The organism is Sediminicoccus sp. KRV36, from assembly GCF_023243115.1.
Classification (GTDB): Bacteria; Pseudomonadota; Alphaproteobacteria; order Acetobacterales; family Acetobacteraceae; genus Roseococcus.
This window is the reverse complement of sequence record NZ_CP085081.1, coordinates 4004997-4448240: the sequence shown is the minus strand read 5'-3', so window position 1 is coordinate 4448240 and position 443244 is coordinate 4004997. Positions and strand designations below refer to the sequence as shown.

Annotated in this window: 439 protein-coding genes, 2 tRNA genes and 1 riboswitch (2 of these 442 running past the window's edge); of the genes, 243 read left to right on the top strand and 198 right to left on the bottom strand. The window is 68.7% G+C overall.

Going from position 1 to position 443244, the window contains the following annotated elements:
* Positions 1-801, bottom strand: partial view of a glycosyltransferase family 1 protein gene (locus LHU95_RS21165; RefSeq protein WP_248708941.1) — the 5' portion only. 279 nt of this gene lie to the left of the window's left edge; only the first 801 of its 1080 coding nucleotides appear in the window; its start codon is at positions 799-801; its stop codon lies off the left edge, out of view.
* 7 nt (positions 802-808) lie between these two features.
* Positions 809-2170 carry a right-handed parallel beta-helix repeat-containing protein gene (locus tag LHU95_RS21160; RefSeq protein WP_248708940.1) on the bottom strand — a complete coding sequence of 454 codons (1362 nt, stop codon included), beginning with the start codon at positions 2168-2170 and terminating at the stop codon, positions 809-811.
* Between the two features lie 223 nt (positions 2171-2393).
* Between LHU95_RS21160 and LHU95_RS21155 the strand changes: the two genes are divergently transcribed.
* Together LHU95_RS21155 and LHU95_RS21150 are read left to right on the top strand one after the other, a co-directional pair.
* Positions 2394-3173: a class I SAM-dependent methyltransferase gene (locus LHU95_RS21155; RefSeq protein WP_248708939.1), complete on the top strand. Its 780-nt coding sequence runs from the start codon at positions 2394-2396 to the stop codon at positions 3171-3173.
* Positions 3170-4147, top strand: coding sequence for a glycosyltransferase (locus LHU95_RS21150; RefSeq protein WP_248708938.1), 978 nt, complete (start codon positions 3170-3172; stop codon positions 4145-4147). The genes LHU95_RS21155 and LHU95_RS21150 overlap by 4 nt, the downstream gene beginning before the upstream one ends.
* A 17-nt stretch (positions 4148-4164) precedes the next feature.
* Here the strand turns inward: LHU95_RS21150 and LHU95_RS21145 are convergent, their stop codons facing one another.
* The 10 genes from LHU95_RS21145 to LHU95_RS21100 form a co-directional block, all read right to left on the bottom strand.
* A complete protein-coding gene (locus LHU95_RS21145) occupies positions 4165-5268 on the bottom strand; it encodes a sterol desaturase family protein (RefSeq protein WP_248708937.1) in 1104 nt (367 codons plus the stop codon).
* 501 nt (positions 5269-5769) lie between these two features.
* Positions 5770-8859: an efflux RND transporter permease subunit gene (locus LHU95_RS21140; protein WP_349292637.1), complete on the bottom strand. Its 3090-nt coding sequence runs from the start codon at positions 8857-8859 to the stop codon at positions 5770-5772.
* Between the two features lies 1 nt (position 8860).
* On the bottom strand, positions 8861-12040 hold the full coding sequence (locus LHU95_RS21135) for an efflux RND transporter permease subunit (RefSeq protein ID WP_248708936.1): 3180 nt from the start codon (positions 12038-12040) through the stop codon (positions 8861-8863).
* Entirely contained in the window at positions 12037-13374 is a 1338-nt protein-coding gene (locus LHU95_RS21130) for an efflux RND transporter periplasmic adaptor subunit (protein WP_248708935.1), read from the bottom strand. The genes LHU95_RS21135 and LHU95_RS21130 overlap by 4 nt, the downstream gene beginning before the upstream one ends.
* Positions 13375-13392: 18 nt before the next feature.
* Entirely contained in the window at positions 13393-14802 is a 1410-nt protein-coding gene (locus LHU95_RS21125; protein ID WP_248708934.1) for an efflux transporter outer membrane subunit, read from the bottom strand.
* A gap of 499 nt (positions 14803-15301) precedes the next feature.
* Positions 15302-16540 (bottom strand): MFS transporter, encoded by a 1239-nt coding sequence (locus LHU95_RS21120; RefSeq protein WP_248708933.1) that lies wholly within the window; start codon positions 16538-16540, stop codon positions 15302-15304.
* 156 nt (positions 16541-16696) lie between these two features.
* Positions 16697-17104 (bottom strand): alternative ribosome rescue aminoacyl-tRNA hydrolase ArfB, encoded by a 408-nt coding sequence (gene arfB, locus LHU95_RS21115; RefSeq protein ID WP_248708932.1) that lies wholly within the window; start codon positions 17102-17104, stop codon positions 16697-16699.
* Complete coding sequence (locus LHU95_RS21110) at positions 17101-18036, bottom strand: tripartite tricarboxylate transporter substrate binding protein (protein WP_248708931.1); 936 nt, start codon at positions 18034-18036, stop codon at positions 17101-17103. The genes arfB and LHU95_RS21110 overlap by 4 nt, the downstream gene beginning before the upstream one ends.
* A 31-nt stretch (positions 18037-18067) precedes the next feature.
* The gene (gene eutC, locus LHU95_RS21105; RefSeq protein ID WP_248708930.1) at positions 18068-18808 is read right to left on the bottom strand and encodes an ethanolamine ammonia-lyase subunit EutC; all 741 of its coding nucleotides are present in this window, start codon (positions 18806-18808) and stop codon (positions 18068-18070) included.
* On the bottom strand, positions 18805-20166 hold the full coding sequence (locus LHU95_RS21100; RefSeq protein ID WP_248708929.1) for an ethanolamine ammonia-lyase subunit EutB: 1362 nt from the start codon (positions 20164-20166) through the stop codon (positions 18805-18807). Before LHU95_RS21100 ends, eutC begins: the two co-directional genes overlap by 4 nt.
* A 94-nt stretch (positions 20167-20260) precedes the next feature.
* Between LHU95_RS21100 and LHU95_RS21095 the strand changes: the two genes are divergently transcribed.
* The 5 genes from LHU95_RS21095 (at position 20261) to LHU95_RS21075 (ending at position 26019) form a co-directional block, all read left to right on the top strand.
* Positions 20261-20824, top strand: coding sequence for a phosphonopyruvate decarboxylase (locus LHU95_RS21095; RefSeq protein WP_248708928.1), 564 nt, complete (start codon positions 20261-20263; stop codon positions 20822-20824).
* A gap of 5 nt (positions 20825-20829) precedes the next feature.
* Positions 20830-21435, top strand: coding sequence for a thiamine pyrophosphate-dependent enzyme (locus LHU95_RS21090; RefSeq protein WP_248708927.1), 606 nt, complete (start codon positions 20830-20832; stop codon positions 21433-21435).
* Positions 21436-21523: 88 nt separating this feature from the next.
* Positions 21524-22498 (top strand): hydroxyacid dehydrogenase, encoded by a 975-nt coding sequence (locus LHU95_RS21085; protein WP_248708926.1) that lies wholly within the window; start codon positions 21524-21526, stop codon positions 22496-22498.
* Positions 22495-23835: an MmgE/PrpD family protein gene (locus tag LHU95_RS21080; protein ID WP_248708925.1), complete on the top strand. Its 1341-nt coding sequence runs from the start codon at positions 22495-22497 to the stop codon at positions 23833-23835. The genes LHU95_RS21085 and LHU95_RS21080 overlap by 4 nt, the downstream gene beginning before the upstream one ends.
* Before the next feature lie 468 nt (positions 23836-24303).
* Positions 24304-26019 (top strand): DEAD/DEAH box helicase, encoded by a 1716-nt coding sequence (locus LHU95_RS21075; protein ID WP_248708924.1) that lies wholly within the window; start codon positions 24304-24306, stop codon positions 26017-26019.
* 95 nt (positions 26020-26114) lie between these two features.
* Here LHU95_RS21075 and LHU95_RS21070 read toward each other — a convergent pair whose 3' ends face one another.
* Positions 26115-26897 (bottom strand): aldolase, encoded by a 783-nt coding sequence (locus tag LHU95_RS21070; protein WP_248708923.1) that lies wholly within the window; start codon positions 26895-26897, stop codon positions 26115-26117.
* A 48-nt stretch (positions 26898-26945) separates the two neighbouring features.
* Between LHU95_RS21070 and LHU95_RS21065 the strand changes: the two genes are divergently transcribed.
* Together LHU95_RS21065 and LHU95_RS21060 are read left to right on the top strand one after the other, a co-directional pair.
* The gene (locus LHU95_RS21065) at positions 26946-27683 is read left to right on the top strand and encodes a substrate-binding domain-containing protein (protein WP_248708922.1); all 738 of its coding nucleotides are present in this window, start codon (positions 26946-26948) and stop codon (positions 27681-27683) included.
* 4 nt (positions 27684-27687) lie between these two features.
* The gene (locus tag LHU95_RS21060) at positions 27688-28923 is read left to right on the top strand and encodes a Zn-dependent hydrolase (protein WP_248708921.1); all 1236 of its coding nucleotides are present in this window, start codon (positions 27688-27690) and stop codon (positions 28921-28923) included.
* A gap of 144 nt (positions 28924-29067) precedes the next feature.
* On the opposite strand, the gene LHU95_RS21055 is transcribed toward LHU95_RS21060, so the two are convergent.
* The 4 genes from LHU95_RS21055 to fsa all read right to left on the bottom strand — a co-directional run bounded on the left by LHU95_RS21055 (position 29068) and on the right by fsa (position 31804).
* Positions 29068-29580, bottom strand: a complete 513-nt coding sequence (locus LHU95_RS21055; protein WP_248708920.1) for a hypothetical protein — start codon at positions 29578-29580, stop codon at positions 29068-29070.
* A gap of 102 nt (positions 29581-29682) precedes the next feature.
* Positions 29683-30606, bottom strand: coding sequence for a tyrosine recombinase XerC (locus LHU95_RS21050; RefSeq protein ID WP_248708919.1), 924 nt, complete (start codon positions 30604-30606; stop codon positions 29683-29685).
* A complete protein-coding gene (locus tag LHU95_RS21045; RefSeq protein ID WP_248708918.1) occupies positions 30603-31154 on the bottom strand; it encodes a hypothetical protein in 552 nt (183 codons plus the stop codon). Before LHU95_RS21045 ends, LHU95_RS21050 begins: the two co-directional genes overlap by 4 nt.
* Entirely contained in the window at positions 31151-31804 is a 654-nt protein-coding gene (gene fsa / locus LHU95_RS21040; protein WP_248708917.1) for a fructose-6-phosphate aldolase, read from the bottom strand. Before fsa ends, LHU95_RS21045 begins: the two co-directional genes overlap by 4 nt.
* Before the next feature lie 79 nt (positions 31805-31883).
* Between fsa and LHU95_RS21035 the strand changes: the two genes are divergently transcribed.
* The 4 genes from LHU95_RS21035 to LHU95_RS21020 all read left to right on the top strand — a co-directional run bounded on the left by LHU95_RS21035 (position 31884) and on the right by LHU95_RS21020 (position 38493).
* Positions 31884-34115 carry a primosomal protein N' gene (locus LHU95_RS21035; RefSeq protein ID WP_248708916.1) on the top strand — a complete coding sequence of 744 codons (2232 nt, stop codon included), beginning with the start codon at positions 31884-31886 and terminating at the stop codon, positions 34113-34115.
* Between the two features lie 67 nt (positions 34116-34182).
* On the top strand, positions 34183-36213 hold the full coding sequence (tkt, locus tag LHU95_RS21030; RefSeq protein WP_248708915.1) for a transketolase: 2031 nt from the start codon (positions 34183-34185) through the stop codon (positions 36211-36213).
* An 11-nt stretch (positions 36214-36224) separates the two neighbouring features.
* Positions 36225-37247: a type I glyceraldehyde-3-phosphate dehydrogenase gene (gene gap / locus LHU95_RS21025; protein ID WP_248708914.1), complete on the top strand. Its 1023-nt coding sequence runs from the start codon at positions 36225-36227 to the stop codon at positions 37245-37247.
* A gap of 58 nt (positions 37248-37305) precedes the next feature.
* Positions 37306-38493, top strand: coding sequence for a phosphoglycerate kinase (locus LHU95_RS21020; protein WP_248708913.1), 1188 nt, complete (start codon positions 37306-37308; stop codon positions 38491-38493).
* Between the two features lie 55 nt (positions 38494-38548).
* Here the strand turns inward: LHU95_RS21020 and LHU95_RS21015 are convergent, their stop codons facing one another.
* Positions 38549-39463: an SMP-30/gluconolactonase/LRE family protein gene (locus LHU95_RS21015; protein WP_248708912.1), complete on the bottom strand. Its 915-nt coding sequence runs from the start codon at positions 39461-39463 to the stop codon at positions 38549-38551.
* Positions 39464-39536: 73 nt separating this feature from the next.
* On the opposite strand from LHU95_RS21015, the gene LHU95_RS21010 reads away from it, so the two are divergent.
* Together LHU95_RS21010 and LHU95_RS21005 are read left to right on the top strand one after the other, a co-directional pair.
* Entirely contained in the window at positions 39537-41255 is a 1719-nt protein-coding gene (locus LHU95_RS21010; protein ID WP_248708911.1) for a hydantoinase B/oxoprolinase family protein, read from the top strand.
* Entirely contained in the window at positions 41252-43405 is a 2154-nt protein-coding gene (locus LHU95_RS21005) for a hydantoinase/oxoprolinase family protein (protein WP_248708910.1), read from the top strand. The genes LHU95_RS21010 and LHU95_RS21005 overlap by 4 nt, the downstream gene beginning before the upstream one ends.
* A 75-nt stretch (positions 43406-43480) precedes the next feature.
* Here the strand turns inward: LHU95_RS21005 and LHU95_RS21000 are convergent, their stop codons facing one another.
* The 3 genes from LHU95_RS21000 to LHU95_RS20990 all read right to left on the bottom strand — a co-directional run bounded on the left by LHU95_RS21000 (position 43481) and on the right by LHU95_RS20990 (position 45244).
* Positions 43481-44299, bottom strand: coding sequence for a GNAT family N-acyltransferase (locus LHU95_RS21000; protein WP_248708909.1), 819 nt, complete (start codon positions 44297-44299; stop codon positions 43481-43483).
* Positions 44296-44697, bottom strand: a complete 402-nt coding sequence (locus tag LHU95_RS20995; RefSeq protein WP_248708908.1) for a Fur family transcriptional regulator — start codon at positions 44695-44697, stop codon at positions 44296-44298. Before LHU95_RS20995 ends, LHU95_RS21000 begins: the two co-directional genes overlap by 4 nt.
* Positions 44698-44824: 127 nt before the next feature.
* Positions 44825-45244 (bottom strand): MucR family transcriptional regulator, encoded by a 420-nt coding sequence (locus LHU95_RS20990; protein ID WP_248708907.1) that lies wholly within the window; start codon positions 45242-45244, stop codon positions 44825-44827.
* 112 nt (positions 45245-45356) lie between these two features.
* Here LHU95_RS20990 and LHU95_RS20985 point away from each other — a divergent pair, with 112 nt between their 5' ends.
* The gene (locus tag LHU95_RS20985; protein ID WP_283094272.1) at positions 45357-45581 is read left to right on the top strand and encodes a sulfurtransferase TusA family protein; all 225 of its coding nucleotides are present in this window, start codon (positions 45357-45359) and stop codon (positions 45579-45581) included.
* Positions 45582-45781: 200 nt separating this feature from the next.
* Here LHU95_RS20985 and LHU95_RS20980 read toward each other — a convergent pair whose 3' ends face one another.
* Complete coding sequence (locus LHU95_RS20980; RefSeq protein WP_248708905.1) at positions 45782-48562, bottom strand: ATP-dependent DNA helicase; 2781 nt, start codon at positions 48560-48562, stop codon at positions 45782-45784.
* Between the two features lie 76 nt (positions 48563-48638).
* Here LHU95_RS20980 and LHU95_RS20975 point away from each other — a divergent pair.
* The 3 genes from LHU95_RS20975 (at position 48639) to LHU95_RS20965 (ending at position 50487) form a co-directional block, all read left to right on the top strand.
* Positions 48639-48712, top strand: a tRNA-Arg gene (locus LHU95_RS20975).
* Positions 48713-48833: 121 nt separating this feature from the next.
* Entirely contained in the window at positions 48834-49898 is a 1065-nt protein-coding gene (gene hrcA / locus LHU95_RS20970; RefSeq protein ID WP_248708904.1) for a heat-inducible transcriptional repressor HrcA, read from the top strand.
* A gap of 31 nt (positions 49899-49929) precedes the next feature.
* Positions 49930-50487, top strand: a complete 558-nt coding sequence (locus tag LHU95_RS20965; protein WP_248708903.1) for a nucleotide exchange factor GrpE — start codon at positions 49930-49932, stop codon at positions 50485-50487.
* Positions 50488-50617: 130 nt separating this feature from the next.
* Here the strand turns inward: LHU95_RS20965 and LHU95_RS20960 are convergent, their stop codons facing one another.
* A complete protein-coding gene (locus LHU95_RS20960) occupies positions 50618-51307 on the bottom strand; it encodes a tRNA (guanine(46)-N(7))-methyltransferase TrmB (protein WP_248708902.1) in 690 nt (229 codons plus the stop codon).
* Between the two features lie 160 nt (positions 51308-51467).
* Positions 51468-52655 carry a methionine adenosyltransferase gene (gene metK, locus LHU95_RS20955; protein ID WP_248708901.1) on the bottom strand — a complete coding sequence of 396 codons (1188 nt, stop codon included), beginning with the start codon at positions 52653-52655 and terminating at the stop codon, positions 51468-51470.
* 270 nt (positions 52656-52925) lie between these two features.
* Here metK and LHU95_RS20950 point away from each other — a divergent pair, with 270 nt between their 5' ends.
* From LHU95_RS20950 to LHU95_RS20935, 4 genes are all read left to right on the top strand, one after another.
* Positions 52926-53069 (top strand): hypothetical protein, encoded by a 144-nt coding sequence (locus tag LHU95_RS20950; RefSeq protein WP_248708900.1) that lies wholly within the window; start codon positions 52926-52928, stop codon positions 53067-53069.
* 350 nt (positions 53070-53419) lie between these two features.
* Entirely contained in the window at positions 53420-54436 is a 1017-nt protein-coding gene (locus tag LHU95_RS20945) for an NAD(P)/FAD-dependent oxidoreductase (protein WP_248708899.1), read from the top strand.
* A complete protein-coding gene (locus tag LHU95_RS20940) occupies positions 54433-55071 on the top strand; it encodes a DUF938 domain-containing protein (RefSeq protein ID WP_248708898.1) in 639 nt (212 codons plus the stop codon). The genes LHU95_RS20945 and LHU95_RS20940 overlap by 4 nt, the downstream gene beginning before the upstream one ends.
* Before the next feature lie 212 nt (positions 55072-55283).
* Positions 55284-60068, top strand: coding sequence for a Calx-beta domain-containing protein (locus LHU95_RS20935; protein WP_248708897.1), 4785 nt, complete (start codon positions 55284-55286; stop codon positions 60066-60068).
* A gap of 133 nt (positions 60069-60201) precedes the next feature.
* Here LHU95_RS20935 and LHU95_RS20930 read toward each other — a convergent pair whose 3' ends face one another.
* The 8 genes from LHU95_RS20930 to nrdR form a co-directional block, all read right to left on the bottom strand.
* Positions 60202-61410 carry an MFS transporter gene (locus LHU95_RS20930; protein WP_248708896.1) on the bottom strand — a complete coding sequence of 403 codons (1209 nt, stop codon included), beginning with the start codon at positions 61408-61410 and terminating at the stop codon, positions 60202-60204.
* Positions 61407-62348 carry a thiamine-phosphate kinase gene (thiL, locus tag LHU95_RS20925; protein WP_248708895.1) on the bottom strand — a complete coding sequence of 314 codons (942 nt, stop codon included), beginning with the start codon at positions 62346-62348 and terminating at the stop codon, positions 61407-61409. The genes LHU95_RS20930 and thiL overlap by 4 nt, the downstream gene beginning before the upstream one ends.
* A gap of 60 nt (positions 62349-62408) precedes the next feature.
* Entirely contained in the window at positions 62409-62909 is a 501-nt protein-coding gene (gene nusB, locus LHU95_RS20920) for a transcription antitermination factor NusB (protein ID WP_248708894.1), read from the bottom strand.
* Complete coding sequence (gene ribH, locus LHU95_RS20915; RefSeq protein ID WP_248708893.1) at positions 62906-63397, bottom strand: 6,7-dimethyl-8-ribityllumazine synthase; 492 nt, start codon at positions 63395-63397, stop codon at positions 62906-62908. Before ribH ends, nusB begins: the two co-directional genes overlap by 4 nt.
* Positions 63398-63419: 22 nt before the next feature.
* Positions 63420-64544: a 3,4-dihydroxy-2-butanone-4-phosphate synthase gene (ribB, locus tag LHU95_RS20910; RefSeq protein WP_248708892.1), complete on the bottom strand. Its 1125-nt coding sequence runs from the start codon at positions 64542-64544 to the stop codon at positions 63420-63422.
* Complete coding sequence (locus LHU95_RS20905; protein WP_248708891.1) at positions 64541-65143, bottom strand: riboflavin synthase; 603 nt, start codon at positions 65141-65143, stop codon at positions 64541-64543. The genes ribB and LHU95_RS20905 overlap by 4 nt, the downstream gene beginning before the upstream one ends.
* Positions 65144-65148: 5 nt before the next feature.
* Positions 65149-66261 carry a bifunctional diaminohydroxyphosphoribosylaminopyrimidine deaminase/5-amino-6-(5-phosphoribosylamino)uracil reductase RibD gene (gene ribD, locus LHU95_RS20900; RefSeq protein ID WP_248708890.1) on the bottom strand — a complete coding sequence of 371 codons (1113 nt, stop codon included), beginning with the start codon at positions 66259-66261 and terminating at the stop codon, positions 65149-65151.
* Positions 66262-66347: 86 nt separating this feature from the next.
* The gene (gene nrdR, locus LHU95_RS20895) at positions 66348-66800 is read right to left on the bottom strand and encodes a transcriptional regulator NrdR (RefSeq protein ID WP_248708889.1); all 453 of its coding nucleotides are present in this window, start codon (positions 66798-66800) and stop codon (positions 66348-66350) included.
* Between the two features lie 310 nt (positions 66801-67110).
* On the opposite strand from nrdR, the gene LHU95_RS20890 reads away from it, so the two are divergent.
* Positions 67111-69414 (top strand): glycosyltransferase family 61 protein, encoded by a 2304-nt coding sequence (locus tag LHU95_RS20890; protein WP_248708888.1) that lies wholly within the window; start codon positions 67111-67113, stop codon positions 69412-69414.
* 129 nt (positions 69415-69543) lie between these two features.
* Here the strand turns inward: LHU95_RS20890 and LHU95_RS20885 are convergent, their stop codons facing one another.
* Positions 69544-69963, bottom strand: coding sequence for a CBS domain-containing protein (locus tag LHU95_RS20885; RefSeq protein ID WP_248708887.1), 420 nt, complete (start codon positions 69961-69963; stop codon positions 69544-69546).
* A gap of 85 nt (positions 69964-70048) precedes the next feature.
* Complete coding sequence (locus tag LHU95_RS20880; protein WP_248708886.1) at positions 70049-71017, bottom strand: tripartite tricarboxylate transporter substrate binding protein; 969 nt, start codon at positions 71015-71017, stop codon at positions 70049-70051.
* A 145-nt stretch (positions 71018-71162) separates the two neighbouring features.
* On the opposite strand from LHU95_RS20880, the gene LHU95_RS20875 reads away from it, so the two are divergent.
* The gene (locus LHU95_RS20875) at positions 71163-71783 is read left to right on the top strand and encodes a DUF1194 domain-containing protein (RefSeq protein WP_248708885.1); all 621 of its coding nucleotides are present in this window, start codon (positions 71163-71165) and stop codon (positions 71781-71783) included.
* Positions 71784-71844: 61 nt separating this feature from the next.
* Positions 71845-72519 (top strand): RraA family protein, encoded by a 675-nt coding sequence (locus LHU95_RS20870; RefSeq protein ID WP_248708884.1) that lies wholly within the window; start codon positions 71845-71847, stop codon positions 72517-72519.
* A 45-nt stretch (positions 72520-72564) separates the two neighbouring features.
* Here the strand turns inward: LHU95_RS20870 and acnA are convergent, their stop codons facing one another.
* Positions 72565-75255 (bottom strand): aconitate hydratase AcnA, encoded by a 2691-nt coding sequence (gene acnA, locus LHU95_RS20865; RefSeq protein ID WP_248708883.1) that lies wholly within the window; start codon positions 75253-75255, stop codon positions 72565-72567.
* Positions 75256-75300: 45 nt separating this feature from the next.
* On the opposite strand from acnA, the gene ccmA reads away from it, so the two are divergent.
* The 3 genes from ccmA to LHU95_RS20850 all read left to right on the top strand — a co-directional run bounded on the left by ccmA (position 75301) and on the right by LHU95_RS20850 (position 77132).
* A complete protein-coding gene (ccmA, locus tag LHU95_RS20860; protein WP_248708882.1) occupies positions 75301-75915 on the top strand; it encodes a heme ABC exporter ATP-binding protein CcmA in 615 nt (204 codons plus the stop codon).
* Between the two features lie 127 nt (positions 75916-76042).
* Positions 76043-76693 carry a heme exporter protein CcmB gene (gene ccmB, locus LHU95_RS20855; RefSeq protein WP_248708881.1) on the top strand — a complete coding sequence of 217 codons (651 nt, stop codon included), beginning with the start codon at positions 76043-76045 and terminating at the stop codon, positions 76691-76693.
* 79 nt (positions 76694-76772) lie between these two features.
* Positions 76773-77132, top strand: coding sequence for a hypothetical protein (locus tag LHU95_RS20850; RefSeq protein ID WP_248708880.1), 360 nt, complete (start codon positions 76773-76775; stop codon positions 77130-77132).
* A gap of 98 nt (positions 77133-77230) precedes the next feature.
* Here the strand turns inward: LHU95_RS20850 and LHU95_RS20845 are convergent, their stop codons facing one another.
* Positions 77231-77623 carry a hypothetical protein gene (locus LHU95_RS20845; protein ID WP_248708879.1) on the bottom strand — a complete coding sequence of 131 codons (393 nt, stop codon included), beginning with the start codon at positions 77621-77623 and terminating at the stop codon, positions 77231-77233.
* Between the two features lie 172 nt (positions 77624-77795).
* Here LHU95_RS20845 and radA point away from each other — a divergent pair, with 172 nt between their 5' ends.
* The 6 genes from radA (at position 77796) to LHU95_RS20815 (ending at position 84137) form a co-directional block, all read left to right on the top strand.
* Positions 77796-79205, top strand: a complete 1410-nt coding sequence (gene radA / locus LHU95_RS20840; RefSeq protein WP_248708878.1) for a DNA repair protein RadA — start codon at positions 77796-77798, stop codon at positions 79203-79205.
* Between the two features lie 310 nt (positions 79206-79515).
* Complete coding sequence (locus tag LHU95_RS20835; RefSeq protein ID WP_248708877.1) at positions 79516-80076, top strand: CvpA family protein; 561 nt, start codon at positions 79516-79518, stop codon at positions 80074-80076.
* Positions 80077-80087: 11 nt separating this feature from the next.
* On the top strand, positions 80088-81545 hold the full coding sequence (gene purF, locus LHU95_RS20830; RefSeq protein WP_248708876.1) for an amidophosphoribosyltransferase: 1458 nt from the start codon (positions 80088-80090) through the stop codon (positions 81543-81545).
* Positions 81542-82234 carry an SDR family NAD(P)-dependent oxidoreductase gene (locus LHU95_RS20825; protein ID WP_248708875.1) on the top strand — a complete coding sequence of 231 codons (693 nt, stop codon included), beginning with the start codon at positions 81542-81544 and terminating at the stop codon, positions 82232-82234. Before purF ends, LHU95_RS20825 begins: the two co-directional genes overlap by 4 nt.
* 120 nt (positions 82235-82354) lie before the next feature.
* Positions 82355-83170 (top strand): 23S rRNA (adenine(2030)-N(6))-methyltransferase RlmJ, encoded by an 816-nt coding sequence (gene rlmJ / locus LHU95_RS20820; protein ID WP_248708874.1) that lies wholly within the window; start codon positions 82355-82357, stop codon positions 83168-83170.
* The gene (locus tag LHU95_RS20815; protein ID WP_248708873.1) at positions 83163-84137 is read left to right on the top strand and encodes an NAD(P)H-dependent glycerol-3-phosphate dehydrogenase; all 975 of its coding nucleotides are present in this window, start codon (positions 83163-83165) and stop codon (positions 84135-84137) included. Before rlmJ ends, LHU95_RS20815 begins: the two co-directional genes overlap by 8 nt.
* A 134-nt stretch (positions 84138-84271) precedes the next feature.
* Here the strand turns inward: LHU95_RS20815 and LHU95_RS20810 are convergent, their stop codons facing one another.
* Entirely contained in the window at positions 84272-85462 is a 1191-nt protein-coding gene (locus tag LHU95_RS20810; RefSeq protein WP_248708872.1) for a glycosyltransferase family 61 protein, read from the bottom strand.
* Positions 85463-85605: 143 nt separating this feature from the next.
* On the opposite strand from LHU95_RS20810, the gene cysD reads away from it, so the two are divergent.
* The 9 genes from cysD to LHU95_RS20765 all read left to right on the top strand — a co-directional run bounded on the left by cysD (position 85606) and on the right by LHU95_RS20765 (position 93416).
* Positions 85606-86520 carry a sulfate adenylyltransferase subunit CysD gene (gene cysD / locus LHU95_RS20805; protein ID WP_248708871.1) on the top strand — a complete coding sequence of 305 codons (915 nt, stop codon included), beginning with the start codon at positions 85606-85608 and terminating at the stop codon, positions 86518-86520.
* An 82-nt stretch (positions 86521-86602) separates the two neighbouring features.
* Positions 86603-88465 (top strand): sulfate adenylyltransferase subunit CysN, encoded by a 1863-nt coding sequence (gene cysN / locus LHU95_RS20800; RefSeq protein ID WP_248708870.1) that lies wholly within the window; start codon positions 86603-86605, stop codon positions 88463-88465.
* Between the two features lie 48 nt (positions 88466-88513).
* A complete protein-coding gene (locus LHU95_RS20795; protein ID WP_248708869.1) occupies positions 88514-89503 on the top strand; it encodes a tripartite tricarboxylate transporter substrate-binding protein in 990 nt (329 codons plus the stop codon).
* Positions 89503-90000 (top strand): prolyl-tRNA synthetase associated domain-containing protein, encoded by a 498-nt coding sequence (locus LHU95_RS20790; protein ID WP_248708868.1) that lies wholly within the window; start codon positions 89503-89505, stop codon positions 89998-90000. Before LHU95_RS20795 ends, LHU95_RS20790 begins: the two co-directional genes overlap by 1 nt.
* Positions 90001-90086: 86 nt before the next feature.
* Complete coding sequence (locus LHU95_RS20785) at positions 90087-91019, top strand: tetratricopeptide repeat protein (RefSeq protein ID WP_248708867.1); 933 nt, start codon at positions 90087-90089, stop codon at positions 91017-91019.
* 2 nt (positions 91020-91021) lie between these two features.
* The gene (locus LHU95_RS20780) at positions 91022-91687 is read left to right on the top strand and encodes an LON peptidase substrate-binding domain-containing protein (RefSeq protein ID WP_248708866.1); all 666 of its coding nucleotides are present in this window, start codon (positions 91022-91024) and stop codon (positions 91685-91687) included.
* A gap of 8 nt (positions 91688-91695) precedes the next feature.
* The gene (locus LHU95_RS20775; protein WP_248708865.1) at positions 91696-91917 is read left to right on the top strand and encodes a Trm112 family protein; all 222 of its coding nucleotides are present in this window, start codon (positions 91696-91698) and stop codon (positions 91915-91917) included.
* Between the two features lie 149 nt (positions 91918-92066).
* Positions 92067-92465, top strand: a complete 399-nt coding sequence (locus LHU95_RS20770) for a DUF971 domain-containing protein (protein WP_248708864.1) — start codon at positions 92067-92069, stop codon at positions 92463-92465.
* Positions 92466-92615: 150 nt separating this feature from the next.
* Entirely contained in the window at positions 92616-93416 is an 801-nt protein-coding gene (locus LHU95_RS20765; protein ID WP_248708863.1) for an alpha/beta hydrolase, read from the top strand.
* Between the two features lie 66 nt (positions 93417-93482).
* On the opposite strand, the gene ribA is transcribed toward LHU95_RS20765, so the two are convergent.
* Complete coding sequence (ribA, locus tag LHU95_RS20760) at positions 93483-94682, bottom strand: GTP cyclohydrolase II (protein ID WP_248708862.1); 1200 nt, start codon at positions 94680-94682, stop codon at positions 93483-93485.
* Positions 94683-94863: 181 nt separating this feature from the next.
* On the opposite strand from ribA, the gene LHU95_RS20755 reads away from it, so the two are divergent.
* Entirely contained in the window at positions 94864-95541 is a 678-nt protein-coding gene (locus LHU95_RS20755) for a winged helix-turn-helix domain-containing protein (RefSeq protein ID WP_248708861.1), read from the top strand.
* Positions 95542-95555: 14 nt separating this feature from the next.
* Here LHU95_RS20755 and LHU95_RS20750 read toward each other — a convergent pair whose 3' ends face one another.
* From LHU95_RS20750 to LHU95_RS20740, 3 genes are all read right to left on the bottom strand, one after another.
* Positions 95556-96914 (bottom strand): HAMP domain-containing sensor histidine kinase, encoded by a 1359-nt coding sequence (locus tag LHU95_RS20750; RefSeq protein ID WP_248708860.1) that lies wholly within the window; start codon positions 96912-96914, stop codon positions 95556-95558.
* Complete coding sequence (locus LHU95_RS20745; protein WP_248708859.1) at positions 96911-97588, bottom strand: response regulator transcription factor; 678 nt, start codon at positions 97586-97588, stop codon at positions 96911-96913. The genes LHU95_RS20750 and LHU95_RS20745 overlap by 4 nt, the downstream gene beginning before the upstream one ends.
* A gap of 69 nt (positions 97589-97657) precedes the next feature.
* Positions 97658-98020, bottom strand: coding sequence for a PepSY domain-containing protein (locus LHU95_RS20740; RefSeq protein ID WP_248708858.1), 363 nt, complete (start codon positions 98018-98020; stop codon positions 97658-97660).
* A gap of 141 nt (positions 98021-98161) precedes the next feature.
* Here LHU95_RS20740 and LHU95_RS20735 point away from each other — a divergent pair, with 141 nt between their 5' ends.
* Positions 98162-98392: a hypothetical protein gene (locus LHU95_RS20735; protein WP_248708857.1), complete on the top strand. Its 231-nt coding sequence runs from the start codon at positions 98162-98164 to the stop codon at positions 98390-98392.
* A gap of 400 nt (positions 98393-98792) precedes the next feature.
* Here LHU95_RS20735 and LHU95_RS20730 read toward each other — a convergent pair whose 3' ends face one another.
* Positions 98793-99314 (bottom strand): YqgE/AlgH family protein, encoded by a 522-nt coding sequence (locus LHU95_RS20730; protein ID WP_248711595.1) that lies wholly within the window; start codon positions 99312-99314, stop codon positions 98793-98795.
* A 213-nt stretch (positions 99315-99527) separates the two neighbouring features.
* Between LHU95_RS20730 and LHU95_RS20725 the strand changes: the two genes are divergently transcribed.
* The gene (locus tag LHU95_RS20725) at positions 99528-100010 is read left to right on the top strand and encodes a peroxiredoxin (protein WP_248708856.1); all 483 of its coding nucleotides are present in this window, start codon (positions 99528-99530) and stop codon (positions 100008-100010) included.
* A 68-nt stretch (positions 100011-100078) separates the two neighbouring features.
* Positions 100079-100549 (top strand): DUF1003 domain-containing protein, encoded by a 471-nt coding sequence (locus tag LHU95_RS20720; protein ID WP_248708855.1) that lies wholly within the window; start codon positions 100079-100081, stop codon positions 100547-100549.
* A 131-nt stretch (positions 100550-100680) separates the two neighbouring features.
* On the opposite strand, the gene LHU95_RS20715 is transcribed toward LHU95_RS20720, so the two are convergent.
* The 3 genes from LHU95_RS20715 to LHU95_RS20705 form a co-directional block, all read right to left on the bottom strand.
* Positions 100681-101238, bottom strand: coding sequence for a DUF3576 domain-containing protein (locus LHU95_RS20715; protein ID WP_248708854.1), 558 nt, complete (start codon positions 101236-101238; stop codon positions 100681-100683).
* 100 nt (positions 101239-101338) lie between these two features.
* Positions 101339-102766, bottom strand: a complete 1428-nt coding sequence (locus tag LHU95_RS20710) for a porin (RefSeq protein ID WP_248708853.1) — start codon at positions 102764-102766, stop codon at positions 101339-101341.
* 226 nt (positions 102767-102992) lie between these two features.
* Positions 102993-103565 carry a thiamine phosphate synthase gene (locus LHU95_RS20705; RefSeq protein WP_248708852.1) on the bottom strand — a complete coding sequence of 191 codons (573 nt, stop codon included), beginning with the start codon at positions 103563-103565 and terminating at the stop codon, positions 102993-102995.
* On the opposite strand from LHU95_RS20705, the gene LHU95_RS20700 reads away from it, so the two are divergent.
* Positions 103564-104238 carry a YggS family pyridoxal phosphate-dependent enzyme gene (locus tag LHU95_RS20700; RefSeq protein ID WP_248708851.1) on the top strand — a complete coding sequence of 225 codons (675 nt, stop codon included), beginning with the start codon at positions 103564-103566 and terminating at the stop codon, positions 104236-104238. The genes LHU95_RS20705 and LHU95_RS20700 overlap by 2 nt on opposite strands.
* Before the next feature lie 137 nt (positions 104239-104375).
* On the opposite strand, the gene LHU95_RS20695 is transcribed toward LHU95_RS20700, so the two are convergent.
* Positions 104376-104870, bottom strand: coding sequence for a hypothetical protein (locus LHU95_RS20695; protein ID WP_248708850.1), 495 nt, complete (start codon positions 104868-104870; stop codon positions 104376-104378).
* 97 nt (positions 104871-104967) lie between these two features.
* Between LHU95_RS20695 and LHU95_RS20690 the strand changes: the two genes are divergently transcribed.
* Positions 104968-105528: a NifU family protein gene (locus LHU95_RS20690; protein ID WP_248708849.1), complete on the top strand. Its 561-nt coding sequence runs from the start codon at positions 104968-104970 to the stop codon at positions 105526-105528.
* 2 nt (positions 105529-105530) lie between these two features.
* Positions 105531-106136 (top strand): malonic semialdehyde reductase, encoded by a 606-nt coding sequence (locus tag LHU95_RS20685; protein WP_248708848.1) that lies wholly within the window; start codon positions 105531-105533, stop codon positions 106134-106136.
* Between the two features lie 7 nt (positions 106137-106143).
* Here LHU95_RS20685 and LHU95_RS20680 read toward each other — a convergent pair whose 3' ends face one another.
* Positions 106144-107010, bottom strand: coding sequence for a TIGR01459 family HAD-type hydrolase (locus LHU95_RS20680; protein WP_248708847.1), 867 nt, complete (start codon positions 107008-107010; stop codon positions 106144-106146).
* Positions 107007-108053: a quinone-dependent dihydroorotate dehydrogenase gene (locus LHU95_RS20675; protein WP_248708846.1), complete on the bottom strand. Its 1047-nt coding sequence runs from the start codon at positions 108051-108053 to the stop codon at positions 107007-107009. Before LHU95_RS20675 ends, LHU95_RS20680 begins: the two co-directional genes overlap by 4 nt.
* 105 nt (positions 108054-108158) lie before the next feature.
* Here LHU95_RS20675 and LHU95_RS20670 point away from each other — a divergent pair, with 105 nt between their 5' ends.
* The gene (locus LHU95_RS20670; RefSeq protein ID WP_248708845.1) at positions 108159-109034 is read left to right on the top strand and encodes a DMT family transporter; all 876 of its coding nucleotides are present in this window, start codon (positions 108159-108161) and stop codon (positions 109032-109034) included.
* Here the strand turns inward: LHU95_RS20670 and LHU95_RS20665 are convergent.
* Genes LHU95_RS20665 through LHU95_RS20650 form a run of 4 tightly spaced genes read right to left on the bottom strand, consistent with a single transcriptional unit; the run spans position 109007 to position 110818 of the window.
* The gene (locus tag LHU95_RS20665; protein WP_248708844.1) at positions 109007-109363 is read right to left on the bottom strand and encodes a DUF952 domain-containing protein; all 357 of its coding nucleotides are present in this window, start codon (positions 109361-109363) and stop codon (positions 109007-109009) included. The two genes, LHU95_RS20670 and LHU95_RS20665, sit on opposite strands and share 28 nt — an antisense overlap.
* Positions 109364-109366: 3 nt before the next feature.
* Entirely contained in the window at positions 109367-109990 is a 624-nt protein-coding gene (locus LHU95_RS20660) for a glutathione S-transferase (protein ID WP_248708843.1), read from the bottom strand.
* A gap of 40 nt (positions 109991-110030) precedes the next feature.
* The gene (locus LHU95_RS20655; RefSeq protein WP_248708842.1) at positions 110031-110513 is read right to left on the bottom strand and encodes a cell wall hydrolase; all 483 of its coding nucleotides are present in this window, start codon (positions 110511-110513) and stop codon (positions 110031-110033) included.
* A complete protein-coding gene (locus LHU95_RS20650; protein ID WP_248708841.1) occupies positions 110510-110818 on the bottom strand; it encodes a hypothetical protein in 309 nt (102 codons plus the stop codon). Before LHU95_RS20650 ends, LHU95_RS20655 begins: the two co-directional genes overlap by 4 nt.
* Before the next feature lie 63 nt (positions 110819-110881).
* Between LHU95_RS20650 and LHU95_RS20645 the strand changes: the two genes are divergently transcribed.
* Positions 110882-111100: a hypothetical protein gene (locus LHU95_RS20645; protein ID WP_248708840.1), complete on the top strand. Its 219-nt coding sequence runs from the start codon at positions 110882-110884 to the stop codon at positions 111098-111100.
* 54 nt (positions 111101-111154) lie between these two features.
* Here the strand turns inward: LHU95_RS20645 and terL are convergent, their stop codons facing one another.
* From terL to LHU95_RS20585, 12 genes are all read right to left on the bottom strand, one after another.
* Positions 111155-112639 (bottom strand): phage terminase large subunit, encoded by a 1485-nt coding sequence (terL, locus tag LHU95_RS20640; RefSeq protein ID WP_248708839.1) that lies wholly within the window; start codon positions 112637-112639, stop codon positions 111155-111157.
* Positions 112617-112919, bottom strand: a complete 303-nt coding sequence (locus LHU95_RS20635; protein WP_248708838.1) for a hypothetical protein — start codon at positions 112917-112919, stop codon at positions 112617-112619. Before LHU95_RS20635 ends, terL begins: the two co-directional genes overlap by 23 nt.
* The gene (locus tag LHU95_RS20630; protein WP_248708837.1) at positions 112916-115198 is read right to left on the bottom strand and encodes a glycosyl hydrolase family 28-related protein; all 2283 of its coding nucleotides are present in this window, start codon (positions 115196-115198) and stop codon (positions 112916-112918) included. The genes LHU95_RS20635 and LHU95_RS20630 overlap by 4 nt, the downstream gene beginning before the upstream one ends.
* Positions 115199-115347: 149 nt before the next feature.
* Positions 115348-115788 (bottom strand): hypothetical protein, encoded by a 441-nt coding sequence (locus LHU95_RS20625; protein ID WP_248708836.1) that lies wholly within the window; start codon positions 115786-115788, stop codon positions 115348-115350.
* Positions 115788-117668 (bottom strand): hypothetical protein, encoded by a 1881-nt coding sequence (locus tag LHU95_RS20620; protein WP_248708835.1) that lies wholly within the window; start codon positions 117666-117668, stop codon positions 115788-115790. The genes LHU95_RS20625 and LHU95_RS20620 overlap by 1 nt, the downstream gene beginning before the upstream one ends.
* Before the next feature lie 4 nt (positions 117669-117672).
* On the bottom strand, positions 117673-118242 hold the full coding sequence (locus LHU95_RS20615) for a hypothetical protein (RefSeq protein WP_248708834.1): 570 nt from the start codon (positions 118240-118242) through the stop codon (positions 117673-117675).
* Positions 118243-118320: 78 nt separating this feature from the next.
* Entirely contained in the window at positions 118321-119154 is an 834-nt protein-coding gene (locus tag LHU95_RS20610; protein WP_248708833.1) for a phage capsid protein, read from the bottom strand.
* A gap of 386 nt (positions 119155-119540) precedes the next feature.
* Positions 119541-120278: a hypothetical protein gene (locus tag LHU95_RS20605; protein ID WP_248708832.1), complete on the bottom strand. Its 738-nt coding sequence runs from the start codon at positions 120276-120278 to the stop codon at positions 119541-119543.
* Between the two features lie 8 nt (positions 120279-120286).
* Entirely contained in the window at positions 120287-121735 is a 1449-nt protein-coding gene (locus LHU95_RS20600; protein WP_248708831.1) for a portal protein, read from the bottom strand.
* Positions 121736-121740: 5 nt separating this feature from the next.
* Positions 121741-121908: a hypothetical protein gene (locus LHU95_RS20595; protein ID WP_248708830.1), complete on the bottom strand. Its 168-nt coding sequence runs from the start codon at positions 121906-121908 to the stop codon at positions 121741-121743.
* Between the two features lie 226 nt (positions 121909-122134).
* Positions 122135-122578: a hypothetical protein gene (locus LHU95_RS20590; RefSeq protein WP_248708829.1), complete on the bottom strand. Its 444-nt coding sequence runs from the start codon at positions 122576-122578 to the stop codon at positions 122135-122137.
* 8 nt (positions 122579-122586) lie between these two features.
* Positions 122587-123021, bottom strand: coding sequence for a hypothetical protein (locus tag LHU95_RS20585; RefSeq protein ID WP_248708828.1), 435 nt, complete (start codon positions 123019-123021; stop codon positions 122587-122589).
* A gap of 136 nt (positions 123022-123157) precedes the next feature.
* Here LHU95_RS20585 and LHU95_RS20580 point away from each other — a divergent pair, with 136 nt between their 5' ends.
* The gene (locus LHU95_RS20580; RefSeq protein WP_248708827.1) at positions 123158-123808 is read left to right on the top strand and encodes a helix-turn-helix transcriptional regulator; all 651 of its coding nucleotides are present in this window, start codon (positions 123158-123160) and stop codon (positions 123806-123808) included.
* Positions 123809-123834: 26 nt separating this feature from the next.
* Here the strand turns inward: LHU95_RS20580 and LHU95_RS20575 are convergent, their stop codons facing one another.
* Positions 123835-125244, bottom strand: coding sequence for a TRAP transporter large permease subunit (locus tag LHU95_RS20575; protein ID WP_248708826.1), 1410 nt, complete (start codon positions 125242-125244; stop codon positions 123835-123837).
* 10 nt (positions 125245-125254) lie between these two features.
* Positions 125255-125803, bottom strand: coding sequence for a TRAP transporter small permease subunit (locus LHU95_RS20570; RefSeq protein WP_248708825.1), 549 nt, complete (start codon positions 125801-125803; stop codon positions 125255-125257).
* Between the two features lie 164 nt (positions 125804-125967).
* On the opposite strand from LHU95_RS20570, the gene LHU95_RS20565 reads away from it, so the two are divergent.
* The 7 genes from LHU95_RS20565 to nuoB all read left to right on the top strand — a co-directional run bounded on the left by LHU95_RS20565 (position 125968) and on the right by nuoB (position 133541).
* Positions 125968-127950, top strand: a complete 1983-nt coding sequence (locus tag LHU95_RS20565; RefSeq protein ID WP_248708824.1) for a proton-conducting transporter membrane subunit — start codon at positions 125968-125970, stop codon at positions 127948-127950.
* Positions 127950-128909: an NADH-quinone oxidoreductase subunit H gene (locus LHU95_RS20560; RefSeq protein WP_248708823.1), complete on the top strand. Its 960-nt coding sequence runs from the start codon at positions 127950-127952 to the stop codon at positions 128907-128909. The genes LHU95_RS20565 and LHU95_RS20560 overlap by 1 nt, the downstream gene beginning before the upstream one ends.
* Before the next feature lie 172 nt (positions 128910-129081).
* Positions 129082-129750 carry a hydrogenase-4 component E gene (locus LHU95_RS20555; RefSeq protein ID WP_248708822.1) on the top strand — a complete coding sequence of 223 codons (669 nt, stop codon included), beginning with the start codon at positions 129082-129084 and terminating at the stop codon, positions 129748-129750.
* Positions 129747-131162, top strand: coding sequence for a hydrogenase 4 subunit F (locus LHU95_RS20550; RefSeq protein ID WP_248708821.1), 1416 nt, complete (start codon positions 129747-129749; stop codon positions 131160-131162). The genes LHU95_RS20555 and LHU95_RS20550 overlap by 4 nt, the downstream gene beginning before the upstream one ends.
* Positions 131159-132643: an NADH-quinone oxidoreductase subunit C gene (locus LHU95_RS20545; RefSeq protein WP_248708820.1), complete on the top strand. Its 1485-nt coding sequence runs from the start codon at positions 131159-131161 to the stop codon at positions 132641-132643. The genes LHU95_RS20550 and LHU95_RS20545 overlap by 4 nt, the downstream gene beginning before the upstream one ends.
* Positions 132640-133020, top strand: a complete 381-nt coding sequence (locus LHU95_RS20540) for a glyoxalase superfamily protein (protein ID WP_248708819.1) — start codon at positions 132640-132642, stop codon at positions 133018-133020. Before LHU95_RS20545 ends, LHU95_RS20540 begins: the two co-directional genes overlap by 4 nt.
* Positions 133020-133541, top strand: coding sequence for an NADH-quinone oxidoreductase subunit NuoB (gene nuoB / locus LHU95_RS20535; RefSeq protein WP_248708818.1), 522 nt, complete (start codon positions 133020-133022; stop codon positions 133539-133541). The genes LHU95_RS20540 and nuoB overlap by 1 nt, the downstream gene beginning before the upstream one ends.
* 248 nt (positions 133542-133789) lie before the next feature.
* Here the strand turns inward: nuoB and LHU95_RS20530 are convergent, their stop codons facing one another.
* The 4 genes from LHU95_RS20530 to LHU95_RS20515 all read right to left on the bottom strand — a co-directional run bounded on the left by LHU95_RS20530 (position 133790) and on the right by LHU95_RS20515 (position 137879).
* Complete coding sequence (locus LHU95_RS20530; protein ID WP_248708817.1) at positions 133790-134716, bottom strand: peptidoglycan-binding protein; 927 nt, start codon at positions 134714-134716, stop codon at positions 133790-133792.
* Complete coding sequence (locus LHU95_RS20525) at positions 134713-135309, bottom strand: hypothetical protein (RefSeq protein ID WP_248708816.1); 597 nt, start codon at positions 135307-135309, stop codon at positions 134713-134715. Before LHU95_RS20525 ends, LHU95_RS20530 begins: the two co-directional genes overlap by 4 nt.
* Entirely contained in the window at positions 135306-136670 is a 1365-nt protein-coding gene (locus LHU95_RS20520) for a hypothetical protein (protein WP_248708815.1), read from the bottom strand. The genes LHU95_RS20525 and LHU95_RS20520 overlap by 4 nt, the downstream gene beginning before the upstream one ends.
* Positions 136671-136847: 177 nt before the next feature.
* Complete coding sequence (locus LHU95_RS20515; RefSeq protein WP_248708814.1) at positions 136848-137879, bottom strand: aspartate-semialdehyde dehydrogenase; 1032 nt, start codon at positions 137877-137879, stop codon at positions 136848-136850.
* Between the two features lie 362 nt (positions 137880-138241).
* Here LHU95_RS20515 and pqqB point away from each other — a divergent pair, with 362 nt between their 5' ends.
* The 13 genes from pqqB (at position 138242) to sucD (ending at position 151726) form a co-directional block, all read left to right on the top strand.
* Positions 138242-139156, top strand: a complete 915-nt coding sequence (gene pqqB, locus LHU95_RS20510; RefSeq protein WP_248708813.1) for a pyrroloquinoline quinone biosynthesis protein PqqB — start codon at positions 138242-138244, stop codon at positions 139154-139156.
* A gap of 144 nt (positions 139157-139300) precedes the next feature.
* The gene (pqqC, locus tag LHU95_RS20505) at positions 139301-140029 is read left to right on the top strand and encodes a pyrroloquinoline-quinone synthase PqqC (protein WP_248708812.1); all 729 of its coding nucleotides are present in this window, start codon (positions 139301-139303) and stop codon (positions 140027-140029) included.
* 7 nt (positions 140030-140036) lie between these two features.
* Positions 140037-140297 (top strand): pyrroloquinoline quinone biosynthesis peptide chaperone PqqD, encoded by a 261-nt coding sequence (gene pqqD / locus LHU95_RS20500; protein ID WP_248708811.1) that lies wholly within the window; start codon positions 140037-140039, stop codon positions 140295-140297.
* Positions 140290-141375 carry a pyrroloquinoline quinone biosynthesis protein PqqE gene (gene pqqE, locus LHU95_RS20495; protein WP_248708810.1) on the top strand — a complete coding sequence of 362 codons (1086 nt, stop codon included), beginning with the start codon at positions 140290-140292 and terminating at the stop codon, positions 141373-141375. The genes pqqD and pqqE overlap by 8 nt, the downstream gene beginning before the upstream one ends.
* A 70-nt stretch (positions 141376-141445) precedes the next feature.
* Positions 141446-143992: a magnesium-translocating P-type ATPase gene (gene mgtA / locus LHU95_RS20490; RefSeq protein WP_248708809.1), complete on the top strand. Its 2547-nt coding sequence runs from the start codon at positions 141446-141448 to the stop codon at positions 143990-143992.
* A gap of 33 nt (positions 143993-144025) precedes the next feature.
* Positions 144026-145189: a cell division protein ZapE gene (zapE, locus tag LHU95_RS20485; RefSeq protein ID WP_248708808.1), complete on the top strand. Its 1164-nt coding sequence runs from the start codon at positions 144026-144028 to the stop codon at positions 145187-145189.
* 305 nt (positions 145190-145494) lie between these two features.
* Entirely contained in the window at positions 145495-145830 is a 336-nt protein-coding gene (locus LHU95_RS20480; protein ID WP_248708807.1) for a hypothetical protein, read from the top strand.
* Between the two features lie 90 nt (positions 145831-145920).
* A complete protein-coding gene (locus LHU95_RS20475) occupies positions 145921-146877 on the top strand; it encodes a tripartite tricarboxylate transporter substrate-binding protein (RefSeq protein WP_248708806.1) in 957 nt (318 codons plus the stop codon).
* 8 nt (positions 146878-146885) lie between these two features.
* Positions 146886-147617, top strand: a complete 732-nt coding sequence (locus LHU95_RS20470; protein ID WP_248708805.1) for a Sua5/YciO/YrdC/YwlC family protein — start codon at positions 146886-146888, stop codon at positions 147615-147617.
* Between the two features lie 157 nt (positions 147618-147774).
* Positions 147775-148728 (top strand): malate dehydrogenase, encoded by a 954-nt coding sequence (gene mdh, locus LHU95_RS20465; protein WP_248708804.1) that lies wholly within the window; start codon positions 147775-147777, stop codon positions 148726-148728.
* Positions 148729-148843: 115 nt separating this feature from the next.
* The gene (locus LHU95_RS20460) at positions 148844-149581 is read left to right on the top strand and encodes a metallophosphoesterase family protein (RefSeq protein WP_248708803.1); all 738 of its coding nucleotides are present in this window, start codon (positions 148844-148846) and stop codon (positions 149579-149581) included.
* 24 nt (positions 149582-149605) lie between these two features.
* Positions 149606-150826: an ADP-forming succinate--CoA ligase subunit beta gene (gene sucC, locus LHU95_RS20455; RefSeq protein WP_248708802.1), complete on the top strand. Its 1221-nt coding sequence runs from the start codon at positions 149606-149608 to the stop codon at positions 150824-150826.
* Positions 150827-150829: 3 nt separating this feature from the next.
* Positions 150830-151726, top strand: coding sequence for a succinate--CoA ligase subunit alpha (sucD, locus tag LHU95_RS20450; RefSeq protein ID WP_248708801.1), 897 nt, complete (start codon positions 150830-150832; stop codon positions 151724-151726).
* Positions 151727-151856: 130 nt separating this feature from the next.
* Here sucD and LHU95_RS20445 read toward each other — a convergent pair whose 3' ends face one another.
* Complete coding sequence (locus tag LHU95_RS20445; RefSeq protein WP_248708800.1) at positions 151857-152663, bottom strand: hypothetical protein; 807 nt, start codon at positions 152661-152663, stop codon at positions 151857-151859.
* 73 nt (positions 152664-152736) lie between these two features.
* On the opposite strand from LHU95_RS20445, the gene glcF reads away from it, so the two are divergent.
* On the top strand, positions 152737-154047 hold the full coding sequence (gene glcF / locus LHU95_RS20440; protein ID WP_248708799.1) for a glycolate oxidase subunit GlcF: 1311 nt from the start codon (positions 152737-152739) through the stop codon (positions 154045-154047).
* Between the two features lie 149 nt (positions 154048-154196).
* Here the strand turns inward: glcF and LHU95_RS20435 are convergent, their stop codons facing one another.
* Genes LHU95_RS20435 through LHU95_RS20420 form a run of 4 tightly spaced genes read right to left on the bottom strand, consistent with a single transcriptional unit; the run spans position 154197 to position 156357 of the window.
* Positions 154197-154601, bottom strand: a complete 405-nt coding sequence (locus LHU95_RS20435; RefSeq protein ID WP_248708798.1) for a VOC family protein — start codon at positions 154599-154601, stop codon at positions 154197-154199.
* Positions 154598-155548, bottom strand: coding sequence for a DUF1579 family protein (locus LHU95_RS20430; RefSeq protein ID WP_248708797.1), 951 nt, complete (start codon positions 155546-155548; stop codon positions 154598-154600). Before LHU95_RS20430 ends, LHU95_RS20435 begins: the two co-directional genes overlap by 4 nt.
* Before the next feature lie 27 nt (positions 155549-155575).
* Entirely contained in the window at positions 155576-156013 is a 438-nt protein-coding gene (locus LHU95_RS20425) for an SRPBCC domain-containing protein (protein WP_248708796.1), read from the bottom strand.
* A complete protein-coding gene (locus LHU95_RS20420) occupies positions 156010-156357 on the bottom strand; it encodes a metalloregulator ArsR/SmtB family transcription factor (protein WP_248708795.1) in 348 nt (115 codons plus the stop codon). The genes LHU95_RS20425 and LHU95_RS20420 overlap by 4 nt, the downstream gene beginning before the upstream one ends.
* A 113-nt stretch (positions 156358-156470) precedes the next feature.
* On the opposite strand from LHU95_RS20420, the gene LHU95_RS20415 reads away from it, so the two are divergent.
* From LHU95_RS20415 to LHU95_RS20405, 3 genes are all read left to right on the top strand, one after another.
* Complete coding sequence (locus LHU95_RS20415) at positions 156471-157448, top strand: tripartite tricarboxylate transporter substrate binding protein (RefSeq protein ID WP_248708794.1); 978 nt, start codon at positions 156471-156473, stop codon at positions 157446-157448.
* A 147-nt stretch (positions 157449-157595) separates the two neighbouring features.
* Positions 157596-158183, top strand: coding sequence for a hypothetical protein (locus LHU95_RS20410; protein WP_248708793.1), 588 nt, complete (start codon positions 157596-157598; stop codon positions 158181-158183).
* Between the two features lie 13 nt (positions 158184-158196).
* A complete protein-coding gene (locus tag LHU95_RS20405; protein WP_248708792.1) occupies positions 158197-159294 on the top strand; it encodes a methylated-DNA--[protein]-cysteine S-methyltransferase in 1098 nt (365 codons plus the stop codon).
* Here LHU95_RS20405 and LHU95_RS20400 read toward each other — a convergent pair whose 3' ends face one another.
* Positions 159295-159705 carry a cupin domain-containing protein gene (locus LHU95_RS20400; RefSeq protein ID WP_248708791.1) on the bottom strand — a complete coding sequence of 137 codons (411 nt, stop codon included), beginning with the start codon at positions 159703-159705 and terminating at the stop codon, positions 159295-159297.
* Positions 159706-159804: 99 nt separating this feature from the next.
* On the opposite strand from LHU95_RS20400, the gene LHU95_RS20395 reads away from it, so the two are divergent.
* The 5 genes from LHU95_RS20395 (at position 159805) to LHU95_RS20375 (ending at position 165326) form a co-directional block, all read left to right on the top strand.
* Positions 159805-160662 carry a dienelactone hydrolase family protein gene (locus tag LHU95_RS20395; RefSeq protein WP_248708790.1) on the top strand — a complete coding sequence of 286 codons (858 nt, stop codon included), beginning with the start codon at positions 159805-159807 and terminating at the stop codon, positions 160660-160662.
* Positions 160663-160710: 48 nt separating this feature from the next.
* Positions 160711-161148, top strand: coding sequence for a ribose 5-phosphate isomerase B (rpiB, locus tag LHU95_RS20390; protein ID WP_248708789.1), 438 nt, complete (start codon positions 160711-160713; stop codon positions 161146-161148).
* Positions 161149-161286: 138 nt separating this feature from the next.
* Entirely contained in the window at positions 161287-163026 is a 1740-nt protein-coding gene (locus LHU95_RS20385; protein WP_248708788.1) for a methyl-accepting chemotaxis protein, read from the top strand.
* A gap of 105 nt (positions 163027-163131) precedes the next feature.
* Positions 163132-164433: a serine hydroxymethyltransferase gene (glyA, locus tag LHU95_RS20380; RefSeq protein WP_248708787.1), complete on the top strand. Its 1302-nt coding sequence runs from the start codon at positions 163132-163134 to the stop codon at positions 164431-164433.
* A gap of 71 nt (positions 164434-164504) precedes the next feature.
* The gene (locus LHU95_RS20375) at positions 164505-165326 is read left to right on the top strand and encodes a class I SAM-dependent methyltransferase (RefSeq protein ID WP_248708786.1); all 822 of its coding nucleotides are present in this window, start codon (positions 164505-164507) and stop codon (positions 165324-165326) included.
* Between the two features lie 56 nt (positions 165327-165382).
* Here the strand turns inward: LHU95_RS20375 and LHU95_RS20370 are convergent, their stop codons facing one another.
* From LHU95_RS20370 to LHU95_RS20350, 5 genes are all read right to left on the bottom strand, one after another.
* On the bottom strand, positions 165383-165904 hold the full coding sequence (locus LHU95_RS20370; RefSeq protein WP_248708785.1) for a GNAT family N-acetyltransferase: 522 nt from the start codon (positions 165902-165904) through the stop codon (positions 165383-165385).
* Positions 165901-167103 carry an amidase gene (locus LHU95_RS20365; RefSeq protein WP_248708784.1) on the bottom strand — a complete coding sequence of 401 codons (1203 nt, stop codon included), beginning with the start codon at positions 167101-167103 and terminating at the stop codon, positions 165901-165903. Before LHU95_RS20365 ends, LHU95_RS20370 begins: the two co-directional genes overlap by 4 nt.
* Before the next feature lie 86 nt (positions 167104-167189).
* Entirely contained in the window at positions 167190-168569 is a 1380-nt protein-coding gene (locus tag LHU95_RS20360; RefSeq protein WP_248708783.1) for an esterase-like activity of phytase family protein, read from the bottom strand.
* A gap of 77 nt (positions 168570-168646) precedes the next feature.
* Positions 168647-168805 (bottom strand): hypothetical protein, encoded by a 159-nt coding sequence (locus LHU95_RS20355; RefSeq protein WP_248708782.1) that lies wholly within the window; start codon positions 168803-168805, stop codon positions 168647-168649.
* A gap of 62 nt (positions 168806-168867) precedes the next feature.
* A complete protein-coding gene (locus LHU95_RS20350) occupies positions 168868-169578 on the bottom strand; it encodes a GNAT family protein (protein WP_248708781.1) in 711 nt (236 codons plus the stop codon).
* A 51-nt stretch (positions 169579-169629) separates the two neighbouring features.
* On the opposite strand from LHU95_RS20350, the gene LHU95_RS20345 reads away from it, so the two are divergent.
* From LHU95_RS20345 to LHU95_RS20335, 3 genes are all read left to right on the top strand, one after another.
* Positions 169630-170436, top strand: coding sequence for a ferredoxin--NADP reductase (locus tag LHU95_RS20345; RefSeq protein WP_248708780.1), 807 nt, complete (start codon positions 169630-169632; stop codon positions 170434-170436).
* Between the two features lie 159 nt (positions 170437-170595).
* Complete coding sequence (locus LHU95_RS20340; protein ID WP_248708779.1) at positions 170596-170919, top strand: NIPSNAP family protein; 324 nt, start codon at positions 170596-170598, stop codon at positions 170917-170919.
* A 5-nt stretch (positions 170920-170924) separates the two neighbouring features.
* Positions 170925-171443: a dihydrofolate reductase family protein gene (locus LHU95_RS20335; RefSeq protein ID WP_248708778.1), complete on the top strand. Its 519-nt coding sequence runs from the start codon at positions 170925-170927 to the stop codon at positions 171441-171443.
* A gap of 30 nt (positions 171444-171473) precedes the next feature.
* Here the strand turns inward: LHU95_RS20335 and LHU95_RS20330 are convergent, their stop codons facing one another.
* The 7 genes from LHU95_RS20330 to LHU95_RS20300 all read right to left on the bottom strand — a co-directional run bounded on the left by LHU95_RS20330 (position 171474) and on the right by LHU95_RS20300 (position 178551).
* On the bottom strand, positions 171474-172775 hold the full coding sequence (locus LHU95_RS20330) for a TRAP transporter large permease subunit (RefSeq protein ID WP_248708777.1): 1302 nt from the start codon (positions 172773-172775) through the stop codon (positions 171474-171476).
* A gap of 221 nt (positions 172776-172996) precedes the next feature.
* Positions 172997-173545, bottom strand: coding sequence for a TRAP transporter small permease (locus LHU95_RS20325; protein ID WP_248708776.1), 549 nt, complete (start codon positions 173543-173545; stop codon positions 172997-172999).
* A gap of 5 nt (positions 173546-173550) precedes the next feature.
* On the bottom strand, positions 173551-174528 hold the full coding sequence (locus LHU95_RS20320; protein WP_248708775.1) for a TRAP transporter substrate-binding protein: 978 nt from the start codon (positions 174526-174528) through the stop codon (positions 173551-173553).
* 171 nt (positions 174529-174699) lie between these two features.
* A complete protein-coding gene (locus LHU95_RS20315; RefSeq protein ID WP_248708774.1) occupies positions 174700-175689 on the bottom strand; it encodes a TRAP transporter substrate-binding protein in 990 nt (329 codons plus the stop codon).
* A 156-nt stretch (positions 175690-175845) separates the two neighbouring features.
* On the bottom strand, positions 175846-176112 hold the full coding sequence (locus tag LHU95_RS20310) for a hypothetical protein (RefSeq protein WP_248708773.1): 267 nt from the start codon (positions 176110-176112) through the stop codon (positions 175846-175848).
* A gap of 76 nt (positions 176113-176188) precedes the next feature.
* The gene (locus tag LHU95_RS20305) at positions 176189-176626 is read right to left on the bottom strand and encodes a CBS domain-containing protein (protein WP_248708772.1); all 438 of its coding nucleotides are present in this window, start codon (positions 176624-176626) and stop codon (positions 176189-176191) included.
* Positions 176627-176793: 167 nt separating this feature from the next.
* Entirely contained in the window at positions 176794-178551 is a 1758-nt protein-coding gene (locus LHU95_RS20300) for a glucan ABC transporter ATP-binding protein/ permease (RefSeq protein ID WP_248708771.1), read from the bottom strand.
* A 136-nt stretch (positions 178552-178687) separates the two neighbouring features.
* Between LHU95_RS20300 and LHU95_RS20295 the strand changes: the two genes are divergently transcribed.
* Positions 178688-179680, top strand: a complete 993-nt coding sequence (locus LHU95_RS20295) for a tripartite tricarboxylate transporter substrate binding protein (RefSeq protein ID WP_248708770.1) — start codon at positions 178688-178690, stop codon at positions 179678-179680.
* On the top strand, positions 179677-180675 hold the full coding sequence (locus LHU95_RS20290; protein WP_248708769.1) for a tripartite tricarboxylate transporter substrate-binding protein: 999 nt from the start codon (positions 179677-179679) through the stop codon (positions 180673-180675). Before LHU95_RS20295 ends, LHU95_RS20290 begins: the two co-directional genes overlap by 4 nt.
* Positions 180676-180692: 17 nt before the next feature.
* Here the strand turns inward: LHU95_RS20290 and LHU95_RS20285 are convergent, their stop codons facing one another.
* Both LHU95_RS20285 and LHU95_RS20280 read right to left on the bottom strand, forming a co-directional pair.
* A complete protein-coding gene (locus LHU95_RS20285; RefSeq protein ID WP_248708768.1) occupies positions 180693-181202 on the bottom strand; it encodes a hypothetical protein in 510 nt (169 codons plus the stop codon).
* Positions 181203-181333: 131 nt separating this feature from the next.
* Positions 181334-182164: an aldo/keto reductase gene (locus LHU95_RS20280; protein ID WP_248708767.1), complete on the bottom strand. Its 831-nt coding sequence runs from the start codon at positions 182162-182164 to the stop codon at positions 181334-181336.
* A 34-nt stretch (positions 182165-182198) separates the two neighbouring features.
* Here LHU95_RS20280 and LHU95_RS20275 point away from each other — a divergent pair, with 34 nt between their 5' ends.
* From LHU95_RS20275 to LHU95_RS20255, 5 genes are all read left to right on the top strand, one after another.
* On the top strand, positions 182199-182804 hold the full coding sequence (locus tag LHU95_RS20275) for a hypothetical protein (protein WP_248708766.1): 606 nt from the start codon (positions 182199-182201) through the stop codon (positions 182802-182804).
* Positions 182801-183331 (top strand): sigma-70 family RNA polymerase sigma factor, encoded by a 531-nt coding sequence (locus LHU95_RS20270; RefSeq protein WP_248708765.1) that lies wholly within the window; start codon positions 182801-182803, stop codon positions 183329-183331. The genes LHU95_RS20275 and LHU95_RS20270 overlap by 4 nt, the downstream gene beginning before the upstream one ends.
* Positions 183328-183993 (top strand): anti-sigma factor, encoded by a 666-nt coding sequence (locus tag LHU95_RS20265; RefSeq protein WP_248708764.1) that lies wholly within the window; start codon positions 183328-183330, stop codon positions 183991-183993. Before LHU95_RS20270 ends, LHU95_RS20265 begins: the two co-directional genes overlap by 4 nt.
* A gap of 247 nt (positions 183994-184240) precedes the next feature.
* A complete protein-coding gene (locus tag LHU95_RS20260; protein ID WP_248708763.1) occupies positions 184241-185020 on the top strand; it encodes a DUF4394 domain-containing protein in 780 nt (259 codons plus the stop codon).
* 371 nt (positions 185021-185391) lie between these two features.
* On the top strand, positions 185392-185868 hold the full coding sequence (locus LHU95_RS20255; protein WP_248708762.1) for a DUF1203 domain-containing protein: 477 nt from the start codon (positions 185392-185394) through the stop codon (positions 185866-185868).
* Here the strand turns inward: LHU95_RS20255 and LHU95_RS20250 are convergent, their stop codons facing one another.
* The 3 genes from LHU95_RS20250 to LHU95_RS20240 are packed head-to-tail and all read right to left on the bottom strand — an operon-like array spanning position 185869 to position 189523.
* Positions 185869-187182, bottom strand: coding sequence for an ABC transporter permease (locus tag LHU95_RS20250; protein ID WP_248708761.1), 1314 nt, complete (start codon positions 187180-187182; stop codon positions 185869-185871).
* A complete protein-coding gene (locus LHU95_RS20245) occupies positions 187179-187904 on the bottom strand; it encodes an ABC transporter ATP-binding protein (RefSeq protein WP_248708760.1) in 726 nt (241 codons plus the stop codon). Before LHU95_RS20245 ends, LHU95_RS20250 begins: the two co-directional genes overlap by 4 nt.
* Positions 187901-189523 carry an efflux RND transporter periplasmic adaptor subunit gene (locus LHU95_RS20240; RefSeq protein WP_248708759.1) on the bottom strand — a complete coding sequence of 541 codons (1623 nt, stop codon included), beginning with the start codon at positions 189521-189523 and terminating at the stop codon, positions 187901-187903. The genes LHU95_RS20245 and LHU95_RS20240 overlap by 4 nt, the downstream gene beginning before the upstream one ends.
* 62 nt (positions 189524-189585) lie before the next feature.
* On the opposite strand from LHU95_RS20240, the gene LHU95_RS20235 reads away from it, so the two are divergent.
* A complete protein-coding gene (locus LHU95_RS20235) occupies positions 189586-190518 on the top strand; it encodes a ketopantoate reductase family protein (RefSeq protein ID WP_248708758.1) in 933 nt (310 codons plus the stop codon).
* On the opposite strand, the gene LHU95_RS20230 is transcribed toward LHU95_RS20235, so the two are convergent.
* The 4 genes from LHU95_RS20230 to LHU95_RS20215 form a co-directional block, all read right to left on the bottom strand.
* Positions 190502-191836, bottom strand: a complete 1335-nt coding sequence (locus LHU95_RS20230; protein WP_248708757.1) for an AMP-binding protein — start codon at positions 191834-191836, stop codon at positions 190502-190504. The two genes, LHU95_RS20235 and LHU95_RS20230, sit on opposite strands and share 17 nt — an antisense overlap.
* Complete coding sequence (locus tag LHU95_RS20225; RefSeq protein WP_248708756.1) at positions 191836-193098, bottom strand: acyl-CoA dehydrogenase family protein; 1263 nt, start codon at positions 193096-193098, stop codon at positions 191836-191838. The genes LHU95_RS20230 and LHU95_RS20225 overlap by 1 nt, the downstream gene beginning before the upstream one ends.
* 64 nt (positions 193099-193162) lie before the next feature.
* Positions 193163-193906 (bottom strand): alpha/beta hydrolase, encoded by a 744-nt coding sequence (locus tag LHU95_RS20220; protein ID WP_248708755.1) that lies wholly within the window; start codon positions 193904-193906, stop codon positions 193163-193165.
* The gene (locus tag LHU95_RS20215; protein ID WP_248708754.1) at positions 193903-194937 is read right to left on the bottom strand and encodes a 2,5-dihydroxypyridine 5,6-dioxygenase; all 1035 of its coding nucleotides are present in this window, start codon (positions 194935-194937) and stop codon (positions 193903-193905) included. The genes LHU95_RS20220 and LHU95_RS20215 overlap by 4 nt, the downstream gene beginning before the upstream one ends.
* A gap of 128 nt (positions 194938-195065) precedes the next feature.
* On the opposite strand from LHU95_RS20215, the gene LHU95_RS20210 reads away from it, so the two are divergent.
* The 5 genes from LHU95_RS20210 (at position 195066) to LHU95_RS20190 (ending at position 198711) form a co-directional block, all read left to right on the top strand.
* Positions 195066-195542, top strand: a complete 477-nt coding sequence (locus LHU95_RS20210) for a MarR family transcriptional regulator (protein WP_248708753.1) — start codon at positions 195066-195068, stop codon at positions 195540-195542.
* Between the two features lie 206 nt (positions 195543-195748).
* Positions 195749-196696 (top strand): Hsp33 family molecular chaperone HslO, encoded by a 948-nt coding sequence (locus LHU95_RS20205; RefSeq protein WP_248708752.1) that lies wholly within the window; start codon positions 195749-195751, stop codon positions 196694-196696.
* Complete coding sequence (locus LHU95_RS20200) at positions 196693-197325, top strand: hypothetical protein (protein ID WP_248708751.1); 633 nt, start codon at positions 196693-196695, stop codon at positions 197323-197325. The genes LHU95_RS20205 and LHU95_RS20200 overlap by 4 nt, the downstream gene beginning before the upstream one ends.
* Positions 197322-197711 carry a RidA family protein gene (locus tag LHU95_RS20195; RefSeq protein ID WP_248708750.1) on the top strand — a complete coding sequence of 130 codons (390 nt, stop codon included), beginning with the start codon at positions 197322-197324 and terminating at the stop codon, positions 197709-197711. Before LHU95_RS20200 ends, LHU95_RS20195 begins: the two co-directional genes overlap by 4 nt.
* 16 nt (positions 197712-197727) lie before the next feature.
* On the top strand, positions 197728-198711 hold the full coding sequence (locus LHU95_RS20190) for a tripartite tricarboxylate transporter substrate binding protein (protein ID WP_248708749.1): 984 nt from the start codon (positions 197728-197730) through the stop codon (positions 198709-198711).
* A gap of 560 nt (positions 198712-199271) precedes the next feature.
* Here the strand turns inward: LHU95_RS20190 and LHU95_RS20185 are convergent.
* From LHU95_RS20185 to LHU95_RS20165, 5 genes are all read right to left on the bottom strand, one after another.
* On the bottom strand, positions 199272-199817 hold the full coding sequence (locus tag LHU95_RS20185; protein ID WP_248708748.1) for a sigma-70 family RNA polymerase sigma factor: 546 nt from the start codon (positions 199815-199817) through the stop codon (positions 199272-199274).
* Between the two features lie 215 nt (positions 199818-200032).
* Complete coding sequence (locus tag LHU95_RS20180) at positions 200033-200791, bottom strand: PRC-barrel domain-containing protein (RefSeq protein ID WP_248708747.1); 759 nt, start codon at positions 200789-200791, stop codon at positions 200033-200035.
* A 112-nt stretch (positions 200792-200903) separates the two neighbouring features.
* Positions 200904-202142 (bottom strand): MFS transporter, encoded by a 1239-nt coding sequence (locus LHU95_RS20175; RefSeq protein WP_248708746.1) that lies wholly within the window; start codon positions 202140-202142, stop codon positions 200904-200906.
* Positions 202135-202902, bottom strand: a complete 768-nt coding sequence (locus tag LHU95_RS20170) for a hypothetical protein (protein ID WP_248708745.1) — start codon at positions 202900-202902, stop codon at positions 202135-202137. The genes LHU95_RS20175 and LHU95_RS20170 overlap by 8 nt, the downstream gene beginning before the upstream one ends.
* Positions 202899-204578, bottom strand: a complete 1680-nt coding sequence (locus LHU95_RS20165) for an acyl-CoA dehydrogenase family protein (protein WP_248708744.1) — start codon at positions 204576-204578, stop codon at positions 202899-202901. Before LHU95_RS20165 ends, LHU95_RS20170 begins: the two co-directional genes overlap by 4 nt.
* A gap of 94 nt (positions 204579-204672) precedes the next feature.
* Between LHU95_RS20165 and LHU95_RS20160 the strand changes: the two genes are divergently transcribed.
* From LHU95_RS20160 to LHU95_RS20150, 3 genes are all read left to right on the top strand, one after another.
* Positions 204673-205578, top strand: coding sequence for a LysR family transcriptional regulator (locus LHU95_RS20160; protein ID WP_248708743.1), 906 nt, complete (start codon positions 204673-204675; stop codon positions 205576-205578).
* A gap of 114 nt (positions 205579-205692) precedes the next feature.
* Positions 205693-207531 (top strand): DUF3300 domain-containing protein, encoded by a 1839-nt coding sequence (locus LHU95_RS20155; protein WP_248708742.1) that lies wholly within the window; start codon positions 205693-205695, stop codon positions 207529-207531.
* 5 nt (positions 207532-207536) lie between these two features.
* The gene (locus LHU95_RS20150; protein ID WP_248708741.1) at positions 207537-208520 is read left to right on the top strand and encodes a DUF2950 domain-containing protein; all 984 of its coding nucleotides are present in this window, start codon (positions 207537-207539) and stop codon (positions 208518-208520) included.
* 97 nt (positions 208521-208617) lie between these two features.
* On the opposite strand, the gene LHU95_RS20145 is transcribed toward LHU95_RS20150, so the two are convergent.
* The gene (locus LHU95_RS20145; protein WP_248708740.1) at positions 208618-209901 is read right to left on the bottom strand and encodes a HAMP domain-containing methyl-accepting chemotaxis protein; all 1284 of its coding nucleotides are present in this window, start codon (positions 209899-209901) and stop codon (positions 208618-208620) included.
* Between the two features lie 39 nt (positions 209902-209940).
* Positions 209941-210306 (bottom strand): hypothetical protein, encoded by a 366-nt coding sequence (locus tag LHU95_RS20140; protein ID WP_248708739.1) that lies wholly within the window; start codon positions 210304-210306, stop codon positions 209941-209943.
* 168 nt (positions 210307-210474) lie between these two features.
* Between LHU95_RS20140 and LHU95_RS20135 the strand changes: the two genes are divergently transcribed.
* From LHU95_RS20135 to LHU95_RS20100, 8 genes are read left to right on the top strand one after another with little or no spacing between them, the layout of a single operon-like run.
* Positions 210475-211182: a GntR family transcriptional regulator gene (locus tag LHU95_RS20135; protein WP_248708738.1), complete on the top strand. Its 708-nt coding sequence runs from the start codon at positions 210475-210477 to the stop codon at positions 211180-211182.
* Positions 211182-211682, top strand: coding sequence for a cupin domain-containing protein (locus LHU95_RS20130; protein ID WP_248708737.1), 501 nt, complete (start codon positions 211182-211184; stop codon positions 211680-211682). The genes LHU95_RS20135 and LHU95_RS20130 overlap by 1 nt, the downstream gene beginning before the upstream one ends.
* A 4-nt stretch (positions 211683-211686) precedes the next feature.
* Positions 211687-212001, top strand: a complete 315-nt coding sequence (locus tag LHU95_RS20125; protein ID WP_248708736.1) for an NIPSNAP family protein — start codon at positions 211687-211689, stop codon at positions 211999-212001.
* Between the two features lie 8 nt (positions 212002-212009).
* The gene (locus tag LHU95_RS20120) at positions 212010-212936 is read left to right on the top strand and encodes a 3-hydroxyacyl-CoA dehydrogenase NAD-binding domain-containing protein (protein ID WP_248708735.1); all 927 of its coding nucleotides are present in this window, start codon (positions 212010-212012) and stop codon (positions 212934-212936) included.
* Positions 212933-213457, top strand: a complete 525-nt coding sequence (locus LHU95_RS20115; protein WP_248708734.1) for a TRAP transporter small permease — start codon at positions 212933-212935, stop codon at positions 213455-213457. The genes LHU95_RS20120 and LHU95_RS20115 overlap by 4 nt, the downstream gene beginning before the upstream one ends.
* A gap of 3 nt (positions 213458-213460) precedes the next feature.
* Positions 213461-214732: a TRAP transporter large permease gene (locus LHU95_RS20110; RefSeq protein WP_248708733.1), complete on the top strand. Its 1272-nt coding sequence runs from the start codon at positions 213461-213463 to the stop codon at positions 214730-214732.
* A 19-nt stretch (positions 214733-214751) separates the two neighbouring features.
* Complete coding sequence (locus LHU95_RS20105) at positions 214752-215738, top strand: TRAP transporter substrate-binding protein (protein ID WP_248708732.1); 987 nt, start codon at positions 214752-214754, stop codon at positions 215736-215738.
* On the top strand, positions 215735-216520 hold the full coding sequence (locus LHU95_RS20100) for an alpha/beta hydrolase (protein ID WP_248708731.1): 786 nt from the start codon (positions 215735-215737) through the stop codon (positions 216518-216520). Before LHU95_RS20105 ends, LHU95_RS20100 begins: the two co-directional genes overlap by 4 nt.
* A 3-nt stretch (positions 216521-216523) precedes the next feature.
* On the opposite strand, the gene LHU95_RS20095 is transcribed toward LHU95_RS20100, so the two are convergent.
* Positions 216524-217387, bottom strand: coding sequence for an oxygenase MpaB family protein (locus tag LHU95_RS20095; protein ID WP_248708730.1), 864 nt, complete (start codon positions 217385-217387; stop codon positions 216524-216526).
* A gap of 77 nt (positions 217388-217464) precedes the next feature.
* Between LHU95_RS20095 and LHU95_RS20090 the strand changes: the two genes are divergently transcribed.
* The gene (locus LHU95_RS20090) at positions 217465-218151 is read left to right on the top strand and encodes an SDR family NAD(P)-dependent oxidoreductase (RefSeq protein WP_248708729.1); all 687 of its coding nucleotides are present in this window, start codon (positions 217465-217467) and stop codon (positions 218149-218151) included.
* 3 nt (positions 218152-218154) lie between these two features.
* Here the strand turns inward: LHU95_RS20090 and LHU95_RS20085 are convergent, their stop codons facing one another.
* The 3 genes from LHU95_RS20085 to LHU95_RS20075 are packed head-to-tail and all read right to left on the bottom strand — an operon-like array spanning position 218155 to position 220580.
* Positions 218155-218907 carry an SDR family oxidoreductase gene (locus tag LHU95_RS20085; protein WP_248708728.1) on the bottom strand — a complete coding sequence of 251 codons (753 nt, stop codon included), beginning with the start codon at positions 218905-218907 and terminating at the stop codon, positions 218155-218157.
* 37 nt (positions 218908-218944) lie between these two features.
* Positions 218945-219976 carry a hypothetical protein gene (locus tag LHU95_RS20080; protein WP_248708727.1) on the bottom strand — a complete coding sequence of 344 codons (1032 nt, stop codon included), beginning with the start codon at positions 219974-219976 and terminating at the stop codon, positions 218945-218947.
* A gap of 55 nt (positions 219977-220031) precedes the next feature.
* A complete protein-coding gene (locus LHU95_RS20075) occupies positions 220032-220580 on the bottom strand; it encodes a LemA family protein (RefSeq protein WP_248708726.1) in 549 nt (182 codons plus the stop codon).
* Positions 220581-220821: 241 nt separating this feature from the next.
* Here LHU95_RS20075 and rpmE point away from each other — a divergent pair, with 241 nt between their 5' ends.
* The gene (gene rpmE, locus LHU95_RS20070) at positions 220822-221049 is read left to right on the top strand and encodes a 50S ribosomal protein L31 (protein ID WP_248708725.1); all 228 of its coding nucleotides are present in this window, start codon (positions 220822-220824) and stop codon (positions 221047-221049) included.
* A 220-nt stretch (positions 221050-221269) separates the two neighbouring features.
* Positions 221270-221752 (top strand): Hsp20 family protein, encoded by a 483-nt coding sequence (locus tag LHU95_RS20065; protein WP_248708724.1) that lies wholly within the window; start codon positions 221270-221272, stop codon positions 221750-221752.
* A gap of 29 nt (positions 221753-221781) precedes the next feature.
* Here the strand turns inward: LHU95_RS20065 and LHU95_RS20060 are convergent, their stop codons facing one another.
* Entirely contained in the window at positions 221782-221979 is a 198-nt protein-coding gene (locus LHU95_RS20060) for a DUF1192 family protein (RefSeq protein ID WP_248708723.1), read from the bottom strand.
* Positions 221980-222112: 133 nt separating this feature from the next.
* Between LHU95_RS20060 and LHU95_RS20055 the strand changes: the two genes are divergently transcribed.
* A complete protein-coding gene (locus tag LHU95_RS20055) occupies positions 222113-222685 on the top strand; it encodes a cell cycle transcriptional regulator TrcR (RefSeq protein WP_248708722.1) in 573 nt (190 codons plus the stop codon).
* Positions 222686-222757: 72 nt separating this feature from the next.
* Here LHU95_RS20055 and LHU95_RS20050 read toward each other — a convergent pair whose 3' ends face one another.
* Positions 222758-222928 carry a DUF465 domain-containing protein gene (locus LHU95_RS20050; protein ID WP_248708721.1) on the bottom strand — a complete coding sequence of 57 codons (171 nt, stop codon included), beginning with the start codon at positions 222926-222928 and terminating at the stop codon, positions 222758-222760.
* A gap of 248 nt (positions 222929-223176) precedes the next feature.
* Between LHU95_RS20050 and LHU95_RS20045 the strand changes: the two genes are divergently transcribed.
* From LHU95_RS20045 to LHU95_RS20025, 5 genes are all read left to right on the top strand, one after another.
* Positions 223177-223377 carry a DUF465 domain-containing protein gene (locus tag LHU95_RS20045; RefSeq protein WP_213610501.1) on the top strand — a complete coding sequence of 67 codons (201 nt, stop codon included), beginning with the start codon at positions 223177-223179 and terminating at the stop codon, positions 223375-223377.
* Between the two features lie 38 nt (positions 223378-223415).
* Entirely contained in the window at positions 223416-223871 is a 456-nt protein-coding gene (gene purE, locus LHU95_RS20040) for a 5-(carboxyamino)imidazole ribonucleotide mutase (RefSeq protein WP_248708720.1), read from the top strand.
* A complete protein-coding gene (locus tag LHU95_RS20035; protein ID WP_248708719.1) occupies positions 223858-224985 on the top strand; it encodes a 5-(carboxyamino)imidazole ribonucleotide synthase in 1128 nt (375 codons plus the stop codon). The genes purE and LHU95_RS20035 overlap by 14 nt, the downstream gene beginning before the upstream one ends.
* 184 nt (positions 224986-225169) lie before the next feature.
* Positions 225170-226261, top strand: a complete 1092-nt coding sequence (locus LHU95_RS20030; RefSeq protein ID WP_248708718.1) for an OmpA family protein — start codon at positions 225170-225172, stop codon at positions 226259-226261.
* A 220-nt stretch (positions 226262-226481) separates the two neighbouring features.
* Entirely contained in the window at positions 226482-227588 is a 1107-nt protein-coding gene (locus LHU95_RS20025; protein ID WP_248708717.1) for an OmpA family protein, read from the top strand.
* A gap of 135 nt (positions 227589-227723) precedes the next feature.
* Here LHU95_RS20025 and LHU95_RS20020 read toward each other — a convergent pair whose 3' ends face one another.
* Genes LHU95_RS20020 through def form a run of 3 tightly spaced genes read right to left on the bottom strand, consistent with a single transcriptional unit; the run spans position 227724 to position 229433 of the window.
* Positions 227724-228365 carry a hypothetical protein gene (locus tag LHU95_RS20020; protein ID WP_248708716.1) on the bottom strand — a complete coding sequence of 214 codons (642 nt, stop codon included), beginning with the start codon at positions 228363-228365 and terminating at the stop codon, positions 227724-227726.
* A 13-nt stretch (positions 228366-228378) separates the two neighbouring features.
* Complete coding sequence (locus LHU95_RS20015; protein WP_248708715.1) at positions 228379-228936, bottom strand: COQ9 family protein; 558 nt, start codon at positions 228934-228936, stop codon at positions 228379-228381.
* Positions 228933-229433 carry a peptide deformylase gene (gene def / locus LHU95_RS20010; RefSeq protein WP_248708714.1) on the bottom strand — a complete coding sequence of 167 codons (501 nt, stop codon included), beginning with the start codon at positions 229431-229433 and terminating at the stop codon, positions 228933-228935. Before def ends, LHU95_RS20015 begins: the two co-directional genes overlap by 4 nt.
* Before the next feature lie 155 nt (positions 229434-229588).
* Here def and rpsU point away from each other — a divergent pair, with 155 nt between their 5' ends.
* Positions 229589-229792, top strand: coding sequence for a 30S ribosomal protein S21 (gene rpsU / locus LHU95_RS20005; protein ID WP_027286066.1), 204 nt, complete (start codon positions 229589-229591; stop codon positions 229790-229792).
* An 82-nt stretch (positions 229793-229874) separates the two neighbouring features.
* Here rpsU and LHU95_RS20000 read toward each other — a convergent pair whose 3' ends face one another.
* The 6 genes from LHU95_RS20000 to LHU95_RS19975 form a co-directional block, all read right to left on the bottom strand.
* A complete protein-coding gene (locus tag LHU95_RS20000; protein WP_248708713.1) occupies positions 229875-230624 on the bottom strand; it encodes a sulfite exporter TauE/SafE family protein in 750 nt (249 codons plus the stop codon).
* 109 nt (positions 230625-230733) lie between these two features.
* A complete protein-coding gene (locus LHU95_RS19995; protein ID WP_248708712.1) occupies positions 230734-232137 on the bottom strand; it encodes an NAD(P)(+) transhydrogenase (Re/Si-specific) subunit beta in 1404 nt (467 codons plus the stop codon).
* 4 nt (positions 232138-232141) lie between these two features.
* Entirely contained in the window at positions 232142-232540 is a 399-nt protein-coding gene (locus LHU95_RS19990; protein WP_248708711.1) for a proton-translocating transhydrogenase family protein, read from the bottom strand.
* Positions 232541-232552: 12 nt separating this feature from the next.
* Positions 232553-233668 (bottom strand): Re/Si-specific NAD(P)(+) transhydrogenase subunit alpha, encoded by a 1116-nt coding sequence (locus LHU95_RS19985; RefSeq protein ID WP_248708710.1) that lies wholly within the window; start codon positions 233666-233668, stop codon positions 232553-232555.
* Positions 233669-234074: 406 nt separating this feature from the next.
* Positions 234075-235058 (bottom strand): tripartite tricarboxylate transporter substrate binding protein, encoded by a 984-nt coding sequence (locus tag LHU95_RS19980; protein WP_248708709.1) that lies wholly within the window; start codon positions 235056-235058, stop codon positions 234075-234077.
* A 24-nt stretch (positions 235059-235082) separates the two neighbouring features.
* Positions 235083-236012: a tripartite tricarboxylate transporter substrate-binding protein gene (locus LHU95_RS19975; protein WP_248708708.1), complete on the bottom strand. Its 930-nt coding sequence runs from the start codon at positions 236010-236012 to the stop codon at positions 235083-235085.
* 95 nt (positions 236013-236107) lie between these two features.
* Here LHU95_RS19975 and LHU95_RS19970 point away from each other — a divergent pair, with 95 nt between their 5' ends.
* Both LHU95_RS19970 and LHU95_RS19965 read left to right on the top strand, forming a co-directional pair.
* Positions 236108-237436: a replication-associated recombination protein A gene (locus LHU95_RS19970; RefSeq protein ID WP_248708707.1), complete on the top strand. Its 1329-nt coding sequence runs from the start codon at positions 236108-236110 to the stop codon at positions 237434-237436.
* Complete coding sequence (locus tag LHU95_RS19965; protein ID WP_248708706.1) at positions 237433-237786, top strand: CrcB family protein; 354 nt, start codon at positions 237433-237435, stop codon at positions 237784-237786. The genes LHU95_RS19970 and LHU95_RS19965 overlap by 4 nt, the downstream gene beginning before the upstream one ends.
* Positions 237787-237901: 115 nt before the next feature.
* Here LHU95_RS19965 and LHU95_RS19960 read toward each other — a convergent pair whose 3' ends face one another.
* Genes LHU95_RS19960 through LHU95_RS19950 form a run of 3 tightly spaced genes read right to left on the bottom strand, consistent with a single transcriptional unit; the run spans position 237902 to position 239243 of the window.
* Complete coding sequence (locus tag LHU95_RS19960) at positions 237902-238177, bottom strand: hypothetical protein (RefSeq protein ID WP_248708705.1); 276 nt, start codon at positions 238175-238177, stop codon at positions 237902-237904.
* 38 nt (positions 238178-238215) lie between these two features.
* A complete protein-coding gene (locus tag LHU95_RS19955) occupies positions 238216-238782 on the bottom strand; it encodes a pyridoxamine 5'-phosphate oxidase family protein (RefSeq protein WP_248708704.1) in 567 nt (188 codons plus the stop codon).
* On the bottom strand, positions 238779-239243 hold the full coding sequence (locus tag LHU95_RS19950; protein ID WP_248708703.1) for a DUF1348 family protein: 465 nt from the start codon (positions 239241-239243) through the stop codon (positions 238779-238781). Before LHU95_RS19950 ends, LHU95_RS19955 begins: the two co-directional genes overlap by 4 nt.
* A gap of 145 nt (positions 239244-239388) precedes the next feature.
* On the opposite strand from LHU95_RS19950, the gene LHU95_RS19945 reads away from it, so the two are divergent.
* Positions 239389-240282, top strand: coding sequence for a LysR family transcriptional regulator (locus LHU95_RS19945; RefSeq protein WP_248708702.1), 894 nt, complete (start codon positions 239389-239391; stop codon positions 240280-240282).
* Here LHU95_RS19945 and LHU95_RS19940 read toward each other — a convergent pair whose 3' ends face one another.
* From LHU95_RS19940 to LHU95_RS19930, 3 genes are all read right to left on the bottom strand, one after another.
* Positions 240283-241245, bottom strand: a complete 963-nt coding sequence (locus LHU95_RS19940) for a tripartite tricarboxylate transporter substrate binding protein (RefSeq protein WP_248708701.1) — start codon at positions 241243-241245, stop codon at positions 240283-240285.
* Between the two features lie 81 nt (positions 241246-241326).
* Complete coding sequence (locus tag LHU95_RS19935; protein WP_248708700.1) at positions 241327-241518, bottom strand: hypothetical protein; 192 nt, start codon at positions 241516-241518, stop codon at positions 241327-241329.
* Positions 241519-241819: 301 nt separating this feature from the next.
* Positions 241820-242599 (bottom strand): enoyl-CoA hydratase, encoded by a 780-nt coding sequence (locus LHU95_RS19930; protein WP_248708699.1) that lies wholly within the window; start codon positions 242597-242599, stop codon positions 241820-241822.
* Positions 242600-242772: 173 nt separating this feature from the next.
* Between LHU95_RS19930 and LHU95_RS19925 the strand changes: the two genes are divergently transcribed.
* From LHU95_RS19925 to LHU95_RS19895, 7 genes are all read left to right on the top strand, one after another.
* Positions 242773-243945 carry a CaiB/BaiF CoA-transferase family protein gene (locus LHU95_RS19925; protein ID WP_248708698.1) on the top strand — a complete coding sequence of 391 codons (1173 nt, stop codon included), beginning with the start codon at positions 242773-242775 and terminating at the stop codon, positions 243943-243945.
* Between the two features lies 1 nt (position 243946).
* Entirely contained in the window at positions 243947-245122 is a 1176-nt protein-coding gene (locus LHU95_RS19920) for an enolase C-terminal domain-like protein (RefSeq protein ID WP_283094271.1), read from the top strand.
* A gap of 127 nt (positions 245123-245249) precedes the next feature.
* Complete coding sequence (locus LHU95_RS19915; protein WP_248708697.1) at positions 245250-246329, top strand: trypsin-like peptidase domain-containing protein; 1080 nt, start codon at positions 245250-245252, stop codon at positions 246327-246329.
* A 37-nt stretch (positions 246330-246366) separates the two neighbouring features.
* Positions 246367-247047, top strand: a complete 681-nt coding sequence (locus LHU95_RS19910; RefSeq protein ID WP_248711593.1) for a response regulator transcription factor — start codon at positions 246367-246369, stop codon at positions 247045-247047.
* Between the two features lie 11 nt (positions 247048-247058).
* The gene (locus tag LHU95_RS19905) at positions 247059-248444 is read left to right on the top strand and encodes a HAMP domain-containing sensor histidine kinase (protein WP_248708696.1); all 1386 of its coding nucleotides are present in this window, start codon (positions 247059-247061) and stop codon (positions 248442-248444) included.
* An 85-nt stretch (positions 248445-248529) separates the two neighbouring features.
* Positions 248530-248799: a hypothetical protein gene (locus LHU95_RS19900; protein WP_248708695.1), complete on the top strand. Its 270-nt coding sequence runs from the start codon at positions 248530-248532 to the stop codon at positions 248797-248799.
* A 78-nt stretch (positions 248800-248877) separates the two neighbouring features.
* Positions 248878-249993 carry a YbfB/YjiJ family MFS transporter gene (locus LHU95_RS19895; protein ID WP_248708694.1) on the top strand — a complete coding sequence of 372 codons (1116 nt, stop codon included), beginning with the start codon at positions 248878-248880 and terminating at the stop codon, positions 249991-249993.
* 15 nt (positions 249994-250008) lie between these two features.
* Here LHU95_RS19895 and LHU95_RS19890 read toward each other — a convergent pair whose 3' ends face one another.
* The 6 genes from LHU95_RS19890 to LHU95_RS19865 form a co-directional block, all read right to left on the bottom strand.
* Positions 250009-251376 (bottom strand): HlyD family type I secretion periplasmic adaptor subunit, encoded by a 1368-nt coding sequence (locus LHU95_RS19890; RefSeq protein WP_248708693.1) that lies wholly within the window; start codon positions 251374-251376, stop codon positions 250009-250011.
* Positions 251376-253115 (bottom strand): type I secretion system permease/ATPase, encoded by a 1740-nt coding sequence (locus LHU95_RS19885; protein WP_248708692.1) that lies wholly within the window; start codon positions 253113-253115, stop codon positions 251376-251378. Before LHU95_RS19885 ends, LHU95_RS19890 begins: the two co-directional genes overlap by 1 nt.
* Positions 253112-253348, bottom strand: coding sequence for a hypothetical protein (locus tag LHU95_RS19880; RefSeq protein WP_248708691.1), 237 nt, complete (start codon positions 253346-253348; stop codon positions 253112-253114). The genes LHU95_RS19885 and LHU95_RS19880 overlap by 4 nt, the downstream gene beginning before the upstream one ends.
* Before the next feature lie 351 nt (positions 253349-253699).
* Complete coding sequence (locus LHU95_RS19875) at positions 253700-254581, bottom strand: TauD/TfdA family dioxygenase (RefSeq protein ID WP_248708690.1); 882 nt, start codon at positions 254579-254581, stop codon at positions 253700-253702.
* 94 nt (positions 254582-254675) lie between these two features.
* Positions 254676-255413: a dienelactone hydrolase family protein gene (locus tag LHU95_RS19870; RefSeq protein WP_248708689.1), complete on the bottom strand. Its 738-nt coding sequence runs from the start codon at positions 255411-255413 to the stop codon at positions 254676-254678.
* Between the two features lie 27 nt (positions 255414-255440).
* Positions 255441-256679, bottom strand: a complete 1239-nt coding sequence (locus LHU95_RS19865) for an Hsp70 family protein (protein ID WP_248708688.1) — start codon at positions 256677-256679, stop codon at positions 255441-255443.
* 181 nt (positions 256680-256860) lie between these two features.
* Between LHU95_RS19865 and LHU95_RS19860 the strand changes: the two genes are divergently transcribed.
* Positions 256861-257493: a glutathione S-transferase family protein gene (locus tag LHU95_RS19860; RefSeq protein WP_248708687.1), complete on the top strand. Its 633-nt coding sequence runs from the start codon at positions 256861-256863 to the stop codon at positions 257491-257493.
* A gap of 76 nt (positions 257494-257569) precedes the next feature.
* Complete coding sequence (locus LHU95_RS19855) at positions 257570-258787, top strand: MFS transporter (protein WP_248708686.1); 1218 nt, start codon at positions 257570-257572, stop codon at positions 258785-258787.
* 49 nt (positions 258788-258836) lie between these two features.
* On the opposite strand, the gene LHU95_RS19850 is transcribed toward LHU95_RS19855, so the two are convergent.
* Positions 258837-260060, bottom strand: a complete 1224-nt coding sequence (locus tag LHU95_RS19850) for an MFS transporter (protein ID WP_248708685.1) — start codon at positions 260058-260060, stop codon at positions 258837-258839.
* Between the two features lie 633 nt (positions 260061-260693).
* Between LHU95_RS19850 and LHU95_RS19845 the strand changes: the two genes are divergently transcribed.
* Together LHU95_RS19845 and LHU95_RS19840 are read left to right on the top strand one after the other, a co-directional pair.
* Positions 260694-262994, top strand: a complete 2301-nt coding sequence (locus tag LHU95_RS19845) for a serine/threonine protein kinase (protein WP_248708684.1) — start codon at positions 260694-260696, stop codon at positions 262992-262994.
* A 74-nt stretch (positions 262995-263068) separates the two neighbouring features.
* Positions 263069-264043: a tripartite tricarboxylate transporter substrate binding protein gene (locus LHU95_RS19840; RefSeq protein ID WP_248708683.1), complete on the top strand. Its 975-nt coding sequence runs from the start codon at positions 263069-263071 to the stop codon at positions 264041-264043.
* 78 nt (positions 264044-264121) lie between these two features.
* On the opposite strand, the gene LHU95_RS19835 is transcribed toward LHU95_RS19840, so the two are convergent.
* On the bottom strand, positions 264122-264310 hold the full coding sequence (locus LHU95_RS19835) for a hypothetical protein (RefSeq protein WP_248708682.1): 189 nt from the start codon (positions 264308-264310) through the stop codon (positions 264122-264124).
* 135 nt (positions 264311-264445) lie between these two features.
* The gene (locus LHU95_RS19830) at positions 264446-265447 is read right to left on the bottom strand and encodes a TerC family protein (RefSeq protein ID WP_248708681.1); all 1002 of its coding nucleotides are present in this window, start codon (positions 265445-265447) and stop codon (positions 264446-264448) included.
* Positions 265448-265744: 297 nt separating this feature from the next.
* Between LHU95_RS19830 and LHU95_RS19825 the strand changes: the two genes are divergently transcribed.
* From LHU95_RS19825 to LHU95_RS19795, 7 genes are all read left to right on the top strand, one after another.
* Positions 265745-266011, top strand: a complete 267-nt coding sequence (locus tag LHU95_RS19825) for a twin-arginine translocase TatA/TatE family subunit (protein ID WP_248708680.1) — start codon at positions 265745-265747, stop codon at positions 266009-266011.
* 23 nt (positions 266012-266034) lie between these two features.
* Positions 266035-266670, top strand: a complete 636-nt coding sequence (locus tag LHU95_RS19820) for a methylthioribulose 1-phosphate dehydratase (RefSeq protein WP_248708679.1) — start codon at positions 266035-266037, stop codon at positions 266668-266670.
* Positions 266667-267206, top strand: coding sequence for a cupin domain-containing protein (locus tag LHU95_RS19815; protein WP_248708678.1), 540 nt, complete (start codon positions 266667-266669; stop codon positions 267204-267206). Before LHU95_RS19820 ends, LHU95_RS19815 begins: the two co-directional genes overlap by 4 nt.
* A 154-nt stretch (positions 267207-267360) precedes the next feature.
* Entirely contained in the window at positions 267361-268023 is a 663-nt protein-coding gene (gene mtnC / locus LHU95_RS19810) for an acireductone synthase (RefSeq protein WP_248708677.1), read from the top strand.
* A gap of 58 nt (positions 268024-268081) precedes the next feature.
* Positions 268082-269062, top strand: coding sequence for a magnesium transporter CorA family protein (locus LHU95_RS19805; RefSeq protein WP_248708676.1), 981 nt, complete (start codon positions 268082-268084; stop codon positions 269060-269062).
* Positions 269063-269222: 160 nt separating this feature from the next.
* The gene (locus LHU95_RS19800; protein WP_248708675.1) at positions 269223-270176 is read left to right on the top strand and encodes an acetamidase/formamidase family protein; all 954 of its coding nucleotides are present in this window, start codon (positions 269223-269225) and stop codon (positions 270174-270176) included.
* A gap of 80 nt (positions 270177-270256) precedes the next feature.
* Positions 270257-270712, top strand: a complete 456-nt coding sequence (locus tag LHU95_RS19795; protein ID WP_248708674.1) for a hypothetical protein — start codon at positions 270257-270259, stop codon at positions 270710-270712.
* Positions 270713-270908: 196 nt separating this feature from the next.
* On the opposite strand, the gene typA is transcribed toward LHU95_RS19795, so the two are convergent.
* Positions 270909-272753: a translational GTPase TypA gene (typA, locus tag LHU95_RS19790; protein WP_248708673.1), complete on the bottom strand. Its 1845-nt coding sequence runs from the start codon at positions 272751-272753 to the stop codon at positions 270909-270911.
* A gap of 276 nt (positions 272754-273029) precedes the next feature.
* Between typA and LHU95_RS19785 the strand changes: the two genes are divergently transcribed.
* Complete coding sequence (locus LHU95_RS19785) at positions 273030-273371, top strand: hypothetical protein (protein ID WP_248708672.1); 342 nt, start codon at positions 273030-273032, stop codon at positions 273369-273371.
* A 30-nt stretch (positions 273372-273401) separates the two neighbouring features.
* Here the strand turns inward: LHU95_RS19785 and LHU95_RS19780 are convergent, their stop codons facing one another.
* From LHU95_RS19780 to LHU95_RS19770, 3 genes are read right to left on the bottom strand one after another with little or no spacing between them, the layout of a single operon-like run.
* Positions 273402-273869 carry a nuclear transport factor 2 family protein gene (locus tag LHU95_RS19780; RefSeq protein WP_248708671.1) on the bottom strand — a complete coding sequence of 156 codons (468 nt, stop codon included), beginning with the start codon at positions 273867-273869 and terminating at the stop codon, positions 273402-273404.
* Positions 273866-274360, bottom strand: coding sequence for a hypothetical protein (locus tag LHU95_RS19775; RefSeq protein ID WP_248708670.1), 495 nt, complete (start codon positions 274358-274360; stop codon positions 273866-273868). The genes LHU95_RS19780 and LHU95_RS19775 overlap by 4 nt, the downstream gene beginning before the upstream one ends.
* Positions 274361-274372: 12 nt before the next feature.
* Positions 274373-275350, bottom strand: a complete 978-nt coding sequence (locus LHU95_RS19770; protein WP_248708669.1) for an adenosine kinase — start codon at positions 275348-275350, stop codon at positions 274373-274375.
* Between the two features lie 157 nt (positions 275351-275507).
* Here LHU95_RS19770 and LHU95_RS19765 point away from each other — a divergent pair, with 157 nt between their 5' ends.
* The 8 genes from LHU95_RS19765 (at position 275508) to LHU95_RS19730 (ending at position 282566) form a co-directional block, all read left to right on the top strand.
* The gene (locus tag LHU95_RS19765) at positions 275508-276065 is read left to right on the top strand and encodes a polymer-forming cytoskeletal protein (protein WP_248708668.1); all 558 of its coding nucleotides are present in this window, start codon (positions 275508-275510) and stop codon (positions 276063-276065) included.
* A 166-nt stretch (positions 276066-276231) separates the two neighbouring features.
* A complete protein-coding gene (locus LHU95_RS19760; protein ID WP_248708667.1) occupies positions 276232-276732 on the top strand; it encodes a hypothetical protein in 501 nt (166 codons plus the stop codon).
* Positions 276733-276777: 45 nt separating this feature from the next.
* Positions 276778-277704, top strand: coding sequence for an AEC family transporter (locus LHU95_RS19755; RefSeq protein ID WP_248708666.1), 927 nt, complete (start codon positions 276778-276780; stop codon positions 277702-277704).
* A gap of 137 nt (positions 277705-277841) precedes the next feature.
* Positions 277842-278957: a GGDEF domain-containing protein gene (locus tag LHU95_RS19750; RefSeq protein WP_248708665.1), complete on the top strand. Its 1116-nt coding sequence runs from the start codon at positions 277842-277844 to the stop codon at positions 278955-278957.
* Between the two features lie 80 nt (positions 278958-279037).
* Positions 279038-280027: a tripartite tricarboxylate transporter substrate binding protein gene (locus LHU95_RS19745; protein ID WP_248708664.1), complete on the top strand. Its 990-nt coding sequence runs from the start codon at positions 279038-279040 to the stop codon at positions 280025-280027.
* A 19-nt stretch (positions 280028-280046) separates the two neighbouring features.
* Positions 280047-281396: a hydrolase gene (locus LHU95_RS19740; RefSeq protein WP_248708663.1), complete on the top strand. Its 1350-nt coding sequence runs from the start codon at positions 280047-280049 to the stop codon at positions 281394-281396.
* A 148-nt stretch (positions 281397-281544) separates the two neighbouring features.
* Positions 281545-282168, top strand: coding sequence for an HAD family hydrolase (locus LHU95_RS19735; RefSeq protein WP_248708662.1), 624 nt, complete (start codon positions 281545-281547; stop codon positions 282166-282168).
* Positions 282150-282566, top strand: coding sequence for a hypothetical protein (locus tag LHU95_RS19730; protein ID WP_248708661.1), 417 nt, complete (start codon positions 282150-282152; stop codon positions 282564-282566). The genes LHU95_RS19735 and LHU95_RS19730 overlap by 19 nt, the downstream gene beginning before the upstream one ends.
* A 15-nt stretch (positions 282567-282581) precedes the next feature.
* Here the strand turns inward: LHU95_RS19730 and LHU95_RS19725 are convergent, their stop codons facing one another.
* The 3 genes from LHU95_RS19725 to LHU95_RS19715 all read right to left on the bottom strand — a co-directional run bounded on the left by LHU95_RS19725 (position 282582) and on the right by LHU95_RS19715 (position 285731).
* Positions 282582-283283, bottom strand: coding sequence for a response regulator transcription factor (locus tag LHU95_RS19725; protein WP_248708660.1), 702 nt, complete (start codon positions 283281-283283; stop codon positions 282582-282584).
* Between the two features lie 137 nt (positions 283284-283420).
* Complete coding sequence (locus LHU95_RS19720; RefSeq protein ID WP_248708659.1) at positions 283421-284272, bottom strand: AraC family transcriptional regulator; 852 nt, start codon at positions 284270-284272, stop codon at positions 283421-283423.
* Between the two features lie 85 nt (positions 284273-284357).
* Positions 284358-285731, bottom strand: coding sequence for a DUF2252 domain-containing protein (locus LHU95_RS19715; protein WP_248708658.1), 1374 nt, complete (start codon positions 285729-285731; stop codon positions 284358-284360).
* 201 nt (positions 285732-285932) lie between these two features.
* Here LHU95_RS19715 and LHU95_RS19710 point away from each other — a divergent pair, with 201 nt between their 5' ends.
* A complete protein-coding gene (locus LHU95_RS19710; RefSeq protein ID WP_248708657.1) occupies positions 285933-287090 on the top strand; it encodes an MFS transporter in 1158 nt (385 codons plus the stop codon).
* 241 nt (positions 287091-287331) lie between these two features.
* Entirely contained in the window at positions 287332-288375 is a 1044-nt protein-coding gene (locus LHU95_RS19705; protein WP_248708656.1) for a hypothetical protein, read from the top strand.
* Positions 288376-288426: 51 nt separating this feature from the next.
* On the opposite strand, the gene LHU95_RS19700 is transcribed toward LHU95_RS19705, so the two are convergent.
* A complete protein-coding gene (locus LHU95_RS19700; RefSeq protein WP_248708655.1) occupies positions 288427-289338 on the bottom strand; it encodes an ornithine cyclodeaminase family protein in 912 nt (303 codons plus the stop codon).
* 110 nt (positions 289339-289448) lie between these two features.
* Between LHU95_RS19700 and LHU95_RS19695 the strand changes: the two genes are divergently transcribed.
* The 6 genes from LHU95_RS19695 to LHU95_RS19670 all read left to right on the top strand — a co-directional run bounded on the left by LHU95_RS19695 (position 289449) and on the right by LHU95_RS19670 (position 296681).
* Positions 289449-290537 carry an amino acid ABC transporter substrate-binding protein gene (locus tag LHU95_RS19695; RefSeq protein ID WP_248708654.1) on the top strand — a complete coding sequence of 363 codons (1089 nt, stop codon included), beginning with the start codon at positions 289449-289451 and terminating at the stop codon, positions 290535-290537.
* A gap of 229 nt (positions 290538-290766) precedes the next feature.
* Positions 290767-291966: an amino acid ABC transporter permease gene (locus LHU95_RS19690; protein WP_248708653.1), complete on the top strand. Its 1200-nt coding sequence runs from the start codon at positions 290767-290769 to the stop codon at positions 291964-291966.
* Between the two features lie 6 nt (positions 291967-291972).
* Positions 291973-293115, top strand: a complete 1143-nt coding sequence (locus tag LHU95_RS19685; protein ID WP_248708652.1) for an amino acid ABC transporter permease — start codon at positions 291973-291975, stop codon at positions 293113-293115.
* Between the two features lie 96 nt (positions 293116-293211).
* Positions 293212-293994 carry an amino acid ABC transporter ATP-binding protein gene (locus tag LHU95_RS19680; protein WP_248708651.1) on the top strand — a complete coding sequence of 261 codons (783 nt, stop codon included), beginning with the start codon at positions 293212-293214 and terminating at the stop codon, positions 293992-293994.
* A 108-nt stretch (positions 293995-294102) separates the two neighbouring features.
* Positions 294103-295977, top strand: coding sequence for a potassium transporter Kup (locus tag LHU95_RS19675; protein ID WP_248708650.1), 1875 nt, complete (start codon positions 294103-294105; stop codon positions 295975-295977).
* On the top strand, positions 295977-296681 hold the full coding sequence (locus LHU95_RS19670) for a lysophospholipid acyltransferase family protein (RefSeq protein ID WP_248708649.1): 705 nt from the start codon (positions 295977-295979) through the stop codon (positions 296679-296681). The genes LHU95_RS19675 and LHU95_RS19670 overlap by 1 nt, the downstream gene beginning before the upstream one ends.
* 134 nt (positions 296682-296815) lie before the next feature.
* Here LHU95_RS19670 and LHU95_RS19665 read toward each other — a convergent pair whose 3' ends face one another.
* Complete coding sequence (locus LHU95_RS19665; RefSeq protein WP_248708648.1) at positions 296816-297889, bottom strand: tartrate dehydrogenase; 1074 nt, start codon at positions 297887-297889, stop codon at positions 296816-296818.
* A gap of 87 nt (positions 297890-297976) precedes the next feature.
* On the opposite strand from LHU95_RS19665, the gene LHU95_RS19660 reads away from it, so the two are divergent.
* The 4 genes from LHU95_RS19660 to LHU95_RS19645 all read left to right on the top strand — a co-directional run bounded on the left by LHU95_RS19660 (position 297977) and on the right by LHU95_RS19645 (position 302355).
* Positions 297977-299278, top strand: a complete 1302-nt coding sequence (locus LHU95_RS19660) for a glycerate kinase (protein WP_248708647.1) — start codon at positions 297977-297979, stop codon at positions 299276-299278.
* A gap of 59 nt (positions 299279-299337) precedes the next feature.
* Positions 299338-300987, top strand: a complete 1650-nt coding sequence (pyk, locus tag LHU95_RS19655; RefSeq protein WP_248708646.1) for a pyruvate kinase — start codon at positions 299338-299340, stop codon at positions 300985-300987.
* Positions 300988-301012: 25 nt separating this feature from the next.
* The gene (locus LHU95_RS19650; RefSeq protein WP_248708645.1) at positions 301013-301366 is read left to right on the top strand and encodes a hypothetical protein; all 354 of its coding nucleotides are present in this window, start codon (positions 301013-301015) and stop codon (positions 301364-301366) included.
* Positions 301367-301806: 440 nt separating this feature from the next.
* On the top strand, positions 301807-302355 hold the full coding sequence (locus LHU95_RS19645) for a lipid-binding SYLF domain-containing protein (RefSeq protein ID WP_248708644.1): 549 nt from the start codon (positions 301807-301809) through the stop codon (positions 302353-302355).
* Positions 302356-302524: 169 nt separating this feature from the next.
* On the opposite strand, the gene LHU95_RS19640 is transcribed toward LHU95_RS19645, so the two are convergent.
* Together LHU95_RS19640 and LHU95_RS19635 are read right to left on the bottom strand one after the other, a co-directional pair.
* The gene (locus LHU95_RS19640; RefSeq protein ID WP_248708643.1) at positions 302525-303163 is read right to left on the bottom strand and encodes a glutathione S-transferase family protein; all 639 of its coding nucleotides are present in this window, start codon (positions 303161-303163) and stop codon (positions 302525-302527) included.
* 92 nt (positions 303164-303255) lie between these two features.
* Entirely contained in the window at positions 303256-304656 is a 1401-nt protein-coding gene (locus LHU95_RS19635) for a helix-turn-helix transcriptional regulator (RefSeq protein WP_248708642.1), read from the bottom strand.
* Positions 304657-304837: 181 nt separating this feature from the next.
* Between LHU95_RS19635 and aceA the strand changes: the two genes are divergently transcribed.
* Both aceA and LHU95_RS19625 read left to right on the top strand, forming a co-directional pair.
* The gene (aceA, locus tag LHU95_RS19630) at positions 304838-306157 is read left to right on the top strand and encodes an isocitrate lyase (RefSeq protein WP_248708641.1); all 1320 of its coding nucleotides are present in this window, start codon (positions 304838-304840) and stop codon (positions 306155-306157) included.
* An 87-nt stretch (positions 306158-306244) separates the two neighbouring features.
* A complete protein-coding gene (locus LHU95_RS19625; protein WP_248708640.1) occupies positions 306245-306415 on the top strand; it encodes a hypothetical protein in 171 nt (56 codons plus the stop codon).
* Positions 306416-306468: 53 nt separating this feature from the next.
* On the opposite strand, the gene LHU95_RS19620 is transcribed toward LHU95_RS19625, so the two are convergent.
* Genes LHU95_RS19620 through LHU95_RS19605 form a run of 4 tightly spaced genes read right to left on the bottom strand, consistent with a single transcriptional unit; the run spans position 306469 to position 309102 of the window.
* On the bottom strand, positions 306469-306897 hold the full coding sequence (locus LHU95_RS19620; RefSeq protein WP_248708639.1) for a GNAT family N-acetyltransferase: 429 nt from the start codon (positions 306895-306897) through the stop codon (positions 306469-306471).
* The gene (gene tsaB, locus LHU95_RS19615) at positions 306894-307553 is read right to left on the bottom strand and encodes a tRNA (adenosine(37)-N6)-threonylcarbamoyltransferase complex dimerization subunit type 1 TsaB (protein WP_248708638.1); all 660 of its coding nucleotides are present in this window, start codon (positions 307551-307553) and stop codon (positions 306894-306896) included. The genes LHU95_RS19620 and tsaB overlap by 4 nt, the downstream gene beginning before the upstream one ends.
* A 39-nt stretch (positions 307554-307592) precedes the next feature.
* Complete coding sequence (locus LHU95_RS19610) at positions 307593-308444, bottom strand: FtsX-like permease family protein (protein WP_248708637.1); 852 nt, start codon at positions 308442-308444, stop codon at positions 307593-307595.
* Positions 308437-309102 carry an ATP-binding cassette domain-containing protein gene (locus tag LHU95_RS19605; protein ID WP_248708636.1) on the bottom strand — a complete coding sequence of 222 codons (666 nt, stop codon included), beginning with the start codon at positions 309100-309102 and terminating at the stop codon, positions 308437-308439. The genes LHU95_RS19610 and LHU95_RS19605 overlap by 8 nt, the downstream gene beginning before the upstream one ends.
* A gap of 83 nt (positions 309103-309185) precedes the next feature.
* Between LHU95_RS19605 and LHU95_RS19600 the strand changes: the two genes are divergently transcribed.
* Entirely contained in the window at positions 309186-309827 is a 642-nt protein-coding gene (locus LHU95_RS19600) for a zinc-ribbon domain-containing protein (RefSeq protein WP_248708635.1), read from the top strand.
* Positions 309828-309840: 13 nt separating this feature from the next.
* Here LHU95_RS19600 and LHU95_RS19595 read toward each other — a convergent pair whose 3' ends face one another.
* The gene (locus LHU95_RS19595) at positions 309841-310275 is read right to left on the bottom strand and encodes a DoxX family protein (RefSeq protein ID WP_248708634.1); all 435 of its coding nucleotides are present in this window, start codon (positions 310273-310275) and stop codon (positions 309841-309843) included.
* Positions 310276-310392: 117 nt separating this feature from the next.
* Here LHU95_RS19595 and LHU95_RS19590 point away from each other — a divergent pair, with 117 nt between their 5' ends.
* The 3 genes from LHU95_RS19590 to LHU95_RS19580 are packed head-to-tail and all read left to right on the top strand — an operon-like array spanning position 310393 to position 313811.
* Entirely contained in the window at positions 310393-311301 is a 909-nt protein-coding gene (locus LHU95_RS19590) for a LysR family transcriptional regulator (protein ID WP_248708633.1), read from the top strand.
* 7 nt (positions 311302-311308) lie between these two features.
* Positions 311309-312631: an NAD(P)/FAD-dependent oxidoreductase gene (locus tag LHU95_RS19585; RefSeq protein WP_248708632.1), complete on the top strand. Its 1323-nt coding sequence runs from the start codon at positions 311309-311311 to the stop codon at positions 312629-312631.
* Positions 312632-312689: 58 nt separating this feature from the next.
* Positions 312690-313811 carry an FAD-binding oxidoreductase gene (locus LHU95_RS19580; protein WP_248708631.1) on the top strand — a complete coding sequence of 374 codons (1122 nt, stop codon included), beginning with the start codon at positions 312690-312692 and terminating at the stop codon, positions 313809-313811.
* Positions 313812-313821: 10 nt separating this feature from the next.
* Here LHU95_RS19580 and LHU95_RS19575 read toward each other — a convergent pair whose 3' ends face one another.
* Positions 313822-314457 (bottom strand): isochorismatase family protein, encoded by a 636-nt coding sequence (locus tag LHU95_RS19575; RefSeq protein WP_248708630.1) that lies wholly within the window; start codon positions 314455-314457, stop codon positions 313822-313824.
* A gap of 96 nt (positions 314458-314553) precedes the next feature.
* On the opposite strand from LHU95_RS19575, the gene LHU95_RS19570 reads away from it, so the two are divergent.
* From LHU95_RS19570 to LHU95_RS19510, 13 genes are all read left to right on the top strand, one after another.
* Entirely contained in the window at positions 314554-316629 is a 2076-nt protein-coding gene (locus LHU95_RS19570; RefSeq protein ID WP_248708629.1) for a hydantoinase/oxoprolinase family protein, read from the top strand.
* Between the two features lie 10 nt (positions 316630-316639).
* On the top strand, positions 316640-318409 hold the full coding sequence (locus LHU95_RS19565) for a hydantoinase B/oxoprolinase family protein (RefSeq protein ID WP_248708628.1): 1770 nt from the start codon (positions 316640-316642) through the stop codon (positions 318407-318409).
* Positions 318406-319704, top strand: a complete 1299-nt coding sequence (locus LHU95_RS19560; protein WP_248708627.1) for an amidase — start codon at positions 318406-318408, stop codon at positions 319702-319704. The genes LHU95_RS19565 and LHU95_RS19560 overlap by 4 nt, the downstream gene beginning before the upstream one ends.
* A 64-nt stretch (positions 319705-319768) precedes the next feature.
* Positions 319769-320761: a 2-oxoglutarate and iron-dependent oxygenase domain-containing protein gene (locus LHU95_RS19555; RefSeq protein WP_248708626.1), complete on the top strand. Its 993-nt coding sequence runs from the start codon at positions 319769-319771 to the stop codon at positions 320759-320761.
* A 22-nt stretch (positions 320762-320783) separates the two neighbouring features.
* Positions 320784-322037 (top strand): sarcosine oxidase subunit beta family protein, encoded by a 1254-nt coding sequence (locus tag LHU95_RS19550; protein ID WP_248708625.1) that lies wholly within the window; start codon positions 320784-320786, stop codon positions 322035-322037.
* Positions 322038-322236: 199 nt separating this feature from the next.
* Entirely contained in the window at positions 322237-322485 is a 249-nt protein-coding gene (locus LHU95_RS19545) for a sarcosine oxidase subunit delta (protein WP_248708624.1), read from the top strand.
* The gene (locus LHU95_RS19540; protein WP_248708623.1) at positions 322482-325379 is read left to right on the top strand and encodes a sarcosine oxidase subunit alpha family protein; all 2898 of its coding nucleotides are present in this window, start codon (positions 322482-322484) and stop codon (positions 325377-325379) included. Before LHU95_RS19545 ends, LHU95_RS19540 begins: the two co-directional genes overlap by 4 nt.
* Positions 325366-325896, top strand: coding sequence for a sarcosine oxidase subunit gamma family protein (locus tag LHU95_RS19535; protein ID WP_248708622.1), 531 nt, complete (start codon positions 325366-325368; stop codon positions 325894-325896). Before LHU95_RS19540 ends, LHU95_RS19535 begins: the two co-directional genes overlap by 14 nt.
* Before the next feature lie 40 nt (positions 325897-325936).
* Positions 325937-326911: an ABC transporter ATP-binding protein gene (locus LHU95_RS19530; protein WP_248708621.1), complete on the top strand. Its 975-nt coding sequence runs from the start codon at positions 325937-325939 to the stop codon at positions 326909-326911.
* Complete coding sequence (locus LHU95_RS19525; RefSeq protein ID WP_248708620.1) at positions 326904-327881, top strand: oligopeptide/dipeptide ABC transporter ATP-binding protein; 978 nt, start codon at positions 326904-326906, stop codon at positions 327879-327881. Before LHU95_RS19530 ends, LHU95_RS19525 begins: the two co-directional genes overlap by 8 nt.
* Entirely contained in the window at positions 327878-328828 is a 951-nt protein-coding gene (locus tag LHU95_RS19520) for an ABC transporter permease (protein WP_248708619.1), read from the top strand. Before LHU95_RS19525 ends, LHU95_RS19520 begins: the two co-directional genes overlap by 4 nt.
* The gene (locus tag LHU95_RS19515; RefSeq protein ID WP_248708618.1) at positions 328825-329670 is read left to right on the top strand and encodes an ABC transporter permease; all 846 of its coding nucleotides are present in this window, start codon (positions 328825-328827) and stop codon (positions 329668-329670) included. The genes LHU95_RS19520 and LHU95_RS19515 overlap by 4 nt, the downstream gene beginning before the upstream one ends.
* 29 nt (positions 329671-329699) lie before the next feature.
* Positions 329700-331310 (top strand): peptide ABC transporter substrate-binding protein, encoded by a 1611-nt coding sequence (locus LHU95_RS19510; RefSeq protein WP_248708617.1) that lies wholly within the window; start codon positions 329700-329702, stop codon positions 331308-331310.
* Between the two features lie 31 nt (positions 331311-331341).
* Here LHU95_RS19510 and LHU95_RS19505 read toward each other — a convergent pair whose 3' ends face one another.
* Complete coding sequence (locus LHU95_RS19505; protein ID WP_248708616.1) at positions 331342-333726, bottom strand: xanthine dehydrogenase family protein molybdopterin-binding subunit; 2385 nt, start codon at positions 333724-333726, stop codon at positions 331342-331344.
* A 287-nt stretch (positions 333727-334013) separates the two neighbouring features.
* Here LHU95_RS19505 and LHU95_RS19500 point away from each other — a divergent pair, with 287 nt between their 5' ends.
* The 4 genes from LHU95_RS19500 to LHU95_RS19485 are packed head-to-tail and all read left to right on the top strand — an operon-like array spanning position 334014 to position 338682.
* A complete protein-coding gene (locus LHU95_RS19500; RefSeq protein ID WP_248708615.1) occupies positions 334014-335231 on the top strand; it encodes an ABC transporter substrate-binding protein in 1218 nt (405 codons plus the stop codon).
* Positions 335232-335243: 12 nt separating this feature from the next.
* Complete coding sequence (locus LHU95_RS19495; RefSeq protein WP_248708614.1) at positions 335244-336119, top strand: branched-chain amino acid ABC transporter permease; 876 nt, start codon at positions 335244-335246, stop codon at positions 336117-336119.
* A complete protein-coding gene (locus LHU95_RS19490; protein ID WP_248708613.1) occupies positions 336116-337960 on the top strand; it encodes a branched-chain amino acid ABC transporter ATP-binding protein/permease in 1845 nt (614 codons plus the stop codon). Before LHU95_RS19495 ends, LHU95_RS19490 begins: the two co-directional genes overlap by 4 nt.
* Positions 337957-338682: an ABC transporter ATP-binding protein gene (locus LHU95_RS19485; RefSeq protein ID WP_248708612.1), complete on the top strand. Its 726-nt coding sequence runs from the start codon at positions 337957-337959 to the stop codon at positions 338680-338682. Before LHU95_RS19490 ends, LHU95_RS19485 begins: the two co-directional genes overlap by 4 nt.
* 3 nt (positions 338683-338685) lie before the next feature.
* On the opposite strand, the gene LHU95_RS19480 is transcribed toward LHU95_RS19485, so the two are convergent.
* The 5 genes from LHU95_RS19480 to gloB form a co-directional block, all read right to left on the bottom strand.
* Positions 338686-339651 carry a tripartite tricarboxylate transporter substrate binding protein gene (locus LHU95_RS19480; RefSeq protein WP_248708611.1) on the bottom strand — a complete coding sequence of 322 codons (966 nt, stop codon included), beginning with the start codon at positions 339649-339651 and terminating at the stop codon, positions 338686-338688.
* A 56-nt stretch (positions 339652-339707) separates the two neighbouring features.
* Positions 339708-340313 (bottom strand): class I SAM-dependent methyltransferase, encoded by a 606-nt coding sequence (locus tag LHU95_RS19475; RefSeq protein WP_248708610.1) that lies wholly within the window; start codon positions 340311-340313, stop codon positions 339708-339710.
* Positions 340314-340523: 210 nt separating this feature from the next.
* Complete coding sequence (locus LHU95_RS19470) at positions 340524-340988, bottom strand: cupin domain-containing protein (protein WP_248708609.1); 465 nt, start codon at positions 340986-340988, stop codon at positions 340524-340526.
* Positions 340985-341572 (bottom strand): glutathione S-transferase N-terminal domain-containing protein, encoded by a 588-nt coding sequence (locus LHU95_RS19465; protein WP_248708608.1) that lies wholly within the window; start codon positions 341570-341572, stop codon positions 340985-340987. The genes LHU95_RS19470 and LHU95_RS19465 overlap by 4 nt, the downstream gene beginning before the upstream one ends.
* Entirely contained in the window at positions 341569-342297 is a 729-nt protein-coding gene (gene gloB, locus LHU95_RS19460) for a hydroxyacylglutathione hydrolase (protein WP_248708607.1), read from the bottom strand. The genes LHU95_RS19465 and gloB overlap by 4 nt, the downstream gene beginning before the upstream one ends.
* Positions 342298-342339: 42 nt before the next feature.
* Between gloB and LHU95_RS19455 the strand changes: the two genes are divergently transcribed.
* Positions 342340-343068, top strand: coding sequence for a methyltransferase domain-containing protein (locus tag LHU95_RS19455; protein WP_248708606.1), 729 nt, complete (start codon positions 342340-342342; stop codon positions 343066-343068).
* A gap of 50 nt (positions 343069-343118) precedes the next feature.
* Here the strand turns inward: LHU95_RS19455 and LHU95_RS19450 are convergent, their stop codons facing one another.
* Both LHU95_RS19450 and rsmI read right to left on the bottom strand, forming a co-directional pair.
* On the bottom strand, positions 343119-343850 hold the full coding sequence (locus LHU95_RS19450; protein WP_248708605.1) for a hypothetical protein: 732 nt from the start codon (positions 343848-343850) through the stop codon (positions 343119-343121).
* Positions 343851-343981: 131 nt separating this feature from the next.
* Positions 343982-344875, bottom strand: a complete 894-nt coding sequence (gene rsmI, locus LHU95_RS19445; RefSeq protein ID WP_248708604.1) for a 16S rRNA (cytidine(1402)-2'-O)-methyltransferase — start codon at positions 344873-344875, stop codon at positions 343982-343984.
* A 167-nt stretch (positions 344876-345042) separates the two neighbouring features.
* Between rsmI and LHU95_RS19440 the strand changes: the two genes are divergently transcribed.
* From LHU95_RS19440 to LHU95_RS19430, 3 genes are read left to right on the top strand one after another with little or no spacing between them, the layout of a single operon-like run.
* Positions 345043-346032, top strand: a complete 990-nt coding sequence (locus LHU95_RS19440) for a penicillin-binding protein activator (protein ID WP_248708603.1) — start codon at positions 345043-345045, stop codon at positions 346030-346032.
* Between the two features lie 53 nt (positions 346033-346085).
* On the top strand, positions 346086-347390 hold the full coding sequence (locus tag LHU95_RS19435) for an ATP-binding protein (protein WP_248708602.1): 1305 nt from the start codon (positions 346086-346088) through the stop codon (positions 347388-347390).
* Positions 347387-347842 (top strand): GNAT family N-acetyltransferase, encoded by a 456-nt coding sequence (locus LHU95_RS19430; RefSeq protein ID WP_248708601.1) that lies wholly within the window; start codon positions 347387-347389, stop codon positions 347840-347842. The genes LHU95_RS19435 and LHU95_RS19430 overlap by 4 nt, the downstream gene beginning before the upstream one ends.
* A 9-nt stretch (positions 347843-347851) precedes the next feature.
* On the opposite strand, the gene LHU95_RS19425 is transcribed toward LHU95_RS19430, so the two are convergent.
* Genes LHU95_RS19425 through LHU95_RS19415 form a run of 3 tightly spaced genes read right to left on the bottom strand, consistent with a single transcriptional unit; the run spans position 347852 to position 350230 of the window.
* On the bottom strand, positions 347852-348295 hold the full coding sequence (locus tag LHU95_RS19425; RefSeq protein WP_248708600.1) for a PaaI family thioesterase: 444 nt from the start codon (positions 348293-348295) through the stop codon (positions 347852-347854).
* Positions 348296-348317: 22 nt separating this feature from the next.
* The gene (gene motA / locus LHU95_RS19420; RefSeq protein WP_248708599.1) at positions 348318-349184 is read right to left on the bottom strand and encodes a flagellar motor stator protein MotA; all 867 of its coding nucleotides are present in this window, start codon (positions 349182-349184) and stop codon (positions 348318-348320) included.
* Entirely contained in the window at positions 349181-350230 is a 1050-nt protein-coding gene (locus LHU95_RS19415) for a flagellar motor protein MotB (protein ID WP_248708598.1), read from the bottom strand. Before LHU95_RS19415 ends, motA begins: the two co-directional genes overlap by 4 nt.
* Before the next feature lie 316 nt (positions 350231-350546).
* On the opposite strand from LHU95_RS19415, the gene LHU95_RS19410 reads away from it, so the two are divergent.
* The 3 genes from LHU95_RS19410 to mltG all read left to right on the top strand — a co-directional run bounded on the left by LHU95_RS19410 (position 350547) and on the right by mltG (position 353150).
* The gene (locus tag LHU95_RS19410) at positions 350547-350789 is read left to right on the top strand and encodes an acyl carrier protein (protein WP_248708597.1); all 243 of its coding nucleotides are present in this window, start codon (positions 350547-350549) and stop codon (positions 350787-350789) included.
* A 39-nt stretch (positions 350790-350828) separates the two neighbouring features.
* Positions 350829-352112, top strand: a complete 1284-nt coding sequence (gene fabF, locus LHU95_RS19405; protein ID WP_283094270.1) for a beta-ketoacyl-ACP synthase II — start codon at positions 350829-350831, stop codon at positions 352110-352112.
* 78 nt (positions 352113-352190) lie between these two features.
* Complete coding sequence (mltG, locus tag LHU95_RS19400; protein ID WP_248708596.1) at positions 352191-353150, top strand: endolytic transglycosylase MltG; 960 nt, start codon at positions 352191-352193, stop codon at positions 353148-353150.
* A gap of 102 nt (positions 353151-353252) precedes the next feature.
* Here the strand turns inward: mltG and LHU95_RS19395 are convergent, their stop codons facing one another.
* The 3 genes from LHU95_RS19395 to LHU95_RS19385 all read right to left on the bottom strand — a co-directional run bounded on the left by LHU95_RS19395 (position 353253) and on the right by LHU95_RS19385 (position 355112).
* Complete coding sequence (locus tag LHU95_RS19395) at positions 353253-353957, bottom strand: AzlC family ABC transporter permease (protein ID WP_248708595.1); 705 nt, start codon at positions 353955-353957, stop codon at positions 353253-353255.
* The gene (locus LHU95_RS19390; protein ID WP_248708594.1) at positions 353954-354517 is read right to left on the bottom strand and encodes a RecX family transcriptional regulator; all 564 of its coding nucleotides are present in this window, start codon (positions 354515-354517) and stop codon (positions 353954-353956) included. The genes LHU95_RS19395 and LHU95_RS19390 overlap by 4 nt, the downstream gene beginning before the upstream one ends.
* A gap of 148 nt (positions 354518-354665) precedes the next feature.
* Entirely contained in the window at positions 354666-355112 is a 447-nt protein-coding gene (locus LHU95_RS19385; protein ID WP_248708593.1) for an Rrf2 family transcriptional regulator, read from the bottom strand.
* Between the two features lie 102 nt (positions 355113-355214).
* Here LHU95_RS19385 and cysK point away from each other — a divergent pair, with 102 nt between their 5' ends.
* Positions 355215-356177, top strand: coding sequence for a cysteine synthase A (gene cysK / locus LHU95_RS19380; RefSeq protein WP_248708592.1), 963 nt, complete (start codon positions 355215-355217; stop codon positions 356175-356177).
* Positions 356178-356258: 81 nt separating this feature from the next.
* Here cysK and LHU95_RS19375 read toward each other — a convergent pair whose 3' ends face one another.
* On the bottom strand, positions 356259-357032 hold the full coding sequence (locus tag LHU95_RS19375) for a creatininase family protein (protein ID WP_248708591.1): 774 nt from the start codon (positions 357030-357032) through the stop codon (positions 356259-356261).
* A 68-nt stretch (positions 357033-357100) separates the two neighbouring features.
* On the opposite strand from LHU95_RS19375, the gene LHU95_RS19370 reads away from it, so the two are divergent.
* Together LHU95_RS19370 and LHU95_RS19365 are read left to right on the top strand one after the other, a co-directional pair.
* Positions 357101-358633: an FAD-binding domain-containing protein gene (locus tag LHU95_RS19370; RefSeq protein ID WP_248708590.1), complete on the top strand. Its 1533-nt coding sequence runs from the start codon at positions 357101-357103 to the stop codon at positions 358631-358633.
* Between the two features lie 72 nt (positions 358634-358705).
* Positions 358706-359068 carry a hypothetical protein gene (locus tag LHU95_RS19365; RefSeq protein ID WP_248708589.1) on the top strand — a complete coding sequence of 121 codons (363 nt, stop codon included), beginning with the start codon at positions 358706-358708 and terminating at the stop codon, positions 359066-359068.
* Positions 359069-359306: 238 nt separating this feature from the next.
* Here the strand turns inward: LHU95_RS19365 and ykgO are convergent, their stop codons facing one another.
* The 3 genes from ykgO to argH all read right to left on the bottom strand — a co-directional run bounded on the left by ykgO (position 359307) and on the right by argH (position 361052).
* Positions 359307-359432, bottom strand: a complete 126-nt coding sequence (gene ykgO, locus LHU95_RS19360) for a type B 50S ribosomal protein L36 (RefSeq protein ID WP_213610077.1) — start codon at positions 359430-359432, stop codon at positions 359307-359309.
* 97 nt (positions 359433-359529) lie between these two features.
* Positions 359530-359727 carry a hypothetical protein gene (locus tag LHU95_RS19355; RefSeq protein ID WP_248711638.1) on the bottom strand — a complete coding sequence of 66 codons (198 nt, stop codon included), beginning with the start codon at positions 359725-359727 and terminating at the stop codon, positions 359530-359532.
* Complete coding sequence (gene argH / locus LHU95_RS19350; RefSeq protein ID WP_248711591.1) at positions 359724-361052, bottom strand: argininosuccinate lyase; 1329 nt, start codon at positions 361050-361052, stop codon at positions 359724-359726. The genes LHU95_RS19355 and argH overlap by 4 nt, the downstream gene beginning before the upstream one ends.
* Positions 361053-361166: 114 nt before the next feature.
* On the opposite strand from argH, the gene LHU95_RS19345 reads away from it, so the two are divergent.
* From LHU95_RS19345 to LHU95_RS19330, 4 genes are all read left to right on the top strand, one after another.
* Positions 361167-361727: a TlpA disulfide reductase family protein gene (locus LHU95_RS19345; RefSeq protein ID WP_248708588.1), complete on the top strand. Its 561-nt coding sequence runs from the start codon at positions 361167-361169 to the stop codon at positions 361725-361727.
* Between the two features lie 67 nt (positions 361728-361794).
* Positions 361795-362247, top strand: coding sequence for a nuclear transport factor 2 family protein (locus LHU95_RS19340; protein ID WP_248708587.1), 453 nt, complete (start codon positions 361795-361797; stop codon positions 362245-362247).
* Between the two features lie 48 nt (positions 362248-362295).
* Positions 362296-362526 (top strand): DUF433 domain-containing protein, encoded by a 231-nt coding sequence (locus LHU95_RS19335; protein ID WP_248708586.1) that lies wholly within the window; start codon positions 362296-362298, stop codon positions 362524-362526.
* A gap of 10 nt (positions 362527-362536) precedes the next feature.
* Positions 362537-363301 carry a DUF5677 domain-containing protein gene (locus LHU95_RS19330; RefSeq protein ID WP_248708585.1) on the top strand — a complete coding sequence of 255 codons (765 nt, stop codon included), beginning with the start codon at positions 362537-362539 and terminating at the stop codon, positions 363299-363301.
* A gap of 80 nt (positions 363302-363381) precedes the next feature.
* Here the strand turns inward: LHU95_RS19330 and gcvP are convergent, their stop codons facing one another.
* The 4 genes from gcvP to LHU95_RS19310 all read right to left on the bottom strand — a co-directional run bounded on the left by gcvP (position 363382) and on the right by LHU95_RS19310 (position 368745).
* Complete coding sequence (gene gcvP, locus LHU95_RS19325; RefSeq protein WP_248708584.1) at positions 363382-366279, bottom strand: aminomethyl-transferring glycine dehydrogenase; 2898 nt, start codon at positions 366277-366279, stop codon at positions 363382-363384.
* Positions 366276-366650, bottom strand: a complete 375-nt coding sequence (gene gcvH, locus LHU95_RS19320; RefSeq protein ID WP_248708583.1) for a glycine cleavage system protein GcvH — start codon at positions 366648-366650, stop codon at positions 366276-366278. The genes gcvP and gcvH overlap by 4 nt, the downstream gene beginning before the upstream one ends.
* 8 nt (positions 366651-366658) lie before the next feature.
* The gene (gcvT, locus tag LHU95_RS19315) at positions 366659-367744 is read right to left on the bottom strand and encodes a glycine cleavage system aminomethyltransferase GcvT (RefSeq protein WP_248708582.1); all 1086 of its coding nucleotides are present in this window, start codon (positions 367742-367744) and stop codon (positions 366659-366661) included.
* A 287-nt stretch (positions 367745-368031) separates the two neighbouring features.
* A riboswitch (glycine riboswitch) is annotated at positions 368032-368134 on the bottom strand.
* A gap of 128 nt (positions 368135-368262) precedes the next feature.
* On the bottom strand, positions 368263-368745 hold the full coding sequence (locus tag LHU95_RS19310) for a PaaI family thioesterase (protein WP_248708581.1): 483 nt from the start codon (positions 368743-368745) through the stop codon (positions 368263-368265).
* A 98-nt stretch (positions 368746-368843) separates the two neighbouring features.
* Between LHU95_RS19310 and LHU95_RS19305 the strand changes: the two genes are divergently transcribed.
* The gene (locus LHU95_RS19305) at positions 368844-369761 is read left to right on the top strand and encodes an acetamidase/formamidase family protein (protein WP_248708580.1); all 918 of its coding nucleotides are present in this window, start codon (positions 368844-368846) and stop codon (positions 369759-369761) included.
* Positions 369762-369809: 48 nt separating this feature from the next.
* Here the strand turns inward: LHU95_RS19305 and LHU95_RS19300 are convergent, their stop codons facing one another.
* From LHU95_RS19300 to LHU95_RS19290, 3 genes are all read right to left on the bottom strand, one after another.
* Positions 369810-370601 carry a hypothetical protein gene (locus LHU95_RS19300; RefSeq protein ID WP_248708579.1) on the bottom strand — a complete coding sequence of 264 codons (792 nt, stop codon included), beginning with the start codon at positions 370599-370601 and terminating at the stop codon, positions 369810-369812.
* An 80-nt stretch (positions 370602-370681) separates the two neighbouring features.
* Positions 370682-371566, bottom strand: coding sequence for a 50S ribosomal protein L11 methyltransferase (locus tag LHU95_RS19295; protein WP_248708578.1), 885 nt, complete (start codon positions 371564-371566; stop codon positions 370682-370684).
* 72 nt (positions 371567-371638) lie between these two features.
* Positions 371639-373780, bottom strand: coding sequence for a UvrD-helicase domain-containing protein (locus LHU95_RS19290; protein ID WP_248708577.1), 2142 nt, complete (start codon positions 373778-373780; stop codon positions 371639-371641).
* A gap of 127 nt (positions 373781-373907) precedes the next feature.
* Here LHU95_RS19290 and LHU95_RS19285 point away from each other — a divergent pair, with 127 nt between their 5' ends.
* Positions 373908-374843: a hypothetical protein gene (locus LHU95_RS19285; RefSeq protein ID WP_248708576.1), complete on the top strand. Its 936-nt coding sequence runs from the start codon at positions 373908-373910 to the stop codon at positions 374841-374843.
* A 15-nt stretch (positions 374844-374858) separates the two neighbouring features.
* Here LHU95_RS19285 and LHU95_RS19280 read toward each other — a convergent pair whose 3' ends face one another.
* The 3 genes from LHU95_RS19280 to LHU95_RS19270 all read right to left on the bottom strand — a co-directional run bounded on the left by LHU95_RS19280 (position 374859) and on the right by LHU95_RS19270 (position 377234).
* Positions 374859-375443 (bottom strand): hypothetical protein, encoded by a 585-nt coding sequence (locus LHU95_RS19280; RefSeq protein WP_248708575.1) that lies wholly within the window; start codon positions 375441-375443, stop codon positions 374859-374861.
* Positions 375443-376120, bottom strand: a complete 678-nt coding sequence (locus LHU95_RS19275) for a TerC family protein (RefSeq protein ID WP_248708574.1) — start codon at positions 376118-376120, stop codon at positions 375443-375445. Before LHU95_RS19275 ends, LHU95_RS19280 begins: the two co-directional genes overlap by 1 nt.
* A 337-nt stretch (positions 376121-376457) precedes the next feature.
* Positions 376458-377234, bottom strand: a complete 777-nt coding sequence (locus LHU95_RS19270; RefSeq protein WP_349292635.1) for a TerC family protein — start codon at positions 377232-377234, stop codon at positions 376458-376460.
* Between the two features lie 149 nt (positions 377235-377383).
* Between LHU95_RS19270 and purB the strand changes: the two genes are divergently transcribed.
* The 4 genes from purB (at position 377384) to LHU95_RS19250 (ending at position 380108) form a co-directional block, all read left to right on the top strand.
* On the top strand, positions 377384-378724 hold the full coding sequence (gene purB, locus LHU95_RS19265) for an adenylosuccinate lyase (protein WP_248708573.1): 1341 nt from the start codon (positions 377384-377386) through the stop codon (positions 378722-378724).
* A 69-nt stretch (positions 378725-378793) separates the two neighbouring features.
* Positions 378794-379285, top strand: coding sequence for a YaiI/YqxD family protein (locus tag LHU95_RS19260; protein WP_248708572.1), 492 nt, complete (start codon positions 378794-378796; stop codon positions 379283-379285).
* Positions 379286-379482: 197 nt separating this feature from the next.
* Positions 379483-379764 (top strand): neuropeptide-like protein 29, encoded by a 282-nt coding sequence (locus tag LHU95_RS19255; RefSeq protein ID WP_248708571.1) that lies wholly within the window; start codon positions 379483-379485, stop codon positions 379762-379764.
* Positions 379765-379823: 59 nt separating this feature from the next.
* Positions 379824-380108, top strand: coding sequence for a hypothetical protein (locus LHU95_RS19250; protein ID WP_248708570.1), 285 nt, complete (start codon positions 379824-379826; stop codon positions 380106-380108).
* A 128-nt stretch (positions 380109-380236) separates the two neighbouring features.
* Here LHU95_RS19250 and LHU95_RS19245 read toward each other — a convergent pair whose 3' ends face one another.
* The 3 genes from LHU95_RS19245 to LHU95_RS19235 all read right to left on the bottom strand — a co-directional run bounded on the left by LHU95_RS19245 (position 380237) and on the right by LHU95_RS19235 (position 382715).
* Positions 380237-380989, bottom strand: coding sequence for an SDR family oxidoreductase (locus LHU95_RS19245; protein ID WP_248708569.1), 753 nt, complete (start codon positions 380987-380989; stop codon positions 380237-380239).
* Between the two features lie 73 nt (positions 380990-381062).
* Positions 381063-382028 (bottom strand): tripartite tricarboxylate transporter substrate binding protein, encoded by a 966-nt coding sequence (locus LHU95_RS19240; protein ID WP_248708568.1) that lies wholly within the window; start codon positions 382026-382028, stop codon positions 381063-381065.
* Positions 382029-382103: 75 nt separating this feature from the next.
* On the bottom strand, positions 382104-382715 hold the full coding sequence (locus tag LHU95_RS19235; RefSeq protein ID WP_248708567.1) for an MSMEG_1061 family FMN-dependent PPOX-type flavoprotein: 612 nt from the start codon (positions 382713-382715) through the stop codon (positions 382104-382106).
* A gap of 68 nt (positions 382716-382783) precedes the next feature.
* Between LHU95_RS19235 and LHU95_RS19230 the strand changes: the two genes are divergently transcribed.
* From LHU95_RS19230 to LHU95_RS19150, 17 genes are all read left to right on the top strand, one after another.
* On the top strand, positions 382784-383527 hold the full coding sequence (locus LHU95_RS19230) for a YebC/PmpR family DNA-binding transcriptional regulator (protein WP_248708566.1): 744 nt from the start codon (positions 382784-382786) through the stop codon (positions 383525-383527).
* 1 nt (position 383528) lies between these two features.
* A complete protein-coding gene (gene ruvC / locus LHU95_RS19225; RefSeq protein ID WP_248708565.1) occupies positions 383529-384041 on the top strand; it encodes a crossover junction endodeoxyribonuclease RuvC in 513 nt (170 codons plus the stop codon).
* A gap of 55 nt (positions 384042-384096) precedes the next feature.
* Positions 384097-384714: a Holliday junction branch migration protein RuvA gene (gene ruvA, locus LHU95_RS19220; protein WP_248708564.1), complete on the top strand. Its 618-nt coding sequence runs from the start codon at positions 384097-384099 to the stop codon at positions 384712-384714.
* A gap of 84 nt (positions 384715-384798) precedes the next feature.
* Positions 384799-385863 (top strand): Holliday junction branch migration DNA helicase RuvB, encoded by a 1065-nt coding sequence (gene ruvB, locus LHU95_RS19215; RefSeq protein WP_248708563.1) that lies wholly within the window; start codon positions 384799-384801, stop codon positions 385861-385863.
* A gap of 72 nt (positions 385864-385935) precedes the next feature.
* On the top strand, positions 385936-386385 hold the full coding sequence (locus LHU95_RS19210; protein WP_248708562.1) for a YbgC/FadM family acyl-CoA thioesterase: 450 nt from the start codon (positions 385936-385938) through the stop codon (positions 386383-386385).
* Between the two features lie 125 nt (positions 386386-386510).
* A complete protein-coding gene (gene tolQ / locus LHU95_RS19205; protein WP_248711590.1) occupies positions 386511-387209 on the top strand; it encodes a protein TolQ in 699 nt (232 codons plus the stop codon).
* A gap of 3 nt (positions 387210-387212) precedes the next feature.
* Entirely contained in the window at positions 387213-387737 is a 525-nt protein-coding gene (tolR, locus tag LHU95_RS19200) for a protein TolR (protein ID WP_248708561.1), read from the top strand.
* Between the two features lie 40 nt (positions 387738-387777).
* The gene (locus tag LHU95_RS19195; RefSeq protein WP_248708560.1) at positions 387778-387957 is read left to right on the top strand and encodes a hypothetical protein; all 180 of its coding nucleotides are present in this window, start codon (positions 387778-387780) and stop codon (positions 387955-387957) included.
* Between the two features lie 359 nt (positions 387958-388316).
* A complete protein-coding gene (locus LHU95_RS19190) occupies positions 388317-388949 on the top strand; it encodes a hypothetical protein (RefSeq protein WP_248708559.1) in 633 nt (210 codons plus the stop codon).
* Between the two features lie 498 nt (positions 388950-389447).
* Positions 389448-390800, top strand: a complete 1353-nt coding sequence (gene tolB, locus LHU95_RS19185) for a Tol-Pal system beta propeller repeat protein TolB (RefSeq protein WP_248708558.1) — start codon at positions 389448-389450, stop codon at positions 390798-390800.
* Between the two features lie 164 nt (positions 390801-390964).
* Entirely contained in the window at positions 390965-391435 is a 471-nt protein-coding gene (gene pal / locus LHU95_RS19180; protein WP_248708557.1) for a peptidoglycan-associated lipoprotein Pal, read from the top strand.
* 41 nt (positions 391436-391476) lie between these two features.
* Positions 391477-392325: a tetratricopeptide repeat protein gene (locus LHU95_RS19175; protein WP_248708556.1), complete on the top strand. Its 849-nt coding sequence runs from the start codon at positions 391477-391479 to the stop codon at positions 392323-392325.
* Positions 392326-392405: 80 nt separating this feature from the next.
* Positions 392406-393575: a tRNA lysidine(34) synthetase TilS gene (gene tilS / locus LHU95_RS19170; RefSeq protein WP_248708555.1), complete on the top strand. Its 1170-nt coding sequence runs from the start codon at positions 392406-392408 to the stop codon at positions 393573-393575.
* Positions 393576-393665: 90 nt separating this feature from the next.
* Entirely contained in the window at positions 393666-395588 is a 1923-nt protein-coding gene (gene ftsH / locus LHU95_RS19165) for an ATP-dependent zinc metalloprotease FtsH (RefSeq protein ID WP_283094269.1), read from the top strand.
* A gap of 59 nt (positions 395589-395647) precedes the next feature.
* On the top strand, positions 395648-396613 hold the full coding sequence (gene folP / locus LHU95_RS19160; protein WP_248708553.1) for a dihydropteroate synthase: 966 nt from the start codon (positions 395648-395650) through the stop codon (positions 396611-396613).
* Positions 396610-397074: a TspO/MBR family protein gene (locus LHU95_RS19155; protein ID WP_248708552.1), complete on the top strand. Its 465-nt coding sequence runs from the start codon at positions 396610-396612 to the stop codon at positions 397072-397074. Before folP ends, LHU95_RS19155 begins: the two co-directional genes overlap by 4 nt.
* Before the next feature lie 107 nt (positions 397075-397181).
* Positions 397182-397763, top strand: a complete 582-nt coding sequence (locus LHU95_RS19150; RefSeq protein WP_248708551.1) for a peptidoglycan-binding domain-containing protein — start codon at positions 397182-397184, stop codon at positions 397761-397763.
* Between the two features lie 162 nt (positions 397764-397925).
* On the opposite strand, the gene LHU95_RS19145 is transcribed toward LHU95_RS19150, so the two are convergent.
* On the bottom strand, positions 397926-399158 hold the full coding sequence (locus LHU95_RS19145) for a transcription antitermination factor NusB (protein WP_248708550.1): 1233 nt from the start codon (positions 399156-399158) through the stop codon (positions 397926-397928).
* 85 nt (positions 399159-399243) lie between these two features.
* Here LHU95_RS19145 and LHU95_RS19140 point away from each other — a divergent pair, with 85 nt between their 5' ends.
* Together LHU95_RS19140 and LHU95_RS19135 are read left to right on the top strand one after the other, a co-directional pair.
* Positions 399244-400911, top strand: coding sequence for a glycosyltransferase family 39 protein (locus LHU95_RS19140; protein WP_248708549.1), 1668 nt, complete (start codon positions 399244-399246; stop codon positions 400909-400911).
* The gene (locus tag LHU95_RS19135) at positions 400908-401525 is read left to right on the top strand and encodes a DedA family protein (RefSeq protein WP_248708548.1); all 618 of its coding nucleotides are present in this window, start codon (positions 400908-400910) and stop codon (positions 401523-401525) included. Before LHU95_RS19140 ends, LHU95_RS19135 begins: the two co-directional genes overlap by 4 nt.
* Before the next feature lie 122 nt (positions 401526-401647).
* Here LHU95_RS19135 and LHU95_RS19130 read toward each other — a convergent pair whose 3' ends face one another.
* Entirely contained in the window at positions 401648-402445 is a 798-nt protein-coding gene (locus LHU95_RS19130) for a GDSL-type esterase/lipase family protein (protein ID WP_248708547.1), read from the bottom strand.
* Between the two features lie 162 nt (positions 402446-402607).
* On the opposite strand from LHU95_RS19130, the gene LHU95_RS19125 reads away from it, so the two are divergent.
* Genes LHU95_RS19125 through LHU95_RS19115 form a run of 3 tightly spaced genes read left to right on the top strand, consistent with a single transcriptional unit; the run spans position 402608 to position 405578 of the window.
* On the top strand, positions 402608-403828 hold the full coding sequence (locus tag LHU95_RS19125) for a GDSL-type esterase/lipase family protein (RefSeq protein ID WP_248708546.1): 1221 nt from the start codon (positions 402608-402610) through the stop codon (positions 403826-403828).
* A gap of 54 nt (positions 403829-403882) precedes the next feature.
* Positions 403883-405271: an MBOAT family O-acyltransferase gene (locus LHU95_RS19120; protein ID WP_248708545.1), complete on the top strand. Its 1389-nt coding sequence runs from the start codon at positions 403883-403885 to the stop codon at positions 405269-405271.
* 10 nt (positions 405272-405281) lie between these two features.
* On the top strand, positions 405282-405578 hold the full coding sequence (locus LHU95_RS19115) for a hypothetical protein (protein ID WP_248708544.1): 297 nt from the start codon (positions 405282-405284) through the stop codon (positions 405576-405578).
* A 33-nt stretch (positions 405579-405611) separates the two neighbouring features.
* Here LHU95_RS19115 and LHU95_RS19110 read toward each other — a convergent pair whose 3' ends face one another.
* Positions 405612-406220 (bottom strand): SGNH/GDSL hydrolase family protein, encoded by a 609-nt coding sequence (locus tag LHU95_RS19110; protein ID WP_248708543.1) that lies wholly within the window; start codon positions 406218-406220, stop codon positions 405612-405614.
* A 192-nt stretch (positions 406221-406412) separates the two neighbouring features.
* Here LHU95_RS19110 and LHU95_RS19105 point away from each other — a divergent pair, with 192 nt between their 5' ends.
* Positions 406413-406748 carry an integration host factor subunit alpha gene (locus LHU95_RS19105; RefSeq protein ID WP_248708542.1) on the top strand — a complete coding sequence of 112 codons (336 nt, stop codon included), beginning with the start codon at positions 406413-406415 and terminating at the stop codon, positions 406746-406748.
* Positions 406745-407119, top strand: a complete 375-nt coding sequence (locus LHU95_RS19100; protein ID WP_248708541.1) for a MerR family transcriptional regulator — start codon at positions 406745-406747, stop codon at positions 407117-407119. The genes LHU95_RS19105 and LHU95_RS19100 overlap by 4 nt, the downstream gene beginning before the upstream one ends.
* Positions 407120-407131: 12 nt before the next feature.
* On the opposite strand, the gene LHU95_RS19095 is transcribed toward LHU95_RS19100, so the two are convergent.
* The 8 genes from LHU95_RS19095 to LHU95_RS19060 form a co-directional block, all read right to left on the bottom strand.
* Positions 407132-409177, bottom strand: coding sequence for an ATP-binding protein (locus LHU95_RS19095; protein WP_248708540.1), 2046 nt, complete (start codon positions 409175-409177; stop codon positions 407132-407134).
* Positions 409167-409691, bottom strand: coding sequence for an adenine phosphoribosyltransferase (locus tag LHU95_RS19090; RefSeq protein WP_248708539.1), 525 nt, complete (start codon positions 409689-409691; stop codon positions 409167-409169). Before LHU95_RS19090 ends, LHU95_RS19095 begins: the two co-directional genes overlap by 11 nt.
* A 531-nt stretch (positions 409692-410222) precedes the next feature.
* Positions 410223-411203, bottom strand: coding sequence for a tripartite tricarboxylate transporter substrate binding protein (locus tag LHU95_RS19085; RefSeq protein ID WP_248708538.1), 981 nt, complete (start codon positions 411201-411203; stop codon positions 410223-410225).
* Positions 411204-411276: 73 nt separating this feature from the next.
* On the bottom strand, positions 411277-412023 hold the full coding sequence (locus tag LHU95_RS19080; protein ID WP_248708537.1) for a Crp/Fnr family transcriptional regulator: 747 nt from the start codon (positions 412021-412023) through the stop codon (positions 411277-411279).
* A 90-nt stretch (positions 412024-412113) separates the two neighbouring features.
* On the bottom strand, positions 412114-412488 hold the full coding sequence (locus LHU95_RS19075) for a hypothetical protein (RefSeq protein ID WP_248708536.1): 375 nt from the start codon (positions 412486-412488) through the stop codon (positions 412114-412116).
* Positions 412489-412513: 25 nt separating this feature from the next.
* Positions 412514-412813, bottom strand: coding sequence for a hypothetical protein (locus tag LHU95_RS19070; RefSeq protein WP_248708535.1), 300 nt, complete (start codon positions 412811-412813; stop codon positions 412514-412516).
* Positions 412814-412919: 106 nt separating this feature from the next.
* Entirely contained in the window at positions 412920-415448 is a 2529-nt protein-coding gene (locus LHU95_RS19065; RefSeq protein WP_248708534.1) for a glycosyl hydrolase family 28-related protein, read from the bottom strand.
* A 52-nt stretch (positions 415449-415500) separates the two neighbouring features.
* Complete coding sequence (locus LHU95_RS19060) at positions 415501-416157, bottom strand: hypothetical protein (protein WP_248708533.1); 657 nt, start codon at positions 416155-416157, stop codon at positions 415501-415503.
* A gap of 219 nt (positions 416158-416376) precedes the next feature.
* Here LHU95_RS19060 and LHU95_RS19055 point away from each other — a divergent pair, with 219 nt between their 5' ends.
* Genes LHU95_RS19055 through LHU95_RS19040 form a run of 4 tightly spaced genes read left to right on the top strand, consistent with a single transcriptional unit; the run spans position 416377 to position 420060 of the window.
* Entirely contained in the window at positions 416377-417465 is a 1089-nt protein-coding gene (locus LHU95_RS19055; RefSeq protein WP_248708532.1) for an extracellular solute-binding protein, read from the top strand.
* Positions 417462-418451, top strand: a complete 990-nt coding sequence (locus LHU95_RS19050) for an ABC transporter ATP-binding protein (RefSeq protein WP_248708531.1) — start codon at positions 417462-417464, stop codon at positions 418449-418451. Before LHU95_RS19055 ends, LHU95_RS19050 begins: the two co-directional genes overlap by 4 nt.
* On the top strand, positions 418448-419284 hold the full coding sequence (locus LHU95_RS19045; protein ID WP_248708530.1) for an ABC transporter permease: 837 nt from the start codon (positions 418448-418450) through the stop codon (positions 419282-419284). Before LHU95_RS19050 ends, LHU95_RS19045 begins: the two co-directional genes overlap by 4 nt.
* On the top strand, positions 419281-420060 hold the full coding sequence (locus LHU95_RS19040; protein ID WP_248708529.1) for an ABC transporter permease subunit: 780 nt from the start codon (positions 419281-419283) through the stop codon (positions 420058-420060). The genes LHU95_RS19045 and LHU95_RS19040 overlap by 4 nt, the downstream gene beginning before the upstream one ends.
* Here the strand turns inward: LHU95_RS19040 and LHU95_RS19035 are convergent.
* Entirely contained in the window at positions 420050-420661 is a 612-nt protein-coding gene (locus LHU95_RS19035) for a hypothetical protein (RefSeq protein WP_248708528.1), read from the bottom strand. The two genes, LHU95_RS19040 and LHU95_RS19035, sit on opposite strands and share 11 nt — an antisense overlap.
* A gap of 69 nt (positions 420662-420730) precedes the next feature.
* Positions 420731-422260, bottom strand: coding sequence for a 4-hydroxyphenylacetate 3-hydroxylase N-terminal domain-containing protein (locus tag LHU95_RS19030; protein ID WP_248708527.1), 1530 nt, complete (start codon positions 422258-422260; stop codon positions 420731-420733).
* 58 nt (positions 422261-422318) lie between these two features.
* On the opposite strand from LHU95_RS19030, the gene LHU95_RS19025 reads away from it, so the two are divergent.
* The 4 genes from LHU95_RS19025 (at position 422319) to LHU95_RS19010 (ending at position 425243) form a co-directional block, all read left to right on the top strand.
* Positions 422319-422885, top strand: coding sequence for a TetR/AcrR family transcriptional regulator (locus tag LHU95_RS19025; protein WP_248708526.1), 567 nt, complete (start codon positions 422319-422321; stop codon positions 422883-422885).
* Complete coding sequence (locus tag LHU95_RS19020) at positions 422882-423427, top strand: isochorismatase family protein (RefSeq protein ID WP_248708525.1); 546 nt, start codon at positions 422882-422884, stop codon at positions 423425-423427. Before LHU95_RS19025 ends, LHU95_RS19020 begins: the two co-directional genes overlap by 4 nt.
* A 28-nt stretch (positions 423428-423455) precedes the next feature.
* Positions 423456-424202, top strand: a complete 747-nt coding sequence (locus LHU95_RS19015) for a GntR family transcriptional regulator (RefSeq protein ID WP_248708524.1) — start codon at positions 423456-423458, stop codon at positions 424200-424202.
* An 84-nt stretch (positions 424203-424286) separates the two neighbouring features.
* A complete protein-coding gene (locus LHU95_RS19010; RefSeq protein ID WP_248708523.1) occupies positions 424287-425243 on the top strand; it encodes a tripartite tricarboxylate transporter substrate-binding protein in 957 nt (318 codons plus the stop codon).
* Between the two features lie 23 nt (positions 425244-425266).
* Here the strand turns inward: LHU95_RS19010 and LHU95_RS19005 are convergent, their stop codons facing one another.
* Positions 425267-426163, bottom strand: coding sequence for a CoA ester lyase (locus LHU95_RS19005; RefSeq protein ID WP_248708522.1), 897 nt, complete (start codon positions 426161-426163; stop codon positions 425267-425269).
* A gap of 151 nt (positions 426164-426314) precedes the next feature.
* Between LHU95_RS19005 and LHU95_RS19000 the strand changes: the two genes are divergently transcribed.
* The 4 genes from LHU95_RS19000 to LHU95_RS18985 all read left to right on the top strand — a co-directional run bounded on the left by LHU95_RS19000 (position 426315) and on the right by LHU95_RS18985 (position 430197).
* Complete coding sequence (locus LHU95_RS19000) at positions 426315-427721, top strand: MmgE/PrpD family protein (protein WP_248708521.1); 1407 nt, start codon at positions 426315-426317, stop codon at positions 427719-427721.
* Between the two features lie 12 nt (positions 427722-427733).
* Positions 427734-429104: an LLM class flavin-dependent oxidoreductase gene (locus LHU95_RS18995; protein WP_248708520.1), complete on the top strand. Its 1371-nt coding sequence runs from the start codon at positions 427734-427736 to the stop codon at positions 429102-429104.
* Positions 429101-430075 (top strand): tripartite tricarboxylate transporter substrate-binding protein, encoded by a 975-nt coding sequence (locus tag LHU95_RS18990; RefSeq protein WP_248708519.1) that lies wholly within the window; start codon positions 429101-429103, stop codon positions 430073-430075. The genes LHU95_RS18995 and LHU95_RS18990 overlap by 4 nt, the downstream gene beginning before the upstream one ends.
* Before the next feature lie 47 nt (positions 430076-430122).
* Positions 430123-430197: transfer RNA gene (locus LHU95_RS18985), tRNA-Gln, on the top strand.
* A 129-nt stretch (positions 430198-430326) separates the two neighbouring features.
* Here the strand turns inward: LHU95_RS18985 and LHU95_RS18980 are convergent.
* Positions 430327-431031 carry a LytTR family DNA-binding domain-containing protein gene (locus LHU95_RS18980; protein WP_248708518.1) on the bottom strand — a complete coding sequence of 235 codons (705 nt, stop codon included), beginning with the start codon at positions 431029-431031 and terminating at the stop codon, positions 430327-430329.
* On the bottom strand, positions 431016-432092 hold the full coding sequence (locus LHU95_RS18975; RefSeq protein WP_248711589.1) for a histidine kinase: 1077 nt from the start codon (positions 432090-432092) through the stop codon (positions 431016-431018). The genes LHU95_RS18980 and LHU95_RS18975 overlap by 16 nt, the downstream gene beginning before the upstream one ends.
* Before the next feature lie 197 nt (positions 432093-432289).
* Between LHU95_RS18975 and LHU95_RS18970 the strand changes: the two genes are divergently transcribed.
* Together LHU95_RS18970 and LHU95_RS18965 are read left to right on the top strand one after the other, a co-directional pair.
* Positions 432290-437131 carry a Calx-beta domain-containing protein gene (locus tag LHU95_RS18970; protein ID WP_248708517.1) on the top strand — a complete coding sequence of 1614 codons (4842 nt, stop codon included), beginning with the start codon at positions 432290-432292 and terminating at the stop codon, positions 437129-437131.
* 357 nt (positions 437132-437488) lie between these two features.
* A protein-coding gene (locus tag LHU95_RS18965; protein ID WP_248708516.1) for an autotransporter outer membrane beta-barrel domain-containing protein crosses the window boundary here: on the top strand, positions 437489-443244 show its 5' portion. It continues 1231 nt past the right edge of the window; the window shows 5756 of its 6987 coding nt (coding positions 1-5756); its start codon is at positions 437489-437491; its stop codon lies beyond the right edge, outside the window.

Below are 443244 nucleotides of genomic sequence, written 5' to 3'. Positions count from 1 at the left end.
CAGGCTGGGGAAGATCAGCGCCGTGGCGCCGGCATAGAGGCCGCTCAACAGCGCAGGCGAGGCATCGCGCAGATGCACAACCCCCGGTGCTTCGGCAAGCGCCTGCGGCAGATCGCCGACATCGGTGTCTTCCCGACCGACAACGACGAGGCGTATGCTTTCCGCCCTCAATGGCGCGCTGGCGGTCAGGGCCAGGCCGATATTCTTGCGCCGCTCAAGCCGCCCGACACATAGAAAATACGGTTGCAGCGCCTGGATATACGCCAGGTCTTCATCCCCCGGCGGTGCGGGTGGGGCGGCGGCTGCAGGCGCCAGGTGGATACGCCCCTCCGGCACGCGATAGCGCTGGGCGATCTCGGCTTTCGCATGGCGCGTGCAGGTGAGGATGGCCGCCGCGCGCCAGGCGCTCAAACGGCACAGCAGTTTCAACCGCCAGCGCATCAGAGGTGGAAAAAAGCCGGGATTACTCTCGAACAGCAGGTCATGCAGCACGACGATCTGACGCGCGGGACAGAGTGGTGGCGCGACATAATTGGTCACCAGCGCATCCAGCCCGTGCCGCACCGCGGCAAACGGCCAGAACAGGAGCAAGCGCGCAAGGCGCCCTTTTGCGCCGATGCGGCGGTGCTCAAAGCAGGGTGCGGGATATTGCGCGCGAGTCGCCGAAGGGTCGGCGGAATAGATCACCCAGGTGTGGCCGCCGGGCGTCTTTGGCAGATGCAGGAGCACATTCTCGGTCCAGGTGCGGCTCCCCTGGAATTTGCCATCGAGGACATGCGCGTCGATTCCGATCCGCGCCATTCGTGACTCAGGCGGTGGGCTGAAGCGCGCCGATCGGCGGCAAGGTCAGGGCCGCGCCGAGCAGATCGCGCGTCACGGAGACCCCATTGGCATTGGACCCCGTGCGGGTCGCTGGCAGGCGCGGGCGCAGCCCCGCTGGATCGGGTGGATCCGCCATGAGGCGTTGCGGATCCGCGAACATCGGATCGGCCGACAGGTCAGGCCCGCCGGGTTTGGCCGCGTTCCAGGCCGCAAGCCCGCCGAGGCGGGTCGCATTCCAGACAAAAGCTGTTCCATTGCCGGCGTGGTGGTAAAGATTTCCGGCCATCTCGCGTGTCCGGCGCGCGGCGAATGGATCGACATAGACGCAAGCGACGGGCGCCCGCCGCGTCACCACCAGATTGTTGCGCAGCACATTGTCAAAGACGTGATCGACATTCTTGGTGAAGTCGCTCGCCAGGACCAGATCGGCCTTGTAGGCGTGCCGTCCGCCGCTGTCCCGCATATTGTCGTAGAGCGTGTTGTTATCCACGCGGTTCTGCGCGGCATCAAACAGCACGATGCCGGCACCGTCATTGCCGAAACACAGGTTGAAATAGACCTGATTGCGGTCGCACCACTGGTCGAGCTGGATGCCGTTGCCATCCTGACCTGTCGTTTCCTTCTGGCCCCAGATGATGTTGTAGCGAATGATGTTGTCCTTGCCGGCATCCTGCCTGGCATCGCGCGCAAAGGTATGGATGCCCGAGGTTCCGCTCAGCCCGTGGCCATTGTCCCAGACCAGGTTCTTTTCGACGATGTAGCGGTTGCCGTTGATCTCCACCCCATGCATGACATTGCGCGCGATGCGGTTGCCGGAGATCAGCGTCTCCTCGCCCACCGGTGCGTTGATGACATCGATCGCGACGCCATGGGTCTGGTTGTCGTGCAGGAAGTTATCGATGAACCGGTGCCCGCCGCCCGCGCCATCACCAATCCAGAGGCCGAGGCCACATTGCCGCACAGTGCAGCCTTCGACGGTGATGAAGGCCGAGCCGCGGCGGACGATGACACCTGAATGCCGCGCACGCTCAATCACCAGGCCGCTGAGTTTTACATGCCTCGCACCCTCCAGCACGATGGAGGTGCGCACGACAACGCCGGGCCCGCCGCGCACCACGATCGGACGTTCCAGCGTGCCACGGGATGTGATGACCGCCGGCAAGGAATAGGTTCCAGGGCGCAGTACCACCTCATCGCCGGGGCGCAGACTTGCCCAGGGCACGGTGGCGAGTGAGACAAAGGAACCGCCTGTTCCAACATCAACCACCTGCGCCGTTGCCCGGTGGGGGAGGATGAGGGCGGGCGCACCGAAGACCAGGCGATGAAGAGCGCGGCGTGGAATGCTCATCATGCCTTGCCTCATCTACCGTCCTGCCCTGGATGTCGGGCCCACTGCTGATCGGCAGTTTTCCTGGCTGAAGCGGAGCATCCCGTTGACCACCTGTTTGATCCTTGATGCCTGGCCGGCGGATATATACGCTTGAAAAACATCGTATGTATTATGCCCACGGGTCAATGTATTTTCACGTGCCCATTGCCCACCCGCTGGCTGATGGCTAGGTTTTCGTGACATGGCAGATGTTTCCGTTGAGCACCTGATTCACCCCGAAATAGCAGCCGGCGGATACCCGCGCGGCGACCACCGTATGGCTTACATCTTGAGGGTCAACGCCCTTTTGCACCCGGATATGGTGGTGCTGGATTTCGGTGCAGGACGTGGCAAATGGTCGCAGGATCCAGTTCCCTTGCGGCGCTGGCTCGGGGATTTCCGTGGCCGTTGCGCCCGCGTCATCGGCTGCGATGTTGACCCCGATATCGCCGAAAACCCCCAGGTCGATGAAAAACTGCTTCTGGCACCCGGCGCGGCCTTGCCGCTGGCCGATGGCTCGGTCGATCTCATTTCCGCGTTCTCGGTGCTGGAACATGTCGAGGATGAGGTGTTCTGGGCACAGGAACTCGACCGTGTGCTGCGGCCGGGCGGCTGGCTTTGTGCCTGGACGCCGAACAAATGGGGCGCCATTGCGGTGGGCGCGCGCCTGATCCCGTCATCGCTGCATGCCGCTGTGCTGCGCCGCCTGGAGCCGCGGCGGCAGGAGGAGGACAGCTTCCCCCCCGTCTACCACATGAACACCCCGGCCGCGCTTCGCCGGCTTTTCCCGGTCGATCGCTATGAGCATTGCAGCTATCTCTACGTGGGCAGGCCCTTCTATCACCTGGACAAGGTGGCCGTGGCGCGGGCTTGGCAAGCGATCGGTTGGCTGACGCCGACGCCGCTCAAACCCTATATGATGGCCTTCATCCGCAAGCGCGGTGGCACGGTGCGGGAGGGGGCCTGGCCCATAGGCCGATGACGGCCGTGGCGGCCGGGCATTCCCATGGCGCGCCCGCGATTTCGGTCCTGATCCCGACCTTCAACCGGCGCGAGATCGCGTTGCGTTGCATCGCGGCGCTGGACGCACAGCAACTGCCACCCGGCACCATGGAGGTCATCATGGTCGATGATGGCTCAAGCGACGGGACAGCCGCTGCGATCCTGGCAGCGGGGGCACGCATGGCGACGCCGATCACCTGCCTCACACAGAGCAATGCCGGTGCCAATGCCGCGCGGAACCGCGCCATCGCCGCGTCTCGCGCGCCGCTGGCGCTGTTCCTGAACGACGACAGCATCGCGGCGCCTGGCATGGTCGCCGAGCACCTGCGCCAGCACGCCGCTCATCCCGCGGAGACAGATGCCGTGCTGGGCGGTTTGCTCCTTCCGGAGGCGCCGCCGCCTGGTCTGTTTGAAGTGCTGCATCACGATGCAGCCCTGGCCGTGCGGCCGGCGGGAGAGGATCTGGGCTGGCGCGCCTTCTACACCTTCAACCTCTCGGTCAAGACGTCCCTGCTGCGGCGGCATGGGGGCTTCAATCCAGACCTGCGTTGGCATGAGGATATCGAATTCGGCCGGCGGCTCAGTGCGGATGGCCTGCGCGTGCTTCATGCCCCCGCGGCGACTGCTGTTCATCTGCACCCGATGAACGAGGCAGGGTGGCTTGGCATTGCAGACCGTGAGGGCCGTGCGCTCGCCGCCTGGCTGGTGCATGAGCCTGGCCTGCGGGATGAATTGGTGCAGCTTGGGCTACATAGCCTCAAGCTGGGCACTCGGGCGCCACGCCACGCGATGGCGGATCTTGTGCTGAAGCTGCTCACCGAGCCGGCTGCCCTTTGGGTGGCGCGGCGGTTGGCGCGGCGCCAGCCCAAGGCGGCAGCAGCAGTATACCGGAAATTGTTTCAGGCGCGGAAGCGCCGCGCCATCGATGCGGCCTTGCCGGACGGGTTTGTCTGAAGCGACCTTGCCGCCCGTCAGTCCCCGCTGGTCATCTTCGTGCCGCGCCCCGGAGTCGGCAAAAGGCGCCACAAGCCGCGCAGCCATTCGACGAGATCCCGCCAGGCTTCGACATGCAGACGCCCCGTATTTGTGGACGCATCGTTGACGCCCAGGCGTTCCACGCTAACCGCCAGCCGTGGGTCGGCAAAGGTGCCGAACAGACGGTCCCAGATGGCCGGTATGCCCAGGTTGCGTCCGTAGAAATTGGGGTCATCGGAATGGTGCATCCAGTGACCCGCAGGCGGGATCAGGATCCAGCGGCCAAACCAACCCCAATGCCAGCCGATATTCGAATGGATCAGGTGCAGATAGGCCAGAACAAAAAGCCCGATTCCGGTCACCGCGAGGGGGGGCAGATCGAACAGGGCAAAGGGCCAGACCTTGAAGAAAGCCTCGATCGCCGGCGCGACCGGATGGTTTCGCCAAAGGTTCAGCGACGTCATCTCGGTCGCTGAATGGTGCATGCGGTGCAGCGGCCAAAACATGCGCGTGTGAAAAAACCGGTGAGACCAGTAGTCGGTGAAGGTGAACAACACGAAGGCAAGGGCCACGTCCGCGACCACGCTCCCGGTGTGCAGGCGCATGCCGAACAACCCGCACAGGACGATCAACTGGGCCGTCAGCGCAGTGACCAGGATCATCCCGCCCAGGGTGAAGATCTGGGTCACGAACTTCCACAAGCCGCCGAGATGCAGAGTGAACATCAGCAGATCATAATTGGCCGAGGTGGAGCGCCCCGACATCAACCGCGCGAAGGACGAAGTCCGCCAGCCGCACAGGGCGGCCTCAAGCAGCATGACCGGCAGGATTGCGAGGCACAGCAGCGCTGCCTTGTTCAGGGCCAACATCAGGACCGAATCGCCACTCATGCTGATGCCGAGCGGCAGATCACGCAGCAGGGCTTCCATCGCGGAGGCGCCTGAGGCCCGCCACTCCGGCAGGAAAGTGAAGCCCAGAAACAGCGTCAGTCCGAGAAGAAACACACAGAACGCGGCAGTCAGCCATAATGCCACCGCGTGACCGGGCCGGTCTTCCGCACGCGATGTGTGGAACGGATGGCGTGGCTGTGGAGAATGCATCGCCTTTACAATACCAATCTCGGATGGGGCGAAGCAAGCGTGGCATCGCCTTGGGAGGGCGCATGACGCGCCCGCAGGACATGGCTTCCGGGTCCGGCAGCCAGCCCTGCGGAAGCTGCTGATTGTCATGGGGGGCGGGGTCGTCAGACCCTGCCCCTTGGATGCACCCGCCTTGAGCTGGCATGCGGTTGTGATCGCCAGCGACAGTGGCGCCGAGCTGACCTCGCTCGCCATGGTGTGCCGGCGGCAGAAGAATGGCGGTGTCTGGCACGACATTGCGCTGGAACATCTACCCATGGAGCAACGACGACAACGCAGCCCGCCCGCATACGAGCCCCAGCGGGCTTACCCCAGCAGCCATCCGAGTGCAGAACCGGCTCTGTTCACGAATGACGGCACTTTGGGGGCCGGACCAGGTCATGGTGACGTCAACCTGCTTGTGCTGATGGGGCGACCCGGCCGCCCCCGCCGTGTTTCGCAGTTCTGGCCCGCCGGCGTGCCCTATTCCGCCGGCACCGCGGCCAGACTTGCGCGGCGCCCACCCGCGAGCCGCTCCAGTGCCAGATACACGACGGGCGTGGTGTAGAGCGTCAGCAATTGCGAAAGCAGCATGCCGCCGATGATCGCGATGCCGAGGGGTTGGCGCAATTCGCTGCCCGGCCCGGTGGCGAGTGCGAGCGGAATGGCGCCGAACAGCGCGGCCAGCGTCGTCATCAGGATGGGGCGGAAGCGCTCGCGGCAGGCTTCCAGGATGGCCTGCTCGCCTGGCTCGCCACCTTCGCGTTCATGATCCAGCGCGAAATCCACCAGCATGATCGCGTTCTTCTTCACGATGCCCATGAGCAGGATCACGCCGATCAGCGCGATCACGGTGAAGGGCGTGTTGGTCACCATCAGCGCGACCAGCGCGCCAATGCCCGCCGTGGGCAGAGTGGAGATGATGGTCAGCGGGTGGATCAGGCTCTCATAGAGGATGCCCAGCACCAGGTAGATGCTCAGAAGGGCCGCGAGGATCAGCACCGTCTGCCCGGTCTGGAAGGACTGGAACACGCGGGCATTGCCGGCAAACTCACCGCGCACGGAGGGCGGCATGTGGATGGCGCGCTGGGCCTGCTCGATCAGCACGGAGGCCTCGCCGAGTGCCACGCCGGGTTGCAGGTTGAAGGTGATGGTGGCGGCCGGGAACTGTCCCTGATGGGTGATGGAGAGCGGCGCGCTGGCGCGTTCCAGCCGGGCAAGGGCGCCGATGGGAACCTGCACGCCACCCCGGCCGGGCACATAGATCCGCTCCAGCTGGCGCGGATCCTCCGTCAGGCTCGGGTCCACCTCCATGATGACGCGATACTGGTTGCGGGTGCGGTAGATCACGCTCACCTGGCGCTGCGCGAAGGCATTGTTCAGCGCCTGGCCCACGGCCTGGACACTGACGCCCAACCGCGTCGCCGCGTCGCGATCCACCACGAGGCGGGAGACGAGGCCGGCGCGCTCCTGGTTGGAGGAGACATCGGCCAGTTGCGGGAGGGTGCGCAGCTGCCGCACCAGGGTTTCTGTCCAGCTTTGCAGCTCCTCCAGGCTCGGCGAGAGCAGCACATACTGGAATTGCGCATTGCCGGCGCGGCCGCCCACATTGATGTCCTGCACCGCGCGCAGGAAGGTCTGCGCGCCCGGCAGGCGGCCCAGCGGCGCGCGCAGGCGGTTGATCACATCATTGGCGCTCACCCCTGGCCGCTCCTCCAGCGGCTTGAGCGAGACGAACATCCGGGCCGAGCTGCCCGAATTGCCGCCGCCACCGCCGATGGACACGCCGAGCGAGGCAACGGCGGGGTCGCGCAGGATGATCTCGGCGGCGCGCTGCTGGATCAGCATCATGCTCTGGAAGGATGTGTCGGGCGAGGCTTGGACCGTGCCCGCGATCAGCCCGGTATCCTGCTGCGGGAAGAAATCCTTGGGCACGATGATGTAGAGCCAGACAGTTACGCCGACGAGACTGAGGGTAAAGAGCAGCATCAGCGCCCGGAACCGCAGCGCCACTTTGAGGCTGCGGATATAGCCCCCCACCAGCGCATCCATCCCGCGCTCGAACCATCGGCCGAACCAGCCGGGCGGGCGCTCCGTCGCCGGTGCCAGACGGGCCGCGATCATCGGCGTCACGGTCAGCGAGATGATGGCCGAAAAGGCCACGGCGATGGCCAGCGTGACCGAGAATTCGCGAAACATGCGGCCGACGATGCCCTGCATGAAAAGCAGCGGGATGAAGACCGCAATCAGCGAGAGCGTGATGGAAATCACGGTAAAGCCGATGCGCCTGGCACCTTCGATCGCCGCCGGCAGCGCCGCCATGCCCTTGGCCCGCATGCGCGCCATGTTCTCGATCATGACGATCGCATCATCCACCACGAAGCCGACGGAAATGGTCAGCGCCATGAGCGAGAGATTGTCCAGCGAATAGCCGATCAGCCACATCACCGCGAGCGTGCCGAGCAGCGAGAGCGGGACTGTGATGGCCGCGGCGATGACCGCCGCCCGCTGCCGCAGGAACACCGCCACCACCAGCACCACCAGCAGGATGGAGATGACCAGCGTGTGCTGCACCTCCTGCACGCTGGCGCGAATGGTCTCCGAGCGGTCGCGGATGGTGTGGACGTTTACGCCGGCCGGCACCCAGCGCTGCAGGTCGGGCAGCAGGGCCTGGATGCCGTCCACCACCTCGATCACATTGGCATCGGGCTGCTTGAAGATCACCATGATGACCGCGGGCCGGCCATTAAAGGTGCCGCCCTGCCGCCGGTCCCGCACACCCAGCTCGACATGGGCGACGGAGGAAAGCCGCAGGATGGCGCCGTTGGAGGCGCGGAGGATCAGGTTGGCATAGTCCTCCGGCCGCTCGATCCGGTCATTCACCGAGATGGCGCCGGCCTGCTCGGCGCCGTCGAACAGGCCGGTGGGCTGCGTGACATTGGCCGCGGTGATGGTGCGGCGGATATCCTCGAAGCCGATGCCGGCCGCGGCCGCGGCCTCGGGGTTCACCTGCACCCGCACGGCCGGCTGCTCCGCACCCGTGACCAGCACCTGCGCCACCCCTTCCACGCGGGCGATGCGGGGGGAGATGATGCTGTCCACCGCGTCATAGACGGCGCCCGGCGCCAGCGTGTCCGAGGTGACGGCCAGGATGAGGATCGGCGCATCGGCCGGATTTGCCTTGCGGAAGCTGGGCGGGTTGGGCAGGCCGGCTGGCAGGTCGGTGCCGGCCGCGTTGATCGCCGCCATCACGTCCTTTGCCGCATCCGCCACGCGCCGGTTGAGGTCGAACTGCACGACGATGGAGGTGCTGCCGAGTGAGGAGGTGGAGGTCATCTCCGAGACGCCGGCGATGGCGCCCAGCCTTCGCTCAAGGGGGGCCGCGACAGAGGCGGCCATGATGGCGGGGTCGGCGCCTGGCTGGCTCGCGCTCACCACGATGGTCGGCATGTCCATGCGTGGCAGCGGCGCGATGGGCAGCGCGAAGTAAGCCGTGATTCCGGCCAAAGCGAGCCCGACCGCCAGCATCGTGGTGGCGATGGGGCGGCGGATGAAGGGCTCGGAGATGTTCACTCTATTCGGCCGCTGCCGGTGCGGGCTTCTCCGGCCCAGCGATCCGCAGGCGCAGGCGTTCCAGCGCCAGATAGATGACCGGCGTGGTATAGAGCGTGATCACCTGGCTCAGCAGCAACCCGCCAATGACCGAGACGCCGAGCGGCAGGCGCAACTCGCTGCCGGGTCCATGGCCCAGCACCAGCGGCACGGCGCCCAGCAGCGCCGCCATGGTGGTCATCATGATCGGCCGGAAGCGCATCACGCAGGCCTCGTAGATCGCATCCTCCGGGCTGCGGCCGTGCTCGCGCTGCGCGGAGAGCGCGAAGTCGATCATCATGATCGCGTTCTTCTTCACGATCCCCATCAGCAAGACGATGCCGATCAGCCCCACCACCGAAAGATCGAGCCCGAAGGCCCAAAGCGCCAGCAAGGCGCCGATGCCGGCCGAGGGCAGGGTGGAGAGGATGGTGATGGGATGAACCACACTCTCATACAGCATGCCGAGCACAAGATAGATCACCACCACCGCCGCCAGGATCAGCCAGGGCTGGCTGGAGAGCGAGGCGGTGAATTCCGCCGCATCGCCCGAGAATTCACCGGTCACCGTCTCGGGCAGGCCGAGGGCCGCTTCCATGGCGCGGATCTCGGTCACGGCATGGCTGAGCGAAACGCCGGGGGCGAGGTCAAAGCCAATGGTGACGGCCGGGAACTGGTCCTGCCGCGTGATCGTCATCGGCCCAGAGCGGCGGCTGATGGTGGCGATGGCCGAGAGCGGCACCTGGTAATTGCCGCTGCCGCTGGCGGATGTGGCCGCGACGGTGGAGCCCGCCGTCACCTGGGTGGCGCCCGTGCTGCCCCCCTGTCCGCTGGCCGCGCCCGGCACGCGGAGCTGGCCGATCATCATCGGGTCATCACGCATTTCGGGCGAGGCTTCGAGCACGACGCGATACTGGTTGCTCTGCGCATAGATGGTGGAAATCTGCCGTTGACCGAAAGCGTCATAAAGCACGTCATCCACCGCCTGCATCGTCACGCCGAGCTGCGCCGCGCGGTCGCGGTCCACCTCGACATGAATGCGCAGGCCCCCTTCGCGCTGGTCGCTGCTCACCTGGCGCAGGCTGGGTGCCTCGCGCAGGCGTGCTACGAGGCGCGGCGCCCATGCCCGCAGCCGCTCCGCGTCGGAATCGGTCAGCGTGTACTGGAACTGCGTGCTGGTGACGCGCGCGCCGATCTGGATGTCCTGCACCGCCTGGATGCGCGTCTCGATCCCGGCGACGGCTTCCAGCCGTGGCGTCAGCCGGGCCGCGATCTCCTGTGCCGAGGCGCTTCGCTCGGCGCGCGGTCGCAGGATGGCGGTGATGCGGCCGGTATTCTGCGCCGCATTCACCGTGCCCGCCCCCGCGATCGAGGTGACGCCCGTCACATCCGGATCCTGCCGGACCAGGGCGGCGACCTGCTGCTGCAGCACCACGAGCCGCGCGAAGGAGGCATCCTCGGGCCCTTCCGTCGTGATCACCAAAAGCCCGGTATCCTGCGCCGGCAGGAAGCCCTTGGGCATGACGACGTAAAGCGCCACGGTGCCGGCCAGCGTCGCCGCTGTGAGCAGCAGCATCAATCCCTCATGCCGCAGCACCCAGGTGAGGCTGCGCGCGTAGTGCCCCCGCATCCATTCGAAGCCACGTTCGGCCACGCGCGCCACCCAGCCTGGCTGGTCCTGCCCGGCCGGGCGCAGCAGGCGGCCGGTCATCATCGGCGTCAGCGTCAACGAGACGAACATGGAGACGACGACCGCAATGGTCAGCGTGAGCGCGAATTCCTGGAAGAGCCGCCCCACCACGCCGCTCATGAAGAGCAGCGGGATGAATACCGCGATCAGCGAGACGGTGAGCGAGACGATGGTGAAGCCGATCTGCCGCGCACCCTTATAGGCGGCGGCCAGCGGCTTCTCGCCCTCCTCGATGAGGCGGACGATGTTCTCGATCATCACGATGGCGTCATCCACCACGAAGCCGGTTGCGATGGTCAGTGCCATGAGCGAGAGATTGTCCATCGAGAAGCCGCAGAGCCACATCACGCCGAAGGTGCCGATGATCGAGAGCGGCAGCGCCACGCCTGGCACCAGCGTCGCCCGCCCGGTGCGCAGAAACAGGTAGATCACCGCGATCACCAGCAGGACCGAGAGGATCAGCGTGAACTGCACCTCATGCACCGAGGCGCGGATCGTCTCGGTCCGGTCGGAGACAATGGTGAGGACGATGCCGTTGGGCAGCGCGCCCTGCAGATTCTGCAATTGCACCCGCACGCGGTCCACCGTCTCCACGATATTCGCGCCGGGCTGGCGCTGCACATCGATCAGCACGGCGCGCGCGTCATTGAACCAGGCGGCGTTGAGCGTGTTCTCCAGATCCTCGATCGCGCCGCCGAGATCGGAGATGCGCACCGGCGCGCCATTGCGCCAGGCGATGACGAGATCGGCGAAGCCCTGGGCCGAGGTGATCTGGTCATTGGCCATGACCGAGGAGGATTGGCGCGGCCCGTCCAGCGCGCCCTTGGGCCCCGCCTGGTTGCCGCCCACCACGGCGCTGCGGATATCCTCCAGCGAAAGCCCGTAGGCGGCGAGCCGGCGTGGATCGGCCTGGATGCGCACGGCCGGCCGCATATTGCCCTGCACCGTGACGCGGCCCACGCCGCTGACCTGCGAGAGGCGTTGCGCCAGCAGGGTATCGGCCACATCCGAAAGCGTATGGATCGGCCGTGTATCGGAGGTGAGCGCGAGTGTGAGGATCGGCGGATCGGCCGGGTTCACCTTCGCGTAGGTGGGCGGGTAGGGCAGGTTCAGCGGCAGGGTGCCGCGCGCCGCGTTGATCGCCGCCTGCACATCCTGCGCCGCGTCATCAATGTCCCGCCCGAGGTTGAATTGCAGTGTGATGCGCGAGGTTCCGGGGCTGCTGACCGAAATCAGGTCCGCCAGCCCAGCGATCTGCGCGAGCTGCCGTTCGAGCGAGGCGGTGATCTGCACGGCCACCGTCTCGGGCGAGGCGCCGGGGAGCTGCGTCGTCACCTCGATGGTCGGGAAATCCACCTCGGGCAGGGCCGAGACCGGCAGCCGCAGATAACCAAAGAGGCCGATCAGCAGCACCGCCACTGCCAGCAGCGAGGTGGCGACGGGCCGCGCGATGAAGGGCGAGGAGAAGTTCACGGCGCGGCGGCGGCGGGGGGCGTGCCCCGCCGGCCCTGGCCCGCTTCGGCGGGTGGTCCGCCCGGGCGGCGGCGGCGCGGCTCATTCGCCGGCACCACGGGCTCGGTGACCGCCACCTGGCTGCCGGCGCTGAGGCGCAGCCCGCCCGAGGTGACCACGCGCTCGCCCGCTTCCAGCCCGCGCGTCACGACGGCATCGCTCGTGGTCAGCAGGCCGAGGGTGATCGGGCGCTGCTCGACCGTGTCATCCGCCTTCACGACGAAGCCATAGGGCCCGTCCGGGCCGCGCTGCACGGCCACCAGCGGAATCGCCACGACATCGCGCAGGGTGGCGACCAGCATGCGCAGATTGACGAAGGCGCCCGGCCAGAGCTGCCGGTCCGGGTTGGGGAAGGTGGCCTTGAGGCGAATGGTGCCGGTGGTCGAATCCACCGTGTTGTCCGGTGTCAGCAGCACGCCATTGGCGCGCACCGAGCCATCGGCCGCGATCACCTGCACCTCCACCGGCCCGGCATTCATCGCCGCGATGACGCGCGGCAATTCCTGCTGCGGCAGCGTGTAGATCACCGAGATCGGATCCACCTGCGCCACCAGGACGAGGCCATTGGCATCGCCCGCGCGCACGATATTGCCCTGGTCCACCTGGCGCAGGCCGACGCGGCCATCGATCGGAGAGCGGATGGTGGTGAAGTCGAGCTGCACGCGCGCGGCGGCGATGGCCGCCTCATCGGCCTGCACCAGGGCCTCGTTCTGCGCGACCAGGGCGCGCTGCGTGTCGAGCTGCTGGCGGGAGGCGCCATTGCTGCGCACCAACCCGGCGTAGCGTTCGAGGTCGAGCCGCGAATTGGCCAGCACCGCCTCATCCTGGGCCTTCTTCGCCTCGGCCTGGGCAAGGGCGGCGGCGTAGCTGCGCGGGTCAATCCGCGCCAGCACGTCGCCGCGGCGCACCTCCTGGCCTTCGGTAAAGGCGACTTCGACCAGGATGCCATCCACCTGCGAGCGGATGGTGATGGCGTTCAGCGCCTGCACCGTGCCGAGCGCGTCCAGCTGCACGGGGATGTCCCTGCGCTGCGCGGCGCTCGCGGTCACCGGTACGGCGCCGCCCATGCGGCGGCCACCCGGCGCGGTTGCGGCGGGCTGCGTGGTGAAGCGCGCGGAAATTTGCGGCCAGTACCACCAGGCGGCACCCCCAGCTGCCGCCAGCAGCAGCAGCAGCACCAGCCAGCCCTTGCCGCCACGGCGCGCGGGTTCAGGCGCGGGCAGGCTCGGGCGCTCTGCCGACGCGGGCAGCGCCTTCTGCCGTGGTGGCTCGATCGGCATGGGGGTATCGGGCATGGCGTCTTTCCCTCGGCCTCAGCTCCAGCCGCCGCCGAGCGCGCGAAACAGGCCGACAGCGGCCTGCAGCCGCGCCAGGCGCACCTGGGCGAGATTGTTGCGAGCGTTGAACAGCGTCTGCTGGGTGATCAGCAGCGCGAGAAGATCAATCGTGCCGGCGCGCAACTGCGCCTCGGAGATGGCATAGGCGCGCTCGGCGCTGCGGGTCGCGGCGGCTTGCAGGGTTTCCTGCTCGGTGGTTTCGCGCAGCGCCACGATGGCATTCTCCACATCCACCAGCGCGGCGACGATCGCCGCCCGGTAGTTCTCCAGCAGCTCTTCGGCCTGGGCCTGGGTCAGCCGGTATTGGGCGCGAAGCTGGCCCAGCTGGAAGATGGGTTGCGTCAGCCCGCCCACCAGCGAAAACAGCGACGACCCCGGCCGCAGCAGGTTTTCCAGCGCCAGGTTCTGGAAGCCGCCCTGCGCGCTGAGCGTGACGGAGGGGAACATCGCCGTCCGCGCCTGCTCGACGCTGGCCTGGGCCGATGCCAGTGTCGCTTCCGCCAGACCGACATCGGGCCGGCGCTGCAACACCTCCGACGGCAAGCCGGGCTGCACCGGCGGCACGCGCACATCGCCAAGGCTGAGGCGCGGCACCGGCACCGCCTCGGGCACCTGACCGGTCAGCGTGCCGAGCGAATAGGTGTTCTGCTGGACGGATTGCCGCAGCGGCGGGACGGCGGCGCGCTGCTGCTCCACCAGCGTCTGCTGCGTCGCGATGTCGAGGCCCGTGCTGGTGCCGGCGTTTGCGCGCTGCTGCAGGATGGCCAGCACCCGCTCCGCCGCCGTCAAATTCTGCTGCTGGATCGCCAGTTGCTCGCGCGAGGCCAGGATCTGGAAATAGGTATTGGCCACCGAGGCCTCGGTGGTGAGCGTGATGGCGCCGACATCGAAGCGCGTGGCCTGGAGATTCTGCTGGGCGGCCACGAGGGCCGCGCGATTTTTGCCCCAGAAATCGATCTCATAGGCGGCCTGGAGGCCCGTCGCATACAAGGTGCGATGGGTGAAGCGGCCGCGCGCCGCCGCCCCGTTGAGGTTGACGGCTGTCGCGGTGGAAAGCGGCGTCTGGCTGTGCGTGACGGTGCCGGTGAGGTTGCCGCTGGGCAGCAGGGCCTGGCCGGTGATGCGGATTTGCGCATCCGCTTGGCGCACCCGTGCAACCGCGGCGCGGATGTCAAAATTGGCCGTCACAGCCTGTTGCATCAGCGCATCCAGCTCGGGCGAGCCGAAGCCGCTCCACCAGGCGGGATCAGGCCAATTTGCGGCGTCAGCGGAAGCGGCGCTGAACTGCGCCGGCAGGGCAACCCCTGAAGCCGGATCGGGGCGGAACGTCGAACAGCCAGCCAGCGCCAGGAGGGCCGGGAGCAGGAACATGCGTCGGGGGGACAAGGGCGGCGGGTTCATTCAGCCAGACATGGTGTGGAAGCGAAGGGACGACAGCAACTGTTACCTTTCGCAAAGCTCAATGGCTGCACCAAGGGCTCGCGGCGCGGCACGGAGACACCCTCATGGCGAACACCCCCGCTGGCCAGCGGTTGCATGCCAGAAGCGCCTGATCGCGCATTTTTATGCGTCCGCATCTTCGAAAGTGCCGATGGATATGAACGTGGATGGCAGCACCACGGCTGCGCCATCAAGACACGGCAAGGCCGCCGCTTGATGCAGGATGATCCGGCGAGATCGGGAGAGGCACGCGAAGTCACCGGCGCAGATGATGATGCGGGTTCATCCTCCCCTTCCCAGGACGCTCGGGCATGGGCGAGGCGCAGGGGCAGGTCCCGCCATCGCTGCGGATGCGAGCGACGCCGATTTGGCCTTCACGGGGAGAGACTGCGGGCCACTCCAGCGGCAGGGTATCCACCTCCGTCTGCCCGATGGCCTGGGGCCGTCATGGCCCATTCGGCGCTGACGTTGCCATGCGAGACAGCAGCCCGCCCACCAGGGCAAGCTGCGCCAGATTGAACCCGATCCCCACCCACCAGGCGGCTGCGTAGAAGCCGACGGCGTCGTAGATCACGCCCGCCAGCCAGGCGCCGAAGGCCATGCCGGAAAGGCTGCACAGCAGCAATGCCGGCACGCGCCAGGTCACCTCCACTGCGGGAAAAAGCTCCCGCACGGCCAGCACATAGGCCGGGACCAGGCCCGCGAAGCCCAGACCGTAGGCGGCCGCGGCGAAGAACAACCCTGCCTCGTCCTGCGTGGCGAGGAAGCCCAGCATGCCCAGCAACTGCGCCAGGCCGCCGAGCAGAACAGTCCACAAGCCGCCAATCCGGTCCGAGATCCACCCCCAGAACTGGCGTGAGAGGAAGGCCGCAAGCAGCAGAACCGACAGCATCGCCGCCCCGCGCGAGGTCGCGATGCCCAGGTCTCCGCAAAACGCGACCAGATGGGCCGCCGGCATGGCCATGGGCACGCAGCAGAGGAAGCTGCCGGCGGCGATCAGCGCCAGGGCCTTGTTCGGCGTCATGCCGAGAACCTGCGCGCCGGGCACGAGGCGAATGCTGCCAACGCCCACCACCGGTACCGGCGGAGGGCGCAGGAACAGGGCCGCAAGCGCCACAATGATGGCCGACGCCATGACGCCGTAGATCAGCATGGTGCGCTGCCAGCCAATCACCGCCATCACGCGCTCGAAAAGCGTCGGCCAGACGAAGCCCGCGATGTATTGCCCGGATGAGACCAGGGCCAGCGCCGTCCCCCGACGCCGATCGAACCACAGCGAGACGTAGGCCAGCATGGGTGGGAACAGCGCCCCATTGCCGAACAGCCCAACCCCCACGCCGATGCCCAGCAACAGCGACCACGGCTCGGCCAGGGATGCGATCGCGAGGCCGCCCAGGATCGCGACACCCCCCAGGATCGCCACAGCCCGCTGGCCAAAGCGGCCGGCCAGCAAGCCGCACAGCACCCCGCCCACGCCCGTGCCCAGATAGGCAAGCGACGTCGCAAGCGACGGCAGCGACCGGCCGGCCCCCAGCGTCTCCGCGATGGGCACGAGGCCGATGACGACCGTCATGGGCGCGCCGGCGGCCAGGGCGAGCATGGTCAGTGTCGTGAAGGCGATGATCCAGGAATGCCGCGTCTCGATGCTTCCGGAACTGGTCGCGCCCTTGGTCGCGCTTGGCATGTCGTTCTCTCCCGGGCGAAGTTTCCCTGTCACTCGCAGGACGGGCAAGTCTGCCGGGGCCAGAAAACGCCGGCTGCGTGGCGTGTCGCCGGTCGCTGGAACAGGTGAGATCCCTGTGCGGATGCGGCGCGGGGCAGGGCCCCCGACACCTCAGCCTCAATCGCTGATCGGCCCCGAGCGCAGCTTCTTGGTCGTGCCGCGCTTGGTCTTGCTGTCCATCCGGCGGGTTTGCGAGCCCTTGGTGGGCTTGGTCTTGCGCCGCTTGGGGGGCGGCGGCCGCGCTGCCTCATCCAGCAATTCCTGCATGCGGGCCAGCGCATCCTCGCGGTTGCGTTCGCGCATGCGGTGGCTTTGGGCGGCGATGATCACCACGCCGTCCTTCGTCATCCGCCGCCCGGCGAGCGTCTTCAGCCGGGCAAAGACGCGTTCATCCAGGCCGGCTTCGGCCGCGCGCCAACGCAGCTGCACGGCGGTTTCCAGCTTGTTGACGTTCTGCCCGCCCGGGCCCGAGGCGCGAAGAAAATCCTCATCCAGCAGCAGCGGATCGAGCGGGATGGAGCTCACTGGCGCTGGATGCCGAGATCAGCGAGCAGGGCGCGGTTCACCTGGGCCTCGGCAAGGAAGCGTGCGCGGAACTGCGCGCCGGTCTGAAAGCTCGGCACGGCGTTCAGGCGCTCGGCGATGGTGCGGAAGCCTTCGCTCGTCACCGCCGCCTGGCAGGCGCGCTCGATGGTCTCGGCAATCGCGTCGGGCAGGCCGGCGGGGGCCAGCAGCCCGCCATAAGTGGTGCCGGCCATGGGGTAGCCCAGCTCGCCCGTGCTTGGCACTTCGGGCAAGGCCGCCATGCGCTGCGTGCCCAGCACGGCCAGCACGCCCAGGCCGGTGGAGGCGGGAATGGACGCGGCCTCGACGAAGGCCATGATCTGCCCGGCCATCGCCGCCTGGGACATGGGGCCGGCGCCGGTGAAGGGCACGTTCAGCCCATCCACGCCGGCCGCGCGCAGCAATTGCGCCATCAGGATATGCTGCGTGCTGCCCACACCGGGCGAGCCGAAGACCAATGCCTCGCGGCCCGTGCGCGCATGGGCAATCATGCCCGCGAAGTCGCGGAAGGGCGCGTTGCGTCCCAGGATCAGCACCTGCGGATTGTCATAGACCAGGCAGAGATAGCGAAACCCCTCCGGCGTATAGGTGACGCTTTGCAGGAAGGGCTGCGTCGTGATGGCGTTGTTGGGCGAGATGCCGATGGTGTAGCCATCCGGCCGCGCCCGCGCGACCTCGGCATTGCCGATGGAGCCTGCCGCCCCGCCGCGATTCACCGCCACCACCTGCTGGCCCAGCGCCTTGGACAATTCCTGCTGCAGCGCGCGGGCCATGAGATCCGTATTGCCGCCGGGCGGGAAGGGGATGATGAGCTGGATGGCGCGGCTGGGGAAGTCCTGCGCGGCGGCTGGCGAGGCCAGCATCGCGGCGAGCATGAGGGTGATCCAGCGCATTCTTGCCTCCCTTGGATTGGTTGGCACGAACCTACTCCAGAAGCGGCGCGGCCGTCATGTCGTCCTTCAGCGCAACGCCGGTCGCACCCAGCGCGCGGGCGCCGCGCAGCAGCCAATGCAGCTTGGCCGCCGCATCGGCGGTGCTGATGCCGCCCGGGCGGATATTGCTGATGCAGTTGCGCTCGGCGTCGGTCCGCCCGCGCCGGGGCTGCCAAGTGAGGTAGATGCCCATGCTGTCCTGCGCGGAAAGCCCGGGCCGCTCGCCGATCAGGACCACCACGGCCTCGGCCCCCATCGCCTCGCCGATATCATCGCCGATGGCCACGCGCGCCTGCTGCACCATCACCACAGGCCATGCGGCATCGAGCGCGCGCACCATGGCCACGGATTGCGACTGCACGCCGGACGCACAGAGCCCATCGGCGATGATGATCACAGTCCCGCCGGTGCGCGGCAGGCTTTCACGATCCGCGGTGCGCAGGCGGCGGCCGAGATCAGGGCGGAGCAGATAGGTGCGCCGGTCCTCCGCCTCGCTGTGCAGCACCGGCACGGGGCCGAGTTCCGCGCGCAACGCCTCAGCGTCCAGCGCGGACCAGACGGCGTCCCGCGCGGCGGCATGGGCTTCCTGGAAATCGAGATGCGCTGCGGTCGGCACGGCATTGCCGGCGCGGCCGATGCCGACGCGCGCCTGGGTGAAGCGCCGCAGATCGGCCCAGCGGGTGACGGGTTGGCGCGGGACTGGCGCCGCCCCGGCTTCATCCTCAGCACTCATGCGAGGCCGATCAGCGCGGGCGTCAGCCCGGGCGGAATCGCTTCATCACGGCCAATGCCCATCCGCTCCAGCCAGGCGGCAAATTCCGGTGCTGGCGTCTTGCGTAGGGCGGCGCGCGCATACAAGCCGTCATGGAAGGAGGTGGATTGATAGGCCAGCATGACGTCATCGGCACCCGGCACGCCCATGATGTAGGTGACCCCGGCCACGGCCAGGCTGGTCAGCAGCGTGTCCATGTCATCCTGGTCGGCCTCGGCGTGGTTGGTGTAGCAGATATCCACCCCCATCGGCAGGCCGAGCAGCTTGCCGCAGAAGTGATCCTCCAGCCCCGCGCGGATGATCTGCTTGCCGTCGAACAGATATTCGGGGCCGATGAAGCCCACCACGGAATTGACCAGCAGCGGCGCATAGGCGCGCGCCACGCCATAGGCTCGCGCCTCGATGGTCTGCTGGTCCACGCCGTGATGCGCCTCGGCACTGAGGGCGCTGCCCTGGCCGGTTTCGAAATACATGACATCCTGGCCGAGCGTGCCGCGCTTGAGGGAGAGCGCCGCGTCCTCGGCCTCACGCAGCAGGCCGAGTGTCACGCCAAAGCTCTCATTCACGCCCTGCGTGCCGCCGATGGATTGGAACACGAGGTCCACCGGAGCGCCCCGTTCCATCGCCAGCAGCGCGGTCGTCACATGGCACAGCACGCAGCTTTGTGTTGGGATGTCGAAGCGTTGCCGCACGTCATCCAGCATGGTCAGCAGGCCCAGCACCTGCTCGATATTGTCGGTGGCGGGGTTCACGCCGATGACGGCATCGCCGGCCCCCAGCAGCAAGCCATCCAGCGTGCTGGCGGCCACACCCCGAAGATCATCCGTGGGGTGGTTGGGCTGGAGGCGGATGGAGAGCGTGCCGGGCAGGCCGATGGTGTTGCGGAAGCGCGTCACCACGCGGCATTTTTGCGCCACCGCGATCAGGTCGCTGATGCGCATGATCTTGCAGACGGCGGCCACCATTTCGGGTGTCAGGCCGTGGCGGATTGCGGGCAGCGCCTCAGGTTCCGCCGCCAGCAGCCAGTCGCGGAAGCCGCCCACGGTCAGGTGTGTCACGGGCGCGAAGGACGCCGCGTCATGGCTGTCCTGGATCAGTCGCGTCACGTCATCCGCCTCATAGGGGATCACGGATTCGTTCAGGAAATGCCGGAGCGGCAGATCGGCCAGGGCGCGCTGGGCGGCCACGCGCTCGGCGGCGCTGGTGGCAGCCACACCCGCCAGCGCATCGCCCGAGCGGAAGGGCGTGGCGCGGGCCAGCAGCATCCGGAGGTCGTCGAAGACATAGGAGGTGCCGGCGATGGCATGGCGGAAGGGCATGCCTCTCTCAATCACGCCGCGCGGCTGGAAATCAAGCGCCAAGGCTTGTCAGACGGCGTCTCGCGGCGGAAACTTGCGGGAACGGAGGATGACGATGGATCGCCCAATGGATAACAACACGCTGGAGGCCCGCCCCGATGCGGCCGAAGCCTGGCCCGACCAGATTTATGACCTGCTCAAGCAATACAACGTCCGGCAGGTGGCGCTGGTGCCCGATGCCGGCCATTCCCGCCTGATCAAGCGCTGCCTGGCGGACAACTCCCTGCGCGTCATCACCCTCACCACCGAGGAGGAGGGCATCGCCCTCATGCAGGGCGCCTGGCTGGGGGGCGACCGGTCGGTGCTGCTGATGCAGTCCTCCGGCGTCGGCAATTGCATCAACATGCTCTCGCTCTCGGGCATCCACCGCACGCCCATGCCGATGATCATCACGATGCGTGGCGATTATGGCGAGTTCAATCCGGCGCAAATCCCCATGGGCCAGGCGACGCAGGCCGTGCTGGAGGCGATGGGCACCATCGTCCATCGCGCCGATGCGGCCGCGGATGTGGCGCCCACGGTGGAAGCCACGCTGAAGCTCGCCTTCAACACATTCCGGCCGACGGCGACGCTGCTGGGCCAGCGCCTGCTCGGCGCCAAGACCTTCGGGAAGGATTGATCGCCATGGTGGCTTTGGGCGCATCCGGGAAGATTGACCGGCGGGATCTGACGCGCATTCTGCTGGCGGATCGCGGCGGGATGCTGGTGGTGGCGGGGCTTGGCGCGCCGGCCTGGGACATCACGGCAGTGGGCGACGGGCCGCAGAACCTGCCGCTCTGGGGCGGCATGGGGGGGGCTGCGATGATCGGCCTGGGCCTGGCCCTCGCGCAGCCCGAGCGGGATGTGCTGGTGCTGACCGGCGATGGCGAGATGCTGATGGGCATCGGCAGTCTCGCCACCATCGCGCACCAGGCGCCGCGCAACCTCGCCATCGTGGTGCAGGACAATGAGCATTACGGCGAGACTGGGATGCAGGAGACAGCGACGCGCCACGGCACGGACCTGGTGATGATGGCGCAGGGCGCTGGCATCAAGCGCACCATGTTCGTGACCGACCCCGCGGATGTGGCGGCGCTGAAGGCCGCGATCCACGCGAAGGAGGGGCCGTTCTTCGCGGTGGTGAAGATTGACCCCGCCAGCAAGCCCTTGGCCTTGCCGCCGCGTGAGGGCGCCATTCTGCAGGGGCGGATGCGCGAGCACCTGTTGGGGCCAGCCGCCCACCTGGCCTAGCCCCCCACTCATTCATCGGAGATGCAAGAACCTGAGGTTCTTGCCGGGGTTTCAGGGGCAGCGCCCCTGACCTTCAAAGGAAGAGAAAATGCCACACATCGTCCTGCTGCGTTCCCTCCACCCTGATGCCGAAGCCGCACTCAAGGCCGAGCCAGGCTTCACCGTGGAGACAGTGCACGACACCAGCCGCGAAAACCTGGTCAAGGCGATGGAGCGCGCCGAGGCGATCATCGTCCGCGCCACGCCGATCAACGCGGATTTCCTCAGCTTCTCGCCGAAGCTCGCCATCGTGGCGCGGCATGGCGTGGGCTATGATCAGGTGGATGTGCCGGAGCTGACCAAGCGCGGCATTCCCCTCACCGTCACCGCCGATGCGAATGCGCTGAGTGTGGCCGAGCACGCGATGATGATGATGCTCACCATCGCGCGTCAGGTGCAGACCTATGACGCCAATACCCGCGCCTTCAAGTGGAGCAGCGTGGAAGCGCCCACCACCTTCGATCTCTCGGGGATGACGCTGCTGGTGGTGGGCTTTGGTCGCATCGGCGGGCGCGTCGCGCGGCTGGCCACGGCCTTCGGGATGGATGTGCTGGTGCATGATCCGTACGTTGCCATGAACACGGTGAAGGGTGCGGGCTTCCGCTACGCCAAGACGCTGGCGGAGGGCCTCTCCCAGGCCGATTGGGTGACGATGCATTGCCCCTCCAACGCCGAGAATCGCGGCATGGTGAATGCGGAATTCCTGGCCGCCATGAAGCCCGGCGCGCGCCTGGTGAACACCGCGCGCGGCACGCTGGTGCAGGAGGCGGCGCTGGCCGCGGCTCTCCGCACGGGGCATCTCTCCGCCGCCGGGCTGGATGTGTTCTGGGATGAGCCCATGGCGAAGGACAACCCGCTGTTGGCCGCACCCAATGTGGTGATGACGCCGCATACGGCGGCTGCCACCGTGCAGGGCATGCGCCGCATGGGCCTGTCCTGTGCTGATTCCATCATCCGCCATTTCAAGGGCGAGGTTGATGTGGACATGGTGATCAACAACGAAGTGCTGCGGAGCAACCGTTGAACCCGCTGCTGATCCTGGCCGATCACGCGGCTGGCTGGCGTTCAGCGCCCCTGGCGCCCGAGGTGGAGCATGCGGCGCGCCGGGCGCTGATTGACTGGTTCGCGGCATTGCTGCCCGGCTGCCATTTGCCGCCCGCCACGCTCATGGCGCGCGCACTGGCGGCCGAGCACGGGGCGGGCCGTGCCGTCTCCTATGTGGATGGTGCGCGCACCGGCCTCAGGCACGCGGCGCTGATCAACGGGACGGCGAGCCATACGGTCGAGTTCGATGATATCTGGCGCTGGGGCGTCTATCACCCCGGCTGCCCGACAGTAGCGGCGGCCCTTGCCGCCGCGCAGGCGCGCGGGGCCGATATGGCGGCGCTGCTGCGCGCGCTGGTCGCGGGTTATGAGGTCTCCTGCCGCATCGCCCAGGCGGTGCAGCCGACGCATTACAACTTCTGGCACACCACCGGCACGGTCGGCACCTTCGGCGCGGCCGCCGCCGTGGCGGTGCTGCTGGATTGCGACGCGAGCCAGACGGCACACGCCATCGCCACCGCCGCGACCATGGCGGGTGGCTTGCAGCAGGCGTTTCGTGGCGATGGGATGAGCAAGCCGCTGCACCCCGGCCACGCGGCAGAGGCTGGTGCCCTGGCCGCTATGGCCGCGCGCGAGGGCATGACCGGAGCACTGGATGTGCTGCACGGCCCGGCCGGTTTTGCCGCGGCCACCAGCGAGGATACCGGCAAATGGGAAAAGGCCATCGCCGCGATCGGGAAGCCGCTCACCATCACGCAGATGACGGTGAAGAATCACGGCTGCTGCGGCCATATCTTTGCAGCGCTCGACGCCACGCGGGATTTGCAGCGGGAGCACGGCTTCGCCGCCAGTGACGTGGAATCCCTGCATGTCGGCGGCTATGCCGCGACGAAGAATGTCTGCGACCGGCCCGAGATCACGACGGAGCAGGAAGCGCGATTCTCCGCTCAGTTCACCATTGCCAGCATCATGCTGTATGGCGGCGTCCGCCTCGATGCCTTCGCGCCGGAGCGTCTGGTGGACCCTGCGATCCGCGCCATCATGCCGCGCATCACCGTCAGCCTGGATGCGGAATGCGAAGCGGCCTTTCCCGGCGCGCGCAGCGCCAAGGTGAGCATCCGCCTGCGCGATGGCCGGGCATTCCATCGCCACCAGCCCACCCGCAAGGGTGACCCGGATGCGCCGCTCTCTGACCTCGAGCTGGAGGAGAAATTCCTGGAGCTGGTCGGGCCGGTGCTGGGCCCTGCGGAGGCCGCTGGCTTCCTCGCGCAGTTGTGGAACAGCGCCGCACTGCCGGGTGAACTGCGCTTGCGGTAGGGGATTCGCCCAGGTTTCAGGGCGCAGATGCCGCATCAAGCCGTGGGCCCCGCCTGCGGACGGACGCGCGGTGACGCCGGCGCCTGGCTGCTGGCTGGGCGAGCCAGACATTGATCCATGGGTGATGGAAGTGCGTCACGCCTGGCCTGTAGGCCGTTTCCATGCCGTGCCTCGGGGGCGAAGCTGGCGCCGGGCGCCAAGCGAAATCCCCGGGTTTTGGGTCTCGCCGCGGAAATATGCTGCGTTGGCATGCAACAAATATGGCCCGTTATGTCCCGGGCGGACCCCACCCCCTCAACTTCCGCGCTTTCCCTCCGCCGTAAGCCGGCCTATCCACCGGGCTCGGCGCGCGCGCCTTGTCCCTTTTCGCTCCATGCCGGCGAGGCGGGTCCAACCTTTGTTACGATGCATTTTCCGAACTGCCTGGCGGTCCTGCCTGGCTTGAGAATGCTTACCCAGGATTACTCCATGCCCTTCCCCGACCTTGCTGGCCCCTTGGCCACCACCCTTGCCGAACGCGGCTATGCCGAGCCGACCGCCGTCCAGGCCGCCGTCCTCAACCCGGAGACGACCGGACGCGACTTGCTCGTCTCGGCGCAGACCGGATCGGGCAAGACGGTCGCCTATGGGCTCGCCATCTCGGGTGATGTGCTGGCCGGGGCGGAGCGCCTGGGTCACTCCGCCACCCCCCTGGCGCTGATCGTCGCACCCACGCGGGAATTGGCGCTGCAGGTTCAGGTCGAACTCACCTGGCTCTATGCCAAGGCCGGCGGGCGCATCGTTGCCTGCGTCGGCGGCATGGACCCGATAACCGAGCGCCGGCAACTGGCCCATGGCGCCCACATCGTTGTCGGCACGCCCGGGCGCCTGCGGGATCATCTGGAGCGCGGCAACCTCAAGCCGCAGACCATCCGCGCCGTGGTCCTGGATGAGGCGGATGAGATGCTCGACCTCGGCTTCCGCGAGGATCTGGAAGCCATCCTGGAGACCATGCCGGCCGAGCGCCGCACGCTGCTCTTCTCGGCCACCGTGCCGCGCGGCATCGCGCAGCTGGCCAAGGGTTTCCAGAAGGATGCGCTGCGCATCGCCGCCGCCAATGAGGGCACGCAGCACAGCGACATCGAATACCGCGCACTCTCCGTGGCGCCAGGCGAGATGGAGCGCTCTGTCGTCAACACGCTGCGCTTCTTCGACCCGCGCACCGCGCTGGTCTTCTGCACCACGCGTGCCGCCGTGGCGCGGCTGCATGGCAATCTGGTGGAGCGCGGCTTCTCGGCCGTGGCCCTCTCCGGCGAACTCTCCCAGGCCGAGCGCACGCGGGCCATGCAGGGGCTGCGCGATGGCCGCGCGCGGGTCTGCGTGGCGACCGATGTGGCGGCGCGCGGCATTGACGTGCCCGACCTCGCGCTGGTGATCCACGCCGACCTGCCCAATGACCCCGAGACGCTGCTGCACCGCTCGGGCCGCACCGGCCGCGGGGGCAAGAAGGGCATCTCCGCGCTGATTGTCCCGCACAACAAGCGCCGCCTGGCCGAGCGCCTGCTGATGGCGGCCAAGCTCAAGGCCGCCTGGTCCGGCGCGCCCACCGCCGCCGAGATCCACGCCAAGGATGGCGAGCGGATTCTGGCCACCGGGATCGAGATGCTCGATGCCGAGGCCGATGAGACCGACATGTCGCTGGGCCGCCGCCTGCTGGAAGGCCGCTCGCCCGAAGCCGTCGCCGCCGCCTTGGTGAAGCAGCTGCGCGCCCCCCTGCCGGCGCCCGAGGAACTCGCCGCAGCCGAAGCGCGGCCCGCGCCGCAGCCACGCACCATGCCCGCACCGACCGAGGTGGGCGAAGGCGTCTGGTTCCGCATGAATGTGGGCCGCAGCCATGACGCCGATCCGCGCTGGATCCTGCCCTTCCTCTGCCATCGCGGCCATGTGACGCGTGAGGAGATCGGCCGCATCCGCATCCTGGACCGCGAGACGCGCTTCGAAGTGGCGCCCTATGCCGCCAGCCGCTTTGCCCATGCGGCCGCCAAGCCCGGGCGTGACGACGCCCATATCAAGGTGGAGGCCGCCGAGGCGCCTGGCGCGCATGAGAGCGCGCCGCGGCGCAGCGGCCCCTATGTCCCGCCGGCGGGTGGCGCGCCCAAGCGCCCCTATGCCGGCAACAAGCGTGCCGCGCCCCGCCGGCCGTGAGGTGATCCCATCAGGGAACACCTTCCCCGGGTTCGCCTTGCTCGGAGATGCAAGAAGCTGAGGTTCTTGCCGGGGAGTTTGAGGGGCAGCGCCCCTCAATCCGCAAAGTCAGGCTGCTCCTTCATGAGCTGCCGCTTGATGCTCTCCAGATGCAGCCGCGCACTCTCCCGGTCGCCCTCGCGCATCTGCTCATAGGTGGCGCGGGCCACGGCTTCCGGCACGGGCTTCAGCACGCGCCCCGTCGCCATCGCCAGGCGCTGCACCTCGGCCGCGCGCTCCAGGTAGTAAAGGTCATCCCAGGCTTCGGCGATGCTGGGGCCGACGACCATCACGCCGTGATTTTTCATGAAGACGATATCCGCATCGCCCAGGGCCGCGGCGATGCGGTCGCCCTCGCGCTCATCCAGGGCGAGGCCGTTGTAATCCTCATCCACCAGGGTGCGGCCGTAGAATTTCAGCGCCGTCTGCCCTGCCCAGACCAGCGGTGGCCCCTCCAGCATCGAGAGGGCGGTGGCGTTGGGCATATGGGTGTGGAAGGCGGCCTTGGCGCGCGGATGCTTCAGATGCAGGCGCGCATGGATGTAGAAGGCCGTCGCTTCCGGCACGCCGCTGCCAGCCACCACCCGCCCCTCGAAATCGCAGATGACGAGGTTGGAGGCGGTCACTTCGGCAAAGGCATGGCCATAGGGGTTCACCAGCATCAGGTCATCGCGGCCGGGCACCACGAAGGAGAAGTGATTGCAGATCCCCTCCTGCAGGCCGAGCTTCGCCGCCATGCGGAAGCAGGCGGCGAGGTCCACCCGCGCCTGGCGCACCTCGGCGCGGTCGAGTTCGGAATTGCGGAGCAGGGCGGGGGCGGTGTCGAGAGCATGGGCCATTTCCTATCAGTTGCAGTCCCCGGCACTTGGGGCAAGGCTGCGCGGATGATGTTTCGCCGCACCCTCCCCCTCCTCCTCGCCACACCCGCCTTGGCGCAACCCCGGCCGCCGCTCTTCGTGCTGGGCACCGGCGCCACCGAGACGCCGATCGAGCGGATTGCCCATGCGCTGACGGCGCGCACCGGCCGCGCCATCCGCACCGAGACCGGCAATGGCGGCCAGGTGGCGGCGCGGCTGCGCGCGGGGGAAGCGGTGGATGTGGTGCTGAACGCCGCCCCCGCGCTGGATGCGCTGATCCGCGATGGGTTCGCGCTGGCGGATTCGCGGCGGGAGATGGGGCGGATGCGCCTCGCTCTCGCCATCCGGCGAGGGCTGCCGGTGCCGCAGATGCGCGATGAGGCGGAGCTTGCGGCCATCCTGCGTGCGGCATCCAGCATCGGGCTCAGCGACGGCGCGGCGGGGGCGACCAGCGGGCGGCATGTGGCCGCATTGCTGGACCGGCTGGGCAGCACCGCCCCGCGCATTCCCTTCGCGCGTGGCCTCGCCGCCGTGCAGGCGGTGGCGCGCGGCGAGGTGGGGCTGGTCATCACCCAGGCCAGCGAAATCCTGGCCGAGCCCGGGGCCGTGCTGGTGGCCCCCCTGCCGGAGAGCGCGCAACTGATCACCCCCTATGTCGCGGCGGTGGCGGCCCGCGCGGCGGACCCTGAAGGCGCGCGGGCCTTCATCGGCTTCGCCGGCGGCGAAGGGGCGGCCATGTTCAGGGCGGTGGGTTTCCAGGTATTGTGACGCCATGAGCACAAATCAGAAGATCAATGGCCCACGCCTGTGGGACACCCTCATGGCCATGGCCGAAATCGGCGCGACACCCAAGGGCGGCGTGAAGCGCCTGACCCTCACCGAGGTGGACAAGGCCGGCCGCCAGCGCTTCACCCAATGGTGCGACGAGTTGGGCCTGACCATGCGCGTGGACGCCATGGGCAACATGTTCGCTCGCCGCGAAGGGCGGGACGCGAAGCGCCTGCCGGTGCTGTTCGGCAGCCACCTGGACAGCCAGCCCACGGGCGGCAAATTCGACGGTGCCCTGGGCGTGATCGCCGGCCTCGAAGTCATGCGCTCGCTGAACGACCTCAACATCACCACCGAAGCGCCGGTCGAATTGGTGAACTGGACGGATGAGGAAGGCAGCCGCTTCGGCCACTCGCTGATGGGCAGCGGCGTCTGGGCCGGGATTTTCGGGCTGGAGGAGGCCTATGGCTTCACCGACACCGAGGGCGTGGATGTCGGCACCGCGCTGGATTCCATCGGCTACAAGGGCCCGCACCCCGCCGCGCCTTTTCCGGCCGATGCCTATTTCGAGTTGCATATCGAGCAAGGCCCGATCCTGGAGCGCGAGGGCAAGCAGATCGGCATCGTCACCGGTGCCCAGGGCCAGGTCTGGTACGACGCGGTGATCATCGGCCAGGACGCCCATGCCGGCACCACGCCCCCCTCCGCGCGGCGCGATGCGCTGGTGGCGGCGGCGCGCGTGATCGCCCTGGTGGATGATCTGATGCGCGCGCGCGGTGAGGAGGGGCGCGGCACCATCGGCCAGCTTCAGGTGCTGCCGAACAGCCGCAATGTGGTGCCGGGCGAGGTGCGCTTCAGCATCGAATTCCGCCACCCGCTGGATGCTGAGGTCCAGGCGCTGATGGCGAGCTTCCCGGCCGCCGCCGCGGCGCTGGTGGCGCAAAATGGTTGCCGCCTGGAGCTGACGAAGCTGTTCGACATCCCGGCCCAGCCCTTTGATCCGGCCTGCGTGGATCTGGTGCGCCAGGCCGCCGCGCGGCTCGGCTATCCGGCGCGTGAGATCATTTCCGGCGCCGGGCATGACGCCGTCTATGTGGCACGGCGCGTGCCGACGGCGATGATCTTCACCCCCTGCAAGGATGGCCTCAGCCACAACGAGGCGGAGAGCATCCTGCCGGAGGAAGCCGAAGCCGGCTGCCAGGTGCTGTTCGAGGCGGTGGTGGCGCGGGCCAATCGCTAGCGCATTTCCAAGCCGTGCGGCTTCGCACGGCGCACTGGACAATGCGTGAAAGCAAAAGCCAGGCGGCGTTTCACCGTCTTGGCTTTCTGTGAAACGGCTGCGGCCAAAGGCTCCCACCCGCAGCGGACCGCGCCGCCTCAACCCTCACCGCCGCGCGAAAAATATCCGCCAGAGCTCGCCCTTGCCCAACACTTCGCCGATCACGCGCAGCACGAAATAGGGCAGCAGGATCACCCAGAGGAGCAGCGCCGTGGCCAGCATTTCCCGCAGATTGCCGCCGCCCATTTCCTGGATGGAAGCGAGTGCGCCGCGCCCGTGAAACAGGCCGACCACCACCTCCTCGATCATGCTCAGCCCCACCAGCAGCAGCAGGAACAACGAGGTGCGCCACAACACGACGCCGAACAGCAAACGCCCGCGCCGCCGCTCGCCGATGCGGGCGGCCTGGCCCAGCACCATGAACTTCGCCAGCACCAGCGCCTTCACGAAGGCGAAGCCAAAGGAGGCCAGGGCAATGCCCTCGGCGCGCAGCACCGCATCCCGGTAGAAGATCACCACCGCGAAGGAAATGTAGAGGTAGAGGAAGATGCTGCCATATTCCCGCAGCTCATGCAGCAGCCGCGCCTTCAGCCCCTGTGGATGTGCGGCCTCGGTCATGCGTGGCCACGCATGCGGGGTGCCGTGCTGGCAGCCGGAAGGGAATGCATGGCGGGCCCTCGAAGAATGATGCGCTAAAATGGGGCTGTGCGGGCCCGCCGGTCAATCGGCGCGCGGATGCGCCATGCGCCAGGTGGCGAGCAGGCCCTCCGCATCCACGGCGATATAGCGCTGCGTGGTGGACAGGCTGGCATGGCCCAGCAACTCCTGGATGGCGCGCAGATCGGCGCCGCCGGCGAGCAGATGCGTGGCGAAGGAATGCCGCAGGGCGTGGGGGGTGGCGTGTTCCGGCAGCCCGGCGAGGCGGCGGTAATCCCGCAGGGTCCGCTGCGCCACCGCCGGGTCCAGCCGCTTGCCGCGCGCCCCCAAAAAGAGCGGCGCATCAGGCTCGGCGCCGGCGCGATGCACCATCCAGGCGGCAATGGCCTGGCGCACCACCGGCAGCACCGGCACCATCCGCTGCTTGCCGCCCTTGCCGAGGATGCGAAGGGCCGCATCACTGCCCGGCAAGGGCGCGTCTGCGATGGAAAGCCCCAGCGCCTCACTGATGCGCAGCCCGCAGCCATAAAGCAGGGTGAACAGCGCCACATCGCGGGCCGCCTGGAATTCCGGCCGCTCCGGGTGGTGCACATCGCCGATCTCCGTCCCTGCGGCCCGCGCATCGGCGCGGTTCAGCGCGCGTGGCACGGGCTGCACGCGCTTGGGTCCGCGCATGCCGGCGATGGCCAGGGGCGCGATGCCATGCCGCCGGGCGAGGAAGCGCAGAAAGCTGCGGATGGCGGCCAATTGCCGGGCGCGCGTGGCATTGCCCGCACCCGCCTTGGCGCGGGTGGCGAGGAAGCCGCGCAAATCCGCCGGGCGCATGGCGCCGAGTGCGGCGAGGTCGGGCTCGGCACCCAGATGCCGCGTCAGGAAGCCCAGCAGGTCAGCGATATCGCGCCCATAGGCTTCCAGCGTATGCGGGCTGGCGCGCCGCTCCGTGGCGAGCCAGGTGAGGAATTCGGTGCGGGCGGCCTCGCCCGTCATCGCGCCATGGCGGCGGCGAGCGCACGCGCGAGGAAGGCCAGGGATTCCGGCTCATTGGGCAGGTCTGCCGCGTCACGCGCGCCCAGCGCCAGCGTGTACTCCCCCGCGCGCAGCAACGCCTCACGCGTGATGAGGGGCGCCTGCTCGCCATGCAGCGCCGTGCTGGCCACGGCCACATCGCGCACGATCAGGCCCAGGCCGGGTAAGGGGCCCGCCGCGTGGGGCACCAGGCGGCAGGATTCCAGCCCGAGATGGGCGGGCCATTCATGGCGCAGGCAATCTTCGGCGTCCTTGCTGGCGATCAGGGCCAGCACCGCCTCGGCCACTTTGGCGGCGAAGGCGCCGCGGGTGCGCCCCGCTTCGAGCAGCCCGCGCCATTCCTGGCGGCCGGCCTGGATCATGGCGTCCATGTGATCGGCCACCGCCTCGCCATGGATGCGGCGGGGCGGGGTCAGGATGGCGTAGAGCTGCGGCCGCGCCGCGAGGAAATCCGGATGGGCCTGGAGGAATGCCTCCACGGCCGCCGCCTCGGGCGGGGCCGCGCTCACAGGATGCTTTGCCCAGTCTTCGCCCAATCGGCCAGGAAGGCCTCCAGGCCACGATCGGTCAGCGGGTGCTTCAGCAGGCTGCGGATCACCGCCGGCGGCATGGTGCCGACATGGGCCCCCAGCTTGGCCGATTGCAGCACATGGATGGGATGGCGGATCGAGGCGACCAGCACCTCCGTCCTGAAGCTGTAGTTCTTGTAGATCTGCACCACATCGGCGATCAGCCCCATGCCATCCTGGCCGATATCATCCAGCCGGCCGACGAAGGGAGAGATGAAGGCCGCCCCCGCCTTGGCCGCCAGCAAGGCCTGGTTGGCCGAGAAGCAAAGCGTGACATTGACCGGCGTGCCCTCATCGGAGAGCACCTTGCAGGTGCGCAGCCCGGCTTCCGTCAGCGGCACCTTCACCGCCACATTCTTGGCGATGCCACGCAGATAGCGGCCCTCCTTCAGCATCGTCTCGTGATCCGTGGCCGTCACCTCGGCCGAGACGGGACCCTCGGTCAGCGCGCAGATCTCGGCGATGACCTCGCTCATCTTGCGGCCGGACTTGGCGATCAGGCTGGGATTGGTGGTGACGCCATCCATGAAGCCCGTGCCGATAAGGGAACGGATTTCGGCGACATCGGCAGTATCCACAAAGAATTTCATCACGAGTTATCCTTGAGCGAGCGGCGAATCGGAGGTCGGGGATTGACCATCGGCCGCCCCGTCGCGAAGGGAATAGCCCATGGCGACACCTTCCCGAAAGGCCGGGGCCCAAAAGTCCGAGGCCCGAGAGGTCGCGCCGGAACGTGCGGGGCGCCGTCTTCGCGTTCTGCTGCCGCTCCCGCTGGAGGGTGCCTATGACTACCGCCTGCCGCCGGAGCTGGTGGCCGGGCCGGGCAGCTTCGTGGAAGTGCCACTGGGCGGACGGACCTCGCTCGGCGTGGTGTGGGATGATGCGCCGGACCAGGAACATGTGGCCGAGGGCCGCCTGCGCGCCGTGATCGCCATCAAGCCCGCACCCCCGATGGGCGCGCCCCTGCGCCGGCTGGTGGATTGGGTTGCGGCCTATACGCTCTCTCCCCCTGGCGCGGTGCTGCGCATGGCGATGAGCGCGCCCGCCGCGCTGGAGGAGCCGGCCGCCGCCACGGGCTGGCAGCGCGTGGCAGGGGCCGAGGGGCGCATCACGCCGGATCGCGCCAGGGCGCTGGAGGCGTTGGGTGGCCTCACCTTGCCCGGGGTGGAAATCGCCCGGCTGGCGGGGGTTTCGATGGGCGTGGTGCGGGGCCTCGCCTCGGCCGGGCTGATCGCGCCCCGCCTGATGCCGCGCGCAGCCGCCTTTCCGCGCCCCCTGCCGGATTTCGCCCCGCCCGATCTGCGGCCGGAGCAATCCAGCGCCGCCGCGGCCCTGCGCGAAGCGGTCGAGTCGCGGGGCTTCGGCGTGACCTTGCTGGAAGGCGTCACCGGCTCGGGCAAGACGGAGGTCTATCTCGACGCGATCGCCGAGACGTTGCGGCAGGGCCGCCAGGCGCTGGTGCTGCTGCCGGAAATCGCGCTTTCCACCCAATGGCTTGCGCGCTTCGAGCGCCGCTTCGGCGCCCCGCCGGCGCTCTGGCATTCCGAGCTTTCGCCCCGCACCCGCCGCGTGACCTGGCGCGCCGTGGCCGAAGGCACCGCCCCCGTGCTGGTCGGCGCGCGTTCGGCCCTGTTCCTGCCCTTCCCCGATCTCAGCCTGATCGTGGTGGATGAGGAGCATGAGACCGCCTTCAAGCAGGAGGAGGGCGTGATCTACCACGCGCGGGACATGGCCGTGGTGCGCGCCCGGCTGGAAGGTGCGACCTGCGTGCTGGTGAGTGCCACGCCCAGCCTGGAGAGCGTCACCAATGCCGAGGCCGGGCGCTACCGCCGCCTGGGGCTGCCGGTCCGGCATGGCGGGGCGGCCATGCCGCTGATCGAGGCGATCGACCTGCGCCAGCACCCTCCGGAGCGTGGTCGGTTCCTCGCCCCCCCGCTGGTCACGGCCATGACGGAAACCCTGGCCCGGGGGGAGCAGGCCATGCTGTTCCTCAACCGCCGCGGCTATGCGCCCCTCACGCTGTGCCGGGCCTGCGGGCACCGGATGCAATGCCCGAACTGCACCGCCTGGCTGGTCGAGCATCGCGCCCAGCGCCGGCTGCTCTGCCACCATTGCGGCCATACGGCGCCTACACCCCCCGCCTGCCCCGAATGTGGCGTGGAGCATTCGCTGGTGCCCATCGGCCCCGGCGTGGAACGCATCCAGGAGGAGGTGGCCGAGCTGTTCCCCGAGGCCCGGCGCCTGGTGATGGCGAGCGACACCATCCCCGGCCCCGCCGCCGCGGCCGAGGCGGCCCGCCAGATCGAGGCGCGGGAGGTGGATCTGATCATCGGCACGCAGATCGTCGCCAAGGGCTGGCATTTCCCGCATCTCACGCTGGTTGGCGTGGTGGATGCCGATCTTGGCCTGGGCGGCGGCGACCTGCGGGCGGGCGAGCGGACCATGCAGCTGCTGCACCAGGTGGCCGGCCGGGCAGGGCGCGAGGACAAGCCTGGCCGCGTGCTGCTGCAAAGCTTCTCGCCCGAGCATCCGGTGATGCAGGCGCTGATCCGGGATGATTTCCCGGGCTTTCTCAAGGCCGAGGCGGCGCAGCGCGAACCCGGCCATTGGCCACCCTATGGCCGGCTCGCGGCGCTGATCATCAGCTCGGAGGATGCCCGCGCGGCCGAGCGGGGGGCGCGGGAAATGGGGCTGGCGGCGCCGGTCGGGCCGGGCCTGCAGGTGCTGGGGCCGGCACCGGCGCCGCTGGCCCTGCTGCGCGGGCGCTATCGCCACCGCCTGCTGCTCAAGGCGGCGCGTGGCGTGCGGGTGCAGGCGGTGCTGGCGGATTGGCTGGCCCGGGCGACCCTGCCGCGCGAGGTCAGGGTGCAGGTGGATGTGGACCCGGTGGGGTTTTTGTGAGGGCGCAAACTTGCCCCCCCTCGCACCGCGCTCTATAGCCGCGCGCAACGTAAGGGCACCGTGAACCTTGGCCAGTCTCGACTCCCCCAGCAACTCCCCGAACCTCGCTCTCGCCGCCCAGGCTGCGATCCTGGCACTTCCCGTGACGGAGGAGCGACGGATGGCGGATTGCATCCGTGTCCTCGCCATGGATGCGGTGGAAAAGGCCAAATCCGGTCATCCCGGCATGCCCATGGGCATGGCCGATGCAGCGACCGTGCTCTTCACCCGCTTCCTGAAATATGACGCGGCCGACCCGCGCTGGCCGGATCGGGACCGTTTCGTGCTCTCGGCCGGGCATGGTTCCATGCTGCTTTACAGCCTGCTGCACCTGACCGGCCATGCGGGCATGGAAATGGAGGTGCTCAAGACCTTCCGGCAGCTTCATTCCGCCGCCGCCGGCCACCCGGAATATGGCGAGCACCCAGCCATCGAAATGACCACCGGCCCGCTCGGCCAGGGCATTTCCACCGCCGTCGGCATGGCCATGGCCGAGCGCATGCTGGCCGCGCGCTTTGGCAAATCGCTGGTGGATCATCGCACCTGGGTGATCTGCTCAGATGGTGATCTGCAGGAGGGCATCAGCCATGAGGCCGCGGCGCTGGCCGGGCATCTGGGGCTGGAGAAGCTGACCGTCCTCTGGGACGACAACCACATCTCCATTGACGGCGACACCGCGCTCTCCTTCAGCGAGGATGTGCTGAAGCGCTACCAGGCCTATGGCTGGGCGGTGAAGCGGGTGGATGGGCATGACCACGCGCAGCTGGCCGCCGCCATGGCCGTGGCGCAGCGCAGCAAGAAGCCCACCATCATCGCCTGCCGCACCATCATCGGCTTCGCGGCGCCGAAGAAGGCCGGCACGGCGGGCAGCCATGGCGCGCCGCTGGGTGCGGACGAGATCGCCGGCGCGAAATCGGCGATGGGCTGGAACGAGGAAGCCTTCACCATCCCGGACGGGCTAAAGGCCCGCTGGGAAGAGGCGGGCCGCCGCTCGGCCGGCACGCGCCGCTCCTGGCTGAAGCGCCTGGCCAAGCACCCGATGCGCGTGGATTTCGAGCGCGCCATGGCCGGCAAGCTGCCGGAGAACTGGAACGAAGCGCTGAACGCGCTCCGCGCCACCTTCGCGACCGAGAAGCCCAAGATCGGCAGCCGCATCGCCAGCCAGCGCGCGCTTGGCGCCCTGGTGCCGGCGGTGCCCGAAATGGTGGGCGGCAGTGCCGACCTCACCGGCTCCAACAACACCGATGTGAAGGGCGTGCCCGCCGTCGGGCCGGGCAACTTCAACGGCCGCTACGTGCATTGGGGCGTGCGCGAGCATGGCATGGCCGCCGCCATGAACGGCATGGCGCTGCATGGCGGCATCATCCCCTATTCCGGCACCTTCCTGATCTTCGCCGACTACCTGCGGCCCGCACTCCGCCTGGCCGCGCTGATGCATCAGCGCGTCATCCATGTGCTGACGCATGACAGCATCGGCCTCGGCGAGGATGGGCCGACGCACCAGCCGGTCGAGACCGTCGCCTCGCTGCGCGCCATCCCCAACCTTGCCGTCTTCCGCCCTGCCGACGCGATGGAAACGGCCGAGTGCTGGGAACTCGCGCTGCGGCGCACGGAAGGCCCCTCGGTGCTTGCCCTTTCGCGCCAGGCGCTGCCGGCGCTGCGCGAGGATGCCGGCGAAAACCGCTCCGCCCGCGGCGCCTATGTGCTGGCGGAGGCGGAGGGCGCGCGCGACGTGACGCTCATCGCCACCGGCAGCGAAGTGCAGTTGGCCATCGCCGCGCGCGCCACCCTGGCCGAGCAGGGCATCCAGGCCGCCGTTGTCTCCTTCCCCAGCTGGGAGCTGTTTGCCCAGCAGGATGAGGACTACCGCGCGGCCGTGCTGGGCACCGCGCCGCGCATCGGCATCGAGGCCGGGATCGGCTTCGGCTGGGAGCGCTGGACGAACGCCTTTGTCGGCATGAACGGCTTCGGCGCCTCGGCGCCGGCCGAGAAACTCTTCGAGCATTTCGGGATCACGGCCCCCGCCATTGTCGCGACGGCCAAGAAGCTTCTGGGATAAGGACCAAGAACATGACGGTGAAGATTGCCATCAACGGCTTCGGGCGCATCGGCCGCCTCGTGCTGCGCGCCGCCTGCGAGAGCGCGCGGGATGATGTGGAATTCGTGGCCATCAACGACCTCGGCTCGGTCGATGCGAATGCGCACCTGTTCCGCTTCGACAGCGTCCATGGCCGCTTCCCCGGCGAGGTCATCGTCAACGGCGACAGCATCACCATCAAGGCCCACGGCAAGACCTGGGGCCCGATCAAGGTGACGGCCGAGCGCGACCCCGCCAAGCTGAAATGGGATGGCGTCGACATTGCCGCCGAATGCACCGGCATTTTCACCGCGCGCGACAAGGCCTCGCTGCTGCTCGGCACCGGGGCTCGCAAGGTGCTGATCTCCGCCCCCGGCGAGGGCGCCGACAAGACCATCGTCTACGGCGTGAACCATGAGACGCTGACGGCCGAGGACAAGATCGTCTCCAACGCCTCCTGCACCACCAACTGCCTGGCGCCCATCGCCAAGGTTCTGCACGACAATTTCGGCATCCTGCGCGGCTATATGGTCACCATCCACGCTTATACCGGTGACCAGAACACGGTGGACACGCTGCACAAGGACCTGCACCGCGCCCGCGCCGCCGCCGTCTCCGCCATTCCGACCTCGACGGGTGCGGCCAAGGCGGTGGGCCTCGTCATGCCGGAACTGAAGGGCAAGCTGGACGGCACCGCGATCCGTATCCCGACGCCGAATGTCTCACTCGTCTCGCTCGACTTCGTGCCGGCCAAGACCGAGGGCCTGACGAAGGAGGCGATCAACGCCGTGATGAAGGCCGCTTCCGAAAGCGGGCCGCTGAAGGGCATCCTGGGCTACAACACGGCGCCGCTGGTCTCGATCGACTTCAACCATGACCCGCATTCGTCCACCTTTGATGCGACGCAGACGCAGGTGGTGGATGGCGGGTTGGTGCGCGTGATGTCCTGGTATGACAATGAGTGGGGCTTCTCGAACCGCATGTCGGATACGGCCGCGTATTACGGCAAGCTTTAAGTCAAGAAACTGGGGAGACAGTGTCTCCCCAGACCCCTGCCGCAAGTGAGAGATCCTGATGGCCTTCCGCACCCTTGATGACCTGGATCCGCGCGGCTTGCGCGTGCTGCTGCGTGCCGACCTGAACCTCCCAGTGAAGGACGGCAAGATCACGGACATGACGCGCATCGAGCGCCTCTGCCCCACCATCGCGGAACTCTGCGCCAAGGGCGCGCGGGTGATCGTCTGCTCGCATTTCGACCGACCGAAGGGCAAGCGCGTGCCGGAAATGTCGCTGAAGCCGATGCAGGCGGCCCTCTCCGCCTCGCTCGGCAAGCCGGTCGCCTTCACCGATGACTGCATCGGCGCCGATGCCGAGGCCGCCGCAGCCGCGCTCAAGGATGGCGAGGTGCTGCTGCTGGAAAACACCCGCTACCACGCGGGCGAGGAGAAGAACGACGCTGGCCTTGCCGCGGGCCTCGCCAAGCTTGCGGACGTGTTTGTGAATGACGCCTTCTCCGCCGCGCATCGCGCGCATTCCAGCACCGAGGGCGTGGCACGGTTGCTGCCGGCCTATGCCGGCCGGCTGATGCAGCAGGAGTTGGAAGCGCTGGATGCCGCACTCGGCAATCCGCAGCGGCCGGTCGTCGCCATCGTGGGTGGGGCGAAGGTGTCCACCAAGCTTGATTTGCTGGGCAACCTGTCCTCCAAGGTGGATGTGCTGGTGATTGGCGGCGCCATGGCCAATACCTTCCTGGCCGCGCAGGGGCATGCCGTTGGCAAGTCGCTCCAGGAGGCCGAGATGCATGAGACGGCGCGCGAGATCCTGGCCGGCGCCAAGGCGCGTGGCTGTGAGATCGTCCTTCCGCTGGACCTGGTGGTGGCCGAGGGCTTTGCCGCGCATTCGCCCAACCGCGTGGTGGGGCTGGATGGCGTGCCGGCGGATATGATGGCGCTGGATGTCGGGCCTGCCACGGTGGCCGATGTTGTGAAGCGGCTTTCGACGGCGAAGACGCTGGTGTGGAACGGGCCGTTTGGCGCCTTCGAGATCGCGCCGTTTGATGCGGCTACGGTGGCGGTGGCTCACGAGGTCGCGCGCCTCACCGAGGCGGGGCAGTTGCGCTCGGTGGGTGGCGGTGGCGACACGGTCTCCGCACTGCGCCATGCCGGCGTGTCCGAGCGGATGAGCTATGTCTCCTCCGCCGGCGGTGCCTTCCTGGAGTGGCTGGAAGGCAAGGAACTGCCCGGCGTGGCGGCGCTTGGTTGAGGATTGCAAAGGCCTAGGCCTTTGCCGGTGTCCAAGGGGCAGAGCCCCTTGATGCTCAGTAGGGAAGCTTCAGTCCTGGCTCCGGCCAAGGCGTGCTGACCAATTTGCCTGTGTTGGACAGCGTAATGTAGGCGGTGTTCATATCCGCTCCGCCGAAGCAGATATTGGTCGGCATCCGTTCCGGCATTTTTTGGATATCCAGGATCTCCCCGGCGGGCGACACGGTCGTGATTTCCCCCGAGACCAGCGTGGCGACGACGATGTTTCCCGCCGCTGTGATGGCCAGGCTATCCAGCCGCCGGAAGCCCGGGAACTGGCACAGCAATGAGCCGCCACTTGTGCTGGGCCAGGGGTTCTTGCGCAGATGGCCGGGCCCCATGATGTCGAAGGCCCAAAGGCGACCGGTTTCGGTTTCGGCCACGTAGAGTTTCTCGCCATCCGGGCTGATGCCGATGCCATTGGCGCCGCCGAAGATCGGGAAGGCGGCCTCGATGATCTTGCTGCCATCCAGCGCCGCCCAATAGACGCCGCCATGGTCACGATCCCGAGCGCGGACCTTGCCGAGATCGCTGAACCAGAAGCCGCCCTTGCCGTCGAGTTGCAGGTCGTTCGGCCCTTTCAGCATGACGTCGCCGCAGCGGTCATAGAGCAGGCGCACGCTGCCGGTGGCGATGTCCACCACCTCGATGCGGCCGTTCGTATAGTCGGGCGCGGTGCCGGAGGGGCGGAGGATGTCCGGCTCCTCATGCCAGGTGAAGCCACCATTGTTGCAAAGAATGAGGGTGTTGTCCGGCCCGGCGGCCAGGCCGTTCGGGCCACCGCCGGGGCGTGCGATGATGCTGCGCGTGCCATCGGGGGCGATGCGCGAGATCACCTGCGCCTCGATCTCGACCAGCGCGATGGAGCCATCCGGCAGCACCACGGGACCTTCCGGGAAACGCAGGCCCGTGGCCAGTGTTGTGAGACTCATGCGTCGTCCTCCCCTTTTGGTTCCCGCCAGGATGCGCCACGCTGGGCGCCCCGCCAAGATGGAGCTGCACCCCATGGACCCCGTGACGCTGGCCGTGCTTTCGGCGCGATTCACCGCGATCGTGGAGGAGATGGGCGAAGGGCTGCTGCGCACCGCCTATAGCCAGATCCTGAATTCCAGCCGGGATTTCTCCATCGCGGTGACGGATGGGGCGTGCCGCCTGGTGGCGCAGGCGGATCACATTCCCGTGCATGTCGGCGCCATGCCCTTCGCGGCCCAGGCGGTGCGGGATGCCTTTGGCGACAGGATGAAGCCGGGCGATGTGTTTCTGCTGAACGACCCCTGGCATGGCGGTTCCCACTTGCCGGATCTGACCATTGTTCTGCCCGTCTTCGACGGGCCATCACTGGCCGATTCGGATCATCGCCAGCGATCTCCGCGTTTCTTCAGCGTGGTCCGCGCGCACCAGAGCGATATCGGCGGCGGCACGCATGGCGGCTACAATCCCAATGCCACGGAAATCTGGCAGGAGGGGCTGCGCATCCCGCCCATTCTCCTCGGCGAGAATGGCGTGATGCGGGAAGACCTGGTCACCATGCTGGCGCTCAATACCCGCATCAATCGCGATTTTCGCGGCGATCTGGCGGCCATGCTGGGCGCGGCCAAGCTTGGTGCCAACCGGCTGAGTGACCTTTTGGCCCAGTATGGCGGCGAAGGGCTGATGGCGGCGGTGGAGGCCATCCTGGACCTCGCGCATGCCCATACGCGCCGTATCCTGGAAGCCTGGCCCGATGGCACATGGAGCGGCACGGCGCTGCTGGATGATGACGGCCACGGGAATGAGGACATCGCCATCCGCGCCACCTGCACCAAGCAGGACGGCGTGCTGACGGTGGATCTCAGCGCCAGCGATGACCAGGTGCCGGGTTTTGTGAACTCCTCCTATCCGAACATGTTTTCCGCCGTGTGCATGGCCTTCGCCTATCTGCTGGACCCAGATGTGCAGAAGAATGAGGGCGCGTTTCGCGCGCTGCGCGTGGTGGCGCGGGAGGGCAGCGTGGTCTGGGCGCGGGAGGGCGCGGCCGTTACGCTCTGCACCAGCCATTGCAGCAATGAGATCGTGGAGGCGATCATGCGCTCCATGCAGGCGTGCTGCCCGGAGCGCGCGGTGGGCGGCTGGGGGCGGCGCTTCCGCATCGCCATCACCGGGCACGATGCGCGCCGGCCGGCTCGGAGATTCGTCTGGCATCTGTTTCATGCACGGCCGGGTGGTGGCGGCCATGCCAAGGGCGATGGCTGGTCCACCGCGGGCGAGTGGCATTCGGCGGGTGGGCTCAAATTCGGCAGTGTGGAAATGGCCGAGGCGCGATTCCCGCTGCATTTCCGCCGCCATGAATTTCAGGGCGGCACGGCCGGGCTGGGTCAGTATCGCGGCGGGCATGGTGCCAGGCTTGAACTGGTGGTGGAGAGTGACGGCCCCTCGCGCGGCAACACCGCCGGCGATGGCGCGCGGCATGGCAGTGCGGGCATGTGCGGCGGCCAGGACAGCGCACCCCATCGCTACGCGCTGCGCCACGCAGATGGCACGGAGAGGCTTTTGAAGACCAAGGAAGTCGGCATCGAGATCCAGCCCGGCGAGGTGCTGGAAATCCGCTCGGCCGGCGGCGGCGGCTGGGGGGACCCGGCTAGGCGCGACCCGGCGCTGATCGCGCGCGACATCGAGGAGGGGCTTGCTGCGCCAACGCCTCACGCGTCAGGCGAAGCGGCTCAAGGCGATCGGGGGCGGGGATGATGCGCTATACGATTGGCGTGGATGTCGGCGGCACCTTTACGGATGTGGTGGGCGTGGATGACGAAGGCCGCGAATACCTGGCCAAGGCCGCCAGCACCCCGCAGGACCAGAGCGAAGGCGTGCTGGATGGCCTGCGCAACCTTGCTTCCGCCATCGGCCTGACCCTGGGCGAATTGCTCGAGACGACGACGCGCATCGTCCATGGCACCACCGTCGCCACCAATGCCCTGCTGGAGCGGCGCGGCGCGAAGACGGCGATGCTGACGACCGAAGGCCATCGTGATGTGACGGCGATGCGTGAGGGGCTGAAGCCCGCCCGGTATGATCTGCGCCTGCCCCAGCCCCCTGCGCTGATCCCGCGCGCCTTGCGGCTGCCGGTGCGCGAACGCCTGCGCCCGGATGGAGCCGTAGAGATTCCGCTGGATGCCGCAAGCCTCGACGCCGCCATCGCCACGCTGCGCGCGGCGGAGGTCGAGTCCGTCGCGATCTGCTTCCTGCATTCCTGGGCCGCGCCGAAGCACGAGCATGCGGCAGCCGAGGCGGTGCGTGCGGCGCTGCCCAGCGTCTTCGTCACCTGCTCGGCCGATGTGCTGCCGCAGATCAAGGAGTTCGAGCGGTTTTCGACCACGGCGGTGAATGCCTATGTCGGCCCCATCGTCTCGCGCTATCTGACGCGGCTGGAGGCGCGGCTGCGTGAGGCCGGCTATGCGCGGCCGGTCTTCGTCATCCTGTCGCATGGCGGCATGGCGCCGATTGCCGAGGCGGCGCGGCTGGCCGTCGGCACGGCGCTCTCCGGCCCGGCCGGCGGTGTGGCGGCCGCGGTGGCGCTGGCCAGGCGCGGCGTGGGGGTGCCCCCACCCGATGACCGGAGCGCGGCTTCGCGCGCAGATCTGAATCGGGTGGGCAGCGGTTCCGATGACCGGAGCGCCCCTTCGCGCGCAGATCTGAAGCGGCCCGGCCATGATATCGTCACGCTCGATATGGGCGGCACCTCGACCGATATCGCGCTGATCCAGGATGGCGCGGCCACGCTCGGCCGCGGGCGAGAGGTGGGCGGCGAGCGCATCGCGCTGGACAGCCTGGATATTATCACTCTGGGTGCGGGCGGCGGGTCCATCGCGCATCTGGGCTCGGGCGGCACGCTGGAGGTCGGGCCGCAATCGGCCGGCGCGCGGCCTGGTCCGGCCTGCTACGGGCATGGCGGCACCGAGCCCACCGTGACGGACGCCAATCTCGCCCTCGGCTATCTCGATGCCACGCGTTTCCTGGGCGGCGCGCGCCTGCTGGATGCCGCTGCCTCCGAGCGCGCCATCGCGGCGCTGGCCGCGCGGCTCAACCTCACGACGGAAGCCACGGCGCTGGGCATCCATCGCTTGGTGAATGCGCGCATGGCCGATGGCGTGCGGATCGCCACGGTGCGGCGCGGCGTGGACCCGCGCGGCGCCACGCTGCTCGCCTTCGGCGGGGCCGCGGGGCTGCATGCCAGCGCGGTGGCGCGGGATCTGGGCATGGCGCGCATCGCCGTGCCGCTCTTTGCCGCCGGGCTCTCGGCCTGGGGCATGTTGCAGACGGAACTGCGCCACGAGATCGCCCGCAGCGTGGTGAGCGCCACCGCCATGCCGGAGGATGCGGCGCTGGCCACGTTGTTTGACGGGCTGGAGGCGGAAGCGCGCGGCCAACTCGCGCAGTGGTTCCAGGGTGAGGTGCGCGGCCACCGCGCGGCCGATCTGCGCTACGGCGAGCAGGTTTTCGAAATCACCGTGAATCTGGATGGCGTGGCGCCGGACCGCGCCGGCCTGCGCGAGGCCTTCCATGCTCGCCACCGCGCGCTGTTCACCTATGACCTGCCGGAGGAGGAGGTGGTGCTGGTCACCGTCCGGGCTGCCGCCTCGGGCCTGCTGCCGCCGCTGCCGCAACGCCCGGCCGGCGCTGCGGAGCCGGCAGCGCCGCTCGGCCGGAGGCGCGCTCTGCTGGCGCAGGGCTGGGTGGAATTGCCGGTGCTGGATTTCGGGGGCCTGGCGGCCGGCCAGGTGGTGCGGGGGCCTGCCATTGTCGAAAGTGCCACCACGACCATCCTGCTGCTGCCTGGCGATGTGGCGCGGATGGAAGCCGGCGGCTGGCTGCTGATCGAGATCACGCCGGAGCGCTGACGCGGCAGCGAGCTGGGCCGCCGAGGCCGCCGCCAGTCAGGCCCGGCGGGGATTCTTCAAGCTTGCATGCGCGCGTCAGGCGGCGCGGTCATTGCCGTCCCAGCCGGCCTTGCGCTCGTAATGCTTGAAGTATTTGTCGGTGATCTGGTCCGTCATCACCACGATGGCCACATCGGTCGTGTTGAACTGGGCGTCCAGCACGGCACCGTCGCCGACAAAGCCGCCCAGCCGCAGATAGCCCTTGATGAGCGGCGGCAGGGACAGCAGCGCCGCCTTCGCGTCGTAGCTGCCGCGCGGCAGGCGATCCATGGTCAGGTACCGCGCCTCGATCGCCCGCGGACAAAGCTGCGCCGGCGCCTGATGGTGATGCGCGAGGTAGGAGAGCTGGGCCGCATTGGCGTCGAGATTCGTGCCAGGCAGGCTGGCGCAGCCAAACATCAGGCCGATCTTGTGGTTATAGACATAGGCGGCGATGCCGCGCCAAAGCAGCTGCAGCGTGCCGCGCGTGCGATAAGCGATATCGGTGCAGGAACGCCCCAGCTCCAGGATGCCATCCGGATAGTTGAGGATGCCGGTGATGTCGTATTCATCTTCGGAGTAGAAACGCCCGAGCCGCTCCGCCGCGGCCCGGCGGATGAGCCGATAGGTGCCAACCACACTTTCCGGCCCCTCGCCCCGATCATGATCCACCACCAGAAGGTGATCCGCGACGGCGTCATAGGCATCGGCATCGAGGCCGGTTGCCGTGGTCGTCGCATCGGCGCGGGCGCCCATTTCCTCGTAGAAGACGCGGTAGCGCAGCGCCTGGGCGGCCGTGACCTCCCATGCGGTGGTCGCGACGCGAACGCCGAGATTGCTGGAGCGGATTTCCTCGAAGGGGGGCGCCTCGTTCATCGGCGCCGGCCGAATAATTCGAGGCGGAGCTGCACCAGCTCAAAGCCGAGCCGGGCCGCGATGTCGCGCGCCAGGGCATCATGCGCCGCATCGGAAAACTCGATCACGTTGCCGGTATCCACATCAATCAGATGGTGATGAATGCCACGGTCCGCCGGGTCGAACCGCGCGCGGCCGCCGCCGAAGTCGCGGCGTTCGAGGATGCCCTTCTCCTCGAGCAGACGCACGGTGCGATAGACGGTGGCGACCGAGACACGGTGATCCAGCGCCACCGCGCGGCGGTAGAGCTCCTCGACATCCGGGTGGTCTTCGCTTTCGGACAGGACGCGGGCGATGAGCCGGCGCTGGCCGGTCATCTTGAGGCCGCGCTCGATGCACATCTGCTCGATCCGGGACATGCGGTCGCTGATGGTCCCGCCCTCTCTGCCGTCTTGGCCCGCGATCACCGGGCCCCGAAAAGCCCATAGAGCATGTTCGCTCCGGACAGAAGCCGCCCCGGCCCCTGGTGAGGGCCGGCGCGAGGATTCAGACGCCAGGCTTGCGCGACTGGGTGCCCAGGCCGATCTGCTTGGCCAGGGAGGAGCGGTGCTTCGCGTAATTCGGCGCCACCATCGGGTATTCGGGCGGCAGGCCCCACTTGTCGCGATATTGATCGGGCGTCATGCCGTAGGAGGTCTGCAAGTGACGCTTGAGCATCTTGAGCTTCTTGCCGTCTTCCAGGCAGATCAAATAATCCGGGGTGATGGATTTCTTCACCGGAACCGCAGGTGGCTTCTTTTCCACCTCGACACGGGCAGGGACCGAGCCGAGCGAGGAGAGCGTGCGATGCACCTCGACGATCAGGTTCGGCAAATCATTGACGGAGACCGGGTTGTTGGACACATGCGCGGAAACGATTTCAGCGGTCAGTCCCAAGAGATCGCCAGCGGTAGAGCTATCTGACATGGTTTTGCTTTCAATATGCAATATGCTGTTCGTTTAGAGCGTCCTTGCGGTGCTATGCAAGAGATCAAATCTGATTTCTACCAATAATCATTAATTATTACGTAGGATAATCATGTTTCAGATAGATGTTTCGGCTGACACTTGCCCGATGACCTTCGTGCGCACCCGGCTGCAACTGGACAAGATGCCGCCGGGGGCGGAGCTCGAGGTGCGCTACGTGGGTGACGAGCCGCGCCGGAACCTGGCACGCAGCCTGGCGGAGCAGGGCCACCTCGTTCTGGAGGAACTGCAGGAGGCTGATGGCAGTGGCCTGATCCGCGTCAGGAAAGGCGGCTGACGGCGCTGGCTCCCACGCACCGGGCGCCGTGAAGAATTGCGGCGCGTGCCATGCCGTGCTTCCCCGCAGGACGTCGGCGCCTTGCGTCTGCTTCGCCCGCTCTCAACCCGCTATTTATGGCAAGGTTGGAATCGCGCTGAAGCGCTGCATGGCGTTCGGCAGCTTGCTTCACGCGCCAGCGCCCTGCGCTGCGATCGCGGCTAGGGCGAGAGCAGGCTCCGCGTCTGTGCCACGGCCTCGGCCAGGGTGACGCGCAGCGGCGCCACACCCTCCGGCAGCCCCGCCAGCACGCGGGAGGGGCAGGCGCGATCCAGCAGCACGAACACGCCCTTGTCATCGGCGCGGCGAATCAGCCGGCCGAAGGCCTGGCGCAGCTTGTGGCGCGCATGCGTGTCGTCGTGGCCCTGCGGGTTGCCTTCGCTCAGATGCAACCGGCGTTCGCGATGCAGGATGGTGCGGCGTGGCCAGGGCACGCGGTCAAACACCAGCAGGCGCAACGCGCGGCCGGGCACATCCACGCCATCGCGCATCGCATCCGTGCCCAGCAGGCAGGAATTTTCCTCGGCCCGGAAGATGTCCACCAGCGTCGCATTGTCCATCGCGTCCACATGCTGCGCATAGAGCGGGATGCCGCGGGCCTCCAGGGCGGGCGCGATGCGCGCGGCCACCTCGCGCAGGCGCCGGATCGCGGTGAAGAGGCCGAGTGCGCCGCCGCCTGATGCGAGGAAGAGCTGCTGCATGGCGCTGGCGATGGGGCCCGATTGCCGGGCATCCACATCGGTGATGATGAAGGTCCGCGTATTCGCCGCATAGTCGAAGGGCGAGGGCAGGGCCGCGCGGATCGCGGGCAGCGGCAGATGCGCCGCACCCGTGCGGGATTCCGCCTCGCGCCAGGCGGCTTCGGGATCATCGCGCTTGGCGGCATCGGTGAGTGTGGCCGAGGTGATGAGCAAGCCATGCGCGGGGGCCGCCACCACTTGCGCGAAGGGGATGGTCGGGTCCAGCCAATGGCGGTGCAGCCCGGCATCCGTGTCGCGCCCCTCGCGGCGGTCCAGCTGCAGCCAATCCACCATGACGGGCCGCGTCCCGGGCTCGGCCTGGGCGGTGGCCAGTTGCGCCAGCATGCCGCGCCAGGCGCCGAGGGGGATCAGGGCGCGGCGTTCGATGCCGCGCATGGCCGTCTCCAGCCGGATGCGCTCGCCCACCTCAGCCTCCTCCTCGCCTTCCGTGCTTTCCAGCTTTTCGGCCAGGGCGTTGCGCAGGCGCGTCAGTGGCTGTTCCAGCGCGTGCAGGGCCACGGCCAGCGCGGCGCCGGCCTCGGCCACGGCGTCGTTGACGGGATGGAGGTCCACTTCGAGCGTGTAGATGCCATCATCCTCCGGCGCGCGGGCCAGGATCTGGCTGCGCGCGGCATGAAGGAACATCTCGGTCGCGTTGGCATCGGCGGGGATGGCCGCATCGCCCAGCCGGGCATACCAGCCGCCCCCCGGCAGGCAGCGGGCGGCGTGCAGCGCCTCCTCCATGGGGGCGATCAATTGCGGGATGTCGCCGGCGAGGTCCTGGATGCGCGCGCGCAGGCCCTTGGCGCGGGAGCGGCCACCCTCCGCCCCCAGCAGCCAGCGGCGCAGCTCGGCCGCCTCCACCCCGGTCAGGGCCGAGGAGAAGGCGCTGTCGGCCGCATCGAACAGATGATGGCCCTCGTCGAAGACATAGCGCGTGGGCTTGCCGTCCTCGCCGCCGCCCAGGGCCGCCTGAACCATCACCAGCGCATGATTGGCGATGACGAGCCTGGCCGTGCGGGCGCGGCGGATCGAGTGTTCGACGAAGCATTTCCTGTATTGCGTGCAGGCTGAGCGGATGCATTCGCCCCGGCGGTCGGCCAGGCCCAGCAGGGCGCCGGGCTGGAACAGCTCCTGCGTCCACCCCGGGAAATCGCCGCCTTGCAGATCGCCATCCCGCGTCGCGCCCGCCCAGCGCGAGACCAGCGCCAGGGGCAGCGCCATCTGGCGCAGGCCGGATTGGCCGAGGGCTTCCTCCAGGTTCAGCAGGCAGAGGTAGTTCTCGCGCCCCTTGCGCACGGCCACGCGCGCGCGCCGCTCCTCCGGATCGGGAAAGAGCTGCATCAGCTCCTGGTCAATCTGGCGCTGCAGGTTGCGGGTATAGGTGCTGATCCAGACCGGGGCGCCGTTGCGCTCGGCCCAGAGGCTGGCCGGTGCGATGTAGCCCAGCGTCTTGCCGGTGCCGGTGCCGGCCTCGGCCAGGATCATGTGGGGTGAGCCTTCCGCCTCGCGCGGGGCAAAGGCGCCGGCGGCGGCGGAAGCGAAATCGGCCTGCTGCGGGCGTTGCTCGGCCCCGCTGCCCAGCATCTCGGCCAGGCGGCGGCGGGAATCGGCGCCGCTGACGGCATGGCTGGCCGGTGGCGGCGGGGCCGCGGTCTCCTCCCAATCGGGCAGGCGGCGCCAGGTCTTGAAGGCGTTGCGGTCGGGCTTGGCATCGGGCAGGCCGAGGGCCGCGAGCACGCTGGGCACCCAGGGCCATTGCGCGGCCCCGGCCAGCTGTGCGGCCATGCCCGCGGCTTCCTTGCCGGAGGGGGCGCGGGCTTCATCCGCCAGGGCGCGCAGCAGGCGCGAGGCGATTTCCGGCAAGAGGGCGGCCGCCGCCTCATCATCCTCGGGGGGTGGCAGATCGAGCATCAGGGCCAGGCCGCGCGGCGTGGGTGGCGCGCTGCGGGCGGGAAGGGCGAAGGCGAACAGCTCCAGCAGGTCAAACGCATCGAGGAAGCGCGGCAGGTCCAGCCGCCTGGCGGTGGCAGGGGCATGCACCAGGAGCGGCGGCGGGTATTCCGCGAGGGCCTCGGCGATGCGGGCGCCGGTCAGCGTCAGCACCTCGCCATCGGGGGTGAGCAGGGTGGCGCGGCCATGGGAGGCGACCAGAGCCGGGGCCTCGGGCAGCAGCAGGCGCGGGCGAATCGGCGATGTCATGGCGGCAATCTGGGGCCGGGGCCGGATGAAGGCCAGACTTCGCGGGGCGATGGGGCTTGTGTTATGTGAAAGGCGCGTCTCCGTAGCTCAGCAGGATAGAGCACCAGATTCCTAATCTGGGGGCCGTGGGTTCGAATCCCGCCGGGGACATTTTTGCCCACGCCCGCGCGCCGAAGCCATGGGCTTTGCGGCGTCCGCACGGCGGTCCAATTCACAAAACTTGACCAATCCCCCCCGCATACCCAAGCTCTCACCTGCGATGTACACCCCCATGAAGCCACCCCTCTTCGCGGTGCCGAGCATCGCCACAAGCGCGCTCGATCCCCGCTCCACCGCCGTCTTGCGCGAGCTGGTGGAAGTCTATGTCGCCACGGGCGAGCCGGTGGGGAGCCGCACGCTCTCACGCCGGCTGCCCCTGAACCTCTCGCCGGCTTCGATCCGCAATGTGATGGCGGATCTGGAGGAAGCCGGGCTGCTCTACGCCCCGCATACCAGCGCCGGCCGGCTGCCGACGCAGCAGGGCTTGCGGCTCTTCGTGGACGGCCTGCTCGAATTCGGCGATCTGGGCGAGGAGGAGCGCGCGGAGATCACCGCCCGCTGCGCCGCACACGGCCGTTCCCTGCAGGAAACCCTGGCCGAGGCGGGGCAGATGCTCTCGGGCCTCGCCGGCGCGGCCGGCCTTGTGGTGGCCCCCAAGGGCGAGGCGCCGCTGCGTCACATCGAATTCGTGCCGCTGGGCCCGGGCCGCGCGCTGGTCGTGCTGGTGCAGGGCGATGGGCGGGTCGAGAACCGGGTGATCGAGGTGCCGGCCGGGCTGCCGCCCTCTGCGCTGATCCAGGCGGGGAATTACCTGAATGCCCGCCTCTCCGACCGCACACTGGACGAGACGCGCGCCAGCGTGACGCAGGAGATCGCCGCCAACCGCACCGCGCTCGATGCGCTGACGACGCAGGTGGTGGAGGCCGGCATGGCAACCTGGGCCGGCGGGGGCAGCGGTTCGCTCATCCTGCGCGGCCAGGCGCGGCTGCTTGAGAACATGGAGAATCTGACCCGCGTCCATGAAATCCAGGCCTTGTTCGAGCGGCTGGAGGCGCAGGAAACCACGCTGAAGCTGCTGGAACTCGCCCAGCGGGGGGAGGGCGTGCAGATCTTCATCGGCGCCGAGAGCGGGCTGTTTTCCACGGCCGGGCTCTCCGTCGTGGTGGCGCCCTTCCGTAATGCGCAGGAGAAGATCGTCGGCGCCATTGGCGTGATCGGCCCGTCGCGGATCAATTATGGTCGGGTGATCCCGGTGGTGGACTACACCGCGCGCGTGATTGGCCGCCTGCTGGGTTGATCCTTCGCGGCCGCGCGCCTACCTGAGCCCCATGAACGATCCCCAGACCCCATCCCCGGCCGAAACCGCGCCGGAAACCCCCGATATGCCGCCCGCCGCCGAGCCCACGCCGGAGGAGCGCATCGCCACCCTCGAAGCCGAACTGGCCGAGATGAAGGACCGTTGGCTGCGCGCCGAGGCGGAGGTGCAGAATGTCCGTCATCGCGGCAAGGACGAGGCGGAAAAGGCGCGCAACTACGCCGTGCAGAAATTCGCCGCCGACATGACGGAAGTGGCGGAAAACCTGCGCCGCGGCATAGACCTCCTGCCCAAGGCCGCCGAGGACGAGCCCGAGATCATCGGCAAGATGCGTGGCGGCTTCGAGGGGGTGGAGCGGTTTCTGCTGCAACGCCTGGAAGTCCATGGCGTGCATCGCAAGCCCGCCGAGGGCCAAGCCTTCGACCCCGAATTGCACCAGGCGATGAGCGAAGCCCCCGCGCCCGAAGGTGTCGCGCCAGGCACGGTGATCCAGGCCTGGACCAGTGCCTGGACGCTGAATGGCCGCCTGCTGAAGCCGGCCATGGTGGTGGTTGCGGGCCAGCCGGGCTGAGCCGTGGTTGGCGCCCACCGAGGGCGCTACCCGCCCTGATGACCAGGTGGAGTTTGGTGCCGTGCTGTTGCCGCACAGCCCTCGGGCCCGTGATGTTCGTGCTGCCTGATCTGTTCGAACGGATGATACCCTAGCTTCCGCGCCGCCATTCCCAGTAAAGCGGGCTGCGTCCTGCCGCGAAGGCCTTCGCTTCGTAGCGGGTGGGGGGCCAGCCTTCCGGGCGGGTTTCCGCGGGCGGGGGCCCCGTGAATATCGCCTGCCCGGCAAAGACCTCACGCACCCAGGCCTGGTAGGTCGGGTCATCGCTGGCCACGCGCCAGATGCCGCCAGGCTTGAGCGCGCGCGCGACGATGGGGACCATCTCGGGATGGACGAAGCGGCGCTTGGCGTGGCGCGTCTTGGGCCAGGGATCGGGGAACATCAGGAACAAGCGGTCCAGGCTGGCTTCCGGCAGGGCCAGCAGCAATTCCCGCGCATCGGCGGGCCAGAGGCGCAGGCGGGGCGGCAGCGGCGCCGTGGCCTCGGCACCATCGGGGATGATTTCCGTCAGCAGGGAGCAGAGGCCGTGCTCGTAAACCTCGCTGGCGATGATGGCGGTGTCGGGGTTGGCCTGCATCTGCGCCAACGTGTGTTCCCCGCCGCCAAAGCCCACTTCGAACCACAGCGCATCGGCCCCTGCCGCAAAGCCGAGATCGGTATAGCGGATGCGCGGAAGTGCCTCGCTCAGCAGGCGTTCCTGCCGAGGGCGCAGCTTCTTGCCCCGCCGCCGCCCATAGAGCCGATGCGGAATGCCTTCCGGCCAATCATCCTCGTCGCTCATCCGGGACCTTGCGCATGGATTGCAAAGGGCGAGCCCTTTGCCGGGGTCCAAGGGGCTCCGCCCCTTGTGGTTGGATCGAAGGGGCGGAGCCCCGAGCTATCGGTACAAAAAAAGGCGGCCTCCTGCACGGAAGCCGCCCCCTTTGTCGTTCAGGCGTGGATCAGCGGCCGAAGGCGCTCTTGAGAGCCGGCACGAGATCCGTCTTTTCCCAGGTGAAGGTGCCCTTCTCGTCATCCGGCGTCCGGCCGAAATGGCCATAGCTGGAGGTCGGCACATAGATCGCCCGGTTCAGGTGCAGATGCTCGCGGATGCCGCGGGGCGAGAGGTTCATCAACTCCTGAACCACCTTGGCCAGCTTCACCTCATCCACATCATGCCCCGTGCCGTGCAGGTCGAAATACACCGAGAGCGGCTTCGCGACGCCGATGGCGTAGCTGACCTGGATGGTGCACTTGTCGGCCAGGCCGGCGGCGACGACGTTCTTCGCCACATAGCGCGCGGCATAGGCGGCCGAGCGGTCCACCTTGGTCGGGTCCTTGCCGGAGAAGGCGCCGCCGCCATGCGGGGCCGCACCGCCATAGGTGTCCACGATGATCTTGCGCCCGGTCAGGCCGCAATCGCCATCGGGGCCGCCGATCACGAAGGTGCCGGTCGGGTTGATGTAGAGTTCGTTATCCGCGCACATCCAGCCGGCGGGCAGCGAGCTCTCGATCAAGGGCTTCACCATCGCCTTGATCTGGGCCTGGTCCAGGCCTTCCTCATGCTGGGTAGAGACGACGACCGAGGTGACGCCGACGGGCTTGCCGTCAATGTAGCGCAGCGTGACCTGGCTCTTGGCGTCGGGCAGCAGGCCCTTCACCGAGATGTCGTTGCTGCGGCGCAGCTCGCTGATGCGGCGCAGGATCAGGTGCGCGTAATACAGCGGGGCGGGCATGAGGTCGGGCGTTTCGGTGCAGGCATAACCGAACATGATGCCCTGGTCGCCGGCGCCTTCATCCTTGTTGCCGGCCGCATCAACGCCCTGGGCGATATGCGCGGACTGGGCGTGCAGATGGCATTCCACCTTGGCATGCTGCCAATGGAAGCCTTCCTGCTCATAGCCGATATCCTGGATCGCCAGCCTTGCGCGATGCATCAGAAGTTCGGGCGTGATCGAGGCCGGGCCGCGCACCTCGCCCGCGATGACGACGCGGTTCGTGGTGACCAGGGTCTCGCACGCGACGCGCGCATAGGGATCCTGCTCGAGGAAGGTGTCCAGCACGGTGTCGCTGATGCGATCCGCAACCTTGTCGGGGTGGCCTTCGGAAACGCTTTCCGAAGTGAAAAGGTATTCGCCCTTATCGCGCATGGCTTGGTTCGGCCTCTTGTCGCTGGTGGAGTGATTCGTCGAGGAATCAGCCCGGTGGGCGACCGGAGACCCCGGTCAGGCTGGCCCACCGCATGCGGGCGGGGGGTGTTTGGCAGCGTGATGGGGATGGGTCAATACACCCGACCCGTATTCGGACCCCGCGCTCGCAGGCTCGGCCGCCAAAATTTGTTGCGTGTTGCTGGAACCATTGGGCTTCCCGGACGTTTCAACGGCATTCCCGGCATAGGGCCGGAATTCGGATCGAGAAACATGAGCAGAAATTCAATCATTGCCCTGGTCGGCATCCTGGGCGTCGTGCTCGGCGTTGGCGGCTACTGGCTCTATATGGATCAGAACCGCAGCGGGGTTGAGCTCAATGTGGGCGGCCGCGGCATCACCATCGAAACGCGCTGAGACGCGGCAACCCTTAGCGGCATGCCGAGGGGCGGCTGGCCCCTCGATCATCCGCCGATTGCAGCACCCTGCGCGTTGAAGAGGGGCTGGGCGGCCAGCGGTGACTGGCCGCAAATGCGGCTATGCCGCGCGCCCCTCGGGCTCATCACCGGCTGAAACTCCGGGCGCCCGTCAAGTTGCGCGACGCCTGTCCCATATCCGCCGCGGCGCGCGCCGCCAGGTCAGAACCCTGCGGGGGCCGCGCGCTGGCTCCGCTCCCCGACACCTTGCCGGATCTGGCGGCGAGGCTCCCGTGTTCCGGCCCGCCCTGAAGGCTGGACGGCAGCGGCAAAGCCGGGCATGGGCGAGGCATGAGCGAGATGATCGAAACCGACGTGGCCATCATCGGCGCGGGGCCCTGCGGGCTCTTTGCAGTCTTTGAATGCGGCATGCTGAAAATGCGCTGCGTGGTGGTGGACACGCTGGAGGAAATCGGTGGCCAATGCGCCGCCCTCTATCCCGAAAAGCCGATCTTCGACATCCCGGCCCACCCGCAGATCGCCGGGGCGGCGTTGATCGAGCGCCTGGCGGAACAGGCCGCCCCCTTCGCGCCGCGCTATCTGCTCAACCAGCGTGTCGAGTCGCTGGCACCAGTGGAGGGCGGCTTCCGGCTGACCACCAGCGCCGGCACCGAGTTGCGGGCCAAGGCCGTGATCATCGCGGCCGGGGCCGGCGCCTTTGGCCCGAACCGCCCGCCGCTGGATCATCTGCCCGGCTACGAGGCCAGCGGCGCGGTGCGCTACATGGTCACCAGGCGCGAGGAGTTTCGCGGCAAGCGTGTGGTGATCGCCGGCGGCGGCGACAGCGCTGTGGATTGGGCGCTGAGCCTGAAGGATGTGGCGGCCAAGGTGGTGGTGGTGCATCGCCGCCCGAAATTCCGCGCCGCCCCCGAGAGTGCCGCTCAGCTCGAAGCCGCGGCCGCGCGGGGTGAGGTGGAGATGGCCATCCCCTATCAGCTGCACGGCCTGGAGGGCGACGGGTCGAAGCTCACCAACGTCGTTCTCGCCACACTCAAGGGCGAGGAGTTGCGCGTCCCCGCCGATCACCTGCTGGCCTTCTTCGGCCTCTCCATGGAACTGGGGCCCATCGCCGATTGGGGGCTGGGGCTGGAGCGCAGCCACATCGCCGTCAATCCCGCGACCTGCGAGACGAATATTCCGGGCATCCATGCGATTGGCGACATGGCGACCTATCCGGGCAAGCTGAAGCTGATCCTCCAGGGCTTTTCCGAGGCGGCCATGGCGGCGCACGCGATCCATCCGCGCGTCTTCCCGGGCGAGGCGCTGCATTTCGAATATTCCACCAGCAAGGGCGTCCGCGCGGCGTGACCACACCGCAAGTGCCTGGGCCGGACGAAGCTGGGCCGGGTGCGGCGGATGCGCGCCGCTTCGCCCCCGCCGCCGCGCGCAACCGCGATGCGCTGCTGGCCTGCCTGGCCGGCATTCTGCCCCAGGCCGGCCTGGTGCTGGAGGTGGCCTCTGGCACGGGGGAGCATGCGGTGCATGTCGCGGCCAGCCTGCCCGGCCTGATCTGGCAGCCCAGCGACCCTGCGGCGGAAGCGCGGGCCAGCATTGATGCCTGGGCGGCCGGGGTGGCGAATATCCGCCCGGCCCTGGCGCTGGATGCCAGCGCCTGGCCCTGGCCCATCACGCAGGCGGATGCGTTGCTCTGTGTGAACATGATCCATATCGCGCCCTGGGCGGCCTGCCTGGGCCTGCTGCGCGGGGCCGGGGCGATCCTGCCGCCCGGTGCGCCCCTGGTGCTCTACGGCCCCTTTATCCGCGCCGGGATCGAAACGGCGGCGAGCAACCTCGATTTCGATGCGAGCCTGCGGGCGCGCGACCCCGCCTGGGGCCTGCGCGCGCTGGAGGATGTGGCGGCGGCGGCATCGGGCTTTGGCCTGGAGCAGGTGATCGAGATGCCGGCGAACAACCTGACGGTGGTGTTTCGCCGGCTTGGCTGAGGCGCTGCGGCGAGCTCGCGCGTCTCATTTCCCGAGAATTTCCATTTGCATCCGGCGAGACCAGCGGAGATCAGCCGGTGATTGAATAGAAATGAGACAATCTTCGCTTTTTTGAGTAAATGCGCATTCTTAAGTCAAAATTGGCGCAGAAAGAGGATTGCACAACCCAGGATGGAGCGGCATGTTGAGCAGGCCCTGGGGGGGGCTTACTCATGTTTACACAAGCGAATTTCTCGATTTCAGGCCAGTGGGGAACGGGCCTGATCGGCAAGATGAGCGTCTCCAACAATGCCGAGACGCTCAATAATTGGACAATCTCCTTTGATGTGCCGTTCCAGATCGCCAATATCTGGGACGCCACCATCCTGAGCCAGACCAGCCTCGGCAATGGCGCCACACGCTACGTCGTGGGCGCCGCCGGCTGGAATGGCACGGTGCCCGGTCATGGCGAAATCAGCTTCGTGTTCGAGGGGCGGGCCGACGCCAATATCGTCCCGCAGCTCAGCGGCATCAGCTTCGGTACGGTCGGGGCGGCCGCAGCGCAGCCCGCCGTCTCGATCAGCGACGCGACCCTGCAGGAGGGCCAGGCCGGCCCGCGGGAACTGGTGTTCACCCTCTCCCTCTCGCAGCCATCCACCGAGGCGGTGACCATCCCCTGGTCCACCCGGGACGGGACGGCGATCGCCGGCAGCGACTACGCTGCCGCCTCCGGCAGCGTCACCTTTGTCCCCGGCGAGACCAGCCGCACCATTTCCATCACCCTCTTCGGCGATACCGCCATCGAAGGCGATGAGAGCTTCAGCCTGGTGCTCGGCACGCCCATCGGCGCCAGCATCGCCGATGGCAGCGGCCTCGGCACCATCCTGAATGATGATGTGCCGCCCAGCCTGTCCATCGCGCAGGCCCAGGTCACCGAGGGGGATGCCGGCACGCGGCAGATGGTCTTCACCATCACCCTCTCCCAGCCCGCGGATGGCCCCGTGACCGTCGCCTACACCACGCGCGACGGCACGGCGCTGGCCGGCAGCGATTATGATGCGCTGAGCGGCAGCCTGACCTTCGCCGCCGGCGAAACCAGCAAGAGCATCGCGGTCACCGTGCGCGGCGACACCGTGGACGAGATTGACGAGAGCTTCGAGCTGGCCCTGAGCGGCCTGACGGGCGCCAGCTTCGCGGCCTCCGCCGGGACGGCCAGCGCTCTAGGCACCATCCTGAATGATGATGCGGCGCCGGTGCTCAGCGTTTCCAACGCCGAGGTGATCGAGGGCGCCTCGGGCACGCGGAACATGGTCTTCACGCTGAGCCTCACCAAGGCGATCGCGCAGAGCGTGACGGCCCGCTTCGCCACGGCCGATGGCACGGCGACGGCCGGCGGCGACTACACCGCCAAGACCGGCACCGTCACCTTCGCGGCGGGCGAGACGAGCAAGACCGTCTCGGTCAGCGTCAAGGGCGATACCGTGATCGAGGCGGATGAGACCTTCGGCCTGCTGCTGAGCAACGTGACCCGCGCCACCCTCGCGGCTGGTGGCGGCATCGGCACCATCCGCAATGATGACCTGCCGCCGCCGGCACTCAGCATCTCCGACGCGCAGCTCACCGAGGGCGATGCCGGCACGAAGCAGATGCTGTTCAACGTCTCGCTCAGCCGGGCCGCGACCAGTGCCGTCAGCGTCACTTATGCCACCCAGGCCGGCACGGCTGCGGCGGGCAGCGATTTCACCGCCGCCAGCGGCACGCTGAGCTTTTCCGCCGGCCAGGTGAGCAAGACCATCGCGGTGACTATCCGCGGCGATACCGTGGTGGAAGCGGATGAAAGCTTCACCCTGCTGCTCGGCACCGCGACGGGGGCCACCATCCTGGATGGCAGCGGCCTGGGCACCATGCTGAATGATGATGTGCCGCCCAGCCTCTCCATCAGCGACGCGCAAATCACCGAGGGCAATTCGGGCACGAAGCAGATGCTGTTCACCGTGGCGCTCAGCCGCGCCGCGACCAGTGCCGTCAGCGTCACCTATGCCACCCAGGCCGGTACGGCCCTGCTTGGCACGGCCACGGCCGGCAGTGATTTCACCGCCGCCAGCGGCACGCTGAGCTTTTCCGCCGGCCAGGTGAGCAAGACCATCGCGGTGACCATCCGCGGCGATACCGTGGTGGAGGCGGATGAGAGCTTCTCCCTGCTGCTCGGCACCGCGACAGGGGCCACCATCTCGGATGGCAGTGGCCTGGGCACCATCCTGAATGATGACCTGCCGCCCGTGACCATCGCCGTCTCCGACGCGCTTCTGAGCGAGGGCGATGTCGGCACGAAGCAGATGCTGTTCACCGTCTCGCTCAGCCGCGCCGCGACCAGTGCCGTCAGCGTCACCTATGCCACGCAGGCCGGCACGGCTGCGGCGGGCAGTGATTTCACCGCCGCCAGCGGCACGCTGAGCTTCGCGGCGGGCGAAACCAGCAAGACCATCGCCGTCACCATCAACGGCGATATGGATGTCGAGGCGGATGAAACCCTCACCCTGCTGCTCGGTACCGCGACGGGTGCGACGGTGGCGGATGGCAGCGGCCTCGGCACCATCGCCAATGATGATGTGCCGCCCCTCCTGACCGTCACTGACGCGCAGGCGATCGAGGGCGATGCGGGCAGCAGGCAGATGCTTTTTACCGTGGCACTGTCCCGCGCGGTGACCGCGCCGGTCAGCGTCACCTACGCCACGCAGGGCGACACGGCGACCGCCGGCAACGACTTCACCGCCAGCAGCGGCACGCTGAGCTTCGCGGCGGGTGAAACCAGCAAGACCATCGCCATCACCATCAACGGCGATACCGATGTCGAAGCGGATGAGAGCTTCACGCTGCTGCTCGGCACCGCGACGGGTGCGACGGTGGCGGATGGTAGCGGCCTCGGCACCGTCATCAATGACGATGTGGCGCCCATGCTCACCATTGCCGATGCGCAGATTGCCGAAGGCCAGGCGGGGGCTTCGCAGATGCTCTTCACGGTGACGCTGTCACGCGCGGTGAACGCGCCGGTCAGCGTCAGCTATGCGACGCAGGCCGGCACCGCCATCGCCGGCAGCGACTTCGCCGCAAGCAGCGGCACGCTGGACTTCGCGGCCGGCGAGACCAGCAAGACCATCGCGGTGGCGGTCCTGGGCGATACCGCGGTGGAAGCGAATGAGAGCTTCAACCTCCTGCTCGGCCCCGCCACCGGCGCCACCATCCTGGACGGCGCCGCGCAGGGCACCATCCTGAATGACGACGTGGCAGCCGCTTCGGGCGATACGGTGAATTTCCGCGTGGCCGAGAGCTGGTCCGGTGGCTTCATCGGCGAGATGACGGTGGTGAATGATGCCATCGCGCTGGATGGCTGGACCGTCGCCTTCGATGCGGCGATCACCATCAAGAACCTCTGGAATGCCCAGGTCGTCAGCCATGTGGGCGATCACTATGTGATCGGCAATGCCGCCTATAACGGCAATCTCGGGCCACTCGGCACGGCCACCTTCGGCTTCGATGTCGCGGGCACGGATCTGCCGCGCAACATCACCATCAATGGCGGCGCGCCGGCACCCGCTGTGCCTGGCCTTTCCATCGCGGATGCAAGCCTGACGGAGGGCGATGCGGGTGCGGGGCTGATGAATTTCACCATCAGCCTCTCCGCCGCCTCGGCCAGCGCCGTCACGCTGCATTACGCAACGGCCGACCGTACCGCCGCGGCCGGGCTGGATTACCAGGCCGCCTCGGGCGAGCTGACCTTCGCCCCGGGCGAGCTGTCGAAGGTCATCTCCGTCGCGGTGCTGGGCGATGTGCTGCGGGAAAGCACGGAGAGCTTCAGCCTCACGCTGAGCGCGCCCATCGGTGCCAGCCTGCTGGATGCCTCGGCCATCGGCACCATCCGCGACAATGACGCCCCCGCCGCGACGCTGCCCTCGGCCGGCTATTATTCCACCAGCGGCAACCAGATCATCGATTCCCATGGCGATCCGGTGCGGCTGCAAGGCGTGAACTGGTTCGGCATGGAGGGCTATCTCGGCACGCCCGATGGCCTGCATGCCCGCAACTGGCAGGACATGATGGACCAGATGGTGGAGGTGGGCTTCGACACCATCCGCCTGCCCTTCAGCCTGCAGAATGCGCAGCCCGGCGCCATGCCGCAGAACATCAACCTTACGCTGAACCCTGACCTGCAGGGGCTTTCCAGCCTGGGCGTCCTCGACAAGATCGTGGGTTACGCGGGCGAGATCGGGATGAAGATCATCCTGGATTGCCATCGCTCCAGCTCAGGCGCGGGGCCCAACCCGAACGGGCTCTGGTATGACCAGAGCTTCTCCGAAGACCAATGGGTGAATACCTGGACCAGCCTCGCGCAGCGCTATGACGGCAACTCCACCGTCATCGGCATGGATCTGCAGAACGAGCCGCATGGCGCCACCTGGTCCGCCTGGACCGATGCGGCGGAACGGGCCGGCAACGCCATCCTGGCGGTGAACCCCGAGCTGCTCATCATCGTCGAGGGCGTGGGCAATTACGCGGGCGACTACTACTGGTGGGGCGGCCAGCTGGAGGGCGTGCGGGATGATCCCGTGGTGCTGCAAGCCGCCAATAAACTGGTCTATTCGCCGCATGACTACCCGAACTCGGTCTATCCCAACAGCTGGTTCGAGGGGCCGGACTTCAAGGAAAACCTGCCCAACGTCTTCCGCGAGCATTGGGGCTTCATCTACGAGGAGGGCATCGCCCCCGTGCTGGTCGGCGAATTCGGCACCAAGCTGCTGGATAGCCGCGACGTCGCCTGGCTCGATGAGCTGACGCAATATGTGAATGGCGATTTCAACACCGATGGCCTGCTGGACATCCCCGATACGGAGCTGGGGATGAGCTTCACCTTCTGGTGCTGGAACCCCAATTCCACCGATACGGGCGGCATTCTCAATGACGACTGGACCACGGTGAACCAGACCAAGCTGGCGGCGCTGGAGTCCATCCTGTTCGGCTGAGGTTTTGCGCCGAATCATAAGAGCCTCCGGCGGCTGGGGCCATTGGCCCCAGACCCCATGCCCGGGCCAAATCCTCTGAACTCAAGGGGTCTGGGGCCCGCGGCCCCAGCCGCCGGAGGCCCTTCCCCCTGGCCTACCGCGCCACGGCCGCCGCGGTCACCCCGCGCGATTTCTGCCAGGCGAGCAGCGCCAACGCCGCCACCAGCGGCGGGATCAGCGTGAGGTTCAGCAGGCTCCAGCCGAAGCGGGCATGCACATAGCCCGAAAGGAAGGCGGTGCAGGCGACGGTGCCGAAGACGATGAAATCATTCGCCGCCTGCGCCCGCACCCGCTCATGCGGCGCATAGGCCGTGGCGAGCAGGGAGGTGGCGCCCACGAACATGAAGTTCCAGCCGACACCCAGGATGGCGAGGCCCACGGCGAAGTGCCAGAAGCTCTCGCCCAGCAGCGCCACCACGACGGATGCAGCGGTCAGGCCCGCACCCGCCACGATGATGGGCCGCACGCCAAACCGCGCGATGAGATGGCCCGTGACAAAGCCCGGCGCGTACATCGCAATGGCGTGCGCCTGGATGACCGTGGCCGAGGCGCTGACCGAGAAGCCGCAGAACATCATCTCCAGCGGCGTTGCCGTCATCGCCAGGTTCATCGTCCCATAGGCGACAAGGCCCGCGACAACGGCGGTGACGAAGGCCGGGCGGCGCATGATCTCACCCACCGGGGTGGTCACCGCCGCGCGGGGCGGCGTGGGCGGAAAGATGAGCCCGGTCAGCAGCGTGATGCAGATCAGCGGCAGCAGGGCCAGGGCCAGGTAGGTCGCCAGGAACAGATAGGGCGCGAAGGCCTGGTAGGTGTGCTTCACCAGCTCCGGCCCGAAGGCCGCCGCCAGCACCGGGCCCGCCATGACGAGGGCGATGGCGCGCGGCCGATAGGCGGGTGTTGCGGCCTCGGCCGCGGCGAAGCGGTAATGCTGAGCGATGCCGAAGCCGGCGCCCGCAAAGGCCGAGCCCAGGCAATAGACGAAGAAATCCTGCATCCACACCCCCAGCGCGAAGGTGAGGGAGCCGCAGATGGACACCATCGCGCCCAGCAGGAAGCCGGTGCGCCGCCCGTAGCGCCCGAAGATGATCGAGGCGGGGATGGAGGCGGCCATCACGGCCGTCATCTGCACCGCCATGGGCAGGGTGGCCAGCGCGGGATCGGCCGAGAGGCTGTGGCCGATGATGGCGCCCATCGCCGCCTGGCCCACCATCGTGGCGTTCATGAGGGCCTGGCAGAAGAAGAGCCGCCAGATGGTGGCCTTCATGGCGCGCTCCTGGGCGCGATCATTGATGTCAGTCACACGTGGCTCCAGCCGAGCTTTTGGGGCGTGATATCCGCGCCCTCCCTGTCGCGCAGCGTCACACGGGGCGCACCCGCGGTGAAGCGCCCGAGGCGCGTGACAGGCGTGCAGGCGGCGAGACCCGCGGCCTCGACCCCTGCGCGGTCCTGGGGGGAGGCGGCAAAGAGAAGTTCGTAATCATCGCCGCCGGTCGCCAGGGCGGCGATGGGTGCGGCGGCATCCGAGACGGGGATGAGTTCGGCCTGCACCTCCGCCGCGCAATCGCCCGCGCGGCACAGATGCGAAAGATCCTGCAACAGGCCGTCCGAGACATCCATGCACGCCCGCGCCAACCCACGCAGCGCCAGGCCGAGCGCGAGGCGGGGTTCGGGCAGGCGGTAGCGGCGGGCCAGGGCGCCATCGGGGTCGGGCCATGCGCCGCGTGCAGCGCGTAGCCCGAGATACCCATCGCCGATCCGCCCGCTGACCCAGAGATCATCGCCCGGCCGCGCGCCCAGGCGGCGCAGCGCGGCCCCTGGTGGCACATGGCCGAGGATGGTGATGGACAGGCTCAGGGGACCGGGGGTCGAGACGGTGTCGCCGCCCAGCAGCTGCAGGCCGAATTCCCGCTGGTCCAGCCCCAGCCCCGCGACAAAGCCATCCAGCCAGGCCTCATCCGTGGCGGGCGTGAGGGCGATGGTCATCAGATAGCCCAGCGGCGCCGCCCCCATGGCGGCGAGGTCACTGAGGTTCACCCGCAGCAGCTTGCGCCCGATGGTCTCGGCCGGGTCATCTTCCAGGAAATGCACGCCCGCCACCATGGCATCGGCCGAGAGCACCAGTTGCTGGCCCGGCGGCGGCGTCAGCAACGCCGCATCATCCAGCAGGCCCAGCGCATCCGCGCCGGCCAGCGGCCGGAAATGCCGGGCGATCAGCCTGAATTCAGCCGGTGCGCTCATGGACGTTGGCCGGAGCTGCTGGAAGCGGCGGTTCCGGGTGACAGAGTCGCCCTGCCGTTTCTAGAATTCCTCGGCCCGCAGCGCTCGCGCCAGCGCATCCAGCACCCCGTTGCAGAAGCGTGGCTCCTCGCCGCCGAAGAAGCCATGCGCCACATCCATGTATTCCTTGATGACGACGCGCGCCGGCGGCCCGCCCATGTCGCGCATTTCGCCCGCCGCCGCGCGCAGGATGGCGCGCAGCACCGGATCCAGCCGGTTCATCGCCCAGCCCGCCGCCAGGTGGGCGGCGATGAGCTGGTCCAGATCCTCGGTCTGGGTGGCGGCGCCCCGCATGATGCGCGCAAAGAGCGGCACATCCGCCTCCTCCACGCGGCCATCCTCGAAGCCCTGCTGCCCGGGCGCGCTGCCCAGGCGATGGCGCACGAACTGGTCCAGCACGGTCTCGATATTGTCGCCCGATTGCTCGGTCTGGAACAGCGCCTGCACGGCGGCGACGCGCGCGCCGGTGCGTGGGCGGCCCCCCGCGGGCTTGTCGCCCGGCGACTTTTGCGCGGCTTTCATCCCAGACCCCATTTGCGCCGCAGCGCCACCTGCATCAGGGCGGCCTGCGCCGCCTCGGCGCCCTTGTTGTGCCGATCCTGGCGGGACCGCTCGATGGCCTGCTCGATCGTGTGCACGGTGAGCAGGCCAAAGCCGATGGCCGCCCCGGAATCGGTCGAGATGCTCATCACGCCCGAACAGGCTTCGCGGCAGATATGGTCGTAATGGTCGGTCTCGCCGCGCACGACGCAGCCCAGCAGCACGAAGCCATCCCAGCGCGGCTCCTCGTCATCGGCATCCAGCGCCATGCGCAGGGTGGCGGGCAACTCGAAGGCGCCGGCCACGTCCACGACTTCCAGCAGGCCGCCCGCCTCCGCCACCACGCGTTCCACGCCCTGGCGCATGCCGCAGACGATCTCGTCGTAATAGGGCGCCTGGATCAGCAGGATGCGCACGGGTGCGCCGGGCACCTGCACCGTGTCGCGCTTGGGGCCATCCACGGTACTCATTGATCTTCTCCGAAGCAGGGGTTCACGCGGTTTCCCCCACAACGGGCCGGGTGGCAACGACGCGCAGGCCCCAGCCCTCCAGCCCCACCAGCGGGCGCGGGTGGTTGGAGAGGCGGATGATGTCGGTCACGCCCAGATCGGCCAGGATCTGCGCGCCCACGCCGTAGTCGCGCAGCTGCGGGGTCGCGTTGTTGTCGCGGTTGCGGCGGACATGGGTGCTGATGCCATCCCGCCGGTAGTCGCGCAGGATGACCACCACGCCACGCCCCTCGGCGGCGATGGTCTCCATCGCGCCATGCAATTCGCGCACGCCCCGCCCACCCACCATGTCGGTCATCAGGTTGGCCGCGTGCATGCGGGTGAGGACAGGTTCGGGCCCGGAGATGTCGCCCTTGATGAGGGCCACATGCTCGCCCGATTCCAGGGCGGAATTATACACCACGAGGCGCCAGTCACCGCCCACCGCATGGGCGATCTCACCTTCCTCCACGCGCGTCACCAGCCGTTCCGTGCGGCGCCGATGGCCGATCAGGTCGGCGATGGTGCCGAGCTTCAGGCCATGCATCTGCGCGAAGGCCACCAGATCCGGCAGGCGGGCCATGGTGCCGTCATCATTCATGATCTCGCAGATGACGCCGGCCGGGTTGAGCCCGGCGAGGCGCGCGAAATCCACCGCCGCTTCCGTGTGGCCCGCGCGGATCAGCGTGCCGCCTTCGCGCGCCACCAGCGGAAAGACATGGCCGGGGGTGACGATATGCTCGCGCCCCAGCTCCGGATTGATGGCGACCGCCACGGTGCGCGCCCGGTCTGCGGCGGAGATGCCGGTGGTGACGCCGTCCCGCGCCTCGATGCTGACGGTGAAGGCCGTCTGGTGCCGCGTGCCATTGGATTGCGCCATCAGCGGCAGGGCCAGCTGCTCCACCCGCTGGCGCGTCATGGCGAGGCAGATCAGCCCGCGGGCGAAGCGGGCCATGAAATTGATCGCGTCCGGTGTGGCGAATTGCGCGGGGATGACGAGGTCCCCCTCATTCTCCCGGTCCTCGTCATCCACCAGGATGAACATCTTGCCGCGCCGGGCCTCCTCCAGGAGTTCCTCGGTGGGGGTGATGAATTCATGATAGGTGGTGGTTTTGGTCGCAACGCTCACGCGCGAAACTCCATCAGCCGAGCGACATAGCGCGCCAGCGTATCAATCTCGATATTCACCGCATCGCCCGGTTGCAGCGTGCCAAAGCTGGTCACGGCGGCGGTGTGTGGGATGATGTTGACCCCGAAGCTCTCCGCGTCAACCTCATTGACGGTGAGCGAGACGCCATCGATCGCCACACTCCCCTTCACGGCGATGTATTTCGCGATGTCACGCGCCACGCCGAAGCGCCAGCGGACCGAGGCGTTTTCCGGCACGGCGGAGAGCACGCGCCCCACCCCGTCCACATGCCCCGAGACCAGGTGGCCGCCCAGTTCATCGCCCAGCTTCAGGCTGCGCTCCAGGTTCACGCGCCCGCCCGCCCGCCAGCTGCCCATCGTGGTGCGGGCCAGCGTCTCGGCGCTGGCATCCACGGCGAAGCTGTCGCCATTCAGTTCCACCGCCGTGAGGCAGATGCCCGAGCAGGCGATGGAGCAGCCCAGGGTTGCACCCGCCAGGAATTCAGGCGCCACGCCGATGACCAGGCGCATGTCATGCCCGTCGCCGATCGGCTGCACCTCGCGCAGGGTGCCCAGGGCCGTGATGATTCCGGTGAACATGCGCCTTACTCCTTCACGAACTCGCTCATCACATCCGCACCCACCGGCCGTGTCTCCGCCAGGCGGAAGCGCGGCATGGCGGCCAGTGCGGCCACTCCCAACGGCCCCAGGCTGGCCACCCCCTCGGCCCCCATGGTGCCAGGGGCATGGAACCAGACGAGCCGGTCCACAAGCCCCGCCCGCAACAGGGCTGCGGCGAGCCCGGCGCCGCCCTCGGCCAGCACGCGGGTGACGCCGCGCGCGGCGAGCGCGGCCAGCATGGCGCGGGGCTGCAGGCCGCCGCCCCCCTCGGCCGTCCTGGGGGCCCGGCGGATGGTCACCACCTCCACCCCGGCACTGATGTAGGGTGCCAGCGCCGAAGGGCTATGGCCGGCGCCGGTCAACAGCCAGCTGGGCTGCATCCGGGCCTCGCGCACCAGCCGCGCGCCGGGCGGGGTGCGCAGCCTGGCATCGGCGATGACGCGCAGCATCGGCACGGGGTCCATCCCGGCGATGCGGCAGGTGAGGTCCGGGTCATCGCTCAGCACCGTGCCGCTGCCCACCATCACCGCGTCATGGCGGGCGCGCAGCGCATGCACGGCGCGGCGGGCGGCCGGGCCGGTGATCCAGCGGCTCTCGCCCGTCCGGGTGGCGATGCGGCCATCCAGCGTGGAGGCGAGCTTGAGGGTGACCAGCGGCAGCCCCTGCGTGACGCGGCGGATGAAGCCCGCATTCAGCGCCGCGGCCTCCTGGCCGAGCAGCCCTTCCTCGACCGTGATGCCGGCCTGGCGCAGGCGGGCGAAGCCACGCCCATCCACCCGCGCATCGGGGTCGCGCAGGGCCACCACCACCCGCGCCACGCCGGCGCGGATCAGCGCATCGCAGCAGGGTGGCGTGCGGCCGTGATGCGAGCAGGGTTCCAGTGTGACATAAGCGGTGGCGCCGCGCGCCAACCCGCCCGCCCGCTCCAGCGCCTGGGTTTCGGCATGCGGGCGGCCGCCGGGCTGCGTCCAGCCCCGGCCGACCACGGCGCCATCCTGGACCAGCACGCAGCCAACCGCCGGATTGGGCCAGGTGTTGCCCAGGCCGCGGGCCGCGAGTTGCAGGGCCGCGCGCATATGGGCAGCGTCATGCTCCATGGCGAAGCGTCCAGGGGGTGCGGCCCCTCGGGTACCGCGCCGGGGCCGAAATCCGCGCGGCGTTCAGCGCATTCCGGCAGTTTCCCTCAGGGGGCATCCAGGCCGCCCAGGAAGGCTTGGAAATCCTTCGCCTCGGAGAAATTCTGATAGACCGAGGCGAAGCGCACATAGGCCACCTGGTCCACGCCCTTCAGCGTTTCCATCACCATCTCGCCAATCCGGCGCGAGGGGATTTCGGCCTCGGTCTCCATTTCCAGGCGGCGCTGGATGCCGTTGAGGATGCGCTCGATCCGCTCATCATCCACCGGCCGCTTCCGGCAGGCGATCTTGATGGATTTCGCCAGCTTGTCCCGGTCAAACGGGACGCGGCGGCCATCGGTCTTGAGCACCGTCAATTCGCGCAGGGTCACGCGCTCGAAGGTGGTGAAGCGGTTGCCGCAGGCGGGGCAGAAGCGGCGGCGACGGATCGAGGAGCCGTCCTCGGAGGGGCGGCTGTCCTTCACCTGGGTCTCGTCATTCCCGCAATAGGGGCAGCGCATCAGCCAGCCTTCCGGAGGGTTGTCATCCAGCGGTCCAAGGTCACGCTGTTTCCTCGCACCTATAGCCGCCGCGCACAACGGATGGAATCGGCTGGCCCCCCCCTGCTGGCCCCCCCCTGCTGGCCCCCCCCTGCTGGCCCCCCCGGCTGGGCCTACACTGCGGTTTGCAAATCCGGCACGGATTCGGCACAGCTATCCAGGCTGCGGCCTGCATCGGCGCAAAGGAGCCAGACTTGCCAGTCCTGACCTGCCAGCGACGCACGCCACGCGGCCGCCATGGGCCACAGAGGGCGCCGCAGGTGGCATGGCCATGAGCGATGCGGCGGCGAGCGATGCCCTCGCGCTGGCCATCCGGCAGGCCCTGGGCCGCAAGCCGCAGCGCGCCCGTGCCTATTGGGCTGAGCGCCGCCAGCGGGAGCCGCAATGCCCCGTCGCCTGGGCAATGCTGGCCGATTGCGAACTGATCCGCGGCAAGCCGCACCGCACGCAGGCCCTGCTCGCGCAGGCGCGGGTGCTATGCCCGGAGCACCCCCTGCTGGATGTGGTCGCGGCCAGGCTGGAAGGCCAGCGGCAGGATTGGGCGGCCGCCGAGGGCCATTGGCGCAGCAGCCTCGCCCATCGGGACGCGCCGCGCGATGCCTGGCTGGGCCTGCATGGCGTGCTGCTGCGGCAGGGGGAGGCGGCGGCAGCCGATGCGCTTTGGCGGGACGCGACCCTGCCGGCCGAACCCAGCGCCCAGGCGCCGCTCCTGCCGGGATGGCAGCTGCATTGGTGGTCCAGGGCGGCGGCGGCCGAAACCATTGCCATCCAGGCGCAGGCGCTGGAACCGGAGGTGGCGGGCGAGACCCTGTTCCGCCAGGCCCGCGCGCTGGCGGTGACCGGTCGCCTTGCCGAGGCGGAAGCCCTGCTGGGCGGTAGCAACGCCGATGCGGTGCAGGTCGTGGTCTTGCTGGCTGAATTGGCGCAGGCCCGGGCCGATTGGCCGCGCGCGGTGGAACGCTGGACCCATGCCCTGCGCTTCCCGCCCGGGGAACTTCAGTCCAGCCTGCTGCTGGCCGCCCGGCCCAGCGCCGCCTATCCGCATCTGTGCCTGGCGCAAGGCCTCGTGGCACTCGGGCGCATGGGCGAAGCGGCGCAAAGCCTTCAGCAGGCAGCGCGCCTCGGCGGCGAGGGGGAGGGGCCCTTCCACAAACTGGCGGCCAGCGTGGCCGCGGCACAGGCCGATTGGCCGTCCCTGCAACAGGCCTGGGCCAAAGCCATCGCGCAGGAAGGCCCCGGGCGGGAATTGGCGATCGCCGGTCTGAGTGCCGCCTGGCGCATGGTGGTGCTGGGCGGCGCCGAGCCGGCACCGGGGGAGGCCTTCTTCACCGCCCCGCCCGAGGTGCGGGCCGAAAATGCGCGGCTTCGCGCCGGGCTGGAGGAGCTTCGCCGCGGCCCCCTGGTGGCCGTGCCCGGCATGTCGGTGGTGCGGGATGCGATCCTCATGCCGCATCTGCCATCCAAGGCGGAATTCCTGGCCGGGCGTCCCTCACTGGTGATGCGCGGCGGGGTGTTCGATGCGGCGGGCCGCATCCTGCCTGCCGGCATCCAGCTGGGCGCCGCCGACCATCAGCCGGAGGAGGTGATCGGGCCCGTGGCGGCCTTTCCCATGCTGCAAGGCCGCTGGCTGCTCGGCGCCCCCGCCTTCTGGCCGCACATCGGCCATTTCGCTTTTGATTGCATGGGCCGCCTCTGGGCCGCCGAACGCAGCGGGCTGGAGCTATCGGGCGTGCTGTACATGGCCGGCCAGGCGGGCGTGACCGCGCAGCGCGAGCTTGATTTTGTCGGCATCAGGAATGGCGCGAATGAGATCAGGAAGGAAAAATATCAATATCTCCGGGACTTGATCGAGATCTTCACCGGCAAGCCCGACTTCATGATCGCCGATGGGCCGCTCCGCATCGAGGAATGCGTCATCGCCGACCAATTGCTGGCCTATGACCACCGGAAGGGTGCGGGCCATCCGCTGTTCCGCGACTTCATCCGCCGGAAAGTCGAGGCGTGCCTGCAGGGCAGCGCTTCGGCCTGGGACAGGATCTATGTCTCACGGGCCAAATTCTCCGCCCTGCGCGGCCCGCTCTGCGGCGAGGCCGTGCTGGAGGACGAACTGCGCGAAGAGGGCTATTTCATCATGTACCCGGAGCTGCTGACCATCCGGCAGCAGCTTGAGCTGTACCGCCATGCCAGCAAGCTGATCTTCTCGGCCGGTTCGGCCGTGCATATCGCGGCGCTGGCCCAGACGGGCGATCAGGACATCGCCGTCATTGGCAGGTTTCCGGGGCAGCGCAACTTCATGCGGGCCGCCTGGGCGCAGATGGAGGCCATGGGCGCGCGCCGCATGGTCTGGGTGGAGGCCATCCAGGGCATGTTCCGCGCCACGCAGCGCAAGCAGCGCGTGTTCGAGGCGCCGCATGCGCTCGATGTGGAGCGTGTGAAGCAGGCACTGCACGCCGAAGGCTTCGTCAGCTCCCCGAGCAGCCGCACAGCGGCCGTCATGCCAGCGGTGCGGGACAGCTTCATCGAGCGGCTCAACGCGGAATTTCCTGGCGAAAGCTATGCCTTCATCGAGCGTTAGGCCCTGTGGACACTTACCTTAACCACAGGATGGTAGCGGTGGATGCGCCCTGGGCGCGCGTCGGGCGGGCCAGCACCCGCCCGCAGCATCCCGGCTGGCCCGCGCGGGGGCGGCCGAAGCGGTGGCGTGTCAGCGCAGCACCTCGAAGAAGCCCGTCTCCTCATCCATCCGCCGATGCTCCTGCGCACGGAAATCATAGCGGGAGACGATGCCGAGCAGATGGCCATCCTCCACCACGGGCAGGTGCCGGAAGCCGCCATCCTCCATCAGGCGCAGCGCGTCATGGGCATGGTGATGCGGGCTGAGGCAGCAGGGCTCGGCGGTCATCACCTGGCCCACCAGGGTGCGCTGCGGGTCCAGCCCCACGGCCAGCGCATGCACCGCATCCCGACCGGTGAAGATGCCCAGCAGGCGTTGCCCATCCACCACCAGCACGGCACCCACCCGTCGCTTGTGCATGGCGGCGCAAGCCTCCTGCACGGTGGCGCCCGCCGAGCAGGTCAGCGGATTCTGGTGGCGGACCATCTCCGCCATGCTGCGTTGGTGCATGTTCTAGGCCTCCCGATTGGCGGTGATATTGCCATGGCGTGGCAGGCCATGCCTTGCGCTGGCGCAAGCCCAAGCCGCTGGGCGGCTATTCCGGCTGGAAGTTGGCGATGCGCAGCAGATCCTGCGCACGAGCGACATCGCGCTGGATGAAGGCGCTGAATTCCGCCGAGGGCTGGGCCAGCGGCTCGATGCCCAATGTGGCCACGCGGGCCAGCACATCGGCCTCGAACATGCCGGTGCGCAGCACCTCGCCGATGCGGGCCACGATCTCGGCGGGTACACCGCGCGGGCCCCACAGCCCCCACCAGCTCTGGATATCCAGACCCGGCATGCCGGCCTCCTGCGCCGTCGGGATTTCGGGCGCCGCGGCGGAGCGCGCGGCGGCGGTGATGGCCATGCCCTTCACCCGCCCGCCCCGCACCTGGGGCAGGGTGGCCAGGATAGGATCGAACATGAGTTGCGTGGTGCCGGCGACGACGTCGGTGATGGCCGGCGCCGTGCCGCGATAGGGCACCTGCACGATATCCGCCCCCACCTGGCGGATGAATTCGATGGTGGCCAGATGCCCCGCCGCCCCGAGCGAGGAGACGGCGAAGGACCAGTCGCGCGGATTGGCGCGCATCGCCGCGACCAGCTCGGCCAGGTTCGTCTGTGGCCGCTGCCCGTTCATGATCAGCAGCAGCGGCCCCTGGCCCACCCGGATGATGGGCAGCAGGTCCGCCACCGGGTCATAGCCGGGGTTGCGCATCACCAGCCGCGCCAGGATCTGGATCGAGGCGGAGAAGCAGAAGGTATAGCCATCCGGCGCCGATTGCGCGACGAATTGCCCGCCCACCGCGCCATTCGCACCTGCCCGGTTCTCGACGATGAAGGTCTGGCCGAGCTTTTCCTGCAGCTTGCCCGTCGTCACCCGCGCCATGCCATCCGTGGCACCGCCCGGCGTGAAGGGCACGATGACTCGGATGGGGCCGCGGCCGGGCCAGGCGGGCTGCGCCTGCACGGCGGGGGCGGCGAGCAGCGCGCCGGTGGTGGCGATGAGGTGGCGTCGTTGCATCGGGCGCTCCTGGTGCATCGCGGGATCACGAAGCAGGGAAAAACGTGGCAGGACTGGAGTGGCGCAGCAGTTACGAAGCGAAGCTGGCCCAAGGCAAGGAAGATGAGTGGTGTGACAGGATTTCTCCAGCTCCGCGAGGCCCCTGATGGAGCCGGTTGACCTGGCCCTGGTGCTGGCGGTGGATGTCTCGGCCAGCGTGGATTACGACGAATTCGCGCTGATGATCGGTGGGCTTTCGGCCGCCTTCCTGGCCCCCGGGGTGATCGCCGCCGTGGCTGGTGGCCGGCTGGGCGCCGTGGCCGTCGCGGCCCTCTTCTGGTCCGAGGGGGCGGAGGTGGCGCTGGAATGGACGCGCCTTGCCGGGGCCGAGGATGGCGCGCAGATCGCCGAGGCGCTGCTGGCCGCCCCGCGGCTGCCGCGGGCGGGTGCCACGGCCCTGGGCGAGGGCCTGGTCGCCGCACTCGCGCTGCTGGGTCGCTGCCCGGCGCGGGCCGCACGTCTCGTCGTGGATGTCTCGGGCGATGGCGCGGGCAATCGCGGCCGGCCCTCGGGCCCGGTGCGTGATGCGGCGGTGGCGGCGGGGGTGGTGATCAACGGCCTCGCCGTGGTGAATGAGGAGCCTGGGCTGCTGGTGCATTACGCGGCCGAGGTGATCGGCGGCCCCGGCAGCTTTGCCATGGATTGCGCCGATTACAGCGATTTCGCCGAGGCGATCGGCCGCAAGCTGGTGCGCGAGCTGCGCGGGCCGGGAATGGATATCGCCTGAGGCGGGCTTTCCGTTTCGTCCCGCGCGTGGTGGCATGGCGGGAATCCAGGAGGAGTTCCCCATGAGCATCGGCTTTCGCATCCGCCCCGTCACCGCCCGTGTCGCACCCGCCATCATCACCCGCGCGGGCAAGGTGCCGGCCGCCAATATCGGCGATGTGATGAACCGGCTGCAGTCCCTCAGTGGCACCTTCCACAGCTACGGCGCGCATACGCGGATGGTCGGGCCGGCTTTCACCGTGAAGGCGCGCGCGGGCGACAATCTGATGCTGCACCGGGCCGTGGACATGGCCCAGCCCGGCGACATCATCGTCTGCGACGGCAATGGCGATCTTTCGACCGCACTGATGGGAGACCTCATGCTGGGCCACGCGACCAAGCGCGGCATCGCCGGCGTGGTGCTGGACGGCGCGGTGCGCGACGTCGCATCCTTGGCGAAGATGGCGCTTGGCGTCTGGGCGCGCGGCCACACGCCCGCCGGCCCCTGGAAGGAAGGCCCGGGCGAGATCGGCACGCCGATTTCCTGCGGCGGCCAGGTGGTGATGCCTGGTGACCTGATCTGCTGCGACGAGGATGGCGTGGTGGTGGTGCCGATGGATGAGGCGGAAGCCGTGATCGCGGCGGCCGAGGCGCATCAGGCCAAGGAAATCCGCAATGAGGGCGAAATCCAGTCCGGCACCTGGGCGCGTGACTGGGTGATCGCCAGCCTGCGTGAGAAGGGCTGCGAAGGCGCCTGACGAAAAGCGGCGGCGCCCCCTTGAAGGAGCGCCGCCCGGCGCGGCTCAGGCCGCCTTGGCCATCCCGCGCAGCACGTAATGCAGGATGCCGCCATTACGGTAGTATTCGACCTCATCGGCCGTATCCACGCGGCACAGCACCTCGGTCTTCATCACATGCCCATCGGCGCGGGTGATGACCATTTCCAGCATCATGCGGGGCTTCAGTTCCTCGACGCCGAGGATCTCCACCACCTCATCGCCGCGCAGCGAGAGCGTCGTGCGGCTCTCACCCGGCTTGAAGACCAGCGGCAGCACGCCCATGCCGACGAGGTTGGAGCGGTGGATGCGCTCGAAGCTTTCCGCGATCACGGCCTTCACGCCGAGCAGGAAGGTGCCCTTCGCCGCCCAGTCGCGGGAGGAGCCGGTGCCGTATTCCTTGCCGCCGAAGACGACCAGCGGCACGCCCTCTTCCTTGTAGCGCATCGCGACATCGTAGATGGGGGCCACATCGCCCGAGGGGTAGTGCTTGCTGATGCCGCCCTCGATGCCGGGGACCATCTCGTTCTTGATGCGGATATTGGCGAAGGTGCCGCGCATCATCACCTGGTGGTTGCCGCGCCGTGCGCCATAGCTGTTGAAATCGCTCGGGCGGACCTGGTGTTCCAGCAGATATTCCCCGGCCGGGCTCGACTTGCGGATATTGCCCGCGGGCGAGATGTGGTCGGTGGTGATGCTGTCCCCCAGCAGGCCCAGGATGCGCGCCCCCTTGATGGAAGCGAGCGGCTTCACATCCATCGTCATGCCCTCGAAATAGGGCGGGTTCTGCACATAGGTGGAGCCGCCATTCCAGCGATAGGTGTCGCTGTCCGCATCCACCTTGATCGCCTGCCACTGCGCCGGCCCCTTGAACACGTCCGAGTAGCGCGACATGAACATCTTGCGCGTCAGCACTTCGTGAACGACGTTGTTCACCTCCTCCTGCGTCGGCCAGATATCCAGCAGCATGACGGGCTTGCCGTCGGAGCCCACACCGATCGGGTCCTTCGACATGTCGATCTTCACCGTGCCGGCCAGCGCGTAAGCCACGACCAGCGGCGGTGAGGCCAGGTAGTTGGCGCGCACATTGGCATGTACGCGGCCTTCGAAGTTGCGGTTGCCCGAGAGCACGCCGGCGACGACCAGCTTGTTCTGCTCGATGGCTTCCACCATCGGCTCCGGCAGCGGGCCGGAATTGCCGATGCAGGTGGTGCAGCCATAGCCCACGGTCTGGAAGCCCAGCGCGTCGAGGTCGGCGGTCAGGTTCGCGCCGTCCAGGTAGTCGGTGACGACCTGGCTGCCAGGGGCGAGCGAGGTCTTCACCCAGGGCTTCGGCCGCAGGCCCTTGGCGCGCGCCTTGCGGGCCACAAGCCCGGCCGCGACCAGCACATAGGGGTTGGAGGTGTTGGTGCAGGAGGTGATGGCCGCGATCACGACATCGCCATGGCCCAGATCGAAATTCGCCTCCTCCACCGGCACCCGCTTGTTGGCCTCATCGCCCGGAACGCCCATCGCACCCGAGGCGAGGTCCTTGGCGAAGGAGGTGCCGACGGAACCCAGCGCCACGCGGTCCTGCGGGCGCTTCGGGCCGGCCATGGAGGGTTCGACGCTCGCGAGGTCGAGTTCCAGCGTGTCGGAAAACACCGGATCGGGCGTGTTCTCGTCGCGGAACATGCCCTGCGCCTTGCAGTATTCGCGCACCAGCTTGATGCGATGCTCGTCCCGGCCGGAAAGCATCAGGTAGCTGAGGGTCATCTCATCCACCGGGAAGAAGCCGCAGGTGGCGCCATATTCGGGCGCCATGTTCGCGATGGTCGCGCGGTCGGCCAGCGGCATGTGCGCGAGGCCGGGACCAAAGAACTCGACGAACTTGCCGACAACGCCCTTCTTGCGGAGCATCTGCGTGACCGTCAGCACCATGTCGGTCGCGGTCACACCCTCGCGCAGCTTGCCGGAGAGCTTGAAGCCGATCACATCGGGGATGAGCATGGCGATGGGCTGGCCGAGCATGGCGGCCTCGGCCTCGATGCCGCCGACACCCCAGCCCAGCACGCCCAGGCCGTTGATCATCGTCGTGTGGCTGTCCGTGCCGTAGCAGCTGTCCGGATAGACGAAGGTCTCGCCGGCGATGGTGTTGGTCCAGACCACCTGGCCCAGATATTCCAGGTTCACCTGGTGGCAGATGCCGGTGCCGGGCGGCACCACGCGGAAATTGTCGAAGGCTTCCTGGCCCCAGCGCAGGAACTCATAGCGCTCGCCATTGCGCTCGAACTCGATATCCACGTTTTTCTGCAGCGAGGTGGCGGTGCCGGAGACATCCACCATCACCGAGTGGTCAATCACCAGATCCACCGGCACCAGCGGGTTCACCTTGCGCGGATCACCACCCAGGCTGAGCAGCGCATCGCGCATGGCGGCGAGGTCCACCACGGCGGGAACGCCGGTAAAATCCTGCAGCAGAATGCGCGCGGGCTTGAAGGGAACTTCCTTTTCGGAATGGCCTTCCTTCACCCATTCGGCGATGGCGTGGGCATCGGCCACGGTGTAGCTGCTGCCATTCTCGAAGCGCAGCACGTTCTCCAGCAGCACCTTGAGCGAGAAGGGCAGGCGCGACAGGTCGCCGATCTGCTTGGCCGCTTCCGGCAGGCTGAAATAATGATAGGTCTTGCCATCTACTGAAAGCTGACGCGCCGTCTTGAGGGTGTCGGTGCTGCTCATGATTTTCTTCCTCACTCTTGCGCCGCGCTTTTAAGCATGGCCCTGTTGAATGGTCCATGGAGGCCGCCCCTGCTGCAAGCGCGTGAATTGGCCTGTTGGCGGGCGGAACGTCTGGTTTTTGCCGGACTCTCCTTCGAGGTTTCCCCTGGCGAGGCGCTTTTGCTGACCGGCGCGAATGGCGCGGGCAAGTCCTCGCTGCTGCGGCTGCTGGCCGGTTTGATCCCCGCCGCCGAGGGTTCATTGCTCTGGGATGGCGTGGATGCCTGGGCGGACCTGCCCGCGCATGGGGCGAGGCTGCGCTATCTTGGCCATCAGGATGCGCTGAAGCCGGCGTTGACGGCGCGGGAAAACCTGGAATTCTTCGCCCGCCTCACCGGCGGGGACGTGGCGGCGGCGCTGGCCGCGCTGGATCTGGGTGGGCTGGCGGAACTGCCGGCACGGGTTCTTTCCTCCGGTCAGAAGCGGCGGCTGGCCCTGGCGCGCCTGGCTCTGGCGCCGGCGGGGCTGTGGTTGCTGGATGAGCCTTCGGTGGGGCTGGATGCGGCCTCGGTCGCGCGGCTCGGGCCTATTTTCGCGGCGCATCGGGCGGCGGGCGGCATGGTCCTGGCGGCGACGCATCTGCCCCTGCCGCTGCCCGATGCGCGGGAGCTGCGGTTGTGATCAAGGCGCCGCCCGCCACCCTGCGCACCCCGCGGCCGCCCTTTCGGCGCCGGGTGAGGGGCTGGATGGACCTGCCCGATTCAACCCCGCGGGCGAAGCCGCCCTCCGGCTTTCGGGCGGGTTGGCCATGATTCCGCTCCTCGTTCGGGAACTGCGCCTCGCCATTCGCCATCCGGCCGATACGCTGTCGGCCGTGATGTTCTTCGTGCTGGTTTCGGCGATGTTTCCCTTCGGCGTCGGGCCCTCGCCCGAATTGCTCGCGCGCCTCGCCCCCGGCGTCCTGCTGGCCGCGGCGCTGCTGGCGGCGCTGCTGCCGCTGGACCGCTTGTTCGGCGCCGAGGCGGAGGATGGTTCGCTCGACCAATTGCTGCTCTCCGGCCTGCATCCGGCCGGCATCGCGGCGGCCAAGGCGCTGGGGCACTGGGTCACCACCGGCATTCCGCTGGTGCTGGCCACACCGCTGGCCGCCGCCTTGCTCAACCTGCCGACCGATGCCTGGCCGGCGGCCATGCTGGCGCTGGGGCTCGCTTCGGCCATCCTGTCCGTCTTCGGGGCCGCCGGCGCGGCGCTGACGCTGGGGGCCAGGCGCGGCGGCGTGCTGCTGCCGTTGCTGGTACTGCCGCTTTCCATCCCGGCGGTGATTTTCGGCGCCGCGGCCATCGAGGCGGCGGCCAGCGGGCTGGAAGCGCGGCCTTATCTGCTGCTGCAAGCCGCGATGCTGGCCTTTGCGGCCCCCTTGGCGCCCCTGGCGGCGGGCGCGGCCCTGCGCGGCGACTGAAAAAGCGCCGGCGCGTTTAGCTGGCCGTTAATCTCCATCCCATAGAACGGGATCATTCTCACTCGGATGGAGCAATCCCATGCGTCGCATTCTCTCCCTGGCCGCCTTCGTCTGCCTGCTGGCGGGCCCCGCCTTCGGCGCGGCGGGCACGCTCTGCGGCGGCCGTGTCGAATTGCTGTCCGTCAGCCCGCAATGGAATGAGCAGGCGCCGGGCCGGGCCGCCATCGGCCTGCGCGTCACCGTGGCCAACCGCACGGGCGAGGCGATCCTGCTGCAACCCGTGCTGATGGCCGGGGGCCGGCCGCAGCAGGGGCCGCCCATGATGCTGGTGCGCCACGGCGAGACGGTCTTCGCCCTGCGCCTGCCCGCGGACCAGCAACCCGGCCTGCCGCCGGAGACGCTGATCCGCGCGCTGGGCGCTTCCTGCCGCTTGAGCTGAGGGGGTCCCGGCGGGACCAAAGGGGGGGGAACGTCCCGCCGGGTTGCCGCCGCGCTGGGGGGGTAGGCTGCGCGACGACCTGGTCAGGGAAGCCTGCCTCAGCGGCAGGCCACCCGGGTTCCTGCGGCCAGGTCCATCGGAACGGCGGGGCCGCCCGTGCCGCTGGGGTTGTTCAGGCTCGCCACGCCCAGCAGGATGGATTGGGACGTGCCCCACGGGCCGAGCCGCGTGAAGTGGGTGCCATTCTGCCGGCTCTGCACGCGATGGTCGTTGAAGGTCACGGCGAAGGTGACATTCTCGCCCACCGTGCTTTGCAGGATGAGGTAGTAGTTCACCGTGCTGCGCGTGCTGGTGGATTGGGTGGTGCTGTAGAAGCTCGCCGCCTGCAGCTTGCCATTGCAATAGGGGTTCCCCTGGGCCGCCGCTTCGCTCATCGGCAGCATCGCCATCGCGCTGGCTGCGGCCATGGCCATCATCAGGTGCTTTCTCATTGGTTTTCTCCTTGCTGATCCAGTTCGGTTGGCGGGATCGCTGTTCCGATGACGCAACACTATGCGCCGGCCGCCAGCCTGGCCAATATGTTCAGGCATCGCCACTCATCGGTGGTGCCTATCGCCCGGGCTGGCTTGCGAAGCGGCATTGTTCTATTTATGTTCTTACGCCATGGCCAAGGACCGCTCCCGCTTCATCTGCCAATCCTGCGGTGCTTCCCATGTGAAATGGCAGGGCCGCTGCGATGGCTGCGGCGAGTGGAACACCCTGGTCGAGGAGAGCACCGCGCCGCGCAGCCCGGGCCCCGCGGGCAAGGCGCCACCGGGGCGCGGCATCACCTTCGTGGGCCTGGCCGGCGAGACCGCGCCGCCGCCGCGCCACCTGACCGGGATCGCTGAGCTGGACCGCGTTCTGGGCGGCGGCTTCGTGCCGGCCTCGGCCGTGCTGGTGGGTGGGGATCCGGGCATCGGCAAATCCACCATCCTGTTGCAGGCGGCGGCGCGCATGGCGATGGCGGGCAAGCGCGTTCTCTACATCTCGGGCGAGGAAGCGGTGGCCCAGGTGCGCATGCGCGCGCGGCGCCTCGGCTTGGCGGATGCGCCCATGGCGCTGGCCGCCGCCTCGGCTTTGCGGGACATCCTGGCCAGTCTGGAAGCCGAGGATGAAGCCACCCTGGTCGTGATCGATTCCATCCAGACCATGTGGCTGGACGCGCTGGATTCGGCGCCGGGCACCGTCGCCCAGGTCCGCACCTGCGCGGCCGAGCTGATCCGCTGCGCCAAGGCGCGGGGCTTTGCCCTCGTGCTGGTGGGGCACGTCACCAAGGAGGGCACGCTGGCTGGCCCGCGCGTGCTGGAGCACATGGTGGACGCGACGCTCTATTTCGAAGGTGATCGCGGGCACCAGTTCCGCATCCTGCGCGCCACCAAGAACCGCTTCGGCGCGACGGACGAAATCGGCGTGTTTGAAATGACCGAGGGCGGGCTGGTGGAAGTCTCCAACCCCTCGGCGCTGTTCCTGGCCGAGCGGCGCGGCAATATCTCGGGCTCGGCGGTGTTTGCCGGGCTGGAGGGCACGCGGCCGGTGCTGGTCGAGGTGCAGGCGCTGCTTTCGCCCAGCAATGGCGGCAGCCCGCGGCGGCAGGTGGTGGGCTGGGAAGGCGGGCGGCTTTCCATGCTGCTGGCGGTGCTGGAGGCCCGTGCGGGGCTGAGCTTCGGGCAATCCGACGTCTATCTGAACATCGCGGGGGGCTTGCGCATCAATGAGCCCGCCGCCGACCTCGCCGTGGCGGCCGCACTCACTTCCGCCATCACCGACCGGCCGACCGACCCGGATGCGGTGTATTTCGGCGAGGTGGGCCTCTCGGGTGAAATCCGCCAGGTGTCCCAGGCCGAGCAACGCCTGCGTGAGGCCCAGAAGCTCGGCTTTTCCGCCGCCGTGCTGCCGCGCCGTGTGGCGCGCGGCAACAAGCCGCCAGCCGCCATCGAGGGGCTGCGGCTGACCGAAGTGGGGCATCTGGCCGATCTGGTGGCGCCCTTCGCGGCGGGGACGTTGAAGCGGACGCGGGATGAGCGCGGCTGAAAAGGTCAGATGGCGAGAGGGCCTTGCCCTCCCGCGTCGTCTCCGCCTCGCGGCCAACCACGCCAAGAAGGCCGGTATCTCGGCTCTTCGACGGTAAAATCCCCTGAATGAAGGTGCAGGAAACCGGTTTCCTGCCGGGGAGCTCGAGGGGCTGGCCCCTCGATCCCGTCGCGGTGATTTTGCAGCAGCCAGCGAGCCCCGCCCTATTTTTTATGAATTAGCATGAAGGTGGTGGCCGAACCAGGCAGGGCCCAGGCGCAAGGTGGGTCAGGTGACACGAATCGCTGCCCCCGCTACATGGCAGCGCAGCATGACCTGGGCGGATGGCATCCTTCTCCTCGTGATGGTGGCCTCCGCCATCCTGTCCTTCCTGCGCGGCTTCGTGCGGGAATTCCTGGGTATTGCCGCCTGGATCGGCGCCGCCATCGCGGGTTTTGCCCTGCGGGACCAGATCACCCCCCTGATGGAAGGCAGCATCGAGCCCGATTGGCTGGCTGACGGCATTGCGGTGGGTGGTGTCTTCCTGGTGGTGCTGGTGGTGCTGAAACTTGTCATCCATGCATTGGCGGGCAGCGTGCAGCGCAGCCCTCTGGGGGGTGTGGATCGCTCGCTCGGGGCCATATTCGGGCTGGCGCGTGGCGCCTTCATCGCGATCCTGGCCTATGTGCTGGCGGGGCTTTTCGTCCCCGCCATCGAGCGCTGGCCTGAAGCCGTGCGGGAGGCCCGGGCGCTGCCCTACGTCGTGGATGGCGCCCGGTGGGTTGTCGGCCTGATGCCGGAGGAGTATCGCCCCCGCATCGCTGCCCCGCCGGAACGCCGCGTGCCCACGCAGGAAGATCTGATGCGTCCGCCTGCCCGCAACCGAAGCTGAAGGTCCCTGCCATGCCCCTTCCCCCCCAAGGCGATGATGACGACAAGTTCCACGAGGAATGCGGCGTCTTCGGCATCTGGCGGCACAAGGATGCGGCGGCACTGACGGCGCTGGGCCTGCATGCCTTGCAGCATCGCGGGCAGGAGGCTTCGGGCATCGTCACCCTCGATGATGCGGGGATGTTCCATTCCCACAAGGGCCTTGGCCTGGTCGGCGATATCTTTGGCGATGCCAAGGTGATGTCCGGCCTGCCCGGCCGCGCCGCCATCGGCCATAACCGCTACGCCACCACGGGCGAGACGGCGCTGCGCAATGTGCAGCCGCTGTTTGCCGATTTCGAGTTCGGCGGCTTCGCCGTCGGCCATAACGGCAACCTCACCAATGCCGGCGTGCTGAAGCGTGCCCTGGTGCGGCGCGGCTGCCTGTTCCAATCCACCACGGATTCCGAGGTCTTTGTCCACCTCATCGCCATCAGCCTCTATTCCACCGTGCTGGACCGGCTGATTGACGCGCTGAAGCAGGTGCAAGGCGCCTACTCCCTGGTGGCACTCCACAATGGCGCGCTGATCGGCGCGCGCGACCCCTTGGGTGTGCGCCCTCTGGTGCTGGGCCGGCTGAATGATGGCTGGGTGCTGGCCAGCGAGACCTGCGCGCTGGATATCGTCAGCGCCGAATTCGTGCGCGACATTGACCCGGGCGAGATCGTCATCATCGATGACAGCGGCATCCGTTCGGTGAAGCCCTTTCCCAAGGCGGAAAACCGCTTCTGCATCTTCGAATACATCTATTTCGCCCGGCCGGACTCGGTGGTCGAGGGCACGCCCGTCTATGAGACCCGCAAGCGCATCGGCGCCGAACTCGCGCGCGAAAGCCATGTCGAGGCCGATGTGGTGGTGCCCGTGCCCGATAGCGGCGTGCCCGCCGCCATGGGCTATGCCGTGCAGGCCGGCATTCCGTTTGAGCTGGGCATCATCCGCAACCATTATGTCGGCCGCACCTTCATCGAGCCGACCGACCAGATCCGCCATCTGGGCGTGAAGCTCAAGCACAGCGCCAACCGCGCCATGCTGGAGGGCAAGCGCGTCATCCTGGTGGATGACAGCATCGTCCGCGGCACCACCTCCAAGAAGATCGTGGAAATGGTGCGCCATGCCGGGGCGGCCGAGGTGCATATGCGCATCTCCTCACCGCCCACCGTCAATTCCTGCTTCTACGGGATCGATACGCCCGAGCGCAGCGAATTGCTGGCCGCCCAGCATGACCTCGTCGCCATGGCCAAGCTGATCGGCGTGGACAGCCTGGCCTTCATTTCGATTGACGGCCTTTATCGCGCGCTGGGTCGCCAGGGGCGCGACCCGGCGGCCCCTGCCTATTGCGACGCCTGCTTCACCGGCGACTACGCCATCCCGCTGACCGACCGGACGGACAATGCCGAACAGCGCGGCAGCCTGCTCAAGGCTGGCGCGTGAAAGGTCAGGTTGCACTTGTCACCGGGGCATCGCGCGGCATCGGGCGCGCCACGGCCCTGGCCCTGGCAGCGGCCGGCGTGCATGTCGTGCTCACGGCGCGCAGCCAGGGAGGCCTTGAGGAGACCGATGATCTGATCCGCGCGGGCGGTGGCAGCGCGACACTCCTGCCGCTCGACCTCATCAAGGCGGCGGATCAGCTGGACATGCTCGGCCCCTCGCTCGTCGAGCGCTTCGGACGGCTGGATATCCTGGTGCATGCGGCGGGGCTGCTGGCGAAGCTGACGCCGGCCGCGCATATCCCGCCGCGTGACTGGAGCGAAAGCCTGGCCGTCAACGCCACCGCCGCCTATCGCCTGATCCGCGCCTGCGACCCGCCGCTGCGCGCCGCCCCCGCCGGCCGGGCTATCTTCCTGCACGACTCGCACGCAGCCGAGCCGACCGCCTATTGGAGCCTCTACAGCACCGCCAAGGCGGCGCAGGCACATCTGGTGCAATGCTGGGCGACCGAGGTCGGGCTGACGCCGCTGCGCGTGGCGCTGGTGGATCCGGGGCCGGTGGCCACCAATCTCCGCGCCGCGGCCTTTCCGGGCGAGGACCCGGCGAAGCTGCGCCAGCCGGCGGAGGTGGGAGCCGCCATCGCGGCGCTGCTCGGGCAAGAATTTGCGCATGGCGCGACACTTCGCGTGTGACGAGGGGGCTTTGCCCCCTCGTGCTCCCCCAGCAGGGAACCGGTTCCCTGCACCCGGATGTGTTCGGAGATGCAAGAACCTGAGGTTCTTGCCAGGGAGTTTGAGGGGCGGCGCCCCTCAATGAATTACCGCCACGCCTTTCACGCCGGCAATTTCGCCGATTGCATGAAGCACGCCCTCCTCGTCTGGCTCCTCCGCGCCCTTACTCGCAAGGAAGCCCCCTTCCGCGTACTCGACACCCATGCCGGCATCGGCCGCTATGACCTGGCGAGCGACGAGGCGCAGCGCACCGGCGAATGGCAATCCGGCATCGGCCGGCTCACCGCTATCACCGAGGGCCCGCTGGCCGAGTATCTGGCCGTGGTCCGCGCCGATGGCGGTTATCCTGGCTCCCCCGCGCTGGCCGCCGCCATGCTCCGCCCGCAGGACCGGCTGGCCCTGGTCGAACTGCATGAGGCGGATCACGCGAGCCTGCGCGCCCTGTTCCGCCGCGATGCCCGCGTGGCCGTCCATCGGCGCGATGCCTTCGAGGCGGTGCGCGCCCTGACACCCTTTCCGGAAAAGCGCGGCCTGGTGCTGATGGACCCGCCCTTCGAGCAGCCCGGCGAATATGAGCGGCTGGCCGCCGCCATCGCCGAGGTCTCGCGCCGCGCGCGCGGTCTGGTGCAGGCGGCCTGGTACCCGATCAAGGGCCGCGCCCCGGTGCGCGCCTTTCATACCGCGTTGGCGGAATCCGGCGTGCGGGATATCCAGGCGGCGGAATTGCATCTGCGCGAACCGCTTGATGCGGCCCGGCTGAATGGCTGCGGTCTGATCGTGGTGAATGCGCCCTATGGCTTCGAAGCCGCCGCCCCGCCCATACTGCAGGCGCTGCGCGATGCATTGTCCTGGGAGGCAGGTGCCGGATGGGCGCTGACACGGATCGCCGATGAGTGAGGTCATCATCTATGGCGCCGGCGCCTGGGGCACGGCGCTGGCCATTCACGCCGCACGGCTCGGCCATGGGGTAACGCTCTGGGCGCGCGATGCCGGGCGTGCGGCCGAGATGCAGCGGGCGCGCGTGAATACGCGCCTGCTGCCGGGCGCCGCCTTCCCCGATGGCCTGCGCGTGACGCATGACCTGGCGCCCGCGGCGGCGGGCCTCGGCATTCTGGCGATTCCCATGCAGCCGCTGCGGGAGGTGTTGGCCGCCATGCCCCGCGGGCTGCCGCCGCTGCTGCTGGTCTGCAAGGGGCTGGAGGCGGATACGCTGCGCCTGCCGCTGGAAGTGCTGGCCGAGGCACGGCCCGATCTGGCGGGGGGCATCCTCTCCGGGCCGAATTTCGCGCATGAGGTGGCGGCCGGATTGCCGGCGGCCAGCGTCGTCGCGGCACGTGATCCGGCCCTGTGCGAACTGGCGCAGGCCATGCTCTCCGGCGGCGCGCTGCGGCTCTACGCGAGCGAGGATGTGCTGGGCGTGCAGCTGGGGGGTGCTGCGAAGAACGTGCTCGCCATCGCCGCCGGCATCTCGACCGGGGCGGGGCTGGGGGAGAATGCGCGGGCGGCGCTGATCACGCGCGGGCTGGCGGAGCTCTCCCGCCTGGTCACGGGGTTGGGGGGCAAGCCGGAGACGGCGGCCGGGCTTTCCGGCCTGGGCGACCTGATCCTGACGGCGATGGGGTCTTCCAGCCGGAATGCCTCGCTCGGCTTTGCGCTGGGGCGGGGGATGGGCCTGGCGCAGGCGCTGGCCGGGCGTGCCGGCGTGACCGAGGGCATTGCCACGGCGCCGGCCCTGCTGGAACGCGCCCGGGCGGCCGGGGTGGAATTGCCGATCTGCGCGGCGGTGGTGGCCATGCTGCAAGGCCGGCTGGATGTGCAGGGCGCGCTGGCGGCGCTGATGACGCGGCCGCTCCGTCCGGAATAAGGCGCCGCCGGGCTGGGAAGGAGGCTTGCCGCCCATGAGGCGGATCGCTTCCAGCGCCTTGTCATGCCCGAAAGATGAGGGCCCCAGGGGGCGGGCAGCACTCCAGGATCAGCCCGGGCTGATCCGCCGGCGCCCTACCCAAGCAGTCCGCGCAGCAGCCCGGTCAGTTCCGCGATATCCAGCTCGATGCTCGCATTGCAGCGGTTCCCCTTGCGATCCGGCGCGGCTTCCCGGGCGAAAAGCTGCGTGTAGGGAAGCCCGAACAGGTCCGCCAGGCTGCGATAGGAGGTGACGCCCTGGTCGTAGCCTTCCGGGATCACCTCGATGACCGGGGTGCCCGGGTCGCAATAGACGATATTCGCGAGCCCGGCCCCATGCGGCGCGACGACGATGGAAGCGTTGCGGAAGGCGCGCACCTGCTCGCGGATCGGCTTTTCGGCATTGTCGAAGATGTCGAAGCCCAGCGCCTTCAGCGCGGCTTCGACCGCTTCCTGGTTCACCACCTGCCGCATCGCGACATTGCGGCGCGGGATGAAGAGCGGCCGCTTGGGCCGGCGCCAGAGCTCCGTGACCCGGGGATGCTCCCTGAGGGTCGTGGTGATGAGGGGCGAGATCTCATAGCGGCCAAAGGCAAAGGCCGACATGAGGGTCAGCTTCTCGAACACGACGGGGCCGTCCAGCGGCTCGATCCGGTCCTGGGGGACGCCCATGAATTCCAGCGTGTCGTTCACATAGGCTTTGCGCGGGGCAGGGACCGCGAGCCGGCAGGAGGATGGCATGGTCTGGAACATCGCCACGCGGGAGGCGTAGCGCAGCGTCCAGTTGAAGTAATTCTCGAAAACCCCGAAGCCGAGCAGGAAGCTGTGCCCGGGAACCCGACGAACCGGCGAGGGGAGGGCTGCCGGGATTTCCGCCTCGGCCGATTGCATCGCCATGCGGAAAATCTCGGGGTCGAGGCCGGGGAAGCTGGCTTTCAGCATGTCCCCGGTGCGGATGGTGTCCCGCACCAGCCGGTTGCCGACCGCGACGATGCCAAAGGGCGGCAGCACCGTTGCTTCCTCCAGATCGGTCGTCCAGAAGCGCGAGATGCGCGCATCCGCGCGATACCCGCGATCATAACTGCGCCAGCGCTCGGCCAGGCCAGGCTCGGTGATGCTGGGGCCGATCACGGGCTGCAGGGGGGCACGCAGGTCAGCTGCGGCCAGCACGGAACGGCCGCCGAAAAACGGCTGATGCTCCTCGGACACGGCCTTGGAGAAGCGGCTGGTCACCACGGGCGCATGCGCGACCTCGTTGATGCTGACGATCCTGGAGGCCGCTGGCATTATTTTCCCTTGACTGACGTCTCAGGTTAAACCAGCCCGCGCCAGGATCACAAGCATGGCCCCAGCGCGCTTGCAGACATGGTTGCTTGGCTTTACTCCCGAAGGACAGCCCGTTCCAACGTCCTGCAAGGCAGAAGCGCCCCATGTCCAGATCCGGCCCCCTTCCGGCCCATCTTCGGCGACTGGAGGCCGAGGCGATTGGCATCCTGCGCGAGGTGGCGGCCAGCTTCCGGAACCCGGTGCTGCTCTATTCCATCGGCAAGGACAGCACGGTGGTGCTGCACATGGCGATGAAGGCCTTCGCGCCAGGCCGCCCACCCTTTTCACTGCTGCACATCGCCACCGGCTGGGATTTCCGCGCGATGCTGGATTTCCGGGACCGGCGCATGGCCGAGCTTGGCCTGCCCCTCATCGTGCACACCAACCCCGAGGGTCTGGCCCGCGGCATCAACCCGGTGACGCATGACAGCACGACGCACATGTCCGTCATGGGCACCGAGGCGCTGAAGCAGGCGCTGGATTCGCATGGCTTCGACGCCGCCATCGGCGGTGCGCGGCGCGACGAGGAGAAAAGCCGCGCGAAGGAACGCGTCTTCAGCCACCGCGCCCGTGGCCATGTCTGGGAGCCGCGCGGCCAGCGGCCGGAACTCTGGAACCTCTACAACACGCGCATCGCCGACGGTGAGGAGATGCGGGTGTTCCCCATCTCCAACTGGACCGAATTCGACGTCTGGGAATACATCGCCCATGAGGGCATCGACATCGTCCCGCTCTATTACGCGGCCGAGCGCCCCATGCTGCGCCGCAAGGGTGCGCTGATCATGCGCGATGACGAGCGCATGCCGCTGGCCGGGGGCGAGAGCATCGAGATGATGTGGGTGCGCTTCCGCACCATGGGTGACTGGCCACTCACCGGTGCCCATGAAAGCCGCGCCACGACGCCGGCCGAAGTCATCGCCGAAATGCGCTCGGCCCGCACCAGCGAGCGCCAGGGCCGGCTGATCGACAATGACCAGGACGCCTCGATGGAACGCAAAAAGCGCGAGGGGTATTTCTGATGAACCACGCGCATCGCCTGTCCGAACTTTGCTGGCATGCCTCCGGCATGACGGAAAGAAAGAAGCGCGAGGGGTATTTCTGATGGACACCCAGACCCCCGCCTCGCGCGGCCTGCTGCGCTTTCTGACCTGCGGCTCCGTGGATGATGGCAAGTCCACGCTGATCGGCCGGCTGCTGCATGATTGCCAGCTCATCATGGAAGACACGCTGGCGGCCCTCACCAAGGACAGCCGCAAGCACGGCACGACGGGCGAGGATGTGGACCTCGCGCTGCTGGTGGATGGGCTGGAAGCCGAGCGCCAGCAGGGCATCACCATCGATGTCGCCTACCGCTTCTTCGCCACACCCGCGCGCAGCTTCATCGTGGCCGATACGCCGGGCCACGTGCAGTACACCCGCAACATGGCCACCGGCGCCTCGAACTGCGACCTCGCCATTATCCTGGTGGATGCGCGCAAGGGGCTGCTCACGCAGACGCGGCGCCACGCCACCATCTGCGCGCTGCTGGGCATCCGGCAGATCGTGCTGGCGGTGAACAAGATTGACCTGATGGAATTCAGCCAGCGGGTCTTTGACGAGATCGTGCATGATTTCCGCGATTTCGCGGGGCACCTGGCGCCGATGGAGATCATGGCGATCCCCGTTTCGGCCCGCTTCGGCGACAATGTCACGCTGCGCTCGGACCGCATGCCCTGGTATTCCGGCCCCTGCCTGCTGGAGCATCTGGAGCGCGTGGAAGTCGAGGGCCAGGCGGTCGGCCTGCCCTTCCGCCTGCCGGTGCAATGGGTGAACCGCCCCAACCTCGATTTCCGGGGCTTTTCTGGCACTATCGCCTCGGGCCGCATCGCAATGGGGGCGCCCGTCGTGGTCGCCACCTCGGGCAAGGCCAGCACCGTCACGGGCATTCTCGGCCCGGATGGCCCGCAGGAGGAGGCCGGCCCGGGCGAGGCCATCACGCTGGTGCTCGCGGATGAAATCGATATCGCCCGCGGCGATGTGCTGGTGACGCCGGAGGCGCGGCCCGTGGTGGCCGATCAATTCGCCGCCCACCTGATCTGGATGGATGATGAGCCGCTGCTGCCCGGGCGCGGCTATCTGATGCGGATCGGCCACAACTGGATCCCCGCCTCGGTCAGCGCCATCAAGCACCGGCTCGATGTCGAGGAATTACAGGAGATCGCGGCCCGCAAGCTTGAAGCCAACGAGATCGGCGTGTGCAACCTTTCGCTCGGCAAGGCCGTGGCGTTTGACGCCTATGCCGAGAACCGGGCCACCGGCAGCTTCATCCTGGTGGACCGCTTCACCAACCGCACGGTGGGGGCGGGCACGATTGATTTCGCCCTCCGCCGCGCCACCAACATCCACCATGAAGCCTTCGAAGTGGACAAGCTGGCCCGTGCCGGGCTCGATCACCAGAAGCCGACCGTCGTCTGGTTCACCGGGCTTTCGGGCTCGGGCAAGTCCACCATCGCCAATCTGGTGGAGATGGAATTGCACCGCATGGGGCGGCACACCTACACGCTGGATGGCGACAATCTGCGCCACGGCCTCAACCGCGACCTCGGCTTCACCGCGGCCGACCGGGTGGAGAATATCCGCCGGGTGGGGGAGGTGGCGAAGCTGATGGCCGATGCGGGGCTGATCGTCCTCTGCTCCTTCATCTCGCCCTTCCGGGCGGAGCGGCGGATGGTCCGGGAATTGCTCGAAGCCGGGGAATTCCTGGAGGTCTTCGTGGATACGCCTATCGAAGAATGCCGCAAGCGGGACCCCAAGGGGCTCTATGCCAAGGCGGATGCCGGGCTGATCACCAACTTCACCGGCGTCAGCAGCCCCTATGAGGTGCCCGAGGCGCCGGAGATGCATCTGCACACGGATGGCCGCAGCGCGGCGGATCTGGCGGCGGAGGTGATTGCCGCGATGCGCGAGGCGGGCCGCCTGGGGTAGCGGCCGGCCCTGACCCTGGTCCATGATGGAAAAAACCGGGGAAACATCATGCAACGTCGTCAGCTTATCGCCCTCAGCGCCTTGGCCGCGCCGTCCCTTGCGATACCTGCCCTTGCCGGCTCGGCCCGCGCGCAGGCGCCATCCTTCGACCGGCCCTTCCGCCTGGTGGTGCCCTTCGCGCCCGGTGGAACCAGCGACATCCTGGGCCGCATCCTGGCGCCCGAGCTGACCCGCCTGCTCGGGCAGAATGTGGTGGTCGAGAATCGCAGTGGCGCGGCCGGCAATCTGGGCGCCGAGCTGGTGGCCCGCAGCGCCCCGGATGGCCAGACGCTGCTGCTGATCGACACCGGCGTGCTGGCCACGGCCCCCGCGCTGTTCAGCCGCCTGCCCTTCGACGCGCAGCGGGACCTGGCGCCCGTCAACCTGCTGATCTACGCGCCCTATATCCTGGCGGTTCACCCCTCCGTGCCGGCGGCGAATGCGGCCGAGCTGGTGGCACTCGCCCGCCGGGCGCCCAATAGCCTGAATGTCGCGCATTCGGGTGTGGGCGCCGCCAACCACCTGACGGCGCTGATGCTGACGCAGCACTGGGGCGCCGATCTCACCCAGGTCCCCTATCGCGGCGGGGCGGCGGCGCTGGCGGCGGTGACGGGCGGCGAGGCACAGCTCATCATCAATGGCGCGACCGCCACGGCCCCCTTCGCCAAGGATGGCCGGCTGCGCGGCATCGCCGTCTCCGGCCCTCGGCGCCTGGCCGATTTTCCGGATCTGCCGACCTTCGCGGAGCTGGGCTGGCCGGCCCAGGAATCCGGCACCTGGCAGGGTGTGCTGGTGCAGGGCGCCACGCCCGCCCCCATCATCGCCCGGCTGGATGAGGCGTTTCGCGCCGCGCTCGCCCTGCCCGATGTGGCCCGCCGCATGGCCGATCTCGGGGCCGAGATCCGCGCCATGGGCCCCGCGCCCTTCCGGCAATGGCTGGCGGCCGAGACGGAAAGCTGGGGCCGCGTGGTGCGCGCCAACAACATCAAGCTGGATTGATGGAGGCTCCAGAGGGGCTGCTCGCCCGCCTGGCCGCGGCCGGGATCGAAACCCGTACCGTGCAGCATGCGGCCGTCTTCACCGTGGCCGAATCCCAGGCCCTGCGCGGCGAATTGCCGGGCGGGCATTCCAAGAACCTCTTCCTGCGCGAGGCAAAGACCGGCCAAGCCTGCCTCGCCGTGCTGGAGGAGGGGCGGCGGGTCAGCGTCAATGCGCTGGCCCGGGCCGCGGGCTGGGGCAAGGTGAGCATGGCCGATGCGGACACCCTGCTGGCGGTGCTCGGCGTGACACCGGGCAGCGTCACTCCCTTCGGCCTGGTGAATGCGCGGCCGGGCGAGGTGCGCGTGGCGCTGGATGCTGCCCTGGCGGAAAGTGACGGGCTCATCTGGTTCCATCCGCTGGTCAACACCGCCTCGACCGGCATCCGGCCGTTGGATTTGCTGCGTTTCCTGCGCGGCCTTGGGCATGAGGTCGTGGTGCTGCCCCTGGCCGATTGAGCAAGCGATGGAGGCGCGAGACATTTTCCTTGGCTTGTCTTATGCCCTCTCCGCAACATCTGTAGCCCTCGCCAGGACCGATCCCCATGGAAGTGATTTTCGACCCGAACAAACCCCATTCCGCCGGCCCCGACCCGGTGATGGATGGCGACCAGCGGACATTCATGAAGGATGTCGTGGAAGCCTCGCGCGAGGTTCCGGTCCTGGTGGATTTCTGGGCCACCTGGTGCGGCCCCTGCAAGACGCTGACGCCGGTGCTGGAAAAGGTGGTGCGCGCCGCCGGCGGCCGCGTGCGGCTGGTCAAGATCGACATCGACCAGAACAAGCAGCTGGTCCAGCAGCTCACCCAGATGGGCCTGCCGCTGCAATCCGTCCCCACGGTGGCGGCCTTCTGGCAGGGCCAGATCGCGGATCTGTTCCAGGGCGCGCTGCCCGAGAGCGAACTCAAGAAATTCGTCGAAACCCTGCTGAAGGCGGCCGGTGGCCAGATGCCCTCGGCCGAGCTTCTGGCCGAGGCGAAGACCCTGCTGGACGCGGGTGACGCGACGGGCGCGCTGGAGATCTACGCCGCCCTCGGCCAGCAGGAGCCCGAGAATGCCGAGGCGCTGGCCGGCCTCGCCCGCTGCCTCCTCGCGCTGGATGAGGAGGAGCAGGCCAAGGAGATGCTCGACAGCCTGAGCGACAAGCTCAAGGCCCATGCCGAGATCAGCGCCGTCCGCGCGCAGATCGAGCTGGCCGAGGCCGGGCGCGCCGCGCAATCCCAACTCGGCGCCTTCGAACAGCGCCTCGCCGCCGATCCGGATGATCACGCGGCGCGCATCGAACTCGCCGTGGCGCTCAACAGCATGGACCAGCGGGCCGAGGCGGCCGAGGCCCTGCTGGAGGCCATCAAGCGGGACCGCGCCTGGAATGAGGAAGCCGCGCGCAAGCAGCTGCTGAAATTCTTCGAGGCCTGGGGCTTCAGCGATCCCGTGGCGCAGAAGGCGCGGCGCAGCCTCTCGGCCCTCCTGTTCCGGTGAGCATGGACCCCTTCCAACCGGGCCCAGAGCAGCTACCGGCCGAGATCGCCATCTTCCCGCTGGCCGGCGCCTTGCTGTTGCCCGGCGGCAAGCTGCCGCTCAACATCTTCGAGCCGCGCTACATGGCGATGACGCTGGACAGCCTGGCGCATGGCCGCATGTTCGGCATGATCCAGGGCGACCCGACCCAGCCGCGTGGCGAGCGCGGCAGCAGCATCTTCCAGGTGGGCTGCCTCGGCCGTCTCTCCTCCTTCGCGGAGACCGAGGATGGGCGGCTGCTGATCACGCTGACCGGCGTCACCCGCTTTCGCGTGGTGGAGGAATTGCCGCTGCGCCGCGGCTATCGCCGGGTGATCGCCGACTACACGCCCTTCGCCGATGATTTCGAGCCGCCCTCGCCCGAGCAGGTCCGCCGGGCGGCCATCCTGGAGGCGCTGCGCCCCTATTTCGCGGCCAAGGGCATTGATGCCAATTGGGAGGCGATCGAGGAGATGGCGGCGCCTTCGCTGGTGACGACGCTCGCCATGGTCTGCCCCTTCGGCGTGCCGGAAAAGCAGGCGCTGCTGGAAGCGCCGACGCTGAAGGACCGCGCCGACAGCCTCATCGCGCTGCTGCGCATGGAAGCGCATGGCGATGGGGAGCTTCCGCCCGGGGGGCGGCCGAGCTAGAAAACACCATGACCGAAACGCCGAATACGCCTGCCGCGTCCCCCTCCGCCCCGGTGCCGCCTGGCGTGGACCCGCAGCTGCTGGAGATCCTGGTCTGCCCGGTGACCAAGCAGCCCTTGCGCTATGACCGCGAGAAGGGCGAGCTGATCAGCGATGCCGCCGGCCTCGCTTATCCCGTGCGCGATGGGATCCCCATCATGCTGCCCGACCAGGCTCGCAAGCTGGATTAGGCCGTGTCCGCTTCGCAAGGGCCCATCCGGCGCGCACTGCCTTGCTGCCGCCCCGCGTCCTTGGCGGCTCGGATCCGTCCCGGTGATCCGTTGAAGCGCGCCATGGCGCAAGCGCCCTTTGGCGGCGGCATGGGCCGCCAGCGCGCGGCATGACGGAAACGCGGCACGCCAGCCAGGGCCGCGGCATCACCGTCACCGAGCTGCGCTATCGTTCGGCCGAGAAGCTGCTGGATATCGCCTTCGATGATGGCAGCCGCTTCAGCCTGCCGGCGGAGTATCTGCGCGTCGAATCCCCCTCGGCGGAGGTGCAGGGCCATGGGCCGGGCCAGAAGGTGATCGTGGCCGGGCGGCGCCATGTGGGGATCATGCGGATCGAGCCGGTTGGCCATTACGCGGTGCGCATCGCCTTTGATGACCTGCATGACAGCGGCATTTTCTCCTGGGAGGTGCTGCACCGGCTGGGGCGCGAATATGCGCAGCGCTGGGCGGAATATGAACAAGCGCTCGCCCTCAAGGGGCTGAGCCGGGAACCGCCCCGTCGCGGCTGAGGCCGCCCCACCCCGTCGGGAGATTGGCAGCCGGCGCCTGAGCCGCCAGGATGGCCCGGCGCGCCGCACTCGCGGACGCCATCGCCCCTTGTTTCGCCGCGCTATCGCCGCCACCCGATGGAAGCCGATGCCGCGCCAGGAGTTGCCGCCATGCCCAGCCTGATCGTTGATGGCTATCCCATCGCCTATGCCGAAGCCGGGGCGGGCGAGCCCCTGCTGCTGGTGCATGGCACGCTGGGCGATCAGCGCAGCTTCGCGCCGCAGATGGAAGCCTTCGGCGCGCACTACCACGTCATGGCCCTGAGCATGCGGCATTGCTGGCCAGGCCAATGGGAGGAGGGTGGTGACTTCACCATCGCCCGGCATGTGGCGGATGTGGCGGGCTTCATCCGGAGCCTGGGCGGCCCGGTGCGGCTGCTCGGCCATTCCAGGGGCGGGCATATCGCCTTTCGCGTGGCCGAGCGCCATCCCGAACTGATCCGCGCCCTCATCCTGGCGGAGCCGGGTGGCGAACTGGATGAGACCCTGGGCGGCGCGCCGGCCAGCGGCGAGCAGGCGGGCGTCTTCGCCGCGGCCGCCGCGCTGATCGCCGCTGGCGAGGCCGAGGCCGGGCTCACCCTCTTTGCCGCGCATACCGGCGGCCCGGGCGCCTGGGAACGCCGCCCCGAGGAGCGGCGGGTTATCTCGCGCGACAATGCGCGGACCCTGCTCGGGCAGAAGGATGAGCGCCGCGCACCCTATTCCCGCGCTGCCGCCGAGGCCGTGCGCGCCCCCAGCCTGCTGCTGGGCGGGGACAGCAGCCAGCCGCAATTCGCCACCATCCTGGATGCGCTGGAGGGCGTTCTGGCGGATACCCGGCGCGTCACCATCCCGCACGCCACGCATAATCTGAATCTGGACAACCCGGAGGCGTTCAACCGCGCGGTGCTGGACTTCCTGGCCGCGCATTGAAGGGCACGGCCTTCGCCCGGGGCGCAGGGCGGCGCGGCGATGATGGCCTCTCGGCCGGAGGGAGCGTCACTCCTCCAGCATATGCCCAAAGCGCTCGGCCTTGGTGGCCAGGTAGCGGTCATTCACGCCATTGCCGGCATAGGCATGCTGCTCGCGCGTCACGATCTCGACCCCGCAGGCCGCGAGGCCGGCGATCTTGTCGGGGTTGTTGGTGAGCAGCCGCACCCGCGGCACGCCCAGCAGGCGCAGCATGGTGGCGGCCACCAGGAAATTCCGCTCATCGGCACCATAGCCCAGCGCGCGATTGGCATCGAGCGTGTCCAGCCCCTGATCCTGCAGCGTATAGGCGCGCAGCTTGTTCACGAGGCCGATGCCGCGCCCCTCCTGCGCGAGATACAGCAGGATGCCGGAGCCATCCTCGGCCATGCGGCGCAGCGCGCCCTTGAGCTGCGGCCCGCAATCGCAGCGCAGCGAGCCGAGCAGATCGCCCGTGAAGCATTCGGAATGCAGCCGCGCCAGCGGCGTTCCGCCTTGCGCCAGCACCGCCTCCGGGTCGCCCACCAGCATCGCCAAATGCTCGATGCCGCCATCGGCGGCGCGGAAGGCGATGATGCGCGTCTCCGGCGCATCCTCCAGCGGCACCCGCGCCTCACCGACGCGGCGAAGGGAGGTGGCGATGGATGCCGGATAGGCCAGCAGGTCGGCCGCACTCACGCGCAGCAGCCCCTCGGCGGCGTGGCCCGGCATGATGGGCGCCGCCACCAGGGCCGGCAGCAACCGCCCGAGCTTGGCCAGGGACAGCGCGGCAGGGGCGAGATGCGGCAGCGGGGCGCGCTCCAGCGCGGCTCCCCCCGCCGTGGTACCCCCCGCCGTGGCTCCCTCGGGACCGAGCAGGAGTTCGGCCGTCGGGTCGGCGAAGGCGCGCAGCCGCTCGGGCCCCGTCAGCCCGGCCGGCAGGCGCAGCGCCACCGCGCCCTCATCCGGCGCGTTCAGCGGCACCGGGCGTTGCAGGATGGACGAGGCCCGAACCGGCGAGAGCAACAGCAACGGGGCCGCGCTGGCCAGCGCCATGATCTCCGCAAGCCCTTGCGCGCCCACGGTTTCAGCCGCAGCCACCAGCAACCCGGCACCGTCCCCCTCGATGATGACGGGGGTGCCGCGCCGCAGATCGGACACCGCGCGATGCACGGCGCGCAGCGCGAGAGTCTCGGCCGAAGCTGGCCTCTGGGCCGGCTGGCCTGAGGGGAGGAAGACGGAATTTCGCATCAACTTCTTGTCCTGGAACGCTCACACTCTACGGGTGAATGTGGCTATTGGATGCTCGCTGGCAGGGGGGAGCCACGAAACTTTCTTAACCCCCCCGTCAGACCCCGGTTGCAGATCGGATTTCCACCCCGGAGGATGCGGTGCTACCCTGTTCAGGAACCGTTCAAGTGATGGCCCCGGCATGTCTGGCCACCGTCGAATCCTGCTGCTGACCGAGGATGCCGCGCTGGCCGCGCTGCTGCCCCCCCGGCTTGCGCAGGAGGCCGGCTCCGGCACCCGCTTCGAGGCAGAGGCGACATCGCCTGTGCAAGGCCATGCGCGCCTTGCCGAGGCGGCCGGCCGGATTGACGCCACCCTGCTCGACGCGGCCGCCAGCCCCGGCCCGGCCCATTGGGGACCCTTGCTGCGCGAGGCGGGGGGCGGGCGCCCGGTGCTGCTGCTCGGCGGCGACCTGGCGCTGCCGGAGGGCATCACCGAGCGTGTGGCCAAGCCGGTCCGTGTGCCGGATCTCCTGGCCCGGCTGCATGCGTTGCTTGCGGTGTTCGAAGCCTCGCCCCAGGCCGCCATCACCTTGCCCGGCTATGCCTTCCATCCGGCGGCCAAGCTGTTGCAGGCGGCGGATGGCGCCAGGGTCCGCCTGACGGAGAAGGAGGCCGCGATCCTGCTTTACCTCCACCGCGCCGGCGGCCGCGCCGTGCCCCGCACCGAATTGCTGGGCGAAGTCTGGGGTTATTCCAGCGCGGTGACGACGCACACGCTGGAGACGCATGTCTATCGCCTGCGCCGCAAGATCGAGGCGGACCCGCAGGAGGCGCGGTTGCTGCTGACCGATGAGGGCGGGTATCGGCTGGGCGTGTAGGCGCCGGACCGGCCCTACGGCACCACCCCATCCTCCGCCATGGCCAGTCGGCCGGGCAGGTCGAGCCGCACGACCAGCCCGCCGAGGCGCTGGCCCTGGCCCAGGGTCAGATGCCCATCATACAGCGCCGCCAGGTCTGAGACGATGGCGAGGCCTAGGCCTGAGCCGGGCTTGGCCTCATCCAGCCGGACGCCCCGCAGCAGGGCCGAGCCATCCTCGCCCTCCGGCAGGCCAGGTCCGTCATCCTCGACCTCGATGGCAACCCGTCCGGGCTGGTCGGACATCACCCGCACGGCCACCTGGCCATGGCCGTATTTGCAGGCATTTTCCATCAGGTTGCCGAGCATCTCGGTCAGGTCCTGGCTATCGGCGCGGATGCGCGCCTCGCCCTGGCCGGTCACTCGGATGACGATGCCGCGCGCCGCCGTCAGCCGCCGCAGCGCCATGGCGAGCGCTTCGGCGATGGCGACCGGCATGCTCTCCGCCCCCGCCGTGCCGGCCAGCGCGCCAGCCCGGGCGCGGCGCAGATGGTGCTGCACCAGGCGTTCCAGCGTGGCCGATTGTGCCCGCGCGCCGTTGATATCGCCTGATTCCAGGGCGTTGCGCAGCACGGCGATGGGGGTTTTCAGCGCATGCGCCAGATTGCCCACATGGTTGCGGGCACGGTCCACCGTCGCGCGATTCTGTTCGATCAGCGCCTCGATCTCGGCCACGAGGGGGGCGATTTCGGCCGGGGCGATGATGTCCATGTGCTGCCGCCGACCCTCGCGCACCTCAACCAGCTCCTCCTGCGTGCGGCGCAGCGGACGCAAGCCCCAGATGACCAGCAGCGCCACCACCGCCACCAACCCGGTGCCCAGCAGGGCGAAGGCCAGGATCACATTCTGCCGGAGCGAGGCGATTTCATCATCCGTGCCCTCCCGCGCCACCGCCACCTGAACCGTCAGCGGCGCGCGGCCGAAGCGCCCTTCGATCTGCACATCGCGCTCCAGCACGCGCAGCCGTTCGGAGCGCGGACCCTCCATGTTGCGCGCCCGGATGCCTTCAGGTTCGCGCAGCGGCGGGACGAGGCGCGAATCCCAGAGGGAGCGTGACGTAGCCTGGCCGCCGCCTGGCCCGGTGATCTGCCAGTAATGGCCTGAAAGCGGGCGGTCGAATTCCGGATCGGCCAGGGGGCGGGTCAGGATGGGGCCCACGGCCGGGTCGAAGGCCGCGGCCGCCACCACCGCATCGAGCAGGCTGGCCAGCCGGGCATCGGCCGCGGTTTCAATCTGCCGTTCATCGGTGCGCACCACGAACCAGCCCATCAGGCCGAGCCCGATGGCCACCCAGAGCGTGGTCAGCAGGGTGAGCCGGCGGGTGAGCGAATTCACCCAGGCGCGGCCTGGTTGCCGGGGACCAGGCGGTAGCCCTGACCCCGCACGGTTTCGATCAGCGTATCGCCCAGTTTGCGGCGAAGCCTGGCGACGATCACCTCCAGCGTGTTGGAATCGCGGTCGAAATCCTGGGCGTAAAGATGCTCCGTCAACTCCGTCTTGGAGATTGGCCGGCCCGCATGCAGCGCCAGATAGGCCAGCATGCCATATTCAAGCGCGGTCAGCCGCACCGCCTGGCCCGCGCGGGAGACGGCCCGGGCGGCGGTGTCCAGCCGGATCTCGCCAAAGACCAGCTCCGTCTTGGCAATGCCGTTGGAGCGGCGGATCAGCGCGTTCAGCCGCGCCACGAGCTCCGCCATGGCGAAGGGCTTGGCCAGGTAGTCATCGGCCCCTGCGTTCAGCCCCTCGACCTTTTCAGTCCAGGAGTCGCGGGCGGTGAGGATCAGCACCGGCATGGCGCGTTCGGCGGCGCGCCAGCGGCGCAGGACGGTCAGCCCATCCACCCGCGGCAGGCCCAGGTCGAGCACGACGGCGTCATAGGGTTCGGTTTCGCCGAGGTAGAGCGCTTCCTCGCCATCCATGGCGCCATCCACGGCGAAGCCGGCTTCGGTGAGGCCGGCACGCAATTGCTGATGGAGTTCGGGGCTGTCTTCGACGATGAGCAGGCGCATGGACCAGAAGATGCGCGGGGCTGGCGCCGACGTCCAGCGGCAAGGCCGCGCCGGATGCGATGGCGCGCGTCAGCGCATCGGCGGCCGGGGCTGGGCCTCGCCCACGGCGCGCTCCTGGACGGGGCCGCGCGAGCGGACGAGGGCGCCGGTCGCGGCATCCAGCTCCACGATGAAGACGCGGCCATTGGGAGGCAAGATCTTCAGCTCATAGAGCCATTGCGTGTCGTCCCGCTCCAGATCGGCCTCGATGACGCGGCCGCGGAAGCGGCGCTCGACCTCGGCCAGGAGGTCGGAGAGGGGGCGAATCTGCCCCGCCTCCAGCGCGGCACGGGCGCGTTCATGATCCCGTCGCTCCTGCGCCACGGATGCGGCGGGGGGGATGAGGAGGAGGACGGCGAAGAAAGACGCCAAAAGAGCGCGATAGAGCTTCATCTTCAAGAATTGAGACTTTGCGGCTGAACGAAGGCTGAATCATGGCCTCAGTCCGTGTTCAGGAAGGGGCGGGTAGAAACACTCAACCGAAAGTTGCCGCGGATTCGCGGGTCGCCTCGGGCGGTATCGGAGTTGGGAATGATGATCAGCAGTCTTGTACATATTTCGCCGCATCTCCTGGGCGCCTTCATGTTGGCCCTGGCCTGCGTTCCCCTGGTGTTCGTGTGGCAGGATAGCCGCCGCCGGGCGAGCGAGAAACAGCGGATGAGCCAGTTGCGCCGCGATGCGCGCCTGGCGGCGGAACTTCGCACCCGCGCCGGTGAGAGCTCCGACCGGCTGGTGGAAGGCTGGGCTGGCGGCACGCAGCGCTGACCAGCCTGCGCCCGAATTCGGGCGCCGCACGGCCGTGGCCTTCTGGTCACTGGGCCGGTCTTGAGGTTTCTTTCTGCAAAACCATCCTCTGATCTGCGCTCATGGGCGCTCTCGTTCCGCCGGCCGCGGCTGCCTCTGGGCAGGATCTTCACGCCTGCCGTCCGGCCGGTTTTTCCTCGGCGGGGGTGAGGCCTTGGCAGGCCGTTGAAGACATCGAGGCAGCGAAAAGGCTTTGACCTCTCGCGTTGTCTCCGCTCTCCGGCCAACCCCACCAGGAAACCCGGTTTTGTGGATTTGCGGTGGTAAAGGCCCCTGGATGAAGGTGCAGGAAACGAGTTTCCTGCCGAGGCCTCGAGAGGCCAGCCCCTCGATCCCATCACCGAGATCTTCCAGCAGGCTGCTAGGCCCGCCCCGCCGCCCCCGAGAGCAGCAGCGGGTCCACCTTCAGCTTCGCCAGCGCCCGCCGCCAGCGCGTCGCATCCTCCCCGCCGAAGATCAGATCCTCATCCGGGGCCACGTGCAGCCAGTCATTGCGGGCGATTTCGCGCTCCAATTGCCCGGCACCCCAGCCTGCATAGCCCAGTGCCAGCAGACCCTGGCGCGGCCCGCCGCCGGCGGCGATGGCCTTCAGCACGTCCAGGCTCGCGGTCAGGGTCACATCGCCCGTCACCACCATCGAGCCCTCGGCCTGCCATTCCGCGCTGTGCAGCACGAAGCCACGGCCTTCTTCCACCGGGCCGCCATTGACCATGCGGATGCTGCGTTGCGGCGGCAACGGCTCCACGCCGATCTGCTTCAGCAGCGCCTCGAAGCTGAGGGTCGGGATGGGCTGATTGAGAATCAGCCCCATGGCGCCATCGGGCGAATGTGCGCAAAGGCAGATCAGGCTCCCCGCGAAATTCGGGTCCTGCAGATGCGGCATGGCGATCAGCAATTGCCCGGCCAAGGCGCTGCGGTTGCGGCCAGGCGGGTTGGGGGGGCTTGGGTTCGGCTTGCCGGGCCGCCCCTTGGCCGGCTTGGGATCACGGGGGGACATGGCATGAATGTGGCGCGGCAGCCGCTCCGCCGCAAGCGTGACAGCCCGCGCGGAACCGCCTAAACCAGGACGCTCAACCCCCCTCGGAGGCACTTCCGGATGACGATCAAGGTCGGCGACAAAATCCCCTCGGCCAAGCTCATGCAGGCCACGGCCGATGGCCCGCAGGAGGTCTCCACCGAGGAGTTCTTCGGCGGCAAGACCGTCGTGCTGTTTGGCGTGCCTGGCGCCTTCACGCCCACCTGCTCGGCCAAGCACTTGCCCGGCTTTGTGAACCACGCCGCCGAATTCACCGCCAAGGGCGTGGACACCATCGCCTGCATGGCCGTGAACGACGTCTTTGTCATGGGCGCCTGGGGCAAGGATCAGGGGGCGGCCGGCAAGGTCGCGATGCTGGCCGATGGCAGTGCCGCCTTCACCATGGCGATGGGCCTGGAATTCGACCTGACGGCCCGTGGCCTGGGCATGCGCTGCCAGCGCTTCGTGCTGATCGCCAAGAATGGCGTGGTCACCCATGTGGCCGTCGAAGAGCCGGGCGCTTTCGAGGTCAGCAAGGCCGAGACGGTTCTCGCCGCTCTCTGAGCCGCGCTGGAGGCAACCATCGGGCGCATGGGCGCGCTATCCTGGCGAGTTTCGCCCGGAGAATGCCCATGCCCCGCTTCCAGATCACGCCTGAGGAACAAGCCACCCTGCTGGCGCTGCGGGCCGAGCGGCCCGCGCGCAGCGTCGCGGCCATGCCGCCCGGCACCGGCCAGCGCGTCGCCGATGCCGTGGCGCGGATCGTCGGCTCCTGGCGTTTCATCCTGATCCAATCCACGCTGCTAGCCATCTGGATCGGCCTGAACATCACCGCTGTGATCGCGCGCTGGGATCCTTATCCCTTCATCCTGCTCAATCTGGTCCTCTCCTTTCAGGCGGCCTACACGGCGCCCATCATCATGATGAGCCAGAATCGCGCCTCGGAAGTGGATCGGCGCAATGCCGAGTCCGACTACCGGATCAATGTGAAGGCGGAGCTGGAGATCGAGGCGCTGCACGCGAAGATTGACGCGCTGCGCGAGCAGGACATCCTGAAGATGCTGGGGATCATCGAGCGGCTGGTTGAAATCAGATCCGGCTGAGCCCGGCACGCATGCGGCGCTTCAGGCGAGACGCTGGGTGCTCTGCCCCTTCGCCAGGCGCCATCGGCCAGTTTCACCCGGCCAAGCGAGGCGATGGATCGGCTTGGCGGGCGCGTGCAGAAGCCCGTTGTTCAGCGCCCGGCTGACTGGCTACGCAGTTCGCGCGCGCGGGCGAGGACGCGGTCTTCCATTTCGGAATTCGTGGCCGTCGAGGCCGGGGCATCCACCCACTGGTTGCCGCGCTGAATTTGCCGGAACACCTGCACCCGCACGCCATCTGAACGCAATTGCCGGCCGATCACATAGGCCGTGGCTTTGAAGCGCTCGCCCTCGGCCTGGGGGGGGGAATACCAGTCGGTGATGACGACGCCGCCGAAGGGGTCGGCACTGGCCAGCGGCATGAAGGAGAGAGTGTCCAGCGTGGCGCGCCACAGGAAGGCGTTGACCGTCATCCCACCGCCACCCGCGGCCGCTTCCTGAGCCTGGCGGGAGCGATCCACACCGAAGACGACGATGCCGGAATTGGTGGCCGCGCCGGTCTGGCGCAGGGCCAGCTCGCGGCGGTTATCGGTGCCGTATTCTTCATTCTGCACCTGCCGCCCACCGGAGCAGGCGGCCAGGAGGGGCAGGGCCGCACCCAGCAGGAGAACCGGGCCGAGCATCCGAATCGGGCGTGCGATATGCGTCATGGCACGGAGGCTTAATGGAGCGACGCCGAAAAGAAAAGGGGCGGCGGGTTTCCCCGCCGCCCCCTCTAGTCACGAGTTGTGACGTGGTGTGAACCGGGCCTCAGAAGGCCAGGCGCACGCCCGTCAGGAACACGTTGCTGAACGCACGGCTCTGGATGCCACCGCGGTTCGGGTCGAGGTCACGGCCCTGCTCACGCACCGAGTAGTAGACATACTCGGCGATCAGATCCATGCCGGGAGCCAGACGGTAGTTGGCACCAGCGCCCATGCCCCAGCGACGCATCATGGCGGCGTTGGTGGAGGTGCCAGCAACAACCGGCGTGCGAGCCACAGTGAAGCGGTTGCCCACATCGGTGAAGGTATCGCGGTTGCCGCCCTCAAAGAGGCCGGTCACGAAGTTGGCACCAACGGTGATCGGCCCGGCGACGTACTGGCCACCGACAACGATCTGCTCCGCCTGACGGTCACCACGCAGGGTGTTGCCCCAGAAGAAGTTGTAGTCGCCGTAGGTGTAGTTCGCGCCAACCGTGAAGCCGGCATAGCTCGCCTGCACACCAGCCTGCCAGATGTTCATGTTGTTGAACACGGTCTGCTGAGCGCCGGCGGTCGTCAGGTCACGGGCAGCGCCCGCGCCGATGTAGCCGACGGTGGCGGCAACGCCGACGCCACCCAGATTACCACGCCAGCGAGCCGCCAGCTGGTATTCGTTGCGGCGAGCAGCCTGCTCAGGACCAGCAGCGTAGATGCCGAAGTTGCGGGCGCCGGTGAAAGCCGTGGCGCGATCGCAATAGCCGGAGTTGCCGTTGTTCGGGCAGCCGACGTCTTCACCGGTGTTCGCGTTCGGGGCGAAGGACGCACCGAAGTCGAAGCCAGCCCACTGCGGCGTCATGTAGATGATCTTGGAAGCATCACCCAGACCGCCCGGAGCGGTCGTCGTGCGGCCGCCAGCCTGGCGGGTCACGAAGGACTCCCACGAACCATGCACGCCACCCGTGCCGAAGCCCTGCACCCAGCCCGAGTTCATCAGGCCGCCCATCACGCCGTCTTCGTCGCCGAAGCGAATCTGACCAAAGCGCGGGTGGGCGATGAAGGCGTACATTTCGTCAACGGCGACGGTGGTCTTGCCGGCCGAAGCGCGGCCCTGCACCACCTGACGGCCTTCGATGCCGCTGCTGTTCAGCGAGATCGTGGCGCCGTAGGTCAGGCCATTGGCCAGCTTGCCGTTCACGATCACGTCAATGCCGGCATCGGTCGAGATGTCGTGCTTGCCGAGGCGCGCCTGGTTGTTGGTCGCCGTCGTGCTGGGCGCAACGCCCGGCAGGTTCTCAGTGCCGCCGCCAACATTCACCGGCAGGCCGGTCGAAGTGGTGGACTGGGCGCTGCTCTGTTGCGTGTAGCCATAATAAGCCCGGAAGAAGCCGCCGAGACGAACGGTCGGCGCTTCCTGAGCGGAGGCCTGGGGTGCCATAACGGCAGCGCCCACGACCGCCGAGACGACTGCCGTCGTGCCCAGCAAAATCTTGCGCATGTTATACTCTCCTCACATGCCGGACACAGCCGGCTGGTTCCCCTGACCCTCTCCCTCCATCGCTGGAAGAAGCCGTAACCCTCCGGGTTGCAAAGGAACCAGCCAGGGCTGGATACGCATCACAACCCAATGATCACTGGGTCCGGCGCGGACTATGCGTCGGCGGATTGCGCCCCGGCAACCGGCTTCATCGCCCAGGCGCGACTTCCCTGAGACACTGTGTCTCTCAAGACACATCTCCCCAAACCGCGATCCCGGCCCACCCCACCGCCAATGGGCGGGGCAGGCGCCGCATGGCCCGGGCCGACATGCCCCCCAGCGCCACCGCCGGCCGCCGCGCCGCCCGCGCCAATGCGGCCCAGCGCAGCGGGCCGAGTGCCGCGGCCCCGGGATGGCTCGCCGTGGCAAAGACCGGGGAGACCAGGGCCAAATCCGCGGAAATCCGCCGCGTCCGCGCGATTCCGGCCCGTCCGTGCAGTGCCGCCGAAAGCCAGCGCCCCCGCCGGTTCAGCAGGAAGGGCAGCAGGTCCCGCGTCGGCGTCCGGTCCGGCACATGCAGCCCGGCGCCCAGCCGCAAGGCGAGCCGCCCCTCCCCCGAGACCAGCAGGACCAAGCCCCGCACCCGGCAGAGCCGCGCCACCCGCCGGGCCACCTCGGGGGCCGCGCCACGCAGCAGCACCGCCGCCCCGCGCGGCAGGCGCGCGACCATGGCGCTGGGGTCGGGCAGCCGAATCGGGTCGCTCAGCAGCCAGGTGGCCGGGATGGCGCTCCCGCCACGTCGCCCTATTCTATGTGGCATGTTCGAAGACATCGCCGCCAAGCTGACCGAAATCCGCGCCCGAATCGAGGCCGCCACGCAGATGGCCGGCCGCGCGCCCGGTTCGGCGCAGCTCGTTGCCGTCTCCAAGACGAACCCGGTGGGGGCGGTGGAAGCGGCTTTGGCCGCGGGGCAGCGCCTGTTTGGCGAGAACCGCGTGCAGGAGGCCGCCGGCAAATTCCCCGGGCTGCGCGCGGCCTGGCCCGACCTGCGGCTGCACATCATCGGCCCGCTGCAAACCAACAAGGTCCGCGACGCGGTGCGCCTGGCCGACGTCATCGAAACCCTGGACCGCCCGAAGCTTGCCCTCGCCCTGGCCGAGGCCATCCAGAAAGAAGGCCGGCGGCCGGCGCTGCTCATCCAGGTCAATACCGGCAACGAACCGCAGAAGGCCGGCATTCTCCCCGCCGAGGCCGACGCGTTCATCCGGCAATGCCTCACCGAATACGCACTGCCCGTCACCGGCCTGATGTGCATCCCCCCGGCCGAGGAAGATCCGGGCCCACACTTCACCCTTCTCGCGCAACTCGCCAACCAGCACGGCCTGCAGACCCTCTCCATGGGCATGAGTGGCGATTTCGAGACCGCCATCCGCCACGGCGCCACCCATGTCCGCGTCGGCTCGGCCATCTTCGGCGCGCGCGCACCGGCCTGAGAGAGAGCGTCCTGGGGAGGATGCTGTCCTCCCCAGGACGCTCCCTCCAATGGCCCCAACTCATGACGGGTCCAGGGGCGTCACGCCGCTGGCGGTGAGGGTCTGGGAGAGGCAGCGCCTCTCCCAGGGAGTTCCCCTCACACCAACGCCCGCGCCGCCGCAGTTGCGGCGGCCAGGCGGGTGGGGTTGGCCAGTTCGGACCAGCGTTGGTAGGCGGCGTTCACATCGGCGCTTGCGACGGGCTGGCGGGCGAGGGTCAGCGGGTCGGGCTCGCCGGCCATGGCGGCGCGGATGCGCTCCAGTGGCTGCGTCATCTCGATGGCGGACATCACGCCCGCCAGCGCCATGCCGAGTGGCCCGCCGGTGATGCCGGCCCCCAGGGCGCGCATGGCCGGGTGGATCTCGGTGCCCGTCACCGCCCGGTAGATCATGCCCACCCCCGGCAGATGATGCAGGGGGTTGAGGCCTTGCAGCACCTCGTCGAAGGCCAGCTCGCCTGGGATGGGGATGGCTTCGTCGGGGCCGAGTTCGGGGCCGCGATCGGGCGGGCCTGGCAGATTCAGGCTGCCGGGCGGGCGGAAGGCGAGGCGAATGGGGTCCAGCATGTCGGGCTCCGGGGGCGGGTCTGCCATGGGGCTGCTGCAAGGCGCTTGCCAGGGTGTTTGACTTGTCAGCCCAGGCAATCCGGACCACATAGGTCCTGTAGAAAAAAGCCGTCAGGGACCTGCTATGTTCATCGAAACCGAAAGCACACCGAACCCCGCCACGCTGAAATTTCTCCCCGGGCGCGATGTCATGGGCCAGGATGGCACGGCTGATTTCGTGGTGGGGGATGATGCCAAGCGTTCGCCGCTGGCCACGCGGCTGCTGGCCCTTGAAGGTGTGGCACGGGTGTTCTTCGGCGCCGATTTCATCACGGTCACGAAGTTCGACATGACGGAATGGCAGGCGCTGCGCCCGCAGGTGCTGGGCGCCGTGATGGAGCATTTCCTGGCCGAATTGCCGGTCATCGAAGGCGCTGGCGAGGATGCGGCCGAGGATTTCGACCCCGCCGATGCCGAGGCCGTGGCCCAGATCAAGGAATTGCTCGACAGCCGGGTGCGTCCGGCCGTGGCGGGCGATGGCGGGGATATCGTCTTCCGCGGCTTCCGCGACGGCATCGTGAAGCTGAAGATGCAGGGTGCCTGCTCGGGCTGCCCCTCCTCGCGCGCCACCCTCAAGCATGGTGTCGAGAACATGCTGCGCCACTATGTGCCCGAGGTTCAGGGCGTCGAGCAGGTCGAGGCCTGAGCATGGCCGAGGCCCCCATGCTTCAGGCGCTGGACGCCGCCGCCCTGGACCAGATTTTCCGGGAGGCGCGGACCCAGAACAAGTGGCAGGACAAGCCGGTGGCAGAGGAAACTCTCCGCACCCTGTATGACCTGCTGAAATGGGGCCCGACCAGCGCCAACTCCTCCCCCGCGCGCTTCGCCTTCATCACCTCGGATGCGGGGAAGGCGAAGCTCAAGGAGGCCCTTTCGCCCGGCAATATCGAGAAGACGATGACCGCGCCGGTCACCGTCATCGTGGCGCATGACCCGAAATTCTATGACCAGCTGCCCAAGCTGTTTCCGCATGCCGATGCGCGCAGCTGGTTCGCCGGCAATTGGTCGCTGGCGGATACCACGGCGATGCGCAACGGCACCTTGCAGGGCGCCTACCTGATGATCGCCGCCCGCGCCCTGGGGCTGGATATCGGCGCCATGAGCGGCTTCGACAACATGAAGGTGGATGACCTGTTCTTCGCCGATACCGGCTGGAAATCCAACTTCCTGGTCAATCTTGGCCATGGCGATCCGGAAGGCGTCTTCGCGCGCAGCCCGCGCCTCGACTTCGACGAGGCCTGCCGGATCCTCTGACCGCGTTCTACCAGCGCAGGCTGCGCAGGGCGGCGATGGGGGCCTCGCCCTCCTCGGCCAGCACATGCGCCAGCAGGCCTGGCGACGGGTCCTGGCCATGCGCATCCGCCGTCAGGCCCGTCAGCGCCCATAGGCTGTCAATGCCGGCATTGCGCGCGCCCGCGAGATCGGTGTGCGGGGTATCGCCAATGGCCAGCACGCGGCTTTTGTCGGCCATGCCCAGCAGATCCATGACCGGGCCATAGACGGCAGCATCGGGCTTGCCGGCCTCGAAGACATCGCCGCCCCATTCCAGATAGATGTCCGCCAGCGCGCCGGCGCAGATCAGCCGGTCCCCTGCCACCATCACGGCACGGTCGGGGTTGACGCAGAGCATGGGCAGGCCGGCTTCGAAGCAGGCGCGCAGCTCATCGCGATAGGGCTCGACGGATTTGGATTTGCGCTCGGGGTCGGGGCCGGTGTTGAGCAGGAAATGCGCATCCTCGGGCCGCTTCACCAGTTCTGCGGCGCCGTCTTCCACCACGGAGAGATCCCGCTCCGGGCCGATGTGATAGGCGCGGGGCCCAAGCTTCGCGAACCAGGGCAGCTGCCGCTCCTTCAGCCACAGCCAGGACACCTCGCCCGAGGACATGATGCCGGCATAGAGATCACGCTCGATGCCCATGCCATCCAGCATGGTCTGGATGAACCAGCCGCGGCGGGGCGCATTGGTCAGGAAGACCACGCGCTTGCCGCGCGCCTTCAGCTCCGTCAGGCAATCCAGCACGCCGGGATAGGGCTGGCGGCCATCATGCACCACGCCCCAGAGGTCCAGCACATATCCGTCATAGCGGTCGGCCAGGGGGGCGAGATTTTCGAAGATCTGGATCGTCATGCGTCCGCACCTACCGCATCGGCGACATGGGCGAAACCATCGCGGGCCAGCAAATCCGAGAGTTCACGCTTGATGCGGCCGATCAGCGCTGGCCCGCCATAGGCGAAGCCGCTGTAGAGCTGCACGAGGCCGGCCCCCGCGCGGATCTTGGCATAGGCCTGGGCGCCGCTGGAAACGCCGCCCGCACCGATGAGTGCCAGGCGGCCGCCGGCCAGGCGATGGGCCCGGGCCAGCATCTCCGTTGAGCGCGCGAAGAGCGGCGCGCCGGAGAGGCCGCCGGCTTCGGTCCGGTTGGGGGAAACCAGCGTGTCCGGCCGGGCGATGGTGGTGTTGCTGATGATCAGCCCGGCCACGCCATTCGCCACGCAGACCTCGATGATCGGCGCCAGCGCATCCTCGGCCAGGTCGGGCGCCAGCTTCACCAGCACGGGTTTGCCCAGGGCGCGCGGTGCCACCGCATCGAGGATGGAAGCGAGGCGCTCCTCGCCCTGCAAATCCCGCAGTCCGGGCGTGTTGGGGGAGGAGATGTTGATCGTGACGTAATCCGCATGCGGCGCCACGGCGCGGCACAGGGCGGGGTAGTCACGCTCGGGGTCGGCACCTTCCTTGTTCACGCCGACATTGGCGCCCAGCACGCCGGGCAACGGCCGCGCCAGGCCTTGGAGGCGCGCCAGATAGGCATCCAGCCCCGCATTGTTGAAGCCCATGCGGTTGATGACGGCCGCATCCTCCGTCAGGCGAAACAGGCGCGGGCGTGGATTGCCGGCCTGGGGACGCGGCGTGACGGTGCCGGCCTCGACGAAGCCGAAGCCCAGGCGCAGCAGCGGCAGGACCGCCACCGCATCCTTGTCGAAGCCGGCAGCGAGGCCGATGGGATTGCGGAATTCCAGCCCCAGCACGCGGGTGGCGAGGCGGGGCGCATCAGCCGCGCCGTCGCGCCCGGCGAGGCCAAGGGCGAGGCCCCGCAAGGCCAGGCCATGCGCGGTTTCAGCGTCAAGCCCGCGCATCAGGGGCATCAGGGCGGAGGCGAGGGAAGGGGTCATGCGCGGCTGAATACGGCAGAACCGCCGCGGAACGAAACCCACGCCGCGTTGACAGCGCAGGGCCGGGACGCGAAACCCACGCCACACACGGCAAAGGACAAGATGGTGCGCGGCCCGCTCCTGCTCATGGCAGGCATCGGCCTGTTCGGGCTGCTCGATGCGAACAGCAAGCTGCTCGCCGGGGATTTCTCGGCCGCGCAGGCAATTTTCCTGCGCCATGCGGTATTGCTGGGGCTGCTGCTGGCGCTGCGCGGCAGCTTCGGCTGGCCGGGCGGGCCGTTCCGTACGGCACATCCGCTGCTGCATGGGCTGCGCGCCTGCTCGATGCTGACGGCGGGGCTCACCTTCTATGTGGCGGTGCGTTACCTCAGCCTGGCAGATGCCTATCTGATCTTTTTCACCGCCCCCTTCATGACGCTGCTGCTGGCGCGGATCTTCCTGAAGGAGCGTGTGCCCCGCGCCGCCTGGCTGTGGTCTGGCGTCGGCTTTGGCGGCGTGATGATCGCCCTGGCCCCGCAGCTGGGCGAGGGCGGCAGCCTGATCGGCTTTGCCTGCGCGCTGCTGGGCACCGTGGCCTATGCAGTGAACATCACGCTCAATCGCGGCCTCCGGGCCGAGCCGGGGATCGCGCGGCTGGTGCTCTGGCCCTCGCTGTTCGGCGTGCTGGCGACGGGGCCCTTCGCCGCCTGGTACTGGGCCGCGCCGAGTGCGCTTGAATGGGTGCAATTGCTGGTGAATGGGCTGCTGGCGGGCGGCGCCACCATCCTGCTCGCCCTGGCCTTGCGGCATGGCACGCCGGCGCGCCTCGCCCCCTTCGAATTCATCGCGCTGCCGCTCTCGGTCACGCTGGACCTGCTGGTGTTCGGCAATCGCCCGGGGCTGGAGGTGATCCTGGGCGGCGCCGTCGTGGTGCTGGCCTGCGTGATGAGCGAGCGCGCCGTCTCACGCGCGCATCATGGGATCTCCGGCGGAAAGAGATGAGCCCCCGCCGCGTCCAGCGTCACGGGGATGGCGCGCCGGATCGCGGCCAGCGGCAAGGGGGCGTAGAGATGCGGAAACAGCCCGGGCCGGCTGCCGCCCGCGGCAGGTTCCCATTTCAACGCATGCCCCAGTGCGCTGGCCTCGGCCTCGATCATCCATAGATCGGCTACACCGGCGCGATGCTTGGCGGCACTGGCGCGCAGCTGCGATGCGGTCGAGAAATGCAGGAACCCGTCCCGCCGGTCATCACTGCTGCCATGATAGGCGCCAGCGGCTTCGGCGGCGCGCCAATCGGCCTCGCGGATCAGGGTGTAGATGAAGGATTCCATGGGTTAAGGCGCGAGCTCTTCGGCGATGGCCTTTCGCACATTCGGCAGCGCCGCCATCCGCGCGCGATGTTCGATCACGCGCGGGATGCGCGCGGGATCGACGCCATCCGCCTCCAGCCATTGCGCCAGTGTGAACAGGTAAGGATCAGCGACGGTATAGGCCTCGCCCATCACCCAGGGACCTTTCAGCAGGAGGCGATCGATCAGCTCGAAGGCGGCGCCGACGGATTGCGGCACCTTGCGCTGCATGTCGGCGAAGGAGGCGGGCTCATCGGCCCAGCGATGGCCGCGCATGCGGTGCGCGTGGGCAACGTGCAGCGTCGAACAGAGATAACTGTTGAAGGACTGCATCTCAGCAAAGGCGAAGGCATCGTCAAGCGGTGCGAGCTTCGCCTCAGGAAAGCTCTGGGCGATAAAGGCGAGCATGGCCGGTGTCTCACTCAGCAGGCCGCGCGGCGTGGCCATGATCGGCACCCGTGCCTTGGGGTTGATCGCGACGTAATCCGCCGACTTCTGCTCCTCCGTGTCAAAGTCGATCCGCTTCAGCGCATAGGCCGCGCCGGCATCCTCCAGCGCGATATGCGAGGCGAGGGAGCAGGTGTGCGGGGTGTAGTAGAGCGTGAACATGACATCAGCATCCCCGAACCGAGCTTCTCCGGCAACCGGCTCACCCCTCCAGCCGGTAGAAGCTGAGCCCGCCCAATTCGGCGGAGGGCACGCGGCCCAGCGCCCAGCCGGGCAGATGCAGCGCGTCATGCCAGAGCAGCGCATTCCCGGTCGGGTCGGGCAGAGCGCCCAGCATGGCGCGCCCCGCGATGCGGCGGCAGACGGCCAGGGCCGGATCGCCCTCGATCGGCGCGCTGAACAGCGCGTGGCGCGCGTGGCTTGCGTGGCGCACCGGGAACTGAAACGGCGCGCGGAGGACGGCGATCAGCGCGCGTGCCAGCGTCTCGGGCGCTGCATCGCCGGCGAAGCGCGTGCGCGCCTCGGCGCAGGCCAGCACGGCCCGGGCGCGGTTGAGCGCCAGGCAGGCCAGCGCCTCGATGGCGCGGACCGGCCGCGCGCCGGCCTCGGCATAGAGAATACGGGCCAGCAGCTCCTCGGCGGCGGCGTGGGCGGGAAGGCGGGCGGGATGAGGGGCGGTGCTCACTTTTCATGCTCCTGGTCGCGACGGACGTTTTCGAGTTTGTTTTCGATGCGCAGCAATTGCTCGGAGAGCCTTCGATCCACGTCACGGATCAAGGAGAGCGGCACGTAGGTTCGCGCCACTTCGAGCTTGAAGGCGGCGAGCTCATCCCGCGTGCGGGAGAGTCCGTCATCATGCCGGGAGGTGCCCTTCTCGATGCGGCGATCGAGATCGCGCTTGATGCCGAGCAGCAGCCAATACAGCCCGGCGATGACCGGCGCCTGTGCGGCATCCATCCACCAGAGGGATGAGGGATTCATGGGGTCCATGGGGCCTCCTTGCGGACGGGCGCGCGCATCGCCACAACGAATGCGAGCGGGAGAGATCGTGGAATGTGGAATGAGCCGTATCTGGAAAGCTGCTGCCGATCGGCCCTGCACCGGCTGACGCTGGTGGGGCCGCAGGGGCGGCCGCCGGAGCTGAAGGACCAGCCTTGCCTGCTGCGCCTGCAAGGCATGGGCCTGGCCGAGCAGCGCGCGGATGGGCATTTCGCCATCACCGCCCCGGGGCGGGCGCGGCATGCAAGTGAGATCCTGAAGCGGCCGGCTTAGGCGACGCCCCTGCCGACAAGAACACATCGCTTGCATCTCGCGCCGCGAAGGGAGTTATCCGCCGCGCCAACTCGGCGCGGCGGCCCGGGGCGGCAGCGCCGGCAGCCTTAGCGGCTCCGTCAGGATGCACCCCGCCACCGCATCCAGCCCATCATCGCGCGCGCCCCGCGCATCCGGCCGCCATTCCGCCATTTCGCGCGGGAAGGCGGTGCGGAACACGCTTTCATGCGCGTGCAGCCGGCGTGCGGCGAGAAGCGGGTCGAAGGCGGAGAGGATGCGCTCCACCTTGGGACGGCGGTTGCTGTGCTCCACCACGGCGCAGGCCGCCCCCGCCCGCGCCATCTCGCGCTTCAGCAGCGCCGGCAGGAAGCGGCCGATTCCATTGGTCTCGACGCGCACCACCGGCAGGATCAACGCGCGCGCGAGTTCCGCCACCTGGCGGCATTGCTGCGTGGCGGGGTCCTCCGGCGCATCAGGGCGCTGGGTGATCCAGGCCAGGCGGTGCAGGAAGTGCCGCCCCTCGCCATCCGAATAGGTGGCGGCCAGCACGGAGCCATCGCCACGCCCCTCCGCCCGCCCATAGGCGGGGTCCCAGAAGCCGCCGCCCGAGGCCATGCGCCGCCCGAGCAGCCAGAGTTGCGCGCGGCCATTCGCCTCCCGATACTCGGCCTCCTCGGTGTAGCGGAGCAGCAGCGCGGGATCGAGCCGCGCGGCCGCCATGGCCACGGGCTGCAGCATCATCTGCCGCGCGAAATGCAGGGGCCCCACGCGCTCGCGCAGGGCGTGGATCGCCGTTGCGTCGAAGCGTTCGGGCCAGGCGCTCTGGCCCGCCCCGTCCAGGATCGGCACCTCCAGGCGATGATAGCCGTGCAGGAAGCCATCGCCCGGGCGGTACAGGCTCTCCTCCGTATGCGGTGTGCCGACATAGAGGATCAGCCCGCGCGGTGTGAGGATGAACTCCGTCTCCGCCAGGCGCTCGCGCAATTCGGCGCGCTTGCCGGGCGTGTCGCAATTGCCTGCGACTTCCACATCGTCGCAGATGATGATGTCGGCCCGCGCGCCGGTGATGTTGCCGAGCAAGCCCTGGCTAAGCATCGAGGGATCACGCAGCGCGCCGGGGCGCTGGACGGTGAAGCGATCCGCCGCCCAGGCCTCGTCGCCCTCGGGGATCAGCCGCGTGCAGAGCGGGTGGCGTTCGATGATGCGGCGCACATGCCCCACCATCTTGCCCGCCAGGCTCTGATCCGCCGCCACCACGAGGATTCGGGTCTGCGGGTCCCGGTAGAGCGACCAGGCGCAGAACAGCCCGATCAGCGTGGACTTGCCGCAGCCGCGAAATGCCATGAGAAGCATGCGGCGCGAGGGTTGCCGCGTATCCGGCAACGCTTGCTCCGGAGGGGCCTGCGCCGCGAGGTGCGATGGCTGCTCGGCGGCGAGCCAGCGCAGGATGCGGCGATGCACCTGCGGTGTTCCCTGCCGCTGCTGCCGGTTCCAGACCCATACGAATTCGAGAAGATCAGCCGGACTCTCCTGTGTCATCCGCGGAAGTCTCCTGTTCCTCGTCCTGGATTTCCTGACGGGCCTCGCCCAGCGCGAAGCCCGCGGCGTCCATGCCTGCCTCATCCTCGCCGGGGCCGGCGAGTTTCATGAGCTGCTCGATATGCGCGAGTGCCGTCTTCGCCGCGCTGTGCCGGGCAGCGAAGGCCTTGGGGTCGGCGTCATGCTCCGTATCCGCCACGAACTTCATGTAGGCCTCGGTCACGCTGGGCAGCGCATCCGCGAGTTTGCCATCCGCGACGCGCGGCTTGCGGCGCCTCATGATTTCACCAGCCGCACCCGGACCGTGCCCGCCCCCAGATCCACCGCGGCACCGCTGCGATTCCATGCGGTGACGGTCACGACATCCTGCGCGCCGATCTGCGCCAGGAAGACGATGCCCGAGGTGGAGAGCGTGAAGGCCGCCTGCACGAAATCACCAGGCCGTGCGCCATTCAGCGCCACATTGATCTGTGTGGTGCCGCCGGCCGCGATGGAAGGCGGATCCCAGGCCGCTTCGGCGCGCAATTCGCGCGCGCCATGGCGCAGATCGGGCAGGCCATAGAGCAGCGGTGGTGAGACGGCGGGGTCGCTGAACAGGCGCATCGCCCGCACCTCGTAATCCACGCCGATGCGCGCCACGCCGATGATGGCGAAGGCGACGCCCGGCTCCAGCCGGACCACCTGCAGGCGCGTGAGATCGGCATCCGTCATGTCGGCCGAGCCCTGCCACCAGCGCGCGTCGCTGTTCCACAGCATGGACATGCCGGATGCGCGAACGAGCTGGCCCGAGCCATTGCCGAGCAGGTTCATCGCCGCATCGAAGCATTGCACGATGAGCCGCGGGTTGTCGGCATCCACCGCCAGAGCAAATTCGCGCGCCCGCGTGGAATCCACGACGAAGCCGAGGCCGCGCCCACCCGTGAGCACCACGCCGCGGTTGCTCAGCGCGTAGTCCTCCAGCCCGGGGAAGGCGAAATCCGCCAGCGTGCTCGGGCTGCCGCTCACATTGGTGGACAGGCAGGCGAGTTGGTCAAAGCCGGTCTGCGAGGCATTCCAGCGGAAGGCCGCCGCGCGCAGATTGGGCACGCTGCCGATCTGCCGCGTGAATTCACGATGCGCGGCCGCCTGGTGCAGGCCGCGCACCACGGAACCCACGCGGGCCGAGCTGGTGTCGTAGGAGACCTCCAGCAGATAGGCCTGGCTCGCCCAGGCCACCTCATAGACATGGTCCTGCGCATTGCCGGTATGCCGCGCGGGATGGGGCGAGCACCCCTCCATGCGCATCCCATACGCGATGACGGCGCGGCTGCTCACCTCGCACAGGAAGGGGACGCCGAAAATCGCCGGGCGGTCGCGCGCCTGCAGCTCGAAGGCGGGGCCGAAGAAGACGTGGCGGTTATGCGCGACATAGGCGCCAGGCTCGGCCGAGAAGCGGATGCCGTAGCGGCTCAGTGTCGGATGCAGCGCGCTTGCAATGGCGAAATGCCCGCCGTGATAGCGCACCGAGGTGTTCCACGCGGCCGCCGTCTGGGTGTGGATATCGAGGCCGATCTGGTTGTTCACGATGCGGCCGAGGAAGATGTTGCTGTCCTCGAAGCCGCGCTCCACCCCCAGCGTCTGGATGCCGATGGTGAAGCCCTCGACCTGGCGGATCTCGACATTGCTGGAATCGAGGTTGCGCATGACGATGCCGATATCGCCGAAATCCTGCCAGTCGCTCTGCGTCGCGCGGATCACGCGCAGCCCCTGGTAGAGCTTGGCCGCGTTGCGCACCGCGCCGCCATCGCCCATGGTCAGCGCGGCCTGTCCGGCCGGGCCGGCGTAGAGGATGCTGCCACGCATGGTCAGCCCGACGGCGCCGCCGGGCAGCAGCAAGGGCATGCTGGTGCGGAAGGTACCCTCACCGATCACCAGATGCTTGCTCGCCGAACCCGCCGCGTTCATCGCGGCCTGCAGGGCTGGGCCGTCATCCGTGACGCCATCGCCCACCGTGCCGAAATCCCGCGCGGTCAGATTTTCCGCCAGCTTGTCCTCGACGCTGCGCGGCACGCTGCCTGGGAAGGCGGCGGCGATGGTGCCGCTGCGGTCATAGGTCATGACGTCGCCCACCGCATCGAAGCCGAGCAGCTTTTCCGCGCGCGCTTCCCGCAGGGGCAGGACCATGCCGCCCGGGGCTTCCGAATCATCTAGCCGGATCGCACCCTGGACGTCGTCGCGCACCTCCTGCAGGGCGGCCACCTGGCGGTCCAGCTCGTCATTCAGCGTCATGGCGCGGAGCACGCCGTTGGACTGAAAATCCGTCACGCGCTCGACCGTCAGGCGGCGCAGGATGGTCAGCCGCGTGCCGGCGGGGGGCGGTGCCGCGTAGCGGATGGTGCCGCCGCCCGACTGTCCGGCGCCTTCGATGGTGAAGCCGTAATTGGCTGGGGCATTGTTGCCCAGCACCTCGATATCTCCGGGCTCGAAGATGGGAAACGGGTAGGTGAAGGCGGTCTGCACGCCGTCGGCGACGTAGTGCACGCGCGGCGCGATATCGCCGATGCGGATGTGCTCGGACATCATGTGCTCCGAAGATCGAGGGGAAGGGGGAGTGCCGCGGGGACCGGCGATTCACGCCCTGGCGCAAGCGCGCCAGGACGATCGCGGTCGTGGATGACCCGGACCGGCGATTCACGCCCTGGCGCAAGCGCGCCAGGACGATCGCGGTCCTAGTCCAGCAGGTTGCGCACGGCGTTGCCGAAGCTCGGGATGGCGCGCAGCACATTGGTCAGCGTGGCATCGGGATTGAGCAGGGAAGCGCGGCCGGAAGCAAGGCGCGCGCGGAACAACGCATCGCTATCCGCCTGGCCGGCCGCCGCATCGGCGCGCAGCCCCTGCGTCACCGCCGCGGCCGAGCCGTCATTTACGGCCAGGCCCCCACCGGCAAGCCGCGCCCGGGCCGAAGCAACCGTGCGCGCCACCTGTTCGCCGCGCGCCCGCGCCTCCGCCTGCTGCTGCAGGGCGAGTTGCTCCTGGCGGCCGGCATCCTGCTGCTGGGACACTTGGAGCTGGGCGCGCTGCGTCGCCCTTTGCTGCTGTGCCGCGCGGTTTTGCGCATAGATGCCGACGCCGGCCGAGGCGAGTGTGGCAAGGGATGAGATGGCAGCCATCAGTCGGTCGTCCTCATATCGGTGGTGACGGAGAGCAGGGTGAGCGGCAGTGGCGCGTCGCCCGTGATCCGCCAGAGCGGACGCATCGCATCCCGGCGCCAGCCCAGCGCCGCCAGGCGCACATCCCCGCTGAAGCGTGGCGGTGGCGCGTCCAGCAGGGGCGTATCCAGCCGCCGGAACGGCACGGGTGCGGCGCCACGGCCGAGATCCACGTCGAGTGCGGCCGTCTCCAGCAGCCGGAAGCTGACCGAGACCAGGCGCAGCGGTGCCGCGCGACTGCCGGCCACGCCTGTCAGTTCGGGGGGCAAGGGCTCGATCTCATGCGCGAAGCTGAGGCCGATCTGCGTGGCGAAGGCAGGCGGGTCCAGCGTGACGGCGCCGAGCGACACTGTGCCACCCTGGCGCGGCGCTCCATCCGCCAGAATGCCGACGGCGGCGCCCTCCAGATGGCCCAGTCCCGTCCAGCGGTCCTGCGCCGAGGCACTGGCGCCATCCAGCGCCGCATCCAGGCCGAAGCCCGGCTCGAAGCGCTCCAGCCGCGGGGTGCCCTGGCGCTGCACGGTGACATAGACGCGGCCATCCACCTCGGCGACATTCGTGAAGGCGCCGGCCGTGTCCTGCCGCGTCCATGCCGTGACCTGCTCCGCACGGAACAGCGTGAGGGTGGCGAGCCCGCCATCCTCCATCACCACATGCAGCAGCCGCTGGGACTGGTCATAGGCCATGGAGGTCGGGTTGCGGATGAGATGCGCGGCCACCAGGCCGAGGTCATTAGACTGATAGGCCTGCTGCACGTCGGTATAGGCGAATTCGTGGATCGCCCTTCCGCTCCGGGCGGCGAAGATGGTGCTGCCATCCACATCCACCGGCTGGATCATGCGCGTGGCACTGCTGCCGATGCGCGTCTGCCGGTTCAACTGGATGGAGGAGGGTGTCAGCGGCTCACCGCTCACCATCCATTCGCCGCCCGTGGTGAAGACCTGGAGATGCCGGCCCGAGAAAACGCCGCGAATGGCGTTCACCTGGTCCGAAAGCAGGCCGAACTCGATGCCCTGGTCATCAAGCCCCGTAGCTTTGTCGAAGTTGAACAGATCGCCCGAGCGCGAGAGCCAGAGCCGGTTCGGCAGATCACGCGAGCCACCGATCACCAGCCGGTCCTGGTGGAAGCAGGCGCAGACGGGCCAGCCGCGCACGGGGCTGAAGGCAGCTTCCTCCCAATCGGTGCTGGCGCCGGTATCGGGCAGCGCCTCGCTCAGGCTCAGCGTGGCCTGGGTGGCGGAGGCGACGGCAGTGATCATGCCGGGCCTGCCGCGCAGGCGAAAAATCGTGCCGGCATGGCCCGCCTGAAACACCCCGGCCGATGCGGTCATGGTCACGCTGCCGCTCGTGCCGCCCGGGGTGAGTGTCACGCCCGGATCAGCGAAGCGGTAGGTGGGCAGCTGGGTGGCGGGCCATGGCGTCAATGTCCAGCTCGTATGGCTCGTGCGCGTCAATCGCCGCGGCTGGATGTCGGGGTGGCAGATCAGCAGCGTATCGGCGCTCTGCGTGAAGGCCAGCTGCGCCAGCTGTGCCGAGTCCCAGGGGCCGCCGCCCTGCGCCACCATCACGTCCTGCAGATAGACGCTGAACAGCCCGGGCGTGAGCACCAGCAGATAGGCCTGCTCGGTGTTGAATTCGAAGGCGATCAGACGTGCGGGGCCAGGCAGCAACGCGAGGTGCCGAAGCCCTGGCCGGCGGGTGACGCCTCCGGTGGGCTGGATGAAGACATTGCGCAACCGGCGCGCGCCATTGGCATAGGCGCGCAGATCGGCGCGGCCGAGAAGTTCGGGCGCCAGCTCGCCCGCGGTGAAGCTGGATTTGGTCTGGCGGGAGGCGGCCATGCTCTCAGCCCCGCACGCGGATCAGCGGGAAGCCGTCCAGCGCCTGCGTCGTCGCCTGCTGGCTGTCGGCGCGGCGCGCGGCGCGCAGCTCGGCCTCGGCCTGGTTGAACAGGAGCTGGGCGCGGGCGCTGCTCTCGGTCAGCGGGATGCAGAATTCCGCCGAGAGCCGTGCCACGAGCGCCGCCGCGAAGAAGGCCGGGAAGCTGCTCTCATGGGGCAGGAAGATGTAGGTGAGCGTGACCTGCGCCGCATCGCAATGCAGGCGGTCCTCGAACAGGCGGTAATTCAGCCCGCGACCGAGGCTCGGCCCGCCCGCGGAGAGTGCACGCAGGAAATTCGGCGGGAGCTGGAAGGCGTGGCGGAAATCGGCATGGGGCTCACCAGCCAGGCGCGGCAGGGTCGCTTGACCCGTGGCGAAGCTCCAGGGGTGCGACGAGATCAGCGCATCGCGCAGGCCGGCATAAAGCCCCGAGGCGATTTCCGCCTCGGCGGTACCCTCATCCATCGAGGCGATGGCCTGCGCGCCGATGCGCAGCAGGGCGCGCGAGCAGAGTTCGAGCGCGGTGAGCGCCATGGCGGAATCTCCGGGAGGGAAGGGGGAAGGGCGGCCCCCCGGAAGGGAGCCGCCCAGAGAAAGGCGAGGTGCCGGGCGCTATTCCTTGCAGCGCATCCGCACGACGCCGGCATCGTCAATCAGGCAGGCGCCCTGGCTCATCATGCTGTTCACGAAATGCGCGGCGCGATCGCCATGCCAGGTGACGTCGGTGACGATCTCGGACGCCGCGGCATGGCCGATGGCGGTCTTGTGGAAGAAATAGCAGGAGCGGATCGTCCCGGTCTTGGTCAGACCGGTATGCGGGATCCAGGTGGCGCCGAGCCATTGCTTGGCCTGCATGCCCTTCCAGGGCAGGGCGCTGTCGCCCACATAATCGGCGGTGGAGAACTCGGGCAGCGTCAGCAATTCGCTCCACTGCTTCCAGCCCACCACGGCATAGCGATTGCCGTCATCGGGCACATCCATCGCCCCCAGCATCTCGAAGGCGAGCAGCACCTTGGCGCGGGTCATGCCGTCATTGTCGGTCTGGCCGGATTGGGTGCCCACGGCCTCACGCGTGGCGAGGTCCAGCGCCGTGATGATCAGCTCATCCGTCTTGCGGCCCAGCGCATGGGCGCCGGCCGAGGCGAGGACGCCGATCTCATCCGCGTTGGTCTTCAGCTCATCGAGCTTGTCGATCCAGTCCCCCGCGTAATGGTCCTGCAGGAAGCAGGAGACGGCGGAGTATTCGAGGTTCATCACGGGAACCACGTTGTTGCGCGCCTTGGAGGTGGCGGTGCCGCGGCCGACGCGCTGGAAGATGGTGCTCGCACCCTTCACGTTGGACTTGCTGCGGATGGCGGGGCGCAGCTTGCTGCCCTGGCGCTGATACGCCTCATGCACTTCGGCCTGGAACTGCGTCACGAAGGCCTGGTCGATGGAACCGGACATGGAGATTCTCCGAAGGAGGTTTGGGGGGGAGGGCGCGCCGTGCGGTTGGCCGTTTCCGGGCCGCGCGGGGCGCGCCGCATCCACGCGCCCTGGGCCCTGCGGCCGTGGGTTTTGCGCGGATGAAAGGGGGCGCCCGCCGCGGCGCGGAACATGGGTCCGTCAGCCTGCGGCGGGCGCGGCCGCCAATCGCCCGGGGAGGAGGCGGATCGGCGGCCAGGCAGGGCGGGTGCGCGACGTCCAAGCGTCAGCGCGCCACGCGCCCTGCGTCTCGAGAGGGTTTTGCCCGCGGGTCACTGATCCGGCGGCAGCGGCCTGACCGGATCGCGCGCATGCTGCGCGAGCGATTCACCGGTCAGGCGCAAGTGCCTTGACCGGATCGCGCGCGGTCAACTGCCCACGAGCTTACGGAAGCCATCGGTCACACGCTTCACGAATTCCGGCTCGCGGGAACGCCAGTAGCGCGGATCCCGCATCAGGCGGCGCAATTCGCCTTCATCGAGCATTTCGGGCGGCTGTGGATCGGCTTCCATGCGTGGCTCATTGCCGCGCATCATCCGCTCCAGCGCCAGCACCCCTTCCTCGGTGGTGGAGAGTGCTTCCAGCACGCCTGGCGGCAGGTTGGCCGCTCCCCAGGCCTTGAGCTGGGCGGCGACGCGGCGGAATCGTTCCTCGCCGCCGAAATGCGCGCGCAGCTTCTCGGCCTGGCGGTCGGCTTCGAATTGCTGCGCGGCCTCGGCCACCAGCGGCAGCAGGCGGTCGGAAGCGAGGTCATAGACCAGCTGCACCTGCTCGCAGGTGAAGCCCGCCTCGTGCAGGCGCTGATTGATGTCGGAATCCGGGCCGCAAAGCTCGTGCTTCGGCTCGATCATGTAGCCATCCGGCGATTCCGGAATGTTCATCATCTCGCGCCAGCGGCGGCGCTCCTCCTCATCGGCCTCGGGGCCTGGGCGTGCGGCACGTTGAGACATGCGGCGCTCCAGCTCCCGATAGCTCTTCAGCAGGGCGTCCACGCGCAATTCGCCGCGTTCCGCATCCCAGAATTTCTCGGGCACATCGGCAGGGCGGGTGCCAGCGGTGCCGGCCGTGGCGCTGACCATGGCGGTATCGAGCAGGTTGTCGGGCATGTTCGGGATCACTCCGGTTGAACCAGGGGGGAGGGCACGGGTGTGAGGATTTCGGCCGGCGCGCCGAGTGTGCGGGCGAGCCAACGGGCGGCGGCGGGCGCATCCACCTGGGCGGCGGCCGCCTCACCCATCTTCGCGACGGCATCGAGGAAGAGCAGCGTATTCGCCGCATCGGCGCGGCCCTGCACACGGGCCAGCGGGCTTTCGTAGCGCAGCGCCACACGCCCCTGATCCAGCAGAACCGGCGGAACTTCCCCGCGGCGCGCCAGAATGGCGAGGCTGCGGGCGATGAGCGGCGTCAGCAATTCCGTCTGCAGCCGGCCATAGGTGGCGCCCAGCAGGCGTGCCGTCTCGGCGCTGCGTTCCAGCACCTCGGTCGCGGTCATGCGCTGGTCCCGCGCGATGCTCAGCCGGTCCGCCAGGAGGGCGGTGCGAATGCGGGCACGCAGGTCATTCAGCACCAGCTGCGAAACATCGAAATTGCCGGGTGCGGCGAGCGGCGTGAGCCCCGCGCTGCCCGGCGCCTTGGGAATGATGGCGCCGGGAATGAGCTGGACCGTGGCCGGGTTGAGCACGCCGTCATCCTCGGCCTGCCAGATGCCGGTAACGGCGATGGAGGCGTTCTTGAGCACCAGCTCCACCACGCGGTTCGCGGTGCGGATATCGGGCAGGGCCTTGATGACGGGACCACGGCCATAGGTTTCGCCCGGCGCCTTCAGCCAGCGGAACGCGATGAAGGGCGCATCCGCGAAACGCCCCTGCGCGACGAGGATCGGCGCCTTCAGACCCTCCGCATCGAACACCGCAGCGTAGCGATGGCCGGCCCCGTCGGGCCAGACCGCCTCGATCAGGCGGTGGCGAATGGGGTCTGGCGCGTCCGCCTCCGCTGCGGCTTCGCGCTGCATGGCGGCGGGAATTTCGGCGAAGGGGAAGCGGCGCAGCATTTCGGCCGTGGTCATGCGGGCTTCGCGGAACACCGTATCCAGCCGGCCGTTGACGCCCTCTTCCAGGATGGCGCTGCGCACCGGGATGGCCGAGAAGCGCAGGGCCGTCGTTTCGCCTGGGGGCGCTTCCTCCACCAGCATGATGCCGGTGCCGGTGATGACCAGGTCGAGAAAGGCCTGGTGCATCTCTACGGCGAAGTTGGAGCGGTCCAGATGCGCTTGCAGCGTCTCGGCCGTGGTTTCCAACGCGGCGGCGGCGGCCTGGCCTTCCTCCGTATCCGCCAGGGCGCGGGCGGGGGCGAGGCCGAACCAGCGCGACCAGGGCGGCGTCAGCTCCGCGAGGAGCGAGGCCGCGAGCTGCTCCGCGGCATCGGCGGCGGTGGCGTCATACAGGCTCGCTGCCTCGTGCGGGGCGGGCAGCACATGGGCATAGGCATCGCGCCACTGGGCTTCATGCGGACGGCGCCGGCCGATGGCCGCGTCATGCCGGGTGAGGATCTGCTGGGGGGTCATGGGCCTCACTCGCCAAGAAGGGATTTGCGGGTCAGTGCGATGGGCAGCGGTGTCAGCACACCGCGGGCCGAGGTGGCGATGGTGCCGGCCACGCCCTGCCGCGCCGCCGCACGGGTTTCGACACGCGCCGCATCCGCCGCCTGGGCGGCGGCGGGCGCAGGCTCGGCCGTCATGGGCGCGGCAGCGGGCTGGGGTGGAACCACAACAGGCTTCGGGGCTCGGAACAGGCCTGCCATGCGCGGCGATCTCCTTGGAGGATGGTGAGGGGCCAGACTGCAAAAGGGGCTGAACGCAGAAAGGGCTGGCCCCTCTTGCCCTTGCGGGGGAGGAGCCAGCCCTGAAACTGGCGGGCCGAAGGGTGACGAACGCAATTCGCCCCTTGGCAGAAGTCTTTTACGCCTAGCCCCACTCTTCTGTCAAGTATTTTTTCCTAGATTCAATCCGGGTCGAAAGTGTGCGGTGCAGCCCCGCCGGAGTCAGCGCAAAGGGGGCATGGGGCCCCAGGACGGCCCGGCACAGGGATACGCAATTCAGCGGGACGCCGCGCAGCGGAGCCCCCGCGGTTTGCTCCTCCAGCGGGAAGGGCCCGACCGGCTTGAGGCCCGCCCGGCGATAGAAGCCGGGCAGGTCATAACCCGCCGGCACCGACAGCCGCGCCAGCAGCAGGCGCCCCGACAGGAGCTCCAGGACCATCCATCCCGCCGCATCCTCGATCGCCGCGAAGCAATGCCTGAAGCCTGGCCGCAACAGGCGCTGCCAGGCATGATCCGCGCTTCCACCAAAGACGATCCAGGCCTGCTGGACGGCAAGGTTGCGGCGGTGGCCCGGCCTGGGGCGAGGCATCACGCGGCTCATGCAGGGGCGCCAGGAAATGAAATAATCTCAGCATCATGGACGCCATATCCAGGCGCGCCGACAACGATGCCCTTGACCCTCAATGGCCATTCGAGCCGGTTCATCGCCTCACGCCAGAGACGATGATCGCCGCGCTCCTGGGCGTGACGCGGGCAGGGTGCCACGCCGCGCTCACCCCAGATGCGCATGATGCGCGCATGGGTCAGATCAATGCGGCGCTGGCGATAGAGGCGGTCCAGGCATTTGATCACATCGTCAGGCTCGCAGGGGCGCTGCGCCAGGCCCTTGCCCGCGCTGATCCGCGCGCCATCACGCCGGGCGGTCAGCGCGGCCATGGTCCAGAACCAGGCCTCCTCGGCAGAGGCGAAGGGCTCGGTCCGGGCGAGGGATGAGAAGGCGGGCGCATGGCCGGGGCGGGGGGCAAGGGACATGGGGGAGACGCTTCCTTTCAGCGAGGCAAACGAGAACATTTAGAGAACATAAACCCTGGGTTGTATGTCATGCAAGGGCAATGAGTAACATTTTCCTATTGCACGATGACGTGACACCTAAGATGGTCCACTCCCGATGCGACATGATGACATCTGGCGGGCGATTGATTCGCTCGCCGCCGAAAATGGGCTCTCCGCCTCTGGTCTGGCCCGCAAGGCTGGCCTGGACCCGACGGCCTTCAACCCGTCCAAGCGGATCGGCCCGGATGGCCGCGCGCGCTGGCCTTCGACCGAGAGCGTGGCCAAGGTGCTGAACGCGACGGGCGCCGGGGTGGAAGCTTTCGCCGCCCTGGTTTCGGGCCAGGCGGCCTTGCCGAGCCTGTCACGCGGCCCGCGCCCCTCGCGCCGGGTGCCGCTGATCGGCATGGCCCAGGCCGGCGGCGAGGGCTTCTTCGATGATGGCGGCTTCCCCGTTGGCGGCAGCTGGGACGAGATCAGCCTGCCCGAGATCAGCGACCCCAATGCCTATGCGCTGGAGATTTCCGGCGATTCGATGGAGCCGGTCTTTCGTGACGGCGATGTGGTCATCGTCTCGCCCGCCTCCCCGGTCCGGCGGGGGGACCGGGTGGTGGTGCGCACCAGGCTGGGTGAGGTCATGGCCAAGGAGTTGAAGCGGCAAAGCGCCAAGCGCATCGAGCTCGCCAGCCTCAATCCCGCTCACCCGGATTACAGCTTCGAGCTGCCGGATATCGCCTGGCTGCACCGCATCCTCTGGGCCAGCCAGTAGCTTCCACGCCCGGCAGGAGCAGCCCCCTACCGGAACACCGGCACCGCGTCATCATCCGCGGGCGGCGGTGGCGGCACGTCAATCGTGACCGAGGCAGGGTCCACCCCCGTGCCGCGATCGAGGAAGAAGGTCACGCTCTCCGGCCACAGGATGACGATGGCCACCAGGATCAACTGCAGCGCGAGCCAGGGAATGGCGCCCAGGTAGATGTCCTTGGTCAGCACGGATTTCGGCGCGATGGAGCGCAGGTAGAACAGCGCGAAGCCAAAGGGCGGGTGCATGAAGCTGGTCTGCAGGTTGATGCATAGCAGCACGCCGAACCAAACCAGGTCGATATCGAGCTTCGCGGCCACCGGCGCCAGCAGCGGCACGACGATGAAGGCGATCTCGAAGAAATCCAGGAAGAACGCCAGGAAGAAGATGAAGACGTTCACGAAGACCAGGAAGCCCGTCTGCCCGCCCGGCAGATGGCTCAGCAGGTGTTCCACCCAATGCGAGCCATCCACGCCCTGGAAGACCAGGCTGAACACGGTGGCGCCGATCAGGATGAAGATCACCATGGAGGTGAGGCGCATGGTGTTGCCCATCGCCTCGCGCAGCAGCTTCCAGCTGAAGGTGCGGTTCATCATGGCCAGCAGCACGGCCCCGACCGCGCCCATGGCGCCGGCTTCGGTCGGCGTCGCCAGCCCCATGAAGATCGTGCCGAGCACGAGGAATATCAGCGCTATGGAGGGCACCATGCCCTTCAGCACGCGCCGGTAGAGCGGCCAGCCGCGCGGCATCAGCGCCTCGGGCGGCAAGGGCGGCATCTTGTGCGGGGCGACGATGCTGACCACGGCGATGAAGCCGATGAACAGCAGGATCTGCAGCACGGAGGGCCCGATGGCGCCGGCATACATCTCGCCCACGCTCTTGCCGAGCTGATCGCCCAGGACGATCAGCACGAGGCTCGGCGGGATCAGCTGCGTGATGGTGCCGGAGGCCGCGATGACACCGGTGGCGATCCGCATGTCATAGCCGTAGCGGATCATGATAGGCAGCGAGATCATCCCCATGGCGATGACCGAGGCCGCGACGGTGCCGGTGATGGCGCCCAGCACCGCCCCCACCAGGATGACGGCATAGGCGAGGCCGCCTGGGATCTTGCCGAAAAGCTGGCCGGTGCCCTCCAGCAGATCCTCGGCCAGGCCGCAGCGCTCCAGGATCGCGCCCATCAGGGTGAAGAAGGGTATGGCCAGCAGCAGGTCGTTGGAGAGGATGCCAAAGACCCGCAGCGGCAGATTGCCCAGATAGGCCGTGGTGAAGAAGCCAAGCTCGATCGACAGGAAGCCGAAGAACAACCCCACCGCACTGAGCGAAAAGGCCACCGGAAAGCCCAGCAGCAGGAAGACCACGAGGCCGCCGAACATGAGCGGCGGCATGATGTCGAGTGTCATCATTCGGTGTTCACTGTTCTGGCCGCTGATACTCGGTGACCACCGCCACGCCCTGGACAGGGCCGCGCAGCAGGGCCACGCGCTTGATCAGCTCCGAGAGGCCTTGCAGGACCAGCAGGAAAAAGCCCAGGGGCAGCAGCAGCTTGGCCGGCCAGCGCAGCAGCCCCCCCGGGCTCGCCGAGCCTTCGTTCCGCAGCAGGCTATCGAGGAAGAACGGCCAGGTCATCCAGGTCAGCAGGATCATGGCCGGCAGCAGGAAGACGATGAAGCCGAAGATATCCACGTAAAGCCGGCCCCGGTCGCTCATCCAGCCATAGAACAGGTCCACCCGGACATGCTCGTTGCGGAACAGGGTGTAGCTGGCGCCCAGCATGACCACGGCGGCAAAGAGGTACCATTGCACCTCGAGCCAGGCGTTGGAGGAGAAGTTGAAGCCGTAGCGGCTCATCGCGTTGCCGGCGCTGATGGCGCAGGCGAGCAGGATGCACCAATCGGCCAGGCGGCCGAATTTCTCGTTCATCCAGTCCACGCCCCGGCTGAAGGCCAGAAGCAAACCCATCGCGACCTCCCTGCCTGAATGCGCGCTCCGGTTACCCGCTCCACGCTCCCTAAACATAACTTCCCGCTTGTCCAGCCTCGACCGGGCCTCGCCCTGGGCGCCGGGGCTGATAAGCTCCTCGCCATGGGCAGCCGATTCGCGATCTTGGAGTGGGGAGGCGGGTGGTGCTGACGCTGCTGGGCGCCGGCTTCCTGCTTTTGCTGGCGCTCTCGGTCCTCGGGGCCACGGGCCGCGCGCCGCGCGTCATGTTCCTGGGCTGCGCGGCGGCGATGGGGGGCCTGGGCCTGGTCGGGCTGATCGGCCTGCCCGCCACGGCGCTGCCCTTCGGCCCGCCCTGGGCGGCGGCGCAGATCGCGGTGGACGCGCTGGGCGGGTGGTTCCTGCTGATCCTCGCGCTGGTCGCCATCCCCTCCTGCGTCTTCGCGGCGGCCTCGCCGGCCCCGCCCCGGGCCGAGGGCGCGGCCTTCCCGTTGTTCCTGGCCGGCATGGCCCTGACGCTGATCGCCGCCGATGCCTTCACGCTGGTGCTGGGCTTCGAGCTCATGTCGCTCGCCTCATGGGCGCTGATCGCGGCGCGTCACGCCACCGGGGCGGGCCGGCGGGCGGCGCGGCTTTACCTGGGTTTCGCGGCGTTTTCCGGGGTCTGCCTGATCGGCGCCTTTGCCCTTCTGGCGAGTTCCGGGCTGGGCTTCGCCGCCCTGCGCGCGGCGCCACCGGAAGGCTGGCGCGCGGGTTTCGTGCTGGTGCTGGTGCTGCTCGGCGCTGGTTCCAAGGCTGGGTTGGTGCCCTTCCACGTCTGGCTGCCGCTGGCCCATCCCGCGGCGGCCACGCCGGTTTCGGCGTTGATGTCGGGCGCCATGGTCAAGGTCGCCCTCTATGTCATGATGCGGGTGCTGCTTGATCTCTGCGGCCCCGCCCAACCGGCCTGGTGGGGCCTGCCGCTGATCCTCCTGGGGGTGACGACGGCACTGATTGGCGCGCTGCGGGCCAATCTGGAGCGCGACACGAAATCCATCCTGGCCTGCTCCACCCTGGAGAATATGGGCCTGATGGTGGCGGCACTCGGCCTCGCACTGGCTTATCGCGGGGCGGATCTCGTGCCGCTCGCCTCGGTCGCCTTGGCGGCGGCCTTGCTGCATGCCCTCAACCATGCCGGGTTCAAGACGCTGCTCTTTCTGTGTATCGGCGCGGTGTACAGCCTGGCCGGCAGCTGTGATCCGGACCGGTTGGGCGGCTTGATCCATCGCATGCCCTGGGTGGCGGGCTGCGCCATGCTGGGCGCCCTTTCCGCCGCCGCCCTGCCGCCGCTTTCGGGCTTTGCCAGCGAATGGCTGCTGCTTCAGGCGCTGATCCAGGCATTCCGGGTATCCGACATGTCGGTGCAACTGATCGCCGCCGCTTCCCTCGCGGTGGTGGGCATGGCGATTGGCCTGGCGGCGGCGGCGATGGTCCGGCTGATCGGCCTTGTCTTCCTCGGCCGGCCGCGCACGCCTCGTGGCGCCGGCGCGCCGGACGCCACCGGCCTGATGCGCGTGGCGCTGCTGCTGCCGGCCGGCCTGACCCTGCTGCTGGGCCCGCTCGCCGCGGTGGCACTCGGCCTGCTGGATGGCCCGATCCGGCAGATGCTCGGTGCCCAGGCCGCGGCACCGCGCTTTGGCCTGGACATGGCCCTGGGCGATGCGGGTTCGCGCTACATGCCGGGGCTTGTGGCGCTGCTGCTCGCGCTGGCGCTGGCGGGAATAGTGCTGCTGGTGCGGCGGCGTTCCACCCAGGCAGCCAGCCGAGGCCCGGCCTGGGATTGCGGCTTCATGCCCCCTCCGCCGCACCTGCCCTTCGGCGACCCCTTGAGTCAGGTCAGTGCGCAGGGGCTCGGCCAGCCCATCCGGCGCAGCCTGGGGGACCTCGCCATCGCGCCGCGCGAATGGCATCTGGCCCAGCCGCCTGGCGCCCCGTCCGCGGCGAGATTGCGTGTCGAGGGGCAGGATCGCGGCTTCACGCGGTTGCTCTATCCCCTGGCGCGGGGGCGCCGTGCCCTTGCGCGGGAGGCGGAATTGCTGCGCGGGCTGAGCCTGCGCAGCTATCTGGCACTCACATTCGGCACGCTGGTCTTCCTGCTGGCGCTGATCGCCTGGCTGGAGCGCGGCTGATGGCGGTGCTGGGCAGCATCCTCACGCAATTGCTGCATATCGCGCTGATGCTGGCGGCGGCGCCGCTGCTCGTGGGCGGTGTGCGCTGGCTGAAATCCCGCCTCATGGGGCGGCGCGGGCCGCATCCGATGCAGCCCTGGCGTGATCTGCTGAAGCTGTTGCGCAAGCGGCCCGTGCTGGCCGAAGGGGCCAGCATCGTCTCCCGCGCCGCGCCTTATCTGGCGCTGACCGCCACGGCCCTGGCCGCGGCACTGGTGCCCAGCTTCGCCTTCGGCATGGTGCTGGCCCCGGTCGCAGATCTGCTGCTGATCGGCGGGCTGCTGGCCTTCGCGCGGGTGGCCCTGGCGCTGAACGGGCATGATGCGGGCACGCCCTTCGGCGGGCTGGGCGCCGCACGGGAGATGACCTTCGCCGTCTTCGCCGAGCCGGCCTTGCTGGTCTGCGTCATGGTCTTTGCCGTGTTGATCGGAACCACCAACCTGAACACCATCGGCTATGGGTTGAGCGATGGGCTGGTGGGGCTGCGGGTTTCGCTGCTGTTCGCCGCCGTGGCGCTGGTGGCGGTGGCCCTGGCCGAGAATGCCCGCGTGCCGGTGGATAATCCGGCGACGCATCTCGAACTCACCATGGTGCATGAAGCCATGTTGCTGGAGGCCTCGGGCCGGCATCTTGCCCTTTGGGAGATGCAGGCGTCGCTCAAGCTGCTGGTCTGGCTGGGGCTGCTGGCCACGCTTTTCCTGCCCTTCGGCACGGCTGCACCGGGCAGCGGGCCATTTGCCTGGGGTTTGGGCCTGGTGCTCTGGGCGGCCAAGATCGGGCTGCTGGCCCTGGCCCTGGCGGTGTTCGAAAGCGCCATCGCCAAGATGCGCGTCTTCCGCGTGCCGGAATTCCTGGGTGGGGCGCTGATGCTGGCGCTTCTGGCCGCCGCGCTGATCTTCGTCTCGACGGGGCTGGCGTGATGCGGCATCTCAGATACAGCCCTTCGCGGCCTTCGCCGCTCCGGCCATCGGGGGCTTTGCCTCACCTCCGATTCAGCTCTTCGCGGCCTTCGCCGCTCCGACCATCGGGGGCTTTGCCTCACCTCCGATTCAGCTCTTCGCGGCCTTCGCCGCTCCGACCATCGGAGGTGTGATGGGCTTCGGTGATTTCTCCTATGACGTGGCGCATGTGTTGGGTGGCGCCATGCTGCTCATCTCCTTCGTGCTGCTGTATCAGCGGCGGATCTTCGCGCTGGTGAATGCATTGGCCCTGCAGGGCTTCATGCTGGCGCTGGCCGCGCTGTGGCAGGGCCATGTGCAGGGCGCGCCGCAGCTCTATGTCACCGCCGCCATCGCGCTGCTCGCCAAGGGGGTCCTCATCCCGATCTATCTGCGGCGGCTGGTATCGCAACTGCCGCCCGCGCGCCGCGCCGAGCCCGCCTCGGGGATCGGCGCCAGCATGCTGGCGGGCTTCCTGCTGGTCGGTCTCAGCATCCTGGTCGTCCTGCCGGCCACCACCGGCGCGCGGGCCCTGGCGCGGGAGGATCTGGCCATCGCGCTCTCCATCGTGCTGCTGGGCATGCTGATGATGGTGACGCGGCGCACCGCGCTGGCGCAGATTGCCGGGCTGATGACGCTGGAGAATGGCCTGGTGCTCGCGGCTGTGGGCGTGGCCGGCATGCCGCTGGTGATCGAGCTTTCCACCGCCGGCCTCGTCCTGGTCATCGCCGTCATCGCCGGGGTCTTCGCCCGCGTGCTGCATGAGCGTTTCGACAGCCTGGACACCTCCGTGCTCGATCCGCATCGGGGTGAGGGGCGATGACGCTCTGGCTCATCCTCACCCCGCTGCTTGGGGCGGCGCTCTGCGCGGCCGTGCCGGGCCAGGCGGCGCGGTTGAACATCCTGACCTCCGCCGTCACGCTGGTCCTGGCGCTGCTGCTGCTGGGCGCGCCCGCCGGCGAGGGCTGGCTGCGGGCCGATGCGCTGAACATGCCGCTTGTGCTGATCGCGGCCATCGTGGGTTTCAGCACGGCGATCTTCTCGGCGCAGGATATCGCGGTGGAGGGGTTCGACCCCGCGCGAAATCGCGCCTACCACGCCGCCTTCCAGGGCTTCATGGCGGCGCATTTCCTGGCGCTGCTGGCCGATAATCTCGGCATCATGTGGGTCGCGATCGAGGGCGGGACATTGGCCTGCGTGCTGATGGTGGCGCTGCACCGCACCCCGGCGGCGATTGAGGCGGCTTGGAAATTCTTCATCCTGTGCGGCGTCGGCATTGCCCTGGCACTGTTCGGACTGATCGTGCTGGCGCTCGCGGCGCAGCCGGTGGCCGGGCATATGGAGGGGCAATTGTCCTTCACGGCGCTGCGGGCCCTGGCCCCGCGCGCCGATCCTGATCTGCTCAACCTCGCCTTCGTGTTTCTTCTGGTGGGGTTTGGTACCAAGGCCGGGCTGGTGCCGATGCATTCCTGGCTGCCCGATGCCCACGCGGAGGGGCCGACACCCATCGCGGCCGTGCTGTCCGGGCTGCTGCTCAATGCCGCCATGCTCGCCATCCTGCGCGGCAAGAGCATTGTCGCGGCCCACCCGCAGACCATTCCGCCCGGGATCTTCCTGGTGGTGATGGGGCTGGCCACGCTGCTGCTGGCGGCCTTCTCGCTCTGGCGGCGGCGGGATGCCAAGCGGCTCTTTGGCTGGAGCAGCATCGAGCATATGGGCATCGCCGCCATGGCCTTCGGGGTGGGGGGTGCTGCGGCCAATATGGCGGGGCTGCTGCATCTCTGGGGCCATTCGCTGATCAAGTCGGCGGCCTTCTTCGCGGTGGGGCGGGCGGCGCGGATCAAGGGCGCGCAGCACATGGCGGCGATTGGCGGTCTCGCCACATCCCACCCCGCGCTGGGCTGGGGGCTGGCCCTGGCGATGGCGGCTCTGGCCGGCCTGCCGCCCTTCAGCCTCTTCGCCTCGGAGTTCCTGCTGGCCTCGGCTATCGGGCGCGAAACTCCGTGGCTGCTGCCGCTTTTCATCTTCGGCCTGCTGGTCGCGGGCACGGCCCTGCTGCATGCGATGCAGCGCCTGTGCTTCGGCCTGCCGACGCTCCAGCCTGTGCCGATGCGCGCCGGCCTCGCCACGCTTGGGCCGCTCTGGGCCCATCTGGTGCTGGCCATGATCCTGGCACTGGCGCTGCCGGCGCCACTCTCCCGCATGCTGCTCGATGCGGCGAGGCTGCTCGCATGACCGCGCGCGCGCTGATCGAGTCCGGCCAGGAAATGGGCTGCGCGCCCTGGCCGCGCTATTTGCTGGATGCGGCACGCTGGTCAGCCCTGGCACCCACGCCCGGCATCACGCTGCTGGGCCTTTGGGGCGAAGCGGGCTTCGCCCATGCCGCCTTCCTGGATGCGGCGCGGATGGAGGTGCTGCTCACCTCCGTCCCGGCGCCGGAGGGCCGGATTCCGGCCCTCTCCCCGCTTTGGCCAGGTGCCACGCTGTTCGAGCGCGCGCTGCGCGATCTCTGGGGCATCGAGGCCGAGGGCGGCGTGGATGCGCGCCCCTTCCTGGATCACGGGCGCTGGCCGTTGCTGGGCCCGCTTTCCGGCCGGCCCGCCGCGCAGCCGCCCGGTTCTACGCCCATGGAATTCCTGCCCGCGACCGGTGACGGAGTGCATATCATCCCTGTCGGGCCCATCCATGCGGGCGTGATCGAGCCGGGGCATTTCCGCTTCCATATCCAGGGCGAGATCATCGTCCGGCTGGAGGTGCGTCTGGGCTATACGCACAAGGGCACGCTCTCGCTCATGCAGGGCAAGCCGCCGCGCGCCGCGGCCCGCTTTGCCGCCAGGCTCTCGGGTGACAGCACGGTGGCGCATTCCCTGGCTTTCGCCCGTGCGGCCGAAGCCGCACTTGGGGTTGAGGCGCCGCCCCGCGCCGTGGCCTTGCGGGCCGCCATGCTGGAGCTGGAGCGGCTGCACAATCACCTGAACGATCTCGGCTTCATCGCCAATGACGCGGCCTTCGCCGTGATCCATGCGCGCTGCGGCTGGCTGCGCGAGGGGCTGTTGCGCGCGCAGGCCGAAGCCTTCGGCCATCGGCTGATGATGGACCGCGTGCTGCCGGGCGGCGTCGCGCAGGATCTCTCGGGCGAGGGGGTGGCGGCCATGCTGCGGGCGCTGTCTCCGATCGCGGCGGAATTGCCCGCGCTGCTCGCTGTCTATGAAAGCCATGCCAGCCTGCAGGATCGCGTGCTGGGCACCGGCACCATGGATGCCGATCTGGTCGCGGCTTTCGCGCCGGGCGGCGTGGTGGGCCGCGCGGCCGGCTGCGGCTTCGATGCGCGGTTGCTCGGCGGGGAACTGACGCCCGAAGCGCTGATCACCCAGCCGGGCGCCGATGTGGATGCGCGCTGGCGCCAACGCCATGCCGAGGCGCTGCAATCCATCGCCTTCCTCCAGGCGCTGCTGCCGGTTCTTCCCGCCGGCGAACTGACCGTGACCCTGCCGCCGCGCGGTGGGGAGGGCGTGGCCCTGGTGGAGGGCTTCCGCGGCGAATGCCTCGCGTGGCTGCGGCTGGATGGCGCGGGCGGGATCGAGGCCTGCATGCTGCGCGACCCCTCCTGGCTGCACTGGCCCCTGCTGGAGGCAGCGGTGATCGGCAATATCGTGGCCGATTTTCCGCTCATCAACAAAAGCATCAATGGCAGCTACAGCGGGGTGGACCTGTGACGCCCCGCTTTGACGCCACCATTCCCGTGCTGCGCATCTTCGATCTGCCGAAGGCGCGCGAATTCTACGTCGATTTCCTGGGGATGAGCTGGGATTGGGAACATCGCTTCGAGGCTGATGCGCCGGTCTTCGCGCAGGTTTCGCGCGGCGCGCTCATCCTGTTTCTCAGCGAGCATTTCGGCGATGGCACGCCCGGCGCCAAGCTGATCCTGCGGATGACGGGCCTCGATGCGCTGCACGCCGAGCTGACTGCGCGCAACTACCGCCATGCGCGCCCTGCCCTCGTGACGCAGCCCTGGGGCTGGCGCGACATGCCGGTGACCGACCCCTTCGGCAACCGCCTGGTCTTCACCGAGGCGATGGAGACGGGCACCTGATGCTGATCCCCAAGCTGCTCCGCAACCTTGTCTCCCGCCCGCTCACGGATGCATCGCCCTTGGCGACCGCGCCCGAGATCGTCACCGAATTGCGCGCCCGGCTGGAGGAGGCCGCGCAATCCCGGCTTGGCCGCTCGCTGGCCATCCGCCAGGTGGATGCCGGAAGCTGCAATGGCTGCGAACTGGAAATCAATGCACTGCAGAACGTGGCGCACGACCTGGAGCGTTTCGGCCTGCGCTTCGTGGCCAGCCCGCGCCATGCGGATATCCTGCTCGTCACCGGCCCGCTCACCCGCAACATGGCCGAAGCGCTTGCCCGCGCGCGCGCGGCAACACCCGAGCCCTGCTGGGTGGTGGCGCTGGGCGATTGCGCGGTGGATGGCGGCGTGTTTCGCGGCAGCTATGCCGTGCTGGGCGGGGTGGATGCGGCACTTCCGGTGGACCTCGTCATCCCCGGCTGCCCGCCCGCGCCCGAGCAGATCCTGGAGGGGCTTCTGGCGTTGATCGAGGCGAATGCCTGAGCGCTGTGGCAGCTTCGCAGCAACGAAGAATGCCGGATGCCGCGTGGATTTGTTCTGTAGCCCCCATCCGGTCGCGATGATCGCATGCGCTGGCCACCAGAGCTTCGCCGGATGCGCTGCGGCTCTCGATCCCGACACGCCTTCGTGGCGGCAGGATTGAGCCGCCGCTATTCGGCGCATGATCCGCGCAAGCGGCAACGCCTGTGCGGATAAGACCGCGCGCGAAACAGGCGCCAGGACGCATGCGCTCATGGCAGCAGCCCCCGGAAGCTGGGTGTTTCGCCGCCTGGTTCCTGGCCGGCTGCAAAGAGGGTGAAGGCATCATTGAAGAAGGCGCAGAAGGCATCGGCGTGCCAATGGCCCGTGCCGCGTCGGGTCTGAACCAGGCCCCAGGGGTCCAGCGCATCGCGGCTCGGCCGCAGGCTGCCGGCGTTATAGGCGATGGCGACCAGGGGTGGGTCGAAGCGCGTCACCCGCGCCTGGCGTGCGATGAAGGCGGCCCCCGCCATGGCGGAGACACCCGGCTCCAGCAGGCGGGCGCGGTCCAGCTTCGGTTCGGCCAGGGCCTCGCGCGCGGAGGAGATCAGCGTCTGCATCAAGCCGGGCGAGACGCGGTGCGGTGTTGCGGCGTCCGAGGTGAAGCCGGGCTCCTCCCGGATCGCATCGGCGCGGCCCCCGCTTTCGGTGCAGGCGGTGGCCAGCAGCAACTCCACCGGGACCGTGAAGCGGCGCGCGGCCGCTTCCAGCACGTCCCGGTGCTGCGCCCAGCAGGCGGCGGCGATGCGTGGCAGGGCGCTGCGGGGCGCCGTCTCCTCGCCTTCGATGGCGATGCCCTGGCGGGTCAGCCGCCAGCGCCGCCGGCCGGGCCCGACCGGCGGGCCATGCGGGGTCAGCAGCGCGGGCAGGAAGGGCCTCAGCCCCTCCTGCCAGGGGCGCTCGCGGCGCAGGCCGGGCTGGCCGGCAAGGCGGGACCAGGTTTGCGGCCCGATCACGCCATCGGCGGCCAGCCCTTCGCGCCGCTGGAAGGCGAGCACGGCATCGCGCGTCATGGGGCCAAAGACGCCGTCCGGATCGGCCCGCAGCGCGCCAGCGCGGATCAGGGCGAGCTGGGCCATGCGCACATCCTCACCCGTGGCGAGGGGAAGGCGAAAGGCGAGGGGACGATCCAGGATCATGGCGTGGCTCCGCATGCGGGGATGGAGGCTTGCCGCCGCGCCAGGTCATGGGCCTCGCGCGAGGCTGGGGGCGCTGCGCCAAGGCCAGCGCGGGTGGCGGCACAGCGTTGGGCGTCTGGCGCGGCGCCGGGACGCGCGGCAATGAGCGCTGCGCGGGCGGCCAGCAGCGGCGCGCGCTGTGGCGGGGCTGCCGCGATGGCGGGGGCGGCGCGCGCCACTTCCTGCAGGCCATCGGCCGGTGCCAGCCACTCCGCCAGGCACAGCCGCGCTTGTGCCTCGCCTGCCGCCAGCGCCGGATCGGGGGTGAGGGCGCGCGCTGTGGCATAGGCCTCGATCGCGCAGGGCAGATGCTGCGGCGTGGCCGGGCAGGCGGCACCTGGCGCCCGGCTGCTCATGGCGAGGCCCATGCACGCCTCGGCGCGGCGGGCATGTAGCCGGGCGCAGGCCGCATGGCCGGGCGGGCAGGCTACGGGTTCCCCGGCGATCGCCGCGGCGCTCGCCGCCTCCCAGCGGGCCAGCTGGGCCAGCGGCGGATCCAGCATGGCGGCCATGGGCGTGCAGCCGGCGAGCAGCAGGAGCAGGGCCATCCTCATGCCGCCAACTCCCGCAGGATGGGTGCCGGGTCGGTGCGGCTGTCGCGCATCTCGCCCAGCAGCAGGGTGAGCGCGTGCAGCGCGGCCTGGGCCTGCCCGGTGCCGGGTTGCGGCAGCCGGGCGTTGGCGCCGCCCTGACCCAGCGACTGGGCGACGCGGGCCACAAGCTCGGGCGCGAGATCAGCGGCAACGCGTTCGTCGAGGAGCGCGCTGCGGAATTCGGACAAACCCTCAGCCGCTTCGGCCGGATTGGCGAAGCCGGGGTAGCGCGCCCAGAGAAGCTCGGCCGCATCCGGGCGCAGGCAGGCATCGAGCAAGGCGGCCAGGAAGCCTGGCTCCGCGAGGCGCAGCGTGAAAAGCCGCGCGAAAATGGGTGACGCGGCCAGCCGCAATTCGGCCGAGGCGGGGGTGATGGCGCCGGGTTCAAACAGGGCCGGATCATGCGGGGCTTCGAGCAGCCTTGCGCGGAAGCGGCGCCAGGCGGCCGAGCCGAGATTCCAGCCCAGGCCCAGCAGCAGCGCGATACCGACCAGCGGGCCGCCCATCGCCGCCGGCAGCAGCGGGGCGGCCGCGCGCAGCAGGGCGGGAAGCGGGCCGTCCGGCCCCGTCAGCCCGGCGGTCGCGGCCTGGATGGCCCCAAGGTCGGGCAGGGTGCGGGCGGCGGCCAGGGCTTGCTCCGCCTGGGCCAGCAGCGCCTCCGCCTGGGGCGGGATCAGCCCGGCCGGCAGCGCCGGGCCGATGCGCTGCACCAGCAGCCGTGCCACGCCCAGATGCCGCTCCAGCCGGGCCATCGCATCGGCGGCGAGCGGCGGTTGCGCGGCCTGGGCGGCGGCTTCGCGCGCCGCGGCCTCGCTCCGGCGGAGCGCCTCGTTGGCGCGGGTCTGGCCTTCCAGAGCATCGCTGAGGCGGCGGGTGGTCTGCGCCTCGGGGCTGGTGGAGCGGGCGCCGAAATAATAGCCGAACACGCCGGCGATGATGCCGTTCACATAGCCGGCGATGGCGTCATTCAGCGCCAGGCTCTGGCTGAAGAGCAGCAGCGGCAGGCCGATGACGCCGACAATGAGCGCCAGCAGCGCACGAACCGTGCCCTCCGGCAGGGCCAGCGGCAGATCGCGCAGCGCGGCCATCTGCTCGGGCGTGGTGGCGGGGTCGCGCAGCAGGGTGAAGCAGCGCGAGGCGAGCCACCAGAGGAAGGCGGCGAAGCCCATGCCGACCAGAAAGACCAGCACGGCGGCGAGGCTGGCCGGTGCTGCGTGGATCGGCCCCAGGCTGAGGCCGGCCAGCCGCGCGGTGAGGAGCACGGCCACGGCGGCGAGGCCGGTGAGGAGGATCTTCAGGGGGGGGATGAGGAAGCTGGGCAAGGGGGGGACCTCCAGACAGGAGGACCCTTATGTTCTTATTTTGTTCTAGTTTGCAAGAAAAATAGGGAATACAGTCCTAGATATCTGGCATCTCTATGAATTCCTGCCGGAGTGCGCAAAGCCCATGCCGGGCCCGATCCGGCCATCCTTTCGCCGTTAGCGTCGCGCCGGCGGGCCTCAGGCCGGCTGGCGGACCAACAGCCCCTGGCGATGCATTTCCTCGGCGATCTGGATGGCGTTCAACGCGGCGCCCTTGCGCAGATTGTCGGAGACGCACCAGAAGGCCAGCCCATGCGGCACGGTCGGGTCGCGGCGCAGACGGGAGACGAAAACGTCATCTTCCCCCGCGCAATCGAGCGGCGTGATGTAGCCGGCATCCTCGCGCTTATCGAACAGCCCGACGCCGGGCGCCTTCTTCAGCGCGGCACTGGCCTGGGCGACCGTGATCGGCCCTTCGAACTCGACATTCACCGATTCCGCATGGCCAATGAACACCGGCACGCGCACGCAGGTGGCAAAGACCTGGATGTCGGGATCGAGGATCTTCCGCGTCTCGACCGCCATCTTCCACTCCTCCTTCGTCGCGCCATCCTCCATGAATTTGTCGATGTGCGGGATGACGTTGAAGGAGATTGGCTTGGTGAACTGCTCCATGGTCGGCATGTCATGCACGAAGCTGCCCTTGGTCTGGTTGAAGAGCTCGTCCATGCCCTCCTTCCCGGCCCCCGACACCGACTGATAGGTCGAGACGACGACGCGCTTGATGCGCACGATGTCATGCAGCGGCTTCAGCGCCACCACCATCTGGATGGTGCTGCAATTCGGGTTGGCGATGATGTTGCGCTTGCGGAAGCGCTTGAGCGCCTGGGGGTTCACCTCTGGCACCACGAGCGGCACGTCGGGTTCCATGCGGAACTGGCTGGTATTGTCGATCACGACGCAGCCCTGGCCGGCCGCGCGCGGCGCATGAATGGCCGAGACGGCGGCGCCCGGGCTGAACAGCGCGATGTCCACGCCCGTGAAATCGAAGGTTTCGAGGTTCTTGATCTTCAGCACGGTCTTGTCGCCGAAGCTCACATTCTGGCCGGTGGAGCGTGGCGAAGCCAGGGCGAAGACCTCGCTGGCCGGGAAATTCCGCTCGGCCAGGATCTTCAGGATTTCACGCCCGACCGCACCGGTGGCACCGACAACGGCGACTTTATAGGCCATGGGATTTCTCCGTCAGATCAAGCCCGGGCTTTACGGCTTGCGGCCTGGCGCGTCCAGCAAAGCATGGGCCTGGCGCCCTTCAGGCCAGACGCGGCAGCTCCCTGATGGCCGAAAGCCAGGGCTCGGCATGCTAAGTCCCCTCCCTGGCCCCTTCCCTGGCGCGCGGCCCGCTTGATGGATGGGCATTCCCCCGCCATGTTAGGCGGGCCGGCGGTTGGCCGGCGATCTCTGGGAAGGAATATCAGCATGGCCTGGAAGACCCCTCGCATCGTCGAAGTCTCGCTCGCCCTCGAAATCAACAGCTACGCCTGCGCCGAGATCGGCTGAGGCGGCGGCCCGGGCCACTCGCTCGGGCCATTTCCATGCTGCGCGCCATCGTGCTGGGGGCGGGGGCCGGAGGCGGCTTCCCGCAATGGAATTCCGCTGGCCCGGGTTGCCGGCGGGCACGCTCCGGTGATCCGGCGGCCAAGCCCCGCAGCCAGGCCTCCCTCGCCGTGAGTGCGGATGGCGAGCGCTGGCTTCTGGTCAATGCCTCGCCCGATCTGCGCGCGCAGATGGCGGCGACACCTGCGCTGCATCCCCGGCCTGAGCCGCTGCGAAATTCCCCCATCGCCGCCATCGCCCTGACGGGTGCGGAAGTGGATACCATTGCCGGCCTGCTCAATCTGCGTGAACGCCAGGCCTTCCGACTCTACGGCACCCCCACGAGCCTCGCGGTGCTGGCGGAAAATCCCATCTTCCGGGCGCTCAACCCCGAATTCGTGACGCGTGAGGTGATGCCGCTCCATACCGCCTTTGCCCCTGTGGACGGCCAGGGCGCGCCGCTCGGCCTGACGCTGGAGGCCTATCCCGTGCCCGGCAAGGTGCCGCTCTTTGCCGAGGGCGCCGGTGATCCGGGCCTGGCCGAGGATGGCGAGGCGGTGGGCCTCGCGATCTCGGCCGGCGGGGCGGCGCTGCACTACATTCCGGGCTGCGCGATGATGACGCCCGCGCTGGCCGAGAGGCTGCGCGGGGCCGCCTGCGTGCTCTTCGACGGCACGCTCTACACGGATGACGAGATGATCGTGGCCGGCGCTGGCCCCAAGACCGGGCGTCGCATGGGCCACATGTCCATGACCGAGACGATGGCGGCCTTCGCCCCGCTCGGTGTGGCGCGGCGGATCTTCGTGCATATCAACAATACCAACCCCGCCTTGCTGGATGACAGCCCGGAGCGCGCGGCGCTGGCCGCCGCCGGATGGGACGTCGCCGAGGATGGCATGGAGATCGCGCTGTGAGCCTGAAGCCGGAGGATGAGTTCGAAGCGGTGCCGCGCGCCATCGGCGCCGCCGCGGAACGGCTGTCTTGATGGAGGCGGCGATGGGACCCGGTGATCTCGAAGTGGGCCTGCGCGCGATCGGTGCCGCCGCGGAGCGGCTGTCATGATGGAGGCGCCGATGAGGCCCGATGAGTTCGAAGCGGCGCTGCGCGCGATCGGTGCCGAGCGGTATCACATCCTGCACCCGTTCCATCACCTGCTGCACAACGGCAAGCTGAGCAAGGGCCAGGTCCAGGCCTGGGCGTTGAATCGCTACTACTATCAGGCCAGCATCCCGGCCAAGGATGCATCGCTGCTGGCCCGCCTGCCCACACCGGAATTGCGCCGCGAATGGCGCCGTCGGCTGGAGGATCATGATGGCGATGGCACGCAGCCGGGCGGCGTGGAGCGCTGGTTGAAACTCACCGACGGCCTGGGGCTGGAGCGCGACTACGTGATCTCGCTGCGCGGCCTGCTGCCGGCCACGCGCTTCGCCGTGGATGCCTATGTGCGCTTCGTGCGGGAGATGAGCCTGCTGGAGGCCATCGCCTCCTCGCTGACCGAGATGTTCTCCACCAACATCATTCAGCAGCGGGTCGCTGGCATGCTGCGCAATTACGACTTCGTGAGCGAGGCGACGCTCGCCTATTTCAAGCCGCGGCTGACCCAGGCGCCGCAGGATGTGGATTTCGCGCTGGGCTATGTGAAGCAGCACGCCGATACGCGGGAAAAGCAGGAGCAATGCCTCGCCGCACTGCGCTTCAAATGCGATCTGCTCTGGGCGCAGCTCGATGCGCTGCATCTGGCCTATGTGGAGCCGCGGCTGGTGCCGCCCGGCGCGTTTCGGATATGAGGCGGGCATGACCCCCCGCTTCGCCCCCGGGGTCCGGCTGCAGGAGGACCGCGCGCGGGGCCGCTGGATCGTCATGGCGCCCGAGCGCATGTTCATCCCCGACGAGATCGCGCTGGAAGTGCTGCGCCTGGTGGATGGGCAGCGCGATGAAGCCGCGATCGTGGCCGAGCTCGCGCAGAAATTCGCGGCCCCGGTGGATACCATAGCCGCCGATGTGCGGGTGATGCTGGATGACCTGCAGGCCAAGGGCGCGCTGCTGCATGGTTGATGCGCCGCCGCCTGACGCGCCCCTCGCCCTGCTGGCGGAGCTGACGCATCGCTGCCCATTGCGCTGCCCCTATTGCTCCAATCCGGCGGAACTGACCCGCATGAGCGAGGAGCTCAGCACGGCGGAATGGGGGCGTGTTTTCCAGGAGGCGGCGGCCCTGGGCTGCCTGCAAATCCACCTCTCGGGCGGCGAGCCCACGGCCCGGCGGGACATCGTGGAACTGGTCGCGAGTGCGCATGATTCGGGGCTCTACACCAACCTCATCACCGCCGGCGTCCTGCTGGATGCCGGGTTGATGGAGCGCCTGGTGGCGGCCGGGCTGGATCATGTGCAGCTCTCCTTGCAGGACGCCGAGGCTGCGGGGGCGGAGCGCATCGGCGGCATGAAGGGCGCGCAGGCGAAGAAGCACGCGGCGGCCGCGCTGGTGAAGCAGGCCGGCCTGCCGCTTACGCTCAATGCCGTGGTGCATCGGCAGAACCTGCACAACCTGCCCCGGCTGATCGCCATCGCGCTGGAATGGGGGGCGGGCCGGCTCGAAGTCGCGCATGTGCAGTATTATGGCTGGGCGCTGGCCAATCGCGCCGCACTGCTGCCCACCCGCGCGCAGCTGGATGAGGCGACGCTGATCGTGGAGGCCGCGCGGGTGGCGCATCGCGGCCGCCTGGTGATTGACTATGTGGTGCCCGATTACCACGCGGCGCGGCCCAAGGCCTGCATGGGCGGCTGGGGGCGGCGTTTTCTGGGCGTCTCGCCGGCGGGCCATATCCTGCCCTGCCACGCGGCGGAATCCATCACGGGCATGGTCTTTCCCAATATCCGGGACACGAGCCTGGCTGAGGCTTGGGCCGGCAGCGATGCCTTCAACGCCTTTCGCGGGACCGCCTGGATGCCCAAGCCCTGCCAGGGTTGCGCGCATGCCGAGCGCGATTGGGGCGGCTGCCGCTGCCAGGCCTTCGCGCTGACCGGCGCGGCCGCGAATACGGACCCGGCCTGCGCCCTCTCGCCGCATCACGGCCTGCTGGCCGAGGCCCTGGCCGAGGCGGGCGAGACGGAATTCCATTACCGCGCGTTCTCCTGATGGCGCGGATGGCCTGGGCGACAGGGAATGACCATCCTGCGGCCATGCCAGGGGGTGTAGCTTCCCGTTCATGGATGATGCCGGAATTGATCCCTTCTGGGCCATGGCGCCCAGCGAGGCGCTTGCGGCCATCGGGGCTTCCGCCGCCGGCCTGACCGAGGCCGAGGCGCAACTGCGCCTCGCGCGCTTCGGCCCCAACCGCGCCGTATTGCCGGGTCATCGGCGTCTCCCGATGCGCTTGCTGCGGCGGCTGATCGAGCCGTTGATCGCCATCCTCATCGTGGCCGCGCTGCTCTCGGGCGTCACGGGCGATGTGGCCAGCATGCTGATCATCCTGGCGATTCTCGGCTTTTCCATAGGCCTCGACGTGTTCCAGGAGGGCCGGGCCCAGGCCGCGGCGGAGGCGCTGCGCCATTCCGTTGCCATCGAGGCGCGCGTGCTGCGCAACGGCGCGCCGCGCGCCATCCCGACCGAGGCGCTGGTGCCCGGCGATGTGGTGTTGCTGCGCGCGGGAGACCTGGTGCCGGCCGATGGCGTGGTGCTCTGCGGTGCCGATGCCCATGCGCAGGAGGCCCTGCTGACGGGCGAGCCCTATCCGGTGGAAAAGCGCCCTGGCCCTGCCCAGGCGCATGGCCCGGCCGAAGCTTTCAGCGCGCTGTTCGCCGGCACCGCGATGATCAGCGGCGAGGCGCGCATGCTGGTCACCGCCACCGGGGCTGAAACCCGCTTTGGCGCCATCGCCGCGGCGCTGGAAGGCGATGCGCCGCCCACCGCCTATCAGATCGGCCTGCATCGGCTGGGCGTGCTGATCCTGCGGCTGACCGGGTTTCTCGTGCTGTTCGTCCTGCTGACGCATCTGGCTTTCGGCCGGCCGGCGCTGGAGAGCTTCCTCTTTGCCATCGCGCTGGCGGTCGGTCTCACGCCCGAATTACTGCCGATGATCACGACCGTCACCCTCTCCCGCGGGGCGCAACGCATGGCCAGGCGGCGGGTGGTGGTGAAGCGCCTGCCCGCCATCCATGACCTGGGCGCCATGGATGTCTTTTGCACCGACAAGACCGGCACGCTGACCGAGGCGCGCATTTCCCTCGCGCGGCATATCGGGCCGGATGGGGCGGACAGCCCGCGCGTCCTCGAACTGGCGGCGGTGAACAGCCGCTTCGAGAGTGGCGTGAAAAGCCCGCTGGATGACGCCATCCTGGCCGCTGCCGAGGCGATGCCCTTTCCGGGTTGGCTGCGCATCGCCGATATTCCCTTCGATTTCGAGCGTCGCCGCGTCTCGGTCCTGGCGCAGCATGATGGGCGGCGCCTCCTCGTGGTGAAGGGCGCGCCGGAGGAATTGCTGGCCCGTGCCAGCCGGATGGAGGGCCCTGACGGTCCCGTCCCGCTCGATCCGGCGCGTCGTGCCGCGCTGGTGGCCCAGCAGGACGCGCTGGCGGGGCAGGGGTTGCGCTGCCTGGGTGTGGCCTGGCGCGACATGCCGCAGGATCAGGACCGGCCGGACCCGGGCGATGAAAGCGCACTGGTCTGGGCCGGGCTCTGCGCCTTCGAGGATCCGCCCAAGCCCAGCGCCGCCGCTGCCATCGCGCGCCTGGGTGCGGCCGGGGTGCAGGTGAAGATCATTTCGGGCGATGCGGCGCCGGTGCTGCGGCATTTGATCAGTGCGCTCGGCATTCCGGCGCGCGGCTTGCTGACCGGCGAGGAGATGCAGGCGCTGGATGATGATGCGCTTTCGGCCCGGGTGGAGGGCACGGATCTCTTCGCGCGCGTCTCGCCCGACCAGAAGGCGCGTGTGATCCGCGCACTCCAGGCGCGCGGCCACACGGTGGGCTTTCTCGGTGATGGCATCAATGACGCCCCGGCCATCCGCCAGGCGGATTGCGGCATGTCCGTGGCCGATGCTTCGGATGTGGCGCGGGCGGCGGCGGATCTGATCCTGCTGGAACAGGATCTCGGCGTCGTGGCGGATGGCGTCGCGGAGGGGCGGCGCACGGATGCCAACATCACGAAATACATCCGGATGGGCACCTCCTCGAATTTCGGGAACATGCTGTCCATGGCGGCGGCATCGCTGTTCATCCCGTTCCTGCCGCTGACGCCGGTGCAGGTGCTGCTGAACAACCTGCTCTATGATGTGAGCGAGACGGGCATTCCCTTCGACTCCGTGGATGAGGCGGATATCGCGGCACCCCATGGCTGGGACATGGCGGCCATCCTGCGTTTCACGCTGGTGATGGGGCCGCTCTCCTCGGTCTTTGACATTGCGACCTTCGCCATCCTTCGCCTGGGCTTCGACGCCTCGCCCGAGGTGTTCCGCACGGCCTGGTTCGTGGAATCCATGGCGACGCAGGTGCTGGTGGTGTTTGTGATCCGCACCGGTGGGCCGGCATGGCGCAGCCTGCCGCATCGGGGGCTTGTTCTCTCCTCGCTGGGGGCACTGGCGCTGGCGCTGGTCGTGGCGCTCTCGCCCCTGGGCGCGTTGATCGGCTTTGCGCCGCTGCCCGGGGCCTTGCTGGGGCTGATCGCAGCATTGGTGCTGGCCTATCTGGCCCTGGCCGAGGGGCTGAAACGCCGCGCGTTGCGCAAACCCGGCCGCGCGCTGCGCTCACCCGGTTGAGCATTCCGCCCCGCGGGTCTATCCGGTCCAGCCATGGATTCCCTGCCCCCGCCGAACCAGGGCCCCCTACCGGCCTATCGCACCCGCGTGGCCGAGGGGGCGCTGCGTGCCGACCCAGCCCAGGCGCATGCGGCCGAAACCCTGCAAAATCTCTGGCGCATCCTGCGTGGCTATGACCCACAGCCCGCGGCCCCCACGCCGCGCGGCCTGATCGGTCGGCTGTTCGGCGCCAAGCGCGGCTCGGGCGATCTGGCGGCTCCGCCAGGCACCCCCGAAGGCCTGTACCTGGTGGGTGCCGTCGGGCGTGGAAAGTCCATGCTGATGGACCTGTTCTTTGAGACTGCCGAGGTCACGCGCAAGCGCCGCATCCACTTCCATGCCTTCATGCAGGAGGCGCATCAGCGCATCCATCGCTGGAAGGCGGCGCATCCCGGCTCGGATGATCCGATCCCGCCACTGGCGGATTCCATCGCGGCCGAGGCCGCGCTGCTCTGCTTCGACGAGTTCCAGGTGCACGACATCGCCGATGCGATGATCCTCGGCCGGCTGTTCGAGGCACTTTTCGCCCGTGGCGTGGTGGTGGTGGCGACCAGCAACACCGCGCCGCAGGATCTGTTCCGGGGCAAGCCGGGGCGCGATGCCTTCCTGCCCTTCATCGCGCTCATCCAGTCGCGCGTGGAGGTGCTTCATCTCGAATCCGCGCAGGATTACCGGCGCGAGCGTATTCGCGGCCTGCCCACCTGGCACCACCCGATGGATGGCCGGGCCGAGCGCGCGCTGGACGCGGCCTTCCTGGAATTGACCGGCGCCGCGCGCGGCCAGCCCACCAGCTTGCAGGTGCTGGGCCACCCCATGCCCATCGCCGAGGCGGCGCGCGGGGTGGCGCGGCTGGAATTCAACGAGATTTGCGGCCGCCCGCTCGGCCCGGCCGATTACCTCGCCCTGGCCACGCATTTCCATACCGTGGTGCTGGACGGCATCCCGCGACTCGGGCCCGAGAATTTCGACAAGGCGCGGCGCTTCGTCACGCTGGTGGATGCGCTTTATGAACATCGGTGCAAGCTTCTGGCTTCGGCGGAAGCGGGTCCGGACGAGCTTTATGAGCGGGGCGAGAACGCTTCCATGTTCGAGCGGACCGCATCCCGGCTCATGGAAATGCAGAGCCAGGAGTATTTAGGCTTGCCTCATCTCCCGTGACGTAATACGGCGTAACATCAGAGTCGGAAAACGGGGGTTTTATGCGCTCATTGATGAAGGGCCTTCTGGGCCTATGCCTGAGCCTTGCGTTGATGCCGGGCGAAGCTTCGGCCCGCGCTGATGCCCGGTCTTCCGCACAGACGACTTCTTCCGCCCGGTCGGTGGCGGCAACTTCCTCTTCCCGCTCCACCGCAACGGGTGCGGCCGCTCGCTCCACATCGCGCAGCGCTTCCAGCCGCCCGGCATCGGCCAGCTCCGCCTCGCGTTCCGCTTCCGCCACGCGCCCGGCCGCCGGCCGCTCGGCCATGACGCGCGCCAGCGCGCCGCGCCATGCCTCCTCCCGCCAGGTGGCAGGGTCCAACCGCGCCGTGCTCCGCCACGGTCAGAGCCGCCAGATGGCCGCCATTCCCTATGGCCGGCAGGTTGCCGCCCCGTCGCGCGGCCTGCGCCAGACGGCGATGGCGAGCTGCACCACGCGGAACGGCCGCCGGGTCTGCGCGCCGACCGCGACGCGCACCGCCTCGATGCGCTGGACCGGCGGCCTTGCCCCGGCCGCGATGAGCCAGGCTGGCTGCCCCGATGGTACGATCGCCACCATGGCCATCGGTCATAACGACATCACGCGCTGCGTCCCGCTCTGAACCGGCCCACCCGGCTTTCTTGTCCGGACAAGATGATCTAGCCTCCTGAGGCCAGCCCCCCGCTCCTGGGGCTGGCCGGGAGGAAACACCATGCGCCGCCGCACCGCGCTGACTGCCCTGGCCCTTTGGCCGGCCCTTGCCCACGCGCAAGCCTATCCCGCACGCCCGATCCGACTGATCATCCCCTATCCGCCCGGCGGGGGGACCGACGCGCTCTCCCGCCCCTGGGCCGAGCGCATGCGGGTGCGGCTGGGCCAGCCGCTGATCATCGAAAATCGCGGTGGGGCCGCGACCAATATCGGCATGGAGCTCGCGGCCCGTGCCGCGCCGGATGGCCAGACGCTGATCATCAACGCCGATAATGTGGCGCTGTTTCCGCATCTCTATCAGCGGCTGGGCTATGATCTGTTCCGCGATTTCATGCCCATTACCTATCTGGCGCAGTCGCCCCTGGTGCTGGGCATCAATCCTGCCTTGCCGGTCCGCAACCTGCGGGAATTCGTGGCCCTGCTGCAGCGCGAGCCGGAGAAATACTCCTTCGCCAACCCCTCCATCGGCTCCCCGCATCATTTGGGCTTCGAACTCTTCGCGCGCGAGGCCGGCGTGCGGATGATCCAGGTGGAGTATCGCGGCGGTGGCCCGGCGCTGAATGACGTGCTGGCGGGGCATGTGCAGCTGGGCGTCTTCAGCCTGGGGGCGGTCAGTTCGCATTTCCAGGCCGGCACCTTGCGACCGCTGGCGCTGCTCTCGCCCACGCGTTCCGCCGCAGCCCCCGATATTCCCACCACGGCGGAGGAAGGGCTGCCCGCGGTGGTGAATGCGCTGCGCTTCCTGCTGTTCGCACCTGCCCAGACGCCACGCCCCATCATCGAGACGCTGCACGCGGCGAGTGTGGAAAGCCTCGCCGAACCGGCCCTGCGCGATGCGCTGACCCGCGCCGGCTTCGAGATCATGACCACGACGCCCGAGCAGGCCATGGCCATGCTGCGCGCCGAAAATCAACGCTGGGCGCCCATCCTGCCCGGCCTCAACCTCCGGCTGGATTGAGATTGCCCATGGAAAGACTGGATATCGCCGGCGATGCGCGGCGCATCGTGGATGTGGTGAAGGCCGGCGGTGTCGCCGTCTTTCCGACCGATGTGGGCTATGCCGGGGCGGCGGGCTGCGAGGCGGCGCTGACGCGCTTCTTCCTGGCCAAGGGCAGGGGGGCGCATAAGCGCAACGCCATGCTCGGCAGCCTCGCCATCCATGAGGATGTGCACACCCTGCCGGCGCGGGCCAATACGATGATCCGCGCGCTGGTGGAGGATTACGACCTGCCGATCTCGGCCATCGGGCCCTTCGGGGCCGATCACCCCCTGCTGCGCCCATTGGGCGAGAATGCGCTGGCCGCCAGCACCGAGGGCGGCACGGTTGCCATCCTGATGAATGTGGGCGCGTTGGAGCACCGCATCGCCACCCTGGCGGCCGAGGAAGGACAACCGCTGTTTGGCTCCTCGGCCAATCTGACGGGCACGGGCACCAAGTTCCGGGCGGTGGATATCCAGCCGGAAATCCGTGGCTGTGCCGAGCTTGTGGTGGATTATGGCCTGCAGAAATTCCATCGCTACAAGCGCTCCTCCACCATGATCGACTTCTCGACCATGGAGGTGGTCCGCATCGGCAGCTGCTATGAGCTGATCCAGGAGGTTCTGGCCCGGCATTTCGGTGTGGAACTGCCGCCTGATCCGGGGCTGGACGCCTTGCCTTCGGGCCATGTGCGCGAGGCGCAGCGCCGCTACGGCTGAACGTCCCCGCCTTGCCCAGCCGGGCCGGGCGCGGTAACTCTGCGCCGCCCGATGGCGGAAGTTTTCCTGGATGCTCCGGGATTCGGCTCGGACACGCATTGAGGACGGCCTGCTGCCGCATGCGCAGGGGCCACAGCTAGGCAAACAGGGAATCCCCATGGCCCGCAACAAGATCGCCCTCATCGGCGCCGGCAATATCGGCGGCACGCTCGCCCACCTCATCGGCCTCAAGGAGTTGGGTGACGTCGTCATGTTCGACGTCTTTGGCGGTGTCGCGGCCGGCAAGGCGCTCGATATCTCGCAATCCAGCCCGGTGGACGGCTTTGATTCCGCGATGAGCGGCGGCAGCGATTACGCGGCCATCGCGGGGGCGGATGTCATCATCGTTACCGCCGGCTTCCCGCGCATGCCGGGGATGAGCCGCGATGACCTGCTGACCAAGAATGCCGGCGTGATGGCGACCGTGGCGGAGGGCATCAAGACCTACGCGCCCGGCGCCTTCGTCATCTGCATCACCAACCCGCTCGATGTCATGGTCTGGGCGCTGCAGCAGAAATCCGGCCTGCCGCCGCACATGGTGGTGGGCATGGCCGGCGTGCTGGACAGCAGCCGCTTCCGCCTTTTCCTCGCCGACGAGTTCAAGGTCTCGGTCGAGGATGTGACGGCCTTCGTGCTGGGTGGCCATGGCGACACCATGGTGCCGCTGACGCGCTACTCCACCGTCGCCGGCATTCCGGTGCCGGACCTGATCAAGATGGGCTGGACCACGCAGGAGAAGATCGACGCGATCGTCAACCGCACCGCCAATGGCGGCGGCGAGATCGTGAAGCTGCTCGAGCGCGGCTCGGCCTTCTACGCGCCCGCCGCCTCGGCCGTGGCGATGGCGGAGAGCTTCCTCAGGGACAAGAAGCGCGTGCTGCCCTGCGCCGTGATGCTGAACGGCGAATACGGCATGAAGGATTTCTACGTGGGCGTGCCGGTGGTGATCGGCGCGGGCGGCGTGGAAAAGATCGTCGAAGTCGAATTCCTGCCCGAGGAAAAGGCGGCCTTCGCCAAGTCCTGCGACGCGGTGAAGAAGCTGGTCGAGGATTTCAAGGCGCTCGGCGTCTAGGCCGTGTCGGCTTTGCCTGGTCTCATCGGCCGCGATCCATTGTTCGGCCAAGTCGCCTGCATGATGGTGCAGGCGGGTCCGTCCGAGCCGGTGCTGCGCTAGCATGCGGGTGGCCGTGATTGCCGATGTTCACGGCAACCGCCTCGCACTTGCGGCGGTGTTGCAGGATATCGCCGCGGCCACGCCCGATCTGCTGATCGAACTGGGTGACGCGGTGTCCGGTCCGCTCTGGCCGGCCGAAACCTTCGAGATGCTGGCCGCGACGGGTGCGATCGCGCTGCGCGGCAATCATGATCGCTGGGTGGCGCGCCACCCGGTGGAAAAACTCGGCACCACCGATGCCTTCACCCATGCGCGGCTGAGTGCTGCGCAGCGCGCGGCCCTGGGTGCCCGGCCGATGACCTGGCGGGGCGAGGGCATCCTCGCCATGCATGCCCTGCCGGAGGATGACCTGACCTACCTGCTGCATGAGTCCACCGAACATGGCATCCGGGAGCGTCCCCCGGCGGCGGTCTCGGCCCTGCTGCCGCAGCCGGCGGGCGAGGGGCTGATCCTCTCCGCCCATACCCACCGCGCCCATGCGTTGCGGCTGGCCGATGGGCGCCTCGTGGTCAATCCTGGCTCGGTCGGGCAGCCTGCCTATACCGATGCCACGCCCTATCCGCATGTCATGCAGGCGGGCACGCCGCATGCGCGCTGGGCCTTGCTGGAACGGCGCGGCGCCACCTGGCGCCTGGCTTTCCGCGCGATCGAATATGATTGGGACGCCGCCGCTTCCGAAGCGGCGCGGCATGGCCGGGATGACTGGTCGCGGGCACTCGCCACAGGCGTCCTCAGTGATACTGCACAGTGAAATGACCCCGAGGGATACTCCAACATGAACATCCACGAATATCAGGCGAAGGAATTGCTCCGCCGCTACGGCATCGCGGTTCTCGATGGCCATGTGGCCTGGAATGCGGATGAGGCGGAAGCCGCGGCGAAGAAGCTGCCCGGGCCGATCTACGTCGTCAAAAGCCAGATCCATGCGGGTGGCCGCGGCGCTGGCCGTTTCACCAATGACCCGAACGGCAAGGGCGGCGTCCGCCTCGCCAAGTCGGCCGAAGAGGCCAAGGCCGCCGCCGCCGCAATGATCGGCTCCGTGCTGGTCACCAAGCAGACCGGCCCCGAAGGCAAGCTGGTCAGCCGCGTCTATGTCGAGGCGGGCTGCGACATCGCCCGCGAGCTTTACCTCTCGCTGCTGGTGGACCGTGATTCGTCGCGCGTCGTCATCATGGCCTCCACCGAGGGTGGCATCGAGATCGAGGAGGTGGCCGAGCATCACCCCGAGAAGATCCTCAAGGTGGCGATTGACCCGGCCTCGGGCATTTCCGGCTTCCATGGCCGCAAGCTGGCCTTCGGCCTGGGGCTTGAGGGCAAGCAGGTCTCCAGCTTCGTGAAGTTCGTGGAGGCCATGTACAAGGCGTTCCTGGAACTCGATTGCGCCATCGTCGAGATCAACCCGCTGGTCGTCACCAAGGCGGGCGATGTGGTCGCCCTCGATGCCAAGGTGAGCTTCGATGATAGCGCGCTGTTCCGCCACAAGGATCTGGAAGCGCTGCGCGATGACAGCGAGATGGACCCCAAGGAACTCGACGCCACCAACCACGACCTGAACTACGTGGCGCTCGATGGCGAGATCGGCTGCATGGTGAATGGCGCGGGCCTGGCCATGGCGACGATGGACATCATCAAGCTCTATGGCTCCTCGCCGGCGAACTTCCTCGATGTCGGCGGCACGGCGGATTCAGCGCGCGTGACGGAAGCCTTCCGCATCATCACAAGCGACGTGAATGTGAAGGCCATCCTGGTGAACATCTTCGGCGGCATCGCCAAGTGCGACATGATCGCGACGGGCATTGTCGAGGCGTCGAAGAACCTGGACCTCAAGGTGCCGCTGGTGGTGCGGCTTGAGGGCACGAATGTGGAGCTGGGCAAGAAGATCCTGGCGGAATCCGGCCTCGCGATCATCGCGGCCGACAACCTTGCCGACGCCGCCCAGAAGGCCGTCGCAGCCGTGAAGTCTGAGCATGCCTCCGGCATGACGAAGGGAGCCTGAACCATGGCCATTCTCGTTGACAAGAACACCCGCGTGATGACGCAGGGCTTCACCGGTGCGCAGGGCACCTTCCACGCGACCCAGGGCATCGCCTATGGCTCGACCTATGTGGGCGGCGTGACCCCGGGCAAGGGCGGCACCATGCACCCGACGCTCAACCTGCCCGTCTTCAACACGGTGGCCGAATGCCGTGACGCGACCGGCGCCAATGCCTCGGTCATCTACGTGCCGGCGGCCTTCGCGGCGGATTCCATCCTGGAAGCCATTGATGCGGAAATCCCGCTGATCATCTGCATCACCGAGGGCATCCCGGTGCTCGACATGGTCAAGGTGAAGCGCGCGCTGGATGGTTCCTCCTCCATCCTGGTCGGGCCGAATTGCCCGGGCGTTATCACGCCCGACGCCTGCAAGATCGGCATCATGCCGGGCCATATCCATCGCCGCGGTTCGGTGGGCATCGTCTCGCGCTCGGGCACGTTGACCTATGAGGCGGTGGCGCAGACGACTGCCGCCGGTCTGGGCCAGTCCTCCTGCGTGGGCATTGGTGGTGACCCGGTGAAGGGCATTGATTTCATTGATGTGCTGGAACTGTTCCTGGCCGATGACGAAACCAAGTCCATCATCATGATCGGCGAGATCGGCGGCCAGTCCGAGATCCAGGCAGCGGAATTCCTGAAGTCCGAGAATTTCGGGCCGGGCAAGCCGAACAAGCCGGTGGTGGGCTTCATCGCCGGCGCCACGGCCCCTCCGGGCCGCCGCATGGGCCATGCGGGTGCCGTGATCTCGGGCGGCAAGGACACGGCGGAAGCGAAGATGGCCGCCATGGCCGCGGCCGGCATCCACATCGCCGATACCCCGGCGAGCCTCGGCTCGACCATGGTGCGGGCGCTGAAGGGGTAATGCCCTGACGGGCCAGGCGGCCACGCCTGGCCCGGTCGGCTGGCGTGGCGGACCGCTGGGGCTATGGATTACGCCTTGGCGAGTTGATCGGCGCCCCGCTGGCCAATTCCCGCGGTGTGTGGCACGCCGTTTAGGGCAGGCGGGGGATCACCAGGCCGCCCTGGAAGCCTTGCAGCGTCCATTGATACACGGCGGAACTGGGCCGCACCGCGCCGAAGCGCGCGCTGGCCAGGTCCGCCACCAGGACCATGGCGCCAGTCCATACCGCCACCAGCAATATGGCCATCACCGGCTCCCCCAGGCGTTTCAGGCCGAATTGATAGCCGATGGCGCCGATGGTGAGCACGCCCATGCCCATCAGGAAGACGAGCAATTCCCCCGGGATGGGTGCGGCGAAGGCCCAGCGCTGCGCCGAGGTCTGGTCAAACACGTCATTCAACGAGGCCTGGAGCGCGGCCGTCAGCGGGTCCGCGCGCTCACGCGTGATGGCGGCCACATGGCCCCACATGAGGGCCTGAAGGCGATTGGTTTCGGTGTTCAGGCGCTCCAGTTCGACCAGGCGCAGCGGCGCCTCCACAAATTCGCGGCGCAGGCGGGTGTAATCCTCCAGCAATCGGGCAATTTCGGCGGCGCGGACATGGTCAAACGCGCTGGCGCGCAGCCAGGCGGTGCCGATCGCATTGGTTTCCGACAGTGAGGTTGCGCGCCGGCCTTCGAAGCGCCCCTGTGCCATCGCGATGGTCAGGCCGAGGGTGAAGGCCAGCAGCCCGAGCAGCCCGTTGGTGACGAAGCTCGTCGCCTCCACCGTCTCCTCCGTGCTGGATTGGCGCCAGCGGCCGATCAGCACGCCCCCGCCATAGGCCAGCAGCAGCACCGAGAAGATGAGACCCGCCAGCGCCGCCAGCCCCTGGGCGGCAAGAATTTCCAACGCGAGCATGCAGTTCCCACCCTTCACCTGCGGCCCAATCCCCGCCATGTACAGCGTGACACCTGAACCCGGAGGGCGCCAGATGCAGACCCATTTCACGGCCGAGCAGCTCCGCGATCCGGATACGGCCGAAGCCAACAGGATCCTGCGCACCTGCGTGCATTGCGGCATGTGCACCGCCACCTGCCCGACCTTCCTGCTGCTGGGCGATGAGCTGGATTCCCCGCGCGGCCGCATCTACCTCATCAAGGACATGCTGGAGAATGACCGCCCGGCGAGCGAGCTGGAGGTGCGGCATGTGGATCGCTGCCTCTCCTGCCTGTCCTGCATGACGACCTGCCCTTCGGGCGTGAACTACATGCATCTGGTGGACCATGCGCGCCGCCACATCGAGGAGACCTATACCCGCCCCTGGCCGGAGCGCGCGCTGCGCGCCGTATTGGCCCGGGTGCTGCCGAACGCGGCGCTGTTCCGGTTTTCATTGCGCATGGCCGCGCTGTCCCGCCCGCTGGGCCGCCTCATTCCCGGCCGGTCCATGACGGCCCAGCGGCTGCGCGGCATGCTGGCCCTGGCCCCGGCGGAATTGCCGCCACCGAGCCCGATGCAGGAGGCGCAGACCCACCCCGCGCAAGGGCCCCGCCGCGGCCGCGTCGGCCTGCTGACCGGCTGCGCCCAGAAGGTGCTGAACCCCGCCATCAACGAGGCCACCATCCGCCTGCTGACCCGCATGGGGATCGAGGTGGTGATCACGCCGGGCCAGGGCTGCTGCGGCGCGCTGACCCACCACATGGGCCAGCATGACCCCGCAATGGCGGCGGCGCGCGCGAATATCGCTGCCTGGTCGGCTGAAATGGCGGGCAGGGGGCTGGATGCCATCGTGGTGAACGCCTCGGGCTGCGGCACGACGCTCAAGGATTACGGCTTCATGTTCCGCGAGGAGCCCGAGGCCGCCACCGCCGCACAGGTCTCCGCCCTGGCGATGGACATCACGGAGGTGCTGGAGAAATTCGCCTATGCGCCGACGCGCGAGCAGCCCGGCGTGACGGTGGCGTATCATTCCGCCTGCTCCCTCCAGCATGGCCAGAAAATCACGACGCTGCCCAAGCAGCTGCTGACGCGCGCCGGCTTCGCGGTGAAGGAGCCGGCCGAGGGGCATATCTGCTGCGGCAGCGCCGGCACCTATAACATCCTGCAACCCGAAATCGCCGGGCAATTGCGTGCCCGCAAGCTGGAAAACATTAATCGCACCCGGGCCGATGTGATCGCGGCGGGGAATATCGGCTGCATGACGCAATTGGCCGGCGATGCGCTGCCCGTGGTGCATACGGTGGAGCTGCTGGACTGGATGGCCGGCGGGCCGAAACCCGCAATCCTGGTTGCGCGCGGCATCTGACGCCACGACTGTCCCGGCCGGACCACCTGCGCAGAGAAAGTGGCCCGCCAGCAGGGCCCCAGGGCTTGTGGCGGGCGGCCGAACAGCAGCCAACCCCTGGGCCTGGCTTTCACCGCTTCGCCGTTCCGCCCTCGGCGCAGACTCGCGCTTCACGCCGCGAGGATCATCCACGATACCCCGAAGCGATCCGCCACCATGCCGAAGCTCCGCGCAAAGAAGGTGGGCCCCAGGGGCATCTGCACCCGCCCGCCCTCGCCCATCGCCGCGAAGATGCGGGCCGCCTCCGCCGGATCCGTCACGGTGATGGAGAGCGCGCTGCCTTCGAAGCGTGGCTTTCCCTGGGCCATGCCATCGGAGAGCAGCAGGGTATCGGTGCCGAGCCGCAGCTCGGCATGCATGATCTTCTCCTCCGATCCGGGCGGGACCATGGGATTGGGCTCCGGATTGTCGCGGAAGCGCATCAGCACCGTGACCTCGGCGCCCAGCACGCGCTGATAAAGGCTGATCGCCGCCTCGGCCTGACCGTCGAGGAAAAGGTAGGGGCTGAGCTTCATCGCGCGGCCGCCATCGGCAGGCGGCGCGACGTCCCGCTCATGAACAGCGTCCAGGCGCCGTCCGGCCCCTGGACCAGCGAGCGAAACAGCCGGGTGTCGTCATCCACCATCTCGATCTCGTCGCGATAGCGCGCCATGCCGGTTCCATCGAAGCCGGGACCTTCGCTGTCCAGGCTGAGGGTGGACCCATCCTCGGACAGCGTGCCCGCATAGACGAAGAGATGGCCCATCATCGAGCCGGCCCAGCTGCCGCGGAACCGCGTCCCGTCATGACCAAGGGTCAGCATCCAGCGCGCGGGGCCGCCGCCGGGCATGGTGCCCTCGGCCTCGCCCACCACCCAATAGCCGCCGAGGGAGCGGAAGCTCTCGCGCCCCGCGGCGGTCATCTCCTGGCCATCGGGGGCGGTGCAGCTGTTTTCATACGCCCACTCGCCCAGCAGCCGGTGCAGCCAGCCATGCTCCACGCTGCGCGGGAGGCTCATCGGGCAGACGTCCCGCGTGGTGGCGACATGCGCGGTGAGCTTGTCGAGCATCTCGCCCCAGCCGCGCGCGAAGCCCATGACGCGGTGCTGGTCCCGCATCTCGGCGGTGGGGTGCCGCCAGAGGATGTCCAGGCGCGTGCCTGCCGGATCGGGCTCGAAGCCAAGGGTAAGCGTGGCGCCAGGGAAGGGCTCGCCCTCGGTCCGCATGACCATGCGATGCGGTGCCGCCACCTCAAGGATGGTAAAGCGGCAGGGGTATTCGCGGCCCTCGGTGTCGCGCATCGGGGCCTCATGCACGCCGCCGGGGCGCAGCTCGACCCGGGCCACGGGGACGGTCATCCCGCGTGGCCCCCACCAGTCCTGGAGTTGCGCCGCTTCCGTCCAGGCGGCGAAGACGGCCTCGGGCGGGGCCGGCAGGCGCCGCGTCAGGACGAGGTCGTGGGCAGTGTCGAGTTGCGTGTCCATGGCGTTGTTCCTCCGTGTTGCTGCGGGTCAGGCCGCCGCCCCGATGAGGGCGAGCAGCTTTTCGAGCGATTCCGTCCAGCCGCGCGTATGGCGCGTGGCGGTGGCGGAATCGGCGAAGCGGTCATGGGTGAGGGTAAGTTCCGTGCCTTCCGGCACCGCGCGGAGTTGGACCGTCACGCGGGAAACGCGCTCGGGCATGCTCGCCCAGTTCCAGGCGAAGACCAGACGCGTGGGCGGCGTGATCTCGGTGTAGCGGCCCAGCGCCTCGTGCCGCTCGCCATTATCCTCCCGCAGCACGACGCGAAACCCGCCGCCGAGGCGCAACTCGCCCTCCGCGGCCTCGGCCTGGGTGTGGTGCGGGCCGAACCAGCGCAGCATGAGGGCGGGGTCCGTCCAAGCCTGCCAGACGCGCTCCGGTGGCGCCTTCAGGCGGCGCACCAGGGTGAGGCTCGTGGGGTCGGTCACGGCTGTTCCTCTACCAGGGCGGCCAGGCGATCGAGGCTTTCGCCCCAGAAGCGCTGGTAATGCGCCAGCCAGGCCATCGCTTCGCGCATCGGCGCCGCCTCCAGCCGGCAGGCCACGACGCGGCCGCTTTTCTGCCGCGCCAGCAGACCGGCGGCTTCCAGCACGGTGAGGTGCTTGGTCACGGCCGGCAGGGAAATGGGCAGCGGGCGGGCCAGGTCGCTGACCGAGAGCCCCGGCTCGGCGGCGAGGCGCAGCAGGATGGCGCGGCGGGTCGGATCACCCAGGGCCCCGAAGACCCGGTCGAGCTGCGCGGCATCAGCACCGATAGAGAAATGATTAACCATATGGTTTAGTATTAGAGATGCGGCGCGGCTGTCAACGGGAAAGCGCCAGGACGGCTTCCACCCCATCGTGGATCGGCTTATCTGGCGGCCGGAGCCAAATTCGGGGAAACGCCATGCATCGCCGTGCCCTTCTTGCCGCGCCAGCCCTGCTGGCTTTGCCGGCCCGCGCGCAAGCCTTCCCCGACCGGCCCATCACCTTCGTCGTGGGCTTCCTGCCGGGCGGCTCGGTGGATATCGGCGCGCGGCTGCTGGCGGATCGCATGGCGCCGCGCATCGCCCCCAATGCGCGGATCATCATCGAGAACCGGCCCGGTGCGGGCGGTTCGCTGGGGGCCGAATATGTGGCCCGGCAGAACCCGGACGGGCATCTGCTGGGGGTGCATTCGGCGTCCAGCCACGGCACCAACCCGGCCGCGCTGCCGGATACGGTGCGCTATGACCCGGTGAACGATTTTTCTCATATCGCCATCCTGGGTGGCGGCCCGATGGTCATCGTGGTGCCCGGCAGCAGCCCGCATCGCAACGTGGCGGCGCTGGTGGCGGCGGCCAAGGCCGCGCCCGCGCCGCTGCTCTGGGGCAGCTCCGGATCGGGCGGCATCGGCCATCTCACCGGCAGCCTGTTCGCCCACCGCTTTGGCTTCCCCGGCGAATACGTGCCCTATCGCGGGGGTTCGGCCGTGCTGGAGGCGATGCGCAAGGCCGAAATCGATTTCTCGGCCGAGGTCATGGCCTCCGCCCTGCCGCATCTGCGCGATGGCTCCTCCCGTGCGCTTTGCGTCACCGGCCTCACGCGCCATCCGCAGCTGCCGGATGTTCCGACGCTGGCCGAATCGGGCCTGCCGGGTTTCGACATCATCACCTGGAACGTGGTGCAGGGCCCGCGCGGCATCCCCGAGCCCATTCAGCAGCGCCTCAACCGCGCCGCCATGGAAGCGCTGGCCGAGCCCGAGCTGCGCCGCCGCCTGATCCTGGCGGGCATTGACCCGGCCGAGCCCTCGACGCCGGCCAGCACACGGGATTTCGTGGTGGCCGAACTGGCGAAGTTCCAGGGCATCGTGCGGGAGACGGGCTTGCGCCTCGGCCGGGGCTAGGGTGGCGCCCGGCGCATGACGGCCTGCGGGTCCAGAAGGCCGCGCCGGCTTGAACTGCCTCTTTCAGCAGCGACACATGCTGCAATTCTGCCGCCGCGCCGCATGGATTCGCTTGCGCCCGCACCGCGTCCGCCCGAACATCCACCCATGCGTTTTGCCCGCCTTCCCGCCCAACTGGCTCTCGCCGTCCTGCTCGGCAGCGCGCCTGGCTTGGCCCAGCCCGCACCCACGCCGGCCCCTGCCCAAAGCCAGCCGGCGCGCGACCTTGACCGTGCCTTCGAGGCGCTGCGCGAGGCGCCGGATGAGCGCGGCGCCCATATGGCCGAGATGGCGATCCGCCAGATCTGGGCGCGCCAGGCCAGCGCGGCGGTGGCGCTGCTGCTCAATCGCGGCGTGCGGAACCTGCGCGCCAACCAGCCGGGCGATGCGCTGGAGGATTTCGACGCCGCCATCACCCTCGCACCGCTCGCCGCCGATGCCTGGCATTGGCGCGCCCAGGCCAATCAATTGGTGGGGGACCGCGTGGCGGCCGCGGGCGACCTGCGCGAATGCCTGCGGCTGGAGCCACGGCATTTCGCGGCCCTGGTCAGCCTTTCCCGCCTGCAGGAGGAGGCGGGCGATGCGCGGGGCGCGCTGCGCAGCTACGAGGCGGCGCTGGCCATCCACCCGCGCCTGCCCGGCGGGGCGGAGCGGCTGCGCGAACTCACGCGCGCAGCCGAGGGCGAGGAGATGTGACCGCAACGCGCGGATGGCACTGACCCGCGCGCCACGCCACATTCAACCCATGCCCGATACCGCACCCCTCGCCCTGGATGAACGCCGCTGGCTCGCCCTGCTGGCGCGCAACGCCGCACCGGATTGCGGCGCCTTCCTGTATGGCGTCACCACCCAGGGCGTCTTCTGCCTGCCCGGCTGCCCCTCGCGCCCGCCCTTGCGGAGCAACGCCGTGTTCTTCGCCGACCTCCCCGCGGCCGAGGCGGCCGGCTTCCGCGCCTGCAAGCGCTGCGACCCCAAGGGCGAACGCGCGGCCCTGCATCGCGACGTCATCGCCGCCGCATGCGCCCTGATCGAGGCGAGCGAGACGATTCCCAGCCTGGAAGCCCTGGCCAGGCGTGCCGGCTATGCGCGGCACCATTTCCTGCGCCTGTTCCGTGATATCACTGGCGTGACCCCCCGTTCCTATGCTGAGGGGGTGCGGGCGCGCCGGCTGCAATCCGCCCTCAGCCAGGGTGCCCGCGTGGCCGACGCGGTGGCCGAGGCCGGCTTCGGCAGCGAAAGCCGCGTCTATGAAAAGCGTGGCGCGACGCTCGGCATGACGCCCGGCGCCGCCCGGCGCGGCGCCAAGGGCGAGACCATCGGCATCGCCCGCGCGGCCAGCGTCATGGGGCCGCTGTTGGTGGGGGCCACGGCTGAGGGCGTCTGCTTCATCGGCTTCGGCGAGGGCATGGATGCGCTGGAAGGCGATCTCCGCCGCCGCTTCCCGCATGCGGAACTGCATGAGAATGCCGCGCTGGAAGCGACGGTGGCGCATGTCGCCGCTTTCCTGCGCGAGCCGCATGCCGCGCTGAAACTTCCGCTCGATCTGCGCGGCACAGCCTTCCAGCGACGGGTGTGGGAGGCGCTGCAAACCATCCCGCTCGGCCAGACGCGCAGCTATGGGCAATTGGCGGCGGAGATGGGCAACCCGGCGGCGGTGCGCGCCGTGGCGAGAGCCTGCGCGCAAAACCCCGTCAGCCTGGCCGTGCCCTGCCACCGGGTGATCGGCGCCAGCGGGGACCTGACCGGCTATCGCTGGGGTGTTCCCAACAAGAAGCGCCTGTTGGCCGGCGAGCGTGACGGCGCGTGATCAGTGCACGGGATGCAGGAAGGGCGTCCCCGGATCGGCGACGAAGACGATGACGACGCGCGTCGGTTCCGTCGCGCTGCGGTTATGGCCTGTCATGCGGACGTGGGGCGGCTCCACCATGGCTTGGCCGGCGCGCACCACAGCGGTCTCACGCCCTTCCAGGTCCAGCGTGAAGGTGCCTTCCAGCACGTAGACCGTCACCGGGAAGGCGTGGGTGTGGAACACCGTGCTCTGGCCGGGGGCGATGGTCGCGGTCAGCACCTGAATCTCCTGGCTGGCGCCGCGTGGCATGCCGCTGACCGCCTCGCGCAGCAGCAATTCCGGCCGCGCTGGCATGGGGGATGAGGGAAGGGGCTGCGCCAAGGCCGGTAAGGCGCTCAGCAGAAGCGGCAGCAGGGGCAAGCAGCGCATGGGGTGGCCTCTACAACTAACGGTTGAATTTAGGCCGGACTTGGCCGAGGGGCCAGCGAAATTCTCGCCCCGGGCGCCTGGATGGGCCATGGTGACGATATGGCGCGGCTGAGTACCTTCCTGCTGGGACTTCTTCTTCTGGGTTGTGCCGCCGCCGGCGTCACGGCGGATGAAGCGCCGCGCGAAATCCCCTTTCCGGAGCAGCGCGTCACCGTTCCGGGGGCCGAGGCAGTGGCACTTCGCGCGTTGCTATACCTCCCGCCCAGCCCGAGCCGCCCGGCCGTCATCGCGCTGCATTCCTGCTCGGGCCTGGGCCCGGCCGAACGCCCCATCCGCCTGCCCGCGCATCAGCGGGACTGGGCGATTCGCCTGCTGGAGGCCGGGCATCCGGTGCTGTTCCCGGACAGCTTCGGCAGCCGTGGCCTGGGCGAGGCCTGCGGCGTGCGCGGCTTCCCGGCCGGCCCCTACGCGGTGCGCCGCCTCGATGCGCTGGCGGCGGCCGATTGGGCGCGGGCGCAGCCCTGGGGGCGCGGCCAGGCGCCGATCCTGATCGGCTGGTCGCATGGCGGCTCCACCACGTTGGCCGCCTGGGCCACGGCCCCCTCTGGCGCGCTCAGTGCCGCCATCGCGCTATATCCGGGCTGCGGCCAGGGCGAGGCGCCGGTGCTGGGCAGCGCGCCGCTGCTCATGCTGCTGGGTGCCGAGGATGACTGGACCCCGCCCGAGCCCTGCCGGCAGATCGCCGCCCGCGCGCCCGGGGTCATCACGGTCGAGAGCTATGCCGGCGCGCATCACGGTTTTGATGGGCTGGCCGGCGGCCTTCGGACCCGCCAATTGCCCAATGGACGCAGCGTTTCCCTGGGTCCGAACGGGCCGGCGCGGGAGGCTGCGCGCCTCCGGGTGGCGGAATTTCTCGCAAGCCAGGCGGGCCTCGCAGCCAGCGCCGGTCGGCCATAAGCAAAGCGCGGTTTCGGCCCCCCGGCCGCGCATGGTATGGCCCCGGCCATGATCATCGCCCTTGGTTCCGACCATGCCGGCCTGCCGCTGAAGCGGGCCATCCTCTCTGCCCTGGAAGCCCAGGGGCATGTCGTGCTCGATGCCGGCACGCAGGATGACACGAGCGTGGATTATCCGGATTTCGCGCATGACGTCGCGGCGAAGGTGGGCGCGGGGGAGGCCGGGTTCGGCGTGCTGGTCTGTGGGTCGGGCATTGGCATGGCGATTGCCGCCAACCGACATCCCGCCATCCGCGCCGCCGTGCTGCACAACACCACCGAGGCGCGGCTCACCCGCGCGCATAATGATGCCAATATCGCCTGCTTCGGTGCCCGCACCACCGGCGTCGAGGTGGCGCTGGACGCGCTGGCCGCCTTTCTGGCCACTCCCTTTGAAGGGGGGCGGCACGGGCGGCGGGTGGCGAAGATCGAGTCCTCCCTCGCCTGACGCGAAAGCGCAGGACGGTTGGCTTCGCTGCATCTGCTGCGCGGCGCGTGAGCGGTTAGGGAATTTTTCAGGCCTACGCCTTTAATGCCTCTGCACGGCCGTGATGTGGCCGCGCTGAGACATGAAGGACCACCGGCATTGCAGGCTTTGCGTCACCTCTCCATCACCGCGCGCGGCATCATCCTGCTTGGCGTGATCTGCCTGGGCTCCCTGGGCTCCGCACTCTATCAATCCGGCGAAGTGGCCCGGCTGAACGAATCCTATCGCGTCATCGCCGAGGAGAGGTCGCCCGGCTACGTCTCCCTCGCGCGGGCGCAGCGTCATTTCCAGATGGTCGCGCGCCACCTCAACCGCATGGTGATCGAGGATGGGAACGTCACGGCCCAGGCCAGCCTCTGGCGGGAGGTCGAAGCCGAGCTTCGTAACTTCCACACGCGCAACAACCAGTTCGAGCGTGGCGATCCCGGGCAGCGCGCCGTGGCCGAGGCCAACCGGGCCCGCATCGCGGAGCTTGAGCGCCACGCGGTCGCTGTGCGGGATGCGCTGCTGGCGGGCCGCCGCGAGGCCGCGGTGGAGATCATCCGCCGCCAGGTGGACGCCACGGTGGACGGGATGCGCGATGCGCTGGTGGTCCAGGTGGATGGCAATGTGGGCACCCAGTCCCGCATGGCGAGCGAAGCGCGCAGCCTGGCCGAGGCAGCGATCCGCAATGGCTGGATCGCCCTGGCCTTGGTGGTGCTGCTGGGCACGGCGGCGCTGGTCCTGCTTTTCGTCCTGGGCGTGGCGCGGCCGCTTGGCCGGCTCACCGATGTGGCGGAGCAGTTGAGCCGGGGCGAGGCGCAAGGGAAATCTGACGACTCCGCCTCCCTCTCGGATCGCCAGGACGAGGTGGGCCGCCTCGCGCGGGCCATTCGTGGCCTGTCCGAACGCGCCGCCCAGGCCCGTGCCGAGGAGGCCGCCACCCAGGAACGCGCCGCCGCCGAACGCGCCGCCCTGCAGCGCCAGGCCATGGCCAGCATGGCCGCGCGCGTGGAAAGCGAAACCCAGGACGCCGTCCGGCAGGTCAATGCGAGCATGGGCGATGTGTCCGGCGTGGCGCTCCGCCTGCGCGAGGGGGCGGCGCGCGTCTCCCAGCAAAGCGAAGGCGTGGCGGGAGCGGCGGCCGAGGCCCTGGAAGCGACCCAGATCGTCGTGATGGCGACCGAGCAGCTTTCGGCCAGTATCCGCTCGGTCACGCGGCAGCTCCAGGCCAGCTCGGAATCCTCGCGCGAGGCGGTGTCCGGGGTCGAGGCCGGGGTGGCCACGATCGGCGGCCTGCAGGAGGCGGTCAGCCGCATCGGCGAAGTGGCTCGGCTCATCGGCGAGATCGCCGGTCAGACGAACCTCCTGGCCCTGAATGCGACGATCGAGGCCGCGCGGGCCGGTGAGGCCGGCAAGGGCTTCGCCGTGGTCGCCGGCGAGGTGAAGGCCCTGGCCACGCTGACGGCGCAGCGGACCGGCGATATCGCCCAGCAGATCGGCACCATCGAAGTGGTGACGCGGGAGGCCGTGGCGGTAATCGGACGCATCGCGACCAGCGTGGGCACGCTGGACCGCTCCGCCAACGCCATGGCGGAGGCCATGGAGCAGCAAAGTGCGGCGACCGAGGACATCGCCCGCTCCGTCGCCGGGGCCGCGACCTCGGTCCGCAATGTCGAAGCCCGCATCGTGGATGTGGCGACCGAGGCGCGCAGCTCGGGCGACGCGGCCGTCGCTGTCCAGACCGCGGCCGAGGCGGCGCAGGGCAGCGTCCAGGAATTGCAACGCTCCCTGGTGCGGATTGTTCGCAGCTCGGCCGATGCGGTGGAGGAGCCAGCGCCGATGCGCCGCGTCGGCTGAGGACGGCGGCTCATTATCCCCCATGGGTCAGCTTGGCATGGTATGCCGGATGGCGGGGCATGTGGTATGGCGGCGGTCAGAAACCTTGCCCAAGGACCGCCGCCCATGAACGAGAACACCGCCCGCTTCCTCCCGGCCCGCTTCTTCCAGGCCGGCATCGCGGAAGCCGACCCCGAGCTGGCCGCCGCGATCGCGCACGAGCTGACGCGCCAGCAGGATGGCATCGAGCTGATCGCCTCGGAAAACATCGTCAGCCGGGCCGTGCTGGAAGCCCAGGGCTCGGTGATGACCAATAAATACGCCGAGGGCTATCCGGGGCGGCGCTATTATGGCGGCTGCGAGTTCGTGGATGTGGCCGAGACGCTGGCCATCGAGCGCGCCAAGGAATTGTTCGGCGCGAAATTCGCGAATGTTCAGCCGCATAGCGGTGCTTCGGCCAATATCGCGGTGTTCTTCGCGCTGCTCCAGCCGGGCGACACCTTCCTGGCGATGGACCTGGCGGCGGGCGGGCACCTGACCCATGGCGCGCCGGTGAACTACTCGGGCAAGTGGTTCCACCCGATTGCCTATGGTGTGCACGCGGAGACGGGCCTGCTCGACTACGAGACGATGGAGCTCCTGGCGCGCGAGCAGCGGCCCAAGCTGATCATCGCCGGCGGCTCGGCCTATTCGCGCGAGATTGATTTTGCCCGGTTCCGCGCCGTGGCCGATGAAATCGGCGCGATCTTCATGGTGGACATGGCGCATTACGCGGGCCTCGTGGCCGCTGGCGCCTACCCCTCGCCGGTGCAGCACGCGCATGTGACGACAACGACGACGCACAAGACGCTGCGCGGCCCGCGCGGCGGCCTGGTGCTGACCAATGACGAGGCCATCGCGAAGAAAATCAACTCCGCCATGTTCCCGGGGCTGCAGGGCGGCCCGCTCATGCATGTCATCGCCGCCAAGGCCGTGGCGTTCGGCGAGGCGCTTCGGCCGGATTTCCGCGCCTATGCCAAGCAGGTGGTGGTGAATGCCCGCGCCCTGGCCGATGAGCTGGTGCAGCAGGGCGTCAACATCGTCTCGGGCGGGACCGACAGCCACCTGATGCTGGTGGACCTCCGGCCCAAGGGCCTGACGGGCAAGGCGGCGGAAGCGGCCCTGGGCCGTGCCCACCTGACCTGCAACAAGAACGCCATTCCCTTCGATCCCGAAAAGCCGATGGTGACCAGCGGCATCCGCCTCGGCACCCCCGCCGGTACCACGCGCGGCTTCGGCGAGGCCGAGTTCCGCGACGTGGGCCGCATGATCGGCCGTGTCCTGGACGGGCTGTCCAAGGCGAACAGCCCTGAGGGCAACAGCGCCGTGGAGCAGGCCGTGGCGCAGGATGTCCAGGCGCTCTGCGCGAAATTCCCGATCTACGCCTGACGATGTGATGCTTGAGCGCATCGGGGTCACGGCGTGACCCCGATGCGTGCTCTCGGCAAAGGAGATCATGCATGGGTGCTTCAGGCGATGTGGCCCGATCCGCTGCGGCATCCGTGCCGCAGCCGCTGAATGATCCACGGAATTTCGCGCCCGAATGGGCCGGTGAGCCCTATGCCTCCGTGATCGAGCGGCTGCACGCCGTGCTGCAGCCCAGGACCTATCTGGAGATCGGCGTCCTGCTGGGCGGAACATTCCGCCTGGCCCAATGCCCCCGCATCGCCATTGATCCCGGCTTCATGCTCTCGGCCGAGGATATCAACACCAAGCCCGTTTCCCTGCTGTTCCGCCTGCCGAGCGATGAATTCTTCGCGCAGTATAATGTGCGCAATCTGTTCGGCCGGGAACTCGACATGGCATTCCTGGACGGGTTGCACCTGTTTGAATTCCTGCTGCGTGATTTCTACAACACGGAAATCCATTGCCACTCGAAATCGGTCATCCTGGTGCATGATCTGCTGCCAACGGATGTCGGCATGTCACGCCGGGACCAGCGCCGCCCGAAGGACCTGCCGACGCGCAACCCGAAGCGCTGGGCGGGGGATGTCTGGAAGCTGTTGCCGGTCTTGCGGAAATACCGGCCCGATCTGCGCATCATCTGCCTCGATGCCCCGCCGACCGGGCTCGTGCTGATCACCGGCCTGGACCCCACGAACCGCGTCCTGCAGGAGAATTATGACGCGATCCTCGCCGAAGCCGCGGGCCTGGTCCTGGAAGAGGTCGGCATGGCCAATTTCGTGGCGCATCAGAGGGTCTGGTCCACGGACAGCTTCCAGGATCCGGCCTTGATCAAGTCCCATTTGTTCGAGCGGCCGGGCACCGCGCAATCGGGGTAAACCCCGGGTGCTCTGAGCCTCGCCGCGCGGATTTTTATGCTGTCTGCGTGCCGTGATCAGCCCGTCGGCAGGCTCTGCTCGCCCTCGCCCAGCGGGCGTTGCATCGTCACCACATCCACCCATTGGCCGAATTTCAGCCCCACCGCCTTCATCGTCCCCACCTGGCGAAAGCCGAGGGAGGAATGCAGCCCGATGGAACCCACATTCTCGCTATCGCCGATCACGGCGATCATCTGCCGGAAGCCGCGCGCCGTGGCGTGTTCGAGCAACGCCAGCACCAGGGCCTTGCCCACGCCCATGCCCCGCACATCGTCGCGCACATAGATGCTGTCCTCCGCCGTGAAGCGATAGGCGCTGCGATCACGGATCTGGGCGTAATAGCCATAGCCCGTGATTACGCCGTCATTCTCGGCCACCAGCCAGGCGCAGCCGGCCGCCTGCACCTTGGCCATGCGCGCGGCGATTTCGGCGGTATCGGGTGGGCTCTCCTCGAAGGTCCCGGTGCCGGTCAGCACGTGATGGGCATAGATGGCGGTGATATCGGCGAGGTCCGCGGCCACGGCGTCCCGGATGATCATGCGAGGCCCAATGCGTTCGAGACCCGCAGCGCGAGATCGAGCAAAGCGCGGTCCCGCCCTGGGCCGGCAACGATGGAAAGCCCCACCGGCGCGCCATCCACCCGGCCCGCCGGGATGCTGACCTCGCAAAGCCCCGCCAGGCCGGACAGCGCGGTGACGCCCATCGTGCGTTCCCGCACGGCGTTCTGCTCGGCCAGGGAGGCGGTGAGCAAGGGGGCGGCAAAGGGCGATGTGGGGAAGGCCAGCACGCCGCCACCCGCGAGGAGCGAGCGGATGCGCACCGAAAAGCGCTTGCGGAAGGCCCGGCCGGCAGCGGCCTTGGCCGGGTCCATGTCCCGTGCCGCGTCGAAGCGTTCCTTCACGCCGGGGCCGAAGGCCGGCTGGGTTGCCGTCACCCAACTGCCGAGGGTGGCCCAGGCCTCCTGCGCCTGGACGCAGCGGAAATTCTCGTAAGCCTCGCCCAGGACATTGGCCGGGCCTTCGACCCGTACTGCCTCGCCCGTGCCGACCACGCGTTCCAGCGCCTCGAAGGCCGGCAGCAGCGCATTGGCCGTAGCTGGATCGGCGTTGATCCAAACACTTTGCGGCTTCAGCAGCGGCGCGAGGTGCATGACGCTCGGCAGTGCATCCTCGGGCAGCAGCACGTCCCCCACCGCCTGGAGGATGCGGGCGCTCTGGGCGAACCAGCCGCAGGTATCGAAGCTCGGCCCAAGGCCGCAGGCGCCGGCCAGGCTGACCGCCCCCCAGCTCGGCCGGATGCCGAAGACGCCGCAATAGCTGGCCGGAATGCGCACGCTGCCGCCGGTGTCGGAGCCGAGCGCGAAATCCACCAGCCCCGCCCCCACCGCGGCCGCCGAGCCGCAGGAGGAGCCACCCGGGAAGCGATCCGGCGCGTTGGGATTGATCGGCGTGCCGTGCCAGACATTCTCGCCGGTCAGGCCATAGGCGAGTTCGACGGTCTTGGTCTTGCCGACCAGATGCCCGCCCGCCTCCAGCAGCGCGAGGATGGCGGGCGCCGTGGCGGCGGCCACGGGGTGGGTGCGGGCCCAATCGGGATTGCCATAGGTGGTGGGGGCACCCGCGACGTCGAACAGATCCTTCACGGCGAAGCGCATGCCATCCAGCACGCCGGAGCCCAGCGGCGCATGCGTCACGCGCTCGCCCGGAATGAAGGCCTTCACATCGTCAGGGGCGGGCATGGTTCGTCACCTCGAAACTATGCCGCCATGCTAAGTCGGTGGTGGGGGCGCGCAAGCCCGCCCCCCACCTCCCTCGGCTGTTTCCGTCAGCGCGCGCGCAGCAATTCCGGCACGTGCAGCAGGATCAGCTCATTGTCATCGGCCCGCGTCAGGTGGCGGCCGGCCGAGAAGGGCAGGTTGTTGTCATTCCCGACGATGATGTGCTCCGCATCCACCATCGCCACATTCTCGATGGTGAAGAAGGGGAAGCTGAAGGCGGTGTCGCTCGCACCCTGCGGGCGATCACCCCGTTGGCGCGCCAGGCGCTCGGGGTCCTGGATGGCCATCAGGTCGATATGGCCGATCTTGCGGATGAAGCCTTCGGCATCCGCCGCACCCAGATCCACCAGATAGATGCGCTTGAGGCGCGCGGGCATGGCGAAGCAGGGGGCGGCGTGGGTGCTTTCCACGCCCGCGGCGCAGGCGCGGCCGGGGTCGCCCTCGCCATTGTCGCGCTCGATCACCAGGGCGCGGCGCGCGTCGATCATGTTGAAATCGCCGATGGCCGTCGCACCCTGTTCCAGCCGGTAGCGCAGGTTGCGGCCGGTCCAGGCCATGCGCGCCACGTCGAATTCCAGGATGCGCAGAAAAGCCCCCTCGGGCTGGTTGGTTCCGGGGGCAAAGAGCGGCTGCTCCATCATCGCCCAGATGGTGCGGCCATCCGGCGTCAGCGCCATGCCCTCATACCCGCCCGAGCGGCGGACGCGGGCGGGAACGCCGGCCGTGGGGTTGGCGGGGATGACCTGGGCGTGGTGGTCAGGCGTGCGCAGCACCTCGCCATCCAGGGTGGTTTCGATGACGCGCAGCAGCCGGCCCTGGGCGTCGAAATGCAGGAGGTAGGGGCCGAATTCATCGCCGATCATCATCGTGCCATCGGGCAGCGGCTGGATGCTCTCCACATCGAAATCGGCGCCGGTGAGGTAGCGCGTGGGCGTGGCTTCGTTCTGGATCACGAAGCCGGCCACGCGGTTGGGGTCGGCCAGGAAGATGGTGTTCTCGACGGCCACCGCGCCCCCTTGCCAGTTGGGACGCACGCGATGGATCATCAGCAGCGCGTCCGGGCTGTTGCGGCGATTGCCGAAGCCATTGTCACCCGTCACCCAGTAGCTTCCATCACCGACCGGCTTGATGCCGGAGAAGCCCTGGAGCGGCTGGCCGGGAAAAGGCATGGCGAGGCCGGTGGGGCGCGGGCCATAGCCCGGCAGGCTCACGCCCGGGATGCTGCCCGGCTGCTCATTGCGGAGATTGCCCGGGCCGGTGAAGCGGCCGGAGAGGCGGAAATATTCAGGCGCATCCGCCGGCGGGGCGACGAAGGTCGCGGCCGGCAGGATGGCATGCCCGGCGAGGCGCGCTTCGAAGCGGGAATCGGCCGCGGCGGGCAACGCCAGGCTGATGGCGGCGGCGGTGGCAAGCAGTAGGCGGCGCATGGGCTGTCTCTCCGGAGTGGAGGCAGCCGCCTATCAGCCACGCGTGACAGGCCCGAGACGGATTTATTGCGGCTGTGTCAAACCAGCCCGAACAAGGCGCCCTTGGTTACCATCGCGGCCAGGGCGGCAGCGGCCAGCGCGGCCCCCATGGGAAGGCGCCGTGCGGTGAGCGCCCAGGCGGCACCCGCCGCGATCAAAGCCCAGGCGAAGACATCCCCTGAATCCATGCCAGTCATGTTCCGTCTCCCGGTTCCATTGCGATAACGCAATCTACACCTGTCGCCGTCTTTCCGCCAGTTTATTCGCGCGTCATGAGGGAGGCCTTGGGCCGGCCGGCCTGGTCCCAATTGGCATCGTCCAGCCAGGCCTGGATGGCGGCCGAGCGCGCCGGCCATTCTTCGGCCAGGATGGAGAACCAGGCGGTATCCCGCCGGCGGCCCTTCACCGTCATCACATTGCGCAAGGTGCCTTCATAGGTGAAGCCGAGGCGCGCGGCGGCGCGGCGCGAGGGGGCGTTGAGCGCGTTGCATTTCCAGGTGAGCCGGCGATAGCCGAGATCCTCCATGGCGTGGCGCATCACCAGGAACATGGCCTCGGTGGCTGCCCGCGTGCGCTGCATGCGGGGCGAGAACCAGATATGGCCGATCTCGATATGCGCGTTGGCCGGCTGGATTTCCATCAGCGTCAGCCAGCCATCCACCGTGCCGCTGCGATGCGGGCGGATGGCCCAGGCGATCGGATCATGCGTCGTGGAAAACCCGCCGATGAACTGGCCGAGTGCCGCCTCGGTGGCGAAGGGGCCATAGGCGAGATAGGCCCAGCTCGCCTCGCTCTGGTCGCTCTGGGCGGCCTGCCAGAGATCGGGCAGGTGGCGTGGATGCAGCACCTCCAGATCCACGCTGCGGCCCTTATGGGGAATGCGGGCCGGCAGCGGGCGCGGAGCCGCGTCCACGCGCGGGCCGACGGGCGGATCGGTTTCGGGGTCGTGCGGGGGGATAAAATCAACCATGGCGCATCATTCCCTGCTTGCGCCATCCTGTCACGGGTCGCAAAACGCGGCATGGACAGCGACACCCAACCCATCATCACCGCGCCGCCGGGTTTCTTCGCCGAGGAAGTCACCTGGGTGCATCATTGGACCGACAGCCTCTTCAGCTTCAAATGCACGCGGGAGCCAAGCTGGCGCTTCACCTCGGGCCAATTCGCCATGATCGGGCTGATGGTCGGCGGCAAGCCGCTGACCCGCGCCTATTCGATGGTCAGCCCGGCCTGGGAGGATCACCTGGAGTTCCTCTCCATCAAGGTGCCCAATGGCCCCCTGACCTCACGCCTGCAGCACATCCAGGTGGGAGAGCGCGTGCTGATCGGCAAGAAGCCCGTCGGCACGCTGATCCCCGACAACCTGCTGCCCGGCCGCAATCTCTGGTTCCTCGCGACCGGGACGGGCCTCGCGCCCTTCATGTCCCTGATGCGCGACCCCGAGGTGTATGACCGCTATGAGCGGGTGATCGTCGCGCATACGGTGCGGACGGCCGATGAACTCGCCTATCGCGACTACATCACGGGCGCCCTGCGGGAGCATGAACTCCTCGGCGAGATGGTGCGCGAGAAGCTGATCTATCTGCCGGCCGTGACGCGTGAGGCGTTTCCCGTGCAGGGCCGCATCACCACCCGCCTCGAGACCGGGGCAGCCGAGGAACAGGCCGGCGTGGCGCGGCTCGACCCCGCATTCGACCGCGTGATGATCTGCGGCAGCGAGGCGATGAACGCGGATTGCAAGGCGCTGCTGGAGGCCCGCGGCTTCATCGAGGGCACCAATAATGCGCCCGGCAGCTACGCGGTCGAGAAGGCCTTCGTGACGAAGTAGGCCTCACCGGCTGGACACCGGCCCTGGCCCGCGCGACGCTGCGGTGGGGGCGGTATATTCGCCAGGCCGGCCACATGGCCGCCAGCGCGCCGCACCCGCATTGCCAACCCGCGCGGCATTTCTGCGGCGCGCCGCCATGACGGCCCGTGAGGAAACAACATGTTCGTCGAAGAACGCATCTACACCATGCACCCCGGCAAGATCGGGGATTACATCAAGGCCTATGCGGCCGAGGGGCTGGCCATTCAGAAGCCCATCCTGGGGCGGCTCGTCGGCTATTACTCCACCGAATTCGGCCCGCTGAACCAGGTGATCCACATGTGGGCCTATGAGACCCTGGCCGAGCGCGCCGAGCGCCGCACCAAGCTCTTTGCCAGCCAGGCCTGGCTCGACTACCTCGGCAAGGTGCGGCCCTTCATCGCCAGCCAGGAGAGCAAGCTGCTGGTGCCCGCTCCCTTCCTCACGGTGAAGTGGCAGGATTGAGCGGCATGCCGGGCTGCGTCGCCTATATCGCGGCCAGCCTGGATGGCTTCATCGCGACGGCGGATGGCTCCGTCGCCTGGCTCGAAGCCTTCCAGGCGACGGATTACGGCTATGCCGAGTTCTTCGCCGGGATTGGCACGCTGGTCATGGGGCGTGCGACCTATGACCAGGTCCTCGCCTTCGGGGCCTGGCCCTATGCGGGCAAGCCCTGCCTGGTACTCAGCCGCAGTGGCATCGCCAATCCGCCCGAGGGGGTGGCCGCCTGGAAGGGCGATGCCGCGTCCCTCGCCACGCATCTGGCGCAGCTGAAAGAGCGCGTCTGGGTGGTGGGTGGCGGCAAGCTGATCGCCGGGCTGCTGGCGGAGGGTGCCGTTACGGAGCTGGACCTGTTCACCATGCCGGTGCTGCTGGGGCGGGGCATTCCCCTGTTTGCCGGCGGCCATCCGCCCGCGCAGAAGCTCAGCCTGCTGGACACCCAGACCTGGCCCAATGGCGTGGTCCGGCTGCGCTACGCCATCGGGTGAGGGGCAGCTTCACGCCCCTCCCGCGCGCGCCTATTGCCGCAACAGGTAATCCGGCAGCCAGGTCACGATCGCCGGGAAGATGGTGATCAGCACCACCGTCAGCACCAGCATCGCGAAGAAGGGCAGCGAGGCCCAGGCGACCTCCGTCTGTTCTTTGCCCGTCATTGTCTGCATGACAAAGAGATTGAATCCGAGCGGTGGTGAAATCTCCGCGATCTCGACCAGCAGGATGATGAAGATGCCGAACCACACGAGATCAAACCCCGCATGCTGCACCATCGGCACGACGACCGAGGTGGTGAGCACGATCATCGAGACGCCATCCAGCGCGGTGCCCAGGATCAGGTAGACCACGGTCAGGATGGCGATGATGGCATAGGGCCCCAGCTCGGCCGCGGCGACGGCGGCCGCCAGTGCCGCGGGAATGCCGGTCAGTGCCATGGCTTTCGTCAGGAAGGCGGCGCCGGCGAGGATGAACATGATCATGCAGGAGAGCCGGGTGGCGCCGGCCAGGCTGTCAATGAAGCTCCGCCAGGTCAGGCAGCGGGTGACGGCGGCCAGGAACAGGCTGCCGAACACGCCGAAGGCGGCGGCTTCGGTCGCTGTCGCCCAGCCCACGAACATGGTGCCGATGACGCCGATGATGAGCAGCGCGCAGGGGATGAGCTGCGCGGATTGCCGCAGCTTCTCGCCAAAGCTCAGCCGGGGCTCGGCGGCGGGTTGCTTGCCGGGATTCAGTATGGCCCAGACGATGATGTAGAGGCTGAACAGCCCCATCACGATGCCGCCCGGGATCATCCCCGCGATGAAGACGCGCACGATCGAAACCTCGGCCGCGACGGCATAGACCACCATGATGATCGAAGGCGGGATGAGGATGCCCAGCGTTCCGGCCGTGGCCAGGCTGCCGATGGCCACCCCCTCATCATAGCCGCGGCGCTTGAGCTCCGGCAGGGCGATCTTGCTGACCGTGGCGCAAGTCGCCGCCGAGGAGCCGCTGACGCTGCCGAAAATGCCGCAGGCCAGAATGTTCACATGCAAGAGGCGGCCAGGCACGCGCCGCACCCAGGGGGCGAGGCCGTTGAACAACTCCTCAGAAAGCTTCGTGCGGAACAGGATTTCGCCCATCCAGATGAACATGGGCAAGGCCGCCAACGTCCAGGAGCCGGTGCTCTCCCAATAGGCCGAGGCGAGGAACAGCCCCGGCGAGGGGTTCACCAGCGACATGGCCACATAGCCGGTGCCAGCCAGGGCCAGCGCGATCCAGAGCCCGCTGCCCAGCAGCAGGCACAGCATGACCAGCAGCAGCAGAGCGAATTGAAGAAGCTCCATGGTCTAGCTCGCCCGCAAATGAGGAAGGTCCAGGAAACCCGGCTTCCTGGTGGGGGGGCGCGAAGGGGCAGGGCCCCCTGGCCGGCGTCCCGAGGGCCTGGTCATGCTTGGCACGCGGCTGGAGCATCATCCGTCCAAACCGAATCGTTTGGCCGGATAGAGATGCTCGAAAAGCAATAGGCCAGCGCTTGTGAAGTGAGTCCTTGCGAACGGAACATGCTCTAGACCTCCGCCGAGAAATCGCCGCGCGCCGCGCGTTCTTCCGCGGCGAGGACATAGCTCGGCTTTGCACCGCGCAGCACGGTGACGAGCTCATCCAGGATGGCGATCAGCAGGATGCCCGCCCCACCGGGGATGGCGAGCTTGGGAATCCAGAGCAGGAAGGGCACGCTGCCCTGCGCCACCTCCTCGATCTCCAGCGAAAACATCGCATCCAGGAAGGTCCAGTTCACGATGTAGGCCACCAGAATGGCGGCGACCACAAGCACCGCCACCTCGATCCAGCGGCGCAGTGCCGGCCCGGCCTTGTCAATGAACAGGCCGACGCGGATCAGCTCACCCCGCTTGAAGGTATAGGCCAGGGCGAAGAAGGTGGTGGAGACGCAAAGATAGGCCGTGAAGTCATCGGCCCCCGGCACCTGGATGTTCCATTGGCGCAGGAAGACCTGCGCCATCATCACGATGAAGATGCCGAAGAGGGAGAGCCCGGCCACGCCGGCACTGAGCAGGTAAAGCCCATCCAGGGCGCGGCGCAGAAGGCTTCCTCCCACGGGGCTCAACCCCTATAGGCGGCGATGACGCGTGCGCCATCCTCGCCCGCCCGGGTGATCCATTCGCGGGTCAGTTCCTGGCTGACGCGCTCCAGCCCCTCCAGCAGGGCGGGGGTTGGGCGCGCGACATTCATGCCGCGCTGCGCCAGGGTGGCTTCATTGGCGACGATCGAATCCTCCGCCATCTGCCAGCCGCGGGTCTCGGCCGTCGCGGCGGCGGCGCGGATCACGGCCTGGTCGGCAGGGGTGAGGGCTTCCAGCGCGCGGCGATTGATGAAGACCGCATTGCGCGAACGGGTGAAGCCGACCGGCGTATAGACCCGCGTGAAATCCCAGGCGGCGCTGTCCACGCCGGTGGAAGCGCTGGTCACCATGGCGTTCACCACGCCGGTTGCGAAGGCCTGCGGCACTTCCGCCGCCTGGATCAGCGTCGGATTGGCGCCGACCAGTGTGGCGAAGCGGTTGGTCATGGCGCTGAAGGTGCGGAAGCGCGTGCCGCGCAGCGCCTCGATCGTGTCGATCGTCGCGTTGGAGAAGAACCCGGCATTGGGCCAGGCGACCACATGCAGCAGCGAAAGCCCCTGCCGCTGGAAGCGCGCCTCGATATAGGGGCGGGACAATTCGTTCAGGCGGCGGCCCTGCGCCAGCGTGCCAGCGAGCTGCGGGATGCCGTCAATCTCAAAGAAGGGATCCTCATTGCCATAGGCGCTGAGCAGGATCTCGCCGATCTGCGCCTGGCCCTGCTGCACGCCGCGCTTGATCTGCGGCATGGGCAGGAGCGAGCCATTGGGGTGCAGCTGGATCTGCACCCGGCCCTGGGTGGCGGCCTGCACCTCCTCGATGAAGAGGCGGTTGTTGCGGGTGTGGAAGTTGCTGTCCGGGAAGGCGGTCGTCATCTGCCAGCGCGCCTGGGCGCGGGCAGGACGGACCAGGGCGGGGGCAGCCATGCCGGCCAGGAACAGGGTGCGGCGTGTCAGGATCATGGGCGAGGAGCCTCCCGGCGCAATGTCATGCGGGTCGCAGTGTCCGCCCGGCCACGGGCATGGCGCAAGGCCGGCCACCGCGCGCCGAGGCCGCATGGTGCCGGCTATGCACGCGTGTTGCGCAGCCGGCGTGGAGAGATGGGCAGCGCTTGGGCTGGCGCTGCACCCGCCTCAGCCGCGATAGGCGGCGATGACGCGGGCGCCATCCTCACCCGCGCGGGTGATCCATTCGCGCGTCATCTCCTCACCGACCCGCCCGAGCGCTTCCAGCAAGGCGGGGCTGGGCGTGGCGACCGTCATGCCGCGCTGGGCCAGCGTCGCTTCATTCAGGGCGATGGCTTCCTCAGCGAGGCGCCAGCCACTGGCTTCGGCCGCCGCGGCGGCGGTGCGGATCGCCGCCTGGTCGGCGGGGGTGAGGGCTTCCAGCGCGCGGCGGTTGATGAAGACCGCGTTGCGCGTGTGGGTGAAGCCGACGGGCGTGTAGATGCGGCTGAAATCCCAGGCGCTGCTGTCCACGCCGGTCGCGGCACTGGTCACCATGGCGTTCACCACGCCGGTGGCGAAGGCCTGCGGCACTTCCGCCGCCTGGATCAGCGCGGGGTTGGCGCCAATCAGCGTGGCGAAGCGGTTGGTCATCACGCTGAAGGTGCGGAAGCGGCTGCCGCGCAAGGCTTCCAGCGTGTCCACCGGCGTATTGGTGTAGAAGCCCGAATTCGGCCAGGCGACGGAATAGAGCAGCGAAAGCCCCTGCCGCTGGAAGCGCGTCTCGATATAGGGGCGCGTCAGATCATTCAGCCGGCGGGCCTGAGCGATGGTCGGCGCCAGCATGGGCACGCCGTCAATCTCGAAGAACGGGTCTTCATTGCCATAGGCGCTCAGCAGGATCTCGCCGAGCTGCACCTGGCCCTGCTGCACGCCGCGCTTGATCTGCGCCATCGGCAGGAGCGAGGCGTTGCTGTGCATCTGCACCTGCACCCGGCCGCTGGTGGCGGTCTGGAGCGCCTCGATGAAGGCGCGGTTGTTGCGGGTGTGGAAGTTGCCATCCGGATAGGGGGTCGCCATCTGCCAGCGGGCCTGGGCCCAGGCTGTGGAGGGCGCGAGGCCCGGCAGCAGCGGGGCGGCGGCGCCAGCGGCGAGCAGGTTGCGGCGAGTGATGTTCATGGGCTGGGCCTCTCCCGAAGGGATGTCATTGCGCGCGGATCATCGGCCGAGCTTCGCACCGGGCGCAAGCCCGGGATTTCATGGCTGTCGGCCATTGGCCCGCGATTGCACGCGGGGCGGGCAGTCCGGGCCCGCCCTTTGGGCGAAGCCGCCGCCTCAGAGCGGATAATCCCGCTCCGGCTCCACGCCCGCGGCGGTGATCAGCTTGCGCAGGCGCATCACCTGGTCCCCTGCCAGGGAATGTTCGCCCAGATGGACGCTGTCCTGCGCGCCCTTCAGCGTGACGCGCACGGCGCCGCTGCCGGCCGGGTGCAGCTCGGCTCCCAATTCCGTCAGCAGGTGTTCCACCGCCTTCGGATCGAGGTTGTGGTTCAGCGGATGGGCAAACAGCCCGTGCAGGACCTTGCGGTGGCGATGGTTCATGGCGCTTGTCTCCGATGCGGCTGGCGCATCGGAGCATGGCGCCGCGCGGGGCGCCTTGCGTCAGGTCAAGCCCGGCTCATCCGGCGGTGGCCACGTAGTGCTTCAGCTCCTCGGCTTCCTGCTCGGCCTCGGCGATGCGGGCCTTCACGAGATCCCCGATGGAGACCATGCCGGCCAGCGTCCCATCCGCCTCCAGCACGGGAAGGTGGCGGACGCGGCGGTCCGTCATGAGTTGCAGCGCCTCCTGCACGCTGCTGCGCGGCGTCACCGTATGCAGGACGCGCGTCATCAGCTGGCCGGCCGTCATGCGCATCACCGCCTCACCCAGGCCGGCCATGGCGCGGACGATATCGCGCTCGCTGACGATGCCGAGCACGGTGCCATCCTGCTCCACCACCAGAACCGCGCCGATGCGATGCTGCGCCAGGGTCCGGGTGATGGAAGCCACGCAATCGGCGGTGCGTACGGACATCACCTGGCTGCCTTTGCTGCGCAGGATATTGGAAATCACCATGGCGCTTCTCCCTGTCCCTTGCGGGGGAGGCTGCGCCTTTGCGCGCGCCGGTTGCAACGAAATCCCTTGCTGCGATGCGGCACCGCTGTGCGGTGCAATATCAGTCAGCCGGTACCCGCCGCCGTATTCTGGCGGGGTTCCGGCCAGCTTTTGCGTGGCCCCGATGTCTAATCCGCGCTGCCGGTCAATTGCGTCCGCACCAAATCGGCGAAGCGGCCGCCTTCGGCCAGGAGGGATTGGAAATTCCCCCGCTCGACGATGCGGCCCTGTTCGAAGACCAGGATCTCATCCGCATCGCGCACCGTGGAAAGCCGATGCGCGATGATGAAGGTGGTGCGCCCGGCCATCAAGGCGCGCAGCGCCTTGGCCACCTTGGCCTCCGTCGCCGAATCCAGTGCGCTGGTCGCCTCGTCGAGGATCAGCACCGGCGGGTCCTTCAGCAGGGCGCGGGCAATGGCCAGGCGTTGCCGCTGCCCGCCCGAGAGCGAGGCGCCGCGCTCCCCCACCATCGTGTCATAGCCATGCGGCTGGCGCGTGATGAAGTCATGCGCCTCGGCCATGCGGCAGGCGCGCTCGATCTGCTCCTGCGTCGCATCGGCCCGGCCGACCAGAAGGTTGTCGCGGATGCTGCGATTGAACAGCATGCTCTCCTGGAAGACCACGCCGATGTTGCGGCGCAGCGATTCCAGGCTGATGTCGCGCAGATCCACGCCATCCAGCGTGATGCGCCCATCCGTGGGGTCCCAGAGGCGCTGCAGCAATTGCATCGAGGTCGTCTTGCCCGCCCCCGTGGTGCCGACCAGCGCAATCGTCTGGCCGGGATGGGAGCTCAGATCGATGCCGTTCAGGATGCGCCCGCTGGTGGGGTAGGCGAAGCCCACGCCCTCGAAGCGCACATGGCCTTCGGCGCGGCCCATCTCCTTGGCGGCCGGCCGCTCCGGCACGGTGCTGACGGTGTCCAGCACGTCAAAGAACTGCTTCAGCGCCGGAGCCTGGAACAGCATGTGCGAGACAAAGCCGACCGCACCCTCCAGCCGGGCCACCAGCAGCGTCGCAAAGCCCATGAAGCTGACGATGTCACCCACCGTGGCCTCGCCGCGCAGATGCAGCAGCGTGCCCATCATGAAGATGAGAATGACGGTGATGGTGCTGGCCGCCCGGGTCAGCACATGCACCAGCGCCCACCAGTTCAGCACGGGGAACTGGTTGTCCAGCACCTGGCGCATGATGTCGCCGAACATCTTCGCCTCGCTGTTCAGCCGGGTGAAGGATTGCACGACCACGACATTGGACAGCGCATCCTGCGCCGAGCCCGCCAATTGGGTGTGGAATTGCTCGACGCGCATCTGCGCCACCTGGGTCTTGCGGATGACCAGCGTGGTGAGGATGGTGAAGATGACGACGAGGCCGATCAACAGCAGGCCCAGATGCCAGTTCAGCATCATGGTCAGCGGCAGCAGCACCAGCGCGCCGATGAAGGTGATCAGGTGCTCACGGAAAAAGGCCAGCCACAGGCCAAAGAGGTTGTCGCACCCCATCAGCATGACCTTCATCAGCCGGCCGGATTGCACATCGCCGTGGAACTCCAGCGGCAGGGCCAGGACGTGCTGGAAATATCTGGACATCATCGTCAGCCGGTTGCGATGCGCCATGCGGTCCGCCAGCAGGGAGACGGCGACATTGGCGCCGATCGCCGAGAGGCCCACCGCGGCCCAGATGCCCAGCAGGACGAAGGCCTCGCTCCAGACATTGCTCTCGGTCATCCGCTCGGAGCGGGAGAGCAGGTCAATCACCCGGCCGAACAGCACGGGCTCCAGGAACTGGAGGCCGGCCAGGGCTATCGCCGCGGCGGTGAGGCCGAAGGCGATCTGCTTGTCGGGCTTCAGCAAAGCCAGCACGCGGATGTAGAGGCGGAGGAAGTCCATCGGCATTGATCCTGAAGGGCTTGTGCATAACGCCTTAGCAACCGGGCGGATGCGCGCAAGTGCGCCTCTTGAAGCAGAACGATGCGCGGGCCAGACTGATGAACAAAGATACATCCTGGGAGAATGTCCAATGCGCATGAAACGTCGCGCCCTTCTGGCCGCCAGCCTGGCGACTCCAGCCCTCACCGGCATCGCCCGGGCCCAGGCCTGGGCGCCGACCCGCCCCATCCGCCTCATCGTCGGCTTCACTCCGGCCGGCACCACGGATATCGCGGCGCGCCTCCTGGTCGAGCCGCTGTCGCAGCGCCTGGGTCAGCCGGTTCTGATCGAGAATCGTCCCGGCGCCGGCGGCAATGTCGGTGCCGACGTCGTCGCCAAGGCCGAACCGGACGGCCACACTATTCTGATGCAGACGGTGAGCGCCGGCGCCATCAACTACCAGCTCTACGGCGCGCGGATGCCCTACAAGCCCGAGGATTTCGCCGCGATCAGCCTGGTGGTGCGCGTTCCCAACGCGATCTATGTGAATCCGTCTGTGCGGGCCAATACCCTGGCCGAGCTGGTGGCGCTGGCCCGCGCCAATCCGGGGCGCATGAATATCGGCAGCAGCGGGGTGGGCACCTCGCTGCACATGACCGGCGAATTGCTGAAGCTCGCCGCCGGCATTGATCTCACGCATGTTCCCTTCCGCGGCTCGGGCCCCATGTTGCAGGAGATCATCGCCGGCCGCATCGAGGTGGGGGTGGACAACCTGCCCAGTGTGATCGGCCATCTGCGCGAAGGGCGCCTGCGGCCGCTGGCGGTCACCACCGCGACGCGCAGCCCCTCCCTGCCCGATGTGCCGACGACGGCCGAGGCGGGTTTCCCCGCGGTGGAAGCGACCGCGTGGTTCGGCCTGGCCGGCCCCGCCCGCATGCCGCGTGCGGCCATCCAGCGCATCAATGCCGAGGTGGAGGCCATCCTGGCGGAGCCCGCCATGTGGCGCCGCTTCGATGAGCTGGGCGGCATGCGCGCCGATCTCGTGCCCGGCGGCGGCAGCACGCCCGAGACCTTCGACGCCTTCATGCGGGCCGAGGTCCTGAAATGGAGCGAGGCGGTGCGCCGCTCCGGCGCCTCGGTGGAAGGGTGAGCGGCGTCTCGCGCCGCGCGCTTCTTGCCGCACCACTGCTGACGCCAGCCCTGGCGGCCCAGCCGGCAGGGGCCCAGCCTTGGGCACCGGCCAGGCCGCTGCGCCTCGTCATTCCCTTCCCGCCAGGCGGCACGACGGATCTCGTCGGCCGCATGGTGGCCGAGCGGCTGGGCCCGAAGCTGGGTCAGCCGGTCATCGTCGAGAATCGTCCCGGCGCCGGCGGCAACATCGCGGGTGAATTCGTGGTCCGCGCCGAGCCGGATGGCCTGACGCTCTTCTTCACCTCGATCGGCACGGGCGCGATCAACTATGCGGTCTATGGTCCGCGCATGCCCTGGCGCCCAGAGGAGATGGCGGCGATCGGCCTGGTCACGCGCATGCCCAATGTGCTCATGGTGGCCAACCGCCTGCCGGTGCGGAGCATGGCGCAATTCCTGGATTTCGCGCGCATGCGGCAGGGCGAGATCACCTACGGCACGGCCGGCATCGGCAGTTCGCCGCATGTCTGCATGGAGTTGCTCGGCCAGCTCACCGGCATCCGATTCGTGCATGTGCCGTTCCGCGGCTCAGGCCCGATGTTGACCGAACTGATGGCCGAGCGGGTGGATTGCGGCATGGACAACATCCCTTCCGCGTTGCCCTTCATCCGCGACAACCGCCTGCGCGCCCTGGGCATGAGCGGCGCCCAGCGCGGGCAGGTGGTGCCCGATGTGCCGGTCATCGCCGATACCATCCCGGGCTTCGAGGCCACGGCCTGGTTCGGCGTGCAAAGCTCCGCACGGGTGCCGCGCGCCATCATCGAACGCCTGGGCGCGGAGATTGACCTGATCACCCGCGACCCGGCCTTCCGCGCCCGGCTGACCGAATTCGGCGCCGAAGGGCCGGGGCTGACGCCGGATGGCGGCACCTCGCCCGCGGCATTTGAGGGTTTCCTCGCCAGTGAAATCCGCAAATGGGGGGAGGTTGTGCAGAAGGCGCAGCTGCGGGTGGAATAGGCCCACCCGCCGCCGGTTCAGATCATCTCGATCAGGATGCCGTCAGCCCCCACCTGGGCGGCGAGGCCGGTGCGATTGGGCTGCAGATTGAGCCGCACGCCCGAGGTGTTCTGCATCCAGATGCCGCCGCGAAGCTGCGCCCCGGGCGCCACCAGACCTGCGCGCGCCTGACCATAGAGGCCGGGGAACTGGTCCAGACTGGTCATGTTGTAGACCCGCCCGGTGGCGCGGATGCGGGCCATGCCCACGCCGCCGGCCCCCAGGCCGCGCACGCGGAAGCGATGGGTGCGCCCCTGATAGGTGATGCTCCCGGCCCCCCAGGCCACCTGGCCGATGAAGCCCAACTGCCAGTTGTTCATCTCCACCCGCGCGACGGCCGCACCCAGCGGCGCCTCGGCCGGCGGGGCGGGCGGCTGATGCGGCGCCGCGGCCACCGGGGCGGGCGCAGGCTCGCTGGCGCAAGCCGCCAGGCCCAGCGCGGGCAGGGCAGCAAGCCAGATGCGGCGATGGATCAGGTGTTCAGACATGGGGTCATCTTTGCTTCAATAGAGAGGCATAGTTTGCGCTGTTATTGCCCCTCTTGCCAACCCGATGGTGCGGCATCCCGGTCGCGTGGGCCCTGCCCAAGCGCAGCCCCGGCTGTTGGGGCGGCGGCGGCCTACAGCATCGCCAGCGGCCGCTTGCGACGCGGCGGCGGGAAGCCCGCATCCAGTGCGGCATGTTCCTCGGCGGTCAGGATGATGTCGCGCGCCGCCGCATTCTCCCGCAGATGCGCCAGCGAGGTCGCCTTGGGGATGCTGATCACCCCGGGGCGGGACAGCGTCCAGGCCAGGGCCATCTGCGCCGGCGTGCAGCCGCGCGCGCGGGCCACGGCCGCCAGCGCCGGATGGCGCAGCAGCGATCCACCCTGGCCGATGGGCGAATAGGCCATCACCGGCATGCCGCGTGCGGCGCAGAAGGGCAGCAGGTCATGCTCCGGGCCGCGATGCTCCAAGTTCAGCAGCACCTGGTCCGTGGCGCAATCGGCCAGGGCCGGGCCCAGTTCCTCCAGATCCTCGACATCGAGGTTGGAGACCCCCCAGCGCGCTATTTTTCCGGCCGCCCGCATCCGTTCCATCGCCTCCACCGTATCGTCCAGAGGAACGGAGCCGCGCCAATGCAGCAGATAGAGATCGAGGCATTCCATGCCGAGCCGCTTCAGGCTGCGCTCACAGGCCTGGCCCAGTGCGCGCTTGCCGGCATTGTGCGGATAAACCTTGGAGACGAGGAAAACCTCATCGCGCCGCCCGGCAATGGCCTCGCCCACCACGGCCTCGGCGCCGCCTTCGGCGTACATCTCGGCAGTATCGATCAGCGTCAGGCCCAGGTCGAGGCCGGCGCGCAGGGCCGTGACCTCGGCCTTCCGGTTGGCCGCGCGCTCCCCCATGTGCCAGGTGCCCTGGCCGAGTGCCGCCACGGAAGTGCCATCTGCGAGGGTGATGCTGCGCATGCTCGTCTCTCCATCCCGTGCTAGGGTAACGCCCATGAAGCTCCTTGCCATCGCCTTGTTGCTGTTTCCCTTCGCTGGCTTGGCGCAGCCCGCGCCCGAGGCCATCGGCCCCTGGCAGCTGGGCTGCGTCACGGACCGGATGACGGACCGCACCGCCTGCATCCTGCGCCACCGGGACTGGGTGGAGCGGCCCAGCGTGGGTGTCGGCCTCGCCTTTGAAATCCTCGACCGCGGCGGGCGGCTGGTGCCTGCGGTGACGGCGCGGGATCTCTCGCTCGACAGTGCGGCGCGCGGGCTGCTGGCCGTGGCGGGCGTCGCGCAGCTGCGGCTGGGCAGCAATGCCATGATGGAGATGCCCTGCAGCCTGGAGGGGCGTAGCCTGATCTGCGCCCCGCGCAGCGCCGATGCCCCGCGCGCCGCGCAGGAATTGCCGCTGGCCGAGCGCGCGCTGCTGCGCATGTCGGGCCTTGGCAGCAACAGCAATGCCGCGACCGCCCCCGCCGAGCTTCGCCTCAGTGACACCGCCGCCGCGATGGAGCGCCTGCGCCGGGCCCAGCCCGCCGGCAGCACGCCAGCCCCGGCCGAGTCGGGGTTGGATCTGCGCGATCTGCTCGGCCGCATGCAGCAATTGCTGCGATGAGCGACGCAGCCCTCCTCCTGGCCCGCATCGCGCGCGATGACCGCGCGGCCTTGCAGGCCCTCTACAAGCTGCAATCGGTGCGGCTCTTCGGGGTCGCGATGGCGGTCCTGCGGGACCGTGACGCGGCGGCGGATGCGGTGCATGACGGCTTTGTGAAGATCGCCCGCCGTGCCGCGCAATTCGATCCTGAGCGCGGTGCCGCCGAAGCCTGGCTGGGCTCGGTGATCCGCCATGCGGCCCTCGATATTGCGCGGCGACGCGGGCGTGAAATACCCACCGATGACGCCACGCTGGGGGATACGCCCGTCGAGGCCGATCAGCTGGACAGCCTGGCCGCCGGCGAGGATGGCGCCAGGCTGCGCGATTGCCTCGCGCGGCTGGCCGAGAAAAACCGGCAGGGCATCGTGCTGGCCTTCGTGCATGGCCTCTCCCACCCGCAGATCGCGGCGAAGTTGGACTTGCCGCTCGGGACGGTGAAGGCCTGGATTCGCCGTGGCCTGATGAGCCTGAAGGAGTGCCTCGCATGACTCCGCAGGAACGCGACGAGCTGGCCGCGGAATACGTGCTGGGCACGCTGGAATCGCGTGAGGCCGAGGCCGCGCGCGCAATGATGGCGGCCGATCCGGGTTTCGCGGCGCAGGTTGGTGACTGGGAGAGACGGCTTGCGCCCCTGCTCACCCTCGCCACGCCCGAAGCCCCGCCGCCCGCGCTCTGGGCGCGGATCGAGGCCACGCTGGGCGGGGCTGCGCCGGTGCGGCGTGGTTGGCGTTTCCCCTGGCCGGCCTTCGGCCTGGGTGCCAGCGCCGTGGCCGCCGGGCTGGCGGCCTTCCTGGTGCTGCGCCCGCCGGTGCAGCCGCCGCTGATGACCGTGCTGCTGACCAGCACCGATCAGCCCGCCTTCCTGGTCGAGGCGGCGAGTGGGCAGATTCGCCTGGCCGCGCTCAATCCGCGCGGGGTGGAGCCGGGGCGCGTCATGCAGCTCTGGGCGCTGCCGCAGGGGGCGACGGCGCCGACCTCGTTGGGGCTTGTTCCCGCAAGCGGGCGCTTCAGCGTGACACCCCAGGGCGTGCGGCCCGAGCCTGGCATGCTGATCGAGATCACCCTGGAACCGCCGGGCGGCTCGCCCACCGGACGGCCGACCGGCCCGATCCTGTTCATCGGCCGTCTCGCCGCGGCGGGTGCAAGTTAGCCGCCGCCCCCCATCGCCAGGCGCGATGACGCCCACGAATGAAGGTGCAGGAAACAAGTTTCCTGCTGGGGAGTTTGAGGGGCAAAGCCCCTCAACACTGTAGCAAAACCCCTAAGCCCCACCGCATCGCGCGCCACCCGGGATCATCGCAGGAAAATTCTGGCATCGCCGCTGCATCCGCTCGCCCTCCCGCCCCGTAACGATCACAGCGAGGCGATGCCGCCCCGCGATCAACGGAGCAAAGCCCATGACCCAGATTTTCCGCAGCGCGCTGCTGGCCAGCGTTGCCCTCCTTGGTGGTGTTGCCGCGCAAGCCACCACCCTTGTTGGCCTGACGGCTGACAACATGCTGGTCCGGATGGACAGCGAAACCCGCCGCGCCATGCCCGCCATGCGCATCAGCGGCGCCGATGGCCGTGTGATCGCCGTGGATCAGCGCCCGGCCAATGGCATGCTCTATGGCGTGACCGAGCGCGGGCAGATCGTCACGCTGGATGCGGCGACAGGCCGCGCCACCCAGGTCAGCCGCCTCAGCATGCCGTTCGAATTCGGTGGCCGCGCCGTGGCCGATTTCAATCCCGTGCCCGACCGCCTGCGCCTGATGGGCATGAACGGCACGAATTTCCGCGTGAATGTCGAGACGGGCGAAGTGGCGCGCGATGGCACGCTGAAGCATGGCGATGGCCCGCTGGCCGGCACCATGCCGCGCATCGTGGCGGGCGCCTACATCAACAGCATGGCGGGTGCGACGGCCACGACGCTCTACACCATCGATACGCTGCAAAACGCCCTCAATGTGCAGGCGCCGCCGAATGACGGCATCCAGGCGCCGCGCGCGCGCATCTCGGCCGCGCTGCCGACGGGTGTGGCGCTCGATATCCTGACGGAGGGCACCAACAACACCGCCTTCCTGCTGACCGGCAGCACGCTGCACACGCTGAACCTGGCCGATGGCATGGTGGCCACGCGCGGCGCCATCACCGGCCTGCCGGCGGCTGAGGTGATCGACATCGCGGTCCTGCGCTAGCGCCTGATCGGCGGCGGCCCTTCGCCGACCGCCGTGAATCGGTCGCTGGCGTGCGCCTGATCGGCGGCGGCCCTTCGCCGACCGCCGTGAATCAGTCGCTGGCTTGCGCCTGATCGGCGGCGGCCCTTCGCCGACCGCCGTGAATCGGTCGCTGGCGTGCGCCTGATCGGCGGTGGCTCGTCGCCGGCCGACGTACCCAAGCGCACCCCCGCGCGACCTGCTCCCTCGCAGGGTTGCCGCACCTCTCCCCCGCTTCCCGGGGTGCGGCAGGCGCGGGGGGAAGCGCCGCCGCCTCCGGCTCGGGGGCGGCGGCTGCATGTCATGGCAACAGGCGGAAGGTGCGGCGCCTCCGGATCGGATACACCGCCTGGATGAGCCATTTTCGCTGCCTCCCCATGGATACTCCCTCTGCCCAACGCTTCCGCGCCACGCGCGTGGATGATCGCGGCGGCCCCGCGCATTCCCGCATCGTGGATGGGCCGGGCTATCCCTGCCGCCACTGCCTGAAACTGGGCGCAATTGGCGAGGAGATGCTGCTGGTCAGCTGGGATCTGCCCCTGCCGCAAGGGCCCTATTGGACGCCCTCGCCGGTGTTCCTCCACGCCCGGAATTGCGCAGCCACGGTGATCGAGGATGCGCTGCCGGAGACGGTGACGGCCAATATGATCATCTCGCTGCGGCATTATGACGCGGCGGGCATGTGCCTCTATGACCTCGGCATGGTGAGTGCGGGCGATGCCGCGCTCGGGCCGCTGCGTGCGCGCCTGGCCGATCCGCGCGTGGCCTATGTGAATATCCACACGGCGCGGCCGGGTTGCTGGCTCACCCGGGTGGAGAAGCGGCCCTGATCATTCGTGCCGCAGCGCCGTGATCGGATCCAGCCTCGCCGCGCGCCGCGCCGGGTAGTAGCCGAAGAACAGCCCGGTCAGCGCGGAGACCGTCACGGCCAGCGCCACCGCATCCCACTGGATCAGCACGGGCCACCCCGCGAAGCCGGCGAGGCTGTGCGCCAGGCCGATGCCCACCAGCACGCCCACCGCGCCGCCCAGCAGAGCCAGCAGGACCGCCTCCAGCAGGAATTGCCGGAGGATGTCCCGCCGCCGCGCCCCCACAGCCAGGCGCAGCCCGATCTCGCGCGTGCGCTCGGTGACACTCACCAGCATGATGTTCATCACGCCGATGCCGCCCACCAGCAACGAGACGGCGGCCACGGCAGCCAGCAGTAGGGACAGTGTGCGCGCCGAGGCATCGCGCGTGGCGGCAATCTCGCTCAGGTTGCGGATGGAGACGGTGTCGGGCTCATTGGCGGCGACGCGGTGGCGCTGGCGGAAGAATTGGCGCAGTTCCTCCTCCACATCGCTCATGCTCTCGCCCTCATGCACCTTCACGCTGATGGTGCCGACCGAGCGGGCGAAGGCGCGGGATGCGCCCATCACGCTGCGCCGCGCCGTCCAGAAGGGCATGATGACCACGTCATCCTGGTCCTGCCCCATCGGGTTCTGGCCCTTGCGGCCGAGCACGCCGAGCACCTCGAAGGGGGTCGCGCGGATGCGGATTTCCCGGCCCACCGGGTCCTCGTCCCCGAACAGGTTTTCCGCGACGGTGGCGCCCAGCAAGACCAGCTTCCGGCCGGACATGGCTTCCTCGATGGTGAAGAAGCGGCCCTCGCTCACCAGCCAGTCATGCGCGACGAAATAATCGGGATCGGTCGCAACGACGGTGGTGGACCAGTTCTGGTTGCCGGCCACCACCTGCTGCTGCTGGCGCGAGGTGCCGGCCGCGACCTGCACGGCGGCGATCTGCCGGGGAATTTCCTGCGCGTCATCCCAGGCGAGATTGGGCCGCTGCCCCGCGCCGAGGGAAACGCCGCCCAGCCGCACATTCGCCCCCCAGACCACGAGCAGATTGGCCCCCAGCGACTGGATCTGCGCCAGGACCTGTTGCCGCGCCCCCGCACCGACCGCGACGGTGACGATCACCGCGGCCACGCCGATGAAGATGCCGAGTGCCGTCAGCGCCGCGCGCAGCTTGTTGGCCGCAAGGGCAGCGAGCGCGGCCAGAAACGCCTCGGCCATGGAAAGCCCGGCATGGCCGGGCGGCAGGGGCGGCAGCGGGGCGACCGCTCGCGCAGCGGCCTCGGGCAGGGGATGGGGCGCGTTCATTGGAATTTCTGCCGCAGCATGGCGTCCGCATCCACCGGCTGATAGCGGCTATCCTCGATCATCCGGCCGTCCCGGAAGCGCAGGGTGCGGCTGGCGAAGGCCGCCACATCGGCATCATGCGTGACGCAGAGAATGGCGACGCCCGCGCGATTCAGCGCCTGGAACAGCGCCATGATCTCGAGCCCGGTGCGGCTGTCCAGCGCGCCCGTCGGTTCATCGGCCAGGAGCAGCCCCGGGCCATTCACCAGGGCGCGCGCAATCGCCACGCGCTGCTGCTGCCCGCCGGAAAGCTGGGAGGGCGTGTGGTGCATGCGCGCGCCCAGACCCACGCGCTCCAGCGCGATGGCGGCGCGCTCGCGCCGGATGCGGCGCGGCAGCCCGCGATACAGCATCGGCATCTCGACATTGGCGAGCGCGTCCGAGCGCGGCAGCAGGTTGAAGCTCTGGAAGACGAAGCCGATCTGCTCGCCCCGCAGCGCCGCCACGCGATCGGGCGCGAGGGCGGCCACGTCCTCCCCCGCCAGGCGGTAGCGGCCGCGCGTGGGTTGATCCAGGCAGCCGATCAAATTGAGGAAGGTGGATTTGCCCGAGCCCGACGGCCCCATGGCGGCCACGAACTCGCCAGGCTCGATATCGAGGTCGAGCCCTTCCAGCGCGGCCACCACGCCCTCGCCCGAGGGGTAGTGGCGCGTCAGGTCGCGGGTTTCGATCAAGGCGGTCAAAACAGCGGCCTTGTGGTTGGCGCCCGCGCCGGCGCGGCGCCCGCACGCTCCGTGCCGATGACGATCTGCGCATCGGGTGGCAGATCACCGCTGATTACTTCGGTCACATTGCCATCGGTCAGGCCGGTGCGGATCGCCACGGCGCGGGGCGGGCCATCGCCCTCCACCACATGGACCGTGCCGGCTGTACCGCCGGCCTGGCGTGAGCCCCGCGTGGCGGCGAGGCGGGCGCGCTGCTCCGGCGTCAGGACTGCGTTCAGGCGGGATTGCAGGCGCTGCCGGGCGGCCTGTGCCTGCTGGCGCCGCGCCTCGGGATCGCCGGGCAGGGCGGCCATGCGCTCGCGCATCTCGCGTGCGGCGGCTTCCACTTCCTGGCGCTGGGCGGGCGTCAGGTCGGTCATCTCGCGCAGGGCGGCTTCCATCGGATTGCCGGGTGGGGCCGCCTGGCCCTGCGCTGCCGTGGCCCCGGCCGGCCGCCAGCGCAACGCCGCGTTGGGGACGCGCAGCGCATCCGTGCGTTCATCGGTGATGATCCGCAAGGTCGCCGTCATGCCGGGCAGCATGCGGCCATCTGTGTTGGGCGCCGTGACGACGACCGTATAGGTCACCACATTGTTCACCGTGGTCGGGCTCAGCCGGATTTCCTTCACCGTGCCGCGCAGATTGACGCTGGGATGCGCGGCCACCGTGAAAGCGACATTCTGCCCGGGGCGAATGCGGCCGATATCGCTTTCATCCACCGTGGCCCACAGCTCCATCTCGCTCAGATTGGCGGCGATGGTGAAGAGCGTCGGTGATTGCAGCGAGGCCGCGACGGTCTGCCCCAGATCCACACTGCGCGAGACGATGATGCCGTCAATCGGGCTGCGGATGGTGGCGAAGTTGAGATTGACCTCGACTTGCCGCAACTGCGCCGCGCGTTGCTGCGCCGTCGCTTCCGCGGCCTCGACCTGGGCGAGGGCGGTGCGTGCCGTCGCCTCCGCCGAGATCAGGTTCGCCTCGGCCTGCGCGATCTGCGCCAGCTGGATCGCGACATTGGCGCGCGCGCCATCCACGGTGAAACCGGCCCGCGCCGCATCGCGCGTGGTGCCGACGGCGGAGCGGCGGAGCTCCTCGGTGCGGCGGGCCTCGTATTCGGCGTCCCGCAGCAGGGCCTCGGCGCGGCTTGCCTCGCCCCGGGCGGCGGCGACCGCGGCGCGGGATTGCTCGGCGTCGGAGCGCGCGCGCTCGGCCTGGGCGCGCGCGACGGCGACGGCCGCCTGCGCGGAAAGCGCATCGGCCGCGGCGGCGGCGCGGGTTGCTTCCAGCTGCTGCGTATCGAGCCGCGCCAGCACCTGGCCCGTGCTGACGCGCTGGTTGAAATCGCCGGGCAATTCGCGGATCAGCCCCGAGAGTTGGCTGCCGACGATGACCGTGACCAGCGGATTCACCGTGCCGGTCGCGGAGACGACGGCCGTGATCGGGCCGCGATCCGCGCTGGCCAGCCGGAGGCGCGGCCCATTGGCCTGGGCCTGGCCAGGCCAGCTCAGCCCCAGCGCCGCCATGGCTGGCCGGCCATAGACATAGCCACCGCCGAGCAGCGCGATGGCCAGGACAAGCAGGATGAGTTTGCGGCGCATGACTTTCCGAACCTATGGCCCGGGTGTAACGCGCATATGTCGCGATTGGAAAGGAAAGTCATATGCGGGTGCTGGTGCTGGGGGCGGGCGCGCTGGGTGGCTATTTCGGCGGCCGTTTGGCCGAAGCGAGCGGCGATGTGACCTTCCTCGTCCGGCCCGCACGCGCGGCGAGGCTGGCCGAGGCGGGCCTCGTGATCGAGAGCCCCTTCGGCGATGCGCGCCTACCGGTGAAGACCGTGACGGCCGAGGCATTGCAACCCGGCTGGGATGTGATCCTGCTGACCTGCAAGGCCTATGACCTGGAGGATGCCATGGCCAGCATCGAGCCGGCCATGGATGCACGCACCGCCATCCTGCCCGTGCTGAACGGGCTTTCGCATATCGAGACGCTGCAAGCGCGCTTCGGTGCGGAGCGTGTGCTGGGCGGGCTGTGCAAGATCCAGGCGACGCTGACGCCTTCGGGCGTCGTGCGGCAGCTGAATGACTGGCGCTGGCTGACCTTCGGCGAGATGGACGGCGGGATGAGCCCGCGCGTCGCGGCGCTGGAAGCCGCCTTCGCCAGGGCGCGCGGCATGGAGGCCAAGGCGGTGCCGAATATCGCGCAGCGCCTGTGGGAAAAGCTTGTGCATCTGGGCACCAGCGCGGTCGGCACGGTGCTGATGCGCGCCAATGTGGGCGAGATCGTGCGCGCCGGCGGAAGTGCCTGGCTGCAGGAGGTGCTGGCGCGCAACGCCGCCATCGCGGCACGTCACGGGCACCCGATGCCGGAGAGCTTCATGGCGGAGTATCGCGCGTTGTTCAGCGACCCGGCCAGCGCCTACGCCACCTCCATGCTCCGCGATATCGAGGCGGGCAATCGCATCGAGGGCGAGCATATCCTGGGCTTCCTCGCCGCGGCCGCGGCGCGCGCGGGGGTGGAGAGCGCCATCCATGACGCGGCCGCCCTGCATGCGGGCAGCTATGAGCAAAGGCGCGCGGCTAACCGGCTTCCGTAAGCGCGCGCAGCTTCTCGATCTGCACCTTGCCGAGCGCCGTGCGCGGCAGGGCCGGAAGGCGCAGCACGGCGCGCGGATGCTTGAAGCGCGCCAGCTTGGCTTCGAAATGGGCGGCGATCATCGCCTCGTTGAATTCGGGACCGGCGACGATGACGGCCACCGGCACTTCGCCCCAGCGCGGATCGGCGCGGCCGATGATGGCGTATTCCCGCAGCCCCGGCACTTCGGCCAGCACGCGCTCCAACTCCGCCGGATAGATGTTCTCGCCGCCCGAGATGATCACGCGCTTCAGCCGGTCGGTGAACCAGAAGCGGCCTTCGGTATCCTGATGGCCGACATCGCCGGTGCGGAACCAGCCCTCATGCAGGGCTTCCGCCGTGGCATCGGCGCGGTTCCAGTAGCCCGACAGGACGTTCGCGCCGCGGATCTCGATTTCGCCCGGGATGCCGCAGGGTGCCTCGCGGCCATCGGGCAGGGTGATGCGTGCCTCGCAAAGCGGCGCGGCGCGGCCGATGGAGCCTGGCGCGGCCAGCGCCTCCTGCCGCGTTTGCGCGATGGCGATGGGACTGGTCTCCGTCATGCCATAGACCTGCTGTACCGGGATGCCGCGCGCGTGAAATGCCTCGATCAGCGGCAGCGGCACCTCGGAGGAACCGGCGCCGATGGCGCGCAGGGAGGAAAGATCAGCGCCTGTCCAGCGGGGATGCTTCACGAGCGCCGCCATCACGGCCGGCACCAGCAGCGTCAGCGTCGGGCGCAGGCGCTCCATCGCATCGAAGAAGCCATCTGGGTCGAATTTCGGCAGGAGGGTGACACGCGCGCCGGCCAGCAGCGCGGGCACGGTCTGGATGTTCAGCCCGCCCACATGGAACAGTGGCAGCACCGTCAGCACATGGTCAGCGGGCGTCAGCTCGAAGATGCGGCGCGCATTTTCCGCATTGGCGTGCAGCGCCGCGCGGCTCAGCAGGGCGCCCTTGGGGCGGCCGGTGGTGCCGGAGGTATAGCCGATCAGCAGCGCCTCGCAGGGCACCGAACCCGGCATGGCGTGCGGGGTGACAGAGCCCGCGGCCGGCCCCTCGCGCAGCAAGGCGAGGCCCGCATCCTGCGCGATCCATTGCAACTCGTCGGCGGCGAGGCGCCAGTTCAGCGGGACGAGCACGGCGCCGATCCGCTCGCAGGCAAAGAGGCAAGCCAGCATGGAGGGATGGTTCAGCCCGATCCAGCCGATGCGATCCCCGGCGCGGATGCCCTCGCCGCGCAACAAGCCTTCCTCGGCCTCGATCAGCGGTGTGAGGGTGGCGAGGTCGAAGCCCTGCATCAATCCGCCTCGCCCTTTTCGTAGAGCGCGTCCCGCCCGATGCGGTCCACACACAACTCCGCCGTCCAGGGCAGCATGAGCGAACCGCAGCGGCTGTCGCGATAAATCCGCTCCAGTGGCAGGGTCTTCAGCATGGCCTGGCCGCCGCAGGTGCGCACCGCCTTGGCGGCGATGGCGTTGGCGTTCTCCATGACGGTGTTTTGCGCGGCCAGGGCGCGCAGCATCTGCTCCTTCGAAGGATCAGGTCCGGCCTCGCTGATGGCCTGGAACCAGAGCGCCTTGGTCTGTTCCAGCATGATGCGCATCTCGGCCACTGCGATCTGCTTTGTCGGGTACATGCGGCGCTTCACGGGCGGCGTGCCTGGCTGTTCGCCGCGCAGATAGCGCACGCAGAAATCATGGGCCGCCTGGGCAAGCCCCATATAGGTGGGCGTCAGCGTCATGAACATGTGCGGCCAGCGCGAGGCCGCCTGGAAATAGAGCCCGGGCGGCATCAGCGCCGCACTCTCGGGGACGAAGACATCCTGGAAGATGAGGTTGCGGCTGACCGTGCCGCGCATGCCCAAGGGGTCCCATTCGCCCTCCACGGAGACGCCCGGCGCATCCTTCGGAATCGCGAGATACAGCGTGTCCCGGCGCGAGGGCCGATCCGCGCCATGCAACTCGGTGCAGAGAATGCCGTAGCAATCGGCGTGGCCGGAGAGCGAGGCGAAGATCTTCTTGCCATTGATGCGAAAGCCGCCTTCCACGGGTGTCGCCGTGGTGCCGAACGCCACGGTGCCGGCAGCCGCGGCACCGCCCTCGGAGAAGGGCTGCGAGAAGATGGCACCGCGCTCCAGGATGTTGGCGTAGTGCAGCCGGCGCCGCGCATGGTGCTGTGCGCGCGTGGCTTCCTCCATCTCCAGGTCATCGGTCAGCAGGCCGGTCCAGAGCGTGCTGCAGACATGCATGTTCCAGGTCAGCGTCGTCGCGCCGCAATAGCGCCCGAACTCGGCGGCGGCGAGGCAATAGGCGCGGAAATCAGCCCCCATGCCGCCCTCCGCCTTGGGGATGCAGATGCCCAGCCAGCCCTCGCGCCGCATGTCGTCGTAGTTATCGGTAGGGAAGCTGGCTTCGCGATCCCAGCGGGCGGCGCGCGGCGCCAGCACGCGCGCGCCGAATTCGCGCGCCCGGTCGCAGAGCTCGGCCTCGAAGGGCGTCAGCCGGAAGCCACGCGGATCGAAGATCGGCGCATCGGTGTTGACGGGGAGTGGCATGTCCATCTCGCTATCCTTCCAGGCCAGGCGGGCGCGGTTTCGGCTCAGGGGTGATGCTGTGGCTGTCGGATCACGCGAGGAACGCCAGCAATGCCGCGTGAAACGCCTCGGGCGCTTCCAGCGGCAGCAGGTGGCCAACCCCCGGGATCACCACCAGCCGCGCATCGGGCATCGCCTCAGCCATGCGGGACATGCCGCGTGGCGGGGCCGTCGCATCCGCCTCCCCCGCGATGAGCAGGGCGGGCTGCGCCACGCGCGGCAGATCGGCGCGCCGGTCGAAGCTGGTGAGCGTGGCGAGCGTGATGCGATAGGCGGCCTCATCCACGCTTCCCATCGCCGCGATGGCGGCCGGCGCGGCCTGGGCCGAGGCCGCCGGGCCCAGCATGCCGGGCACCAGCGCGCGCGCCACGCCGGCCATGCCCAGCCCCTCATCCAGCGGCTTCTGCCGGGCAGCGAGGAAGGCCTCGCGGAAGGCCGGGTCACGGCTGCCAAAAGCCGGGGAGCTTGCCACGATGACCAGACGGCGCACGCGAGCAGGGTGCCGCAGTGCCAGCTCAAGCGCGAGCATGCCACCCAGGGAATGCCCAACTACATCGGCGCTGCCGATGCCACGCGCATCGAGCAGCGCCACCGCCGCATCGGCGAGTGCTGCGAAGCTCGCCAGGGCCGGGCGCGTGCCGTCATAGCCCGGCATGTCCATCGCGATGACGGGGCGCGGGGCCAGGGCCGCGATGCTGTCCGCCCAGAGCGCGGCGCGGCCGCCAATCCCGTGCAGCAGCAGGGTGGGCCAGAGGGGGTTAGGGGCGGGCGTCACAGCAGCACCCCCTCGCGCACTACCGCCTCGCCATCCAGGGTGATGGTGGTGTTGAAGACGGGGATGTCGAAATGCCCCTCGGTGAAGCGGCCGGCGAATTCATTGGCACCCGTGCTGAACAGGAAATTGCCGGCGACGGCCCGCAGTTCCGTGCCGTTGGTGTCCTCGCGGTCGTAGAAGCTCAGCGCCTCGTATCGGGCGCGGCGGTTGAGCCCCCAGCCGACATGGCTGACCGAATAGGCGGCGGGGTCGTTCCAGGCGGCCAGGTAGCGGCGCATCATCTCGGCATCGGCGCCGCGGCCTTCGATGCGGGTGATGTGGTCGGCCTCGATGGTGAGGGTGATGGGGCTCTGGATGTAGCGCTTGAAGGTAAGGTTCACATCGCCCGCATCCAGCACCAATCGCCCCTGCACCGAGCCCGCGCGCGGGAAGGCGACGAGGATGCCGCCCGGCCAATGCGCGATGGTGCCTGGCCGGTCCGTCCAGCCCCAGACGCCGACGCTGGGTGCGCCCTCCATCACCACATGCAGCTCTGTGCCGGCCGCCGAGGTGACATGCATGCGCTTCGCCGCCCGCGCCCGCTTCACGGCGGCCTTGGCCACTGCCTCATCGGCATCGTGCGGCACCAGGCGCTCCAGCGCGTCAGGGTGTTCGTTGCTGACCATGAGGATGCGGCTGCCAGCGGCCAGGATCTGCTTCAGCTCCGGCGCGTGCAGCAGCCCCTCGACCGTCAGATCCACGATGAAGGGGCAGGCGGCGAGGGCCGCCAGCGCGGCGGGGTGCCCGGCCACGGCGCGGGATGCGCCGGTGGAGCGGACCGGCACGGGCGCTGTTTGCGGCGGCGTTGGAAGAGACATCCGGATGAATCTCGCCCCGATTCGCGCCATTGCCGCTTCAGCCAGGGCGATGTTCAAGGGGCGGGAGCGGCTTTCCGTCAGCAGGCAGGCCAGCTCCCCCGGGGCGAGGTTGCAGCGGCGGAAAACGGCCTCAAAGGCCGAAATCCAGGCGGGTTCCAGGGTGGTGAGGGACATGTTGGGCCTCCGGATCGAACCAGGATAACAGATGATATTTCATATGTCAGGCATCCGTAATTTCCCGTAATTGCATGCCCGTGAAACCGGATCAGAATCCATTCCAGTGAAGCATTAAACCGAGGTTGATGATGGAATCCGCTGCGCCCAATTCTGATCGTTTCGTGGACGACTACCTGCTGTATTTGCTGGCGCGAGGGTCGCACGCCATTTCAAGCGAATTCCATGCGAAGCTCCGCAAGGAAGGGGTTTCCGTGCCGGTCTGGCGCGTGCTCGCCACGCTGTCGGGCAGCCCGGGCGAGACGGTGACCGGCCTGGCCGAGGCCTGCCTGCTGCAGCAACCCACCATGACCAAGCTGCTGGATCGCATGGTGCGTGATGGCATCGTCAAGCGCATGCCGGACCAGCGGGACCGCCGCGTGGTCCGCATCCAGATGTTGCCGCGCGGCGAGCACATGGTGAAGGATCTGCTGGTGGCGGCGAAGGCGCATGAGGCCGAGGTGCTGGCCCGCTTCCCGGCGATCGACCAGGCCCAGCTCAAGCAGTTGCTGCGCGCCATGATGGTCAAGCCGCCCAAGGTGCGCCGCAGCGCGCTGGCCGCTTGAAACTGCCGGATCAGGGCCAACTCGGCAGGATCATCCTGATCCTGCTGGTTGTCTCCGCCATTGTGCAGATCCTGGTCCTGGTCACGCGCTGAGGGCGCGTGCCACCAGGACCAGGCACCGAGCCGAGGTGGGGCTTCCCGCGGCGACCGCGGTTTTCGCGCCGCTTGAGCCTCGCAAGCCCGTCCGGTCTGGTCTAATCCTGGGGCGTGACCCAACCGACGCCCGATTTCCTCGATCATGACCGCCCGCCCGTGCCCGACCTTGTCGTGCCGCGCGGCGTCACGCCCTTTCACCTGGACGGCAAGCCGGTGCGCGGCCGCCTTGTCCGGCTCGGCCCGCTGGCCGATGCGCTGTTGACGCGCCACAGCGGGGCCGATGCTGTGATTCGCCTGCTGGGCGAGGCGCTGGCCCTGACGGCGGGCCTCGCTTCCGCGCTGAAATACCGTGGCAGCTTCTCGGTCCAGGCCAAAGGCGATGGGCCGATCTCCATGCTGATCAGCGACTGCACCGACCAGGGCGAGCTGCGCGGCTATATCCGCGTTGATGCCGGCAAGCTCGCGCAATACGGCAAGAATGTCTCCGCCCGCGCCCTGCTGGGCCGTGGCTACCTCGCCTTCACCTGCGACCAGGGCGATGAGATGGAGCGCTACCAGGGGATTGTTCCCATCGAGGGCGGCGACCTGACGGAGATGACCGGCACCTATTTCGCGACGTCCGAGCAATTGCGCACGCATCTGCGCCTGGCTTGCGCCCAGACCGAGAAGGGCTGGCGCGCCAGCGCCTTCATCATGGAGCGCGTGGCGGGCGAAGGCGGCATCGGCGAGGAGCTCGACGAGGAAGCCCAGGATGAGGCGTGGCGCACCGCCATCGTGCTGGCCGGCACCCTGACCGAGGCGGAGATGCTGGATGACGCGCTGCCGCCCGAGGGGCTGTTGCACCGGCTTTTCGCGCTGGAGGGCCTGGCCGTCGGGCAGTCGCGCGCGCTGGCCTATGGCTGCCGCTGCTCCCGCTCGCGCCTCGCGCAGGTGCTGGAGGGGTTTTCGGTCCCTGACCTGGACCACATGGCCGAATCCGGGGTCATCACCATGACCTGCGAATTCTGCAATTATGGTTTTCGCTTCAACCGCGACGGGATTCGCGGGACAGACACATGAAACCGGGGGACATCATGCCGCAACGCCGCCTCCTGCTGCTTCTGCCGCTGGCCGCATGCGCCGGGACGCCGCCGCCGCCCCAGGCCGATGGGCCGCCGATCGGGTACACGCATCTCACGCAGATCCGCCTCGATGTGTCGCGCATCGACATCGAGGACCGCATGCCGATGCCCGGCCCCAATGATGTGGGGCGCGACATGCAGCCAAGCCCGGCCGAGGCGGTGCGGATCATGGGCCGGGACCGACTGGCCGCCTTCGGCACCGAGCATCGCGCGCGTTTCGGCGTCACCCGCGCGCAGATCATCCGCACGCGCAACGCGGCCGGCAGCGGCCTTTTCGCCGGTGATCCGGGTGAGCGGCTGCTGTGCCAGCTCACCGCGCGGGTGGATATCCTGGATGCGGGGGACCGCAGGCTCGGTTTCGCCGAGGCCTCGGCCGAGCGTTCGCGCAGCGTGGAGAGCACCGCGGCGGCCCGCCGCGCCGGGGCGGAAAGCCTGTTGCGCCAGACCATGTTCGACCTGAACACGGAATTCGAATTCCAGATCCGCCGTGCGCTGCGCCCCTATGTGGTGGACGGCACGGCGCCCGCCCCGCCCCCCGTCGCGCGTGAGGAGTTGCCCCGCACATGATCACCTTCTCCAACCCGCCGGGCGTCTTGGCCCCTGCCTCCCGCTATTCGCATGCGGCCCTGGTCGAAGGGCCGGGCCGTCGCCTGGTGCTTTCGGGGCAGGTGGGCATCGCCCCCGATGGAACGATCCCGGATTCGGGCGAGGAACAGATCGCCCTCGCGCTGGCCAATCTGCGCAAGCTGCTCGCGGCGCATGGCATGGGGCCGGCGCAGATCGTCAAGCTGACCGTCTTTCTCACCGACACCGCCCTGGTCGCCCCCTGGCGCGCCGCTCGGGACCTCGCGATGGAGGGCCATGCGCCGACCAGCACGCTGCTGATCGTCGCCGGGCTTGCGCATCCGCGCTTTGTCGTCGAGGTGGAGGCGGAAGCCTTCGCCGCCCTCTGACACCCGGAGCCACACCATGCGCCTGACCCGCCGTTCCCTGCTGGCTGCCCCCGGCTTGCTGCCGCTGGCGGCCACCGCCCAGCCCGCATCCCAGACGGGCTGGCAGCCCAACCGGCAATTGCGGCTGATCGTGCCGTTTTCGCCCGGCGGCAGCACGGATGTCGGCGGCCGCATCATCGCCGAGCGGCTGAGCGATACCCTGGGCCAGCCGGTGGTGGTGGAAAACCGCACCGGCGCGGGCGGTGCCGTCGGTGTGGAGGCCGCGGCGCGCAGTGCGCCCGATGGCTACACCATGCTGGTCGCCACCAATGGCGTCATGACCCAGGCACCGCATCTGGGCCTCATGCGCGCGGTGGATGTGCGACGCGAATTGACCATCCTCTCCAAGATTTTCACGACGGATGTGATCGTGGTGATCCACCCCTCCATCCCGGCGCAGACCTTGCAGGAATTCGTGGCCTATGTGCGGGCGCGGCCGGGGCAGCTCAGCTTCGCCACCTCGGGCGTCGGGTCTGGCACGCATATCTTCACGGAACTGTTCATGGCCGTGACGGGCACGCAGATGGTGCATGTGCCCTATCGCGGTTCGGGCCAGGCCATGTCCGATCTTGTGAACGGCACGGTGCAGGTGATGCTGGACCAGCCCGCCTCCTCCATCGGCCAGGTGCGGGCGCGCGCCATTCGCGCCCTCGCCACCAGTGGGCCGGAGCGGATCGCCGTGCTGCCGGGTGCGCCGACCTTCGCGGAAGCCGGCTTCGCCGATGCCACTGTGCAGAGCTGGGGCAGCATCGCCGTGCCGGCCGGCACCCCGCCGGCCGCGATGGAGCGCCTGGGTGCCGCCGTGCGCGAAGCGGTAGCGCATCCGCCCGTCATCACCCGCATGGCCGCGGCAGGGCTGGTGGCCGTCGGTAATTCGCAGGCGGAGATGGAGCGCTTTACCGCGCAGGAATTCGAGCGCTGGGGCCAGGTGATCCGCGCACGGAATATCCGCGTGGAGTAAGGCCGGCAGGGCCCTGCGGCAGGCGTGCCTCTCAGGCCGCCAGAAGCGGGAAGTGTCTCTCGCTCTAAGACCGCGCCCCGCCTTCCCTGCTTCGGCGCGGCGGGAGCCGTCCAGGCCCGCATGGAAGTCGCTCAGCGCGCGGGCCGGGCCGGTTCTGCGGCGCCCGGTCTGCGGGCCTTTCGGGAAACTAACCGGCCGACTGATCCCGGATGGAGCCTGCTGGCTCGCTGCTGATCAGGGCCAGGAGTTCGGCCGGCAGCGGGTCGCCGGAGATTTCGGCAAAAAGCTCCCGCAGGCGAAGATCCAGCCATTGGTCGAATTCATCATGAGGCCGGGCGGGGCCGCGCCCCTTGCCGCGGCGAGACGGGCGGCGAAGGGGGCTGTGCGCGCCCGATCCTGAAGGCGTGATCATCGTGTTCCCCGCTGCAGCCATGTTGCCCGTGGCGGCGGAGCCATTCGGGCGGATGGGGCTGGGTATCAGAAACATGCGCTTGCCCCCATGGAGACCGGAGCCGCGGCCCGGCTGGCCGGCCCCGGCGATGCCACCGAAAAGCGCGCCATCATCCGGCGACGGCCAGCGCCGGCCGTGCCCTGGCGGGCCTCGCCGAAGCCATTGGATGAAGCGCTTCGGGCTTGCCGGGCGCTGCGGGCTCATCCTGCCCGAGCAGGGCCATCCGCAACTGCCGGCGGGCGCGAAAGACGCGGCATTTCAGCGTGCCCACGGCGACGCCCAATTGCTCCGAGGCCTCGGTGTAGGACAGGCCGTCCACGGTGATCATCAGCAGGATGCGGCGCTGCTCGCGTGGCAGCACAGCCACGCAGCGGGCAAGTTCCTGCATGGCGAGGCTTTCCTCCTGCCCGCCGCTGCGGCTGAGCGCGCCGGCCGGGGCGTGCTCCAGCTCCACCGTCTCGCGGCGGCTGCGCAGGTTGGAGAAGAAGCGGTTGCGCAGGATGCGCGTCATCCAGGCGCGGAAATTCGTGCCCGGCTCGAATGACGCTTCGGCGGCCAGGGCGCTGGCGATGGCGGTCTGCATCAGATCCTCGGCATCGGCCTTGTGCCGCGTGAGGGAGAGGGCGCGCTGTCGGAGCACGGGCAGGCTTGCCACCAGCAGCGCCTGGAAGGAGGGGAGGGGAAGGCACGGTGACGTGGGCGCTTCACTTCTCATGACGAAAGAAACGCGGGCCTGGCGTCATCGTTGCATGCGCGTCTCGGCCGGCCCTGGATTCCTGTGGCATCGTCCGCGGGGGACGCGTCGGCGGCGGACATGGAAACGGCGCGGGTTGCCCCGCGCCGCTCCGTTCAGCATCGCGTCGAGAAGCTTCAGCGCGCGCGCAGCATCACATATTCAAAGGCCGGACGGGCGGCGAGGGATTCCTTGGTGGCGCCCGGCATGACGATGTGTTCGCGCTCGGCGTTCCAGCGCAGATCGCCCAGCGGCAGCGTCACCAGCCGGCCACCCATGCCGAGAAAGCCGCCGACCTGGATGATGGCGGTGGGGCCGGTGCCGGAATTGGAAGCGAGGCCACCGGGCGCCGAGAGCAGGATCTCATCCACCTCGCCGATCCGCTCGTTGCGGTCATTATAGACATGCCCGCCGATGAGCTGGCTGAGGCGCGGGCGGGCGATGGCCGCGGCGCCCGGCGTCATGCCGGCGGGGGGCGCCAAGGTGGGTGCCGCAGTGGGCGTCGCGGTGCGTGCCACGTTGGGCGCCGCGGTCGGTGCTGCGGTGGGTGCCACGGTGGGCGCGGGCGTGGCCGATTGGACCGCCGTCGCGGCGCGGTTCGCGGCGCGATCCACCACCGTGCCGGCCGGATTGCCCGGGGTGCCATCGGGCGTGGTGGGCGTGCCGGTGGCGCGATCCACGGCGCGGCCGAGGGCGGTGCCGGGCGGGTTGCCGGGTGCGCCGTCCGGGATGGTGGGCGTGCCCGTCGCTCGATCAATCGTTCGGCCAATGGCGGTGCTGGCGGGGTTGCCCGGCGTGCCATCGGCCTGGGCGTTGGCCAGCATGGGCGTGAGGGCCATGGCGGCGGCCAGGGTGACGGGCAGCAGGTTCAGGCGTCGCGTATCGGGGGAGGTCATGGCGAATTCCTTGAAGGATGGGGCAAAGGCGGCGGGGTGCCGCGCGGTGCCACAGCTTCAAGCGCCCAGCGGCAAGAAAGTTGCCTGCGACGCGGATGAAAGCGCCATCCCGTCAGGCGGGCAGCGCTCTCTGCCGCTCAGGGGGGCGTCCGAGGGGATGCCGGGGCCAGGCCACCAGGATCTGCACCACCCCCGCGGTCAGTCCCATCGCCACGCCCAGCTTCCAGGCCAGGTCATAGCTGCCCATCGCGTCAAAGATCACGCCGCCGCCATAGGCGCCCAGGAAGCTGCCCAGCTGGTGGCTGAAGAAGGCGAAGCCCTGGATCATGGCCTGCCAGCGCAGACCGAACATCTCCGCCACCATGCCCGAGACCAGCGGCCCGACACCGAGCCAGAGCAGCCCCATCAGCGCCGCGAAGACCAGCGTGGATTCAGGCGTGGGCGGCAGCAGGAAATACCAGCCGAGGATGATCGAGCGGCAGAAATAGATGCCGCCCAGCAGCACCCCCTTGGGCCAGCGCCCGCCGGCCCAGCCGAAGAACAGGCTGCCCGCCACGTTGAAGGCGCCGATCAAGGCCAGCGCCTGCGCCCCCAGCATGGGATCCATCCCGCAAAGATTGAGGTAGGAGGGCAGATGCGTGGTCAGGAACACCAGTTGCAGGCCACAGACGAAATAGGCGCAGGCCATCACCAGGAAGCCCGGATGCCGCAAGGCAAGGCGCGTGGCCGCCCTGGCGGAATTCTCGCCGGCGCTGGCCTGAGGCAGCGCAATTCGGTCCACGCGGCCGGCCATCCAGGCGGCGGGCAGGATCGTCAGCGCCAGCAGGAAAAAGCCGAAGACGGCGACGCGCCAGCCGAATTGCTCCATCAGCATCTGCCCCAGCGGGGCGGCCACCAGCGCGCCCAGCGAACCCGCCGCCGAGACCATGCCCAGCACCCCGCTGCGCCGCGCGGCCGAGACCGCGCGCGAGGCCGTGGCCATGGCGATGCCGCCCGCCGTGCAGGCCATGCCCGCGCCGACCAGGATGCCGGCCCCCAGCATCACCGTCGCCGCCCCGCCGGCCAGCGAGAGAGTGAGCATGCCCAGCGCATAGAGCACGGCGCCACCCACCATCACCGCGCGGAAGCCGAGCCGCACCGCCAGGATGCCCGCGAAGGGCTGCAAGACGCCCCAGATCAGGTTCTGGATGGCGATGGCGAGGGTGAAGTCGCTCACGCCGATCGCCAGGTCGCGCGAGGCGGGTTGGACGAAAAGCCCCAGGCTTTGCCGCAGCCCCATGCTGAGACCCAGCATGATGGCCGCCCCCACCAGGATCGGGATCGCCACGCGGGGAAATTTGGCGTCATCCATCGAAGGCGATCTCCACCAGGGCGCTGTCGCCAAATCTTGCACGCATCTGCTGCCCGGCGCGAACCGGCAGCATGCCGGTGCAGGAGCCGGTGCTGATCATCTGCCCCGCGCGCAGCCCCTCGCCGCGCCGCCGCCTTGCCTCGGTGAGCCAGAGGATCGGCGCCAGCGGGTCGCCCATTACATCGGCGCCGCTGCCCTCGCGCAGCGCCACGCCATCCACCTCCAGCACCACCCGGAGCGCGGCCAGGCCCGCGCGCCAGTCCGGGATGGCATCGCCGAAGATGTAGCGGCCGGAGGCGCTGCCATCGGCGAGGATCGCGGGCAGGGGCGGCAGGGCGCGCATGGGGAAGCGGCATTCCGCCACCTCGATCCCGGCCTGCACCTGGCCCACCGCCGCGCGAATCTCCGGCATCGAGAAGGGCTCCGGACGGAAGGGCAGGTCAGCGCCCAGCGTCACGAAGAATTCGCATTCCACCAGCGGGTCGAGCAGCGCCGCATGTGGCAGCTGCGCGGGCGAGGCCAGGGCGAAGCGGCGATAGGTCCGGCCGCAGATCGGCTCGCTCACCTTCAGGCGCTGGCGCATGGCCGCTGTGGTGCCGGCGATCTTCCAGCCCAGCGGCTCCCAGCCGAGCTCCGCCGCGACGGCATCCGCGATGGCATAGCCGGCTGCGTCATCCGCTGGGATGAGTTCGGCCGGCAAGCTCGCCACCTGCCGCCCGGATTGCCGCGCTTCGGCCAGGAGCGCGGTGAGGGGGGTCATGCCGCCTCCAGCAGCTCCGGCAGCAGCGCCGCATCGGGATCGGCGTCATCCAGCGGATCGTGGGGCAACACGCGATGCGTCAGCACCATGCGCGCCAAGGCGGCGCGGTTCGCATCGCCGGTGCGTGCCGCTTCCCAGGCCAGGGCGGCGGCGCTGGTCAGGTGATACAGCGCGCTGGCCGCCGCGCGCGCCAGGGCCGGGTCACGCTGCGCGCGCTCCAGCAGATGGCCGGCGCGTTCCAGTGCCGGCTGGAAGCCATGCAACGGCGCTTCGGCCTGCAGCCGGGTGATCAGCGCCGTGAGGGCGATGAAGCCGGCCTCGCGTTCGGCCGCGCGCAGCACATCGAGGGCGATGATGTTGCTCGTTCCCTCCCAGATGCTGCCCAGATGGGAATCGCGCAGCAGCCGCGCCTCGGGCCATTCCTCGATGTAGCCACAGCCGCCGCGCACCTCCATGGCATCGCCCGTGACCTGGCGCGCATCGCGGCAGGCGCGGAACTTCACCAGCGGCGTCAGGATGCGCAGCAGGGCATAGGCACCCTCCTCGCCGGCATCGGAGCGGCGCAGCGCCTCGGCCGTTTGGAAGACCATGGCGCGGGCCTGTTCGGCGCGCAGCAGCATCTTGGCGAGTTGCCGACGCATCAGCGGTATCTCGACCAGGCGCTTGCCGAAGGCGCGGCGGTTGCGCGCGACGAACAGCGCCTCGGTCATCGCCCGGCGCATCATGCCGGCGGCACGCACCGCATTGGAGAGGCGGGAGGAATTCACCATGTCGGCCATCTGCTTGAAGCCGGCCTCGGGGTCGCCGATCAGCCAGGCGCGGGCACCTTCCAACCGGATTTCGCCGCTCGCCATCGAGCGTGTGCCTAGCTTGTCCTTGAGGCGGACGATCCGGTAGGCGTTGGGCGTCCCATCGGGCAGCGTGCGTGGCAGCAGGAAAAGCCCCACGCCCTTGAGGCCCGCGGCACCCCCGCCCCGCCGCGCCAGCACCAGCGCCAATTCCGCATCGGGGTTGGAGCAGAACCACTTGTCGCCATACAGAAGATGCGTGCCGTCATTGGCGGGCTCGGCCGTCACGGCCGTGGCCGCGATATCGGAGCCCGCGCCCTGTTCGGTCATGAACATCGCCCCCTGGTGCAGCGCGTCCATGTCCTGGCTGGCCAGCAGCGGGAGGTAGCGTTCCACCAGCTCGGCGCTGCCGAAGCGGCGCAGCGTGCGGGCCAGGCTGTCGGTCATGTTCACCGGGCAGAGCAGGCCGAATTCCGCTTGGGCAAACAGGAAGGTCAGCGCGTATTTCGCCGCCGGCGGCAGGGGGGCCGGCCAGCCGAAGACGCCGGGGCGGTGGCTCATGCTGGAGAGGCCGAATTCGCCGAAGGCCAGGCGCTCCATCTCGCGATAGGCAGGGTGGTAGTCCACGCTTTGCGCATCCTCACCCCGGCGGGTGCGATGGATGAGCTGGGGCGGATTGCGATCCGCCGTGCCGGCCAGCGCATCCAGTTCGCCGCCAGCGAGGGCACCCAGCCGGTCCAGCTGCGGCAGCATCACCGCCAGCAGATCAGGCGGCAGGTAGAGCGGCAGGAGGCGGGCGAAGGCCGGGTCCGCCCGCCAGAGATTCTGGCCACCCGCATCGGGCACCGCCTCGGGGCCGACAGGGGCTGTGATCGGGGTGATGTGCATGTGGCGTTCCTTCCCTGGACGGGGTGAAGCTAGGGTTGCGCTCCGCGCGCCTCAAACGATTTCTTGGGTCAGGGCTTTGAGCTAGGCTCAACCCATGGCCCATCGCGCCCTGCCCCCGTTGACCGCCATCCGCGCCTTCGAGGCGGCGGCGCGGCATCTTTCCATGACCGGCGCCGCGCGCGAGCTTTCGGTGACGCCAGGCGCCGTCAGCCGCCAGATTCGCGAGCTGGAGCAGAGCCTCGGCGTGACGCTCTTCCTGCGGCAGGCGCAGGGCCTGGTGCTGACCACGGCGGGCGAAACCCTGGCCGCTGGCGCGGGTGAGGCGCTGGACCGCCTGGCCATCGCCACCGGCCGTGCCCGGCTGGGGCGCGGCCGGCCCATCACGGTGGGTGTCTATGGCTATTTCGCCTCGCGCCTGTTGTTTCCGCGGTTGCGGGAGTTGCAGCGCGCGCTGCCCGATCTCGTGGTCGAATGGCACACGAGTTCGAGCCCGCTGGACCTGCTGCCCGGGCGCTTCGATGCGGTGATCGCGGTGAGTGAGCCGCAGGGCATGCCGGGGCTGGTGGTCCTGCCGCTGGTGCCCATCGCCACCCTGCCGGTTTGCGCGCCGCAATGGTTGGAGGGCGGGGGGTTGGAAGGCGGGGGGTTGGAAGGCGGGGCGCCGGATTTCGCGCGGATTCCGCTGCTGCATTCACGCTGCCGGCCGGATGACTGGCGGCGCTGGCTGAACCATGCGGGCCACGCGAAGACGCCGCTGCGCGGCGGCAGCACCTTCGAGAGCATGAATGTCGCGATGGAGGCGGCGGCACAGGGGCTCGGTGCCGTGATCGCCATCGAGGCGCTGCTCGCCCCCGACCTCGCGCGGGGGGCCGTGGTGCCGGCCCATGCGGTGAGGCGGCCGACGCGCCGCCATTTCACGCTGCAATATGAAACGCGTCACGCCGGCAATCCGGATTTGCGCATGCTGGCCGATTGGCTGCGCGGGGAATTCGCGGCGTGAATGGCCGGAAGGTGACCGGATGAACATCACAACCAACGCCAGGACTGGTGCATTCGGCGAGGCTTGGGAGTAACCTCATCACCGATACGAAAAAGCGTGAGGGGGAGGGCAGGCATGCGCCACAGCTTCGGCAACGGGGATCCCCGACGGGCGGCGCTGGTGCTGCTGGCCCTGGCCTTTGGCGGGGCTTCTATCCTGACCGGCCCCGCCGCGCGGGCCCAGCTTGCGGCCCCCCAGCCTGTGATAAATGCCGATGAGGCCGCGAGCCTGAGCCAGGCGCAGCTGGAGCAGCTGCTCGCCCCCATCGCGCTGTATCCGGATGAGTTGCTGATGCAGGTCCTGATGGCGGCGACCTATCCGCTGGAAGTGGTGCAGGCCAAGCGCTGGCTCGCCCAGGGGCAGAATGCGGGGCTGCGCGGCGATGCGCTGGCGCAGGCCCTGGCATCGCAAAGCTGGGACCCCTCGGTGAAGTCGCTGGTGCCCTTTCCCGATGTGCTCGGCCTGTTGAACGACCAGCTGGAATGGATGCAGCAGGTGGGCGATGCGGTGCTGGCCCAGCAGGAGGATGTGTTCAACGCCATCCAGGTGCTGCGCGGCCGCGCCCAGGCGGCGGGCCAGTTGCAAAGCGGGCCGCAGCAGACCGTGACCGTCACGCAGAATGTGCCTGTGGCGCCGGCTTCCGGCGGCGTCGTGGCCGCGCCGCCGCAGATCATCACCATCGCGCCGACCAACCCGGAGGTGGTCTTCGTTCCGGCCTACAACCCCAATGTGGTCTTCGGCACCTGGCCCTGGCCGAGCAACCCGCCGGTCTACATGCCGCCGCCGGTTGGTTGGGGCGTGGGCAACGCGCTGCTCACCGGCATGGCCTTCGCGGGGGGTGTGGCGGTGGTCGGCTCGCTCTGGGGCTGGGCGCGGCCGGGCTGGGGGCGCGGCTATGCCGATGTCAATGTGAACCGCTTCAACAACATCAACGTCAACCGCACGCAGATCAACAACAACCGCTGGCAGCATGATGTCTCCCACCGGCATGGTGTGGCCTATTCCAACCGCGATGTGAACAACCGCTTCCGCGGCGACGTGTCCGGCAACCGGAGCGTCAACCGTGACCAGAGCCGCGACCAATTCCGCGGCCGGGCGGACCAGATCCAGCGCGACGGGGGGTTGGGTGCGAACCGGCCGGGCGGTGGCGACCGGCCGAATTTGGGCGGCAACCGCCCGGGTGGCGGCGATGGGCTTGGCGCGGGTGCGAACCGGCCGGGCGTTGGTGATCGGCCCAATCTGGGCGGCAATCGTCCTGGCGGCGGTGAAGGTCCTGGCGCGGGTGCGAACCGGCCGGGCGGTGGCGAGCGGCCCAATCTGGGTGGCAATCGCCCTGGCGGCGGTGAAGGTCCTGGCGCGGGTGCGAACCGGCCGGGCGGTGGCGAGCGGCCCAATCTGGGTGGCAATCGTCCTGTCGGCGGCGAAGGCTCTGGCGCGGGCGCGAACCGGCCGGGCGGTGGTGATCGGCCCAATGCGGGCGGCAATCGTCCCGGCGGCGGCGCCGGCGCGGGCGTGAACCGGCCGGGCGGTGGTGATCGGCCCAATGCGGGCGGCAATCGTCCCGGCGGCGGCGCCGGCGCGGGCGTGAACCGGCCGGGCGGTGGTGACAGGCCCAATGCGGGCGCCAACCGGCCCAGCACTTTGCCCAGCGGAAGGCCGCAGGCGCCGCAGCAGCGCCCGCAGACCCGGCCGGCGGGGCTGGATGGCGTGGGGCAGGGGCGCGACGTGCGCGCCGCGGCCGAACGCGGCCAGGCCAGCCGCCAGGCGGCGCCCGTCTCCCGGCAACAAATCCAGGGCGGTGGCGGTGGCCGGCCGGCGGGCGCTGCGCGGGCAGGCGGCGGTGGAGGTGGCGGTGGCGCGCGCGCCGCGGGCCCCCGTGGCGGTGGTGGCGGCGGCGGCAGGCGGGGCGGATGAGCGCGATGACACAGCATCTGAAGCAGCGCCTGATCCTGGGTGGCCTCGCGCTCACTCTCGCCCTCCTTCCCGGCCAGCACATTGCCCGGGCGCAGGAGGCTCCCCCCATGGCGGAGGCCGAGGCCCCGCGCCCGCCCTTGCCGCCGCAGAGCTTCCCCTCGCCCGAGGCGGGTTTCGCCGCCCTGGCCGAGGCCATCGCCGGGCATGATGAGCGGCGCCTGCTGCGCGTGCTGGGCCAGCGCGCCATTGCCCTGGTTCGCTCGGGGGACCCGGTGGCGGATCGTGCGGCGCGGGACCGCTTCACCGCCGCCTATGCCGCGAAGCATGAGATTCTGCGCTCCGCCCCAGGCCGCGCGACCTTGCAGATCGGCACCGATGACTGGCCCCTGCCCATCCCCATGGTCCAGCGCGGCCAGGCCTGGCGCTTCGACGCGCGGGAGGGTGCGCAGGAATTGCTCGATCGCCGGATCGGCCGCAACGAACTCGACACCATCGCGGCGCTGCGGACCCTGGTGGAGGTGCAGGATGAATATGCCCGCACCGCCGGCCGGCAGGGCGCGCTGCGCAGCTATGCGCGGCGCTTCTTCTCCACACCGGGCCAGCGCGACGGCCTCTACTGGGCGACCGATGAGGGCGAGGCGCCAAGCCCGCTTGGCCCGCTGGCGGCCGCGGCGAGTGAGGGCGGCTATGCCCGCCGTGGCCCGGGTGAGGCCCCGCGCCCCTTCCATGGCTATCTGTTCCGCATGCTGGAAGGCCAGGGGCCGGCGGCGCGCGGGGGTGAGATGGATTACGTGGTGAATGGCCGGATGATCGGCGGCTTCGCCGTGCTCGCCATCCCCGCGCAATATGGCGTCTCGGGCATACAGTCCTTCCTGGTGAGCCATCAGGGGCAGGTCTATCAGGCCAATCTGGGGCCGCAGACGGCGCAGATCGCGCGCGGAATCACGCGTTTCGATCCGGGGCCTGGCTGGGTGGTGGTGCCGGAGTAGCACCACGCCGGTTCAGGCAGCCCTGCCTGAACCGGCCCTCACGCAGGCATGCCCGATGCCGCGGCGGCGCAGGTGAAGCCAGCACCCCGGGGGCAATTCAGGCCGCCTTGATCCCGGCCAGGAAACCGTCCACGTCCTGGCGCAAGGCTTCCGCACGGCGATTGAGCTCGCCCGAGGCGCTGCGCAATTGGGTGGCGGCGGCGCCGGTTTCCGTGGCGCCCTGCGTCACCCCACCGGCGAAGCGGCTGACGTCGCGCGTGCCGATGGCGGCTTCGGCCACGGCGCGGCCGATTTCCCGCGTGGCGGCCGCCTGTTCCTCCGTGGCTGCCGCCACCTGGGCCGTGGTCGCGTCCATGGCGGCGATGGTGCTGGCGATGGAGCGGATGGCGTCCACCGCGCGCTCCGTATCACCCTGGATGGCCGTGATCTGCGCGCCGATCTGCTCGGTCGCCCGGGCGGTCTGGGCGGCCAGTTGCTTCACCTCACTCGCCACCACGGCGAAGCCCTTGCCTGCTTCTCCGGCGCGTGCGGCCTCGATCGTGGCGTTGAGGGCCAGCAGATTGGTCTGGCCCGCGATGTCGCTGATCATGCGCACCACCTCGCCGATTTTCTGCGCGCCCTCGGCCAGGGCCGTCACGGCCTCACTGGTGGCGCGCGCGTCCTCCGCCGCCTGGCTCGCCACCCGCGAACCCTCGGTGACCTGACGCGCGACCTCGGCGATACTGGCGGACATTTCCTCGGCCGAGGCAGCGACGGTCTGCACATTCGCGCTGGCTTGCTCGGCCGAGGCAGCGAGGGAGAGCGCCCGCTCATGCCCCGCCTGCGCCGCGCCCTGCATGGCGCCGGCCGTCATGTCCAACTCGGCCGAGGCCGCGGCGACGAAGCGCAGGGCATCGGCCGCTTCGGCTTCGAAGTGCCGAACCAGCGCCTCGACCTTTTCGGCGCGCGCCGCGCGCGCGGCCTGCTGTTCAGCGAGGCCGGCGGCAATCCGGTCCTGCTCCAATGCGGCAAGGCGGAAGGCTTCGATCGAGTCGGCCATGCGGCCCACTTCATCCTTGCGGCCGGCACCGGGGATTGGGCTGTGCTTGTCACCATCGCGCAGCGCGAGCATGCGCCCGGTGATCCGCCCGATCGGCCGCGCCACCCCGCCGACCATCAGCCAGAGCGCCAGCCCCACCGCGAATGCGCTGCCCAGGGCGATGATGGCGAGGGCGCGCCAATAGCTGGCGTGGGTTTCGGCCCTTGCGGCGTTGGAAGCGGCCGTCATCTCATTGTCCAGCCGGCTGGTCAGGTCACGGAATTTCGTCCGGAGCGGACCATAGAGGGGGCGCCGCTGCTCCAGCAGGATGCGCATCGCCACGCCTGTGTCATTCGCCAGCATGGCCGGCCCGATGGGGGCCGAAATCTCCGTCAGCCGGGCTTAGTCGTTGGTGATGTCCCGCAGTTCAGCGGCAATGCTGGGCATGGCCGCTTCGGCGATGGCCAGCATTTCCGCAACGCGGGCGTGGATCGCCGCCAATTCGCCCATGCTGCCGCGAATGGCGCTCGGCGTGGTTTCCGTCACCATGCGGTTGAGCACGCGGCCATCATCGATCAGCGCGATATTGGCGCGGGCGAGGTGAAGGGCGGCGCGGGCATTCTGGTGCAGCAGGCGTGAATAGAGGGCATCCGTGGCCGCCATCCGGGTGACGGCGTGGTAGCCACCGCCCAGGCCGACCAGGACCATCAGGCCCAGGGCGAGAAGCAGCTTGCTGATCAAGGGGAGATTGTTCAGGCCAGTGGTCATTCACATCCTTCTGGCGCCTGATGCGCCGACACATTCCGGGGTGGCGGGAATGGGGCCAGACACGTTGATAAATCCTTTCTGCCGGGCAGGAGGGGACGACTTCCCAACGTGACAGGCGGCGCGTTTGCCTCTTGCATTGTATACAGCAATGCATAATGCTTCGCGCGCATGTCGGCCACGAAGCTCCCCCCCGAAGCCCCGCGCGCCAGCGCGGTGGACATCGCCTATGAGGCGCTGCGCGGCATGCTGCTGCTCTATGAACTGCGCCCCGCCGAACGCCTGAACGAGGTGCATCTGGCCGAGCGACTGGGCCTGTCCCGCACCCCGCTGCGCGAAGCGCTGAACCGCCTGGCGGCCGAGCGCCTGCTGGTGGCGCGCGGCGGCCAGGGCTTCTTCGTGCGCGACCTCGATCTGCGCGAGGCGATGGACCTCTACGAACTGCGCGAGGCGTTGGAGGCCACGGCCTTCCGCCTGGCCTGCGAACGCGCCACACCCGCGGCGGTGAACGCGCTCGCCCGGGCCTGGCGCGCGCGGCATCGCCAATTGGCGCGCGAGCAGGATCGCGCGGCCATGGTGGCCGAGGATGTGCGCTTCCATGAATCGCTCTGCGCCCTCTCGGCCAATGCCGAATTGCTGCGCACGCTGAGCGAGGTGAATGCGCGCACCACCTTCATCCGCTGGGCCTATGCGACCGGCCCCCGGCCCGAGCTGAATTTCGACGAGCATGACGCGCTGCTGGAGGCGCTGACCAGCCGCGACGCTGCGTCCGGCGCTGCGATCCTGCACCGCCATATCGGCCGCCGGGCCGAGGCGCTGGCAACGTTGCTGGCCCCCGCCCGGGCTTTCCCCATCATCCCCCGCAGGAGGAACCCCTGATGTCCGAGACCCTCGCTCCACTGGTGGTGGTGCAGCCCGATGATGCGCGCTCCTTTTGGCAGCCCGTGCCGGCCAATGGCTTCGTGCGCTGCATGCTGGCCTCCAACGAGATTGGCGGGGAGACGCCCTTCTCCATGGGCACGCAGCTGGTGGACCCCGGCTGCTTCGTGCGTGAGCATGTCCACCCCGACAATGAGGAGGTGATCTTCGTGCTCGAAGGCGGCGGCGAGGCGCTGCTCGATGGCAAGGACAAGGTGTCGATGGTGAAGGGCACCTGCATCTATATCGGCAAAGGACGCGCGCACCGCTTCCAAGCGAGCGACGATGCGCCGATGACCTTCATGTGGCTGATGATGCCCGGCGGGTTGGAGACCTTCTTCGCCCGCATCGGCCGCGAGCGGAAGCCCGGTGACCCGCAGCCGCCGAATTTCCCGCGCCCCGCGGATGTGCTGCAGATCGAAGCCGAGACGGTCTTCGGCACGCTCCCTCCGAAAGCCTGAGCGCGTGATCGTCGAGGAGCGGGATTATCGTCTGAAGCCCGGCAAGCTCGGGCTTTTCGTCACCACCTATGAGAAGCATGGCCTGCCCTTGCAGGTGAAGCATCTGGGCAAGTTCCTCGGCTATTTCACCACCGAGATCGGTGAGCTCAATCATGTCGTTGCCCTCTGGGGCTATGATGGGCTGGATGATCGCGCGCGCCGCCGCGCGGCCATGCTGGCCGATCCGGAGTGGCAGGCCTATCTCGGCATGGTCGCGGATTACCTGGATGTGCAGAACACGCGCATCCTGACGCCCTCCAGCTTCTCGCCGATCCAATGAGCGTCTCGTTGAAGGTCGCGCTGATCGGCGCTGGCACCATCGGCACGGCATGGGCCGTGGTCTTTGCGCGTGCGGGCTGCACCGTCCGCGTCTGGGATGCGGATCCCGCGGCGCTGCAGCGCTTTCCGTCCCGCGTCGCCGCGGTGTTTGAGGCACTCGAAGGCTCCGCCATCGCCGGGTTGCCGGGCGGTGCCGCGCGCATCACCACACACGCGGAACTCGCGGACGCCGTCGGTGATGTGGATTGGGTGCAGGAACAGGTGAAGGAGGACCTCGCCATCAAGCAGGAGGTGCTGCCCCGCATCGAGGCCTCGATGCGCGCCGATGCGATCCTCGCCACCTCCACCTCCGGCCTGTCCCAGGCCGCATTGGCGTCCGTCCTGGCGCGGCCTGAGCACTTCATCGTGGTGCATCCGCTGACCCCGCCCTTCCTGCTGCCGGTCACGGAGATCGTCACCCATCCCGGCACCTCGGAGGCGACGCTGGCCGAGGCGTATCGGGTCATGGAGGCGGTCGGTCAGAAGCCCATCCGTGTGCATGGCGAGATCAGCGGCTTCGCCATGAACCGCATCCAGGCCGCCATGCTGAACGAGATGGTGGCGCTCGTGCGCGATGGCGTGATCAGCCCCGAGGATGCGGATACGACGCTCACCCACGGCTTTGGCCTGCGCTGGGCCGTCATCGGACCCTTCGCCGGCGTGGACCTGAATGCACTGGGCGGCATCCGGCAATATATGGAGCTGTTCGGCTATATCCTGGATGATGTGGCGAAGGATCGCGGTGCCGCCCAGGCGCTGACGCCCGCCGCGGTGGACAAGCTGGAAGCGGGGCTGCGGGCGCAATTGCCGCTCAGCGAATTGCCCGCGCGGCAGAAGCGGCGGGATCGTGCCATCGCGGGCCTGCGCGGGCATCTGGAACAGGCGGGCCGCCCATGAAAATCATCCTCGCCGCCATTGATGGCGTGAACCTGCTGCTGAAATACGTCCTCGCGCTGCTGCTGCTCATGATGACGGTGGGGGCGCTGGGCCAGGTGGTCGTGCGCTTCGTGCTGCCGCTGCTGGGCTTCAACGCCTCCGCCGCCTGGACGGAGGAGGTGGCGCGCTTCTCGATGATCTGGACGGTGTTCCTGGGCGCCGCCTGGGCCTTGCGCCATGGCGAGCTGATCGCGCTGGATCTGGTGACGCATGCCGTCCCGCGCGTGCTGGGCATCGCCATCAAGGTCCTGGCCTATCTGGCCTGTGCGGCTTTCGCCGTGCTGCTGATCATTCTTGGCCTGGAATTCGCCGAGATCGGCGCCATCGAGACGAGCCCGGTGCTGGGCCTGTCCAAATGGTATGTCTTCATGTCGCTGCCAGTCGGTGCCGCGCTGATGGTGATGAATATCCTGGGCTTCCTGCTGGCCTGTATCATCGAGGGCAGCGATCCGCGCGGCGCACTCGATGCCGTGGTGGATTGAGCCATGATCGGTACCGCCATCGCGCTGATCATCATGTTCGCCGCCGCCGTCCCGATCGGCTTCGCCCTCGGCATGGCGCCTCTGGTGGCGCTGGAGGCGCAGCGCATCCCGCTGATCGTCGTGGCGCAAGCCGCGTTGGAGAGCCTGGACAGCTTCACCCTGCTGGCCATTCCCTTCTACGTCATGGCCGGACGCATCATGCTGGCGGGCGGCATGGCCTCGCGCCTGGTGGGCCTGGCCGCAGCACTGGTCGGTTGGGTGCGCGGGGGCCTCGGTGCCGCGGGCGTGCTGACGGCCATGTTCTTCGCCACCATCAGCGGCTCCTCCTCGGCCACCGCGGCGGCCATCGGCTCGATCCTCGTGCCAGAGATGACCAAGCGGAATTATCCCAAGCCCTATGCGGCGGCGATCGTCGCGGCTTCCGGCGAGATCGGCGTCATCATCCCGCCCTCCATTCCCATGGTGATCTACGCGGTGACGGTGAGCGAGAGCATCGGCTCGCTCTTCCTCGCGGGCATCCTGCCGGGCCTGCTGATCGGCTTCAGCCTGATGGGGCTGATCATCGTGCAATCCAGCATGCGCGAATATGGCGACCCCACGCGCTTCGCCCCGCGCGAGATCGCGCGCGATGTGGTGGCGGCAACGAAGCGTGCCGCCCTTTCGCTGCTGATGCCCATCATCGTGCTGGGTGGCATCTATGGCGGCATCTTCACCGCGACCGAGGCCGCCGTGGTCGCCGCCGTCTATGCGCTGATCCTCGGCCTCTTCATCTACAAGGAGCTGAAATGGCGGGACCTGCCGGATATTCTGGCCGGCAGCGCAAAGACCTCGGCCATCGTGCTCATCATCGTCGCCTTCGCCAGCGTCTTCGCCTATGTGCTGACGACCTACCAGGCGCCGCAGGCCGTCGCCGCCTGGCTGACCGCCGTGACGGCCAGCCCGCTGATCTTCCTGCTGCTGGTGAACGGCTTTCTGTTCATCGTGGGCATGTTCATGGAGACGCTGGCGGCCATCATCATCCTCGCACCCGTGCTGGCGCCGGCCGCCATCGCCTTTGGCATCGATCCCATCCATTTCGGCACGATCGTGGTGGTGAACCTTGCCGTCGGCATGGTCACACCGCCGGTGGGGGTGAACCTGTTCGTCGCCTGCAGCATCAGCAAGCTGCGCATGGAGCAGTTGATGCCGCCGCTGCTGCCCTTCCTGGCCACCCTCATCCTGTGCCTGCTCATCATCACCTATGTGCCCGCGCTGTCCCTGGCGCTGGTCCGCTAACGCAAAAGGAGAATCCATCATGATCGCATTGCCTCGCCGGACCCTTGGCCTCGGCCTCATCGCCGCACCCTTCGTCGCACGCGCGCAGGCCGTGACCGAGCTTCGCCTCGGCCATGTGCTCTCGGAGCAATCCTCCTACCACGTGGCCGGCACCAAGCTCTCCGAGCTGGTCGAGGCGCGGACCAATGGCCGCGTGAAGATCGTGGTCTTCGCCAACTCTGCCCTGGGGGGCGAGTTGCGGCTGATCCAATCGGCCCGCACCGGCGCCATTGACCTGATGTTCAACAGCCAGCCCTCGCTGGAGAACACCATCCGCGACATGGGCGTCTTGTCGTTGCCCTGGCTGTTCGACAGCTATGAGCAGGCCAATATCCTGATGCAGGGGCCGATGGGCCAACGCCTGCTGGGCCTGCTGGAACCTGTCGGCATGATCGGGCTGTCCTGGTTCAACCTGTTTGAGCGCAGCGTGCTGACCAACCGGCCCTTCACCAACCTCGCAGAAGCGCGCGGCTTGAAGATCCGGGTGATCCAGTCCCCGGGCTATGTCGAGACCTATCGCGCCATCGGCATGCAGCCGACGCCGACGGCCTATGCGGAGCTGTTCCTGGCCTTGCAGAATGGCGTAGTGGATGCGGCCGAACTGGCGCCGGACCAGATGATCGCCGACCGCTTCGTCGAGGTGATCCGCCATTACGTGCTGACGAAGACGCACCAGCTGCCCTCAGTGCTCATCGCCTCGCGCTCGCGCTTCACCGGGCTGCCGGCCGATGTGCAGGCGGCGATCCGCGAGAGCGTGCCGGCCGCCATCACCGAGGGCCTGGCCTATTACAACCGCTTCCGCGCGGAGAGCTTCGTCGAGGTGCGCCGGCGCGGCATCAACATCATCGAGCCCGACCTCGCTCCCTTCAAGGCGGCGGCACGCCCGGCCTACGACGCCATCCTGGCCAATGCGCCCAATGGCCGTGCCCTGCTGGCGGAAATCGAGGCGGCGAAGGCGCGGGCTTGATCCTCGCGCGGCCGGATGGCGCGGAACTCGCCGTCACCATCACGGGCGAGGGGCCGGCCCTGCTGCTTGTCTCGGGCCTGGGCGGAACGGCGGGCTTCTGGGCCAGGCTGCTGCCCGAACTGAGCCGGCATCACCGCGTGGCGGTGCTGGACCAGCGCGGCGTGGCGGCCAGCACGCGCGGCCAGGCGCCGGTGAATATCCGCACCCTGGCCGAGGATGCGGCGGCGGTCGCGGCGGCGATGGAGGGGCCCGTCGCGCTTTGCGGCCACTCCACCGGTGCCGCCATCGTGCTCACCATGGCGGCCGAGGGGCTCTGCGATGTCTCGCGCCTCGTGCTCTCCGCCGGCTGGCTGAGACCGGACCCGTATCTGCATGCGCTGTTCACCACGCGCCTCGCCATCCTCGAGCGCGCTGGGTATGCCGCCTATGAGCAGATGGGCCGCTTCCTGGGCTACCCGGCCGAGACGCTGATCGCCGCCGGGAATTTCGCCGATCCCGCGCTGCTCTCGGCGGCGCGCGAGGCGGAGGAGCGCCTGCGCTGGTCCGAACGCATCGGCGCGCTGCTGGGCTTTGACGGGACGGATCTGCCACCGAAGATCCAGGTGCCGACGCTGGTGCTGGGTGCGACGGATGATGTGATCGTCCCGCATCACCACCAGCGCGCCACGGCCGCCGCCCTTCGCGGCGCCGCCTTCGCCCCCTTGCCGGATGGCGGGCATTTCTATCCGCAGACACGGCAGGCGGCGTTTCTGGAGCGGTTGCAGCCCTTCCTCGCCGGCTGACAGTCAGCGAAAGGCCCAGCGCAGGGTCCGCGCCACGCCCAGCGTGCCGGCCCGCAACAGCGGCCGGCCGAGCAGGGGATTGGCCAGGCCATGCATGCGCCGCGCCCATTCGGGCAGCAGGTCAATCGCGGCCTGGTTGCCGAGCGCCTGCAAGGGACCCGCCAGCGGCTCGGTGCTGGCGGGCTTCAGCAGGAATTGCCGGACCTCGCGGGTGCGGGCATCGCTGCGCAATTGCGGGCGATAGGCCGCGATCAGGCGCTGCGCGGCCGCGCGGTCCCGCGGCACGGGCGCCGCGCCCAGCCCCTCGGCCACCTGGGCCATTTCCGCGAAATAGCGATCCTGATCGGCGCCCGACATGCGTGGCTCCACGTAGCGGCGCCAGGCGTTGAGGAAACTTGTCGCCTCCGTCACATGCACCCAGGCCAGCAGGGCAGGGTCATTGGCGTGGTAGGGCGTGCCATCGGGCAGGGTGCCGCCCACCCGATCATGGATGTGGCGCACGCGGGCCATCACGGCATGCGCTTCCTCCGGCCCGCCATAGGTGGTCAGCGCGATGAAGCGCGCGGTGCGGCGCAGGCGGCCATGCAGGTCACTGCGGAAATTCGAATGATCCCAGACGCCGGCCAGCACCGCCGGATGCAGCATCTGCAGCAGCAGCGAGGAAATGCCCCCCACCATCATGGAGGCGACGTCGCCATGCACGCGCCAGGCCACGGATCTGGGGCCGAACAGCCCATCCGGCCGCCGCGTCACCGGCGCCTCGCCCTTGGCGCGGTCGTTGAACAGGGCCACGACCCGCGCGGCGATGGCTTGTTTCAGCGGCTGGGCGGGGTCCGGCATCCGGCGGGGCGGCGTGTCATGCGGCATGGCGCTGATATGGGGCGGGCTCGCCCAGCGGCCAGCCCGCCTTGCGGGAGGCGCGCTTTGCCACCATCCCTCTGGTCATGGAATCCGACACAACGATCCCCGCGGTCATCATTGGCGCCACCGGCGGCATCGGCGCCGCCCTGGCTGATGCGCTGGAGCGGGATCACCAGCCCGTCCGGCGCCTGGGCCGCCGCACGACCCCCGCCCTCGATCTGCTGGACGAAGCGAGCATCGCCCGCGCGGCGGCGGACATCGGCCCCGGGTTGCGCCTGGTGGTGGATGCCACCGGCTTCCTGCATGACGACCGCTTCCAGCCGGAAAAGAGCTTTCGCCAGCTGGACCCGGCGCATCTGGCCCAGAGCTTTGCCCTGAACGCGACCGGCCCGGCATTGCTGATGAAGCATTTCCTGCCGCTGCTGGCGCGCAATGGCCGGGCCGTCTTTGCCACCCTCTCCGCCCGGGTCGGCAGCATCGGCGATAATCGGCTGGGTGGCTGGGTCAGCTATCGCGCTTCCAAGGCGGCGCTCAACCAGATTTTGCGCACGGCGGCGATCGAGGTCGCGCGCACGCGCCCACAGGCGATCTGCGTGGCACTGCATCCGGGCACGGTGGAGACGGGTCTCTCCAATCCCTTCGCCAAGGCGGGGTTGGAGGTGCAGAGCCCCGCGCAGTCAGCCGCGCGGCTGCTGGCGGTGATGGCGGCCCTCACCCCCGCGCAGACGGGGCTGTTCTTCGACCATCACGGCAAGCCCATCCCCTTCTGAGCGTCACATCACGACGCCGCCGCCATCCACCACATAGGTGGCGCCGGTGACGAAGGATGCGTCGTCCGAGGCGAGGAAGATGATCACCTGCGCCACCTCCTCCGGCCGGCCGGTGCGGTTCATGGCGCTGCGGGAGTTCAGCACGCGCTTGAATTCCTCGGGGTCCGGCGCATTGGCGATCATCCGGTCGAAATAGGGGCTGCTGATGGGCCCGGGCGCCACGGCATTCACGCGAATATTCTCGGCCACATGGTCCAGCGCCATGGCGCGGGTCAGGCTGTCCACGGCGCCCTTGCTCGCGACATAGGTCACGCGGTCCTTGAGGCCGATGATGGCGATGTTGGAGGCGGTGTTGACGATGGCGCCCCCGCCCTGGGCCCGCATCACCGGCACCACATGCTTGGCGCAGAGGAAGACGCCCTTCACATTCACATCGAACAGCGCCTGCCAGTCTTCCTCAGGCGTACTGACCACATCGCCCGTGATGCCGTAGCCGGCATTGCTGCACAGCACGTCGATCCGGCCGAAGCGGGCCATGGTTTCCTCCACCATGCGGGCGCAATCGGCGCTGCTGGTCACGTCCATGCCGATGGCGAGGCCCTCGCCGGCGAGCAGCGAGACCGTCTCCCGCGCGGCGTCGAGGTTGCGGTCCGCCACGGCGACCTGCGCGCCCTCCCGCGCGGCCAGCAGCGCGGTGGCGCGGCCAATGCCGCTGCCGCCGCCGGTGATGAGCAGAGTCTTGTTCGCAAGGCGCATGGGCGGGTCCTTCTATCGGTTCATCCGGAGCATGCCCTCACCCGCCAAGCTTCGCCAATTCCTGCTCCATCGCGGCGATCTCGGCGCGGATGTCGGCGAGGTAGCTGTCGCGCTGGGTGATCTCGGCCTCGGTTTTCAGCTTCCAGCCAAAGGCCGTCGTGATGTCCTGCCGCTTGCGGCGGATCATGTCGCGCAGATCGGCACGCCGCGCGGCGCGGCCGGACGCCTCGGCATCCTCCTCGGGCGGCGGCGGGCTTGGCTCCTGCGCGGCCTGGACGGGTTCGGCGGCGCTGCTGCCCGCCCCATCGCCTGTCCGCGGGGCCGCCCGGGGCGGTTGCGATCCGGCCGCCCCGCTTTCCGCCCAAAGGGCGCCCGAGCAGGCCAGCCGGCCGAACACCACGATCAGCGCTGACCAGCGAAGCGCAACCAGGCGCTCGCTGGCGCGGCTGCGCGGGCCCATGCCGCCTTCGCTCGGTGGGCGGCATTGCAGGATGGCATCGGCCGCGCGCCGAAACTCCCGCTCGGCCGTGGGGCCGAATTCCGCGGCCAGGTAGCCCGCCACATCCTCCAGCCCGGGGCGATGGGACAGGTTGCGCCGATGCTGCCGCCAGCCCCACATCACCTCTTGCGCCATGATTCGCGCATCCAGCCGGGCCATGGCGCGCAGGCTGAAGGCCTCCGCCAGCCAGTCATAGGCCCAGCCCAGGTGAAACCCCGCCCAGCGCCCGCCCTCGCCAAGCCAATGGGCGTGGCGGCGCAGCCGGAAGAGCAACCACAGCGTCATGGCAGTACCCAGCAAGGGCGCCGGCCAAGCCCCCCCACCCGCCAGCAACAGCAAGCCCAGGAAAGGCAGGGCGCCGAGCATCAGCGCATCCATGGCCAGGACCAGCAGGCGGCCGAATTTGCCGGTCAGCCTGCGCCGGGCAGGGCGATGCTGGCGCAGCACGGCGCGCGAACGCTCGAGCAGGGCGCGGGCTTCCGGGCGCTGCTCCGCGATCCCGCTCTGCTCAAGCTGGGCGATCAATTGACGCAATTCCTGCACCGAATGCTCGGCGCGCGTGGCGACCACGGCATGCTCCCCAGAGGCGGATCATCCCCTTGGCATGGTGGTCGTGAGATTCTGGTTAAGGGCGCGTCCAGAAGGTGGGACCGGCTGCGGCGGCCATCGCGGCCTGCTCTTCCCGGCTGAGACCGAAATACTCGACCATGCCCAGGCCGCCGAACTTTGTGACCAGGATGGCGGCTCCGCTCAATGCGGCCCTGTTGAAGGCCAGCGCCGCCTGATTGAACGCTTCCCTTGCGGCGGCGATCTGTGCCTCCCTTTGGGTCAGCTCGGTTTCCAGGCGGCGGAACTCCAGATCAGCGGCCAGTTCGGGATAGGCCTGGCTCACGGCCATCACATTCACGATCGCCGAGGTCAGCGCCAATTCAGCCTTTCCGGCTGCGACGGGCGAAAGGTCCGTCATGCTGGCATCGCCGCGCGCCTTGATCATGGCGGCAATGGCCGCTTTTTCCTTGGGCGCCAGGGCCAGGACGCGCTGGCCCAAGGGGCCGACCACGTTATGCCGCCGGCGCAACGTGGCCTCCAGCGGGGGCCAGGCTTCCACGGCCGCCTTGCGCAAGCCGTCCAGGCGGCGGTGGGTCACCCCGGCCCATACGGCCAGGATGAGCAATAACGCCGGGATCACCCACTCCATGCGAACGAAGACTCCTGAAAAGACGATGCATCCTAGAGAAAAGACGATGCATCCTAGATCGGTTTGTCCGGGAAGCTGTAGGGGGCGGCCCTGGAAAGCCCTCCCGCGCGGCCCCGGCCACGGTGGCACCCTTGCCTTCCCGCGCGGGATGACCTAATCCCCCGCGCTCAACGGCTGGGCAGCCATCGCCGCCTGCCGCATCCCCGAAAGCCCGATCATGAAGCCCGATACCCACCCCGCCTATCACGAGCTGAACGTCATCATGACCGACGGCACCGTCTTCAAGACCCGCACCGCGGGCGGCAAGCCGGGCGATACCCTGCGCCTCGACATTGACCCGAAGAGCCATCCGGCCTGGACGGGCATTCAGCGCATCATGGACACGGGCGGCCAGGTCGCCAAGTTCAACAAGAAGTTTGCCGGCATCGGCATGCGCAAGGGCTGAATGGCCTGATTTTGCGCGGCTTTTTGCCGCCCTGGCCCTCCGGCCAGGGCGGTTTTTTCTGTGGGCGATGCCCTCTTGAATCTCCCTCGACGATATTCCAGATGTTGGGGGCCGAGGCGCCGTCAGGGCTTCGGCGTGGATCCGCCAGATGCATCGCCCGCTCCGGGGATGCGCATGACGGGGCACTCAACCAGGACCTTGCTACCGCAGGAGGTTCACGATGAACGCCGTTGATTTCTCTCCCCTTCTTCGCACCGCCATCGGCTTTGACCGCTTCGCCCGTCTGCTTGACGGCGCCCGCGTCCAGTCCGAGGCGCCCGCCTACCCGCCCTACAACATCGAAGTGACGGGCGATGACAGCTATGTGCTGACCATGGCCGTCGCTGGTTTCGGCCCGGATGACATCGAACTCGTCGTACGCGAGGATACGCTGTTCATCTCCGGCAAGGCCGCGCAGCCCGAGACCGAGGCGCGGCGCTACGTGCATCGCGGCATCGCCGGCCGCGCCTTCGAGCGCCGCTTCGTGCTCGCCGACCACCTGGTGGTGCAGGGGGCGCGCATCGAAAATGGCCTGCTTCATGTGGCGCTGCAGCGCGTGGTGCCCGAGGCGCTGAAGCCCCGCCGCATCCCGATCGCAACCGGCGCGCAGCCGCCGGCGGGGACTCGGCCGGTGGCCATTGAACAGGCCGCGCAAGCGGCCTGATCAGGAGGAAGGGGGGCGCTGGCCCCCCTTCACCCGCCCGGCTTGCGGAAAAAGGCGTCCGCCGCCGCGCGCTGATGGGCCCGGGCCGCGATCGCCGCCTCGGACCGGGCGATTTCCGCCGTCAGCTCAGCGATATAGGCCCGCAGGTCCGCTTCCGACCACCCTTCAAGCCGGGCCGGCTGAAAACCCTCACGCGGCTTGGGTTTGGGTTCATCCTCGAAGATCATCCTGGTGCTCCTTTCGTCACAGGGCTTGGCCCGGGGCAGGGGGGACAGTATAGGGCACGCAGAGATCGGGTGTGCGCCCCCGGGCCGCCCCTCGCTATCCACGGAACCTTCCTCCTTCCTCGGAACCATTGACATGGCCCAGCCCCTGATGCCCAAGGCAACCGCCGTGTGGCTGATCGAAAAGACCTCGCTCTCCTTTGAGCAGATCGCCGATTTCGTGCAGATGCACCCGCTGGAGGTCCAGGCCATCGCGGATGGCGAGGTGGCGCAGGGCATCATCGGCTATGATCCGGTGTCCAACATGCAGGTCACGCGGGAGGAAATCGCCCGGTGCGAGGCCGATTCCTCGGCCCGGCTGGTGCTCTCGGCCACGGCGGTGCCGCTGCCGAAGGGGCGCGGCAAGGGCGGGCGCTACACGCCGGTTGCGAAGCGCAATGACCGGCCGGACGGCATCGCCTGGCTGCTGCGCAACCATCCCGAGTTGCCCGATGCGCAAATCGGCAAGCTGCTTGGCACCACCAAGGACACCATCCAGAAGGTGCGTGACCGCACCCATTGGAACAGCGCGAATATCAAGCCGCGTGATCCGGTCATTCTGGGCCTCTGCACGCAGGGTGCCCTGAACACCGCGGTTTCGACCGTCCAGGAACGCCTGCGGGCCGAGGGGATCGCGATCCCGGTGCCCGCGCCTGCCGAATCGGATTAACGCGGGCCACCCTGCCCGCGATTGGTCGGGCCGCCTGCCCCCCGGGTGGGGGGCGGTGCTGCCGGCCTCGCCTCAGTGCTGGCGTCGCAGCCGCTCCATTTCTTCCTTGAGGTGCAGTTTTTCCAGCTTGAGCTTGGCCAGTGCCGCGTCATCCGGGCGCGGCCGGGTGCCCTCATGGGCGATCCTGGTCTCGATTTCGGCGTGGCGGGACTGCAAGGCGCGGATCCTGGGGGCATGCATCATGCAACGGCGTCCTCTCTGCGGCTTCGACCGGGCGGAAAAGCCCAGATCGTGTCCTGTATGCGTCTCCTGCATGCGCAGCCTGAGCGCGCCAGCTTTGCGCCTTACCTGAGTGCGCATCACCTCGGCGCGCGCCCTGTTGCGACCGCGCCCAGGCATGCTATCCCCATCGGCCTGGCAAGGGAAAAGATTTCGTCTCCCCCGCCGGACCCGGATTTCAGCCCTCGCGCTCAGGATGGCAGCACATACGGATGCTAGAAGACCGCGAAGCCCTGCTCCGCCGACTGCACGAGTTGCGCAGCGAACACCGGGACCTCGATACCGTCATCGCGCGGTTGGAGACGGGCCTGGGTGACCAGTTGCAGATGCAGCGGCTCAAGAAGCGCAAATTGAAGCTCAAGGACGAAATCGCCTGGCTCGAAAGCCAGCTCGTCCCTGACATCATCGCCTGACCGCCATGCCAGAGGCAGCGCCCCTGGTGGGGGTCATCATGGGCAGCCGCTCCGATTGGGAGACGATGCGCCATGCCGATGAAACACTCACAGCCCTCGACATCCCGCATGAATGCCGGGTGGTTTCGGCGCATCGCACGCCGGAGCGTCTGTTTGAATACGCCGCCGCCGCCCGGGGACGCGGCCTGCAGGTGATCATCGCCGGCGCGGGCGGGGCGGCGCATCTGCCCGGCATGGCGGCGAGCATGACGCCCCTGCCCGTGCTGGGCGTGCCGGTGGAGTCTCATGCCCTCAAGGGCATGGATTCGCTGCTCTCGATTGCGCAGATGCCCGGCGGGGTGCCGGTGGGCACGCTCGCCATCGGCAAGGCCGGCGCCATCAATGCGGCATTGCTGGCCGCCGCGATCCTGGCGTTGTCCGATCCTGCCCTTGCCGGGCGGCTGGATGCCTGGCGCGCGCGCCAGACGGAGAGCGTGCCGCATGACCCCGTCTGAGGCGCTGCCGCTGGGGGCTACCATCGGCATCCTGGGCGGCGGGCAGTTGGGCCGGATGAGCGCCATGGCCGCGGCGCGCCTGGGCTACCGCTGCCATATCTACGCGCCGGAGGCCGATTCGCCGGCGATGCAGGTCTCGGCCGCGGCGACCATCGCCGGTTATGAGGATGTGGCTGCCCTGCAGCGTTTCGCGGCGGAGGTGGACGTCGTCACCTATGAATTCGAAAATGTTCCGGCGGCAACGCTGGCGGCGCTGGCGGGCCGGGTTCCTTGCCGGCCTGGCCCGCGCGCCCTGGCCATTTGCCAGGACCGGATCGCCGAGAAGCAGTTTCTGGCGGAGGCCGGCGTGCCCGTGGCCCCCTGGCGGGCCGTCCATAGCCTGGCCGAGCTGACCGCCGCGCTGGCCGAGATCGGCCTGCCCGCCGTGCTCAAGACCACGCGGCTGGGCTATGATGGCCGCGGCCAGGCTGTGCTGCGCACCGCGGGGGACGCCGCCGAGGCGTTCGCGCGGCTCTCGCCCAAGCCCCTGATCCTGGAAGCCTTCGTGCCCTTCACGGCGGAGATCTCGGCCATCGCCGCGCGGGGGCTGGATGGCGCCGTGGCGTCCTATGACGCGGTCGAGAATCGCCATCGGCACCACATCCTCGACCTGTCCTTCGCCCCAGCCCGGCTGCCGGCGGCGGCGGCCCTGGCCGCGCGCGAGAATGTGGCGCGGGTGGCGGTGGCCCTGGAGCTGGTGGGCATCGTGGCGCTGGAGATGTTCCTGCTGGGCGATGGCTCGCTGCTGGGCAATGAAATCGCGCCACGGCCGCACAACTCCGGGCACTGGACCATGGATGCCTGCGCCTGCGGTCAGTTCGAGCAGCATATCCGGGCGGTGGCGGGGCTGCCGCTCGGCCCCGTGACGCGGCATGCGGATGCGGTGATGCGTAATCTGGTTGGCCCGGAAGGTCTGGCGGCCTGGCCGGCGCTGGTGGCGCGTACGGATGTTGTCGCGCATTGGTATGGCAAGGGCGAGGCCAAGCCGGGCCGAAAACTCGGCCATGCCAATCGTTTGCTGGCTTTGGGGACGTTGGCGGCGCTGGACGATGTATCGGCCTGTGACGGATTATGACCCTGTGTCCCAAAAGCCCGGGCGCGATGTGGCCTTTGCGCCACAGATTGCGGGAAATCCTTGTCAGGGTGGTGCATTTGCCCCGGCACTGGTGTTAGTGTGCTTCCACGCAGTGAGGATTCTCATCCGCCGGATGTGCCGCGCAGCGACCGAACAAACGAGTTAGATGTTAAGGAGAACGAGGATGAGCCTCAAGAAGGCCCTTTTGGCCGCGACTGTTCTGTCGCTGCCCGTGGCCGCCCAGGCGCAACCTGTTTCGGGCCTCTATTTGGGCGCGGGCGTGGGTGCGAATTATCGCGACAACAACAGCGAAAACCCGGTCCTCTCGCCGTCGGGCGTGCTGGTCGGCAATACCTCCATCAAGTCCGACTGGGGCTACGCGGCTGTTGCCAGCGTTGGCTGGGGCTTCGGCAACGGGATCCGTGCCGAGCTCGAGTTCAACTACCGCAACAACGCGATCCAGTCCGGCAACGTGGCTGGCCGTCCCGCGACGTCCACCGGTGGCACGATCCACCAGTATGGCGTCATGGGCAACGCGCTCTATGACTTCAACCTGGGCCTGAGCGCGGGCGGGATCGGCATCACGCCGTACCTCGGCGCTGGTATGGGTTATGTGGTCAATGATTGGCGCAATGTCCGTGGCAGCGGCGCCGGTGGCTCCATCCGCATCGATGACTCGGCAGGCACCTTCGCCTACCAGGCCATCGCCGGCGTGGCCTTCGGCCTGGGCTCCATGGTGCCCGGCCTCTCGCTGACCGCCGAGTATCGCTTCCTTGGTACGCTTGAGCCCGAGCTGGGCATCAGCGGCACCGCCACGAATGGTCGTACGGTTGTCGGTAACTACACCGGCTCCAACTACAACCACTCGATCCTGGCTGGTGTTCGCTACGCCTTCAACGCGCCGCGCCCCGCGCCCGTCGCTGCTCCGGCCCCGGCCCCGGCCCCGGCCCGCACCTTCCTGGTCTTCTTCGACTGGGATCGCGCTGACCTGACCGACCGCGCCCGCCAGATCATCGCCGAAGCGGCGACGAATGCACGCACCGTGCGCTCGACCCGCATCGAGGTGTCCGGCCACGCTGACCGCACCGGCAGCGCCGCCTACAACCAGCGCCTCTCCGTCCGCCGCGCCGAAGCGGTGGCCGCCGAGCTGGTTCGCCGTGGCATTGCCCGCAACGAAATCACCGTCCAGGGCTTCGGTTTCGACCGTCCGCTCGTCCCGACGGCGATGGGTGTGCGCGAGCCGCAGAACCGCCGCGTCGAGATCGTCCTGCGCTAAGCAGGACGTCTCCTTCGCGGGACTTCGAAAGGGGCAGCTTCGGCTGCCCCTTTTTTTGTGGGCGACCTCCTTCGTCTTGTGATAAATTTGCACCATGTGCCAAATAAGGCGCTGCGTTTGTTCTTGACTCGTCAAGAATGCTTCCATTCCGCGCTGAATCTCGTAACTTAGGCTCATCGAACGCGGCGCTTCGGCCGCTCCACCCTGAAGGAGAGGCTCAATGCTTCGCCCATCGCATCTTGCCTTCGGCCTCGCGGCTACCATCGCCAGCCTGCCGACCCTCGCTGCAGCGCAGCCCTCCTCCGGTTTCTACATCGGTGTGGGTGCCGGCGCGAACTTCATCCCTGAGCAAACCGGGCTGACGAACCGTGCGCTGGCCGGCCAGCTTCGCGCGCTGAACATCCCGACGACCGCCACTGTCGGCTCTGATCCCGGCTTCGTGGGCGTGGTCTCGGTCGGCTACGCCTTCATGGAGCGCTTCCGCGTCGAGCTGGAAGGCAGCTATCGCCAGAATGAGGCCGGTTCCACCGGGTCGTCCACCTCCACGGCTTCGGGCACCGGCCGCGCCTACGGCATCATGGCGAATGCCCTGTATGACATCCGCATCCCCGGCGTGTCGTGGGTCGTGCCCTATATCGGCGGTGGTATTGGCTATGCATGGCGCGAATCGGACGCCGGCACGCTGGTGGATCGCAGCTCCGGCGGCACCTTCATCACCACCGGCACGCAGGGCAGTTTCGCCTGGCAGGCCATCGGTGGTGCCGCCTTCCCGATCCCTTCGGTCCGTGGCCTGTCTTTCACCACCGAATATCGCTACTTCGCGACGCAGCCTGAGTATTTCCAGACGCGCGGCTTCAACACGCGGACCGGCGCCCTGGTGGTTTCCGGCGCGACCAAGTCCTATGGCGAGGCCCACTCGGTCCTGGTCGGCCTGCGCTATGCGCTGAACACCCCGGCCCCGGCGCCCGTCGCTGCTCCGGCCCCGGCTCCGGCCCCGGCCCGCACCTTCCTGGTCTTCTTCGACTGGGATCGCGCTGACCTGACCGACCGCGCCCGCCAGATCATCGCCGAGGCCGCCACCAACGCCGCCACGGTGCGCTCCACGCGGATCGAGGTCTCTGGCCATGCTGACCGGACCGGAACCGCCGCCTACAACCAGCGCCTCTCGGTTCGCCGTGCCGAAGCGGTTGCCGCCGAGCTGGTTCGCCGTGGCATCGCCCGCAACGAAATCACCATCCAGGGCTTCGGCTTCGACCGTCCGCTGGTGCCGACGGCGATGGGTGTGCGCGAGCCGCAGAACCGCCGCGTCGAGATCGTCCTGCGCTAAGCAGGGCTTCTTCCTCGCGAGACTTCGAAAGGGGCAGCTTCGGCTGCCCCTTTTTTCTTGGGGGGCATCCATCGTCAGAACACAAAAAAGGCGGCCCGGGCAGGGCCGCCTTCCTCATCACTGGAAGTGGTCGCCTCAGCGAGACGCGGCGGGGCGCTGCTGATTGCTGGCCTGCCGGGTCTGGCGGGCTGGCGTGGCGGGGCATTCCGGCGTGGTCAGCACCTGGTGCACCTGGCGGGACACCGACACCTGGGCCAGTTCCGCCGGGCTCGTCGCCGTCATGGCTGCCTGGAACAGGGGGGCCTGCTCGCGGCAGAAGAAGCTGCCACGGGCGATGCTCATCTGCGACTGGCCGTTCGCCAGCTGCGTGATGTACTGATCCAACTCCCGCTGATGCTGCGAACCGGCGGTCCGGCGGAAATGTCCAGCCACATTGCGGAAGGCCGTAGCGACTTCGTTCTGATACTTCCGGACGAAGGCGTTGTAGTCATCCTGCTGGCCGCAGGAGAGTGCGGCCACCATCAGCTGGCTCTGCAGCGCGCGGATGTCGAAGGCAATCTTTTCGGCGGGCTGCACGCAGCCAGCCGCGGAGGCAATGCTGGGCAGCAGCATCGCAGCCGCAACACCGGCCAGAAAGCTACGTGCCAAAGGGCTCTTTGAAGGCGTCATTCCGCCCAATCTCCCGAAACGGTGGGCCAGTGTTTCGCGTCCGGCGAATCCGGACAAAACGGCACGGTGACCCTGAACAATCCCGCCCTTTACACGCAAGCGGGTCAAGCGCGAAGCCTGTTTACGCAGCTTTCCGGCGCGGCTTAGGTAAATCTTGCAAGCGCCTGTCAAGGAACGACAAAACATCGTCCATCTCGGGCCTGATCGGACGCATCCAATAGGCGAGGGTGGCCGAATACACGCCTGCCAGCGTCGCGCGGCGGGTGTACCAGGAGAAATCGGCCGAGTTATCGCCTGCCGCGTGCCAGATCGCGGATACGGTGCGCGCCAGCAACCGCAGCGCCGTGGGCGCATTCCACGGCAAGGCCAGCAGGCCGAGAGCGGCGCGCAATGCCTCCCGATCCGGCTCCAGCAACTGGAGCCGGATCTCGATCACGCGCTGAATCCGCGCTGGTGTGCGCAGGCTGGCAAGATCCTCGGCCGCGGCCGCGGCATCCATGCGCGCATCGGTCAGCGCCGCCCAGGCGTCGATCGCGCCCGTCACGCCGCGGGGGAAGGCACTGCTGATCAATTCGGGTGAATCGCCGCAATCCTCCAGGGCGTGCCGGAGGGTCTGCCGGCTCCAGCCTTCCTTTCCGGCACGGCGCACCGCCGCGTGGATCCAAGCTGCGTCGCTCATTCTGCGTCCTCCGGGAGGCGGGCCAGTTCCTCTATGAAGCCGAGCCGGCTGAGATCAGCCATGCGCATCAGATAAAAAATGCCGTCCAGATGGTCGTTTTCATGCTGCAGGACGCGGGCCGTGATGCCGGAGGCCTCGCCCTCCACCGGTGCCGCGTCATGGTCGAGGCCACGCCACGCCACCCGGGCCGGGCGCTCCACCTGGCCGCGCAGGCCCGGGATGGACAGGCAGCCCTCCCAGGCCGTCGCTCGCTCCTCGCCCAGCGGTGTGATGTGCGGGTTGATCAGCACGCGCATCTCCTCCCCGTCGCGAAAGAGAAACAGGCGAAGCGGCTGATGCACTTGCGGCGCCGCGAGGCCAATCCCGCCGGAATCCACCAGTGTATCCGCCATGTCCAGGATGAGCTTGCGGATGTCGGGGCTCGTCGGGTCGGTCACCTCCTGGGCACGGCCGAGCAGGACAGGGTGGCCCATGCGGGCGATTTTCAGGATGGCCATGTTGGTCCGCCTTTCATGGCTGATGTGGGATGATTTTTCCCGCATGCGAGGGCTTCCCGCCAGAGGGGCGAATGTGTTACGACATCCGCAAGGCCACGGAGCATTCGCATGCTCCGGGGCAATTGTCGTTTTCGGCCATCAGGAGATTCGCCCGCGTGCAAGTCGTCGTTCGGGATAACAATGTTGACCAGGCGCTCAAGGCGCTCAAGAAGAAGCTGCAGCGCGAGGGCGTGTTCCGCGAGATGAAGCTTCGTCGGCACTACGAGAAGCCCTCCGAGCGCCGTGCGCGTGAGGCCGCTGAAGCGGTCCGCCGCGCCCGCAAGGTGGAGCGCAAGCGCATCGAGCGCGAGGGCTTCTGAAGCCCTTCCCGGCCGCTGGCGGCCGGGTTCTCCTGACATGGTGAGCATGCCGTAGCGGTCATCCGCTGCGGCCTTTGCCGTTTTAGCCAAGCCCAAGCTGGATGGTCAGGTTGCGCAACGACAGCAACATGATCACCACCCCCACAATGATCATCAGCGGCCGATCCGGCAGCTTCTTGGTCACCAGGGCGGCCAGCGGTGCGGCCAGCACTCCACCCAGAACGAGTCCAAGGATCACGGGCCACAGATCCAGCCCGATCGTGGCGACGAAGACCGCCGTGATGGCGGTGGTCACGAAGAATTCAGCCGCGTTGGTCGAGCCGATCGAGGTGCGCGGCACGTTGCCGCGGCCGATCAGCGTGGAGGTGACCAGCGGCCCCCAGCCGCCACCACCAATGGCATCCAGAAAGCCACCGCCAAAGCCGAGCAGCGTGACGCGCGGCGGCTTGTCCGGCGGGGGTGGCGGCGGCCGCAGAGCGCGGCCCAGGATGATGGCGCCCATCACCGCCAGATAGGTGCTCACCACGGGCTTCATGTAGGCCACGGGCAGGTCCGTCAGCACATAGGCGCCCACCACGCCGCCGAGCACTCCAGGCACCGCCAGCCGCAGGACCAGGCGAGGGATCACATTGCCCGCCCGCCAATGCGCGAAGCCCGAGGCGCCCGTGGTGAACATCTCGGCCGCGTGCACGCTGGCCGACGCCATGGCGGGCGGCACCGACATGGAGAGCAGAACCGAAGTCGCCGTCAGGCCATAGGCCATGCCGATCGCGCCATCCACCATCTGAGCGACAAAGCCCACGATGACGAAGAGGAGGATATCCTCAAGCAAGGCGTGCGGGGTGGGTCTGCATCATCTGCGCAGTTTCCCACACTCCAACGCAAAAGGGGAAGCGGCATGCGCTTCCCCTTCTCAGTCGTCGCATGGAGTGGGCGAGGCGTTAGCGCTGCAACGCCTGCACGATTTCCTGCGTCACCTTCTTGGCATCGCCGAAGAGCATCATCGTGTTGGGCCGGAAGAACAGCTCATTGTCCACGCCGGCATAGCCGCTGGCCATGCCGCGCTTGATGAAGAACACCGTCTTGGCCTTCTCCACATCCAGGATGGGCATGCCGTAGATGGCGCTGGACTTGTCGGTCTTGGCGGCCGGGTTCGTCACGTCATTCGCGCCGATCACATACGCCACATCAGCCTCGGCGAATTCCGGGTTGATCTCCTCCAGCTCATGCACCTCCTCATAGGGGACATTCGCTTCGGCGAGCAGCACGTTCATGTGGCCGGGCATGCGGCCTGCCACGGGATGGATGGCGTAGGAAATCTGCACGCCTTCCTTCTTCAGCAGATCCGCCATTTCACGCACCACCTGCTGGGCCTGCGCCACCGCCATGCCGTAGCCCGGCACGATGATGATCTTCTGCGCGTTCTTCATGATGAAGGCCGCATCCTCGGGCGAGCCGGCCTTGACCGGCGCGCGATCCGCACCGCCGCCGCCCGCCGCCGCCGCACCGCTCTCGGTGCCGAAGCCGCCCAGCAGCACGTTGATGATCGAGCGGTTCATCCCCTTGCACATGATGTAGGACAGGATGGCGCCCGAGGCGCCGACCAGGGCGCCCGTCACGATCAGCAGCAGGTTGCCGATGGTGAAACCGATGCCCGCCGCCGCCCAGCCGGAATAGCTGTTCAGCATGGACACCACGACCGGCATGTCGGCCCCGCCGATCGGCACGATCAGCAGGAAGCCCAGCGCGAAGGAGAGCAGCGCAATCACCCAGAACAGGAAGGGCGAGCCCGTCAGCACGAACAGGAAGATCAGGAACACCAGCACCCCACCCAGCACCGCATTCAGCTTGTGCTGGTTGGCGAAGGTGATCGGCGCGCCGGACATGCGGCCGTCCAGCTTCAGGAAGGCGATGACCGAGCCCGAGAAGGTGATGGCGCCGATCGCGAGACCCAGCGACATTTCCAGCAGCGAGGCGCCCTTGATATCGCCCGGAATGCCGATGCCGAAGCTCTCGGGGCTGTAGAAGGCCGCACCCGCCACGAACACCGCGGCCAGGCCCACCAGGCTGTGGAAGGCCGCGACCAGCTGCGGCAGCGACGTCATCTGGATGCGGTTGGCCAGGATGGTGCCGATCGAGCCACCAATGGCCAGGCCCGAGATGATCAGCACGAAGCCGCCGAAATCCATGCCGGAATTCAGGATGGTGGCGATAATCGCCACCCCCATGCCGATCATGCCGTATTGGTTGCCCTGGCGGGACGTGCCGGGATGGGACAGCCCGCGAAGTGCGAGGATGAAAAGGACGGAAGCCGCCAGATAGGCGAGGGTCGAGATCGTCGCCATCGGTTCAGCCCTTCTTCTTCTGGAACATGGCCAGCATCCGGCGCGTCACCATGAAGCCGCCGAAGATGTTCACGGAGGCAAGGGTGACGGCGAGGAAGCCAAAGAGCCGCGCCGCATCGCTCTCGGCCGCCGCGGCGGCCAGGATGGCACCCACCACGATCACCGAGGAGATGGCGTTGGTCACGCCCATCAGCGGCGAATGCAGCGCGGGTGTGACGTTCCACACGACGTAATAGCCGACAAAGCAGGCCATCAGGAAAATGGTCAGCATCAGCATGAAGGGCTCGACCGCCTGCGCCACGGGGGCGGCGGCTTCGGCCGCGCGGCGGGCGAAATCAGCCAGCTCCGCCGCGCGGGCAGCGAGTTCGGCGGCCTTTTCGGCCAGTTCGGTCTGGGTGCTCATCTTGCTCTCTCCTCAGGCCGCAAAATTCTTGTGAACCACGGCGCCGCCCCGCGTCAGGGTCACACCGATCACGATGTCATCCTCGGGCGGCAGCTTGGGGGTCTTGGCTTCCTTGTCCCAGAAGGTGGTCAGGAAGGTCAGCAGGTTGCGGGCATAGAGCGCGCTGGCGGCGGCGGGAATGCGGCCGGGCCAGTTGTTGAAGCCCAGAACCTTCACGCCATTCGCCGTCACGACCACCTCGCCCGGCACCGTCGCCGCGCAATTGCCGCCGGCATCGGAAGCGAGATCCACGATGACGGAGCCCGGCTTCATGCTGGCCACCATCTCGGCCGTGACGAGGATCGGCGCCTTGCGGCCCTGCACCAGCGCCGTGCAGATCACGATATCCTGCTTGGCGATATGGGCAGCCACCACTTCGGCCTGCTTGGCGTAGAACTCGGCCGAGAGCTGCTTGGCATAGCCGCCGGAAGTCTGGGCCGCCTTGCTCTCCTCATCCTCGTAACCCACGAAGCTGGCGCCGAGGGACTTGATCTCCTCCTTGGCGGCCGGGCGCACATCGGTGGCCGAGACACGGCCGCCCAGGCGGCGCGCGGTCGCGATGGCCTGCAGGCCGGCGACGCCAGCGCCCATGACGAAGGCATTGGCGGCCGGAATGGTGCCCGCCGCCGTCATCAGCATGGGGAAGCCACGGTCAAAGCTCTCCGCCGCCTCGATCACCGCGCGATACCCGGCGAGATTGGCCTGGGAGGAGAGCACATCCATGCTCTGTGCCCGGGTGATGCGGGGCAGCAGCTCCATCGAGCATGCCTCGATCCCGGCCGCCGCGTAGGCGGCCACCGCTTCGGCGTCAGCCCCCAGCGTGCCGATCAACAGCGTGCCCTTGGGCAGCTTCGCTTCCGGTGCGCGCACCGCGAAGACGATGCCAGCGCCCTTCAGGGCAGCCGCGGCGGTATTGGCGAGTTCCGCCCCGGCGGCCTCATATTCCGCATCGGGGAAGCCCGAGGCCAGGCCAGCGCCCGCCTCTACCGCAACGCTGAGCCCGAGGGCGATCAGCTTCTTGACCGTTTCCGGCGTGGCGGCGACGCGGCTTTCGCCGGCCCGCCTTTCCTTGAGAACCGCGAGGCGCATACCGTGCTCCGAAAGGATAATCCGCGCTCCATAGTCATGGCCGGCCAGGATGCGCAAGCGGGGGCGTGCCATTTCCCGAGTGGAATATTCGGGAATCCGCCGGGCGACCCGTAAATTGCCCGGAACCGCGCCAGGAAGGCGCCGGGCCAAAGATGCGCGCGGTGCATTTTTCGCGGCCCCATGGTTTCGGACAAAAGCCCCTTCGAGGGGAGGGGCGGCGGGATGGAGGGGGAGGCAAAGGGCGGGGAGGCGGGATGGCATGGCGGGAACCATAGGAAAAAATACCCGAAAAGTCCAGCTGGCAGTGCCGCCGGCAGATGCACGGCCGCCCACCCGCCCGGCCTCCGGAGCTCATCGCAGGGGGCCGCGCGGAATGTTGTTGCCTGGCGCCCGCGGCGCCCTGCCTTCAGCTCTCCAGCCGGATATTATTGTCCCGGATCAGCGCGCCGATCCGCGCGCGCTGCTCCGTCAGGAACTGCGCGAAATCGGCCGGCCCGAGCGCCTGGATATCCATGCCCAGATTGGCATGGCGCTCCCGCACCACGGGATCGGCCAGCCCCGCTTGCGCGGCCTCCGCATGCCGCGCAATGGCCGGGGCCGGCGTGCCGGCCGGGGCAAACAGGGCGATCCACTCATTCAGGGAGAACCCGTCATAGCCGAGCTCCAGCATGGTCGGCGTCTCGGGCAGGGTGGGAATGCGGCGTGGCGTGGCGACGGCCAGCGCGCGCAGCCGGCCATCGCGGATCAGCGGCACCACCAGCGGCGTGGTGTTGAAGGTGAACAGCGTCTCACCGCCCAGCAGGCCGGGGATGGATTGCTGCGAGGCGCGATAGGGCACGTGCGTCACCTCGAGCCGCTCGCGCTGCGTGAACATCACGGCGGCCAGGTGGGAGGCAAGGCCGATGCCCGTGCTGGCATAGGGCTGGCCCGGATTGGCGCGCAGATAGGCGACCAGCTCGGGCACGCTGCGCACCGGCGTCTCGGCCCGCACGCACAGCACATTCGGCAGCAGCGCAAAGAGGCAGACCGGCGCGAAGGCCGTGAGATAGTCAAAGGACAGTCCGCGCATCAGCAAAGGATTGCTCACCTGCCCGGCGGCGTCGAAGAGCAGCGTCTGGCCATCGGGCGCCGCCTGCGCCACCACCCCGGCACCGATGGAGCCCGAGGCGCCGCCGCGATTCTCGATCACGACATTCTGGCCGAGCACGGTTTGCATGTGCGGTGCGACCAGCCGCAGCGACGCATCGGCCGAACCGCCCGCGGGCCAGCCGGCGATGACGCGCACCGGCCGCGTCGGCGCCCAGGACTGCGCGAGGCCAGGTGCGGCCAAAAAGGGGTTGGCCAGAAGGGGAGTGGCCAAGGGAAGGGTCAGAAGAGCGCGACGTTTCATGCGCCATTCTTGCCCCGCGTGGCGCTATCCGTCGAGGCGTATCCCCTCGGCGGCAATCAGGGCCCCCATGGCGGCGCGCTCGGTGGCGAGGAAATGGCCGAGCGCCTCCGGCCCCTCGGCGGCAGGCTCCAGGCCGAGGTCATGGAGGCGCTGGCGCAGGCCCGGCTGGTTCACCGCATCGGCGGCGGCGGCGGCGAGGCGCGCGATGATCGCGGGCGGCGTGCCGGCGGGCGCCAGCAGGGCCAGCCAATCGCCGATGGCAAAGCCCGGAAAGCCTTGTCCCGCAATGCTGGGTGCATGACCAGGCAAGGAATAGCCCAATGCCAGCAGGCGCCCCTCCCGCAGCAGGGGCGCGGCCAGCGCGATGGAGGTGAACCCCATGGCCACATCGCCGCGCAGCAGCCCGGCCATCTGGTCGGCCCCGCCGCGATAGGGGATGTGTTCCCCCGCGAGGCCGGCGCGGCGCAGCAGGGCTGCCATGGCCAGATGCGTGCGCGCCCCGATGCCGACGCTGCCATAGGGGGCGGGGCGCGGGTCGGCCCGCAGGCGGGCCAGCAGCCCGGCCAGGGTGGTGACCCCCAGCTCGGCCCGCACCACCAGCACCAGCGGCAGGGTGGCCAGCAGCGTCACCGGGGCGAAGGCGGTCGCGTAGTCGAAACCAAGGCCGCGCATGAGGTGCGGGTTCACCGCCTGGCCGCCCGAATCCAGCAGCAGCGTGCTGCCATCGGGTGCCGCCTGGGCCACCAGGCCCGCCGCCACCGCGCCCGAGGCGCCACTGCGATTCTCGGGGGTGATGGCGGTGGCCAGAAGCTCGCTCATGCGGGGTGCGATCAGGCGGCCCAGAAGGTCGGTGCTGCCGCCGGGCGGGAAGGCGATGATGAGGCGCAGCGGGCGCTCCTGCGCCAGGGCGGGGGTGGCAAGGGGCAGGGCAGCCAGGGCGCGGCGATGGATCATGCGCGCCGGCTAGCGGAAAGCGGCGCGGCCCGCCACCGCACAGCCGTGACACCGCATAGCCGTGACACTGGGCCCATCTGGGGTTAACTCGACGCATGGCCCCCCGCCGACCGCCGGACGACACCACGGACCTCTTCGGCCCGCCCGAGACGCCGCCCGCCATCCTCGCGGAGGGCGCACCGCTGGCCGACCGGCTGCGGCCACGCGCCCTGGGCGAAGTGGTGGGGCAGGACCAGCTGCTGGGCGAGGCCGGCAGCATCACCCGCATGCTGGCACGCGGCAGCCTGGCCTCGATGATCCTCTGGGGCCCGCCGGGCGTGGGCAAGACCACCATCGCGCGGCTGCTGGCCGAGGCGGCCGATCTCAGCTTCGTCTCGCTCTCGGCGGTGTTTTCCGGCGTGGCGGACCTCAAGCGGGCCTTTGACGAGGCGCGGCAAAGGCGGCGCATGGGCCGCCGCACCTTGCTGTTCGTGGATGAAATTCATCGCTTCAACCGCGCCCAGCAGGATGGCTTCCTGCCGGTGGTGGAGGATGGGACGGTGGTGCTGATCGGCGCCACCACGGAAAATCCGAGCTTCGCGTTGAACGGCGCGCTGCTGTCGCGCTGCCAGGTGATGGTGCTGAAGCGGCTGGAGGCGGCCGGCCTCGAAGCCCTGCTGGCCCGTGCCGAAGCCGAGGCGGGCCGGCCCCTGCCGCTGGATGCCGCGGCGCGCGAGGTGCTGCTGGCCATGGCCGATGGCGATGGCCGCTATCTGCTGAACCTGGCCGAGCAATTGCAGGCGCTGACCGACCCCGCGCCGCTGGACCCGGCCGGCCTCTCGCAACTTTTGGCCAAGCGCGCCGCCCTCTACGACAAGGACCGGGAGGAGCATTACAACCTGATTTCCGCGCTGCATAAATCGCTGCGCGGGAGTGATCCGGATGCCGCCCTCTACTGGTTCGCGCGGATGATCCTGGGGGGCGAGGACCCGCGCTACATCGCCCGGCGCCTGGCGCGTTTCGCCGCCGAGGATGTGGGGCTGGCGGATCCTTCCGCGCTGCCCGCCGCACTCGCCGCCTGGGAAAGCTATGAGCGGCTGGGCTCGCCCGAGGGGGAATTGGCGCTGGCGCAGCTTGTGGTCCATCTGGCGACGGCGCCGAAATCCAACGCCGTCTATGTGGCCTGGAAGGCGGCCCAGGCGGCGGCGCGCGAGACAGGCAGCCTTGCCCCGCCCGCGCATATCCTGAACGCGCCGACGAAGATGATGCGCGAATTGGGCTATGGCGCCGGCTACGAATATGACCACGACACGGAAGATGGTTTTTCCGGCCAGAACCACTTCCCGGAGGGCATGGCGCGGCCCCGCTACTACACGCCCGCCGGGCGCGGGGCGGAGGCCGGGATCGCGGCGCGCCTCGCGGAATGGGGGAAGCGGCGGCGATGAGCTTTCTTCTGGTGGCGGCTGGCGGCGCGCTGGGCTCGATGGGGCGCTACGGTGTCTCGTTGCTCGCGATGGCCTGGCTGGGTGCCGCCTTCCCCTGGGGGACGCTGGCGGTGAACATCCTGGGCAGCGGCGCGATCGGCGTGCTGGCGGGGCAGGGGATCAGCGGCGGCGCGCGGCTCTTTTGGGTGACGGGGATACTGGGCGGCTTCACCACCTTCTCCGCCTTCAGCCTGGAGGCGGCGCTGCTCTGGGAGCGTGCCGCCTGGCAGGGCGCGCTCTATGTGGCGGCCAGTCTGGGTCTCGGACTGGCGGCCTTTGCCCTGGGGTGGTGGCTGGCGCGGGGCGGCTGAGGCGCTGGGCTTGCCGGCCGGCAGCGGGGAAAGCCGCGCGGCCTGCGCCAGCGTCCCGCGCCGCCGATGCCTGAGCGAAGCCGCGTTCCGCGGTTTTCCGCGGAGCCCGACCCTTCTACCCCGGCCGCGCCATCGCCAGGCACGGCCCGGCCGACTCCGCCGCTGTCCGCGCCGCATCCCGGCTCACCGCGCCGGACATCACCAGCGACATGGCGGCCGAGCGCAGCGCGTCCGGGATGGCCGCACCGCCCAGCACGCCGGGCAGGGCGCGGGTGAAGAGTTGCTGGCCCAGCGGTTGCAGCCCGGCGGCGCAGCGCTCGGCGCCGGGCCGGTCGGCCAGGGCTGGCTGGGCGGCCAGGGCCATGAGGGCGGCCAAGATCCAAGGTTTCATCGTGTCTCTCCTGAGTGGCTGAGAGAGATAGGCCAGGCTCAGCCCCGCGCCAATTGCGCCTCCAGCTCGGCGATGCGCGCATCGCGCTGGGCCAGGGCGGCGGCCACATCGGCGGCCTCGAAGCGCTGCGGGATATGCTGCGGGCAATTCGCGTCCCAGGCGGTCACGTCGAACAGGATGGCCTGTTCGGCGGCCTGGCCTTCCGGGCGCAGCGCCTGCAGCAGGGCCGCGTCATCCTCCACCACGCGCGCGCTGCCCCAGAGCTTGAAGCGCCGGCGATGCGCGTAATCCATCAGGAACAGATAGGCCTTTGGGTTCTCGGCCAGGTTGCCGAGGGTGACGTATTGCCGGTTGCCCCTGAAATCCGCGAAGCCGATCTGCGTGGGCGAAAGCACATGCAGGAAGCCCGGCGGCCCGCCACGGTGCTGGATATAGGGCTGCCCATCGGCGCTGGCGGTGGCGAGGAAGACGCTGGTCTGGGCGCCGATGAAGGCCGCGAGATCCGGCGTGATCCGGCTGCGGAATTGCATCTCGGCATGGCGGGGGCGGGCCGTCTTGCGGTCCTGCACGGCGCGCACGCTGGGGGTGAAGGGGATCTGGTTCACAGGCCCAGCTCGCTCAGGCTGGGGTGGTCATCCGGGCGGCGGCCTTGCGGCCAATGGAACAGGCGCTGCTCGGCCTGGATCGGCAGATCATTGATCGAGGCGATGCGGATCTGCATCAGGCCCGCCGCGTCGAATTCCCAGTTTTCGTTGCCATAGCTGCGAAACCACTGGCCGCTATCGTCGCGCCACTCATAGGCGAAGCGCACGGCGATGCGGTTGGCGTGGAAGGCCCAGACCTCCTTGATGAGGCGGTATTCCAGCTCCCGCGCCCATTTGCGGGCCAGGAAGGCCTCGATGCCGGCGCGGCCTTCGAGGAATTCGGCGCGGTTCCGCCAGCGGCTGTCCGGCGTATAGGCCAGGGCCACGCGGCCAGGGTCCCGCCCGTTCCATGCATCCTCGGCCATGCGGGCCTTCTGGGCGGCGGTTTCGGCGGTGAATGGCGGGAAGGGCGGGCGGGACATGGTGGGATTCCTTCAGGCGTCGCCCATGAAGCCATGCGGGGGGTGGGCGCGTCACCTCGCTTCTCCGTCATTGCCGTTGAAATGATAATCTTTGATTCTGGCACTTCATCATTGCCCCAACTGCAATGATGCGCTGCAATGATGCATGGATCGCTTCGCCGCCATCTCCGCTTTCATCGCCGTGGTGGACCGCCAGGGCTTCGCCCCCGCCGCGCGGCATCTGGGCCTCGTGCCCTCGGCTGTGACGCGGCATGTCGCAGCACTTGAGGCGCATCTGGGTGTGCGCCTGCTGGCCCGCACCACGCGCTCCGTCACACTGACCGAGGCGGGGGCTGGTTACCTTGAACGCGCGCGCCGCATCATGGCCGAACTGGCCGAGGCGGAGGAATTCGCGCAGTCGGAGCGGCTGACGCCGGTGGGGCGGCTCGTGGTTTCCGCCCCGGCCGTGTTCGGCCGGCTGCATGTGGCGCCGCTCATGGCCGAGTTTCTCAACCGCCATGCCGGAGTGCAGGGGCAGCTCCAGCTCTCTGACCGCTGGATCAACCTGGTGGAGGAGGGGATGGATTGCGCCATCCGCATCGGCCACCTGCCGGATTCCGGCCTGGTCGCGCGGCGCCTGGGCGAGACGCGGCGCGTGGTGGTGGCCGCCCCCGGCTACCTGGCCCGCCACGGCACCCCGCGCGACCCGGGCGAGGTGAGCGCGCATCGCATCATCCGCTTCTCCGCCTTCGAGGGGGCCGAGGAATGGCGCCTGTTCCGCGCGGGCATGGAGCAGCGCGTGCCCATCGCCCCGCGCCTTGTGACCAACAGCGCCGACGCCGCCCTCTGCGCGGCCGAGCGCGAGGGCGGCCTCACCATGGTGCTGGCCTATCAGGCGCGGGAGGCGGTGGCGGCCGGGCGGCTGGTCCGCATCCTGCGTGATTTCGAGCCACCGCCCATGCCCATCCAGATCGCCTGGCCCGCCGCGCGGCTCATCCCGGCCAAGCTGCGCGCCTTCATCGAGACGGCGGTGGAGTGCTGCGACTGGCGCTTCGCGTGATCAATCCAGCTTGATGCCGGCCGTGCGCATCACGCTCGCATAGCGCTCCGCATCGCGGCGCAGCAGGGCGGCCGCATCGGCCTGGGTGCCGCCGCCGGGGATGAAGCCCGCATCGCGGATGCGTGCCCGCACCCCCGCATCATTCAGCCCGCGATTGACGCCTGTGACCCAGCGCGCGGTGATGGCATCCGGCAGGCCGGGCGGGCCCATCACCATGTACCAGACATTGGCATCGAAGCCGGGAAAGCCCTTTTCCGCCACGGTGGGCACATCGGGCAGCCATTCCACGCGCTCTGGCATGGTCACGGCGATGGCGCGCACGCGGCCGGCGCGGATATGCGGCAGGTAGGTGGGCAGCGTGTCGAAGGCGATGTCGATCCGGCCCGCCAGGATCTCCGTCACCGCCTGGCCGGTGCCACGGAAGGGCACATGCGTCATCCGCAGCCCCGCCTGGGCCGAGAGCAATTCCGCCGCCAGATGCTGCTGCGTCGCCACCCCGGAGGAGGAGTAGTTCAGCGCGCCCGGATGGGCCCGCGCATGGGCCAGGAAGCCGTCAAAATCCTGCACGGGTGAGGAAATCGGCACGACGCCCACCAGCGGTACCGTGCCGGCCAGCACCACCGGCGTCTGGTCGCGGTAGATGTCGAAGGGCGGTGGTGTCAGCAGCGGCGGCACCACGGCCGAGGCGCTGACCGTGGTCATCAGCATCGTGTAGCCATCGGCCCGCGCGCGCGCGAGCTGTGCCACGGCCAGCGTGCCCGAGGCGCCGGGGCGATTCTCCATCGCCAGCGCCTGGCCCAGCTCCTCCTGCAGGGTGGGTTGCAGCGCGCGGGCGATGATGTCCGTGCCGCCCCCCGGCGCAAAGGGAATGAGGAAGGAGATGCTGCGTGTCGGGTAGGCTTGCGCCCGGGCAATCGCCGGCATGGCGAGCATGCCCAGCAGCAGCGGGCGGCGATGGATCATGATGGCATTTCCCCAGTGTTTCTTTTGGCGGTGTTTCTTGCGCCGGAGGCTATCGGCCGCCCCGGCATGCGTCCAGCGCCGTCACTCGCCGCATTGCAGCAGCGCCGCTGCCCCCTTCTGGGCCCACGACACCAGCCGCCCCGGTGCGGCCTGGAGCGCGATCTCCAGGCAAAATGCGGCAGGCCGGGGCGCCGGCGCGGGCATGCGCAGCGTCAGGATAAAGCCGGTGACCAGGACGAGACTCAGGCCGAGGGTGACGTTTCGCTGTTGCATGCCGATGATATGCCGGCGCTGCGCGTGCGCCGGCCAATCGGCGGAACCAATGTCCTGGATCGGGAGGCGCCTTCGCTGCCCCTGCCTTTGAAGGCGGCTGGAAAAGGCCAGGAAGGGAGAGGACTTTCCCCTCTCGCCTTGTCTCCGCCTTGCGGCCAACCCTACCAAGGAACTGAGTATCTTGGCCCTTCGGTCGCATGCATCCACGGATGAAGGTGCAGGAAACTGTGAAAACCACGCAGGTTTTCACCCTGCCGGGGAGTTCGAGGGGCTGGCCCCTCGATCCCGCCGCAGCCGCCCGTCAGCGCCCCTGCCATTGTGCCGGCCGCTTGGCCAGGAAGCTGGATACGCCCTCCGCGAAATCGGCGCTGGTGAAGCACATTTCCACCAGGTCATCGCCATGGATTTCGCGCAGGGGTGCGCGTAGGCGCCGCATCGCCTCCTTGGTCGCGCGCATGGTGAGGGGCGCGTGCTGGGTCAGCGTCGTCGCCAATTCCATGGCGCGCGCCTGGAGCGCCGCGTGATCGGGCAGGATTTCGCTGAGCAGGCCGACGGATTTCATCTCCTCGGCGTTCAGCAGCCGCGCGGTGTAGACCAGGTCCATCACCCGCGTCGGGCCCATCATGGTGGCCAGCCGCGCGTAATTCGCCATAGAGAGGCAGTTGCCCAGCGTCTTGGCGATGGGGAAGCCGAAGCGCGCATTGGCCGCACCGATCCGCAGGTCGCAGACCGAGGCGATGCCCGCCCCACCGCCGGTGCAGGCGCCGGCAATGGCCGCGATGGTGGGTTTCACGCAGGTTTCGAGCGCCGTCATGATGCGATCAATCTTCGCCTCATAGGCGAGGGCATCTTCCGCCGTGCGGAAATTGGTGAATTGGCTGATATCGGTGCCGGCGGCGAAGGCCTTCTCCCCCGCGCCGGTGATGACGATGACCTTCACGCTGTCATCCGTATTGGCTTCGGTGGCGAGCCTGGCCAGCCCCTCATACATCGGGAAGGTCAGCGCATTGCGCGCCTGCGGGCGGTTGAGTGTCACAAAGACGATGCCTTCGCGGCGCTCGATCAGTAATTCGTCGGACATGCTGGAATCCCCCTGGGTTCGGCCCGCCCGGGTGCCGCGTCGCGGGCATCGGGCGGATTGCTTTCGCTGACAGGGTTGCAGCGAACCGCCGCCGGTGGAAGATGCCGGTGAAGCGATGGTCAACCCGGCGATTCACGCCCGCGGCCATCGCAACCCAACGGAGACCCCGCCGCATGATGCCGCTCAGCCGCTTCACCGTCCTCGACCTCACCCGCGTCCGCTCAGGTCCCACCTGCGTGCGCCAGCTCGCCGATTGGGGGGCGAATGTCATCAAGATCGAAGCGACCGATGAGGTGGATACCGGCAAGGGCCTGGGTGGCGAGCGGCATGGCTCGGATTTCCAGCTGCTGCACCGCAACAAGCGGGCGATGACGCTGAACCTGAAATCCGCCGAGGGCCGCGCCACCCTGCACCGCCTGGTGGAGAAGGCCGATGTGGTGGTGGAAAACTACCGCCCCGATGTGAAGAACCGGTTGGGCGTGGATTACGAGACGCTCTCGAAGATCAATCCGCGCATCGTGCTCGGCTCGATTTCGGGCTTCGGCCAGACCGGGCCCTATGCCAAGCGCCCGGGCTTCGACCAGATCGCGCAGGGGATGGGCGGGCTGATGAGCGTGACCGGCTTGCCCGGCCAGGGGCCGGTGCGCGCCGGCATTCCCGTGGCGGACCTGACGGCCGGGCTCTATTGCGCGCTCGGCATCATGGTGGCGCTGCTGGAGCGCGAGACCACGGGCAAGGGCCGCTGGGTGCATGTCAGCCTGCTGGAAGCCATGATCGGCATGATGGATTTCCAGGCGACCCGCTGGACCATGAAGCAGGACATCCCCGGCCAGGCCGGCAATGACCACCCGACGACGACGCCCACGGGGCTGTTTTCCACCACCGATGGCGTCGTCAACCTCGCCGGTGGCGGCCAGCAGATGTGGGAGCGCATCGTCGGCGTGCTCGGCATCGAGGAAGCGGCGAAGGACCCGGATGTGGCGACCGACAAGCTGCGCAGCAAGAACCGCGTGAAGACCAACGCCATGCTCCAGGCCGTGATCGGCACCAATACCAGCGAATACTGGGTGACGCGCTTCAACGAGGCCGGCGTGCCCTGCGGCCCGGTCTATTCCATGGACCAGGTCTTCGCCGACCGCCAAGTGAAGCATCTGGGCATGGAGATGCCCATCGAGCATCCGCTGCTGGGCACCATCAGCGTGGTGCGGGCGCCGATGCAGATCGAGGGTGTGGAATGCGGCCGCCGCCCCACGCCGGAACGCGGCGAACACACCGATGAAGTGCTGGCCGAATTCGGCTTCACGGCAGAGGAAATCGCGACACTCAAGGCGCAGAAGGCGATCTGACGTGAAGATCATTTCCATCCGCCAGGGCGTGGTGCCCATCATGAGCGCCATCGCCAATGCCTATATTGATTTCTCCAAGATGACGGCGAGTGTCGTCGCCATCACCGTGGAATCTGGCGATGGCCGCAAGGCCACCGGCTATGGCTTCAACAGCAATGGCCGCTATGCCCAGCCCGGCCTGCTGACCGAGCGCTTCATCCCGCGCCTGGAAGAAGCCGGCGAACTGCCCGGCCATGCGGATGGCGGCTTCGACCCGACGCCCGCCTGGACCGCCATGATGAAGAACGAGAAGCCCGGCGGCCATGGTGACCGTTCGGTGGCTGTCGGCGTGCTCGACATGGCGCTGTGGGATGCGGCGGCGAAGCTGGCCGGCGTGCCGCTCTGGAAACTCCTGAGCACCCGCTACAATGGCGGTCAGAGCGATGCGACCGCCTGGGTCTATGCGGCGGGCGGCTATTACCATCCGGGCAAGGATGTGGATGGCCTGGTCGAGGAGATGAAGCGCTATCTCGGCATGGGCTATTCCGTGGTGAAGATGAAGATCGGCGGCTCGCCCGGCATGCCGCTGCGCGAGGCGCTGCTGCTGGATGTCAGCCGGATCGAGGCGGTGCTGAAGCTGCTCGATGGCGATGGCAGCCGGCTCTGCGTGGATGTGAATGGCCGCTTTGGCCTGCATGCGGCGCTGAGCTACGCCGCCGCCATCCAGGGCTTTGGCCTGCGCTGGTATGAGGAGCCGCTGGACCCCTTGGATTACGCCACCCATGCGACACTGGCCGAGCATTACGGCCCGCCCATCGCCACGGGTGAGAACCTGTTCAGCATGCTGGATGCGCGCAACCTGATCCGCCATGGCGGGCTGCGCCCGGACCGCGACATCCTGCAATTCGACCCGGCCCTCTCCTACGGGCTGGTGGAATATCTCCGCACGCTGACGATGCTGCGCGAGCATGGCTGGAGCAGCCGCCGCTGCGTGCCGCATGGCGGGCATCAATTCGCGCTGAATATCGCAACCGGCCTCGGCCTCGGCGGCAATGAGAGCTATCCGGAGGTCTTCGCGCCCTTCGGCGGCTTCGCCAGTGGCGTGCCGGTCGAAAACAGCCGCGTCGCCATGCCGGATATCCCCGGCATCGGCTTCGAGGCGAAGAATGACCTCTGGGCCGTGCTGAAGGATCTGTAGCGCCGCCCGGGGGCCAGCGGCGATGCTTGCATCGCCCCCCCGTCTGCCCCGATCATGCGCCATGTTGAAAGCGCCGCCCGGCCCGATTCGCGGGCGGCCCCCCGCCCAAGGAACCGCCGGACCCAAGATGCCGCCGCTCTCCATCCCCTTCCTGAGCCGCCGGCAGGCCGTGCTGGGCGCTCTCATGCTGCCGCCCGCCTTGGCGGGCTGCGGCAGCGGCTCGGCCGTGGCGCAGCGCGGCCTCTTCCCCGATTTCGCCGATCTGGCCGAGCGCGTGCTGCCCGCGGTGGTGAATATCGCCGTCAGCGGTGAGCAGAATGTCACGCCGCCCCCCGAATTCCGCGGCACGCCCTTCGAGCGCTATTTCCGTGGCCGGCGGGAGCGGGTGCAGGGTGCGGGCTCGGGCTTCGTGATTGATCCCTCGGGGCTCGTGGTCACCAACAACCACGTGATCGGCCAGGCGCAGCGGGTCATGGTCAGCGTGCAGGGCGGGCAGGAACTCCCCGCGCGCGTGATCGGCGGCGATGAACTGACCGATCTCGCATTGCTGCGGGTGGAGAGCCGCACGCCGCTGGTGGCCGTCTCCTTTGGCAGCAGTGCGGCGATGCGGATCGGCCAATGGGTGCTGGCGGCGGGCAATCCCTTCGGCCTGGGCGGCAGTGTCACCTCGGGCATCGTCTCGGCCCGCGGGCGCGATATCGGCGCCGGGCCCTTCGATGATTTCATCCAGACCGATGCCGCCATCAACCCCGGCAATTCCGGCGGCCCGCTGTTCAACATGGCGGGCGAGGTGATCGGCATCAACACGGCCATCTACTCCCCCTCCGGCGCCAGCGCCGGCATCGGCTTCGCCACCCCCAGCGACCTCGCGCGTCCAGTGATCGAGACGCTGCGGCGCGATGGCCGGGTGGAGCGCGGCTGGCTGGGCGTCTCCGTGCAGGACCTGGTGGCGGAAGACCCGCGCGCCAGCCGGCGCGCCGTGCTGATCGCCGGCGTGGAGCGCACCGGCCCCGCCGGGCGCGGGGGCTTGCGCCCGGGGGATGTGGTGCTGGCCATCAATGGCGAGCGGACGGAAACCTCACGCGGGCTGATCCGCAGCGTGGCCGCCGTGGCGCCCGGGCAGAATGTCCGCTTGACGGTTCTGCGCGATGGCCGCACCCAGGAAGTGACGCTACAGGTGGGCCGCCGGCCGCCCGGCCCGGGATGACAGGTATCGGGCCTCGAATGAAGGACAAGAAGACATGATGCGCATCCTTCTGGTGGAGGACGATGTGGAGGTGGCCCGCTTCGTGAAGAAGGGCCTGCAGGAAGCCGGGCATACGGTCGAGCACGCCGCCAATGGGCGTGACGGGCTGTTCCTCGCGGCCTCGGAATCCTTCGACATGCTGGTGCTGGACCGCATGCTGCCCGGCGGCGTGGACGGGGTCCGGCTTGTGGAGACGCTGCGCCAGCAGGGCAATCGCACGCCGGTGCTGTTCCTCTCCGCCCTGTCGGCCGTGGATGAGCGGGTGAAGGGGCTGAAGGCCGGCGGCGATGACTATCTGGTCAAGCCCTTCGCCTTCGCCGAGCTCCTGGCGCGCGTCGAGGCGTTGGGCCGCCGCCCCTCCTCCGAGGCGCCGGTGACCAAGCTGCGCGTGGCCGATCTGGAGCTGGACCTGCTCAGCCGGACCGTGACGCGCGGCGCCCGCAAGATTGACGTGCAGCCCCGCGAATTCCGCCTGCTGGAGCATCTGATGCGCCATGCCGGCCAGGTGGTGACGCGCACCATGCTGCTGGAGAAGGTGTGGGATTATCACTTCGACCCACAGACCAATGTGATTGACGTGCATGTCAGCCGGCTGCGGCAGAAGCTGGACAAGGGCTTCGACAAGCCGCTGATCCACACGGTCCGCAATGCCGGCTACATGATCCGGGCCGAAGCCTGAGCGGGCCGACCATGCCGCGCGCGGCCCAGCCGCCGCGGTTGCTGCAGTCGGCGGGGTTCCGCTTCGCCCTGCTCTTCGTGGGGATCTTCTCGGTCGCTGCGGCCTTCCTGGTCGCGGTGCTGTGGTGGGCCACGGCCGGCGCGCTCGACCGCCAGACCATCGCCGCCATCCGCACCGATGCCTCGGCCCTGGTGGAGCGCTACCGCGAGGCCGGCTCGCGCGGGCTGATCGAGGCGATCGAGGAGCGCCTCTCCCTCGATGCCGAGAATGAGACGATCTACCTCCTGGTGAATGCGGCGGGCGTGAAGCTCGCCGGCAATCTGACCATCTGGCCGACCGCGATCGGCGAGGAGGGCGTCTGGTTCCGCACCCGCATCCAGCATGATGGCGCGACGGCCGAGGCGCGGGTCCATCGGCGTGACCTGCCCGGGCTGCGCCTGCTGGTGGGCCGCGATGAAAGCGAGCGGGTGCAGCTGCGCCTGCTGCTGACCGAAGGGGTGGCCTGGTCGCTCGGCGCGGTGCTGATTTTCGCGGTGATGGGGGCGGCGGTGATCCGGCGCGCGCTGCAACAGCGCATGCGCCCCGCCGTTGCCACCGCGCAGGGCATCGCGGCGGGGGATTTCTCGCAACGCGTGCCGATTTCGCCCCAGGGGGATGAGTTCGACCGCCTGGGTGCGACGATGAACGCCATGCTGGACCGCATCGCGGCGCTGATGGCGGGCATGCGCGGTGTGGCGGATGCCATCGCGCATGATCTGCGCACGCCCATCGCCCGCGCCCGCGCCAAGCTGGAGGAAAGCCTGGTCACCGCGGCCAGCGAGGATGCGCTGCGCGCCGCCGTGGAGGAGGGCATCGCCGATCTCGACAACATCACCCGCATCTTCCAGGCCCTGCTGCGCATCGCCGAGGCCGAGGCCGGCGCCCGCCGCGCCGCCTTCGCCCCGCTCGACCTGCCCGAGGTGCTGCGCGATGCGGCCGAATTCTACGACGTCATGGCCGAAGCGCGCGAGCAGGTGCTGCAGACCGAGATGCCCGAGCACCTGCCCATGCTGGGCGACCGGGACCTGCTGCTCCAGGCCGTCGCCAATCTGCTGGACAATGCCATCAAGTTCACGCCGGGCGGCGGGGTGGTGCGGTTGACCGCGCGGCAGGACGAGGCGGGGATCGAGATCGCCGTCTGCGATTCCGGCCCCGGCCTCTCGCCCGAGGATCGGGCCCGGGCGATGGACCGGTTCTTCCGGGCCGATGCCTCGCGCAACCTGCCGGGCTCGGGGCTGGGCCTGGCACTGGTGCGGGCGGTGGCGCAGCTGCATGGCGGGGAGGTGATGCTGGCCGATGCCGTGCCGGGCGCCGTGCCCCCCGGCCTGAAGGTGGCGCTGTGGCTTCCGCCGCCGTAACGGTCAATCGCTGGATTTTGCCGCATGACCAAGGCTTCACGGCCGGCCCATCGCGGCGAGACGCCGCACGGCGCATGTATGTTCCATGCTTCGCATCCTGGCCTTGCCCGTCGTGCTGTTCGCGCTCTGCTCTGCCCGGGCGGATGAGGCGGCGCCGCGGATCTCCACCGAGAATGCCGAGTATTGCGAATCCCTGGCCGCCCGCCTGGCCGCCAGCCCGGCGCCGATGGGTGACATTTCGCGCGGCCTGGGCGAGGAGGGGCGCCGGCTTTGCGCCTCGGGCCATGTGCGCACCGGTATCGCCAAGCTGCGCCGCGCCCTGCGCGCCACCCGGGCCGAGGCACGGGGCGATTAGACCAGCGCCGGTTGGGGCTGAGCGATGGGCGCCGCGCGGCGCTGCAAATGCTTCCGCCGCCTGCGCGGTCCTGACCGCGTGACTGCTGGCTTCCTGCCGCTGGCGCTCTCCGGGGCGGCCGCCACCTGTGTCGGCATCGGGCTGGCGCGCTTCGCCTTCGTTCCGCTGTTTCCCGCGCTGGTGACGGCCGGCTGGGTGACGGGGGCCGAGGCCGGCATGCTCGGCGCCGCCGCGCTGGCGGGCTATGTCGGCGGCGCCATGGGGGCACAGGCGCTGGGCCGGCTGATGGGCACGCGCCCAGCCTTGGCGCTGGGGATGGCGGGCGCGCTGATCTCGCTGCTGGCCAGCGCGGTGCCGGGGGGCCTCGCCTGGCTCTTGCCCTGGCGGCTGCTGGCGGGGTTGGCGGGCGGGGTGCTGATGTCCCTGGCCGGGCCGGCGATCCAGCGGGCCGTGCCGCCCGAGCGGCGTGGCGCGGCCTCGGGCGTGGTGGTCAGTGGGGTGGCGGGCGGCATCGTGCTCGGCTCGCTTCTGTTGCCGCCCTTGCTGCACGCGGGGCCGAGTGCCGGCTGGCTGGGGATCGCGGCGCTGACGGCGCTGCTCTGGGCCTTCGCGCAGCCGCGTTTCCCCCGGGATGCGGGCGGGCAGGGGCCGGCCCAGGCGGTGCCGCGCGTGCCCGGGCTGCTGCTGGCCTATGCGCTCTCCGGGGCGGGGATGGTGCCGCATATGGTGTATCTGGCCGATCTCGCGGCGCGCGGTTTTGGCCTGGGCGTCTTTGCCGGCAGCGGGATGTGGCTGGTCTTCGGCCTGGGGGCGCTGGCCGGCACCTTGCTGGGCGGGCGGCTGGCGGATCGTCTGGGCGGCGCCCGGGCGGCGCGGCTCTGGCTCTGGGTGCAGCTGCTGGGGCTCGCGCTGGCCTTGCTGCCCTGGTGGCCGGCGCTGATCCTGGCGGCGCTGCTGGGGGGCTTCGCCGGGGTTGGTGTTTCGGCCGTCACCCTCGCCTGGGCGCGTGAGGCGGCCGGTGCCGCGGCGGGTGGCCTCTGGGTCAAAGCCACCATCGCCTATGCCCTGGCGCAGGCCGGCGCCGCCTTCGCCCTCGCCGCCGTGTTCGGCGCGACGGGGGAGAGCCATCTCGTCGTATTTGGCCTCGGGCTGGCCTTGTCCGGCCTGGCACTCCTGGCCGCGCGCCGCCCCTGAGGGGGGAAGCCCCGCTCAGGGCTCCCGGAAGGCCCGCTGGAAACTATCCACCACCGGCTGCGTGATGTAGCGCCAGAAGGTGCGTGAGCCGAGCTGGATATGCGCCTCCACCGGCATGCCGGGCGTCAGGAAGACGGCGGGCAGCCGGGCCAGCTGGTCGGCATCAATGCGGATATGCGCGCGGTAATGGCTGGCGCGGGTCTGCGGGTCCACCGTGATGTCGGGTGCGACGAAGCTCACCTCGCCATGCAGGAAGGGCACCAGGCGCTGCTTGAAGGCGGGCAGGCGGATTTCGGCGGGCAGGCCGGTGAAGACCACGTCAATATCCATGGGCTGCACCTGCACCTCGGCGATCAGCCGGTCCCGCACGGGGACCAGCTCCATCGCCGGATCGCCGGGGCGGAGCACGGCGCCCAGGTTGAAGACCCGCAGATTGACGATGGTGCCATCCTCCGGCGCCACGATATCGCGGCGGGTGGAGATATCGGCGGCGGCGCGCAGGCGCTCCTCGGCGTCGGAGAAGCGGGCGACGACTTCGCGCAGCTCGGTGCCGACTTCCTGGAGGCGCTGGTCCACTGCCTGGCGGGTCTGGTTCTCGGCTTCCTCGACGGCGGCATTGGCGCGGCGGATCTGGCCGGTGAGATCGGCGATCAGCCCCTCGGTCGCGGCCAGCTGCCGTTGCAGGGCCAGCAGCTCGGGCAGGCGCGCAAGGCCCTGGCGGACCAGGCCGCGGCGCATCGCCTCCTCCTCGACCAGCAAGGCGAGCTGCCGCCGCGCGGCCTCGATCTGCCCCTGGGCGGAGGCGATGGTGCCCACGGCCTGTTCGCGCCGATTGGCCAGCACGGAGAGCTGGCTGGCCAGGCTGGCCTGGCGGGCCTGGAACAGCGCGCGTTGGCCGGCCATCGCCTCGATCGCCCGCGGCTCGCGCGAGGCGATGAGTTCGGGCGGGAAGGTGATGCCGTCCGCCCGGGCGATTTCGGCGGTGAGGCGGGCCTGCTGGGCCAGGAAAGCGTCGCGCTGGGCGACCAGCCCGGCCACGGCGGAGCCCGACTGCACGTCATCGAGGCGCATCAGCACCTGGCCCTCGCGCACCTGGTCACCGTCACGCACCATGATTTCGCGGACCATGCCGCCTTCAAGGTGCTGCAGTGTGCGGCGCGTGCCCTCGACCTTGATCATGCCGGGGGCGATCGCCGCCTCGGAAAGGGGGGCGAAGACGGCCCAGGCCATGAAGCCACCGAAAAAGCCGAACATGACCAGCATGCCGAACAGCACGACGCCACGGGTGCGCGGCGCCTCCTGCTCGATCACCGGCGGGGGGGGCGCTGGCGGCCGGGCGGGTGCGGGGCGAAGCGGCGGAGGGCTTTGCGTGGTGTCGAGCATCACGCACCGCCCCCGGCCGAGGCCAGCTGCACCGGGCGCGGCGGCCCGGCCAGGCGCTTCAGCACCTCGGCGCGCGGGCCGAACAGCTCGGCCGCGCCATCCTTCATGACCAGCACCTTGTCCACCTCCTGCACCAGGGCCGGGCGGTGGGAGACCAGCACGACGGTGACGCCGCGCGCCTTCATCTGCTGCAAGGCGCGGGCGAGGCCGGCCTCGCTGTCGCCATCGAGGTTGCTGTTGGGCTCATCCAGCACGACCAGCCGGGGCGAGCCGAACAGCGCGCGCGCAAGGCCGACCAATTGCCGCTGCCCGCCCGAGAGATGCGCGCCGCTGTCGCCGATCTCGGTTTCATAGCCGGCCGGCAGCCGCAGGATCATGTCATGGCAGCCGGCGAGCTTCGCGGCCTCGAAGACGGCTTCCGGCTCGGCTTCGGAAAGGCGGGCGATGTTCTCGAAGACGGTGCCCTCGAACAGCTCCACATCCTGCGGCAGATAGCCGAGGTAGCGGCCGAAATCCTCGCGCTGCCAGAGGAACACATCGGCGCCATCCAGGCGCACATGGCCCGCGGTGGCCGGCAGGGTGCCGATGATCATGCGGATCAGCGTGGTCTTGCCCGCGGCGGAAGGGCCGATGATGGCCAGGCTCTCGCCGGCGGTGAGGGCGAAGCTCACGCCCTTGATCATCGAGACATTCTGGCCCGGAAAATTGTAGCTGACCCGCTCGACCGAGAGCGCGCCCTCCGGGGCGGGCATGGGCATGCCGGGCGGCCGCAGCCGGGGCAGGGTGAGGAAGACCTTCAGCCGGCGCAGCGCCGCGCGGGCCTGGACCAGCTGCTTCCAGGACCCCACCACCTGCTCGACCGGCGCCAGCGCGCGGCCCATCACGATGGAGGCGGCGATGGAAGCGCCCGAGGTCAGCTCCTGCTGCAGCACCAGCCAGGCGCCAAGGCCGAGCACCGCCAGCTGGATGGTCAGCCGGAAGAACTTGATGAGGGAGAGGATGATGGCCGCGCGGTCGGCCGCGGTTTCCTGCGGGGCCTGGGCATTGGTGAAGGCGCCGCGCCAGCGTTTCAGCACGGCGGGCATCATGCCCATGCTGTCGATCACCTCGGCATTGCGGGCGATGGCCTCGGCCCGCCGGTGCCCCTGCATGGCCGCGACGCCGGCGGTCTGCAACGCCTTGGAGGTGATCGCCTCATTGGTCAGCGTCAGGATGAAGAGAACGACGGCGCCGCCGAGCGCCAGCCAGCCCAGCATCGGATGCAGCAGGAAGACCAGCGCGATATAGACGGGCACCCAGGGCAGATCGAACAGCGCCAGCATGCCGGGGGAGCCCAGGAAGCCACGGCAGACGCCAAGGTCGCGCAGGGCCTCCATCCGGTAATTGCCGCCGCGCAACTGGCCTTCCACCGCGCGCATGAAGCCCTCGGGTGCCACGCGCTGCTCCACCCAGGCGGCGATGCGCTGCATGATGACGCTGCGCACCGCCTCCAGCATGGCGAGGATCATCAGCGCGAAGATGGCGACCAGCGTCAGATACATGAGAGTATCGGTGTTGCGCGTGGCCAGCACGCGGTCGAACACCTGCATCATGTAGATCGAGACGGTGAGTTGCAGCAGGTTGACGATGCCGGAGAAGGCACCCACCAGCCAGAATTGACGGCGGCAGACGGCCAGCGCCTTGCCCAGCGGCGTCTCGGCCAGCGGCAGCTGCCCACGGGCGGCTTGCGACCCGCTCATGTCATGCAACCCATGTCACAGCCATCCGGAGCAAGACCGACCATCAACCTGACATCCTTTTTCCACCTGTTGTGGAACGGCAGGCGCCTGGCCTGCCACAGCTTTTCATGACCTGCCACCACGGTTTCCACCGCGCCGCAGGCCGCATCGTAGAATACTTTGGCGGCGGCGTCGCCACTTCGGCTTTGCGCCTTTGGCTTGTGGCCTCGGGACGAAATCGTGCAAAGGATCAACCAGAATTTCTTTTTTTAAACAGATCAGGCCATACTTGTCCAGAAAATTCAGGCATGGCGCATCCACGCGGCACCCCTTCCTGGCCCCATTGCTGACCCCGGGGGCGGCCATCCGGATCACAGCCTGCGCCAGTCGGTCCTCAGCCCGGTGATGCCGGCTGGCAAGGGCAGCATCGCGCCCGGCAAGATGCCGGTACACAGGTTGCCAAACCGCTAAGAGGCTGCGGAAAGGCCAGTGCCATTGCTGAAGATGCAGGAAGCCGGTTGCCTGCCGGGGTGCCCGAGGGGCTGGCCCCACGGGTCCGCATTGCGTGAACCGGGCCGGGCCTGGGCCTGTGCCTGGGCCGGGCGCTACGCCGCCTGCTGCTCCAGCGTCGGCGCCACATCGGAGAGGGTGACGCGCCGCATGTCGCGCTTGTGGCGCTTGTCGTCATAGGCCCGGCCGCGATGCAGGGAACAGCGGTTGTCCCACATCACCAGATCGCCCACGGCCCAGCGATGCGTATAGACGAATTGCGGCTGCGTCGCGTGCTCCAGCAGGTCCCGCATCAGCATCAGCGCCTCGGGTGTGGCCATGCCATGGATGCGGCCGATATGGGAGGAGAGGAACAGCGCCGTCCGGCCGGATTCCACATGGCGCCGCACCAGGCGCTGCGGCACGGGCGCGAAGATCCGGCGCTCGGCCTCGGTGAATTCGCCGAAACCCAGCTGCGCGCGGGAATAGATCAGTGAATGGTCGCAGACCAGGGCGCGCAACTCCTCCTGGCGGGCGGCGGGCAGTGCCTCCCAGGCGCCGCGCGTATCGGCGAATTCCGTCTCGCCCCCCTCGGGGGGGATGCTGCGGGCATGCAGCAGGGAATGCTTGGCGGGTGTCGCCTTGAAGCTGCTGTCGGAATGCCAGAGCCGGTTGCCCAGGTTGAAGAAGCGCCGCCGGTCATCCGCCGCCAGGATCTCGCCCTTCTCATCCAGGTTCGAGATGTCGTTCATCCGGGCATTGGCCAGGCGCTGCTTGTCCACATCCACCACGGCGCGCGTCTGCTCGATCGGGCCGAAGCGCGCGGCGAATGCCATCTGCTGCTCGTCATCAATCTCCTGCCCGGGGATGACCAGCACGCCGTAGCGGGCGATGGCCGCATCCAGCACGGCGAATTCCGCCTCCGTCAGGGGGCGGCTGAGATCAGCGCCTTCGATGCGGGCGCCGAATTGGGGCTTGAGCGGGGTGACGGTGAGCATGGGTTTCTCTCCGAACGCCGCGCAAGCGTCCTGCCGGGCGCCCCGCCCTGTCAAGAGTATCGGCCTTGTCAAGAGCATCCGGGCGGCGCGGGCCTCACAGCCGGCGGCGATACAGTGCGATCAGCCGCTCCCAATGGCGCTCGGCGGCGGCTTTGTCGAAGCACCAGCGCTGCGGGAAGGCGAAGCCATGATGCACTCCGGAATGGATTTCCAGCTCGCCCGCCGCGCCCGAGGCGTCGAACAGCGCCTGGAGTTCCGCCACCATCGGCAGGGGCGCCAGTTCATCATGCTCGGCGCAGCAGATGTAGAGTTCGGCCCGGCCCTGGCCGAGCGTCAGATGCGGGCTTTCCTCCGCCTCGCTGACCAGCCAGGTGCCGTAGATCGAGGCCGCGGCGGCGATGCGCCCCGGGAAGCGCGCGGCGGCGGCCAGCGCATAGGGCCCGCTCATGCAATAGCCATGCGTGCCGACCGCACCCGGCTTCACCGCCGGCTGGGTATCGAGGAAAGCGAGCATCGCCGCCACATCGGACATGACGGGCGGGATGGTCATCCGCGTGCGGATGGCGCGCATGCGTTCACGCTCCGGGTCGCCCTGCTGCAGCACGCCGGGGCCGAAGACGCTGTCGCGCCCCGCGCGGTAATAGAGGTTGGGCAGCACCACGTAGAAGCTGATGCTGGCCAGGCGCCGCGCCATGTCCCGCAGCTCCTCGCGGATGCCGGGCGCGTCCATCAGCATGAGCACGCCAGGGTGCGGGCCGTGCCGCTCGGGGTGGCAGATGAAGCTTTCCATCGCGCCATCGCGCGTCGGGATATCGAGCGTGGTTTCGATCATCGGCGTCCTCCGTATCGCAGGAGGCTGTCACCCCCGGCCCATCAGGGCCAGCCCCTCCGCCACCGAGACGAATTCGCCCCCGGCCACCACGCGGGCCTGGCCGAAGCGCTGCTCGAAGAGGCCCCGCACCGCCGGCACGAGCGAGGTTCCGCCGGTGAGGAAGACGCGGTCCACCTGACCCGAGGCCAGCGCAGCATCGGCCAGCGCCGCATCCACCGCGGCACTGATCTGCTTCAGTTCCGGCGCGATCCAGGCCTCGAAATCCGTGCGCGTGACCTCGGCATCCAGCACGAAATCCGCGTGGCGGAATTGCAGCCGCGCCTGCGCCGCCCGCGAGAGCGCGGCCTTCACGCCGGAAATCGCGCGATACATCTCATAGCCCACCTCATCCTCGATCAGGCGGATCAGGTGATGCAGCCGCGCCGGCTCGGCCGCGTTGCGCGCCACATCGGCGATGTCGCGCAGGGTGCGCGGGGCCCGCATCAGGGAGAGCAGGTGCCAGCGCGCGAAACTGCCATACCAGCCGGGCGGAATGGGCAGTTCCGTGCCCATCACCGTGTAGCTGCCGCCCTTGCCCAGCAGCGGCGAGACGACATGGTCAATGATGCGGAAGTCAAAGGCATCCCCCGCCACGCCCACGCCCGCATGGCCGAGCGGGATGACGCGCACCGGTGGCCCCGGCTCGAAGCGCAGCAGCGAGAAATCGCTGGTGCCGCCGCCGAAATCCGCGACCAGCACCGTCGCCGGCTCGGTCAGGCTGGCGGCGAAGCGATGCCCGGCGGCGGCGGGTTCCAGCTCCACCTGCACATCGGCCAGGCCGGCGGCGGCGAAGCCGGCGATGAGGCGGCGCTGGCCCAGCGCATCATCCGCCGTCTCGCCCACGAAGCGCACCGGGCGGCCGACGATGACGCGCGCACCCGCCAGCTCCGTGGCGAAGGGCGACAGCAATTCGCGCAGGAACAGGCCGACCAGTGCCTCCAGCCCGTAGGGGCGGCCCAGGATGCGCGTTTCCTGGAAGCTTTTCTGCGCCAGGTAGCTTTTCATCGAGAGGATCAGCCGCGCTTCCAGCGGATCCTCCAGATAGGCGGTGATGCCCGAGGCCCCGGCCGCATGGCGCAGATGGCCTGCGCCATCGCGCCAGAAGCAGAGGATGGAGCGGAACACCTCCTCCGTGGCGCGGCGCAGTACGCGCACGGTGCCGTCGGCGCCAAGGGCGGTCACCACCGAATTCGTGGTGCCGAAGTCTATTCCGATGATGGGCTGCATGGCGCAGCTTGAACCGGCTTGCCGCCCGCTTGTCCAGGCACGGCCTTGCCGCCGCCTTGTGTAGCCCCTTGCTCCCGCGCGGCTTTGCCGCCTCTTGCTCCCGCGCGGCTTTGCCGCCTCTTGCTCTCGCGCGGCTTTGCCGCCCCTTGCTCCCGCGCGGCTTTGCCGCGACGCTCCCCCCATGCAACCGACACTAAGGCTCCTGGGCCGCCACAACGCCTTCAATGTCCGCAAGGTGCTCTGGCTGCTGGATGAGCTGGAGCTGCCCTTCACCCAGGAGGATTGGGGGCGCGGTTTCCGGCCGACCGGTGATCCGGAATTCCTGGCGCTCAACCCCCTCGGCACCGTGCCCGTGCTGGTGGATGGCCCGGCCGTGATCCGCGAATCCCATGTGATCCTGCGCTACCTCGCGGCGCGGGAGGCGGCGGAGGCGCTGTATCCCACCCCGCTCGCCGCACGCGCGCGCATCGAGGCCTGGATGGATTGGGTGGCCTATGAAATGTCCATGCCCATGCGCGGCGCCTATCTGGGCGGCGAGCTGGGGCTCGCCCCCTGGAACCGCGCCTCCTTCGTGCAACTGGGGCGTGATGAATATGCGCGGCGCATGGGCGTGCTGGACGCGGCGCTGCGCGACGCACCCCATCTGGGTGGCGATGCCTTCACCCTCGCCGATATCCCGGCCGGCTTCGTCGTGCATCGCTGGTTCGCGATGAAGAGCGTGGAACGCAGCCCCATGCCCGCGCTGGAGGCCTATTACGCCAGGCTCTCCGAACGCCCGGCCTTTCGGCGCCATATCCGCAACGGGCTGCCCTGAGGCCATGCAGCCCCCACCGCGCGGCCCATGATGCACACGCGCCCAAGAGCGCGCCGCGCGCCGCCGGCCTGACGCGATGCGCGGCTTCGCCATCGCCGTGATCGCCGCCCAGGTGCTGACGCAGATCGGCGCCTTCACCCTGCCCGCGCTGCTGCCCGAATATCTGCGCCGCTGGTCCCTCTCCGCGACCGAGGCCGGATGGCTGATCGGCGCGTTTTTCGCGGCCTATGTGGTGGTCGTCCCGGTGCTGGTCGCGCTGACGGATCGCCTGCCGGCGCGGCGCATCTACCTGCTCGGCACCGGGCTGACCGCCGCCTCGCATCTGGGCTTCGCCCTGCTGGCGGAGGGGTTCTGGAGCGGCCTGCTGCTGCGCGCCATGGCGGGCATCGGCTGGGCCGGCTGCTACATGCCAGGGCTGAAGGTGATCGCCGAGCGGCTGGAGGGGAATGCGCAATCCCGCGCCGTGTCCTGGCATGCGGCGGGGGTGGGGATCGCGGGCGCCATCTCCTTTGCGGTGGCGGGCTTCTGGGCGGGGCTGGGCGGGCCGGAGGCGGCCTTCCTGTTCAGCGGCGGCGCCGCCCTGGTCGCCTTCGGCATCGGCGCGGTGGTGATGCCCCGCACGGCGCCCCGCGCGAAGGGGCCGGCGCGGCGCCTGCTGGATTTCCGGCCCGTGCTGCGCAACCGCGCCGCCACCGGCTGGATCATCGGCTACACCGTGCACACCTGGGAGCTGGCGGCCTTGCGCGCCTGGGCGGTGACCTTCCTCGCCCTCACCATCACGCGTGAGGGCGCGCCCGCCTGGTTGCCGGGCCCCACCGCGCTCTTCACCGCGGCCGGGCTGGCCGGCATCGCCATCTCCGTCACCGGCAATGAGACGGCGCAGCGTTTCGGCCGCGCGCGCGTGGTGGCCTGGGCGATGGGTGCCGGGGCCGTGATGTCGCTGCTGACGGGGTTTTCGCCGCTGGTCTCGGCGCCGCTCGCGGCCTTGTGCGTCCTGTTGTGGAATGCCGCGATCTACCTCGACAGTTCGGCACTCACGGCCGGCACGGTGCAGGCGGCGGGGCCGGAATTGCGCGGCGCTACCATGGGGCTGCACAGCATGTGCGGCTATGCTGGGGGTTTCTTCGGGCCGGTTGGCGTGGGCCTGGCGCTGGACGGGATGGGTGCTGACAACCCGCTGGCCTGGGCGCTGGCCTTTGGGCATCTGGCGCTGGTCACGCTGGCCGGGCTGTGGCTGCTGCGGCGGGTGGCCGCCGGCGCAGATTCCGTGCGAGGCCACTCGAAACAGGCGTGACCCGGGCAGGCCGATGCGGTTTCAACGTCATCGCGTTCGGCCAGCCGCTTCAGCGCCGCGCCTCGTTCAGCATCAGCAGCGCCATGAGGGCCAGGCCCAGGCCGGACATCACCGCCATGGCGAGCCGCGGGCCTACCCCATCCGCCAGCGCGCCGATCGCCAGCACGCCGAAGGGCCCCATGCCGATGCAGGTGGTGACCAGCCCCAGCACGCGGGAGCGGATCTCCGCCGGGGCCGCCGTCATCACGACCGAGGTCTGCATGGCGGCGAAGCGCGCGGTGCCGAGGCCGCCCAGTGCCAGCAGCAGCCAGGCCAGCGCATAGCTGCCGCTGAACGCCACCAGGATCAGCAGCAGCATGAATAGTACCGAGCCGAGCACGAGCGGCATGGTCCCCGGCGGCGTGCGGCGCCCAAGCGCCAGCCAGAGCCCGCCCAGCAGCGCGCCGAAGGGCTCGGCCGCCGCCAGCAGGCCGATGGCGGCGCTGGAGGCGGCGAAGGCCAGGCTGCCAAAGGCCGGCAGGATGGAATTGTAGCTGAAGGCAAAGACATTCATCAGCAGCGTCACCCCCAGCACCAGGCGCAACGGGCGCAGGCCCAGCACCAGGCGCACCGCCTCAGCAATCCCGGCGAAGGGATTGCCACCGTGCCGGCTGCGCGGCGGCGGCGGGATGCGCGTGGCCAGGCGCAGCGCCACGAGATGCAGCGCGAAGGCGATGCCGGCCGCTACGGAAATGCCGGCGAGTTGATAGATCACGCCGCCCAGCAGCGGCCCCACGGCACGCGTCGTGCTGCCGGTGAGCGTGTCCAGCGCGACGGCGGGCACCAGGTCCCCGGCGGGGGCTGCATCGGCCGCCATGCGCCGCCGCGTCGCCATCTCGCCCGCCCAGGCGAGGCCGGCCAGCAGGCCTTGCAGCATCAGGTGCCAGGGCTCCAGCCAGCCCAGTGCGGCCAGCAGCGCCACGCTGCCAGCACCCAGCGCCGAGCTCGCCTGCAGGGCGATGAGCAGGCGGCGGCGATCCATCCGCTCGGCCAGGGCGCCCGCGACGGCGCCCAGCAGCATCATCGGCAAGGCGCGCATCATGGCGACGGCGGAAACCGCGAGCGCCGAGCCCGTCACCTCGAAGGTCCAGAGGGTGGCGGCCAGCAGCTCCAGCCAGCGCATGGCATTGGCGATGCCGCCCAGCATCCAGAGCCGCCGGTATTCGGCCGTGCCGAGCAGGCGCTGCAAGACCGTGATGTCCGGCCGGGGCATGGCGATCAGGGTGCACCGCAAGGGGGAGCGGCGCCTGAAGACGGGGCGCCGCAAGCCGGGGCGCTTGAACGCCCATGGGGAAAGCTCAGCATCCTCGACCAGGCCTTGCGCGCGGGGGCGGGCATTTATGCATTACCAGCCGCCGCGCGCCATCGGGGGAGCCCGGCGATGTGCGCTGGTGGCCGGCATGGAGGGCAGCCCCGGCCGGGGGCGCCCGGCAGGCGCGCCGCAGCACGAAGCAGCCGCATGGCCAGCCCGATTTCAGTGATCCGCCCCCCGGTGAAGGCGAGCACAGGCGCGGCCCCGCCACGGGCGCGAAGCCGCAGCGTAATCGGCCGTTGCAGGCCGGATGCCGGGATGCAAGGGCGCCTTTTCGCTTTCGGATCGGGCACCGCGCGGATAGCATCGCCTCGCGGAAGGGAAGCATCTCCTGGTGAAGCGCAGGGCCAAGGCAGTGCGGGACGATCCCAGGGCCCCCTGGCGCGTCACCTCGCCCGGCGATCCGGCGATGGCGACGCCCGGCCCCTTTTGCCATGTGCCGGGTGACGCTGCCGCGCCGCGGAACAGCCAGGCCGGGCCGCGTGGGCTGGGCGGTTCAGCCGCCGCAAGGCACGGCCAGCGCCGGCCCCAGCGGCAAGCGGCGAGGAGGATGCATTGAGCGGATCATCCGGGCTTTCTGACGGCATCCCCCCCCGATACCAGGTCGAACGGGAGTTGGGGCATGGCGAGATGGGCCGCGTCGTGGCCGCTTTCGACACCATCCTCGGCCGGCGCGTCGCCATCCGGCTGCTCCCGGCACCGCCACCCGGCGATGCCGCGCAACAACAGGACTTCCAGCGTTTCCGGCGTGAGGCGCAGTTGGCGGGCGGCCTGCGGCACGCGCATATCCTGGGCATCCATGATGTCGGCGCTGATGCCCAATCCGCCTGGATGGTGATGGAAATCGTGGAAGGCGGCACGCTGCGCGAATGGCTGCAGGCCAACCCGGACGCATCCCTCGCCGAGATGACGCGGATCATGGGGCAATTGCTGGACGCCCTCGCTTTCTGTCACGACCAGGGCATCATCCATGGGGATGTGACACCGGCCAACATCATGCTGACCGAGCCCTCCGGCCGGGGCGAAGTCAAGCTGGCCGGTTTCGGTCGCGCGACGCCATTGCGCCAACCGACAGACGATGCCGAAGCGACGCTGATCCTCGGTGCGCGGGGCGCGGCCGAGCGCATCGCCCACCCCGGCGGCCTGGCGCCCGAGCAGTTCACCGGCGGCGCGCCGGACCCACGCACGGATCTCTGGGCGGCAGGCATCGTGCTCTACCAGATGCTGACGCGGGAGGAGCCCTTCACGGGCGAGCCTGCGGCGATCGAGGCCCAGATCCTCGCGGCGGAACCCCTGCCACCCTCGCAGCGCGCCGCCCGCGCCACCCCGGCGTTCGACGCGCTGATCCGGCGGGCGCTGAGCAAGCGGCCCGAGGCGCGGTTCCAGGATGCGCGAAGCTTCGCGGCGGCGCTGCGGGACGCCACGCGGGCCCAGGGCGTTGGGCCCAGCAGCCCGCCCCCGCCCGTCATCCCGCCCGTCATCCCGCCCCCTGCGGCGCGCGGCTGGATCAAATTCGCGGCGGCGGGCGGTGTCGCGGCCATCGGCATCGCGCTGGCGCTGACCCTGATCGGCGGCCCCGAACCGGCGGCGCCCGGTCCCGCACCAATCGCCAACAACGCCGAGCCGCCGCGCCCCGCCGCCGTGGCGCGACTTGAGACGCCGCTGCTGACTCCGACGCCAACGCCCGCTCCGGTGGGCTTGTTGCCGCCGCCCGCGGTCACGCCGGCCGCCCCGGCATTGGTCGCACCTCCGACCAACATCGCGCCGGCCACTCCGGCACCGACCCCACCTCCGACGAGCGTCGCGCCAGCCGCGCCGATACTGGCCGCACCTCCCGTGAGCGTCACGCCAGGCACTCCGACACCCGCCGCAACTCCGGCAACTCTTGCACCGACCGCGCCAGGTGTGGCGGCACCTCTGGCGAGCGTCACGCCGGCACCTCCCGCACCCGCGGCGAGCGCCACGCTGGCCGCACCGGTCCTGGCCGCACCTCCGGCGAACGTCACGTCGGCTGCCCCGGCACTGACCGCACCACCAGCCAACATCACGCCAGCCACGCCGGCACCGGCCGCATCTGCGGCCAATATCACGCCGCCAGCACCGGCACCGGCGGCCCCAGCGGCGAATGTCATGTCCCCGCTCGCACCAGCCGCGCCTTCGGCCCCCACAGCCCTCGCGTTGATCCCGCCGGCGCCGCCAAAGCCCGATCCGGCCCAGCGTGAAGCCGCCATTCAGGCTGCCCTGGCCGACGTCCAGGCGCCGGATCGTTGCGGCCTGCTGCAATCCCGCCGCGAGGGCGATGCCCTGACCCTGACCGGCTTCCTGCACCAGCGCGACGCAGCCCCCCTGCGCGAGGGCCTGGTCGCGGCTGGCCTCTCACCCCGTATCGAGGCCAGCCTCTTCGACGCCCCCTATTGCCCCCTGCTGGCCGCGATCCGGCCCGGGCTGACAGAGGCCCATGCCCCGCCCCGCATCACACCGCGCGCCAGCCGCCTGCGCGACAATGAGCGTCTCGCGCTGGATTTCGAGATGCCGGACTGGCCGGCCACCATCAACCTTTGGTTCGTCATGCATGACGGCCAGGCGCTGCGGCTGCTCGGAGATCTGCCGATGCACGCCGGCGAGCGCCGGATGATGAGTCAGACCACCCCTGCATTTCCCTGGATCATCTCGGAGCCGTTCGGCTTTGAGCTGCTCATCGTCGTCGCCTCGGAGGGTGCCTTGTTCGCCGCGCCACGCCCCATGGAGGAAAGCGTGGATTCACTGACCGAGGCGCTGCGCGGGGCCATGCAGCAGGCCCGCGCCGAAGGCCGGCGCCTGGTCACCCGCGCCGCCATGATCGAGACGATGCCCTGACCCGCCGCCCGGGCGATTTGCTTTCGCCGTGGCACGGCCTCGCCTATAAGCCTCCCGATTTTGGAGGATGCCTGATGAAGAAACTCCCGCGCCGCGCCCTTGTGGCGTTGCCCAGCCTTGCCCTCGCCGCGCCGGCCCTGGCCCAGGCCACCTGGCCCGACCGGCCGGTGCGGATCATCGTGAGTTTCCCGGGCGGCTCCACCCCGGATATCGCGGCGCGCGCCGCCGCCGCGCATTTCCAGCAGGCCTTTGGCCACCCCTTCGTGATCGACAACCGCGCCGGCGGCGGCGGCACCATCGGCGCCGAAGCCACGGCGCGCGCGACGGACGGGCACACGCTGGGGGTGACGATCGGCGGCCCCGGCTCCATCGCGAAGATCCTCAACCCGGCGCTGGGCTATGATCCGGTGACGGATCTGCAGCCTGTCTCGCTGCTGGCGCGCATGCCCCTGGTGCTGGCGGTGAACCCCAATGTGCCGGTGCGCAACGTGGCCGAGCTGGTGGCCTATGCCCGCGCGAATCCGGGCCGGCTCAATTACGGCTCGGTCGGTGCCGGCAGCACCGGCCACATGCTGGTGGCCGAGATGGCGGCGCGGCACGGGCTGGAGATGACGCATATCCCCTTCCGCTCGGTGCCGCAGAGCGTCACGGAAATCGTCGCGGGGCGGATCGAGCTGATGGCCGCGGCGGCGGGCGCCGTGCTGGCGCAGGCCCGGGCCGGCCAGGTGCGGGCCCTGGCCATCTCCGGCGATGCGCGCATGGCGCAATTGCCGGATGTGCCGCTGCTGACCGAGGCCGGTGAGCCGGGTGCCGGCATCTATGCCTGGATCGGCCTTTTCGCGCCCCCCGGCATGCCGGCCGAACGCGTCGCCCGGCTCGCGCAGGAGGCAGGGCGGGCGCTGTCCAACCCCGAGACGGGGCGCACGCTGGAAGCCGCCGGCTTCGAACCGCTCGGTACGCCGCCCGCCCTGCTCGGGGCGCTGATCCAGTCCGAGGTGGCCCATTGGGGGCCGATCATCCGGCGGCTGAATATTCGCCCCGAGAGCTGACGCCGGCGCGCGCGGGGCCACCCGGGCTTGCCTGATGCGCGGGAGGGCTTTGCAGGCCCGGCCAGGCCGGCCGGGCCTTCAGCGCGTGGCGCGGTCCACGGCGCGGCCGGCGCGTTCGACGGGGCCGCTGGGCGGGTCCACCGCATCGCGCACCGCATCTGCGGCGCGGTCCAGGCTCTGGCCGGCGCGCTGGGCCGGGCCCGGGGCCGGCTCGCAGGCCGCGAGGCCGAGGGCGAGCAGCGGGAGGAGATAGAAGGCGCGGATCATGAGCGGATAACCTTGGCGGCGCTGGGCCGGATGGGTGGGGGTCCGCTCTGAACGCGCTGCCGGCCGCCCGGTTGCGCGCATGAAAAAGGGCGGCGCCCCGTGGACGCCGCCCCTGCCCATCCGGTGCGGCCCAGCTCAGTGCCGCGCGGCAGCCTGATCGCGCGTCTTGTAGAGCGAGAAGATGATCCCGCCCGCGATCAGCGCGCCGGTGACGCCGAGTGAGAAGGCCGGGTCCAGCTTGCCGAAGATCTGGTTCCAGAAAATCTTCACGCCGATGAAGACCAGCACCATCGCCAGCGCGTATTTCAGGTATTCGAAGCGATGCACCATCGCCGCCAGCGCGAAATAGAGGGCGCGCAGGCCGAGGATGGCCATGATGTTCGCCGTGTAGACGATGAAGGTGTCCGTCGTGATGGCGAAGATCGCCGGCACGCTGTCCACCGCGAAGATCAGGTCGGCGATGTTGATGATGATCAGCGCGAGGAACAGCGGCGTCGCCGTCAGCGCCAGCTTGCCGGTCTTCTCATCCGGCTCGCGCACGAAGAACTTCTGGTCGTGCAGCTTGTCGGAGACGCGCATGTGCCGCTTCATGAAGCGCACCACGGGGTTCTTCGAGATGTCCGGCTCCGTTTCCGGCACCATCAGCATCTTGATGCCGGTGCCGATCAGGAAGGCGCCGAAGATGAAGAGGATCCAGGAATATTCCTGCACCAGCGCCGCCCCCACCGCGATCATGATGCCACGCAGGATGATGACGGCGATGATGCCCCAGACCAGCGCGCGGTACTGGTATTTCCGCGGAATGGCGAAGTAGCCGAAGATCAGGCTGATCACGAAGACGTTGTCGATCGAGAGCGCCTTCTCGATGAAGAAGCCCGTGAAGTAGGTGACGCCGGCATGCGTGCCGTCGCTCGTCGTGATGTGGCCGGCCGAATAGGCCCACCAGATGAGAATGCCGTAGAGGATGGCAAAGCCGATATAGAAGGCCGAGAGCACGAGGCTTTCCCGGATGCCCATTTCCTTGTCGGTCTTGTTCAGTACGCCAAGGTCGAAGGCGAGCAACGCGATGACGATGGCCAGGAAGCCACCCCACATCCAGATCGGCTTGCCGACCCATTCGAGCAACAGGAATTCCATGATCTCAACTCCTCTGGGCGGGGCCGTGATGGTTTTGCCCCGCGTGATGGCAAAAACATCCGACATCGCGCGGGTGAAGTTTTCCTTCACACGCGCCAGAGGGGCCCGGATCGCCGCTACATGGAGGATTTCTTACGGGAACGCAAGCTACCGATGAACGAAAGCTGAATGAATTTGGTATTGCACGGGCCGCATCGCCGTCCCACATACGGAATATCGGCGGGAGGGTGTTTGCGCTTGGCGCGCGCCCGCACTAGGTTCCCGCCCACATAAGCACCACGGGATCGAGGCGCGACAATGGGTTCTTTCAGCATTTGGCATTGGATGGTCGTTCTGGTCGTGGTCCTGCTGCTGTTCGGCAGCGGCAAGATCAGCGGCCTGATGGGTGACGTCGCGAAGGGCATCAAGTCCTTCAAGGCGAACATCAAGGAAGACGAAAAGCCGGGCGACGCCTCGATGGCGGCGGAATCGGCCCCGCCGGCTGGCACGATTGCCGGCCCGCAGGCCGCGGCCAGCACGGCCCAGCCCGCCGCGACGCCGGCCTCCGGCCGTCCCGCCGCCTGAGCGGCGCACCGGGCCTGGCCCGGATGGACGTTGTGATCGAGAACGGCGTGATTCCAGCCGAAGCCACCGAGGCGATCCGCGCCGCAGGGCGCCGGATGGATGCTTGCGGCTGGGTTCCGGCCACGGCCGGAAATATCTCGCTGCGGCTGGCTGATGGCCGCATCGCCATCACGCGCTCCGGATTTCACAAAGGCTTCATCCCGGAAGATGGCGTGATGGCCGTGGACCTGGATGGCCGGCCAGAAAAAAGCAATCTCCGCCCCTCGGCCGAGACGGGGCTGCATTGCGGCATTTATCGCCGCTTCCCGGCGGCGGGTGCGGCGCTGCATGGCCATTCCGTGCCCGCCACCGTGCTGTCACGGCTGGCTGGCACGCATATCGCACTTGCCGGCTATGAGTTGTTGAAGGCCTTTCCCGGCCTGCCGACGCACGAGGCGGCGATTCGCCTGCCCGTGCTCGATAATGACCAGGATATTGGCCGCCTTCAGGCACGGGTGACACAGCTTTGGGATGCCGAGCCGGCCCACCCGCCGGGCTACTTGATCCGTGGCCACGGCGTCTATGTATGGGCCGAGGATATGCCAGGCGCGCTGCTGCGCCTGGAGGCGCTGGAATTCATGCTCGCCTGCGAGCTGGAAACACGGAGGATGCCGCGATGAGCCGTTTGACCGTCTGGGATGCCGCGACCAAGGCGGAGATTCTCCGCACCGAGGACGCCACCGAAATCGCCACCACCCTGGCCGGTGTCGGCGTGCGCTTCGAGCGCTGGCCGGTGGCCCCGCTGCCCAAGGGGGCCGCGCCCGAAGCGGTGCTCGCCGCCTATAAGCCGCATCTGGATGCCTTCCTGGCCGAGACCGCGGCCGGCACCGCCGATGTGATCCAACTCACGCCGGACCACCCGATGAAGGGCGCCTTGCGGGAGAAATTCCTCAAGGAACACATCCACACCGAGGATGAAGTCCGCTTCTTCCATGAGGGGGCGGGCAATTTCGTGCTGCACCTGAATGGCCGCGTCTATGACGCGCATTGCACCCAGGGCGATCTGATCAGCGTGCCGGCGAATACGCAGCATTGGTTCGACAGTGGCGATGCGCCGGATTTCACCGTGCTGCGCGTCTTCACCGAAACCACCGGCTGGACGCCGCACTATACCGGCACCGACATGGCGGAGCGCTTTCCGGTCGTGGTCGGCTAGGCCTTATCCCCACGAAGCTTTCGCCAACGCAACCGCCGCGATGCGGCGTTTGCGCCGTCGAAATCTTCGTGGGGGCCCCGGTGGTGCGGCTCCTGGGGGGCGCGCCGTTGCGGCGGCGCCGATCGGAGGGCTGCTGGTCTTGAGAGGGTTGTTGATGATCACGCATATCCTCTCCGATATCGAGGGCACGACGACCGCCATCGCCTTCGTGCATCGCAGCCTGTTTCCCTATGCGGCCTCGGCGCTGGAGGATTTCCTCGCGCAACACGGCGATGATCCGGAGGTGGCGGCCATCCTGGCGGAAGTGCCGGGCGACAAGCTCGCCACCCTGCGCGGCTGGATGGCGGCGGATGCGAAGGTGACGCCGCTCAAGGCGCTGCAAGGGCTGATCTGGCAGCAGGGCTACGCGGATGGCGCGCTGCGCGGCCACCTCTGGCCCGATGTCGCGGCCAGCCTGCGCGCCTGGCATGCGCGCGGCCTGCATCTGGCGATCTATTCCTCGGGCAGCGAGGGCGCGCAGCGCCTGCTGTTCCGCCATTCCGAGGCGGGCGACCTCGAACCCCTGTTCGAAGGCTTCTTCGATACGCGCCTGGGCGCCAAGCGCGAGGCCGGCAGCTATGCCCGCATCGCGCAGGCCTGGGCCGTGGCGCCATCCGCGATCCTGTTTCTCTCCGACGTCGCGGAGGAGCTGGATGCGGCGCGCGAGGCCGGCCTCGCCACCTGCCAGCTGGTGCGGGCCGAGGATGGCACGCTCGCCTCGGGCCGGCATCCGCAGGCGGCGGATTTCCACGCGGTGAACGCCTTGCTCCCGGCGTGACAGGCACGATGCCGGCGGTTAGAAGCCCTGTGACCGCCATCCCCGCGGAGTGCCGCCCATGCTGACGACCTACACCGTCGAGAACGGTCACCTCGCGGTCCGCGATCATGAGCGCGATCCGGATGCGCTGCGCCGCGCCGCCTGGATTGACCTGCTGCAACCCTCGCTGGAGGAGGAGCACGCGGTGCAGGCCGCCCTCGGCATCGAGGTGCCGACGCGTGAGGAAATGCAGGAGATCGAAAGCTCCTCCCGGCTGTATCGGGAGGGCGAGACGCTCGTGCTCACGGCGAATTTCCTCTACGGCGCCGATACGGGGGAGTTCAGCTCCACGCCCATCTCCTTCGTGCTCACCGCCAATGCCCTGATCACTGTGCGTTACGCCACACCCAAGGCGTTTCCCGTCTTCACCGCGCGCTGCCAGAAGACGCCGGCGCTGGTGGCCAGCGGTGACGCCGTGATGCTGCATCTGTTCGAGCAGATCGTGGATCGCCTCGCGGATATCCTGGAGCGCATCAGCAGCGACATGGACCGCGCGAGCCACAACATCTTCCTGCGCGGCGTGCCCGATGCCGCGACCAAGCGCGAGCGCAACCTCAAGGAAGCGCTCCTGACGCTGGGCCAGGTGGGGGAAGTCACCACCCGCGCCTCGGAAACACTGCTCGGGCTGAACCGCATCCTCACCTTTGTCGGCGCTGAAAAGGCGACGGCGGTGCGCAAGGAAAATCAGGGCACCATCAAGACCCTGGTGCGTGACGTGCGCTCCCTCGTGGAATACGCGAATTTCCTGAACAGCAAGGCGACCTTCCTGCTGGACGCCGTGCTGGGCATCATCAATGTCGAGCAGACGAACATCATCAAGACCTTCACCGTGGTGAGCGTGGCCTTGATGCCGCCGACGCTGATCGCCTCCATCTACGGCATGAATTTCCAGCACATGCCGGAGCTGGAATGGACCATCGGCTACCCCCTGGCGCTGGGGCTGATGGTGGCGACGGCGGTGCTGCCGATCTGGTATTTCAAGCGCAAGGGGCTGCTGTAGGGCGGCGTCCAATCCGGCCGCCCGGCGGATTCGCCCATGGTTTGGGCGGGACGCCAGCGCCTCGGGCAATCCGACGCTGCCTGGCTAGCCACCGTGGCTCGGGCCGGCTTGACCTGGGGCGGAAGCCTGTCTTCTGTGGGGCTCTGTCCAGGAGCTTTCCATGCCCGCCACCCACCGCATTCCCGCCACCCCCGAGACCATCCGCTGGGGCACTTTCGATGGCAGCTTCAAGCCCATCCTCGAAGTGGAGAGCGGCGATCTCGTCATTCTGCAATGCGTCTCGGGCGCGCCCGATGTCGTCGCCGAAGCCGAAGCGCTCGGCCTCGCCATCCCGCCCGCGCTGGTCGCCATCCATGCGAGCAACCCACCGCGCCTGGGGCCACATATCCTGACCGGCCCCGTCGCCGTGAAGGGTGCGATGCCCGGCGATGTGCTGCGCGTGGATATCGAGAAGATCGAGCTTGGCGCCGAATGGGGCTTTTGCGGCTTCCGCCCGTTGGGCGGCACGCTGCCGGAGGATTTCCCCTATCGGCGCATGCTGCACATCCCGGTGGATCACGAGAAGCGCACGGGCCTGGTGCCGATCGGCGGCGGCATCACCCTGCCGCTCAGCCCCTTCTTTGGCGTGATGGGTGTCGCCCCGCCGCCGGAATGGGGCCCGATCAGCACGAAGGAACCGCGCGCCCATGGCGGCAACCTCGACAACAAGGAAATCGGCGAGGGCGCGACGCTGTTCCTGCCGGTGCATGTCCCGGGCGGCAATTTCTCGGCAGGCGACGGCCATGGCGTGCAGGGCGATGGTGAGGTCTGCATCAACGCTCTGGAAATGTGCCTGACCGGCCATTTCCGCTTTACCCTGATGAAGGACGCCAACCTGCTCTATCCGCGGGCCGAGACGCCGACGCACTACATCACCATGGGCATGCACGAAGACCTGGACGAGGCGATGAAGAAGGCGCTCAGGGAGATGATCGGCTTCATCACCAGCCGCACCAATCTGAGCCCCGCCGATGCCTATCAGTTCTGCTCGCTGGCCGTGGATTTCCATGTGACCCAGACGGTGAACGGCGAAAAGGGCGTGCATGGCCTGCTGAAGAAGGGCCTTTTGTTCTGAGGCGCCGCTGGCAGAGCCTGCCCGTTTATAACTCGGGTGGGCTTTGCTAGGGTCCAGGGTCACAACTCCTGGAGAAACCCATGCGCCGCCTGGCCCTTTTGACCATCCTGCTGGCGCCGATCACCGCCCAGGCACAGGATGCCTTCTGCAATGGCCTGCGCCAGATCGTGCAGGCCGCGGCACAGGATTTTGCGGAATTGCCGCAGGGCACGCATTACCTGCATGGCTCGGTGAATGAGCGCCGGGCCGTGGCGCCGCCGGTCCAGGGTGGACCGCCGCGCGCGGTCTATTACGCCGTGATGCTGCGGGACAATTCGCCCCGCGCCTTCACCCTGGCGGATGGCCATATGCGCAGCCTGCAAACCGATATCACCCGCTGCCTGCCCCAGGCCCAGGCCTCCGGCGTTGGCAGCAATGACCGCGGCTCCTTCCAGACCTGGACGCTGGAGCGCGCGGTGGTCGGGCTGCGGCGGGAGGATAGCCGGGGCTTTGCGTCCTCCACCGAGATCGAGGTCTCGATCACATCGCGCTGGTGACACAAGGGTTTCAAGGGGCCTCCGGCGGCTGGGGCCATTGGCCCCAGACCCCTTGAAGCAGAATGGGGTCTGGGGCCCGCGGCCCCAGCCGCCGGAGGCTCTTTTCCTGCATCCAACCGGATGATGCTCGGTCCCTCGCGACATAAAAAAACCCTCCCGACCGGGAGGGTTTTTCATGTTCAGCCAGGAGGCGAAATCAGGCCGCCTCGCCCTTGACCGGCAGGCCTTCGGCCTTGCGGCTGGCGCGCTTGCGGTCATTCGGATCCAGATGGCGCTTGCGCAGCCGCACGGCCGAGGGCGTGACCTCCACCAGCTCGTCATCCTCGATATAGGCAATCGCCTGCTCCAGGCTGAGCTTGCGCGGCGGGATCAGCAGCAGCGCGTCATCCTTGCCGGCGGCGCGGATGTTGGTCAGTTTCTTTTCCTTGACCGGGTTCACTTCCAGGTCATCGCCGCGCGAATTCTCGCCCATGATCAGGCCGACATAGACCTTCGCACCCGGGTCCACGAACAGCGTGCCGCGCTCCTGCAGGGCGAAGAGCGCGTATTGCGTCGTCTCGCCATCGACATTGGAGATCAGCGAGCCGTTGCGCCGGCCTTCCATGACGCCGGCCCAGGGCGCGTAGCCATGGAACAGACGGTTCATGATGCCGGTGCCGCGCGTGTCGGTCAGGAATTCGCTGTGATACCCGATCAACCCGCGTGAGGGCATGATGAAGGTCAGGCGGGTCTTGCCGCCGCCCGAGGGCCGCATGTCCTGCATCTGCGCCTTGCGGATGGAGAGCTTCTCCACGACGACGCCGGTATAGGCATCATCCACATCCACCAGCACTTCCTCGAAGGGCTCCTCGCGGGCGCCGGTCTCGGGGTTGTCGCGCATCAGCACGCGCGGGCGGCCGATGGTGAGCTCGAAGCCCTCGCGGCGCATCTGCTCGATCAGAACGCCGAGCTGAAGTTCGCCACGACCGGCGACCTCGAAGGCATCCGTCTCGCTGGAGACGGTGACGCGGATGGCGACATTGCCCTCCGTCTCGCGCTCCAGGCGGTCCCGGATCTGGCGGGAAGTGACCTTCTTGCCCTCGCGGCCACCCAGCGGGCCGTCATTCACGCGGAAGGTCATGGCGAGCGTGGGCGGGTCCACCGGAATGGCGGGCAGCGGCACAGGCTGGTCGGGGGCGCAGATGGTGTCGGGGATGGTGGTGTCGGACAGGCCGGCGATGGCGATGATGTCGCCCGCATGCGCCTCCTCCACCGGCACGCGCTCCAGGCCGCGGAAGGTCAGCAGCTTGGTCAGGCGGCCGGTTTCCACCGTGGTGCCATCGGCGCGCAGCACCTTCACCGGCATGTTCATCCGCGCCGTTCCCTGCTCGATGCGGCCGGTCAGGATGCGGCCGAGGAAGTTGTCATATTCCAGGATCGAGGCGTTCATCGCGAAGGGCGCATCCGGCAGCACCGTGGGCGCCGGCACGTGTCGGACGATGAGGTCGAACATCGCGTTCAGATTCTCACGCGGGCCGTCCATGCTCTCATCCGCCCAGCCCTGGCGGCCGGAGGCGAAGAGCATCGGGAAATCGAGCTGCTCGTCATTGGCGCCGAGATTGGCGAAGAGGTCGAAGATCTCGTCATGCACCTCATGCGGGCGGGCATCCTGGCGGTCCACCTTGTTGACCAGCACGATGGGGCGGATGCCGCGGGCCAGCGCCTTGGTCAGCACGAACTTGGTCTGCGGCAGCACCCCCTCGGCGGCGTCCACCAGCAGCACGCAGCCATCCACCATGGAGAGGATGCGCTCCACCTCGCCGCCGAAATCGGCGTGGCCGGGGGTGTCCACGATGTTCAGCTTGACGCCATGCCACTCGACGGCGGTGCATTTGGCGAGGATGGTGATGCCGCGCTCCCGCTCCAGGTCATTGCGGTCCATGGCGCGCTCGGCGACCTGCTGGTTCTCGCGGAAGGTGCCGGCCTGCTTCAGCAATTGGTCCACCAGGGTGGTCTTGCCGTGGTCAACGTGCGCGATGATGGCGAGGTTACGCATGGGCATGGATCAGGACTTCCGGGCATGGGTGATGCCCGGGACGCGGATGGCCCGGGCGGCGTGTCACTCAATTGTTGCAGTTGTTGGACTTGTGCGGCGCACAATGGTCAGCGCTCACGGCGCACTCATAGGGGCAAGCCGCCAGGATTGCCAGAGAAGAAGTCATTGCGCCCCATCCCTGGGCGGGAACCTCCCCGGACGGAGGCACATGGCCGCTGCTCTGGACTTGGCACGCTGTGGCGAACATGCCCTTCTCCGTCAGTCCGTTTGGAACATGGAGCCATGCCAGCCTGGATCTTCGCCGCCCTTCTCCTGGCCCTGCCCGGCCAGGCCCAGGCCCAGGCGAATTGCATCGCGCAAAATCTGATGCGCTTGCTGGAGGGGCGGTCCATGCCGGGTTCGGGCGGGACCTTCAATTATGCCGTTCGGGTCGTGAACGCCGTCAACCGCCCGTTGCGCTTCGAGGTCACGGTCCGGCTTCCCGCGGTGCAGCCCAATCGGTCGCTGTTGGGGCGGCGCTTCACCCTGCAGCCGGGGCAGGAGCAGGTGATCGTCTATGGCAACGGGCTTGAGCTCTCCAACCCGTCGCGCATCATCAGCGGCATCCAGCTCACCTGCTTCTGAGGCCCGGCGCCTGGCTCAGAGGCGGGGGGCTCACCGCGCCTTGACGGGCCGGTTGCCATGGCTGTCCGCCGGCACGCCCCGTGCGAGGGACATGTGGCTGTGCACGGCGATCCAGGGCTCGGCATCGCCACCGGGAACCAGGATCAGCGTGGTGCGGCCCGGCCGGTCGAACACCGCCCCATCGGGGGCGTAGCCGGTCGAGGTGAAGGGCGCGATCGCGACCGCCATCTTCCCATCCGGGCTGGCGAGCACGCGGGTGACATCCAGCCGGAAGGTGAAATCGCTGGTCCTGGGCCAGACCGATTCCCACTGGCGGTCACGGAAGGTCTCCAGCCCCTCGACGATGGGCTGCACCGTGCCGAAGGCGATGATGCGCGGGTGCCAGAAGGGATAGGCGCTGCGGTAATCCACCTCCCGCACCGTGGCCGAGAAGCGGGAGAGCCAATCCAGGATGGCAGCGCGGATCGCGGGCGGCGCCTCGGGCAGGTCCGGCGTCACGGCCGGGCGCGCCGGGCCGGGGCAGGGCGGTCCAGCGCGGTCAGCGCCGCTTCGATCTCGCGCTGGGCGAGGGCGCGGTCATTGCGGAACAGCGCGGCGCGGGCGGCGGCGATGCGGCCGATCGGGCCGTCCTGCACCGCCTCGCCAGCGCGGGCGGGCAGGGTGCTGCGCGTCAGCAGGCGGGATTCGGCGCGCTCCAGGAACTCATTCGCCTGGCCGGCCCGGCCGGCGCGCAGCGCGGTGGCGGCGGCGCGCAACTGGCCCGCCGCGTCATCCAGGCTGGCCGCATCGGCATCGGCCGCGTCACGCCGTTGGGCCTGGACGCCGGGGGGCACGTCCGGGTTGCGGCGCTGGCGCTGCAATTCCTGGATCGAGTCCGGCGCCGAAGCCTGGCTTTGTGCCATGAGGTTGGCGGACGGGTGCCGCTCGTCGTGATGGGCGAGGGCCGGCGTGGCGAGCAGCAGCGCTGCCGCGATCAAAACGGGACGCATCGGTGAATCCTCCTATCCGACCAGGGCCTTGAGATCCGCCTGCGGGCGGGCGCCATAATGGCTGATGACCTCGGCCGCCGCGATGCTGCCCCAGCGGCCGGCTTCGGCCAAGGGCAGGTCCCGCGTCCAGGCGGCCAGGAAGCCTGCCGCATAGGCATCGCCCGCGCCGGTCGTGTCCAGCACCTTGGTCGGCTGGGCCGGCACCGCGTGCCGCGCGCCACCGGAAAGGATGACCGAGCCATGCTCGCTGCGCGTCAGTGCCGCGATTTCCACATCCTGCGCCACGCGCTTTGCTGCCGCCTCGAAATCCTCGGTCTCATAGAGGGCCAGGATTTCCGCCTCATTGGCAAAGAGGATGTCGCATTCCTCGGCCACGAAGGCACGGAAAGCCTCGCGGTGGCGGCCGACGCAGAAGGGGTCCGACAGGGTCAGCGCCACCTTGCGGCCGGCGGCATGCGCGGCCTTGGCGGCGGCGCGGAAGGCAGCCTGGGCGGCCGGCGGATCGAACAGATAGCCCTCCAGATAGACCACCTTGGCGCGCGCGACCTCGGCCGCGTCTACATCCTCCGGCCCGAAGGTCACGCAGGCGCCGAGGAAGGTGTTCATGGTGCGCTGCCCATCGGGCGTCACCAGGATCAGGCAGCGTGCGGTGGGCGCGCCGGACGCCAGCGGTGCGGTCGGGAAATGCACGCCCGCCGCCTTGATGTCATGCGCGAAGACCTGGCCCAGCTGGTCAGCCGCGACCTTGCCGAGGAAGCCCACGCGGGCGCCGAGTGCCGCGGCGACGGCGCAGGTATTGGCGGCCGAACCGCCCGAGCTTTCGACGCCGGCCGGCATGGCGGCGTAGAGCGCCTCGGCCTGGTTCGTATCGATCAGCTGCATGCCGCCCTTGGGCAGGCCGCGGCCGGTGAGAAAGGCATCATCGGTGGGGGCGAGCACATCCACGATGGCGTTGCCGATGCCGAGAATATCAAGGGAGGGGAGGCTCATGCGTGGGGTTCTTCCAGGTGGCGGCGAGGGCTGGAGGGGTAGCCTCCCGCGCGATGAATTGCAAAGCGGCGGCAGAATCTTCGCAACTGGACGTTGCCGGGGGGGGCTTTGGCGTTCTACACCCCCTCCCTCGCACGAATGTTGAAGGATCGCCCGCATGTCCATCTTCGGTCGCAAAAAGGATGAAACACCCGACTCCAGCCAGGAGCCAGGCGGTGTGCCGACGCAGCGTGATGCGGAGCTGACCATGCCGGCCTATCGCGCGCCGGCCGCCAATAGCGCGCCGATGGGCATGCCGCCCAAGCCGAACAACGCCCCTGTCCGCCCCGGCGTGCCGGCCCCGGCCGCCATGGCGGCCCGCGGCGGCCCGGTGACCACCAACACGACCGAGCGCCGCACGCTCATCGTCGGCCGCGGCATCAGCCTGCAGGGCACCGTGGCCGATGCCGAGCGCCTCGTGGTCGAGGGCACGGTGGAAAGCCAGATGATCCAGGCGGCCGAGCTTTCGGTGGCCCAGACCGGCGTGTTCCGCGGTGAAGTCCAGGTCGAGGACGCCGAGATCGCCGGCCTCTTCGACGGCACGGTGACGGCGCGCGGCAGCCTGATCGTGCGCTCCACCGGCAAGATCAAGGGGATGGCGCGCTACAAGAAGCTCTCCGTCGAGGAAGGTGGCCAGATCATCGGCAGCATGGAAATGCTGCAGGGCGAGGGCTGAGCGCCAGGGCCTCCAGCCACGGCCATGCGCTGTGGCAGGGCCCACTGAAAGAGCCTTGCGATTCCAACGGGCATCCACGCTCAGGCGCGTTGTTTCGCAGGCGCCGGTCCGATCCATCCCCCCGCCGGATTTTGGCGTGGGACTCAGCTTGCGGGATATTCGTGGGATGCCGCGTTGGGTGATTTTCCTCCTGCTTCCCCTCGCGGCTTGCGCCGGCGGGGGGGAAGATGATGCCGCCGCGGCGGCGATGGCCGCGCATCGCGCCAGCCTCGAAGCCCTCGGCATGCCCCAGGCGGCGGCCAGCCCCGGCCCGCGTCCGACCGCCAGCGCCCCCATCGTCACGACGCCCGGCTGGCATGCTTCCGGCCTGCTCGGCGCCTCGCCCGAGGCGGTGCGCGCGGCCCTGGGCGAGCCCCTGCTGCGCCGCGCCGAAGGGCCGGCCCAGATCTGGCTCTATACCGGCGGCGGCTGCCAACTCGACATCGTGCTTTACACGGGGGAGGCCGGGCCTCGTGTCGCCCATATCCAGGCGCGCGCCGGCGGCATCGCGCAGCGCACCGAGGCCTCCTGCCTGCGGGATATCTCCGCCCAGGCGACGCGCCCGCCTGCCGCCCCCCCCACGCGCATCCCGTCTTCCCTCGGCCAGGGGGTCGAGTTCGACGTCTGATCGGCCGCCGGGACCACCCGCGCCAGGCCAGGGTGCCCCGCGCCCATGATGCCCTATGTGGATGCCTTCGTGCCGGCCTTCGGGCTGCTGGCGCTCGGCGCCCTGCTCAAGCGGCGGCTGCTGCCCGATGACGCGGTCTGGGCGGGGATTGAGCGGCTGATCTTCTGGGTGCTGCTGCCGGCCTTGCTGGTGGCCGCCATCGGCTCCGTCCGGCTCGGCGAATTGCCGGTGCTTGGCATGATGGCGGCGATCTGGACGGCGCTGGCCATCGGCACGGCGGCGTCATTGCTGATCGCCAGGGGGTTTCGCCAGCCGCATGGCGCCATGACCAGCGTGCTGATGGGCGGCATCCGCTTCAACAACCTGATCGGCTTCGCGGTGGCGGGCGCCTTGTTCGGCGCGCCGGGGGTGGCGTTGGGCGCGGTCGCCACGGGGCTGATCGTGCCTTTCGTGCAATTCGTCACCAACACGGCCTTCGCGGCGGGCGGCGGGCGGCGCTTCCAGCCCTGGGCCGTGCTGCGGCAGATCCTGCTGAATCCGCTGATGCTGGCCTGCCTGGTCGGCTTCGCGGTGGCCTGGGCGGGTGGGCTGCCGCCGGGTATCAAGCCGCTGCTGGAATCGCTGGGCCGGGCCTCGGTGGCGCTGGGGCTGCTGGCGGTGGGGGCGGCACTGTCGGTCAGCGCCATGGCGGATCGGGTGGCGCTGCAACTCATCACCAGCGCGCTCAAGCTGATCGTCATGCCGGGGCTGACGCTGCTGCTGTGCCTGTGGCTGGGGCTGGAGCCGCTTTCGACGGCCATGGCGGTGCTGTTCATGGCCCTGCCTACCGCCGCCACCTCCTATGTCATGGCGCGGGCGATGGGGGGGGACGCGCCGCTGATGGCGGCCATCACCTCGACGGAGCATCTTTTCGCGATGGTCAGCCTGCCGCTCTGGCTGCTGCTGGTGAAACGGCTCACCGGCCTGGGCTGACGCCGGGGCGCGGCGCACCCAGCGCAAAGCCGGGTGTTGCAGCGACCCATGCCCCCCGGGCCCGAATCCGGGCAACGCAATCTTCATTCCTGTCTTGGTAAGGATGGCCCGGAACCAAGAGGACCGCGCCAGCCCCCATGTCCAGTCCCGCCCTCAGCCCTGCCCCCAGCCCTGGCCAAAGCCCCGCCCTTGGCCGGACGCCGCCCGCACGCGAAGCCGGGCGCAAGGATCCCACGCTGCTGCACGCGCATGCCACCATGGGTTCCATGCTCGCGCATGGCGTGGCGCCGAGCCCGGCCAATTACCTGATCTGGTACAGCTATCACAGCGATGCGACGCCCGGCCTGCGCAGCGCCATGGATGGCCGCCTCGCCGCCGCTGCCGCCGCAGGCCAGCGCCTGACCGCGGCCTGCATGGAGGAGCTGCATGCCCAGTTCTTCGCCGCCGAGCGGGAGGCGGGCACCCTGCAGGAAATCGCCACCCGGCTGGAAGGTGTCGTCACGGAGGCCGTCGGCCTCGTGCAGGACGCGCGGGAGGATGCGCTGCGCTATGGCGGCACGCTGAACCAGGCCTCGGGCCGCCTGGCGGGCGAGCCGCAATCGCTCGGCGCGCTGCTGCGGCGGCTGATCGCCGAGACGCTCGAAGTCTCCCGGCGGAGCGAGGCGGCGGCGCGCAACCTCGCCGAAACCTCCCGCAAGACGCGCGAATTGCAGAGTGAGCTGGCCGAGGCGCGGCACCTGGCCACGACGGACCCGCTGACCGGCCTGGCCAATCGCCGCCAGCTCGACCACGCCTTGCAGGAGGAGGCGGCCGCGCAGAAGCCCTTCGCCCTGCTGATGGTGGATCTCGATCACTTCAAGGCGGTGAATGACAGCCATGGCCATCCGGCCGGGGATCTGGTGCTGCGCCATGTGGCGGGGCTGCTGGCCGAGATGACGGGTGCCGAGGCGCTGGCGGCGCGCTTCGGGGGCGAGGAATTCGCCGTGATCCTGCCGATCGGCGGCCTGCGCGAGGTGTTGGCCATCGCCGAACGGCTCCGCGCGGGCATCGGCGCATCCGCCATCGCCATCGGCCCGGCCGGGCAGCGCATCAGCGTGACGGCCTCGCTCGGTGTCGCGATGGCCGGCCGGGGGGAAGCGCCCGCCCGGCTGATCGAGCGCGCCGATGCCGCGCTGTACGAGGCCAAGCGCGGCGGCCGCAACCGCGTCTGCAGCGATCCGCCCCTGCCCAAGCCGGAAAGCGTCTGGAACTGAGGGCCCGGGCCTGGACGACAGCCACCCTTGGAAGTCATCTTGCCGCACCGCATGATGCAGCGGCCCCAAGGAGAATCCGCATGCCCCGCCCGACCTCTTTCCCTGTGACGCGCCGCCTGCTGACCGGTGCGGCGCTGGCGCTGCCCGCCCTCGGTGGCGCGGCCCGGGCGCAAGCATTCCCGGACCGGCCGCTGCGCTGGATTGTCGGCTACCCGCCCGGCGGCGCCTCGGACAGCTTCGCGCGGCTGATCGGCGCGCAGATGGGCAGCAGGCTCGGCCAGAATGTGGTGGTGGAGAACCGGCCGGGCGGCGGCGCGCTCCTCGCGAGCGAGACGGTGGCCCGCGCCCCGGCGGATGGGCACACCTGGATGCACGTGGATAACGGCATCCTCACCTACAACCCCGCCCTTTTCGCCCGCATGCCGATGAACCCCGATGCGGATTTCACCGGCGTCGGCTTCATCGGCCGCTTTCCGCTCTACATCGTGGTGCGCACGGAAAATGCGCCGCGCAGCTTCGCCGAATACCTCACCGCCGCCCGCACCCGGGCACCCACCTATGGCACGCCCGCCGTCGCCTCGCCGCACCACCTGGCGATGGAACTGGTGAAGCGCCGCACCGGGCTGGACGCGACGCATGTGCCGTATCGGGGGGGGCCGGCCTCGATGCAGGATCTGCTCGCGGGGAATGTGGATTCGGTGGTGATTGATACCGCTACAGGCCTGCCCTTCATCCGCGATGGGCGGGTGCGTGCATTGGCCGTGCTGAGCAACGCGCGCGCGCCGCAGCTGCCGGATGTGCCCACCATGGCGGAGCTCGGTCACGCCAATACCGTCGCCTATGGCTGGCAGGGCATGTCGGTGCCGGCGGCCACCCCGGCCCCCATCATCGCGCGGCTCTCGGCGGAGATGATCTCGGCCATCCAGTCGCCCGAGATCAGCAGCCGGATGGCGACGCTGGGCATCGAGTACCAGCCCTGGACGCCGGCCGAATTCAACGCCTTCGTCGCCACCGAGAACGCCCTGTGGCGGCCCTTGATCCGGGAGCTCGGCATCCGGCTGGATTCGTGAGCGGGACGGCCATCAGGCCATGGCCGCAATCATGATGCTGCACCGCCGCGCCCTGCTGGGCGGCATGCTCGCCGCCCCCTTCCTGGGCCGCGCCGCGCGGGCGCAGCCCGGGCCCACGCCCATCCTGATGGTGCATGGCAATGGCGACCATGCGGCCCTGTGGCTCACCACCCTCTGGCGCTTCGAGGCGAATGGCTGGCCGCGCGAGCGGCTGATGGCGGTGAACATGCCAGACCCGCTGGCCCGCGCCGATGACGCCGTGCCACAGGCGAATCGCAGCTCGGCGGCCGAGCAGACCGAGCGCCTGGCCGTCTTCGTGGCCGAATTGCGCGCCCGCACCGGCGCGCCGCGCGTGGCGCTGATCGGCAATTCGCGCGGCGGCTATCCGATCCGGGATTTCGTGGTGCACCAGGGCGGCGCGGCGCAGGTCAGCCACGCCATTACCTGCGGCACGCCCAATCGCGGCGTCTTTGACTGGGAGTTCAGCGAAGGCAGCGAGTTCAACGGGCGCGGGCCCTTCCTCCGGCGCCTGAATGGCGGGGCCAGCGATGTGGTGGAGGGCACGGCCTTCCTCGCGCTGCGCTCCGACAATGACCTGTACGCCCAGCCCGATGGCCGCTTCGTGGGCCGCCCCGGCACGCCCACCGGCATCACGCAGGAGGGGCCCTCGCTGCGGGGCGCCACGAATATCCTGCTGCCCGGCCTGGATCATCGCGAGATCGCCTATCACTGGCGCGCCTTTCGCGAGCAGTTCCGCTTCATCGCGGCCAGCGAGCCCACGACGCTGACGGTGCCGGCCGAGCCGCGCCCCGTGCTGAACGGGCTGGTCACCAACCTCGTCGCCGGCGGCGCCACCAACCGCCCGGTCGCGGGTGCGGTGGTCGAAGTGTTTCGCACCGACCCAGCCTCCGGCGCCCGGCTGGGCGAGGCGATCCACCGGCGTGAAACCGGCGCCGATGGCGCCTGGGGGCCGGTCACGGTGCAAAGCGACTGGGCGCTGGAAATCATCCTGGCCGCGCCCGGCCACCCCATCGGGCATTATTTCCGGGCACCCTTCCCGCGCTCGACCGAGGTGCTGCACCTGCGCCCGCCCGCCCCCCTGCTGGAGGCGGATCGCGCGGCCGGCGCGCTGGTGCGCCTGACCCGGCCGCGCGGCTATTTTGGCTGGCCGCGCGATGTGGTGCTGCTGGATGGGCGCGAGGTGGCCGAGCGGCGCGAGGGTGTGGCGAGCATCGCCGTCGCCAATTTGCGCCTGCCGGCCGAGCGCGTCGGCAGCGCCATCCAGGGCCTGTTCAATGACCAGGTGGTGATGGGCCGGCCCGTCCCCCTGGCGGAGAACCGGATCACGCTGCTGGAAATGACCTGGTGACGCGCCGGGGCCAGGGCGAGCTGCCGCGGCAAGGGGCGCCTGGCCCCGCATCGGGCGGCGCATGGCCCGGCGCGCCGCGGCCTGCATCCATCGCGGCCTGCGATAGCCAGGCCGGCGCCCGGCGCCACCATGCGGCAGGGTCCGCGCCGTGATCCGCTGGGTGGTCTTCGATGTCGGCGGCGTGCTGGTGGATGAAGCCCGGCTGATCCGCGGCTGGGCCGGGGTGCTGGCCATGGCCGAGCAGGATTTCACCCTCGCACTCAAGGCCGGCATCGCCGCCGGCAAGGGCATCGGCGGCACGATTCGCGAGATCGCCCCCGAACTCGACATCAAGGCGCATCGCGCGCGGCTCAACGGGCTGGAAATCCCAGGCGAGGCAGATCTCTACCCCGATGTGCGCGCAAGCTTCGCGGCGCTGCGCGAGGCGGGGCTGAAGATTGGTGTCGCGGGCAACCAGCCCCATGGCGTGGCCGAGGCGCTGGGCGCGCTGGAATTGGGGGCGGATTTCATCGCGACCTCCCATCAATGGGGCGTCTCCAAGCCTGATCCGGATTTCTTCGCCAGGGTGCTGAAGGCCACGGGGACGGAGCCCGCGCGGATCGCCTATGTGGGGGACCGGCTGGATAATGACGTGGCGCCGGCGCGGGCGGCCGGGCTGCACCCGGTCTTCATCCCGCGCGGCATCTGGGGCGAGGTGCATGACGCCGAGGCCCGCGATGTCCGCCGTATCGAGTCCCTGCTGGAGTTGCGCGCATGCTTCGCCCAGCGCTGATCCTGCTGGCCATCATCCTCGCCGGGCCACTGCCGGCCCTGGCCGAAGGCTGCAACCCGCCGCAAGCGCTACGCTTCGCCCCGGGCAGCTCGGGCGGCGAGGCGAGGGGCGCCGTGCCGCCCGGCATGCCTGACTGCCTGACCGTGACCGCCCGCGCCGGCCAGGTGCTGGAGGCGAATATCAGCGGCAGCGGCCGCAACGCCGTGTTCCAGCTCTATCCGCCCGGCTGGCGGGTGCGGCGGGACCAGTTCGGCGGCGTGGATGTGAGCAACCAGATGCTGACGCCGCCGGATGCGAACAAGCTCCGCGTCACGCTGCCCGCCGATGGCACCTATCTCTTCGTGATCGGCGCCATCCGTGGCGGGACGGACTACACGCTGCGCGTGACGATCCGCTGAGCCGGGGCGCCGGCCTCACTGCTCCTTGTAGCGATAGCCGATGCCATAGAGCGTTTCGATCTGCGCGAATTCATCATCCTGCGCGCGGAACTTCTTGCGCACGCGCTTCACGTGGGAATCGATCGTCCGGTCATCCACGTAGATGTTCTCGCCATAGGCGGCATCAATCAGCTGGTCGCGGTTCTTCACGAGGCCGGGGCGCAGCGCCAGCGTCTTCACCAGCAGGAATTCGGTGACCGTCAGCTGCACCTGCTTTCCCTTCCAGGTGCAGGTGTGCTTCGTCTCATCCAGCGTCAGGTCGCCGCGCACCAGCAGCCCGCCGGCCACCACGCCATTGCTTTCCGCCTTCATCGCCTCGTTCCGGCGCAGCAGGGCGCGGATGCGCTCCAGTACCAGGCGCTGGCTGAAGGGCTTGGTGATGTAGTCATCGGCGCCGAGGCGCAGGCCCATCAGCTCATCCACCTCCTCATCCTTGGAGGTGAGGAAGATCACCGGCATGGCCGAGCGCGCGCGCAGCCTTTGCAGCAGCTCCATCCCGTCCATGCGCGGCATCTTGATGTCCAGCACGGCGAGATCGGCCGGCTTGGCCATCAGGCCCTGCAGCGCGCTTTCGCCATCGGTATAGGTACGGACGGTGTAGCCCTCCTGCTCCAGCGTCATGGAGAGCGAGGTGAGGATGTTGCGATCGTCATCCACGAGGGCGATGGTTTGCGGCATTTGGGCCTCCTTGAGGACGCTTATAGGCGCCGATGGTGGCACAAAACAGGCCGCCCCCGAAAAAGCCTTCGGGGGAAGGTTCCCGCCGCCCGGAGGACATCTCCGCTGGCGGCCGGAGGCCGCGTCTCACGCGCCGCTCATGCCCGAGGCCGGAGGGGCAGCAGGATATCCGTCAGCCATTCGGACGGCGGCAGGCTGCGGCAGTCATTCAGGTATTCCTCGAAGACCGGGTAAAGGCCCGGCTCCTCGCCCGATTGCGGCAGCCACTCGCCATAGAGCCGGTCATAGATGGCTTCCAGCTCCACATAGGGGCCCTGGTAGCGCAGCCGGGCGCAGCGCAGGGCGGGCAGTTCCACCACCTCCATCCCCGGCGCCAGCGGCGTGCCCGGCGGCACGGTCAGCGCCGCCTGGGAGCGCAGCTCGGCCTCCGGCACGCTGTGCGGGTCATCGGGGTAGATGCCGATGAAGCGCGTCTCGGCCGTGATCAGCCCGCGCGCGCCGGCCCAGGCGCTCAACTGGTCGAAGACCGGGCCCATGGCGTCGAAGGAGCCCCGATGCGGCAGTGCCGCCAGATGCATGGCGGGGGTTTGGACGATGATGATCTCCTGCATGCTCTCCTCCTCGGGGATGGCGGCGCCGATCGCCGTACGCGTGCGATAGGCGCCGGGCGAGATGCCCAGCGCCTCGCGGAAGGCTCGGGTGAAGGCGGCGACGGAGCCATAGCCCGCCTGGGCGGCGATCCGCGTGAGCGGCGCTTCGCTCTTGATCAGGGCGGCGGCCGCGCGGGAGAGGCGGATGCGCGCCAGCGTCTCGGCCGGCGTCTCCCCGGTGAGGGAGCGATAGGCGCGATGGAAATGCCAGGGCGAGAAGGCGGCGATATCGGCCAGCTCCTCCAGGCTCGGCGTGCGGTCGGGATGCGCTGCCAGATGCGCCATGGCGCGGGCGATGCGGGCAGAGTGATGGGTGAGGGTGCCGGTCTTGATCGGCATGCGGGGCTTATGCCGCAGGCCCGCTTGATCCGTCTTGCGAAGTTCAATCGGCGAAGTCGGGAGGCTCCGAAGTTGGGGCGGCCCTCTACCGCTCCATCTCGACGGCGATTTTTCCGGCCCGCACCGCGGCCTTCAGCGCGGCGTGGTCGCGCTCGGCCTGGTCGGCATAGGCGAGGGCGAAGTCCCCCATCGCGTCATCGAACTTGGCGCTGTTGCCGAGGTAGCCGCTGATGCTCCATGGATCGCCCGCCTTGGCATGGGCGCGGGCCAGCGCCCAGCCACACAGCTCGCCGTAGAGTTCCAGCATCTCGGCATCGAAGGTCTCGACCAGCGGGCTCAGCTTCACGTCGCGCAACTGGCGCACATAGAAATCCCGGCCGTGGCGTCCGGTGACCCAGCCCAGGAAGATGTCGGAGGCTGGCTGCATCAGCCGCTGGCCCATCACCACGCGCTGGCCGTGATGCTTGTAGGCGCTGGCCCCCGCATAGGGCTCCAGCACGGAGGCATTGGCCTGCTTGACCTGAAGGAACAGCGGATCGCCCGCAAGCGAGGTGAAGAGCAGCACCATGCAGAAGGTGCCGACACTGCCGATGCCCACCACCTTCATCGCGCCATCCGCCAATTCGTAGCGGTCGAACAGCACGCGCCGGTCCTCGGCCAGCGATTCGCGGTAGCGGCCGAGGGCTTCGGTGATCACCTCCATGTGGCGATCGCTGCCCTCCCCCGTCCAGTGAAACAGCAGGGGCGGCTCGTCCCGGATGCGGGCCCGGCCGCCACTTTCGTCCACGAGTTTGGGGAAGATCAATTCGGAACTGGTGCCCTCCGTCGCCTTGCCGATGCGCTTGCGCACGAAGTCCCGCCGTTCGGGCGGCAGCATGTCCAGCACATCATTCGCGTCAATCCGCGCATACCAGGTGTCGAGCACATCCATCCCGGCATAGTCGCGCATGCGCTTGCGGTAGGATTTGGCGCAGGCCATGGCGGCGTCACGCCCCACATCGTCGGAGAGATCATTGGAGCGCGCGGCGAGCACGAAAGAAGCGACCAGCCGCTTCACATCCCATTCCCAGGGGGCGGGGAGGGTTTCGTCCAGGTCATTGATGTCAAAGACCAGGCGCCGCTCGGGCGTCGCGAAGCCACCGAAATTCATCAGATGCGCGTCGCCGCAGGCCTGGACATGGATGCCCGTGCTGGGGGTGCTGGACAGATCCTTCGCCATGATGGCGGCCGAGCCGCGATAGAAGGTGAAGGGCGTCTGCAGCATGCGCCCGTAGCGGATGGGCACCAGCTCGGGCAGCCGCGTCTTGTCGGCGGCCTGCAGGATGGCGATGGCGTCGCCGCGCTTGGCTTGCAGCTTCCAGGGGGCATGGGCTGGGCGGGGCAGCTTGTCGCGCAGGGCCTTTCCGGCGGCGATGCGCTGCTCGGGGGTCGCTCTCTCCGGCAGGTGGTGCTTGTCCATGCGTGGGGTTCCCTTGCGCTGTTGGGTTATGTCAGCATGCGCGCCGCCGCCGCACCATGATCCGCATCAAACCGGGCCGGCTTGCCCGGTGGGAGAGGGGAGGCGAGGGCCCGCCCGCCTTGACGCAACCGATGGCAGCGTCAACTTATCGTGTATTCCCAACCTGCCGGTTCCCGGCCCGTCTCGCCGGAGTGAGCGAACATGGCACGCTCACCCCACAATGCGCTGGTGATGACCTTCGCCCTGGCGGGCTTCGCCTCGGCCTTCGCCACCCGGCTGACGGACCCGCTTGTCGCGGTGATCGCGCTGGATTTCGTGGCCGATCCGGCGCGGGTGGCGCTGCTCGCCAGCTGTTTTGCGCTGCCCTACGCGCTGGTGCAGCCGGTGCTGGGGCCGGTGGCGGATGCGTTGGGCAAGCGGCGCATCATCGCCTTTTCCCTGGCCTTTCAGGCGGTCTTTCTCATGGCCTCGGCGCTTGCCCCCAGCCTCTTGCTGCTGATGTTGCTGCGGGTGCTGACGGGGGCCGCGGGGGGCGGCATCTTCCCAACCACCCTCGCCCTGTTCGGGGACCGCGTGCCGCTGGCCGAGCGCCAGGTGGCGATCAGCCGCTTCCTGGCCTGCGCCATTGCCGGGCAGATGGTGGGCGGCGCCGTGGCCGGGCTGCTGGAGCCGCTGATCGGCTGGCGCGGCGTGCTGCTGCTCTGCGGCGGGCTCACCTTGCTCGCCATGGTGACGGTGCTGCGGGACCGCACGGCCGAACCGGTCGGCCGGCTGGATTTCGGCCAGGCCATCGCGCGTTATCGCTATCTGCTGACCCATCGCCCGGCGCTGACGCTGTTCTGGGCGGTCGGCATCGAGGGGCTGCTGGTGTTCGGCGGCTTCCCCTATTTCGCGAACCATCTGGCCGAGGCCGGGCTGGGCGGCACGCGGGAGGCAGGGCTGACGGTCGCGGCCTTCGGCGCGGGCGGGCTGCTCTACGCGGCACTTGCCCCGCTTCTGGTGGCGCGCCTCGGGTCGCGGCGGATGATGCGGCTGGGCGGCGGGCTTTCAGCCGCGGGTCTGGCCGGCATGGCGCTGGCGCCGCATTCCATCTGGTTCATCCTGGCGGGTGGGCTGCTCGGCCTCGGCTTCTTCATGCTGCACAACTCGCTGCAGACCCGGGTGACGGAGGTGGCGCCGCAATCCCGCGCCTCGGCCGTGGCGATGCATGCCTTTCACTTCTTCCTGGGCCAGGCGGCGGGGCCGCTGGTGATGGGCTGGGCCCGTGACGCGGTGGGTTTTCCGGCGGCCATGCTGGTGGCCTCGGGCGGCCTGGTGCTGTTGGGCGTCATCATGGGGCGCAAAAAGAACGAAGCATGATCACGCTTCCGATTCGCGTTCGAAAATACCCATGAAATCAAACTGATGTTCCGAGTCGCGCGAACGAATCGGGACCACCGCCGATTCGCACGCCAACCACCACCCCTGGTAGTTCGCCTCCGATTCGCACCACCAGGGCGTTCTTGCTTCGTGCGAAACGCCCCTCCCGATTCGCCCTCGCTCCCGATTTGGGCATGATGGCGGGCATGATTCGTGGGGGCCGAGGGCGATGAAACAGGCGATGGGCAAGCTGCCCCTCTGGAGCTGGGCCATCCCGCTGCTGGGGCTGGCGCTGTTGCTGGTCTGGGGCGCTTCGGCGCCCTCCCTGCTGGTTGCCGCGGGGCTGCTCGGCGCGGTCTTCGCCGCCGTCCATCACGCCGAGACGGTCGCGCAGCGGCTGGGCGAGCCCTTTGGCACGCTGATCCTCGCCCTCTCCGTCACCGTGCTGGAGGCGGGGATGATCGTCTCCATCATGCTGGGCGGCGAGAGCCCGACCGTGGCGCGGGATAGCATCTTCGCCGCCCTCATGATCGCGCTGAACGGGATTCTCGGCCTTTGCCTGGTGCTGGGGGGCGTGCGGCATTTCGCGCAGAGCTTCCGGCCCATCGCCGCCAATGCGCTGCTCGTGGTGCTGATGCCGCTGGCGGTGCTGACACTTGTGCTGCCGAGCCACACGATCACGACGCCCGGGCCGGTCTTCAGCTCACCGCAGCTGATCTTCGTCTCGATCATTGCCTTGGCACTCTATGCGTTGTTTCTCTACGTGCAGCTGGTCCGGCACAAGGCGGATTTCATGGTGGATCATGGGCTGCATGGCGAGCCGCCGTCCCGCGCGGCGGCCTGGGTGGCCTTCGTGCTGCTGCTGGTGGCGCTGCTGGTGGTGATCCTGCTGGCCAAGAAGCTCTCGCCGGTGCTGGAAGCGGGGGTGGCCGCCATGGGCGCGCCGATGGCGGTGGTGGGCATCGTCATCGCCGCCATCGTCCTGCTGCCCGAGGGGATCACGGCGGTGAAGGCGGCGTCCAGGAACAACCTCCAGACCGCGCTGAACCTCTCGCTCGGATCCATCGTGGCCTGTGTCGGGCTGACCATCCCGGCGGTGGCGGGTGTCGCGCTGTATCTGGGCGAGCCGCTGCATCTGGGGCTCGATTCCTCGATGACGGTGCTGCTGGGCCTGACCTTCCTGCTGCTGGCCGTGACGCTGGGCAGCGGGCGGACCACCGTGCTGGAAGGCACCATGCACCTGGCGGTGTTCGTCACCTTCCTGGTGTTTTCCTTCCTGCCCTGAGCGCCGTCAGCCTCCCCCAGGGGCTTCAGCCCCGCGTGGCCCCCAGGGGCTTCAGCCCCGCGTGGCAAGAATGGCCGCCGCCAGATCCTCGCCCGCCCAGCCGACCGATTTGAACAGGGTGATCTGCCCGGGCGCGGTGCGGCCAGGATGCCGGCCGCGGCACAAATCGGCCAGTTCGGCCGCCACATCGGCCGCGGTGATGTGCCCCTCGGCGATGGCCTGAACCACATCCCCCGCCTCAGCGAGGGCACCGGCGCGGGTATCCACCACGACCAGCGCCCGCGCCAGGGCCGGGCCATCCACCTCGCGCAGATCCGCGCGATAGGCGCCCACCAGGTCCAGATGCGTGCCTGGCGAGAGATCGGCCCCCAGGACCAGCGGCGCGGCCGAGAGCGTGGCGGCGGAGATGATGTCGAAGCCCGCCGGCTCGGGCCGGGCCACGGCGCGGGCGGGGAGGCCATGCGCGACCAGCCGCGCGGCCAGAGCCGCCGCATTGGACGCATTGCGTGACCAGATGCCGATCTCGGTCAGCGGGAAGCTCGCCGCATAGGCCTCGGCCAGGGCAGCCGCGACGCGGCCGGAGCCCAGCAGCAGCAGCCGCGCCGATTCCGGCCGGGCCAGGAAGCGGGCGGCCAGCACCGATGTCGCGGCGGTGCGCCGATCGGTCAGCTCCCCCCCATCGAGCAGCGCGACGGGCTGGCCGGTGACGGCATCGGACAGCAGATAGGCCGCGTGCACGGCCGGCAGCCCCCGCGCGCCATTGCCGGGCGAGACATGAACGATCTTCACCCCCGAATGGGTGGCATTGGCGGCCGGCATCAGCAGCAGCGTGCCCGATTCCGGCAGCGGGTGGGCGTGGCGCAAAGGCGCCGCGCAGCCCGAGACGAAGATCGCCCGCAGCGCGTCGATCAGCTCCGGCCACGGCAGGCGGGCCGCAATTTCGGCCTTGTCAAGTTGCAGCACCGCATGGCTCCCCTCGAATGCGCGATTGATCCCGGACGCTTCCTAGCGCAGCATCCGCCGGTCAACGAGCGGCCCCTCCGGGCATCGCCAACACGTCTGGGAGTTTTCTGATGATGCCGATCCGGCGCAACCTGACCAGGACCATGGGCGCTTGCGCCATCGGCCTGGCGACCACCCTGTTCGCCGCGGCGCTGCCGGCCCAGGCGCAGGCCCCTGCCGCTGCACCCGCACCCGCGGCGGCACCCGTCGCCGCCAGCACGCTGGACGCCATCCGCGCCCGCGGCACGCTGGTCTGCGGTGTCGGCACCGGCCTTGCCGGCTTCGCCCTGCCCGACAGCCAGGGCAATTGGCGCGGCTTTGATGTGGATTATTGCCGCGCCATCGCCATCGCGCTGTTCAATGACCCGACCAAGGTGCGCTTCGTGCCCACCACCGCCCAGGTGCGCTTCACCGCGCTGCAATCCGGCGAAGTGGATATCCTGAGCCGCAACACCACCTTCACGCTCAGCCGTGACACCTCGCTCGGCTTCGATTTCGCGGCCATCAACTTCTATGACGGCCAGGGCTTCATGGTGAAGCGCAGTCTGAACGTCCAGAACGCCCGCCAGCTCGATGGCGCCACCATCTGCGTGCAGCCCGGCACCACGACCGAGCAGAACCTGGCCGACTGGGCGCGCGGCGCGCGCATCCAGATCCGCCCGGTCGTGATCGAGCGGCTGGAAGACAATATCGCCGCCTATAATGCCGGCCGCTGTGATGCCTACACGACCGACGTGTCCGGCCTCGCTGCCATTCGCGCCGCCCAGCAGACCCCCAATGACCACGTCATCCTGCCCGACGTGATCAGCAAGGAGCCGCTCGGCCCGCTGGTGCGCCATGGCGACCAGCGCTTCACGGACCTGGTGCGCTGGATCCATTTCGGCCTGATCAGCGCCGAGGAATTCGGCATCACCGCGGCCAACGCGCAGCAAATGCTGGCGAGCGACCCGCGCCCCGATGTGCAGCGCATCCTGGGCAAGACCAGCGAGCTTGGCCGCATGCTCGGCGTGGACAATGCCTGGATGCTCAACATCATCCGCGGCATCGGCAACTACGGCGAGATGTTCGAGCGCAACCTGACGCCGATCGGCCTGCAGCGGGGCCGCAACGCGCTCTGGACCACTCCCGGGGGCCTGCAATACGCGCCGCCCTTCCGCTGAACGACTGGCGTGAATCCGACCCATCCCCGGGGCAGATTGCCCAGGGGGTGGGCAGGATGCCCTTCCACCCCGGCAGGGTGGCGATTCATTTGTGTTTCAGAGAGCCCATGATCTGACACACTCTGCCAGAGCATAACGGCTTCAATATCACCGGGCGGCCCGCGCAGGGCAGCCCGGGCCCGACCAGGCGGAACACCGCACCGGGCCAGGAACCAAGGGTAGGCCATACATGTCCGGCGTCACCGATCCCCGCCTGCTGCGCAAGGCGCCCCCCAGGCCGCTCCGGCTCTCCTGGGCGGATGAGCGTTTCCGCAACATCATCTACCAGGTGGTCGTGGTCGGTGCCGTCGTCGCGGTGATCTACTGGCTGTGGTCCAACACGCGCTACAATCTGGAAGTGCGGCGGATCGCGACGGGGTGGGATTTCCTCTGGCGCGAGGCCGGCCTGCCGATCGGCGAGAGCCTGATCGAATACGACCCCTCCATGTCGTATTTCCGCGCCCTCCAGGTGGGGGTGCTGAACACGCTGAAGGTCGCCATCATCGGCATCGTGCTGGCGACCATCCTGGGCACGCTGCTGGGTGTGGCGCGGCTGTCGAAGAACTGGATGCTCAACAAATTCGCCGCCGCCTATGTCGAGATCGTGCGCGATCTTCCGCTGCTGCTGCAATTGCTGTTCTGGTACGCGCTGCTCCAGGGCCTGCCCGGGCCGCGCCAGGCCTTCAACCCGGTCGAGGGCGTGTTTCTCTCGAATCGCGGGCTGAAAGTGCCCTTCTTCGTCTGGGAGAGTGCCCATAGCTGGGCGCTGCTGGCCATGGTCGCCGGCGTGGTGGCCACCCTCCTCTATCGCCGCTCGGCGCGGGCCAGGCAGTTCCAGGATGGGCAGATCCGCGCCATCTGGCCGGCGGCGCTGGCCTTCATCATCGGGGCACCCCTGGCGGTCTGGGCCGCCATGGGGGCGCCCTTCACCCCCGATGTGCCGGCACTGCGCGGCTTCAACTTCCGCGGCGGCATCGACGTCAGCCCCGAATTCTTCGCCCTCCTGCTGGGCCTGACACTCTACACGGCCGGCTTCATCGCCGAGATCGTGCGTGCCGGCATCCAGGCGGTCAGCCAGGGCCAATGGGAAGCGGCCGAGGCGCTGGGCCTGCCGCGCGGGCGCGTGATGGGGCTGATCGTGCTGCCCCAGGCCATGCGCGTGATCATCCCGCCCATGACGAGCCAATTCCTGAACATCACCAAGAATTCCTCGCTGGCGGTGGCCATCGGCTACCAGGACATTGTCAGCATTGCGAATACCACGCTGAACCAGACCGGCCAGGCGATCGAGGGGATTGCCATCATCATGCTGGTCTATCTGACGATCAGCCTGAGCATTTCGCTGTTCATGAACTGGTACAATACCAAAATCGCGCTGGTGGAGAGGTAAGCAGCCATGAGCGACGTCACCGTGGGCACCACCCTGCATTCCTCCTCCGACACGCGCGGCGCGCCGGTCAGCCTGGTCGGCCCGATGGCCTGGATGCGGACCAACCTCTTTGCCAATTGGTGGTCCACCGCGATCACCCTGGCGCTGGGCTACCTGATCATCCGCACCGGCATCAGCTTCATTGACTGGGCCTTCATCAACGCGATCTGGACCGTCCCGGTCAGCCCGCAGGGCGTCGCCAACACCGAGGCCTGCCGCGAGGCCAAGGGCGTGGGCGCCTGCTGGGCCGTGATCCATGAGAAGCACCGCTTCATCCTCTTCGGCACCTATCCCTATGACGAGCATTGGCGGCCGCTGCTGGTCTGCTTCCTGTTCGTCGGCCTCTACATCGTCTCGGCCATGCGGCGCTTCTGGCGCTGGGAATTGGCGCTGATCTGGGCCGCCGTGCTGACCGCCATCGGCGTGCTGATGTGGGGCGGCGTGCTGGGCATGACCTTCGTGCCGCAGGAGCGCTGGGGTGGTTTGCCCATCACGCTGATCCTCGCCACCTTCGGGCTCGCCTTCGCCTTCCCGGTCGCGATCCTGGTCGCACTCGGCCGGCGGTCCAGCCTGCCGGCGATCAAGGCGCTCTGCGTGCTGTATGTCGAGCTGATCCGCGGCGTGCCGCTGATCTCGCTGCTCTTCATGGCGAGCGTGATGTTCCCGCTGTTCCTCCCGGAGGGGATGAACATCGACAAGCTGCTGCGCGCCCAGGTCGCCATCATCCTGTTCGCCGGGGCCTATCTGGCCGAGGTGGTGCGCGCGGGGCTCCAGGCCCTGCCCAAGGGTCAATATGAGGCGGCCGATGCGCTGGGGCTGAGCTACTGGAAAAAGACCGGCTTCATCATCCTGCCGCAGGCGCTGCGCCTGGTGATCCCGCCCTTGGTGAATACCTTCATCGGCTTCTTCAAGGACACCTCGCTGGTGCTGATCATCGGCATCTTCGACCTGCTGACGGCCGGCAAGACGGCGATCATCGAACCCGCCTGGCAGGGCTTCGGCGTCGAGGTTTACATCACGCTCGGGCTTATCTACTTCGTCTTCTGCTTCGCGATGTCCAAGTATAGTGCCGGCCTCGAAACGGAACTGAACAAGGGCCGCAGGCGATGAGTGTTTCCAACGCCCACCGGCGGCAAGACCGGAACGCCCCCCACAAGGCCCTCGCTCAACCCACCCCTTTCGCACATCCTGGGAGACCGGACCTTCATGTCGGCTGCTGAAACCCTCGCCTCCTCGGTCCGCGCCGACGCGCCGCCCGCCATCTCCCTCAAGGCCGTCAACAAGTGGTTCGGCGCGCTGCATGTGCTGCGCGACGTGAACCTGGATGTGGCCCTGGGCGAGCGTGTGGTGGTCTGCGGCCCCTCGGGCTCGGGCAAATCCACCCTGATCCGCTGCATCAACCGCCTGGAGGAACACCAGGAGGGGCAGATCATCGTGGACGGGATCGAACTCTCCAATGACCTGCGCAGCCTCGACGCGATCCGCCGCGAGGTCGGCATGGTGTTCCAGTCCTTCAACCTGTTCCCGCACCTCACCATCCTGGAAAACTGCACCCTGGCGCCGATCTGGGTCCGCAAGATGCCCAAGAAGGAGGCCGAGGAACTGGCGATGGAATACCTGACCCGGGTGCGTATCCCCGAGCAGGCGAGCAAGTATCCGGGCCAGCTTTCGGGCGGGCAGCAGCAGCGCGTGGCCATCGCCCGGGCGCTTTGCATGAAGCCCAAGATCATGCTCTTCGATGAGCCGACCTCGGCACTCGACCCCGAAATGATCAAGGAGGTGCTCGACACCATGGTCATGCTGGCCGAGACGGGCATGACGATGATCTGCGTGACCCACGAAATGGGCTTCGCCCGCACCGTGGCCGACCGCGTGATCTTCATGGATCGCGGCGAGATCGTGGAATCGGGCGAGCCGCAATCGCTGTTCAGCAACCCGCAGACCGAGCGGTTGCAGACCTTCCTCAGCCAGATCCTGCGCGGGCACTGACCGGCCCAGGGGGGTATCGGGGCGCAAGGCTGCCATGTGGCGCCGATGTTTGATATGGAGAGGGCGCGGGACTAAGGCTCCGCGCCCCCACTTCATGAGGCCTTCCGCGTGACCGCGCCCAGCAACAAGCTCACCGCCGCCTCGCTGCTCGGAGTCCTCGGCATCGTCTATGGCGATATCGGGACCTCACCGCTCTATGCGCTCCGCGCCGCCTTGCTGCATTTCGATGAGGGCGGCATCGAGGAGTGGGAAATCCTCGGCATTCTCTCGCTCATCTTCTGGGCGCTGATGCTGACGGTCACGCTGAAATACATCCTGATCATCCTGCGCGCGGATAACCGTGGCGAGGGCGGGATCATGGCGCTCATGGCCCTCGCCCAGCGCTCCGCCCAGACCCAGCGGGGGCGGCTGATCATCGCGATCATCGGCATCACCGGGGCCGCGCTGTTCTTCGGCGACGGCATGATCACACCGGCCATTTCCGTGCTCTCGGCGGTGGAGGGGCTGAAGGTCATCAACCCGGTCTTCGAGCATCTCGTGCTGCCGGTCACGCTGGTCGTGCTGATCGCGCTGTTCCTCGTGCAATATCGCGGCACGGGCAGCATCGGGGCGCTGTTCGGGCCGGTCTGCGCGCTCTGGTTCGGCGTGCTCGGGCTGCTCGGGTTGATCGAGGCGTTGCACAACCCGGCCGTCTTTGCCGCCCTCAACCCGATCTACGCCGTGCAATTCGCCGCCCACTACCACCTGGCCGCCTTCATCGCGATGGGGGCCGTGGTGCTGGCCGTGACGGGTGCGGAAGCGCTCTATGCCGATATGGGCCATTTCGGCCGCCGGCCCATCCAGGTCGCCTGGATCGCCTTCGTGCTGCCGGCGCTGGCGCTGAATTATTTTGGCCAGGGCGCGCTGCTGCTGCGCGATGCGAGCGCCATCGAGAATCCCTTCTACCTGCTGGCCCCCGAATGGTTCCGCCCCTTCCTGGTGGTGCTGGCGACGGCGGCCACCATCATCGCCTCCCAGGCGATGATCTCGGGCGCCTATTCCATCGCCCGGCAATGCGTGCAGCTGGGCTTCGCGCCGCGCCTCGATGTGCGCCATACGAGTGCGACCGAGGAGGGGCAGATCTACATGCCCCAGGTGAATTTCATCCTGCTCATCGGCGTGCTGATCCTGGTGCTGGAATTCAAGAACAGCGACAGCCTGGCCGCCGCCTATGGCCTGGCCGTCACCGGCACCTTCCTGTGCACCACGGTGCTCGCGCTGCTGGTCTTCCGCCGGCAATTCGGCTGGAATCCGGTGCTGGTGGCGGTGGTCTTCGTGCCGCTGCTGCTGCTCGATTTCTCCTATTTCGTGGCTTCCGCGCTGAAGATCCCCGAGGGCGGCTATGTCCCGGTCATCATCGGCCTCGCGGCCTTCCTGCTGATGTTCACCTGGTATCGCGGGCGGGAGCTGCTCTTTGCGCGCTTCCGGCAGGACAGTCTGCCGCTGAAATCCTTCCTGGCGCGGCTGCCCCAATCGCGCACCACGCGGGTGCCCGGCATGGCCGTCTTCATGACCGGCCAGGCCGACTACCTGCCCGGCGCCCTGCTGCACAACCTCAAGCACAACAAGGTGCTGCATGAGCGGGTGCTCTTCGTCACCGTCCTGAATGACGACATCCCGAGCGTGGGTCCCGAGCGCCGGGCCGAGGTGACGGATCTGGGCGGCGAAATCCATCGCGTCATCCTGCGCTACGGCTTCCAGGAAAGCCCCAATATCCCGCGCGAGCTGGAACGCCTGGCCCAGCAGGGGCTGATCGGCTTCGAGCCGATGCAGACCAGCTATTTCCTGGGGCGGGAGACCATCGTCGCCGCCGCCGTGCCCAAGATGGCGCGCTGGCAGCAATGGCTGTTCACCCTGCTCAGCCGCAATTCCGTCCCCGCGACCGAGTTCTTCAAGATCCCGTCCGACCGCGTGGTGGAGCTGGGTGTGCGCGTGGCGATCTGATGCTGCTGATCCTTCGCTCGCTGCTCTTCAACATCCTGTTCTTTGGCGTGGCCGGCACCCTGGCGGTGCTGGGCACGCCGCTGCTGCTCGGCCCCAAGCGGCTGCAGCGCCAAGCCATGCGCCAACTGGCCCGGCTGCTGGTCTGGATCATGGAGAAAACCTGCGGGATCGAAGTGCGGGTGACCGGGCGCGAGCACCTGCCTGCCACGGGCCCCGCGCTGATCGCCAGCAAGCATCAATCGGCCTTCGACACGATGGTCTGGTTCACCCTGGTGCCGGACGTCGCCTATGTCATGAAGCAGGAGCTGTTCCGCATTCCCGTCTATGGCGCCTTCGCGCGCCGCGCCGGCATGATCGGCGTGGACCGGGATGGCGGCGCCAAGGCGATGCGCCAGATGATGCGGGAGGCACAGACCTCGGCCCGCGAAGGCCGCCAGATCGTGATTTTTCCGGAAGGCACGCGCACCACCGCGGGCGAATTGAATGAATGGCATCCGGGCATCGTGGCGCTCGCCTCGGCCGTGAAGCTGCCGGTGATTCCGGTCGCCACCAATTCAGGGCGCTTCTGGGCGCGGCATCACTTCATCAAGCGGCCGGGCGTTCTGGTCATCAGCATCCTGCCGCCACTGCTGGATGTTCCGCGCGATGAATTGCTGGGGCGGCTGGAAGCTGTGATCGAGGCGGAGCAGCGCAAGCTGGATTGACGCCTCGCATGCGGCAATCCGCGCGATGGGATCGAGGGGCGAGCCCCCCGGCAGGAAACCCGTTTCCTGCACCTTCGTCAGTGGATTTTTGCCGCTGAAGAGCCAGGAAGCTTCCTGGCCATTCTCGCCACCCGCTAATCATTCGCCGCGCGAATGGCCTCGACCACCGCCGCCGTCACTTCGCTGGTCATCGCCGTGCCGCCGAGATCGGGCGTCAGCACGCCCTTGGCCGTCGCCATCTCGATGGCGCGCATGAGCCGGGCCGCGGCGGGCTTTTCGCCCAGATGCTCCAGCATCATGCAGGCGGTCCAGAAGGTTGCGATGGGGTTGGCCACACCCTTGCCCGTGATGTCGAAGGCCGAGCCATGGATCGGCTCGAACATCGAGGGCTTCTGCCGCGAGGGATCCAGATTGGCCGTGGGCGCCACCCCGAGCGAGCCGGCGAGAGCGCCGGCCAGGTCGCTCAGAATATCGGCATGCAGGTTGGTGGCCACCACCGTGTCGATGCTGCCAGGCTTGCGCACCATGCGCGCCGCCATGGCGTCCACCAGCTCCTTCTCCATGGTCACCTCCGGGAAATCGCGCGCGACATCGGCCGCCACCTCATCCCAGAAGACCATGCCGTGGCGCTGCGCGTTGGATTTGGTGACCACGGTCAGCAGCTTGCGCGGGCGTGAGGCGGCGATGGCGAAGGCGGTGCGCATGATGCGTTCCACGCCGACGCGGGTGAAGATGGAAGTCTCGGTGGCGATCTCGATGGCGTGACCGCGATGGGCGCGGCCGCCATGGCCGGCATATTCGCCCTCGCTGTTCTCGCGCACGATCACCCAGTCCAGCGCGCCGGGGGCCAGGCCGCGCAGCGGCGATTCCAGGCCGGGCAGCACGCGCGTGGGCCGGATATTCGCGTATTGGTCGAAGCCCTGGCAGATGGCCAGCCGCAGCCCCCAGAGGGTGAGGGAATCCGGCAGATGCGGATCGCCCACCGCGCCGAAATAGATGGCGTCGAAGCCTTCCAGCGTGGCGAGGCCATCTTCCGGCATCATGCGGCCGGTGGCGCGATAGAAATCGCTGCCCCAGGGGAATTCCTGCACCTCCAGCGTGAAATCGCCGGCGCGCTCGGCCAGTGCCCGCAGCACTTCGAGGCCGGCGGGGATGACTTCCTGGCCAATGCCATCCCCGGGGATGGCGGCGATCCTGTGGCTGCGCATGGCGTCTCTCCTTGGAATTCCTGCGCGCTGCCTTTCGCATGTTTGGGCGGATTTGCGCCAGCCGCCCTGGCCTTCCATGATGCGCGCATGAAGCCGTGGAATGATGCAAGCGCCGATGCCGCGCTGCGCGCCCTTTATGCCGCCGCCGTGCGCGCCGCTGATCCGCTGGCCGTGCTGGCCGCGCATCTGCCCGAACCACCCGCGCCGAAGGCCGAAGGCGGGGGGCGCGTCATCGTCGTGGGGGTCGGCAAGGCCGCGGCGAAGATGGCGCAGGCGGTGGAGGCTGCCTGGGCGCATGTGGAACTGACCGGCCTCGTCATCGCTCCGCATGGCGCGGGCCTGCCACTCACCCGCATCGCGCTGCGCTTCGGCAAGCACCCCACGCCCGATGCCGGGGGCGCTTCGGCCGCGGCCGACATGCTGGGCCTGCTGCAAGGGCTGACCGCGGATGATCTGGTGCTGGCGCTGATCTCGGGCGGGGGGTCCTCGCTCTCCACCTTGCCGGCGCCGGGGCTGTCGCTGGAGGATTTGATCGCCACCAACCAGGCGCTGCTCGACTCGGGGGCGGTGATCGGCGAGATGAACTGCATCCGCAAGCATCTCTCGGCCTTTTCCGGCGGGCGCCTCGCCGTCGCCGCCCATCCGGCCCGCGTGGTCACGCTGGCGATTTCCGACGTGCCGGGCGATGACCCCGAGGTGATCGCCTCCGGCCCCACGGTGGGCGACCCGACCAGCTTCGCCGAGGCGCGCGCCATCGTCGCGCGCTACGGCATGACCTTGCCCCCCGCCGTCGCCGCGCATCTGGCGGCGGGGGCGCAGGAATCCCCCAAGCCGGGCGATCCGCGCCTGGCTCATGCCGAACTGCGCATGATCGCCACCCCCATGATGGCGCTGCACGCCATGGCCGAGGCCGCGCGCGGGATGGGCCTCACGCCGCTCATCCTGGGCGATGCGCTGGAGGGCGAGGCGCGGCATGTCGGCACGGTGCTGGGGGGCATGGCGCGCAGCGTGGCCGCCCATGGCCTGCCCATCCCATCGCCCTGCGTGCTGCTTTCGGGCGGCGAGACGACGGTGACCATGGCCAAGGGCACGGCTGGGGCCGGCGGGCGGAACACGGAATGCCTGCTCTCCCTGGCGCTGACGCTGAATGGCGCGCCGGGCATCTGGGCGCTCTGCGCCGATACGGACGGAATTGACGGGAAATCCGAGGCGGCCGGCGCCATCGCCGGCCCCGGGACGCTGGCGGCGGCACGCGCCAGTGGCCTCGACCCCTATGCGCTGCTGGGTGCCCATCGCAGCCTGGAGGTCTTCGCGGCCAGCGGTGGCCTGGTCACCACCGGCCCGACGCTGACCAATGTGAATGATGTGCGGGCGATCCTGATCACTTAGCCAAAGTAAGCTACCAAAGCTTTACTCGCGTCGCGGCTTACCTTGTGTAAGCTAAGCCCATGCGCGACCCAGCCCTCGAAGACATCCTCGCCCGGCGTGGCGCCGTCACCCGCATTGCCACGGCCCTCAACATCTCCACCGCCGCTGTCAGCCAATGGAAGCGCGTCCCGCCGGACCGCGTGGCCGATGTCGCGCGCCTGTTCAACCTGGCGCCGGAACGCCTGGGCGCCCCCTCGGGCGCCCCGCCGGCCGCCTCACAAGGACTTTCCCGCATGGCCTCCCGCATTCCGCTGCGCCGGCACCGCCGCACCAAGATCATCGCCACGCTGGGCCCGGCCAGCGCCACGGTGGAGATGATCGAGAAGCTGTTCCGCCAGGGTGCAGACGTGTTCCGGCTCAATTTCAGCCATGGCAGCCACGAGGACCACGCCGAACGCATCCTGATGATCCGCGAGGTGGAGCGCAAAACCGGCCGCCCCATCGGCATCCTGGCCGATGTGCAGGGGCCCAAGCTGCGTGTCGGCAAATTCGCCGCCGGGCGCGTCCAGCTCACCACCGGGGCCCGCTTCCGCCTCGACCTCAACCCCACGCCGGGCGATGTGAAGCGCGTCCAGCTTCCCCACCCCGAGATCATCAACGCGGCGCGCATCGGCACCTCGCTGCTGCTGGATGACGGCAAGCTGAAGCTGCGCGTGGTCCGCCAGGTGGAGAATGACCATCTGGAAACCGAGGTGGTGGTGGGCGGCCCGCTCTCCGACCGCAAGGGCGTGAACGTGCCGGACGTGGCCCTGCCCATCCCGGCCCTGACCGAGAAGGACCGCGCCGACCTCGATTTCGTGCTGCCGCTGGGCGTCGAATATATCGGCCTGAGCTTCGTGCAGCGCGCCGAGGATGTGGCCGAGGCCAAGGCCATCGCCGCCGGCCGCGCCTGGATCATGGTGAAGATGGAAAAGCCCCAGGCGGTCGAGAACCTCGATGCCATCCTGGAGTTGTGCGACTGCGTGATGGTGGCGCGCGGCGATCTCGGCGTGGAAATGCCGACGGAGGAGGTGCCGCTGGTGCAGAAGCGCATCGTCCGCGCCGCCCGCCAGCTCGGCAAGCCCGTGGTGGTGGCGACGCAGATGCTGGAAAGCATGATCACCGCACCCTCACCCACGCGCGCCGAGGCGAGTGACGTCAGCAACGCCGTGTTCGAGGGGGCCGATGCGGTGATGCTCTCGGCCGAGACGGCGGCCGGGCAATATCCGCTGGAAGCCGTGAACATCATGGACCGGATCGTCGGCCGGGTGGAGCAGGATCCCGGCTGGCGCGCCCAGACCGACGCGAGCCGCCCCCCGCCCGAGGCGACCAGTGCCGGCGCCATCGCGGCGGCCGCGGCCCAGGTCGCGCGCACGGTGCATGCCCAGGTCATCGCCACCTTCACCAGCACCGCCTCCACCACCTTGCGCGTGGCCCGGGAGCGGCCGGATTGCCCGATCCTGGGGCTGACGCCCGCCCTGCAAGCGGCGCGGCGATTGGCCGTGGTCTGGGGGGTGCATCCGCTGGTGGTTCAGGATATCAACTCCATGACGGAAATGGTGGCGCGCGCCAGCCGGGCGGCCCAGCAGGAGGGCTTCGCCAAGCTGGGCGAAGAGGTGGTGGTGACGGCGGGCGTGCCCTTTGGCACGCCCGGCACCACCAATGCGCTGCGGGTGGCCACGGTGAAGTGAGCGCCAAGTGATGGAGAAGTGCCGGATGAAGCGTGTTGTTCTGGGCCTCGGCCTGATCCTGTGCATGGCCATGCCCGCCGCCGCGCAGCGCAGCGGCACATATGACATCACCGGCACCAATCCGGATGGCACGCCCTATATCGGCGTTTTGCAGCTGGATCAGATCGGCCTGCTCAGCTTCCGGCTGCAATGGACCATCGGCCCCGACGTGATCGAAGGTGTGGGCATGGTGAGCGGGCTGAGCTTCGCCACCGCCTTCAGCCTCGGCAATACGCCGAGCATGGGGGTTTATGAATTGCGGCCCAATGGCCAGCTGGTCGGCCAATGGACCACCATCGGCGCCTTCGCCGCCGGCCAGGAGACCGCGACGCCGCGGTAAAACACCACCCGTACGGACGGGCTGGTTGGAACGGATGAACCCTCCAGAACACGGATGGCCAAGAGCCTGTCCAGGGAGCCCTTGCGAAGGGACCAGTCTCTCGCACCGCCCGCCCCAGCGATGACCTTGCTGCGCTGATCCTGCTGCCCCCCAAGCGGGCGCCCAGGCATCCATCGGCCAGCCGCGACGTGCTTGCGCGTGATGCGCAGGGAAGGCCAGCCGCCGGCCGCCAATCCGGCGAGGTCAACCATTCGCCGCAGCGCCGCGCCATGGGGCCGCCCAGGCAACCCGCGGCGCAGTGCCGCGTTCGTCTGCCATCACCGGGGATCGTGCCGCTCGCCAGGGCTGGCGGTCCGACCCGCCGCTGTTTGTTGTCGCGGGCATCCCGTCCCGCCTGGACGATGTCGTCCGGGCGGCTGATGCCCTCAAGGAGCCACGCCATGAATCGCCGCCAGATCATCGCCCATCTGCCCATCCTCGCCGCGCTGCCGCTGCTGGCACGGCCCGCAGCCGCCGCCACGCGGCGCGAGATTGACGCCGAGGTCGCTTCCGCCGTCGAAACCCTGCGCGGGATGGACAATGCGCGTCCGCTCTTTGCCGCGGCGCATTCCATCCTGATCTTTCCGCGTATTCTGAGCGGCGGCTTCATCGTCGGCGGCCAGTATGGTGAGGGCGCGCTGCTGCGCGGCGGCGAGACACAGGGGCATTATCGCATCGCCGGCGCCAGCTTCGGCCTGCTGGCCGGGGCGCAGACCTCGGGCATCGCCATGTTCTTCATGACGGATGCGGCACTGACCGCGCTGATGGCCGCCGATGGCTGGGAAATCGGCACGGGCCCCTCCGTGGTTGCGCTGGACCAGGGCGTGCAGGCCAATGTCACGGCCACGACCCTGCGCGAGCCGGTCTATGCCATCACCTTCGGCCAGCGCGGCCTGATGGCGGCACTGGCCTTGAATGGCACGAAGATCACGCGCTTCCGGCCGGAGTGAACCGCGATCGCCCTGACGGCTTCGTCGGGGCGTGAATCGCTGGTTGGAGCGCTGCCGCGATCGCCCTGACGTCTTCGTCAGGGCGTGAATCGCTGGTTGGAACGCTCCCGCGATCGCCCTGACGGCTTCGTCAGGGCGTCACTTGCGAAGTTGCGCGATGCCGGGCGCGTCAGGTCAGTTTCGGCGCGACCCATTTCTGAAAGCCCGGACGCTCGCCCAGGCGGGCGAACCAGGCGGCGAGCCTGGGGAATTCGGGCATGCCCGGCACCCGCACTTCAGGCCCGAACCAGCGCCGCGCGAAGCAGCCCAGCACGATATCCGCGAGGGTAAAGTTTTCGCCCTCGATGAAGGGGCGCCCATCGCCGAGCCGGGCTTCAAGGATCGTCCAGCACTTGCCGCAATTCGCCACGGCGGCCCGGACGGCCTGCATGTCGCGCTTGTCTTCCGGGGTGCGGACCATGTTCCAGAACAGGTCCCGCTCGGCGGGCGACAGCGTCGAAAGCTGCCAGTCCAGCCAGCGATCCACGCTGGCCCGCGCGCCGGCTTCCTCGGGGTAGAGGCCACGGGCATCGCCGCCCACCATCATGCAGAGATAACGGCAGATGCTGTTGCTTTCCCAGAGTTCCACGCCGTTGTGCCGGAGCGAGGGGATGCGGCCATTGGGATTGAGTGCACGGTATCCGGGCGTATCCACTACACCATGCTCCATCCCCGCATCATAGCGCTGATAGGGCTGGCCCAGTTCCTCAAGCACCCACAGGGGTTTCCAGACGTTGGTGCTGTTCGCACGGCCGTAGAGCTCGATCATAATGCGTCCTCAGGAATGTCTTCCAACGGAACAATATGGGAGTTGTAAGGTTGCATCCTTGCGCTTTGCGTTCCGCGCATGCAAGCCGCGCATCACCGTGGCGGCGTCTTCTCAAAGCGCCAGGGCGAGGCGCCATCCTCATTCGCATCGAGGCGCAGCCGGTGCTCCAGCGGCGGGAAGGCGCGGCTGCGGCAATCCGCCCGGTCGCAGAGCCGGCAGGAGAGACCGATGCCGACGCGCGCGGTCAGCAGATCCAGCCCATCGGCGTAAACCAGCTCCGACGCGCGGGAGATATCGCAGCCGATGGCCACGACATGCGTGGGGGAGGGCTCGCCCCAGCGCGGCGTGGGGCCGTGCATCGCGCGGGCGATGCACAGGAAGGCTGCGCCATCGGGCAACTCCGCAGGCTGCACGCGCACCTGCTCGGGCGTGCCGAAGGCATGGTGCACCACCCATTTCGGGCAGCTTCCGCCGAAGCGTGCGAAGGGAAAGCCGGCCGCCGCGAAGCGCTTGGTCACATTGCCCGCCGTATCCACCCGCAGGAAGAAGAACGGCACGCCGCGATGGCCTTCGCGCTGCAAGGTGGAAAGCCGCTGCGCCGCCTGCTCGTAGGAGACGCCGAAGCGCGCGGCGAGCTTTTCCACATCATGCCGCAACTCCCGCGCCGCATGCAGGAACGGCATGTAGGGCATGAGCAGCACCGCGGCCGCGTAGTTCAGCAGGCCGATGCGGATCAGCTGCGTCGCTTCCGTGCTGGAGGGCGGCTCCTCGCCCAGGGTCGCATCCACCACCTCGCGCGCTTCAAGCAGCATCAATTGGAAGGCCATGCGGAAGCCGCGCGATTCCCGCGGCAGGGCTTCGGACAGCCAAAGGTCGCGCGTGCGGCTGTCGAAGCGGCGGTCGCTTTCGGGCATGGGGGCGACGGTGACGCGCACGCCATGCGCGTTGCGCAGCCGCTCGGCGATGGCGTGGTTCATCTCGGCCGGGGTGGCGCGCAGCTCCGTGCCGAGCTTTTCGGCGAAGCGCTCCAGCTCGGGGAAGTGATTGCCGCGCTCATGGAAGAAATCCCGCGCCTCCTCCGTCGGCAGCAAAAGCCGGCGCCCCGAAGGCAGCGCGATGCCCGAGCTGTCCTCCCGCGCCACGCGCCAGGCGCGATACAGGGCAAGCACCCCGCGTGAGGCATTGGGCGCGGCCGCGGCCATGGCCTGCAACTCGCCCTCGGGCACGGCATCCAGCCCCAGCACCGCATCGGCCAGCACCTCGCGCAGGCCGGCTTCGAGCTGGCGTTCGGCATGGCCGGAGAGGGCAGCCAGGTCCACGCCCAGCGCCTCGGTCAGCTTGAACAGGACGGCGGCGGTGACGGCGCGCTGGTCATGCTCGATCAGGTTCAGATAGCTGGCCGAGATGCCGAGGCGCACGGCCAGGGCCTGCTGCGTCATGCCGCGCTCGGCGCGGATGCGGCGGATGGTGCGGCCAATCAGCGGGCGGGCCATGGGGTGGTTCCTTTACACACTTGACGAAATCGCGGCCAAAACTGTCGTTATCCGCACAGTCTTGCGGCGCCGGGGGCAGTTTTACGCGTGACTTCGCGCGCTGCAATGTCAATCTTTCACACATCGGGGATGACCCCCCGGTCGTTGAAGCTTTGGTCCCTTGATGATGGAGATTTCCGGTATGCGCCCCATTCCCACCCTGCCGCTCGCCCCGGACGGCCTCGCCTCCTCCGGTGGCGCCGAGCCTGGCCGGTTCGACGGTATCCGGCGCGACTTCAGCCCCGCCGATGTCGCGCGGCTGGCCGGCAGCTTCCGCACGCAGCATACCCTGGCCGAGATGGGCGCCCGCCGCCTCTGGCAATTGCTGCGCAGCGAGCCGCAGGTGACCACGCTGGGTGCCATGACCGGCATGCAGGCGCTGCAGCAGGTGAAGGCCGGACTGAAGGCGATCTACCTCTCGGGCTGGCAGGTGGCGGCGGATGCGAATACCGGCAACACGATGTACCCCGACCAGTCGCTGTACCCGGTGGACAGCGTGCCCACGGTGATCAAGCGCATCAACAACGCGCTGAAGCGCGCCGACCAGATCGCCACCATGGAACGGCATGACGGCACGGCCGATGACCGCACCCACTATATGGCGCCCGTCATCGCCGATGCGGAGGCCGGCTTCGGCGGCCCGCTCAACGCCTATGAGCTGATGCGCGCGATGATCGAGGCGGGGGCCGCCGGCGTGCATTTCGAGGACCAGCTGGCGAGCGAGAAGAAATGCGGCCACCTGGGCGGCAAGGTCCTGGTGCCGATCAGCCAGCATATCCGCACGCTGAACGCGGCCCGCCTCGCCGCCGATGTGGAGGGGGTGAGCACCATCCTGCTCTGCCGCACCGATGCGGAATCCGCGCAGCTTCTGACCAGTGACGTGGATGAGCGGGACCGCCCCTTCATCGGCAATGACCGCACGCCCGAAGGCTTCTTCCGCATCCGGCCCGGCATGGGCAAGGCCTACGCCATCGCGCGCAGCCTCGCCTACGCGCCCTATGCCGATCTGCTCTGGTGGGAAACCAGCGACCCTGATCTGCAGGATGCGCGCGACTTCGCCGAGGCGATCCATCGCGAATTCCCGGGCAAGATGCTGGCCTATAACTGCTCGCCCAGCTTCAACTGGCAGCGCAAGATGGGCGTGGATGCCGCATCCCGGTTCCAGCGCGAGCTGGGGGCGATGGGCTACAAGTTCCAGTTCGTCACGCTGGCCGGCTTCCACAGCCTGAACCTTTCCATGTTCAAGCTGGCGCGTGGCTATGCCGAGCGCGGCATGGGCGCCTACAGCGAATTGCAGCAGGCGGAATTCGCCGAGGAAGCGAATGGCTTCACCGCCGTGCGCCACCAGCGCGAGGTGGGTGTCGGCTATTTCGACGCCGTCGCGCAGGCGGCGAGTGGCGGCAAGAGCAGCACCACGGCGCTGAAGGACAGCACCGAGGCCGCGCAATTCCACCACGCATGAGCATCCCGCGCGGGGCACTGCCCCGTCCCGCGCGGTTTTCACGGGCAGGAAACCTCCCTCAAACCATCCTCAACAGGAGAGACCACCATGAACGAGAATCACGATGACGGCCTGGTGCATTCCCACAACTACGCCTGCAGCGAGCGCGGCCGCATGGCCGCCCGGCCGATGACGACGCGGCCCGATGAGCACGATGATGGCCTGGTCCATTCCCATGGATGGGCCTGCACCGATCGTGGCCAGCCGGCCCATCGCTGAAGGATGAGGGGGCCGGGGCCGGCCGGAAAGGCCCGCGCCCCGGCCCCTTGCCGCTATGCTTCCAGTGACCGCCGCAGCAGCCAGGCATGCCGCCCCGGCGCGTAATAGTCGCGCCGCAACCCGGCCTGCGCGAAGCCGGCCTTGGTGTAGAGCGCCATGGCCGGCGCATTGGCCTCGTCCACTTCCAGGAACATCACCCTCGCCCCGGCCGTCGCCGCCACCAGGGCCGACGTCTCGACCAAAGCGAGGCCGAGGCCCTGCTGGCGGTGCGCCGGATGCACGGCGAGGGTGAGGATCTCCGCCTCATCCAGCACGCGCCGCGCCAGGATGAAGCCGCCCGGCGCATGCAGCCCAAAGACGCCCTCCATCGCCAGCAGGGTGGTGATGGTCCCGGCACTCCAGGCGGCACCGGCCGGGAAGGCCGTCGCGTGCAGGGCGGCCAGGCCGGGCGCATCCGTGGCCTGGGCGGCGATCAGCTTCATGTGGTGGCCGGCGGTTCGACATAGAGCGGCTCCAGCGGCAAGGGCGGCAGGGCGCCGGCCATGCGCCGCAGCGCGACGCGGGCCAGCGCCGCGGCCTCGATCCGCCGCGCCTCGCCCAGCCCGGCCGGCCAGCCGCGCGCCAGCATGCGGGCCACGGCCCGGGGCGCGCCATCGCCCATGATCCAGGTGAGGCTGTCCGGCCGCGGCAGATCCGCCTCGGCGAGGATGCAGGGCGCATGGGTGCCGGGCCGCTCCAGGAATAATCCGCCCCGGCGATTCTCGGTGACGGCCCAGGCGGGGAAGCCAGGATGGCTCATCGCCACCAGGGCCTCACCGGTGGTGACGGGGATCACCGGGATGCCGCGCGCCAGCGCGATGCCCTGGGCCAGGGCGATGGCCGTACGCAGCCCGGTGAAGCTGCCCGGCCCGATGCCGACGACGACTGCATCCAGCACGCCTTGCGGCGGGACTGCATCCAGCGCGCCTCGCGGCGTGACTGCATCCAGCCCGCCTTGCAGCACGGCCTCGGCCAGGGGGGGCAGGGCGGCGGCCTGGCCATGCGCGCCCTCATGCACCGCCTGCGCCAGGATGTGCTCATCCTCGGTCAGGGCGGCGAGGCAACGGGAGAGGGCGGCATCGAGGACAAGCAGGTGCATCCCACCGATTGGCACCAAGCATGCGCCCAGGGCAAGCGTTCACGGCAAGCGCCTGAGCCAGGCGCGCAGCGTGACCAGCGCCGTGGCCCAGCCGATCAGCGCCGCCGCGGGTGGCAAAAGGGCCAGCAGCGCCCAGGGCAGATCACCGAGCTGGGCGTCGCGTGCCAGCACCACGGGCAGCGCCTGCATCGCCAGGAACCAGAGGGAGGGGATGGCGATGGCCAGCCCCGCCAGCGCCCCCAGCGCGCAAAGAACCGCAAGCCGCCGGGCGAAGCGGCCGGCGATATCGGCATCCCGCGCGCCCAATTCATGCAGGATCAGGATGGTGTCCCGCCGCGCCGCGATGCCGGCCCGCGTCGCCACCGCCACCAATGCGGCGCCCACCAGCCCGATCAGCCCGAGCATGGCGAGCGAGAGCCAGCGCAGCCCATCGGCCAGGCGCATGGCCAGGCGCACCGCCTCGCTGCGCAATTCGAGCTGGGCGCCCGGAATGGCCTGCACCGCCTCCAGCAGCGGGATCTGGTCCGTTTCCATCTCCAGGGTGATGGCCAGCATGCGGGGCAGGGGAAGGCTCGGCACCTCGCCGAGCCAGGGGGCGAGGAGCTGGCGCAGCCGCTCATCCGGCACGGCGGTGACGGAGGCCACGCCCGGCAGGGCGGCAAGCCGCGCCGTGATGGGTTCCAGCGCCGCATCGCGCGGGAGTTGCAGCAGCAACTGCCCTGCCTCGCCCTGCTGCCAGCGCTCGGCCAGCCGCCCCGCGCCATCCGCGCCGGCAATGGCGAGGGCGGCCAGCAGCGCCATGGCGGCAACGAGTGCGGGCAGCAGCCGGTCCGAGAGGGCGCGGCGCAGCCCCAGCGGATCGCGCCCCTTGAGGCGCCGCCCCTCAGCCATGCGACACCAGCCGTCCCGCTTCGAGGCGCAGGGTGGGTGCCGGGTATTCCTCGGGCAGCGCCTCGCTATGCGTGGCGACGATCACGGTGGTGCCCATGCGGTGCATTTCCCGCAGCAGGGCGATCACGCGGCGCGCCTGGGCGGCATCCAGGTTGCCGGTGGGTTCATCGGCGACGAGCAGGGAAGGGCGGGCGACGACGGCCCGTGCCAGGGCAAGGCGCTGTTGCTCGCCGCCCGACAAGGCGGCGGGCGGGGCCTCGGCGCGGTCCAACAGGCCCACCCAGCGCAGGATCTCGCGCACATCGGCCGCCAGGCGGGCTTCGGTCAGCCCCTGGATGCGCAGCGGCAGGGCGGCGTTCTCAAACACGGAGAGATGCTGCAACAGCCGGTAATCCTGGAACACCACGCCGATGCGCCGGCGCAAGGCCGGGAAGGCGCGGCGGGGCAGCCGGCCGATGCGGGCATCCAGCACCTCCACCTCGCCCTCGGTGGCGCGCAGGGAGAGGCTCATCAGCCCCAGGAGGCTGGATTTTCCGGCCCCCGAGGGGCCAAGCAGCCAGGTGAAGCTGCCCGGGGCGAGTGCCAGATCCACCTCGGCCAGGGCCCAGGCGCCCTCACCTTCCGGATAGCGCAGCCCGACTCGTGAAAAACGCACCATGGGCCGAGTTTCACAACGCGCTTCACAATAAAGCAAACAGATGGTTGCAGGATATGCGCCGCCTTGGCACATGCGACAGCGACATGGACATTGCCTGCCCGAATTGCACCGCGACCTATCGCGTTCCGGATGCGCTCCTGGCCCATGGCAAGGCGCTGCGTTGTGCTGCCTGCGATCATCAATGGGTTCCGGAGCTGCCGGCGGCCGAGGCTGAGCCAGCGGAGATCTCCGCGGACAAGGTGGCCCCTCCCTCCGCGGTGGTGCCCGAAATTGCGAGTCCCGAAGCTGCGAGCCTCGAAGTCGCGGGCCCCGAAGTCGCAAGCCCGGGGGAGAATTTCCCCGAAGTGACGCTCGGCGGGATGCCGGAGCCGGCCGGTCAGCCCACCGCATCCGCAGCCCCGCCCCTTCCGGAGCCGGTAGTGGCCCGCGCGGCACCGCCCCCCGCGGAGGCTACCGCCCTGGACAGCATGGCTGCAACGGCCCGGCCGGCCGGCCCCTCCACCCCGCCGCCCTTGCAGCAGCGCAACCTGCCGCATTACGGCGGGGCGCAGCGACTGAGCACGCGGCTGCACCGGCCGCGCCGCCGGGGCGGATTGCTGCCGATCGCCTGGGTGGCGAGTGCCAGCATCGTGCTCATCGCCTTCTTCGCGCTGATTTTCTACAGCACGCAGATCGCCGTCGCCTGGCCGCCCTTCGGGCGGGTTTCGTCACTGCTGGGCGGCTGACGCCGAGCCCGGGTCACGCCCGCTGGGCGGAAGGCGCGCGGCCGAGCAGGCGCGGCAGATCCAGCGCATGGGCGCCAGCGCCCAGCCCCGCCTGGACCAGCAGCGCCAGCGTCAGGAAGGCGGGAAATTCCCAGCCGCCATTCGGCGCCGAAAACAGCCAGCCATTGCCCGCATGCATCACCGTGGCGCCGATCATGATGGGCAGGCTCAGCAGTGCCGCCGGCCGCACCAGCACACCGGTGATGAGGGCGAGGCCCGCCGCCGTCTCGCCCAGGGCCACCACCGCGCCCAGGAGGGGCAGCAGGCCGATCGAACCGAAGAAGCCCATCGTGCCGGCAAGGCCGAAGACGCCGAGCTTCAGCCAGGCGCCATGCGCAAGCAGGATGCTGCCGAGCGAGAGGCGCAGCAAAAGGGCGGCATAAGGGGTGGTGGTCTGGGTGGAAGGCATCGGGAAAATCTCCGTTCGGGTGTGTTTCGCTGGCGGCAAACTGCTCCCCCGCACGTGCCCCTTCCAATCGCGGCTTGGAACAGGGATCATCACCAGCGTGAATGATGGTGTTGCCGCATGACCGAACTCTCGCAACTCGATCTCAACCTGCTGCGCGTCTTCGATGCCGTGGCGCGGGAGCGGCATGTGACGCGTGCCGCACAGCGGCTGAACCTGTCGCAGCCGGCCGTTTCCAATGCGCTGGCGCGGCTGCGCGCGGCGCTGGGCGATGAGCTTTTCCTGCGCCGCCCGGGCGGTGTGGAGCCCACGGCACTCGCCTCCGCCCTGGCCGGCCCCATCGCCGAGGCGCTGGACCGGCTTTCGGAGGTGCTGGCGGTGCAGGCCCCCTTTGACCCCGCGACGGCGCGCCGCATCTTCCCGGTGGCCTTTTCCGAATACGCCGAAGCCGCGCTGGCGCCGCGCGTGCTGGAGCGCATGGGGCGGGAGGCGCCAGGCTGCCTGCTCGCGATCCGCCATGCGGACCGCACCAATGCCGAGGCGCTGCTGGAGCGTGGCGAGGCGCAGCTCGCCATCGCGGTGCTGCCGGAGCCAGGTGCGCTCTACACCCGCCTGCGCCTGCTGCCCGAGGCCTTCCTCACGCTGATGCGAAGCGACCATCCCCTGGCGCGGGGCGAATTCACACTGGAGCGCTTCATCTCCGTGCCGCATCTGCTGCATTCGCCCAATGGCTCGCGCGATGGGGCGATGGATGTGGTGCTGGCGGCGCTGGGCATGACGCGGCAGCTGGGCGCCGTGGTCGCGCATCTCTCGGCCGTGCCGGATATCCTGGCCCGGACGGACATGATCATGACGCTCTCGGCGCGGCTGGCTTCGCACCTGGCCGAGAGCCACCGGCTGATCACCCGCGCGCCCCCTGTGAATGTGCGGCACACGCGGCTTTCCATGATCTTTCATCGCCGCTTCGAGGCGGATCCCGGCCATGCCTGGCTGCGGCGTCTGCTGCTGGCGGAAGCGCGCGAGGCGTGAATTCGGCATGGACGCGGGCCGCGTGACATGCTGCGCTGCCGCCATGGCCCTTGATCCGACCTCGCTTGCCGGCAAGACATTTCCGCTGCGTGCGGCGTTCGACCACGCGGTGATCGGTGCGGGGGAGGCGGGCATCGCCGCGGCGCTGGCGGCCGCGGCGCGTGGCGAGCGCGTGATCCTGCTGGATGAACAGCCGCTCGATCCCGGCCTGATCGGGCTGGATATTCCCTTCCTGTTCGGCGGGCGCGTCGGCCCCGCCGTGCAGCAGCCGGCCCGCATGGAGGAGCGCGTGGTGGCTGCGCGGCCCGGGCTGGAAGCGGCGATGGAGGCGGGCGTGGAGGTGGCGCTGGGCGTTTCCGTCTGGGGCGGTTTCCAGGGGGCGCCCTTCATCCTGGGCCTGGCGGATCGCGCTACGGCCTGGCTGGTGGGGGCCGCGCGCCTCACCATCGCGGCCGGCGCGCGCGATGTGGTGGTGCCCTTCGAGGGCTGGGAATTGCCCGGCGTGATGGGTGCGCGGGGCCTCGATGCCGCGCATCGCCTGCTCGGCGATTTCACCGGCAACCGCGTGGCGGTGATCGGCGCGGGCGCGGTGAGCTTCCCCGAGATCGCGCTGCGCCTCAGCGAGGCTTGCGAGATCCGCATCCTGGGCTCGCTGGAGGTGGAGGGCATCGCCTGGAAGGATGGCAGCTGGCGCGAACTGGCCTGCGATACGGTGGTGCTGGCGGTGGATGCGGCGCCCAATATCGAGCTGGCGGATGTGCTGGGTGGCTCCATCGCCTGGGATACGGCGCGCGGCGGCTTTGTCGCGGCCAGCTTGCCCGGCGGGGTCGCCATCACGGGCGATGCGGCGGGCACGGCGCCCGTGGCGCGCGCGGCGTGGATGCAGCACGCGCTCAGTGACCCTGCCCGCATGATCTGCGCCTGTGAGGAGGTGCGCCTCGCTGATCTGCGCGCGCTGCGCCCGCCGCGCTACCTCGGCGCCGAGGGGCCGCGGGCAGGGCTGGCGGCCATCGAAGGCGGCCCGCAGGACCAGGTGAAGCGGCTGACGCGCGCCGGCATGGGCCCCTGCCAGGGGCGGCGCTGCCGGGATTCGGTGCAGGCGCTGCTGGCGCAGGATGCCGCGCTGCCCGCGGCGCCACGCATGGCCAGCTACCGCGCGCCGCTGCGCCCCTTGCCGCTCGCCGTGCTGGGCGCGCTGGAGGAAGACCCTGCGCTGCGCGCGAATTGGACCGGCTGGTTCGGCATCGCCGAGCAATGGCTGCCGCATTGGGAACCCGTGCCGGAGGAGGCCGTCTTCATCGGCGGGCGGCTGAGCGAGGTGGGGAAGTGAGCGCATGCAGCGGCGACCGGGATGCGGGCCTCGTGCAGCGGGCGCATGAGGGCGTGGCATGATCGTCATCATCGGCGGTGGCGTCACTGGGCTGTCCACCGCCTTCTGGCTGACGCGGGCCGGGCATCCGGTCACGCTGATCGAGAAGGGCATCGTCGGCTGGGAAGCGAGCGGGCGGAATGGCGGCGGCTGCACGCACCCCTATTCGCCCTTGTTCCGTGAGGAGCAGCGCCTCTGGCCGCAGATGGATGAGCTGCTCGGCCACCCCACGGAATGGCGGCCGAACCGCATCAAGGTGGCGCTGGATGAAGGCCAGATGGAGCGGCTGCGCGCCAGCGCCAAGATCGCCACCGACCAGGGCTTCCGCGCCGAGGAACTGGACGCGAAGCAGTTGCGCGAATTCATCCCCTGGGTGGCGGATGACGTGCATGGCGGGATGTTCTGGCATTATGGCGGCCACGCCAACCCGCAGCGCACCGCCCAGGCCTATGCCTGGGCGATCGAACGCCAGGGCGGTCGCATTCTGCAGCACACCACGATGCTGGGCCTGGTGCTGCGTGGCGGCCGCGCGGTCGCGGTGCGGACAAGTGCCGGCGAGATCGGCTGCGATGCCGTGCTGCTGGCGGCTGGCCCGCACACCGGCGCGCTGGCCGAGCCCTTTGGCGTGCGCGTGCCCATGGCCCCGGCGCGTGCGGAAATCATGGTGACGGAGCCGCTGCCGCTGCTCACCCATGGCGGGGTGGATGGCAATGGGATCTATGGGCGGCAGACCTTGCGCGGCAACCTCGCCTATGGCGGTGGGCCGCATGCGTGGCTGGATCTGGAAGGCGCCGGAACGCCGCGCGCGGAAAACACGCCCGTGGTGGCGAGCCTGGCGCGGCGACTGACCGAGATGTTCCCCAAGCTCGGTCATGTGCGGGTGATCCGCAGCTGGGGCGGCATCATCGAGAATACGCCCGATGGCCGGCCCATCCTGGACCGGCTGGGCGATCCCGATAATGTGACCATCGCGACCATGTCATCGATCGGCTTTGGTCTCTCTCCGGCGGTCGGGCGCGCGCTGGCGCAGCTGATCCTGGAAGGCGATTGCGACTTCGCCGACCTGTCGCAGCTGAAGCTTTCCCGCTTCGGTAATTTGCCGCTGGACTGGCGCGCCCGCCAAGGCTGGGTGCACGCCTGAGTCGGAGCGTCTACCGGCTGTTCTTCTTCCGCCAAACCTCAATCTGCGCGATCATCGCATCCGCCGTGGTGATATCGGCATAGCGGCGGCCAACATCCTTCAGGTTCTGGTCATGCGCGACCTGGTCCTGATCGCCCACGCAATCCTCCGGCACCTGGACGCGAAAGCCGAGCGAGAAGGCGTCAATGATGCTGGCGCGTACGCAGCCCGAAGTGATGCAGCCGGTGACGATCACGGTGTCCACGCGTTCGCGCGTCAGGATGGCGCCGGCCGCGGTGCCGAAGAAGATGGAGGGCGCGGTCTTGGCCAGCACCACGTCGGGCTCCTCGGCCGCGATGCGGGGATCGAGTGCCGTGCCCGCGCTGCCGGCCAGCAGGTCGAGCACGGGCGGCACCTTCCAATGCGGCGCGCCCTTCGGTCCGTCAAAGGCGACGACGCAGGCGATGATGGGCACGCCCGCCGCCTTGGCCGCGCGCATCAGCCTGGCCGTGTTTTCCACGGCGCGATCGACGAGGGGCGAGCCACCCATGGGGAAGCTCGGATCGGTGAAGCCGGTCTGGAAATCCACCACGACCAGGCCGGGCTTTTCGCCGAAGCCGACAGGTTTCGCGCCATAGCCGCGGGAGGTGTAGGCGTCGTCGCTCATGCTGAAACCCCATGTTTTTGAAGCTGGACCGGGTGGACAAGTCGTATCGCCAGTGCACCATCCCCGGCGGCAAGTGTGAAGCCAGGGGAATGGTGCATGGCCTATCGAATTTCCGTGGATACCGGCGGAACCTTCACGGATATGGTGGTGCTGGACCCCGCCGGCCGCCTGCATATCGGCAAATCCCTCACCACGCCCGACCGGATTTTCGAGGGGATGGAAGGCGCGCTGGCCGTGGTTGCCGGTGATCTGGGCATCAGCGTGCCCAAGCTGCTTGCTGAGACGGCAATCCTGATCTACGGCACCACCCGCGCCACCAATGCGGTCGTCACCAAGCGCACGGCCCGCACGGCATTTCTCACCACGCGCGGCTTCAAGGACACGCTGACCTTCAAGGAAGGCGGCAAGCACGGCCCGCACGACTACAGCTACGACTACCCGGACCCCTATATCCCGCGCCGCCTCAGCTTCGAGATCACCGAGCGCGTGAGTGCGGAGGGCGAGGTGGTGGTGCCCTTCGACGAAGCCCAGGCGCGCCAGGTGATCGAGACGCTGAAGGCGCGAAAGATCGAGGCGGTGGCCGTCTCCCTGCTCTGGTCCATCGCCTTGCCCGACCATGAATTGCGGCTGGGCGCATTGCTGGAGGAGATGATGCCCGGCGTGCCCTACACGCTGTCACACCAGCTGGTGCCCATCCTGCGCGAGTATCGGCGTGCGTCGGCGACGGCGATTGACGCCTCGCTCAAGCCGCTCATGCAGAAGCATCTGCGCGAAATGGCGGCGGATTTGCGCGCCGCGGGCTTTGCCGGGGATTTGCTGGTCAGCACCTCGGTCGGCGGCTGCCAGGCGGTGGAGGAGCTGATCGCGCGGCCCATCCACACGCTCAAATCCGGCCCCGCCATGGCGCCCGTCGCGGGGCGTGCGGCCTGTGCGGTGGAAAGGCTGGGCGGCAATGCCATCGTCTGTGACACCGGCGGCACGACCTTCGATGTCGGATTGGTGCGTGATGGCGGCCTCGTCTACACGCGCGATTCCTGGCTGGGGCAGCGCTGGCTGGGTGACATCATCGGCACCTCCACCGTGGATGTGCGCAGCATCGGCGCGGGGGGTGGTTCCATCGCCTGGCTGGATGCGGGCGGGTTGCTGCGCGTGGGGCCGCAATCGGCGGGCTCGACCCCAGGGCCGGCCTGCTATGGGCGCGGCGGGGATCAACCCACGGTTTCCGATGCGGCGCTGCATCTGGGCTATATTGACCCCGGCTATTTCAATGGCGGGCGGCTGGCGCTGGATGCGGCGGCGGCCACGCGCGTCATCACGCGGCTGGCCGGCGAGATCGGCCGCACGCCGGATGAAACCGCGGCCGCCATCATGACCATCGCCAATGAGCTGATGATCAAGGCCATTGGCGAGATCACGGTGAATGAGGGTCTGAACCCGCGCGAAAGCGTGATCGTGGCGGGCGGCGGCGCGGCCGGCTTCAACATCATGCCCATCGCGCGCGAATTGGGCTGTGACACGGTGATCCTGCCGCGCCTGGCTTCGGCGCTCTCGGCCTGCGGCATGCAATACAGCGCCATCATCTTCGAAGCGACGCGCAGCCGCTTCACCGACAGCGCCAATTTCGACATGGCGGGCGTGAACCGCGCGCTGGCGGAGATCGAGGCCGAGCTTGCGGAATTCCAACGCGGCCTGCAGGGCGCGGATGGCGCCGAGGCGCGCGTGGAGCTCGTGGTGGAAGCGCGGTATCGCGCGCAGGTCTGGGAGCTGGACACGCGCCTGCCGCTGAACCGCATCACTGGCGCTAGCGATGTGGCGGCCCTCGCCGAGACCTTCCACCAGGCGCATGAGCGGGTCTATGCCGTGCGCGACGAGGGCAGCCCGGTGGAGTTCGTGAACTGGAAGGGCCGCATTTCCATCAGCCTTTTCGCACCACCCCCACCACCTGACGTTACAGCCAGCGCGCATGTGCCGATGCCGGCCGCGCTGCGCCCCTGCTACTTCGTCGAGACGGGACGCGCGCCCACGCCGATCTTCCGGGGTGCCGCGCTGCAGCCCGGCGCGCAGGTCAGCGGCCCCGCCATCATTGAGGAACCAACCACCACCATCGTCGTCTATCCCGGCCTCTCGGCGGAGCTTTCCGCCGCCGGCAACTACATCCTGCATTGCGCGTGAGGAGCCACCGATGATGGACCCCGTCCTGCTTTCCGTCATGGCCAATCGGCTCGATGGCATTGTGCGCGAGATGACGAACACGCTGCTGCGCGCGGCGCGCTCGGCGGTGATTTCCTCGGCGCGGGATTTTTCGTGCTGCCTCGTCACCGGCGATGACCAGCTGCTTGCGCCGGCCGAGGGGCTGCCCGTGCATATCTTCGGCTGCCACATCCAGACGGCGAATATGCGCCGCTATCACGCGGGCGATATCCGGCGCGGCGACGCCTATCTCGACAACGACCCCTATGGCGGCAACACGCATCCGGCGGACCACACTTTCATGGTGCCGGTCTTCTTCGAGGGTGAGCATCTGTTTACCAGCGTGGCGAAGTGCCACATGGCCGATATCGGCAACTCTATCCCCAGCAGCTATTTCGTGCTGGCGCGCGACGTCTATCACGAGGGTGCCTTGGTCTTTCCGGGCGTCCGTATCCAGCGCGATTTCAAGAATATCGAGGATATCGTGCGCATGTGCCGCGCGCGCATTCGCGTGCCGGATCAGTGGTATGGCGATTTTCTGGCGGGGCTGGGTTCCGCGCGTGTGGCCGAGCGGCGGCTGGAGGAATTCTGCACGAAATACGGCGTAGCGGCAGTGAAGAACTTCACCCGCGAATGGTTCGATTATTCGGAGCGCCGGATGATCGAGAATATCCGCCGCATGCCGCGCGCGGAGCTGATCAACAAGGGCAACTCCGATCCGCTGGAGGGCATTCTTCCGGGCGGCCTCGAACTCACCGTGAAGATCGAGATCGACCCGGATACGGCGATGATCCATGTGGATCTTTCCGACAATCCGCCCTGCGTGGATGTGGGGCTGAACACCTCGCTGGGGGCCGCGACCTCGGCCGTGGTCGGCGCCATCTTCAATGCGCTGGACAAGGATCTGCCACGCAACGCCGGCAGCTTCCGCCGCCTGACCTTCAAATACGCCGAGGAGAGCGTGGTGGCGGCACCCAAATTCCCGCATTCCTGTTCCATGGGCACGACCAACGTGTCCGAGCGCCTGGTGAACATCACCCAATCCGCCTTCGCTCAGCTGGGCGACGGTCATGGGCTGAGCGAGGGCGGCACGGGGCTTGGCGCCGGCATGGCGGTGATTTCCGGCAAGGATCATCGCCGCCAGGATGCGCCCTTCGTGAACCGCATGATGCTCTCCACCAATGGCGGCCCGGCCTCGCCCGTGGCCGATGGCTGGGTGAATTACGCGATCCCCGTGATCGCTGGGCTGATGTATCGTGACAGCGTGGAGGTGGATGAACTCAAGCACCCGATCCGCGTGAACAGCCTGGAAATCGTGCCCGACAGCTCCGGTGCCGGGCGGCATCGCGGCGCGCCGGCGCAGCAGATCGAACTCGCCGCCACGGGCAATCCCGTCACGGCCGTGATTTCCTGCGATGGCCAGCATGCGCCGCCGCGCGGTGTGGTCGGCGGCAAGGACGGCACCGCCGGCAAGACCTGGCTGGTGGGCGAGAATGGCGATGCATCACGCCTGCCCAATGTGGTGCAGGTGACGCTGCAAAAGGGCGAGGCGCTGCGCGGGCGGGACAGCTCCGGCGGCGGCTATGGCAGCCCGCTGGATCGCAGCCTGGATCGCGTGCTGCATGATGTCCTGGAGGGCTGGGAAAGCCGGGACAAGGCGCGGGACATCTATGGCGTTATCTTCACCGGCGAGATCGAGGATGAGACCCTCGCCGTGGATATCCCCGCCACACTCGCCCGGCGTCAGGAGTTGCGCGCATGAGCCTTGTGAAAGACCCCCTTGTTCAAGATCCGGGCCGCATTCGCGACCTCTCCGCCGCCATCGCCAGTGGCGCGCTGACCTCCGAAGCCCTGGTGCAGCGCAGCCTCGCGCGCATCGCCGAGGTGGATGGCCAGGTGCAGGCCTGGATTCATGTCCTGGCCGAGGAGGCGCTGGCCCAGGCCCGCATCCTGGATGCGGAGGCCGTGAAGCGCGGCCCGCTGCACGGTATTCCCGTGGCGGTGAAGGATGTGATTGACGTGCGCGGCCTGCCGACGCGCGCCAACAGCGCGTCCCGCGCCAACATCGCGCCGGCCACGGCGGATGCCACGGTGGTGGCGCATCTGCGCGCGGCCGGCGCGGTGATCCTGGGCAAGGTGCACACCACCGAATACGCCTATTTCGCGCCCGTCCCGCCGACGCGCAATCCGTGGGATCTGACCCGCACGCCGGGCGGATCCTCGGCCGGGTCGGGTGCCGCGGTGGCCTCCGGCACGGTGCCGCTGGCGCTGGGCACGCAGACGGCGGGCTCTGTGAACCGGCCGGCTGCCTATACCGGGACGGGGGCCTTCAAGCCCTCCACGCTCGCCATTGGCGGCGTTGGCGTGGTGCCGCTCTCCCCCTCCTTCGACACCATGGGCGCCTTTGGCCAGAGCGCGCAGGATGCGGCGTATCTGGCGGCCGGCTACGCGGCCGCGCATCTGTGCCTGCCGGGTGCCACGGCCGCCGCACCGCGCATCGTGGTGCTGGAGGATGCGATGCTGGCGCGCCTCACCGTGTCGGGCACGGCGGCGGCGGTTGCGTCGCTGGCGCAGACGCTGCGCGCGGCGGGGCTGAGCGTGGTGACCGCGCCCTCGCCCGTCGCGCTGGAGGATGTGCTCAACACCCATCGCCAGGTGCTGCTGGCCGAGGCCGGGCGCACTCATGCGAACCTTCCGCGTGACCTGATCTCACCCCGCCTCGCCGCCGATATCGCGACAGGCCTCGCCATGAGCGATGCGGAATATCACGCCGCCCTGCGCGCGCTCTCCGGCTTCCGCGCAGCCTTCTGGGCGGAGTTCGGCCCGCAGGACCTGATCCTCATGCCCGCCGCCCCCGATGTGGCGCCGGCCGATGGCACCACGGGCGACCCCTCCTTCGTCATCCCGATGACGGCGCTGGGTGGGCCCATCGCCACGCTGCGTGCCGGCCTGGATGGCGGCATGCCCGTCGGTGCGCTGCTGTGCGCGGCACCTGGCGCCGATGCGCGCCTGGCCGGCTTTTTATTCTCCGACCTCGCCACGCTGTTGGATCTTTAAGCTGCGATCGCACGGGGCTGCCCTGGCCCGACATGTGACCCACCACATCTGAGAGGAACGCGCCATGCTGCTGAATGTCCCGGTCATCAACGTCGCCCCCTTCCACGAGGGCGACGCCGCGACCAAACGCGCCATCGCCGCCGAGGTGGGGCGCGCCATCCATGACATCGGCTTCCTGGTCATCACCGGCCATGGCGTGAAGCCCGAGCTGATCGCCAAGGTGCAGGCCGCCTCCAACGCCTTCTTCGACCTCAGTGAGGCCGAGAAGAACCGCGTGCTGCGTCCCGCCCCGGATGTCACGCGCGGCTATATCCCGCTTGAGGCCGAATCCGTTGGCCGCAGCCAGGGCCTGGATGTGCCGGGCGATCTGAATGAAAGCCTGATGATCGGCCCCGTGGATGTGCCCGAGACGGATTATTTCTTCGGCCCCGCCGCCGGCAAGCATTTCCACCCCAATCTCTGGCCCGACAATCCGCCCGAGCTTCGCGCCCTCTACGAAGAGTATTTCCGCGCCATGGGCGCGCTGGCCGAGGATCTCATGGCCATGTTCGCGCTGGCCCTCGATCTTGATGAGCGCTTCTTCGCCGACAAGATCAACCACCACATCAGCCGGCTGCGCGTGCGCAATTACCCGGCACCACTGGTGCCGCCGCAGCCCGGACAGTTGCGTGCCGGCGTGCATGCCGATTACGGCTCGCTCACCATCCTGCGCGCCCAGGACAAGCCGGGCGGCCTGCAGGTGCTGAACCGCGCGGGCGAGTGGGTGGATGTGCCCATCGCGCCCGACAGCTACATCATCAATATCGGCGAGCTCATGGCGCGCTGGACCAATGGGCTGTGGAAGGCCACGCTGCACCGCGTGGTGAACCCGCCAGCCGAGCTTGCTGCTGGCAGCCGGCGTCTCTCGCTCGTCTTCTTCCACAATCCGAATTACGACGCGCCCGTCGCTGCCCTGCCGGGCACCGTGCCGGCGGGTGAAGCGCCGAAATTCCCGCCCACCACCTCGGGCGAGCATCTGCGCGCGCAATTCGTGCGCACCCAGGTGACACCAGCCTGAAGCGCTCCTAGGCTCGGTTCCCATGGCGTCCTATTCCGGCCTCCGCATCCTGACTGAAGGGCTCACCGGCAATCGCGGCTGGAAGCCCGCGTGGCGCAAGCCGGAACCCAAGCCGGCCTATGACGCGATCGTGGTGGGCGGCGGCGGGCATGGGTTGGCGACGGCCTTCTACCTGGCCTCCATTCACGGCATCACGAACGTGGCGGTGCTGGAGCGCGGGCCCATCGGCCTCGGCAATACCGGGCGCAACACCACCATCGTCCGCTCCAACTATCTGCTGCCCGAGAACCACCATTTCTACGAGCATTCGCTGAAGCTCTGGGAAGGGCTGGAGCAATCGCTCGGCTACAATGTGATGATGAGCCAGCGCGGCGTGTTGAACCTCTATCACAGCGATGCGCAGCGCAACGCCTACACGCGCCGCGGCAATGCCATGCGCCTGGCCGGCATTGATGCCGAGCTGATCGGGCGCGAGGAGGTCGCGGCGATGTGCCCGCTGATTGACCTGGACAATGCGCGCTTCCCGGTGCTGGGCGGTCTGCTGCAGCGGCGCGGTGGCACGGCGCGGCATGACGCGGTGGCCTGGGGCTTCGCCCATGCCGCCGATGCGCGCGGCGTGGACATTATCGAGCATTGCGAAGTCACCTCCATGATCATCGAGGGCGGCGCCATCCAGGGCGTGCGCACCACGCGCGGCGAGATCAGGGCGCCGAAGGTGGGGCTGGCCGTCGCGGGCAATACCTCGGTGCTTTGCGCCATGGCGGGGCTGACCGTGCCAGTGGAAAGCCACCTGATGCAGGCCTTCGTCAGCGAGGGGCTGAAGCCGCTGATTGACCAGGTCATCACCTTTGGTGCCGCGCATTTCTACATCAGCCAATCGGACAAGGGCGGCCTCGTATTCGGTGGCGGCCTCGATGGCTACAACTCCTACGGCCAGCGCGGCACGCTGCCCGAGGCCGAGCATATCTTCGCCGCCGGCGCCTCGCTCATGCCGGCCTTGAAGCGCGTGCGCGCGCTGCGCTCCTGGGCCGGGGTGATGGACATGACGCCAGACGCCTCGCCCTATATCTGCCTGACGCCGATCCAGGGCCTGACCATGACGGGCGGTTGGAATTACGGGGGGTTCAAGGCGACGCCCGGCTCCGGCTGGTGCCACGCCTGGACCATGGCGAAGCAGGAGCCGCATCGCCTGAACGCCGCGTACACGCTGACTCGTTTCAAGGAAGGCCGCATGCTGGATGAGAAGGGTGCGGGCCCCTTCTTCTGGATGCAATGACGATGCGCCCCTCACATTTGTTCGCGGCGCTAGTCATCCCTCCTGTTGAGCGACCGCTTCACCGCTTTGGACAGGGCTTTGCCGAGCGGCCGATTCACCGCATCGGCCGCAGGCTCCCTCAGCGGATCGGACAGGGCTTTGCCGAGCGGCCGATTCACCGCATCGGTCGCAAGCTCCCTCAGCGGATCGGGCTCTAGCGATGCTCCAAATCCGATGCCCCTATTGTGGCGTGCGCGACGAGAGCGAGTTCAGCTATCGCGGCGACGCGACGGTGACGCGCCCCACCAGCGACGATGCCGACGCCTTTGTGGACTACGTCTATAACCGCAGGAACCCGCGCGGCTGGCACACCGAATGGTGGCAGCATTCCGCCGGCTGCCGGCAATGGCTGAAGGTCACGCGCCACACCGTGACGCATGAGATCTCTGCCGTGGAATCCGTGCCATGACGCGGCTCTCGCAGGGCGGGCACCTCCGCCGCAACGCGCCCTTGAACTTCAGCTTCGACGGTCGTGCGCTGCAAGGCTTCGAGGGCGATACGCTCGCCAGCGCACTCCTGGCTTCCGGCACGAAGCTGGTGGGCCGCAGCTTCAAGTACCACCGCCCGCGCGGCATCTTCTCCGCGGGGTCAGAGGAGCCCAATGCGCTGGTGCAGCTGCGCTCGGGCGCGCTGACCGAACCCAACACCCGCGCCACCGTGGCCGAACTCTTCGAGGGCCTTCACGCCACCAGCCAGAATCATCGCGGCTCGCTCGCCTTCGACATCCAGTCCGTGACCGGCGCGCTGGCACCCTTCCTCGGTGCGGGCTTCTACTACAAGACCTTCATGTGGCCCGCCGCCTTCTGGGAGCGCGTCTATGAGCCGCTCATCCGCAAGGCCGCCGGCCTCGGCCGCGCCAGCGGCGACCCCGATCCCGATTTTTACGAGGACGCGCATATCCACTGCGATGTGCTGGTGGTGGGCAGCGGTGCCGCCGGCCTCGCCGCGACCCGCGCGGCGGCTGAGAGCGGTGCGCGCGTCATCCTCGCCGAGCAGGATTTTGCCCTGGGCGGCTGGCTGCTCTGCGAGCCAGAGCACGAAGCCTGGCGCCAGGCGCAGATCGCGGCGCTAGAAGCGATGCCAGAGGTGACGATCTGGAACCGCACCACCGTCTTCGGCTTCTACGACCAGAATGTGCTGGGCGCGGTGCAACGCGTGACGGACCATCTGCCGCAATCCCCTGCGCACACGCCGCGCCAGCGCCGCTGGACCATCCGGGCGAAGGAAGTGGTGCTGGCCACCGGCGCTTACGAACGCCTGATCGCCTTTCCCGACAATGACCGCCCGGGCGTGATGCTGGCCGCCAGTGCCGCCGCCTACGCCCGACGCTGGGCCGTGCGCGCCGGTGACGACGCCGTGCTCTTCGCCACGCATGATGCGGCCTATGACGCCGCCTTCGCGATGGCCGAGGCCGGCTCCACCATCGCTGGCATCCTGGACCCGCGCGCCGACAGCCCGGCCATGCAGCGCGCGCGCGAAGCGGGCTTCCCGGTCCATGCCGGCGCCGAGATCATCGCCACCGAGGGCACCAAGGCGTTGAAGGGCGTCACCTTCCGCCAGGGGCGCGAGACCACCGACATCACCGCCGATCTGCTGATGATCTCGGGCGGCTGGAACCCCATGGTGCATCTGGCGAGCCATTCTGGCGCGCCCTTGCAATGGGATGAGGCGCATGCCGCCTTCATTCCCGGCCCGCCCGTGCAGCGGGAGCGCAGTGCTGGCGCCTGCCGCGGCCTTTTTGGCCTGGCCGCCGCCGCACGGGATGGCCTCACCGCCGGTCAGGACGCTGCACGCGCCGCCGGCTTCACGCCGGGTGCCGGCTTCGCGCTGCTGGACGCGCCCGATGCCGATCATCGCGTGATGCCGCTCTACGAAGTGAAGGCGCGCGGAAAAGCCTTCGTGGATATCCAGGATGACGTGACGGCCGATGACATCCGCCGCGCGCATCAGGAAGGCTTTCGCCATATCGAGCACACCAAGCGCTACACAACGCATGCGATGGGTACGGACCAGGGAAAGTCCGGCGCCATTGTCGGTGCCGCCGTGCTGGCCGAGGCGCGGGGCGAGCCCCTGGCCGAGGTCGGCCTGCCGCGCTTCCGCCCTTATGCGACGCCGGTGACCTGGGGTGCCATGGCCGGCCATGCGGTGGGGCGCGACATGCAGCCCATCCGCCGCACCGCCATGCATGACTGGCACGCCGCAAACGGCGCCGTCTGGCTCGATGCCGGCCTGTGGAAGCGCCCCGCCTATTACCACCGCGCGAGTGACGCGGATGCCTGGGCCAGCGTCCTGCGCGAGGCGCGCGCGGTGCGTGAGGATGTGGGCATCTGCGATGTCTCGACACTCGGCAAGATTGACGTGCAGGGGCCGGGTGCAGCCACGCTGCTGGACCGCCTCTACACCAACACCTTCTCCAACCTGCCGGTGGGCCGCGCGCGCTATGGGTTGATGCTGCGCGAGGATGGCAACGTCATGGATGACGGCACCACCTCCCGCCTCGGTCCCGATCACTTTTTCGTCACCACCACCACGGCCCAGGCCGGGCCGGTGATGCAGCACATGGAATTTCACCTCGCCACCTGCTGGCCGGAGCTGGATGTCAGTCTGGTCAGCGTGACGGACCAATGGGCCGCCATGTCCATCGCCGGGCCGCGTGCCCGCGCGCTGATAGCGCCCTTCATCACGGGCCTGGATATCTCCGACGCCGCCTTCCCCTTCATGGCGGTGGGCGCCTGCCAGGTGATGGGCATTCCGGCGCGGCTGTTTCGCATCAGCTTCTCGGGTGAGCAGGCCTATGAGATTGCGCTGCCCGCGGCCAAGGCGCCGGCCGTTTGGCAGGCGCTGATCACGGCTGGCGCCATGCCCTACGGCATGGAGGCGCTGGGGATTTTGCGCATTGAGAAGGGGCATGTGGCGGGGCCGGAATTGAACGGCCAGACCACCGCGCAGGATCTCGGTCTCGATCGCATGTTCAAGAAGCGTGGCGACTTCATCGGCCGCGTCCTCGCGCAGCGTCCCGGCATGACGGACCCGGCGCGCCCCGCGCTCGTTGGCCTGCGCTGTGAGGCGCAGTTGCGTGCGGGCGCCCATCTCACCGTGAACGGCAATAGCCAGGGTTGGGTGACCAGTGCCACGCGCTCCGTCGTCTTTGGCGGCTGGATCGCGCTGGCCATGCTGCGCCAGGGCCGTGCGCGCATCGGCGAGACCATCCGCGTGGAATCGCCCCTGCATGGCGAGAGCATCGAGGCGATGATCGTGAGCCCGCACATGGTTGACCCGGAGAATGCCCGTGTTCGCGGCTGAGGCGCTCGACCTGGTGCAGATCGGCGTGCGACGCGGCGCCGCCGCGGAGTTCGCGGGCGCGCTGCAATCCCTGGGGCTCACTCCGCCCGAGCCGGGCGAGGCGCGCAGTGCCGGCGGCCGTGACCTGATCTGGCTGCAACCCAACACTTACCTCCTGGCCGCCCCGCGCGGCGCCATGCCCGCCCTGGACGCCCTTGCTCCCTTCGCCGCGCTGGTGGAGCAATCCGACGGACGCAGCGCCTTCATCCTCAGCGGGCCACGCGCGCGCGAGGTACTGGCCAAGGGCTGCCGGCTGGATTTCCACCCGCGCGTCTTCGGTCCGGGCCGCGTGGCCGGCACCACGCTCGCGCATGTGAATGCGGTGATCCAGCAGCTGGACCGCGATCATCCTGCCTCTTCGGCAGGACGTGAATCGCCGGTCCCCGCTGACGATCAGCCGCAATTCCGCCTCATCGTCTTCAGCAGCTTCGCGCAGCACATCGCCGAATGGCTGGGCCACGCAACGGCTTCCGCGTGAAGGCTTGCACGCGGAAGCGCCCCTCTGGCAGCATCCGCAGGTGAGCAACCTCCTCGAAGTGCGCGGGCTCTCCGTGCATATCCCGGTGCCGCCGCATGTGCTGCGCGCGGTGGATGGCGTCTCCTTCGACCTCGCGCGCGGCGAGACCCTGGGCCTGGTGGGCGAGAGCGGCAGCGGCAAGACGATGACGGCGCTCGCGCTGATGCGTCTGCTGGAACCACCACTCTCGGACCTGCCGACCGGCGAGGTGTGTCTCGAAGGCCAGGACCTCATGCGCCTCAGCGAGCGTGAAATGTCCGGGCTGCGCGGCCGCGCCCTCTCCATGGTGTTCCAGGAGCCGATGACCTCGCTGAACCCGGTCATGTCGGTGGGCAAGCAGATCGCCGAGCCGCTGCGTCGGCACATGAAGCTGGGCGGGGCAGCCGCGCTGCGCCGTGCCGAGGAGATGCTGGCACTGGTCGGCATCCCCGAGCCCGCTCGCGTGGCGCGGGGCTATCCGCACCAGCTTTCAGGCGGCATGCGGCAGCGCGTGATGATCGCCATCGCACTCGCCTGTCAGCCGGCGCTGCTGATCGCCGATGAACCCAGCACCGCGCTGGATGTCACGGTGCAGGCGCAGTTGCTCGAACTCCTTGCTGGCCTCCAGCGCGATTTCGGCACGGCCATGCTGCTCATCACCCATGACCTCGCCGTCGTAGCGGAGACGGCGCACCGCGTGGCTGTCATGTATGCCGGCCGCATCATCGAGACGGGGCCGGTCGGCGCTATTTTCGCAAATCCACGCCACCCCTACACGCAGGGCCTGCTGGCCAGCATCCCGCGCATCGAGCGCCAGCGCGCGGCCAGCCTGCATGAAATCCCCGGGATGGTGCCCAACGCCGCCGAACGCCCCGCGGGCTGCGCCTTCGCTGCCCGCTGCCCGCGTGCGGTTTCCCATTGCTGGGAGGTCCCGCCCATGCTCGACCCCGCCGAGCCTGGCCACCTCGTCGCCTGCTGGCGTCACGCTGATGGGTGACACCCTGCTCAGCGTCGAGGGGCTGCGCGTCCATTTTCCCATCCGCTCGGCCATGCTGCGCCGGCAGATCGGCACGGTGCGCGCAGTGGATGGCGTGGACCTCACCGTCGCGCGCGGCGAGACCCTGGCCCTGGTGGGTGAAAGCGGCTGCGGCAAGACCACCACGGGCAAGGCCATCCTGCGCCTGGTGGATTCCACCGAAGGCGCCATCCGCATCGGCGGGGAGGATATCGCCAAGCACGATGCGCGCCGGCTGGCGCCCTTCCGGCGCCGCATGCAGATCATCTTCCAGGACCCGCATGCGAGCCTCAATCCCCGGCTCTCGGTGGGCGCCATCCTGGCCGCGCCATTCGAAATCCACGGCATCAGCGGAAAGGCCGACCGCGTGGCGGCGTTGCTGAAGACGGTGGGCCTGCCGCCGGAGGCAGCGCAGCGCTACCCGCATGAATTCAGCGGTGGCCAGCGCCAGCGCATCGGCATCGCGCGTGCGCTCGCCCTCAGCCCCGAGCTGATCATCGGCGATGAGCCGGTGAGTGCGCTCGATGTCTCCATCCAGGCGCAGATCATCAACCTGCTGGCGCGGCTGCGGGCGGAATTGGGGCTCTCCTTCCTGTTCATCTCGCACAATCTGGCCGTCGTGGCGCATATCGCGGATCGGGTGGCGGTGATGTATCTGGGCCGTGTGGTGGAGACTGCGACGCGGGAGGAACTCTTCTTCGACGCGCGCCACCCCTACACCCAGGCGCTGCTCTCCGCCGTGCCCGAGCCGGTGGTGCCTCATTCGGGGCCGGGCGGCCGCCGCCAGCGCCAAGTGCTGACGGGCGATGTGCCCAACCCAGCAAGGCCGCCCAGCGGCTGCGGCTTCCATCCGCGCTGCCCGCAGGCCATGGCCATCTGCGCGCAGGTCACGCCCGCGCCGCGCGCCGTCTCGCCCACGCACAGCGTCGCCTGCCATCTGGTGGCCTCATGATCGGCTTCATCATCCGGCGCCTCTTGCAGGCCGTGCCGCTCATCATCGGCGTCTCACTCATCGCCTTCGCGCTGATGCATCTGGCCCCGGGCGGGCCGCTTGCCGTCTATACGCTGAACCCCACCATCCAGGCGCAGGATATCGAGCGCATCAAGATCATCTTTGGCCTGGACCAGCCGCTGCACGTCCAATACGTGAAATGGGCGGCGGGCATGTTCAGCGGGAATTGGGGCAACTCCTTTTTTGGCGGGCGCCCCGTGCTGGACATCATCCTGGAGCGCTTTCCGGCGACGCTGATCCTCATGGGCAGCGCTCTCTCCGTCGCCATCATCCTGGGGCTTGGCGTGGGCATCCTGGGCGCGGTGAAGCGCTATTCCATCTTCGACACGCTGGCCACGTCAGGCGCCCTGGTGGCGCTGTCCTTCCCGACCTTCTGGTTCGGGCTGATGGCGATTTTCATCTTCGCCCTCAATCTGCGCTGGCTGCCCTCGGGCGGCATGTATGAGTTTGGCGAGGAGGGGAACATCCTCTCCCTGCTGCGGCACCTGGTGCTGCCCACCATGGTGCTGGCGCTGGTCATCACCGCCACCTGGAGCCGTTATACGCGCAGCGCCTTCCTGGAGGTAATGAACCAGGATTTCATGCGCACGGCCCGTGCCAAAGGTGAGCCGCAATCCGCCCGCCTGTTCCGCCATGCCTTCCCGAACGCCGCCAAGCCGCTGATCGCGCTGCTGGGCGTGGAGCTACCCTTCCTGTTCAGCGGCGCGCTGGTGACGGAAACCATCTTCGGCTGGCCCGGCATGGGGCGACTATTCGTGGACAGCCTCAACATGAAGGAATACCCGATCCTGATGGGGCTGATGATGTTCACGGCGCTGTTTGTCATCCTCGGCAACCTCGTCGCCGATATCGCCATCGCGGCGATGGACCCCAGGGTTCGTCTATGAAGGGCCGCGTCTGGCAGCGCTTCCGCACGCATCGCCTGGCGGTGGCCGGCCTGGTCACCGTGACCGTGCTGCTGCTGGCGGCGATCCTCGCCCCCCTCCTCGCGCCGCGTGACCCGACGCTGATCGAGACGCAGCTCCGCTTCCTCGCCCCCTTCGCCAATGCCGCCCTGCCGCTCGGCAGTGACGAGCTGGGCCGCGACACCCTCTCGCGCCTGCTTTACGGCGGCCGTGTCTCGTTGACGGTGGGGCTGGTCGCGATGATCACCACCGTGCTGACCGGTGCCTTGGTGGGCATCGCGGCTGGCTATCTGGGTGGCATCGTGGACACGCTGCTGATGCGCTTCGTGGACACCATGCTTTGTTTTCCTCAGGTGTTTCTTCTGCTGGTGGTGGCGGCCTTCGTGCCGCCCACCTTGCTCTCGATTTCGTTGGTCATCGGCCTCACCTCCTGGATGGAAGTGAGCCGCATCGTCCGCGCCGAAATCCTGCAATTGAAGGAGCAGGATTTCGTCGCCGCCGCCCGCGCCCTCGGCGCCTCGCGCTCCCGCATCATGTTCCGCGAATTGCTGCCCAATGCGGCCGCCCCCATCCTCGTCGCCGCCACGCTGAAGGTGGCGAGTGCGGTGCTGATGGAGAGCTATATCTCCTATCTCGGCTATGGCGTGCAGCCGCCGCTGGCGAGCTGGGGCAACATGCTCACCAACGCTCAGGGCTATCTCGATACCGTGCCCTGGCTTGCCATCCTGCCGGGGCTGATGATCACCCTCACCGTCATGGGCTTTAACTTCCTGGGCGATGGGCTGCGGGATGCGCTTGATCCGCGGCTGCGCATGGACCCATGATCCCCACCACCAAACACCGGAGAAGAACCATGGATTTGACCCGTCGTGGCGCCATCGGCGCCGGTGCAGCGATCTTGGCGGCCCCAACCGTGCAGGCGCAAAGCCTGAATCGCGAGCGCATCATCCTGGGCATGACGCAGGAGCCGGTGCAGTTCAACCCGCTGCTCTTCGTCAATGCCGGCACCGAGAATGTGCCCGAAGCCTGCATGTTCGACGCGCTGTGGGATGTGGATGCCAGCGGCAATTTCATCCCGAACCTCGCCGTCGAGGTGCCCACACCCGCCAATGGCGGCGTCTCGGCCGATGGGCTGACCTGGAAGGTCAATCTGCGCCGCGATGTGCGCTGGACCGATGGCCAGGCCTTCACCGCGCGCGATGTGGAATTCACCTTCCGCACCATCATGAATCCGGCTGTCGCGGTCCGGAACCGGGGCGGCTTTGATCTGATCACGGATTTCCGCGTGCTGGATGACCACACGATCGAGATGAAGCTCTCGCGCCCCTTCGCGCCCTTCATGTGGTCCTGGCAGAACATGCATATCGTGCCGCGCCACATCCTGCAGGGCGAGGCCAGCATCCAGACCGCCGCCTTCAACACGACACCCATCGGCACCGGCCCCTATATCCTGCGCACGCGCGTGGCCGGCAGCCACATGGTCTATGAGCGCAACCCGAATTACCACCGCGGCGCGCCGCGCATCCGCCAATTCATCCATCGCTTCATCCCCGATGGCAGCGTCGCCTACGGCCAGGCCCGCACCGGCGAAATTGACTATCTTGCGCTGACCGGCGTGCCGAATGACCGCTGGACGGAAGCCCGCGCCATCCCGGATCGGGATTTCCTGGTCTATCCAACGCCCAATGTGCAGTTCATCTATTTCAACTGCGGCAATCCCCGCTTCGCCGATCCGCGCGTCCGCAAGGCCCTCACCATGGCGACGGAGATGCAGAAGAGCCTGGACGACATCTATGTCGGCACCTGGCCGCGCACGCTCTCCTACCTGCAGCCGACGCATTGGGCCTACAACACTGCGCTGCGCGACTACACGGCCGATCCGACCGGTGCGGCAGCACTTCTGGATGCTGCCGGCTGGCGCGTGGGGGCGGATGGCATCCGCGAAAAGGATGGGCTGAAGCTCGCCTTCACCATGTCCACCACGGCCGGCAATGTGGCGCGCCAGGGCACTCAGGCGCTGTTCCAGCAGAATTGGCGCCGCATCGGTGTGGCGATGGAAATCCGCAACATGCCGGCCTCGGTCGTCTGGGGCGAGTTCACCACGCAATCGCGCTTTGACACGCTGCTGGTCGCCTGGGACCCGACGCTGGGGCTCGACCCCGACTACACGGCGCGGCTGCATTCCCGCTTCATCCCGGTGAAGCACCGCCAGGGCTCCAACTTCGTGCAATATGAAAATGCTGAGGTGGACCGGCTGCTGGAGCTGGGCGTCACGCAGATGGACCAGGCGGCGCGCAAGGCGACCTATGGGCGCATCCAGGAAATCCTGCATGAGGAGGTGCCCTTCGCGCCGCAGGGCGGCTCAGTGCAGGGGCATCTCAAGCGCCGGCAATTGCAGGGGCCGCAACCCAACCAGTATGTCACGGACATTACCTGGAACGTGCATACCTGGAACTGGGGCTGAGGGGGCGCCGCCCCCCAGTTTTACCCGCGCGCTACTCGGCCGCCATCGGCATCGCCTTGTCGTGAATGGCGCGCCAGACGCGCGCCGGTGTGGCCGGCATGTCCAGGTGGCGCACCTTGTAGGGCGCCAGCGCATCCACCACGGCGTTGATGATGGCGGCCGGCGCGCCGATGGAGCCCACCTCGCCGCAGCCCTTCACCCCCATCGGCGTGTCGGTCGAGGGCACGGGATGCGTCTGCATCGCGAAGCTCGGCAGGTTGTCGGCGCGCGGCATGCAGTAATCCTGGAAGGAGCCGCTGAGCATCTGCCCCGTGGCGGGGTCATAGACGCAATGCTCCAGCAGCGCCTGGCCGATGCCTTGCGTCACGCCGCCATGCAGCTGGCCCTCCACGATCATCGGGTTGATCACGGTGCCGACATCATCCACGCCGACATAATTCACCAGCGTGACCTGGCCGGTATCGGGGTCAATCTCGACCTCGGCCACATGGGCGCCGCCGGGGAAGGAGAAATTGACGGGGTCATGATAGGCCTGTTCCTCCAGCCCCGGGTCCACGGTTTCCAGCGGATAATCATGCGGGACATAGGCGGCGAGGGCGATCTCCTGGAAGCTCTTGCCACGGTCGGTGCCCGCGATGGTGAAGCGGCCTTCGGTGAATTCGATATCCATCTCGCTCGCTTCCAGCAGATGGGCAGCGATCTTCTTGCCCTTGGCGATCACGCGATCCGAGGCTTTGGCCAGCGCTGCACCACCCACGACGAGCGACCGCGAACCATAAGTGCCCATGCCGAATTGCACGCGATCGGTATCGCCATAGACGATATCAATATCCTCGAAAGCGACGCCGAGCTTCTCTGCCACGATCTGCGCGAAGGTCGTCTCATGCCCCTGGCCGTGGCTATGCGTGCCGATCAGCACGGTGACATGCCCGGTGGGGTGCACGCGCACCGTCGCACTCTCGTAAAGCCCGCCGCGCGCGCCCAATTGCCCGGCGATGCGTGAGGGAGCGAGGCCGCAGGCCTCGATATAGGTGGAGAGGCCAACACCGCGCAGCTTGCCCTGCTGCTTGGCGATGGCCTGGCGGGCGGGAAAACCCTCCCAATCGGCCAGCGCCAGGGCGCGATCCATGCAGCCCAAGGGGTCCCCGCTGTCGTATTTCATCATCACCGGCGTCTGGTAGGGGAAGGCCGAGCGGGGGATCATGTTGAGGCGGCGGATTTCGGCCTTGTCCATGCCCATCTCCATCGCCGCGATATCCACCAGGCGCTCCACCACGAAGGTGGCTTCCGGGCGGCCGGCACCGCGATAGGCATCCACCGGCACGGTGTTGGTGAAGGCCACCTTCACCTGGCAATGGATGGCGGGCGTCATGTACACGCCGGCCAGCAGCGGCGCGTAGAGGTTGGTCGGGATGTTCGGCCCGAAGGTGGAGATATAGCCGCCGATATTGCCGATGGTGACCACCTTCATCCCGATGAACTTGCCTGACGCATCCAGCGCCAGCGCCGCTTCCGTGACGTGGTCGCGCCCATGCGCATCGCTGATGAAGCCTTCGCTGCGCTCACACACCCATTTCACGCCGCGGCCGAAGCGCTTGGCGGCGAAGGTCACGACGGCTTCCTCGGCGTAGTGGAACTGCTTCACGCCGAAGCCACCGCCGACATCTGGGGCGACCACGCGCAGGCGATGCTGCGGGATGTTCAGCACGAAGGCGCCCATCAGCATGCGCACCACATGCGGGAACTGGCTGGTGGTCCAGAGCGTGTATTGCCCGTTGGCGCCCTCGTATTCGGCGATGGCGGCGCGCGGCTCCATCGGGTTGCCGACCAGGCGGTTGTTCACCAGCTTCAGCTTCGCCACGTGATGCGCTTTGGCGAAGGCGGCCTCGGTTGCTGCGGCATCGCCGATGGACCAGTCGCAGCAGAGATTGCCCGGCACGTCGTCGAAGATTTGCGGCGCACCCGGGGCGATGGCGGATTCCAGATCCACGGCGGCGGGCAGGGGGGTGTAGTCCACCTCGATCAACTCGGCCGCATCGCGCGCCTCATGCGCGGTCTCGGCCAGGATGAAGGCGACCGCATCGCCCACATAGCGAACCTTGCCCTGGGCGAGCGCCGGGTGGGGCGGCTCCTTCATCGGCAGCCCATCCGTGCCGGTGATGCCCCAGCCACAGGGCAGCCCGCCCACGCCGGCGGCGGCGAGATCAGCGCCGGTGAGGATGCCGATCACGCCGGGTGCAGCGCTGGCGGCCGCGATCTCCACGGCGTTGACCAGCGCATGGGCGTGCGGCGAGCGCAGGAAAACGCCATGCGCCATGTTCGGGCGCTGCATATCGGCGACGTAGTTGCCGCGCCCGCTCAGGAAGCGTTGATCTTCCTTGCGGCGCGGGGAAGCGCCGATGCCATTCTGACCCATGATCCATCTCTCCTACAGACTCCGGCCATGAGTTTCCGCGAGACGACGCGGAGTGCGCGGTGAAAAACGGGATGTTTCGCAGCGTGAGAAGAATGTTTTGCCTGCAAATTAAACACTGCACGTCCGAGACGTCCGAATCATGGGCAAATCCAAGGCCATGGGCCGGCACATGGCTGCGTTTTGGCCGTCCGCATCGTTGCGGCTGTCAGCTTCGGACCGTTACGCTTCATTCAGTCGAAGCTTTCGCTCAATCCCCGGGCCTTGCGCCTGTTCCAGGAGACGAAGTCATGTCGCGCATTCCCCCCAATCCCTTGCGCCGCGCCCTCCTCGGGCTTGGCGCCCTGGCCGGCCTCTCGCTGGCGGCGCCTGCTTCGGCACAGCGCGCCCAGCCCTGCATCGGCGCCTCCTGGGAGCTGACCGGCCCGCTGGCCCATAGCGGCTTTGCGCTGCGCGTCGCGGTGGAAACCGCGCTCGCCGAGATCAACGCGGCGGGCGGCGTGCTCGGCCAGCAGATCCGCCTCGTCGCCTATGATGACGTGGGTGAACCCGCCCGCGCCGTCGATAACGCGCGCCGCATCGGTGAGCGTGACAATTGCGTCGTGATGATGGGCGGTTTCCGCACCCCCAACGCCATCGCCCTGCGTGAGCCGCTGGACGAGATGGGCCTGCCCTGGGTGGGTGTGGTTTCGGCCGGCACGCAGGTGGTCGAACACCCGAATGGCCGCAACCAATGGATGTTCCGCGTTTCGATGAAGGATCGCTGGGTGGCGCCCTTCCTGGTCACCGCGGCACAGGCGCGCAGCCGCTCGGGCAAGATCGGCCTGATGTATGAGGGCACGGGCTGGGGCCAGGGCGCGGTGCCGGATGTGACGGCCGCCATGCGCGCCGTGAACATGCCCATCGCCGCGACCGAGACCTTCAACATCGCCGATACCGACATGACGGCGCAGCTGACGCGCATGCGCGATGCCGGCGTGGATACGGTCATCTTCTACGGCGTGGACCGTGAGGCCGCGAATATCGTCCGCTCGATGGACCGCCTGGGCTACAAGCCGCAGATCATCTCGGCCTGGGGCATCGGCGTGCAATTCGCGCAGACCGCGGGCCCGCTGGCCGAGGGCGTGATCGTCGCCGGCACCTATACCTGGATGGGCCAATTGCCGCCGCGTGCGCAGACGGTTCTGGCGGGCATGCAGCAGCGCTTCCCGCAGATCCGCACTCCGGCGGATTTGCTGATGCCCTCGGGCACGGCCAATGCCTATGACGCCGTCTATATCATCGCCGAAGCGCTGAAGATCGCCGGCCGCTATGACCGCACGGCCTTCCGCGACGCGATGTTCCGCGTGAACTACCAGGGCATCGTCGCGAACTACGCGCCGGCCTTCGAGCGCACGCAGGAGCGGATGGACGCCATCCTCCCCGCCTCCTACCGCCTGCTCGCCTTCCACAATGGCGCGATGCTGCCCATCGAGCAGACGCCCTTCGGCCAGCCGCGCACGAACTGAGCGGCAACTGCCATGGAAGCCCTGCTGCAATACCTCCTGACGGGGCTCTCGGCGGGCGCGATCTACGGGATGATCGCGCTCGGCTTCTACGTGATGTGGAGTGCCGCCAAGGCCGTCAACTTCACCTTCGGCGACATCTTCATGCTGGGCGGCGTGCTGACCGTCGTTCTGCGCGAATTGGGCCTGCCGCTGCCCATGGCGGCGGCGGGCGCCATCCTGATTGCGGCCTTATCAGGTGCCGTGATTGAACGCGTCTTCGTCCGTCCCTTCAACCGCGAGGCCAATGCCATCGGCTGGATGCTGACCACCATCGCGGTCGGCACCATGATCGAGAGCTTCACCACCGCGACCTATGGCCCGCTCGGCCGCGCCATGCCCACGCCGCTGGTGGAGCAGCCTTTGCGCATCGGCGGCGCCGGCATCTACTGGCAGGAATTGCTGATCCCCGTGGTGCTGCTGGGGCTGACCTTCTCGCTGGAAGGGTTTTACCGCCGCACCGTGCTGGGCCGCGCCATGCGCGCCGTCGCCTATAACCGCGTGGCGGCCGGGCTCGTTGGCATTGATGCGGACCGCATCACCATGCTGGCCTTCGCGCTGGCCGGCGGCATTGGCGCGCTGGCGGGGTTCCTGGTGGCGCCCATCGTGCAGGCTTCTTCTTCCATGGGCGTGGTTGTCGGGCTGAAGGGGTTCCTCGTCGCCATCATCGCGGGGATTTCCAATGCGCCGGGCGTGGTGATCACGGGCCTCGTCTATGGCGTGATGGAAAAATTCATCGAGGCCTATCTCTCCTCCGCGGCACGGGATGCCATCGGCTTCACGGTGATGATCCTGGTGCTGCTGATCTTCCCCCAGGGCCTGTTCGGCCGGCGTGAGGTGCAGAAAGTATGAGCGCGCGCCTCGCAGGCTGGTTGGCCCTGCTGATCCTGGCCCTGCTGATCGCGGGCTTCCCCTGGCTCGGCGATGTGATCGGCGAACGCTATCCCACGAGCTATGAGCTGCGCCTGGTGATGCGCGCCATGATCCTGGCCATCGTCGTCATCGGGCTGAATCTGCTGGTGGGGCTGGCGGGCCTCGTCTCGCTCGGGCAGGCGGCGCTCTATGGATTGGGCGCGCATGTGGCGGCGTTGCTTTCGCTCCGCGCGGGCTTCTCCTTCGCTGATAGCATGGCCTTCGCCATCGCCATCCCCGCGCTGATGGGCGCCATCCTGGCATTCCCGACCGTGCGCGTGCGCGGCGTCTATCTCGCCGTCATCACCATCGCCTTCGGGCTGATCTTCGTGAATGTGCTGCGTGAATGGGTCAGCTTCACCGGCGGCGCCTCGGGCCTTGCCAACCTGCCGCGCCCGACGCTCTTCGGCGAGCCGCTGATGGCCGTGCGGCGGACCAACTTCAACTACTACTACCTGATCCTGTCCTGCCTGCTGCTGGCGGTCTGGGCGCAATACGCCATCACCTTCAGCCGCTACGGCCGCGCCATGCGCGCTGCCGCGCAGAGCGAGAATGCGGCGCGGGCGCTGGGCATCAATGTGGTGGGCATCCGCACGCTCGCCTTCTCGATCTCGGCCGGTTTCGCGGGGCTGGGCGGCGGGCTCTTCGCCAATCTGGCGCTCTTCGTGAATTATGAGACCTTCACCTTCAACACCAGCATCGAATTGCTGCTGATGGTGATCCTCGGCGGCTCCGGCACCATGGCTGGCCCGCTGATCGGCACCTCGGTGCTCTTCATGGCGACGCAATTCCTCCAGGGCCTCGGGCAATGGCAGACCTTCGGCTATGGGCTGCTGCTGGCGCTGGTGCTCTTCGTCATGCCGAAGGGGATTGTCGGCTCACTCTCGGCTTTGCGCGCTCGCGTCATGAGCAAGTCCCGCCCGCGTGCGACCGGCGCCTGGCCGAATTGGGGGCCGGGGCTGGAGCAGGTGACGGCACGGCCCGATGAGCAGGGCCAGGCCACGCTGATCGCCCAGGGCGTCACGCTCCGCTTTGGCGGGCTGACGGCGGTGAACAACGTCAATATGGAAGTCGGCGCGGGCACGGTGCATGCGCTGATTGGGCCCAATGGCGCGGGCAAATCCTCGCTGCTCAACGTGATCTCAGGCTTCTACAAGGCGAGCGAGGGCAAGGTGACGCTGTTCGGCAATGCGCTGAACAATGCGGCGCCCTATGCGCTGGCGCGGCTCGGCGTGGCGCGCAGCTTCCAGAATACCGAGCTGTTCACGCAGATGAGCGTGCTGGAAAACGTGCTGGTCGGCGCGCATCCGCATTTCCGTTCGGGCTTTGCCGAGACGGTGCTGCGCCTGCCGCGTTTCCACCGCGAGGAGCGCGCGGCGCGTGCCGAAGCGCTGCGCCTGCTGGATTTCGTGGGTCTCTCGGAATTCGCCGATGAGCAGGCGGGCAACCTGCCCTTCGGCCATCAGCGCCGCCTGGAAATCGCCCGCGCACTTGCCCTGCGCCCCAAGCTTTTGCTGCTGGATGAGCCCGCCGCCGGTCTCACCCATGGCGAGATTGGCGATCTGGTGGCGCTGATCCGTGGCCTCGCAGACCGCGGCATGACGGTGATCCTGGTCGAGCATCACGTGGACATGATCATGGCCGTGTCCGACCGCGTCACCGTGCTGGATTACGGCGAGGTCATCGCCGATGGCCCCGTCTCCGAAGTGCAGTCCAACCCCAAGGTGATCGAGGCCTATTTCGGCCAGGGCGCGCTGCCGGTCCGGGAGGGCGCGGCATGAACCCGATCCTGACCGTCACCGGCCTGCGCGTCTCCTATGGCCGGATCGAGGCTTTGCGCGGCGTGGATATCCAGGTGGGGCAGGGCGAGTTCGTCGGCATCATCGGCTCCAACGGTGCGGGCAAGACGAGCATGCTGCGCGCCATCACTGGCGTGGTGAAGCCGGCGGGCGGCTCGGTTTCCTTCGCCGGCGCCGATACGACGGGCGAGCCGAGCCATCGCATGGTGGCGCGCGGCCTCGCCATGGTGCCCGAGGGGCGCATGGTCTTCGCGGATCAATCGGTGCGGGACAATCTCGTGCTCGGCGCCTATTCGCGCATCAAGCAGGATCCGCGCGGCGTCGCCGAGGATATCGAGAAGACGCTGACCATGTTCCCCCGCTTGGGCGAGCGGATTGACCAGCAGGCCGGCACGCTGTCGGGCGGCGAGCAGCAGATGCTGGCCATCGCCCGCGGCCTGCTCTCCCGCCCTCGCTTGCTGGTGATTGATGAACTCTCGCTGGGTCTCGCCCCCAAGATCCTCGACATGCTTTTCCCCGTGCTGATCGCGCTGAACAAGGAAGGGCTTTCCATCCTGCTGGTGGAGCAGATGGCGAGCTATGCGCTCGCCGTCACCGACCGCACCTATGTGATGGAAAATGGCCGGGTGCTGATGGATGGTCGCTCGGCCGATCTCGCGCATGATGAGCGCGTGCTGGATGCCTATCTCGGCCGGCGCCACTGATCCTCAATCGAGGCGCAGGCCCAGCCGCTGGATGATGGGCTGCCAGGTGGCGGTCTCCTCACGGATCAGTCGGCCCATGGTGGCGCGGTCCTGATAGCGCGGGATGATGCCCTGGCTGTTGAAGATGCCCTGCACGCCGGGGTCATTCACCGCATCACGGATGGCGTTCTGCAAGGCCTCCAGGATGGGCTCCGGCGTACCGGCGCGGCCGACGAAGCCTTGCCAGCCGCGCACCACCAGGTTGGGCATGCCTTGCTCGGCCGCTGTCGGCACATCGGGCAGCAGCGGGTGCCGCTCGGTGCCGCCCAGGAAGGCGATGGCGCGCACGCGGCCCGCATCCACCTGCGGCTTGGCCAGGTTGATGCCGTCAATCATGAACTGCACGCGGCCGCCCAGCATGTCCTGCAAGGCAGGCGCGCTGCCGCGATAATGCACCACCTCGATGGTCGTCGCGGATTGCTGGGCGAACAGCTCGAAGGCGAGCTGCGTGATGGAACCCTGGCCGGCCGAGCCGAAATTCAGCTGCCCCGGCCGCGCCCGCGCCATGGCGACGAATTCCGGCAGGGTGCGCACGCCAAGCTCGGCCGGCACCATGAAGAACAGCCCGCCCACGGTGGCCAGCGCGATGGGCATGAAATCCCGCACGGAATCGAAGGGCAGGTTGCGATAGAGCAGCGGGTTCACCGCGATCACCGCATTGTTCACATGGCCGAAGGTGTAGCCATCCGGCGCTGATTTCGCCACCGCATCCAGGCCGAGATTGCCATTGGCGCCACCACGATTTTCTACCAGCACCGGCTGGCCCAGGCTTTCGCTCATGCGCTGCGCGATGGGCCGGGCCACGAGGTCGGAGCCACCGCCCGGCGGGAAGCCGACAATCAGGCGGATGGGGCGGGCGGGAAAAGCCTGTGCGACGGCGGGCGTAGCCAGCATCGGCGTAGCGAGCAGGGCGCGGCGTTGGATGTTCATGGTTCCTCCCGGAGTGATTTTCGGGGAGGCTGGCATGAAATCCGGGCCGTTGGAACTCAGCCCTTGCGCAGCACGCAGCGCACCACTTCGGCCAGGCCCTGATGCCTTGGGCCTTCATCCAGTCGCACCGCACCTTCGGTCAGTTCCAGCACTTCCAGCCCGGCGAATTCGCGCTCGATGATGGCGCGGTCCCACAGCAGGGCGGGGATTTTGGGCCCGCCCGAACGGCGCCCCTCCTGCGCGGGTGAGAAGCATTCCAACACCAGCATTCCGCCCGGCTTCAGCGCGCGGAGGCAGCCGGCCGTGGCGATGGCGCGGTCCTCGGGCGGCAGATGCAGGTAGATCCAGGCGATCAGGTCATATTGCGCCTCGGGCCAGTCCCATTGGCTGACATCGGCCTGGCGTGCATCCAGCGGGACGCCGCGCGCATCGGCGAAGGCCTGCGCCTTGCCGACGGCGACGGAAGACCAGTCGAGCGTTGTGACAGCCAGGCCGAGCTTGGCCAGCCAGACGCCGTTGCGCCCTTCGCCATCGCCCAGCGCCAGCGTCGCCATGCCGGGGCGGAAGCGCCAGGCCTGCGCGCGGAGATACTCATTCGGCGCGGTGCCGAACTGGAAGGTGCCGCCGGTGTAGCGTTCATCCCAGGCGAGAGAGGTGCTCATGGGGTGGAGGTCCGCCTCATTTCAGAAAACCGTTCAGTTCAGGGGATGGGAGTGTAGGGGGCAAAACAGCAAGGGCCTCCGGCGGCTGGGGCCATCGGCCCCAGACCCCATCTGATTCAGTGGGCTGACACATGGGCCGTGCCAGCGATGCGCCAAGAAACGGGGTCTGGGGCCAATGGCCCCAGCCGCCGGAGGCCCTTACCCTTTGGCTCAAACCCCACCCCCTCCAGCATCATCCAAGGGCGGCTCCCATCCCGGCGGCGCCATCTCGAAGCCCGCGAAGGAAAAGGCCGGCGCCACGGTGCAGCCGCACAGCACCCAGCCCTCCAGCGGTGCCGCCGCCTGCCACCAGCCGCGCGGCACCATGGCGAAGGGCCGCTGGCCGGCCGCCAGATCAGGGCCGAGATGGATGGTCTGGCCCCCCGTGCCGGCGGAAAGCCGCAGCGCCAGCGCGCCGCCGCCATACCAGTGCCAGCCCTCATCGGCATCGACGCGGTGCCAGTGGCTGCTCTCGCCCGGGCCCAGCAGATAGTAGATCGCCGTGCTCTCGCCCCGCGAGCCATCCTGCGGCGCGTGGCGGAAGATCTCGCGGTAATGCCCGCCCTCAGGGTGCGGCTGCAGGCCGAGGGCGGCGATCAGGGCGCGTGGGTCCAGGCCAGGATCGGTCAGCTTCACCCGACGGGCACCGTCTCGGCGAAGATCGGATTGGCCATCTGCGATGTGAAGAACGCGGTCAGTTGCGGGCGGCCCTGGCGCCAATCCTCATCGCCGAAGCGGAAATCGAGGTAGCCCAGCGCGCAGACCAGGGTGAGCGTGCCGATATTCAGCCCGGCCGGCACGCCTTCGCTCTCCAGCAGGTCCAGCGTGCGCATCACTGCCGCCTTCTGCCGCGCGATGATGCCGGCGCGCGCGTCTTCGGCCGGCATTACGGATTGCCCGCGCCGCAGCACCGCCGCGGTGAGGATGCCATCGGCCAGGGCGGCCAGGCGCAGCGCGGGCCAGCGTGCCTCGCCCGCCGGGTAGAGCTTGGTGGCGAGGCCGATGCTGTCCAGATATTCGCAGATCAGCGGGCTGTCAGGCAGCGTCAGCCCCGCATCCGTCACCAGGGCCGGCACCTTGGAAAGCGGATTGTCGGCCAGGAGATCGGCCGGGCTTGCGTGCGGGTTGCTCGCCACGCGCTCGAGCGGGATCGCGTGGTGCAGGGCCACGGCGACGACCTTGCGGACGAAGGGGCTGGCGGCGGAATAATGGAGCTTCATCGAAACGTATCCTTACCGGCGCGCCGCGCCGCGAGTTCGGCCACATCCTTGGCCCGCACGAAGGGATTCACCGCGCGCTCCAGGCCCAGGGTGGTGGGGATGGTGGGCTCCCCCGCATCGCGCTGCGCCTTGGCCTTCACCGCATAGGCCATGAGGGCCAGGTTGTCCGGCTCTACGGTCAGCGCGAAGCGGATGTTGGAGAGGGTATATTCATGCCCGCAATAGACCCGCGTGGCGTCCGGCAGGCCGGCGAAGGCGGCCAGGGATGCGAACATCTCCGCCGCATTGCCTTCCAGCAGCCGCCCGCACCCCGCGGCGAACAGCGTATCGCCGCTGAACAGCGCGTGGTCGGCCGCGAAGCTCCAGGCGATGTGCCCGCGCGTATGGCCGGGGCTGTCCAGGATGGTGGCCACCGATTCGCCGAGCGCGAAGCTGTCCCCCGGCTTCAGCGCCACATCGAGCGGCGGCAGGCGCGCCGCGTCCCCGGCATGGCCGGCGATCTTCGCGCCGAAGCGCTTCGCCAGTTCCGGAATGCCGGCGATGTGGTCGCCATGATGATGCGTGATCAGCAGCCAATCGAGCCGTCCCCCTTCGGCGGCCAAGAAATCCGCAATGGGCTCCACCACGGCGGCATCCATCACGGCGGTCATGCCGGTGGCTTCGTCGCGGAGGAACCAGGCGTAATTGTCATCCAGGATGGGGATGGGTTTGACGGTGAGGGTCATGGGGCACTCCCTTGGCGCGATGTCCCGCCCTATATCCCCCGCATGAGCGGAGAGGTCCACGGGCTGCCGGAATTCTATCGCGCACCCCTGGGCGGGGTGGCGGCGCGGCTGATCGGCGCGCGGGTGGCCACCCTCTGGCCCGAGTTGCAGGGGCTGGATGTGCTGGGCCTCGGCTGGGCCGCGCCATATCTGGGCCTGTGGCCGGAAAAGCCGGGGCGGCGCATCGCGATGACGCCCGAAGGGCTGGGCCCCATGGGGGGCGCGGCCTGGGTGCAGGAGCGGCATCTGCCGCTGGCCGATTGCTGCATGGATCGCATCCTGCTGGTCCATGCGCTGGAAGCGAGCGAAAGTGCCCATGCCCTGCTGCGGGAGTGCTGGCGCGTGCTGCGCGATGATGGGCGGCTGCTGGTCGTGGTGCCGAATCGGCTGGGCAGCTGGTCCCTCTTCGACCACACGCCCTTCGGCCAGGGGCGGCCCTATTCACGCGGCCAGGTGGAAAGCCAGATCCAGCGGCAATTCTTCCGGGTGACGCGGCGCGATGCCGCCCTGTTCGTGCCGCCCTTGCCCTGGCGCTTCGCCCTGCGCGGGGCTGCGCTGTGGGACCGGATCGGCCGGAACAGCTTGCGGCGCCTGGGCGGTGTCACGCTGATCGAGGCCGAGAAGGACCTTTTCGCCGCGATCCCGGCGGGGGCCGTGGCGGTGGGGCGGCGCGTGGTGGCGGAGTTGCCGGCGGGGTATCAGCGGAGCAACGGCGCCATGCCGGATCGGTGAGGCATGGATTTCGCGCCGGGTGGCGAAAACCTGGCGCAAATCCCTCAGCGTCAGGCCATGCCGGCCCAACGGCGCACCAGCGGCAGCATATCCGCCTCCCAACGGGTCAGGCCGGAGCAGGAATGAACGATGCTGCGTCCGCTCACCGCCAGGAAAAGCGGCGTGCCGTTCTGCCGGATGCGGTCCGGCATCCAGGCGAGATCGGCCGGCCAATCAGCCTGTTTGTTGTTCCGGTAGGAATAGGCGGTGATCCGGCGCAGTGGGATGGCGCGCCCCTCCGGCGAGCGCTCGTAATGGCCCATGTAGAGAGGTGTTTCAAAGAGGCGGCAGGCCGGACAATCCGGGGCACCGATATAGACGATAAAGCGCCCGGTTCTGGCCGTGGGAAGCTGGGCGGGCGGGGTGGTGCTCTCGCTCTCCCGCACCAGGCTGATGGTGGCGCTCCGCCCGCGCGCAGTCTTGAAGCTTCCCTCGAATCGGCCAGGAGCCACTTCCCGCGCCTCGATCTCCGAATTCGCGGGCGTGATCATGAAGAGCGCGCGCTGGCCGGGCCGTCCTTGCAGGCTCGCCCGCACCGGGGCTTGGCGGCCATCGTGCCAGCCATAGGTGCTCTGCAGATCCTGCCCCTGGATGCCTTGCACGATCCAGGTGCGGAAGCGCTCCTCCCCGGTCACGGTGACCGTCCAGGTGCCGGTGAGCGCGCTGCGCTCCTCGGCATGGGCGCTGCCGGCCAGGGCGCTGGCGGCGAAGGGAGTGAGCAGCAATTGGCGGCGTGAGGACATGCAAACCTCCCTGCGCGGGGCGCGCGCCGCATTATCCTCCGAATGCCCCACCTCGCAAGAATTCAGCGACCCCGCAGGAACTCACGACCCTTCAAGAACCCGGGACCCGCAACAACTCTGGGCGCCAGCCTTCAGGCCCCGGCCAATTCGAGCGCTCGCGCATAGACCCGCTTGCGCGGCAGGCCCGTCGCCTCGGCCACGCTGGCCGCCGCATCGCGCAGCGTCATCCGCGCCATGGCGGATTTCAGCGCCGCATCCAGCGCATCGCCCGTGGGTTCGGCGGGTGGCGGGGCCGGCCCCACGCAGAGCACCACCTCGCCGCGGGCCTCATGCGCCGCATAATGCGCGGCGAGTTCGGCGAGCGAGCCGCGCCGCACCTCCTCGAAGCGCTTGGTGAGTTCGCGCGCGACACAGGCGGGACGATCGGCGCCCAGCCCCTCGGCCAGGGCGGCCAGCGCCTCGGCCACGCGGTGCGGGGCTTCGTAGAAGATCAACGTGGTGGCGAGGCCGGCCGCCTCCATCCCGGCGATCCGCGAAATCTCCGCCGCGCGCGCGGCGGCTTTCGGCGGCAGGAAGCCGTGGAACAGAAAGGGATGCGGCGGCAGGCCGGAGAGGGTGAGGGCCATCACCGCCGCATTGGGGCCGGGGATCGCCGTCACATGCACCCCCGCCGCGATCGCCGCCCGCACCAGCCGGAAGCCGGGGTCCGACACCAGCGGCGTGCCCGCGTCACTGACCAGGGCCAGGTTTTCGCCCGCAAGAAGCCGTGCAACCAAACGCGGGGCCTCGCTTTCCTCATTGTGGTCGTGCAAAGCCAGCAGCGTCGTGGAAATGCTATGCCGCGCGAGCAGTTTGGAGGTTACTCTCGTATCCTCGCACAGAACGGCGCGGGCTTCGGCCAGGGCCTTCTGCGCGCGGGGCGAGAAATCCGCCAGGTTGCCGATGGGCGTGGCCACGAGTGTCAAACCCGGGGTCAGGCCCGGCGGGGGGGAGGAAGGTGTTGGGGATGCGTCGTCAAATTCCATGGGGGGTCGCCCTGGCCTCCCGGCGTCTGAAGCACCTTGGGTCTCTGGTGCTTGTGGGGTGTCTTGTTCTCATCGGCTGCGCCCCGCAACCCCCAGGGCCGGATTTCCGCCGCCCGCAAGCAGGGATCCAGCCCTGGACGGCCGGCACACCGCGGCCCGAGGGGCCCATGCTGCGCGTCGGCCTCCTGCTGCCGCTGACCGGGGGGAATGCTCCACTGGGGCAGGCCATGCTGAACGCCGCGCAGCTCGCGCTGTTCGACCAGGGCGACCGCCGTGTCGAGATGCTGCCGCGCGACACACGCGGCACGCCCGCCGGCGCGGCCCGCGCGGCCCAGGCGGCGCTGGCGGATGGCGCCGTGGCGCTGGCCGGGCCGCTGACCCTGGCCGAAACCGCCCAGGCCGTGGGCGAGGCGCGTGGCCGGGCGCCGGTCTTTGCCTTCACCTCGGATGAGACGCAGGCCGGCACGGGCGTCTGGGTGCTCGGCGTCACCCCCTCGCAGCAGGTGCGCCGCATCATCGCCGCAGCCGCGGAGGGCGGGCTTCGTCGCTTCGCGCTGATGGCGCCCGACGACGCCTTCGGCCAGCGCCTGGCCGTGGCGCTGCGGGCCGCCGCGCAAAACCTGGGCGCGCCGCCGCCGCTCATCCTGCTCTCCTCCAATCGCGGTGACATGGCCGCCACGGCGCAGCAGCTTGTGGCCAGCCCGCCCGAGGCGGTGCTGATCGGCTATGGCGGCCCGGGTGCGCGCGCGGCCGGCAATGCCATCGCCGCCGCCTTCCCGGCCGGAGCGCCGCGCCTGCTCGGCACCAATCTCTGGGTCACGGATGGCAGCCTGGGCAATGAGCCCGCGCTGATCGGAGCCTGGTTCCCCGGCCCCGATCCGGTGGGCCGCGCGCGCTTCGATGCGCAATATGACGCCGCCTTCAACGAGCGCGCGCCGCGCCTTGCCGGTGCCGCCTATGACGCCGTGGCGCTGGCCGCCCGCTCCGCGCGGGAGGGCGCGCCGCCGGTCGGGGCCGCCTTCATGGGCGCCGATGGCCCGGTGCGGCTGCTGGAGGCTGGCGGAATCACCCGTGGCCTCGCCGTCTTCGCCATCCGGCAGGGGGGCGAGGCGGAGCTGGTGCAGCCGGCCCCGCTGCCCGGAGGCCCCGGCAGCTGACGCCCATCCGCCTGGCCGGGACCACTGCCCTCATCGCCGGCGTCCCGGTGGGCGTGCTGGGCACGCTGGTCGCGCTGGGCGAAGTGGCGCCGCTGGTCGGGATGGGCGCCCTCGCGCTTTGCCTCGCGGCGGGCTTCACGCTCGCCTGGTATTGGCTGGCGGGTGTCGCGCGGCTGAATGCGGCGCTGCGCCGCGCCGCCGAGGAGCAGGGCCCCTTCAGCGCGCCCTTGCCGGCGCCGCGCCTGCCGGCCATCGGCGAAATCGAGGAGGGTTTGGCCCGCCTCACCCGCTCGCTGCAGACCCGCGCGGCGCTGGTGGTGCAGCTGCGCGCCGCCGATGAGGCGATTGTCGAAGCGCTGCCCGATCCGCTGATCGTGCTCGCGGCGGATCGCGCCCCGCTGCGCGCCAACCGTGCCGCGCGGCGGCTGTTTGGCCTGGCCGAGGGGCTGGTGCGCGGGGATCTCGGCGCGCTGCTGCGCCACCCCGTGATGGCCGCGGCGATGGATCGCAGCCTGGCCGAGAACACGCCCCAGGCTGTGGAGCTGGTGCTGCCCGGCGCCGTCACGCGGGAGCTTTCGGGCCAGGTGCTGCTCATGCAGCCGCCCCTGGCCGATGGCGGCTGCCTGGTCATCATGCTGACCGACCGCACGGCGGCGCGCGCGGTGGAGCGCATGCGGGTGGATTTCGTCACCAATGCCAGCCATGAATTGCGCACGCCGCTGGCCAGCGTGATGGGCTTCATCGAAACCCTGCGCGGCCCGGCACGCGATGATCCGGCCGCGCAGGAGCGCTTCCTCGGCATCATGGCCGAACAGGCCGAGCGCATGCGCCGGCTGATTGACGATCTGCTCGGCCTCTCCCGCGTCGAGGTCAGCGAGCATCAGCCGCCGGAGGGCGAGGCGGAGCTGCTGGGCCTGCTGCGCGCCGAAGCCGCGGCGATGGAACCCCTTTACGCCGCGCGCGGCATCCGCCTGGTGCTGGCCCTGCCCGAGGGCCCCCTCACCGCCAGCCCGGCCGATGCCGATCAGCTCGGCCAGGTGGCGCGCAACCTGCTGGACAATGCGCTGCGCCATGCCCAGGCCGAGGTGCGCCTCTCGGCCGAGGCGGCGCGGCTGGGCACGCGGGAGGGCGTGGCGTTCAGCGTGCGCGATGACGGGCCGGGGATCGCGAAGGAACACATCCCCCGCCTGACGGAACGCTTCTACCGGGTGGACAAGGGCCGTGGCCGGGGGGCGGGGAATACCGGGCTCGGGCTGGCCATCGTCAAGCACATCCTGACGCGGCATCGCGGGCAGTTGGCGATTGAGAGTGAGCTCGGCGGGGGCTCGGCCTTTCGGGTCTGGGTGCCGGCGAATTGAGCGTCACGGTTGTTGTGGAAATCCCGCGCCAGCCGGAAGTGGCCGCGCTGCTGCGCCTCTCGGACGAGATCGCGGCGGCGCTCTACCCGGGCGAGCCCCGCCGCGGCCTGAACCCCGCGACGCTGGACGCGCCGGGCATCCATCTTCTCGTCGCGCGGCAGGCGGGCGTCGCGGTCGGCTGCTGCGCCGTCTTCGAGGGGCCGGATGACGTGGCCGAGTTGAAGCGCATGGTGGTGGAGCCGGCGCATCGGAAAAAGGGCGTCGGACTTGCCCTGCTGCGCGGCGCCGAGGCGCTGGCCCGCGGGCGCGGGATCGCGCTCCTGCGCCTGGAGGTCGGCATCCGCAACCTGGAGGGCGAGGCGCTGTATCGCCGCGCCGGCTATCAGGAATGCCTCCCCTTCGCTGGCTATCAGGCCTCGCCGATCAGCCGCTTCCTGGAGAGGAGGCTGTAGGTCAGCGCCTCACGCCGCCGGCACGCCTTCCAGCGTGTGGCTGCCCGCCCGGTAGCGATGCGTGGACGCGCCGAAGGCCACGAGGTTCCCCGCCTCGTCCTTCACCTCGCCACGGGCGAAGAAGATGTTGCGGCCGGCGCTGACCAGCCGCCCCTCCGCGATCAGCCGGTGGCCGAGCTTGCCCTGGCCGGTGAAGCGCGTGTCGAGATCGAGTGTGACGGCGTGGCGCTTGCGGCCGGCTGTGGGGCAATAGAGCCCGGCGAAGGCATTCACCTGGTCCAGCAGGGCCAGCATCACGCCACCATGCACGATGCCCGAGCGGTTGGCGTGCTGCGGGCCGGGGTCGCAGATGAGGCGGGCGAGGCCCTCCTCCCAGTGCAGCATCTCGATGCCGAGCAAGTCATGGAAGGGCGAGAGCGCCTGGGCGCGGATATGGTCTGGCAGATGTTCCATCGCGCGAACCATGGCGCCTGGCTCAGGCGATGGAAAGCTCCTGCAGGGCGGTCTCGGTCTCGCTGAAGCTCGGCATCAGGAAGGAGGGAGCGACCTTGCGCCCCGTCTCGACCGAGACCTGCGGCGCATTGCCGTGCAGATGCGCCACGATGACGGCGCGGATCACCTCGTAATAGGCGGCCTCCTCCTCCACCACGCCCTTGAGGCGGGAGGCGAGCGGCCCCATCAGCCCATAGGCCAGCAGGACGCCCAGGAAGGTGCCGACCAGCGCGCCGCCGATCATCCCGCCCAGTACGGCGGGCGGCTGGTCAATCGAGGCCATGGTCTTGATGACGCCCAGCACGGCGGCGACGATGCCGAGTGCGGGCAGCGCATCGGCGATATTCTGCATGGCGTGGGAGGGGTGCAACTCCTCCTCCTTCAGCTTCTTGAGCTCGCGCGCCATGGTATCCTCGATCTGGTGCGGATCATCGGCATTCATGCCGACCATGCGCAGATAGTCGCAGATCAGGTCCGTCGCGTGGTGATCCTTCTGGATCTTGGGAAACTTGCTGAAGACGGGGCTTTCCTCGGGCTTTTCGATGTGCGGCTCCAGCGCCATCGCTCCCTTGGTCTGGGCCAGCCGGACGAAGTAGTAGAGCAACGAGAGAAGGTCGGTGTAGTCGGCCTTCTTGAAGCGTGGCCCCTTGAGGATCTTGCCGATGCCGCCCAGCACGTGTTTCACGTCATGCATGGAGTTGGCCATGATGAAGGCGCCAATGGCGGCGCCGCCGATCATCAGCATCTCATAGGGCAGGGACTTCATGATGATGCCGAACTTGCCCCCGGCGATGGTGTAGCCGCCGAATACGGTGACCAGCAGGAAGACGAAGCCCGCGATGGGGGTCATCGGCCACCTCCCGTGCCGAAAGCCTCGGCCTGGCGCAGCAGGGTGATGGCGACGCGGCGGTTGCCGGCGGCCTGGGGTTGTTGCGGCAGCAGCGGATCACGGTCAGCCATGCCGGTGACGCCGCGGATGCGGGCCTCCGCCACACCCGCCTCGCTCAGCAGGCGCCGGGTGGCATTGGCGCGCTCGGCCGAGAGATCCCAGTTGCTGCGCGCGCCGCCACCCCGGAAGGGCGTGCTGTCGGTATGGCCGGTGACCTGGATGGGATTGGGCAGGCGGGCGGCGGCCTGGGCGACGCGCTGGATCATCTGGCGCGCGCGCTCGGTCGGGGCCGCGCCGCCCGCCGCGAACATGGGCTGGCCATCGGCCTCCAGGAGCTGCACGCGAAGCCCTTCGGGCGTGATTTCCACCAGCACCTGCCGCGCCAGCTCAGCGAGGGCTGGATCGGCCAGGAAGGTCTGGCGCAGCGCATCGGCCATATCCTCGAAGCGCTCCTGCTCGGTGCGCGCGGCTTCGCGGCGGCGCAACGCCTCGCCCGTGAGGGGGAGGTGCGCCTCACTGGCGGGGCCGCTGCTTTCCAGGTGGGCCAAGGGCGGGTTGCCGGCTGGCGCGCTGACCGAATCCACCCGCTCTGAGCGCGCATCCTCATCGCCTGGCGGCCCCTGGACGCGTCGCACGGGCTCGGCCGGGCGGTCGGTGTCGTCCTCTTCCATCTCCTGCTCGGTGGGGCGGGGGCCGCGCTCGATCCGGATGGCGCCGGTATCGGCGGCCATGTTGCCCGCGCTGTGCGGCGTCATCCCGCCAAAGGGCATGCCGGTGCCCGAGGTGCCGCTGGCCAGAGCGTTGGAAGGGTTGAAGAAGTCGGCGATGCCGCGGCGCTGTTCCTCGGTGGTGGCGTTGAGCAGCCACATCAGCAGGAAGAACGCCATCATCGCGGTCACGAAATCGGCATAGGCGACCTTCCAGGCGCCGCCATGATGGCCATGCCCGCCCGCCTCGATCCGCTTGATGACGGTGATGCCGCCATCCCCCTTGCCACGCTTGGCCAAGCCACACTCCGTCAGCGGCGTCCTGCCGTTTGGGCATTCTGCCGGTGCGGGGTTAACCAGGAGCTAAGGCCAGGGCCGCCAGCGGGGGGGCAAATGGGCCGCGTAATCTTGTGAAGCGTGAAGTGATACGGCGGCGCGGCGCGCCAACGCGGATAATTCCCCCGTTCCGGGCTTGCCAGCCGTGGCGGAGCGGCCTAGTCCGCCCCGCATGATCATGGTAACCCGCGCGTCACGCCATTCGGGCCGTGCCGGCGGGGCCGCAGGGAATCTACACCGGACCGACCCATGGGGCGGCCGGCATCAGGAGAGCAGATACATGAGCGAGACCGCGGACAAGGTTAAGAAGATCGTTGTCGAGCACCTGGGCGTCGAGGAAGCCAAGGTGACGGCCGAGGCTTCGTTCATCGACGATCTGGGCGCCGACAGCCTCGACACGGTCGAGCTGGTCATGGCCTTCGAGGAAGCCTTCGGCGTGGAAATCCCCGATGACGCGGCCGAGAAGATCCAGACCGTGAAGGACGCCATCGAGTTCATCGAGAAGCAGCAGGCCGCGGCCTGACCTCTCGGTCTTGACCCCCCGTTAGGGATAGGAACGCACGTGTTCGCGCAGGGCTTCGCACCGCGCCGCGTCGTCGTCACCGGCATGGGAATCGCAAGCCCGCTTGGGCTTGGGGTGGAACATGTCTGGCGGCGGCTGATCAACGGCGAGAGCGGCATCTCCAACATCCAGGCCTTCGACGTGAAGGACCTTCCGGCCCGGATCGCGGGGCAGGTGCCGGCCGGCATGAAGGCCGATTCGGGGCTCGACCTCAGCGAGTGGATCCCGGTCAAGGACCAGAAGAAGATGGACCGCTTCATCCAGCTCGCCCTCGTGGCGGCGGTCGAAGCGATCGAGGCTTCGGGCTGGATGCCGGAGGATGAGCCGAGCCGTTGTGCCACGGGCGTGATGATCGGCTCGGGCATTGGCGGCCTGGAGACGATCCAGGAGGCGGCGCTGCTGGTGGCCTCGGGCCGCACCAAGCGGCTTTCGCCCTTCTTCATCCCGTCCTCGCTGGTGAACCTGGCGTCGGGGCATGTCTCCATCCGTTATGGCTTCAAGGGCCCCAACCATTCCGCCGTCACGGCCTGTGCCACCGGCGTGCACGCCATCGGTGACGCAGCGCGGCTGATCGCCCTGGGCGATGCCGATGTGATGGTGGCCGGCGGGACCGAGGCCGCGATCTGCGAGCTGGGCATTGGCGGCTTCTGCGCCGCACGCGCCCTCTCGACCAAGTTCAACGACACGCCCACCGCCGCCTCCCGCCCCTGGGATGCGGATCGCGATGGCTTCGTAATGGGCGAGGGCGCCGGCGTCCTCGTGCTCGAAGAATACGAGCATGCGAAGGCCCGGGGTGCGACCATCCATGCCGAGGTGATCGGCTATGGCATGAGCGGCGATGCCTATCACATCACCTCGCCGGCCGAGGATGGCGATGGCGGTTTCCGTGCCATGAAGGCGGCGCTGCGCGATGCCGGCCTGGCGCCCGCCGATGTGCATTATGTGAACGCGCATGGCACGAGCACGCCGCTCGGCGATGATATCGAGCTTTCGGCCGTCGAGCGCATGTTCGGCGATGACGCGAAGTCCCTCGCCATGTCGTCCACCAAATCCGCCACCGGCCATCTGCTGGGTGCTGCGGGCGCGGTGGAGGCGATCTTCTCCATCCTCGCCGTGCGCGATGATGTGGCGCCGCCGACGCTGAACCTGGAAAACCCCTCCCGCCCGAGCCCGATTGATCGCGTGGCCAAGGTGGCGCAGCAGCGCCGGATTGACGTGGCGCTGTCCAACAGCTTCGGGTTCGGCGGCACCAATGCCTCCGTGGTGTTCCGCGGCGCGCCTTAGGTCGTGGGCGCTTCGCACGGCTCGGCTGGCACCGGGCTGGAACAGCCTTGCCGGCAAGCCGGCATGCGTTAGGGCCCCATGCGGCGCTTGATGAAGCTGGCGGGCGTGGCGCTCCTGGCGCTCACGCTGCTCGGCACCGGCGCGGGCTGGGCCGGCTGGAACCTGCTGCACCATGACGGCCCCCTGGCCGAACCGCGCGCCGTCGTCATTCCACGCGGCGGCACGGAGGCCATCGCCAGCACGCTGCGCGAGGCCGGTGTGGTCGCGGATGCGCGCATCTTCGCCCTGGCCGCCTGGTGGACCCGGGCTGAGGGCCCGCTGCGGGCCGGCGAATTTCCCTTCCCCGCCCAAGCCTCCCTCCGCGCGGTGCTGAGCATCCTGCGCGAAGGGCGGATGGTGCAGCGGCGCTTCACCATCGCCGAGGGCCTGACGGCGCGGCAGATCACGGCCCTGCTGGAACGCGTCGAGGGGCTGGTGGGCGATGTGCCGCCCCTTGCCGAGGGTGCTGCCCTGCCCGAGACCTATGCCTATTCCTGGGGCGATGCGCGGGCGGCCGTGGCGCGCCGGGCCATGGCCGCGATGGATGCCGCCCTGGCCGAGGCCTGGGCCGCCCGCGCGCCCAACCTGCCGTTGGCGAACCCGCGCGAGGCGCTGATCCTTGCTTCCATCATCGAGCGCGAGACCGGTGTGGCCGGCGAGCGCGCGCTGGTGGGCGGCGTCTTCGTGAACCGGTTGCGGCGCGGGATGATGCTGCAATCCGATCCCACCGTGGCCTATGTGCCCGGCCAGGGGCTGCCGCTGGACCGTCCCTTGACGCGGGCCGATCTGGACCAGGCGCATCCCTTCAACACCTACCGCATCCGCGGCTTGCCGCCGGCCCCCATCGCCTCACCCGGGCGGGAGGCGCTGCGCGCCGCGACGCGCCCGGCGGAGACGGAGTTTCTCTATTTCGTGGCCGACGGCACGGGCGGACACGCCTTCGCGCGGACGCTGGAGGAGCACAACCGCAACGTGGCGCGCTGGCGCGCACTCCGTTAACGGCCGCCAAGGCGACCCAGCCCCACATACAACCCCACTGACAAACGGGGTCCGGGGCCCCCGGCCCCGGCGGGTCCAGGGCAGCGCCCTGGCCTTCCCCCCTTACCTCACCTGATCCCGCCATGCCCCCGCCCCGGCGCCCAGGATGGCCCCCGCCAGCACCGGCCAGGGCTGCCCCAACCCGAGCACATGCGAAGCCGTGACCGCCGCGACGGCTGCCATGGCCCAGGGGAGAATCTCCGACTTGCCGCGCCAGAGCGGCGCCATCAGCGCGATCAGCGTGGCCACGCTGGCGAAGAAGATCGGGTGTCCCGGCGGCAGGGCGATCAGGCCGGAAAACGCGTGGCCCAGGCCCGTGACGGCCATCCAGAACACCCAGAAGGTCAGCCCCACGCCCAGCAGCAGCGCCGCATCCCGCCCGCCGGCCCGCTGATCGGCGATCGAGACGGCGAAGCTGTTATCCACCAGCGTGGCCAGCGTGCCCCAGAGCCGCACCCCGCGCAGCCGATCCAGCCAGGGGGCCAGTGCCGCCCCCATGGGCGCCAGGCGCAGATTGATGACGAAAGCGGCCAGGGTGGCGCCCAGGATCGGCGCCGGATCTGTCCAGAGTTCCAGCGCGACCAATTGGCTGGTTCCGGCAAAGACGAGGGCCGACATCAACACCGTCTCCAGCCAGGAGAGTCCGCGCGAATCGGCCAGGACGCCGACGATCAGCCCGAACGGCGCCATGGCCGGCACCATCGGCAGCGAAATGCGCACGCCGCGCCAGAAGCCCTGGCGGGTGAAGACGATGCGCGAGCCGCTCACCGGGCTTCCGCCAGCAGGGCCTCGGCCTCGGCGCGGGATGTGGCCAGGGCGCGGCGGGCCACCTCACCGCTGAAGCCGGCGCGGGCCAGGCTGGCCAGCCATTTCTGCCGCAGCGGCGGCTCGGGCGCGGCGGCGGCGAAGGGGCCGAAGCGGCGCTTGCGGCAGAGAATCAGGGCGGCGGTGAATTCGCCCGGCATATCCTCATGGTCGAGGGCCGCGCGGGCGGTCTCGCGCGCCACGCCCTTGGCCGAGAGATGCGCCAGCATGGCCCGGGCCGAACGGCCGGAACCACGCAGCCGCCGCGCGCGGGCCTGGGCGAAGACCGCGTCATCCACGGCACCCGCCTGCACCAGCCGCGCCGCGATGGCTGCGGCCTGGGTGAGCGCGGTGGTGGTGGCGGCAGCGATGGCGTCGGGGTCCTGGCCCTCCTCAGCGGCGGCGCGGGCCCAGCGGCGGATGCGGTTGCCGAGCACGCGGCGCAGCCCGGCCTCGGTGGTCGCGAAGCGGGCGAGGTGGGCCAGGGCAGCGTCGCGCAGGGCGGGTTCGGTGATCTTGCTCATTGAGAGGTTCTGCCCACCAGATGACCCGGCAGGAAACGCAGTTGCCTGCAGCCTCGATCGAAGCTGGGCGCAGGGAACGGGTCCCCTGCCGGGGAGCGCGAGGGACAAAGCCCCTCGCCACCAGACCAACCCATGGGCCAGCCCATGCTCAGATCACGAAATGCAGGGGCTCGGTCACCGGCCGCCGCAGCCCCGCCGCCGCCGCTCGCTTCAGCAGATCCTCCAGCGTCAGCGCGCCGAGGCGCTTGGCCGTCGCGGTCTCCAACTCCTGCCAGAGGGGGGCTGTGACCAGGCTGGCCAGCTTGCCGGGCGGCTCGGCCACGGGTTCATCCTCCGTCACGGCGGCGATGATGTCGGTCAGGGGCACTTCGCGCGGGGCGCGCGCCATCCGGTAGCCGCCGCGCGGGCCACGCAGCGAATCGAGCAGCCCCGCGCGCACCAGGGATTGCAGCAGCGGCTCGATTCCGCGCCGCGCGGCACCCAGGCGCTCGGCGATCTCGGCCGCACCCGTCACCTCGCCGCCACGCCCGGCGTGGAAGGCGATGTCGAGCGCGATGTCCAGCGCGAGCAGGCCGCGATCCTGGCGCAGAAGCATGATCCGCAATTCTCCCATGGGGCGGCGTGAAAATAGCGCGCGCCACGGAAAAATCCAATGCCGGCGGCGCCGCAGCGGCCCGCTTTATGCTATCGGCGTGGCATGGACGCCGAATCGCCCCCATCCCGCCACCGCCTGCGCGCCAGCATCCTCGAAACGGTGGGCGAGACGCCCAGCGTGCTGCTGCCCCGGCTGATGGCGGCCGAGGGGTTGCGGGCGCGGCTGGCCCTCAAGCTGGAATTCTTCAACCCGGCCGGCTCCGTGAAGGACCGCATCGGCCTCGCCATGGTCGAGGCGGCGGAGGCGGCCGGGCTGATCGCGCCCGAACGCTCGGTCCTGGTCGAGCCGACTTCGGGCAATACCGGCATCGCGCTGGCCTTCGTGGCGGCGGCGAAGGGCTATCGGCTGATCGTGGTGATGCCCGACGGCGCGTCCATCGAACGGCGCAAGATGCTGAAGCTCCTGGGGGCGGAACTGGAACTCACGCCGGCCAAGCGTGGGATGGCCGGGGCGATTTCCCGCGCCGAGGAGATCGTGACCCGGACCAAGGGCGCCTGGATGCCCCGGCAATTCGACAACGACGCCAACCCCGCCATCCATGCCCGCACCACGGCCGAGGAAATCTGGCGGGACACGGCGGGTGAGGTGGATGTGGTGATGGGCGGCATCGGCACGGGCGGGACGCTGACCGGAATCGCCCGGGCGCTGAAGCCGCGCAAGCCCGGCCTGCGCGTCATCGGCATCGAGCCGGCGGAAAGCGCCGTGCTGAATGGCGATGAGCCGGGGCCGCACCGGATCCAGGGCATCGGCGCCGGGTTCTGTCCCGGCGTGCTGGACCTCGCCGGACTCGATGGCGTGGAACGCGTGGCCGAGCGCGAGGCCTTCGCCGCGGCGCGTCAGGTGGCGCGGCTGGATGGCGTGCCGGTGGGCATTTCCTCGGGTGCGGTGCTGCACGCGATGATCCGGCTGGCGCGGCAGCCGGGGATGGAGGGCAAGCTGATCCTGGGCATCGCGGCCTCGTTCGCCGAGCGCTACCTCTCGACCGAGCTGTTCGAGGGCCTTTAGCCGGGAGGCCCGCCGCCGGCGCGTGGCATCGCCCCGGCGGCTGTCCCCTCGTTCCCGTCGCGGAGCTTTTGCGGCAGCCTGCTACACGTCCCAGACGCGCTCCGGCTTGGTCCAGAGCACCGGGTCGCGCATCGCCTGGGCCAGGTTGGTGGCGATGGCGCTGATCATCGCCTGGCCCTTCTCGGCGGTTGCGGCACGCGGGTCGCCCTTCACGCCGGTGCGGGGCGCGCGTTCGGCGAAGCTGTAGAAGCGCGAATAGCCGGCCGGGGCCTGCACGCCCGCATTGCCGCCGGCCGCTTCCTCGATCTTGTCCTGGCGCACCTGCCCGGGGTCCAGCGCCAGCCAGAGCGCCGTCTCGCCCTCGCAGGCATGCATGATGCCGGCCTGGGTGGTGAGTGTCTGCGCGATCTCGACCGGGGCCACATTCGGCCAGGTCGTCACCACCACCGCCATGCCGAATTCATGCGCGAGTTCGCGCACCGAGACATGGAGCGGATCAATATTGCCGCCATGCCCGTTCACGATCAGCAGCCGCGTGAAGCCCTGGGCCTGAAGGCTGCGCACGACGCAGCGCAGCACGGCATGCAGCGTCGCGTGGTCCAGCGTGATGGTGCCGCCGAAGGGCAGATGATGCTCGGACAGCCCGGTCCAGAGCGGCGGCAGCACGATGGCGGGGATGTCGGTGGCGAGCTTCGCCGCCGCCACGCAGAGTTCATGCGCGATGAAGCTGTCGGTCCAGACCGGCAGATGCGGGCCATGCTGCTCCAGGCTGCCGATCGGCAGCACGGGCAAGGCGCCTTGCTCCGCCAGGGCCTTGAGTTCAGGGCCGGTTCGTCTTTCCCAACGCACTTCCATCATCGCCTCCGTGGTTCGTTACAGCCTCCCCCCCTTGGCAGAAGCGCGCAAGCGGGCAGATGGAGGGCATGCTCGATGTGGTCTGGTTCAAACGGGATTTGCGGGTGGCGGATCACGCGCCGCTGGCGCGGGCGCGCGGGCGCATCCTGCCGCTCTACATCATCGAGCCTGGCTATTGGCAGGGGGGGGATGCCTCACCCCGGCAATGGCGCTTCCTGCGCGCGGCGCTGCTCGATCTGCGGGCCGAACTGGCGGCGATCGGCCTGCCCCTGGTGGTGCGCTCGGGCGATGCGGTCACGCTGCTGCGCCGCCTGCATGCCGAACGCGGGATCGCCACGCTGCACAGCCATGAGGAGACAGGCAATCTCTGGACCTATGCGCGGGACCGCGCCGTGGGCCGCTTCTGCCGCGAGGCGGGCATCCCCTGGGCGCAGACGCGGCAATTCGGCGTCGCCCGGCCGCTGGCCTCGCGCGATGGCTGGGCGCGGTTTTTCGGCGCCACCATGGCCGCACCCGTGACACCCATCCCCCACGGCCTGCAACCCGCCGCCTACCTGATCGAGGGTGCGATTCCCGAGCAGCCGCTGCCCTGGAACGCCGATGACGGCCTGCTGGAGCAGCAGCCGGCCGGGCGCGCGGCCGGCCTCGCGCTGCTGGAGAGCTTCCTGGCCGGGCGCGGGCGCGACTATCGGCGGGGCATGTCCTCGCCACGCAGCGCGCCGCTGGTGTGCTCGCGCCTCTCCGCCCATCTCGCCATGGGCAGCCTTTCCATGCGCGAGGTGATCCAGCGGGTGGAGCGCGCCGGGCAGGAATTCTCGGCGATGGAGCCGCGTGCCAGCCCCATCCCGCTGGGCGCCGTGCAGTCGCTCCGCTCCCGCCTGCATTGGCATTGCCACTTCATCCAGAAGCTGGAGAGCGAGCCCGAGCTGGAGCATCGCGCGGCGCACCCGGCGGTCCAGGCGGCGCGGATTGCCACCGCCCCCGATGACCCCGCGCTGCTGGCCTGGGCGGAGGGGCGCACGGGCTATCCCCTGGTGGATGCCTGCATGCGCTCCCTGATCGCGACCGGCTGGCTGAATTTCCGCATGCGCGCGATGGTGCAGAGCTTCGCGAGCTACCACCTCGCGCTGGATTGGGCCGCGAGCGGGGCACGGCTGGCCAGGCTCTTCACCGATTATGAGCCAGGCATCCACTGGCCCCAGGTGCAGATGCAATCGGGTGCGACAGGCATCAACACGCCGCGCATCTACAATCCGGTGAAGCAGAGCCTGGACCAGGACCCGCTTGGCGAATTCATCGCCCGCTGGGTGCCGGAACTGGCGCATATCCCGGCCGGCTTGCGCCACACGCCCTGGAAGCTGGATACGCCGCCGCCCGGATATCCGCAGCCCATCGTGGAGCAGGCGACGGCCCTGCGCGCCGCAAGGGAGCGGCTTTCGCGCATGCGCGGTGCGGAGGGCTTCGGGCGGGAGGCAGCGCGGGTGTTCCACAAGCATGGCAGCCGGCAACGCCGCTTCGCCCAGGACGACCCGATGGCCGAACGCGCGCGTGAGGCCGCCAGACAGGCCAAGGCTAGCCGCCAGGGATTGCTTGATTTATAGCCCGGCGCGGGTTGATGTGTGTGGCCGTCGTCCGGCTTCGGCCGATGCGCTTGCACCGATCAGGAGGTTCCCATGCCCCGTCTCGCCCTGGCCGCCGCCGGCCTCATCGCCGCGAGCCTTGCTGCCCAACCCGCCGTGGCGCAGCGCAGCGGAACCTATGCCGTGATGGGTGTGGCGGTGGATGGCACCGCCTATGAGGGCAGCGCCACGCTGGCGGCCACCGGCCCGCAGACCTGGCGGATCAACTGGCGAGTCGGCTCGGACACCTCGGCGGGCGTTGCGATCACGGTCGGGAACATGCTCGTGGTTGGCTATGTCGCCGGGCGGGAGACGGGTGCCGCGTATTACGAAGTGCAGGCCAATGGGAATTTGGTCGGCCGGTGGACGCAGGGCCGGAATGGCGGCCTGGGCTCCGAGACTCTGCTGCCGCGCTAGCGGGCTGCTGAAACAGGCCGGAATGTGAGAGGGCTTTGCCCTCTCGCGCTCTTCCACCAAGAAACTCAGTTTCTTGGATCTTCGATGGTATCAGGCCCCGGATGAAGGTGCAGGAAACTGTGAAAACCACGCAGGTTTTCACCCTGCCGGGGTGCCCGAGGGGCTGGCCCCTAGCTTCCACCGCGAAACGCAAACGGGGAGCCGAAGCCCCCCGTTCACGCAGCCCAGTGGAGGCTGATCAGCCCTGGCGAGCCTTGAAGCGCGGGTTCTTCTTGTTCAGCACATAGAGGCGGCCACGGCGGCGCACCACGACGCAGTTCTTGTCCCGCAGCTTGGCGGATTTGAGGCTGTTGCGGATCTTCATGGCGCGGACTCACAAAACGCGAAAAAGGTTGCGGGGAAAGGCGAAACCAAACCCCGGGGAGCGCGCCAATTAGGCGGGTGGCGACCGCGAGTCAACCTCAGGGCGGTGTGGGCAAGGGCGGCAGGCCCTGGGCGGCGCGGCGTTCATTCAACTCCTCCCGGTCCTTGGCGGTGGGTGCCGGATAGCCGCGCGGATAGGTGACCGCCTCACGCGGGCCGGGCGGCCGCACCGGCCCCATCCGGCCGCAGGCCACGAGCACCAGGGAGGCAGCCACGGTCAGCAGCAGCGCCCTCATGCCAGGCGCCCCTGCCAATCCGCCACCATGGCGCGCACATTCTCGGGTGCCGTGCCACCAAAGGAGCGGCGCGAGGCGACGGAAGCAGCCGGGCTCAGCACGCCAAAGACGCTGTCGGTGATGCGGGGCTCCACCTCGCGCATTTCCACGATGGTGAGGCCGGAGAGGTCCACGCCCATGCCCTCGGCCTTCGCGACCAGCTTGCCGGTGACGTGATGCGCGTCGCGGAAGGGCAGCTTCAGCTCGCGCACCAGCCAATCGGCCAGGTCCGTCGCGGTGGAGAAGCCATCGCCGGCGGCGGCGGCCATGCGGGCGATATTGGGCTGCATGTCGCGCACCATGGCGGCGGTGGCGGCGAGGCAGAGGGTCAGGTTCTCGGCCGAGTCGAAGACGCCTTCCTTGTCCTCCTGCAGGTCCTTCGCATAGGTCAGCGCCAGGCCCTTCACCACGGTCAGCAGGCCGACCAGGTTGCCCGTCATCCGGCCGGTCTTGCCGCGCACCAGCTCGGCCGCGTCCGGGTTGCGCTTTTGCGGCATGATGGAACTGCCGGTGGTCAGCCCGTCACTCAGCTTCACGAAGCCGAAGGAGGGGTTGGTCCAGATCACGATCTCCTCGGCGAGGCGCGAGAGATGCGTGGCGCAGATGGCGCAGGCGGCGAGGAACTCCATGGCGAAATCGCGGCTGCCCACGGCATCCAGGCTGTTGCGCGTGGGGCCGTCAAAGCCCAGCGATGCGGCCGTCGCGTGGCGATCAATCGGGAAGCCGGTGCCGCACATGGCGGCCGAGCCCAGCGGGCATTCATTGAGGCGTGCCCGGGCGTCCAGCATGCGGCCACGGTCGCGCCAGATCATTTCCGCATAGGCCAGCAGGTGGTGGCCGAAGGTGGTGGGCTGGGCGGGTTGAAGATGCGTGTAGCCGGGCATGATGGTGCCGGCATGCTCCTCGGCGCGAGCGACGAAGGCGCGGACCAGGTCCAGCATCTGGGCGGCCAGGCCATCCATGGCATCGCGCGTCCAGAGGCGGAAATCCGTGGCCACCTGGTCATTGCGGCTGCGCGCGGTGTGCAGGCGCTTGCCGGCCTCGCCGATGCGCTCCGTCAGGCGCGCTTCGATGTTCATGTGCACGTCTTCGAGGGCCTCGGACCATTCGAAGCGGCCCGCCTCGATCTCGGCGGCGATTTCGCCGAGGCCCTGGCGGATCGCGGCCTCGTCATCGGCCGTGATGATGCCTACATGAGCCAGCATGGCGGCGTGGGCGAGGCTGCCGCGGATGTCCTGGCGCCACATCTTGGCATCAAAGCCGATCGAGGCGTTGATGGCCTGCATGATGGCCCAGGGGCCTTCGGCGAAGCGGCCGCCCCATTGCTGGTTGGTGTTGGTTTCATTCGGGATGGACAAGGGAATATGGCTCTCTCGCTAAAGCCGCTTCGCGATGGGCTGATGTCGCGCCGCGAATGGGCTGGCATGGTCCTAGCGCCCGCCTTGCTCGGCGCGCAAGCCGCGCGCGCATCCGGCGCCGGGATCGAGCGCCTGCGCGAGGCTGCGCGCCCCTTGCCCGCCATCACCTTCCAGGATGCGGATGGGGCGGAGAAGACGCTGGCCGATTTCCCGGGCCAAGGGCTGGTGATCAACCTCTGGGCGACCTGGTGCCCGCCCTGTGTCGCCGAAATGCCGGCGTTGGAGCGGCTGGCGCGGACGCTGGCGGCCGAGCGCATCGCGGTGCTGCCGCTCTCCTCGGATCGTGGCGGGCGGTCTGTGGTGGAGGGATTCTATCAGCGCGTGGGGCTGGTCAGCCTGGGCATCTGGCTCGATCCGCGCGGGGCGGCGGCGCGGGCCATGGGCGCGCGGGGCTTGCCGACGACGATCATCGTGGACCGCCAGGGCCAGGAGCGTGCGCGGTTGGAGGGCGATGCGGCCTGGGACACGGCGCCCTTCGTGGCGGCGATCCGCCGGTTGGTGGGGCCGGTGGCGGCCACGCCGGAGCCGCTGATCCGGACGTGATGGACGGGCGGGCCCGCCGCGCCTAGTCTTCCTTCCGGCCGGGAAACATCGGCCAGGGAGGAATATCATGAGCATTCATCGTCGCCATCTGGCGGGGGCCGCCATCCTGGCCGCCGCCGTTATCCCCAGCTTCGCCAATGCCCAATCCGCCGACGATCAGGCCGTGTCCCAGGCGGTCGCCGCGCTGACCCGCGCCATGCTCGCCGCCGATCGCGCGGCGCTGGAGGCTGTGACCCATGAGGGGCTGAGCTATGGCCATTCGGCTGGGCGGATCGAGAACCGGGCGCAGTTCATCGCGAACCTGGTGGAGCGGAACAACCCGTTCGGCGAGATCAACATCACGAACCAGACCATCCAGGTGAATGGCGATGACGCGATCGTGCGGCATGTCTTCACTGGTAACACCACGGGCGGCGGCCGGATCACGCCGGTGAATATCGGCATCCTGCAGGTCTGGAAGAAGCAGGGGGGCGCCTGGAAGCTCTACGCGCGCCAGGCCTTCACGCGGCCGCAGGCGTAGCGCTGAAAACAGCAGCCCGTCCCGACAGGTCATGCTAAGATTTCGGGCATGACCAACACGCCGCGCATCCTGCTCGACCCCGCCATTCTCGCTGGACAGCCAATGCTCGAGGGTACACGGTTTTCGGCCAGCTTCGTCCTGGGATTGCTGGCCGCGGGCTGGTCGGAAGCTGATTTCACCGGGAACCATCCGGGCATGACGCCGGAGCATGTGCGGGCTTGTTTCGCCTCTACGCGTGAGCCGCTGCCGGCTTCAACGCACAACCCTTCCCGCAGTTGAAAACACCGCTATGTCGGTGGTCGCTGGTCTTGAGCTTTCAACGACGGAATGGCTCGATTTTTCTGAGAAGCTCAACTCGTTCGCGATCGCTTTGCTGGCGAGTGTGGATATCGTCGTCACAGAGAAAAAATCGGCAGACCCAAAAGTCGTCGCTGCCTCCTTACTGATCCGCACGGCGAGCAACTTCAAAGGCACATTGTGCCTCGCACGTATGGGCATGATCGTTGAAGCGAGAACCCTTGCACGATCCTGTTTTGAGAATTGGTTCTGGATCGCTGGCGTCCAGGCTGAGGGTGATGCCTTTGTGCAGGCTATGGGCCGGGACGATCTTGTCAGCACTAAATGGCTCAGTGAACTGGCGATAGGAAGTCTCTCTATCGACCAAACACGAAAGAGAGATTTGGTCGATGGCCTGAGAAAACTCGTTGATGGGGTGCCAAAGCCTAAGCGGCTGAACCCTAATGACGTTGCCGACAAAAGTGTGATTTCAAAATCCTATGGAATTTATAAATTGCTATCCGCGGACGCGGCACATCCATCCATAAGAGCCCTCAGTCGCTACATCGTTCCTGCTGCGGACGGACTTTGCGCCATCAATATGGATCCCGCTCAGAAGCCTGGTGAGATGGCACTAACGATCCACTATGCCTGTATCGCGCTCATGGGCTGCTGTGTCGTTTTCAACGAGATGATGGGTTTCACGCCCGTTGGCCGAGGCATCAACATATTGGCGGATGAGTTTGATGCGTTGAAGGCTTCGACTGGTATCGGGTAGCGCGCCCATTCACGTCAAGGGTTCCGAGGGGCCAGCCCCTCGGCGGGTGGGTCCGGGAGGGCAGAGCCCTCCCGGGGAACCTACTCAGCGGCCTGGAGTGTGGCCGTCTCCGCATAGGCTTCCAGCGGCGCGCAGGTGCAGATGAGGTTCCGGTCGCCATGGACATTGTCCACGCGCTTCACCGGCGGCCAGTACTTGTTCATCCGCACATAGGGCAGCGGGAAGGCGGCGTCTTCGCGGCTGTAGGGATGCGCCCAATCGCTCGCCATGACTTCCGCCATGGTGTGCGGCGCGTGTTTCAGCGGGTTGTCGGCGCGGTCCATCCGGCCTTGCTCCACGGCGCGGATTTCGGCGCGGATGCTGATCATCGCGTCGCAGAAGCGGTCGAGCTCGGATTTCGTCTCGCTCTCGGTCGGCTCCACCATCAGCGTGCCGGTGACCGGCCAGGACATGGTGGGGGCGTGGAAGCCGTAATCCTGCAGGCGCTTGGCGATATCCTCGACGAGGACGCCGCCATTCTGCTGGAAGCCGCGGCAATCCAGGATGCACTCGTGTGCGACCATGCCCTGCCCACCGCGGTAGAGGATGGGGAAGTGGTCGGCCAGCCGCTTCGCCATGTAGTTGGCGTTGAGGATGGCGACCTGTGTCGCGCGGGTCAGCCCCTCGCCGCCCATCATGCGGATATAGGCGTAGCTGATGGGCAGGATGGCGGCCGAGCCGAAGGGCGCGGCGGAGACCGGGCCGAAGCCCGTGGCCGGGCCCGCTTCCGCCACAAGCGGATGGTTCGGCAGATGCGGGGCCAGATGCGCCGCGACCCCGATCGGCCCCACGCCCGGCCCACCGCCGCCATGCGGGATGCAGAAGGTCTTGTGCAGGTTCAAATGGCAGACATCGGCGCCGATCGAGGCGGGGGAGGTGAGCCCCACCTGCGCGTTCATGTTGGCACCATCCATATAGACCTGCCCGCCCTCGGCATGGATGATCGCGCAGATCTCGCGGATCGCCTCCTCAAACACGCCATGGGTGGAGGGGTAGGTGACCATGAGGGCCGCGAGGTTCGCCCCGTGCAGCTTGGCCTTGGCGCGCAGATCCTCGACATCCACATTGCCGTCGCGGTCGCAGCCGGTGACGACGACCTTCATCCCCGCCATCACGGCGGAGGCCGGGTTGGTGCCATGCGCGGAGGAGGGGATGAGGCAGATGTTGCGATGCCCCTCACCGCGCGCCTGGTGGAAGGCGCGGATGGCGAGAAGGCCGGCATATTCGCCCTGCGAACCCGCATTGGGCTGCAGCGAGACGGCGGCGAAGCCGGTCACGCCGCAAAGCCACGCCTCGAGCTGCCGGATCATCGCGATATAGCCCTGCGCCTGGTCAGTGGGCGCGAAGGGGTGAATATCGGCAAAGCCGGGGAAGGTGACGGGGACCATCTCCGCCGTCGCGTTCAGCTTCATGGTGCAGGAGCCGAGCGGGATCATGGAGCGGTTCAGCGCCACATCCTTGTCCTCCAGCCGCTTCATGTAGCGCAGCATGGAGTGCTCGGCGTGGTGCGAGTGAAACACCTCGGCCTTGAGGAAGCTGGTGGTGCGCGCCAGGGTCGCGGGCATGCCGCCGGCGGGTGTCACGCTGGCAAGCTCGCCATGGCCCAGCAGCCCGGCCAGGGTGGCGAGCTCGGTGCGCGTCACCGTTTCATCCAGCGCGATGGCGATGGCGTCATGGCCCACGCGGCGCAGGTTGAAGCCGGCCGCAAGGGCGGCCTTCAGCAGCGCCTCCGTCCGTGCGCCGGTCTCGATGCAGAGCGTGTCGAAGAAGGCGCCATGCCGCAGCGCGAGGCCGCTGGCCTGGGCCGCGCCGGCCAGCACACGCGCCTGCAGGGCCACGCGGCGGGCGATGCGCTTCAGCCCTTCGGGCCCATGCCAGACGGCATACATCGAGGCCATCACCGCCAGCAGCACCTGCGCCGTGCAGATGTTGGAGGTCGCCTTCTCACGCCGGATATGCTGCTCGCGCGTTTGCAGGGCGAGGCGCATGGCGGGCGCCCCGGCGGCGTCAATGGAGACGCCGACCAGGCGGCCAGGCAGGCTGCGCTTCAGCGCATCGCGCACGGCCATGAAGCCGGCATGCGGGCCGCCATAACCGAGCGGCACGCCAAAGCGCTGCGAGGAGCCAACGACGATATCCGCCCCCATCTCGCCCGGCGGCGTCACCAGCGTCAGCGCCAGAAGATCCGCCGCGATGATGGCCAGCGCGCCGGCGGCGTGGGCGGCCTCGATCTCGGGCGCAATGTCCCGCAGCTCACCCGTCGTGCCCGGATATTGCGAGAGCACGGCGAAGGGCTTTTCGGCCGCGATGGTCGCGGCCAGCTGGGCCGGCTCGGCCAGGACCACGCGGATGCCCACGGGCTCGGCGCGCACCTGCACCACGGCGATGGTCTGCGGGTGGCAATCGGCGGCGACGACCAGCGTGTCGCTTTTGCCCTTGTGGCTGGAATGGGCGAGCGTCACCGCCTCGGCCGCGGCGGTGCCTTCATCGAGCAGCGACGCGCCGGCGACGGGCAGGCCGGTCAGCTCGCCGATCATGGTCTGGAAATTCACCAGCGCTTCCAACCGCCCTTGGGCGATCTCGGCCTGATAGGGCGTATAGGCGGTGTACCAGCCCGGGTTTTCCAGGATGTTGCGCAGGATGACGGGCGGCGTGTGGGTGCCGTGATACCCCATGCCGATCAGCGAGCGCTTGCGGATATTCTGCTCCGACAGGGCGCGCAATTCGGCGATGGCAGCGGCTTCGTTCACGGGGGCGGGCAGGCCGGAGAAATCCACGCCGCGAATGGCGGCGGGGATGGTGCGCGCCGTCATCTGCTCCAGGTCGGTGCAGCCGATGGTGGTGAGCATGGAGGCGATTTCCGCCTCGGTCGGGCCGATATGGCGGCGGATGAACTCGCCGGAATCCTCCAGCTCCGTCAGTTCATGGAGGATGCTCATACGAGGTTCTCCACGAAAGCCGCATAGGCATCGGCATCCATCAGATCATCCGGCAGGGCGCCTGCCGGCGTGATCTTGAAGAACCAGCCAGCCCCGGTCGGCTCGCTGTTGATCAGGGCGGGGTCATCCACCAGGCCGGCATTCACCTCGGTGACGCGGCCGGTAATGGGCGCATAGACATCGGACGCCGCCTTCACGCTTTCCACGACGGCGATCGCCTCGCCCGCCGTGACGTCGCGGCCGGGCTCGGGCAGGTCCACGAAGACCACATCGCCCAGCGCGTTCTGCGCGTGGTCGGTGATGCCGATGGTGGCCGCATCGCCTTCAAAGCGAATCCACTCGTGATCCTTGGTGTATTTCATCTCGGGCATGGGGAACCTCAGCGTGCGTAGCGGTGGGGGTGGAAGGGCATGGGCGCAACCCGCGCGGGCAGCGGCTTGTCACGGACGATCAGATCCAGGGCCGTGCCATCGGCCGCGGCGTCGCGCGCCACATAGCCCATGGCGACGGGCGCGCCGATGGAGGGGCCGAAGCCGCCGGAGGTGACTTCGCCCACCACGGCGCCACCCTGCTGGATGGGCGTATGGCCGCGCGCGGGCTGGCGCCCCTCGGGGCGGAGGCCGACGCGCAGGCGTTTCACGCCATGGTCGAGGTGATCGCGCACCACATCGGCGCCACGGAAATCCCACGCCATGCGGCGGCGCTTGCCCATGGACCAGGTGAGGTTGGCTTCCACGGGCGAGGTCGTCTCATCCAGGTCATTGCCATAGAGGCACAGCCCCGCTTCCAGCCGCAGACTGTCCCGAGCACCCAGGCCGACCGGCATGACGCCCGGCATGGCGAGCAGGGCGCGGGCCAGCGCCTCGGCCTGCTCGGCCGCGACGGAGATTTCCAGCCCATCCTCGCCCGTATAGCCGGAGCGGGAGGCGATGACGGGAATGCCCGCGATCTCCATCTCCATGATGCCCATGAAGCTCATCGTGGTCGGGATCAGCGTGGCGACGGCGGGGCCCTGGAGGGCGATCAGGGCGCGGTCCGGCAGTGGGCGCAGCGTGACGCCGCGCGGCAGGACGCTCTCGATCAGGGGGAGGTCAATCTGCTTGCGGGAGGCGTTGACCACCAGGAACAGCCGGTCGCCCATATTGGCGAACATGAAGTCATCCACGATGCCACCGGCCTCGTTCAGCAGCAGGCCATAGCGCTGGCGGCCGGGCTTCAGGCCCTGGACATCGGCGGGGGTGAGCTGTTCCAGGGCGGCGGCCGCACCTTCGCCGATGAGCTCCGCCTGGCCCATGTGGGAGACGTCGAACAGCCCCGCCTGGGCGCGGCAATGCAGGTGCTCGGCCATGATCCCGGCCGGGTATTGGACCGGCATGGCATAGCCCGCGAAGGGCACCATGCGGCCGCCCAATTCGCGGTTCAGCGCCGCCAGGGGAGTTTCAAGAAGTGCTTCGGGCTCGGTCACGCATCCCCCTGCCGCTCAGCGGCAATCGAGTGTGGTGACCCCCCTCTGTCCGAGATACCTGAGAGATTCAGCAGCCTGGCCTTGTCGCGCGGCCCCTTCAGCCCCTTCGGGGCAGGACTGCACGGCGGCCGATTTGTGCTTCCGGGCCAGGAGCCTTTCCACAATCGGACGCGAGCCGCGCCGCTGACATGTGCCGCCGGGCCGGATGGCCCTTCAGCAATCAGCGGCGAACCGCCTTACTCCGTCGGTGCCACCCCCCTTTCGGAGGATGAGCTTTCCAGAGTGCCCACTCCCGCGCGGCCCTTGATGCCTGAGCGTTTCCGGGGGCCGGTTGCGCCTTCGGCGACCGGTCGGCATCGCTGCCCACCGATTCTCTCCCGCGCGCGATGCACAGGCGAGGGTCTTCTGCCCTTGGATCACGGCCGATGCAAGGCGTTTTCCGCCGCTGGGTGACAGCCGCCGCCGGGCACGCACGCAAAGCGGGCGGGGCGCCTGACACATCGCCCGAAAACCGGGCGTCAGAGGATCATCAGCGTCGAGGTGCCATGGGCATAGAGCTTCGCCCCGCCCTCTCCGGTCAGGCGAGCCTCAGCGATGGCGGTGCGGCCGCCGCGATGCACCACGCGCCCCTCGCAGGAGACCAGTCCGCTCTTCACCGTCAGCGGGCGGGCGTAATTCACCTTGAGATCCAGCGTGGTATGCGCCTTCCCCGCTTCCATCACGGTGCGGACGGCGTTCCACAGCGCCGCATCCAGGATGGTGGCCGCATAGCCGCCATGGGCGATGCCGATGCCATTGTAGAATTGCTCGCCGATTTCGCCGTCCATGACGGCCAGACCCTCCTCGGCGCGGACCAGGCGGATGCCCATCAGCGCGAACATGGGGCTGCGCTGCACGCCATCCGCGATGGCCCGGCGCATCGCCTCCAGCCCCGGCAGGCCGGCATGGGGGGAGGGGCCGTCGAGGCTTTCCCAGGTGACGGTATGGCTGCGGGTGGGCATCGGCGGTCCTTCGGGCTGCAGCGCGCATTTCCCCATGCGGCGCCTTGCTTGACCAGCCCCTGCTTGACCGATCGGGGAGGGGCTTCCTACCGTCCCGCATGGCCACACATCATTTCCGACCGACCCGCTATCACAACACGCTCGGCACGGCCGAGCCCTGCCTGCGCCTCGCCGATGGCGATACGCTGGTCACCGATACGGTGGATGCCTCGGGGCTGGACGCGCATGAGGTGGCCATCGCCGCCCGGCCCAACCCGATGACCGGGCCTTTCTTCGTGGAGGGCGCCGAGCCCGGCGACACGCTGGCGGTCGAGATCATTCGCCTCACACCCAGCCGCCGCACCGGCTGGACCTATTCGCCCTTGGCGCTGACCGTGCTGGAGCCCGCCGCCATCCTGGAGCGACCGCCGCAGCAGCGCGCCATCTGGGAGATCAATGCCAATGAGGGGGCCAATGAGGGGACAGTGCGGTTGCAGGATACGCCGCCCGGACTTGAAGGCTTCACACCGCCGCTGGCGCCGATGATCGGCTGTTTCGGCGTGGCGCCGGCGGGCGGCGAGGCGATTTCCACCGCCACCAGCGGCCCGCATGGCGGCAACATGGATTACCGCCTTTTCGCGCCGGGGACGACGGCCTGGTTCCCCGTCTCGGTGCCGGGCGCGCTGTTCTATCTGGGCGATGGCCATGCCTGCCAGGGCGATGGGGAGATTACCGGCACGGGGATCGAAACCTCCTTCGAGATGGAGGTGCGGCTTTCCGTGCTGAAGCGCCGCATCACCTGGCCGCGAGCCGAGACGGCGGAGGACATCATCACCATCGGCAATGCCCGCCCGCTGGACCAGGCCTTGCAGCACGCGACGACGGAGATGCAGCGCTGGCTGGGCGAGGATTACGGGCTGGATGCGCGCGCCGCGAGCCATCTGATGGGAATGGTGGTGCGCTATGATGTGGGGAATGTGTTCAACCCGGCCTATACGGTGGCGTGCCGGGTGGCGAAGAAGTGGTTGAAGCGATGATAGGACATCCTTTCCGCCCAAAGACCCGACATCGCTAATATAAGATACTTAGAACAGTGTTTTTAACACTTTCGCCACACCCTCAACTAGCTCTTCAACCTGCTCCACTGTGGGCTCTTTAGATTTATTATGGTCACAGAGATTTCGTAGATCCGCAAGATGTTGCGTTGCCCTCCATCGCGGTATGTCAATTACATCTACAGTACGCAACGCGTCATTGAGATCAGCGATCGTCAGGTTTTTCTTGGAAATTAACACATTATGATTTCTGCAGATTTGTGCCAAATGCTTTTCCAATACGACCCCTGCGACAGCTCCAGCTGCCCGGAGGAATTTTTTCTTTGACAGAGCCTTGGCTGATTCTATCTCACTGTCAAATAAATCAGCCATTGCGAGTTGTTGAATATCGAACAGTGAACTTTTGAAGCGCTGCTTAGCCGATGCGACTATATTTAATTGTTGCTCCATTCGAGTTAAGGCTGCTTCACGCGATACTCCGCCCGGCATTCGCAAGCCATGCAAGTAATCTTCTATTGTATAATTTTCCCATCCTAAGGTTTTTCTGTTTTGTGGCGTCTCGTAGTTTTTCGTAAAATCCGCCAGACGGTCAGGTATGAGTTGCCGCACAACAGAGCGTGCTTCAGAATACCAACCCTGATAGGTCGAATTGAATTTTGGCAATTTTGAAATATAGTTATCGGCTTTATCGCCTAATAACTCTTGAATATGCTTGGTGGCCTCCGCTTTGGCAACCTCGTATTGCATTGCGGCTAGCAAGGATTGCCCCTCTTCCACTAGCCGAGCGAGATCCGCTTCGTAACGCGCCAAGTTGGTCGACATCGATGAATCCGCCTGCCATCATTTTCATGATATGCCGATGCGTGCGTTAAGGGAAGATAACGTGAATATGCAGGAGGCGCTCACCCCCGCTTGCGCAGCACCAGCGTCGCCCAGGGATCCAGGCTGATCCGGCGTTCCAGCACCAGCCCCGCGCGCTGATGCGCGGCCAGCACCATGCGCACCTGCTTGCCCAGCAGCCCCGCCAGGATGGCCGTGCCGCCCGGCTTCAGATGCGCCGCGAGGTCACAGGCCATCGCACATAGGGGCCGGGCCAGGATATTGGCGAAGATCAGGTCATAGGGCGCGCCGCGCGTGATGGCGCGGTGGTTGTAGCCAGTGGCGAGGATGGCGCGCAGCCGCGGCTTCAGCCCGTTCATCTTCGCGTTTTCCTCGGCGACGCGGACGGACCAGGGGTCAATATCGGTTGCCAGCGCCTTCACATGGAACAGCTTCGCCGCTCCCATCGCCAGGATGCCGCTGCCCGAGCCGACATCCAGCACGCGCAATGGTCGCCGCGCCACGCGCTCCAGCGCCATCAGGCAGCCCTGGGTGGAGGCATGTTCGCCCGAGCCGAAAGCCAGCCCCGCATCCAGGGTGAGGGCGATGCGGCCATAGGTGTGGCGGGGTGCGACATGGGTGGGGCGGATCAGGAAGCGGCGGCCGATTTCCTGTTCGGGGAAGGCTTCCACGGTGCGCGCCAGCCAGCCATCGGACTCCGTCAGGCTGCGGGTCAGCGGCGCTTCATGGCCCGTCAGGCCGGCGGCCAGGGCCAGGGCGGCGTGCAGCGCATCCTGGTCGGCCAGCGTGTCGCGCACGGCTTCGATGCGCCAATGGTCGGTCGCTTCGTCGTGAAACAGCGAGATGGTGGCGCTGACGGCCAGCAGTGCTGCCTCATAGGAGGGGACTGCGTCCTCGGGCAGCTGGTCCAGCACCAAGGTTTCGAGCTGCGCGGGATGTTTCTTCATGAGACTCTTTGGATCGAAGGTGCAGGAAACTGTGTTTCCTGCTGGGGGGCTCGGGGGGCAACGCCCCTCGATCTAAGCCGGCTCGACAAAACGGTCCAACACCCGCTTCACGCCCGCCTTCTCGAACTCGATTTCCAGCTTGTCGTCATCCACATCCAGCACGCGCCCATAGCCGAATTTGGTGTGGAAGACGCGCGTCCCCCGCGCGAAGGCTTTTTCGCGTTCGGGCCTTTGATCCACCTCCCAGGCGCCGGCCTCGATCACGCGCGGCCGGCGCTGGGAGGACAGCGGGGCCCCCGCTGAAAACACGCTGGATGGCATGCGGGCTGCCTGAGCCACGCCGCCCTCGCGCAGGATTTCGCTCTCGGGGAGTTCATCGAGGAAGCGGGACGGGATGGAGTTCACCCAGTTGCCGTAGATGCGCCGGTTGGCGGCATGGCTGATGGTGCAATGCCTGCGGGCGCGGGTGATGCCGACATAAGCGAGGCGGCGTTCTTCTTCGAGCGCCTTGGCGCCGCCCTCATCCAGGCTGCGCTGCGAGGGGAACAGCCCTTCCTCCCAGCCTGGCAGGAAGACCATGTCGAATTCCAGGCCCTTGGCGGCGTGCAGCGTCATGATGCCGACCTTTTGGCCCTCGGAATTATCGTCATTTTCCATGACCAGGGCGATGTGTTCCAGGAAGGCGCCGAGGGTCGCGAAATCCCCCATGGCGCGCAGCAATTCCTTGAGGTTGTCGAGGCGCCCCGCGGCCTCGATGCTGCGGTCGGCCTTCCACATCTCGACATAGCCGCTCTCCTCCAGGACCTGGGCGGCGACGACGACATGGCCCTCGCGTTCCAGGGCCGCGTTCCAGCGGCTCAGGCCTTCCAGCAATTCGCGCAGGGCCGCGCGCGGGCGGGGGCGGATGGCATCGGTCTGGCAGAGGCGCTCGGCGGCGAAGCGCAGCGGGATTTTCTCATCACGGCTCAGGCGGTGCAGCGCCGCCATGGCGGTATCGCCCAAACCACGCTTGGGCGTGTTCACGATGCGCTCGAAGGCCAGATCATCATTGGGCTGGGAGAGGGCGCGGAAATAGGCGATGGCGTCGCGGATTTCGGCGCGCTCGTAGAATTTGGCACCACCAAACACGCGATACGGGATGGCGAGGGTGATCAGCCTTTCCTCAAAGGAGCGCGTCTGGAATCCGGCACGCACCAGGATGGCGATTTCGCTCAAATTCTGCCCGTCACGCCGCGCTTCCTCGATGCGGCCACCGACCATGCGGGCTTCCTCCTCGCTGTCCCACAGCGACACCACGCGCACCCGCTCGCCCGAGGCATCCTCGCGGCCGGAGCGCAGGGTCTTGCCCAACCTCCCCTCATTGCGGGCGATCAGCCCCGCGGCCGCGGCGAGGATGGGGCGCGTCGAGCGATAATTGCTCTCCAGCCGCACGATGACGGCCCCCGGGAAGTCGCGCTCGAAGCGCAGGATGTTTTCGATCTCGGCGCCGCGCCAGGAATAGATGGACTGGTCATCATCGCCGACGCAGCAGATGTTCTTGTGGCCCTGGGCGAGCAGCCGCAGCCATAGATATTGGACCAGGTTGGTGTCCTGATACTCATCCACCAGGATGTAGCGGAACAGGCGATGATAGCTCGCCAGGATTTCGGCATTGGTGCGCAGGATTTCGGTGATGTGCAGCAGCAGGTCGCCGAAGTCGCAGGCATTCAGCGCCACCAGCCGCGCCTGGTAGGCGGCGTAGAGCTTCTCGGCGCGGTTATTCGCGTAGTCGGAGGTTTCGGCCACAGGAATGCGGTCCGGCGTCAGCCCGCGATCCTTCCAGCGCTGGATCACGCCCATGAGGCCATTGGGCGGCCAGCGCTTGAGGTCCACACCTTCCGCTTCCATCACCTGCTTGAGCAGGCGCGCCTGATCATCCGTGTCCAGGATGGTGAAGCTGGAGGTGAGGCCGACCAGCTCCGCATGGCGGCGCAGCATGCGCGCGGCGAGCGCGTGGAACGTGCCCAGCCACAGCCCTTCCACCGGGCGGTTCAGGATGGCGCCCACACGCTCGCGCATCTCGCGCGCGGCCTTGTTGGTGAAGGTGACGGAGAGCACCTGGTGCGGCTGGGCGCGGCCCGTCATCAGCAGATGCGCGAATCGGGTGGTCAGCACCCGCGTCTTGCCGGTGCCCGCACCGGCCAGCACGAGCAAAGGCCCGTCCAGCGTTTCCACGGCCGAGCGTTGCTCCGGGTTCAGCCGGGCGAGGTAGTCTTGCGGGGGGGCAGCCCCTGGAGAGGATGGTGCGGACACGCACAGGGCTATAGAACATCCGGCGAACGCCACCAACCATGCAGAACCCTTGGACCTGACGCGCCGCCTCCTGGAATGGTCCGCCCTGCACGGGGCCGCGCTGTTGGCCGGCAGCATCTTCGCGGGGCTGTTCATCCCCCCGCTGGCCGCGCTGTTCCGGGACGTGATCACGCCCGTGGTCTTCATCCTCATGGTGCTGGTGCTGCTGCGCGTGGACCCGGCCCAGGTGCTGGCCTATCTGCGCCGGCCCCTGCTGGTGGTCGCATTGCTGGCCTGGCTGCTGATCGCGACGCCTTTGCTGGCCTGGGCGGCACTCACAGCGCTGGGCATCACCGGCCCGCTGGCCAATGGGCTGGTGATCGTGGCGACGGGCTGTGCCGCCACCTCCTCACCGGCTTTTGCCCGAATGGTGGGGCTGGATGGCGAGATCGCCTTCGTGGTGGCGGTGCTCTCCATCCTGCTGATCCCGATCACGGCGCCGCCCTTGGCGCTGGGGCTGCTGGGCATTGATCTCGCGATTTCCATGACGGGGCTGATGCTGCGGCTGGGGCTGGTGGTGCTGCTACCGCTGGTGATTTCCATCGGCATCCGCCGTGTGGTGGCCCCGGCGCAACTCCAGCATTGGGGGCGCGCGGTGGATGGGGCGGTGGTGCTGCTGGTGGTGTTCTATGGCTTCGGCGTGATGGATGGCGTGCTGGCGCGCATGCTGGCGGAGCCCGGCTTCATCCTGACCGGCGTCGCCATGGCCTTTGGCGGCACGCTGGCCATGAATGCGGCGACGGCACTCGCTTTCGCGGGGTTCGGGCAGCGGCTGGCACTCTCGGCCGGACTGCTGGCCGGCAACCGCAATATGGCGCTCTATCTGGCGGTGCTGCCGGAGGCGACGGATCCGGGGATCCTGCTGTTCTGCGTGCTCTGCCAGTTTCCACTGTTTCTTAGCCCCTTCCTGCTTAAGCCGCTCTATGAGCGTATTCGCAGCTGGTAGCCGAGGGGGTGGCTTTCAGCCCCCGCCGCGGCGCAGGGCTTCGGTGATGTCGCGAATGAAGGCGCGCGGATCGGCCGCTGGCGGATCGCGCCGCGGCATGGAAACCCGCAGCCGCAGCAATTGCCCGCCCGCCGCACCCACACAGGTGGTGCTGGTCACCGCCGTGCGGCCATAGGCGCCTTCCAGGTCGGCGCAGCGAAACAGCGGCGCGCCGGGCGGCTGGTCACTTTCGCGGACCAGGCGCAGCCGGCGATGCGGGCCCGAGCCGCGCTGCGCCGCGGCGATCACCCGCTGGTACTCATCCTGCACGACCAGGCTGCCCGGCCCATCGGGCGGTGCCACGGCGGGGGGGCGCACCACCTGCACGAAGCCCGCGGCCGAGCGCCCGGGCGTGGCATAGGCCACCTCCACACCGGGAAGCGGCTGGTCGATCGGCGCTGTGGCGCCGCGCTGGAAACTGCCAGCCTGGGCGGGCAGGCGCTGCGCGAGCAAGGCCGGGGCCGAAACCACGGGCACGGCGCCGGCGCCGCCGGCCTGATCGCCGCCTTCGGTCGCGCAGGCCGCAAGACCAGCCAGGAGGATGAGGGAGAAATGCCGCATCAAGTCACTCGCACCAGGGGGGGCATCATCAGTGGTTCGGGCAATTCGCGGTATTCGCCATGGGCGCTGCCGCCGCTCATGAAGCGATGCACATCTTCATAGACCATCTCGATGCCGATGTAGACGATGAGGGCTACGCCGATATAGGCGACGATCGGGTAGCTCTCCAGCAGGCGGGCGATCAGCGTGGCCGCGACGCCCATCAGCAGGATGGAGATGACGAGGCCGATGATCAGCATGGGCGTGTTGCCATGCGCGGCACCCGCCACGGCCAGCACATTGTCGAGGCTCATGGAGACATCGGCGATGACGATCTGGCGCAGGGCCACGGCCATGGTCTTGGGCGCGGCATCGGCGTGATGGCCGCTGGCCTCGTCCTTGTCCTTCTGGCGCAGCTCCTTGAAGAAGGTATACGCGATCCAGAGCAGCACGAGGCCGCCCGCCAGCATGATCCCCGGAATGGCCAGCAGATAAACGGCGGCGAGGCTGAGCACGATGCGCAGCACCACGGCCAGCACCATGCCGAAGAGGATGGCCTTGGAGCGTTGCTCGGCCGGCAGGCCGGCGGCGGCGAGGGCGATGAGCACCGCATTGTCGCCGGAGAGGATCAGGTTCACGCCGAGGATCTCGGTGAGGATCACCCAGTTCCAGCTTTCGGCGAAGGTGGCGAAGTCCATTTTCTTGTGCTTTCCTCAACTCGGATGCGCGGGAAGCTAAACGCCCTGCCAGCGGCTGTCTTTACCGAACGGTCATGTGGAAAATCCGCCGCCGGCGCCCCAGGGGCGTTGCGGCGCACCGCCTTCGGCCGGGCCCGGCATCAACCGCCCTGGGGCTTGCGCAGGGGCTTTTGCCCCGCCGCGCCCGCGATGATGGCGAAACATTCCGCAGACTGGCGGCCTGCCTCGGCCGGCGCGCCGTGGCTGGCGCCGTGAATCATTCTCCACGCTGCGCCAGGGCGGGCCGTTTCCGGCGCCTTGTTGGGGCCGAGGGTGCCCCCGGCCAGGCCGCTCGGTGTTATCGGCGACGGGCGCGCAGCACCGCTTCGACGATCAGCGCGCAGAGGGCTGCCAGCAAGGCCACCTGCATCACCGTCGCCCCCGCCCAGATCCAGGCCGGGAAGACGCCCGGCAGCGCCAGGTAGCCGAGCGGCAGCAGCAGGAAGGCATAGGATTCCGGAACCCGGTCGGCCACTTCATGCGTGCCGGACCAGATCATGTCGCCCGCGACATAGACGATGACCAGCAGGCCGACCCAGGCGATCCAGCGATGCTTGTTCAGCAGATTGGCGATCAGCGTCGCGGCCACACCCATCAGCACGACGGAGATGGCGAGGCCGATGATCAGGACATAGGGATGGTCCTTGGCGGCTCCCGCCACGGCCAGCACATTGTCCAGGCTCATTGAAATATCGGCGATCAGGATCTGCGTGATGGCCTGGCGCATGGTCTTGCGCGGCGAGCCGTCGGGGTTGGTCGTCTCATCGCCGATGCCGTCGCCCACATGCTCGTGGCCGCCGCCGCCATCGCGCAATTCCCGGTACATCTTCCAGCAGACCCAGGCGAGCAGCACGCCGCCCGCCAGGGTGATGCCGGTGACGGCGAGCAACTGGACGGTGATGCTGGCGAAGGCGATGCGCATCACCGTCGCGGCGGCAATGCCCCACAGGACGGCCTTGCGGCGCTGTTCAGGCGGAAGTCCGGCGGCGGCCATGCCCACGACGATCGCATTGTCCCCGGCGAGGACAATATCAATCATCAGGACCTGCATGAGCGGTACGAACCAATCCGGCATGTGGGAGCCCTTCAAACTGACATATTTGTAACCCAAGCATTTCCTTGGATGCCCCCTCCCTTTGGCAGAGGAAGCGCCCCGCGCCAAGCCCGCTTGTCCGGATTTGCGTAACGCGCCAAACCACCGCCACGCGTTGTTGAGAGGCTCCGATGGTCCCCCGTTATTCCCGCCCCGCCATGGCCGAAATCTGGTCCCCCGAGACGCGCTATCGCATCTGGTTCGAGATCGAGGCGCTGGCGGCCGACGCCATGGCCGAAATCGGCACCATCCCTGCCGCTGCGGCCATTTCCATCCGCCAGGGCGGCGCGCCGCGCGTGGCCGCGATGGGAAGCGCCGATGTGGATCGGATTGACGAGATCGAACGCGTCACGCGGCATGATGTGATCGCCTTTCTCACCTGGCTGGGGGAGGGGATTGGCGAGGATGCGCGCTACCTGCACCAGGGCCTGACCAGCAGTGACGTGCTGGACACCTGCCTCGCCGTGCAGATGACACGGGCGGCAGATTTGCTCATTGCGGATGTCGAAGCCGTCATGGCCGCGTTGCGAATGCGGGCCCTGGAGCACAAATTTACCCCCACCATCGGGCGCAGCCACGGCATCCATGCCGAACCGACCAGCTTTGGCCTGAAGCTCGCCGGCCACTATGCCGAATTCGCCCGCAACCTGACGCGGCTGCGCGCGGCGCGGGCGGAAGTCGCGACCTGCGCGCTCTCCGGCCCGGTCGGCACCTTTGCCAGCGTGGACCCGCGGGTGGAGGCGCATGTGGCCCGGCATCTGGGCCTCGAAGTGGAGTCGGTGAGCACGCAGGTCATCCCGCGCGACCGGCATGCGGCCTTCTTCGCCACCCTCGCCGTGGTGGCGGGCGGCGTGGAGCGGCTGGCGACCGAGGTGCGGCACCTGCAACGCTCGGAAGTGCGCGAGGCGGAGGAATTCTTCCATGCCGGGCAGAAGGGCAGCAGCTCCATGCCGCACAAGCGCAACCCGGTGCTGAGCGAGAACCTGACCGGCCTCGCCCGCCTCGTGCGCGGCTACGCGATGCCGGCGCTGGAGAACATCACCCTGTGGCATGAGCGCGACATCAGCCATTCCAGCGTGGAGCGCGTGATCGCGCCCGATGCCACCATCGCGCTGGATTTCGCGCTGATGCGCCTCGCTGGCATGATGGAGAAGCTGACGGTCTATCCGGTGCGGATGACGGAGAACCTGGAAGGGCTGGGCGGCGTGGTGCACAGCCAGAAGGTGCTGCTGGCACTCACCCAGGCCGGCCTCTCGCGCGAGGATTCCTACGCCGCCGTGCAGCAGGCCGCGATGGCAACCTGGCTGAAGCTCGGCCAGGCGGATGTGAAGAGCTTCTCCGAAAATCTCCTGGCGCGGCCGGAAGTGGCGGCGGTCATGGATGCAGCGACGCTCGCGGGTGTCATGGATCCGCGGCTGGATTTCCGGCATGTGGAGACGATCTTCGCCCGGGTGTTCGGTGATCAGGCGTAGGGGGCAGCGCCGCTTCGGCCCCGGCGGGAGCTTTCGCTTCCCGCATCTGCCGGGCCTCGGGGCGCGCGGATGACGCAGCTTTACCTGGACGCCGATGCCTGCCCGGTGCGCGATGAGGCCTTTCGCGTGGCCCAGCGCCTTGGGGTGCATACCCATGTCGTCTCCAATGGCGCGCGCGGCATCCTGCTGCCGGAGAGCCCGATCATCCATCGGGTGATCGTCACCGAGGGGGCGGATGTGGCCGATGACTGGATCGTCGAGCAGATCACCGCGGCGGATGTCTGCGTCACGCAGGATATCCCGCTGGCCGCGCGCTGCCTGGAAAAAGGCGCGCGCGCGCTGAACTCCAAGGGGCACCGCTGGACCGTCGAGAATATCGGCGGCGCGCTGGCGGGCCGCGCGGTGGCCGAGCATCTGCGCTCCACCGGGGGGCGCACCGGGGGCCCGTCAGGCATGACCCAGGCCGATCGCTCGCGCTTCCTGTCGGAGCTGGACACGCTGCTGCGCGCAGCCATGCGGCCGGCACCGCCCAGCCTGAGGGTTCCGCCCGGCGGCTTCTGACGCGGGCTTCAAATCACTGCAATTTCGCCTTGCTTCCGCCATCAGCCGGGCGCTCCATGACATTCAAGACGGCGAGAGCCACAGGCCTCCAGGGCCCGTTGGTGTGATCGGCCGCCCCACGGAATTTTGGCCGCGGCCCCCCTTCCTCTGGCGCACCCCCCGGGTGCGCCGAGACGCCGCGGCAGGAGGGTGTTGCCATGCGCGGGCTTCGGGCATTGGTTGTTCTGGGCGCCGCGATGTCCCTGGTGGGATGCGCGCCCGGTTATGTGGGCGGCCCGGTCTATGGCGGCGGCTATGGCTATGTGGCCCCGGCCTATGGGTATGGCTATGCGGCGCCGCGCTACTACGCGCCGGCCCCGCGCTTCTACGCCCCGCCACCCCGCTACTACGCGCCGCCGCGCTATTACGGCGGAGGCGGCTACCGCGGTGGCTATACGGCGCCCTACCGGGGCGGTGGGCGCGGCTGGCGGCGCGGCTGATGCCATCATCCCGCCATGCTCGTTTTGTAAAAGATGCTGATCCAAAGGAGGTACTTCCGATGCGCCTTTTTCGCCGTGTGATGATCGCCGCTTCCCTGGCCCTCGGCATGGTGTCGCTGGGTGTCGGGCCGCTCGGGATCGGGACCGCCCAGGCGCAGTACTGGGACAAGCCCGGCTATGGCTACGCGCCGCCGCCGGTCTATTACGCGCCTCCGCGCCCGGTCTTCGTGCCGCCGCCGCCGGTGTTCTTCGCGCCCCCGCCGCCGCGCTTCTACGCGCCGCCGGTCTATTACGCCCCGCGCCCCTATTACGGCCGCCCGCATCACGGCCATCGCCGCTGGTAGGGGCCCGGGTGGGGCAGAGGGCCGCCTGATCGGCGCCGGCCCATCCCTGCCTGATCAAGCCGCGTGGCGAGGCTCTTTCGCCACGTGGCCGGCACGCTGAGAGGGGCGCGGTCGCCTGGACCTGCCGCTCAGTGAAACACCCGCCCGGCATCAATCACGATGGTCTGCCCGGTCATGGTTTCCGTCCGGCACATGGTCACCACCATATCCGCGCAATCATCCTTGTCGGCCGGCTTCTTCAGCAGCGCGAGGGTGGAGGCGTTGGCGATCTGCTCGGCGCGCAGATTGGCCGTGGCGCGCGTTCCCTCCAGCAGGCCGGGCGCCACGCAATTCACCAGCGTCTGCGGCGCCAGCGCCACCGCCATGCATTTCGTGAGATGGATCAGCCCCGCCTTCGAGACGGCATAGGCGATGGAAGACCCACTCGGCCCCAGCCCCGCGACCGAGGAGATATTCACGATCCGCCCTGCGCCCTGCGCCTTCATCACCGGCGCCACCGCCTTGATCAGCCGCATCGGGCCGGTGAGGTTCACCGCCATGATCTTCTCCCAGACGTCCTCCGTGAGGTTGTCGAGGTCGGGGAAGGGGATCGCCTTGTTGAAGGCGGCGTCATTCACCAGGATGTCCAGGCTGCCGAAGCGGGCGGTGACGGCGCCGATCAGCGCCTGCACCGCCGCCGCGTCGGTGATGTCGCATTGGAAGGCGACGGCATTGACCTGATGGCGCGCGGCGATGTCCTGCGCCACGGCTTCGGCCTGCTCGCGGCTTTGCGCGTACATGACGGCCAGATGCACGCCCTCGCGCGCCAGGGCATGGCAGATGCGCTGCCCCAACCCCCCATTGCCGCCCGTGACCAGCGCCACCTTGCCCTTGAGATCCATGCCGTTTCCTTCCGCGTTGATCGCTTCTGGCGAAAGAGTGAGACCCAATCGGCCGGAAGGTCCAGCGGCGTGGCTACTGGCCCGTGATCCCCGCCCGGCGCAGCACCTCCGCCATGCGGGGAATTTCGGACGCGATGAGCGCTTGGAATTCCTCCGGCGTATGGCCCAGCGTCACGGCGCCCAGCCCATCCAGCCGCGCCCGCATCGCGGGGGTCGCGAGGGCGGCGGTGACATCGGCATGCACCCGCGTGAGGATCGGCGCAGGCGTGGCGGCGGGCGCCAGCAGCCCGAACCATGCGCTGGCGTCAAAGCCCGGATAGCCCTGCTCGGCCAGGCTCGGCACATCGGGGAGGGAGGCCAGCCGGCCGGGCGAGGACAGGGCCAGCGCCCGCAGCCGCCCCTCCGCCACCATCGACCCCGCCACCACAGCGGGCAGGAAAGCGAGGTCCAGCCGCCCCGCCATCACATCCTGCAGCACGGCCGGCAGGCTCGGGTAGCCGACACCGGTGAGCTCGATCCCGGCCATCTGCACCAGCAATTCGGAGGCAATCTGGACCGAGGTGCCAGGCCCCGCATGGCCGTAATTATACCCACCCCGCGCGGCGCGCGCGGCAGCGACCAGCTCTGCGACGTTGCGCGGCGCGGCCTGGGCCGGAACCACCAGGAGGTTGGGCGTGCGCGCCACCAGGATGATAGGGGCGAGGTCCCGCCGCGGATCATAGGGCAGGGGGGGCGTCATGCTGACGCGGACCACGATGGCCGCATCGCCGGACATCACGAGGGTGTGGCCATCGGGTGCGGCGCGGACCACGCGCTCCACCCCGATGCCGCCGCTGGCGCCCGGGACGTTCTGCACCACCACCGGCTGGCCCCAATTCTGGCTCAGCACGGGGGCGAGCAGGCGCGTGATCACATCCGCCGCATTGCCGGGCGCGAAGGGGATGATGATGGTAACGGGCCGGTCCGGCCACGCGCGGGCGGCGGGTGCCATGGCCAGCCCCGCGATCAGGACGAGGGCGAAACGCGGCAGCCAGGGCATGGGTCACTCCACCAGGGGAAACCCCGGCAGGCTAGACGAGTGACTTGGCGCGGAACAAACAATTTCCATGAAATCTTAGTACAGATTGGCCTTCAGTCGCTCCGGCGCCGCCAGGTCATAGGCCACGGCGTCCAGCGCGCCCTTTTTATGGGCCGAGACGAGCTGGCCCATCGTCGGCACTTCCGCCGGCCGCGGCTGGCCCGCCCACAGGGAGGAGCGCATCAGCGCCTTGGCGCATTGCATGAAGATCTCGCGGATTTCGATGATGAGCACGGTGGCCGGCGTCTTGCCCTGCGCCACGCAGCGCGCCCGCAGCTCCGGGTCGGTCGAGATGGTGGCGAGCCCGTGCAGGCGCAGCGTCTCATTCACGCCAGGGACGAGGAACAGCAGGGAAACGCGGTTGTCCTCGATGATGTCCCGCAGCCCGTCCAGGCGGTTATTGCCCTTGCGGTCGGGCAGCATGACGCGGTGATCATCCAGCACTTCCACAAAGCCCGGCGCATCGCCGCGCGGGGTGATGTGGTTGCCCCGCGCCCCCTGCGTGCCCAGCAGCACGAAGGGGGAGGCGGCGATGAAGGCGCGCGTCGGCGCATCCAGCCGGTCGGTGGATTTGGTGCGTGCCACCTCCATGACCTGGTCATAGAGGGATTCGAGCTGGGCGAGGGTGGTGACGGCATGTGGGTTCATGGCCCCATGGTGGCGAAACCTGGCGCCGGGCGCTATATCCAAAAGCTCAACCAATCTCTGAAGTCGCCATGGCTGGTCATTCACAGTTCAAGAACATCATGCACCGCAAGGGCGGGCAGGACGCCAAACGCGCCCGGGCCTTCGCCAAGATCGGCCGCGAAATCACGGTGGCGGCCAAGCAGGGCCTGCCGGACCCGAACCACAACCCGCGGCTGCGGGCCGCGCTGGTCGCCGCGCGATTGGCGAACATGACCAAGGATGTGGTGGACCGCGCCATCAAGAAGGCCACGGGCGCCGGCTCGGGCGAGGATTATGCCGAAATCCGCTATGAGGGGCGCGGCCCCGCCGGTGTGGCCGTGATTGTCGAGGCGCTGACCGACAACCGCAACCGCACGGCGAGTGACCTGCGCTCCCTGTTCAGCAAGGCCGGCGGCGCGATGGGCGAGACGGTGGCCTTCCAGTTCGACCGCGTGGGCGCGCTGCGCTTCGCCGCCAGCGTGGCAGACGCCGATACCATGCTGGAAGCCGCGATCGAGGCCGGGGCGCAGGATGTGAGCAGCACCGCCGAAGGCCATGAGGTGCTGACCCTGCCGGAAGACCTCAATGCCGTGCGGGACGCGCTGGAGGCCCGCTTCGGCGATGCGCAGGCGGCACGGCTGGAATGGAAGCCCAACCTGACCGTGGACCTTGATGAGGAAGCCGCCGCGGGGGTGTTGAAATTCGTGGACGCGCTGGATGATCACGACGACGTTCAGCACGTCTATGCCAATTTCGAGGTGAGCGACGCCGTCCTGGCGAAGCTTTCAGGCTAGCTTGCAGCGCGCCATTCGCATCCTCGGGATTGATCCCGGCCTGACCCATACGGGCTGGGGGCTGATCGAGAGTGCGGGTTCGCATCTGCGCTATATCGCCGCGGGCGCCATCAGCACCCTGGCGGGCGAGGAACTGGCGGCGCGGCTGGTGCAGATCCATAACGGCCTCTCGCACCTCATAGGCGAATGGCAGCCCGATGAAGCGGCGGTGGAGCACACCTACGTGAACAAGAATCCAGCCGCCGCGCTGAAGCTGGGCCAGGCGCGCGGCGTGGCGCTGCTGGCGCCGGCGCTGGCCGGGCTTCCCGTCGCTGAATACCAGGCGATGGAGGTGAAGCGCGCCGTGGTGGGCACCGGCCATGCCGACAAGATCCAGGTGCAGGACATGGTCAAGCGCCTGCTGCCCGGCGCGGTGCTCAAGCGCGCCGATGCGGCGGATGCCCTGGCGATCGCGATCTGCCACGCGCATCACCGCGGCACGCGCAACCTCCTGGCACGGTTGGCCCAGGCATGACGGCCATCGCTTCAACTCTTCGGCGCCGGCGCGCCCGCGGCCAGTGGAGGCCGGCATGATCGGCATGCTGACGGGCCGGGTGGAGAGCGTGGCCGATGGCGCCTGCGTGCTGGATGTTAACGGTGTCGGATACCTCGTATCCTGCTCGCGCAAGACGCTGGACCGGATGACGGCGAAGGACGGCGTCCAGAAGCTGCTGGTGGAAACCCGGGTCAGCCAGGATGCGATCACGCTCTACGGCTTTCTTGACGCGGCCGAGCGCGAGGCATTTCGCGCCCTGATCGAGGTGAAGACCGTGGGGCCGCAAAAGGCGCTGCTGGTGTTGTCCGGCCTCTCGCCCGAGCAATTGGCGCGGGCCATCGCGGCGAAGGAGCGCAAGAAGCTCTCCGAAGTGAAGGGGCTGGGCGCGGCCACGGCCAATCGCGTGATTGACGAGCCGGCGATGCAGAAATGGGCCGTGGGCCGTGCCACGCCGGAGGAGGATGGCGGCGGCGTGATGCTGGCCCCCGTGGCGCCCGACAGCCCGGAGGCGGATGCCGTGAGCGCCTTGCTGAACCTGGGCCTGAAGCGCCCCGAGGCCGAGCGCGCCGTGGCCCGCGCCAAGGCGCAGCTGCCCGAGGGCTTCGACCTGAACAGCCTGATCACCCTGGCTTTGCGCGAGTCTGCCCGATGAATGGGATTGCAAAGGACGCGTCCTTTGCCGGGGTTCAAGGGGCAGCGCCCCTTGCCTTGACGCCTGTCCAGGCGGCAGCCCCCCATGTCTGATCGCCTCACAGGCCGCGAGCGCCAGGAGGAGGACTCCGCCGAGGTGTCGCTCCGCCCGCAATTGCTGGCGGATTTCACCGGCCAGAAGCTGCTGCGCGAGAATCTCTCCATCTTCATCCAGGCGGCCTCCGCGCGGGGCGAGGCGCTGGACCATGTGCTGCTGCATGGCCCGCCGGGCCTGGGGAAAACCACGCTCGCGCAGATCGTGGCGCGGGAGATGGGGGTGGGGTTCCGTGCCACATCGGGGCCTGTGCTGCAGCGCGCCGGCGACCTGGCGGCGATCCTGACCAATCTGCAGCCGCGCGACGTGCTGTTTGTGGATGAAATCCACCGGCTGCAGCCTGCCATCGAGGAAACGCTGTATCCCGCGATGGAGGATTTCCAGCTTGATCTGATCATTGGCGAGGGGCCGGCGGCGCGCACGGTACGCATTGACCTGCCGCCCTTCACGCTGGTGGGGGCCACCACGCGCTCCGGCCTGCTCTCCACGCCGCTGCGGGACCGGTTCGGCATTCCGCTGCGGCTGAATCTCTACACCCCGGAGGAGCTGTTTCGCATCGTCCGGCGCGGGGCGGAAAAGCTGGCCTTCGCGCTCTCCGAGGAGGGGGCGGCCGAGATCGCCAATCGCTCGCGCGGCACGCCGCGCATCGCCGGGCGGCTGCTGCGGCGCGTGCGGGATTTCGCCGTGGTGGAGGGGCGTGTCGCGGATCGCGCCATGGCCAATCTGGCGCTGGAGCGGCTGGAGGTGGACGCCAAGGGCCTGGATGCGATGGACCGCCGCTACCTGCGCCGCATCGCCGAGCATCACAATGGCGGCCCGGTCGGCGTGGAAACCCTGGCCGCCGCCCTTTCCGAAAGCCGGGACACGCTGGAGGATGTGGTGGAGCCCTTCCTGATCCAGGAGGGGCTGGTCCTGCGCACGCCGCGCGGCCGCATGCTGGGCGAACCCGGCTGGCGGCATCTGGGCATGGCGCCGCCCGCGGGCAGCACCATCCAGCCCGACCTGCTGGACCCATCCGCACCAACGGCCGGCGGCGCCTATGCGCCGGAGGGCTGAATCGGTGGGCCCGTCTCCCTCCGATGGCCGGAGGCGCCTATGCGCCGGAGGGCTGAATCAGTGGGCCAAAGCATGACAAAGAGTTACGCGCATCACCACCGCATCCGCGTCTATTTCGAGGATACCGATGCGGGCGGGGTCGTCTATCACGCCAACTACCTGCGCTGGGCCGAGCGCGCCCGGACCGAGGCGCTGCGGGACATGGGCCTGCCGCATTCCGATATGCAGCGGCTGCATGGTTGCTTCCTGGTGGTGCGACGCGCCACCGTGGAGTATGCACGGCCCGCGCGACTCGATGACGAGGTGGTGGTTGCCACCCGGATCCGCCGTGCATCCGCAAGCCTGCTGCTGGTGCAGGAGGTCTTTCGGGGGGAGGAGAAACTGGCCGTACTCGATGTGACGCTCGCTTGCGTGGATGCGGCGAGCCTGGCCCCGAGGCGGTTGCCCGAACCCTGGCTGGGCGCGCTGCGCGCCCGGATCGAAACCGAAGCTTCGCTGACACCCGGAGGCATGGCCCCTTGAAGTACTTCATCGCTCTCGTGCTTGCCCTTCCGCTTTTGGCGTTCGGGCTTGCCATCGCGCCCGAGGCGCTCGCCCAGGGTGTGAGTTCGGCGCCGCTTGCGGCACCCGCGCATGATCTTTCGCTGATGGGCCTGTTCCTGCAGGCCGACTGGGTGGTGAAGGGCGTGATGATCGCGCTGCTGCTGGCCAGCGTTTACGTCTGGGCCATCGCATTCGAGAAATTCACCGCGCTCGGCCGTGCCAAGCGCGAGGCGGATGACTTCGAGGATCGCTTCTGGCGCGGCGGCAGCCTGGATGATTTGTATCGCGCCCAGGGCGACAATCCAGCGCATCCCATGGCCTCGGTCTTCGTGGTCGGCATGCGCGAATGGCACGCCAGCACGGCGGCCGGCACGGGTGCGATGATGGTCGCCGGCACGCGTGAGCGGGTGGAGCGCGCCATGGCCGTGACCATCCAGCGTGAGATGGAGCGGCTGGAAAAGCGCATGACCTTCCTGGCCTCCACGGGTTCGGCCGCACCTTTCGTCGGGCTGTTCGGGACGGTCTGGGGCATCATGAACAGCTTCGCCGCCATTGCCGGCATGCAGAATACCAGCCTCGCGGTCGTCGCCCCCGGCATCGCGGAGGCGCTGTTTGCCACGGCCATCGGCCTGGTGGCGGCCATTCCGGCGGTGCTGATCTACAACATGCTGGCCTCCAAGCTCGGCAAATTCGCGGGGCGGCTTGAGGGCTTCGCCTCGGAATTCGGGGCCATTCTGGCGCGGCAGACGGAAGCGGCGGCCAATGCCCCGCGTGCCGCCGCCATGAATCCCGGGGCGGAATAAGCCATGGCCGGTCCCCTGATGAAGCGCGGCTCCGGCGCGCGCTATCGCCCGATGGCCGAGATCAACGTCACGCCCTTCGTGGATGTCATGCTGGTGCTGCTGATCATCTTCATGGTGGCGGCACCCATGATGACCACGGGCGTCCCGGTGGACCTGCCCCGCACCACGGCCCAGCCGCTCAACCAGGAGCAGGAGCCGCTGACCATCAGCGTGGACCCGCAGGGCCGGATCTTCCTGCAGGAGACGGAGGTGCAGATGGAAAATCTGGTGGCGCAGCTCCAGGCCATCGCCCGCAACCAGCCCGCCGCCGCTCCCGGAGCGCCGGAGCGGCGCATCTTCGTGCGCGGCGACCGCGCCATCAGCTACGGCCGCGTGATGGAAGTCATGGGCACGATCAGCGCCGGCGGCTTCACCCGCGTGGCGCTCCTGGCCGAACAGGCGAACCCCACCGCGCGCCCCCCCGCGCCCGCTGCCCGGCCCGGCACCACCCCCGCGAACCCCCCGGCGCGAGGCCAGGCCCCGCGCTAGGCCATGATCCGAAACGCTTCGTTCGCGGCGCATGGCCTTGATGAGCGGCCGCTTCACCGCATCGCCCGCCAGCCCCCTGCGCGGATCGTGCTGGACGCTGGGCGACCTCTTCACCGCGCCGGTCGCAAGCTCCCTCCGCGGATCGGGCGTGGCGCTGGGCGACCTCTTCACCGCGCCGGTCGCAAGCTTCCTCCGCGGATCGGGCGCGGGCGGTGAGTGAGCGGCGCTTCCACCTCTGGGTCGGGATTTCCTTCGGCGCGCATCTTCTCGCGCTGGTGCTGATCCTGTTCGAGCTGGCGCCCAAGCGCCTGCCCGAGCCGGCGGAGCAATCCTTCTCGGTCGAATTCGCCCCGGCGCAGCAGGCCCAGGGCGATACGCCGGCGCCGCGCCCGGCCCCGCCGACACCCGTGCCCGCGCCGCCAACCCCGACGCCGACGCCGCCCGAGCCGCCGCGCAACGCCCCCGTGGCGCCACCGCCCCCGCCGCCTCCGCCGCCGCCCGCGCCCGCGGCCACGCCGACACCGCCGAGCCAGGTGGCGCGCCCCCCCCGCGACTCCGCCGCCGGAACCCCCCTCACCCGTGCCGGTGCCGCCGCGCCCGCAGCAGCAGGCCCAGGCGCCCACGCCGCCAAGCCCGACCCCCCCTCCACCCACCCCGCCGCGCCCCACCCCGCCCCTGCCGCTGCCCCCGCCGCCCATGCCGCCGCCGCCCGAGCCTGCGCGGACGCCCGGCACCGGCCAGACGCCCCCCGTCCAGCGCCCCGAGGAGCGCAGCCAATCCGTGCTGAACACGCTGGAGCGGTTGCGCCAGCAACAGCAGCAGCAACAACCGCCCACGGCCCGCGCCAACCCGGCCCCCGGCGCCCCGCAGCAGGGCGGCGGCGCGCCACAGGGGGCCGCCAACCTGACGGCGGCCGAACGCGCCGGCCTCGCTGACAAGATCGGCGAATGCTGGGCCGTGGATGCGGGGGCGCCCAACATCCAGAACATCATCGTGGAATTGCGGGTGGATGTGGATGCGGCCGGCGTCGTGCGCGTGGTGCGACCCAATGGCGCGATCCCGACCGAACCGCGCGCCCGCATGGTGTTCGAGGCGGCGCGCCGCGCCCTGCTCGATCCGCGCTGCAACCCGCTGCCGCTCCCGCGGGAGCGGCTGGAGGCGCTGCGGAACACGGTGTTCCGGTTCAATCCGCGGGAATTGGGGCTGCGCTGAGCGAGCCCCGCCCGATCTGACCCTGTTCCGGTGCGCCGGAACAGGGAAACAAGTACCTCAGCGTCCCGCGCCGCTCAGCCCACGGATGCTGCGGGTCTTGCGCTGGTTCCGGCTGCCCAGCGCGGTCTCGGCGGCGGGCGCACAGATTAGGACGGGCGCGGTTCGCCAGCGCGACGCGGCGTGAGATGCGTGAGGTCCGGCAACCAGTCGCCGCGCTTGCCCGCGACCTTGAGGGCGCTGCCGGCCCAACGCGTCGGCGCCTGCGTCCTGGCGGGGCAGGGCAGCGTGGACATCAGGGCCGGCCAGGTTCAAACCGCGCCCTCACCCGGGCAAAGACCGCCGCGGGCTGGAAATTCCCCGCAATCGCCAAATCCCGATCCGGGCGATCGGCCGGGCCGGTGATGAAGCCGGGGCGGCTTGGTGGCCAGCCGCGCAAGGGGTGATTCACCTTTTCCCAAAAATCAGGCAAAAGCGGGTTAAGTTCGGAGTAAGCCTCGCATGACCACGATCAATCGTCGTTCCTTCCTCGCCGCCGGCCTGGTCGCGCCCGGCATCTGGGCGACGCCCTGGCCGGCCTCCGGGCAAAGCGGCCAGCCCACCATCGTGGACATCACCCGCGCCCGCACCGAGCCCATTCCCATCGCCATCCCCAACATGGCCGGCACCGGCAGCGATGGCGCGCGCCTCGGCCAGCAGATCGCGCAGGTGATCACCAACAACCTGCGCAGCTCCGGCCTGTTCCGCCCGGTCGAGCGCGCGGCCTTCATCCAGTCGGCCGAGGCCGCGGCCGCCACGCCGCGCTTCCAGGACTGGCGCGTGATTGGCGCCGCGGCGCTCGTCACCGGCCGCGTGGATGCGAGTGGGGACAGGCTGCGGGTGGAATTCCGCCTGTGGGATATCCTGCCCGAGCAGCAGGCGCTGGGCACCGCCTACAACGCGACGGCCAGCAACTGGCGGCAGATCGCGCACATCATCTCGGATGACATCTACAAGCGCATGCTGGGCGAAAGCGGCTATTTCAACACCCGCATCGCCTATATCGCCGAAAGCGGCCCACGGGACCGCCGCACCAGGCGCCTCGCGGTCATGGACCAGGATGGCGAGAACAACCGCTTCCTCACCGATGGCCAGTTCCAGGCGCTGACGCCGCGCTGGCACCCCAATGCCACGCAGATCGCCTTCATGTCGTACCAGCGCAACGAGCCCCGCGTGTATCTCACCAGCCTGGAAAGCGGCCGGCAGGAGGTCCTGGGCAATTTCGGCGGCATGACGCTCAGCCCGCGCTTCTCGCCCGATGGGCGCAGCGTGGTGCTCTCCGCCATTCGCGGTGGCGATGCCAATATCTTCGTGGTGGATCTGGGCTCGCGGCGGGAGCGGCAATTGACCAATTCGCCCGGCCTCGATGTTTCGCCCTGCTTTTCGCCGGATGGCACGCAGATCGTCTTCAACTCGGATCGCGGCGGGGATCAGCAGCTCTATGTGATGGATGCCGGCGGCGGCGGTGCGCGGCGGATTTCCTTCGGCAATGGCCGCTACGCGACGCCGGTCTGGTCGCCGCGCGGCGATCTCATCGCCTTCACCCGCATCGCGCGCGGCCAATTCGCGATCGGCGTGATGCGCCCCGATGGCTCGGGCGAGCGGATTCTCTCCGAGGGATGGAGCATGGAGGGGCCGACCTTCGCGCCCAATGGCCGGGTTCTGATGTTCTACCGCGAGACGGCCTCACGCGATCAGCGCGGCGCGGGCTATTCGGCGCGGCTCTCCTCGATCGACATCGCCGGCTTCAATGAGCGCCAGATCGTGACGCCCACGGATGCAACCGACCCCAGCTGGTCGCCGTTGATCAGTTGAGGCGCGCTGCCCCGTTGCGGCATGTCACGAATAGTCGCAATGCGACTGGCGCGCAGCTTTCGCCTTGATTGCGCCATGCGGCGCGGCTACGGGAAAGCCTCGCCCAGGATGCAACCGCGCAAGCGGCTGCCTGGCGGAGCCTGAGAGCCAGCAAGGAGATCACCATGGCCGCCACCAACCCCCTTCTCGTCGCCTTCGCGGCCGCGGGCCTGCTCATTGCGTGCTCTTCGGACCCTGAGCCCACTGCCAGCACGGCGGGCGCTGGTTCGGGCATCCGCCCCGGCAGCCAGGAAGACCTCGTCGCCAATATCGGGGATCGCGTCTTGTTCGATACGGATCGCAGCAGCATCCGCGCCGATCAGCGCCCGGTGCTGGAGCGTCAGTCCCGCTGGATGGGCCAGTTCCCGCAGGTCCAGGTCACTGTGGAAGGCCATGCGGATGAGCGCGGCACGCGCGAATACAACCTCGCCCTCGCCCAGCGCCGCGCCAATTCCGCGCGGGACGTTCTGGTGGCCGGCGGCGTGGCCGGCACCCGCATCCAGACCATCAGCTACGGCAAGGATCGCCCGGATGCGCTGGGCTCGAACGAAGAATCCTGGGCGCGCAACCGCCGTGCCGTGACCGTCGTCCGCTAGGCTGGACGGAATCACGGCGCGGTTGGGCGGGGGGCCTGGGCATGGCGCGTTTTCGGATTGATCCGGCTGGCGGCCTCCGCCGCTGCATGGCGGTGGCGGGGCTGCTCCTGCTTGCGCTGCCGGCCGCCGCGCAGATGGACAGCCGCGAGGGCATCGCGCTGCAAAACCAGATCCTGCAATTGCGGCAGGAGATGGAGCAGCTGCGCAGCCGTGGCGGCAGCCTGCCGCCGCCATCCTCCAGCCGCGCACCTGCCGGGGGCGGGGAATTGGTCGGCCAGCTGCTCGACCGCGTGAATGTGCTGGAGGAGGAAGTCCGCCGCCAGCGCGGCCGCGTGGATGTGCTGGAAAATCAGAATCGCCGGCTGGCCGAGGATATCGAAAAGCTGCGCGGCGACATGGAGTTCAGGCTTGGCCAAGGTGGTGGTGGTGGCGGGTCTGGTGGCGCCGCCGCCGCCCCGGCCCGCCCGGCCGGTCCGCCCACGACCAGCACGGGTGCCGCCGCACCCCGCACGCCGGATCGCGCCTTGGCCGAGGGCCAGGCCGCACTCGGCCGCCGCGACTATGCCGCCGCCGAAGCCGCCGCGCGTGAGGCGCTGGCCGTCCGCTCCGGCGCGCCCGTGGTGGCCGGCCAGATGCTTCTGGGCGAGGCGCTGAACGGCAAGCGGGATTTCGGCAATGCCGCCATCGCCTTCAACGAGGCCTATACGCGCGGCCGCACCGGGCCGCGCGCGCCGGATGCGCTGATCGGCCTGGCCACGGCATTCCAGGGCCTCGGCAATCGCCGCGAAGCCTGTGACACGCTGAACGACCTGCGCAGCCAGTTCCCCAATCTCTCCGGCGCCACGGCCGAGCGCGCCAATGCGGCGCGGCAGCGGGGGCAGTGCCGGTAAGGAAAGACGAGGGGCGCTGCCCCTCGACCCCGGCAAGAACCTCAGGTTCTTGCATCTCCGAGGATGAATTCGCTGGGCTGATGGCGCCGCTGGGGCCCTTCGGGCCGCTGGTCGCAGTGGGCTGTTCGGGGGGGGCGGACAGCCTCGCGCTGACGCGGTTGACCGACCGATGGGCGCGGATGCGCGGGGGCGCGATCCTGGCCCTGATTGTCGAGCATGGGCTCCGGCCGGATTCCGGTGCGGAAGCGCACGCGCTGTCGGAAGGGCTGCAACAGCGCGGGATCGCGAGCCGCGTCCTGCGCCTCGGCCTGCCCGCCGGGCCGCGCCTGCAGGAGCGCGCGCGGGAAGCCCGCCGCACGGCCCTCCTGGCCGCTTGCGCCGAAGCGGGCGCGCCGCACCTCCTGCTCGGCCATCACGCCGAGGATCAGGCGGAAACCATCCTGTTTCGCGCCCTGCGCGGCAGCGGGTCCCATGGGCTGGCCGGGATGGCGCCGCTGAGCGTGGCGGCCGAGGCGCTGATCCTTCGGCCCATGCTCGGCATTCCCAAGGCGCGGCTGGCTGCGAGCCTCCTGGGCTGGGGGCTGCGCCCGGTCGAGGATCCGTCTAACCATAATCCGCGCTTCGCCCGTGCCCGGCTGCGGGCGGGCGGCATGATGGGGCTGGATGCCAGCGCCTTCGCCCGCCGGCGTGCCCGTCTTGCGGCCGCTGCCGCGGCCCGGATGGCCCGGGCGGTGCGGTTGCTGCCGGAAGGCTGCGCCGAAATCATGCCCGAAGCCCTGGGCCAGGATGCGACGGCGCGGCAGGTGATGGCGGCGCTGATCCGCGTGGTGGGCGGCGCCGCCCATGCGCCGGCCGAGGCTGCGGTGGCGGCGCTGTTGGCGCAGGGTTCGGGCACGCTGGGCGGCGCGCGCTGGCTGAAGGGCGGGCGATGGCTGGTGCGCGAGGCCGCGACGGGCGGCTGGCAAGCCGGCCTATGGGATGGTCGGTTCCGCTGCCCGCCACCGCCGGCGGGCTTCATGCTGGGCGCGCTGGGGCCGGAAGCCGCCCTGTTCCGGGCGCGGGCGCGGCACTTGCCCGCCGCTGCCCTGGCCGCCCTTCCCGCGCTGCGGCGGGCGGGTGATGGAAAGCTGGCCCTGGTGCCCCATCTGTTCTACGATGCCATGGAATCAGTGGCTTTCTATCCGCTGCACTTCGCGCCGCTCGGTGGTGCCGCTACGGAGACCGTCACGGAATGTCACCATTCCGGGTGAATTTCGTGGTCTTCGGGCATTACCTCGGGTGGCGTTGACACCATGTTCACCAAATGCCGGCCCAATGCCCGGCGAAGGGGAATGCGACACGTGAGCAATTTCGGCCGCAACCTGGCCTTGTGGGTGATCGTAGCGCTGCTGCTGGTGGCGCTGTTCAACCTGTTCCAGCCTTCGGGCCCGAGCAGCCGCGCCCAAATGCAGGTGGCCTACAGCGACTTCCTGAATGAGGTGAATGCCGGCCATGTCCGCGATGTGGTGATCCAGGGACGCACCGTCTCGGGCCAGCTGACCGATGGCCGCAGCTTCTCGACCTTCACGCCCGAAGATCCCGCGATGATCTCCAAACTGACCGACAAGGGCGTGCGCGTCGTTGCCCGTCCGGAGGAGAGCGAGGTCAATCCGCTCTTTCAGATCCTGATCTCCTGGTTCCCGATGCTGCTGCTGATCGGCGTCTGGATCTTCTTCATGCGCCAGATGCAGGGCGGCGGCGGCCGCGCCATGGGCTTCGGCAAGTCCAAGGCCAAGCTGCTGACCGAAAAGCATGGCCGCGTGACGTTCGAGGACGTCGCCGGCATCGACGAGGCCAAGGCCGAGCTGGAAGAAATCGTGGACTTCCTGCGGGACCCCGCGAAGTTCCAGAAGCTGGGCGGCAAGATCCCCAAGGGCGTTCTGCTGGTCGGCCCGCCCGGCACCGGCAAGACGCTGCTCGCCCGCTCCATCGCGGGTGAGGCGAATGTGCCCTTCTTCACCATCTCCGGCTCCGACTTCGTCGAGATGTTCGTGGGCGTGGGTGCCAGCCGCGTGCGAGACATGTTCGAGCAGGGCAAGAAGAACGCGCCCTGCCTGATCTTCATTGACGAAATCGACGCGGTGGGCCGCCATCGCGGCGCCGGCCTCGGCGGTGGGAATGATGAGCGCGAGCAGACGCTGAACCAGATGCTGGTCGAGATGGACGGCTTTGAGTCCAACGAAGGCGTCATCATCATCGCGGCCACCAACCGGCCAGATGTGCTGGACCCGGCACTGCTGCGTCCCGGCCGCTTCGACCGCCAGGTGGTGGTGCCCAACCCCGATGTGAACGGGCGCGAGAAGATCCTGCGTGTGCACATGCGCAAGGTGCCGCTGGCCTCCGATGTGGACCCCAAGACGATCGCGCGCGGCACGCCTGGCTTCTCCGGCGCCGATCTCGCGAACCTCGTGAATGAGGCGGCGCTGCTTGCCGCCCGCACCGGCCGCCGCACCGTCGGCATGGCGGAGTTCGAGGCCGCCAAGGACAAGGTGATGATGGGTGCGGAGCGCCGCAGCCTCGTCATGTCCGACGACGAAAAGCGCATGACCGCCTATCACGAGGCGGGCCATGCCCTGGTCGCGATGCATGAGGAAGAGTGCGACCCCGTGCACAAGGCCACCATCATCCCGCGCGGCCGCGCGCTCGGCCTGGTGATGAGCCTGCCGGCGGGGGATCGCTACTCGAAGCACAAGTCCAAGATGAAGGCCGAACTCGCCATGGCGATGGGCGGCCGCGTCGCGGAAGAGGTGGTGTTCGGCTCGGACAAAGTGTCCAACGGCGCATCGGGTGACATCAAGATGGCCACCAACATGGCCCGCATGATGGTCACCGAATGGGGCATGTCGGACAAGATCGGCATGGTCGCCTATGGCGAGAACAGCCAGGAGGTGTTCCTCGGCCATTCCGTCACGCAGTCGAAGAACCTCTCCGAAGAGACGGCGCGGATCATTGACAGCGAAATCCGCGGCATCATTGATCGCGCCTATGCCCGCGCCACCCAGATCCTGACGGATAACCGCCATGAGCTGGAGCTGCTGGCCAAGGGCCTGCTGGAATACGAAACCCTCTCGGGCGATGAAATCCGCACCGTGCTGCGGGGCGAGCCGGTGATCCGCAACCGCCCCGACGAGCCGACTTCCGCCGGGCGCGGCAGCGTGCCGAGCTCGGGCCGCAACCCGCGGCCGGATACGGGCGGCGGGCTGAATCCGCAGCCGGTGGGGTGATGCATTCGGAGTGGTTGGAGCCTTTGGGCCTGTTGCAGGGTCCAACGGCTTTCACCGCGATGCGTGATGGGCTCGCCCTGCCGTTGCAGGGCGGGCCTTTCGCGTTTTCGCTCCTGCGTGAACCCGCGGGCACCATCATTCCGCCCCCCGAGGATCACCCGGCGCTGGAGCGGCTGACCCGGCCCATCCAGCCCTTCGCCGGGATCGAGCGGCACCGCGCGCGCCCGCTGGTCATGGGCATCGTGAACTGCACGCCCGATAGTTTCTCCGGTGACGGCACCGCGCGTGACGCGGCCATCCGCCAGGGCCACGCCATGCTGGAGGCGGGTGCCGACATGCTCGACATTGGCGGCGAAAGCACCCGCCCCGACGCAGCCCCGGTGAGCGCCGAGGAGGAGCAGGCGCGCATCCTGCCCGTGATCCGCGCGCTGGCAACTTCGGCGCCGGTCAGCGTGGATACGCGGCATGCCGCGACGATGCAGGCCGCGCTCGATGCCGGGGCCGAGGTCATCAATGACGTCAGCGCCCTGCGCCATGACGGCGATGCCATCCGCGTCATCGCCCAGGCGCGCTGCCCGGTCATCCTGATGCATATGCGCACGCTGGACCCGCGGACGATGCAGCAGGATATCCAGTATCAGGATGCGCCGCTCGAAGTGGCGCGCTTCCTGGAAGGGCGCGTGGCCACGCTGGAGGCCTTGGGCATTCCGCGCGGCCGGATCTGCGTGGATCCGGGGATCGGCTTCGGCAAGCGCATCGAGGACAATCTGGCGCTGATCGCGCGCCTGCCGCTGCTGTTCAACCTGGGTTGCGCCATTCTGGTGGGCGCTTCGCGCAAGGGCTTCATCGGACGCATCACAGGCGTGGCCGAAGCTGGGCAGCGCATGCCGGGCAGCCTTGCCATGGCCCTGGCGGCGGCGGCCCAAGGGGCCCATATCCTGCGGGTGCATGATGTGGCGGAGACGGTGCAGGCGCTGAAATGCGCCGAAGCCCTCGCCGCCGGTTTCCAGGAGGCTCCTGGATGAGTGATTGGTTGCCCCTCGTGGGATTTTTCGCGGCGTGTTTCGCCACGGCGTTGTCGGGCGCGATCTTCACGCCCGGCCAGTGGTATGAGGGGCTGAAGAAACCCTGGTGGCGGCCGCCCAATTGGCTGTTCGGCCCGGCCTGGGGCCTGCTGTTCATCATGATCGCGATCAGCGGCTGGCTGGTCTGGCGGGAGGTCGGCTTCGGCCTGGCGCTGGTGCTGTATGGCATCCAGCTTGTGCTGAATTTCCTCTGGTCCGCGTTTTTCTTCGGGATGCGGCGGCCGGACCTGGCGCTGTATGACCTGATGGCGCTCTGGGTCGCCATCCTGGCCTGCATCATCGTCTTTGCCCCCATCAGCGGCTGGGGCATGGCGCTGATGATCCCCTATCTCGCCTGGGTCAGTTTCGCGGGCTGGCTGAACTTCACCATGCTCAAGCTGAACGGTCCCCGCCCTGCCTGATTGGTTGCCAGCCTGATTGATTGCCGGCCTGATCTTGCGTGCGCCCAGGCAACGTCCGCCTTGCCTGGGCGTTTCTCCCTTGGCCGCATTGGCACAGGGAACCCGAGATGAAGATCCACCAGGCACTGCTCACCACCCTCCTGCTCACCACCCCGGCCTTCCTGCCGGGATCCATGGCCCAGGCCCAGGCGCCGGGCGTGCTGATCTACAGCCAGGCGCTCTCCAGCGGCGCCACGGCGATGATCCAGGAGAAGCTCCAGCAGGCCGGCGTCTATGCCGGGCGGGCGGACGGGGTCTGGGGCCCCGAAAGCCAGGCCGCCCTGGAGCGCTTCCAGCAGACGCGCAACCTCCAGGCGACGGGCCAGCTGAACCAGGCGACGGTGGCGACACTCGGCCTGCCGCCGTCCGATCTGCTTTCGGCGCGGGCCGTCCAGGCGCCGGCCCCGGCGTCCATGGCGCCAACCACGCCGGAGCCGATCAGCCCCGCCGTCATTCGCAATGTGCAGCAGCGGCTGCGCGCGCTGGGCTTCTACCGCGGTGCGGTGGACGGCATGTGGGGCGCGGGCACCCAAGCCTCCATCGAGCGTTTCCAGCAGGGCCGCGGCATCCAGCCGACCGGCCAGGTCAATCCCCTGACCGTCCAGGCGCTGGGTCTCGACCCGAACAACCCGGCCGCCCGCATGCGGTAAGCCATCCCCGGCGCAAGCGATCGCGCTTGCGCCGGTGACCTGCCGCGGCTGCCGGATCGGGCGTGATGACCGCCGGGTGCCCCGCGATCATGCAGGGCCATGGGCAGGAGCGCAGGCCCCGGGCCCTGGCGAAGGCGGCATGTACCGCCGACCGTACCGCCGTTATTGCCGGATGAAGCGCGCCGCGAAGAAGCCATCCATGCCGCCATGCTCCGCCCACATGTCCGGCCGGGTGCGCAGATAGCCAGGCCCGCTCGCGCCGATCCCGGGGAGTTCCGCATCCCGGATCGGGTCGAGGCGCAGGCCCTCGGGGATATGCGCCAGATGCGCCTCGCCCTCCTCCGCCTGGAGCGAGCAGGTGGCAAAGACCAGGCGTCCGCCCGGCTTGAGCAGCTTTGCCGCCGCCGCCAGCAGATTGCGTTGCTGGGCTGCCAGCACCGCCACATCCTTGGGCCGCTTCAGATGCGGCACATCGGGGTGCCGGCGGATGGTGCCCGTGGCCGTGCAGGGCGCATCCAGCAGGATCGCGTCGAACAGCGCGCCGGGCTGCCAGCCGATCACGTCGGAATTGACCAGCTCGGGCGCCAGCTTCAGGCGCAGCATGTTCTCCCGCAGGCGCGGCATCCGCGCGCCCTCGCGCTCCACGGCGAAGACCTGCGCGCCGGCCGCCGCCAGCTGCGCCGTCTTGCCGCCGGGTGCGGCGCAGAGATCGGCCACGCGCTCGCCCGGGCGCACATCCAGCAGCCGCGCGGGCAGGGCGGCGGCGGCGTCCTGCGCCCAGAGCTCACCGGCGAGGAAGCCGGGCAATTCCGTGATGCGCGTGCCGGCCGGCATGCGCGCCGTGCCGTTGGGCAGCAGGATCGCCCCCTCGGGCAGGGCGGCCCCCGGCTTGAGCGAGAGATCAAGCGGCGCTTCCAGCCGATGCGCGGCCGCGATGGCGCGCACCGCCGGCCCATGCGCGGCATGCCAGGCGGACCAAAGCCAGCTGGGGGTGTCCAGCCTCTCGGCATCCACCTCCTCCAGGGCCTTCGCGCCATGCTCGGCAACGCGGCGCAACACGGCATTGACCAGGCCAGCGAGCGGCCGGGGCGCGAGCGAGACGGCGGAGGCCACGGCCGCATGCGGCGGCGTGCCCAGCAGCAGCAGCTCGGCCGCGCCGATCCGCAGGGCGCGCAGGGCAGGGGCCGGCGGGGCGCGGCGCAGGAAGGGCTCCATCACCGCATCCAGGCTGCCCATCCGGCGCAGCACGGCGGCTGCGATGCGATGGCCGGCGGCCTTGTCGCGTGGCTCCACCGCGGCCGGAATCCCGTCCAGCGCCTCCTCCAGCGCGCGGTGCTGTTCCAGGACCGCTTCCAGCAGGAGATCGGCGACGCGGCGTGCAGGTGAGATGCTCATCCGGCGCTTTATGGCCGTGCCCGCCCCCGCGTGCTAGACGCGCCGCGACATGATGCCCTCTTCGCCTCAGCCCGCTTCGCCTCGGATGGATCGCTGGATCACGGCGATCAGCGCGCGCGCCCAATCCTGGCCGCGCCTCGTTCTGGTGTTGCTCTGCCTCGCGCTGTTCCTGCCGGGCTTCTTCGTCATCCCGGCGACGGATCGCGATGAAAGCCGCTTCGCCCAGGCCACGCGCCAGATGGTCGAAAGCGGCGACTACATCCATATCCGCGTCGGCGAGGAGGAGCGCAACAAGAAGCCCGTCGGCATCCATTGGGCGCAGGCCACCAGCGTGCATCTGCTGGAAGCCACGGGCCTCGGCACGCGGCGCGATATCTGGGCCTATCGCATCCCCTCGCTGCTGGGCGCTATGCTGGCCGTGCTGGCCACCTTCCAGTTTGGTCGAACCTTGGTTGGTCGGCGTTCCGCGCTGCTGGCGGCCACCATGCTGGCCGGCTGCATGGTGGTGATGGTGGAGGCGCATATCGCCAAGACCGATGCGGCGCTGCTGGCGACGATCACCGCCGCCATGGGCTTGTTCGGCGCGGCCTATCTGCGGCCCGAGCAATTCACCGCCCGCCACGCCGCCGCCTTCTGGGTGATCCTCGGCCTCGGCGTGCTGCTCAAGGGGCCGATCGCGCCCATGGTGCCGCTGCTGGCCGGCATCACGCTGGCGGTCAGTGACCGCCGCGCCCCCTGGTTCCGCCCGTTGCGCCTGCATTGGGGCCTGCCGCTGATGCTGCTGATGGTGCTGCCCTGGATGCTGGCCATCGGCATCGCCACCGAGGGCCGTTTCTTCGCCCAGGCCATTGGCGATGACATGCTGGGCAAGGTGGGCTCCGGCGATGAAAAGCACTGGGGCCCGCCCGGCTTCTACCTGCTGAGCTTCCTGATTGCGGCCTTCCCGGCGGGCTTCCTCGTCGTGCTTGGGCTTTCCACCGCCTGGGCGCAGCGCCGCCAGCCGGTGACGCGCTTCCTGCTTGCCTGGATCATCCCGACCTGGCTGGTGTTCGAGGCGGTGGCGACCAAGCTGCCGCATTACACCATGCCGACCTATCCGGCGCTGATGCTGCTGGGTGCCATCTGGGCGATGGACCCGCTGCGCCGCGAACCGGCGCGCTGGCTGCGCGTCGCGATGAAGGGGGCGCTGGCCGGCGTCGCCTTCGGCATCGGCATCGTGGCACTCGCCGTGCCGTGGTTCGTCACCGGGCATGAACCGCTGGGTGCGCTGCTGGCCCTGCCCTGTGCCGGGTTGCTGGTCTGGCTGGTCTGGCGCGAGATGGACCGTGCGCATTGGGCGAGGGCCGCGGTGCTCGCCGTGCTGGCGGCGATCCCGCTTTACACCAGCATCATGCAGCTCACCTTCCCGCGCATCGAGGCGCTGTGGATCGCCCCCCGCCTCGAAGCCGTGCTGGCGCGCGAGGCGCCCGGCCTGCCGCCCGCGCAATTCGGCATCACCAGCCATGCCGAGCCCTCCACCCTGTTCCAGATCGGCGGCGCGCTGCGCCTGCTGCGGCGGGGCGAGGATGCGGCCCGCTTCCTGGCCGGGCAGCCCGGCCGCGTCGTGGCCGTCGGCAACCGCGCACTGGATGATTTCAACCGCGAGGCCTCGGTGCTGGGCATTACGCCCCGCGAGATCGGCCAGGTTCCGGGTTTCAACTACACGCGCGGGCGGCCCATCACGCTCAGCCTCTTCAAGGTCACGCACCCATGATTGATCTCGTCACCTCCTGGGTGGCTGCCGCCGGGTATCTCGGTGTGTTCGCGCTGATGTTCCTGGAGAATTTATTCCCGCCGATCCCGTCCGAGCTCATCATGCCCTTCGCCGGCTTCGCGGCCGCGCGGGGCGAGATGTCGCTGCTCCTGGTGATCGTGGCGGGTGTGGTGGGCACGCTGGCCGGCAATGTGGTGTGGTTCGAACTGGCGCGGGCCTTCGGCGCCGACCGCACGCGGCGCCTTTGCGAGAAATATGGCCGCTGGATTGGCGTGCTGCGCGAGGATCTGGACAAGGCCGAAGCGACGCTGCGCCGCTGGGGCCCGCTTGCCGTCTTCCTGGGGCGCATGATGCCCGGCATCCGCACGGTGATCTCCATCCCCGCCGGGCTGATCGAGATGCCGCGCATGGTCTTCTATTCCTGGACGGCGCTGGGCAGCACGATCTGGGTCGGGGCGCTGGCCCTGCTGGGCTATATGCTGGAGGAGGGCTACCAGCATATCGAGGCTTATGTGGACCCGATCGGCAAGGTGCTGATCGTGCTCGTGGGGGTGATGTTCCTCTGGCAGATCGTGCGGATCTGGACGCGCAAGGCGCCGAACAAGCCGGGCTGAGCCAGATGCGCGCCGCGGGCCGGAGCATCATCCGTTCAAACGGGCCCAATTGTACGGATAAATATACTGGAAAATCAATGGGATAGAGGTTGTGGCGTAAGCCCTTGCGAACGCAACAAGCTCTAGGTGTCGCTGACGCGGCCCAGGCCGGGCGCCAATTCGGGGAAGATGTTGTCCACCTCGTCGAAGAACAGGCTCGCGATCCGGCGGTAGCCCCATTCGGTGAAGTGCACGCCATCCTCGGCGCGGAAGCCGCGCGCGCCGCGCTCCAGGCTGACGCTGGATTTGAAGCGGCCCTGCGGGTCGCTCGTCGCGTCCCAGGTGGGGATCCAGACGGCGCCGGCGGCAATGGCGGCATTCTGCTGGATTTCGTTCAACTGCCGGACGGCATTGGCGAATTGCGCGTCCCGCACATTCGGCAGGCCAAACCATACGACGCGCGAGCCGGCTTCCACCGCGCTCGTGACCATGTCACCCACGCGGCGGCCATAGCCATCGGCGAAGGCCTGGGTGCCGAAGGCGTGGCGGGAGCGGGTTTCACGCACGACCAGCGGGCGGAAATCATTGGCGCCGACCCAGAACAGCGTCAGGTTCGGCCGGTGGCGTGCCACCAGATCGCGCGAGACACTGGGCCAGTCATGCTCATCGCTGCGGGTCACGCCCGTCGCGTGCAGGGTGCCGTTGGTCACGCGCACCGTGTCGCGCCGCCGCAACTGGCCGTTCAGCGCGAGGAACATGCCCTGCGCGAGGGAGTCGCCGCAGAACAGCAGGTTGACGCGTTCGGGTACCGCGCGCTCCGGCAAGGCGGAGGGCAGGATGGCCGGTTGGGCCAGCGCCAGGCCGCCCGATGACAGCAGCGCCATTGCGCCATAGACAAGGCCGCGCCGGAGCGCACAGACGGGTTGGGCGCGGAACGCCACGCGGAATACTCCGGGACAGATGAGCAAGAAGGATTTATATCATGCGGCCTGTCACATATAAGTCCCCGGCCCTTTGAAATGCTGAACCGCCGCAATTTTTTTCTGGGGTCCGGCGCTGTTCTGGCAGGCTGTGCGGCCCAGCCGGAAGCCTCCACGCCGGGAGTGGGCGCGACGCAGCTCGTGGCGCAGACCAGGCCCGATCCCTGGCTCGAAGCGCTGCTGCCGGTGCGCGCCGGCGAGAACCCGTATGAGCCACTGGCCAATGCGCTGCGGGCCCAGCCGCGCGGCGGCGATGCCCGCGCGCTGATCCTGATGCTGGGTGACAGCCACACCGCCGGCCCCGTCATGGTGGGCCATCTGCGGGAATTGATGCAGGCCCGCTTCGGCGCCGCCGGTCCCGGCCGCCTGCCACCAGGCCGCGCCCAGCGCCCGATCAACGCGAATCAGATGGTCGAAGCGGGGCAAAGCGGCGAATGGCAGGTGCGCAGCGCCCTGCGGGCCAGCAATCCCGGCCCCTTCGGCCTGACCGGCTATCGCCTGACGGGCGAGCGCGCCGGGGACATGATCACCCTGCGCTCCACCGAGGCCGCGGGGTTTGACCGTGTGCATCTCTCCCTGATGGCCGGCCCCCAGGCGGGGAGTTTCCGGCTGCGTGTGGATGGCCTCACCCTCGGACCCGTCACGCTGCGCCATGGCAGCCCGGAATTCCGCCCCGTGCTGCTCGACGCGCCGCGTGGCAGCCGGGAGATCGCCCTGGAACTGGTGGGGGATGGCCCGGTGGAGCTGCTGGGCTGGGGGCTCGACCGCCGCGGGCGCGGGGTGCTGGTGGAGGGCTTCGGCATCAATGGTGCCACCCTTGCTTCGCTCGACAACCGGGACCCGCTGATCCTCGCACGGGAATTGACCACCAAGCCGCCCGCGCTGGTGATCCTGGAATTCGGCACGAATGAAGCTGTGGATCCGGATTTCGACGAAGCCGCCTATTCGCTGCAACTGACGCGCCAGATCCAGCGCCTGCGCCAGAGCCTGCCGCGCAGCGGAATCATGCTGATGGGCGTGCCCGATGCGGGCCGCCCGGTGCGCCCGCCACGCCGCGGCCGCCCGCCGCAGGGCTGCGCCGCCGTCTCGCCGCTGCCCTCGCTGACGCGGGTGCGCGCGGCGCAGCGCAGCGTGGCCCAGGCGCAGCGCGTGGGCTTCTTCGACTGGAGCGCCGAAGTCACCCGCAGCCCCTGCCGCCTGCCCGAGATGGCGCGTGGCGATGCGCCGCTGCTGCGCCCCGACCTCGTGCATTTCACGCCCGATGGCTATCGCTTCACGGCCGAGCGCCTGCACGCGCATCTGCTGCGGGGCATGGGGCTCGGCGCGCGCATCGCCAGCGCCTGAACCGGCCCGGGGATGCCTGCCGCCGCTTCAGCCCGCATCCGGCAGCTGGGCTAGATGCTGTTTCCCACGGGCATTTTCGCGATCTTCTTCGCGCTGGTCTTCCTGGGCCACTGGTCGCTGGTGCGGTTCCGGCCGGCCTTTGACCGGCCCTTCCTGCTGGCCGCCAATCTCGTGTTCTACGCCTTCTGGAGCCTGGAATTCTGCGCGGCGCTCCTGCTGGTGGGGCTGTGGACCTGGGGCATCGGGCTGCTGGCGGGGCGCCGGCGCTCGCGCCCCTGGCTGTGGCTTGGCATCGCTGGCGCGCTGGCCTGGCTGTTCTACTTCAAATACGCGAATTTCTTCCTGGTCGAGGTGCTGGCCCGGCTTGATGGGCTGGGGCTTGGCCCCATGCCGCTCTTGGACATCGTCCTGCCCGTCGGGATTTCCTTCTACGTCTTCCAGGCCATCTCCTACATGGTGGATGCCCATGAGGGGGCGGCCGAGCCCGAGCCCAGCCCGCTCAATGTCCTCGTCTATCTGACCTTCTTCCCGCATCTGGCGGCGGGCCCCATCGTGCGCGCCGCGCATTTCCTGCCGCAGCTTCACACGCCGCCCGACCGCTTCCGCATTCCCGTCGTCATGGCCTGCATCCTCATCCTGGGCGGGTTGTTCAAGAAGATGGTCATCGCGAGCGAACTCGCGACCGGCATCGTCGACCCTGTCTTCCGCGATCCTTCGGCCCATGGCGCGCTGGATATCCTGCTGGCGGCCTATGGCTACAGCATCCAGATCTTTTGTGATTTCTCGGCCTATTCGGACATGGCGATCGGCTTCGCCGCGCTGCTCGGCTATCATTTTCCCAAGAATTTCGATCAGCCCTTCCGCGCGCTCTCGCTCTCTGAATTCTGGCGGCGCTGGCATATCTCGCTCTCCAGCTGGCTGCGCGACTATGTCTATATCCGCTGCTTCGGCGGCAATCGCCGGCGGGCGGGCTTCGCCCTGATGGCGACGATGGTGCTGGGCGGCATCTGGCACGGCGCGGCCTGGAATTTCGTGCTCTGGGGCCTGCTCCATGGCGTGGCCCTCTGGGTGGAGCGCGCGCTGGGCGGCAAGGCGACGCCCGCGGGGCGCGGGGCGCGGTTGCTGCGCTGGGTCATCACCTTCCACATCGTGGTCATCGGCTTCGTGCTGTTCCGCGCGCATGACCTGGCGGGCTTCGGCGCGATGCTGGGCGGGGTGTTCAACCTCGATGCGCCGAATGAGAGCGTGACCTGGCGGCTGCTGGCGCTGGCGCTGCTGGGCTTGTCCTTCCATGTCTGGCCGGCTGATCTGCGGCAGCGGATCGAGGCCCTGCTGCGCCGCCTGCCGCCCGTCCTGCTGGGCCTGCTGGTGGGCGTGGCGCTGCTGCTGATCCTGCTCGCCGGCCCCGAGGGCGTGGCCCCCTTCATCTATTTCCAGTTCTGAGGAGGCGATGATGCAGCAGCCCTGGTTGCCCGATGCGCCGCCGCCCCGCCCCGGCGTGCCCGATGATTTCTCCCGCATGACGGCCGTGCTGCCGCTGGGCCGCACGCTCCTGGTGCTGGGGCTGATCCTGCTGCTGCTGGCGATGGGGCGCTCGGAGGCGATGCTCGATGCCGCCTATGGGCTTCCCATGCTGCCCGGCACGGAAGCGCTGATCATCCTGGCCGAGGCATGGAATGACGCGATGGCGGCCTCTGGCCTGCCGGGATTCCTGCGGGCCTTGCGCGCCACCCTCTCCCTGGGCCGATGACGCGGGGGCCGGGGCCAGGCCCCGCGGCTCGGTTCAGGGCAGCGCCCTGACCGGCTCCATTCCCGCCATCCGTGTCCGGTCCAGCCATTGCGCAAGACCGGCCCACCACGCCTGGTAGCCAACCCCGGTCGGGTGGATGCCGTCATGCGAAGCATAGGCGCAGCGCGCGAGGCGCCCGCTATGGATGGCCGGCAGGTCGCGCAGGCGGTCGCTGGCACGGCGCAGATGACGGCTGAGGGCGGCATCGAGGGCCGCACTCCCGCGCTCCAGCGCCGCATCCTGGAAGCAGCCCGGCGTGGCCCAGATGGCCTGCTGCGCGTCCCATTGCTCCATCACGGCGGCGATCCGCAGCGGGTAGGCCTCGGCTTCGGCCTGGGCCATGCCGCGCAGGTCATTCGTGCCAAAGACGAGAACCAGGCGGCGGGCGCAGCGGGGTTCCTGCTGGCGCAGCCAGGCGATGCCAGCACCCTGCTGGGCGATGACGGTGAAGCCGAGCGCGCGGGCGTGGGGCGCCATGCCCACCGCCAGGCTGTCGCCCAGCAGGATATCCGGGCAGGCGGGCTGGGCGCGGGCAGGGGATGGCGGAAGGGCAAAGAGGGCCAGGATGGCCAAGAGGTGCCAGCGATGGAGCGGCATGGGCATGAGACTCCTTCCTGGGGCCGGCGCGCGAGGTGCCATGCCCCGGGTGAATGGGCGGTTAAGGGGGCAATCCCTTGGGTTTTCCGCGGGGTTTTCGGCCCTGGCCACGAAACATGGTTGACGCGGCAGGGTCTTCCCGGCTTCCCTGACTGTTCAGAGACTTGCGGGGCGAGGTGACACCATGGAGACACAGAAATGGATACGCTGACGCGATCCGGTCTGGCTGAGGCGATCTACGCGGAGGTCGGCCTCTCCCGCAATGAATCCGCGGCCCTGCTGGAAGCGGTTCTGGAGCGCATTTCCAGCGTGCTGGAGACGGGAGAATCCGTGAAGGTTTCGGGCTTTGGTACCTTTCTGATTCGGCAAAAGGGCCAGCGCATCGGGCGCAACCCGAAGACTGGCGTCGAAGTTCCGATCCTGCCGCGGCGCGTCCTGACCTTCAGGCCGAGCCAGGTGCTGAAGGCGCGGATCAACGGCCGGCCCGTTATTGCCGGCAGCGGCAAGAGCGCTTCTGCGGGCAGCAAAGGGTGACGGGAGAGGTTGATCTAGAGGATCGCCCCCGGCCGCGCAAATCGGCCCAGGCGTTCCGCACCATCAGCGAGGCGGCGGAGCAGTTGAACGTGCCCCAGCACGTGCTGCGCTTCTGGGAAACAAAATTCCCGCAGCTCAAGCCTTTGAAGCGCGGCGGCGGCCGGCGCTACTACCGGCCGGAGGATCTCGCGCTGCTCAAGCGCATTTCCGATTTGCTCTACACGCAGGGCTACACCATCAAGGGCGTGCAACGCCTGCTGGGCGAGGGCGAGCCGGAATTGCCGCTGGGTGAAGCCGCACCGGAGGAAAGCGCCCTGGCTGATCTCCTCGCCGAGCTTGACGCGATCGCGGTGGCGCTGCGGCGCCTCTGAGGACGTCTGGCGTCAGTGTCCCTTCGGGTCGCGGTCATGCCGGGCCCGCGCTTCGGTGCGGGGCGGCGGGAAGGCCGCGATGCTCCGCTCGGCCAGGCCGGGCAACACATCCAGGATGCGGCGCCAGGAAGCGGGTTCGCCGCTGTGGCACGCCTCCTCCAGCGCACGGGCCGCATCACGCAGCGCGATGGCGCCGAAGGTGGCGGCGGCGGCCTTGAGGCTATGAGCCTCGTCCTCGATGCGCTGCGGGTCGGTCAGTGCATGCATGCGGCGTACGCGCTCCTTCGTCTCGGCGGTGAAGACGCTGATCAGCCGGGGCAGCCGTCCGGGGCCGACGGCGGAACGCAATTCCTCCAGCGTCTCACGGTCAAGCAGGGGCGCGGTTGCGCCGGGCTCGGCCTCGGGGATGGCCACGCGCGGGCGGCGGGGCCGGGCATCCAGCACGCGATGCACGGCGGCGAGCAGCTCCGCGCGGCCCAGCGGCTTGGGCAGATGTCCGTCCATTCCGGCCTCTGTGCACAGCTCGGCATCGCCGGGCATGACGCTGGCCGTCATGGCGAGGATGGGCACGCGGCCGCGCGGGCCGTGCAGGGCGCGGATCGCGCGGGTGGCGGCATAGCCATCCATCAGCGGCATGCGCACATCCATGAGGATGAGGTCGTAATCGCTGGATTCGGCGGCCGCGGCGGCTTCCGCGCCGTCCCGCGCCAATTCGACCGTGTAGCCGGCCTTGCGCAGGATGGTGGCGGCGACAAGCTGATTGGCCTTGCCATCCTCGGCCAGCAGGATGCGCCCATGGGCACCGCCCAGCGGCTGCACGAGGACCGGCTGCGGCGCCATGCGCGTCGGCGGCGTTCCGGATTCCGGCACATGCGCGAGGGGCAGGTCGAAAAAGAAGGTGCTGCCGCGCCCCACGGTGCTGTCCACCGCGATCTGCCCACCCATCAGCGCGACGAGGCGCTTGCAGATGGCGAGACCAAGGCCCGAGCCGATCTGCTCGCCCGCGGGATCCGCCTGGGCGAAGCGGGTGAAGAGGGTCTGGCGCAGCCGCGTCGGGATGCCGATGCCGGTATCGGTGACGGCAAAGCCGACATGGCCATCGGGCAGGGCCGCGATGCGCAGTTCCACACTGCCCCGATGGGTGAATTTCACCGCATTGTCAGCGAGGTTCATGAGAACCTGGCGGATGCGGCCCGGATCGCCGATCAACTGGCCCGGCAGAAGGTGATCAAGGCTCGCGGAGAGCTCGACGCCCTTTTCGGCCGCGGCCGGGGCGAGGAGGTCAAGGACATCCTTGACTACATCGGCCAGGGCGAAGGGGTCGGCATGGATGCCCAGCTTGCCGGCCTCGATCCGGCTCAGATCGAGCAGCTCATTGACCGTATGCAGCAAGGTGGCGCCGGAGCGTTGCGCCGTTTCGGCAAAGGCGCGCTGCTCGGCGTCCAGTGCCGTGTCGAGGAGGAGGGAGAGCGTGCCCATGACGCCATGCAGCGGCGTGCGCACCTCATGCGACATGAAGGCGAGGAAGTCGCTTTTTTCCTGGTTGGCGCGCTCGGCGGCGCGGCGGGCCTTCGCGGCCTCGCGCTCGGCGCGCTTGCGGGCGGTGACGTCATGCTGGATGCCGATATAGGCGATCAGCTGCCCCGCCTCATCGAGCACGGGCGCCATGCGCAGCTCGTTGACGAAGCGCCGGCCATCCTTGCGATGGTTGGTGAATTCCAGGGTGATGGGCTTGGCCGCCGCCACGGCAAGGCGCAGCGCCCGGACGGATTCCTTCTCGGTGCCGCGGCCCTGCAGGAAGCGGCAATTCCGGCCGAGCACATCCTCGGGCGAATAGCCCGTCATCCGCGTGAAGGCGGGGTTCATGAAGACCAGCGGGCAATCGGGCAGGGCGGGATCAGCGACAGTGATGCCGGTGGGCGCTGCGGCGATGGCCAGGGCCAGGACACCACCCAGCCCGGCGGCCGTGACGGCGCCGTCAAACCCTTCGAGGAAGGCATTGCCCCCCGCATCACGGGTGATGCGCGGCGCGTCGAGGGGGGGTGCCCTACTCGTCATAGGTGAGGAGGGTTTCAACCGGGACATCGAGGCGATTCCTTCCGCCCAGGAAACTGAGCTCGATCATCGTCGCCACCGCAGGCACGACCGCGCCCGCCTGGCGCAGCAGGCCGAGCCCCGCGAGCATGGTGCCGCCCGTGGCGAGCAGGTCATCGAGCAGGACCACGCGCTGGCCCGGCTGCACCGCATCGGCCTGCATCTCGATGCGGTCGGAGCCGTATTCGAGGGCGTAGTCCAGGCCGATGGTGGCCCCAGGCAATTTGCGCGGCTTGCGCAGCATGATGAAGCCGAGGCCCAGCTCCAGCGCCAGCGGCGCCGCCAGCAGGAAGCCGCGGCTCTCGATGCCGGCGAGGAGTTGGGGCTGATAGGGCGTGATGCGCGCGGCCATCGCCGCCATGGCGGCCTTCCAGGCCGGGCCATGCCGCAGCAGGGTCGAGATGTCGTAGAACAGGATCCCCGGCTTCGGAAAATCGGGAATGCCACGGATGTGGCGCTTGAGTTCGTTTTCCGTCACGTGCTTCTTCGCTGAGATCGGGCCAATGGGGAGCTGTGGGAGGGAAGGGCACCTCTGACAACACTGTGTCGCCCCTCGACTGCCTTGAAGGCTAGTCCCTTTGGGCAATATTTAGCAAGCTTCTCGCTCCACCTTGGGCGAAAAACCAAAGGAGGCCATGTCGTTACTATGTCACGAGGCAAGGTTGCGTTCCTGATCGGCGTGGTCGGATTTATCGTTTACACGGTGGTTGTGGTTGCGCTTGGGGATTTTGTTGTCCAGCAGCATTGGGCAATACAGATGATGTATTATGTGTTTTGCGGGATCATATGGGTGATACCAGCGAAACGATTGATCGAATGGAGCGCCCGCGCACCCCATTGAGTTGCCCTTCCGCCGATTTGGTGACGAAATCTTCAGCCCAATGCTTGCCGGCACATGCCACACGGCGTTCAAGCCACGCCGGCCCGCCGGATTACCTGCGATTCTGGGCCGCAAGGCCAGGGTGATCTTGCGCGGCGGGCCAGGACAGGTCCTGGCCCGCCCGTGGCGCTACATGCTGGCGCCTGAAGCGCGGACCACCGGCGCCCAGCGCGACTGTTCGCCCTGAACCCAGGCGGCGAGGCCGGGCTGCGGGATATCCTCCGCCGGAACAAAGGCGACCGAATCCATCCGCTCACGGATCGGAGCTTCGGCCAGGATGGTGCGCACCGCCTGGCTCAGCCGCTCGGTGATGGCGGGCGGCAGGCCGGCCGGGCCACACAGCATGAACCAGTTGAGGCTGACCACATTGGTGAAGCCCGCCTCCCGCGCCGTTGGCACATCGGGCAGGATGGAAGCGCGCTGCGCCGAGGAGACGCAGAGCCCGCGCATATTGCCGGCACGGATCGCCTGGACATTCGCCGCCGCGGTATCCCACAGCGATGTGGTGGTGCCGCCCAGCACCGCCGTCTGCGCCTCGGGCGCGCCGCGGAAGGGGGCATGCAGCAATTGCGAGCCGGTCTCCATGCCAAAGAGCACGCCGGTCAGATGGCCCATCGAGCCGATGCCGGAGGAGCCGAAGCTGACCGCTTCCGGTGCGCGCTTCGCGGCAGCCGCATAATCGGCCAGCGTGCGGATCGGGCTGTCGCCCTTCACCGCGCAGACGATGGGCGCACCGCCCATGAGCGAGATGTAGGTGAAGCTGCGTGCCGGGTTGTAAGGCAGGTTTGCCATCATCGAAGGCAGCAGCACCAGCGGGCCGGCCGTGGACATCAGCAGCGTATAGCCATCCGGCCGCTCATTCGCGGCCGCACCCGCACCCACCGCCCCGCCGCCGCCGGGCCGGTTATCGATGACGAAGGATTGGCCCAGCATCCGCTCCAGCCGCTCGGCCACCGGCCGCATCATGAGGTCCGAGGCACCGCCGGGCGTGAAGGGGATGATGATCCGCACGGTGCGGCTCGGCCAAGCGGGCTGCGCCTGCACGATGGCCGGCGTTGCCAGGATGGGGGCCGCCAGCAACGAGGTGGCGAGCAATTCGCGGCGATTCATGGAGGAGCTTCCTTCGATGGACCGCCACCCCCATGCAAGCCGCGTGCCCAGCCCTGGTTCAAAGCTCCGCGGGTCAGAGCTCCGCGGGTTCGCCCTCGGTCATGCGCAGCAGCGCATCCATGTCGAGGATGCGCACCGTCTGATGCCCTGGCTCGGCGATCAGTTTCTGGCGCTTGAAGGCGGCGAAGCTGCGGCTGACGGTTTCCAGCGTCAGCCCCAGGAAATCGCCGATGTCGCTGCGGGTCATCGGCATGGGCAAATCCGCCGGCAGGGCGCCGCGTTGCCGATGGGCTTCGGTGAGGCCGATCAGGAAGCTCGCCACGCGGGCTTCGGCCGAACGGCGGCCGACGGTGACGAGTTGATCCTGCGTGTTGGACAATTCGCGCAGGCAGAGATCGAGCAGGCGCCGCTCCATCTGCGGATAGAGCCGCAGCATCGCGTCCAGCCGGCCGCGTTCGATCCGGCAAAAATGCCCCGGCGTCAGGGATTCAGCGTCAAACGGATAGGTCTTTCCGGCACCATAGCCGAGGAGATCGCCCGCGAAGCGAAACCCCACCACCTGCTGCTTGCCATCGGGCAGCAGGCGGGAGAGCTTCACCACGCCCTCGATGATGGAGATGGCGCGGCTGGCCGGGTCGCCCTCGCGGAACAGGGTGCTCTTGGCGGGCAGGTGGAAGCGTTGCGAGTCGGAGGCGATGTCGTCCAGGGCCGACGCGTCCAGCCGATGGCACAGCCCCGCCACACGGCTGCCGCAGGTGGTGCAGGCCTCCGCGGTGCGGGACTCGGTTTTTCCGGCATGTGTGGCGTCGAGCGGGTTCACGGTTCTTGTCTTTCCCCGAGGGGGTTTAGATTAACCCTCACATTGTCCGAGTTGCAAGCTTGGACACCCCGTCCGAATCATGACCGATTATCAATCGCCGGTCATGGTGAAGGCGCCAGGATTGATCGTGACCGTGCCCGGCCCCGCGACCGCCACCGCCGTCGTCAGCGGGGACCAGGTCAGCGCATTGCCGCCACTCGCCGCGTCAAACAGCCCGACATGGGAGAAGCTGCCGGCGGCGGCGCTGAAGGTGAAGCGCACGGCCTCGGCATTCTGCTGCACGCCGGTGCCGGTGAAGGTGACGCGCTGGCGGGCATAGCCATTGCCCACCGCCTCGCCGCTGATGCCGGTGGGGTCGCTGCCGCCGGTGCCCAGGCCAAGAAAGACGGCCGAGGGCAGCACGGGCGCACGGCCGCACAGGGCGCGGGTCAGGACATTCTTCGTATAATCGGTCAGGGAGCTCATGGGGGAAATTCCTTCTCGTCGTGGGTCAGATGTCGGCGGCGTGGGCGAAGCGCGAGGGCATGTCCTCGCCCGCCGGCTGTTCGCGGATGGCGCGATAGAGGTCCTCCACCGCCAGGGTGTAGGGGTCCTCCATGGTGGCCTGGTCGAAGCGGAAGGTGAGGCGTTGCAGGGGGGATTTGCCGGCTCGCCGCGCGGCCTGGTCGCGATAGCCGTGCAGCTGCGCCTCGACGATGCCGGCGACGCGATCCACCTGGACATGCGTCAGGCGCCAGTATTCGGCGAAGGCGCCCGTATCGTTGATCTCGATGGGAAGCAGAAAAGCCATGGGGGATCTCCTGGGGCTCTGGGCGGGTGAAGACATCGAACAGGCAGGTGAATGCCCGTGCGGAACAGGCTGTCGTCGCGCGGGATGGGGCTGCATTCGCGACGGCTCAGCTCGCGGTGGTCGCCTCGGTATTGGCGAAGCGGGCCGAATGGTTGATCGTCGTGGCGGCGGCCCCCGTGACGGTGACGGCGATGCCGCCATTGGTGGTGTCCGCCGCGATATCCAGGCGCCATGCGCTGCCCGCGCCATTGCTGGCCGTGGGCGCCAGCGCCGTGCCTGTGCCCTCGTAGATCACCACGGTCGCCACGCCATTGCCGCGCACGGCCGAGACCTGCACGCGCCAGGTCGCCGCCGCCGTGCTGCCGGTGGCCTTGGCGACCACGGTCAGCGTGCCGGCATAGACGCTGAAATTCGGCATGTTGATGGTGTTGGCGGTGCCGGCAGCGGCGCCATCGGCCGTCAGGCGGGTGGCGGTGGCGTCGGTGGTCTGCCGCAGCAGATGGTGCTCACCGCATTGGGCGTCGCCATCCGCGGCGATACGGCCAGCGGCCCATGCGCCCCTTCCGGTTATGCCGCGCGTGGCGGCACGCGATCCGCCCGGGATCCAGGATAGCGAGCCGCTGGCCGTGTTGCTCACGCCGCCGCCGACGGACGATCCCGTCGCGCTGGCGATATTGTTGGCGCCGCCCGCAATGGTGGCGTTGGCCTGGCTGGCATTGTTGGCGCTACCGCCGGCCACCGTTGCGGCGGATTGGCTGGCGGTGTTGCTGGTGCCACCCGCGACCGTGGCGTTGCTGCTGCTGGCCGTGTTGGTGTTGCCGCCCCCCACTGTCGCGCCGTTGACGCTCGCGGTGTTGCCAACGCCACCGCCCACGGTCGCATTTGCGCCGCTCGCCGTGTTGTTCTGCCCTCCGCCGATCGTCGCAGTGGCCGCGCTTGCCACCTGGGTCGCAGCGGTCCTCACCGTCTGCCAATCGGTGGCGCTCGAGCCGCGTGCATTGCCGCCTGTCGCGCTGTTGTCCGGGAATTGCGCGATCAGTGCCCCGGTGCCCTTGGGCTGCATCACGGCTGAGATATTCGCATCCGAGCCTGAGGCGCGCCAACCCGTTCGCCCTGGCGCGCCGGTAACGCCGCCCAGGATTTCCGGCCGGTTGACCGTGCTGCCCGGCGTGGTCACCTCCAGCCCGTGCGCCCCGCTGGCTGCCCCAAGGCTGGCCGTGCCGCCCGCCAGCCGCAAAAGCTCCGCGCCGCTGACAGCCGCCGCAAGGCTGCCAGCCGCGGGACGAAACAGCCCGGTGTCATTCTGACCGACGGAAAGCCCAGGCCGCGCCGCCTCACCCGCTGGCGCCTGCAAGCCCACCGAGCCGTTGCTGGATGCGTTGAACACCGGGCCCATATTGGCGGTCTCCAGCAGCGGGGGGCTTGCCAGGTTGACGCGGTTGGGCGTGCCACTTGCGGCATTCGCGAGATGGATGGCAGCGGCGCCATTGTTGCGCAGGTTGAAGTTGACGCAGCGCAGCGCGCCGATATCCATCCGGTTCGAGTGGCCATCGATGCGGATCGCATTGTCCTCGGCATCGTCAACACGCAGCGAGCCGATCTGGATCCGGCTGGAATTCGCGTTGACGTAGACGCCGACGGAGCCGGTGACGGGCGAGCCCCCGGCGTTGAAAATCTCGCACTGGACGGTCATCGCATCAATCTGGCCGTCCGTGCCCGCGGCCTCGACCCAGACGCCATGCCGCACGAAATCCGCATAGGCCTGGCCGATGCTGAATTTCTGCGTGTAGCCCGTGCCCGAGGAGGTGAAGCGGAACATCGAGCGGTAGCCCAACACGAAGGCCTGGTCCACGAAGACGCCATCGCAGCGGCGGAAGATCATCGCATCGCCATTGGCCTGCTGCCAGCGCACCACATTGTCGTTGGACGACCAGAAGGGCCAGAAATGCAGGTTGTGGATTCGCGAGGCGTCGTAGCCCTCGTCGATCTCGATGCCCGTGGTGAAGACCTGGCCGCGAATGCGGCGGAAATCCGTCCGGCCCGAGTTGCGCACGAAGATGCCGCGATTGATGCCGGCCAGCATCACATTGTCGAAATCCACCCCGCCGAAGCAGTCGACGACGCGAAACAGGTAATCATAGTTGGTCGGTGCCCAGGAGGCGTTCTGCGTGGCCGAATGGGTCTGCCGGAAAGCCATGTCCCGCACGGCGGAGCCGCGCGCGGCGGTGCCCGTGAAGGTGAAGGGCGTGAAGCTCGTCTGGTCCACGGTGAGCCAGGTTCCATCGCCCGGGCTGCCGCCCTCGGCGAAGCCGGCACCCTGCAGCCGCACCGAGGTGTTGTTGATGGTGATGGCCGAAGCAAGCCGATAGGCGCGCGGGCCGAATTGCACGACGCCGCCCGCGGCCCCCAGCGCGTTGATCGCGGACTGGATGGCAGGTGCGTCATTCGTCGTGCCGTTGCCGACGGCGCCGAAGTCGCGAACATCCACGCCACGATCGGCCAGCACGGCCCGCCGCAACTGGGAGATGCTGGCGCGGCGCGTGGCGATCGAGGGCGAGGTCTGGACGAAGGGCGTCATATCGGCGTCGGCGATGCTGGTCGCCGCCGGCAATTCACTGATCTTGAGGTCGGGCATGGGGCTCCGTCCGATCTTGGGGGGAAGGGGAAGGCGGGCCGGGGGCGATGCCTCAGTTCTGGGCGATGGCCGCGCCGTCCTCCTGGAGAAGCTTGGCGCCATCCTCGAGCAGCACGAGCCTGAGGTCGGGCAGGATGTTGAAGCTGCGCGAGGTGGCGACGACGCCGGTATCCAGCGCGTCCTCGATGCGGATGCGGTAGCCGCTGCCGACGGCGGGCGTCGGCAAGGTCGCCGTCACATAGCCCTGTTCCACATTGACCGTCTGCGCGGGCGGGATGACCTGGTTCTGCGCATTGCGGACGGAGATCACCACCTGCTGGATCGGCCCGGTGACCTGCGCCTGGACGGGAATGGATGTGCCGACAATCACGCCGGCCATCAGGGGTGCCAGGATGATGGTGGAGACCACGGCACCCGCCGCCTGCACCATGCGCAGCGTCTGCCCGACGGAACGGCTGAGGGCGATCGGCGTCACCGCGCCATCGAGCACGACGCCCGGGCCGGTCACGGCATTGCTGCGCACGGGCAGCATCGCCATCGCATCGGCGGATTGGACGATCATCAGGTCGCCGGCGCGCAGCGTCGCGGCGGCGGGGGCGAAATAGCCGGCCGTCGTGATCGCCGCCTGCAGATCGGCGCTGCGATAATGCCAGAGGTTGAAGCGCGCGGACTGGATCAGCGGCACGAGGTCACTTGCGGTGAAGGGCATGGGCATGCGTCTCCTAAGCCATGGGGGCGACAAGCCGCGCGGCGCGCGGGGATGCATCGGGGATGGGGGTGCGGGCGGGGGCGCGGCACTGGACGCAATTCACCCCTTGGCCCGCTTTGTTTACGAGAACAAATAAAGAACGTCAAGGAAAAAAAGCGGATATTGTGAAACCATCGCCGCTGCGTCATAGGCAGAGGACACCGCCCCGGAGTTCGCCCCATGCGCCGAGTGATGCTGACCCTGGCCCTGCTGCCGATTGGCCTGCAAGCCCAGGCACAGCAAGCCACGCTGAACATCTACAACTGGGCCGACTACATGGACCCCTACGCCATCGAGCGCTTCCAGCGCGAGACCGGCATCCGGGTGCGCTATGATGTCTATGATACGCTGGAGACGCTGGAAGGAAAATTATCCGCAGGCCGCTCGGGCTATGACATCGTGGTGCCGACCAGCGAGCCTGCTTTCAATCGCCTCGTGCGGGCCGGCGCGCTGCGGCCGCTGGAGCCGGCGCGGCTGCCCAACACGGCCAACCTCGACCCGGCGCTGATGGCGCGCATCGCCAGCGTGGACCCCGGGAACCGGCATGGCGTGATCTACCTTTGGGGCACGGTGGGCCTGGGGATGAACGCCGCGCGCATCCGCGAAGTGGCTCCCGATGCGCCGCTGGACAGTCTCGACCTGCTGCTCAACCCCGAGCATGCGCGGCGCATCGCGCGCTGCGGCATCGCGGTGATGGACAGCGCGGTGGATGTGCTGCCCTCGGTGCTGCGCCATCTGGGCCGGCATCCCGACAGCGTGGCGCCGCCGGATCTGGATGCGGCGCAGCGCGCCCTGCTGGCGATCCGCCCTTTCCTGCGCTCGATCCCCTCGCCGCCTGCCATCATTGACGCGCTGGCGGCGGGCGAGATCTGCCTCGCCTTCAGCTATTCGGGCGATGTGATCCAGGCGAGGGCCCGTGCCCGTGAAGCCCGCCGCACGCATGAGGTGAGCTACGTGATGCCGCGTGAGGGCGCGCAGCTCTGGTTTGACATGCTGGCCATCCCCGCCGATGCGCCCAACCCGGATGCCGCGCATGCCTTCATCAATTTCATCCTGCAGCCCGATGTGATGGCCGGCATCACCCGTCAGGTGCGCTATCCCAATGCGGTGCCTGCCTCGCGCCCGCTGCTGCCGCCCGAAGTCGCCAATGACCCGAGCGTCTTTCCGCCAGCCGAAGCGCTGGCGTTGAGCTTCGTCGCCGGCACGCCGGCCCAGGCCGGGGAGCGCGCGCGCGCAAGGCTCTGGGCACGCTTCAAGGCGGGCAGGTGACGCTGCTCCGCATCGAGGGCGTCACCAAGCGCTTTGGTGCGGCGCTGGCGCTGGACGGCCTGTCGCTGGAGATCGGCGCGGGGGAGTTTTTCGCGCTGCTGGGCGGCTCGGGCTCCGGCAAATCCACGCTGTTGCGGGTGATCGCAGGATTTGAGCGGCCGGATGCCGGGCGGGTCATGCTGCAAGGCCAGGACATCACCCCGCTGCCGCCGCCAAGCCGTGCGGTGGCCATGATGTTCCAGTCCTATGCGCTGTTTCCGCATATGAACCTGCGCGACAACATCGCCTATGGCCTGCGCCGCGCGGGTGAGCGCGACCCGGGGCCGCGGGTGGCGGAGCTGGTGGCGCTGCTGGGCCTGGAGGGGCTTGAGGCACGGCGGCCGCACCAGCTTTCCGGTGGCCAGCAGCAGCGCGTGGCGCTGGCCCGCGCTCTGGCCCGCCGGCCGCCGCTGGTGCTGCTGGATGAACCTCTGGCGGCCCTAGATTCCGGGCTGCGGGAGCGCACGGGGCTGGAGTTGCGCGCGCTGCAACGGCGCCTGGGCGCCAGCTTCGTCATGGTGACGCATGACCAGGCGGAGGCCCTGTCGCTCGCGGATCGCGTGGCGGTGCTGGATCAGGGACGCATCGCCCAGGTGGCCACGCCGCGCGACCTCTATGAGCGCCCGGCCACCCGCGCCGTGGCGCGCTTCCTGGGGGCGGCGAATGTGCTGGAGGCCGGGCGCTTTGCCTTGCACGCCGAGCAGGCGGCACCCGCCTACGCCTTGCGGCCGGAGCGCATTCGCCTCGTGGATGCCCTGCCCCAGGCCAACGGGACGCCCGCGGTGGTGAGGGACATCGCCTTCCGTGGCGGCGATGCGCTGGTTCTGGCCGAAGCCGAGGGCGAGGTGCTGCGTCTGGTTCTGCCTGGTGGCGCCCGGCTGCCCGAAGCGGGAGCCGCGGTGTTCCTCGCCTGGGATGCGGCCGCGCTGGCCCCGCTTTCGGCATGATCCGCGCCGGTGCCTGGGCCGCGCTGCTGTTGCTGGTGGCCGCGCCGCTGGTGATCGTGCTGTGCATGGGCTTTGGCACTTCGGCACCCGGCGTGCCGCCGGTGCTCCCGCCGATCGGCGCCTCCGGATGGCAGGGCAGCTTCGATGCCTGGGGGCTGCTCTTCGCTGATACCTATTACCTCGACGCCGCGCTGCGTTCGCTGCGGCTGGCGGCCATCACGGCCGGGCTTTGCTTGGTGCTGGGCTTTGGCATGGCGCTCGGCATCGCCTCCGCCGCGCCACGCTGGCAGGCACCGCTGCTGGCCTTGGTGCTGCTGCCCTTCTGGTCCGGCTTCGTGCTGCGCCTGGCGGCCTGGGTGGGCTTGCTGCGTGATGGGGGCTGGATCAATGCCGTGCTGATCCAGGCGGGGTTGATCAGCGAGCCCATGCCGCTGCTCTACAGCGAGGGTGCCATGCTGCTGGGCATGGTGCATGGCTATCTGCCCTTCGCCGTGCTGCCGCTGACGGCGACGCTGGCACGTCGCGACCTGCGGTTGGAGGAGGCTGCGGCCGATCTTGGCGCCGGGCGCTGGATGGTGTTCGCCACCATCACCCTGCCGCTTGCCGCCCCTGCGGCGGCGGCGGCTTTCCTGCTGGTGTTCATCCCCGCGGCGGGCGAGGTGGTCATCCCCGAGGTGCTCGGCGCGCCAGACTCCGTCCTGATCGGCCGCGCCATCTGGGGCGAGTTCTTCCAGACGCGCGACTGGCCGGCCGCAGCGGCGCTGGCCACGGCACTCCTGGCGCTGCTGCTGCTTCCCATCGCCCTGTATCAGCGCTTTTCGGTGGCGCGATGAGGCGCGTGATCCTGGCCTTTGGCGTGGTGTTTCTATGGGCCCCCATCGCGCTCATGGCGGCCTATGCCTTCTCCGGCAGTCGCGTGCCCTTCGAGTGGGGCGGGTTCTCGCTGCGCTGGTTCGCGGCGCTTGCGGCGAATGAGCGGCTGCTGGAGGCCGCCTGGCTTTCGCTGCGCATCGGCGCCGCGGCGGCCAGCCTCGCCACGCTGCTGGGCTTAACGCTCGGCTGGGTGCTGGCGCGGCACAAGCGTTTCGCCGGGCGGCCGCTCTTTGGCGTCCTGGCCGGCGCGCCGCTGGTGCTGCCCGAGGTGGTGATGGGCCTCGCCTTGCTGCTGCTCTTTGTGGGCCTGCAGGCGTTGACCGGCTGGCCCGCGCAGCGCGGCGCGGTGACGGTCTGGCTCGCCCATGCCGGGCTTGGCATGGCCTATGTGGCGGTGCTGGTGCAGGCGCGGCTGGTGGGGCTCGACCCCGCGCTGGAGGAAGCGGCGGCGGATCTGGGGGCGGGGCCATTCGTGGTGTTCCGCACCATCACCCTGCCCTTGATCGCGCCCAGTCTGGTGGCCGGCTGGCTTCTTGCCTTCACCCTCTCGCTGGATGATGTGGTCCTGGCGAGCTTCGTCTCCGGGCCTGGCGCCACCACGCTGCCGGTCTATCTGTTTTCGCAATTGCGCCTGGGAATGACGCCGGAGGCCAATGCGCTGGCCGTTGTCATGCTCGGCCTGGCCGGCGGGTTGGGCCTGCTGGGCTGGGCGCTCAGGCCCGATCCTAGGCGTTGAGCAGCGCGTCGATCTCCGCCTGCGCGAGATCGGCTGCACTGGGTGCCGCGGCCACGGTCCGCATCTGCGTGCGCACCACGACCTTGCTGTCCGGCGCGCGGGCGAGGCCCGGCACGAAGCGCTCCAGCATGGTTTCCACCTGCTGCAGATGCTGGATGGCGCGGCGGATGCGCTGGCCGGTGACGTCCTGGAAGCTGCAGGCCTCAAAGATGGCATTCACCTTCGTGGCAAGGTTCTCGATCCCGGCGGTGTCGCGCTGGCCGGTCATGATCCAGTCCTGAATGGCCTCGGCGGCTTCGAGGATAATGTTGGCGGCGGATTCGGTGGCCATCACCACCGCCTCCAGCTCCACGCCGCTGTTGCGGCTGGCCTCGGCGGGCAGCGCCACCAGCCCTGCGATGCGTTCATGCACCAGCGCCAATTCCCGAGAGAGCTTCTCCTCGCTCATATCGGCGAGCTGCACGCTCGCATGCAACTCGGCGCTGAGTTCGGCGATGCGGCGATCCACGAAGCGGTTAAGATCGGTGAAGAGCGGCTGGAACTCGGCGCGGACGGCATCGCGCAGCGCGTGGGTGAGGGCGGGGTCAAGGTCAGTCGGCATGTTCGGCGCGGCCTCAAGGATCGGAATTGGCCGATCTAGGCCGGGCCGGGTGAAGCCGCGGTTAACGCGTCACTCCGCCGCGTTGCGCGCCGGCAGGGCAGGCGGCGCGCAGCCGGTGTCGCAGCAGCGGCCAGGCTGGCTGGAGGTGCGCCGGCCCTCGTCCAGGATGCCGCGATCCAGCAGGCGTTCTACCAGCGCGCTGCGCTCCTCGGTCGGGTAGTTGCGCCAGATCTCCCGCTTCATCGCCTCGGGGCTGCCGCCGCCATGCAGCGAGATGACGGAGTACCAGCCGCCCTGGTTGGAGGCCGTCAGATCCTCCATGAAGCGCGCCACATCCAGGCGCTTCTCGGCCGGGATATCGGCGCGGCCGGCCAGCACGGCGGCCAGTGATGCGGCGGTTTCGGGGTTGTGGTCCTCATCCGGGCCGGGCAGGGCCACGATCAGCCCGCCCGAGACGTAATGCGCCAGGCGATGCATGTCGTAGATCTGCGTCGCCAGCAGCAGCTTGCCGATATTGCTGAACACCGTCTCCGGCATCACGGCGCCTGACGGATCGCGCGTGCCATAGACGCTGGCGGCGACACCGCAGGCGAAAAATCCTTCCACGATCTTGATCAGGTCCACCATCGCGTCACGCACATGGGCGTGGCGGTCGGTGTCCAGGCCATTGGCCTCGATCATCAAGGCGCCGGCGCCGATCAGCAGGTCACCGAAGCCGGCGCGGGCAGCGATGCAGGAATGGCGGTGATGGGTTGCGTAGCTGGTGGTCATGAAGCCCGCCTCGGCCACTTCACCCGCGAAGAAGACGCGCTCCCACGGGACGAAGACATCCTCGAACATGACCACGCCGGTGGATTGGCCGTATCTGCCGCTGAAGCGGGCGGCGGCCTCACCTGGGCGGCCGGCGGGGCGAGCGACGATGGTGATGCCCTCGGCATCCACCGGCACGGCGCAGCAGACGGCGAAATCCGCATCCTCCTCCGTCATCGTGCGGCAGGGCATGACGAGGAATTCGTGCATATAGGGCGCGCCGGTGACGATGGCCTTGGTGCCGCGGATGATGATTCCATCTGCCCGGCGCTCCTTGATGTGCACATGCACGTCGCGGTTCGCCTGCTGGCCGGGGCGCTTGGAGCGATCGCCCTTGGCATCCGTCATGGCGATGCCGAGCGAGAGATCGCGCGCCTGCACATCATCGAGGTAGTTCAGGAAGCGGGCGTGGCGCTCCCCGCCATGCACGTCATCCGCGCGCTTCGTGCCCTGGTGCAGCGCGTTCAGCGCATCATGCGCGAGGTAGCGCTGGGCGCAGCCGGATTCCCGGCAGAGCAGGCGCACGGCTTCGAGCTTGGTCAGCAGGTCATCCGTGCTGTCATTCACATGCAGCATGCGGTTGGTGACGCGGCCCGAGGGTTTTTGCGTGGCCACCATCAGGCCCTGATACTCGTCCCGCAGGGCGAAATCATAGGTGACGCCGAGGGCGTTGATGCCTGGTGCCAGCAATGGCTCATCCGCCACGCTTTTCACCTGCTGGCCATTCACGAAGACGCGCGGTGAAAGGCTGCGGAGCGAGTCCCGATAGGCTTCGGCGGAAATCAGCATGGCGGCGTGTTCCTGGACGGCTTGCACATAATCTAACGCTGTTTAATTATCTCCGTCAATGAGCGTCTCCACGAAACGGGAACTGGGCCGGCAGCGCATCCTGGATGCGGCGCGGGAGGTCTTTGCCGAAGCTGGGCTGAATGGTGCCAGCCTGCGCGCCATCGCCGCCCGCGCCGGCTATACCCCGGCCGCGCTCTACTTTCATTTCGACAGTCGGGAGGCGATCTACGCCGAATTGCTGCGGACCTCGCTCGGCGAACTCGGCACCGCGATCCGCGCCGCCGCCATCGGCCCGGCGGCGTTGCGGGATGGCGCGATGGCGCTGTTCGACTTCTACGCGGCGCGGCCGCAGGAGCTGGCACTGGGCCTCTACCTCGGCCCTGGTGGCCCGGCGCCGCGCGGCCTGGGGGAGGGGATTGATCCGGCGCTCAACGCCCTGCTGCTGGACGCATTGGCGCCGATCCGCGCCGCCGCGGCACTGGCCTCGGCCGAGCCGGATGCGCTGGTGGCGGAGATCTTCGCCCAGGCGGTCGGGCTGCTGGTGCTGTCGGAGACCCGACGATTACGCTTGTTTGGCCTGCCCGCACGTGGGCTGATGGAACGCCTGCTGGAGCGCATGCCATGACCACATTGAACCGCCGCACCTCCCTGCTTCTGCTCGTGGACCTCCAGGGCCGGCTGCACCCCGCCATCGCGGATGGCCCGGCCGTGCTGCGTGAGGCGCTGCGCCTCACCCAGTTGGCCCGGCTTTTCGATGTCCCCGTCTGGGCCACCGAACATTGCCCCGACCGCATCGGCCCCTTGCTGCCCGAATTGGCCGCCTTCAGTGAAAACACCTTCCACAAGACCAGCTTCGATGCCTGCCGCACCGCGGCCTTCCGTGAAGCCCTGCCGCGCGAGCGCAGCGACATCGTGATCTGCGGTTATGAGGCGCATGTCTGCGTGATGCAGACGGCGCTGGGCCTGCTCGGCCTCGGCCGGCGGGTCTGGGCGGTGCGCGATGCCATGGGCTCGCGCACCGCCACCAGCCGGGAAGCCGCCTTGGCGAGGCTCGCCCGTGCCGGGGCCGAAATCATCACCACCGAGATGGCCGGCTTCGAATGGGCCGAGGACGCGACGGATCCGCGCTGGCGTTCTCTTCTGGCGTTGGTGAAGGAGGCCGGCTAACACGCACCCCATCAACCCCGGAGGCCCCGTGACCAGCAGGCGCGACATCGCCAATTCCGCCGCAGATCCGCGGCCCCGCTATCGCCAGATCAGTGATGACCTGCTGGCGCAGATTCGTGGCGGCCAGCACGCCATCGGCACCATGCTGCCGACCGAGACGGAGCTGTGCGCCCTCTATTCCGCCTCACGCCATACCGTCCGGGAAGCGTTGCGCTTGGTGGAGGAGGCCGGGCTTGTCGCCCGCCGCCAGGGCAGCGGCACCACCGTCATCGCGCATGAGAATCGGGGCCGCTTCGTGCAGGACCTGACCAGCATGGGCGGGCTGCTGCAATATCCGGAGGAAACCCGCCTCACCGTCCTGCGCGCCCGCGAAGTGCCGGCGAGCGAGGTGCCCGGCGTGCCGGAGGGCGAAGCCTGGCTGCGCATCGAGGGCATCCGCCGCGTCCGCCTGACCACGGCGCCGATCTGTTTCGTCATCGTGCACATCCCGACCGAATACGCGGCCGTGATCGAGGAGATCGGCCAGCAGCCCGGCTCGCTCTATGCGTTGATCGAGCGGCGCTTCGGGGTGCAACTCTCCTCGGTCGAGGTGGACCTCTCGGCCGGTGGCGTGCCCCAGGCGCAGGCCGCCCTGCTGGAGGTGGATCCAGGCGCCGCCGCGCTGATGATCCGCCGGCGCTATTTCGACCAGAATGGGCGCGTCTTCGAGGTTTCGGAGGGCTGCCACCCGGCGCCGCGTTTCACCTACCGGGCCATGATCAAGCGCGAGGTGTGAGACAGCGCTTCCATTGCCCGGCGCCGCCCCTCTAGGCTCCCGGCAAGGCGCGCCATCAAGGCAGCGCCGTGGATGGGAGAATTCATGCGTCGCCTTCTGCTCGCCGCCTGCCTGGGCCTGATGGCCCTGGCGCCTGCCGCCCATGCCTGGCCGGACCGGCCCGTCACCATCATCGCGCCGTTCGGTCCGGGCACTTCGGTGGATATCGCCGCGCGCCTGCTGGCGCCGAAGCTCCAGGCGGCCTGGGGCCAACCTGTCGTTGTGACCAATGTCCCGGGCTCGGCGGGCATCATCGGGGTGGAGCGCGCGGTGCGGGCGACAGATGGGCACACCATCCTGCTTTCGGCCGATGCGGCCATCGTCGTGCGCGTCAGCATGGCGCCGCGCCCGCCCTATGACCCGCGGCGCGATCTGCTGCCTGTCAGCCTGCTGGGGCGCACCACCAATATCCTGGTCGTCTCGAACAGCTTCCCCGCCCGGAACCTGGCCGAGCTGGTGGCCATCGCTCGTGCGCGCCCGGGCAGCGTGACCTTTGGCCATGCCGGCAACGGCACCTCGCAGCATATCGGCGGCGAGATGCTGGCGCAGATGGCGGGCGTGGAGCTGACCGGCGTGGCCTATAACGACGCCGCCTCGCAAATCCAGGACGTGCTGACCGGCCGCGTCACCATGTCCTTCCAGAGCGGCGTGGTGGCGCTGCCGCGCCTGCGCGACAATGCCTGGCGCGCCCTGGCGGTCTCGGCGCCTGCGCGCATGGCGGCGCTGCCCGACCTGCCGACCGTGGCCGAGCAGGGCTATCCCGGCTTTGACGCGGTGGCCTGGCTGGGCGTGCTGGCGCCTGCCTCGATGCCGGCGGCGAATGTGGCCCGCATCCATCGCGATGTCGTGGCGGCGCTGGCCGAGCCGGAGCTGCGCGGGCGCCTCGCGGAGCTCGGCGTCGATGTCGTCGGCAGCACGCCCGAGGAATTCCGCGCGCTGATCGAGCGCGAAATTCCGCGCATGGCGGGCGTGCTTGGCCGGGCGGGAATCCGGCCGGATTAGGGATCGGTCGGCAAGGGCCCGGATCAGCCGCCCGGTGACGCGGCGGCGATCCGTTCGGCCAGCGCCACGATGCGCTGCGCGCGATCCACGATGGGGTAGTCCACGAAGCGCCCCTCCACCTGGATGGAAGCCAGGCCCTGGGCCTCGGCCTCCGCGAAGGCCGCGATGATGCGGCGGGCGCGGGCGACCTCGGCCTCCGGCGGGGAGAAGGCGGCATTGGCGATGGCGATTTGGTCCGGATGAATGCAGAGCTTCCCCTGGAAGCCCAGCGCCACGCCCCGTGCGCAGGAGGCGGTGAAGGCGTTCATCTCCCGCAGTTCGATCCAGACCGTATCAATCGGCGCCTCCAGCCCGGCGGCGCGGCTGTGCAGCACCATTTTCTCGCGCGCGCCCTCCAGCTCCGTTTCGGCCAGGCCCCAGCTGATGCCCAGATCCAGCGTGTAATCCCCCGCGCCGAAGCTCAGCCGCCTGACGCGCCCGCCCAGCCCGGCCGCGCAGGCGGTGAGGGCCCCAAGCCCGGCCATGCCGCGCGCCGTCTCGATGATGGGCATGATCTCGATACCGCGATGGGGCAGGCCGCGCTCGCGCTCCAGGCCGCTGATCAGCCAATCCACCGCGATGAGCTGCGCCGGGTCCTCGAGCTTGGGCAGCACCATGCCGTCCAGTCGCGGGCCGATCACGGCCTGGATGTCGCCCAGGCAGAATTCCGTGTCGAAGGCGTTCACACGCACGAAGCCGCGGCAACTGCGCGGGCGCTCCAGCGCCGCGTTCACCAGCGCGCGGGCGGCCACCTTGGCCGAGATCGCCACGGCATCCTCAAGGTCGAGGATGCAGGCATCGGCGCCGGCGGTCAGAACCTTTTCGGTGCGGCGCGCATGGTCGCCAGGGGCAAAGAGGAAGGTCCGGTTGGGGGCGGTCATGCGGCGTATCCTGCGGTGGGGCGTTGCTGATAGGCGGGGCTTGGGACGGCGTCCAGCCAGATTTGTCCGTATGTTTGACAGACTTCCTCCGGCGGGGCCATCCTGCCCCAAAGGCATGGCGCCACAGACGCGCCGAGAGGGAGATTTCGCCATGGACAGCCTGCCCGCGGAGCTTGCCACCAGCACGCCCATTTCCAGCCAGCTTGGCGCATTCGCGACAAGCCTGCGCGTGGACGAGATTCCCGCCGATGTGATGCAGCAGGCCAAGCGCCACATGCTGGACAGCCTGGGCATCGCCATCGCGGCTTCGGGCTTTGACTATGCGCGGCGCACCATCGGCGCGATCCATGGCCTGGCGGGGATGGGCAGCCATCCGGTGATCGGCATGCCGTATCGTCTGCCGTTGCGCGATGCGGTGATGATGAATGGCGCGCTGATCCACGGGCTGGACTACGACGACACGCATTCCGATGCCATCGTCCATGCCTCCTCGAGCACAGTTCCGACGGCGCTGCACATGGCGCGTGAGCATGGCGCGAGCGGCGCCGAGGCCCTGGCCGCCTATATCCTGGGCGTCGAGGCCGCCTCGCGCATTGGTGCCGCCGCGCAGGGCGGGTTTCACCAGGTGGGCTTCCACCCGACCGGCATGGTGGGCGCCTTTGGCTGCGCGCTGACGGCCGGGCGGCTTGCTGGCGCCACCGCGGCGCAGATCGCGGCCGCGCAGGGCATCCTGCTCTCCATGGCCGCGGGCTCGCTGGAATTCCTGGAGGATGGCTCCTGGACCAAGCGCCTCCATCCGGGCTGGGCGGGCTTCGCCGCCATCACGGCGACCGCACTTGCCCGCAATGGCTTCAAGGCGCCGCCGGCCGCCTATGAGGGGCGCTTCGGCCTGTTCCGCAGCCACCTGCAGGAGAAGGCGCCCACCGATCTCTCCCGCTGCGCCGAGCGCCTGGGCGAGTTGTGGGAGATGCGCAACAACGCGCTGAAGCCCTATCCCTGCTGCCACTTCAACCACGCCTTCGCCGATGCGGCGCTGGCCCTGCGCGCCGCGCACGGGCTGCGGCCGGAGGAGATCAAGCACATCACCGTGCGCATCCATCCGGGCCAGGTGAAGGTGGTGTGTGAGCCGGAGGCGGCGAAGAAGCTGCCGGCCAATTCCTATGATGCGCAGTTCAGCGTGCATTACGCCGTCGCCTCCTGCCTGCTGCGCGGGCGGCTTTCGCTCGATGAGCTGGAGGAGGAGATGATCCGCGATCCGCGTGCCCTCGCCCTCTGCGCCCGCACCAGCTACGAAACCGACGCGACGCTGAATTTCCCGCGCTATTATGGCGGTGAGCTGGTCATCGAGACGATGGATGGCCGCGTGCTGCGGCATCGCGAGGAGATGAATCGCGGCTCTGACGGCAATCCGCTCTCCAGCGCCGATGTCGAACGCAAATTCATGGAGAATGCCTGCCGTCAGGTCTCTGCGGCACAGGCCCAGCGCATCCTTGATCTTGTCATGGGGCTGGATGCGGCGGCGAATGTCATGGCGCTCACCGAAGCGCTGAACGGTTGAGGAATCGAACGTATGTCACGACGCGGCGAAATGGCCATGGTCGCCTTTCTTCAGGCGCAGAATTGCTCGAACTACCCAGGCTCCTGGCGGCATCCGGAGACGATGCAGGATTTCCTTTCGCCGAAATACTACCAGCGCATCGCCCGCAACCTGGAAGACGGCCGCTTCCACATGGCCTTCTTCGATGATCGCCTGGCGCTGCCGGACATCCTGGGGCATGACCACGCGCAGGCGGTGACCAACGGCATCCGCGTGGTGAAGCTGGATCTGATTTCCATCATCACGGCGATGGGTCTCGCCACCGAGAAGCTCGGCCTGGGCGCCACATATTCCACCACCTATTACGAGCCCTATCACGTGGCCCGCGTCTTCGCGACGCTGGACCACATGCTGGGCGGACGCGTCGCCTGGAATGTCGTCACTTCGCTGAATGACAGCGAGGCGCACAATATGGGCCGCGCCGAACACCCTGAGCATGATCTGCGCTACGACCGCGCTGACGAGTTCATGGAAATCGTGCTCAGCCACTGGGATGCCTGGGGCGATGACGCGATCATCAATGACCGCGCCTCGGGCATCTTCGCCGACCCCACCAAGGTGAAGCGGCTGAACCACCAGGGCCGCTGGTACCAGAGCCAGGGCACCTTCACCGTGCCGCGCACGCCGCAGGGCCGCCCGGTGCTGATCCAGGCCGGCCAGAGCGGGCGCGGCAAGGCTTTCGCGGCATCCTGGGGTGATCTGATCTTCGTGCTCTACCAGAACATCAAGGCGGGCCAGAAGGTCTATGCCGAGTTCAAGGCGCAGGTGGCAGCCTCGGGCCGGGATCCGGCCAAGGTGCGCGTCTGCCCCGCCGTCTATGCGATCATCGGCAATTCCAAGGATGAAGCGGCGGAGAAGCGCGCCCTCATCGAGGGCCTGGCAAAGCCGGTGGATGGGCTGGCGCTGCTCTCCGAGGTGCTGAACTACGACTTCGCCAGCAAGGGCATGGATGAGGCCTTCACCGATGCGGAACTCGCCGGCATCAAGGGCCTGCAGGCCATCCGTGACCGCGTCGTCAGCACTTCGGGCAAGCAGAATCCGACGCTGCGCGACTTCGTCGAGATCAGCGGCCGCGGCACCATCCGCGAATTCCCCTGCTTCACCGGTACCGCGCAAAGCGTGGCCGATGAAATGCAGGAATGGTTCGAGAGCGAAGCATGCGACGGCTTCGTCCTGGCTGCCACGCACATGCCCGGCGCCTATGAGGATTTCGTGCGCCTCGTCGTGCCCGAGTTGCAGCGGCGCGGCGTGTTCCGGCGTGAGTTTTCCGGCACCACCCTGCGCGAGAATCTCGGCCTGCCGCGGGCCGCGCCCTTCGATTGGCAAAGGAATCCGAGCACATGATCCATCGCCGCAGCCTGCTGGCCACACCCGCCCTGGCACTGGGCGGAACGGCCTACGCCCAGGGCTATCCGAGCCGCCCCGTGCGCATCATCGTGCCCTTCCCACCGGGCAATATGAGCGACCTGATCGCGCGCGTGCTGACCGAGGAGATGCAGTCCCGCCACAATGTCCAGGTCATCGTGGACAACCGCGCCGGCGCCACGGGGGCGATCGGCGTGCAGGCCGTCACCAGCGCCGCGCCGGATGGGCACACGCTGCTGCTCACCAGCAATTCGCCCGTGGCGGTGAACCCGGCCGTGACCCCGAACCTGCCCTTTGATGTGCTGCGCGACCTCGTGCCCATGTCCCTGATCGGCTGGACCGGGTTTCTGATCGTGGTCCCGCCCGACCTGCCGGCCAACAACCTGGCCGAGCTGGTTGCGCTCATGCGGGCCCATCCCGGGCGCTACATCGCCGCCAATCCCGGCATGGGCACGGCGGGGCATCTGACGACGGAGATGTTCTCACGGCTGACGCGCATCCCGCTGGAGCAGGTGCCCTATCGCGGCTCGGCGCAGGCGCTGCTCGATCTCTCCGTCGGGCGCGTGCATTTCATGGTGGACGCCATGACCAGCGCCACGCCGCAGGTCACGGGTGGCCGGGTCAAGGCGCTGGCGGTTCTGGCGCAAAACCGCTCCCCCATCCTGCCCGAGGTCCCCAGCATGCGGGAGGCGGGCGTGCCGGAGGTGGTGGATTTCCAGAGCCTGGCCTGGGCCGGGCTGATGGGGCCCGCCGGGACGCCGCCCGCCGTCACGCTCTACTGGAACCGCATCTTCAACGAGTTGCTGGCCGAGCCGAGCTTTATCCGCCGCCTGGCGCAGCAAAATGTGGAAGCCGCGCCGCCCGGCGGGCCTGAGCGGCTGGCCGATCTCCTGCGCACCGACCTGTCGCGCTGGCAGCGCCTGGTGCGTGAGGCGAATATCACCCTCTGAGGGGGGCTTTACGGGACCCTTCCGGCCTCGCTAAACGGCTGCACGGCTGGGGTGTAGCCAAGTGGTAAGGCAGCGGTTTTTGGTACCGCCATCCCTAGGTTCGAATCCTAGCACCCCAACCAGCCGATCTCCGCCCCAGTCCCGGCAAGAGCTGGCACGCACCAGGGCTTCCGGCCCGGAGTGCTGCAATACCCCGCTCGTCCTGGTGCGATGTGGCGTGGTTGTGTACCTGCCACGTACCACATGACGCCTCACGGGGACCTGGAAACAGCCTCCAGCGCCGCGCGCAGCCGCAGCGTCGCCACCCGGCCGAGTGGCAGCGGCCTCTCAAGCCCTTCGATCACGACCTCATTCTGGTCCCGCCCGCGCGAGGCCACATGGCGCACCCGCTCCAGGTTCAGGATCAGGGAACGGCCAATTCGCTTGAAGGGTGGCTGGGGCAGCGTGGCCTCGAATTGGCCGAGTGTGCGCAGGATCAGCAGGCTCGGCTGGCCGGCGAGGTGGATGCGGGTGAAATCGCCTTCGGCGCAAAACGCCGCGATATCGGCCGCCTCGGCGATGACGGTGCGGCCTGGTGTGCGCAGTGTCAGGGCCCGGCGCGATGGGCCGCCCGGAATCACGCGCGCCAGGCTCTCCGCCAGCCGCTCGGGCAGCACGGGCTTCAGCAGGTAATCGGTCGCCGCTACGGCGAAGGCATCCACGGCGTGCCGTGCATGGGCTGTCACGAAGACGATGCGCGGCTGCGGGTCCAGCTGCGCCAGCACGTCAAAACCATTGCCGCCGCCGAGCTCGATATCGAGGAAGACCAGATCCGGCCGCGTGGCGCGGATCGTTTCGACCGCGGTGCCGAGGCTATCGGCCGTGCCGACGATGGAGACATCGGCATGCGCGGCGAGCAGCCGCTGCATCGAGCGGATCGCCAAGGGCTCATCATCCACGATCACGACCCGGAGCAAGGCTCGCCCTCCAGCCGGAGCCGCGCGACCACCATTCCGCCCCGCTCCTCCAGATCAAAGCTGTGGCGCCCGGGATAATGCAGCAGCAGCCGGTTGCGAATATTGGGCAGCCCGATCCCGCTGCGGCCCTTATCCCCCGGCGCGATGCAGCCGGAATTGGCGACCACCGCCTGAAGCGCCCCGCCCTCCATGCCGATCGTGATCGCCACCTCCAGCACCGGATCGCGCGTGCCGTGCTTGATGGCATTCTCGACCAGGGGCTGCAGCAGCAAGCTGGGGATGAGGTGCTGCTTCGCCTCGGGGCTGACGTCCAGCCGCAGCGCCAGCCGCGCGCCGAACCGGGCCTGCTGCACGCGCAGATAGGCCGCGAGTGCCTCAGCCTCAGCCGCGACGGTGACCAGGGGCGTCTCGATGCCGACGAGCGACTGGCGGAGGAACACGGCGAGGTTCCGCAGCATCATCAGCGCGGCATCGGGATTGTCGGGAATTTCCTCGGCGATTCCGTTCAGGGCGTTGAACAGGAAATGCGGATCAATCTGCAGCCGCAGCCGCTCCAGCTCGGCGCGCAGGGCCTGGGCCTCCGCCTGGATGGCGCGCTGGCGTTGCGCCTGGCGCTCCATCTCCGCCCGGGTCCAGAAGCAGATGACGCTCCAGAGCACGAAGACCAGGAAGTAGTAGATCAGCGCGATCAGCGCTGCGCGGCGCCCAGAGCGCGGGTCGAATTCCAACGCGAAATGGGCCCGCACCATCTGGCCGGCGATGACCGCCACCAGCGCCGCCAGCAGGCTCAGCCCGACGATCCAGGGCAGCATGCGTGGCGTGATGCCCTCACTGGCGCGCAGCTGGCCGAAAGCCCGCCGCAGCGCGAGGGCCAGCAGCAGAATGACCGGTTCCAGCACCAGCGCGATGCCGAGTGCCACGCCGAAGCTGGCATAGACCGAGACATGCGCCATCACGTCCACGAGGACGAAGATGGCGAGCGCCGCCGGCTGCACGCGGCCCAGGCCCGGCAGGGCGCCCGGGTCCATCGCCATGGGGGTTTGCCGCGCCGAATCCATCATCACGCCCCCTTGTTCCGGTGCGGCCCGCGCCCGCCACGCCAGCCTTGGCAACTACCGGCGCCGCCCTTTGGCGGCAAGCGCCGCCTCACCGAGTTTCCGGCCCGCTTCGGCGATTGCCGCGCTGCCAGCCGATGGGGGCCGGCTATCAGGGCCCCCACGCCATACGGCACCCCAGGACCCGACCAGGAGAGACCATCTTGTCCGACACTTCCGCCCCCGTCACCGGTCGCATCATCGCCGTCACCACGGCGGGCGCCGACATCACCGGCTTCAACCCCGCGCGGGACAAGCTCGATTTCGGCGATGTCTCGGTGCACAGCTTCATCGTGGTGGATACGGCGGCCGGTGTGGGCTTCATGGATCCATGGTCGGGTGCGACGATCATCATCGAGGGCGTCTCGCTCGGCCAGCTCACGATCAACAGCTTCACGCCGATCCAGAACGACCATCTCCGGCAATGCCTGAGCGGCGCGCTGGCCTGGGAGCAGGGGATCACCAGGGCCGCGAACACCGTCTATGCCCGCTCGCATGAGCTGGGCCAGGTGGACCGTGTCGCCTTCAATCCCGCGACCGACGTGGTGGATTTCCGCTTCTATGGCTCGCGCGAGCAGATTTCCATGACGGACAGCGCCGAGGGGGTGGTCATCGCCAATGCGGGCACCGGCCAGGCGCTGATCCTGCTGGGCGTCACCAAGGCCGCGCTGAAGGTCGAGAATTTTCTCTTCTATCCGGCGGAGGTGCGTGAGGACCGCGTGCATCTGCAACTCGGCTTTGCCACGGTGCCGGATGCGCAGGTGAAGCCGCAAGGGCTGCCCATCGCCGGCACGACAGCCTGGCCGACCGGCCCTGGCGCAGGCGCGCCCCCGGCCGGTAGCGAGGGTGTGACCCACCAGATCGCATGGCTCTACGGTGTGAACACCACGCTCGATTTCGACCCCGCGGCGGACAAGCTGGATTTCGGCTGGTTCAAGGCGCATGAAATCTCCCTGAGCGAGGTGAATGGCGCGACCGTCATCACCATCGAGGGCAACCGGCAAAGCTACACGCTGGCTGGCATCGGCCTCAGCGAATTGGCGATGAGCAACATCGTGGCGCGCGATCCGGGCACGCGCGCGGAATGGCAGGTGGCGCTGGAGGCCGCGCCCATGCTTCCCTCGGTTTCGATCAGCGATGCCCAGGCCACCGAGGGTGACAGCGGCATCACCAACTTGGCCTTTACCGTGACGTTGTCCCGGGCCTCGGCCAGCCCAGTCAGCGTCAGTTATTCGACGCTCAACGGCAGCGCCCGGGCGGGCGAGGATTTTACGGCGACCATCGGCAGCGTGACCTTCGCCGCGGGCGAGGTGACGAAGACCATCCTCATCCCCGTGCTGGCCGATCGGGTGGTCGAGTTGAGCGAAGCCTTCAGTGTCCAACTCTCGGCGCCCATCGGGGCGCGCATCCTGGATGGCAGGGCGACGGGGATGATCGCCGACAATGATCACGATCCCTCACCCGCCACGCCGCCGAGCATCGCCATCGCCGACTACACCACGGCCGAGGGCGATGCCGGTCTTACGCATATGCGGATTGTCCTGACACTCTCCAAGGCCTCCACCGAGACGGTTACGGTCCGCTACGCCAGCGAGGATGTCACTGCGAAGGGCGGCGTGGATTATGAGGTGCTGAGCGGGACGGTGACCTTCGCGCCCGGCGAGACAAGCCAGACCATCCACGCCCATCTCCTGGGCGATACGGTGGTCGAGGGCAATGAGAGCTATCGCATCCGCCTCTCCGCCCCCACCAACGCCACCATTGCCGATGGCCTGGGCATCGTGACCGTCACCAATGATGACGCGGCCCCGCTGCCGGCCCTGTCCATCGCGGATGCCAGCATCGTTGAGGGCCATTCCGGCACGAAGATGCTGAATGTGACGGTGACGCTGTCAAAGGCCTCGGCCGCCGCCGTAACGGTCGGCTACGCCACCGCGGATGACACGGCGACCGCCGGATCGGACTACACCGCCAAGAGCGGCACGCTGACTTTCGCGGCGGGCGAGACCTCCAGGACGATCCAGGTCGCGGTGCAGGGCGATACGGCCGTGGAAGGCCATGAAGCCTTCGCGATCCGGCTGAGCAATCCGACCGGAGCGACCATCGCCGATGGCGCGGCCATCGCCACGATCACGAATGACGACGCGGCGCCGCCTGCATCCGGCGGCAACCTCGGATACCAGGTGTCCAGCGCCTGGGCATCGGGCTTTACCGCCGCCATGACGGTCGTGGCCGGCGGCAAGCCCATCACGGGCTGGGTGGCGGAGTTCGACGCGCCCTTCACGATCACGAATATCTGGAACGCGGAAATCGTCAGCCATGTCGGCCAGCACTATGTGATCCGCAACCTGAGCTACAACGCCCGGATCGCGGCAGGGGGCGAGGCGAGCTTTGGCTTCCAGGCATCGGGCGGGGCGGGCAACGCCGTCACGGGGCTGCTGCTCAACGCCATGCCGGCGAACAGCCTGCCGCTCCTCTCGGTGGCCGATGCCTCGATGCTGGAAGGTGCTGGCGGTACGGCCAACCTGGCCTTCGCCGTCACGCTCTCGGCCGCCGCCAGCGCCCCGGTCACGGTGAATTATGCCACGGCGAATGGCACGGCGACGGCGGGCTCGGACTACACCGCCAAGAGCGGAAGCCTGACCTTCGCCGCGGGCGAGACCTCGAAGATCGTGCAGATCGCCGTGGTCGGTGACAGGCTGGCCGAGGCGAGTGAGACGTTCAATCTTCAGATCTCCGGAGCCAAGGGTGCCGCCATCGGCGATGGCCTGGCGGTGGGCACCATCCTCAATGACGATGTCGCCGCGGCACTTTCGACCCTTTCGGTCAGCAATGCCTCGGTGCTCGAAGGTGGGAGCGGGACGACGAGCCTCAGCTTCACCGTCTCGCTCTCGGCGGCGGCGACGGCTCCGGTCTCGGTGGGCTATGCCACGGCGAATGGCACGGCCATGGCGGGCACGGACTACACGGCCAGGAGCGGGACGCTGAGCTTTGCGGCGGGTGAAACCACCAAGCTCGTCACCGTGGCCGTGGCCGGCGATACCGCCATCGAGGCCAATGAGACGATGCGGCTGACCCTCGCCAACGCCTCCGGCGCCACCATCGGCACCGGTACGGGCACCGGCACCATCCTCAATGACGACCGGCCCGGCATCAGCATCAAGGACGCCTCGATCCAGGAGGGGAACCCCTCCCAGGGGGCGGGCTGGCTCAGCACTTCCGGCAATCAGATCGTGGATGCGGCGGGGCGCAGCGTGCAGATCGCCGGCGTGAACTGGTTCGGCTTCGAGGGGGACAACATGTCGCCCAACGGGCTGTGGACGCGCGGCTACAAGGAGATGATGCAGCAGATGGCGGAGGAGGGGTTCAACACCATCCGCCTGCCCTTCTCCAGCGACATGCTGCACGCGACGGGTGAGGCGCGCGGCATTGATTTCAGCCAGAACGCCGATCTGCGCGGGCTGACGCCCCTGCAGGTGATGGACCGCATCGCGGCCCATGCCGAGGAGATCGGCCTGCGCATCATCCTGGACCATCATCGCAGCGATGCGGGGGCCGGAACCTCACCCAACGGCCTCTGGTATGATGCGACGCATAGCGAAGCGGCATGGGTGGCGGATTGGCAGATGCTGGCGGATCGCTATGCCGGCAACACAGCCATCATCGGCGCTGATCTGCACAATGAGCCGCATGCCGGGGCCTGGGGCGGCGGGGGTGCCAGGGATTGGGCAGCGGCGGCGGAACTGGCCGGCAATGCCATCGGCGCGGTCAATCCCAACTGGCTGATCTTCGTGGAGGGCGTCGGCGCCCACCAGGGGGAGAATTACTGGTGGGGCGGCAACCTGATGGGCGTGCGGGACCGCCCGATCGAACTCGATGTCACGAACAAGGTGGTCTATTCGCCGCATGACTATCCGAACTCGGTCTATCCGCAGCCCTGGTTTCAGGGGGCCGATTTCGCGTCGAAGCTGCCCGCGAAATTCGACCAGATGTGGGGCTACATCTTCAAAGAGGGCATCGCGCCGATCTACCTCGGCGAATTCGGCACGAAGCTCTCCGACCCCAAGGACGCGCCCTGGTTCGAGGCCATCACCTCCTACATCTCGGGGGATCTCGACAATGACGGAACGCATGACTTGGCCGCCGGCCAGCAGGGCATCAGCTGGACCTTCTGGTCCTGGAACCCGAACTCCGGCGATACTGGCGGCATCCTGAAGGATGACTGGCGCAGCGTGAATGAGGAGAAGATGGCCTATCTGCGGCCCATCACCTTCGAGCTGCCCAGCGGCGGCGGCGGCGTTGCCCAGGCGAGCTTCGAGGTGAGCCTCTCGGCGCCGGCGGTCGAAGCCGTGTCGGTGGCGTGGCGCACGGTGGCCGGGACGGCGGGTGCGGCTGACTTCACGGCGGCGCAGGGCAGCCTCACCTTCGCCGCCGGCGAGCAGACGAAGGTGATCCGCGTGGCCGTCACTGGCGATGCGGTGGATGAGGCGAATGAGGGCTTCACCATCCAGCTGAGCAACCCGGTGGGCGCCACCCTCACACGCGCCACGGCGCAGGCGACCATCCTGGATGATGATCCGGCAGCCGCGGCCGGCGCCTCGCTCACGCTGCGCGGCACGGCGCTGGATGACCGGCTGGCGGGGGGTGCTGGTGCCGACGCGATCTTCGGCCTGGGCGGCAGTGACGTGCTGACCGGCGGCGGCGGTGCCGACCGCTTCCACTTCACCCCGCGTGAGGCCGGGCGTGACACCATCACGGATTTCAACGCGGTGAATGGTGGTGCCGCTCAGGGCGACCTTCTGGTGGTGGATGCCCCGGCGCTTGGCCGCTTCGCCTATCTCGGCGATGCCGCCTTTACGGGCGGGGGGGACAACAGCGAGGCGCGGGTCGCGGGCAATACGGTGTTGATTGATGTGGATGGGGATGCGGCGGCGGATATCTCCGTCATGCTGAGCGGCCTCGCATCGGCGCGGCAACTCACGGGCAGCGATTTTCTCTTTGGCTGATGTCCGCCTGCTTCGCGCGCTCCTTGCGACAATAGCGGCAGCCTGGCGCCCTTGTCTGGTATCCTGCCGCTTCGAAGCCGAAGGTGCAGTCGGCACAAAGAACTGCCACACGAAAATATCGTATTCTTTTCTATTCCGGACCGTTTGAGAGGCTGCCCGTTTGTGGCAAGGTTTCACGATGACAGGGGCTGGGCTTGAGGCTGCTCTCAAGATCGCCCCGCCTGAATTGGTCCTGCTCCGGGGCGCCGTTTGGCTCCGTGCACAACATGATCCAGCGACAGAGCAACGTTCATGAAGAAGCCAAGCCGTCCACGCCCTGAGCTCAGCCGCCCCGGCCCCCTCCGCCATGCGCGGCGCATGCTTCTGGCCACCACCGGCCTCCTGGCCGTGATGCAGGCCGCCCAGGTGCAGGCGCAAGGCTGCGGCGGCACGTCATGCACCATCCAGGGCGGCAGCAGCGCCTTCAGCCAAATCCTGGTGCCCGGGGCGAATTACAGCTTCACCAACAACGGTGCCTTCAGCGTCACTTCCGGGATCACCGATTCGCCGCTGACGGCCCTGCAGTTCATTGCAAGCGGTGGCGATGGCACCAACTCCTCCAGCGCGCCCGCCGGGAGCGGCAAGCCGGCCTTTGCCCTCACCTTCGTAAACAACGGAAGCGTCATCCATAACGTGCCCGCCGCACCGCAGGGGCCGCCCGCACCGCAGGGGCCGCTGACCGTCTTCAGCGTGTATGGCGCTTCAGCCGGCGGCAATGGCGGCAACTACACCAACAGCGACGCCAAGCATGATGCCGGTGCTGCGGCGGCGGGCGCCGATGCCGCCATGTTGAATACGGCCACCATCACCGTTTCGACCAGCGGCGCGCTCTCCTCGTCGCCCGTCGTCCTCAGCACCGGGGCGGCGCTCCTCGTGCAGAGCCTGGGCGGCAACGGCGGCAATGTGCAGCCCCAGAGCAAGCCGGATTCCAACGGCAACCCGACCTATGACGCCCATAATGGCACCCCGGGTGCCGCAGCCGGGCGGGCGGGGCTGAACAATACGGGCGCGATCACGGCGAACCTGCCCCAGCCGCTCATGTCTGAATGGTATTGGGGGGCGGCGGCCCGATCGCTCGGCGGCAATGGTGGCACTGGCAATGACGGCACCGCCGGCGGCGCCGGCGGGCAGGCGGCGGTCAGCAACACGGCCAATGTCAGCGTCAGCTTCGCCTGGGGTAAGCCGGCCGGGTCAACCCCGGCGCCCGCTGCCTTGGGCGGCGCGGCCGTGGTGGCGGTGAGCCAGGGCGGCAACGGCATCATGTCCGTGAATGGCTCCGCCCCTGGCGGCGGCGGCGTTGACGGCGGCGCGGGCGGCAATGCGGCGGATGCCAGCGTTTTCGTCAGCGGCCAGAATCGGCCGATCACCATCACGCTGGCCACCGCCAACCCCACCGGCCTGGCCTCCTCGCCCTTTTCCGCCGCCGTCGCCGCGATCAGCCTGGGCGGTGTTGGCGGTGCGGGCTACAACCAATCCACGGGCGGCCGGGGCGGCGACACCGGCTTCGCCAGCGTGACGGGGGATTCCGGCGTCACCGTCAACGCCACAGGGGACCGCACACGCGGCATCCTGGCCCTCTCCCAGGGTGGCGCGGGCGGGCGCAGCGGCGTCGGCCAGGACAATAGCCGGGCGGGGAGCGGCGGCGCTGCCGGCTTCACCAGCACGAACAGCCCGCAGATCTCCCTGAGCGGCACCACCATCTCCACCACGGGCCTGCTTTCGGCCGGCGTGATGGCAGCGAACCTCGGCGGCGCCGGGGGCAATGGCCAGCCCTATGACAGCAGCCTGCAATTCTTTCGCAAGGGCGAGTCGGGCACCGCGGGATTCGGTGGGGCGACCGGCCCTGTCCTGGTTCAGATCACCGGCGGCTCGGTCACCACCACGGGCGATCAATCCCCCGGCGTCGTGGCCCTGGCCCAGGGCGGCCTGGGCGGCACTGGCGGCGCGATGAGCGGCCAATATGGCGGCTCCGGCACCGGCGGCGATGGCGGCCTGGCTGGAACGGCCACCATCAACATCCAGGGCAACGCGATCATCACCACCAGCGGCGGCCCCGCCACCGGCAATCTGGAGGCGGCCTACGGTGTTTCCGCCGCTTCCATCGGCGGGGCTGGTGGGGCGGGCGGCAGCATCGCCACCAATTTCGCCTCGGGCCGCGGCAATGGCGGCTTCGGCGGCGACGCGCAGAATGTCACCGTCGCGCTCGCGGCGGGCGTGAGCATCACCACCGGCGGCGCCAGCGCCAGCGCGGTGGCGGCGCGCAGCCTGGGCGGTGCGGGTGGCGCTGCCTCGCCCTACGTCACCTCGGGCATTGGCGGCTCGAAGGATGGCAATGGCGGGGATGGCGGCAGAGGCGGGGCGGTCTCCGTCACCAATGCCGCCACACTCAGAACGGGCGGGACGGCGGCGCATGGCATCCTGGCGCAGTCCATCGGCGGGCTGGGCGGCAATGGCGCCAATGGCAGCGGCTTCTTTGACGGCAATGCCGGCAGTGGCGGCAATAGCGGCGCTCCGGGTTCGGTCAATGTGAGCAATTCGGGCCGCATCAACACCACTGGCACCGGCGCCTTCGGCATCCAGGCGCAATCCATCGGCGGCGGCGCGGGCAGCGGCGGCGCCGCGAATGGCGGCATCGTCGCCTTCGGCGGCTCCGGCGGGACGGCCATCGCCGGCGGTGCCACTGTGGTGACGAATGCGGGCACGATCGTCACCAGCGGCAACTTCGCGCTGGGCATCCTGGCGCAATCCATCGGCGGCGGCGGCGGCAATGGCGGTGATTCGCAGACCATCTTCACCTCCATCGGCGGCACTGGCAGCAGCGGCGGCGCGGGCGGTGCGACGACCGTCACGCAGAGCGGCAGCAGCATCTCGACCAATGGACGGCTGGCCTATGGCCTGGTGGCGCAGTCCATCGGCGGCGGCGGCGGCAATGGGGGGGATGCCTCCGCGACCGGCGCCTTCGTGACCCTTGCGATCGGCGGCACTGCGTCGGATGGGGGGGCGGGCGGTGCGGTGCTGCTGAATCTGAGCAACAACCCCAGCACCGGCTCCGCCTACAGCTTGATCGGCACATCCGGCTCCAATGCGGGCGGCATCCTGGCCCAATCCATCGGCGGCGGCGGCGGCGCGGCCGGCGCGGGCTATGCCACGGCTGTGGGCGCCGGCTTCGCCGTGGCCACCGCGCTTGGCGGTACCGGCGGCAAGGGGGGCGATGGCGGCAGCGTCACCGTCACGCTTCCGGGTATCCGGATCGCCACAGGGCAGGCAACGGCCGTGGGCGTCAACACCAATCCAGTGGACGCCTTCGGCATCCATGCCCAATCCATCGGCGGCGGCGGCGGAATCGGCGGGGCGGCCACAGCCCAGGCCATCGCGATCCCGATCCAGGCCGCCCCCTCCACCGTCCTGGGCGCCTCCATCTCCTCCGCCCTGGGTGGTTCGGGAGGTGCCGCCGGCAATGGCGCTGGCGTTACCCTCAGCCTCACCGGTGGCAGCATCATCCGGACCCAGGGCCAGGGCTCGCATGGCGTCCTGCTGCAATCCATCGGCGGCGGTGGCGGCGCGGGCGGCGATTCCTCGGCGATGGCGACCACCGCCGGCTATGGCCGGGCCATCACCGCCGCGGGCAGCACCTCCTTCACGCTGGAAGCGAGCATCTCGCTCGGCGGCGGCAGTGGCAGCGCGGGCAATGGCGGCAGCGTGACCGCGACGCTGGGTTCGACCACCCCGGATGGCTCCAGCATCAGCACTTTCGGCGATTACGCCAATGGGCTGGTGGCGCAGAGCGTCGGTGGCGGCGGCGGCAATGCCGGCATTGGCTCCTCGACGACGGCGAGCTTTGGCAACACCAACAACGCCACCATGTCGCTCGGCCTGGGCGGTCGCGGCGGCTCGGGCGGCACGGGCGGGGACGTGACCGTGACCATCAACCCCCAGTCCCAGGTGCAGACCTACGGGGCCAGCGCGATCGGCGTGCTCGCGCAGAGCATTGGCGGCGGGGGCGGCACCTCCCAGGGCGGCACGCTCAACCTCGGCGCCAGCATCTCCCCCAGCGATGCCGCCACCACCTATTCCGGCAACCTGACCATCAACCTGGGCACGAATGGCAGTTCAGGCGGCAATGGCGGCGCCGTCACCACCACCATGCAAGGGCAGATCATCACGGCGGGCAATGACGCGGCGGGCGTGGTGCTGCAAAGCATCGGCGGCGGCGGCGGTATCGCCGGCTCGGCCGGCTCGGATGCCTCGTCCGACAATCCGATTTCCACCCTGACCGGCTTGCGCAGCAAGATCACGGACAAGATCGAGGGCAACTCCACCGAGGGCTATGTGGCCGATATCTCCATCGGCGGGCGCGGCGGCGGCGGCGGCGTGGGTGGCACCGTCACCTATAGCCAGGCGGGCAGTATCACGACCTATGGCGATTGGTCGCATGGGCTGGTCGCGCAAAGCATTGGCGGTGGCGGCGGCCTCGGCGGGGCTGCGACCTCCGCCAGCAGCGGCGCCAGCTATTCGGCGACCTTCGCGGTGGGTGGGTCTGGCGGATCGGGCGGGGCGGGCGGCGCCGTCAACCTGACCTTCGGCCCAGCCAGCCGCATCGTGACCGGTGTGGCCGGCGGCACGGGCTATGCCGCCTTCGGCGTGCTGGCGCAGAGCATCGGTGGCGGCGGCGGCGTGGGCGCGGATGGCTCGGTCGGCTCAACCGGCGATCACAATATCGGTGGTTCGGGCCGCAGTGGCGGCCCCGGTTTGCTGGGCTCGGGCAGCAGCGTGACCATCATTGGCACGGCCAATATCGTGACGCGCGGCGATGTGGCGGTGGGCATGCTGCTGCAATCCATCGGCGGTGGCGGCGGCGTTTCGGGCAGCGGCTCCTCGGCCTCGGCCGCCCTCGGGCGCGTCAGTGGCGCGACGCAGATCCAGGTGGGCGGCAGGAACGGGGTCTCCGGCGATGGCGGTACGGTGAGCGTCGGCACCGCCGCCAGCCCGGCGTCCCTCACCATCCTGACATCGGGCGCCAATGCCTTCGGACTGCTCGCGCAGAGCATCGGCGGTGGCGGCGGCTTTGGCTTCTCCACCGGCCAGACGGACAGCACGACCAACTTGCTGGGCGCGAGCAGTACGGGCACCCAGTCGGTGGGCAATGGCGGTGCGGTGACGCTCAACCTGACAGGCGGCAACATTCAGACGACCGGTCTAGGCGCGCATGGCATCATCGCGCAGAGCATCGGCGGGGGGGGCGGCATCGCCGGCCTGCCCACCGGGACGGCGAATTTGAGCTTTGCGGGCGGCATTCGGCCCGACAGACCGTCACCCAACGGCGCCGGCGGCGCGGTGACGATCAATTCCTCCACCCCGATCACCACGACGGGGGCTTTTGCCTACGGCATCCTGGCGCAGTCGATCAGCGGCGGCGGCGGTCTGTTCGCGCAGAGCGCCACGCAGGTCTTTGCCGGATCGACCAGTGCGGGAGGCGTCATCCTGCCCGGCACAGGCCAGGCCATCTCCATCACGCAGAGCGCGCCCATCACCGTCTCCGGCTTCCATTCGGTCGGTATCTTCGCGCAATCATCCTTCATCCAGCCGGGTCCGGTGACGGTCAATGTCTCCTCGGCGATCCAGGGCGGGTCGGGCCTGGGGGGCTGGGGAATCTGGGTGGATGGTGGCACCAGCACCAGCACGGTCACGGTGGCGCCCGGCGGCAGCGTCTCGGCGTTGTCCGGCTTGGCGATCCGGATGTCGCAAGGCAGCGTGACCAATAACGGCACCGTCACCGGTGGCTACAACATTGATGGCACCACTGGGACGTTCAACAACAACGGGACGCTCAATGCCGGCCCGTCCCTGGTCGCGGCTCAGTTGGTGAACACCGGAACGGTTCTGATCGGCGCGCTGGAGCCGCATGGCGTCTCCGCCGTCAGCGGCAATTTCACCCAGCGCTCCAGCGGCCGCCTGCTGTTCGATGCGGATTTCAGCAACCGCCGCTCGGATGTGATGACGGTGGCGGGCTCCGCCGATCTCGCGGGCCGCGTGCGGCCGCTGATCTCCTCCGTGCTGCCGCAGGTGGAGATCCC

What these genes read in the sequence shown, in the direction of transcription:
- LHU95_RS20620 (WP_248708835.1), bottom strand. Translation starts at nt 117,668, where the DNA reads ATGGCCGCCTCCCGCCAGACCAAATCCAGCTTCACCGCGGGCGAGCTG.
- LHU95_RS19340 (WP_248708587.1), top strand. Translation starts at nt 361,795, where the DNA reads ATGAGCATTCATCGTCGCCATCTGGCGGGGGCCGCCATCCTGGCCGCC.
- LHU95_RS20935 (WP_248708897.1), top strand. Translation starts at nt 55,284, where the DNA reads ATGTTTACACAAGCGAATTTCTCGATTTCAGGCCAGTGGGGAACGGGC.
- LHU95_RS19715 (WP_248708658.1), bottom strand. Translation starts at nt 285,731, where the DNA reads ATGGACAAGCACCACCTGCCGGAGAGAGCGACCCCCGAGCAGCGCATC.
- LHU95_RS19945 (WP_248708702.1), top strand. Translation starts at nt 239,389, where the DNA reads ATGGATCGCTTCGCCGCCATCTCCGCTTTCATCGCCGTGGTGGACCGC.
- LHU95_RS20045 (WP_213610501.1), top strand. Translation starts at nt 223,177, where the DNA reads ATGCTAGAAGACCGCGAAGCCCTGCTCCGCCGACTGCACGAGTTGCGC.
- pyk (WP_248708646.1), top strand. Translation starts at nt 299,338, where the DNA reads ATGCGCGACCCAGCCCTCGAAGACATCCTCGCCCGGCGTGGCGCCGTC.
- glyA (WP_248708787.1), top strand. Translation starts at nt 163,132, where the DNA reads ATGAACGAGAACACCGCCCGCTTCCTCCCGGCCCGCTTCTTCCAGGCC.
- LHU95_RS20765 (WP_248708863.1), top strand. Translation starts at nt 92,616, where the DNA reads ATGCCCAGCCTGATCGTTGATGGCTATCCCATCGCCTATGCCGAAGCC.
- LHU95_RS21160 (WP_248708940.1), bottom strand. Translation starts at nt 2,170, where the DNA reads ATGAGCATTCCACGCCGCGCTCTTCATCGCCTGGTCTTCGGTGCGCCC.
- LHU95_RS19995 (WP_248708712.1), bottom strand. Translation starts at nt 232,137, where the DNA reads ATGGCGACGATCTCGACCCTCGCCTATCTGGCGGCTTCCGTCCTTTTC.
- LHU95_RS19705 (WP_248708656.1), top strand. Translation starts at nt 287,332, where the DNA reads ATGGGCAAGCTGCCCCTCTGGAGCTGGGCCATCCCGCTGCTGGGGCTG.
- aceA (WP_248708641.1), top strand. Translation starts at nt 304,838, where the DNA reads ATGCGCCCCATTCCCACCCTGCCGCTCGCCCCGGACGGCCTCGCCTCC.
- zapE (WP_248708808.1), top strand. Translation starts at nt 144,026, where the DNA reads ATGGATTCCCTGCCCCCGCCGAACCAGGGCCCCCTACCGGCCTATCGC.
- LHU95_RS20990 (WP_248708907.1), bottom strand. Translation starts at nt 45,244, where the DNA reads ATGTCAGATAGCTCTACCGCTGGCGATCTCTTGGGACTGACCGCTGAA.
- LHU95_RS19210 (WP_248708562.1), top strand. Translation starts at nt 385,936, where the DNA reads ATGACAAAGAGTTACGCGCATCACCACCGCATCCGCGTCTATTTCGAG.
- LHU95_RS20435 (WP_248708798.1), bottom strand. Translation starts at nt 154,601, where the DNA reads ATGAAGCTCAGCCCCTACCTTTTCCTCGACGGTCAGGCCGAGGCGGCG.
- cysD (WP_248708871.1), top strand. Translation starts at nt 85,606, where the DNA reads ATGTCCAGATCCGGCCCCCTTCCGGCCCATCTTCGGCGACTGGAGGCC.
- LHU95_RS19390 (WP_248708594.1), bottom strand. Translation starts at nt 354,517, where the DNA reads ATGAGCAAGATCACCGAACCCGCCCTGCGCGACGCTGCCCTGGCCCAC.
- LHU95_RS20905 (WP_248708891.1), bottom strand. Translation starts at nt 65,143, where the DNA reads ATGTTCACCGGAATCATCACGGCCCTGGGCACCCTGCGCGAGGTGCAG.
- LHU95_RS19990 (WP_248708711.1), bottom strand. Translation starts at nt 232,540, where the DNA reads ATGAGCACCCAGACCGAACTGGCCGAAAAGGCCGCCGAACTCGCTGCC.
- LHU95_RS19425 (WP_248708600.1), bottom strand. Translation starts at nt 348,295, where the DNA reads ATGGAACATCTGCCAGACCATATCCGCGCCCAGGCGCTCTCGCCCTTC.
- LHU95_RS19370 (WP_248708590.1), top strand. Translation starts at nt 357,101, where the DNA reads ATGCTCGATGTGGTCTGGTTCAAACGGGATTTGCGGGTGGCGGATCAC.
- rsmI (WP_248708604.1), bottom strand. Translation starts at nt 344,875, where the DNA reads ATGGAATTTGACGACGCATCCCCAACACCTTCCTCCCCCCCGCCGGGC.
- LHU95_RS21145 (WP_248708937.1), bottom strand. Translation starts at nt 5,268, where the DNA reads ATGCATTCTCCACAGCCACGCCATCCGTTCCACACATCGCGTGCGGAA.
- LHU95_RS19155 (WP_248708552.1), top strand. Translation starts at nt 396,610, where the DNA reads ATGAGTGATTGGTTGCCCCTCGTGGGATTTTTCGCGGCGTGTTTCGCC.
- LHU95_RS19105 (WP_248708542.1), top strand. Translation starts at nt 406,413, where the DNA reads ATGGATACGCTGACGCGATCCGGTCTGGCTGAGGCGATCTACGCGGAG.
- LHU95_RS21120 (WP_248708933.1), bottom strand. Translation starts at nt 16,540, where the DNA reads ATGCCAAGCGCGACCAAGGGCGCGACCAGTTCCGGAAGCATCGAGACG.
- LHU95_RS19260 (WP_248708572.1), top strand. Translation starts at nt 378,794, where the DNA reads ATGACGCAGCTTTACCTGGACGCCGATGCCTGCCCGGTGCGCGATGAG.
- LHU95_RS20950 (WP_248708900.1), top strand. Translation starts at nt 52,926, where the DNA reads ATGAGCAGAAATTCAATCATTGCCCTGGTCGGCATCCTGGGCGTCGTG.
- LHU95_RS20155 (WP_248708742.1), top strand. Translation starts at nt 205,693, where the DNA reads ATGCGCCACAGCTTCGGCAACGGGGATCCCCGACGGGCGGCGCTGGTG.
- rpmE (WP_248708725.1), top strand. Translation starts at nt 220,822, where the DNA reads ATGAAGCCCGATACCCACCCCGCCTATCACGAGCTGAACGTCATCATG.
- LHU95_RS20430 (WP_248708797.1), bottom strand. Translation starts at nt 155,548, where the DNA reads ATGGACACGCAACTCGACACTGCCCACGACCTCGTCCTGACGCGGCGC.
- LHU95_RS20550 (WP_248708821.1), top strand. Translation starts at nt 129,747, where the DNA reads ATGACGCTCTGGCTCATCCTCACCCCGCTGCTTGGGGCGGCGCTCTGC.
- LHU95_RS20370 (WP_248708785.1), bottom strand. Translation starts at nt 165,904, where the DNA reads ATGATCATCCGGGACGCCGTGGCCGCGGACCTCGCCGATATCACCGCC.
- LHU95_RS21085 (WP_248708926.1), top strand. Translation starts at nt 21,524, where the DNA reads ATGCCACACATCGTCCTGCTGCGTTCCCTCCACCCTGATGCCGAAGCC.
- LHU95_RS21005 (WP_248708910.1), top strand. Translation starts at nt 41,252, where the DNA reads ATGATGCGCTATACGATTGGCGTGGATGTCGGCGGCACCTTTACGGAT.
- LHU95_RS19560 (WP_248708627.1), top strand. Translation starts at nt 318,406, where the DNA reads ATGAGCCTTGTGAAAGACCCCCTTGTTCAAGATCCGGGCCGCATTCGC.
- LHU95_RS19975 (WP_248708708.1), bottom strand. Translation starts at nt 236,012, where the DNA reads ATGATCCATCGCCGCGCCCTGGCTGCCCTGCCCCTTGCCACCCCCGCC.
- mltG (WP_248708596.1), top strand. Translation starts at nt 352,191, where the DNA reads ATGCGGCGCTTGATGAAGCTGGCGGGCGTGGCGCTCCTGGCGCTCACG.
- def (WP_248708714.1), bottom strand. Translation starts at nt 229,433, where the DNA reads ATGGCCATCCTGAAAATCGCCCGCATGGGCCACCCTGTCCTGCTCGGC.
- LHU95_RS19660 (WP_248708647.1), top strand. Translation starts at nt 297,977, where the DNA reads ATGAAGCCGTGGAATGATGCAAGCGCCGATGCCGCGCTGCGCGCCCTT.
- LHU95_RS19450 (WP_248708605.1), bottom strand. Translation starts at nt 343,850, where the DNA reads ATGTCCTCACGCCGCCAATTGCTGCTCACTCCCTTCGCCGCCAGCGCC.
- LHU95_RS20225 (WP_248708756.1), bottom strand. Translation starts at nt 193,098, where the DNA reads ATGGACATGCCACTCCCCGTCAACACCGATGCGCCGATCTTCGATCCG.
- purB (WP_248708573.1), top strand. Translation starts at nt 377,384, where the DNA reads ATGGTCCCCCGTTATTCCCGCCCCGCCATGGCCGAAATCTGGTCCCCC.
- LHU95_RS20340 (WP_248708779.1), top strand. Translation starts at nt 170,596, where the DNA reads ATGTTCGTCGAAGAACGCATCTACACCATGCACCCCGGCAAGATCGGG.
- LHU95_RS20145 (WP_248708740.1), bottom strand. Translation starts at nt 209,901, where the DNA reads ATGCTGGCGAATGACACAGGCGTGGCGATGCGCATCCTGCTGGAGCAG.
- cysK (WP_248708592.1), top strand. Translation starts at nt 355,215, where the DNA reads ATGGACGCCGAATCGCCCCCATCCCGCCACCGCCTGCGCGCCAGCATC.
- LHU95_RS19045 (WP_248708530.1), top strand. Translation starts at nt 418,448, where the DNA reads ATGATCCGCGCCGGTGCCTGGGCCGCGCTGCTGTTGCTGGTGGCCGCG.
- LHU95_RS19575 (WP_248708630.1), bottom strand. Translation starts at nt 314,457, where the DNA reads ATGAGCGACGACGCCTACACCTCCCGCGGCTATGGCGCGAAACCTGTC.
- LHU95_RS20090 (WP_248708729.1), top strand. Translation starts at nt 217,465, where the DNA reads ATGGAATCCGACACAACGATCCCCGCGGTCATCATTGGCGCCACCGGC.
- mtnC (WP_248708677.1), top strand. Translation starts at nt 267,361, where the DNA reads ATGATCACGCATATCCTCTCCGATATCGAGGGCACGACGACCGCCATC.
- LHU95_RS19605 (WP_248708636.1), bottom strand. Translation starts at nt 309,102, where the DNA reads ATGGTGCGTTTTTCACGAGTCGGGCTGCGCTATCCGGAAGGTGAGGGC.
- LHU95_RS20595 (WP_248708830.1), bottom strand. Translation starts at nt 121,908, where the DNA reads ATGACGGCCGAGCCTGCGCCCGCCGCCGCCCAGGCGGCGGATGCGGCG.
- LHU95_RS20365 (WP_248708784.1), bottom strand. Translation starts at nt 167,103, where the DNA reads ATGCCCGCCCCTGACGATGTGAAGGCCTTCATTCCGGGCGAGCGCGTG.
- LHU95_RS20315 (WP_248708774.1), bottom strand. Translation starts at nt 175,689, where the DNA reads ATGAACATCACTCGCCGCAACCTGCTCGCCGCTGGCGCCGCCGCCCCG.
- LHU95_RS19230 (WP_248708566.1), top strand. Translation starts at nt 382,784, where the DNA reads ATGGCTGGTCATTCACAGTTCAAGAACATCATGCACCGCAAGGGCGGG.
- LHU95_RS20215 (WP_248708754.1), bottom strand. Translation starts at nt 194,937, where the DNA reads ATGTCCCTCACCACCCTGGAACCCGCCTGGATTTCGGCCTTTGAGGCC.
- pqqB (WP_248708813.1), top strand. Translation starts at nt 138,242, where the DNA reads ATGCTGCGCGCCATCGTGCTGGGGGCGGGGGCCGGAGGCGGCTTCCCG.
- LHU95_RS20310 (WP_248708773.1), bottom strand. Translation starts at nt 176,112, where the DNA reads ATGAACCATCGCCACCGCAAGGTCCTGCACGGGCTGTTTGCCCATCCG.
- LHU95_RS19555 (WP_248708626.1), top strand. Translation starts at nt 319,769, where the DNA reads ATGCTGCTGAATGTCCCGGTCATCAACGTCGCCCCCTTCCACGAGGGC.
- LHU95_RS19775 (WP_248708670.1), bottom strand. Translation starts at nt 274,360, where the DNA reads ATGCGTCCCGTTTTGATCGCGGCAGCGCTGCTGCTCGCCACGCCGGCC.
- LHU95_RS19245 (WP_248708569.1), bottom strand. Translation starts at nt 380,989, where the DNA reads ATGGATCTCAAGGGCAAGGTGGCGCTGGTCACGGGCGGCAATGGGGGG.
- LHU95_RS21055 (WP_248708920.1), bottom strand. Translation starts at nt 29,580, where the DNA reads ATGACCGAGGCCGCACATCCACAGGGGCTGAAGGCGCGGCTGCTGCAT.
- LHU95_RS19710 (WP_248708657.1), top strand. Translation starts at nt 285,933, where the DNA reads ATGGCACGCTCACCCCACAATGCGCTGGTGATGACCTTCGCCCTGGCG.
- LHU95_RS19065 (WP_248708534.1), bottom strand. Translation starts at nt 415,448, where the DNA reads ATGCCCGACCTCAAGATCAGTGAATTGCCGGCGGCGACCAGCATCGCC.
- LHU95_RS19335 (WP_248708586.1), top strand. Translation starts at nt 362,296, where the DNA reads ATGACCAACACGCCGCGCATCCTGCTCGACCCCGCCATTCTCGCTGGA.
- LHU95_RS19760 (WP_248708667.1), top strand. Translation starts at nt 276,232, where the DNA reads ATGCCGCGTTGGGTGATTTTCCTCCTGCTTCCCCTCGCGGCTTGCGCC.
- metK (WP_248708901.1), bottom strand. Translation starts at nt 52,655, where the DNA reads ATGCGCGATAAGGGCGAATACCTTTTCACTTCGGAAAGCGTTTCCGAA.
- LHU95_RS20255 (WP_248708762.1), top strand. Translation starts at nt 185,392, where the DNA reads ATGAGCCATTTTCGCTGCCTCCCCATGGATACTCCCTCTGCCCAACGC.
- LHU95_RS19410 (WP_248708597.1), top strand. Translation starts at nt 350,547, where the DNA reads ATGAGCGAGACCGCGGACAAGGTTAAGAAGATCGTTGTCGAGCACCTG.
- LHU95_RS20210 (WP_248708753.1), top strand. Translation starts at nt 195,066, where the DNA reads ATGATGGAATCCGCTGCGCCCAATTCTGATCGTTTCGTGGACGACTAC.
- LHU95_RS19685 (WP_248708652.1), top strand. Translation starts at nt 291,973, where the DNA reads ATGAGCGACGTCACCGTGGGCACCACCCTGCATTCCTCCTCCGACACG.
- LHU95_RS20470 (WP_248708805.1), top strand. Translation starts at nt 146,886, where the DNA reads ATGGAAAGACTGGATATCGCCGGCGATGCGCGGCGCATCGTGGATGTG.
- LHU95_RS20755 (WP_248708861.1), top strand. Translation starts at nt 94,864, where the DNA reads ATGTCTGGCCACCGTCGAATCCTGCTGCTGACCGAGGATGCCGCGCTG.
- LHU95_RS20180 (WP_248708747.1), bottom strand. Translation starts at nt 200,791, where the DNA reads ATGACCTCCCCCGATACGCGACGCCTGAACCTGCTGCCCGTCACCCTG.
- LHU95_RS20025 (WP_248708717.1), top strand. Translation starts at nt 226,482, where the DNA reads ATGCTTCGCCCATCGCATCTTGCCTTCGGCCTCGCGGCTACCATCGCC.
- typA (WP_248708673.1), bottom strand. Translation starts at nt 272,753, where the DNA reads ATGCCCATGCGTAACCTCGCCATCATCGCGCACGTTGACCACGGCAAG.
- LHU95_RS19640 (WP_248708643.1), bottom strand. Translation starts at nt 303,163, where the DNA reads ATGATCGAGCTCTACGGCCGTGCGAACAGCACCAACGTCTGGAAACCC.
- LHU95_RS20965 (WP_248708903.1), top strand. Translation starts at nt 49,930, where the DNA reads ATGAACGATCCCCAGACCCCATCCCCGGCCGAAACCGCGCCGGAAACC.
- LHU95_RS20355 (WP_248708782.1), bottom strand. Translation starts at nt 168,805, where the DNA reads ATGACTGGCATGGATTCAGGGGATGTCTTCGCCTGGGCTTTGATCGCG.
- LHU95_RS21100 (WP_248708929.1), bottom strand. Translation starts at nt 20,166, where the DNA reads ATGCCCTTCCGCCATGCCATCGCCGGCACCTCCTATGTCTTCGACGAC.
- LHU95_RS19830 (WP_248708681.1), bottom strand. Translation starts at nt 265,447, where the DNA reads ATGGAATTCCTGTTGCTCGAATGGGTCGGCAAGCCGATCTGGATGTGG.
- nusB (WP_248708894.1), bottom strand. Translation starts at nt 62,909, where the DNA reads ATGAAAGCCGCGCAAAAGTCGCCGGGCGACAAGCCCGCGGGGGGCCGC.
- gap (WP_248708914.1), top strand. Translation starts at nt 36,225, where the DNA reads ATGACGGTGAAGATTGCCATCAACGGCTTCGGGCGCATCGGCCGCCTC.
- LHU95_RS19900 (WP_248708695.1), top strand. Translation starts at nt 248,530, where the DNA reads ATGCTTCGCATCCTGGCCTTGCCCGTCGTGCTGTTCGCGCTCTGCTCT.
- LHU95_RS20995 (WP_248708908.1), bottom strand. Translation starts at nt 44,697, where the DNA reads ATGTCCCGGATCGAGCAGATGTGCATCGAGCGCGGCCTCAAGATGACC.
- LHU95_RS19795 (WP_248708674.1), top strand. Translation starts at nt 270,257, where the DNA reads ATGCGCCGCCTGGCCCTTTTGACCATCCTGCTGGCGCCGATCACCGCC.
- LHU95_RS19860 (WP_248708687.1), top strand. Translation starts at nt 256,861, where the DNA reads ATGCAACCGACACTAAGGCTCCTGGGCCGCCACAACGCCTTCAATGTC.
- LHU95_RS19565 (WP_248708628.1), top strand. Translation starts at nt 316,640, where the DNA reads ATGATGGACCCCGTCCTGCTTTCCGTCATGGCCAATCGGCTCGATGGC.
- LHU95_RS20405 (WP_248708792.1), top strand. Translation starts at nt 158,197, where the DNA reads ATGGCACTGACCCGCGCGCCACGCCACATTCAACCCATGCCCGATACC.
- LHU95_RS20115 (WP_248708734.1), top strand. Translation starts at nt 212,933, where the DNA reads ATGAAAATCATCCTCGCCGCCATTGATGGCGTGAACCTGCTGCTGAAA.
- LHU95_RS19025 (WP_248708526.1), top strand. Translation starts at nt 422,319, where the DNA reads ATGAGCGTCTCCACGAAACGGGAACTGGGCCGGCAGCGCATCCTGGAT.
- LHU95_RS20095 (WP_248708730.1), bottom strand. Translation starts at nt 217,387, where the DNA reads ATGCCGCATGACACGCCGCCCCGCCGGATGCCGGACCCCGCCCAGCCG.
- LHU95_RS19940 (WP_248708701.1), bottom strand. Translation starts at nt 241,245, where the DNA reads ATGATCCATCGCCGCCCGCTGCTGCTGGGCATGCTCGCCATGCCGGCG.
- LHU95_RS20160 (WP_248708743.1), top strand. Translation starts at nt 204,673, where the DNA reads ATGGCCCATCGCGCCCTGCCCCCGTTGACCGCCATCCGCGCCTTCGAG.
- LHU95_RS20795 (WP_248708869.1), top strand. Translation starts at nt 88,514, where the DNA reads ATGCAACGTCGTCAGCTTATCGCCCTCAGCGCCTTGGCCGCGCCGTCC.
- LHU95_RS19665 (WP_248708648.1), bottom strand. Translation starts at nt 297,889, where the DNA reads ATGCGCAGCCACAGGATCGCCGCCATCCCCGGGGATGGCATTGGCCAG.
- LHU95_RS20735 (WP_248708857.1), top strand. Translation starts at nt 98,162, where the DNA reads ATGATCAGCAGTCTTGTACATATTTCGCCGCATCTCCTGGGCGCCTTC.
- LHU95_RS19035 (WP_248708528.1), bottom strand. Translation starts at nt 420,661, where the DNA reads ATGCCGACTGACCTTGACCCCGCCCTCACCCACGCGCTGCGCGATGCC.
- LHU95_RS20675 (WP_248708846.1), bottom strand. Translation starts at nt 108,053, where the DNA reads ATGACCCCTTCCCTCGCCTCCGCCCTGATGCCCCTGATGCGCGGGCTT.
- eutC (WP_248708930.1), bottom strand. Translation starts at nt 18,808, where the DNA reads ATGAGTGCTGAGGATGAAGCCGGGGCGGCGCCAGTCCCGCGCCAACCC.
- LHU95_RS20200 (WP_248708751.1), top strand. Translation starts at nt 196,693, where the DNA reads ATGAAACCGGGGGACATCATGCCGCAACGCCGCCTCCTGCTGCTTCTG.
- LHU95_RS19550 (WP_248708625.1), top strand. Translation starts at nt 320,784, where the DNA reads ATGGCGTCCTATTCCGGCCTCCGCATCCTGACTGAAGGGCTCACCGGC.
- LHU95_RS19585 (WP_248708632.1), top strand. Translation starts at nt 311,309, where the DNA reads ATGGACGCGGGCCGCGTGACATGCTGCGCTGCCGCCATGGCCCTTGAT.
- LHU95_RS19545 (WP_248708624.1), top strand. Translation starts at nt 322,237, where the DNA reads ATGCTCCAAATCCGATGCCCCTATTGTGGCGTGCGCGACGAGAGCGAG.
- LHU95_RS20235 (WP_248708758.1), top strand. Translation starts at nt 189,586, where the DNA reads ATGCGGGTGCTGGTGCTGGGGGCGGGCGCGCTGGGTGGCTATTTCGGC.
- LHU95_RS20570 (WP_248708825.1), bottom strand. Translation starts at nt 125,803, where the DNA reads ATGGGTTTGCTTCTGGCCTTCAGCCGGGGCGTGGACTGGATGAACGAG.
- LHU95_RS19595 (WP_248708634.1), bottom strand. Translation starts at nt 310,275, where the DNA reads ATGCCTTCCACCCAGACCACCACCCCTTATGCCGCCCTTTTGCTGCGC.
- LHU95_RS20295 (WP_248708770.1), top strand. Translation starts at nt 178,688, where the DNA reads ATGAAACGTCGCGCCCTTCTGGCCGCCAGCCTGGCGACTCCAGCCCTC.
- LHU95_RS19840 (WP_248708683.1), top strand. Translation starts at nt 263,069, where the DNA reads ATGAAGAAACTCCCGCGCCGCGCCCTTGTGGCGTTGCCCAGCCTTGCC.
- sucD (WP_248708801.1), top strand. Translation starts at nt 150,830, where the DNA reads ATGGCCATTCTCGTTGACAAGAACACCCGCGTGATGACGCAGGGCTTC.
- LHU95_RS20665 (WP_248708844.1), bottom strand. Translation starts at nt 109,363, where the DNA reads ATGGAATCCTTCATCTACACCCTGATCCGCGAGGCCGATTGGCGCGCC.
- LHU95_RS21110 (WP_248708931.1), bottom strand. Translation starts at nt 18,036, where the DNA reads ATGCGCTGGATCACCCTCATGCTCGCCGCGATGCTGGCCTCGCCAGCC.
- LHU95_RS19455 (WP_248708606.1), top strand. Translation starts at nt 342,340, where the DNA reads ATGAGCGGAGAGGTCCACGGGCTGCCGGAATTCTATCGCGCACCCCTG.
- LHU95_RS21035 (WP_248708916.1), top strand. Translation starts at nt 31,884, where the DNA reads ATGGCGACACCTTCCCGAAAGGCCGGGGCCCAAAAGTCCGAGGCCCGA.
- LHU95_RS20880 (WP_248708886.1), bottom strand. Translation starts at nt 71,017, where the DNA reads ATGCAACGACGCCACCTCATCGCCACCACCGGCGCGCTGCTCGCCGCC.
- terL (WP_248708839.1), bottom strand. Translation starts at nt 112,639, where the DNA reads ATGACACAGGAGAGTCCGGCTGATCTTCTCGAATTCGTATGGGTCTGG.
- LHU95_RS20770 (WP_248708864.1), top strand. Translation starts at nt 92,067, where the DNA reads ATGACGGAAACGCGGCACGCCAGCCAGGGCCGCGGCATCACCGTCACC.
- LHU95_RS19725 (WP_248708660.1), bottom strand. Translation starts at nt 283,283, where the DNA reads ATGCCGCAAACCATCGCCCTCGTGGATGACGATCGCAACATCCTCACC.
- LHU95_RS19650 (WP_248708645.1), top strand. Translation starts at nt 301,013, where the DNA reads ATGAAGCGTGTTGTTCTGGGCCTCGGCCTGATCCTGTGCATGGCCATG.
- LHU95_RS20230 (WP_248708757.1), bottom strand. Translation starts at nt 191,836, where the DNA reads ATGCAGGGCTTCGACCTCGCCACCCTCACACCGCTGATCGAGGCCGAG.
- LHU95_RS20345 (WP_248708780.1), top strand. Translation starts at nt 169,630, where the DNA reads ATGGACAGCGACACCCAACCCATCATCACCGCGCCGCCGGGTTTCTTC.
- LHU95_RS20630 (WP_248708837.1), bottom strand. Translation starts at nt 115,198, where the DNA reads ATGTCCGAGCACATCCGCATCGGCGATATCGCGCCGCGCGTGCACTAC.
- LHU95_RS19490 (WP_248708613.1), top strand. Translation starts at nt 336,116, where the DNA reads ATGAGCGCGCGCCTCGCAGGCTGGTTGGCCCTGCTGATCCTGGCCCTG.
- LHU95_RS19785 (WP_248708672.1), top strand. Translation starts at nt 273,030, where the DNA reads ATGCCAGCCTGGATCTTCGCCGCCCTTCTCCTGGCCCTGCCCGGCCAG.
- LHU95_RS19085 (WP_248708538.1), bottom strand. Translation starts at nt 411,203, where the DNA reads ATGAATCGCCGCGAATTGCTCGCCACCTCGTTGCTGGCGGCCCCCATC.
- LHU95_RS20195 (WP_248708750.1), top strand. Translation starts at nt 197,322, where the DNA reads ATGATCACCTTCTCCAACCCGCCGGGCGTCTTGGCCCCTGCCTCCCGC.
- argH (WP_248711591.1), bottom strand. Translation starts at nt 361,052, where the DNA reads ATGCAGGCCATCAACGCCTCGATCGGCTTTGATGCCAAGATGTGGCGC.
- LHU95_RS19375 (WP_248708591.1), bottom strand. Translation starts at nt 357,032, where the DNA reads ATGGAAGTGCGTTGGGAAAGACGAACCGGCCCTGAACTCAAGGCCCTG.
- LHU95_RS19960 (WP_248708705.1), bottom strand. Translation starts at nt 238,177, where the DNA reads ATGAAACCTTGGATCTTGGCCGCCCTCATGGCCCTGGCCGCCCAGCCA.
- LHU95_RS20685 (WP_248708848.1), top strand. Translation starts at nt 105,531, where the DNA reads ATGGCCGAGGCCCCCATGCTTCAGGCGCTGGACGCCGCCGCCCTGGAC.
- LHU95_RS20285 (WP_248708768.1), bottom strand. Translation starts at nt 181,202, where the DNA reads ATGTCTGAACACCTGATCCATCGCCGCATCTGGCTTGCTGCCCTGCCC.
- LHU95_RS20870 (WP_248708884.1), top strand. Translation starts at nt 71,845, where the DNA reads ATGAGCATCGGCTTTCGCATCCGCCCCGTCACCGCCCGTGTCGCACCC.
- LHU95_RS19610 (WP_248708637.1), bottom strand. Translation starts at nt 308,444, where the DNA reads ATGGCTGAGGGGCGGCGCCTCAAGGGGCGCGATCCGCTGGGGCTGCGC.
- LHU95_RS20710 (WP_248708853.1), bottom strand. Translation starts at nt 102,766, where the DNA reads ATGCGCAAGATTTTGCTGGGCACGACGGCAGTCGTCTCGGCGGTCGTG.
- LHU95_RS21000 (WP_248708909.1), bottom strand. Translation starts at nt 44,299, where the DNA reads ATGAACGAGGCGCCCCCCTTCGAGGAAATCCGCTCCAGCAATCTCGGC.
- LHU95_RS21075 (WP_248708924.1), top strand. Translation starts at nt 24,304, where the DNA reads ATGCCCTTCCCCGACCTTGCTGGCCCCTTGGCCACCACCCTTGCCGAA.
- LHU95_RS19815 (WP_248708678.1), top strand. Translation starts at nt 266,667, where the DNA reads ATGAGCCGTTTGACCGTCTGGGATGCCGCGACCAAGGCGGAGATTCTC.
- LHU95_RS19825 (WP_248708680.1), top strand. Translation starts at nt 265,745, where the DNA reads ATGGGTTCTTTCAGCATTTGGCATTGGATGGTCGTTCTGGTCGTGGTC.
- LHU95_RS19645 (WP_248708644.1), top strand. Translation starts at nt 301,807, where the DNA reads ATGAATCGCCGCCAGATCATCGCCCATCTGCCCATCCTCGCCGCGCTG.
- LHU95_RS20715 (WP_248708854.1), bottom strand. Translation starts at nt 101,238, where the DNA reads ATGACGCATATCGCACGCCCGATTCGGATGCTCGGCCCGGTTCTCCTG.
- LHU95_RS20300 (WP_248708771.1), bottom strand. Translation starts at nt 178,551, where the DNA reads ATGGACTTCCTCCGCCTCTACATCCGCGTGCTGGCTTTGCTGAAGCCC.
- fsa (WP_248708917.1), bottom strand. Translation starts at nt 31,804, where the DNA reads ATGAAATTCTTTGTGGATACTGCCGATGTCGCCGAAATCCGTTCCCTT.
- LHU95_RS19695 (WP_248708654.1), top strand. Translation starts at nt 289,449, where the DNA reads ATGATGCCGATCCGGCGCAACCTGACCAGGACCATGGGCGCTTGCGCC.
- motA (WP_248708599.1), bottom strand. Translation starts at nt 349,184, where the DNA reads ATGACCCCCATCGCGGGCTTCGTCTTCCTGCTGGTCACCGTATTCGGC.
- LHU95_RS19740 (WP_248708663.1), top strand. Translation starts at nt 280,047, where the DNA reads ATGGCCGCAATCATGATGCTGCACCGCCGCGCCCTGCTGGGCGGCATG.
- LHU95_RS20600 (WP_248708831.1), bottom strand. Translation starts at nt 121,735, where the DNA reads ATGACCCCCCAGCAGATCCTCACCCGGCATGACGCGGCCATCGGCCGG.
- LHU95_RS19515 (WP_248708618.1), top strand. Translation starts at nt 328,825, where the DNA reads ATGAAGGGCCGCGTCTGGCAGCGCTTCCGCACGCATCGCCTGGCGGTG.
- LHU95_RS20785 (WP_248708867.1), top strand. Translation starts at nt 90,087, where the DNA reads ATGGAAGTGATTTTCGACCCGAACAAACCCCATTCCGCCGGCCCCGAC.
- ruvB (WP_248708563.1), top strand. Translation starts at nt 384,799, where the DNA reads ATGTCTGATCGCCTCACAGGCCGCGAGCGCCAGGAGGAGGACTCCGCC.
- LHU95_RS20645 (WP_248708840.1), top strand. Translation starts at nt 110,882, where the DNA reads ATGTGGAATGAGCCGTATCTGGAAAGCTGCTGCCGATCGGCCCTGCAC.
- LHU95_RS18995 (WP_248708520.1), top strand. Translation starts at nt 427,734, where the DNA reads ATGTCACGACGCGGCGAAATGGCCATGGTCGCCTTTCTTCAGGCGCAG.
- LHU95_RS20745 (WP_248708859.1), bottom strand. Translation starts at nt 97,588, where the DNA reads ATGCGCCTGCTCATCGTCGAAGACAGCCCCGAACTCCATCAGCAATTG.
- LHU95_RS20065 (WP_248708724.1), top strand. Translation starts at nt 221,270, where the DNA reads ATGAACGCCGTTGATTTCTCTCCCCTTCTTCGCACCGCCATCGGCTTT.
- LHU95_RS20265 (WP_248708764.1), top strand. Translation starts at nt 183,328, where the DNA reads ATGACTCCGCAGGAACGCGACGAGCTGGCCGCGGAATACGTGCTGGGC.
- LHU95_RS20835 (WP_248708877.1), top strand. Translation starts at nt 79,516, where the DNA reads ATGACCTGGGCGGATGGCATCCTTCTCCTCGTGATGGTGGCCTCCGCC.
- LHU95_RS19365 (WP_248708589.1), top strand. Translation starts at nt 358,706, where the DNA reads ATGCCCCGTCTCGCCCTGGCCGCCGCCGGCCTCATCGCCGCGAGCCTT.
- LHU95_RS20945 (WP_248708899.1), top strand. Translation starts at nt 53,420, where the DNA reads ATGAGCGAGATGATCGAAACCGACGTGGCCATCATCGGCGCGGGGCCC.
- LHU95_RS19055 (WP_248708532.1), top strand. Translation starts at nt 416,377, where the DNA reads ATGCGCCGAGTGATGCTGACCCTGGCCCTGCTGCCGATTGGCCTGCAA.
- LHU95_RS20525 (WP_248708816.1), bottom strand. Translation starts at nt 135,309, where the DNA reads ATGAGGATGGCCCTGCTCCTGCTGCTCGCCGGCTGCACGCCCATGGCC.
- LHU95_RS19135 (WP_248708548.1), top strand. Translation starts at nt 400,908, where the DNA reads ATGATTGATCTCGTCACCTCCTGGGTGGCTGCCGCCGGGTATCTCGGT.
- LHU95_RS20680 (WP_248708847.1), bottom strand. Translation starts at nt 107,010, where the DNA reads ATGACGATCCAGATCTTCGAAAATCTCGCCCCCCTGGCCGACCGCTAT.
- LHU95_RS20030 (WP_248708718.1), top strand. Translation starts at nt 225,170, where the DNA reads ATGAGCCTCAAGAAGGCCCTTTTGGCCGCGACTGTTCTGTCGCTGCCC.
- LHU95_RS20475 (WP_248708806.1), top strand. Translation starts at nt 145,921, where the DNA reads ATGCGCCGCCGCACCGCGCTGACTGCCCTGGCCCTTTGGCCGGCCCTT.
- LHU95_RS20625 (WP_248708836.1), bottom strand. Translation starts at nt 115,788, where the DNA reads ATGGCTGCCATCTCATCCCTTGCCACACTCGCCTCGGCCGGCGTCGGC.
- rpiB (WP_248708789.1), top strand. Translation starts at nt 160,711, where the DNA reads ATGATCATCGCCCTTGGTTCCGACCATGCCGGCCTGCCGCTGAAGCGG.
- LHU95_RS20050 (WP_248708721.1), bottom strand. Translation starts at nt 222,928, where the DNA reads ATGATGCATGCCCCCAGGATCCGCGCCTTGCAGTCCCGCCACGCCGAA.
- LHU95_RS19745 (WP_248708664.1), top strand. Translation starts at nt 279,038, where the DNA reads ATGCCCCGCCCGACCTCTTTCCCTGTGACGCGCCGCCTGCTGACCGGT.
- LHU95_RS20705 (WP_248708852.1), bottom strand. Translation starts at nt 103,565, where the DNA reads ATGCCACATAGAATAGGGCGACGTGGCGGGAGCGCCATCCCGGCCACC.
- LHU95_RS20060 (WP_248708723.1), bottom strand. Translation starts at nt 221,979, where the DNA reads ATGATCTTCGAGGATGAACCCAAACCCAAGCCGCGTGAGGGTTTTCAG.
- LHU95_RS20110 (WP_248708733.1), top strand. Translation starts at nt 213,461, where the DNA reads ATGATCGGTACCGCCATCGCGCTGATCATCATGTTCGCCGCCGCCGTC.
- LHU95_RS21130 (WP_248708935.1), bottom strand. Translation starts at nt 13,374, where the DNA reads ATGCCCGATACCCCCATGCCGATCGAGCCACCACGGCAGAAGGCGCTG.
- LHU95_RS20140 (WP_248708739.1), bottom strand. Translation starts at nt 210,306, where the DNA reads ATGACCACTGGCCTGAACAATCTCCCCTTGATCAGCAAGCTGCTTCTC.
- mdh (WP_248708804.1), top strand. Translation starts at nt 147,775, where the DNA reads ATGGCCCGCAACAAGATCGCCCTCATCGGCGCCGGCAATATCGGCGGC.
- LHU95_RS19310 (WP_248708581.1), bottom strand. Translation starts at nt 368,745, where the DNA reads ATGCCCACCCGCAGCCATACCGTCACCTGGGAAAGCCTCGACGGCCCC.
- LHU95_RS20240 (WP_248708759.1), bottom strand. Translation starts at nt 189,523, where the DNA reads ATGCGCCGCAAACTCATCCTGCTTGTCCTGGCCATCGCGCTGCTCGGC.
- LHU95_RS20515 (WP_248708814.1), bottom strand. Translation starts at nt 137,879, where the DNA reads ATGGCCTATAAAGTCGCCGTTGTCGGTGCCACCGGTGCGGTCGGGCGT.
- LHU95_RS19525 (WP_248708620.1), top strand. Translation starts at nt 326,904, where the DNA reads ATGGGTGACACCCTGCTCAGCGTCGAGGGGCTGCGCGTCCATTTTCCC.
- LHU95_RS21060 (WP_248708921.1), top strand. Translation starts at nt 27,688, where the DNA reads ATGAGCACAAATCAGAAGATCAATGGCCCACGCCTGTGGGACACCCTC.
- LHU95_RS19590 (WP_248708633.1), top strand. Translation starts at nt 310,393, where the DNA reads ATGACCGAACTCTCGCAACTCGATCTCAACCTGCTGCGCGTCTTCGAT.
- LHU95_RS19925 (WP_248708698.1), top strand. Translation starts at nt 242,773, where the DNA reads ATGATGCCGCTCAGCCGCTTCACCGTCCTCGACCTCACCCGCGTCCGC.
- LHU95_RS19465 (WP_248708608.1), bottom strand. Translation starts at nt 341,572, where the DNA reads ATGAAGCTCCATTATTCCGCCGCCAGCCCCTTCGTCCGCAAGGTCGTC.
- LHU95_RS19485 (WP_248708612.1), top strand. Translation starts at nt 337,957, where the DNA reads ATGAACCCGATCCTGACCGTCACCGGCCTGCGCGTCTCCTATGGCCGG.
- LHU95_RS19355 (WP_248711638.1), bottom strand. Translation starts at nt 359,727, where the DNA reads ATGAGGGCGCTGCTGCTGACCGTGGCTGCCTCCCTGGTGCTCGTGGCC.
- ykgO (WP_213610077.1), bottom strand. Translation starts at nt 359,432, where the DNA reads ATGAAGATCCGCAACAGCCTCAAATCCGCCAAGCTGCGGGACAAGAAC.
- LHU95_RS20850 (WP_248708880.1), top strand. Translation starts at nt 76,773, where the DNA reads ATGCGTCGCATTCTCTCCCTGGCCGCCTTCGTCTGCCTGCTGGCGGGC.
- LHU95_RS19010 (WP_248708523.1), top strand. Translation starts at nt 424,287, where the DNA reads ATGCGTCGCCTTCTGCTCGCCGCCTGCCTGGGCCTGATGGCCCTGGCG.
- tilS (WP_248708555.1), top strand. Translation starts at nt 392,406, where the DNA reads ATGGCGCCGCTGGGGCCCTTCGGGCCGCTGGTCGCAGTGGGCTGTTCG.
- LHU95_RS21070 (WP_248708923.1), bottom strand. Translation starts at nt 26,897, where the DNA reads ATGGCCCATGCTCTCGACACCGCCCCCGCCCTGCTCCGCAATTCCGAA.
- LHU95_RS19720 (WP_248708659.1), bottom strand. Translation starts at nt 284,272, where the DNA reads ATGCCGATCAAGACCGGCACCCTCACCCATCACTCTGCCCGCATCGCC.
- LHU95_RS20130 (WP_248708737.1), top strand. Translation starts at nt 211,182, where the DNA reads ATGTCCGAGACCCTCGCTCCACTGGTGGTGGTGCAGCCCGATGATGCG.
- LHU95_RS20150 (WP_248708741.1), top strand. Translation starts at nt 207,537, where the DNA reads ATGACACAGCATCTGAAGCAGCGCCTGATCCTGGGTGGCCTCGCGCTC.
- nuoB (WP_248708818.1), top strand. Translation starts at nt 133,020, where the DNA reads ATGCTGATCCCCAAGCTGCTCCGCAACCTTGTCTCCCGCCCGCTCACG.
- LHU95_RS18990 (WP_248708519.1), top strand. Translation starts at nt 429,101, where the DNA reads ATGATCCATCGCCGCAGCCTGCTGGCCACACCCGCCCTGGCACTGGGC.
- LHU95_RS20730 (WP_248711595.1), bottom strand. Translation starts at nt 99,314, where the DNA reads ATGCCGCATCTGCAGGACCCGAATTTCGCGGGGAGCCTGATCTGCCTT.
- folP (WP_248708553.1), top strand. Translation starts at nt 395,648, where the DNA reads ATGCGTGATGGGCTCGCCCTGCCGTTGCAGGGCGGGCCTTTCGCGTTT.
- gloB (WP_248708607.1), bottom strand. Translation starts at nt 342,297, where the DNA reads ATGACCCTCACCGTCAAACCCATCCCCATCCTGGATGACAATTACGCC.
- LHU95_RS19540 (WP_248708623.1), top strand. Translation starts at nt 322,482, where the DNA reads ATGACGCGGCTCTCGCAGGGCGGGCACCTCCGCCGCAACGCGCCCTTG.
- pqqC (WP_248708812.1), top strand. Translation starts at nt 139,301, where the DNA reads ATGATGGAGGCGCCGATGAGGCCCGATGAGTTCGAAGCGGCGCTGCGC.
- LHU95_RS20280 (WP_248708767.1), bottom strand. Translation starts at nt 182,164, where the DNA reads ATGCGCAGCATCACCCTCGCAGATGGCACTTCCGTGGCGGCACTCGGC.
- LHU95_RS20165 (WP_248708744.1), bottom strand. Translation starts at nt 204,578, where the DNA reads ATGCACATCACCCCGATCACAGCCCCTGTCGGCCCCGAGGCGGTGCCC.
- LHU95_RS20775 (WP_248708865.1), top strand. Translation starts at nt 91,696, where the DNA reads ATGACCGAAACGCCGAATACGCCTGCCGCGTCCCCCTCCGCCCCGGTG.
- LHU95_RS20105 (WP_248708732.1), top strand. Translation starts at nt 214,752, where the DNA reads ATGATCGCATTGCCTCGCCGGACCCTTGGCCTCGGCCTCATCGCCGCA.
- LHU95_RS20270 (WP_248708765.1), top strand. Translation starts at nt 182,801, where the DNA reads ATGAGCGACGCAGCCCTCCTCCTGGCCCGCATCGCGCGCGATGACCGC.
- LHU95_RS21150 (WP_248708938.1), top strand. Translation starts at nt 3,170, where the DNA reads ATGACGGCCGTGGCGGCCGGGCATTCCCATGGCGCGCCCGCGATTTCG.
- LHU95_RS20395 (WP_248708790.1), top strand. Translation starts at nt 159,805, where the DNA reads ATGGCGCGGCTGAGTACCTTCCTGCTGGGACTTCTTCTTCTGGGTTGT.
- LHU95_RS19820 (WP_248708679.1), top strand. Translation starts at nt 266,035, where the DNA reads ATGGACGTTGTGATCGAGAACGGCGTGATTCCAGCCGAAGCCACCGAG.
- tsaB (WP_248708638.1), bottom strand. Translation starts at nt 307,553, where the DNA reads ATGCACCTGCTTGTCCTCGATGCCGCCCTCTCCCGTTGCCTCGCCGCC.
- LHU95_RS20585 (WP_248708828.1), bottom strand. Translation starts at nt 123,021, where the DNA reads ATGTCCCTTGCCCCCCGCCCCGGCCATGCGCCCGCCTTCTCATCCCTC.
- LHU95_RS20480 (WP_248708807.1), top strand. Translation starts at nt 145,495, where the DNA reads ATGACGCGCGCCAGCGCGCCGCGCCATGCCTCCTCCCGCCAGGTGGCA.
- radA (WP_248708878.1), top strand. Translation starts at nt 77,796, where the DNA reads ATGGCCAAGGACCGCTCCCGCTTCATCTGCCAATCCTGCGGTGCTTCC.
- nrdR (WP_248708889.1), bottom strand. Translation starts at nt 66,800, where the DNA reads ATGCGCTGCCCCTATTGCGGGAATGACGAGACCCAGGTGAAGGACAGC.
- tolR (WP_248708561.1), top strand. Translation starts at nt 387,213, where the DNA reads ATGGCCGGTCCCCTGATGAAGCGCGGCTCCGGCGCGCGCTATCGCCCG.
- LHU95_RS21065 (WP_248708922.1), top strand. Translation starts at nt 26,946, where the DNA reads ATGTTTCGCCGCACCCTCCCCCTCCTCCTCGCCACACCCGCCTTGGCG.
- LHU95_RS18975 (WP_248711589.1), bottom strand. Translation starts at nt 432,092, where the DNA reads ATGATGGATTCGGCGCGGCAAACCCCCATGGCGATGGACCCGGGCGCC.
- LHU95_RS19930 (WP_248708699.1), bottom strand. Translation starts at nt 242,599, where the DNA reads ATGTCCGACGAATTACTGATCGAGCGCCGCGAAGGCATCGTCTTTGTG.
- LHU95_RS19870 (WP_248708689.1), bottom strand. Translation starts at nt 255,413, where the DNA reads ATGATCGAAACCACGCTCGATATCCCGACGCGCGATGGCGCGATGGAA.
- LHU95_RS19620 (WP_248708639.1), bottom strand. Translation starts at nt 306,897, where the DNA reads ATGAAGCTGATCGCCGCCCAGGCCACGGATGCGCCCGGCCTGGCCGCC.
- cysN (WP_248708870.1), top strand. Translation starts at nt 86,603, where the DNA reads ATGGACACCCAGACCCCCGCCTCGCGCGGCCTGCTGCGCTTTCTGACC.
- LHU95_RS19240 (WP_248708568.1), bottom strand. Translation starts at nt 382,028, where the DNA reads ATGCCCTGGCTGCCGCGTTTCGCCCTCGTCCTGATCGCGGGGCTGGCC.
- LHU95_RS20375 (WP_248708786.1), top strand. Translation starts at nt 164,505, where the DNA reads ATGGGTGCTTCAGGCGATGTGGCCCGATCCGCTGCGGCATCCGTGCCG.
- LHU95_RS20845 (WP_248708879.1), bottom strand. Translation starts at nt 77,623, where the DNA reads ATGAGAAAGCACCTGATGATGGCCATGGCCGCAGCCAGCGCGATGGCG.
- LHU95_RS20875 (WP_248708885.1), top strand. Translation starts at nt 71,163, where the DNA reads ATGGAGCCGGTTGACCTGGCCCTGGTGCTGGCGGTGGATGTCTCGGCC.
- LHU95_RS19295 (WP_248708578.1), bottom strand. Translation starts at nt 371,566, where the DNA reads ATGAAGAAACATCCCGCGCAGCTCGAAACCTTGGTGCTGGACCAGCTG.
- LHU95_RS19770 (WP_248708669.1), bottom strand. Translation starts at nt 275,350, where the DNA reads ATGAGCCTCCCCTCCCTTGATATTCTCGGCATCGGCAACGCCATCGTG.
- LHU95_RS21090 (WP_248708927.1), top strand. Translation starts at nt 20,830, where the DNA reads ATGGTGGCTTTGGGCGCATCCGGGAAGATTGACCGGCGGGATCTGACG.
- LHU95_RS19480 (WP_248708611.1), bottom strand. Translation starts at nt 339,651, where the DNA reads ATGAACATCCAACGCCGCGCCCTGCTCGCTACGCCGATGCTGGCTACG.
- LHU95_RS20740 (WP_248708858.1), bottom strand. Translation starts at nt 98,020, where the DNA reads ATGAAGCTCTATCGCGCTCTTTTGGCGTCTTTCTTCGCCGTCCTCCTC.
- pqqE (WP_248708810.1), top strand. Translation starts at nt 140,290, where the DNA reads ATGGTTGATGCGCCGCCGCCTGACGCGCCCCTCGCCCTGCTGGCGGAG.
- LHU95_RS19965 (WP_248708706.1), top strand. Translation starts at nt 237,433, where the DNA reads ATGAGCTTTCTTCTGGTGGCGGCTGGCGGCGCGCTGGGCTCGATGGGG.
- LHU95_RS19800 (WP_248708675.1), top strand. Translation starts at nt 269,223, where the DNA reads ATGCCCGCCACCCACCGCATTCCCGCCACCCCCGAGACCATCCGCTGG.
- LHU95_RS19020 (WP_248708525.1), top strand. Translation starts at nt 422,882, where the DNA reads ATGACCACATTGAACCGCCGCACCTCCCTGCTTCTGCTCGTGGACCTC.
- LHU95_RS20330 (WP_248708777.1), bottom strand. Translation starts at nt 172,775, where the DNA reads ATGGAGCTTCTTCAATTCGCTCTGCTGCTGCTGGTCATGCTGTGCCTG.
- LHU95_RS19330 (WP_248708585.1), top strand. Translation starts at nt 362,537, where the DNA reads ATGTCGGTGGTCGCTGGTCTTGAGCTTTCAACGACGGAATGGCTCGAT.
- LHU95_RS19730 (WP_248708661.1), top strand. Translation starts at nt 282,150, where the DNA reads ATGCTTCGCCCAGCGCTGATCCTGCTGGCCATCATCCTCGCCGGGCCA.
- LHU95_RS20415 (WP_248708794.1), top strand. Translation starts at nt 156,471, where the DNA reads ATGCATCGCCGTGCCCTTCTTGCCGCGCCAGCCCTGCTGGCTTTGCCG.
- LHU95_RS19440 (WP_248708603.1), top strand. Translation starts at nt 345,043, where the DNA reads ATGCTGCGCGTCGGCCTCCTGCTGCCGCTGACCGGGGGGAATGCTCCA.
- LHU95_RS20700 (WP_248708851.1), top strand. Translation starts at nt 103,564, where the DNA reads ATGTTCGAAGACATCGCCGCCAAGCTGACCGAAATCCGCGCCCGAATC.
- LHU95_RS19970 (WP_248708707.1), top strand. Translation starts at nt 236,108, where the DNA reads ATGGCCCCCCGCCGACCGCCGGACGACACCACGGACCTCTTCGGCCCG.
- LHU95_RS20360 (WP_248708783.1), bottom strand. Translation starts at nt 168,569, where the DNA reads ATGCGCCGCCTACTGCTTGCCACCGCCGCCGCCATCAGCCTGGCGTTG.
- LHU95_RS19950 (WP_248708703.1), bottom strand. Translation starts at nt 239,243, where the DNA reads ATGTCCCGCCCGCCCTTCCCGCCATTCACCGCCGAAACCGCCGCCCAG.
- LHU95_RS20035 (WP_248708719.1), top strand. Translation starts at nt 223,858, where the DNA reads ATGACCCCGTCTGAGGCGCTGCCGCTGGGGGCTACCATCGGCATCCTG.
- LHU95_RS20885 (WP_248708887.1), bottom strand. Translation starts at nt 69,963, where the DNA reads ATGCACCAACGCAGCATGGCGGAGATGGTCCGCCACCAGAATCCGCTG.
- LHU95_RS20980 (WP_248708905.1), bottom strand. Translation starts at nt 48,562, where the DNA reads ATGACATCGCCGATTCGCCCGCGCCTGCTGCTGCCCGAGGCCCCGGCT.
- LHU95_RS20610 (WP_248708833.1), bottom strand. Translation starts at nt 119,154, where the DNA reads ATGTCCGGTTCCATCGACCAGGCCTTCGTGACGCAGTTCCAGGCCGAA.
- LHU95_RS19510 (WP_248708617.1), top strand. Translation starts at nt 329,700, where the DNA reads ATGGATTTGACCCGTCGTGGCGCCATCGGCGCCGGTGCAGCGATCTTG.
- LHU95_RS20790 (WP_248708868.1), top strand. Translation starts at nt 89,503, where the DNA reads ATGGAGGCTCCAGAGGGGCTGCTCGCCCGCCTGGCCGCGGCCGGGATC.
- LHU95_RS19000 (WP_248708521.1), top strand. Translation starts at nt 426,315, where the DNA reads ATGGACAGCCTGCCCGCGGAGCTTGCCACCAGCACGCCCATTTCCAGC.
- LHU95_RS21050 (WP_248708919.1), bottom strand. Translation starts at nt 30,606, where the DNA reads ATGACGGGCGAGGCCGCCCGCACCGAATTCCTCACCTGGCTCGCCACG.
- LHU95_RS21155 (WP_248708939.1), top strand. Translation starts at nt 2,394, where the DNA reads ATGGCAGATGTTTCCGTTGAGCACCTGATTCACCCCGAAATAGCAGCC.
- LHU95_RS20650 (WP_248708841.1), bottom strand. Translation starts at nt 110,818, where the DNA reads ATGGACCCCATGAATCCCTCATCCCTCTGGTGGATGGATGCCGCACAG.
- tolQ (WP_248711590.1), top strand. Translation starts at nt 386,511, where the DNA reads ATGGGCCTGTTCCTGCAGGCCGACTGGGTGGTGAAGGGCGTGATGATC.
- LHU95_RS20420 (WP_248708795.1), bottom strand. Translation starts at nt 156,357, where the DNA reads ATGGTTAATCATTTCTCTATCGGTGCTGATGCCGCGCAGCTCGACCGG.
- LHU95_RS19670 (WP_248708649.1), top strand. Translation starts at nt 295,977, where the DNA reads ATGCTGCTGATCCTTCGCTCGCTGCTCTTCAACATCCTGTTCTTTGGC.
- LHU95_RS19690 (WP_248708653.1), top strand. Translation starts at nt 290,767, where the DNA reads ATGTCCGGCGTCACCGATCCCCGCCTGCTGCGCAAGGCGCCCCCCAGG.
- ribA (WP_248708862.1), bottom strand. Translation starts at nt 94,682, where the DNA reads ATGCGAAATTCCGTCTTCCTCCCCTCAGGCCAGCCGGCCCAGAGGCCA.
- LHU95_RS19145 (WP_248708550.1), bottom strand. Translation starts at nt 399,158, where the DNA reads ATGAGCATCTCACCTGCACGCCGCGTCGCCGATCTCCTGCTGGAAGCG.
- LHU95_RS20580 (WP_248708827.1), top strand. Translation starts at nt 123,158, where the DNA reads ATGCGACATGATGACATCTGGCGGGCGATTGATTCGCTCGCCGCCGAA.
- thiL (WP_248708895.1), bottom strand. Translation starts at nt 62,348, where the DNA reads ATGAGCGCACCGGCTGAATTCAGGCTGATCGCCCGGCATTTCCGGCCG.
- LHU95_RS20635 (WP_248708838.1), bottom strand. Translation starts at nt 112,919, where the DNA reads ATGAGGCGCCGCAAGCCGCGCGTCGCGGATGGCAAACTCGCGGATGCG.
- LHU95_RS19110 (WP_248708543.1), bottom strand. Translation starts at nt 406,220, where the DNA reads ATGCCCATGCCGCTCCATCGCTGGCACCTCTTGGCCATCCTGGCCCTC.
- LHU95_RS19580 (WP_248708631.1), top strand. Translation starts at nt 312,690, where the DNA reads ATGATCGTCATCATCGGCGGTGGCGTCACTGGGCTGTCCACCGCCTTC.
- LHU95_RS19040 (WP_248708529.1), top strand. Translation starts at nt 419,281, where the DNA reads ATGAGGCGCGTGATCCTGGCCTTTGGCGTGGTGTTTCTATGGGCCCCC.
- LHU95_RS19910 (WP_248711593.1), top strand. Translation starts at nt 246,367, where the DNA reads ATGCGCATCCTTCTGGTGGAGGACGATGTGGAGGTGGCCCGCTTCGTG.
- LHU95_RS19980 (WP_248708709.1), bottom strand. Translation starts at nt 235,058, where the DNA reads ATGAAACGTCGCGCTCTTCTGACCCTTCCCTTGGCCACTCCCCTTCTG.
- LHU95_RS19305 (WP_248708580.1), top strand. Translation starts at nt 368,844, where the DNA reads ATGGCCACACATCATTTCCGACCGACCCGCTATCACAACACGCTCGGC.
- LHU95_RS20615 (WP_248708834.1), bottom strand. Translation starts at nt 118,242, where the DNA reads ATGGCGCTCACCGCGCTCGAACTCTGCTCGCGCGCCCTGCTGCGCATC.
- LHU95_RS19905 (WP_248708696.1), top strand. Translation starts at nt 247,059, where the DNA reads ATGCCGCGCGCGGCCCAGCCGCCGCGGTTGCTGCAGTCGGCGGGGTTC.
- LHU95_RS20985 (WP_283094272.1), top strand. Translation starts at nt 45,357, where the DNA reads ATGTTTCAGATAGATGTTTCGGCTGACACTTGCCCGATGACCTTCGTG.
- LHU95_RS20055 (WP_248708722.1), top strand. Translation starts at nt 222,113, where the DNA reads ATGGCCCAGCCCCTGATGCCCAAGGCAACCGCCGTGTGGCTGATCGAA.
- LHU95_RS19475 (WP_248708610.1), bottom strand. Translation starts at nt 340,313, where the DNA reads ATGAGCACCTCTCTCGCCTGGGATGAACGCTACACCGGCGGCACCTTC.
- LHU95_RS20170 (WP_248708745.1), bottom strand. Translation starts at nt 202,902, where the DNA reads ATGACCCCCCTCACCGCGCTCCTGGCCGAAGCGCGGCAATCCGGGCGG.
- LHU95_RS20400 (WP_248708791.1), bottom strand. Translation starts at nt 159,705, where the DNA reads ATGCGCTGCTTGCCCCTGCTGCCGCTTCTGCTGAGCGCCTTACCGGCC.
- LHU95_RS20590 (WP_248708829.1), bottom strand. Translation starts at nt 122,578, where the DNA reads ATGCCTCGCCCCAGGCCGGGCCACCGCCGCAACCTTGCCGTCCAGCAG.
- LHU95_RS20350 (WP_248708781.1), bottom strand. Translation starts at nt 169,578, where the DNA reads ATGGTTGATTTTATCCCCCCGCACGACCCCGAAACCGATCCGCCCGTC.
- LHU95_RS19600 (WP_248708635.1), top strand. Translation starts at nt 309,186, where the DNA reads ATGGACATTGCCTGCCCGAATTGCACCGCGACCTATCGCGTTCCGGAT.
- LHU95_RS20605 (WP_248708832.1), bottom strand. Translation starts at nt 120,278, where the DNA reads ATGCCCGACAACCTGCTCGATACCGCCATGGTCAGCGCCACGGCCGGC.
- LHU95_RS21015 (WP_248708912.1), bottom strand. Translation starts at nt 39,463, where the DNA reads ATGAGTCTCACAACACTGGCCACGGGCCTGCGTTTCCCGGAAGGTCCC.
- hrcA (WP_248708904.1), top strand. Translation starts at nt 48,834, where the DNA reads ATGAAGCCACCCCTCTTCGCGGTGCCGAGCATCGCCACAAGCGCGCTC.
- LHU95_RS20260 (WP_248708763.1), top strand. Translation starts at nt 184,241, where the DNA reads ATGACCCAGATTTTCCGCAGCGCGCTGCTGGCCAGCGTTGCCCTCCTT.
- LHU95_RS20815 (WP_248708873.1), top strand. Translation starts at nt 83,163, where the DNA reads ATGAGTGAGGTCATCATCTATGGCGCCGGCGCCTGGGGCACGGCGCTG.
- ccmB (WP_248708881.1), top strand. Translation starts at nt 76,043, where the DNA reads ATGATTCCGCTCCTCGTTCGGGAACTGCGCCTCGCCATTCGCCATCCG.
- LHU95_RS19855 (WP_248708686.1), top strand. Translation starts at nt 257,570, where the DNA reads ATGCGCGGCTTCGCCATCGCCGTGATCGCCGCCCAGGTGCTGACGCAG.
- acnA (WP_248708883.1), bottom strand. Translation starts at nt 75,255, where the DNA reads ATGAGCAGCACCGACACCCTCAAGACGGCGCGTCAGCTTTCAGTAGAT.
- LHU95_RS19140 (WP_248708549.1), top strand. Translation starts at nt 399,244, where the DNA reads ATGGATCGCTGGATCACGGCGATCAGCGCGCGCGCCCAATCCTGGCCG.
- LHU95_RS19765 (WP_248708668.1), top strand. Translation starts at nt 275,508, where the DNA reads ATGTCCATCTTCGGTCGCAAAAAGGATGAAACACCCGACTCCAGCCAG.
- LHU95_RS19755 (WP_248708666.1), top strand. Translation starts at nt 276,778, where the DNA reads ATGATGCCCTATGTGGATGCCTTCGTGCCGGCCTTCGGGCTGCTGGCG.
- LHU95_RS20305 (WP_248708772.1), bottom strand. Translation starts at nt 176,626, where the DNA reads ATGGTGATTTCCAATATCCTGCGCAGCAAAGGCAGCCAGGTGATGTCC.
- LHU95_RS19115 (WP_248708544.1), top strand. Translation starts at nt 405,282, where the DNA reads ATGCAGCAGCCCTGGTTGCCCGATGCGCCGCCGCCCCGCCCCGGCGTG.
- LHU95_RS19520 (WP_248708619.1), top strand. Translation starts at nt 327,878, where the DNA reads ATGATCGGCTTCATCATCCGGCGCCTCTTGCAGGCCGTGCCGCTCATC.
- LHU95_RS19195 (WP_248708560.1), top strand. Translation starts at nt 387,778, where the DNA reads ATGAGCGGCCGCTTCACCGCATCGCCCGCCAGCCCCCTGCGCGGATCG.
- LHU95_RS20335 (WP_248708778.1), top strand. Translation starts at nt 170,925, where the DNA reads ATGCCGGGCTGCGTCGCCTATATCGCGGCCAGCCTGGATGGCTTCATC.
- LHU95_RS19805 (WP_248708676.1), top strand. Translation starts at nt 268,082, where the DNA reads ATGCTGACGACCTACACCGTCGAGAACGGTCACCTCGCGGTCCGCGAT.
- LHU95_RS19985 (WP_248708710.1), bottom strand. Translation starts at nt 233,668, where the DNA reads ATGCGCCTCGCGGTTCTCAAGGAAAGGCGGGCCGGCGAAAGCCGCGTC.
- LHU95_RS19005 (WP_248708522.1), bottom strand. Translation starts at nt 426,163, where the DNA reads ATGACCGCCCCCAACCGGACCTTCCTCTTTGCCCCTGGCGACCATGCG.
- gcvP (WP_248708584.1), bottom strand. Translation starts at nt 366,279, where the DNA reads ATGAGCATCCTCCATGAACTGACGGAGCTGGAGGATTCCGGCGAGTTC.
- LHU95_RS20725 (WP_248708856.1), top strand. Translation starts at nt 99,528, where the DNA reads ATGACGATCAAGGTCGGCGACAAAATCCCCTCGGCCAAGCTCATGCAG.
- LHU95_RS20445 (WP_248708800.1), bottom strand. Translation starts at nt 152,663, where the DNA reads ATGCTCGCGTTGGAAATTCTTGCCGCCCAGGGGCTGGCGGCGCTGGCG.
- LHU95_RS20695 (WP_248708850.1), bottom strand. Translation starts at nt 104,870, where the DNA reads ATGGCAGACCCGCCCCCGGAGCCCGACATGCTGGACCCCATTCGCCTC.
- LHU95_RS20015 (WP_248708715.1), bottom strand. Translation starts at nt 228,936, where the DNA reads ATGAGCGACGCAGCTTGGATCCACGCGGCGGTGCGCCGTGCCGGAAAG.
- LHU95_RS19750 (WP_248708665.1), top strand. Translation starts at nt 277,842, where the DNA reads ATGTCCAGTCCCGCCCTCAGCCCTGCCCCCAGCCCTGGCCAAAGCCCC.
- LHU95_RS20575 (WP_248708826.1), bottom strand. Translation starts at nt 125,244, where the DNA reads ATGACACTCGACATCATGCCGCCGCTCATGTTCGGCGGCCTCGTGGTC.
- tolB (WP_248708558.1), top strand. Translation starts at nt 389,448, where the DNA reads ATGACCACGATCAATCGTCGTTCCTTCCTCGCCGCCGGCCTGGTCGCG.
- LHU95_RS19385 (WP_248708593.1), bottom strand. Translation starts at nt 355,112, where the DNA reads ATGCTTCTGCGCCAGGATCGCGGCCTGCTCGCGCTGGACATCGCGCTC.
- purE (WP_248708720.1), top strand. Translation starts at nt 223,416, where the DNA reads ATGGGCAGCCGCTCCGATTGGGAGACGATGCGCCATGCCGATGAAACA.
- LHU95_RS19915 (WP_248708697.1), top strand. Translation starts at nt 245,250, where the DNA reads ATGCCGCCGCTCTCCATCCCCTTCCTGAGCCGCCGGCAGGCCGTGCTG.
- purF (WP_248708876.1), top strand. Translation starts at nt 80,088, where the DNA reads ATGCCCCTTCCCCCCCAAGGCGATGATGACGACAAGTTCCACGAGGAA.
- LHU95_RS20135 (WP_248708738.1), top strand. Translation starts at nt 210,475, where the DNA reads ATGTCGGCCACGAAGCTCCCCCCCGAAGCCCCGCGCGCCAGCGCGGTG.
- sucC (WP_248708802.1), top strand. Translation starts at nt 149,606, where the DNA reads ATGAACATCCACGAATATCAGGCGAAGGAATTGCTCCGCCGCTACGGC.
- LHU95_RS19060 (WP_248708533.1), bottom strand. Translation starts at nt 416,157, where the DNA reads ATGCCCTTCACCGCAAGTGACCTCGTGCCGCTGATCCAGTCCGCGCGC.
- LHU95_RS19095 (WP_248708540.1), bottom strand. Translation starts at nt 409,177, where the DNA reads ATGACGAGTAGGGCACCCCCCCTCGACGCGCCGCGCATCACCCGTGAT.
- LHU95_RS19885 (WP_248708692.1), bottom strand. Translation starts at nt 253,115, where the DNA reads ATGAGCGGGTCGCAAGCCGCCCGTGGGCAGCTGCCGCTGGCCGAGACG.
- LHU95_RS19270 (WP_349292635.1), bottom strand. Translation starts at nt 377,234, where the DNA reads ATGCCGGATTGGTTCGTACCGCTCATGCAGGTCCTGATGATTGATATT.
- LHU95_RS20720 (WP_248708855.1), top strand. Translation starts at nt 100,079, where the DNA reads ATGCCCCGCTTCCAGATCACGCCTGAGGAACAAGCCACCCTGCTGGCG.
- LHU95_RS20085 (WP_248708728.1), bottom strand. Translation starts at nt 218,907, where the DNA reads ATGCGCCTTGCGAACAAGACTCTGCTCATCACCGGCGGCGGCAGCGGC.
- LHU95_RS19935 (WP_248708700.1), bottom strand. Translation starts at nt 241,518, where the DNA reads ATGCAACAGCGAAACGTCACCCTCGGCCTGAGTCTCGTCCTGGTCACC.
- LHU95_RS19280 (WP_248708575.1), bottom strand. Translation starts at nt 375,443, where the DNA reads ATGCGGCATTTCTCCCTCATCCTCCTGGCTGGTCTTGCGGCCTGCGCG.
- LHU95_RS20555 (WP_248708822.1), top strand. Translation starts at nt 129,082, where the DNA reads ATGGGCTTCGGTGATTTCTCCTATGACGTGGCGCATGTGTTGGGTGGC.
- LHU95_RS19120 (WP_248708545.1), top strand. Translation starts at nt 403,883, where the DNA reads ATGCTGTTTCCCACGGGCATTTTCGCGATCTTCTTCGCGCTGGTCTTC.
- LHU95_RS20545 (WP_248708820.1), top strand. Translation starts at nt 131,159, where the DNA reads ATGACCGCGCGCGCGCTGATCGAGTCCGGCCAGGAAATGGGCTGCGCG.
- LHU95_RS19625 (WP_248708640.1), top strand. Translation starts at nt 306,245, where the DNA reads ATGAACGAGAATCACGATGACGGCCTGGTGCATTCCCACAACTACGCC.
- LHU95_RS20780 (WP_248708866.1), top strand. Translation starts at nt 91,022, where the DNA reads ATGGACCCCTTCCAACCGGGCCCAGAGCAGCTACCGGCCGAGATCGCC.
- LHU95_RS20810 (WP_248708872.1), bottom strand. Translation starts at nt 85,462, where the DNA reads ATGCCAGCGGCCTCCAGGATCGTCAGCATCAACGAGGTCGCGCATGCG.
- LHU95_RS20690 (WP_248708849.1), top strand. Translation starts at nt 104,968, where the DNA reads ATGTTCATCGAAACCGAAAGCACACCGAACCCCGCCACGCTGAAATTT.
- LHU95_RS20890 (WP_248708888.1), top strand. Translation starts at nt 67,111, where the DNA reads ATGAGCGATGCGGCGGCGAGCGATGCCCTCGCGCTGGCCATCCGGCAG.
- LHU95_RS19635 (WP_248708642.1), bottom strand. Translation starts at nt 304,656, where the DNA reads ATGGCCCGCCCGCTGATTGGCCGCACCATCCGCCGCATCCGCGCCGAG.
- LHU95_RS19030 (WP_248708527.1), bottom strand. Translation starts at nt 422,260, where the DNA reads ATGCTGATTTCCGCCGAAGCCTATCGGGACTCGCTCCGCAGCCTTTCA.
- LHU95_RS19495 (WP_248708614.1), top strand. Translation starts at nt 335,244, where the DNA reads ATGGAAGCCCTGCTGCAATACCTCCTGACGGGGCTCTCGGCGGGCGCG.
- LHU95_RS20175 (WP_248708746.1), bottom strand. Translation starts at nt 202,142, where the DNA reads ATGGATGACGCCAAATTTCCCCGCGTGGCGATCCCGATCCTGGTGGGG.
- LHU95_RS20560 (WP_248708823.1), top strand. Translation starts at nt 127,950, where the DNA reads ATGGCGGTGCTGGGCAGCATCCTCACGCAATTGCTGCATATCGCGCTG.
- rlmJ (WP_248708874.1), top strand. Translation starts at nt 82,355, where the DNA reads ATGAATTACCGCCACGCCTTTCACGCCGGCAATTTCGCCGATTGCATG.
- LHU95_RS19150 (WP_248708551.1), top strand. Translation starts at nt 397,182, where the DNA reads ATGAAGATCCACCAGGCACTGCTCACCACCCTCCTGCTCACCACCCCG.
- ribD (WP_248708890.1), bottom strand. Translation starts at nt 66,261, where the DNA reads ATGGAGCATGACGCTGCCCATATGCGCGCGGCCCTGCAACTCGCGGCC.
- LHU95_RS19875 (WP_248708690.1), bottom strand. Translation starts at nt 254,581, where the DNA reads ATGCTCACCGTCACCCCGCTCAAGCCCCAATTCGGCGCCCGCATCGAA.
- LHU95_RS19505 (WP_248708616.1), bottom strand. Translation starts at nt 333,726, where the DNA reads ATGGGTCAGAATGGCATCGGCGCTTCCCCGCGCCGCAAGGAAGATCAA.
- LHU95_RS21010 (WP_248708911.1), top strand. Translation starts at nt 39,537, where the DNA reads ATGGACCCCGTGACGCTGGCCGTGCTTTCGGCGCGATTCACCGCGATC.
- gcvH (WP_248708583.1), bottom strand. Translation starts at nt 366,650, where the DNA reads ATGCCCGAGATGAAATACACCAAGGATCACGAGTGGATTCGCTTTGAA.
- LHU95_RS20275 (WP_248708766.1), top strand. Translation starts at nt 182,199, where the DNA reads ATGAAGCTCCTTGCCATCGCCTTGTTGCTGTTTCCCTTCGCTGGCTTG.
- pal (WP_248708557.1), top strand. Translation starts at nt 390,965, where the DNA reads ATGGCCGCCACCAACCCCCTTCTCGTCGCCTTCGCGGCCGCGGGCCTG.
- LHU95_RS19865 (WP_248708688.1), bottom strand. Translation starts at nt 256,679, where the DNA reads ATGCAGCCCATCATCGGAATAGACTTCGGCACCACGAATTCGGTGGTG.
- LHU95_RS19835 (WP_248708682.1), bottom strand. Translation starts at nt 264,310, where the DNA reads ATGATCCGCGCCTTCTATCTCCTCCCGCTGCTCGCCCTCGGCCTCGCG.
- LHU95_RS19175 (WP_248708556.1), top strand. Translation starts at nt 391,477, where the DNA reads ATGGCGCGTTTTCGGATTGATCCGGCTGGCGGCCTCCGCCGCTGCATG.
- glcF (WP_248708799.1), top strand. Translation starts at nt 152,737, where the DNA reads ATGCAGACCCATTTCACGGCCGAGCAGCTCCGCGATCCGGATACGGCC.
- LHU95_RS19300 (WP_248708579.1), bottom strand. Translation starts at nt 370,601, where the DNA reads ATGTCGACCAACTTGGCGCGTTACGAAGCGGATCTCGCTCGGCTAGTG.
- LHU95_RS19500 (WP_248708615.1), top strand. Translation starts at nt 334,014, where the DNA reads ATGTCGCGCATTCCCCCCAATCCCTTGCGCCGCGCCCTCCTCGGGCTT.
- LHU95_RS19680 (WP_248708651.1), top strand. Translation starts at nt 293,212, where the DNA reads ATGTCGGCTGCTGAAACCCTCGCCTCCTCGGTCCGCGCCGACGCGCCG.
- LHU95_RS20320 (WP_248708775.1), bottom strand. Translation starts at nt 174,528, where the DNA reads ATGATCCTGACACGCCGCACCCTGTTCCTGGCCGGCATGGCTGCCCCC.
- LHU95_RS21095 (WP_248708928.1), top strand. Translation starts at nt 20,261, where the DNA reads ATGGATCGCCCAATGGATAACAACACGCTGGAGGCCCGCCCCGATGCG.
- LHU95_RS20250 (WP_248708761.1), bottom strand. Translation starts at nt 187,182, where the DNA reads ATGAACGCGCCCCATCCCCTGCCCGAGGCCGCTGCGCGAGCGGTCGCC.
- LHU95_RS19075 (WP_248708536.1), bottom strand. Translation starts at nt 412,488, where the DNA reads ATGAGCTCCCTGACCGATTATACGAAGAATGTCCTGACCCGCGCCCTG.
- LHU95_RS20410 (WP_248708793.1), top strand. Translation starts at nt 157,596, where the DNA reads ATGCGTTTTGCCCGCCTTCCCGCCCAACTGGCTCTCGCCGTCCTGCTC.
- LHU95_RS19235 (WP_248708567.1), bottom strand. Translation starts at nt 382,715, where the DNA reads ATGAACCCACATGCCGTCACCACCCTCGCCCAGCTCGAATCCCTCTAT.
- LHU95_RS19570 (WP_248708629.1), top strand. Translation starts at nt 314,554, where the DNA reads ATGGCCTATCGAATTTCCGTGGATACCGGCGGAACCTTCACGGATATG.
- LHU95_RS19250 (WP_248708570.1), top strand. Translation starts at nt 379,824, where the DNA reads ATGCGCCTTTTTCGCCGTGTGATGATCGCCGCTTCCCTGGCCCTCGGC.
- LHU95_RS20530 (WP_248708817.1), bottom strand. Translation starts at nt 134,716, where the DNA reads ATGATCCTGGATCGTCCCCTCGCCTTTCGCCTTCCCCTCGCCACGGGT.
- LHU95_RS19275 (WP_248708574.1), bottom strand. Translation starts at nt 376,120, where the DNA reads ATGGACTTCGCCACCTTCGCCGAAAGCTGGAACTGGGTGATCCTCACC.
- LHU95_RS20960 (WP_248708902.1), bottom strand. Translation starts at nt 51,307, where the DNA reads ATGAGCGACGAGGATGATTGGCCGGAAGGCATTCCGCATCGGCTCTAT.
- ruvA (WP_248708564.1), top strand. Translation starts at nt 384,097, where the DNA reads ATGATCGGCATGCTGACGGGCCGGGTGGAGAGCGTGGCCGATGGCGCC.
- LHU95_RS19345 (WP_248708588.1), top strand. Translation starts at nt 361,167, where the DNA reads ATGTCGCGCCGCGAATGGGCTGGCATGGTCCTAGCGCCCGCCTTGCTC.
- LHU95_RS20660 (WP_248708843.1), bottom strand. Translation starts at nt 109,990, where the DNA reads ATGTTCACGCTCTACTACACCCCGCACACCTGCTCCCTCGCCTCGCAT.
- LHU95_RS21020 (WP_248708913.1), top strand. Translation starts at nt 37,306, where the DNA reads ATGGCCTTCCGCACCCTTGATGACCTGGATCCGCGCGGCTTGCGCGTG.
- LHU95_RS20190 (WP_248708749.1), top strand. Translation starts at nt 197,728, where the DNA reads ATGCGCCTGACCCGCCGTTCCCTGCTGGCTGCCCCCGGCTTGCTGCCG.
- pqqD (WP_248708811.1), top strand. Translation starts at nt 140,037, where the DNA reads ATGACCCCCCGCTTCGCCCCCGGGGTCCGGCTGCAGGAGGACCGCGCG.
- LHU95_RS19070 (WP_248708535.1), bottom strand. Translation starts at nt 412,813, where the DNA reads ATGGCTTTTCTGCTTCCCATCGAGATCAACGATACGGGCGCCTTCGCC.
- ribH (WP_248708893.1), bottom strand. Translation starts at nt 63,397, where the DNA reads ATGAGTACCGTGGATGGCCCCAAGCGCGACACGGTGCAGGTGCCCGGC.
- LHU95_RS19255 (WP_248708571.1), top strand. Translation starts at nt 379,483, where the DNA reads ATGCGCGGGCTTCGGGCATTGGTTGTTCTGGGCGCCGCGATGTCCCTG.
- LHU95_RS19890 (WP_248708693.1), bottom strand. Translation starts at nt 251,376, where the DNA reads ATGCTCGACACCACGCAAAGCCCTCCGCCGCTTCGCCCCGCACCCGCC.
- mgtA (WP_248708809.1), top strand. Translation starts at nt 141,446, where the DNA reads ATGGATGATGCCGGAATTGATCCCTTCTGGGCCATGGCGCCCAGCGAG.